General features: G+C 51.9%; 411 protein-coding genes, 7 tRNA genes, 1 other RNA gene, 5 pseudogenes and 1 riboswitch (1 of these 425 running past the window's edge). Of the genes and pseudogenes, 201 read left to right on the top strand and 223 right to left on the bottom strand.

Annotated features, from left to right (window positions below):
- The 4 genes in view from DS739_RS02715 to DS739_RS02700 are tightly spaced (at most 40 nt apart) and all read right to left on the bottom strand, a layout consistent with a single transcriptional unit that may run on beyond the window.
- Nucleotides 1-1,014, bottom strand: the 5' portion of a protein-coding gene (locus tag DS739_RS02715) for a major capsid family protein (RefSeq protein WP_035354206.1). It extends 24 nt beyond the left edge of the window; only the first 1,014 of its 1,038 coding nucleotides appear in the window; its start codon is at nucleotides 1,012-1,014; its stop codon lies beyond the left edge, outside the window.
- On the bottom strand, nucleotides 1,014-1,514 hold the full coding sequence (locus DS739_RS02710) for a hypothetical protein (protein WP_006117072.1): 501 nt from the start codon (nucleotides 1,512-1,514) through the stop codon (nucleotides 1,014-1,016). Before DS739_RS02710 ends, DS739_RS02715 begins: the two co-directional genes overlap by 1 nt.
- A 40-nt stretch (nucleotides 1,515-1,554) precedes the next feature.
- Nucleotides 1,555-2,517, bottom strand: a complete 963-nt coding sequence (locus DS739_RS02705; protein ID WP_006117071.1) for a DUF2213 domain-containing protein — start codon at nucleotides 2,515-2,517, stop codon at nucleotides 1,555-1,557.
- Nucleotides 2,518-3,894 (bottom strand): DUF1073 domain-containing protein, encoded by a 1,377-nt coding sequence (locus tag DS739_RS02700; protein ID WP_035354325.1) that lies wholly within the window; start codon nucleotides 3,892-3,894, stop codon nucleotides 2,518-2,520.
- 146 nt (nucleotides 3,895-4,040) lie between these two features.
- On the opposite strand from DS739_RS02700, the gene DS739_RS02695 reads away from it, so the two are divergent.
- Nucleotides 4,041-5,192, top strand: a complete 1,152-nt coding sequence (locus DS739_RS02695) for a rhodanese-related sulfurtransferase (RefSeq protein WP_170315328.1) — start codon at nucleotides 4,041-4,043, stop codon at nucleotides 5,190-5,192.
- On the opposite strand, the gene terL is transcribed toward DS739_RS02695, so the two are convergent.
- Genes terL through DS739_RS02680 form a run of 3 tightly spaced genes read right to left on the bottom strand, consistent with a single transcriptional unit; the run spans nucleotide 5,189 to nucleotide 7,359 of the window.
- A complete protein-coding gene (gene terL / locus DS739_RS02690) occupies nucleotides 5,189-6,643 on the bottom strand; it encodes a phage terminase large subunit (protein ID WP_006117068.1) in 1,455 nt (484 codons plus the stop codon). The genes DS739_RS02695 and terL overlap by 4 nt on opposite strands.
- Nucleotides 6,624-6,830 (bottom strand): hypothetical protein, encoded by a 207-nt coding sequence (locus DS739_RS02685; RefSeq protein WP_035354212.1) that lies wholly within the window; start codon nucleotides 6,828-6,830, stop codon nucleotides 6,624-6,626. The genes terL and DS739_RS02685 overlap by 20 nt, the downstream gene beginning before the upstream one ends.
- Nucleotides 6,817-7,359: a hypothetical protein gene (locus tag DS739_RS02680; RefSeq protein WP_006117067.1), complete on the bottom strand. Its 543-nt coding sequence runs from the start codon at nucleotides 7,357-7,359 to the stop codon at nucleotides 6,817-6,819. Before DS739_RS02680 ends, DS739_RS02685 begins: the two co-directional genes overlap by 14 nt.
- 162 nt (nucleotides 7,360-7,521) lie before the next feature.
- On the opposite strand from DS739_RS02680, the gene DS739_RS02675 reads away from it, so the two are divergent.
- A complete protein-coding gene (locus DS739_RS02675) occupies nucleotides 7,522-8,169 on the top strand; it encodes a hypothetical protein (protein ID WP_006117066.1) in 648 nt (215 codons plus the stop codon).
- On the opposite strand, the gene DS739_RS02670 is transcribed toward DS739_RS02675, so the two are convergent.
- Nucleotides 8,166-10,361, bottom strand: a complete 2,196-nt coding sequence (locus DS739_RS02670; protein ID WP_006117065.1) for an acyltransferase family protein — start codon at nucleotides 10,359-10,361, stop codon at nucleotides 8,166-8,168. The genes DS739_RS02675 and DS739_RS02670 overlap by 4 nt on opposite strands.
- Nucleotides 10,362-10,461: 100 nt before the next feature.
- On the opposite strand from DS739_RS02670, the gene DS739_RS14105 reads away from it, so the two are divergent.
- From DS739_RS14105 to DS739_RS02660, 3 genes are all read left to right on the top strand, one after another.
- Nucleotides 10,462-10,770 (top strand): hypothetical protein, encoded by a 309-nt coding sequence (locus DS739_RS14105; protein ID WP_139018873.1) that lies wholly within the window; start codon nucleotides 10,462-10,464, stop codon nucleotides 10,768-10,770.
- A gap of 22 nt (nucleotides 10,771-10,792) precedes the next feature.
- Complete coding sequence (locus DS739_RS02665) at nucleotides 10,793-12,136, top strand: B12-binding domain-containing radical SAM protein (RefSeq protein WP_035354331.1); 1,344 nt, start codon at nucleotides 10,793-10,795, stop codon at nucleotides 12,134-12,136.
- A 613-nt stretch (nucleotides 12,137-12,749) separates the two neighbouring features.
- The gene (locus DS739_RS02660; RefSeq protein ID WP_231621276.1) at nucleotides 12,750-13,850 is read left to right on the top strand and encodes a Hint domain-containing protein; all 1,101 of its coding nucleotides are present in this window, start codon (nucleotides 12,750-12,752) and stop codon (nucleotides 13,848-13,850) included.
- A gap of 79 nt (nucleotides 13,851-13,929) precedes the next feature.
- Here DS739_RS02660 and DS739_RS02655 read toward each other — a convergent pair whose 3' ends face one another.
- Nucleotides 13,930-14,484, bottom strand: a complete 555-nt coding sequence (locus DS739_RS02655; RefSeq protein WP_006117062.1) for a recombinase family protein — start codon at nucleotides 14,482-14,484, stop codon at nucleotides 13,930-13,932.
- A 313-nt stretch (nucleotides 14,485-14,797) separates the two neighbouring features.
- On the opposite strand from DS739_RS02655, the gene DS739_RS02650 reads away from it, so the two are divergent.
- Nucleotides 14,798-16,561, top strand: coding sequence for a Hint domain-containing protein (locus tag DS739_RS02650; RefSeq protein WP_006117061.1), 1,764 nt, complete (start codon nucleotides 14,798-14,800; stop codon nucleotides 16,559-16,561).
- A gap of 87 nt (nucleotides 16,562-16,648) precedes the next feature.
- Here DS739_RS02650 and DS739_RS02645 read toward each other — a convergent pair whose 3' ends face one another.
- The 4 genes from DS739_RS02645 to DS739_RS02630 are packed head-to-tail and all read right to left on the bottom strand — an operon-like array spanning nucleotide 16,649 to nucleotide 19,413.
- Entirely contained in the window at nucleotides 16,649-17,188 is a 540-nt protein-coding gene (locus DS739_RS02645) for a hypothetical protein (protein WP_006117060.1), read from the bottom strand.
- Between the two features lie 42 nt (nucleotides 17,189-17,230).
- The gene (locus DS739_RS02640; RefSeq protein ID WP_006117059.1) at nucleotides 17,231-17,905 is read right to left on the bottom strand and encodes a hypothetical protein; all 675 of its coding nucleotides are present in this window, start codon (nucleotides 17,903-17,905) and stop codon (nucleotides 17,231-17,233) included.
- Nucleotides 17,906-17,908: 3 nt separating this feature from the next.
- On the bottom strand, nucleotides 17,909-18,745 hold the full coding sequence (locus tag DS739_RS02635; protein WP_035354218.1) for a winged helix-turn-helix domain-containing protein: 837 nt from the start codon (nucleotides 18,743-18,745) through the stop codon (nucleotides 17,909-17,911).
- On the bottom strand, nucleotides 18,745-19,413 hold the full coding sequence (locus tag DS739_RS02630; protein ID WP_006117057.1) for a hypothetical protein: 669 nt from the start codon (nucleotides 19,411-19,413) through the stop codon (nucleotides 18,745-18,747). The genes DS739_RS02635 and DS739_RS02630 overlap by 1 nt, the downstream gene beginning before the upstream one ends.
- Nucleotides 19,414-19,570: 157 nt before the next feature.
- On the opposite strand from DS739_RS02630, the gene DS739_RS02625 reads away from it, so the two are divergent.
- The 3 genes from DS739_RS02625 (at nucleotide 19,571) to DS739_RS02620 (ending at nucleotide 22,581) form a co-directional block, all read left to right on the top strand.
- Nucleotides 19,571-20,368, top strand: coding sequence for a LexA family transcriptional regulator (locus tag DS739_RS02625; RefSeq protein WP_006117056.1), 798 nt, complete (start codon nucleotides 19,571-19,573; stop codon nucleotides 20,366-20,368).
- Between the two features lie 217 nt (nucleotides 20,369-20,585).
- Nucleotides 20,586-21,014 carry a hypothetical protein gene (locus DS739_RS14390; protein ID WP_006117055.1) on the top strand — a complete coding sequence of 143 codons (429 nt, stop codon included), beginning with the start codon at nucleotides 20,586-20,588 and terminating at the stop codon, nucleotides 21,012-21,014.
- A 22-nt stretch (nucleotides 21,015-21,036) separates the two neighbouring features.
- Nucleotides 21,037-22,581, top strand: a complete 1,545-nt coding sequence (locus DS739_RS02620) for a Hint domain-containing protein (protein ID WP_006117054.1) — start codon at nucleotides 21,037-21,039, stop codon at nucleotides 22,579-22,581.
- Nucleotides 22,582-22,621: 40 nt separating this feature from the next.
- Here the strand turns inward: DS739_RS02620 and DS739_RS02615 are convergent, their stop codons facing one another.
- Together DS739_RS02615 and DS739_RS02610 are read right to left on the bottom strand one after the other, a co-directional pair.
- Nucleotides 22,622-22,840, bottom strand: coding sequence for a hypothetical protein (locus DS739_RS02615; RefSeq protein WP_006117053.1), 219 nt, complete (start codon nucleotides 22,838-22,840; stop codon nucleotides 22,622-22,624).
- Between the two features lie 120 nt (nucleotides 22,841-22,960).
- Entirely contained in the window at nucleotides 22,961-23,617 is a 657-nt protein-coding gene (locus DS739_RS02610) for a LysE family translocator (protein ID WP_035351101.1), read from the bottom strand.
- Nucleotides 23,618-23,836: 219 nt separating this feature from the next.
- Here DS739_RS02610 and DS739_RS02605 point away from each other — a divergent pair, with 219 nt between their 5' ends.
- The 5 genes from DS739_RS02605 to DS739_RS02585 all read left to right on the top strand — a co-directional run bounded on the left by DS739_RS02605 (nucleotide 23,837) and on the right by DS739_RS02585 (nucleotide 28,155).
- On the top strand, nucleotides 23,837-25,288 hold the full coding sequence (locus DS739_RS02605) for a Hint domain-containing protein (RefSeq protein WP_035351098.1): 1,452 nt from the start codon (nucleotides 23,837-23,839) through the stop codon (nucleotides 25,286-25,288).
- Nucleotides 25,289-25,461: 173 nt separating this feature from the next.
- Nucleotides 25,462-25,818 (top strand): hypothetical protein, encoded by a 357-nt coding sequence (locus DS739_RS02600; protein WP_231621168.1) that lies wholly within the window; start codon nucleotides 25,462-25,464, stop codon nucleotides 25,816-25,818.
- Between the two features lie 143 nt (nucleotides 25,819-25,961).
- A complete protein-coding gene (locus tag DS739_RS02595; RefSeq protein ID WP_035351095.1) occupies nucleotides 25,962-26,279 on the top strand; it encodes a hypothetical protein in 318 nt (105 codons plus the stop codon).
- Between the two features lie 90 nt (nucleotides 26,280-26,369).
- Nucleotides 26,370-27,620, top strand: coding sequence for an FAD-dependent oxidoreductase (locus DS739_RS02590; RefSeq protein WP_006117047.1), 1,251 nt, complete (start codon nucleotides 26,370-26,372; stop codon nucleotides 27,618-27,620).
- A gap of 4 nt (nucleotides 27,621-27,624) precedes the next feature.
- Complete coding sequence (locus DS739_RS02585) at nucleotides 27,625-28,155, top strand: c-type cytochrome (protein WP_035351092.1); 531 nt, start codon at nucleotides 27,625-27,627, stop codon at nucleotides 28,153-28,155.
- Between the two features lie 85 nt (nucleotides 28,156-28,240).
- Here the strand turns inward: DS739_RS02585 and DS739_RS02580 are convergent, their stop codons facing one another.
- The 4 genes from DS739_RS02580 to DS739_RS02560 form a co-directional block, all read right to left on the bottom strand.
- Nucleotides 28,241-30,457 carry a TonB-dependent siderophore receptor gene (locus tag DS739_RS02580; RefSeq protein ID WP_035351090.1) on the bottom strand — a complete coding sequence of 739 codons (2,217 nt, stop codon included), beginning with the start codon at nucleotides 30,455-30,457 and terminating at the stop codon, nucleotides 28,241-28,243.
- Nucleotides 30,458-30,880: 423 nt separating this feature from the next.
- Nucleotides 30,881-31,570, bottom strand: a complete 690-nt coding sequence (locus DS739_RS02575) for an invasion associated locus B family protein (protein ID WP_035351088.1) — start codon at nucleotides 31,568-31,570, stop codon at nucleotides 30,881-30,883.
- A gap of 41 nt (nucleotides 31,571-31,611) precedes the next feature.
- Nucleotides 31,612-31,989 carry a hypothetical protein gene (locus DS739_RS02570; RefSeq protein WP_006117042.1) on the bottom strand — a complete coding sequence of 126 codons (378 nt, stop codon included), beginning with the start codon at nucleotides 31,987-31,989 and terminating at the stop codon, nucleotides 31,612-31,614.
- 395 nt (nucleotides 31,990-32,384) lie between these two features.
- The gene (locus tag DS739_RS02560; RefSeq protein WP_231621167.1) at nucleotides 32,385-33,395 is read right to left on the bottom strand and encodes a Hint domain-containing protein; all 1,011 of its coding nucleotides are present in this window, start codon (nucleotides 33,393-33,395) and stop codon (nucleotides 32,385-32,387) included.
- A 609-nt stretch (nucleotides 33,396-34,004) separates the two neighbouring features.
- Here DS739_RS02560 and DS739_RS02555 point away from each other — a divergent pair.
- Nucleotides 34,005-34,829, top strand: coding sequence for an META domain-containing protein (locus tag DS739_RS02555; RefSeq protein ID WP_035351084.1), 825 nt, complete (start codon nucleotides 34,005-34,007; stop codon nucleotides 34,827-34,829).
- A 228-nt stretch (nucleotides 34,830-35,057) separates the two neighbouring features.
- Nucleotides 35,058-35,558 (top strand): CHRD domain-containing protein, encoded by a 501-nt coding sequence (locus tag DS739_RS02550; RefSeq protein ID WP_035351123.1) that lies wholly within the window; start codon nucleotides 35,058-35,060, stop codon nucleotides 35,556-35,558.
- 119 nt (nucleotides 35,559-35,677) lie between these two features.
- Here the strand turns inward: DS739_RS02550 and DS739_RS02545 are convergent, their stop codons facing one another.
- Together DS739_RS02545 and DS739_RS02540 are read right to left on the bottom strand one after the other, a co-directional pair.
- The gene (locus tag DS739_RS02545; protein ID WP_035351082.1) at nucleotides 35,678-36,109 is read right to left on the bottom strand and encodes a hypothetical protein; all 432 of its coding nucleotides are present in this window, start codon (nucleotides 36,107-36,109) and stop codon (nucleotides 35,678-35,680) included.
- A 262-nt stretch (nucleotides 36,110-36,371) separates the two neighbouring features.
- Nucleotides 36,372-37,325, bottom strand: coding sequence for a hypothetical protein (locus DS739_RS02540; RefSeq protein ID WP_035351079.1), 954 nt, complete (start codon nucleotides 37,323-37,325; stop codon nucleotides 36,372-36,374).
- Nucleotides 37,326-37,567: 242 nt separating this feature from the next.
- Between DS739_RS02540 and DS739_RS02535 the strand changes: the two genes are divergently transcribed.
- Nucleotides 37,568-38,254: a YoaK family protein gene (locus tag DS739_RS02535; protein WP_170315327.1), complete on the top strand. Its 687-nt coding sequence runs from the start codon at nucleotides 37,568-37,570 to the stop codon at nucleotides 38,252-38,254.
- A gap of 29 nt (nucleotides 38,255-38,283) precedes the next feature.
- Nucleotides 38,284-39,087, top strand: coding sequence for a hypothetical protein (locus tag DS739_RS02530; protein ID WP_006117035.1), 804 nt, complete (start codon nucleotides 38,284-38,286; stop codon nucleotides 39,085-39,087).
- Between the two features lie 65 nt (nucleotides 39,088-39,152).
- Here the strand turns inward: DS739_RS02530 and DS739_RS02525 are convergent, their stop codons facing one another.
- The gene (locus DS739_RS02525; RefSeq protein ID WP_006117034.1) at nucleotides 39,153-39,341 is read right to left on the bottom strand and encodes a hypothetical protein; all 189 of its coding nucleotides are present in this window, start codon (nucleotides 39,339-39,341) and stop codon (nucleotides 39,153-39,155) included.
- 263 nt (nucleotides 39,342-39,604) lie between these two features.
- On the opposite strand from DS739_RS02525, the gene DS739_RS02520 reads away from it, so the two are divergent.
- Nucleotides 39,605-39,784 (top strand): hypothetical protein, encoded by a 180-nt coding sequence (locus DS739_RS02520; protein ID WP_003626196.1) that lies wholly within the window; start codon nucleotides 39,605-39,607, stop codon nucleotides 39,782-39,784.
- 112 nt (nucleotides 39,785-39,896) lie between these two features.
- Here DS739_RS02520 and DS739_RS02515 read toward each other — a convergent pair whose 3' ends face one another.
- Nucleotides 39,897-40,295, bottom strand: coding sequence for a hypothetical protein (locus DS739_RS02515; protein WP_006117032.1), 399 nt, complete (start codon nucleotides 40,293-40,295; stop codon nucleotides 39,897-39,899).
- 53 nt (nucleotides 40,296-40,348) lie between these two features.
- Nucleotides 40,349-40,759, bottom strand: a complete 411-nt coding sequence (locus DS739_RS02510; RefSeq protein ID WP_006117031.1) for a YggT family protein — start codon at nucleotides 40,757-40,759, stop codon at nucleotides 40,349-40,351.
- 20 nt (nucleotides 40,760-40,779) lie between these two features.
- On the opposite strand from DS739_RS02510, the gene DS739_RS02505 reads away from it, so the two are divergent.
- Nucleotides 40,780-40,855, top strand: a tRNA-Ala gene (locus DS739_RS02505).
- A 159-nt stretch (nucleotides 40,856-41,014) separates the two neighbouring features.
- Here DS739_RS02505 and DS739_RS02500 read toward each other — a convergent pair.
- Nucleotides 41,015-41,650 (bottom strand): recombinase family protein, encoded by a 636-nt coding sequence (locus DS739_RS02500; protein WP_006117030.1) that lies wholly within the window; start codon nucleotides 41,648-41,650, stop codon nucleotides 41,015-41,017.
- Between the two features lie 181 nt (nucleotides 41,651-41,831).
- Here DS739_RS02500 and DS739_RS02495 point away from each other — a divergent pair, with 181 nt between their 5' ends.
- Nucleotides 41,832-43,832, top strand: coding sequence for a Hint domain-containing protein (locus tag DS739_RS02495; RefSeq protein ID WP_100070293.1), 2,001 nt, complete (start codon nucleotides 41,832-41,834; stop codon nucleotides 43,830-43,832).
- Nucleotides 43,833-43,931: 99 nt separating this feature from the next.
- Here DS739_RS02495 and DS739_RS02490 read toward each other — a convergent pair whose 3' ends face one another.
- Nucleotides 43,932-44,174 (bottom strand): hypothetical protein, encoded by a 243-nt coding sequence (locus DS739_RS02490; protein ID WP_035351113.1) that lies wholly within the window; start codon nucleotides 44,172-44,174, stop codon nucleotides 43,932-43,934.
- A 201-nt stretch (nucleotides 44,175-44,375) separates the two neighbouring features.
- On the opposite strand from DS739_RS02490, the gene DS739_RS02485 reads away from it, so the two are divergent.
- Complete coding sequence (locus tag DS739_RS02485) at nucleotides 44,376-45,632, top strand: MFS transporter (protein ID WP_231621166.1); 1,257 nt, start codon at nucleotides 44,376-44,378, stop codon at nucleotides 45,630-45,632.
- Between the two features lie 81 nt (nucleotides 45,633-45,713).
- On the opposite strand, the gene DS739_RS02480 is transcribed toward DS739_RS02485, so the two are convergent.
- Complete coding sequence (locus DS739_RS02480; protein WP_006117026.1) at nucleotides 45,714-47,393, bottom strand: Hint domain-containing protein; 1,680 nt, start codon at nucleotides 47,391-47,393, stop codon at nucleotides 45,714-45,716.
- 323 nt (nucleotides 47,394-47,716) lie between these two features.
- Here DS739_RS02480 and DS739_RS02475 point away from each other — a divergent pair, with 323 nt between their 5' ends.
- Nucleotides 47,717-47,944, top strand: a complete 228-nt coding sequence (locus DS739_RS02475; RefSeq protein WP_006117025.1) for a hypothetical protein — start codon at nucleotides 47,717-47,719, stop codon at nucleotides 47,942-47,944.
- 14 nt (nucleotides 47,945-47,958) lie between these two features.
- Here the strand turns inward: DS739_RS02475 and DS739_RS02470 are convergent, their stop codons facing one another.
- A complete protein-coding gene (locus DS739_RS02470; protein WP_035351069.1) occupies nucleotides 47,959-49,056 on the bottom strand; it encodes a class I SAM-dependent methyltransferase in 1,098 nt (365 codons plus the stop codon).
- A 107-nt stretch (nucleotides 49,057-49,163) separates the two neighbouring features.
- On the opposite strand from DS739_RS02470, the gene DS739_RS02465 reads away from it, so the two are divergent.
- The 4 genes from DS739_RS02465 (at nucleotide 49,164) to DS739_RS02450 (ending at nucleotide 54,306) form a co-directional block, all read left to right on the top strand.
- Nucleotides 49,164-50,240 carry a DUF563 domain-containing protein gene (locus DS739_RS02465; protein ID WP_035351068.1) on the top strand — a complete coding sequence of 359 codons (1,077 nt, stop codon included), beginning with the start codon at nucleotides 49,164-49,166 and terminating at the stop codon, nucleotides 50,238-50,240.
- Nucleotides 50,241-50,346: 106 nt separating this feature from the next.
- Nucleotides 50,347-50,808 carry a (2Fe-2S)-binding protein gene (locus DS739_RS02460; RefSeq protein WP_006117022.1) on the top strand — a complete coding sequence of 154 codons (462 nt, stop codon included), beginning with the start codon at nucleotides 50,347-50,349 and terminating at the stop codon, nucleotides 50,806-50,808.
- Nucleotides 50,805-52,997, top strand: a complete 2,193-nt coding sequence (locus DS739_RS02455; protein ID WP_006117020.1) for a molybdopterin cofactor-binding domain-containing protein — start codon at nucleotides 50,805-50,807, stop codon at nucleotides 52,995-52,997. Before DS739_RS02460 ends, DS739_RS02455 begins: the two co-directional genes overlap by 4 nt.
- Nucleotides 52,998-53,001: 4 nt before the next feature.
- Nucleotides 53,002-54,306, top strand: a complete 1,305-nt coding sequence (locus DS739_RS02450; RefSeq protein WP_035351065.1) for a cytochrome c — start codon at nucleotides 53,002-53,004, stop codon at nucleotides 54,304-54,306.
- A gap of 108 nt (nucleotides 54,307-54,414) precedes the next feature.
- On the opposite strand, the gene aldA is transcribed toward DS739_RS02450, so the two are convergent.
- The 12 genes from aldA to DS739_RS02390 form a co-directional block, all read right to left on the bottom strand.
- Nucleotides 54,415-55,863, bottom strand: coding sequence for an aldehyde dehydrogenase (gene aldA, locus DS739_RS02445; RefSeq protein ID WP_035351062.1), 1,449 nt, complete (start codon nucleotides 55,861-55,863; stop codon nucleotides 54,415-54,417).
- Between the two features lie 105 nt (nucleotides 55,864-55,968).
- The gene (locus tag DS739_RS02440; RefSeq protein WP_006117017.1) at nucleotides 55,969-56,835 is read right to left on the bottom strand and encodes a LysR family transcriptional regulator; all 867 of its coding nucleotides are present in this window, start codon (nucleotides 56,833-56,835) and stop codon (nucleotides 55,969-55,971) included.
- Nucleotides 56,836-56,841: 6 nt separating this feature from the next.
- Nucleotides 56,842-57,738, bottom strand: coding sequence for an aldo/keto reductase (locus tag DS739_RS02435; protein WP_050793159.1), 897 nt, complete (start codon nucleotides 57,736-57,738; stop codon nucleotides 56,842-56,844).
- Between the two features lie 84 nt (nucleotides 57,739-57,822).
- On the bottom strand, nucleotides 57,823-58,554 hold the full coding sequence (locus DS739_RS02430; RefSeq protein WP_006117015.1) for a hypothetical protein: 732 nt from the start codon (nucleotides 58,552-58,554) through the stop codon (nucleotides 57,823-57,825).
- A gap of 128 nt (nucleotides 58,555-58,682) precedes the next feature.
- Entirely contained in the window at nucleotides 58,683-59,273 is a 591-nt protein-coding gene (locus tag DS739_RS02425; protein ID WP_006117013.1) for a hypothetical protein, read from the bottom strand.
- Nucleotides 59,274-59,321: 48 nt separating this feature from the next.
- On the bottom strand, nucleotides 59,322-60,701 hold the full coding sequence (locus tag DS739_RS02420; protein WP_170315326.1) for an outer membrane beta-barrel protein: 1,380 nt from the start codon (nucleotides 60,699-60,701) through the stop codon (nucleotides 59,322-59,324).
- 108 nt (nucleotides 60,702-60,809) lie between these two features.
- Nucleotides 60,810-61,319, bottom strand: a complete 510-nt coding sequence (locus tag DS739_RS02415; RefSeq protein WP_006117009.1) for a hypothetical protein — start codon at nucleotides 61,317-61,319, stop codon at nucleotides 60,810-60,812.
- A 2-nt stretch (nucleotides 61,320-61,321) separates the two neighbouring features.
- Nucleotides 61,322-61,909, bottom strand: coding sequence for a methylamine dehydrogenase (amicyanin) small subunit (gene mauA, locus DS739_RS02410; RefSeq protein WP_006117008.1), 588 nt, complete (start codon nucleotides 61,907-61,909; stop codon nucleotides 61,322-61,324).
- Nucleotides 61,896-62,498, bottom strand: coding sequence for a redoxin family protein (locus DS739_RS02405; RefSeq protein WP_170315334.1), 603 nt, complete (start codon nucleotides 62,496-62,498; stop codon nucleotides 61,896-61,898). Before DS739_RS02405 ends, mauA begins: the two co-directional genes overlap by 14 nt.
- A complete protein-coding gene (locus DS739_RS02400) occupies nucleotides 62,498-63,040 on the bottom strand; it encodes a MauE/DoxX family redox-associated membrane protein (protein WP_006117006.1) in 543 nt (180 codons plus the stop codon). The genes DS739_RS02405 and DS739_RS02400 overlap by 1 nt, the downstream gene beginning before the upstream one ends.
- Nucleotides 63,037-64,242 (bottom strand): amine dehydrogenase large subunit, encoded by a 1,206-nt coding sequence (locus DS739_RS02395; RefSeq protein WP_006117005.1) that lies wholly within the window; start codon nucleotides 64,240-64,242, stop codon nucleotides 63,037-63,039. The genes DS739_RS02400 and DS739_RS02395 overlap by 4 nt, the downstream gene beginning before the upstream one ends.
- A gap of 152 nt (nucleotides 64,243-64,394) precedes the next feature.
- The gene (locus tag DS739_RS02390) at nucleotides 64,395-65,306 is read right to left on the bottom strand and encodes a LysR family transcriptional regulator (protein ID WP_006117004.1); all 912 of its coding nucleotides are present in this window, start codon (nucleotides 65,304-65,306) and stop codon (nucleotides 64,395-64,397) included.
- 62 nt (nucleotides 65,307-65,368) lie between these two features.
- On the opposite strand from DS739_RS02390, the gene DS739_RS02385 reads away from it, so the two are divergent.
- Nucleotides 65,369-65,905, top strand: coding sequence for a PACE efflux transporter (locus DS739_RS02385; RefSeq protein WP_035351053.1), 537 nt, complete (start codon nucleotides 65,369-65,371; stop codon nucleotides 65,903-65,905).
- 71 nt (nucleotides 65,906-65,976) lie between these two features.
- Here the strand turns inward: DS739_RS02385 and DS739_RS02380 are convergent, their stop codons facing one another.
- From DS739_RS02380 to DS739_RS02370, 3 genes are all read right to left on the bottom strand, one after another.
- Nucleotides 65,977-66,951, bottom strand: a complete 975-nt coding sequence (locus DS739_RS02380; RefSeq protein ID WP_006117002.1) for a glycosyltransferase family 2 protein — start codon at nucleotides 66,949-66,951, stop codon at nucleotides 65,977-65,979.
- A gap of 107 nt (nucleotides 66,952-67,058) precedes the next feature.
- Nucleotides 67,059-69,707 carry a hypothetical protein gene (locus DS739_RS02375; protein ID WP_006117001.1) on the bottom strand — a complete coding sequence of 883 codons (2,649 nt, stop codon included), beginning with the start codon at nucleotides 69,705-69,707 and terminating at the stop codon, nucleotides 67,059-67,061.
- 77 nt (nucleotides 69,708-69,784) lie between these two features.
- Nucleotides 69,785-71,125 (bottom strand): DUF2142 domain-containing protein, encoded by a 1,341-nt coding sequence (locus DS739_RS02370; RefSeq protein ID WP_139018872.1) that lies wholly within the window; start codon nucleotides 71,123-71,125, stop codon nucleotides 69,785-69,787.
- Nucleotides 71,126-71,515: 390 nt separating this feature from the next.
- On the opposite strand from DS739_RS02370, the gene DS739_RS02365 reads away from it, so the two are divergent.
- From DS739_RS02365 to DS739_RS02340, 6 genes and pseudogenes are all read left to right on the top strand, one after another.
- Nucleotides 71,516-71,749, top strand: a complete 234-nt coding sequence (locus DS739_RS02365; RefSeq protein WP_035351111.1) for a bacterioferritin-associated ferredoxin — start codon at nucleotides 71,516-71,518, stop codon at nucleotides 71,747-71,749.
- Between the two features lie 63 nt (nucleotides 71,750-71,812).
- Nucleotides 71,813-72,784 (top strand): NAD(P)H-dependent glycerol-3-phosphate dehydrogenase, encoded by a 972-nt coding sequence (locus tag DS739_RS02360; RefSeq protein ID WP_035351049.1) that lies wholly within the window; start codon nucleotides 71,813-71,815, stop codon nucleotides 72,782-72,784.
- Nucleotides 72,785-72,941: 157 nt separating this feature from the next.
- The gene (locus DS739_RS02355) at nucleotides 72,942-73,475 is read left to right on the top strand and encodes a Dps family protein (RefSeq protein ID WP_019089540.1); all 534 of its coding nucleotides are present in this window, start codon (nucleotides 72,942-72,944) and stop codon (nucleotides 73,473-73,475) included.
- Between the two features lie 397 nt (nucleotides 73,476-73,872).
- Complete coding sequence (locus DS739_RS02350) at nucleotides 73,873-74,310, top strand: hypothetical protein (protein ID WP_006116996.1); 438 nt, start codon at nucleotides 73,873-73,875, stop codon at nucleotides 74,308-74,310.
- 21 nt (nucleotides 74,311-74,331) lie between these two features.
- A pseudogene (locus DS739_RS02345) lies at nucleotides 74,332-75,129 on the top strand (IS5 family transposase).
- Nucleotides 75,130-75,333: 204 nt separating this feature from the next.
- Nucleotides 75,334-76,623: a Hint domain-containing protein gene (locus DS739_RS02340; RefSeq protein ID WP_006116995.1), complete on the top strand. Its 1,290-nt coding sequence runs from the start codon at nucleotides 75,334-75,336 to the stop codon at nucleotides 76,621-76,623.
- Between the two features lie 184 nt (nucleotides 76,624-76,807).
- On the opposite strand, the gene DS739_RS02335 is transcribed toward DS739_RS02340, so the two are convergent.
- The 4 genes from DS739_RS02335 to msrB all read right to left on the bottom strand — a co-directional run bounded on the left by DS739_RS02335 (nucleotide 76,808) and on the right by msrB (nucleotide 80,882).
- Nucleotides 76,808-78,424 (bottom strand): bifunctional aspartate transaminase/aspartate 4-decarboxylase, encoded by a 1,617-nt coding sequence (locus tag DS739_RS02335; RefSeq protein WP_035351046.1) that lies wholly within the window; start codon nucleotides 78,422-78,424, stop codon nucleotides 76,808-76,810.
- A gap of 115 nt (nucleotides 78,425-78,539) precedes the next feature.
- Complete coding sequence (locus tag DS739_RS02330; protein WP_170315333.1) at nucleotides 78,540-79,748, bottom strand: AI-2E family transporter; 1,209 nt, start codon at nucleotides 79,746-79,748, stop codon at nucleotides 78,540-78,542.
- 196 nt (nucleotides 79,749-79,944) lie between these two features.
- The gene (locus DS739_RS02325; RefSeq protein ID WP_006116992.1) at nucleotides 79,945-80,382 is read right to left on the bottom strand and encodes a DUF4112 domain-containing protein; all 438 of its coding nucleotides are present in this window, start codon (nucleotides 80,380-80,382) and stop codon (nucleotides 79,945-79,947) included.
- A 32-nt stretch (nucleotides 80,383-80,414) separates the two neighbouring features.
- Nucleotides 80,415-80,882 (bottom strand): peptide-methionine (R)-S-oxide reductase MsrB, encoded by a 468-nt coding sequence (gene msrB / locus DS739_RS02320; protein ID WP_006116991.1) that lies wholly within the window; start codon nucleotides 80,880-80,882, stop codon nucleotides 80,415-80,417.
- 167 nt (nucleotides 80,883-81,049) lie between these two features.
- Here msrB and DS739_RS02315 point away from each other — a divergent pair, with 167 nt between their 5' ends.
- Nucleotides 81,050-82,471, top strand: a complete 1,422-nt coding sequence (locus tag DS739_RS02315; protein WP_035351106.1) for a deoxyribodipyrimidine photo-lyase — start codon at nucleotides 81,050-81,052, stop codon at nucleotides 82,469-82,471.
- Between the two features lie 70 nt (nucleotides 82,472-82,541).
- On the opposite strand, the gene DS739_RS02310 is transcribed toward DS739_RS02315, so the two are convergent.
- The gene (locus tag DS739_RS02310; protein WP_006116989.1) at nucleotides 82,542-84,236 is read right to left on the bottom strand and encodes a Hint domain-containing protein; all 1,695 of its coding nucleotides are present in this window, start codon (nucleotides 84,234-84,236) and stop codon (nucleotides 82,542-82,544) included.
- Between the two features lie 209 nt (nucleotides 84,237-84,445).
- Between DS739_RS02310 and DS739_RS02305 the strand changes: the two genes are divergently transcribed.
- The 5 genes from DS739_RS02305 to DS739_RS02285 all read left to right on the top strand — a co-directional run bounded on the left by DS739_RS02305 (nucleotide 84,446) and on the right by DS739_RS02285 (nucleotide 91,461).
- Entirely contained in the window at nucleotides 84,446-85,531 is a 1,086-nt protein-coding gene (locus DS739_RS02305; RefSeq protein WP_006116988.1) for a helix-turn-helix transcriptional regulator, read from the top strand.
- Nucleotides 85,532-85,807: 276 nt separating this feature from the next.
- The gene (locus DS739_RS02300) at nucleotides 85,808-87,274 is read left to right on the top strand and encodes a sodium:solute symporter (RefSeq protein ID WP_006116987.1); all 1,467 of its coding nucleotides are present in this window, start codon (nucleotides 85,808-85,810) and stop codon (nucleotides 87,272-87,274) included.
- 22 nt (nucleotides 87,275-87,296) lie between these two features.
- Entirely contained in the window at nucleotides 87,297-88,229 is a 933-nt protein-coding gene (locus DS739_RS02295; protein WP_006116986.1) for an N-acetylmuramic acid 6-phosphate etherase, read from the top strand.
- On the top strand, nucleotides 88,229-89,215 hold the full coding sequence (locus tag DS739_RS02290) for an N-acetylglucosamine kinase (protein WP_035351040.1): 987 nt from the start codon (nucleotides 88,229-88,231) through the stop codon (nucleotides 89,213-89,215). Before DS739_RS02295 ends, DS739_RS02290 begins: the two co-directional genes overlap by 1 nt.
- Complete coding sequence (locus DS739_RS02285) at nucleotides 89,212-91,461, top strand: beta-N-acetylhexosaminidase (protein ID WP_035351037.1); 2,250 nt, start codon at nucleotides 89,212-89,214, stop codon at nucleotides 91,459-91,461. Before DS739_RS02290 ends, DS739_RS02285 begins: the two co-directional genes overlap by 4 nt.
- A gap of 77 nt (nucleotides 91,462-91,538) precedes the next feature.
- Here DS739_RS02285 and DS739_RS02280 read toward each other — a convergent pair whose 3' ends face one another.
- The 6 genes from DS739_RS02280 to DS739_RS02255 all read right to left on the bottom strand — a co-directional run bounded on the left by DS739_RS02280 (nucleotide 91,539) and on the right by DS739_RS02255 (nucleotide 99,514).
- The gene (locus DS739_RS02280) at nucleotides 91,539-92,300 is read right to left on the bottom strand and encodes an ABC transporter ATP-binding protein (RefSeq protein ID WP_006116983.1); all 762 of its coding nucleotides are present in this window, start codon (nucleotides 92,298-92,300) and stop codon (nucleotides 91,539-91,541) included.
- A complete protein-coding gene (locus DS739_RS02275) occupies nucleotides 92,294-93,307 on the bottom strand; it encodes an iron ABC transporter permease (protein WP_006116982.1) in 1,014 nt (337 codons plus the stop codon). The genes DS739_RS02280 and DS739_RS02275 overlap by 7 nt, the downstream gene beginning before the upstream one ends.
- Nucleotides 93,304-94,215 carry an ABC transporter substrate-binding protein gene (locus tag DS739_RS02270; RefSeq protein WP_006116981.1) on the bottom strand — a complete coding sequence of 304 codons (912 nt, stop codon included), beginning with the start codon at nucleotides 94,213-94,215 and terminating at the stop codon, nucleotides 93,304-93,306. Before DS739_RS02270 ends, DS739_RS02275 begins: the two co-directional genes overlap by 4 nt.
- The gene (locus DS739_RS02265) at nucleotides 94,215-96,389 is read right to left on the bottom strand and encodes a TonB-dependent siderophore receptor (protein ID WP_035351034.1); all 2,175 of its coding nucleotides are present in this window, start codon (nucleotides 96,387-96,389) and stop codon (nucleotides 94,215-94,217) included. The genes DS739_RS02270 and DS739_RS02265 overlap by 1 nt, the downstream gene beginning before the upstream one ends.
- A gap of 135 nt (nucleotides 96,390-96,524) precedes the next feature.
- A riboswitch (cobalamin riboswitch) is annotated at nucleotides 96,525-96,760 on the bottom strand.
- A 52-nt stretch (nucleotides 96,761-96,812) separates the two neighbouring features.
- Nucleotides 96,813-98,525 (bottom strand): Na+/H+ antiporter, encoded by a 1,713-nt coding sequence (locus DS739_RS02260; protein ID WP_006116978.1) that lies wholly within the window; start codon nucleotides 98,523-98,525, stop codon nucleotides 96,813-96,815.
- Nucleotides 98,526-98,590: 65 nt separating this feature from the next.
- A complete protein-coding gene (locus DS739_RS02255) occupies nucleotides 98,591-99,514 on the bottom strand; it encodes a LysR family transcriptional regulator (RefSeq protein WP_035351028.1) in 924 nt (307 codons plus the stop codon).
- A gap of 158 nt (nucleotides 99,515-99,672) precedes the next feature.
- Here DS739_RS02255 and DS739_RS02250 point away from each other — a divergent pair, with 158 nt between their 5' ends.
- The 3 genes from DS739_RS02250 to DS739_RS02240 all read left to right on the top strand — a co-directional run bounded on the left by DS739_RS02250 (nucleotide 99,673) and on the right by DS739_RS02240 (nucleotide 103,552).
- Nucleotides 99,673-100,446, top strand: a complete 774-nt coding sequence (locus DS739_RS02250; protein WP_006116976.1) for an SDR family oxidoreductase — start codon at nucleotides 99,673-99,675, stop codon at nucleotides 100,444-100,446.
- A 217-nt stretch (nucleotides 100,447-100,663) separates the two neighbouring features.
- Nucleotides 100,664-102,910: a TonB-dependent receptor gene (locus DS739_RS02245; protein ID WP_035351025.1), complete on the top strand. Its 2,247-nt coding sequence runs from the start codon at nucleotides 100,664-100,666 to the stop codon at nucleotides 102,908-102,910.
- A 129-nt stretch (nucleotides 102,911-103,039) separates the two neighbouring features.
- A complete protein-coding gene (locus DS739_RS02240; RefSeq protein ID WP_035351023.1) occupies nucleotides 103,040-103,552 on the top strand; it encodes a hypothetical protein in 513 nt (170 codons plus the stop codon).
- Between the two features lie 103 nt (nucleotides 103,553-103,655).
- Here DS739_RS02240 and DS739_RS02235 read toward each other — a convergent pair whose 3' ends face one another.
- Nucleotides 103,656-104,192 (bottom strand): DUF1269 domain-containing protein, encoded by a 537-nt coding sequence (locus DS739_RS02235; protein WP_006116972.1) that lies wholly within the window; start codon nucleotides 104,190-104,192, stop codon nucleotides 103,656-103,658.
- A gap of 380 nt (nucleotides 104,193-104,572) precedes the next feature.
- On the opposite strand from DS739_RS02235, the gene DS739_RS02230 reads away from it, so the two are divergent.
- From DS739_RS02230 to DS739_RS02220, 3 genes are all read left to right on the top strand, one after another.
- Nucleotides 104,573-105,040 (top strand): hypothetical protein, encoded by a 468-nt coding sequence (locus DS739_RS02230; RefSeq protein ID WP_006116971.1) that lies wholly within the window; start codon nucleotides 104,573-104,575, stop codon nucleotides 105,038-105,040.
- Between the two features lie 195 nt (nucleotides 105,041-105,235).
- Nucleotides 105,236-105,655 carry a hypothetical protein gene (locus DS739_RS02225; protein ID WP_006116970.1) on the top strand — a complete coding sequence of 140 codons (420 nt, stop codon included), beginning with the start codon at nucleotides 105,236-105,238 and terminating at the stop codon, nucleotides 105,653-105,655.
- A 142-nt stretch (nucleotides 105,656-105,797) separates the two neighbouring features.
- Nucleotides 105,798-107,237: a hypothetical protein gene (locus tag DS739_RS02220; RefSeq protein ID WP_006116969.1), complete on the top strand. Its 1,440-nt coding sequence runs from the start codon at nucleotides 105,798-105,800 to the stop codon at nucleotides 107,235-107,237.
- A 3-nt stretch (nucleotides 107,238-107,240) separates the two neighbouring features.
- On the opposite strand, the pseudogene DS739_RS02215 reads toward DS739_RS02220, so the two are convergent.
- Both DS739_RS02215 and DS739_RS02210 read right to left on the bottom strand, forming a co-directional pair.
- Nucleotides 107,241-107,842, bottom strand: a pseudogene (locus DS739_RS02215) (histidine phosphatase family protein).
- Between the two features lie 11 nt (nucleotides 107,843-107,853).
- The gene (locus DS739_RS02210) at nucleotides 107,854-108,786 is read right to left on the bottom strand and encodes a ribose-phosphate pyrophosphokinase (protein ID WP_035362377.1); all 933 of its coding nucleotides are present in this window, start codon (nucleotides 108,784-108,786) and stop codon (nucleotides 107,854-107,856) included.
- Between the two features lie 122 nt (nucleotides 108,787-108,908).
- Here DS739_RS02210 and DS739_RS02205 point away from each other — a divergent pair, with 122 nt between their 5' ends.
- From DS739_RS02205 to DS739_RS02180, 6 genes are all read left to right on the top strand, one after another.
- Nucleotides 108,909-109,940 (top strand): ABC transporter permease, encoded by a 1,032-nt coding sequence (locus tag DS739_RS02205; protein WP_039891910.1) that lies wholly within the window; start codon nucleotides 108,909-108,911, stop codon nucleotides 109,938-109,940.
- 5 nt (nucleotides 109,941-109,945) lie between these two features.
- Complete coding sequence (locus tag DS739_RS02200; protein ID WP_039891909.1) at nucleotides 109,946-110,752, top strand: ABC transporter ATP-binding protein; 807 nt, start codon at nucleotides 109,946-109,948, stop codon at nucleotides 110,750-110,752.
- 146 nt (nucleotides 110,753-110,898) lie between these two features.
- On the top strand, nucleotides 110,899-112,395 hold the full coding sequence (locus tag DS739_RS02195) for an MATE family efflux transporter (RefSeq protein ID WP_039891908.1): 1,497 nt from the start codon (nucleotides 110,899-110,901) through the stop codon (nucleotides 112,393-112,395).
- On the top strand, nucleotides 112,388-112,597 hold the full coding sequence (locus DS739_RS02190; RefSeq protein ID WP_003625103.1) for a hypothetical protein: 210 nt from the start codon (nucleotides 112,388-112,390) through the stop codon (nucleotides 112,595-112,597). The genes DS739_RS02195 and DS739_RS02190 overlap by 8 nt, the downstream gene beginning before the upstream one ends.
- A gap of 13 nt (nucleotides 112,598-112,610) precedes the next feature.
- Nucleotides 112,611-113,189, top strand: coding sequence for a YqaA family protein (locus DS739_RS02185; protein ID WP_006116961.1), 579 nt, complete (start codon nucleotides 112,611-112,613; stop codon nucleotides 113,187-113,189).
- A 134-nt stretch (nucleotides 113,190-113,323) separates the two neighbouring features.
- On the top strand, nucleotides 113,324-114,331 hold the full coding sequence (locus DS739_RS02180) for an SDR family oxidoreductase (RefSeq protein WP_006116960.1): 1,008 nt from the start codon (nucleotides 113,324-113,326) through the stop codon (nucleotides 114,329-114,331).
- A gap of 89 nt (nucleotides 114,332-114,420) precedes the next feature.
- On the opposite strand, the gene DS739_RS02175 is transcribed toward DS739_RS02180, so the two are convergent.
- The 3 genes from DS739_RS02175 to DS739_RS02165 form a co-directional block, all read right to left on the bottom strand.
- Entirely contained in the window at nucleotides 114,421-114,816 is a 396-nt protein-coding gene (locus DS739_RS02175) for a hypothetical protein (protein ID WP_006116959.1), read from the bottom strand.
- A gap of 90 nt (nucleotides 114,817-114,906) precedes the next feature.
- The gene (locus tag DS739_RS02170) at nucleotides 114,907-115,812 is read right to left on the bottom strand and encodes a 4-(cytidine 5'-diphospho)-2-C-methyl-D-erythritol kinase (protein ID WP_006116958.1); all 906 of its coding nucleotides are present in this window, start codon (nucleotides 115,810-115,812) and stop codon (nucleotides 114,907-114,909) included.
- Nucleotides 115,809-117,671 (bottom strand): tetratricopeptide repeat protein, encoded by a 1,863-nt coding sequence (locus tag DS739_RS02165; RefSeq protein ID WP_039891904.1) that lies wholly within the window; start codon nucleotides 117,669-117,671, stop codon nucleotides 115,809-115,811. The genes DS739_RS02170 and DS739_RS02165 overlap by 4 nt, the downstream gene beginning before the upstream one ends.
- A gap of 156 nt (nucleotides 117,672-117,827) precedes the next feature.
- On the opposite strand from DS739_RS02165, the gene DS739_RS02160 reads away from it, so the two are divergent.
- Nucleotides 117,828-118,682 carry a uracil-DNA glycosylase family protein gene (locus DS739_RS02160; protein WP_006116956.1) on the top strand — a complete coding sequence of 285 codons (855 nt, stop codon included), beginning with the start codon at nucleotides 117,828-117,830 and terminating at the stop codon, nucleotides 118,680-118,682.
- Nucleotides 118,683-118,906: 224 nt separating this feature from the next.
- Nucleotides 118,907-120,868 carry a lytic transglycosylase domain-containing protein gene (locus tag DS739_RS02155; RefSeq protein WP_006116955.1) on the top strand — a complete coding sequence of 654 codons (1,962 nt, stop codon included), beginning with the start codon at nucleotides 118,907-118,909 and terminating at the stop codon, nucleotides 120,866-120,868.
- Between the two features lie 144 nt (nucleotides 120,869-121,012).
- Here the strand turns inward: DS739_RS02155 and DS739_RS02150 are convergent, their stop codons facing one another.
- A complete protein-coding gene (locus DS739_RS02150; RefSeq protein WP_006116954.1) occupies nucleotides 121,013-122,395 on the bottom strand; it encodes a hemolysin family protein in 1,383 nt (460 codons plus the stop codon).
- A 159-nt stretch (nucleotides 122,396-122,554) separates the two neighbouring features.
- Nucleotides 122,555-123,766: an adenosyl-hopene transferase HpnH gene (hpnH, locus tag DS739_RS02145; RefSeq protein WP_006116953.1), complete on the bottom strand. Its 1,212-nt coding sequence runs from the start codon at nucleotides 123,764-123,766 to the stop codon at nucleotides 122,555-122,557.
- A 423-nt stretch (nucleotides 123,767-124,189) separates the two neighbouring features.
- On the opposite strand from hpnH, the gene dxs reads away from it, so the two are divergent.
- From dxs to murA, 9 genes are all read left to right on the top strand, one after another.
- On the top strand, nucleotides 124,190-126,217 hold the full coding sequence (dxs, locus tag DS739_RS02130; protein WP_096884269.1) for a 1-deoxy-D-xylulose-5-phosphate synthase: 2,028 nt from the start codon (nucleotides 124,190-124,192) through the stop codon (nucleotides 126,215-126,217).
- A 3-nt stretch (nucleotides 126,218-126,220) separates the two neighbouring features.
- On the top strand, nucleotides 126,221-126,874 hold the full coding sequence (locus tag DS739_RS02125) for an ABC transporter substrate-binding protein (RefSeq protein WP_006116949.1): 654 nt from the start codon (nucleotides 126,221-126,223) through the stop codon (nucleotides 126,872-126,874).
- Nucleotides 126,875-126,954: 80 nt separating this feature from the next.
- Nucleotides 126,955-128,124, top strand: a complete 1,170-nt coding sequence (hpnI, locus tag DS739_RS02120) for a bacteriohopanetetrol glucosamine biosynthesis glycosyltransferase HpnI (protein WP_006116948.1) — start codon at nucleotides 126,955-126,957, stop codon at nucleotides 128,122-128,124.
- Nucleotides 128,125-128,257: 133 nt separating this feature from the next.
- Entirely contained in the window at nucleotides 128,258-129,688 is a 1,431-nt protein-coding gene (gene hpnJ / locus DS739_RS02115; RefSeq protein WP_006116947.1) for a hopanoid biosynthesis associated radical SAM protein HpnJ, read from the top strand.
- A 99-nt stretch (nucleotides 129,689-129,787) separates the two neighbouring features.
- On the top strand, nucleotides 129,788-130,675 hold the full coding sequence (gene hpnK, locus DS739_RS02110; RefSeq protein WP_035352559.1) for a hopanoid biosynthesis-associated protein HpnK: 888 nt from the start codon (nucleotides 129,788-129,790) through the stop codon (nucleotides 130,673-130,675).
- 288 nt (nucleotides 130,676-130,963) lie between these two features.
- A complete protein-coding gene (locus DS739_RS02105; RefSeq protein WP_006116945.1) occupies nucleotides 130,964-132,769 on the top strand; it encodes a carbohydrate porin in 1,806 nt (601 codons plus the stop codon).
- A 106-nt stretch (nucleotides 132,770-132,875) separates the two neighbouring features.
- Nucleotides 132,876-133,106 carry a hypothetical protein gene (locus DS739_RS02100; RefSeq protein WP_006116944.1) on the top strand — a complete coding sequence of 77 codons (231 nt, stop codon included), beginning with the start codon at nucleotides 132,876-132,878 and terminating at the stop codon, nucleotides 133,104-133,106.
- The gene (gene dcd, locus DS739_RS02095) at nucleotides 133,097-133,651 is read left to right on the top strand and encodes a dCTP deaminase (RefSeq protein WP_012812446.1); all 555 of its coding nucleotides are present in this window, start codon (nucleotides 133,097-133,099) and stop codon (nucleotides 133,649-133,651) included. The genes DS739_RS02100 and dcd overlap by 10 nt, the downstream gene beginning before the upstream one ends.
- Before the next feature lie 8 nt (nucleotides 133,652-133,659).
- A complete protein-coding gene (gene murA, locus DS739_RS02090; RefSeq protein ID WP_006116941.1) occupies nucleotides 133,660-134,922 on the top strand; it encodes a UDP-N-acetylglucosamine 1-carboxyvinyltransferase in 1,263 nt (420 codons plus the stop codon).
- Between the two features lie 66 nt (nucleotides 134,923-134,988).
- Here murA and DS739_RS02085 read toward each other — a convergent pair.
- The 7 genes and pseudogenes from DS739_RS02085 to budA form a co-directional block, all read right to left on the bottom strand.
- Nucleotides 134,989-135,992 (bottom strand): annotated as a pseudogene (locus DS739_RS02085) (multidrug resistance efflux transporter family protein).
- Nucleotides 135,993-136,183: 191 nt separating this feature from the next.
- Complete coding sequence (locus DS739_RS02080; RefSeq protein WP_035352556.1) at nucleotides 136,184-136,774, bottom strand: LUD domain-containing protein; 591 nt, start codon at nucleotides 136,772-136,774, stop codon at nucleotides 136,184-136,186.
- Nucleotides 136,771-138,174: a lactate utilization protein B gene (locus DS739_RS02075; RefSeq protein ID WP_006116939.1), complete on the bottom strand. Its 1,404-nt coding sequence runs from the start codon at nucleotides 138,172-138,174 to the stop codon at nucleotides 136,771-136,773. Before DS739_RS02075 ends, DS739_RS02080 begins: the two co-directional genes overlap by 4 nt.
- The gene (locus tag DS739_RS02070; protein ID WP_035352553.1) at nucleotides 138,171-138,914 is read right to left on the bottom strand and encodes a (Fe-S)-binding protein; all 744 of its coding nucleotides are present in this window, start codon (nucleotides 138,912-138,914) and stop codon (nucleotides 138,171-138,173) included. Before DS739_RS02070 ends, DS739_RS02075 begins: the two co-directional genes overlap by 4 nt.
- A gap of 31 nt (nucleotides 138,915-138,945) precedes the next feature.
- The gene (locus DS739_RS02065; RefSeq protein ID WP_006116937.1) at nucleotides 138,946-140,640 is read right to left on the bottom strand and encodes a thiamine pyrophosphate-dependent enzyme; all 1,695 of its coding nucleotides are present in this window, start codon (nucleotides 140,638-140,640) and stop codon (nucleotides 138,946-138,948) included.
- Between the two features lie 330 nt (nucleotides 140,641-140,970).
- Nucleotides 140,971-142,659, bottom strand: coding sequence for an acetolactate synthase AlsS (gene alsS / locus DS739_RS02055; protein WP_035352550.1), 1,689 nt, complete (start codon nucleotides 142,657-142,659; stop codon nucleotides 140,971-140,973).
- Nucleotides 142,660-142,740: 81 nt separating this feature from the next.
- Nucleotides 142,741-143,523, bottom strand: coding sequence for an acetolactate decarboxylase (gene budA, locus DS739_RS02050; protein WP_114012457.1), 783 nt, complete (start codon nucleotides 143,521-143,523; stop codon nucleotides 142,741-142,743).
- 119 nt (nucleotides 143,524-143,642) lie between these two features.
- On the opposite strand from budA, the gene DS739_RS02045 reads away from it, so the two are divergent.
- Complete coding sequence (locus DS739_RS02045) at nucleotides 143,643-144,584, top strand: LysR family transcriptional regulator (RefSeq protein ID WP_035352579.1); 942 nt, start codon at nucleotides 143,643-143,645, stop codon at nucleotides 144,582-144,584.
- A 5-nt stretch (nucleotides 144,585-144,589) separates the two neighbouring features.
- Here DS739_RS02045 and DS739_RS02040 read toward each other — a convergent pair whose 3' ends face one another.
- From DS739_RS02040 to DS739_RS02005, 8 genes are all read right to left on the bottom strand, one after another.
- On the bottom strand, nucleotides 144,590-145,468 hold the full coding sequence (locus DS739_RS02040; protein WP_006116933.1) for a sulfurtransferase: 879 nt from the start codon (nucleotides 145,466-145,468) through the stop codon (nucleotides 144,590-144,592).
- Between the two features lie 111 nt (nucleotides 145,469-145,579).
- Entirely contained in the window at nucleotides 145,580-146,035 is a 456-nt protein-coding gene (locus DS739_RS02035) for a 23S rRNA (pseudouridine(1915)-N(3))-methyltransferase RlmH (RefSeq protein ID WP_035352546.1), read from the bottom strand.
- A 55-nt stretch (nucleotides 146,036-146,090) separates the two neighbouring features.
- On the bottom strand, nucleotides 146,091-146,633 hold the full coding sequence (rsfS, locus tag DS739_RS02030) for a ribosome silencing factor (RefSeq protein WP_369870677.1): 543 nt from the start codon (nucleotides 146,631-146,633) through the stop codon (nucleotides 146,091-146,093).
- A gap of 17 nt (nucleotides 146,634-146,650) precedes the next feature.
- Nucleotides 146,651-147,364: a nicotinate-nucleotide adenylyltransferase gene (locus tag DS739_RS02025; protein ID WP_006116930.1), complete on the bottom strand. Its 714-nt coding sequence runs from the start codon at nucleotides 147,362-147,364 to the stop codon at nucleotides 146,651-146,653.
- Nucleotides 147,365-147,375: 11 nt separating this feature from the next.
- Nucleotides 147,376-148,701 carry a glutamate-5-semialdehyde dehydrogenase gene (locus DS739_RS02020; RefSeq protein WP_006116929.1) on the bottom strand — a complete coding sequence of 442 codons (1,326 nt, stop codon included), beginning with the start codon at nucleotides 148,699-148,701 and terminating at the stop codon, nucleotides 147,376-147,378.
- Between the two features lie 88 nt (nucleotides 148,702-148,789).
- On the bottom strand, nucleotides 148,790-149,884 hold the full coding sequence (gene ychF, locus DS739_RS02015) for a redox-regulated ATPase YchF (protein WP_006116928.1): 1,095 nt from the start codon (nucleotides 149,882-149,884) through the stop codon (nucleotides 148,790-148,792).
- Nucleotides 149,884-150,465 carry an aminoacyl-tRNA hydrolase gene (pth, locus tag DS739_RS02010; RefSeq protein WP_035352541.1) on the bottom strand — a complete coding sequence of 194 codons (582 nt, stop codon included), beginning with the start codon at nucleotides 150,463-150,465 and terminating at the stop codon, nucleotides 149,884-149,886. The genes ychF and pth overlap by 1 nt, the downstream gene beginning before the upstream one ends.
- A 97-nt stretch (nucleotides 150,466-150,562) precedes the next feature.
- Entirely contained in the window at nucleotides 150,563-151,177 is a 615-nt protein-coding gene (locus DS739_RS02005; RefSeq protein ID WP_006116925.1) for a 50S ribosomal protein L25/general stress protein Ctc, read from the bottom strand.
- 159 nt (nucleotides 151,178-151,336) lie between these two features.
- On the opposite strand from DS739_RS02005, the gene DS739_RS02000 reads away from it, so the two are divergent.
- The 3 genes from DS739_RS02000 to DS739_RS01990 all read left to right on the top strand — a co-directional run bounded on the left by DS739_RS02000 (nucleotide 151,337) and on the right by DS739_RS01990 (nucleotide 155,423).
- Nucleotides 151,337-152,404 carry a low specificity L-threonine aldolase gene (locus tag DS739_RS02000; RefSeq protein ID WP_035352538.1) on the top strand — a complete coding sequence of 356 codons (1,068 nt, stop codon included), beginning with the start codon at nucleotides 151,337-151,339 and terminating at the stop codon, nucleotides 152,402-152,404.
- Between the two features lie 121 nt (nucleotides 152,405-152,525).
- Complete coding sequence (aspS, locus tag DS739_RS01995) at nucleotides 152,526-154,313, top strand: aspartate--tRNA ligase (RefSeq protein WP_006116923.1); 1,788 nt, start codon at nucleotides 152,526-152,528, stop codon at nucleotides 154,311-154,313.
- 18 nt (nucleotides 154,314-154,331) lie between these two features.
- Nucleotides 154,332-155,423: a cell envelope integrity EipB family protein gene (locus DS739_RS01990; protein WP_006116922.1), complete on the top strand. Its 1,092-nt coding sequence runs from the start codon at nucleotides 154,332-154,334 to the stop codon at nucleotides 155,421-155,423.
- A gap of 63 nt (nucleotides 155,424-155,486) precedes the next feature.
- Here DS739_RS01990 and DS739_RS01985 read toward each other — a convergent pair whose 3' ends face one another.
- The 9 genes from DS739_RS01985 to DS739_RS01945 form a co-directional block, all read right to left on the bottom strand.
- Nucleotides 155,487-156,035, bottom strand: coding sequence for a hypothetical protein (locus DS739_RS01985; RefSeq protein ID WP_035352535.1), 549 nt, complete (start codon nucleotides 156,033-156,035; stop codon nucleotides 155,487-155,489).
- Nucleotides 156,032-157,324, bottom strand: coding sequence for an aminopeptidase (locus DS739_RS01980; protein ID WP_035352532.1), 1,293 nt, complete (start codon nucleotides 157,322-157,324; stop codon nucleotides 156,032-156,034). Before DS739_RS01980 ends, DS739_RS01985 begins: the two co-directional genes overlap by 4 nt.
- 149 nt (nucleotides 157,325-157,473) lie before the next feature.
- Entirely contained in the window at nucleotides 157,474-158,028 is a 555-nt protein-coding gene (locus tag DS739_RS01975) for a DUF1643 domain-containing protein (RefSeq protein ID WP_035352573.1), read from the bottom strand.
- Nucleotides 158,029-158,125: 97 nt separating this feature from the next.
- Nucleotides 158,126-159,244, bottom strand: a complete 1,119-nt coding sequence (locus DS739_RS01970; RefSeq protein ID WP_039891934.1) for a hypothetical protein — start codon at nucleotides 159,242-159,244, stop codon at nucleotides 158,126-158,128.
- Nucleotides 159,245-159,315: 71 nt separating this feature from the next.
- Nucleotides 159,316-160,578: an MFS transporter gene (locus DS739_RS01965; protein ID WP_006116917.1), complete on the bottom strand. Its 1,263-nt coding sequence runs from the start codon at nucleotides 160,576-160,578 to the stop codon at nucleotides 159,316-159,318.
- Between the two features lie 225 nt (nucleotides 160,579-160,803).
- The gene (acs, locus tag DS739_RS01960; protein WP_035352529.1) at nucleotides 160,804-162,792 is read right to left on the bottom strand and encodes an acetate--CoA ligase; all 1,989 of its coding nucleotides are present in this window, start codon (nucleotides 162,790-162,792) and stop codon (nucleotides 160,804-160,806) included.
- Between the two features lie 55 nt (nucleotides 162,793-162,847).
- Nucleotides 162,848-163,780 (bottom strand): methylisocitrate lyase, encoded by a 933-nt coding sequence (gene prpB / locus DS739_RS01955; RefSeq protein WP_006116915.1) that lies wholly within the window; start codon nucleotides 163,778-163,780, stop codon nucleotides 162,848-162,850.
- On the bottom strand, nucleotides 163,777-164,943 hold the full coding sequence (prpC, locus tag DS739_RS01950) for a 2-methylcitrate synthase (RefSeq protein WP_006116914.1): 1,167 nt from the start codon (nucleotides 164,941-164,943) through the stop codon (nucleotides 163,777-163,779). Before prpC ends, prpB begins: the two co-directional genes overlap by 4 nt.
- Nucleotides 164,944-164,975: 32 nt before the next feature.
- Nucleotides 164,976-166,535: an MmgE/PrpD family protein gene (locus DS739_RS01945; protein WP_006116913.1), complete on the bottom strand. Its 1,560-nt coding sequence runs from the start codon at nucleotides 166,533-166,535 to the stop codon at nucleotides 164,976-164,978.
- 131 nt (nucleotides 166,536-166,666) lie between these two features.
- Between DS739_RS01945 and DS739_RS01940 the strand changes: the two genes are divergently transcribed.
- The gene (locus DS739_RS01940; RefSeq protein ID WP_035352523.1) at nucleotides 166,667-168,082 is read left to right on the top strand and encodes a short-chain fatty acyl-CoA regulator family protein; all 1,416 of its coding nucleotides are present in this window, start codon (nucleotides 166,667-166,669) and stop codon (nucleotides 168,080-168,082) included.
- Nucleotides 168,083-168,370: 288 nt separating this feature from the next.
- Here the strand turns inward: DS739_RS01940 and DS739_RS01935 are convergent, their stop codons facing one another.
- Nucleotides 168,371-169,051 carry a YfdX family protein gene (locus DS739_RS01935; protein WP_006116911.1) on the bottom strand — a complete coding sequence of 227 codons (681 nt, stop codon included), beginning with the start codon at nucleotides 169,049-169,051 and terminating at the stop codon, nucleotides 168,371-168,373.
- Nucleotides 169,052-169,199: 148 nt separating this feature from the next.
- Between DS739_RS01935 and DS739_RS01930 the strand changes: the two genes are divergently transcribed.
- Nucleotides 169,200-169,547: a DUF3147 family protein gene (locus tag DS739_RS01930; RefSeq protein WP_006116910.1), complete on the top strand. Its 348-nt coding sequence runs from the start codon at nucleotides 169,200-169,202 to the stop codon at nucleotides 169,545-169,547.
- 115 nt (nucleotides 169,548-169,662) lie between these two features.
- On the opposite strand, the gene DS739_RS01925 is transcribed toward DS739_RS01930, so the two are convergent.
- Nucleotides 169,663-170,448: a DNA/RNA non-specific endonuclease gene (locus tag DS739_RS01925; RefSeq protein ID WP_006116909.1), complete on the bottom strand. Its 786-nt coding sequence runs from the start codon at nucleotides 170,446-170,448 to the stop codon at nucleotides 169,663-169,665.
- 144 nt (nucleotides 170,449-170,592) lie between these two features.
- Between DS739_RS01925 and DS739_RS01920 the strand changes: the two genes are divergently transcribed.
- Together DS739_RS01920 and DS739_RS01915 are read left to right on the top strand one after the other, a co-directional pair.
- The gene (locus DS739_RS01920; protein WP_006116908.1) at nucleotides 170,593-170,985 is read left to right on the top strand and encodes a hypothetical protein; all 393 of its coding nucleotides are present in this window, start codon (nucleotides 170,593-170,595) and stop codon (nucleotides 170,983-170,985) included.
- Nucleotides 170,986-171,276: 291 nt separating this feature from the next.
- Entirely contained in the window at nucleotides 171,277-172,377 is a 1,101-nt protein-coding gene (locus DS739_RS01915; protein ID WP_039891896.1) for an acyltransferase, read from the top strand.
- A 63-nt stretch (nucleotides 172,378-172,440) separates the two neighbouring features.
- On the opposite strand, the gene DS739_RS01910 is transcribed toward DS739_RS01915, so the two are convergent.
- On the bottom strand, nucleotides 172,441-172,653 hold the full coding sequence (locus DS739_RS01910) for a hypothetical protein (protein WP_006116906.1): 213 nt from the start codon (nucleotides 172,651-172,653) through the stop codon (nucleotides 172,441-172,443).
- Between the two features lie 395 nt (nucleotides 172,654-173,048).
- On the opposite strand from DS739_RS01910, the gene DS739_RS01905 reads away from it, so the two are divergent.
- Nucleotides 173,049-173,813 (top strand): DUF1796 family putative cysteine peptidase, encoded by a 765-nt coding sequence (locus DS739_RS01905; RefSeq protein ID WP_006116905.1) that lies wholly within the window; start codon nucleotides 173,049-173,051, stop codon nucleotides 173,811-173,813.
- Nucleotides 173,814-173,867: 54 nt separating this feature from the next.
- Here DS739_RS01905 and DS739_RS01900 read toward each other — a convergent pair whose 3' ends face one another.
- The 9 genes from DS739_RS01900 to DS739_RS01860 all read right to left on the bottom strand — a co-directional run bounded on the left by DS739_RS01900 (nucleotide 173,868) and on the right by DS739_RS01860 (nucleotide 179,577).
- Entirely contained in the window at nucleotides 173,868-174,068 is a 201-nt protein-coding gene (locus DS739_RS01900) for a hypothetical protein (RefSeq protein WP_035350917.1), read from the bottom strand.
- Nucleotide 174,069: 1 nt separating this feature from the next.
- Nucleotides 174,070-174,450, bottom strand: coding sequence for a hypothetical protein (locus DS739_RS01895; protein WP_006116903.1), 381 nt, complete (start codon nucleotides 174,448-174,450; stop codon nucleotides 174,070-174,072).
- Nucleotides 174,447-174,815 (bottom strand): hypothetical protein, encoded by a 369-nt coding sequence (locus tag DS739_RS01890; protein ID WP_006116902.1) that lies wholly within the window; start codon nucleotides 174,813-174,815, stop codon nucleotides 174,447-174,449. The genes DS739_RS01895 and DS739_RS01890 overlap by 4 nt, the downstream gene beginning before the upstream one ends.
- A gap of 156 nt (nucleotides 174,816-174,971) precedes the next feature.
- Entirely contained in the window at nucleotides 174,972-175,403 is a 432-nt protein-coding gene (locus DS739_RS01885; protein ID WP_006116901.1) for a cell wall hydrolase, read from the bottom strand.
- Complete coding sequence (locus DS739_RS01880; RefSeq protein ID WP_006116900.1) at nucleotides 175,400-175,903, bottom strand: hypothetical protein; 504 nt, start codon at nucleotides 175,901-175,903, stop codon at nucleotides 175,400-175,402. The genes DS739_RS01885 and DS739_RS01880 overlap by 4 nt, the downstream gene beginning before the upstream one ends.
- A gap of 49 nt (nucleotides 175,904-175,952) precedes the next feature.
- Nucleotides 175,953-177,350, bottom strand: a complete 1,398-nt coding sequence (locus tag DS739_RS01875; protein WP_006116899.1) for a CotH kinase family protein — start codon at nucleotides 177,348-177,350, stop codon at nucleotides 175,953-175,955.
- Nucleotides 177,350-177,757, bottom strand: coding sequence for a hypothetical protein (locus tag DS739_RS01870; protein WP_006116898.1), 408 nt, complete (start codon nucleotides 177,755-177,757; stop codon nucleotides 177,350-177,352). Before DS739_RS01870 ends, DS739_RS01875 begins: the two co-directional genes overlap by 1 nt.
- Nucleotides 177,757-178,845, bottom strand: coding sequence for a tail fiber domain-containing protein (locus DS739_RS01865; RefSeq protein ID WP_006116897.1), 1,089 nt, complete (start codon nucleotides 178,843-178,845; stop codon nucleotides 177,757-177,759). The genes DS739_RS01870 and DS739_RS01865 overlap by 1 nt, the downstream gene beginning before the upstream one ends.
- 6 nt (nucleotides 178,846-178,851) lie before the next feature.
- A complete protein-coding gene (locus DS739_RS01860) occupies nucleotides 178,852-179,577 on the bottom strand; it encodes a hypothetical protein (RefSeq protein WP_006116896.1) in 726 nt (241 codons plus the stop codon).
- A gap of 543 nt (nucleotides 179,578-180,120) precedes the next feature.
- Here DS739_RS01860 and DS739_RS01855 point away from each other — a divergent pair.
- Nucleotides 180,121-181,287 (top strand): MFS transporter, encoded by a 1,167-nt coding sequence (locus DS739_RS01855; protein ID WP_050793158.1) that lies wholly within the window; start codon nucleotides 180,121-180,123, stop codon nucleotides 181,285-181,287.
- 324 nt (nucleotides 181,288-181,611) lie between these two features.
- Here the strand turns inward: DS739_RS01855 and DS739_RS01850 are convergent, their stop codons facing one another.
- Genes DS739_RS01850 through DS739_RS01840 form a run of 3 tightly spaced genes read right to left on the bottom strand, consistent with a single transcriptional unit; the run spans nucleotide 181,612 to nucleotide 188,251 of the window.
- The gene (locus DS739_RS01850) at nucleotides 181,612-182,772 is read right to left on the bottom strand and encodes an autotransporter strand-loop-strand O-heptosyltransferase (RefSeq protein WP_006116894.1); all 1,161 of its coding nucleotides are present in this window, start codon (nucleotides 182,770-182,772) and stop codon (nucleotides 181,612-181,614) included.
- The gene (locus DS739_RS01845) at nucleotides 182,772-184,562 is read right to left on the bottom strand and encodes an AMP-binding protein (RefSeq protein WP_006116893.1); all 1,791 of its coding nucleotides are present in this window, start codon (nucleotides 184,560-184,562) and stop codon (nucleotides 182,772-182,774) included. Before DS739_RS01845 ends, DS739_RS01850 begins: the two co-directional genes overlap by 1 nt.
- A gap of 2 nt (nucleotides 184,563-184,564) precedes the next feature.
- A complete protein-coding gene (locus DS739_RS01840; protein WP_162784331.1) occupies nucleotides 184,565-188,251 on the bottom strand; it encodes an SDR family NAD(P)-dependent oxidoreductase in 3,687 nt (1,228 codons plus the stop codon).
- A 299-nt stretch (nucleotides 188,252-188,550) separates the two neighbouring features.
- Between DS739_RS01840 and DS739_RS01835 the strand changes: the two genes are divergently transcribed.
- A protein-coding gene (locus DS739_RS01835; RefSeq protein ID WP_197051022.1) for an IS5 family transposase occupies nucleotides 188,551-189,347 on the top strand; the annotation gives its coding sequence in 2 pieces (ribosomal slippage) (nucleotides 188,551-188,890 and nucleotides 188,890-189,347; 798 coding nt in all).
- On the opposite strand, the gene DS739_RS01830 is transcribed toward DS739_RS01835, so the two are convergent.
- The 3 genes from DS739_RS01830 to DS739_RS01820 all read right to left on the bottom strand — a co-directional run bounded on the left by DS739_RS01830 (nucleotide 189,337) and on the right by DS739_RS01820 (nucleotide 196,079).
- On the bottom strand, nucleotides 189,337-191,709 hold the full coding sequence (locus DS739_RS01830; RefSeq protein ID WP_006116891.1) for a type I polyketide synthase: 2,373 nt from the start codon (nucleotides 191,707-191,709) through the stop codon (nucleotides 189,337-189,339). The genes DS739_RS01835 and DS739_RS01830 overlap by 11 nt on opposite strands.
- A gap of 36 nt (nucleotides 191,710-191,745) precedes the next feature.
- Nucleotides 191,746-193,212: a class I adenylate-forming enzyme family protein gene (locus DS739_RS01825; protein WP_006116890.1), complete on the bottom strand. Its 1,467-nt coding sequence runs from the start codon at nucleotides 193,210-193,212 to the stop codon at nucleotides 191,746-191,748.
- A gap of 86 nt (nucleotides 193,213-193,298) precedes the next feature.
- Nucleotides 193,299-196,079, bottom strand: a complete 2,781-nt coding sequence (locus DS739_RS01820) for a Hint domain-containing protein (protein ID WP_006116889.1) — start codon at nucleotides 196,077-196,079, stop codon at nucleotides 193,299-193,301.
- A gap of 742 nt (nucleotides 196,080-196,821) precedes the next feature.
- On the opposite strand from DS739_RS01820, the gene DS739_RS01810 reads away from it, so the two are divergent.
- From DS739_RS01810 to DS739_RS01780, 7 genes are all read left to right on the top strand, one after another.
- Complete coding sequence (locus DS739_RS01810; protein WP_006116888.1) at nucleotides 196,822-198,561, top strand: Hint domain-containing protein; 1,740 nt, start codon at nucleotides 196,822-196,824, stop codon at nucleotides 198,559-198,561.
- Nucleotides 198,562-199,277: 716 nt separating this feature from the next.
- Nucleotides 199,278-199,505 (top strand): AbrB/MazE/SpoVT family DNA-binding domain-containing protein, encoded by a 228-nt coding sequence (locus tag DS739_RS01805; protein ID WP_006116887.1) that lies wholly within the window; start codon nucleotides 199,278-199,280, stop codon nucleotides 199,503-199,505.
- Nucleotides 199,505-199,903: a type II toxin-antitoxin system death-on-curing family toxin gene (locus DS739_RS01800; RefSeq protein ID WP_035351273.1), complete on the top strand. Its 399-nt coding sequence runs from the start codon at nucleotides 199,505-199,507 to the stop codon at nucleotides 199,901-199,903. The genes DS739_RS01805 and DS739_RS01800 overlap by 1 nt, the downstream gene beginning before the upstream one ends.
- 70 nt (nucleotides 199,904-199,973) lie before the next feature.
- On the top strand, nucleotides 199,974-201,785 hold the full coding sequence (locus tag DS739_RS01795) for a class I SAM-dependent DNA methyltransferase (RefSeq protein WP_035351275.1): 1,812 nt from the start codon (nucleotides 199,974-199,976) through the stop codon (nucleotides 201,783-201,785).
- Complete coding sequence (locus DS739_RS01790) at nucleotides 201,782-203,086, top strand: restriction endonuclease subunit S (protein WP_006116884.1); 1,305 nt, start codon at nucleotides 201,782-201,784, stop codon at nucleotides 203,084-203,086. Before DS739_RS01795 ends, DS739_RS01790 begins: the two co-directional genes overlap by 4 nt.
- Nucleotides 203,083-204,030 (top strand): GIY-YIG nuclease family protein, encoded by a 948-nt coding sequence (locus DS739_RS01785; protein WP_035351277.1) that lies wholly within the window; start codon nucleotides 203,083-203,085, stop codon nucleotides 204,028-204,030. The genes DS739_RS01790 and DS739_RS01785 overlap by 4 nt, the downstream gene beginning before the upstream one ends.
- Nucleotides 204,027-207,098, top strand: coding sequence for a type I restriction endonuclease subunit R (locus DS739_RS01780; RefSeq protein WP_006116883.1), 3,072 nt, complete (start codon nucleotides 204,027-204,029; stop codon nucleotides 207,096-207,098). Before DS739_RS01785 ends, DS739_RS01780 begins: the two co-directional genes overlap by 4 nt.
- A 217-nt stretch (nucleotides 207,099-207,315) precedes the next feature.
- Here DS739_RS01780 and DS739_RS01775 read toward each other — a convergent pair.
- Nucleotides 207,316-207,390 (bottom strand) — tRNA-Val (locus DS739_RS01775).
- A 68-nt stretch (nucleotides 207,391-207,458) separates the two neighbouring features.
- Between DS739_RS01775 and DS739_RS01770 the strand changes: the two genes are divergently transcribed.
- From DS739_RS01770 to DS739_RS01760, 3 genes are all read left to right on the top strand, one after another.
- A complete protein-coding gene (locus tag DS739_RS01770; protein ID WP_006116882.1) occupies nucleotides 207,459-208,385 on the top strand; it encodes an N-formylglutamate amidohydrolase in 927 nt (308 codons plus the stop codon).
- Nucleotides 208,386-208,490: 105 nt separating this feature from the next.
- Complete coding sequence (gene htpG / locus DS739_RS01765; RefSeq protein ID WP_006116881.1) at nucleotides 208,491-210,368, top strand: molecular chaperone HtpG; 1,878 nt, start codon at nucleotides 208,491-208,493, stop codon at nucleotides 210,366-210,368.
- Between the two features lie 258 nt (nucleotides 210,369-210,626).
- Nucleotides 210,627-211,154, top strand: a complete 528-nt coding sequence (locus DS739_RS01760; protein WP_006116880.1) for a DUF2501 domain-containing protein — start codon at nucleotides 210,627-210,629, stop codon at nucleotides 211,152-211,154.
- A 74-nt stretch (nucleotides 211,155-211,228) separates the two neighbouring features.
- Here the strand turns inward: DS739_RS01760 and mazG are convergent, their stop codons facing one another.
- Nucleotides 211,229-212,143, bottom strand: coding sequence for a nucleoside triphosphate pyrophosphohydrolase (gene mazG / locus DS739_RS01755; RefSeq protein WP_050793161.1), 915 nt, complete (start codon nucleotides 212,141-212,143; stop codon nucleotides 211,229-211,231).
- A 143-nt stretch (nucleotides 212,144-212,286) separates the two neighbouring features.
- On the opposite strand from mazG, the gene argC reads away from it, so the two are divergent.
- On the top strand, nucleotides 212,287-213,207 hold the full coding sequence (gene argC, locus DS739_RS01750; RefSeq protein WP_006116878.1) for an N-acetyl-gamma-glutamyl-phosphate reductase: 921 nt from the start codon (nucleotides 212,287-212,289) through the stop codon (nucleotides 213,205-213,207).
- Between the two features lie 36 nt (nucleotides 213,208-213,243).
- Nucleotides 213,244-213,975: an SDR family NAD(P)-dependent oxidoreductase gene (locus tag DS739_RS01745; RefSeq protein WP_006116877.1), complete on the top strand. Its 732-nt coding sequence runs from the start codon at nucleotides 213,244-213,246 to the stop codon at nucleotides 213,973-213,975.
- 105 nt (nucleotides 213,976-214,080) lie between these two features.
- On the opposite strand, the gene DS739_RS01740 is transcribed toward DS739_RS01745, so the two are convergent.
- Nucleotides 214,081-215,475, bottom strand: coding sequence for a Hint domain-containing protein (locus DS739_RS01740; RefSeq protein ID WP_006116876.1), 1,395 nt, complete (start codon nucleotides 215,473-215,475; stop codon nucleotides 214,081-214,083).
- Between the two features lie 282 nt (nucleotides 215,476-215,757).
- Here DS739_RS01740 and DS739_RS01735 point away from each other — a divergent pair, with 282 nt between their 5' ends.
- From DS739_RS01735 to DS739_RS01725, 3 genes are all read left to right on the top strand, one after another.
- The gene (locus tag DS739_RS01735; RefSeq protein ID WP_006116875.1) at nucleotides 215,758-216,018 is read left to right on the top strand and encodes a hypothetical protein; all 261 of its coding nucleotides are present in this window, start codon (nucleotides 215,758-215,760) and stop codon (nucleotides 216,016-216,018) included.
- A gap of 93 nt (nucleotides 216,019-216,111) precedes the next feature.
- Entirely contained in the window at nucleotides 216,112-217,416 is a 1,305-nt protein-coding gene (locus DS739_RS01730) for an HlyD family secretion protein (RefSeq protein ID WP_006116874.1), read from the top strand.
- Nucleotides 217,416-219,572, top strand: coding sequence for a peptidase domain-containing ABC transporter (locus DS739_RS01725; protein WP_006116873.1), 2,157 nt, complete (start codon nucleotides 217,416-217,418; stop codon nucleotides 219,570-219,572). Before DS739_RS01730 ends, DS739_RS01725 begins: the two co-directional genes overlap by 1 nt.
- Before the next feature lie 9 nt (nucleotides 219,573-219,581).
- Here the strand turns inward: DS739_RS01725 and DS739_RS01720 are convergent, their stop codons facing one another.
- The gene (locus DS739_RS01720; protein WP_035351280.1) at nucleotides 219,582-220,562 is read right to left on the bottom strand and encodes an MDR family oxidoreductase; all 981 of its coding nucleotides are present in this window, start codon (nucleotides 220,560-220,562) and stop codon (nucleotides 219,582-219,584) included.
- Between the two features lie 225 nt (nucleotides 220,563-220,787).
- Here DS739_RS01720 and DS739_RS01715 point away from each other — a divergent pair, with 225 nt between their 5' ends.
- Both DS739_RS01715 and DS739_RS01710 read left to right on the top strand, forming a co-directional pair.
- Nucleotides 220,788-222,110 carry a hemolysin family protein gene (locus tag DS739_RS01715; RefSeq protein WP_006116871.1) on the top strand — a complete coding sequence of 441 codons (1,323 nt, stop codon included), beginning with the start codon at nucleotides 220,788-220,790 and terminating at the stop codon, nucleotides 222,108-222,110.
- Entirely contained in the window at nucleotides 222,107-223,402 is a 1,296-nt protein-coding gene (locus DS739_RS01710; RefSeq protein WP_006116870.1) for a histidine-type phosphatase, read from the top strand. Before DS739_RS01715 ends, DS739_RS01710 begins: the two co-directional genes overlap by 4 nt.
- A gap of 48 nt (nucleotides 223,403-223,450) precedes the next feature.
- Here DS739_RS01710 and DS739_RS14610 read toward each other — a convergent pair.
- A pseudogene (locus DS739_RS14610) lies at nucleotides 223,451-224,316 on the bottom strand (glycosyl transferase).
- Nucleotides 224,317-224,535: 219 nt separating this feature from the next.
- Here DS739_RS14610 and DS739_RS01700 point away from each other — a divergent pair.
- The gene (locus DS739_RS01700) at nucleotides 224,536-224,979 is read left to right on the top strand and encodes a glycine zipper family protein (RefSeq protein WP_006116868.1); all 444 of its coding nucleotides are present in this window, start codon (nucleotides 224,536-224,538) and stop codon (nucleotides 224,977-224,979) included.
- A gap of 104 nt (nucleotides 224,980-225,083) precedes the next feature.
- On the opposite strand, the gene DS739_RS01695 is transcribed toward DS739_RS01700, so the two are convergent.
- The 10 genes from DS739_RS01695 to trpB all read right to left on the bottom strand — a co-directional run bounded on the left by DS739_RS01695 (nucleotide 225,084) and on the right by trpB (nucleotide 237,756).
- Nucleotides 225,084-226,751 (bottom strand): OprO/OprP family phosphate-selective porin, encoded by a 1,668-nt coding sequence (locus DS739_RS01695; RefSeq protein WP_006116867.1) that lies wholly within the window; start codon nucleotides 226,749-226,751, stop codon nucleotides 225,084-225,086.
- A gap of 152 nt (nucleotides 226,752-226,903) precedes the next feature.
- A complete protein-coding gene (gene pstS / locus DS739_RS01690; RefSeq protein WP_006116866.1) occupies nucleotides 226,904-227,938 on the bottom strand; it encodes a phosphate ABC transporter substrate-binding protein PstS in 1,035 nt (344 codons plus the stop codon).
- Between the two features lie 73 nt (nucleotides 227,939-228,011).
- Entirely contained in the window at nucleotides 228,012-229,319 is a 1,308-nt protein-coding gene (locus tag DS739_RS01685) for a cell wall metabolism sensor histidine kinase WalK (RefSeq protein WP_006116865.1), read from the bottom strand.
- Nucleotides 229,320-229,337: 18 nt separating this feature from the next.
- Nucleotides 229,338-230,027: a phosphate regulon transcriptional regulator PhoB gene (gene phoB, locus DS739_RS01680; protein WP_006116864.1), complete on the bottom strand. Its 690-nt coding sequence runs from the start codon at nucleotides 230,025-230,027 to the stop codon at nucleotides 229,338-229,340.
- Between the two features lie 223 nt (nucleotides 230,028-230,250).
- Nucleotides 230,251-231,540, bottom strand: a complete 1,290-nt coding sequence (locus tag DS739_RS01675; protein WP_006116863.1) for an adenylosuccinate synthase — start codon at nucleotides 231,538-231,540, stop codon at nucleotides 230,251-230,253.
- 67 nt (nucleotides 231,541-231,607) lie between these two features.
- Nucleotides 231,608-232,792 carry an ATP phosphoribosyltransferase regulatory subunit gene (locus DS739_RS01670; protein ID WP_006116862.1) on the bottom strand — a complete coding sequence of 395 codons (1,185 nt, stop codon included), beginning with the start codon at nucleotides 232,790-232,792 and terminating at the stop codon, nucleotides 231,608-231,610.
- A gap of 52 nt (nucleotides 232,793-232,844) precedes the next feature.
- Nucleotides 232,845-234,323, bottom strand: a complete 1,479-nt coding sequence (locus DS739_RS01665) for an ATP-binding protein (protein ID WP_035351286.1) — start codon at nucleotides 234,321-234,323, stop codon at nucleotides 232,845-232,847.
- On the bottom strand, nucleotides 234,320-235,573 hold the full coding sequence (locus DS739_RS01660; RefSeq protein ID WP_035351293.1) for a TIGR03862 family flavoprotein: 1,254 nt from the start codon (nucleotides 235,571-235,573) through the stop codon (nucleotides 234,320-234,322). The genes DS739_RS01665 and DS739_RS01660 overlap by 4 nt, the downstream gene beginning before the upstream one ends.
- 33 nt (nucleotides 235,574-235,606) lie before the next feature.
- Nucleotides 235,607-236,440 (bottom strand): tryptophan synthase subunit alpha, encoded by an 834-nt coding sequence (gene trpA / locus DS739_RS01655; RefSeq protein ID WP_006116860.1) that lies wholly within the window; start codon nucleotides 236,438-236,440, stop codon nucleotides 235,607-235,609.
- Nucleotides 236,437-237,756: a tryptophan synthase subunit beta gene (trpB, locus tag DS739_RS01650; protein ID WP_006116859.1), complete on the bottom strand. Its 1,320-nt coding sequence runs from the start codon at nucleotides 237,754-237,756 to the stop codon at nucleotides 236,437-236,439. Before trpB ends, trpA begins: the two co-directional genes overlap by 4 nt.
- A 188-nt stretch (nucleotides 237,757-237,944) precedes the next feature.
- Between trpB and DS739_RS01645 the strand changes: the two genes are divergently transcribed.
- The 3 genes from DS739_RS01645 (at nucleotide 237,945) to rho (ending at nucleotide 241,204) form a co-directional block, all read left to right on the top strand.
- Nucleotides 237,945-239,135, top strand: a complete 1,191-nt coding sequence (locus DS739_RS01645) for a magnesium transporter CorA family protein (RefSeq protein ID WP_170315325.1) — start codon at nucleotides 237,945-237,947, stop codon at nucleotides 239,133-239,135.
- A gap of 1 nt (nucleotide 239,136) precedes the next feature.
- Complete coding sequence (locus DS739_RS01640) at nucleotides 239,137-239,670, top strand: hypothetical protein (protein WP_035351199.1); 534 nt, start codon at nucleotides 239,137-239,139, stop codon at nucleotides 239,668-239,670.
- A gap of 235 nt (nucleotides 239,671-239,905) precedes the next feature.
- A complete protein-coding gene (gene rho / locus DS739_RS01635; protein ID WP_035351198.1) occupies nucleotides 239,906-241,204 on the top strand; it encodes a transcription termination factor Rho in 1,299 nt (432 codons plus the stop codon).
- Nucleotides 241,205-241,268: 64 nt separating this feature from the next.
- Here rho and DS739_RS01630 read toward each other — a convergent pair whose 3' ends face one another.
- Nucleotides 241,269-241,562, bottom strand: coding sequence for a sulfurtransferase TusA family protein (locus tag DS739_RS01630; RefSeq protein ID WP_003623789.1), 294 nt, complete (start codon nucleotides 241,560-241,562; stop codon nucleotides 241,269-241,271).
- A gap of 159 nt (nucleotides 241,563-241,721) precedes the next feature.
- On the opposite strand from DS739_RS01630, the gene DS739_RS01625 reads away from it, so the two are divergent.
- The 4 genes from DS739_RS01625 to DS739_RS01610 all read left to right on the top strand — a co-directional run bounded on the left by DS739_RS01625 (nucleotide 241,722) and on the right by DS739_RS01610 (nucleotide 245,425).
- Nucleotides 241,722-242,210 carry a Fur family transcriptional regulator gene (locus DS739_RS01625; protein ID WP_006116856.1) on the top strand — a complete coding sequence of 163 codons (489 nt, stop codon included), beginning with the start codon at nucleotides 241,722-241,724 and terminating at the stop codon, nucleotides 242,208-242,210.
- Nucleotides 242,207-243,055 (top strand): GNAT family N-acetyltransferase, encoded by an 849-nt coding sequence (locus tag DS739_RS01620; RefSeq protein ID WP_035351195.1) that lies wholly within the window; start codon nucleotides 242,207-242,209, stop codon nucleotides 243,053-243,055. Before DS739_RS01625 ends, DS739_RS01620 begins: the two co-directional genes overlap by 4 nt.
- A 64-nt stretch (nucleotides 243,056-243,119) precedes the next feature.
- Nucleotides 243,120-244,766 (top strand): apolipoprotein N-acyltransferase, encoded by a 1,647-nt coding sequence (lnt, locus tag DS739_RS01615; RefSeq protein ID WP_006116855.1) that lies wholly within the window; start codon nucleotides 243,120-243,122, stop codon nucleotides 244,764-244,766.
- Nucleotides 244,767-244,930: 164 nt separating this feature from the next.
- Nucleotides 244,931-245,425: a helix-turn-helix domain-containing protein gene (locus DS739_RS01610; RefSeq protein WP_006116854.1), complete on the top strand. Its 495-nt coding sequence runs from the start codon at nucleotides 244,931-244,933 to the stop codon at nucleotides 245,423-245,425.
- Nucleotides 245,426-245,464: 39 nt separating this feature from the next.
- Here DS739_RS01610 and DS739_RS01605 read toward each other — a convergent pair whose 3' ends face one another.
- Nucleotides 245,465-246,274, bottom strand: a complete 810-nt coding sequence (locus tag DS739_RS01605) for a DUF2076 domain-containing protein (RefSeq protein ID WP_006116853.1) — start codon at nucleotides 246,272-246,274, stop codon at nucleotides 245,465-245,467.
- 251 nt (nucleotides 246,275-246,525) lie between these two features.
- Here DS739_RS01605 and DS739_RS01600 point away from each other — a divergent pair, with 251 nt between their 5' ends.
- From DS739_RS01600 to DS739_RS01590, 3 genes are all read left to right on the top strand, one after another.
- Entirely contained in the window at nucleotides 246,526-247,410 is an 885-nt protein-coding gene (locus DS739_RS01600; RefSeq protein ID WP_035351216.1) for a glycine--tRNA ligase subunit alpha, read from the top strand.
- 4 nt (nucleotides 247,411-247,414) lie between these two features.
- Nucleotides 247,415-249,475 carry a glycine--tRNA ligase subunit beta gene (gene glyS, locus DS739_RS01595; RefSeq protein WP_035351193.1) on the top strand — a complete coding sequence of 687 codons (2,061 nt, stop codon included), beginning with the start codon at nucleotides 247,415-247,417 and terminating at the stop codon, nucleotides 249,473-249,475.
- Nucleotides 249,476-249,721: 246 nt separating this feature from the next.
- Nucleotides 249,722-250,687 carry a DMT family transporter gene (locus tag DS739_RS01590; protein WP_006116850.1) on the top strand — a complete coding sequence of 322 codons (966 nt, stop codon included), beginning with the start codon at nucleotides 249,722-249,724 and terminating at the stop codon, nucleotides 250,685-250,687.
- A gap of 2 nt (nucleotides 250,688-250,689) precedes the next feature.
- On the opposite strand, the gene DS739_RS01585 is transcribed toward DS739_RS01590, so the two are convergent.
- The 9 genes from DS739_RS01585 to DS739_RS01540 all read right to left on the bottom strand — a co-directional run bounded on the left by DS739_RS01585 (nucleotide 250,690) and on the right by DS739_RS01540 (nucleotide 260,473).
- Complete coding sequence (locus tag DS739_RS01585) at nucleotides 250,690-250,860, bottom strand: DUF1328 domain-containing protein (RefSeq protein WP_003623804.1); 171 nt, start codon at nucleotides 250,858-250,860, stop codon at nucleotides 250,690-250,692.
- Nucleotides 250,861-250,992: 132 nt separating this feature from the next.
- Nucleotides 250,993-251,751 carry an OB-fold nucleic acid binding domain-containing protein gene (locus DS739_RS01580; protein ID WP_035351190.1) on the bottom strand — a complete coding sequence of 253 codons (759 nt, stop codon included), beginning with the start codon at nucleotides 251,749-251,751 and terminating at the stop codon, nucleotides 250,993-250,995.
- A gap of 121 nt (nucleotides 251,752-251,872) precedes the next feature.
- Nucleotides 251,873-253,450: a bifunctional phosphoribosylaminoimidazolecarboxamide formyltransferase/IMP cyclohydrolase gene (gene purH, locus DS739_RS01575; protein ID WP_035351214.1), complete on the bottom strand. Its 1,578-nt coding sequence runs from the start codon at nucleotides 253,448-253,450 to the stop codon at nucleotides 251,873-251,875.
- Between the two features lie 97 nt (nucleotides 253,451-253,547).
- Nucleotides 253,548-254,285 (bottom strand): tRNA (guanosine(46)-N(7))-methyltransferase TrmB, encoded by a 738-nt coding sequence (locus tag DS739_RS01570; RefSeq protein ID WP_006116847.1) that lies wholly within the window; start codon nucleotides 254,283-254,285, stop codon nucleotides 253,548-253,550.
- A gap of 18 nt (nucleotides 254,286-254,303) precedes the next feature.
- Nucleotides 254,304-255,491 carry a methionine adenosyltransferase gene (metK, locus tag DS739_RS01565; RefSeq protein WP_035351186.1) on the bottom strand — a complete coding sequence of 396 codons (1,188 nt, stop codon included), beginning with the start codon at nucleotides 255,489-255,491 and terminating at the stop codon, nucleotides 254,304-254,306.
- Between the two features lie 189 nt (nucleotides 255,492-255,680).
- On the bottom strand, nucleotides 255,681-256,460 hold the full coding sequence (gene dapB, locus DS739_RS01555) for a 4-hydroxy-tetrahydrodipicolinate reductase (protein WP_006116845.1): 780 nt from the start codon (nucleotides 256,458-256,460) through the stop codon (nucleotides 255,681-255,683).
- Nucleotides 256,461-256,466: 6 nt separating this feature from the next.
- Nucleotides 256,467-257,609, bottom strand: coding sequence for a molecular chaperone DnaJ (gene dnaJ / locus DS739_RS01550; protein WP_006116844.1), 1,143 nt, complete (start codon nucleotides 257,607-257,609; stop codon nucleotides 256,467-256,469).
- 155 nt (nucleotides 257,610-257,764) lie between these two features.
- Nucleotides 257,765-259,669 (bottom strand): molecular chaperone DnaK, encoded by a 1,905-nt coding sequence (dnaK, locus tag DS739_RS01545; protein ID WP_006116843.1) that lies wholly within the window; start codon nucleotides 259,667-259,669, stop codon nucleotides 257,765-257,767.
- A 207-nt stretch (nucleotides 259,670-259,876) separates the two neighbouring features.
- Nucleotides 259,877-260,473 carry a nucleotide exchange factor GrpE gene (locus DS739_RS01540; protein ID WP_035351211.1) on the bottom strand — a complete coding sequence of 199 codons (597 nt, stop codon included), beginning with the start codon at nucleotides 260,471-260,473 and terminating at the stop codon, nucleotides 259,877-259,879.
- A gap of 193 nt (nucleotides 260,474-260,666) precedes the next feature.
- On the opposite strand from DS739_RS01540, the gene DS739_RS01535 reads away from it, so the two are divergent.
- On the top strand, nucleotides 260,667-261,380 hold the full coding sequence (locus tag DS739_RS01535) for a response regulator transcription factor (RefSeq protein WP_003623821.1): 714 nt from the start codon (nucleotides 260,667-260,669) through the stop codon (nucleotides 261,378-261,380).
- Nucleotides 261,381-261,389: 9 nt separating this feature from the next.
- A complete protein-coding gene (locus tag DS739_RS01530) occupies nucleotides 261,390-263,192 on the top strand; it encodes an ATP-binding protein (RefSeq protein ID WP_006116840.1) in 1,803 nt (600 codons plus the stop codon).
- 20 nt (nucleotides 263,193-263,212) lie between these two features.
- On the opposite strand, the gene DS739_RS01525 is transcribed toward DS739_RS01530, so the two are convergent.
- Complete coding sequence (locus DS739_RS01525) at nucleotides 263,213-263,611, bottom strand: RidA family protein (RefSeq protein ID WP_006116839.1); 399 nt, start codon at nucleotides 263,609-263,611, stop codon at nucleotides 263,213-263,215.
- A gap of 264 nt (nucleotides 263,612-263,875) precedes the next feature.
- On the opposite strand from DS739_RS01525, the gene rapZ reads away from it, so the two are divergent.
- The gene (gene rapZ / locus DS739_RS01520; RefSeq protein ID WP_006116838.1) at nucleotides 263,876-264,856 is read left to right on the top strand and encodes an RNase adapter RapZ; all 981 of its coding nucleotides are present in this window, start codon (nucleotides 263,876-263,878) and stop codon (nucleotides 264,854-264,856) included.
- Nucleotides 264,857-264,882: 26 nt separating this feature from the next.
- On the opposite strand, the gene DS739_RS01515 is transcribed toward rapZ, so the two are convergent.
- Nucleotides 264,883-265,491 (bottom strand): YqgE/AlgH family protein, encoded by a 609-nt coding sequence (locus DS739_RS01515; RefSeq protein WP_035351181.1) that lies wholly within the window; start codon nucleotides 265,489-265,491, stop codon nucleotides 264,883-264,885.
- Between the two features lie 113 nt (nucleotides 265,492-265,604).
- On the opposite strand from DS739_RS01515, the gene DS739_RS01510 reads away from it, so the two are divergent.
- A complete protein-coding gene (locus tag DS739_RS01510; protein ID WP_006116836.1) occupies nucleotides 265,605-266,522 on the top strand; it encodes a polyphosphate kinase 2 family protein in 918 nt (305 codons plus the stop codon).
- A 6-nt stretch (nucleotides 266,523-266,528) separates the two neighbouring features.
- Nucleotides 266,529-267,032, top strand: a complete 504-nt coding sequence (locus DS739_RS01505) for a DUF3465 domain-containing protein (protein ID WP_006116835.1) — start codon at nucleotides 266,529-266,531, stop codon at nucleotides 267,030-267,032.
- A 92-nt stretch (nucleotides 267,033-267,124) separates the two neighbouring features.
- On the opposite strand, the gene clpA is transcribed toward DS739_RS01505, so the two are convergent.
- Both clpA and clpS read right to left on the bottom strand, forming a co-directional pair.
- The gene (gene clpA, locus DS739_RS01500; protein WP_006116834.1) at nucleotides 267,125-269,470 is read right to left on the bottom strand and encodes an ATP-dependent Clp protease ATP-binding subunit ClpA; all 2,346 of its coding nucleotides are present in this window, start codon (nucleotides 269,468-269,470) and stop codon (nucleotides 267,125-267,127) included.
- Between the two features lie 166 nt (nucleotides 269,471-269,636).
- Nucleotides 269,637-270,014, bottom strand: coding sequence for an ATP-dependent Clp protease adapter ClpS (gene clpS / locus DS739_RS01495; RefSeq protein WP_081461458.1), 378 nt, complete (start codon nucleotides 270,012-270,014; stop codon nucleotides 269,637-269,639).
- 314 nt (nucleotides 270,015-270,328) lie between these two features.
- On the opposite strand from clpS, the gene DS739_RS01490 reads away from it, so the two are divergent.
- From DS739_RS01490 to ggt, 3 genes are all read left to right on the top strand, one after another.
- On the top strand, nucleotides 270,329-271,477 hold the full coding sequence (locus DS739_RS01490) for a D-alanyl-D-alanine carboxypeptidase family protein (protein ID WP_006116832.1): 1,149 nt from the start codon (nucleotides 270,329-270,331) through the stop codon (nucleotides 271,475-271,477).
- Between the two features lie 126 nt (nucleotides 271,478-271,603).
- Nucleotides 271,604-272,404, top strand: coding sequence for a type I methionyl aminopeptidase (gene map, locus DS739_RS01485; protein ID WP_006116831.1), 801 nt, complete (start codon nucleotides 271,604-271,606; stop codon nucleotides 272,402-272,404).
- A gap of 6 nt (nucleotides 272,405-272,410) precedes the next feature.
- The gene (gene ggt, locus DS739_RS01480) at nucleotides 272,411-274,231 is read left to right on the top strand and encodes a gamma-glutamyltransferase (RefSeq protein WP_006116830.1); all 1,821 of its coding nucleotides are present in this window, start codon (nucleotides 272,411-272,413) and stop codon (nucleotides 274,229-274,231) included.
- A gap of 2 nt (nucleotides 274,232-274,233) precedes the next feature.
- On the opposite strand, the gene DS739_RS01475 is transcribed toward ggt, so the two are convergent.
- Nucleotides 274,234-275,283 (bottom strand): lysine-2,3-aminomutase-like protein, encoded by a 1,050-nt coding sequence (locus DS739_RS01475; RefSeq protein WP_006116829.1) that lies wholly within the window; start codon nucleotides 275,281-275,283, stop codon nucleotides 274,234-274,236.
- Nucleotides 275,284-275,303: 20 nt separating this feature from the next.
- Between DS739_RS01475 and epmA the strand changes: the two genes are divergently transcribed.
- The 3 genes from epmA to DS739_RS01460 all read left to right on the top strand — a co-directional run bounded on the left by epmA (nucleotide 275,304) and on the right by DS739_RS01460 (nucleotide 277,897).
- Nucleotides 275,304-276,329 carry an EF-P lysine aminoacylase EpmA gene (gene epmA, locus DS739_RS01470; protein ID WP_006116828.1) on the top strand — a complete coding sequence of 342 codons (1,026 nt, stop codon included), beginning with the start codon at nucleotides 275,304-275,306 and terminating at the stop codon, nucleotides 276,327-276,329.
- Nucleotides 276,330-276,420: 91 nt separating this feature from the next.
- A complete protein-coding gene (locus tag DS739_RS01465; RefSeq protein ID WP_006116827.1) occupies nucleotides 276,421-276,831 on the top strand; it encodes a hypothetical protein in 411 nt (136 codons plus the stop codon).
- Nucleotides 276,832-276,883: 52 nt separating this feature from the next.
- Nucleotides 276,884-277,897, top strand: a complete 1,014-nt coding sequence (locus tag DS739_RS01460; protein ID WP_006116826.1) for a fasciclin domain-containing protein — start codon at nucleotides 276,884-276,886, stop codon at nucleotides 277,895-277,897.
- Nucleotides 277,898-278,000: 103 nt separating this feature from the next.
- Here the strand turns inward: DS739_RS01460 and DS739_RS01455 are convergent, their stop codons facing one another.
- The 4 genes from DS739_RS01455 to DS739_RS01440 form a co-directional block, all read right to left on the bottom strand.
- On the bottom strand, nucleotides 278,001-278,426 hold the full coding sequence (locus tag DS739_RS01455; RefSeq protein ID WP_170315332.1) for a DUF2501 domain-containing protein: 426 nt from the start codon (nucleotides 278,424-278,426) through the stop codon (nucleotides 278,001-278,003).
- 161 nt (nucleotides 278,427-278,587) lie between these two features.
- Nucleotides 278,588-279,160 carry a thiamine phosphate synthase gene (locus tag DS739_RS01450; protein WP_006116824.1) on the bottom strand — a complete coding sequence of 191 codons (573 nt, stop codon included), beginning with the start codon at nucleotides 279,158-279,160 and terminating at the stop codon, nucleotides 278,588-278,590.
- Between the two features lie 44 nt (nucleotides 279,161-279,204).
- Nucleotides 279,205-280,119, bottom strand: a complete 915-nt coding sequence (locus tag DS739_RS01445) for a class I fructose-bisphosphate aldolase (protein ID WP_035352834.1) — start codon at nucleotides 280,117-280,119, stop codon at nucleotides 279,205-279,207.
- Nucleotides 280,116-280,646, bottom strand: a complete 531-nt coding sequence (locus tag DS739_RS01440; RefSeq protein WP_035352832.1) for a hypothetical protein — start codon at nucleotides 280,644-280,646, stop codon at nucleotides 280,116-280,118. Before DS739_RS01440 ends, DS739_RS01445 begins: the two co-directional genes overlap by 4 nt.
- A gap of 55 nt (nucleotides 280,647-280,701) precedes the next feature.
- Here DS739_RS01440 and DS739_RS01435 point away from each other — a divergent pair, with 55 nt between their 5' ends.
- The 5 genes and pseudogenes from DS739_RS01435 (at nucleotide 280,702) to DS739_RS01415 (ending at nucleotide 282,928) form a co-directional block, all read left to right on the top strand.
- Nucleotides 280,702-281,004 carry a hypothetical protein gene (locus tag DS739_RS01435; RefSeq protein ID WP_035352829.1) on the top strand — a complete coding sequence of 101 codons (303 nt, stop codon included), beginning with the start codon at nucleotides 280,702-280,704 and terminating at the stop codon, nucleotides 281,002-281,004.
- Nucleotides 281,005-281,010: 6 nt separating this feature from the next.
- Nucleotides 281,011-281,343 (top strand): annotated as a pseudogene (locus DS739_RS01430) (cell division protein ZapA); the annotation flags it as partial.
- 15 nt (nucleotides 281,344-281,358) lie between these two features.
- Nucleotides 281,359-281,514, top strand: a non-coding RNA gene (gene ssrS / locus DS739_RS01425) — 6S RNA.
- On the top strand, nucleotides 281,501-282,088 hold the full coding sequence (locus DS739_RS01420; RefSeq protein WP_035352826.1) for a 5-formyltetrahydrofolate cyclo-ligase: 588 nt from the start codon (nucleotides 281,501-281,503) through the stop codon (nucleotides 282,086-282,088). The genes ssrS and DS739_RS01420 overlap by 14 nt, the downstream gene beginning before the upstream one ends.
- 24 nt (nucleotides 282,089-282,112) lie before the next feature.
- Nucleotides 282,113-282,928: a TIGR00282 family metallophosphoesterase gene (locus tag DS739_RS01415; protein ID WP_006116819.1), complete on the top strand. Its 816-nt coding sequence runs from the start codon at nucleotides 282,113-282,115 to the stop codon at nucleotides 282,926-282,928.
- A gap of 27 nt (nucleotides 282,929-282,955) precedes the next feature.
- Here the strand turns inward: DS739_RS01415 and DS739_RS01410 are convergent, their stop codons facing one another.
- Genes DS739_RS01410 through DS739_RS01400 form a run of 3 tightly spaced genes read right to left on the bottom strand, consistent with a single transcriptional unit; the run spans nucleotide 282,956 to nucleotide 285,320 of the window.
- A complete protein-coding gene (locus DS739_RS01410; RefSeq protein ID WP_006116818.1) occupies nucleotides 282,956-283,378 on the bottom strand; it encodes an NUDIX domain-containing protein in 423 nt (140 codons plus the stop codon).
- Complete coding sequence (locus DS739_RS01405; RefSeq protein ID WP_006116817.1) at nucleotides 283,372-284,250, bottom strand: TIGR01459 family HAD-type hydrolase; 879 nt, start codon at nucleotides 284,248-284,250, stop codon at nucleotides 283,372-283,374. The genes DS739_RS01410 and DS739_RS01405 overlap by 7 nt, the downstream gene beginning before the upstream one ends.
- Nucleotides 284,247-285,320: a quinone-dependent dihydroorotate dehydrogenase gene (locus DS739_RS01400; RefSeq protein ID WP_006116816.1), complete on the bottom strand. Its 1,074-nt coding sequence runs from the start codon at nucleotides 285,318-285,320 to the stop codon at nucleotides 284,247-284,249. The genes DS739_RS01405 and DS739_RS01400 overlap by 4 nt, the downstream gene beginning before the upstream one ends.
- Nucleotides 285,321-285,497: 177 nt before the next feature.
- Between DS739_RS01400 and DS739_RS01395 the strand changes: the two genes are divergently transcribed.
- From DS739_RS01395 to DS739_RS01380, 4 genes are all read left to right on the top strand, one after another.
- On the top strand, nucleotides 285,498-286,115 hold the full coding sequence (locus DS739_RS01395) for a hypothetical protein (RefSeq protein ID WP_006116815.1): 618 nt from the start codon (nucleotides 285,498-285,500) through the stop codon (nucleotides 286,113-286,115).
- A gap of 200 nt (nucleotides 286,116-286,315) precedes the next feature.
- Nucleotides 286,316-287,395 carry a DNA polymerase IV gene (gene dinB / locus DS739_RS01390; protein WP_035352820.1) on the top strand — a complete coding sequence of 360 codons (1,080 nt, stop codon included), beginning with the start codon at nucleotides 286,316-286,318 and terminating at the stop codon, nucleotides 287,393-287,395.
- A 259-nt stretch (nucleotides 287,396-287,654) separates the two neighbouring features.
- On the top strand, nucleotides 287,655-289,148 hold the full coding sequence (locus DS739_RS01385; RefSeq protein ID WP_006116813.1) for an amino acid permease: 1,494 nt from the start codon (nucleotides 287,655-287,657) through the stop codon (nucleotides 289,146-289,148).
- On the top strand, nucleotides 289,145-290,215 hold the full coding sequence (locus DS739_RS01380; protein ID WP_035352818.1) for a hypothetical protein: 1,071 nt from the start codon (nucleotides 289,145-289,147) through the stop codon (nucleotides 290,213-290,215). The genes DS739_RS01385 and DS739_RS01380 overlap by 4 nt, the downstream gene beginning before the upstream one ends.
- A 76-nt stretch (nucleotides 290,216-290,291) precedes the next feature.
- On the opposite strand, the gene DS739_RS01375 is transcribed toward DS739_RS01380, so the two are convergent.
- Together DS739_RS01375 and DS739_RS01370 are read right to left on the bottom strand one after the other, a co-directional pair.
- The gene (locus DS739_RS01375) at nucleotides 290,292-291,062 is read right to left on the bottom strand and encodes a glycosyltransferase family A protein (protein WP_035352815.1); all 771 of its coding nucleotides are present in this window, start codon (nucleotides 291,060-291,062) and stop codon (nucleotides 290,292-290,294) included.
- Nucleotides 291,059-292,609, bottom strand: a complete 1,551-nt coding sequence (locus tag DS739_RS01370) for a hypothetical protein (RefSeq protein WP_035352854.1) — start codon at nucleotides 292,607-292,609, stop codon at nucleotides 291,059-291,061. The genes DS739_RS01375 and DS739_RS01370 overlap by 4 nt, the downstream gene beginning before the upstream one ends.
- A 328-nt stretch (nucleotides 292,610-292,937) precedes the next feature.
- On the opposite strand from DS739_RS01370, the gene DS739_RS01365 reads away from it, so the two are divergent.
- On the top strand, nucleotides 292,938-294,788 hold the full coding sequence (locus DS739_RS01365) for an HAD family hydrolase (RefSeq protein WP_035352811.1): 1,851 nt from the start codon (nucleotides 292,938-292,940) through the stop codon (nucleotides 294,786-294,788).
- 82 nt (nucleotides 294,789-294,870) lie between these two features.
- On the opposite strand, the gene DS739_RS01360 is transcribed toward DS739_RS01365, so the two are convergent.
- The 6 genes from DS739_RS01360 to DS739_RS01335 form a co-directional block, all read right to left on the bottom strand.
- Nucleotides 294,871-295,350 carry a hypothetical protein gene (locus DS739_RS01360; RefSeq protein WP_035352808.1) on the bottom strand — a complete coding sequence of 160 codons (480 nt, stop codon included), beginning with the start codon at nucleotides 295,348-295,350 and terminating at the stop codon, nucleotides 294,871-294,873.
- Nucleotides 295,351-295,580: 230 nt separating this feature from the next.
- Complete coding sequence (locus DS739_RS01355; protein WP_035352805.1) at nucleotides 295,581-298,325, bottom strand: pitrilysin family protein; 2,745 nt, start codon at nucleotides 298,323-298,325, stop codon at nucleotides 295,581-295,583.
- 42 nt (nucleotides 298,326-298,367) lie between these two features.
- Nucleotides 298,368-299,033 carry a 2OG-Fe(II) oxygenase gene (locus DS739_RS01350; RefSeq protein WP_035352803.1) on the bottom strand — a complete coding sequence of 222 codons (666 nt, stop codon included), beginning with the start codon at nucleotides 299,031-299,033 and terminating at the stop codon, nucleotides 298,368-298,370.
- 86 nt (nucleotides 299,034-299,119) lie between these two features.
- The gene (gene uvrB, locus DS739_RS01345; protein WP_006116807.1) at nucleotides 299,120-301,369 is read right to left on the bottom strand and encodes an excinuclease ABC subunit UvrB; all 2,250 of its coding nucleotides are present in this window, start codon (nucleotides 301,367-301,369) and stop codon (nucleotides 299,120-299,122) included.
- A gap of 68 nt (nucleotides 301,370-301,437) precedes the next feature.
- A complete protein-coding gene (locus DS739_RS01340) occupies nucleotides 301,438-301,890 on the bottom strand; it encodes a hypothetical protein (RefSeq protein ID WP_006116806.1) in 453 nt (150 codons plus the stop codon).
- A 105-nt stretch (nucleotides 301,891-301,995) separates the two neighbouring features.
- Nucleotides 301,996-302,979 (bottom strand): aldo/keto reductase, encoded by a 984-nt coding sequence (locus DS739_RS01335; RefSeq protein ID WP_006116805.1) that lies wholly within the window; start codon nucleotides 302,977-302,979, stop codon nucleotides 301,996-301,998.
- 134 nt (nucleotides 302,980-303,113) lie between these two features.
- Here DS739_RS01335 and DS739_RS01330 point away from each other — a divergent pair, with 134 nt between their 5' ends.
- Complete coding sequence (locus DS739_RS01330; RefSeq protein ID WP_006116804.1) at nucleotides 303,114-303,611, top strand: NUDIX hydrolase; 498 nt, start codon at nucleotides 303,114-303,116, stop codon at nucleotides 303,609-303,611.
- Between the two features lie 15 nt (nucleotides 303,612-303,626).
- On the opposite strand, the gene DS739_RS01325 is transcribed toward DS739_RS01330, so the two are convergent.
- From DS739_RS01325 to DS739_RS01290, 8 genes are all read right to left on the bottom strand, one after another.
- A complete protein-coding gene (locus DS739_RS01325) occupies nucleotides 303,627-306,584 on the bottom strand; it encodes a glycosyltransferase (RefSeq protein ID WP_006116803.1) in 2,958 nt (985 codons plus the stop codon).
- Nucleotides 306,585-306,690: 106 nt separating this feature from the next.
- On the bottom strand, nucleotides 306,691-307,134 hold the full coding sequence (locus DS739_RS01320) for a disulfide bond formation protein B (RefSeq protein ID WP_240190198.1): 444 nt from the start codon (nucleotides 307,132-307,134) through the stop codon (nucleotides 306,691-306,693).
- 67 nt (nucleotides 307,135-307,201) lie between these two features.
- The gene (locus DS739_RS01315; protein WP_006116801.1) at nucleotides 307,202-308,548 is read right to left on the bottom strand and encodes a trehalose-6-phosphate synthase; all 1,347 of its coding nucleotides are present in this window, start codon (nucleotides 308,546-308,548) and stop codon (nucleotides 307,202-307,204) included.
- Nucleotides 308,549-308,551: 3 nt separating this feature from the next.
- Nucleotides 308,552-309,295 carry a trehalose-phosphatase gene (gene otsB, locus DS739_RS01310; RefSeq protein WP_006116800.1) on the bottom strand — a complete coding sequence of 248 codons (744 nt, stop codon included), beginning with the start codon at nucleotides 309,293-309,295 and terminating at the stop codon, nucleotides 308,552-308,554.
- 174 nt (nucleotides 309,296-309,469) lie between these two features.
- On the bottom strand, nucleotides 309,470-310,057 hold the full coding sequence (locus DS739_RS01305; protein ID WP_006116799.1) for a DUF2155 domain-containing protein: 588 nt from the start codon (nucleotides 310,055-310,057) through the stop codon (nucleotides 309,470-309,472).
- On the bottom strand, nucleotides 310,054-310,275 hold the full coding sequence (locus DS739_RS01300; protein WP_035352796.1) for a hypothetical protein: 222 nt from the start codon (nucleotides 310,273-310,275) through the stop codon (nucleotides 310,054-310,056). Before DS739_RS01300 ends, DS739_RS01305 begins: the two co-directional genes overlap by 4 nt.
- Nucleotides 310,276-310,325: 50 nt before the next feature.
- A complete protein-coding gene (gene mlaD / locus DS739_RS01295) occupies nucleotides 310,326-310,871 on the bottom strand; it encodes an outer membrane lipid asymmetry maintenance protein MlaD (protein WP_006116797.1) in 546 nt (181 codons plus the stop codon).
- 48 nt (nucleotides 310,872-310,919) lie between these two features.
- Complete coding sequence (locus DS739_RS01290) at nucleotides 310,920-311,288, bottom strand: NADH:ubiquinone oxidoreductase subunit NDUFA12 (RefSeq protein ID WP_035352793.1); 369 nt, start codon at nucleotides 311,286-311,288, stop codon at nucleotides 310,920-310,922.
- Nucleotides 311,289-311,497: 209 nt separating this feature from the next.
- On the opposite strand from DS739_RS01290, the gene DS739_RS01285 reads away from it, so the two are divergent.
- From DS739_RS01285 to DS739_RS01260, 6 genes are all read left to right on the top strand, one after another.
- Nucleotides 311,498-313,054 carry a hypothetical protein gene (locus DS739_RS01285; RefSeq protein ID WP_006116795.1) on the top strand — a complete coding sequence of 519 codons (1,557 nt, stop codon included), beginning with the start codon at nucleotides 311,498-311,500 and terminating at the stop codon, nucleotides 313,052-313,054.
- Nucleotides 313,055-313,130: 76 nt separating this feature from the next.
- Nucleotides 313,131-313,595, top strand: coding sequence for a RidA family protein (locus DS739_RS01280; protein ID WP_003624824.1), 465 nt, complete (start codon nucleotides 313,131-313,133; stop codon nucleotides 313,593-313,595).
- 21 nt (nucleotides 313,596-313,616) lie between these two features.
- The gene (locus DS739_RS01275) at nucleotides 313,617-314,765 is read left to right on the top strand and encodes a GNAT family N-acetyltransferase (RefSeq protein ID WP_006116794.1); all 1,149 of its coding nucleotides are present in this window, start codon (nucleotides 313,617-313,619) and stop codon (nucleotides 314,763-314,765) included.
- A 118-nt stretch (nucleotides 314,766-314,883) separates the two neighbouring features.
- Nucleotides 314,884-315,798, top strand: coding sequence for a bifunctional methylenetetrahydrofolate dehydrogenase/methenyltetrahydrofolate cyclohydrolase (locus tag DS739_RS01270; protein WP_006116793.1), 915 nt, complete (start codon nucleotides 314,884-314,886; stop codon nucleotides 315,796-315,798).
- Complete coding sequence (locus DS739_RS01265; RefSeq protein WP_006116792.1) at nucleotides 315,795-316,544, top strand: methylenetetrahydrofolate reductase; 750 nt, start codon at nucleotides 315,795-315,797, stop codon at nucleotides 316,542-316,544. Before DS739_RS01270 ends, DS739_RS01265 begins: the two co-directional genes overlap by 4 nt.
- Before the next feature lie 59 nt (nucleotides 316,545-316,603).
- A complete protein-coding gene (locus DS739_RS01260) occupies nucleotides 316,604-318,706 on the top strand; it encodes a hypothetical protein (protein WP_006116791.1) in 2,103 nt (700 codons plus the stop codon).
- A gap of 64 nt (nucleotides 318,707-318,770) precedes the next feature.
- Here DS739_RS01260 and DS739_RS01255 read toward each other — a convergent pair whose 3' ends face one another.
- The gene (locus tag DS739_RS01255) at nucleotides 318,771-319,271 is read right to left on the bottom strand and encodes a kinase inhibitor (RefSeq protein ID WP_006116790.1); all 501 of its coding nucleotides are present in this window, start codon (nucleotides 319,269-319,271) and stop codon (nucleotides 318,771-318,773) included.
- A 19-nt stretch (nucleotides 319,272-319,290) separates the two neighbouring features.
- The gene (locus DS739_RS01250) at nucleotides 319,291-319,503 is read right to left on the bottom strand and encodes a hypothetical protein (protein ID WP_006116789.1); all 213 of its coding nucleotides are present in this window, start codon (nucleotides 319,501-319,503) and stop codon (nucleotides 319,291-319,293) included.
- Between the two features lie 169 nt (nucleotides 319,504-319,672).
- On the opposite strand from DS739_RS01250, the gene queA reads away from it, so the two are divergent.
- From queA to DS739_RS01215, 7 genes are all read left to right on the top strand, one after another.
- On the top strand, nucleotides 319,673-320,749 hold the full coding sequence (gene queA / locus DS739_RS01245) for a tRNA preQ1(34) S-adenosylmethionine ribosyltransferase-isomerase QueA (protein WP_006116788.1): 1,077 nt from the start codon (nucleotides 319,673-319,675) through the stop codon (nucleotides 320,747-320,749).
- A gap of 1 nt (nucleotide 320,750) precedes the next feature.
- Nucleotides 320,751-321,911 carry a tRNA guanosine(34) transglycosylase Tgt gene (gene tgt / locus DS739_RS01240; protein ID WP_035352785.1) on the top strand — a complete coding sequence of 387 codons (1,161 nt, stop codon included), beginning with the start codon at nucleotides 320,751-320,753 and terminating at the stop codon, nucleotides 321,909-321,911.
- 12 nt (nucleotides 321,912-321,923) lie between these two features.
- Nucleotides 321,924-323,024 (top strand): tRNA epoxyqueuosine(34) reductase QueG, encoded by a 1,101-nt coding sequence (gene queG / locus DS739_RS01235; RefSeq protein ID WP_006116786.1) that lies wholly within the window; start codon nucleotides 321,924-321,926, stop codon nucleotides 323,022-323,024.
- The gene (locus DS739_RS01230) at nucleotides 323,021-323,266 is read left to right on the top strand and encodes a ribbon-helix-helix domain-containing protein (protein WP_035352782.1); all 246 of its coding nucleotides are present in this window, start codon (nucleotides 323,021-323,023) and stop codon (nucleotides 323,264-323,266) included. The genes queG and DS739_RS01230 overlap by 4 nt, the downstream gene beginning before the upstream one ends.
- A gap of 79 nt (nucleotides 323,267-323,345) precedes the next feature.
- Nucleotides 323,346-324,173, top strand: a complete 828-nt coding sequence (locus DS739_RS01225) for a TerB family tellurite resistance protein (protein ID WP_035352779.1) — start codon at nucleotides 323,346-323,348, stop codon at nucleotides 324,171-324,173.
- Nucleotides 324,174-324,417: 244 nt separating this feature from the next.
- Nucleotides 324,418-325,266, top strand: a complete 849-nt coding sequence (locus DS739_RS01220; protein ID WP_026019323.1) for a VacJ family lipoprotein — start codon at nucleotides 324,418-324,420, stop codon at nucleotides 325,264-325,266.
- Nucleotides 325,267-325,293: 27 nt separating this feature from the next.
- A complete protein-coding gene (locus DS739_RS01215; RefSeq protein WP_006116783.1) occupies nucleotides 325,294-325,917 on the top strand; it encodes a phospholipid-binding protein MlaC in 624 nt (207 codons plus the stop codon).
- Between the two features lie 57 nt (nucleotides 325,918-325,974).
- On the opposite strand, the gene DS739_RS01210 is transcribed toward DS739_RS01215, so the two are convergent.
- The 3 genes from DS739_RS01210 to DS739_RS01200 all read right to left on the bottom strand — a co-directional run bounded on the left by DS739_RS01210 (nucleotide 325,975) and on the right by DS739_RS01200 (nucleotide 328,434).
- On the bottom strand, nucleotides 325,975-326,478 hold the full coding sequence (locus DS739_RS01210; RefSeq protein ID WP_006116782.1) for a GNAT family N-acetyltransferase: 504 nt from the start codon (nucleotides 326,476-326,478) through the stop codon (nucleotides 325,975-325,977).
- A 123-nt stretch (nucleotides 326,479-326,601) separates the two neighbouring features.
- On the bottom strand, nucleotides 326,602-328,281 hold the full coding sequence (gene ettA / locus DS739_RS01205) for an energy-dependent translational throttle protein EttA (protein ID WP_006116781.1): 1,680 nt from the start codon (nucleotides 328,279-328,281) through the stop codon (nucleotides 326,602-326,604).
- Between the two features lie 79 nt (nucleotides 328,282-328,360).
- A tRNA-Ile gene (locus tag DS739_RS01200) sits at nucleotides 328,361-328,434 on the bottom strand.
- Nucleotides 328,435-328,590: 156 nt separating this feature from the next.
- On the opposite strand from DS739_RS01200, the gene ppa reads away from it, so the two are divergent.
- The 4 genes from ppa (at nucleotide 328,591) to DS739_RS01180 (ending at nucleotide 331,015) form a co-directional block, all read left to right on the top strand.
- The gene (gene ppa, locus DS739_RS01195; RefSeq protein ID WP_006116780.1) at nucleotides 328,591-329,118 is read left to right on the top strand and encodes an inorganic diphosphatase; all 528 of its coding nucleotides are present in this window, start codon (nucleotides 328,591-328,593) and stop codon (nucleotides 329,116-329,118) included.
- Nucleotides 329,119-329,279: 161 nt separating this feature from the next.
- Entirely contained in the window at nucleotides 329,280-330,098 is an 819-nt protein-coding gene (locus DS739_RS01190; protein ID WP_035352775.1) for a class III extradiol ring-cleavage dioxygenase, read from the top strand.
- An 82-nt stretch (nucleotides 330,099-330,180) separates the two neighbouring features.
- Nucleotides 330,181-330,789: a YceI family protein gene (locus DS739_RS01185; protein ID WP_006116778.1), complete on the top strand. Its 609-nt coding sequence runs from the start codon at nucleotides 330,181-330,183 to the stop codon at nucleotides 330,787-330,789.
- 149 nt (nucleotides 330,790-330,938) lie between these two features.
- Nucleotides 330,939-331,015, top strand: a tRNA-Asp gene (locus tag DS739_RS01180).
- A gap of 97 nt (nucleotides 331,016-331,112) precedes the next feature.
- Here the strand turns inward: DS739_RS01180 and DS739_RS01175 are convergent.
- On the bottom strand, nucleotides 331,113-331,640 hold the full coding sequence (locus DS739_RS01175) for a carboxymuconolactone decarboxylase family protein (RefSeq protein WP_035352772.1): 528 nt from the start codon (nucleotides 331,638-331,640) through the stop codon (nucleotides 331,113-331,115).
- Nucleotides 331,641-331,843: 203 nt separating this feature from the next.
- Complete coding sequence (locus DS739_RS01170) at nucleotides 331,844-332,386, bottom strand: peroxiredoxin (protein WP_035352769.1); 543 nt, start codon at nucleotides 332,384-332,386, stop codon at nucleotides 331,844-331,846.
- 180 nt (nucleotides 332,387-332,566) lie between these two features.
- On the opposite strand from DS739_RS01170, the gene DS739_RS01165 reads away from it, so the two are divergent.
- From DS739_RS01165 to DS739_RS01155, 3 genes are all read left to right on the top strand, one after another.
- Nucleotides 332,567-333,529, top strand: a complete 963-nt coding sequence (locus DS739_RS01165) for a hydrogen peroxide-inducible genes activator (RefSeq protein WP_035352767.1) — start codon at nucleotides 332,567-332,569, stop codon at nucleotides 333,527-333,529.
- Nucleotides 333,530-333,637: 108 nt separating this feature from the next.
- Nucleotides 333,638-333,763 (top strand): type B 50S ribosomal protein L36, encoded by a 126-nt coding sequence (gene ykgO / locus DS739_RS01160; protein WP_003625637.1) that lies wholly within the window; start codon nucleotides 333,638-333,640, stop codon nucleotides 333,761-333,763.
- A 4-nt stretch (nucleotides 333,764-333,767) separates the two neighbouring features.
- Nucleotides 333,768-334,448 (top strand): hypothetical protein, encoded by a 681-nt coding sequence (locus DS739_RS01155; RefSeq protein WP_006116774.1) that lies wholly within the window; start codon nucleotides 333,768-333,770, stop codon nucleotides 334,446-334,448.
- A gap of 23 nt (nucleotides 334,449-334,471) precedes the next feature.
- On the opposite strand, the gene DS739_RS01150 is transcribed toward DS739_RS01155, so the two are convergent.
- Nucleotides 334,472-335,353 carry a prephenate/arogenate dehydrogenase family protein gene (locus DS739_RS01150; protein ID WP_170315323.1) on the bottom strand — a complete coding sequence of 294 codons (882 nt, stop codon included), beginning with the start codon at nucleotides 335,351-335,353 and terminating at the stop codon, nucleotides 334,472-334,474.
- 7 nt (nucleotides 335,354-335,360) lie between these two features.
- Nucleotides 335,361-336,452: a lysylphosphatidylglycerol synthase domain-containing protein gene (locus DS739_RS01145; protein ID WP_050793154.1), complete on the bottom strand. Its 1,092-nt coding sequence runs from the start codon at nucleotides 336,450-336,452 to the stop codon at nucleotides 335,361-335,363.
- Nucleotides 336,453-336,645: 193 nt separating this feature from the next.
- Between DS739_RS01145 and hpnA the strand changes: the two genes are divergently transcribed.
- From hpnA to DS739_RS01110, 7 genes are all read left to right on the top strand, one after another.
- On the top strand, nucleotides 336,646-337,641 hold the full coding sequence (gene hpnA, locus DS739_RS01140) for a hopanoid-associated sugar epimerase (RefSeq protein WP_039891868.1): 996 nt from the start codon (nucleotides 336,646-336,648) through the stop codon (nucleotides 337,639-337,641).
- 10 nt (nucleotides 337,642-337,651) lie between these two features.
- Complete coding sequence (locus tag DS739_RS01135; RefSeq protein ID WP_006116771.1) at nucleotides 337,652-338,848, top strand: glycosyltransferase; 1,197 nt, start codon at nucleotides 337,652-337,654, stop codon at nucleotides 338,846-338,848.
- A gap of 112 nt (nucleotides 338,849-338,960) precedes the next feature.
- Nucleotides 338,961-339,821, top strand: coding sequence for a squalene synthase HpnC (gene hpnC / locus DS739_RS01130; RefSeq protein WP_006116770.1), 861 nt, complete (start codon nucleotides 338,961-338,963; stop codon nucleotides 339,819-339,821).
- 98 nt (nucleotides 339,822-339,919) lie between these two features.
- Nucleotides 339,920-340,798: a presqualene diphosphate synthase HpnD gene (gene hpnD / locus DS739_RS01125; RefSeq protein WP_035352759.1), complete on the top strand. Its 879-nt coding sequence runs from the start codon at nucleotides 339,920-339,922 to the stop codon at nucleotides 340,796-340,798.
- A 21-nt stretch (nucleotides 340,799-340,819) separates the two neighbouring features.
- Nucleotides 340,820-342,118 (top strand): hydroxysqualene dehydroxylase HpnE, encoded by a 1,299-nt coding sequence (gene hpnE / locus DS739_RS01120; RefSeq protein WP_035352757.1) that lies wholly within the window; start codon nucleotides 340,820-340,822, stop codon nucleotides 342,116-342,118.
- A 65-nt stretch (nucleotides 342,119-342,183) separates the two neighbouring features.
- Entirely contained in the window at nucleotides 342,184-344,154 is a 1,971-nt protein-coding gene (shc, locus tag DS739_RS01115; protein WP_006116767.1) for a squalene--hopene cyclase, read from the top strand.
- Between the two features lie 4 nt (nucleotides 344,155-344,158).
- Nucleotides 344,159-344,869: a hypothetical protein gene (locus DS739_RS01110; RefSeq protein WP_035352754.1), complete on the top strand. Its 711-nt coding sequence runs from the start codon at nucleotides 344,159-344,161 to the stop codon at nucleotides 344,867-344,869.
- A gap of 6 nt (nucleotides 344,870-344,875) precedes the next feature.
- On the opposite strand, the gene DS739_RS01105 is transcribed toward DS739_RS01110, so the two are convergent.
- The 7 genes from DS739_RS01105 to DS739_RS01075 form a co-directional block, all read right to left on the bottom strand.
- Nucleotides 344,876-345,199, bottom strand: a complete 324-nt coding sequence (locus DS739_RS01105; protein ID WP_231621227.1) for a hypothetical protein — start codon at nucleotides 345,197-345,199, stop codon at nucleotides 344,876-344,878.
- Nucleotides 345,177-346,703: an efflux transporter outer membrane subunit gene (locus tag DS739_RS01100; RefSeq protein ID WP_006116766.1), complete on the bottom strand. Its 1,527-nt coding sequence runs from the start codon at nucleotides 346,701-346,703 to the stop codon at nucleotides 345,177-345,179. Before DS739_RS01100 ends, DS739_RS01105 begins: the two co-directional genes overlap by 23 nt.
- Nucleotides 346,704-346,712: 9 nt before the next feature.
- A complete protein-coding gene (locus DS739_RS01095) occupies nucleotides 346,713-347,624 on the bottom strand; it encodes an HlyD family secretion protein (protein WP_003625609.1) in 912 nt (303 codons plus the stop codon).
- Nucleotides 347,625-347,650: 26 nt separating this feature from the next.
- Nucleotides 347,651-347,845 carry a DUF1656 domain-containing protein gene (locus DS739_RS01090; RefSeq protein WP_035352748.1) on the bottom strand — a complete coding sequence of 65 codons (195 nt, stop codon included), beginning with the start codon at nucleotides 347,843-347,845 and terminating at the stop codon, nucleotides 347,651-347,653.
- 22 nt (nucleotides 347,846-347,867) lie between these two features.
- Nucleotides 347,868-348,362 (bottom strand): MarR family winged helix-turn-helix transcriptional regulator, encoded by a 495-nt coding sequence (locus DS739_RS01085; RefSeq protein WP_006116765.1) that lies wholly within the window; start codon nucleotides 348,360-348,362, stop codon nucleotides 347,868-347,870.
- Between the two features lie 133 nt (nucleotides 348,363-348,495).
- Complete coding sequence (locus DS739_RS01080) at nucleotides 348,496-348,921, bottom strand: phage holin family protein (RefSeq protein WP_006116764.1); 426 nt, start codon at nucleotides 348,919-348,921, stop codon at nucleotides 348,496-348,498.
- A gap of 39 nt (nucleotides 348,922-348,960) precedes the next feature.
- Nucleotides 348,961-349,263 (bottom strand): hypothetical protein, encoded by a 303-nt coding sequence (locus DS739_RS01075; RefSeq protein WP_003625602.1) that lies wholly within the window; start codon nucleotides 349,261-349,263, stop codon nucleotides 348,961-348,963.
- 73 nt (nucleotides 349,264-349,336) lie between these two features.
- Between DS739_RS01075 and DS739_RS01070 the strand changes: the two genes are divergently transcribed.
- From DS739_RS01070 to DS739_RS01040, 8 genes are all read left to right on the top strand, one after another.
- Nucleotides 349,337-350,452, top strand: coding sequence for an ATP-binding cassette domain-containing protein (locus tag DS739_RS01070; RefSeq protein ID WP_006116763.1), 1,116 nt, complete (start codon nucleotides 349,337-349,339; stop codon nucleotides 350,450-350,452).
- Nucleotides 350,453-350,487: 35 nt separating this feature from the next.
- A complete protein-coding gene (locus DS739_RS01065; protein WP_035352745.1) occupies nucleotides 350,488-351,600 on the top strand; it encodes an extracellular solute-binding protein in 1,113 nt (370 codons plus the stop codon).
- Nucleotides 351,582-352,019: a hypothetical protein gene (locus tag DS739_RS01060; RefSeq protein WP_006116762.1), complete on the top strand. Its 438-nt coding sequence runs from the start codon at nucleotides 351,582-351,584 to the stop codon at nucleotides 352,017-352,019. Before DS739_RS01065 ends, DS739_RS01060 begins: the two co-directional genes overlap by 19 nt.
- A complete protein-coding gene (locus DS739_RS01055) occupies nucleotides 352,016-352,471 on the top strand; it encodes a YcgN family cysteine cluster protein (protein ID WP_006116761.1) in 456 nt (151 codons plus the stop codon). The genes DS739_RS01060 and DS739_RS01055 overlap by 4 nt, the downstream gene beginning before the upstream one ends.
- A gap of 66 nt (nucleotides 352,472-352,537) precedes the next feature.
- Nucleotides 352,538-353,215: a M48 family metallopeptidase gene (locus DS739_RS01050; RefSeq protein ID WP_035352842.1), complete on the top strand. Its 678-nt coding sequence runs from the start codon at nucleotides 352,538-352,540 to the stop codon at nucleotides 353,213-353,215.
- Nucleotides 353,216-353,287: 72 nt separating this feature from the next.
- Nucleotides 353,288-353,374 (top strand) — tRNA-Leu (locus DS739_RS01045).
- 114 nt (nucleotides 353,375-353,488) lie between these two features.
- Nucleotides 353,489-353,635 (top strand): DUF6538 domain-containing protein, encoded by a 147-nt coding sequence (locus DS739_RS14605; RefSeq protein WP_369870380.1) that lies wholly within the window; start codon nucleotides 353,489-353,491, stop codon nucleotides 353,633-353,635.
- Between the two features lie 36 nt (nucleotides 353,636-353,671).
- Nucleotides 353,672-355,210 carry a tyrosine-type recombinase/integrase gene (locus DS739_RS01040; RefSeq protein ID WP_006116759.1) on the top strand — a complete coding sequence of 513 codons (1,539 nt, stop codon included), beginning with the start codon at nucleotides 353,672-353,674 and terminating at the stop codon, nucleotides 355,208-355,210.
- Between the two features lie 385 nt (nucleotides 355,211-355,595).
- Here DS739_RS01040 and DS739_RS01035 read toward each other — a convergent pair whose 3' ends face one another.
- From DS739_RS01035 to DS739_RS01010, 6 genes are all read right to left on the bottom strand, one after another.
- Nucleotides 355,596-356,570 carry a hypothetical protein gene (locus DS739_RS01035; protein ID WP_006116758.1) on the bottom strand — a complete coding sequence of 325 codons (975 nt, stop codon included), beginning with the start codon at nucleotides 356,568-356,570 and terminating at the stop codon, nucleotides 355,596-355,598.
- Nucleotides 356,506-357,342: a hypothetical protein gene (locus DS739_RS01030; protein WP_035352739.1), complete on the bottom strand. Its 837-nt coding sequence runs from the start codon at nucleotides 357,340-357,342 to the stop codon at nucleotides 356,506-356,508. Before DS739_RS01030 ends, DS739_RS01035 begins: the two co-directional genes overlap by 65 nt.
- A 300-nt stretch (nucleotides 357,343-357,642) precedes the next feature.
- Nucleotides 357,643-359,241: a hypothetical protein gene (locus DS739_RS01025; protein WP_139018871.1), complete on the bottom strand. Its 1,599-nt coding sequence runs from the start codon at nucleotides 359,239-359,241 to the stop codon at nucleotides 357,643-357,645.
- A gap of 89 nt (nucleotides 359,242-359,330) precedes the next feature.
- Nucleotides 359,331-359,660: a plasmid mobilization relaxosome protein MobC gene (gene mobC, locus DS739_RS01020; RefSeq protein ID WP_232517485.1), complete on the bottom strand. Its 330-nt coding sequence runs from the start codon at nucleotides 359,658-359,660 to the stop codon at nucleotides 359,331-359,333.
- A 347-nt stretch (nucleotides 359,661-360,007) separates the two neighbouring features.
- Complete coding sequence (locus tag DS739_RS01015) at nucleotides 360,008-360,856, bottom strand: hypothetical protein (protein ID WP_050793153.1); 849 nt, start codon at nucleotides 360,854-360,856, stop codon at nucleotides 360,008-360,010.
- Nucleotides 360,853-361,566, bottom strand: coding sequence for a hypothetical protein (locus DS739_RS01010; RefSeq protein ID WP_035352736.1), 714 nt, complete (start codon nucleotides 361,564-361,566; stop codon nucleotides 360,853-360,855). Before DS739_RS01010 ends, DS739_RS01015 begins: the two co-directional genes overlap by 4 nt.
- A 196-nt stretch (nucleotides 361,567-361,762) precedes the next feature.
- On the opposite strand from DS739_RS01010, the gene DS739_RS01005 reads away from it, so the two are divergent.
- The 3 genes from DS739_RS01005 to DS739_RS00995 all read left to right on the top strand — a co-directional run bounded on the left by DS739_RS01005 (nucleotide 361,763) and on the right by DS739_RS00995 (nucleotide 364,118).
- The gene (locus DS739_RS01005) at nucleotides 361,763-362,338 is read left to right on the top strand and encodes a recombinase family protein (RefSeq protein ID WP_006116755.1); all 576 of its coding nucleotides are present in this window, start codon (nucleotides 361,763-361,765) and stop codon (nucleotides 362,336-362,338) included.
- Nucleotides 362,339-362,545: 207 nt separating this feature from the next.
- Nucleotides 362,546-363,373 (top strand): hypothetical protein, encoded by an 828-nt coding sequence (locus DS739_RS01000; RefSeq protein ID WP_139018870.1) that lies wholly within the window; start codon nucleotides 362,546-362,548, stop codon nucleotides 363,371-363,373.
- A gap of 160 nt (nucleotides 363,374-363,533) precedes the next feature.
- The gene (locus DS739_RS00995; protein WP_006116754.1) at nucleotides 363,534-364,118 is read left to right on the top strand and encodes a recombinase family protein; all 585 of its coding nucleotides are present in this window, start codon (nucleotides 363,534-363,536) and stop codon (nucleotides 364,116-364,118) included.
- A gap of 92 nt (nucleotides 364,119-364,210) precedes the next feature.
- Here the strand turns inward: DS739_RS00995 and DS739_RS00990 are convergent, their stop codons facing one another.
- Both DS739_RS00990 and DS739_RS00985 read right to left on the bottom strand, forming a co-directional pair.
- Nucleotides 364,211-366,241 (bottom strand): hypothetical protein, encoded by a 2,031-nt coding sequence (locus tag DS739_RS00990; protein ID WP_139018869.1) that lies wholly within the window; start codon nucleotides 366,239-366,241, stop codon nucleotides 364,211-364,213.
- 170 nt (nucleotides 366,242-366,411) lie between these two features.
- Entirely contained in the window at nucleotides 366,412-367,266 is an 855-nt protein-coding gene (locus DS739_RS00985; RefSeq protein ID WP_035352727.1) for a hypothetical protein, read from the bottom strand.
- A 642-nt stretch (nucleotides 367,267-367,908) separates the two neighbouring features.
- Here DS739_RS00985 and DS739_RS00980 point away from each other — a divergent pair.
- Complete coding sequence (locus tag DS739_RS00980) at nucleotides 367,909-369,282, top strand: DUF6538 domain-containing protein (protein WP_035351263.1); 1,374 nt, start codon at nucleotides 367,909-367,911, stop codon at nucleotides 369,280-369,282.
- 110 nt (nucleotides 369,283-369,392) lie between these two features.
- Here the strand turns inward: DS739_RS00980 and DS739_RS14375 are convergent, their stop codons facing one another.
- From DS739_RS14375 to DS739_RS14255, 3 genes are all read right to left on the bottom strand, one after another.
- Nucleotides 369,393-369,869: a GIY-YIG nuclease family protein gene (locus DS739_RS14375; protein ID WP_006116750.1), complete on the bottom strand. Its 477-nt coding sequence runs from the start codon at nucleotides 369,867-369,869 to the stop codon at nucleotides 369,393-369,395.
- A 150-nt stretch (nucleotides 369,870-370,019) separates the two neighbouring features.
- Complete coding sequence (locus DS739_RS00970) at nucleotides 370,020-371,108, bottom strand: MrcB family domain-containing protein (RefSeq protein ID WP_006116749.1); 1,089 nt, start codon at nucleotides 371,106-371,108, stop codon at nucleotides 370,020-370,022.
- A gap of 447 nt (nucleotides 371,109-371,555) precedes the next feature.
- Nucleotides 371,556-372,152: a hypothetical protein gene (locus DS739_RS14255; protein WP_006116748.1), complete on the bottom strand. Its 597-nt coding sequence runs from the start codon at nucleotides 372,150-372,152 to the stop codon at nucleotides 371,556-371,558.
- Between the two features lie 257 nt (nucleotides 372,153-372,409).
- On the opposite strand from DS739_RS14255, the gene DS739_RS00960 reads away from it, so the two are divergent.
- Nucleotides 372,410-373,852: a site-specific integrase gene (locus tag DS739_RS00960; RefSeq protein WP_006116747.1), complete on the top strand. Its 1,443-nt coding sequence runs from the start codon at nucleotides 372,410-372,412 to the stop codon at nucleotides 373,850-373,852.
- Nucleotides 373,853-374,068: 216 nt separating this feature from the next.
- On the opposite strand, the gene DS739_RS00955 is transcribed toward DS739_RS00960, so the two are convergent.
- Entirely contained in the window at nucleotides 374,069-375,541 is a 1,473-nt protein-coding gene (locus tag DS739_RS00955) for an AIPR family protein (RefSeq protein ID WP_100070289.1), read from the bottom strand.
- A 1,035-nt stretch (nucleotides 375,542-376,576) separates the two neighbouring features.
- Here DS739_RS00955 and DS739_RS00945 point away from each other — a divergent pair.
- Nucleotides 376,577-377,545: an IS5/IS1182 family transposase gene (locus DS739_RS00945; protein WP_006116745.1), complete on the top strand. Its 969-nt coding sequence runs from the start codon at nucleotides 376,577-376,579 to the stop codon at nucleotides 377,543-377,545.
- Nucleotides 377,546-377,878: 333 nt separating this feature from the next.
- Here the strand turns inward: DS739_RS00945 and DS739_RS14250 are convergent, their stop codons facing one another.
- Nucleotides 377,879-378,145: a hypothetical protein gene (locus tag DS739_RS14250; protein ID WP_039891860.1), complete on the bottom strand. Its 267-nt coding sequence runs from the start codon at nucleotides 378,143-378,145 to the stop codon at nucleotides 377,879-377,881.
- Nucleotides 378,146-378,227: 82 nt separating this feature from the next.
- Nucleotides 378,228-379,319 carry an IS5 family transposase gene (locus DS739_RS00935; protein WP_035352416.1) on the bottom strand — a complete coding sequence of 364 codons (1,092 nt, stop codon included), beginning with the start codon at nucleotides 379,317-379,319 and terminating at the stop codon, nucleotides 378,228-378,230.
- Nucleotides 379,320-380,445: 1,126 nt separating this feature from the next.
- Between DS739_RS00935 and DS739_RS00930 the strand changes: the two genes are divergently transcribed.
- Nucleotides 380,446-380,856, top strand: a complete 411-nt coding sequence (locus DS739_RS00930; RefSeq protein WP_081461457.1) for a DUF1493 family protein — start codon at nucleotides 380,446-380,448, stop codon at nucleotides 380,854-380,856.
- Between the two features lie 544 nt (nucleotides 380,857-381,400).
- Here the strand turns inward: DS739_RS00930 and DS739_RS00925 are convergent.
- A complete protein-coding gene (locus DS739_RS00925; protein WP_035352469.1) occupies nucleotides 381,401-381,949 on the bottom strand; it encodes a recombinase family protein in 549 nt (182 codons plus the stop codon).
- A gap of 418 nt (nucleotides 381,950-382,367) precedes the next feature.
- On the opposite strand from DS739_RS00925, the gene DS739_RS00920 reads away from it, so the two are divergent.
- Both DS739_RS00920 and DS739_RS14100 read left to right on the top strand, forming a co-directional pair.
- Nucleotides 382,368-382,637, top strand: coding sequence for a hypothetical protein (locus DS739_RS00920; protein WP_035352472.1), 270 nt, complete (start codon nucleotides 382,368-382,370; stop codon nucleotides 382,635-382,637).
- Between the two features lie 199 nt (nucleotides 382,638-382,836).
- On the top strand, nucleotides 382,837-383,154 hold the full coding sequence (locus DS739_RS14100) for a hypothetical protein (RefSeq protein ID WP_006116742.1): 318 nt from the start codon (nucleotides 382,837-382,839) through the stop codon (nucleotides 383,152-383,154).
- Between the two features lie 28 nt (nucleotides 383,155-383,182).
- Here the strand turns inward: DS739_RS14100 and DS739_RS14600 are convergent, their stop codons facing one another.
- Nucleotides 383,183-383,368, bottom strand: coding sequence for a hypothetical protein (locus DS739_RS14600; protein WP_369870372.1), 186 nt, complete (start codon nucleotides 383,366-383,368; stop codon nucleotides 383,183-383,185).
- Between the two features lie 1,105 nt (nucleotides 383,369-384,473).
- Here DS739_RS14600 and DS739_RS00895 point away from each other — a divergent pair.
- Complete coding sequence (locus DS739_RS00895) at nucleotides 384,474-384,878, top strand: hypothetical protein (protein ID WP_231621217.1); 405 nt, start codon at nucleotides 384,474-384,476, stop codon at nucleotides 384,876-384,878.
- Between the two features lie 75 nt (nucleotides 384,879-384,953).
- Here the strand turns inward: DS739_RS00895 and DS739_RS00890 are convergent, their stop codons facing one another.
- Entirely contained in the window at nucleotides 384,954-385,448 is a 495-nt protein-coding gene (locus DS739_RS00890; protein ID WP_035352479.1) for a hypothetical protein, read from the bottom strand.
- Between the two features lie 413 nt (nucleotides 385,449-385,861).
- On the opposite strand from DS739_RS00890, the gene DS739_RS00885 reads away from it, so the two are divergent.
- Nucleotides 385,862-386,407, top strand: a complete 546-nt coding sequence (locus tag DS739_RS00885; RefSeq protein WP_035352481.1) for a DUF4142 domain-containing protein — start codon at nucleotides 385,862-385,864, stop codon at nucleotides 386,405-386,407.
- Between the two features lie 320 nt (nucleotides 386,408-386,727).
- Here DS739_RS00885 and urtE read toward each other — a convergent pair whose 3' ends face one another.
- The 5 genes from urtE to urtA form a co-directional block, all read right to left on the bottom strand.
- Nucleotides 386,728-387,393, bottom strand: a complete 666-nt coding sequence (gene urtE, locus DS739_RS00880) for an urea ABC transporter ATP-binding subunit UrtE (protein WP_231621220.1) — start codon at nucleotides 387,391-387,393, stop codon at nucleotides 386,728-386,730.
- A 61-nt stretch (nucleotides 387,394-387,454) separates the two neighbouring features.
- Nucleotides 387,455-388,207: an urea ABC transporter ATP-binding protein UrtD gene (gene urtD, locus DS739_RS00875; protein ID WP_035352501.1), complete on the bottom strand. Its 753-nt coding sequence runs from the start codon at nucleotides 388,205-388,207 to the stop codon at nucleotides 387,455-387,457.
- A gap of 13 nt (nucleotides 388,208-388,220) precedes the next feature.
- Entirely contained in the window at nucleotides 388,221-389,336 is a 1,116-nt protein-coding gene (gene urtC / locus DS739_RS00870; protein WP_006116736.1) for an urea ABC transporter permease subunit UrtC, read from the bottom strand.
- Between the two features lie 11 nt (nucleotides 389,337-389,347).
- Nucleotides 389,348-390,274: an urea ABC transporter permease subunit UrtB gene (gene urtB / locus DS739_RS00865; protein WP_035352482.1), complete on the bottom strand. Its 927-nt coding sequence runs from the start codon at nucleotides 390,272-390,274 to the stop codon at nucleotides 389,348-389,350.
- Nucleotides 390,275-390,337: 63 nt separating this feature from the next.
- Nucleotides 390,338-391,552 (bottom strand): urea ABC transporter substrate-binding protein, encoded by a 1,215-nt coding sequence (urtA, locus tag DS739_RS00860; protein ID WP_089179863.1) that lies wholly within the window; start codon nucleotides 391,550-391,552, stop codon nucleotides 390,338-390,340.
- A gap of 260 nt (nucleotides 391,553-391,812) precedes the next feature.
- Here urtA and DS739_RS00855 point away from each other — a divergent pair, with 260 nt between their 5' ends.
- A complete protein-coding gene (locus DS739_RS00855) occupies nucleotides 391,813-394,641 on the top strand; it encodes an ATP-binding protein (RefSeq protein WP_039891859.1) in 2,829 nt (942 codons plus the stop codon).
- Here the strand turns inward: DS739_RS00855 and DS739_RS00850 are convergent.
- A protein-coding gene (locus DS739_RS00850; protein ID WP_197051022.1) for an IS5 family transposase occupies nucleotides 394,631-395,427 on the bottom strand; the annotation gives its coding sequence in 2 pieces (ribosomal slippage) (nucleotides 394,631-395,088 and nucleotides 395,088-395,427; 798 coding nt in all). The genes DS739_RS00855 and DS739_RS00850 overlap by 11 nt on opposite strands.
- A 95-nt stretch (nucleotides 395,428-395,522) precedes the next feature.
- On the opposite strand from DS739_RS00850, the gene DS739_RS00845 reads away from it, so the two are divergent.
- Both DS739_RS00845 and DS739_RS00840 read left to right on the top strand, forming a co-directional pair.
- The gene (locus tag DS739_RS00845) at nucleotides 395,523-395,996 is read left to right on the top strand and encodes a response regulator (protein ID WP_081461455.1); all 474 of its coding nucleotides are present in this window, start codon (nucleotides 395,523-395,525) and stop codon (nucleotides 395,994-395,996) included.
- The gene (locus DS739_RS00840; RefSeq protein WP_006116731.1) at nucleotides 395,993-396,892 is read left to right on the top strand and encodes a DNA-binding response regulator; all 900 of its coding nucleotides are present in this window, start codon (nucleotides 395,993-395,995) and stop codon (nucleotides 396,890-396,892) included. Before DS739_RS00845 ends, DS739_RS00840 begins: the two co-directional genes overlap by 4 nt.
- 48 nt (nucleotides 396,893-396,940) lie before the next feature.
- Here DS739_RS00840 and DS739_RS00835 read toward each other — a convergent pair whose 3' ends face one another.
- Complete coding sequence (locus DS739_RS00835) at nucleotides 396,941-397,948, bottom strand: formamidase (protein ID WP_006116730.1); 1,008 nt, start codon at nucleotides 397,946-397,948, stop codon at nucleotides 396,941-396,943.
- A gap of 388 nt (nucleotides 397,949-398,336) precedes the next feature.
- Here DS739_RS00835 and DS739_RS00825 point away from each other — a divergent pair, with 388 nt between their 5' ends.
- From DS739_RS00825 to DS739_RS00795, 8 genes are all read left to right on the top strand, one after another.
- Nucleotides 398,337-399,539 (top strand): hypothetical protein, encoded by a 1,203-nt coding sequence (locus DS739_RS00825; RefSeq protein ID WP_006116729.1) that lies wholly within the window; start codon nucleotides 398,337-398,339, stop codon nucleotides 399,537-399,539.
- Between the two features lie 67 nt (nucleotides 399,540-399,606).
- On the top strand, nucleotides 399,607-400,050 hold the full coding sequence (locus DS739_RS00820; protein WP_035352509.1) for a hypothetical protein: 444 nt from the start codon (nucleotides 399,607-399,609) through the stop codon (nucleotides 400,048-400,050).
- Between the two features lie 506 nt (nucleotides 400,051-400,556).
- Nucleotides 400,557-401,828: an autotransporter strand-loop-strand O-heptosyltransferase gene (locus DS739_RS00815; RefSeq protein ID WP_006116727.1), complete on the top strand. Its 1,272-nt coding sequence runs from the start codon at nucleotides 400,557-400,559 to the stop codon at nucleotides 401,826-401,828.
- Nucleotides 401,829-402,230: 402 nt separating this feature from the next.
- Nucleotides 402,231-402,557, top strand: a complete 327-nt coding sequence (locus DS739_RS14370; RefSeq protein ID WP_006116726.1) for a hypothetical protein — start codon at nucleotides 402,231-402,233, stop codon at nucleotides 402,555-402,557.
- A gap of 299 nt (nucleotides 402,558-402,856) precedes the next feature.
- Nucleotides 402,857-403,033: a hypothetical protein gene (locus DS739_RS14365; RefSeq protein WP_006116725.1), complete on the top strand. Its 177-nt coding sequence runs from the start codon at nucleotides 402,857-402,859 to the stop codon at nucleotides 403,031-403,033.
- Nucleotides 403,034-403,565: 532 nt separating this feature from the next.
- Nucleotides 403,566-405,920 carry a TonB-dependent siderophore receptor gene (locus DS739_RS00805; RefSeq protein WP_035353938.1) on the top strand — a complete coding sequence of 785 codons (2,355 nt, stop codon included), beginning with the start codon at nucleotides 403,566-403,568 and terminating at the stop codon, nucleotides 405,918-405,920.
- A 43-nt stretch (nucleotides 405,921-405,963) separates the two neighbouring features.
- Nucleotides 405,964-407,487 (top strand): hypothetical protein, encoded by a 1,524-nt coding sequence (locus tag DS739_RS00800; RefSeq protein ID WP_035353941.1) that lies wholly within the window; start codon nucleotides 405,964-405,966, stop codon nucleotides 407,485-407,487.
- A gap of 295 nt (nucleotides 407,488-407,782) precedes the next feature.
- Nucleotides 407,783-407,989, top strand: coding sequence for a cold-shock protein (locus DS739_RS00795; RefSeq protein ID WP_003623691.1), 207 nt, complete (start codon nucleotides 407,783-407,785; stop codon nucleotides 407,987-407,989).
- Nucleotides 407,990-408,068: 79 nt separating this feature from the next.
- Here the strand turns inward: DS739_RS00795 and DS739_RS00790 are convergent, their stop codons facing one another.
- The 6 genes from DS739_RS00790 to DS739_RS00765 form a co-directional block, all read right to left on the bottom strand.
- Nucleotides 408,069-409,553 carry an efflux transporter outer membrane subunit gene (locus DS739_RS00790; protein WP_006116723.1) on the bottom strand — a complete coding sequence of 495 codons (1,485 nt, stop codon included), beginning with the start codon at nucleotides 409,551-409,553 and terminating at the stop codon, nucleotides 408,069-408,071.
- A gap of 4 nt (nucleotides 409,554-409,557) precedes the next feature.
- Nucleotides 409,558-412,713 carry an efflux RND transporter permease subunit gene (locus DS739_RS00785; protein WP_006116722.1) on the bottom strand — a complete coding sequence of 1,052 codons (3,156 nt, stop codon included), beginning with the start codon at nucleotides 412,711-412,713 and terminating at the stop codon, nucleotides 409,558-409,560.
- A gap of 5 nt (nucleotides 412,714-412,718) precedes the next feature.
- Entirely contained in the window at nucleotides 412,719-413,909 is a 1,191-nt protein-coding gene (locus DS739_RS00780; protein ID WP_006116721.1) for an efflux RND transporter periplasmic adaptor subunit, read from the bottom strand.
- 500 nt (nucleotides 413,910-414,409) lie between these two features.
- On the bottom strand, nucleotides 414,410-415,762 hold the full coding sequence (gene eat / locus DS739_RS00775; protein WP_006116720.1) for an ethanolamine permease: 1,353 nt from the start codon (nucleotides 415,760-415,762) through the stop codon (nucleotides 414,410-414,412).
- A 32-nt stretch (nucleotides 415,763-415,794) separates the two neighbouring features.
- Nucleotides 415,795-416,580 (bottom strand): ethanolamine ammonia-lyase subunit EutC, encoded by a 786-nt coding sequence (gene eutC, locus DS739_RS00770; RefSeq protein WP_006116719.1) that lies wholly within the window; start codon nucleotides 416,578-416,580, stop codon nucleotides 415,795-415,797.
- Nucleotides 416,577-417,965, bottom strand: a complete 1,389-nt coding sequence (locus DS739_RS00765) for an ethanolamine ammonia-lyase subunit EutB (protein ID WP_006116718.1) — start codon at nucleotides 417,963-417,965, stop codon at nucleotides 416,577-416,579. Before DS739_RS00765 ends, eutC begins: the two co-directional genes overlap by 4 nt.
- 92 nt (nucleotides 417,966-418,057) lie before the next feature.
- On the opposite strand from DS739_RS00765, the gene DS739_RS00760 reads away from it, so the two are divergent.
- A complete protein-coding gene (locus tag DS739_RS00760; protein ID WP_170315321.1) occupies nucleotides 418,058-419,203 on the top strand; it encodes an AraC family transcriptional regulator in 1,146 nt (381 codons plus the stop codon).
- Between the two features lie 29 nt (nucleotides 419,204-419,232).
- On the opposite strand, the gene DS739_RS00755 is transcribed toward DS739_RS00760, so the two are convergent.
- The 3 genes from DS739_RS00755 to DS739_RS00745 form a co-directional block, all read right to left on the bottom strand.
- Nucleotides 419,233-420,267 carry a sulfate ABC transporter substrate-binding protein gene (locus DS739_RS00755; RefSeq protein ID WP_006116716.1) on the bottom strand — a complete coding sequence of 345 codons (1,035 nt, stop codon included), beginning with the start codon at nucleotides 420,265-420,267 and terminating at the stop codon, nucleotides 419,233-419,235.
- Between the two features lie 26 nt (nucleotides 420,268-420,293).
- On the bottom strand, nucleotides 420,294-421,961 hold the full coding sequence (locus DS739_RS00750) for an OprO/OprP family phosphate-selective porin (RefSeq protein ID WP_035353879.1): 1,668 nt from the start codon (nucleotides 421,959-421,961) through the stop codon (nucleotides 420,294-420,296).
- Between the two features lie 217 nt (nucleotides 421,962-422,178).
- The gene (locus DS739_RS00745; RefSeq protein WP_006116714.1) at nucleotides 422,179-422,388 is read right to left on the bottom strand and encodes a hypothetical protein; all 210 of its coding nucleotides are present in this window, start codon (nucleotides 422,386-422,388) and stop codon (nucleotides 422,179-422,181) included.
- Nucleotides 422,389-422,938: 550 nt separating this feature from the next.
- Between DS739_RS00745 and cysT the strand changes: the two genes are divergently transcribed.
- The 5 genes from cysT to DS739_RS00720 all read left to right on the top strand — a co-directional run bounded on the left by cysT (nucleotide 422,939) and on the right by DS739_RS00720 (nucleotide 428,032).
- Entirely contained in the window at nucleotides 422,939-423,778 is an 840-nt protein-coding gene (gene cysT, locus DS739_RS00740; protein WP_035353883.1) for a sulfate ABC transporter permease subunit CysT, read from the top strand.
- Nucleotides 423,775-424,593: a sulfate ABC transporter permease subunit CysW gene (cysW, locus tag DS739_RS00735; protein ID WP_035353886.1), complete on the top strand. Its 819-nt coding sequence runs from the start codon at nucleotides 423,775-423,777 to the stop codon at nucleotides 424,591-424,593. The genes cysT and cysW overlap by 4 nt, the downstream gene beginning before the upstream one ends.
- On the top strand, nucleotides 424,590-425,627 hold the full coding sequence (locus tag DS739_RS00730; protein ID WP_006116711.1) for a sulfate/molybdate ABC transporter ATP-binding protein: 1,038 nt from the start codon (nucleotides 424,590-424,592) through the stop codon (nucleotides 425,625-425,627). Before cysW ends, DS739_RS00730 begins: the two co-directional genes overlap by 4 nt.
- A gap of 170 nt (nucleotides 425,628-425,797) precedes the next feature.
- Nucleotides 425,798-427,279 (top strand): amino acid permease, encoded by a 1,482-nt coding sequence (locus DS739_RS00725; protein ID WP_006116710.1) that lies wholly within the window; start codon nucleotides 425,798-425,800, stop codon nucleotides 427,277-427,279.
- Nucleotides 427,280-427,426: 147 nt separating this feature from the next.
- Nucleotides 427,427-428,032, top strand: a complete 606-nt coding sequence (locus DS739_RS00720; protein ID WP_006116709.1) for a GcrA family cell cycle regulator — start codon at nucleotides 427,427-427,429, stop codon at nucleotides 428,030-428,032.
- Nucleotides 428,033-428,117: 85 nt separating this feature from the next.
- On the opposite strand, the gene DS739_RS00715 is transcribed toward DS739_RS00720, so the two are convergent.
- Entirely contained in the window at nucleotides 428,118-428,861 is a 744-nt protein-coding gene (locus DS739_RS00715; protein ID WP_006116708.1) for a polymer-forming cytoskeletal protein, read from the bottom strand.
- Between the two features lie 157 nt (nucleotides 428,862-429,018).
- Between DS739_RS00715 and DS739_RS00710 the strand changes: the two genes are divergently transcribed.
- Nucleotides 429,019-430,017 carry an adenosine kinase gene (locus tag DS739_RS00710; RefSeq protein WP_006116707.1) on the top strand — a complete coding sequence of 333 codons (999 nt, stop codon included), beginning with the start codon at nucleotides 429,019-429,021 and terminating at the stop codon, nucleotides 430,015-430,017.
- 31 nt (nucleotides 430,018-430,048) lie between these two features.
- Here DS739_RS00710 and rnd read toward each other — a convergent pair whose 3' ends face one another.
- Entirely contained in the window at nucleotides 430,049-431,257 is a 1,209-nt protein-coding gene (rnd, locus tag DS739_RS00705) for a ribonuclease D (protein WP_035353888.1), read from the bottom strand.
- A gap of 119 nt (nucleotides 431,258-431,376) precedes the next feature.
- Here rnd and queF point away from each other — a divergent pair, with 119 nt between their 5' ends.
- Nucleotides 431,377-431,847: a preQ(1) synthase gene (gene queF, locus DS739_RS00700; RefSeq protein ID WP_035353890.1), complete on the top strand. Its 471-nt coding sequence runs from the start codon at nucleotides 431,377-431,379 to the stop codon at nucleotides 431,845-431,847.
- Nucleotides 431,848-431,905: 58 nt separating this feature from the next.
- Here the strand turns inward: queF and atpC are convergent, their stop codons facing one another.
- The 6 genes from atpC to DS739_RS00665 all read right to left on the bottom strand — a co-directional run bounded on the left by atpC (nucleotide 431,906) and on the right by DS739_RS00665 (nucleotide 437,275).
- Nucleotides 431,906-432,316 carry an ATP synthase F1 subunit epsilon gene (atpC, locus tag DS739_RS00695; protein ID WP_006116704.1) on the bottom strand — a complete coding sequence of 137 codons (411 nt, stop codon included), beginning with the start codon at nucleotides 432,314-432,316 and terminating at the stop codon, nucleotides 431,906-431,908.
- A 27-nt stretch (nucleotides 432,317-432,343) separates the two neighbouring features.
- Entirely contained in the window at nucleotides 432,344-433,816 is a 1,473-nt protein-coding gene (gene atpD / locus DS739_RS00690; protein WP_006116703.1) for a F0F1 ATP synthase subunit beta, read from the bottom strand.
- Nucleotides 433,817-433,847: 31 nt separating this feature from the next.
- Nucleotides 433,848-434,738: a F0F1 ATP synthase subunit gamma gene (locus DS739_RS00685; RefSeq protein WP_006116702.1), complete on the bottom strand. Its 891-nt coding sequence runs from the start codon at nucleotides 434,736-434,738 to the stop codon at nucleotides 433,848-433,850.
- Between the two features lie 17 nt (nucleotides 434,739-434,755).
- Nucleotides 434,756-436,291, bottom strand: coding sequence for a F0F1 ATP synthase subunit alpha (atpA, locus tag DS739_RS00680; protein WP_035353893.1), 1,536 nt, complete (start codon nucleotides 436,289-436,291; stop codon nucleotides 434,756-434,758).
- The gene (atpH, locus tag DS739_RS00675; RefSeq protein ID WP_006116700.1) at nucleotides 436,291-436,914 is read right to left on the bottom strand and encodes an ATP synthase F1 subunit delta; all 624 of its coding nucleotides are present in this window, start codon (nucleotides 436,912-436,914) and stop codon (nucleotides 436,291-436,293) included. The genes atpA and atpH overlap by 1 nt, the downstream gene beginning before the upstream one ends.
- A 287-nt stretch (nucleotides 436,915-437,201) precedes the next feature.
- Nucleotides 437,202-437,275, bottom strand: a tRNA-Gly gene (locus tag DS739_RS00665).
- Nucleotides 437,276-437,499: 224 nt separating this feature from the next.
- On the opposite strand from DS739_RS00665, the gene DS739_RS00660 reads away from it, so the two are divergent.
- The 4 genes from DS739_RS00660 (at nucleotide 437,500) to DS739_RS00645 (ending at nucleotide 440,233) form a co-directional block, all read left to right on the top strand.
- A tRNA-Trp gene (locus DS739_RS00660) sits at nucleotides 437,500-437,576 on the top strand.
- A 144-nt stretch (nucleotides 437,577-437,720) separates the two neighbouring features.
- Entirely contained in the window at nucleotides 437,721-437,915 is a 195-nt protein-coding gene (secE, locus tag DS739_RS00655) for a preprotein translocase subunit SecE (protein ID WP_003629800.1), read from the top strand.
- Between the two features lie 4 nt (nucleotides 437,916-437,919).
- Complete coding sequence (nusG, locus tag DS739_RS00650) at nucleotides 437,920-438,450, top strand: transcription termination/antitermination protein NusG (RefSeq protein WP_003629802.1); 531 nt, start codon at nucleotides 437,920-437,922, stop codon at nucleotides 438,448-438,450.
- Nucleotides 438,451-438,598: 148 nt separating this feature from the next.
- Nucleotides 438,599-440,233: an NAD-dependent malic enzyme gene (locus DS739_RS00645; RefSeq protein WP_006116697.1), complete on the top strand. Its 1,635-nt coding sequence runs from the start codon at nucleotides 438,599-438,601 to the stop codon at nucleotides 440,231-440,233.
- Nucleotides 440,234-440,289: 56 nt separating this feature from the next.
- Here DS739_RS00645 and DS739_RS00640 read toward each other — a convergent pair whose 3' ends face one another.
- Nucleotides 440,290-442,245, bottom strand: coding sequence for a S9 family peptidase (locus DS739_RS00640; RefSeq protein ID WP_035353898.1), 1,956 nt, complete (start codon nucleotides 442,243-442,245; stop codon nucleotides 440,290-440,292).
- Nucleotides 442,246-442,426: 181 nt separating this feature from the next.
- On the opposite strand from DS739_RS00640, the gene DS739_RS00635 reads away from it, so the two are divergent.
- Together DS739_RS00635 and DS739_RS00630 are read left to right on the top strand one after the other, a co-directional pair.
- On the top strand, nucleotides 442,427-443,089 hold the full coding sequence (locus DS739_RS00635) for a DedA family protein (RefSeq protein ID WP_006116695.1): 663 nt from the start codon (nucleotides 442,427-442,429) through the stop codon (nucleotides 443,087-443,089).
- Nucleotides 443,086-444,036: an SDR family oxidoreductase gene (locus tag DS739_RS00630; RefSeq protein ID WP_006116694.1), complete on the top strand. Its 951-nt coding sequence runs from the start codon at nucleotides 443,086-443,088 to the stop codon at nucleotides 444,034-444,036. Before DS739_RS00635 ends, DS739_RS00630 begins: the two co-directional genes overlap by 4 nt.
- A 53-nt stretch (nucleotides 444,037-444,089) precedes the next feature.
- Here DS739_RS00630 and DS739_RS00625 read toward each other — a convergent pair whose 3' ends face one another.
- Nucleotides 444,090-446,438 carry a helicase-related protein gene (locus DS739_RS00625; protein WP_006116693.1) on the bottom strand — a complete coding sequence of 783 codons (2,349 nt, stop codon included), beginning with the start codon at nucleotides 446,436-446,438 and terminating at the stop codon, nucleotides 444,090-444,092.
- A gap of 318 nt (nucleotides 446,439-446,756) precedes the next feature.
- Here DS739_RS00625 and DS739_RS00615 point away from each other — a divergent pair, with 318 nt between their 5' ends.
- From DS739_RS00615 to DS739_RS00605, 3 genes are read left to right on the top strand one after another with little or no spacing between them, the layout of a single operon-like run.
- Nucleotides 446,757-447,653, top strand: coding sequence for a ferredoxin--NADP reductase (locus tag DS739_RS00615; protein ID WP_006116692.1), 897 nt, complete (start codon nucleotides 446,757-446,759; stop codon nucleotides 447,651-447,653).
- A 60-nt stretch (nucleotides 447,654-447,713) separates the two neighbouring features.
- Entirely contained in the window at nucleotides 447,714-449,111 is a 1,398-nt protein-coding gene (gene gorA / locus DS739_RS00610; RefSeq protein ID WP_006116691.1) for a glutathione-disulfide reductase, read from the top strand.
- Nucleotides 449,112-449,117: 6 nt separating this feature from the next.
- Nucleotides 449,118-450,482: a dihydroorotase gene (locus tag DS739_RS00605; protein WP_006116690.1), complete on the top strand. Its 1,365-nt coding sequence runs from the start codon at nucleotides 449,118-449,120 to the stop codon at nucleotides 450,480-450,482.
- 95 nt (nucleotides 450,483-450,577) lie between these two features.
- Here DS739_RS00605 and DS739_RS00600 read toward each other — a convergent pair whose 3' ends face one another.
- Genes DS739_RS00600 through DS739_RS00590 form a run of 3 tightly spaced genes read right to left on the bottom strand, consistent with a single transcriptional unit; the run spans nucleotide 450,578 to nucleotide 454,222 of the window.
- Nucleotides 450,578-451,042 (bottom strand): hypothetical protein, encoded by a 465-nt coding sequence (locus DS739_RS00600; RefSeq protein WP_003629813.1) that lies wholly within the window; start codon nucleotides 451,040-451,042, stop codon nucleotides 450,578-450,580.
- 16 nt (nucleotides 451,043-451,058) lie between these two features.
- Nucleotides 451,059-452,195 carry a DegT/DnrJ/EryC1/StrS aminotransferase family protein gene (locus DS739_RS00595; protein WP_006116689.1) on the bottom strand — a complete coding sequence of 379 codons (1,137 nt, stop codon included), beginning with the start codon at nucleotides 452,193-452,195 and terminating at the stop codon, nucleotides 451,059-451,061.
- Complete coding sequence (locus DS739_RS00590) at nucleotides 452,192-454,222, bottom strand: nucleoside-diphosphate sugar epimerase/dehydratase (RefSeq protein WP_035353902.1); 2,031 nt, start codon at nucleotides 454,220-454,222, stop codon at nucleotides 452,192-452,194. Before DS739_RS00590 ends, DS739_RS00595 begins: the two co-directional genes overlap by 4 nt.
- Here DS739_RS00590 and DS739_RS00585 point away from each other — a divergent pair.
- Nucleotides 454,216-455,313, top strand: a complete 1,098-nt coding sequence (locus tag DS739_RS00585) for a UDP-phosphate alpha-N-acetylglucosaminephosphotransferase (RefSeq protein ID WP_050793148.1) — start codon at nucleotides 454,216-454,218, stop codon at nucleotides 455,311-455,313. The genes DS739_RS00590 and DS739_RS00585 overlap by 7 nt on opposite strands.
- Nucleotides 455,314-455,323: 10 nt before the next feature.
- Here the strand turns inward: DS739_RS00585 and DS739_RS00580 are convergent, their stop codons facing one another.
- The 3 genes from DS739_RS00580 to DS739_RS00570 all read right to left on the bottom strand — a co-directional run bounded on the left by DS739_RS00580 (nucleotide 455,324) and on the right by DS739_RS00570 (nucleotide 458,072).
- Nucleotides 455,324-455,770: a hypothetical protein gene (locus tag DS739_RS00580; RefSeq protein WP_006116686.1), complete on the bottom strand. Its 447-nt coding sequence runs from the start codon at nucleotides 455,768-455,770 to the stop codon at nucleotides 455,324-455,326.
- A gap of 142 nt (nucleotides 455,771-455,912) precedes the next feature.
- Nucleotides 455,913-456,329, bottom strand: coding sequence for a MarR family transcriptional regulator (locus DS739_RS00575; RefSeq protein WP_035353907.1), 417 nt, complete (start codon nucleotides 456,327-456,329; stop codon nucleotides 455,913-455,915).
- 156 nt (nucleotides 456,330-456,485) lie between these two features.
- Entirely contained in the window at nucleotides 456,486-458,072 is a 1,587-nt protein-coding gene (locus DS739_RS00570) for a M17 family metallopeptidase (protein WP_035353952.1), read from the bottom strand.
- Here DS739_RS00570 and DS739_RS00565 point away from each other — a divergent pair.
- A complete protein-coding gene (locus DS739_RS00565; protein WP_006116683.1) occupies nucleotides 458,034-460,622 on the top strand; it encodes a helicase-related protein in 2,589 nt (862 codons plus the stop codon). The two genes, DS739_RS00570 and DS739_RS00565, sit on opposite strands and share 39 nt — an antisense overlap.
- A gap of 171 nt (nucleotides 460,623-460,793) precedes the next feature.
- Entirely contained in the window at nucleotides 460,794-461,126 is a 333-nt protein-coding gene (gene fdxA, locus DS739_RS00560) for a ferredoxin FdxA (RefSeq protein ID WP_035353955.1), read from the top strand.
- Nucleotides 461,127-461,373: the final 247 nt, after the last annotated feature.

The raw sequence follows: 461,373 nt of genomic DNA, 5'->3' as shown, positions 1-461,373 counted from the left end.
GCCTGCGGGCATGTAAATAATGGCCCCCCATGTGCCTTGAGAAAGCTTCTGCTTCCATGCCGATGCTTCTGTAACCACGGCATGGGCACGCAGTTTTTCTGTAAATGCGGCTTCTGCGGTTTTCTGCACATCCACGTGGTCGGCCATAATTTGCATGGTCTGCACGCCGTTGGCGGCGGCATCTCCGTATTCTACGGCCTGCACAAAGCGCAAATTGGGGTAGGTTTCACGCAGCATGGTTAAGGCGGAAAGGCCAAAACTGTTGCGGCGCGTTAGCAAACCCATGCGGGTTGGGGCAAGGCCCAGCACCATGGGTGTATCCGTATCCACCAGCCCGGCGGTTTGTTTGCGCAACTGGTTGATAAGGGCAATAACGTCATCCTGCCGTTCTTCCGGGGTGGCGTTGTCCCACGCGGTGCCACCTGCGGTTTTGGTGGTGGGGGTAATGGCGGCAGGCAGGCGTGGGTCATTAAGATACCCATAAAGTTTTAGACCACTGATACCAAAAAAGTATGTCTGGTTCTGAAACTTGTTCAGCTTAAGTGCTGCGGCCTCTCGCAGGCTGGCGGCCCATTGCAGGCGGGCCTGCCCGGCCAGCGCCAGTTCCTGCTCACCCCACGCCACAAACACCTGATAATGGTAGGACTGGCGCTCAGGAAAGCTGGGGTTAAGGCTAACCGTGCCATTCTGGTTCCAATCCCCGTAGGAGGAAACCTGCCCTGCCGTTTCCAGCATGGGAAATACAGCCGTTTTAGAAACCCAATCCCCTTTACGCACTTCGCCCAGCAGTTCGGCGGCGCGCATGGGGGCAAAGGCCACCTTGATCAGCCCCGTATCCACCCAGGCAGACATAAAAGCCGGAATACCCGCATTGGCGGTGGTGGAAAGCGCGGGCTGAGCATCCAACGCCATGCTATCTGATACCAAATGCTCTGCGCCAATCAGGCCGCGCGCATCGGGCACCACAAAGCCAAGGCGGTTAAGTTCTGCCAGTTCTGTGTAAGACGTAACCATTATGCGTGCACCCATGTAGAAATCCGAACCAGCTCACCCACGGCACCGGCAGAGGCTACAAAAAACCCTGTTGTCACCGCGCCATTTACGGTACTGCCCGCTGCGGCGGTTTTAATGGTGCCATCTGTCAGGCTGGCAAAAACGGCCTGCCCCGGCGTGGCCTGTGTGGTGGGCTGCACCCAGAAATCTCCTGCCGTAAACAGCGTTACGGGAAAGCCCTGCGGAATAACCATGCTTTCCGATGCCGTAAAATCCGAGATCTGGGCTGTAAGATCACGATGCACAAAGCCATCTGGCGCGGCGGTGCTGCCACTTGGCGGCATGTTGGCCACGCTTACGCCATCGGCCTGCACCCAGCCAAAAGCGGCCACCGTGCACCCACCAGCGGCCGCCACCAATGCGCCCTCACCCGCCGGAAAAGTGGCTGTGGGGTTGAGAGATGCAAAATCACCCGGCACAGCAGGCGCTGGCTGGATATTGACCTGATTTTGAAAAGACATTTACCTGCCTTGTATCATGCGTAAATAAAAAAAGGGGAGTTCAGCCGCGCACGCCAATGCGTTCCAGCCCAAAGCGCTGCCGAAAGCCCTGCGTTGCGGCGGCATCCTGCCCCATGATGGCGGATGCCCCACCAGCACGCGGCTGCATGCGGGCATAGCTTTCAAACAGCGGTTTCAGCCCCTGTTCGGGCAAGCTGGTTACATCAATACCCGCTTCCTTTAAGGCAAAACCGTAAATGGCGGGGGCGCTGTCCATTGCAACATCGCCCACAAAGGGGCGCACGGCGCGTTCTTCCGCCTGCTGCACGGCCTGGGCAATGGCGGCATCCATAGTTGCAACGGTAATGGGGGTTTGATCAGGCATGGCCTGAAAGCTCCTGTTATTTAAAGGCATGTTTTGGTTGGGTGCGGCATCGCCAATAATGGCGGAAGGCACGCGCGGCTGGGCCACAAGGGCCAGATGGTTAAAGGCAATATCCGCCATAACCAGCGTATAAGGCGTGCCCATATAAGTGCCCGCCTGCTTAAGAGCCGTGTACCGATACCCCGCAGAAACCGCCCGCTGTGTGCCGTTTTCTATGGCCTTAATGGCCGTGGCATCCCATATTGTTAAGCTGCCTGTCAGGTTGGGTGGGGTAAAGCGCACATCGCTGCCCACCGCGCCCACGGTTATGCTGGCGGGATGATCCTGCGCGCTTACGGGGGTATGCTGCATGAGCACCGGCTTGCCGCGCAGGCTGGGGGCGGCACGCATAAGCGCATCGGGCGGGCGAAAAACGCTGTAAACCTCGTTATCTTTCAGGCCCAGCGCCGCAGCGCCCGGTATTTCCCGCCCGTAATAGGGGCTAACGGTTGCGGCGGATAAAATGCAGTGCGCAATGTGCAAATGCCCATCTGCATCCACCCGGCGCACGCTGGCCCTGTCCAACGCCAAAAGCTGCGTATCTGGCGCAGCCACAGCGTGTGGGCTGGCACGGGCCTGCCCGGTATTGGGTGTGTTCATTTAAGGCGTGTCCTGTTTTTTGGCGTCAATTTCCGCCTGTTCGGCCTCATCCATCTGCCACAGCGGGCGAAAGGTGAAATCTATGTCCGTATCCACCGCGCCCCACACATTCAGCATCACCATGTGCAAAATGCGCGTTAGGTTCGGGCGCAAGAAGGATTCCTGATAAGCGCTGATCCGATCATAAAAAACCCGGATCTCTCCATCTGCCGAGGCGTTCAGCCCGGAAGGAGAAATACCGGCAAACTTTACCAGCGGCTGTTGCGCCACGGTGCAGATTTGCTCCAGCGCCTGCGCCTGCAACTTGTCCAACCCGGCCAGCGGAGCCGCCAGAAGCTCCAGCTTTTCGCGCTCCTTATCCAGCACAAACGTGCCCCTGTTGGAACGAAAGCGGTTAAACGCCTCCACCCTTGCCAAAAGCCCTTCGGGGTCCTGCGCATAAGCCGCCATATCGGTAGACAGGGCGACAATGGAAAACGCATTCAGCAAATCCGAAACACTCTGGCGCGTGCGCAACCAGTTTTCCACATAGGGCCGCGCCATTTGCGTAAGGGAAACACCGCCGAAGTTATAGGCAGGTTTGAGAATATCCGGCACCTCCCGCGCGCAAAACCGCAACAGGCGCGAGGCATGCAAAAGCGTGCCCTGCACCCACCAGCTTTGTGGCCTGTAAAACGCGGGGTGCAGCGGGTTTGTGGTTTCATACGCGGCGGGGGTTGTCCAAACCGGCTCTACCGGCACCAAGGCCCGCAAACTGCCTTTACGAAAAGTTTCAGGCCGCAACAGCAAAGGTGATGCCAAACCACCCGCCACGGGGGAAAGCCCGGTATCTACATACAGCAGGCCCATGCCGTAATGGCCATCCATTTCCGCCATGCGGCGCAGCACATCACGCACATTCAGGCGGGTAAATTCGGCCTCCAACTGGCTGATGCGCGCGGCTTTGCTCTGCTCCTGCCCTGTGCGGGAGGTAAACACCAGCCACTGGCGCGTGGCCTCCGTGGCAATGGTGTCCACCATGTGCCGATATTCCGCCCGCTGGGCCATTTCCGCCAGCCGCGCATAACCGGGAAACACCACCCCATCCGCCACGGCATTGCGCAGCCAGTCCAGCAAACCGGGGTTACCCTGTGCGGCGGCACTATCCATAGCCAGCGGGGCGGTGCTGCCATTGGCCCGCACCCCACGCGGGGGCCGATACGGCGCAAACACATCTGCCCGCGCTGGAGCTGCCGGGGCCACCTTGGCAACATCTGCCGCAAAAGCCCCTTGGGGCAGCAGCGGCTCCTTCCGTGGCGGGGCTACGGGGGCACAACGCCCGCGCATACGCTGCCACCACCCCGGCATAGCGCGGGAAGAAAAAGACAAACCAGGCATACCCTGCCCCTTGTTAAAAATTAAAAAACGTGGCCACCACACAGCCACAACCCCATATGCACCCATACGGCGCACCCACCCCTCCGCCGCTCAAAACCCATAGTCGGCGCGGAAAAAACTTGTCTGCCCCCGCTGCGGGCGGGTAAATGGGCGGCATTGAAATGCAACCTGATTGCGGTGCTGTAAGCCGTGGCGCGGAACGGATGATCTGCAATCACCCAACAAGCCCAAGGAACCCGCCGAGCATGACTGCCCAGCCCTCTGCCCCAACGCCCGATACGGATAATGCCGCCCTGCCCATTTGCGTGGCAGCGCTTTACCGGTTTACCCCATTTGCAAACCCGGCTGATCTGCGCGGGCCGTTGCAGGATGTGTGCACCGCCAACGGGGTAAAAGGCATTCTGCTTTTGGCGTCCGAGGGCATTAACGGCACCATTGCAGGCCCAGATCATGGCATTCAGGCCGTGCTGGCGCATATTCGCACCCTGCCCGGCTGCGCGGATATTGAGGTCAAGTTCTCCCGCGCGCCAGAAATGCCCTTCCTGCGCATGAAGGTGCGGCTGAAAAAGGAAATTGTCACAATGGGTGTAGAGGGCACAGACCCCAACCACATTGTTGGCACCTACGTTGCGCCCGCAGAATGGAACACCCTGTTAAAAGACCCCGACACCATTCTGATAGACACGCGCAATGATTACGAGGTGGCCGTAGGCACGTTTGAAGGCGCGATAGACCCGCAGATTAAAACCTTTCGGGAATTTCCCGCATGGTTCCGCCAGCACCGGAAAGAGCTTTTGGCAAAAGGCCGCAAGCCGCGTGTGGCCATGTTCTGCACGGGTGGCATTCGGTGCGAAAAATCCACCGCCTTTGCCAAAGCCGAAGGGCTGGACGAGGTGTATCATCTGCAAGGGGGTATCCTAAAGTATCTGGAAACCGTGCCAGAGGCAGAAAGCCTGTGGCGTGGGGAATGTTTTGTGTTCGACCAGCGCGTAACCGTAGGCCACGGCCTTAAACCCGGAGAGCTGGAACTGTGCCACGCCTGCCGCACCCCCATTACCGCGGAAGACAAAGCCAGCCCCAAGTTTGAAACCGGCGTATCCTGCCCGCACTGCTACGGCCAGTGGGATGAGGCCCGCCGCGCCCGCCATGCAGAGCGTGAACGCCAGGCCCGTTTGGCCGAACAGCGTGGCGAGGCCCATTTGGGGGCCAACATGGCCGCAGAACGCGCCCGCAAACGCCAACAGCGAGAAGAAGAAAAACGCCGCCAGCAGGCCCTTCGCCAGCAGCACACCCCTTAAATCCGGGCCAAAAAATCCGGCCCAAAGCGTGGCAGGGGGTGCGCCTCTGCCAACGCGGCAAAGGCACCGGCTGCGGCATCTACTTGGTCATCATGCATGGCGGCGGGAAAAGCGGCCAGTTCCTCTATAAACGCATGCACCCACGGGGCGCGCAGCAGCAGCACGTTGCCTGCATTCACCTGCGCGGCAAACGGCGCGGCGCGGGTGGCTTTATCTCCTGTTTCGCGCACGCAGCGCACTTTGTAACCGGCCAACCGGCGGGTAAGGTAGCGCGCCTGCGCCACACCGGCTTGTCCGGGGTCTTGCGGCAATACAATTTCCACACCCACACCATCACGCGCGGCGGTGGCCAACAGGGTGGCTTCCACTTGGGCGGGGTCTCCGCGCAGGCGGGTTATGTCCGCTACGGCAAAGCGCCCATCTGGCAGGTGGTGCATTTTTACGCCCACCGTCCAATCCGGGTTTTTGCTACCGGTCTGGCGGGTGGCGGCTAAATCCCACCTGCGCACTGTCGCGCCAGATGCTGCGGGCAAGGCATCCTGCACGCTAAGCATATGCGTATGGAACAAATTGCCACAAAGCGGCACCGGGTTTTGCTGATACAGCGCCGCCCATTCCCGCTCCCCCACGGCTTGGCGAATCCGCGCAAGTTCTGCCGTATCAAACGCCTGCGGCCATAATGCCTGCCCCGGCGCGCGGCCCAACGCATCTGGCGCCGTGGCCAAAGCGGGCAAATCCAGCACGTGCCATGCCTCTCCGGTTTTGTTTTGCATATCGTCCAGCAGGCGGCCTGCCAGATCATCCATGCTCCAGCGTGTCATCACCAGCACAATGGCGCCGCCGGGCATCAGGCGGGTGCGTAATACGGCGCGGTACCAATCCAGCACGGCGGCACGGCGGGCGGGGCTTTCGGCTTCCTGCCTGTCCTTTACGGGGTCATCTATAATAGCCAGATGTGCGCCGCGCCCTGTTAAGCCGCCCCCCACACCCATGCCAGTGTAACCGCCACCCTGTGCGGTATGCCATACATCGCGCGCGCTGCTATCCGCCGCCAACCGCGTGCCGGGAAACAACACCCCATAGCGGGAGGAAGCCACAATATTGCGCACATCGCGCCCAAAATCCTGCGCCAGCGTGGCCCCGTAGGAAGCCCCGATAATCTGCCGCTTGGGGTGCCGCCCCAGATACCACGCGGGAAAGCGGCGTGATGTCAGCTCCGATTTACCGTGCCGGGGCGGCATAAACACCATAAGCCGTGCAATATGCCCGGCCTCTACCTGCTCCAACGTGCGGGCCAGCAAGGCATGATGTGCGCCTGCTTTGTAATCTGGCAACGTATAACGGGCAAAATCCAAAACATGCGTGCGTGCGGCATGCCTGCGCGCCAGCTCCGCCCGCGCCACCCGGCCCGCCTGTACGGTACGTGCCGTTTTAGGGTGCGCGTGGTGCATCCTTGCGCCCCTCCGCCATTCCGCCGTTTTCTTGCGCCAGAGCGGCCAGTTCCTCATCTGTAAAGGCATCTGCGCTCCGCCGGGGCAGAGCATCTGTGGCAAGGCCCGAAAGTTTGGGGTGCATGTAGGGGGCGGCCACTTTGGCGGCATCAAACTGGCGGTCTGTTATGCTTTCATCCCCCTGCATGATGCGGGTGAAGATATCCAGCGGCGTTACGGGTTTTGTGCTGCGCCTTTTGCGGCGCGCCATTGGGGCCAAAGCTGATGGCCCTAATGCGCCCGGCGCGGGTGCTGTTGTCTTGCGGGGCATGGGGGCTTATCCAACCGTGCTGAACAAAAGAAGATCCAGAACGCCCAGCCCTGCCACGGGCTATAAACGGACGGCCTGTTTCGTGCTGGTGGTGGTGCAGTTCCCGCACAAGGGTGGCCACCATGCGCTGGCATGCAGGGGGCTTTAACCTGCCCACACAAAAAAGCCCCGCCACGTGCCCGCGCCATACCGGGCGGCAGCGCAGCACGGCCTGCGCGGGGCAGCCCAATAGCAGAGCTTGCGCCCACCCTATGCACATATCTGCCCGATGCCGGTGGCGTGGCGTGCATACCAGCGGGCACATCAGCACCCCTGTTGGCGCAACCTGCGCCACAACCCACCAGCGGCCACCACCACGCAAAACCGCACCACAGGCCAGCTCTGCCTTACGCAATGCTGTTGGCATGGGAATGTCCTTGGTTTTTACAATTTTTGGGATGATGATTGGGAATTAGGAATGACCACGCGCCATGTCAAAGCAAAGCAAACCGGTATGTGAACATACAGTTAAGAACAGTTCACAATCAGGACTGGCAAATATATCGAACACTGATATAGTGCGCCGCGCGTGACAGAAATACTTGACAGATTGGGTGATGGGGAGGTCATGGACAGAGCTTGTGCATGGTGTGACCGAATTTATCACACCACCACCCACGCGCCGTATTGCAGCGCCCGATGCCAGAAAAAAGCAGAAAAAGCGCTGCGTGCTGTCTCGGTTGAGCCTATTTCCCACACATCGGATGCAACCCGCGCCATACGTTTTGGGCTGGTAAGCCTGGTGGGCATTGCTGCGGCGGGTTTTGCCATGCTGCTGCTGGCTGGCCCCGTGCCGCCAGAACCCCCGCCCGGTAGGCGCATGCCGCCGGGGGTGGCCTATGCGCTTAACACCGCCCCACCTGCGCCGGGCGCACAGCCTTACCACGTTCTGCCACCCGCCATGGCCATGCCCAACAGCCCCGCGCAGGATATGATTTCGTATCATGAAGGGCAGACCGCCCGCCATGTATGGAACCGCTGGATTGCCGGTTTAAGTGGCGAGCGCAAACGCGGCGCATTGTTCTGGATGCAGGGCGCGCTGCACCATCGGAGCGATTCGTGCGATGGCACGGCGGGCTTTGCCATGGGCTGTTTTCAGGCCCGCAGGCACCTTTCCCCCATCTTGGCCAAATGGAACGATGCCCCAGATTTCTGGCTGGGCTGGAACGCGCCTTAACGGGCCAACACATCATCTAAAAACGCAGCGTGCTGTTGCACAAATCCGGGCCTTAAATGCTTGTCATCGGCATATTTGGGGGTGGCTGGCGGGGTAACAACCGCACAGGCCGGGCCGGTGCCGCAAATATCGGGCCACGCATCCAGCACCTTTGCCCCGGCTTGCGTGGCAACGCCCTGCACAAAAGCCGTATCGGCCGCTGTATCATTGCGGAGCTGCCGGATGGGAATACCCTGCTCCAGCAAAGGGGTGTTCACACCAATATGCGCAAGGCTTCGCGCTACCAGTTTATCGGGGCTGAAGCGTGCATCTGCCGGGGTAGGCAGCACCAGCCATACAGGCCGCGCCCCGTTGCCCGAAAGGCTGCGGATATCCTGCACAAACGCCGCCTGTTTTTGGGCCTGCGCGCCCGGCGTATGCAGCAGCACGCGTGGCCAGAACGCCCCCACAACCACGGCCTGCACATTCTGTTGTTGAATGATACGTTGCTGCACGTTTTGCATATTCTGGCAATATGCAAAGGATTTTTCGTAAACCTCGCCCGCAAAGGGGCTACAGCTTGGGCCTGCCAAAAAAATAACCGTGTGTTTAAGCCGCCCCTGCTGCAACAGCGCCTCTACCCGCGGCCCCCACTGAAACAGCAAACTATCCCCCGTAAACAGCACGGGGCGGCCCGCATGGCCTAGGGTGGCCACTGTCAGCCCGTTTACGTGCGTGATGCGCATATGTGGCGTGGGAGCAAAAATGCCATCTCGCACCGCCAGATTGATTGCAGACAGATCCGTGCCCGCAGGGGTGTGCGCAAACCGCCCCGGCCAACCTGCCATGTGCCACGTTACCAGCCCCGCCGCGCATATGGTCGCCAAGCCGCCCACAAGGGCCACCGTTTTGCCCCGCCGAAAATGCCCGCCGCGCAACGGGTTTTCTACGGCTTTGGTGGTAAGCCACGCCAGCACCAGCGCCGCGCCTATAAGCGCAAACCCCGCGCTGTTATGGATAACCCCAGCCCCTCGCACAATATGAAACCAAGATACCAGCGGCCAGTGCCACAGATATAGCGGGTAACTGATAAGCCCCACCGCCCGCATAGGCCGCGCGGCCAGCACATGCCGGTTCACCCACGCGCCAGCACCTGCCCAAATCAGCAATGCCGTGCCCCCGGCGGGCAACACAGCAAACGGAGCCGGAAAACCCACCCCCGGCCGCAGCGCCACAAACCCGGCCAGCACACAGGCCAAACCCAGCACCGCCGCACCATGCCGCACACCGCTTGCCTGCATAAACGCAACACGCCGCGCCCACATGCCCCCCACGCCAGCCCTTGCGCCACGCGCCCATGCCGCCCCCGTGGCATCGCCCGGCTTATGCGCCACACCGCGCAAGGCAAGGGTTGCGCCGAGCATGAACTCCCAACCTCGGCTGAAAGGGGCATAAAACCCGGCCCCCGGCCACCACACGCTGCACGCCAGACTATATAAAAAGCAGGCCGCACCCGTGGCCCCCACCAGCACACCTGCACGCACCCGCGCGGCAAAGCCCACCGCCAGCACCAGCGGCCAGAACAAATAGAACTGCTCCTCCACCCCCAAAGACCATAAATGCAGCAGCGGCTTCAGCACGGCGGCGCGGTCAAAATAGCCTTGGGCGTGCCACATCAGCAGATTGGCTACAGATGCCGCACCCGCTGCGGCATCCAGCCCCACGGCGGCAAATTCGGTTGGCAATAGGGTAAACCACCCGGCCAGCAACGTGGCGGCCAACACCACCAGCAAGGCCGGGGCCAGCCTGCGCACGCGCCGCGCAAAAAATGACGCCACAGAAAACCGCCCTGCCCCAAAATGCGCCACCAGATGCCCGCTAATTAAAAAGCCGGAGATCACCAAAAACGCATCCACCCCGCCAAAGCCACCGGGCAACACGGCGGGAAAAACGTGGTACACCACCACCCCCACCACAGCCAGCGCGCGCAGGCCATCTATATCTGCACGCCATCCGGCATGGGGGCGGGCTGCAAGCTGGGCAGAACTGCCGGGCCACACCCATGCCGCCGCACGGGCAAACCGCTGGCCCATACCTATGCGCCGCACAAGATAGCCCGCTGCACCGCGCACCGTGCCGCAAGGCGCCACGCACCGCGCCCTACCCCGCGCTGCCGCCTGCATAACAGGCCGAAAAAAGCCAAACCCAATCATCCTGCCCCTTTACGCCGCCAGCCCATGCCACCCATTGCCCCTTATATAAACTGCAACACCCCCTACACGCAGGTTTTACAGCACCCTTGGCTTTGCCCCTATGGCCACCATACCCCGGCACGGCCTTGGCGCGCCGAGCCCCCAACATGCAGGCATAGGAGCCATGCCAAAAGCCCGCCCGCGCCGCATTGCAGCAAACGCATGGATATGCCAAATCCATGCCCTGCGTGCATTCCTGTTATTACAGCGCACGCTGCGCCATACCGCCACCCCGCAGGCCAGCTTGGGGGCTGCGTTTGGTTACGGTGCGCACACATCCGCCATGCTTGAGCGGAGGTGGACAGCCCCCCACCCCTGCTTATGTATATTCCGTAACAAAGGGGCGCTATCTGCCCATTTTTTCTTTTAATACAGCAGATCCTGATACCCACATGCCAGCAAATGACCTACGCCTTCTGATCATTCAGCCCACGCATTATAAAGCCCCTACAGACCGAACGCTGTTCAAAACCAAGCGCAGGCAGATGGTGCCGCTTGCCCTGCCGTATCTGGCCGCCCTAACCCCGCCAGAATGGAAGGTAACGCTGCTGGATGAACAGCTTGAAGATATAGATTTTGATGCGCCGGTGGATGTTGTGGCCCTTACGGCCTGGACGCTCCATTCCTACCGCGCTTACGATATTGCCAAGGAATTTCGTAAACGCGGCGTAAAGGTTATTATGGGCGGCCCCCATGTGTATTTTAACGCCGAAGAAGCCGCAGAGCACGTAGATGCCGTGGGCGTGGGTGAGGCCGAACCCATCTGGAAAGAAATGCTGGATGATGCCGCCGCCAACCGGCTGAAAAGCATTTACCGCGCCACCCCCCTTAAGGAACTGAACGGCCTGCCCGCCCCAAGGTATGACCTGCTGGACCTGCAAAAGTTTGGCCCCTTCCGCACCTTTGCCGTGCAATCCTCCCGCGGGTGCCCGTTTGTGTGCGATTTCTGCTCCGAACGGTTCTACCTTGGTGGCCGCTACCGCTGGCGCCCGGTGGACGAAATGGTGAACGAGCTGAAGCTGATCAAGAACCGTGGCAGCCACTTCTTTTTTGGTGAAAGCAACTTTGGCGGCAAAAAAAGCCGCGCCATGGAACTGATGGAAGGGCTGGTGCCGCTGGGTATCCGCTGGTCTACCCTGTGGTCTTCCAATTTGTGCCTGGATAAAGAGTTTCTGGATCTGGCGCGCAAATCCGGCGTGATGCACGTAAATATCGGTATTGAAAGTATTGATAAGGATATTCTGGACGGCATGCGCAAAGGCTGGAACAAAGCCAGCCGCTACCATGAAATGTTCGAAAACCTGCGCCAGCGCGATATCAGCTACTCGCTCAACTTCATCTTTGGTTTTGATGATGAAGACCACGATATCTACCGCGCCACCATCTCCTTTCTAGAAGAACACAAGGTGCCTGCGGCGTATTTTAACATCCTTACGCCCACCAAGGGCACGGCGCTGTTTAACCGTATGGAAAAGGCGGGCCGTATTATCAACGCGCCAGAAATTGACCGCTGGCCCGGCCAAATCTGCCAGATCTGGCCCAAAAATTGCTCCCCCAGAGAAATGGAAGCCCGCATTCAATGGATGTATAAAAAGTTTTACTCCATGCGCTCCATCTTCAAGCGGCTGCCCTTTCCGCCGCGCTCCCGCTCGGACATGTCATCGTGGATTTTGGATCTTACAGAACGCCGCATGGCTTTTTCCTCCACCGGCAATAACGATTTCGATATCTACTAACATTTTGCACGCCCGGCCTTTCCCCTGCCACAGCGCGGGGGAAAGGTTCTGGCAGACCATACCCATATTGCATTTCAGATATACTTAATTTGCATATAATGTGCGTAACGCATACAACAGATTGATAATCACGTTAGATAAACATTTACACCTTCCCCTGTGTTGGAAAAAAATTCTTATATTGCTGTTATAATTTCTAGTTTTCCAATTTTTAGCTTCTGCGTATCTTGCGCGTAAGGGCATTTTTCATGAGCAAACCAAAAAAAATCCGTATAAATTTCAATAAATAAAAATATTACCTTTTAATTTTATTTCAATTATTTGTATTTTTATTTACGTTAAATTTACATATACACAACATAGTAAAATGATAAACTAAGCCTCCGCCCGGTTTATTTGCTTTTATATCTTGGCAAATTTTTTATAGCTGGTTACAGTATGGCGTAAACAAGGCCTGATGGACGCAGTTGCTACACACATTAGGCAGTCGTGCCTTATTCCTCAGGCTTTGAAAAAATTCTGGATGCTTCTTGTTCTGCAAGGATCAAGGAACATTTTATGTAGAAGCACAGATACGGAAGCCCTTTTCCGTGGTGTAAGTCAGAAGGAAGAAATGACAGCGCTTCCCCGCCATGCGGTTGTGCATGACATTCACGACAAATCTGGTCAGGCCCTTCCCGATGGCGCTTTCGCACGCCATCCAGATATCTCTGTGCCGGGCGTTCTTCATAATACCAACATTCATACGCAAACCGGGCCGCTGCCTGTTCAAAGCCTAACCCCCGGCCATATGCTGGTAACGTATGATCCGGAAATGGCAGAAACCCCAGCCCCGGTTACCAAGGTTATGCCGCAATATATTTGCGTGCTGCCCGGCCTGCCAGAAGATGAGGCCGGATACCCCATACGCGTGCTGCAAGATGCCATTGCAGATGGCCTGCCCATGCAGGATGTGCTGCTTACGCCAGACCAATGCCTGTTTTTTGAAAACAAGTTTGTGCCCGCAGCACTGTTGGTAAACCGGCTTTCTATTTTTTACGATCACACCTTTGAGCGCTACACAGCCTATCCGCTAGAAACAGATGGCCCCGCCATTATTGTGGCAGAAGGCCTGCTGGTAGCCAGCGCCCTGCCGCCCTGCCCCAACAACACACACTGGCACACCCGCACAGATGCCCCCGTGGTAACAGAGCGCAATGTTGTGGGCGCACTTTACCACCGCCTGTTGGCGCGGGCGCAAAGCCGCGGCCTAAAGCACGATCTGTTTGCCCCGCCCGAAATAACGCATGAGCATGACCTCAGCCTGATTACGGATACCGGCAAGCTTATCCGCAAAATGCGTGAACAAAACAATCTGGCCATGTTCATGCTGCCGCCCAACGTGCATGAAGTGCATCTTTCCACCCGTGCCAGCAGGCCGGTAGATGTTATTGCACCTTACGTGCAGGACAAACGGCGGCTTGGCATACGTGTGGGGGAAATTACCCTTCAGGAAAACAGAAAGCCCCGCAAGATTTCTTCACATATAGAAAAAGACCTTTCTGGCTGGCACGAACATGATGGCGAGCCCGGCCGCTGGACAGATGGCCACGCCCACCTGCCCATGACAGCAGAGCGCAGCCGCAACAAAATGGGGCTTTTGTCTATCCAGATTCTGGATAGCATCCCGTATATGAAGCACGATTTTCATGGGCCTCGCAAAACCCACAAGTAATACAAGGGGTTTTGCAAACCATGTGTTCAGGATAATAGCCCTGTAAAACGGGCAGGGGTTATCATCCTGAACACATTATTTATGATTTACGAGGCAACTTTTTTAATAACCTCGAAATCATGCTGATACTCACATCATATTCCTGGGCAATCTCACGCAGGGTATGGCCTTTAGCGCGTGCCTGCGCCACGGCCTCTAGCTGCTGTTGTGTTAATTTACTGAGGCGGCCCATGCGGCACCCGGCAGATATAGCCTTATGCCGACCAGAAGACATGCGTTGGTGTATAAAGCGTTTTTCAAGTTCTTCCAGCCCGCACAGCATTTCCAGCATAAGCGCACCACGCCCGGCAGATGTATTAATCCACGGTTCTTTTACAGAAACCAGCGTGCAGTGCTTGTGCTGAACTTGCATGATAATATCACGCAAATGCCGCCAGCCACTTACAATGCAATCCATCTGCACCACGGCAATACGCATGCCTGCCTTTTGCCGCGCCACAAACTGCAAAAAACATGATCCGGTTTTTGAAAAAGAGCCCGTGAATATAACACGGCATCCCGCGTCTTCCAGAACCTTTTTTTGCTCATCCCGGCTTACAAAAGGGCAATCTGCACTTACATACCCTATCATCATAACCTTGCTCCGCGTGCAGATAAGTTTTTGGGATAAAATTTTATAAAATCTCCCATTTTTTCAAAAAACTTCCAAACTTCTCGCGGCGGCTTATATCACCGCTTCCGCCATATAGAAACAATCCGTACCAAAAACAGTTCATTTTGGATTATGTATTAATTTTAATTTTATGAATGTTGTTAGTATTTAAACACTTTTTCTAAAAGTTTCTTATTTATGAAAATAAATATCCGTAACGCCTCATCTGCGTTTGCCTATATTATACATGCAAGAATCAGAAATATTCTTTATTTCCAGTACATCATTTAGGAACATGCCGATGTCCAGTCTTTATGGTTATGGCAACACTGTCACCAAAAGCGGCAGTTACACACTCTTTCCTGCGCTGTGGATTTTGGGTGTTGCATCTCTCGGCGGAGCGGACGCTACATTTGAAGGTAGCAATGTTACAGCTACGCTTAGCTTTGCGCCTACAATTATTGGCGCCATTAACCCCTACAGCGTTACGGCAGAAGATGGCGCAAACGTTACCATTAATGTTGGCTCTACCGTGCTGGGCCTGCTTACGGGTTCCACCTTTACAGCAGATGGCGGCACCATTTCCCTTACCGGCGCCAATGTTATTACCGCCCTAACCGGCACAACATACAATATCAAAAACGGCGGCACCCTTAATCTGGGCGTTGTGCAGCAATCCGAAATTTCCGCACTCAGCGGTGCAGGTATTACATTTGGCAGTGGTGGCGGCACGCTGGTGGTTACACCCGCTAGTGGCGTAGAAATTCTAACATTCACCAACATTGATGGTTTCAGCAACGCAGGGGCCACTATCGAAGTTCCCGGCGCTGGTTACGTTACAAACGCCACATATAATGGCACCAACACAACCATCACCACCAACACCGGCATTACCGTTGTTGTGAATGGAGATTACACCCCCGCCACCAAAACGCTTTATCAGGCCACCAGCGGGGGCAACCTTTACCTTAGCGCCACGGCACAAAACAGCACCGATACAACGGGCGTTCTGGTTTGCTTTTTGCCCGGCAGCATGATCCGCACCCCCAAAGGTGATGTTGCGGTAGAAAACCTTGTTGTGGGGCAGGAAGTTCTTGCATTTACAGCAGATGGCCAGCCCATTGCGCGCCGCATTACATGGGCAGGCAAGGCGCAGGCCCGCACCAACCCCGCTGCGGCGGATGATCTGGCAGGCTACCCCGTGCGCGTGCGCGCCAACGCCATTGCCGCTGGTGTGCCCGAAGCAGATCTGCTGATTACGCCAGAACATTGCCTGTATCTGCAAGGCCAGTTTGTGCCTGCGCGCATGCTGGTAAACGGCACATCCATTGCGTATGACACAAGCTTTGCCAGTTACGATTACTACCATATTGAAACCGAAGGCCACGCCATTATCATGGCCAACGGTATGCTTACAGAAAGCTATCTGGATACAGGCAACCGCAGCAGCTTTACGCAGGCAGGCCCCGTGGCGCGCATTGGCGGAGCAGTAAAAAGCTGGACGCAGGATGCCGCCGCAAAGCTGGAAACCAGCCGCACATTTGTAGAACCACTGTTTCGCACTCTGGCAGAACGTGGCAGCACGCTTTATGCAAACACCGCGGCACAAAGCACAGAAAAATCTGCACAGCCCAACCTGCATCTGGTCACCGCACAAGGCCATACGGTGCACCCGCTGCGGCATGAAAACGGCATGTACACCTTTATGCTTTCCGCACAGGGGGCACAAAGCGTCTCTCTGGTATCACGCACATTCCGCCCGTGCGATGCAGAAGGCCCGTTTGTAGATGATCGGCGCATGCTGGGTGTGGCTGTTGGGCATATCAGCATCACATCTGCTGGCACGCGCCAGCCTGTAACGGCGCATCTTACAACCGATACGCTGGAAGGCTGGCACGCGGTAGAAGTATCCGGGCAGGCACGTTGGACAAACGGCCACGCCAAGCTGCCTCTGCCTGCCAGCTTGCAGGGGCTTTACCAGTTGCATGTGCAGGTTTTGGCAACAGGCGCTTACACTGTGGCCGCGCATAACGCACAGGCCAAAACCGCGCTGGCGTAAAAAACCGCACAGCACTGCATACGCTTTGCAAAAAAGGGGCCGGTGCGTGGGCATCGGCTCCTTTTTGCGTGGGTGCATTTCTGCACGTTACGGCTGCACAACTTTCTTTTCTACATCAGCCTTTTTGCGTCTGCTGGCCTTTTTGGCCTGCTCTGCACGGCGCAGCGTTACCTCCAGCGCGGCAAGCTGCTCCAGCACCAAAGCACATTGCGCCGCTATCTTGCGCTGCGCAGAACTGCTGGAAATTGCGGGAAACAACGCCTCCCCCATAGCGCGGAAGGAAAGATCATCCACCAACATCATGCGTAAACGCTGGTGCGCACACAGGCCCAGCGCATCGCGCACCGCCGTAATGCGCCCCATAGCCTGTGCGCGCACCATCTGCCAGGATACGGCATCATGCCGCACGGTTTGCCCTTGTGGGGCGGGGCCTGTGTGTTCCAGATAATCAAAATAGCCAAACACATAGTTGCGGCACCACCGCTCTGCGGCATCGGCGGCTTCTTGCGTAATATCCCCGGCCTGCAACAGCCCCTGCACCGTGCGGCGCGGCCTGTTAAGGGCAGCCTGCGCCACAAGGCCAGCGGGGGCAGATGTGTTGGGTAAGGCTGTGGCCTGATTTTTCATGTGTGTTCCGTATTTTTGCGGTATTTACAAAGCATTATTGGGTTATGGCGTGCGTGTGGGCCGCCCCAGCAGGGCCTTGCAGCCGTGGGCATCGCGCCAGATGGTGTTTGCAAAAGGCAGCAGCACAGCGCGCAATTCTGCCGGAGCAGGCCAACGCGCCCCCACCGGGTAACCATTGCGGGCCGGTTGCCGCGCCCATGCCAAACGCGCCTGCGGGCACCACGCCCCGGCGGGAATATCTGCGCACACTTCATAAATGGCGCGGCACTGTGCCGCCGCATCCGCCGCCCCCGGTGGGTTGGAAACAAGCTGCCCCAGCTTTTTCAGCCACGCCGCCACAACAGGTTGGCTTACGGGCTGCATGGCCACCTGCACACGCTGCCAGCACGCCTGCACATGCGCCACAACATCCGACGGCATATCTTGCGCAGTTAACGCCACACCCTCTCGCCTTGCGGCAAACAGCGCCTGCACATCGGGCGGCGCGGGGGTGTAACCACCAGCAAGGGGAATGGGCGTTATTGCACCTGCGCCCTTTGGCTGTGGCACGCCCTTGGCATTTTCTGCACGCAAGATCGGGCCGCAAGATGCGTTGCCCTGTAGGGGGCGTGTTGCCGTATTACGCGGGGCTTGCGCCTGTTGCGTTGCAGGGTTTTGTGTGGGCGCGCCCCGTGCAAATGCCGCGCCCGCTGCCTGCGCCTTGTAAAGCTGCGGCATGTTTTACACGCCCTCCATATCCGGCACGCCATCCCATGCGGCCATGCGGCGCGCGTGCGGGCTTGTGGGTTCTGGGGCGGGGCGCATCTGCAACTGGGTGCGCAGGGTGGCATCTATCCACGCCACGGGTTCGGCGGGGTTGAACGTGGCGCATTCGGCCAGCACGTTCAGCACCACGGCGGCATCATCCCCCGCAAGTTTGAGCCAGCGGCCCAGAATGGCACGGGCGGATCGATCCGGCCTGCCGGTGGCTTTTTTCAAAAAATCCAGACCAGATTTGAACAGATGCGTGCGCGCATCCGTGTCCGGCCCGAACTTTGTGAGGGGATGTTCTGCTTCTGCCTCTGTTTCTGCCTCTGCTTCTTGGAGCATAACCGCAGCACGGGGCGCAGGCGTTATCCCCTGCTCTGCCCCCGATAATGAAGGCTCGGCCTTAAGCTGCGGGTTACCACCAGTGCGGCCCCATGCGGCCCCGGCATCGGATGCGGCGCGGTCTCTCACCAAACGGCGAGAATACGGCACGCCCTCCGCCGTGGTGGCATACACGCCCGCATCTTGCAGCTCTGCCATATAGCGCCGCACCTGCTGGGGGCTTACGCCCACCATCTGGGCAATCTGGCGCGGGTGCAGGGGTTTGCCGTTAACGCATAAATGCCCGTAGGGCTCGGCCTCGTGCATCAGGCACAACAGGCGCATCCACAGCCCTTGCGCCGCCAAGGAGCACAAACGCAAAGCCGGATCTCGCTCATGATCCTGCCACCAAAACTTGGACCATCTGCGCCGCGTGCTGGCAGGTGTGGCAGCAGGTGTGGCGGGGGATGAAGCAGCGGAACGTGGCATTAGGCGGCGCCTCCGTTCCACAACAGGGCTTGGGCCAATGCGGCCTCATCCTGCTGCCATGTGGTGGGGGTGGCATGCGCCTGCGTGGGCTGCCAGCGTTCCAGCCCTTTCCATAACCCGCGCATGGCAATGGGGTGGCCTGCGGGCAGGGGCTCGGGGTCTCGCACCAGTTCGGCATAGCCTTTGGGTTGGGGCGCATGGGCGGGGGCTTGGGCTGTTAGGGCATCTTCATACCGCATCAGCACTTGCCGCACGCCCTCCATGCAGCGGCCGACCTCCCGCCCGATCCGCCGGAAGGAATAGCCCTTGCGCCGTAGCCCCACCATGTTGGCCACCACCTGCGCAGATGTGCCGGGCCGCTGCGCCTGCTGGCAGGCCTGTGCGTTTACCCCGCCTTGTGCGGGCAGCACCAGCGCCGGGGTGGATTCGGCACGGTGTTGTGATGTGTCACACCATCTTAACGCCTTGGAAACGTTTTTCCCGTGGTCTTTTTTTCCCTTAAGGGCCGGGGTGCCCCCCTTTTGTGCAGCCGGGTGCAGCACGGGCGCATTGGGGGGCATAACCCCACCCTTTTTGGGTGCGCACAGTAAGTTAGGAAACTGCAAAACATTATGATTTGAAATACTATTTGGTAAAATCCCAAACACATTGGAACCGGAAGCAGGCATAATGGGGTATCCGTGGTTGCGGGGTGGCTGGCCATTTACACCACCAAAACATGGCCTGCCCCGGACGCTATGGTGACCACTCCCGCAGCGTCAACCCAAAAATTGTGATATATCCCCTTTTGCGCCCGCGCCCCCGGCATGGAATAGTGCGTAGGCAATGACAAGATCACCTGTGGCAGATGAACTGGAACGCCGGATGGCCCTGCTTGGGCTTTCCCAAAAGGCACTGGCCCGCAAGGCGGGGGTGGGCGATACCTATGTGCGCGATATTCTTAAGGGGAAATCTCGTAATCCGGGTGGGGAAAAGCTGGAATGCATTGCCGCAGTGTTGGGCTGCACCGCGCGGGATCTGCTTTTTCCGGGGGTGGATCACACCCAGCCGGGGCTGATGCTGCGTGAACGCCGCACCCCGTATTTGCCCCCACCGTTTACACCTGCCACAGCCCCCACGCGCGGGCGGTTGCACCATTCTTGTGCATCTGCAACGCGTATGGCGCCCCCCCCCCTTTCTGCCCCGCCGCCAGCCCCCGCGCCGCCGGGCTATGTTGTGGTGCCGTTTTTGGCGCAGCGCGGCACAGCCTCTGGCCGGTATGATGAAGCGCAGATGCTGGGCAGCCCCAAATATTTTGAAGAAAGCCTGATAACCCAACGCCTGAACGCCCGCGCAGAAAACTTGCGCGCCTTAAGCGTAGAGGGCCAAGCCATGGAACCCCTGCTGCGCGATGGTGATACGGTGCTGATGGATACACGGCGCACCACCATGGCCGAACCGGGGCTTTTTGTGCTGTTTGATGGGGAAAACGTGGTGTGCCGCTGGGCAGAACGCACGTTTGACCCCCAAGGCCGCCCCTTGGTGCAGATAAGCTGCGAGAACAAGCGGTTTTCTGCCTGCACACTGCCCGCCAGCCGGGTGCAGATATTGGGCCGCGTTGTATGGTATGCGCACTGCGTATAAGCGGTGTGACTTTTTTACAACAAAATCCTTAAAATCCCGTTAAAAGTTCACTTTTTCTTTAACAAGACCCTTGCGGTCCTGTTTGCGGCTGGGTAAATACACCTTATCAAGAGCGTTAAAAGCGCGCTAACAATGCCTTAAAGAAAACAAAAACACCAAGTACTAAAGTGTACTAAGTGGGTTTCTTTACTGTATTCATGCAGGACTATACAGATCTATGACAACACCCGATTGGACTTCTGGTTCAAAATACACGTGGGCTGGCCCTGCTTCTGGTGGGGTGTGGACCGATGCCAGCAACTGGCAATACGACGGCGAACCCGCCACGCATGCGCCAAATAACCAAACCAGCGGCACCTTTACCATTCCGGCTGGCGTTACGGTTACCATTCCATCTACTGTAAGTTCTCTGGGGTATCTTACGCTGGACGTGCAAGGCACGCTGGTTATGCCAAGCAGTGATTCCCAACTGACATTCAGCAAGCTGGTCGTAGAAAATGGCGGCCAGGCCACCATTTCCCGCACGTTGAATATCAATGGTGGCTTGCAAATAGATAACGGCGGCACAGCCACGTTTGAAGGCGTAACACAGAACTGGACCAACCCAGCCCTTAACCTTTCCCTGCAACAGGGGGGGCACGCTTAATATTGATAAATCCAATATTGTATTGGGGAATGTCAATCAGAGCAGCGGTAAAGGCACACTCAATATTACGGGTGGTTCTGTTGTCAGCACAGCCAGCAATTCCACCGATTTATCTGGCCCCATTAATGTTACCGGCTCCAGCTTTACGGATTCCAGCTCTCTTGCCAGCACAACCGTACTCACGCTGAATGATGGCGCCACCTCCACGCTAAGCACTTCTGCCTATCCGGCAGATGGCTCCACCGTTGTATTTGGCACTGGCAACAACACGCTTGTTCTGCCCAACCTGCAATACGGCGCCAACAAGGTGAACATAGAAAACCTGAAAAACGGTGACAGGCTTGGCGTGGATGGCACAAAGGTAACCACCGCCACACTTTCCGCCAATAATGTTGCACTCGCCACCGCAAGCGGCACGCCCATTCAGGTTAAAAGTGTTACGTATGACAGTTCCTACACGGATGCGCCCACGGGGGATAAAACCCAGACTGTCACCATTGATAGCGGGCAAGGCGTGATCTGCTTTTTGGCAGGCAGCATGATTGCCACGCCCAACGGTGTGGTGGCGGTGGAAAACATCCGCCGGGGTGATGAGGTTCTTACTTTTGTAAACGGCGTAACCCATGTGCGCCCGGTGGTATGGGCTGGCATGGCGCAGGCCACCATAAACCCCGCCCTGCCCGATGATATGGCAGGCTACCCTGTGCGTATTCTGGCCGATGCCATTGCGCCGGGGGTGCCGTATCAGGATCTGCTGGTTACGGCGGAACACGGCATTTTTGCCAATGGCATGCTGGTGCCCGCGCGTATGCTGGTAAATGGCAGCAGCATCTTTTTTGATCGCTCCATAACCGATTACACCTATTACCATGTAGAAACAGCCGAACACAGCATTATCATGGCCAACGGAATGCTGACAGAAAGCTATCTGGATACCGGCAACCGCCGCAATTTTGTATCCGATGGCAATGTTGTCACCATTGGGGCCAAGGCCAAAAGCTGGGCAGAACACGCGGCGGTACCGCTGGGCACGGCGCGCCATGTGGTGGAACCCATATGGCGTGTGCTGGCCGCGCGTGCGCCAGATGTTGCGGGCCATATGGCTGTTTGCGCCAAGCCAGAAATAACCCACAGCCACGGGCTGCACCTTGTTACGGCAGCGGGCACGGTTATTCGGCCTTTGCGGGCAACGGGGCGCAATATCTCCTTTATGCTGCCTGCGGGGGTGGAGGAAGTGCGCCTTGTTTCACGCGCATCTCGCCCGTGTGATGTAGAAGGCCCGTTTGTAGATAAGCGCCGTATGCTGGGCGTGCTGCTGGGCCGCGTAACGGTGCTTTCTGCTGGCACGGCCACAGAAATAACCGCCCATCTGGCCTACGCAGATGGCGCCTATGGCTGGCAGGATATGCCCCAGCCCACCACGCGGTGGACAGATGGCAACGCCCTTCTGCCATTAAGCGCCACCACGGCACGCGGCCCCGCGCTGCTTACGGTGGAAGTGCTACAAGCTGGCCCTTATCTGGCCACGCCCGCAGCATTTACGCTGCCAGTGGCCGCCAACGGCTAACACCACTTTGCCCCCGCATGTTGCCTAACGTGCGGGGGTTTTAGTTTCCGCCGCCGGGCCTGTTCTTCCATTCTATGGATTGATCGGCAATGTAGTAGGTAATGGCGGAAATAAACAACCACAGCGGCCCCGCCACGCTGTTTTCCAGCACCAAAGCCACGCCCATGCTAAAGGCAGCAATGGAAAGCGTAAGAATAACGCAACAGCACAGCACGCCCAGAGGCCAGTTTCTGGGCCATCCTTTTTTGGGCTGAGACATCTGGTGCGTATCCTATCTGGGCCGCGCAAAAGGCCGGGGCTTATGGTGTGTTATTGCGTATCGTAATCAACTGGGCAGTTAAGCACAATATACACAGCGAATGGCTGCCCTTTTGCCGCCTTATGCGCGCCCACGCAAAAGCACGGCCCCAAAACCCATAAACACGCAGCCTGTTATACGGTTAAACACCCGGCGGATGGCGGGGCGCTGCAACTGTTGGGCCAGTGTGTAACCGCCCACGGCATACACGCCGTACCACAGCATTTCCAGCAGCGCAAAGGTGGTTATCAGCACCACAAATTGCGGAAGCTGCGGGGCATGGGGGGCAATAAACTGCGGAAAAAACGCCGCCGCAAACAGCAACAGCTTGGGGTTGCTAAGCCCCACCCAAAACCCCTTGCGCCAGCGCCCCCATGCGCTGCCATGTTGCGGGCTTTCTGCCTGCGCGGCGGGCGTGTTGGGCGCAGCAGCGGGCGCAGAAGGTGGCACGCGCCCGCCCTCTTGCCATGCCTGTATGCCCAGCCAAAACAGATACACCGCCCCGCACACACGCAGCACGCCAAACAGATGAGGAGAGGCCGCAAGCGCTGCCCCCAACCCGGCGGCAGAAGCCACAAGCACCAGCACAACCGCGCTTAAACACCCCAGCATGGTGGCCAGCCCACGCGCCATGCCCACCCGCGCCACGCTGGCCAACACATGCAGCATGTTGGGGCCGGGAATTGCGCACAAAAAGAACACTATGCCGCAAAACACACCCCAATTATGCCAGCTCATGCTACAGTCCTTAATAATAAGAAAGATTAAGCCACTGTTACACACTTTCTGCCATAGGGCCAGAAACGGCACAGCACAGCCGCGTTAGAGAATACGCTTAAAAGTTCCACCACTTTAACGTGGTTTAAACATTTTTAACCTTGTGCATTTGCGGTTCATAATCTAACTTTTGTATATTAAGTAATTCCAAACTTGATCATTTTTAAGAAAGTCCTCGTTATGGCAACGTCCACAATCACCGTTGGCAGTAACCAGACCGTTACATTTGATGCCACATCCAACGCACTCAACAGCACCGTTGATTTTACCGGCACAAGCGGCAATCTGGATTTGCAGAACCTTTCTGCCTCCAACCCGCTGGCTCTTACAATTACCGGAAATTTTGGGGGCGGTATTAGCAACGTTCTTACGTTTGGCACCGCAGATAATGTTTCTATCAGCAAGAGTAGTGTCAGCTATAATACAGATAACAAAAAAACAACCATTATTACTCTTGTAAACAAGAGCGGCCAGCAACTGGGCACCGTTACAATAGCGGGTGACGTTTTTGAACTTACCGGCGGTTTCCCCAACAATACTGTGCCAAGTGATAGCCTAGATGTGATTGCCACCTCCTATAACAACGGCGCCATTACCGTTTGCTTTCTGGCAGACAGCCTGATTGCCACCCCCAATGGCGCGGTGGCTGTGCAGGATCTGCTTGTTGGGGATGAAGTGCAGACATATGCAGATGGCGTGGCCTCTGCTGGCACGCTTAGCTGGGCGGGTATGGCGCATTGCACGGTTAACCCCACCTTGCCGGATGATCTGGCAGGCTACCCCGTGCGCATTGTTAAAAATGCCATTGCCGATGGCGTGCCCTTTAAGGATATGCTGATAACGGCTGAACACTGCCTGTTCTTTAACGGCGCGTTTATTCCCGCACGTATGCTGGTAAACGGTGTTTCCATCTTTTACGATAAATCCATCATCTCTTATAATTACTACCACATTGAAACCCCAAACCACGCGGTTATTATGGCCGATGGTATGCTGACAGAAAGCTATCTGGATACAGGCAACCGCCGCAGCTTTACCGCAAAAGGCAATGTTATCCAGATTGGTGGGGCCGCCAAAAGCTGGCAGGCAGATGCCGCCGCCCCGCTTTGCGTGGAAAGAGAGCAGGTGGAAACCGTGTTCCGCCAGATTACCGCACGTTACCCGCAGGGGGCCACCGCAGCCGCGCCAGCAACCGTGCATAACCCGGATTTGCACCTTATCACCAACACAGGCGCCACCATCTGGCCTGCAAACTGCAAGAACAACACTTACAACTTTATCCTGCCCGCCAACACGCAGGGCGTGCGCGTGGTTTCCCGCGCTAGCCGCCCGGCAGATGTAATTGGGCCTTTTGTAGATGATAGGCGCAACCTTGGCGTGGCTGTGGCGGAAATTACCCTTTTATCCGCCACCAAACAGCAGGCTGTAACGGCCCATTTGCAGCCCGAAAAGCCCAAAGGCTGGTACGCTACAGATTGGACAGATTGCGCATGGACAAACGGCAATGCCGAACTGCCCCTGACCACGCAGCAAACACAAGGGGCCATTTGCATGCTTTCCCTTAAAGTGCGGGCCGCCGGGCCTTACCTGCTGGCAGATGCTGTGCAGCACAGTGCTGCCAAAACTGCCTGATCTACCAAAAACTGCTTACATATTTTGGTGTTTTTAAAGCACCATTTGGGCCAGTGCAAAAATGCATTGGCCCTTTTGCAGCAACATGGCCATGCTATTGCCTTAATTGGCATATGATATGCAAAAATGAGTGCAACACGCTCTAGCAAAAGGCATCGGCTATGTTTCAGCGCATGACGTCTCTTTTAAAACTTCAGAACACTCCATCGGAAGAATGGCAAAAAATGCCCGTGCATTTGCGCCGCTTTCTATACGCCACTTTTGTGGTGGAAGGCGTGTTGTGCCTTTATCTGCTCAAAAGCATGGCCTCCCCCCTTTTCCATTTAACCATGTTGCTGCCAGCGGCATTTTTGCAGCATCAGGTTTCTGTTGCCCAATTCTCGCTTATTGTTTCCATGTATCTTACTGTGGCCGCTATTGGCAGCATTGCGGCTGGCGCTTTTCTTTTGCGCAAAAATTATGAAAAAAGCATGATGCGGTATGCCGTTATACAGGAATTAAAGCAAAACACCGCCCCCAAAAAGAACTGATCTGCCAGACCTGTTGCGCCCATGCGGCAGCCTTTGGGGGGCTACGCAGCACAATGGGTACAGCCGGGTGCGGCGCGCTTTCCTGCTCTCATAGTCCTGCCTAACCCTGCAAGAAACCCACCTTGCAGGAAAGCCTCGCCACCATGCCAACATCACCAACACATGCAGCCCCCCGCAAGCGGCCTTTGCCCAACACGCAGGAATGGCCGCCCCTACCCGGCACCAGCGCCTATATGGCCCGCCAGCTTGCGCAGGATACCGCCATCGTGCGCCAGATTGTGACAGTTTTACAAAACTGCGCCCAGCAGATTACCCCGCTTGTGGCCCAGCTTTACTTTACCCAAGGCCCGCTAACAGTGCTGGACTGCGCCCCCACCCTGCGCGCGCTGGCCGATGACATTGCGCATGATGACCCCCAAACCCTGACCGAGCTGGCGGCCGAGCGTACCCGCGCTGGCTGATATGTGGGTTTTGGAAACACCCCCGCCCTGCTATGTTGCCCCCTCGCCATGCTGCGCGACAAAACAGAAACCGTATAAAGGACGCCCCTTTTGAAACGCAGAAACCTTTTTGCCGCTTCTCTGGCTGCCGGTGCATTAGCCGCCGGGCGCAAAAGCTGGGCCAGCGTGCCAGAGGCCGCACAGGCTATGGGCCGCACCGCGCCGCCCGGCACCGTACCCGCCCTAACGCCCGCCCGCGTGCATGCAGACCAGATAATGGACATTAAGGTGTGCCTGCGCCCCTTCCGCCCCGCTGGCCCACGGCTGGAAATAGAGCCGGTGGCAGATAAAATTGTGGTGCACAATTACGGGCATGGCGGCAGCGGGTGGTCTCTTTCATGGGGGTCTGCCGCTATGGCGGTGGAACGCGCCGCCCCCCTTATGGAAAAACGCGTGGCCGTAATTGGCTGCGGCATTATTGGCCTTACCACCGCCATAACCGCCCAGCGCGCGGGCATGGATGTTACCATTTATGCGCGGGATATGCTGCCCCATACGCGCTCTGTGCGGGCCAATGGCAGTTGGACGCCGGATTCACGCATTGCGCTGATAACCGCCGCCACGCCAGATTTTGCCGCCACGTGGGAGCGCATGGCGCGGTATTCTTGGCAAACGTATCGGGAATATCTGGGCCTGCCCGGCAACCCGGTGGATTTTAGAGACAATTACATCCTATCCGACACCCCACCGGATGAGGCCGACCATACCGAGCCCACGCCCGATATCAGCAAAGGCTCCTATGCCTCTACCGGCGTGCCGCAGAGCGAGGCCGAATTTGCCAAATATGCTGAGAGAATAAAGGATATCATTCCCGCAGCAGAGCTTCTGGCCGGGGCGGACAACCCCTTCCCCGTTGCGTATGCGCGGCGCAAGCCCATTATGATTTACAATTTTGGTGCGTTTGGCCACGCTTTGTTGTCTGATTTTTATCAGGCAGGCGGGCGTATTGAGATACGCGAGTTCCACAGCCCATCCGAGGTGGCAGATCTGCCAGAACGTGTGGTGTTTAACTGCACCGGCTATGCAGCGCGAGATTTGTGGGGCGATAAATCTCTTATTCCCGTACGCGGGCAAACGGCGTGGCTGCCGCCACAACCCGCCGCCAATTATGGCGTGCGCTACAAGGGCGCGGCCATGCTTTCCAAATCCGATGGGCTGATGGTGCAGGGTGTCAACCTTTCCGGGTTGGGAGAGCTGGAAGGCGTGGGCAACAGTATGGAACAGCCCAACCGCGCAGAGGCCGAACAGGCCGTGGCTGTGTTTGAAGATCTGTTCTCCCGCTTTCGGCCCCGCAGAGGATAACGGCATGGCACAGCACCGCATTTTTGCAAAACAGGGCCAAACGGCTAAAGGATTTTGCGCCGCCCTGTTGGCCGCAACCGGGCTTGTGGCCACAGCCCATGTTGCACAGGCCGCCCCACGCCATGCACCGGCAGCACCCCCTGCCCTTGCCGCGCCAAGTTTTACGGCAGAACAGGCAGACCACGGGGCGCAGATTTACGCAGGCACCTGCGCCATGTGCCACGGTGCAGCGCTGGAGGGCGCGCATGATATGCCGCCTTTGCGCGGGCTGTTTGTGGCGCGCTGGGCCAATACATCGCTCAACAAGCTGTACGCCTACATCACCCACGCCATGCCGCTTATGGCGCCCGGCACCCTGCCCCCGCAGGACAACATAGATGTTCTGGCGTTTCTACTGCGCGAAAACGGTGTGGAACCGGGGCACACACCCCTACCGACGGATGAAAACCGCTTGGCGCAAATGGTGTTTCCCGCTGCCTCGGCGCTGCCTCCGGTAAAAGCAGCGCAACCGGGCAAGGCCCCGCGCGCACGGTAAAAAAAATACCCCGCCCACTGTTTTATGGTGGGCGGGGTTTTTTAAATATTGCTGGCCGTTTAGCCTGTTTTACAAAACAGATGGCTTACCACTTAAAGCCAATGCTGCCTTGGGCGTTCCGGCGCTCTCCATAATAGCACCATTCCTGCCCGTAAGAGGCATAGGCCATGCAGTTGCCGAGATACTTTTTATCAAACAGGTTGCGCACACTGGCCGCCACACTCCACCCACGCAGAGAGGGAGAAAGGTTAGACAGATCATACCCAATGGAGCCATCAAACACTGTATATTGCGGCACATGCACGCTGCCGTAAGAGGCTTCGCCCCCATAACGTGGGGCGGAATAACGCAGGCCGCCGCCAAAGCCAAAACCCTTCATCACACCTTTGGGCATGGTGTAATAGGCAAACAAAGAGGCATTGCCTTTGCCAGACTGCATAAGCGGCTTGCCGGTGGAATCATCCTTAATTTTCTGCACGCTCACTGCGGCAGTAATCATCAGGTTTTTGTAGGGTTCGGCGTGGGCTTCAAATTCAAAACCATCTGAATGCACCTTGCCACTTTGCGTATTGTAGCCCAGATTCCCCACAGATACCAGCACGTTGGTTTGCTCGATATGGAAGCCAGCGGCTGTTAGCAGCACGGATGTACCGGGGAACTGATACTTCACCCCACCTTCAAGCTGCTTGCCCAAGGAAGGATCTGCCTGCCGGAAGCTCTGCCCCCCATTGTTAGACACAATGCCAGATTGTGGCTGAAAGGATGTGGAATAGCTGATATATGGCGCAAGCCCGAAATCAAAGTGATACAGGCCAGAAGCACGCCACGTAATCTGGCGCGGGCTTTCACTGGTGCCGGTATGGCTGATATAGTTCATCTGGTGGGAACGGTACCAGTCATTCCGCAAACTTCCTGTTACAATCAGGTTTTTCCAGCGCAGTTCATCCTGCGCATACATGCCAATCTGATGTGAATCCGTGCGGTAGTTCATATACGGGCTGCCCATGTCTGGCATGGTCATATGGTAATTGGGGTGCAGCACATCCAAAGAGGGCGCAGCGGCATAATAGCCTACCTCTGTGGCGCTTTGCTGCATGTAATCAAACCCGAACATCATATCATGCGTCACTGGCCCGGTGCGCACGTGGCCCTTAAACTGGCTATCAAACGCCAGATTATGCGTGTGCTCGTTGGTGCCAAAGGCAGAACGGGCAAGCATTGTGGGGTCTGTATCGTAATAGCCGCTATCATACACGCTGCGGTAGATGGTTTTAATATCATCATACCGGCCGCGGGTGCTAAAGCTCCAATCATCATTAAACTTGTGGTTTAGAATATAGGTAATGCCGCCCTGCCTGCGGTTGAATTTTTCAAAAGGCACGTCACCATCATAAAAGTTGCGCGGCAGGTAACCGTATGATGCACGTTTGAGAGAGCCCACAAGCGGCACGCCGCCATAAGTGCCGTTTTCGGGATCATACTGATAATTGCCCAGCAGGGTAAGCGTGGTGGGGCCGTGTGCGCCAAAGGTAAAGGCCGGGCTTATGGAAAAACGGCGGCTGCCCGTGCGTGCAAGCTGGCTGTGCTGGCCATTAACCGTGCCATACAGCCGATACTGCACGGAACCATCCTTGGTGGCGTAACCGCCAACATCTGCATCCACCCGGTACAGATCAAAACTGCCGCCGGTGGTGGTGATATCTCCGTAAAACTGTTTGTCTATCGGCAGTTTGCTGGAAAGCGCTACAAGCCCACCGGGGCTGGATTGCCCATACAGGGCAGAGGCTGGGCCTTTTAGCACTTCCACCCTATCAAGGCGGGATGTATCTGTTTGCGGCGTGGCGTACCCGGTGGGGCTAGCCTGCACCTTCAGCCCATCTAAAAAGGTGGGCACGGTAAAGCCGCGCAGCATGAACTGATCATACCGCGTGCCTACGCCACCGCCACGCAAATCAGACGTAATGCCCGCCGCATAACGGATGGCCTGATTAAGGCTGAGCACGCCGCGCACATCCATTTCATCCCGCGTAATGACTGTAACAGACTGTGCTGTTTCAATAAGCGGTGTGTTGGATTTGGTGGCGGAAGACGCAATGGTGGACGCCCTGCGCGCGCGCACTTCCACCCCTTCAACATGCACGGCGGATGCAGGCCCCTTGTTGGCGGCCTTGCCGTGTTTTGCTGCCGTTGCCCCAACCCGCTGAGACTGCCCGGATGTGGGTGTCTGGGTTGCTGCAAGAACCTTACCGCTTATGAAAAATGTAAGGGGAAGCGCACAAAAAATAATCCTGTTGTGGTGCATACCCGTTTTACCCCGTGGTTCTTGCTGGTGTATTGGCTGGGCAGTTAACAACATTGCGAATCATTTGCAATAATTAAATGAGGCTCAGATTTTTGTGGTTTTCTGCCGTTATATAGCGTTTTGCGGGATGTTTTTGGTGCAGGACATGCACAGGCCATGCCCCATAAAACAGGCGCAGGCCGGGCTGTATCAGACCGGAAAATACGGCCCGATGTTTTATAAACTATCTTTTAATAATCAAGCCGTTTGGCAACACGTGCCACCCGTAGCACAGCGCTGAACAGGAACTAAAAATTGGCCTTGGCATGGCCGCCGCACGGCTTGCAAAGGGCCTGTTCTGGCCCCTTGCCGCGCAGAGAGAATAGGAAGTGGCCGCTCTCTAAAATTTGCACATGAGAACGTATTGCAGTTGCAACTGTGGCGTTAAGGAGACACCCCACCATCCTTACCGGCCCAGCCATCTGCTGTATCCAACGCCGGAGCCAACCCCTCTAGCGGGAAGTTTATGGTCAGCACACCTGCATCACGCTTAGACAACATCAGATGGCCCACTTTGCCACGGCGCAAGGCGTCCATCAGTTCCAGCGTAAAGGTGGCCAGCGCCAGGCAGCCCTTAGTATCGCAATATTGCCATTCCAGCGGCACGGGCGGCGCGTTATCCACCGCCAAAAAGGAATGTTTGCTCAGCGAAAGGCCAAGCGGCACCCGCACAATAATTTTGTATGGCGCATCAGACAGCCGCGCAGTGCTGTTGGGTGGCACGGCACGCGCAATTTGCATGCTGCCAATAATGCTGGTGACGTGGTGCTGGGTATCGTTTATCTGAAAATTCTGCTGCACGCCGCATAAAAACGGCTTGCTGGTGGCGCTGTTAAAATTGCACTGCCAGCCCCAATGTTGGATAACCCCGCTTTTACGGTCTATTTGGCTTATACCCGCCTGGGTTGGGCCAACGGGGCCTTTATCATGCAGCGTATCCAGTAATGTTGTATCTTCTGAAGGAGATTTGCTGGCCGCCTGTGCTGGGCTACATAGCAGCGCCGCCATAACGCCGCACGTGGCAAAAAGCCCCGCCCGCGCAAAATACACTTTAAAAAAACGCTGCTGGGACATGCTAAAACTCCTGTTGTTTCATTTAAGCTGCCCCTCTGCCGTTATGGCACAGGCAAGGCAGCATTGCACCGCACGTAGGATTCCTTATCCCTAAAGATAAACAGCACGTAGTAATCCAACGCGCGGCCACGCCTGCGGGTGGTGTGGGTGTAAAACGGAAACACATCCTGCGGGGGGCCGTATTCTGGGGGCAGAGGGTCACTCTCCAGCAGGGTTTCCACTCTAAACAATGGCACATAAATATGCACCGGGCCGGGGTTGCGCCGCACATGCCACAAATTACGCCGAAACTTGCGCAACCGATCTGGCAAAATGAAGATCATGTTTTCTTCAATAAACCGCTCATCCGGCTGGGCGCGGCGCAGGTAGCGCGTATCTTCCGGCATATCGCAAAAAAAGTTGTAACCCTGTATTTTCATGCTTCTCTATGCACTTTCTTCGGGGTCATATCCGCTGGGCTGGGGCATGGGGTATCCTTTTGGTAACGCCTTAATTCTCTCCTCCCATACTGCGCGCAGGCATGCAACCAGAGCGCATGCACGGCAGACCTTAGGCGTTACACGGCCCCGCGGTTGTTTGAGGTGTATAGTTTTTGCTGTTTTAAACGCGCAAATTACGCAAGCAGGGCAACTACTGGATGGCCCACAGCTTTAAGCTATCGCCCATCATGCCCATACAGTGTGCAGGATAACTTGGCCGCAACAACACGGCTTTTACAAAATGCGTGCGCGCGGTGCAAACACACCACATATTGGCGCAGAGTTATCATCTATAAAAAAAACCCTGCCCCAAAATATGGAGCAGGGTGAGGTTATCAGGCCCGCAGAGCGGTTTCTTCTGGCATTTCAGCCCTGACAACATAAGGGCCAGCTTCTAGAATCTGGAGGGCAAGAAGTGCGCCTGTTCCCGGCTCTCTCTGGCCGAGGGGAAGGCAGGCATTTCCATCCGTCCAGCGCATGGGGTAAAATTCTACGTTATTCCATCCGTCCAGATTTTCATCATGCAGATAAGATGTGATCGTGCGCGAAGTCGCCCCTTCGAAAATCCTGACATCCCCAACCAGAACCCCAAGGTGGCGGCGATCATCTACAAATGGCCCTATTGCCTCATTCCGGCGGCTGGCGTTGGAGCGGATGTAAACCGTTTCAATACCTGCGGGAACCATAAAGAGGGCGTAATTTTTTTCTGTGCGCAGGGGATGGATAACACGACCATTGCCCAATGACAGAGAGAGACCGCTTTCCGCTGTTAGAACTGGTGTTTGTGTGTGCAGCGGCAAGCCCATTTCTGCCGCACGTGCGCTGAGCTTTTGAAATATTGGCTCAACAAAAGCGCGGGAGACATCAAGCGGTGCTGCGGCATCATCCCACGTAAGCTGACGGCTGCGGGTTATGGAAAGCACATCGCCATCCTGCCGGAAACTCTGCCGGTTTCCGGTATCCAGATAGCTTTCCGTCAAAACACCATCTGCGATGATAACAGCATGATCTTCGGTTTCAACGTGGTAATAATCGTAAGATGTGAAAGATTGATCGTAAAAGATGGACTGACCGTTTACGAGCATGCGAGCAGGCACAAAGCGGCCGTTAAAAAACAGGCAATGTTCAGGGGTGATCAGCATATCCTTAAAAGGCACGCCGTCTGCTATGGCGTCCTTAACAATGCGCACCGGGTATCCTGCCATATCTACAGAAAGAAAAGGCTTTACAACGCAGGTTGATTTGCCAACCCATGAAACCGTTTTCTGCTCTGTTTTACCGTTTACAAGCACATCGATCCGGTCACCAATAACCAGATTTTCAACCTTACACGTTGCTCCATTCACTGAAATTTCTGTGCCCGCAAGGAAACATGGATCAAAACCGCGGTTTTGAAATGCCAGCGATGTCCTTGTGCCATCGGTTCCTTTTACTTGCCAATGATTGTTACTTTGGCCGTATGAATCATTCACATAGGTATAATTGGAGATATTTACATCTGCGTCTGTTAATAGAAAATATCCGCCCGCCGTATCACCTAATATGATTTGCGATGAACCAGCCTTACCCCAAGTAAAATTATATGAATATTTTACACCATTGATAGTGAAACCTGTTGAACTATTAAAATTTACTGTAACACTATTTTGGATATTAGAGACAGTTGATTTTGAATTTACTGTTTTTATAGTTGCAAAGTTAAGTATATAACTTCCTGAAGATGGAATGTTGGTTGTGGTCGCCATGGGGTACTCTTAAATGATTGTTAAGGAAAAGTTAGAGTTAGTTATATATTATCGCACCTCAGAGTCAAATGATTCTGCGCCTCTGGCCCCGCTGGCATAGGTGCCCCTTAACAGTTCTGGCATAATGCGGCACAGATACACGCACGCGTTTTCCATCGCCCGGCGTGCCTGTGCTGCCAAGGGGCAACAGAAGTAGAAGGACACTTGGCCATGCGCTTTTCCGCCCCTTTTTTCCGCTCCGGCCTTTTTGCGCTGTGCGCTGCGGGCGCGGTGCTGGCTGGCTGTGCAGAACCCCGCACCACCATCACGCCAGAAGGCAAGGAAGCCCCGGTAGCCGCCACCGGCCCCAAAGATGTGTATGAAGCCCGCGGGAACGCACCCTTCTGGAACATGACACTGGCTGATGGCGCGCTTTCTGTTGAAACACCGGATGGCCCGCGCATGGCCCGCGTGATCCGCCACGCTTATTCTGAAGGTGGCACACGGTATTACGAGGCATCGGATATAAAAGCCGCCCTTACCGCATCTGCCTGCACAGATAACATGACCGGCCAAGTGTTTACAGATACCGTAACCCTTACAACCGCCACCAAAACCTTGCGGGGCTGCGGTGGCGCCCTTGTGCCCCCCACCAGTTTAAACAATACGCGCTGGGTGGTTACGGCTATGGATGGCCGCAAGCTGCGTAGCGGCAATTTTGTGCCCGACACAGATGATAGCGCCACGGATGAAAACCCCAACCCAGCCGCAGATATGTTTGCCCCCACGCTAGATATTAACGATACGGGCAAGATTTCCGGTTCCGATGGTTGCAACCGCTATGTGGGCGGGTTGGTGTTTGGGCCAAAGGGCAGCGTAAAAGCCACGCCTGTGGGCAGCATGAGCACGCGCATGGCCTGCCTTGGCAAACAGAATGACATTGCAAACACCTTTAGCCCATTGCTGAACAGCGTAACCGGCTGGACAACAGATGGCACACACCTTGTGCTGCAAACCTCCGGCGGCAAAACCATCCGTTTGCGGCAGGTGTTCTAACCCTTGCGCCTTGTGCCGCGCCTTTTTGGGGCGGCGGACTGGCCCCTTTATGTATCACGCGAGCGTGAGAGATTGCGGGCCTACAACACAAGGCTGGCCAACCCCATATTGGCAGCAAGTAATGCAAATACGTGCCTTTGCCCGCCCTTTAGCGCAGGAACCCTTGCCAGAGCGGGCCGTTATAGGCCTATCGCACAGATGTTTTTATGTTTGAAAGGGCGCTTTCGTATGATTTCAGCCAGCAAAAAAGTGTTTCGCAAGGTGGCTTTGGGTGTCACGCTTGCGGTTACAGTGGTTCCGGCGGCTGTAAGTGCGCTGGTTTCCACCGCGCATGCTGAACGCAGCGAACGGTTTGGTGGCGATTTTACAGCCGAACACAACGCAACATCCCACCCAACTGGCAAGGTGGATGCGGTGTTTTTCCCTTCCACGCATGAGCTGCGCTACACCATTACGTGGGATGGGCTAAGCGGGCAGGTTACGGTGGCGCATTTTCATGGGCCAGCAGATCCGGGGCAGGAAGCAGGCCATATGATCACCCTGAAAGGCCCGTTTAAAAGCCCGTTTTCTGGCACCGCCATTTTAACGGCAGATCAGGAAAAAGCCCTGCATGATGGCAAGATGTACCTCAACCTGCACACCGCCGCCTACCCCAAGGGGGAAGCCCGCGCACAGCTAACATCTCCTTATAATGGAGACACAGCACACACAGACCCCAACCGCACCTAATAAACTTTGCCCCCGCGCATAAAAAACGGCCCCACTGCCTACACCCCGCATATGGGGCAAGGCAGCGGGGCCGCTTTGCGTTTTAAGCCCAGATACTGGTGGGCATAAGCCGCAACATATTACAGGTGCTGTGCGCCTTCTGGCTGGGCTTCACCCCCCTGCGGGGCACCGTTAGGCTGCTGGGTGGGCTGCATGGTGCCGGGGGTGGTGGAATGTTCTACATCATACGCCGTGGCTTTTTGCTGATACGTACCCTTTGAGCCGGGGTGTTCCTTATCATACAGCGCGGCCTTGGCGCGGGCTTCCTTACGGTATTCGTGCCGACGATACATGCCCGCGGCACACCCCGCAGCCGCACCCAGCACACCATGATGGTTGGCCATATGGCCACCCACGGCACCAGCGGCACCATACTTCAGGCAGCCGCCCGGTTCGCTGGCGTTTGCGGCGGTGCCAATGGTGGCAGCCATAAGGGTTGCAAGGCCAAGGGTTACAATCTTACGCATTCTTTTATCCGTCTTTTCTATGGCCTGCCGGTGTGGGGCAGGCATCTGCCAAACTTATATAGCAAATAGATATGGCAGCAGCTTTGTTCAACACCGCCACACTAACCAGCAAACAGTGGCGGAATATGGGCCAAGGCAGAATACCGGGGCGTTTGCTATGCGGTGGCCTGTGTACTTAAAACTTTGTTTAAGCTGTTCTATTAAAACAGGCACGCATCCCCTTTTTAGCATGGCTTGCAACGCAAAAGCCCGCCAGCGCGGCTGCCAGCGGGCCTGATGTGTGTGTTGGTGCTGTGGTGGGCGCGTATTACCGCATAGCTCCGGCCTGAGATGCCGCCTGACGGGCAAATTCGGCCTGTGCTGCGGCTTCTCGCGCTTCGGCCTTTTGCGCCACGTCATCCTGAATAGCCTGCTGCGAGGGCAGCGGCGTATAGGGCACTGGCTTGGGTGCTGGCGCGGGTGTGGGGGCCATAACAGCCGGTGGCGGAGCAGAAATAACCTTCGGCGCAGGGGCAGATACCGCAGGGGCCGCCACATGCGGCGTGGCAGCCACGGCACGCGGGGCCACATAAGCCGGGGCAGATACAGCCGGGCGCGGTGGTGCCACACGCGCAACAGGGGCCGAAACCGCACGCGCTGGCGCTGTTATCTTGGGTGTGGCGGCCACACCTGCGGGAACAGCCGCCGCAGCGGCAACGGGGGCTGTGGCACGGATAGGCGGCGGGGGAGCGGACGGCCATCTTGGTTTTTCATCCGATGCCCGCTGGTTATCTATGCTTGGCGCGGCATCACCATTGCGGGCGGCCTTAAGCAGATCCGGCCCCATAAGGGCGGTGCGGGAGCATACGGCCTCACGCTGGTCTCGGTTTAGGGTGCGGGTATCAAACATCTGGTCTGGGCCAAGGCGCAGCATGCCAATGCCACCCCATGCGTAATCGGACGAATTGCGGACATCCGGCAGTTTTGCCAGTTCCCGCCCCAGCATGTTTACCGTGGTGTCTGTTATCAGCTTGTTGTGGTAGCAAAAATACATCAGCCCGCCCACATTGGCCGCATTTGTGCCCAATACGGTGGGTATGCCATCGTAATCCAAAATGCCGGGGGCGGCTGTGGCCACTGTCATGGGGGGTGGGCCGGGGCGCATCTTCATAATCTGTAGCCCGTAATGAGGGTTTTTCTCCGCCGCATAAGCCGCCGGGGGCGCGGCCAACAGGGCAGTGCAGGCCCCCAACGCCAGAAAAACAGGACGGAATCCCAACATCTACTTTGTTCCTTGCTTTGGTCTGGCCGCAGAATACGGAAAAACCCCACCTGCCAGCAAGGCCCGCCGCGCGTGCCATGCCGCATAAACTTGCGCATAGATGCCTGATATCCACACCTACGGCCACCCCATTGGCACGCAAATACAGCCTTACGGCCCTGTGAATGGCCTATATGCCACGCAGCGGGCACAAAGGCTGCGGGTGGATTTTGTGTAATGTTCTTGTATGCTGATGGATGAATATGGCCGAGCTTTCTTCTTCCTCCTCCGTGCGGGTTTCTGCGCGGCGCATTTTGGTGCTGGATCTTTTAGCCGGGTATGTGGATGCGCTGGGCTTTGTGTATCTGGGCGGGCTGTTTGCCTCCGCCATGACAGGCAACACAACCCATCTGGCCGCCGCCCTTGTTGGGGGCATCTGGCCGCATGCGCTGCTGTTGCTGGAAATTTTAGGCACGTTTTTTGTAGCGGCCATGCTGGCTACTCTGGCACGGTTGCGCTGGCAGGCCGCCATTGGCATAGCCTGTGTGGGCGTGCTGCTGGGGGCCACGCAAATTGCCATGCTTACACCGTGGCACCGCCCACTGGCCCTTGTGCTGCTGCCCGCCCTTATGGCCGTGCAGGGTGAAACAATTGCCCGGTTTTCTGGCACCGCTATCCAAACCATTGTGATCACCAGCAACCTGCTGAAATGTGCCTCTGCGCTGGCGACATCACTGGCTGCGCGCTGGCCGGGCAGCACGGTTAAACCACCCGCACCCGGGGCGGCCCTGCTGCCGGGGCTTTCCTGGCTGGGGTTTGCTGCGGGGGCTCTGTGTGGCACCCTAGCCATGGCGTGGCATGTGCCGCTCCCCTTTATCTGGCCCCTGCCCCTGCTGATTTTGCTGTATCTGGACATTGCCCGCGCCGAAGCCCACAACACACCGCCCTGAACACCCCCACCCTTTTACGAACAAGAGTAATGACCGGTCTGCCCTTTCCTTCCCTGCCTATTTCTGCCTCTGCTGCTTCTCTGTTTTATCGTGCACGCGGGCTTGCCGCGCTGGTGCTGCTGCCCGCGCTGGCAGGCTGCGGATATATAGATAGCCGCACCGCCCATAAGGGCCAGTTAGCCGTGATTGGCATGACAAATGAGGATTTACAGGCCTGCGCGGGTATTCCCGACAAAACGCAGAAGATAGATGAGCACACCACGGTTTATCAGTATGTGCGCTCGGTCAACATGCCTTCCACCAACGATTCCTCGCTGTTTCCGCTCCAGACATTTGTGAACATGACGCAAACCACCTTTGGCGGCGCGGGCAAAACCTGCGTGGCCAGCCTGCGGATGGTGGATGGCCGTGTGTATGACCTACACTACAGCGGCGATAATGACCGCATGATTGGCACGGATGGCGCATGCTCTACGGTTGTAAAAGGCTGCATTCGCTCCCCCGTGGCCTCCACCAACCGGTTCCATGACAGGTTGATTGGGTTTGGCCCGGTTTCGGCTTTTCATGAACCCAGCATAGAAGCCCAAAGGCGTGCGCTGCATTCGGTTTATGAACAGCCAGAACCGCAACGTATCCTCAACCCACGGCCAGATTCTGCTGGCGCGTCCTCCTCCGCCGCCACGCCCGCAGCGCAGGCAGGCGCGGCAACACAGGCGGTTCCGGTTTCTCAAACGCTCACGGGCCCGCAGGCTGTGGCCGCCGCTTGGGCTGCCAAAGCGCAGGCTGCAACACCCGCTACGGGGGCGGCCCAAAACAGCAACGCCCAGCACTAAGGCCGGGCGCTTTATATATTATGTGGGCTGGGGGTATGTGCCCCGGCCCGGCATGTTAAGGGCGTTCAGGCCTTGCCGCGTGCGCCTTCCTGCAACTGGGCTTCCAGCTTACGCAGGCGTTCACCCAGAGCTTTTGCGTGTTCTGGCCGATCCTTCAGCGCAATATCGTATTCCCGCTTTACCTGTTCCATTTCACGGCTAATATCTGTGGCGAATGGCAGGTGGTGGGTATGGTTTTCTGTTTTTTCAGACATAAAAATCTTATCCTTGGTTACATAAGCCTACCTTAAACATTGGAGCCGCCCCCGCAGCCTGCAACCCGCACAAAAGCAGACCAGCATTACCCGCCACAACGCCATGCCCAGATAGCGGTTGACCACGCGGGGCAAAAGAGTAAGTGTGACGCTGTTTTGATTTGGCATGATTCCGGCGGAATCTGCGGGGCTTGAGATGCATGGATATGGCACCGGCCCGGCAACCCTTTTACCGCCGGAACACTATATAAGGGGTTTTTGGGATGGGCATGTTTCTGTGCATTGCGCTGCTGGGCCTGGATCTGATGTTGTACTTCCTGGGCATGAACGTTGCAGCTATGAGCTCTGCTGTTATCGCCTTTATTGTTCCGGTTATTGTGATGTGCAGCTACAGCCTGACCCACATTGAAAAAGACCCGAACGCGTCTTCTTCTCACCACTAATGTGGGCTGGCGGGTTTTTACCTGCCATGCTGTAAAAAAGCCGCCGCAGCCTTATTGGCCCGGCGGTTTTTTTGTGCCCACATGTGTGCGGTATGCGGTATAAAGCGCGGCCTTACTGCGCCGTGCGGGCCAGTTGCGCATGGGTAAAGGCGCAGGCCCCGTTATGATAGGGCGTGCAATTTTGCTCCTCGCTCCCTATCACACCATGCGCCCCCATGCGGAAGGTGATGCGGCATGATTGGCCGTTATATTCCGGATCTGTTGTAACCACCCATGTTGTGCCGTGGCGGGCGGCTGCGCCCTCGGCTGATCCGGCGCAGGCATCCCCCACAACCGAAACTTCAGCAAAGGTTTCATCCCCCGTTTGCACCAGTTTAAGGGTGCCTTGGCCGCCTGCCATGCTACCGGAGTACATTTGGGCGGATGTAGCGGGCGGTGTATCCTGCGCCAGCGCGGGTGTGGCGGTTATGGTGGCGCAAAACAGGCCCAATGTGCGAAAAAGATGCGGCATGGCGGTTGCTCCGTTTTTAACAAACCGGGCTAACGCCAGCCACCGTGCGCGTTTTAATGAGACATCAGCGCACGAAACAGGCTGACAAGCCCCGGCTGTAGCACATACTGGATAATCAGCAGCACCACCATTGGGCTAAAGTCCATGCCGCCCGGCATTGGCAGCATACGCCGCACGGGAGCCAGCACGGGTTCTGTTATCCGTTCCAGAAACACGCCTATTTTCCAGACAATCTGGTTGCGGCTATCCAGAATGCCAAAGGCATACAGGTTTACAAAAATACAGGCTGCCAGAAGCACCCAGCTATACAGTTCCAAAAGCCGCATCAACAGCATGAAAACGAAAAACACGAACGCCAAATCCTGCCTTGCTAAAAAACCGAACACACCCTTATGGCATGCCCGCATGTCTGCCATCAGACACCTACAATACAGCTTGACAGCGAATTGGTAAGCCCTATACACCCAAAAATCACGGAACAGGCGGGGCTGTAGCTCAGATGGGAGAGCGCCTCGTTCGCAATGAGGAGGTCAGGGGTTCGATTCCCCTCAGCTCCACCACCCTCCTGTTCAAGCCCTCAACAGGCTGCTGCTTCTGCCATGTGCCATGTAGCAGCTTTGCACAAATTATGCTTGGGCATTTTTGGACGAGAAAAGTGCGCAAGAGCCTCCATAGAGAGCAGGCTGTTTCTGAGTTACAACGCATATAATAAAAATAGACTATTGAACCATAAGCTTTTTTGTTTTTCGGCTTCTATGGCTATCTGCTCCTGTAATAATTCTGGAGACAGTTGTTGAGCTAATTCCAAAAACATCTGCAATTTTCTTTAATGTTTGACCGTTCTTTCGATATTGAATGATTTCCTTTCGCTGTGCAGGAGTAATTTTGGCAGGCCGCCCCATTTTTTTGCCCTGCGCAATGGCTCTTGCGCGCCCTTCGGATGTACGATTGCGAATAAGATCGCGCTCCACGTCTGCCAAACCACCTAAAACCGCAAGCATCAGACGGCCTGTGCTCGTATTTGTATCCGTCCATGGCTCTGCCAAAGAGTAAAACTGAGAATTTTTTTCAGTTATTACTTTTACAATAGAAAAAAGGTCAAATGTGCTACGTGCCAGCCTATCCAAACGCGTTACCACAACTATTTGGCCCTCCTTCAGATTATTGAGTAATTTGTGTAATTCTTTTCGTGCAGCATCTGCGCCGCTAGCTTTTTCACGATAGATACGGTGACATCCGTATTCTTTTAAAGTTTTTATCTGAATATCTAAAGTTTGGCCCACTGTACTTACACGAGCGTAACCAATTTTATCACACGATTTTGATGAACTCATAACATCATAAACGACAGACATTTTTCAAAAGTTTCTTGCTAAAATCTTGATTTGCGCAAAGAGCGAATTTGCTCCGTACCTCATTCAGGATTCTTACAAGTATTTATGACAACCAGAACTGTTTATGCAACAAAAACTTATTTTGTTAGTAAAAATAAATCATGAAAAAGTGCGCAAATCAAGATTTTCGGAGATTTATATTATGAGCAGTGCAAGTACTTATTACACTTATGAGCTGGACGATCAGGGCAATCCGGTGCTTGATGCCAACGGTAACAAGATTATCGAAACAACATGGACAGTCTCGCAGCCATATGGGTCTTTATTCTCAGACTGGGATGTGAAAATTACAGATTCCAGCGGGCACGTTATATTAGACCAGCAGGACATTAACCCGGGTCTTGATATCCTTGGTATAGCGCAGCTTCTTGGCAGTGGTTACGTTCTTACGCCAGGATCTGGTGATTTTGCTGTTCTCATTAGCGCATTGAGCGCCCAAACTTTTGTAAGTACTCCGGGTGCAACAGGAAACTTCATTATTGGTGCGGGTGCAGCAGAAATTTCCACATATTATATTGGTGGAACCACCTCCATTTCTGGTTTAGCTAATCTTGTCACAGGTTCAACAATCAACATTATTGGGGGCAATGCTACATTAACCGGAACAAGTGGGGGCGCCCTTGCCGGTGTTTTAAATGGTTCAACAATTAATGTTGAATATGGCGGAACACTTAATACCGGTTCTGCATTAGCTAGCGTTTTAGAAGGCTCAACTGTTAATTTTGGAACAGGTGGCGGCACTGTTATTATCAACGGTGGCGGAACGCTTATCAGTCTTCTTTCGTCTGGTTCAGTAAACGCAACAACTTTCCAAAATTACGATCCTTCCAAGGATACGATCGAACTCCAGAACACAACAAGCACGATTGCATCTTACACCATCGAAAATGGTGGTTTATTTGGAACGAGTAGTTCAGAAAAAATTGTTACACTTAAAGATGCAAATAGCAATGTAATTGGGCAGTTTGCTGTTTCTCCTGCATCAGGTGTTACACTTAACAACGGTGCTTACATTGTTAATGCCTCAACCAATGATACAAACCCCCTGAAAATCACTGTATCTGATGGCAACACCTACATTGGTGCCTGCTTTCTTGCTGGCAGCATGATCAGCACGCCAAAAGGTGATGTAGCTGTAGAAGACATTCAGATTGGTGATGAAGTTGTAACCTTTGATTGGCGCAACAACAAGCATGTCACGCGTTCGGTTGTGTGGGTCGGCAAAGCACACGTTAATGTTCGCTCCGGCCTTCCTGATGATGAGGCTGGCTGGCCTGTGCGTATTCTAAAAGATGCCGTTGCAGATGGTGTGCCCTACAAGGATATGCTGATTACATCTGAACATTGCTTATTCTTTAAAGGCCACTTTGTGCCTGCGCGTATGCTGGTAAATGGTGTGTCTATTTTCTATGACAAATCCATTAGCTCCTATAATTACTACCATGTAGAAACGGAACAGCATTCCGTTATCACCGCAGACGGTATGCTGACAGAAAGCTATCTGGATACCGGAAACCGCTCCACCTTCCGGCAGGAAGGTAAAGTTGTCACACTGCATGGCATTGCCAAAAGTTGGGAAGACGATGCAGGCGCACCACTATGTGTGGATCGCGCTTTTGTTGAACCTCTGTTTCGCGCACTTGAATGGCGTGAAAATCATGTTGTTGGCTGCCCGCCGTCTGTAGAAAAAATTGCAACAACCCATGATCCAGATCTGCACCTGATGACGCAAACAGGTGCTACCATTCGCCCAATGCGGCATAACGGTCAGCAATACAGCTTTATGCTGCCACCTGATACAAAATCCGTGCGCATTATCTCCCGCGCCAGCCGCCCAGCAGATGCCATCGGCCCGTTTGTGGATGATCGCCGTTATATGGGTGTAGCTGTTGCTGATATACGTTTGCTTTGCGCCCAAAAAACATACGACATTACAGCCCACCTTCAGAATAAAAAACCAGAAGGCTGGCACGCTACAGAGTGGACAGATTGCGCCTGGACAACGGGAAATGCGGAATTGCCACTTGGAGACCATCTCACACACGGGAAAATGGGCATCCTTTCCCTGAGCATTCGTGCTGCCGGGCCTTATCTTGCCCAAACACAGCACACAGCACAGTTGAAAAAAGCACACTCCGCTTAACGGTTTTAAACAGGCTCTATCTTTGCGGGTAGAGCCTGTTTGTACAATTAAAGCCCATCCGTTGCTTTTAAAAACGGCTGCACCAATATCTCTATGCTCTTACTGTAGGTGAGAAGCCGCGGGGGAGTGCTCTTTTACAATCTGGAGCGCTTCTGCCATTCCCGGAATTTCCACGCTGCCTGCACAAACTTTTTCCAGAGCTTCGCGCAGGTTTTGTAAACTTTGCGGGGGCAACCCGCTTACGGCAAGTTTCAAAACATCTTTCAGCCCTTCAACCTGCATATAAAGCTTTTGCGGGTCTAATTCGGTGCCTGTTAGCATACGGGCTTCATCATCAGTCATCTCAACCATCCTATTGTGTCTTTTTTCCTGCCGCATCATGAACGCAGATAGCTGCGGTATCAATGCAAGGGCTTACATCAATTTCCGCACAGGCGTGTGTATGTTAAGCGTTAAGTGTTTCTGAAAATTGTGTTGCCTCTTGCCAGCAGATAATGCCAGACCAGATAAGCGTTGCCACTGTATAAAATGAAAAATGTATATATGAATTTTACGCCCCCAACACATAAGCCCACAACTTCAATCCAGACACCCTATATTATTGCTTGGTTTTTGTGTTTGGTGTTTTACCTGCTGCAATACTCCACGCGCTCTGCCCCCAGCGTTATGGTGAGCGAGCTTGTCTCCTCCTTTGGGCTTACAACGGTTGGGTTGGGGTCTTTGCTTGGGCTGTATTATTACACCTATTCCTTCTGCTCCATTATTTCAGGCGCTGCGGTGGATCGGTGGGGGGCCAAATATACCATTTCGTTTGGTGCGCTGGTGCTGGCAATTGGCACCTGCCTGTTTGGTTGGGGGGATGAGTGGATGGCAAGCCTTGGCCGCCTTATGCAGGGTGCGGGCTCGGCTTTTGCATTTGTGGGCGCGGTTTATCTGGCTGCACGGGGGTTTCCCAAAAAGTATCTGGCCACGGCTGTAGGGGCAACGCAATGCGCAGGCATGCTGGGCGGCGCCATGGGGCAATCAACCGTGGCATGGTTGATTCATGGCGTTATCAACTGGCATTTTTACTGGATTGATACCGGGCTGCTAATTGCCCTGATAGCCGTTTTTCTGTTTGTAATGACCCCGCAGGAAAAAAAGGCAAACACCGCGCACGTGGGCAAAGCATCTGCTTCCATGTTTGCACCGTATAAAAGCGTGCTCAGCAACCCACAATCTTATCTGTGCGGGCTGTGTGCGGGGCTGCTGTTTTTACCCACCACCGTAGGCAGCATGACATGGGGCATTACGTTTTTAACCCAAAGCTGGCACGTTGGTTACCACGAGGCCGTTATGCGGGCCGCCATGGTGCCTGTGGGCTGGATGTTTGGCTGCCCTGCCCTTGGGTATTTAACAGATAAGATCGGGCGCAGAAAACCCGTATTGCTGGGCGGCATTATTGTTATGGCGCTTACGGTTGCAGCCATTATTTACCTGCCGGGCAATACGTTTCCGCCTTATGTGCTGGCTTTACTGCTGGGCTTTTCTTCCGGCGCGGCCATGATCCCCTATACCATCATCAAGGAAGCCAATGCTGATGATGTAAAAGGCAGCGCCACAGGGGCTATTAACTTTTTGGTATTTGTTATGAGCGCCATTGTCTCTCCGCTGTTTGCAATGTTTCTGCAACATCTGGGGCATGGGCGACCACTCAGCGGGGCGGATTTTACAAAAGGCTTTAGCTTTGGCCTAGCCGGTATTGTGCTGGCAGGCGCACTTACTTTTCTCCTGCGTGAAACCGGGCAGAAAAAGCAGTAAACTGCGGGCTTTCCTTACCATATGCAAAAGGCCCTACCCTTTTCAGGTAGAGCCTTTTGCACACATTCAGAACTGATAAAATCAGGCAGAACGCAGGTTTAATTCAGCAACTGCCTGATCTTCAACAAGATATGGCCCAGCCGCCCGAATGGTCATGGTAAGAATGCCCATTTTGCCGTTGGTCAGATAGTTCCCCAAGGGCAGCACGGCATCACCATTGGTCCATGTGCAATCTGTCCAATCTGTAGCGTGCCAGCCAGCGGGTTTTTCGGCCTGAAGATGTGCCGTGATGTTATGTGCCTTTGTGGCGCAGAAAAGGCGCACATCTGCCACGGCCACACCCATATAGCGCCGATCATCCACAAACGGGCCAATCACATCTGCTGGGCGGCTTGCGCGGGAAACCACGCGCACAAACTGCGTGCCAGAAGGCAGCATAAAGCTGTACTGCTGGGTTTCCTTGCGCAGGGGCCGCACAATAGCGCCGGTGTTTGTAACCAGATACAGGTCTGGATCTACCGTTGTTTCTGCTTTTTTAGCCTGCACAATATGGCCCGCAATATCATGCGCACGTGTATTTAGAACATGGAACAGGGGTTCAACAAAGGCACGTTCTACCGCCAAAGGGGCGCCTGCATCATGCGCCCAGCTTTTGGCCTTGCCACGCAGCGCAGCAACCTTGCCAAGCTGGCGGAAGGTGGCACGGTTGCCGGTATCCAGATAGCTTTCTGTCTGCACGCCATCGGCAGTAATAACGGCGTGCTGCGCTGTTTCGATATGATAGTAATCGTAAGAGGTAATGGATTTATCGTAAAAAATGGATACGCCATTCACCAGCATACGGGCCGGTACAAACTTGCCATCAAAAAACAGGCAATGTTCGGCCGTAATCAGCATATCCTTGTAAGGCACGCCGGGGGCAATGGCGTTTTCAAGAACACGCACGGGCCAGCCTGCTTCATCATCCGCAAGATCAGCCTGCACATGTGCATGGGCTTTACCGGCCCACACAACCGGGCATGCCACATCTTTGTTCTGCTGCCAGTCAAAAGTTACAACGTCATCACCAAGCTGGATGTCTTCCACCGCCTTTTCACCTTCGGGCGTGCGGATCATGCTGCCAGCCAAAAAGCAGGTAACGGTTACGCTGTCTCCGTTAAAGGAGTAATCGTCCTTGCTATACCCATCAGCAAAGGTCACGTTCGCCAGAACTGTTCCGTCCTGATCCACAATTTCGTTGCCATTGCCGCTCCAGCTTAGACTTGTGGTTTCACCATTGGAAAACACAATCTGATCGCGCGGAGACAGGTTGTTAATTGTGAGCGTTCCGCTGGACGCATAATTGCTAACAATTAACGTATTATACCCGCTGGAATCTGAGGAAGATGCCCCGAAAGTAACAGGCGCCTTCAACGTGCCAACAGACAGGGTGCCACCGTTTGCAATGGTAACGGTGTTTCCTGTCAGGGTGCCATTTACTGCAAAGTTGGTCGATTCAACAGTGAAGGATGAGGCGTCATTCGTAACCGTATTGTTGATAGAAAGGTAACCATCACCGGTGAACGTAACATTCCCTTTAATGGTCATGGTGGGGGAATGGAAGTTGGAATTTGCCGTATCACCTTCAGTCCAGCCACCGTAATTATGCGCTACAACGTTAACTGTAATTGGAGATGATGTTCCATCTAAAATAACATCGTCACCATCATAAGTAGTGGGAACGCCCCAATCCCCACTTGTATTTACAGTTAGTGTTGTCATGCTCTTAATCCCTCACGTTATTCTGATTTTTTATATGCAGTCTGGGAATCCGTTTAATATTTTTCTAACGTAAGCTCAATCAAAACGTTAATCCATTTAGAACAAATTAACTATGTTGAAACATATCTTTCCTTTTTGAGAGAGAATGATTATCATCTAGGGTTAAATTTTGCGCTGTATATCGGCTATTCGCACCAGCCATCGCTTAAAAATGCTATTTGCCCGATTCTGCCTCTCATACTTGGTATGGTGGGGCATAAAATGGGCTGTGCGCTATACATTGGTGCAAGCGCTTTTGCCCAGCACCAGCATAAGGATCACACATGATAAATGCGCCCGCCCCCACGCCAGAAGAAGACTGGACAGAGGAAAACCCAATAGACGCAGATATTGATGCACGCGTTGCGCAGGTTAATCAGGCAGCCGGGTTGCCGCCAGAACGCCCCTCACGCTTTGGGGCGTTTGTAACAATCGGGCTGCCGGTGCTGATAACTGGCGCCTTGATGTTTATCATCTGCTGGCTGTATTTTTTCCCGCTTTTTTTCCGTTAATCGGGCTGCGGCCTTTATTTGCGCCGCAGGCCAACCACCTTACGCAGCGGGGCTGTAAGCTTCCATGATGAGGAAGCCCGCATGATCTCAACATCCCGCCGGGCCTGCTGCACTTCCTGCGCCAGATGTTCTTCGCGCAGGCTGCCATAAAACTGCGGGCCCTGCTTTTTAACCCCTTCCAGCGTAGAACCCGCGCAAATCACCTTTTTGGTTTCGGGGCTTAATTCCGTGCAAAAAGGTTGCTGCATCATGTCTGGAATGGGGGCAGACAAAAAGTCATCCACCCGCATGTTGCCAAACTGGGCCTTGGCATGTTCTGGCAGGCCGTTCTTCCAATCCTCCATCATCCAGCGCAGGGCATGCACAGGGTGGAAGTGATCTTCTACAACGCAATACTGGATATCACACCATTTTTCAAAAAGGCTGATATTTCCTTCAGGCGTGGCGTTAAAGTAATGCGATGGATAGCCATGCACAGGCTGCAAGAACGGATAATCTATGCGCACAATGCCGCCGGGTTTAAGCACGCGGCAGATTTCCGCTGCTACTTCCCACGGGCGTTTGGTGTGTTCCAGCGTGGCGGCACAGAGCACAAAATCAAACTGAGCATCGGCAAAAGGCAGGTTTTCCCCCACACACACCACATCCGTGCTCAGGGCGGGAAACACATCCACATTCACCATCTGCTCGGTTACGGTATCACGCAGCCCGGCCCCTACATCCAAAAACATCCAATCCGGATGCTGCTTTTGCAGGCCCGCAATATAGCCGCCGTAATTATGGGCGGAAATAGGCGGAAAAGGCGGAATATGAAATTCCTGCTTTATAGCGTCTGTCATATAATTGGCAGGCTGGCCGTAAGTGCGCGGTGTTACGGGGTTCTGGCGGAAGGCAATGCGCTCCAGCTTGCGTTCGCGCATGGCGGCCACCAAATCCTGATTGGCAGCCTGCATACGCCCTTCGTGCTGGCCATTCTGGGCATAATGCTGGGGGGCAGAAAGCCCGCACGTGGCCACATCGGGGTTGGCTTGCCAGTAAGCCAGATCATCCGCCGGGGTTTTAAAAACTGGTGTTCTGATAACCGGCACTTCGTTATAGGAACCGTCTTGCATCCGCTCTACCTTGCATACTGTGCGCGCCAAAGTTCCGCCCTATTGCCTGAACCCAAGCCCCACCCTTATACTTGGCACACCCTTGCAAAACGCTAAAGCCCCCTGCCATGTCTGTGCTTCTTTCTACTTTTCCGTGTGTGTTTCAGGCCTCTGGAGGCCGGGGGTTAATTGAAACCTCATCTCGCATGGGCGGAAACTTTGCCTTTGGCGGCACGCTGCCCGATGGCACCCACAGCCTGCTAACAGACTGGCACACAGATACCCCCCCCATATACCGCTACAGTTTTGGCCCCGCAGTGTTTGACCCCGCTTTGGCCCTGTTTGCATGGGAAGGCCGCCCCTTGCATGATACAGTTTATACCCAAGGCCCGGACGCGCTCAGGCGCTGGCATGCGGCCCCGGCCAACACACCTGTAGAACAGCACAATTGCACCGCATGGGCAGGGTTTGACCACTGGAACACCAATTACTACCACTGGGTAGCGCATACGGTTCCGGCTCTTTACTATTTTCTTAAACACGCTGGGCAGAACGATGTGTTTTTGCTGCCCCCCCTTACCCCGTGGCAGGAGCAATTTGTAACATTGGCTGGGCTGGCGCCCGAACGGCGGCTGATAACCCGGCATGGCACACGCTATGCCTTTGCGCGCGTGGTTTATACAGATTTTGTGCGCGGCAAAACCGATTTTACAGCATCCCAAACAGCACTTGCCGCCTATGCGGCGTTACGCCGGGCCGCCAGCACCACACCCAAACGCGGGCGCTATCTGTTTTTGGAACGCGGCGAAGCCACAAACCGCCGCATGCCTAACGAGGCCGCGTTGGCCGAAGCTTTATCCACGCTCGGCTTTGCCCGTGTACGCCCCGAACGCCTGCCCGTAACCCAGCAAATAGACCTGTTTGCACAAGCCGATATGGTGGTGGGCTTTTTAGGCGCGGGCCTTGCCAATGTGGCATGGTGCCAGCCCGGCACGCTGGTGTACGAACTGGTGCCCAGCCACCACCTTAACCCGTGTTTTCTGGCCATGTGTATTCAGGGTGGTTTGCAGTATTGGGCAGACAAGGTGGAAACCGGCGTTGCGCATGAAGACCACTACACACCCGCAAACCTGCCTCTGCCTGTAGGCAAGATTGTCAGCCACGCACAAACGCTGCTGCACTTCCGGCAAAAACAGACTGGGTAAATATCCATGTCTGTATTCTTGCATATATAATAAAGAGGATTCCGTTTCGTTCCCGCTCCGAAAGTGTTAGGCTGGTCTTTCCCCCGCCAACTACAGGAGCCCCCCTATGCCAACCCTTGTGATAAACGGCCAGCCGCACAGCGTGGATGTTGATGCCGATACGCCGTTGCTCTGGGTTTTGCGCGATATTCTGGGCTTAAATGCCGCCAAGTTTGGCTGCGGCATTGCCCAGTGTGGGGCCTGCACCGTGTATGTAGATGGCAAGGCCGTACGCGCATGCAACCTACCCGTTGGGCTGGTGGGAGAGCGCGCCATTACCACCCCGGAAGGTCTGGACATGGCAGACCCGATTGTGCGGGCCATCAAATCTGCGTGGATAGCGTTGGATGTGGTGCAGTGCGGATACTGCCAGCCGGGGCAGGTTATGGCCGCCGTAGCCCTGCTACGCACCACCCCCAACCCCACGGATGAACAGATAGACAGCGCCATGTCTGGCAATATGTGCCGCTGTGGCACGTATATGCGTATTCGCGCAGCCATTCACCACGCAGCGGGAGAACTGGCATGAGCACACATTCCCCCTCATCCACCTCGCGGCTCCAAACAGGCCGCAGGCGCGTGCTGCAAGCGGGCGGCGCATTGTTGCTGGCCACACTGTGGCCCATGCCTCGTGGGCGGGCAGCTCAGGCCACGCAGGCAGGCACCGGCATGCTGGTAGAAGATGTTGCCACCCCTTTTGCTCCCAACGCGTTTATCCGTATTGCCGCAGATAATACCATTACCCTTATTTTACCAAATATCGAGATGGGGCAAGGTATTTACACATCCTCCGTTATGCTGATGGCGGAAGAACTGGGGATAGATCCGTTTGCCGTGCAAATAGAGGCCGCGCCCCCCGGTGGCGGGGCGGAAATTACCGGCGGTTCTACCTCTACCATGACAGAATGGTTGCCGTTGCGCCAAGCCGGTGCGGCAGCACGCGCTATGCTGGTGCAGGCCGCAGCCACACGCTGGGGCGTTGCGCCAGAAAGCTGCACAACCGCCAATGGGGCCGTTATGCACCCGCCTTCTGGCCGCACCGTGCCGTTTGGCGATGTGGCCGAAAATGCCGCCAAATTGCCTGTGCCCAAAGAACCAAAACTCAAAGATGCAGGTAATTACACACTTATTGGCCGCAAACATCATCGGTTGGATAGCCAGATCAAGGTAGATGGCACCGCCCGCTTTGGCATGGATGTGCAGGTGCCGGGCATGAAAATTGGCACCGTGGCCGCCTGCCCCGTGCAAGGCGGCACCGTGCGCAGCATGAACCGCAATGCCGCTTTGGCCGTAAACGGCGTGCAAGCCGTGCTGGTAACGGATAATAAAGATACCGTATGCGTGGTCGCCAACCATTACTGGGCGGCCCGTAAAGGGTTAAAGGCCCTGAACCTGAAATGGGATTTTGGAAAAAACGCAGCCATTACCACCCAAACCATTTATGATGATCTGCACGCAGGGCTAAACGGCCCGGCCATTGTGGCCAACGCCAAGGCAGATGCGCCGGGTATTATTGGCCAATCCGGCACCACCTATACGGCCACTTATCAGCAGCCTCTATTGGCGCATTCCCCTATGGAACCCATAAACTGCACCGCCCATGTGCGGCCAGATGGGTGCGATGTATGGGCAGGCACACAGATAGCCGAACGTGCGCGAGATACGGCAGCCGAAATAACCGGCCTGCCCGCCAGCAAAATTACAGTGCACAGCCAGTATATTGGTGGCGGCTTTGGCCGCAGGCTGGAGCACGAATACGTAACCCAGTGCGTGCAGTTTGCAAAACAGGTGCCCTACCCGCTGAAAATTATCTGGAGCAGGGAAGAAGATATTACCAAAGATAGGTATCGCCCAGCTTATGTAGATAAACTCACCGCCGCGCTGGATGAAAAAGGGCATATCACCGCACTGCAACATCGCATTGTTGGCCCGGCAGTTGTGGCGCGGTGGGACCCGCCAGAACTCACAAAGGATGGGTATGATGATGACCTCTCCCTTGCCACGGTGGTTACGCCCTACACCTACCCTGCGTATCGGCTGGAATTTGCCCGGCGCGAGGCCCCCGGCATTACCACCGCATGGTGGCGCGGTGTAGGTGGCACACGCGGCCTGTTTGTGGTGGAAGGATTTATAGATGAGCTGGCCGCCCGCGCGGGGGCAGATCCGGTAGCTTATCGGCGCGCCATGGTGCAAAACAACCCACGTGCGCTGGCTGTGCTGGAACGCGCCGCCGCAGATGCAGGCTGGAGCACGCCTGTGCCCAAAGGCCGGGCACGCGGTGTGGCCTTGCAGTTTGCTTTTGGGTCTTACATGGCCAGCATTGCAGAAATTGAAATGCCCAGCCCGGATGAAGTGATTATCCACCGCGTAACTGCTGCAGTAGATTGCGGGCAGGTTATCAACCCAGACCAAGTGATTGCACAAATAGAGGGTGGCCTGATTTTTGGCTTTTCCGCCGCCCTGTATAATGAGATCACGCTAGAAAACGGGCGTGTGCAGCAGCAAAACTTCAACACATGGCGCGTAATGCGCATGAACGAAGCCCCGCGCCGCATTGATGTGGTGGTGATGCCCAGCAAGGAAGACCCCGGCGGTATTGGTGAGGTTGGCACAGCCGCAGCCGCCCCGCTTCTGGCTAACGCCATGGCCGCCGCACGGGGGCACCGTTACCGCACCCTGCCCCTGCTTTCTGCCCGCAACACGGAAGGGAAAGAGTAAGACCATGAAACATGATTTTTCTTTTCCATCCGTTAAGCGTGTTTCCTTTTCTGCCAAAGGTGCTGCGGCAACTGTGCTGCTGGCAATCTTATGCCTGCCCACACATGCTGCCCATGCCAGTGCTGCCGAGGAAGGCACACCCGGCAGCACGCCCGTAGAACGCGGGCAGTACCTTACCCGCGCATCGGATTGCGAGGTCTGCCACACGGCCCCCGGCGGTATGCCGTATGCTGGCGGACGGGCGTTCAAGTTACCGGGCATGGGAGTGGTATATTCCACCAACATTACAGCAGATAAGCAGCACGGCGTGGGCGCGTGGAGCGATGCGGAATTTGTTGCTGCCGTAAAGCAGGGTGTTTCCCCCGGCGGCAAGCACCTTTACCCCGCCATGCCCTACCCCGCCTATGCGCGCCTGAGTGATCAGGATGTGCGGGATATTCGGGCTTATATGGCCACATTGCCCACATCTGCCAGCATCCCGCCAGAAAACAAGCTGCGTTTTCCTTTTTCCATACGCAGTTTGATGATTTTCTGGAACATCGTGAACGGCCCGGCCTCTGCCTACCCAGATGACACCACAAAATCCGCCCAGTGGAACCGTGGCCGCTGGCTGGTGGAAGGCGCAGGCCATTGCGCAGATTGCCACAGCCCACGCACGCTCACCTTTGGGCTTTCCACCAGCAAGGCACTTGGCGGTAATATGCTAAATGGCTGGCGCATCTATAACATCTCGTCCGATACCAAAACCGGTATTGGCGGCTGGACAGATGCCGAACTGGCGCAATACCTTTCCACCGGCCATGCAGATGGCCACGGCACGGCATCTGGCGATATGGCAGATGTTATTGGCCACAGCCTGCGTTACCTTACCCCTGCGGATATTCAGGCTATGGTAACGTATCTGCGCAGCACAAAACCTGTTAGCACACCGCAGGATTCTGTAACCTTCCGCAAAACAGCCAGTGGTGATGCCAGCCTGCCGCAAAACAGCCGTGGCGCACGGCTTTATGCCGCGGCCTGTGCGGGCTGCCATCTGCCAGATGGCACAGGGCGGCAAAGCAGCTTTGCCAGCATTGCGGGCGGCAGATCACTGGGGGCAGATAATGGCCGTAACCTGATACAGGTTTTGGTAAATGGCACCGGCCTGCAAACGGCAACGGGCGTGCAGATTATGCCGCACTTTACGGGAGGCGGTTTAAGCAACCGTGATCTTGCAGATATGACCGCGTTTGTAATGACACACTTTACCACAGCCCAACCGCATGATCTGGAAAAACAGATTGAACAGACCATAAAAGATCGGGACTAAATCTTTCCTGAAAACAAAAAAAACCGTGCCGGGTGCGCTCTGCCCTGGCACGGTTTTTTATATCCGCCACGCCACACATAAAGCCTATGGCATGGCGCGTATTGGATATTACGCGTTGAGATAAATGGTTTTGGTGCGCACATAGGCTTCCAGCCCGTGCTGACCGTCCTCACCCCCCAATCCGCTTTCACGATAGCCGTGGTGGAAGCCCTGCGGTTCTTCACCCGATCCACGGTTGACGTAAATTTCCCCAAAGTCCAGTTCCCGGCCCATACGCAGGATACGGGAAAGATCATTGGTGAACAGGTAGGCAGAAAGCCCATAGCGGCTATCATTAGCGCGGGTTAGGGCCTCATCAAAATCCTTCACCTTGATAAGGGAAAACACGGGGCCAAATACCTCGTCCTGCACAATGTCCATATCCGGGGTAATGTCTGTGAGCAATGTGGGGGCGTAAAAAGTGCCTTTATCAAACAGGCCACCAGTAAGACGCTTGCCGCCCAGTGCCAATTTTGCCCCCTGTGATATGGCTTTTTGCACAATGCCATCCACTTTTTCCAGCTCGGTTTCATTCACCTTGGGGCCCATATCTGTGGCATCATCCATCGGGTCCCCCACTTTCAAACTGGCGATACGATCCTTTAGCGCTATGGTAAAGCGATCATAGACATCTTCCTGCACGTAAGTACGTTCGTTGGCTGTACACACCTGCCCACCGTTAAAGAAACGTGCCGTAACGGCAGCTTCCACTGCTGCGGGAATATCTGCATCTTCCATAACAATAAAAGGCGCTTTGCCGCCTAGCTCTAGCCGCACTTCCTTAAGATGCTCGGCTGCGGCTGCCATGATCTTCTTACCTGCGGGGGTAGAGCCTGTCATGGTAATCAGCGGTGTATCCTTATGTGCCACCAGTGGCACGCCCACACCTTGGCCGCTACCTGTAACCACATTAACCACACCTGCGGGAATACCGGCTTCCTGCACCAGTTCAGCCAGCGCCAAGCCAGAAAACGGTGTGCCATCAGCGGGTTTAAGAACAATGGTGTTACCTGCCGCCAGAGCCGGTGCAATTTTACGCGCACACAAAGCCAGCGGGAAGTTCCATGCTGCTATAGCCCCCACCACACCATGCGGCACGCGGTCGATCAGGATTTTTTCACCTTCACGTTCACCGGGTATAATTTCCCCCTGAAGCCTGCGGGCATTTTCCGCCGCAAAACGCAGCAGCCCTGCGGCAAAATCTACCTCGGCGCGGGCTTCCTTAATGGGTTTACCCATTTCTGAGGTAATAATGGTGGCCAGGCGTTCCTTATCGCGCTCTACAAGATTTTTAAGGGCGTAAAGATAATCGGCACGCTGGCTGGCAGGTTTACTGCTCCAACCTTTAAACGCAGCTTTTGCAGCAGCCACAGCTTTTTCAACATCCTGTGGGTTGCCTTCTGCGGCCTGCCCAACTTCCTCCCCCGTAGCGGGGCTTTTAATGGGCGTATATTTGCCAGATGTGGGTTTTACCCATTCATTATTGATGAACAGATCCTGCTGTTTGACATCAGCCATGAGGTGTTCTCCTTTTTTATGAAATGCTGTTTGCAGTATGACGCACACATGTATTCATTAAAAGTAATGATATATCAGTAAACCATTTACGAAAAATGAATGGCTTTAATCTCTTTCTGCCGGGCAAATGGTATTTATAAACCTGCGTAGCAAAGGTTTTGCACCATTACGCCGCCATACACAGTAAACAGGGGCTGGGCGTAACCCTTGCACGGCTAACACACGCACATCATCCGGTGCTTTATGTTGAAAAATGCTTTTAGGAAAACAGGAAATACCAATACCATCGTGCACACAGGCCCGAATGACATCGTAAGATTCCACTGTTTGAATGACACGGGGGACAAAGCCCTGCTCTGCCATCCAGCGTTCAAACGCGCTACGGTAAAAGCAATCTGTGTGGAACAAAAGCACTGTCGTGCTGGGCCAGTGAATATCCTGTAAACTACGGATATTTTGTGGGGCCACCAGCACCAGTTCTTCTGTAAAAACAAAGCGGCTTTCAAGAAGCGGATGCACAATGGGGCCATCCGTTATAGCCAGATCCAGTTCCTGATCATCCAGCATATGTTCCAACGTATAGCTGGCGCGGCGTAACAGGCGTATTTCCACATCCGGGTGGGCGGCCATAAAGGCTGGCATATATTGGGGCAAAAAATGCGCCAAAGCCACATCCAGCGCCCCTATACGCAAAATACCGCGCGGCACATCGGGCTGAAAAAAGCTTGCAAGTCTATGGGCTTTTTCTACAACCTCCCGCGCTTCATGGTAAAACAGGCGGCCTTCTGGCGTGGGAATAAGCCGCCCTTTTTCCCGCGCAAACAGATCCTGCCCCAAAAGCTGTTCTAGCTCCTTGAGCCGCGCCGTAATGTTGGAGGCCACACAGTGCATACGGCGCGAGGCCGCAACCACCGAGCCTTCCTCCATCACGGCGCAGAAAATCTGCAACTGCGCCAGACGGAGAGCCTCCATAGTTAATTAAAACTCTTCGTACGTTGCGGGGTCCTGCCCGTGGCTGCGGCCATCAGGACGGGCAAGGGTTGCCATGTCCTTCATATCCTGCTCTGTCAGTGAAAAATCAAAAATATCCATATTGGAAATCTGATGTTCTTTGCTAGAAGCTTTTGGAATAGGCACGCAACCCAACTGGTGGTGCCAGCGCAAGATAACCTGCACGGTAGATTTGTTGAGCCGCTGGGCAATTTTTGTAATCAGCGGATCTTGCAGCAGCTTGTTGGCCCGGCCAAGGGGGCTCCATGACTGGGTAAGAATATTCAGCTTTTTGTGCAGCGCCCGCATATCATCCTGCGGGAAGTAGGGAGAAAGCTCAATCTGGTTGATAGATGGTAGAACCCCTGTTTCTTTCTGCAATTTTTCTAGATGTTCGGGCAGGAAGTTACACACGGCAATAGAGCGCACATAGCCACGTTTTTTGGCTTCAATAAGCGCCTGCCATGCCTCTACATACTTGCCAACCTTGGGGTTGGGCCAGTGAATATAATACAGATCGTAATAATCCAACTGGGCACGGTAGAGGGATTCTTCAATTGTTGTCAGTGCCTCGTTATAATCATGGTGGCGGCCTGGCAGTTTGGAGGCAATGCGCAGGTTCTCCCGCTTTTTACCACTTTTGCGCACGGCATGGCCTACGGCGCCTTCGTTTTCATAATTAAAGGCGCTATCCAGCGCATGGTACCCTACATCCAATGCGCTGACCATTGCTTCCATGCCAGCTATACCGTTCAGTTTGTATGTACCAAAGGTAATAACGGGAAAAGTAAGACCATCGTGCAGTGTGATATCGGGAATACCCAAAACGTGTTCTCCTAAATCCGGCGGTAAAAGGCAACATGTTGGTTTTGCGTGTAAAACCATGCCACATGCTATCCCCAACGCCTAGCTGTAGGAGAGGTTGCACATATCCATACTCATGCCTGCCTTGCAGGTAGCGAACACTCTTTAGGGCAAGGGGGGCAACCCCAAAAGGTTTTCCCTAAGAGCACGAAATATTTTTTCATAAACCGCTAGATCTTCGGTTTCCGGCAATGTCAGATTAAGCATGATGTAGGGCATATCTGGGCGCGTGGTATTCTGCCCCGCAAGCGGTAGCCCCATAAGTGCGGCTGGTGGCGCGCTGCCCTTGGTATCCGGCGCGGAATCTTCTGCCTGTAGGCCAAACAGTTGCGCCTTATCTTTAGCTGGCTGTGCTGGTGCGGCAACAAGCATGTCTTGATCTTGCTCAAGCAATCCGCTTTCTAACAAAATATCTATCAAACACCGTGCACCTGTTTGCGTATGCGCATGCTTTTTATGCACCGAAACATCTAGAATATGTGCCGATAAATCCTTTTCGCTCATCCCACGCTTGATATCTTCTGTGGTGATAAGCTCCATCATGGCAGAATTGCTAGAGATAGCCTCGCGCCAGTATGCTTGTGCATCGGCCCCTAAAGCATATTCCAGAGCATGCCCCAGCTTTTGGCCTAAAGGGGTAACTGTTTTTTCTGCGGCACCAGCAATAACGCCGATATCCATTAGAAATTTATTGTTTCTGCTGATAGCAGCAGACCCCATTTTGGTAAGCCGCGCAAGAATATCTAGCGTAGGATTATCGGGCACATGACTGTACGCGATAATAATTTTCTCCAACCCTTCAAGAGAGATTTTGGGGAGATGAAAGGAGTCGGTCATGGTGGCACTCCTGCTCTTTTCCAGTACTTAATTTAAATCTGGCAAGTTATGAGCAGCAGAGTCAATAAAAACTATTTGCGATTATTTATAACATCATTACCAAATATTTTATAATTACACGTCCAGCATCACACGCGGTTACGGCGCGTGTGCTGCATATAGGTTTGCACCGTGCTAAACCCGCTTTCCCACGCGTTTAGCAGGCTTTCCAGATGCTCGCGGTTGTTCACCAACCCACAGGCAATAAGCGTGCCCTGCTGATCGAACAAAAACGCGGCAGGCAATTTATCTACCTGCAAGGCACGGCCCAGCGCCGGATCATTTATAAACGCAGCAGCCGGTGTGTTGGTTTGCTGGGCAAAGTGCTGCTGAATGATTGGGGCATCATCCCCCGCCAGCACCAGTTCCAGATTTTCACGCCCGCAAAAGTTGCGTGCAATAGGGATAACCTTGCGAGAAATCGGGCATGTTGCAGAAACAAACAGCACCAGCCGCGGCTTGGCGCCACCAGCCAGCCCCAGAACACCCCCCGCCAATGTGTGGAAAGGTTGCGGTGGGCAGGCATCTCCCGGTTGTGGCCCGCGTGAGCTGGTAAGTGCGCCCACAGGTGCAATTTCCTGAAACAAGCGGCGTATACGGCGCAGCATTAAGCCCATAACAATGCAGGCCGCAAGCAGCACAACAGTAAGGGCAGCATTGGCGTATATCAGGTTCTGCACGGGCTGATCCTCTGTGTTGTGCCGGTGGTGGGGTGGCGGAGCGGGTTTTTAGAATGCCCAGATAGCATCACAACTGAACCAGAACATGTTGTTCATGCCATTATTGGCATAGTTCACGTTTGGATCATCCGTGGGGGAAACGCGGTTAAAGGGCCGCGTGCCGTTAAGGGATTTATCAAGCCGCACTTCCGGGCGGATGGAAAAAGACCCTTTGGGCAGCTTAAGAAAACCGGGACGGTACGTAACACCCACCGTCAGTTCCCCATAGGTGGTGCCGGGTGCGTAATCATACGGATAGTTCTGGCCACGCAATTCGTTCACGTAAGACATGGGGGATGTGTTGTTACCCACCACGCCGCCATTATTATCACGGAAAATTTCACCACGGGCGTTAAACGTCAGTTCATCGCTGAAATCATGCGCGAAATAGGCCGTTACACCATAAACGTCATCCCGCAGGTAATCATCATGGAAGTAGGTGGCGTTCAGGGTGACGGTGGTTTTATCGTTAATTTTGTAGGAGGCCAGAAGGTCTCCGATATATTCCATATCGTGGTTGGCTTCACGCCCAATGGCGTACACGCTTTGCTGCGGGCCAAAATAGCCAATGGCGGCAACATCCAGCTTGCCATCTGCAAGTTCTGTAAACTGGAAGCCAAAATACCCTTTGGGGCGGCTATTGTTTTTGGCATGGCCAAAGGTGGTGGAGTTACCGGCGTTTACACCCAGCACAAGGGCTGCGTGGTCTGTCATGTGCCATGTAGCCAGAACACCCACGGTTTCAAACGGCACAATGTAATCGGATGAATAGTTGTAGGAATAAAAAGGCCGTTCCAGCGCATCTGTGCCTTCAAAACCCTGAATACCGTATTGCTGGCCGATTTGCAGGTCTATCCCGCCTTTGGTCAGCCACGGCAGGTGGGCATCAATATGCGCCTGCGTGGGCGTCCACTGGTATATGCCTGTCAGGTTGCCATCCCCCATGCCAATGGTGGGGTTAAACCGGGCATCGGAGCCATACAGAACCTCAAACACAAAACCCAGCCCATAGCCATCGCCCAGTTCTGTTACCGGGTGGGAGAGTGTGCCTGTAATCTGGTTAAGTGTGGCAGTATTGGCCCTATCTACGTAAGACTGCGCCCAGTTGCGGCCTGTTTTGGTCCATGGGTTACCGTTTACACCGGCTTCCACCACAATATGGCCTTCAACATCATCAAACCATGAGTGGCTGGAAGGGCTTTTTAAATTCACCTCATCCTTCTGGGCCTGCTTTTTTTCTGCTGCTGTTTCTTCCACCGCCAAAGGGCGCTCGGCATCATCGGGGGTGGTTTTTTCCTGCGCAAATGCAGGCAGTGCTGCCAGTTGCAGGGCAAAACACATACCGGCGGACAAACGGTGGCGCAAACGCATGCTCCCTGATACTCCCATTATCCACAAACAACCGCGGCAGGGGGCGGGTTTGCTTCTGTTTTACAGTGTTGTGGCCCAAAGCTGTGATCTAGCCGAGAGCAGCCCTGTAGAACAGGGCTTACCGTGTTACTTTACTGTTGCAGCCGCGCCATTGTTGCCACGATGACACGCAGCCAAAGAGCGCTCCAGCACATGCGCGCGGTTAGCCATGAAGTCTGGCATAGAAAGCGGGTGTTGCCGCCATTCATGCACTTCTGCGGCTGTATAGGGCTTAAAGCCCGGCGGCGTGCTTTTGCCGCCCAGATCAATCAGCACAAAGTTCATGACATCTGCCAACTGCTGATCATCCCGAATGAGGGACATGGAAACACCGGGCACCTGCACCAGATATTTCCGCCCTTCATCCGTGCAGGCAAAGCTGCCCACGCTATCACGCAGCAGAGGCACAAAGGTTGGGCCAGATACGCCCGCAATACCGTGGCACCCCCCGCAGTGCGAAAGATAGGCAACCTGCGTGGGGTTTAAACTTGTGGCCCCCGGCACGGCATCTGCCGCGCGTGCCACCCCGCCTGCCAAAACCAGTGTTGCACACGCTGCAACAGCAGGCACGGCAAGGCGGAAAACAGCACGCAACATAATCAGGAAGCTTTCCCGATCACCGCAGCCGTGGAGCAGTTGTACATTTCAGACGTGCCCGTGCCAAAGCACCAGATAATGTCATTATTAGCCATGGGGCGGTAGGAAGGCTGATCTCCATCCGTGTTCAGGCAGGTCACCTCGTTACAGGAATCCTGGCCACAGCAATCACGATACGCAATCATGTAGGAATTGCCATCCTGCGGGTTGTAGCAGCTACCAATCCATGATGTGGGAGAAGGCGCTGTGCCCGGCGGGCAGCTATGAACGCCACCCCCACAGGTGGAGCACAAATTGCCATCAATAGCGCAATAACGCCAGTAATCGCACGCATTGGCATCTTTAGCCTGCGCTTTGGCGCCAAATGGCGTTGTAGCCTTGGCCACGGCCTTGGCGGCAGAGGAAGAAGCCGCATTGGCGCGGCTTACCGGCAACAGCGGAAACAGCGGCACGGCAGCGGCCACGCCGCCCAGCTTTGCCACCACGCCACGGCGGGATGTTTTGCCCGCAAAACGGCGGAGCAGAGATTCGGTCAACCGGTCAAACAGGGTGCCCTGTTCTGCGGAGTTTTTGTTTTCAGACGGCAGCATGAGACATTGCTCCTGTATCGGTCAGACCCTGCGGGGGTGTGGCGGTAACGTTGCCAAGCAACCCTTCGATCTGACGCCGGGTATTCACGAGGTCTTTGGCCAGAATGATGCCGCGTTCATCAAGCAGCACCATGGCTGGCATACGGTTAATTTGCAGCACAAGGGCCAGCTCCACGCCGGTTATCAGGGGAACACCCTGCATTTCCGGGCGGGCAGCCACCATGCTTTTCAGTTCAGGTTCGGGGCCATCGCCCACAAAAATAAGGTCTAACCCACGTTCGGCAGCCACCTGCCGTGCAATGGGGATAACGCGCTTACACACCGGGCATTCCGCCGCCACAAACAGCAAAAGCTGCTTGGCGCCTGCAGGCAGGGTATCGCCCACCACAAAAGGCTGGCCCTGTAGCGTATGCAAAACCAGACGCGGCACAATCTGCCCCACATCCAGCCCCGGCTTGGCTTCCTGATTCCCCAATGGTGCAAGGCGTTCGTGCAGCACGCCAATCTGGCGGGCCAAGGCCACCAACATAACGGCAAGCCCAAGGGCCAGAACCGTAAGCAGCCCCTGCCAGATGTACAAAAACAGCATCATGCTTCCTGCCCTCCGCCAGATCCGGGTACGCGTTCTGGCGGCAAGGCCACCAGTGCCAACCACACCAGATACAGCGCCACACCCGCCATAACGCCCTGCCCCCATACAAAGGCAGAAACGCCAGAGGCAAAGCACGGGGCCAGCGCCAGCGGCACGCACAACACGGTGCGGGCTACCAGCTTCCATGACAAAGTTTCGGACACCAAACCGGGCGTGCACCCGCAAGACAGGCTGGTGCGCCCACGGGCAACGTTTATGCCCATAGCCAGTGCAAACACCACCAGCATGGCCGCAGCAGCCAAACCGCCAAGTCCGGCGGCAAAGCCGGAAAACAGCGCCAGACCAGCCAGAACCTCTGCCCCAGCCAAGCCCCACGCCACACCTTCGTATGACCAAGAGGGCAAAAGCCGGTAAGAGGCCAGCGTGCCTAAAAACGCATCATGCCCACGCAGTTTGGAAACACCAGCCACCAAAAACATGGTGCCAATGCCCCCTGCGCACAGGGCCGCAAGCGGGGCTGTTTCAGCCAGCAGGCTCATCCTTCACCCGGCGCAACCGTAAAGATAAGGGATGTGCCAAGGGCCTTTATGGTGCGCAGGGGCTTGCCTGTAAGCGCATCAGAAACAAAGAAATCACCATTATCTTCATTGGCAGTGAACATCAGCGGGTGTGCGTCCTGCGTAACACCTACAAGGTTGCTGGCCACTTTAAGCGGATAGCGGCGGATGCGCTTGTGGGTTTGCGTATCAAACACCCACACTTCCGTGCCGTTATCCTTATGTGTCCAGAACGTGCCTTTGTGCATCAGCACATACATCTGGTGAGATGCCTTGTGCAGTGCGGCAATCTGCCAGCCACCGGGCCGCCATGTTACTTCAAACGGCTTGGAGGAATCGGGGGCGGCTTTCATTCCCGCGCCTTCCTGCAAGGACCACGGTTTTTCTACCGTGCTGTTTCCCCCCATTTTAGTGGGGTACACCATGCCGCTGTAGCTGATGAAGTAAGCCGTGCCATCTGCCGCAACAGTGGGGCTTTGTTCAAAAATACCGTCCTTATCGGGTTCAAAGAACGGTGCGGTGTGCGTCATGCCCACCTTGCCATCTGCCCCAAGGCTGACATTGGCCAGCGTGCCATCTGCACATAGAGAGGAAAAGCCAGCGTTGCCCCACGGATACACCAGCGCACAACCGGGAATTTCTACCGTTTGCGTCACCTTATGGGCGGTGTTGTCCACCACTTCCACGGCGTTGCTGGGGCTCATCTGATACACGTAGGAACGAGAGCCATCGGCATTCAGCGCGAAGTCGTTCTTTTTAGGCGTAACCAGTGCGCGGGCGGGCAGTTTTTCATCAGATGTGATCTTAAGCGTGTTGGCATCATATTCAGCCAGCAGATCGTTCCGTGCGCCACGGTTGCCGCGTTCCCATGTGGTTTCTGCCACATAAATGCGTTTGGCATCGGGCGTAAGCGCCATGTTGGCGTTATAGGCGGCCTGCACCATGCCCAGCAGTTTGCCGGAATCGGCATCCACTACATAAACGCGGCCATCCTTGTTGTGGGTGTAAACCGCATCTTCCACCAAAATGGTGTGGGGGGAGTAAGCTGGCAGGGTAATAACGTCACTCTGCTCGGTCTGTAATACGGGTTCCGCTGCCTTGGCGGCGGTTCCTCCCATGGTCAGAATGGCTGCACTGCCCAAAAGAGCGCGCAGCAGAGAGGGACGGACTTTTTGAAGAGACATGCGAACTGTTTCTCTCGATACCGGAATGTTTCGGTATCATAGCGTTTCTCATTTCGCCTGCAAGACAAAACATGTGCTTTAAGGTGGCATTGTTGTTTTGTTACAACGGCTGTATTTTATTAAATATCAATCCATTACAATTGATCATGCTTTTATGAACTGGCCTTTGGCCCTTTATACAAAACAGACTCCGAGGCACAGAGGCGTTGCCGTAACCAGCGCGCAGCCGCGCCTTGCGGCCGTTTGTGATGCCACACCACAGCCAACGGCACGGGCCTATCTCCGGCATCAAACGCCAAGGGGGGCGTAACAATATCTGGTGCTGCGGGAGAGGCCGCTAAAATATGATCTGAAATAAATGACCAACCGATATTGTGCTTCACCAGCTCCAGAATGACCCAGTGGCTTTCTACCCACCACACCTCGCCCGCTACGCGCAGGTGTTGGCGTTCGCGCTCCTGCCCACGGGCGGCCACCATGATCTGCCGATACCGTTTAAGATCTTCCCACGCTATGGGGCCGCATGATGCCAATGGGTGGTTGCGCCCACATACCAATTTAAGCGGCACCCGCCCGATGGTGCGAAACGCCAGATCTGGCGGCATACGTGTTTGCTGCCACATAACCCCCAGATGCGCGGCCCCTTCCTGCACAAGCTGGCCAACATCCTCCATGAGCGGGAAAAGGATTTCCATTTCCACATAGGGGAAGTGTTCGGCAAATTCGGCAAAAACCGGGCCCAGAGCGTATTCGGGGTACAATTCATCTATTGCCACAACCAGCCGGTTTTCAACCTGATTTTCTAAAGATCGGGCCACGCCTATCAGGTGCTCGCGCCGGTCTAACACCACGCGGGCCTCACGCAGCAGGCGTTCACCTTCTGGTGTCAATACAGGTGTGCGCCCGGTGCGTAGGAATAATTCCAGCCCCAGATCCACCTCCAGATTGGCCACATGCGTACTAATAGCAGATTGCGCACGCCCCAAACGACGGGCTGCTGCGGAAAACGAGCCCGCATCCGCTGTGGCAACAAAGGCTTCAAGCTGTTCGAGCGAGACATTCATCCATCTGTTTTCCTGATGGTTCTTATCTTTCCTTTAGCCGTGATGACGATAGATTGCGCCGCATGTCAACGCAAACATTCAGTTCCCTTCAGGCCGCTCCGGCCTCCTCTGCCATGGCAGATCATCATGCTGCACAAAATGCCCCTGCTGTGGGCACGCGCGGCACGGCAGACCGTGTGCGCCACGTATTGCTGTTTGAGCTTATTGCACTGGCCATTGTTATCCCCACCGGCAGCACGCTGTTTGGGCTACACGAATCCTCTATGGGGATGATCGGCATAGGCAGCGCCATAACCGCTACAATATGGAACTATCTTTACAACGTGGTTTTTGACCGGGTGATGGCGCGGCTTTATGCCACCACCCACAAAACCGTGGGCGTGCGTGTTGTGCATACGCTGCTGTTTGAAGCCGGGTTGCAGGTTGTGCTGCTGCCCGCCATTGCCTGGTACCTACATGAAAGTGTGCTCACGGCGTTTTCGCTCAGCATGTCTATTGCCGTGTTTTATCTGGTTTACGCTTTTGTGTTTAACATGGTGTATGATCGGATATTCCCTGTTCCGGCAGATCACCCCGCAACCGGCAAGGCCAACGGGTAAAAAATCCCTTTACAGAGCTGAAGATACCCTACCCTCCCCATTGCAAAACGCCATAATTACGTAAGAAAAACCTACTGGCTTTGCATTGGGAGAGAGTAGGAAAGATAACTCAACCGGCGTTTTTCCAAACGATCCAACGCGATACTATCCAGAATAAGCCCACAAACGAGGGAAAGAGCCGACAGAAGCTCGAACCCTGTTGCCAAAAGCGCTGTTGGCAAGCGTGGCACATAACCGGTTTTAATAAATTCCAGCACGACCGGGATACCCAGCGTCATGCCCAACATAAAAAAGAGAAGAGAAAAAACACCAAAAAACAGCAAAGGCCGTTCGCACCGCACAAGGCTGATTATTGTAAATAATATACGCACACCATCGCGATATGTATTGAGTTTGGAAGTGGAGCCTTCCGGGCGCTCAATATAAGCTGTTTCCACTTCCCCTACAGGCATACACAATTTAAGAGCGTGTACCGTAAACTCGGTTTCGGTTTCAAACCCGCTTGAAAGGGCGGGAAAGGATTTTACAAACCGATTGGAAAAAACACGGTACCCGGACAGCATATCCTTAACGCCCTGCCCGAACATAATCCGCACCAGATTTGTAAGCACCCTATTACCCAGAATGTGCCCGAAGCGATAAGCCGCCTGTCTGTCTGAAACACGTAACCCCGTTACCATATCCAGAGATTGATCATAGGCAAGTTGCACCATCTGGGATGCAGCCGCAGCTTCATACGTGGCGTCACCATCTACCAGCACATAAAAATCGGCATTGATATCAGCAAACATTCTGCGGATAACATTGCCTTTGCCCTGCCGCCGTTCCTGACGGACAACAGCACCGTGCTGCCGCGCTATGGCGACAGTGTTATCCTTTGAATTGTTATCGTAAACGTAAATCCGGGCATCTGGGAGAGCAGCCTGAAATTCGCTGATAACCTGCCCGATCGTGACTTCCTCATTATAACAGGGGATAAGCACAGCAACGCGCAGTTTTTGACCCTGAGCTTCTGATTGGAAAAAAAAATCTGACTGCACAGACATTTATATCAAAACCCTCAAGACCAATCATACACATGCAGTGCTATATAGCATGTAAAGAGTATGCAAAGGCGTCATGTTTTTGCATAATTTCATAACCAAGACAAATATCAGGCTTCTGCTGCCGTTTTACGCGGTTTGCAGGCCATCATACCCACCACTGCGCTGCCCACCAGACCTACTGTAAAAAGTATAAAAATAAGCCGTACATGCTGCGGAGCATAGTCATACGCAATATCAAAATGCCCGGTGCCCAAACGGATGCTTTGCTGTACCTGATCTGCCGCCGGAACCAACTGCACTGGTCTGCCATTTACAACCGCAGTCCAGCCTTCGTCATAAAATTCGTTACGGAAAAGATTTCCCGGTTTGTCACACTCCGCATGGACGTGCGTGTAGTCTTTAAAAGTAACAACACAATTATCTGCATGATAATAAGGCGTTGTGCCCGAAAGATCCTCAATAACAACATGGCCGTTATTAAGGAGTTGCCGGGTATTGGAGCTTCTGGGCAGATCAATATCCAATGTCAGTAACGGCATCGGCTTACCGCCCTCTCCCGGCCACAGGGCTATCGCTGCTGGTTGGGCTGGTGCATCGCTCCAAATGGAATATGTCAGTTGGGTTTGGTTTGCTTCAATCGTAAGTGGGGTAGACAAGTTCAACCATGTAACAAGGTTATCGGCAGCATATTCAAGCTTTCCATCAGCTATAGTGCAGTTTTCTTTGCTGCATAATTTGATATGCCACACACCTTTTGCAGCCCCATTGTATGTTCCCAAACCTGTACCAACACGCCGTAACGTTGCGCCCGCAAGTTCAGGATGAGAAAAAACACCCGAAACCGGAGTGCCACCAAGGTTTTGATAACTGTTGGCCTGTGCAGGAATGCGCGTGCCGATCCGATCATGCCAGAATTGCAGATTTGCCGGATACATGATGACCCCGGTATTATGTTGCTGCAACCAGGCAAGCCCATCCTGAAAAGACACAGAAGGCGCCTGCCACCCTGCATAAGTCAGACCTTCGGTATCTCCGCTACAAAACTTTCCCAACCCAATGGAAAAGAACGCTGTATGATCATAATGAGGGCATACGTGCTGATCCATCTGCGCGGCAAAACGCTCTGGCAAAGGCAGAAAATTGTAGTTTATGGTGGGAATACCAAAAAACGCACCATAATTGGGCGGAAACACGCCAAAACTTACAAGACGTTTTTGCGTGGTGAGCTGTTTGAGCAAGGATAGAGCATCTGTATCCACCGGTGCCGGACGCACGCCTGTTAAGGTGGGTATAAAAAACAACACTGCTGCATTTACGACAAGTGCTGCAACCACAGTATGTTTACGCTTACCAAGTAATGAAACACTTAATACCGTAAGCACAAGGGTTGCCCATAGCAGAGATAAACCCAGATACCATTTGTACCCAGGGTGATTATAAAAATCCATAATATGTGGGCGCGCTTTAAAAAGGCATATAACGCTGCCCACAAGGGTGCCAGCCAAAGCAAACTTTATGGATTTACGGCCCGAATGTTGGTTTGATGTATTCAAATCATCAAGCAGCATGCAAGACAGTAACGTAAGAGCAAACCACCATCCCGGTGCAATATAGACGTAAAACATTGTCTGCTTGATACCGGGAATAACGTCTATAAGACGGCTGACAGGTATAAACCCTACAGCTTTTAACCCCGAAAGAAGCAAATAGCCCCCCAGCACAAAGCGTAACCCACGGAAAGAAGTCCCGCGTGAAAAAGCCATGAACAATCCTGCACAGCCCGCAAAAATCAGCGCAATGTCACAATATCCTCCGGTGTGCCACCAAACATCAACGGCTACGGAACCTCCTCCGGCAGAAAGTGCATATAATGGTGGGCCAAAAAGATACGGAAACAGGGTTTGCGCAGGGTTTGCCGCCAACATATGCGCATCATGATAATTGGTGTTCTGGCCCAGAAAACCAATGCGCAACAGGCTAAGAAAAGGCACAACCGCAGGAGCACTTAAAAACAGCCCCAGTATGCCGCCAACCCCAATAGGCAACGCACCTTGCAACCATTTGCCACGCAAAGTGCATACCCGCCATATTGCAATGCATAGTACTAGCAGGCCGCTCATAAACGCTGTTTCGGGAAAACCGGCGTAAAGAGAACCCGTAATGGCCAGTGCTGTTATAAAACAGCCGCCAAGCCGGGTTTTAAGGTCTGGCTGACAACTTCGCCACACACCCCATGCCAGCAGCGGCAGAAAGGGGAGCGGCATAATGGGCCCATGCGCAAACCAAGCAAGTGTTCCGCTCAGTTCAATCAATATGGCACCCGTAAGAGCCGTAAGCCGGGAAAGGCGCATTTCATACAAAAAACCCAGCATGAACAGGCCGGACATAATCTGCATTGCAATTTTTAAATAAAGAACACCGTTTGCAAAGATCAGCAGGAGAACAAACGGGAAAAACAATGCAGAATTTTGCATTTCTGCCGCAAGAGGCAACCCCATGCCAGAAAAACGCTCCCACCATGGGATATGGCCAGACAACCATTGCCGCGCGGCTTCATGCCCAAGCGCTTGCGTTGTTGCGCCTGCATTTGGATCAACCCAGCCAGGGCTTCCATCCAGAATTGCGGAATGCTCTCCTCCGAAATTCAGGTAAATCTGTAACGGATCTGAAGATAAGATGTTCAACAGACCCAGAAAATGAATAAAGATCGGAATTGCGATAATGATTGCAATGGAATAGCTGGCACGAATATTCATGAATATACCTGGTTTTTATAAATTATAGAAAATTACAAATCATGCGTTTTCATGCAAATGGTGCATCTGCATGATATTCACCAATACCTGTAGGAAAGAGCCTGACACACAGCCGCATAACAGCAGACCATAAACGCCACAACAAAACAGTTTGCAAAAATATTTGCTATGACATCATGTTTTTTTGAATGCTGAATATCTTCAGACATTTCATACTGCTTCCACAAAAAGGGATAAAGTGTACCCAGCATAACAATGGGCAAAAAATATCTTCCCTGCACGCCATCAACAATATTTTTTCCTACAGGTGTCCATGTCACATACAATGCCATAAAGATACCTGCGACCGCAGCCAACATGATCAGCACCAAACCGCACACTCGCACGGCTGCTTTCTCTCGGGTTTTCAGAGACCTCATGCACAAAAAAGGGAGAGCAAAAGTGCAGCCCAGCAAAATAGTGGCAAATCTGTACATTCCAGAAGAAAGCGGCAAATCCAGCCAGCCAAGCACGCCAATAGCCTGATTAACCAGATAGTTCCCGTATGTTTCCAAACTGTTAAAAATACTTTCTACCAGCAGAATGGGGTGCTCGCGTATGAAAGAAAGCTGCCCAGCCGCAGAAGCGCCTTGCGGTGCAAGTTCTGTCAGAACCGGGCGGATTCCACATTCAACCCAGATAGAAAAAACACCCACACTCATGGCACATGATGTGATAACATATTTAACATTGTCCCTGTTCATAAAGAGGACAGGCACACATGCCATAACAAGATAAGGTGCTTTGGCGGCGGCCACGCATCCAAAAGCCATCCCCCCCAAACAGGCCAGAATGTATTTTTGCCAAACAGCGCTTTGCCGTAATCCATTCAACGTGCATGCAATACCCAGCGCCGCAAGTGCCAGCACCATGCCATCCTGCGAACAGGAACTCATAAGGCTTATGCTCATGGGCAGCGCCAAAATAACCAGCAGAAAAATGCCTGTCTGTGGCATCAAATAAAGTGCCAGCACACTTACTGCCATATCTGCAAGCAGATTACCTACACGGGCAAGGTAAAACGTACCCAGCAAACTTGAATGTAAAAAGCGTGCCCACCACACCCCTCCTACGGCCCCTATATAGGAGGTAGGCGGATAAATAACGGTGTTGGACAACCCAACAGAAACCTTGTTGCCAGACCAAGGCACGGCCATGGCCTGAGCTAGCATTTCCGGTGTGACCTTGCTTTGATGTGAAAGAGCCAGCTTATCAAAAATACCCTCAAGCACGGGCACGGACTGCGAAAGCATGGTGCCGCTTGCTAGACGAGAATATTTGACGCCAACCAGCTCATTATCCGCAATTTCCAAAACCCGCATAAAATGGGCGGGCTCATCCGCCACCTGAAAAGGCGGCGTTAAAATAACGCAAAACATTCCAGTAATCAGTGCAAAAAAAACATAAAAACAGCGCAGCACTTTACGACTTGTAAATATTTCAACGAGATAGGTGCCATTTGCCTCCAAAAAATTTTTAATCACAAATAAACATCCCCAATGAAAACTTCAAAAATATAGTCTGCCCACCCTATATCATTTTGTAGATTCTATTTCGATCATGTTCTCTTACATACTGTTGGGCGCACCATCTGGCCGCCTCCTGCATTAAAACAAGGCAAACAACAGAGCTGAGCTTCCTAAATTTTAGCCTATGGACGCATTTTCCTCTCGAAGAGTTGCAACTCTTTTGCAAAAAAGAATTGCGATTCATTCTTACTTGTGATGAAGTCTCTCCAGAATCGATCAACCACCACAAAGGTGCTGCGTATGGTTGTCTGCTCTTGCAATCGTCTCACTCACAAAGACGTTGAAGCCGCTGTGGCAGACGGGGCAACCCGCCCGCGTGACATTTATGCCGCGCGCAACTGCAAGGCTCAGTGCGGGAACTGCGTAAAAGGCGTTGTCTGCCTGCTGCGTGAGGCCCGGCTAAAACACATGAAAAAAGCCGAAGTTCCAGCCCACATGGTGCCTGCTGCTGCTGGCGTGGCGCTATCTGCCTAAGCGCGGGGCTGCTGCTTTATGTTGTGCTTGCGCCCCGGTTTGGGTTCTGGCACCGCTTAAAGAATGAAACACCGTATTCTGGTTATGGGTGCTGGCGCATGGGGTACTGCGCTGGCCCTACATATGGCCCGCACTGGGGCACAGGTTTATTTATGGGCGCGTAACCCCGCCCGCTTGCCCTCTGGCGCTATGCCGCGTTTGCCAGATTTTCCGTTACCAGATTCCATCACCGTTTCCTCTGCGCCGCCCCCGGCAGATGTGGCGTGTGCGCTTATGGTTATTCCCACCCAGCATATGGCCTCTGTTCTGCCATTGGTGCCTGTAGGCGTGCCTGCTGTGCTATGCTGCAAAGGCATAGAACGCAGCACACTGGCTTTTCCGCTGGATGTGCTGCATCGGTTGCGGCCAGATGTGCCGGGGGCTGTGCTTTCTGGCCCCAATTTTGCGCGTGAGGTTGCAGCCAATTTACCTGCGGCATCTGTTGTGGCCTCGGCCAATATGGAGCTGGCGCGTAAATTGGTGGATCTGCTCTCTACCCCGCGCCTGCGCCTGTATGCCAGCGCAGATATTACCGGCGTGCAGCTTGGCGGCGCGGCTAAAAACGTTATTGCCGTGGCCGCAGGCATTACCATTGGCGCTGGGTTGGGAGAAAACGCCCGCGCGGCCCTGATAACCCGTGGATTGGCAGAAATAACCCGCCTTGGCGTAGCCTTGGGGGCACAACCCGCCACACTGGCTGGCCTTGCCGGGTTGGGAGACCTATTGCTGACCTGCACGGGCGAGGCATCGCGCAATTATCAGATGGGCTTGGCTTTGGGCCGAGGGAATGCGGCCCAAAGCGCGTTGGCCACCCTGCCCGGCGTGGCGGAGGGGGTAACCACAGCAGATGCCCTGCTGGCATTGGCCCACCACCACAAGGTAGATGTGCCCATTACCGCCTGCATTGCCGCTTTTCTGGAAGGCAAGATCACGCTGCCACAAGCGCAGGAACAGCTTTTAACCCGACCCCTGCGCACGGAACTTGATACCCCTTAAACGCGTTGCTTCCTGACATTCACATGAATGTGAGAATTGTGATCTTTCCATGTCAGGCCTTGCATCATGCCTATATGGCACCACGTGTAAAAGCAGCACTTGGCAGGCACCACTGGTGGTGTTGCCAAAAAGTGAAAACAGGAGGTTCGTTCAAACCATGAGCACAGCCACAGCAAAAGAAGCCCATATCAAGGAATATCTTGGCACGCCAACAGACCTGAAGGCCGATAAGGTAAAGGCCGTAGCAGGTGGTTTGTCCGAAGTTCTGGCCGATGTGTTTGCCCTGTATATTAAAACCAAGAACTTTCATTGGCATATGAGCGGCCGCCACTTTCGGGATTACCACCTGCTTTTGGATGAACAAAGCCAGCAGATTTTTGCCATGACAGACCCCATGGCCGAACGCGCCCGCAAGATTGGCGGCACCACGCTGCATTCTGTGGGAGAAATTGCCCGCAAAACCAAGATTTCTGATAACGATGCCCTCTACGTAACACCCGAAGACATGCTCTCAGAACTGCGGGAAGATAACCTTACACTCACCAAACGCCTGCGCGCTGTGCATGCTATTGCATCCGATGCCGGGGATGTGGCCACAACCAGCCTGATTGAAAACTGGATTGATGAAACCGAACGCCGCACGTGGTTCCTGTTTGAAAGCACGCGCCCGGTTTTTGGGCATAACGAATAAATATGAACGCAAGCATCTAAAAGTTTTCAAAAAGATCTTTCTGAAAAGCGGCCCATATTTGGGCCGCTTTTTATACTGTACAATATTAGAAACAAATAAATGGCATAACATTTATTAATTTTGTAAATTAATATCATATAATTCATTGTTATATCTGTGCTTTTTATAAAAGCATTCCTGCATCACAGAATTTGCATATCGAATATTCAGATGAATATGAAATATAAATTATTAAAAATCATGCTTATTCGAAGTAAATATTTTTCTATTTCCTGTTTTGATAATATTTTCATAACTTTGTTGTTTAGAGAATATTAATGTATTTTTGAAAGAATATTAAATATTTCTTATCCAAATTGTGGATTTGAAGCCAACTGCATATTCAAGGCTCAAGAACATGGCAGATGATGTAACAACCGTTTCCACCAATACAAGTTGGACAAACTACAACGGCGGCGGCACGCAATCCACTGATACCCCACCAGATAACGCGACAGCCGGTTTGGGCACAGGCCCAACGCTGAACGTAACCAATGGTGCGTTGCTTAAAATTGCGGGCTACCTCAACCTCAATGCGGCAACCATTAATATTACAGATGGCGCCACTGTTTCTGTTGTGCCTGGTTTCCTCGGGGCAGGTGGAGATATCACCAACGCGGCTGGGGGCACCATTAATATTGATGGCGGCACACTTACCGTAAGCAATCAATTCAACGGTAATCAGGCCGTTTACAATATTACCAACGGCACATTATCCGTTGGTAATGATTTTAACGGCAACCAGGCTGTTTACAATATTTACAAAGGTGGCGTGCTAGGGCCTGTTAGATCTTGAATTTCTTCCCATATTGTAGGGATGGAAGAAGGAGACAGAACAGGCACCTTTACGGACGAGACATGGGCGATCTGGGAACCTCTGATTGAGGAGGTTCGCCCGAGGGGCAAGACGCCGCCACATGATCTGCGGCGGACGATAGCAGCGATTTTCTGGCGTCATGAGAATGGCGCGAAATGGCGGAGTATCCCCGCTGAACTGGGTCCGTGGTGGCGGGCTGCGCAGCTTTTCATCCGCTGGGCGAAGCTCGGCGTATGGGAGCGGCTGCTCGCACTGGTTCAGGAACAACAGGGAGTGGCATTCGGAATGACTTTTCTGGATGGCACAAACATCAGGGCTCACCACAAAGCGGCGGGAGCCCAAAAAAAGGGGCCTCTTTCGAAGAGCGAGACCATCGTGAAGCACTTGGCCGCTCTCGCGGTGGCTATGGCACAAAAGTCTGCGTGATCGCTGATGGACATGGAAAAGCCTTCGGTTTTGCGCTGGCCCCTGGACAGGCTCATGAACTGCCTCTGGCACCAGCCATGCTCGACAGCCTTCCCGCCACTCCCCTGTGGGTAGTAGCGGACAAGGGCTACGCGTCGAACGCCATGCGTGAACGGATATGGGACATGGGAGCACGGCCAGCCATTCCTGCGAAACGACGCGATGGCCCGGTCGCCTGCCCCAAATGGGCCTATCGGTGTCGGCATCTCGTTGAGAACCTCTGGGCTCGCCTCAAGGAGTGGCGCGCTGTCGCAACCAGATATGAAAAAACAGCAACGTCGTTCCTCGCGGTCATCCACATCGCCTGCCGCAGCAGACTGGATCAAGCCCTAACAGGCCCTAGATGCAGGCACCAATTATTCCAACATCAATGCTGGACGCTTTAATATTGAAGGCGGCACGGTTATATTCTCTGGCATTGCCAATATTGATGGCGGCAACAAGATTGATTTCCACAATATCCCCGGTGGGCAACTTGTTATTGGCAGCACATCTTTAAGCGATCTTTCAGGAGATTCCCTGAATGTCGAAAACTTTGTGTATGGAGACCAGATCAAGATTGCCTCCAGCACATCTTATAGTAATGATGTGCTGTCCACTGCCGTAAGTGGGGATGATCTGCTTATCCAGTCCACCGTTGATGGTAAAACCACCACGGTTGTAACCATTAAAGGGTATGCAACATCTTCCGCCGCCAATGTAGAACCCGCCCCCACCGTAACCTACAGCGATGGCTACATTCTGTTTGGTGAACAGAGTGATACAGGCGCATGTTTTCTGGCAGGCAGCATGGTGCGCACCCCGCAGGGTGATGTGGCAGTGGAAGACATTCAGGCAGGTACAGATATTTTTGTATATGACTGGAAAAACAACACAGAAACCACACAGCAGGTTATCTGGGCTGGGCAGGCCTTTACTGTTGTAACCCCCAGCCTGCCGGATGATGAAGCCGGATACCCCGTACGCATTCTAAAAAATGCTTTGGCAGATGGCTTACCTAACAAGGATATGCTGGTAACGGCAGAACATTGCCTGTTCTTTAACGGGCAGTTTGTGCCTGCGCGTATGCTGGTAAATGGCGCTTCCATTTTTTACGATAAATCCATCACGTCTTATCCATATTACCATATAGAAACAGCAGACCATGCCGTAATCTCGGTAGATGGTGTGCTCACAGAAAGCTATCTGGATACAGGCAATCGCCGTAGCTTCCGCCAAAATGGCACGGTTGTGCAGTTACACAGCAAAACGCGCACATGGGCAGAAGATGCCGCCGCCCCATTATGTGTGAATGTTGATTTTGTAAAACCGCTTTTTGATAAATTCAAAAATCGCGCAAGCCATGTAGCAGGCAGCCAGACACCAACCTCACCCGCCACCTTAACAGCAGACCCCAACCTGCACCTTGTTACGCAAACAGGGGCTGTTATCCGGCCAGTACGCTGTGCCAACCAGCATTACAGCTTTATACTGCCGCCGGGCACGCAGTCTGTTCAGATTGTTTCCCGCGCAAGCCGCCCGGCTGATGTGGTCGGGCCTTTTGTGGATGATCGGCGCCTGTTGGGTGTTGCTGTGGCTGATATTCAACTTGTAACAGCCCGTAAGCGTGCAACCCCCATTACAGCGCACCTTCAGCCTCACAAACCGGCTGGCTGGCATAATATGGGGTGGACCGAATGTGCATGGACAAACGGCAACGCCACCCTGCCGCTAGATACACAAACAGACCGTAACGAAATTGCCATGCTGTCCATTACCCTACAGGCAACGGGTGTTTACCCGCTTGTAGAAGACGTGCAGCCAAACGCACGGATACGTTCTGCCTGATAGGTTCTCAAACCTTTCAGCTATCATAAAAGAGGCCCTGCTTTTACAAACAGGGCCTCTTTTTATTTTGTAATCTTTCTAGAACTGCACAGTTGGAAGAGGTGTTTTCTGTGCCACCCACATATCAGGCGGGATTTAAAAAATGCTCTGCCTGCATGATATAATAGGGTTTTGGCTAAACACGTTATTCCCCTTTACTGTTCAGCCCTTTTTCCTGCCGGTAGCGGTCATAATACTCACCAGCCATGCGGCGCAGGGCGGCCCCAATGGCAGCGTATTGATACTCGTTCAGGTTGGCCAGCGAGGCACGGGCCGAAGGGCGTTTTACAGCAAAACCATCACCCGGCAGCAGCACAACGCCTGTTTCCTCTGCAATACGGAACAGGATTGTCTGATAATCCATACGTGTCATCAACCAACGGGCAAAGCGGGTGCCGTAAAGCTGTGTCACCACATTTACCAAATCTATCAGCGTGTAATAATGCGTGCTGCCAGCATCATCCGGGGCTTTTACGCCCAGATCTCGATACAAGGCCAGTTCGCGCCGGTGCAGCAAACGCTTAAGGGCGTTTTTATACGCATCCCGCCCATCTATTAACGCAAACAGGGCAAACAGCACCATTTGCACCTGCTGCGGGGTAGAAAGCCCTGCTGTATGGTTAAGGGCCACGGTGCGGCTATCTGCCACCAGCCTATCCAAAAACTTCAGGCCGCGCACATCTGGCGTAAGAGAGGCATAGCGTTTATCCAGCTCAACCTTTTCGGCTTCTGGCAGCGCCGCCAGTGCCTCATCCAGCACGTTTTGTTCGTGCATGGCAATCACACCCAGACGCCAACCCGTAGAACCGAAATATTTGGAGAAGGAATACACCAAAATAGTATTATGCGGGCAGATGGCATAAATAGAGCGAAAATCATCTGCAAACGTGCCGTACACATCATCTGTTACGATAATGAGGTCTGGCCGTTTTTTAACAATCTCGGCAATGCGGGCCAGCCCTTCATCACTTATCCGCACAGATGGGGGATTGCTGGGGTTAACCACCAGAAAGATCTTAACGGATGGATCAAGCAGCTTATCCAGCTCTTCATCCGGGTATTGCCAGCCTTGTTCCGGGCAGGCGTTAATGGCCACTTCCTGCAACTGGTAATCACGCAGTTCGGGAATTTCTACATACGGAGTAAACACCGGCATGCCGATAGCCGCTTTATCACCCGGATTGATCAGCCCGTTTTCACGTAGCGATGCAAAAATATAGCTAATGGCCGCCGTGCCACCTTCCAGCGCAAACAGGTTTGTTGTGCTTTCTGGCATGGTGCCGCCTGCCATTTCGTGCAGCAGGTAATGGCGTACCACTTTTTCCGTATAACGCAGCATGCGCGGCGGTGTGGGGTAATCACAGCCTAAAATACCGGATGTAATTTCCAGCAAAAATTCATCTGCGGGCAGGCCAAGCTGGTCGCGCACATAAGATACGGCACGGCGCAAAAAGGAAATACCCGGCACGTTCTGGTTATCTGCCAAAAATGCCTCAAACCGTGCCTCTATGCCCTCACGCCGGGGCACACCGCCTACGCCTTCTGCCATGTAGGAAAAGGTTAAAGCAGAATCTGCCGCGGCAAACATGCCAAGCTGGAAAAACCCTTGCCGGGGCAATGTTGCCAGAAAATTGGGGTTGCCACGCCCGGCATCCAACATGGCGCGCTGGGCACGACCAGAGGCCAGCTTTATAAGCTCATCTTTCAGTTCAAATGGGCTGAGATGACGAAATTTTTGATACGCATCTGGCGTGGTAGACATGCGGGGTTTCCTTCCTGCGGAACTTCTTGCCATCATCAGCTTGCATGTCCTGTTCTATTATGACCAGTGGGAAAGTGTAAAAAAACAGCGGTTTGGCCCCTTGCGTAAGGTGCAATTACACTTCCTCGTTCGGGGGGAGAGGTGCGGAAAGACGGCTGGCTACAGCCAGAAGCACCGCCGTAATGGGGGAGGCAAAAATAAAACCCCACATACCCAAAAACGCACCAAAAATTGTTTGCGAAAGAATGGTGAGCGCAGGCGGCATCCGCACCGCACGTTTTTGAATGAAGGGAGACATCACATACCCTTCAAACGTCTGGATAGCAGCATACAGGCCCGCCACCATCATGGCCTCACGCGGGCCAACGGAAAGCGCAATCAGCAACGCAGGCACGGCCCCAATAAACGTGCCCAGATACGGCACAAAATTGGCCAGCCCCGCCACCAACCCCAAAGGCAGCGCCAGCGGCATGCCCAGTAGGGAAAGGCCGCTCCATGTCAGCATGCCTACAACCGTCATATCCAGCATCTGGCCCGCCACCCAAGCGGTTAGGGCGTGGCCGGTTGTAAGCAACACAGTGCGCATGGTGCTGCGGTAGGCTACAGGCGTTATGCGCAAAATGCCGTTGGCATACAGGTGGGGTGAAAGCGCAAAATACACCCCGGCAATAATAATCACCACCATGGTGCCAACCGAACCAAAGGTGGATGTCAGCACGTTAGTCATGGAGCCAGCAAAATCCATGCCACCTTCTGAGCCTGCACGCCCATCTGGCACCATGTTGCCACCCAAAAAGCGCGGGAAGTGGTCCAGCACCGCATGGCCCAGCGGGTTGCTGTCCAGCATGTTGTGCAGGGCATCACGCTCGCTGGTAAGGGCTTCATGCAGGTGCGAAAGCTGCACTGTCAGTTCCGGGCCGGACACATGCACCACAAGGGAAAGCGCGCCCACAAGCACCAGCACAAACAGCATAACAGAAAGCCACTGCGGAATATGCAACAGGCGGGAGATAATGCGGGCCGCAGCATGCAGCACCACCGCCACAAGAGCAGAGGCAAACACCACCATCACCACCGCGCCGCCAGAGCTTACAAACAGCCCGGCCGCCGTAACCGTTACCACCATAACGGCCAGCCGGTAAAAGCGGCGCACCGTGTTTTCCAGCTTGTGAACAGATGCTTCCAGCCCCGCAAGCTGCGGTGCCTCAGGCGCATGGGCCATAGAAGCGGCTGGCGTTGGAGCGTGAGGGGGTGGGGCGCTGCTATCTGGCGGTTGCACGGCGTGTTTTCTCCTGCCTGCGGGGCGGAAGAACACAGGGCGCACTGCACCCTCTGCCAACCACCGGCATTTGTGCCGTTGTGCTGCAAAATGGCACCGTCCACACCCTTTTTTCTTGCAACGCAGGCTAAACGTGGCGGGCCACCCTGCCTGTTTTGCCTGTTAACGTGCCAGACATGCAAAAGGGCCACCCCACCGGGCAGCCCTTATGACAATGAGGCATATTTTTAAAAACGATGCCTTATTTTTTGCGCGTGGCAGCAGAGGGCGGTACACCCAGCCAGCTTTCCATAACGGCCACGTTGCGCATGTTGGCCTTAAAGGCAATGTCCAGCAGATCACCCGCCACAGGCACCACATCCACGGCGGCTTCTATGGCAATATTGCTTATCATACGCAGCAGCAGTTTGGGGGGCAGGCCCATGCGCCATGCCTCCCACACCACATAAAAGGAAAGCAGGCCCATAACCGTGCTGCCACCGCCGGGCACCAGCCCCACAATGGCATCTGCTCCTACCCTTACGCGGGTGCCGGGCAGCCTAATGGCGGCATCCAGCAACCACGCAAAACGGCGCGCCCGTTTAAGGCGGCGCAATGCATCCGCAGAGGGCTGCCCGTGTGCAGACTGCCCACTTTGGAAAGAGGAAAACCCGGTATGAGCCAGAGCATGTGTTGTCATGCTCCCTTACGTAAGCAGCAGGCATGCTGCTTTCAAGAGGCCCAGCCGCTTGTATGATCCATAGCGGTGGCGCCTCCAGCAGAAGTTGCCCGTTGCGGATCTGGCCTAAAATCCAGCGCCAGACCATTCATGCAATAACGTTGGCCGGTGGGGGGTGGGCCATCAGGAAAAACATGGCCCAAATGCCCTTCGCACTGTGCGCAATGGGCCTCTGTGCGCACCATGCCGTGGCTGGTATCTTTGTGCGTGGCAACGGCGTGGGGTTCTGCCGCCCAAAAGGAAGGCCAGCCACTACCACTTTCATACTTGGTGTGAGAGCGGAACAGCAGCGCCCCACAGGCCGCGCAATGATACGCCCCCTCGCGCTTTTCATGATTCAGTGGGCTGGAACCGGGATACTCCGTTCCGTGGCCAAACAGAATCTGCTCCTGCTCTGGGGTAAGCGGGCCACGCGGGCCGCACCCACCGGCACCGCAGCTGCCTGACAAAGAATCTGACATGGCTAATCGCCTTTCCTGCCGTGTTTACAGTTGCATGTTACGGCACCAACAACGTGCATGGCTATAGTTTGGCACCTTCACACTCTAGCGACTGCCAAAGACAACGCCGCCACAAAATACAGCCTACCCCATTGCATGTACACATCTATACCGGCACCACATGGCGTATGGTTAATGCACCCTCCCCCGCCCCTGTTCTGGTTTTGCTACGAGATGATTACCGCGTGGCTGATAACCCAGCCCTGCACGCGGCCTGCGCAACGGGGCAGCCCGTGCTGTGCGCCTATGTGCAGGATGCCGCCTTGCAGGATGCCCCCACCACCCGCATTGCAGGTTGGGCGCAAGCCGCGTGTGCGCAACTGGCCACCAGTTTGCATAAACAGGGGCAGACTTTGTTAATGTTATCCGGCCCAACGCGGCTTTCTGTTCCCGCATTGGCGCAGGCCATAAATGCTACAGATGTGTTCTGGAACCGTCGGTATGATGCGCCGGGCATTGCGGCGGATACGGATGTGCATGCAAGCCTGAAAAAACAGGGGGTGACAGTACACTCATGCACCGGCCGTTTGTTGTTTGAACCCTGGGCCATACGCACGCAGGCGGGCCAGCCATACCGTGTGTTTACCGCATGGTGGCGCGCCGCGCGGGATTTGCCAGAACCGCCGCCTCCACTGCCAGCACCAGATATGCACGGTAAAAGTTATGTGCCTGCTCGCGCCCTCAATTTGCCAGAAGGCGTGCGCCTTGCCCGCGTTGGCACGCAAATGCCCCCCGCCCTGCCCGGCTGGACAAGCGGAGAACAATGCGCCCACACCAACCTGCACCGGTTTATAGAAAACGCGCTAGAAGATTATGAAACACAGCGAGACAGAACCGATGCCACACATGGAACATCTCTGCTTTCACCTTATATTCGGGTGGGGCAGATTTCTGTGCGCCAGATCTGGCATGCCATCCGCCATGCTGCACACCTGCACCCACAACTGGCCACAGATGCCGAAAAGTTTTTGGCAGAACTAGGCTGGCGTGATTTTGCGTGGATGCAGATGTTCACCACACCAGACCTTGCCACCCGCAACCTGCGCGCTGAATTTAACCACATGCCGTGGCGCACGGATGCCACAGATCTGGCAGCATGGCAGCAGGGGCAAACGGGGTTTCCGCTGGTAGATGCCGGTATGCGCCAACTGGCCCGCACGGGCTGGATGCACAACCGCGTGCGCATGGTTGTGGCCTCCTTTTTAACCAAACATCTGCTGACAGACTGGCAAAAAGGAGAACGCTGGTTTTATGCACACCTGTTGGATGCAGATGCCGCCGTAAACGCCATGAACTGGCAATGGGGCGCTGGCACAGGCATTGATGCGGCACCGTGGTTCCGTATTTTTAACCCGGTGGGGCAATCTGAAAAATATGATCCATTAGGCCAATATATTCGTACATGGGTGCCAGAACTGGCGGCGCTGGATAACAAAACCATCCACACCCCTTGGAAAAGCGCGCAACGTTTAAATTACCCGCCCCCGATTGTAGACCTTAAGCTGGGCCGCCTACGTGCATTGGAGTGTTGGAAAAACCTGCCCAAATAGCACGCGATCATTATAAAACAGGCCCCACCCCGGTAGAGGTAGAGCCTGTTATTGCCCTTAACTTTTGAAATCAGGCAGAAAAAACCTGTGCTTTTTGGTCTGCCTCATGCAGCAGGTAAGGCCCGGCGGCACGAATGGTCATGGACAGAAGGCCCATTTTACCTTTGGTAAAATCACCCATAGGCAGCACGGCGTTGCCGTTTGTCCATGCGCAATCTGTCCAATCGGTATCATGCCAGCCTTCGGGCTTTTCCGCCTGAAGATGCGCTGTAATGGTATGCAAGTTTTTGGCTGTGATAAAATGCACATCCGCCACAGCTACGCCCATCTGGCGCCTATCATCCACAAACGGCCCGATAACATCAGCCGGGCGGCTGGCGCGGGAGACAATGCGCACAGACTGCGTATGAGCTGGCAGCATAAAGCTGTAACGCTGGCCATCCTGACGCACTGGCCGAATAATTGCCCCTGCCTGCGTAACCAGATGCAGGTTGGAATCTGTGACCATGACAGCCTGTTCTACTGGCACATGGCACCCAGTTACACTGTTTTCACGCGCTTCTAGCTTGTGGAACAGGGGTTCAACAAAAGCGCGATCCACACAAAGTGGAGCGCCGGCATCTTTTGTCCAGTTCCGCACAGCGCCGCGCAGGGTTGCCACCTTGCCTTCCTGACGGAAAGACGCACGGTTGCCCGTATCCAGATAGCTTTCTGTGAGCATACCATCGGCAGTGATAACCGAATGCTGTGCTGTTTCTACATGATAGTAATCATAGGAGAGAATAGACTTATCGTAAAAAATGGATACACCATTTACCAACATCCGCACTGGCACAAACTTGCCATCAAAGAACAAGCAATGTTCTGCGGTAATCAGCATATCCTTGTAGGGCACGCCATCTGCAATGGCATCTTTAAGAATACGCACCGGGTAGCCTGCCTCATCATCCGGCAGACCTGCGCGCACCACGGCATGCGCCTTGCCAACCCATACAACCGGACGCGTGATGTCTTTGTTGTTTTTCCAATCGAACGTAACAACCTGATCACCAATCTGGATATCTTCCACCGCAACATCCCCTTCGGAAGTGCGGATCATGCTGCCAGCAAGAAAGCAAACAATTTTATCAGCGGTAAGGTAGGTTTTGCCGTTAACTGTTTTAACAGTGAATGTAGAACCTTCATCTGCTTCAGGTAGCTGAAAAGATGACGTACCTGAAATAGGCTGCCCATTATCCGTAAGTGTATAAACACCATTCACATACGTATAGTTATCGGCTGTCATACCATCCAGAATAATGGTATCACCAGAAGAAATATTTGTAATGTATTCAATAATACTTGGCGTTGTTCCGGCGGCAACTTCAATTGTGCCTCCGTCCCCACCAAACTGAATCAAGCCGGAAGTTGTTGTGGCATAGCCCCCCAGAATAAGCGTGCCACCATTGCCAACCACAACGGTGGAACCTGTTGCAATTTTATCTGAGTTATCAAGCGTTAATGATGCACCATCTGAAACGGTAACTGTTGCAGTGCTACCGGACGCTTCCCCAACATTCCAGCTAGTTGCTGTAACAACAGCATTATTAGTTATAGAAATAGTGCCTGTAGTTGATGCATTCGCATCAGAAACCAGAATGCCCGGCGCAACATACTGCGTTCCAGTAATATTTCCAGATTCATTAATGCTGATAACGCCGTTGCTATCTGGCCCGATAACCGACTGACTTCCGTTAGTCGGCTTAAAAATAATCGACTCAGCCATTTGTTGTACCCTTTTATGTGGTTTTGCCTGCGCCGATTACGCTTTGTTTGGAAAATATCATCCACTACCATATGGGGCGTGTTTGAAAAAAAATAATTATACCAAATGGTATATTGCGTTTGTATCGCATTAACTTATTGTGCGCGTGCCGTTGAGGGCAACCGTGTACTCTTCGAGTAAGTATTACTCAAAAATGGATATTCACAGACATGCTTTCAGAAATAATAAAAAATATATACGCAACTATTGACAATAGAAGTCTATGGAAAAAATCACTCGCCACTATTGCAGAATACTGTAACGGCAGCAATGAAGGTGGGGCAGCACTGGTTCCTTTAGACCCGGATTGTGTTCAATGGCGTTATGGAAGCAGCAAAAACGAAGAATCTGACTTACTTTATTACTCTCAATGGAGCGGAAAATCTCCGCTAAGATCATACAAACCCCAAAGTATGCCCGGAGATTTTTGTTATATAGACGATAGTTTTCTAACAGATAAGGAGCTTGATCACTCTCCATTTTATCAGGAATATCTCAAAGATTTTGGCGTCCGCAGGCTACAGAATTGCCTTTTTGAAAATTTTCGCGGTAAAAAATTTCTTTTATCCATACAAAACCCAATCGACGCCCCAGCCGATACCCTTTCAACATCCAAAAAAAAGCTGATTACGCTTATTCCCCATATTATACAGGCTATAAATATAGGGGATAACTTCTATTATAACAAAAACACAAAAGATTGCTTTCAATGCCTTATCGACAATATGCCGTATGCTATTGCCATTTTTGATAAACAAAACAATATTTTATTTGCAAACCATAAGATGATAGATATGGAACAATATGGTATTTTTATTATAAACAATAGAATCAAAAACAAATATGAAGATTCTAAAATAAAAATAGAAAAATTGTTAAACTCTACTGAAAAAGATACATATGTTACGTTCTCAACAAAATCACAGAAAAAATTTATTGCGAAAATCGGCTTTTTCAACAACATTAAAAAAAACAATCAGGATATTTCTCTTCTTTTCCCAAAATTCCTTATTATTCATGATTGCCATATCAATAAGAATACAGAAAAAATACTTAAAAACTTCTTTCTTTCTCCTGCACAATCCAAAATTTCTTGCATGATTGCCAATGGGCTTCCTGTAAAGGAGATAGCTAAAACGCTTAATATTACCGAAGGCACAGCCAGACAAACTATTAAGGAGGCTTTTACTCGTCTGGATATTAACAGTCAGGTCAAGCTTGCTTCCTTCATAAAGGACATAGATTGTTTGCCATAATTATAGCCGCATAACATCAAACCCCTACCCGTTAAAAGCAGCGTGATTCTGTTCTGGAACAGCGCCACAAACCCATACATAGCCAAACCGGACAGGCAGATATGGTGCCTGATAATTTCATCTCACGCCAAGGCGGCCCTTTTCTCCAGTTCCCACGCAAGAAATCATGCGCCTAAGCTGTTGATCTTTCATGGTAGCAAAACTACGCTGGCACTGTTTCTTCTTCCAAAATAGTTTTTAGCGTCGCCCTATCATGCCAAAACCCTTACGCCAGATATGACATTTGCTGATCTGCTGGTCATGCTGGCGTACCTTACAGCCCTGCCCCTTCTGGCGCTGGGGCTTGCTGGCCGCCAAACCTCCGCCACAGCATACCTTGAAGGGCATGGTGATCTGCCGTGGTGGGCACTCTGCCTTTCCCTTGTAGCAACAGAAACCTCTACCCTTACGCTTATCAGCGTGCCCGGCATTGCCTATGGCAGCGGCATGGTTTTTGTGGGGTTGGCCCTTGGGTATCTGATAGGCCGCGCCATTGTGGCCTGGAAGTTTCTGCCCCTTTATCAATCAGGCAAAATGCTCAGCGCGTATGATTGGCTGGGCCAGCGCTTTGGGGCTTCCATGCAGCGTATGGCGTCCTCTACATTTTTAATCACACGCTTGCTGGCGGAAGCTGTGCGTCTGTTTGCAGGCATGTTGCCTCTGGCGGCTATGTTGGATGCCGCACATATGGGCCTGCCCCATGCTGCATTGCTGGGCGGTATTATGCTGGTTACGCTGTTTTATACGCTGTGCGGTGGCCTGCGCGCTGTTGTATGGTCAGACAGTATTCAGTTCGGGCTGTATCTGTTTGGCTCTGCCGCCTGCCTTGCCCTGCTGTGGCAGGTAACCCCTCCGGGTGTGCTGCATACACTATATGCTGCGGGTCGGTTTGATTTGTTTGTGAACCATACGCCACCTTTCACCAGTTCCTTTACGCCACTGGCGGCTCTTTTGGGCGGCACGGTGCTTTCTGTAGCCTCGCACGGAACAGATCAGCTTATGGTACAGCGCGTATTGGCGGCCCGCTGCCTGCGTGATGCACGGCTGGCCCTTATGGGCAGCGCTGTGGGAGTGGGCCTTTTGTTTGCGCTGCTTTCTGGCGTGGGCGTGCTGCTATGGGTGCATCATGGTGGGGCCACCTTGCATCAGGCTGGATTTGCCACGCCAGATGCCATTTTTCCCGCCTATATCGCGCAGGAACTGCCCTCCGGCTTACGGGGGCTGATGCTGGCTGGTGTGCTGGCAGCCACTATGGGGTCTCTCTCCGCCACGCTTTCCGCCATGACAGCCGCCACAATGGGAGATTTTGCAGCCCCCTGCGCATGGGCGGCCCGCAAACTTGGCCTTTCCGGCCTTGGGTTTGCACGGGTTGTTACCTTGTTCTGGGCTGTGGCATTGGTGGTGTGCGCGGGCATGTTTGCACAGGGCAGCCAATCTGCCGTGCTGGTTGGGCTTTCCATTGCCGCATGTGGGTATGGCCCCATGCTGGCCAGCTTTATAGCGGGCATGGCATGGCCGGGCCTAAAGGCGCGCATATTGGCCCCCGCCTTTGGCCTGAGCATACCGCTTATGGTGCTGGCCATGATGTATCTGCACCCCCACGGCAAACCGCTGGCTTTTGTCTGGCTGATTGTGCTGGGCATGATCACACTGTTTGGGCTGGTCGGCCTGCGCTATGTGATACAAAAGAAAATACGCCATTAGTTTTATACAAAGGGTTCCAGTTATGCTCCAGCCTGCCTCTGTTCCGCTTGCCCATACAGAAACGCTGGATGCCCGCTACACAGATCTGGACATATGGCCTACAGGCACGGTGCTGGAAGCCTTGCTGGAAAGCCAGCTTGGGGCCGTTGCCGCTGTAAAATCCGCCCTGCCGCAACTGGAAGCCGCCATTACAGCCGCCGTACCGCGGTTAGAGGCCGGAGGTCGCCTGTTTTACGTGGGCGCAGGCACATCGGGCCGTATTGGGTTGCAAGATGGGGTAGAGCTTATTCCCACCTATGGTTGGCCTGCTGAGCGGCTGGTGCTCATGCTGGCAGGCGGTGATGCCGCGCTATTTAACCCCGTTGAAGGGGCAGAAGATGATGAAGCCGAAGCCCGCCGCGCCATAAATGCCCATGCCCCCACCGCGCAGGATGTTGTTATTGGCGTGGCGGCCAGCGGTGGCACGCCTTATACCTGCGCTGCGCTGGAAACTGCCAAGGGTGCAGGCAGCCTGTGCATTGGTATGTCATGCAGCCCAAACACACGCCTTTTGAATACTGAATACCCGGTGCTGATCCAAACCGGGCCAGAAGTGGTGGCAGGCTCCACCCGTATGAAGGCCGGTACGGCGCAAAAAGTAACCCTTAATCTGCTGTCCACCACGTTAATGATCCGCTTGGGCCATACATGGCGCGGGCAGATGGTAGATATGCGCATTGTTAACGCCAAGCTGGTGCGGCGCGCACACCGCATGTTGCGCCATCTTACGGGCTGCACACAAGCGCAGGCAGAAGATGCCCTGCAACACGCCAACGGCAGTATCAAGCTGGCTGTGCTACTGCGCCACGGGTTGGATGTTCCGCAGGCCCGGCAGCTTTTAACGTTGTGTGGCGGGCATTTGCGCAAGGCTCTGGCGCGTATTGCGGCAAAAACCCCCGCAGAGGCCTCTGCCTAATGGCCGCCCACCCCACCATTCTGGCGCTGGATGGCGGCGGCACCCATACGCGTGCGGTGGTAATAGCACCAGATGCCACCGTAATGGCGCAGGCTACTGGCCCCGGTTGCAACCCGTTTGATAGGCCAGAATGGGCCGAAAACCTGCGCCACCTTCTGGCACAAATGCCACGCACCACTTTGCAATCTGCCGTGCTGGGCATGGCAGGGTATGATGCCGCACGCCCTTCCTCCGCCCAGCAGGAACAGGTGGCCCGCGCAGCCCTTGGCCCCAATGTGCGGCTGTGGTTAGAAAATGATGTGGAAACCGCACACCGCGCCGCCTTTGCGGGCCAAGCGGGGGTGTTTGTGTTGGCGGGTACCGGGTCTGTCGCCATGGCGGTGGGGGCAAACGGGCAAACAGCACGCGCTGGTGGCTGGGGCTGGCTTTTGGGGGATGAAGGCGGCGGTTACTGGATAGGCCGCAAAGCGCTAGGCTATGCCACGCGGTATCTAGATGATCCTTCCGTGCCTTTTGCCGCTTTTGCGCAAGCGTTGCTCCTTAGCCTGAACCTGCCCACCACAGGCCCCACCGCACCAGACGCCCTGCGAGAATGGCTGCGCACCCGCACGCACCCGCGTTCCGCCGTGGGCGATGTAGCCGCAACCGTACACACATTAGCTCAGAACAAAGAAACATACGCCATAGCCCTACTGCGTGCCGCTGGCGGACATCTGGCAGAACTGGCCCACGCAACGGCCAAACAGGTAAGCAACCTGCCGCCTTCTCCTCTGCCTTTGGCGTGGAGCTACGGCGGCAGCGTGATGCACAACCCCGTTGTGCTGCAAACCGTCACATCCCTGTTGGGCACAAAACCGCACCCCGCTACACTGCCCCCTATTGGTGGTGCGGTATTAAAAGCAGCAGAACTGGCCGGATGGCATAGTGATGCCACATGGATCTGCCAACTTGCCCGCAATCTCACACACGGAAAGGCGATTGCATGATAAAGGGGTTTTCCATCCGCACTGGCTTACGTGTTCTGGCCGCCGGGTGCGCCGTAGGTGTGCTGGCAGGTTTTGGCGCAAACCTTGCCCCTGCCAGAGCAGATACTGCGCAGCCCGCGGTGTTTAACGCACCGCAACCACCGGTTATCATGCCCGCACCCAGTACGCTGCAAACGGATGGATCTGCTTTTGCCTTGCCTGCCCAATGGCAGGTTATCTGGCAAAGCCCCCCTACCCCGCTTTTAACCCGCGCCATGCAACGTTTTGCAAACCGCATGAGCGTAGTGGCCGGGCAAGAGGTTTATGTAGAAAATGCAAAAAAGGGAAAAGACCAAAACACTTTTCCCATCCACATTCAGTATGCGCGTGAGGCCAGTTTTCCCGCCCCCACCATGCGGGAGGATTATACGCTGGATGTGGGGCCAGATAGCATAACCCTAACGGCGCAAGGCCCTGCTGGTGTGCTGCATGGTTTGGCCAGCATTGTGCAGCTTGTACGGCGTGAGGCCACAGGCCCGGTTATGGCGCAGGCGCATATTCAGGATAGCCCACGCTTTGCATGGCGCGGGCTGATGCTGGATGTAAGCCGCCACTTTATGTCCATCCCCACCGTTGAGCGGCAGCTTGATGCCATGGAAATGGTAAAATTGAATGTACTGCACCTGCATCTTTCAGATGGCGCGGCATTTCGGGTAGAAAGCAGGCATTACCCGCGCCTGCAAAAAATCAGCAGCCACGGGCAATATTACACGCAGGCCGAAATCCGTAATCTGGTGCAATATGCAGCAGAAAGAGGCATTCGCATTGTGCCGGAATTTGATACGCCGGGCCACAGCTTTGCCATGCTGCTGGCCTACCCACAATACGCCTCTGTCCTACCCATGAACACAACAGACCGTGCCGAGATCAACCGCGCGGCGCTAGACCCCACAAACCCCGCCACCTACAGTTTTGTGCGTGGGCTGTATGCTGAAATGTCCGCCCTGTTTCCAGATCCCGTATTCCATATTGGTGGGGATGAGGTGGTGGCCAAACAATGGACACTGACACCCCGCATTGCGCGCTACATGCAGGCGCATCATTTTGCCACACCGGCTGATTTGCAAGCCAGTTTTACAAACCGCGTGGCGCAAATGCTCAAAGCCGATGGCAAAATCGTTATGGGGTGGGATGAGGTTCTGGCGGCCAATGTGCCGCCCCACACCATTATAGAAAGCTGGCGCGGCCCAGCCAACACAGTAAAAGCCGCAGAGGCAGGCCTGCCCGTGGTGGTGTCTGGCCCATATTATCTGGATAGGCTGCTGCCTGCCTCCGCCTATTATGAGACAGACCCGCTAGACACCCGCAAGGATGCCGCAGAGGCACAGGCCGCAGCCCAAACAACTGGCCCCGGCGGCACCATTGCCACCCCCACAGACACCAAACCCGATGCCCCCGTACCCCCATTAACAAAGCAGCAAAAAACCCTGATACTGGGGGCCGAAGGCGCATTGTGGACAGAAGTGGTGGATGAAGACATGCTGGATGCCCGCCTATGGCCCCGCATGGCCGCCGTGGCGGAGCGGTTTTGGTCTACTCCACAAAACTGCGTGCCTCAAACCCTGTATGGCAGGCTGGCGATGACTCAGGATAAACTGGATCTTATGGGCCTGAAAAGCCGCGAAGATGCCGATGCCCTGCTAGACCGCCTTGCCGCGGGTGAAACACAAGCCCCGCGTGTGCTGCTAAGTGCTGTTTCCCCCGTACGCAATTACGCCCATAACCACAAATTTTTACAAATCCGCCATAAGCAAACGGCCACGGAACAGGATTTAAATACCCCATCAGACATTGCCAGCCCAGATAGCTTTGAGGCTGAAAGGTTTAATGCCGAGGCTGCTGCCTTTGTAAACGGCAAGGTGGAACTCAAGCCAGAGCTGGAACGGCAACTCACCATCTGGGCGGATAATGATGCCGCGTTTCATCAGGTTGCAGCCCGCCATGCTGCGCTTACACCCGCACTAGCGGCATCTACCCGGTTGGCCGCCCTTGCCCGTGCCGGGCTGGCGGCACTGGGTACAGAGCGCACACCCGGATGGCGTGAACAGGCGCGGGAAACATTGGATGCAGCGCGCAAGGACATTGCAGCTTCATCCTCCATCCATGTTGTCACCAATACACCCCAACCTGCGGGAGATTTAATCCAGCGTATTGTACCGGGTGTGGAAGCCTTGGTAACGCGCGAAGGTGGATTAACCCTGCCCTAAGAACGCATTTTTACAAACGCGCTACCGCAGCATATGTCTGTATGGCTGCACGGACACGTGTAAAAACGCTACTCTGCTTACTCTGGCTGTGCCGTGCATAAATCCCACGGTACAACGGCGTTTTCTACCCGCCGCGTGGTAACACCGTAAGTTTGGCGCACCATCTCATCTGTCAGGCTGGTAGGGGGAATGGTATGCCGAATACGGCCCTGCTGCATGAGCACCAAGGTTTTGCAAAAACGTGTGGCCAGCAACAAATCATGCAACACCACCACAACGCACGTGCCCCGTGCCGCCAGTTTGCAAAACACCTGCATAACCGCCAAGGCATGGGCAGGGTCTAGCGCGGCTACGGGTTCATCCGCCAGCAAAATGGGGGCCTGCACCGCTAAAGCACGCGCCAGCATAAGCCGTGCACGCTCTCCACCAGAAAGTTGGTTGGCTGGGCGATCCGCCAACCCCAGCAACCCCACTTCCGCCAAAGCCTGCGCCACTGCCGGATGATGCAAGGCCTGTGTGGGAGATTCCCCATAAGGCAAGCGCCCCAGCGATGCCACCTCCCGCACTGGCATGGGCGGAAATGGCGGCACATCCTGCGGCATATACGCCATAAGCCGCGCACGCTGGGCCAATGTAAGCTGTTGCAAAGGCGCGCCATCACACACCACATGCCCCTGCGTGGCGGGTAACAAGCCCGCCATAATACGCAACAGCGTACTTTTGCCAGCACCATTTGGGCCTATTAATGCTGTTACGCTTCCCGCCTCAAATTGCACAGTGGCAGCTTGGAGAAGCTGCGCGCCCTCTATGCTGAACCCAACATTCTGCACATTTAACATGACAGCATGTTCCGTTTTCTAAACAAGATAACACGGTGGAAAAACACAGGCGCCCCCACCAAGGCCGTTACCACACCCAACTGCAATTCTGTGCGCCCGGCTATAAGCCGCACTGCCAGATCTGCCGCCAGCAAAAGCGCAGCCCCGCCCAAAAATGCTGGCACCATAAGCCGAGATGGCCGATGCCCCGCCAAAGGCCGCAACAAATGCGGCACCACCAGCCCCACAAACCCGATAGCGCCAGAAACCGCAACGCAAGAGCCCACAGCCAATGCAGTGCCCACAACCACGCGCATTTGCACGCCCCCAACACCACCAAGCCGAAAACCAAGGCTTTGGGCCACGTCCTCCCCCATTGTTAGGGCATCCAAGGCGCGGCCACAGCCCATAAGCAGGGCACACCCCACCACCACGCCGGGCAAGGCCAGCAGCACATCATTAAGGGTGCGATCTGTTAAAGACCCCATAAGCCAGTGCATGATTTCAAACGTAGCATAGGGGCTGGGCACCAGGTTCAGCACCAGTGCGGTAAGGGCTGCGGTAAAACTGCTCACTGCCGCACCAGCCAACAACAGCACCAATGCGCCACCACGCCCCACCAGCGCCACAAGCAACGTGGCCGTCACCAATGCACCGGCCAAACCACCCAAAGGCAGCAAAGCCGAGGCTATTTGAAAAAGCCCTGTATAGAACACACAAACAGCCCCAAGGGCTGCCCCACCAGAAACACCTAAAAGCCCCGGATCAGCCAGCGGGTTGCGCAAATAGCCTTGCAGCACCGCACCACTTAGCCCCAACGTGCCGCCAACCATAAGGGCCAGCAACATACGCGGCAGGCGCAACTGCCCCATAATAACCGCACCTATGGAATGCGCACCGGCCCACCAATCTGCCAAGGCTGCTGGCACGTTAATGCTGCTTTCCCCCCACCACAAAGAGGCCACAGCCATAACAGCCACCAGCACCACCAACAGCGTGTTCAGCACAACGGGGCGCAAGGGCTTCATGGTTGGGTTTCCTTTACCGTAGGCTGCGTAATGGGTGGGTTTTGAAAATTCTTTGCGCCATCAGTCACAATGCTATCCCGCGCGTGACGTAATGAGGCAACGGCATCCAGCGTTTGTGGCAACCCACACAGCCAAAGGCGCGCTGGCACATCCACAACATGTGGCGGCGCAAACATGGCCAGCATAACCGGGTTGGCCAGCATGGCCTGTGCAAGAGAATGGCCGGGGCCGGAGGGATCGCGCACCAGTAAATCTGGGTGATAAGCCAACAGCACTTCCAGCGGTACGCGCCCGCCCAAAGGTGGCGTGCCTGCCGTGGTGGCAAAGTTACGCAAACCGGCATGAGCCAGCACATCATCGGGCAAACTATGGGCGTGCACCACAAAGCCATTGGCCTCATACACCACGGCTATGGGGTCTGATAGTTGGCGGGTGGTAGCAAGTTCCGCCAACCGGGCTTGAAATGCCGCTACAAGCTGCCGTCCGCGTTCGGGGTGCCCCACCGCATTGGCAACTTGCATGATCTGGTCTGGAATATCCGCCAAGGAGGATGCGGGGGAAAGCGTAAGCACTTTGGCCCCTACCTCCTTTGCAGCCCGCACAGCCAAGCGGGCTGTAAAGCGGCCTGCCAGCACCACATCTGGTTTGGCGGCCAACACTGTTTCCGCCGTGGATTGCAACACCGGCACGTCCTGCGCCTGCTGGCACAACACAGATTCCGTGCAATCCCGCGCCAAAGTGGAAAGACCTATAATATCCTTGTGGTCTGCCAACATAAGGGCAAGCTGATCTGTGCACAGGTTAAGCGATGCCACACGCTCTGCCCGTGCTGCCCCCGGCGCAGGCACCGCAAGGGCTGCACCCAGTACACACATACCCACCCGGCGGAGGATTACGGAAAGCTGCATCAGTAATTCAGCGTAAAGCCGCCATAGCCTGCGCGGCCGGGCTGAAGGTAGCCTATGGGGCTTTCATACTGGCGGTTCAGCAGGTTATCTGCCCGCGCAAACACTGTTACATAGCGGTTGATTTTATAACTGGCCGCCAGATCTATGGTGAAATATCCGTGATCTTTACCGCATGTGCTGCAATACTGGTACGTATCGGAAATAACAGGCACATCACGCGCGCCGCTGACATACAGAATATTGCCCGAAAGCGAGAGCCCATCCACCGGCTGCCATGTGGTGTTGAAATTGAACTTGTGCTGCGGGCGGCGTTGGAGTTCTTGCCCGGTAGAGGCATCTCGCGCGTGGGTCCATGTATAGTTCAGGTTGAAATCCAGCGTATCCAGCGCTTTCCAATCCAGATACGCTTCCACGCCATACATGCGGGCACGGGCGACGTTATTGTAGGAATAGGTGGAGTAATAATTTTCGTAAGAACTTACGGACTGGATAAGGTTGCGCACGTGGTTTTCATACCATGTGGCCCCAAAATGCAATTTGTCATGCGCCAAGGTTTGTTCTACGCCCACATCATACCCTATCAGGCGCTCGGCCCGCAGGTTGGGGTTCCCCTTTTCTGCATAGCTGGTGGAAATCTGGTTGGCAAAAAGCTGATACAATGAAGGGCCATGAAAGCCACTGCCTGCACTGGCCTTGATAACCGTGCCGCTGTGCGGAATATGAATGGCCGGAGCCACGCGCCACGTCACATAATTGCCGTAGCGGGAATTGGCGTCATACCGGATATTGGCCGCACCATATAAAATCTTGTTCCAGTTACCCTGATACTGCCCATACCCTGCCGTGGTATCCATGCCCGCACTGGTGCTGAACGGCGTGGAAGATGGCGCGCTATTTCCTTGGTTGGAATTAAACGTGTCATGAAAATGCTCTGCCCCCACAAGCAGAGATCCGTATTTATCCAGATTGACGGTGCCGTGCCAGTCTATCTTGATACGGCTGGTGCGGTAATATGTGGGATCATACTGCAAGGCATCGCCTTCCAGCGTGGTGCCGGTTTCTGTCCAGCTTCTGCGGCCTGTCATATACCCCAGACCAATGACCTGATCGAACCTGCCACCAAATGAGGACAAATGCGCCGTGCCCCGCACAATGGCCTGATTTTGCGTGGTATGTTCACGCTCGCTGCTGACATCACCGTAATATCCCAAGCGGCTGTAATATTCATCTTCCATATTATAGCTGCTGTAGGTGTGCAGATTGCTCTGGATCAGCCGGGCCGTTAGCCCCAGATCAAAATTATGCGTCACATCATAGCCAAGGCGAATATTGGCGGAGCGGTTATCGTTTCTATCCCCCCGGTGGCGCTGCTCCTTATCTGCGCCAAAATAGCGCCCGATATAACGCGGGATTTCATGAAAGCCATCCTGCCGGTAATGAGAAAGCTCTACATTGTAATGGAACTTTCCCTTACTGCCGCGCGCGCCCATAACCTGATTAAACGTGCCGTAAGATCCACCTTCTACCCGCACAAAAGGGGTGAACCTGCCCTGCCCTTGCGCGGTGGTTATATCAATCACCCCGGCCATGGCATCCGCCCCGTACAGGCCACTTTGCGGCCCGCGCAAAATTTCTATGCGGCCCATGCCATCGGTTACAAACTGCGCGGCATCAAACGCACCAGAAGTGGAGCTGCCATCGTTAATATCCATGCCATCCAGCCGCACTTTTACCTCGTTGGCATTGTTGCCACGCATAAAAATAGAGGTGGTGCCCCCAAAACCGCCCGAACGCACCACATTCAGCCCCGGTTGGCGGGCCAGAATATCTGTTAACGTGCGGCGCTGCTGGGTGAGTATCTGCTTTTCTGTCACGATCGTCATGGCCGTGCCAATTTCATCTGCCCGCATGGGCCGCCGTGCGGCACTAACCGTAATGTAATCCGGGTACGCCTGTGCGCTGCGCGCTTGCACAGCTTGCGTGCCCTCCACCCCGGCCAAAACAGGCGCATTTTGTGGCGCCGGAACGGTGGTAGCTGGTGTTGCTGCCGCCTTGGTGGCAACAGTATTTTTGCCCGTTGATGTGGCGGGGGTTGGGGCATCTGCCGCCCAAACGGCGGTGGTTTCTACCAGCAGCAAAGATGAGCCGGTAAGCAAAAGGGTTTTAAGGCGCATGGCTTTAGGCAATCTCGCGGTTTAACAGCGTTGCCACGAGACCTGGCCCGGCTTTTTCCACCACAGGGGCACAAACCACCCCATAGGCTGACCGCTAGCCCAACCTGCCAGCACACCCCGGCTGACATGCCCCGTCTGCAACTGTGTGCTGATGGCAGGTCTCCTGGCTTGCGGTTTTTTCGGTTGTGGCACCCCTTCCCGGAAAGGTTTGTTCCAGTGGGCCAGCGCGTAAGGCGCTGTGCGTGCACATCCATGCCGCTTACAGTTGCGGGGACAGCCCGGGAATATCGCAAAACCATTGCAGGCAACGGCGCGGGCACCCGGTTCCCTTTTCATTCCCCTAAGGGGAAACCATCATGCGGTGTGGTTTACAGGCTGGAGGTGGCTTGTCAACAAAAGCACGCCACGTTTGGCAGGCGGGCTTTAGGCCTCCCGCGGGAGGCGCTGAGACTGCGAGCGGATCACCTGCTCCTCATAATCCAGTTCCTGCTGGAGCTTCCATTCTGTTTGGTCATTGATCTCTCTGCGCGATGTCATATCTCGCATGGCCTGCCGTTCTGCCCGCAGCAATTGCAGGCGCAGGGCCAGATCCATACGCGCATGGCGCAATGCCCGGTTACGATCCAGCGGCGTAATGCGCGGCGTTTCATCCTCCTCTTCCAACCGGCTGTGATACAGTTGGTAGAGGCGGTCTATCACCTCCTGACGCAGGGCTTCATCTGCGGCACCTTGCCCCTCCGGCTTAGCCAGTGCTGTGCCCTTTGGGTTGGGCGCAGGCGGCTGCGTGCGCGCTTTTGTAAGCACTGCAAGGGCTGCGCGTATCAGTTTTTGGCGGGCCATGTTTTCTTCCTGCGCATTCTTATCCACCGTTTCGTGCGGTAAAAAACGCAGGCACAGAGGAATGAACACACTGGCCGCCAGCAGGGAAAGCACAATTACACCTGTAGCCGCCACCACCACGGCATCGCGCATGGGAAAGGCATCTGTGCCATCCGCTCCTTCTGGCAGAGAGAGCACAGCCGCCAGCGTAACGGCCCCGCGCACCCCGGCAAATGTCAGCAACAAGCTGCCTGCAAAGCCCGTGGGTTCAAACGGCAGGCTGCCAATACGCGCCACCACCCAACGGCCAAAAACGGATGTCCATACGCCTGCAAACCGCATGGCCAGCATAATGGCGTATATTTGCACCACAAACAGGCTAACCTGCCACAAAGCCACATCGTATTTATGGCCCAACGCCACGCCATGTTGCAGCAATTCTGGCAACTGCAAGCCCAGAAACAAAAAGATAAGCGCGTTAAAAACGTAGCTGACAATGTTCCATACGGTTGTGGCCTGTAGGCGGGTAAAGGTGGCGGTATCCTCTATCATACCGGAAAGTTTAAGCACCATGCAGCCTGCCACGGCGGCCAGAATGCCCGAACATTCCACCGCTTCCGCCGCTGCGTACATTAAAAATGGCAAGAGCAGCACAAAGATGATTTGGGATTGCGAATCATCATACCCACGACGCACCAGCACGCGGTTAAGCTTAACAGTCAGCCATGCCACCGCAGCGCCCACCAGCAAGCCGCCCAGCGCCACCATTAAAAACGTGCCAAAAGCCTGCCTGTAAGAGAACTCCCCCGTAAGGGCATCGGCCATGGCAAAGCGAAAGCACACAAGGCCGGAGGCATCGTTAAACAGGGCCTCACCAGATAAAATCTGCAACAACCGATTGGGAACTTTGCGCCCTTCAATAAGGCTGGAAACAGCTACCGTATCTGTGGGGGAAAGCGCTGCCGCCAGCGTAAAACAGATGGGCAAGCCCAGTTCTGGCACAATCCAATGAATAGCATAGCCACATACCAGCGTGCTGATAACCACAAGCCCAAAGGCCAAAAAGAGAATGGGGCCGCGCAGTTCTGAAAACTCACGCAATGGCATGCGGAATGAATCTGCAAACAGCAAAGGCGGCAGAAATACAAACATGAACATATCTGGCTGCAAGCTGACATGCATGCCCGCCAACGCCGCAAACACACCCAGAATGATAAGAACAACCGGCTGCGGAACCTTCTGTTTAAACAGGGCAACAAGCAGGCTGCTAACTGCCGCCAGCAAAAGCAGCAACAGAATGTTTTCTATGGTTAACATGGCTTGCGCTCTTTGGGCGTGTTTAGGCGTTTATGCAACGGGCATTCTGCACATACACGCCACCTTTACGGAGCGGCGGAAACAGGGCGTAAAACCTGCTGGCGCACCAGTTCCTCCAGCCATGCGGCAAACACCTGCACCCGCATGGAAAGATGCCGCCGGTGTGGATAAAGCAACGCCATAGGCAAAGGGGCCGCGCACCATTTGGGCAGCACTTTTACCAACTGGCCGGTATGCAGGTAAGAGCGCACATCGTACGCGGGTATTTGAATCATCCCCAACCCAGCCAGCGCACAGGCTATAAGGGCTTCTGCACTGTTTACTGTTACACGGCCCGGTATATCCAGCGTGTGGGTTAGGCCGTTTTCTTCCCACTCCCATTGTTCCACGCGGCCATTCTGGGGGGAGGCATAATTTACGGCCTCGTGCCCATGCAGCAGGTCTGCCGGGCATTGGGGTACGCCATGCTGATGCAGATATGCCGGGCTGGCCACGTTTATCAGCTTTAACTCCCCCATACGGCGGGCAATCAGGCCGGAATCCTGCAAAGGGCCCACGCGCAGCACACAATCCAACCCTTCTTCCACCAGATTAACGGCCTTGTCCGTTACCCCCAGTTCCACCGAAAGGCCGGGATATGTTGCCAGAAAATCGGGCAATGCCGGAGCCACTATCAGCCGCCCAATGCGGCCGGGCATGTTAACGCGCAATACGCCTTGCACGGCACTTTCGCTCTGGCGGAACAGATTTTCTGCTTCCTCCACATCCGCCACAAGGCGCAGGCAGTGTTCGTAAAACGCGGCGCCATCTGGCGTGGGGGCAACGGAGCGGGTTGTGCGCGTTAACAGACGTGCACCCACACGGCTTTCAAGCTGTTGCACTGCGGCAGACACACTAGAGCGCGGCATGCCCAAGGTTTCTGCCGCATGGGTAAAACTGGCGGCCTCCACCACACGGGCAAAAATCCGAAAAAGATCTATTCTATCCATACACGTTAGCCTTGTGGTGGCTGCCTTATTGTTCGGTAAATCTGGCAAGTGTTGTCAGAACATACTGCTTTATCCGGCTATTGTAGCTGATACGATGACAATAGAAAAACGGGGGCCACCATCCATCGCCCCCTCGATCATGCAAGGGAGCAGCCAACATGGTAGATCACAGCATTAAAGGCAAAACTGTTCTAATAGCCGGTGGGGCCAAAAATCTGGGCGGGCTGATTGCGCGGGATCTGGCGGAACATGGCGCAAAAGCCATTGCCATCCATTACCACAGTGCAGCCAGCAAGGCAGAAGCAGATGCCACGGTGGCTGCGGTAAAAGCCGCAGGCGCACAGGCCGCAGCTTTTCAGGCAGACCTTACGCAGCCAGATGCTGTTGCCAAACTGTTTGCAGATACCAAAGCCGCTTTTGGCGCGCCAGATATTGCCATTAACACCGTGGGCAAGGTGCTAAAAAAGCCGATTGCAGATACCACGGATGAAGAATTTGATTCCATGTTCGCCATCAACACCAAGGTGGCGTATCAGTTTATCCGTGAAGCTGGGAACCATCTGGCAGATAACGGTAAGCTGCTCACACTCGTCACATCTCTGCTGGGGGCTTACACGCCGTTTTATTCCACCTATGCGGGTTCCAAGGCTGCGGTAGAACACTTTACCCGTGCGGCCTCCAAGGAATATGGCGCGCGTGGCATTTCTGTTAACGCCATTGGCCCCGGCCCCATGGATACACCGTTCTTTTACGGGCAGGAAAGTGCAGATGCCGTGGCTTACCACAAAACGGCAGCAGCGCTTTCTCCCTTCAGCAAAACGGGCCTGACAGATATTGAAGATATTGCCCCGTATGTGCGCTTTATTGTTTCTGAAGGCTGGTGGATGACGGGCCAGACCATTCTGGTAAACGGCGGTTACACCACAAAATAACATCTGCCTTGTGCCCGTAGGCACAACGGTATGCGCAAGGAGGCCACGTGTTGCATGTGGCCTCTTTTTTTATGCCTTACTCTGTGCGCAAAGCTGTTGCGCGTGTGCAACAGCCCACAGAAAGCTGCACGCACACGGCTCATTCCTATTGTAATGTTATACTATTACATAATACATGCTGCGCCCTCCGCCACACTCAACCAAGGCAGCACACAGCATGATGGTTCGATCAGCCGCTCTTCTTCTCTGCTCCACTGTTTTAACTGCTCTGGGCAGCAGCATGGCCCTGGCTGAAACCACAACGTCTACAACAGAAACAAAGCAGCAGAAGCCCTCTGAAACAAAACCGCAAAGCGTAAAAGTAATTGCGCATGACAAGAACGATGCCGAACAGGTAATTGTTACCGCGCATCTGGACCGCATGCGTTCAGAGCTTTCGCCCTCCACCGGGGCCACTGTGCACAAGTTCAGCCGGCAGGCGCTGGAAACCATTCCGGGGGCCGATAACGCACCACTTAACCAAGTGCTTTTGCAAGCCCCCGGCGTAGCGCAGGACAGTTATGGCCAGATCCATGTGCGTGGAGACCATAACGAGGTGCAATTCCGTTTGGATGGCGTGCAATTACCGGAGGGGCTGAGTGTGTTCGGGCAGGCGTTGATGACGCGCTTTGCCGATAACATGTCCCTCACCACCGGTGCGCTGCCCAGCCAGTTTGGGTTTTTGCAGGCGGCTGTGGTGGATATCAACACCAAGAACGGCACCACCAATTCTGGCGGCAATCTCTCACTTTACGGCGGGGCGCGAGATTATTTTTTCCCTTCCCTGCAATATGGTTTTCATAAAGGGAAGTGGGATTTCTTTGCCACGGCAGATTATGTGCATGACCGCACGGGCATTGAAAACACAACGTCATCCTTCAACGCCATTCATGATTTAAGCGAGCAATATCACTTTTTGGGCCACCTGCGTTACACGGCGGATGAAAACACGCGTATCAGCTTTATTGCCGGTGTTTCCAACGCAGAATACCAACTGCCCAACAACCCCGGCCAGCAAACCCAGTTTGCCATGCCTGCCTACTCTGGCAGCAATCTGGCGCAGCAGTTGAACGGCAGCGTGGACAGTGCGCATTTGGATGAGCACCAAAAACAGATTACAGATTTTGCCATTCTGGCATTGCAGAAAGAGATGGGAGACTTCAGCCTGCAAAGCTCCGTGTTCTCCCGCTATAGCAGCCTACGCTATTCTCCCGACTGGCTGGGGGATCTGGTGTATAACGGCATTGCCCAGCAAGCCGCGCGCTCTGTTTTTTCCATGGGCACACAGCATGATGTGACATGGCGTGCTGCCAAAGATCACACCGTGCGCTTTGGTTTTCAACTTTTTGTAGAACGCAATACCTCTAAATCCCTCTCCCGCGTGTTTGCGCAGGATGGTGAGGATGCAGATGGCAACGCCACCTTTGGCACAACCCCGCTCAGCATTTACGATGGCAGCGGTAAAACTGGTACGGTTTACGGCCTATATGCGCAGGATGAGTGGCGCCCACTCAGCAACCTGACCATCAATTACGGCCTGCGCTTTGATGGTGTGAGCGAATACACGGCAGAAAAACAGCTTAGCCCACGTATCAACATTGTGTGGAAGCCATGGAAAGGCGGGGTGATCCATGCCGGATATTCACGCTACTTCACGCCTCCGCCGTTTGAAGTTGTAAGTTCTTCCTCGCTTTACAAATTTGCGGGCACCAGTGCCGCGCCCTCGGTTTACCAGAACAACAAAGTGCGGGCCGAGCGCGACCATTACTTTGATGCCGGTATTGAGCAAACCATTCTGCCGGGCTGGCGTGTCTCGTTCGATGCCTATTACAAGCTGGCTCATAACCTGATTGATGAAGGCCAGTTTGGCGCCCCGATTATCCTAAGTGGCTTTAACTATCGCCGTGGGCAGGTGAATGGGTATGAGGTCAGCACCTCTTACGATCATGGCCCGCTTTCACTCTATGGCAACTTTGCGTGGTCTCGCGCCATTGGTAAGGATATCACCAGCGCACAGTTTAATATGGAACCGGATGATCTGGCCTACATTCAGCACCGCTGGGTCCATCTGGACCACGATCAGCGTTGGACGGCCTCTGCCGGGGCGGCCTATTCCTTCTTCCATAAAACGCGCTTTCCGCTGCGGCTATCTGCCACCATGGTATATGGCAGCGGGCTGCGGGCCGATGGCCTTGTGCCCAACGGGGTGGCCCTTACACCCTACGCCACCGTTAACTTCTCTGCCGTGGAAACCATACACCATACATTCGGCAGCGCATGGCCGGGGGATACGCAGTTCCGCATAGATGTGATCAATCTGGGGGATCACACCTACAAGCTGCGCGATGGCTCCGGCATTGGCGTGGGGGCCCCGCAATATGGGCTGCGCCGCACCATTCTGGGCGGGATTTCCCAAGGTTTTTAACCGTGTTACCGGCTGTGGCGCTGCCCACGCGCCACAGCCCCCACACTGGCGTGGATTGATTTTACCAGCATTTTGCCCCAGAAAACGGCTCCAATACGAGGATATCCAGCCCGTGGAGGAGCCAGACCAATGGATATGACATGGGGCAACTTTCAGGCCATTGTTCAGCTTTCCGCCGGGTTGAATGTTGCCATTTTAAGTTTTGTGGATATCAGCCTGCCCGCCATTCAGGAACGGCGGAAGGTTTTTGCCAAGGCCCGGCAGGAGCTGGAGATCCACCGCAAAAACCCCCACAAGCGCACAGAAGCCGAAAAGGCAGACCACGCCGAAAACGTGGGAGACATTGACCGCCGCCTGTTTGACCTATGGCGTGAGACCGCCGCCTTTGAACTGGTGGAAGATTCCCTTATGCGGCTTACGGGTGCTTCTGGCTTTATTGGTGCTGTGCTGAGCCTGATTTTGCTGTGGTATTCCGCCCTGCATTATGATGAGAAAATCTATCTGACAGGCCAGTTGCTCACTGCGGCCTCGTTCCTCTCATTGGCAGCGGCATTTATTATCAACTGGATTACCGCCACACGGGCCGCAAAATATACCCAGCGCTGCAACACCCTGCGGCAAGAAATGGGCAAACGGCTGTGAACTTTTTTCGTTCTGTGCGTTAAAATACTAAAAAACCCCCGGTGCGCTTCTGCCACCGGGGGTTTTTTATGCACACAGTGCAGGCTGATACCTAAAAGATGGCTCAGGCCTTGGCTTGCGCCGCAGCAACCTGACCCAAGACAGCCTTGAGTTTTTCTTCTGCTTCTGGGGAAAGAGAGGTTTGCAGGATACGGGCATGGCCCTTGAACTGGCTGAGATCGGCCAGAACCTTTTCCGGCTGAGACTTACGCACCAGAATAAACAGAGCAGAGGTGTTGGGCGGGATGGTATCGCTTAACTGTTTGATGAAGCCATCATCAATCCCGTAATCAGAAAACTTGCCAGACAGCGCGCCAGCACCGGCCCCTACGGCACTCCCGATCAGGAAGCCAGCCAGCGGGTTCAGGCACAAAAGGCCCACCAGCGCACCCCAGAAACCACCAGAAAGCAGGCCCCAGGAAGCCCCAGCTTTTTCAAGGTTTACGCTCTGGTGCAGGTGTACCTTACCCTGTGCATCCCGCGTAACAACTACGGCATCTTCCAGATCCAGCAGGTATTCCTTCTGCAAGGCGCGGCATTCTGTCAGCACCTTGGTGGCATCATCAACGTGGTCAAAACCCAGAACAATCAGATCAGACATTCAAATCGGCTCCCTGCTTTACATCTTTACGCCATCTGCCCCGCACAGCGGCAAACAGCATGTACGTTCAGTATGTATTCGATCTTGGATATAGGAAGCCCAGCACACACATGCCAGTAGGCAAGATTGCGCAGGTGTAAGAAAAATACAGAAAGAGCATTATAGAGTATTCGTATAAGAAGCCTGAATAACCGTGCGCATCCCTGCCAATACAGGCATAGCATCCATACACTCACATCCATGTGATAATGTGGACTATTATTGTCCGATTAGATCACGAAACTTCACAAATCATGCAGAATTTTTGATAACAAACCAATATTTTCTGCATAACAGACCGGCAACCAAGGCTCTTGCCGCATATCCGGGCCGGTTCGATAGTGAGCCCCATCAAACTTGTTCACAAAGGAGGTTCACCCATGAACACACTGCGCAAAGCGGCCCTTGCTGCCGTATGTGGCCTGGCTTTGGCTGCCGGGGTTGCACCTGCCCATGCTGCCAATGTTGGCGTGGCTTCTGTGCCAGAAGCACCAGTTGGCCCCGGCCCCACGGTAGATAACGCATCTGTCGGCAATATTGCCGGGCTGATGTACTACTGTTACGCCCACAACATTGATGATGATACAACGGTGCGCTCTCTTGGCCGCTCCCTTGCAAAACGCAGCGATGTGAAAAACGATGCCGCATACCCCGCTGGTGGTGCAGGGCAGCTGATGGTTGGCCCCGGCCAGATGATTGACCTGAACACGGTGGATGACAAAGACATCCGCACCGCAACCTGCGCCCACGCCGCCCAGCGTGGTATCCAGCTGGATGATGGCACCTTTATGCTGCCATTGCAGGACTAATACAGAAAAAGGCGGTTACTCCCGTCCGGCATTGCCGCACCACATGGCTTAAGGCCGCTGGCTGTGGCAGATGCTCTGTTTGTAAAAAACCGCCCTTGGTTCAGGGGCGGTTTTTATTTTTTCAGCACATGGAAACTCTCTCAACCTGCGCGCCGTTGGCAGTATGCACCCCTTTTGTAAATACGGGAGGTTTTCATGACATTCCTGAACTCCGTTTCCAACGCCATTTCGAGCGTGGGAGATTTTGTAACAGCCGCGTGGTTTAACAAATCCGGCCTGTTAAGCGCTTTAAACGAAGTTCTTGGCCCTGTTCCCACGCCGGATCAGCCCAGCAAGCTGGAACAGCGGGCAGAAGCCATGGGCATGCTTTCCACCATCCGCCGTTGGCAGACCGCCCCCCACAGCCCACCAGCATCTGAGGCAGAAGTGCGCGGCTTTTTCCTACAGGAAGAACTGGACTGGTTTTCTGAACAGACAGGGCTTTCCGATACCGCAACCATGCACATTATCCGCAGGCTTCTGCCCCGTTGCGTGCGCCTGCGTGCCCTGCATGATCCGGCCCTGTTCCCGCAAAGAAGCCGCATTTCCCCGCAGGAACACACGTCTGCCGTATGATGTATTCAACACCGATAAAATAAGCATGGCGGAAACGCCAACTGGCTGTTCTGCCATGCTTTTTAGAAAATTATTTAACTTATTTACCCTTTACTTCCTTTTCCCTGCATGAATATCCAGACCTTCAAGCAGGAGAAGGATAATGTCTGAGCTACAAAAGATTTTAAGAAATAAGATATTCGTTTTTATTATTTCTTTATGCAGTATTTTTTATATTTTTTCTTATCTGATCCTGCCTTTTTCCACGGCTGATACAACATTTTACGCACTTATTGGCCGCGGCATGCTGCAAGAGCATATGCTACCGTACCAATATGTGTTCGATCACAAACCTGTAGGCGTTTATGTGCTTTACGGCGTGTGGGATGCACTTACTGCCCCGTTGCCTGTTGGCAAATTTACGGTTCTGGCTCTCCTTTCCCTTGCCGCATTTGCGGCTATGGCACGCAGTATCTGGCACACACGCTGGTTATGGGTTTTTGCTGCGCTGGTGTTGCTGGGTGCGCCGTTTGAACTACTGGCCGGAAATACAGAAACACTTCTGATAACAACAGAACTGGCTGTTATCTGGCTGACCCGCAAAGGCACATTTGCAACCACACAGCAGACAAACCGCGCCCTGCTGCTTATGGCTGCCGGGGCTACGTTTGGCCTTACGGTTAACATCAACTATCTGGAAGGCATTTGCCTGTTTTTGCCTGTGTGCTTCCTGTTGCTGACAAACACACGCCCTCTTTTCAACGTGGTTTTGTTTGCCCTTGGCACATGCGGTGGATTGGTGGTTTTATTCTCACCTTATCTGGTGCAGGGGCACCATGCGCTGGCAGATTACTTTACCCTGCAACATACTTTTTTACATTCTTACAGCGCCAAGCTTTCAAAACGCATTAAGGCTGTTCTGCTGCTTGCAGCTTATCTGGCGGTTTTTTCGCCCATTCTCATCAAATGGTTCGGGCAGAAATCCATCCTTAAAACAGCCCCTACACCAGATACCACGCTGCTTACGCTGTGGTTTGTATCTTCTGTGCCTGCGGTTCTTCTTTCCGGGCACCCGTTCAGCCATTATTCCGGGCTGTGGTTTGCGCCTGTTAGCATCATGCTGGTGCTCTTGGCACAACAGAAAATACATTTTTCAGGCTGGGCATTCGCCCCACTGGCTACGGTTGTGGTGCTTAGAGGTGTGGATGAAACGCATAAAAATCTAAAAGATTATATCAACTTCAAACAGATTGATTACACGCGGGTATCTGATCTGGTTCAACAGCAAAAAGTTCTCAACATCCGTACACCGCACACCCATTTTTACATGGCCCATCTGCACAGTTTTGATCGCTACCTTTTCCGCGATCATATCGATATTATTTATGGCAAGAACGCAGCCCAGCATTACTTGCAGGATCTATCTCAGCGTCCGGCCTTTGTTATGCTGCCGTATCAAGCATGCACATCAGGCACAATAGAACAGCCTGTATGTGCCTATATTCAACAGCATTACCAACAGGTATATAGCGTACGCATAGGCAAGCCCGGCAGAAAAAAGCCCAACCGTTTCTCGTTCGAACTCTACAAAATCTGGAACTAACGCTTACGCGTCTGCCAGCTCCTGCAACTTCCAACGGTTCTCTGCTTCTGGCTCCAAGCTAAGCGGAATAGCGTTGGGCAGGCGTACATTGGCGGGCAGAAACATGGCCGCACGCAAAGCACGAAACAGCGCCCCATGTGCCACAATCAGGGGCCGACCGGGGGCCTGTGTGGCACGGTTTACGGCGTCTGCGGCACGTTGTTTTAGGGCAGCAAATGTTTCTGCCCCGATGGCGTGTATTCACCGGCAATCCAGCTATCATACCAATCCCCAATCGGCTGGCCTTCCTGCTCACCAAAGCAGACTTCCTCCAGCCCCGCATCCACATCCAGCGGCAAAGCAGGCAGGCCGTGGGTAATAAGGGCATCTCGCACAATCGTAGCTGTACGCAAAGCACGCTCCAGCGGAGAGCACACAATGCGCGTAACCCCATTTTGCCCTGCTGCACGCAAGGCAACCTCAAGCAGCTTTCCCGCCGCCACAGCTTGGTCAATGCCGGTTTCATTCAAGGGCACATCCGTGCGCCCCTGAGAAAGGCCAGCCCGGTTCCAGTCTGTCTGGCCGTGGCGCAAATACCAGTATGGGCGGGGGAGAAGCGTGCTCATGGGGCCTCGGATCAATCGAACAGGGAGGAAACGGAGCTTTCATCCGCCACAGCATGAATGGCGCGTGCCAACAGACCAGAAATGGTAATCTGGCGGATATTGCGCGCAGCCATAACCTGCTCCGTAGCGCGAATGCTGTCTGTTAGCGTCAGCATTTCGATAGGCGAATCGGCAACGCGTTCCACGGCCTGCCCTGTCAGCACACCGTGGGTGACGTATGCGCCCACAGATGCGGCGCCTTGGTTGGCAATGGCACGGGCTGCGTTGCACAATGAGCCACCGCTATCCACAATATCGTCCACCAGCAGGCAATGGCGGCCACGCACGTCCCCAATTACGTTCATCACTTCGGAAACGCCTGCGCGTTCACGCCGCTTGTCAATAATGGCCAGATCCGTGTTCAGGCGCTGGGCCAACTGGCGGGCACGCACCACGCCCCCCACATCGGGGGAGACAATCATCAGATCGCGGTCCCCATAGTGGGAGCGGATATCGCGCACAAACAGCGGTGCGGCGTACAAGTTGTCCACCGGAATATCAAAGAAACCCTGAATTTGCATGGCGTGCAGATCCAGTGTCAGCACACGGCTGGCACCGGCTTCCACCAGCAGATTCGCCACCAGCTTGGCGCTGATAGGCGTGCGCGGGCCGGATTTACGATCCTGCCGGGCATAACCAAAATAGGGCATGACAGCGGTAATACGCTTGGCCGAACCACGGCGCAGCGCATCCAGCATAATCAGCAGTTCCATCAGGTTATCATTTGTGGGGGTGCAGGTGCTCTGGATAACGAACACGTCCTCACCACGTACATTTTCGTGGATTTCTACAAACACCTCCATGTCCGCAAAGCGGCGCACGGTGGCGTTGCAGAGAGGGAGGTTCAGCTCCGCGGCAACGGCTTCGGCAAGTGGGAGGTTGCTGTTACAGGCGACGATTTTCATGACAAGGACGGTTCCCGGCCTTAGGTGTGGAACGAAAAAAGGGCTCTCCGGCGGGCCGGGTGTAGCAACCACGGGGCCTGTTGTCATCTCTGCGGAGTGTTTTCCTGCCAATCGTTGCGCAAATGGCGCGCTCCCCTAGGGCTGCACGGGCTTATATGGCAGGCCATAATGGCAGCATAAAAAGCAAGCCAACCTTGCACAAACAGGCTGGGTTCTCTATCGCGTTAAACACCATGAACAGCACGCCCACCTTGCCGGATACGCAGGAAGAACGCGCCGCAAAAAAACAGCCCCCTCTTTCGGCTGCGCCGCAGCACGCCCCCCAGCCAGAGGGCCAACCCGTGCTGCATTTGGTGCCAGAACGGGGTTTTTCCTACTTTGTGCATGCCGCCCAAGATTTTGCGCGCGGCTTCCGCCATGCCCGGCTGGGGCTTACACTGGCTTGGCTGGATATTCGGCTGCGGTATCGTGGCTCCATTCTGGGGCCGTTCTGGCTTACGGCCACCACGGCCATTATGGTAGCGGCCATGGGCGTGCTGTATGCGTATCTGCTCAACACAGATGTGCACACCTACCTGCCCTTCCTTACCCTTTCCTTGGTGTTATGGGGCTTTGTAGGCGGCACCATGCAGGAAGGGTGTGGCACTTTTACAGGGGCCGCGCGGCTTATCCATGCTGCCCGCATGCCGTATTCCCTGCATGTGCTGCGCGTGGCGGTGCGCAACATTCTGGTATTTGCGCATAACGTACCCGTAGTGGCCGGGGTGTTCTTGTGGTTTCACGTCGCACCTAAATGGACATGGACTCTGCTGCCCGCCACAGGCCTGTGGTTGGTGGACTGCTTTTTTGCCGTGCTGCTGCTGGGTATTCTGGGCGCGCGGTTTAGGGATGTGCCCCCCATTATCGCCAGTCTGACACAGGTGATGTTCTTTGTAACACCCATTTTGTGGTCTCCGCAGTTGATGACAACCGGGCAGGCCTGGCTGCTGCTAGACCCCTTCTTTCCGTTAATTGAAATTTTGCGCGCGCCCTTTACCGGGGATGTCATGCAAACCGCCGTATGGCCTGCGGCCCTTGGGTGGTCTGCCGTGCTGATTGTTGCAACCTTCTGCCTGTTCGCCCGCATGCGCACACGGCTGGCATACTGGGTGTAAGGCGCATGACGGATATTGCGGTTGAAAACCTGCAAATCACCTTTCCGCTGTATCATGGCAATGCCCGCAGCTTGCGCAAATCGCTCAGCAAAACACTGGGCCGTACGCTCAACACCCGCTTCATGCACGATAACCGAGACCGCGTGGTGGTGCAGGCGCTTAAAGGTGTAAGCTTTACCCTGCAACCGGGGGACAGGCTGGGCCTTGTAGGTGGCAACGGGGCGGGCAAAACCACGCTGTTGCGCGCGCTGGCCGGTATTTATGAACCCGTAGGCGGCAGTGTTACGGTGCGCGGCAGCATTGGCACACTGCTAGACCCCGAACTGGGCATGAACATGGACCTAACCGGGCGGGAGAACATTCGCCTGCGCGGCATGTTCTCTGGCCTCAGCAAGGAGCAGACCGCGCAGGTTGAGGTCGATGTAGAAAACTTTGCCAGCCTTGGCGCTTTTATGGACCTGCCCGTAAACACCTACAGTTCGGGCATGATGGTGCGCCTTTCCTTTGGCTTGGCCACGGCTATCATGCCCGATGTGTTGCTGATGGATGAATGGTTTATGGCGGGGGATGCCTCCTTCCGTAACCGTGCCCGTGCCCGGCTTGAAAACCTTGTCTCCCGCGCCGATATTCTGGTGCTCTCCAGCCATATGGCGGATGTAATGGCCGATTGGTGCAACCGCCTGATCTGGCTGGATCAGGGGCAGGTACGTATGGATGGCCCCACAGAGCAGGTGCTGGAAGCGTATTTAGGCCGCCCGCTGGAACGCAAGGCAGACGCAGAAAAGCCCGAAGAAACGCCGCCTACCCTCTAAACGCGGTTCTTGCAGCCCGTTATTCGGGCTTGCACGCCTTTCAGGGCAGATGTTCCGTGTTCTCCCTGTTCGCAGGGGGCGCAAGTCATGACATACTCAACACCCACCTCGGCCCGCGCACACAGCACAGCCCACACGGAGCATGAATGAACCGGCCCTCCCCGCCTGGCGGACGCCACAAGGCCTGCTTTACCACCGGCAGCATCATGCGCCACGTGCTGGTTATGGCTGGCACCGGGGCCATTGGCCTTATGGCGGTGTTTGCGGTGGATATGCTCAATATGGTGTATATCAGCCACTTGGGTAACACCGCCCTTACGGCTGCCATTGGCTTTGCCGGGGCCGTTATTGGCTTGCAGATTGCCGTTTCCATCGGGCTAACCATCGGCATAAGTGCCGCCACCGCGCGTGAGATTGGCGCAGGCCGTGCGGATGAGGCACGCGGCATTGCCTCCTCCGCCCTTACTGTCATGATCGGGCTGGCAATGGTGCTGGGTATCGGCACCATGATTTTTGCCCACCCCATTCTGGTGCTGTTTGGCGCGCAGGGTGAGGCCTTGGCCAACGCCACCACATTCCTGCGCACCGTTAGCCCCGCTTTGCCCCTTATTTGTGCGGGTATGGGGGCTTCCTCCCTTATGCGCGTGGTGGGGGATGCCAAGGGCTCCATGCACATTACGTTGCTGGGGGCCGTAGTTGCCGCGGTGCTGGACCCTCTGTTTATTTTTGGGCTGCATGAAGGGCTTATGGGGGCGGCTATCAGCACAGTGCTTTCACGCGCGGTGGTGGCAACAGTGGGCCTGCGCGGCGCATTGCGGCACGATATGCTGGCCATGCCACAAGCCCACCGAATTGTGCCCGATACCAAACGCGTGGCCACGGTGGCTTTCCCGGCCATTCTTACCAATCTGGCCACGCCTGTTGGGGGTGTGTACGTTACGCAGGCCATGGCGCACTTTGGGTTGGCCGCTGTTGCAGGGCAGGCCTCTATCGAGCGTACGGTGCCTGTGCTGTTTGCGCTGGTTTTTGCACTTACCGGATCTGTTGGCCCTATTATGGGCCAGAACCTTGGCGCCGGGCAGTGCGACCGTGTGCGAGAAACCCTGCGTGCAGCCCTCAAGCTGGTGATTTTGAGCGTTGGGGCCACATGGTTGCTCCTGTTTTGTGCGCAGAACGGCGTTGTGGCCATGTATGATGCGCAAGGCGATGCCGCGGCCCTTATCCATATGTTCTGCACATGGACAATCGGCAGTTATCTGTTTGTGGGCATGCTGTTTGTAGCGAATGCCGCCTTTAACAACCTTGGTTTTCCGCTGTATTCCACCGCTTTTAACTGGGGGCGGGCCACGCTGGGCACCATTCCGTTTGTAATGATGGGCGCACGCTTTGGCCCGCTTGGCGTGCAGGCCGGGCAAGCGCTGGGGGCGATAGTGTTTGGCTCTTTTGCAGTCTTGACGGCGTTCCGTGTGACACAAACATTAGAAGTCTCTCCCGCACAGCATCCTCTGGCAGCGGGAGTGCGGAGCAGCACACCGGTTTCCGATGTTCCCACCACCAGCGCAGAAGCTGCCATGGCGGAACTGGACGAACTGGAAAGTGCCTCTGAACTGTGTGAGGAAGACAGGAAGACCAACCATGTCTAAGCTGACAACTGAAGAACGCAACGCCCTGCCCGATGATGCCTTTGCTCTGCCCGGCCGCCGCTACCCCATTCCCGATGCCACCCATGCGCGTGATGCGCTGGCACGGGCCAGCGAAATGCTGCACCGGGGGAACCTGACGCAGGAAGAATATGATACCATCCACGCCAAGGCGGAGGATGTTCTGCGCCGCGAACGAATGTAGTATTTAAACCCATATGCTAAACCGCCTGTATGCCCGCGTTTTGCGGCACGCCGCCAGCCCCTACGCGCCTTTATGGCTGGCGGCGCTGGCTTTTGCAGAAGCCAGCTTTTTCCCCCTTCCGCCAGAAACGCTACTGGTGCCCATGGTGTTGGCACATAGGCAAAAGGCATGGGTTTATGCCGCCATCTGCACGGTAGCCAGTGTGGCCGGTGGCCTGCTGGGCTGGCTGATTGGGGCGGCATTGCTGGATACGATAGCCCGCCCGATTGTGCATTTTTACCATGCCGAGGCCACGCTTCTGACCTTGCAGGAAAAATTCCGCCAATGGGGTGTGTGGATTATTCTGCTTAAAGGGCTAACGCCTATCCCCTACAAGTTTGTAACCATTGCCAGCGGCATGGCGCATTTTGCCATTTTGCCTTTTATGCTGGCCAGCCTTGTAACGCGCGGTGTGCGGTTTATGCTGGTGGCGGGCCTTTTGTGGCGCTTTGGGGCCCCTATTCAGGATTTTCTGGAAAAACGCCTGCCGCTGGTGGCCGGGGCATTTGCCATCGTGTTTTTAGGCGGCATTATTGCGCTGAAATATCTGTAAGTCTGGCCCTTGCATAAAAGCCCACGCGGGGCAAAACCCCTGCCCTGTGGCTTGTGCCCTGCCCGATTGCAGCGCAAAATGGTAGCCAGATTTTAAACATCTTGCTTGAGTGATAACCGGGAGAAAAAACGCGGATGCCAACCCAGATAGCTGTGATTACAGGCGCAGGCGCCGGTATTGGCCGCGCGGCGGCACGTGCGCTGGGCCGCGCCGGGTTTGATATTGCCCTGCTGGGCCGCAATGAAGACCGGCTGAAAGAAACAGCAGAAAATCTGGCCAAACATTCTGTGCGGTCATTGGTTATTCCGCTGGATGTTTCAGACGCCAAAGCCGTGCAGGATGCGGCAGAGCGTATTGAAACAGAACTTGGCCCCATTTCGGTTTGGGCCAACTGCGCCGGGGCCACGGTTGTTGGGCAGGTTTCCACTCTTTCTGCCGATGATATCCGCCGGGCCACAGAGGTAACCTATCTGGGCAGCGTACACGGCACATTGGCCGCACTTGGCGTTATGCGTCGGCGCGGGCAAGGGGCTATTATCAATCTGGATCTGGCCCCCAATTTACGCGGCATGCCGCTTCAGGCAGCAGAAAACGGGGCACGTTCTGCCCTGCGCGGTTTTTGTGAAAGCCTGCGCCCAGAACTGCGGCACGATGCCGATAATATTCGCGTGGTGATGGTGGATTTACCCGCCATCAACACCCCCCATTATGGCTGGACACGCAACCTTACGGGCAAGCGCTTAAAACCCGTTGGCCCGGTGTATGAACCCGAAGTAGCGGCAGAAGCCATTTGCCGTGCCGCCTTTAGCACCAGCCGCTCTATCTCCATTGGCGCCACCAACAGCTTTGCCGCCCTGTGGCACATGATTGCCCCCGGCTGCCGTGAAGCCCGCTTGGCCGAGAAAGGCTATAAGGCCCAGATGGAGCATGATTGGGCAGAAGGCCCGCAGCCGGATGATTTATACAAATCCGTGCCCGGTTCCTTTGGGGCGCAAGGCCCGTTTAATGAGCACTCCCGCAGGGTGGACAGCCCGCTAACCTTTTTTGTTTCCAGCAGCTTGCGGGCAAGCATTTTTGGTGCGCTTACGGCCATGAGCCTTACCGCCCTGATGGCGCATATTCGTAACTGCCGGAAATCCTGAACGCCTGCTTTCTGCCCCGTGTGGTTTTTCTGCTGCACGGGGCAAATTTTTGCGGCCTTAATGATGCCATCTGAATAAACAGCCAGAAATCAGTTCAAACGCCCGCGTGGTTTAATAGGCTGCTGGCGCATTTGCTGGTGCATGTGCAAACCATGCATCAGACGGTCTGCATCTGCTGGTGGCAGCACAAGCCCTACCGGGCCAAAGGCCGGGTGCTGAAAAGCCAGAACAGAGCCATCCGTGCTGGCTTCGGGTTGAAGCGCCCATTTGGTGCGCGTAACAGGTGTAAAAGTGGCGCCTTCTATGGGCGGCAGCTCCTTACCTTCCAGCATTGTTTCCCGGCACTGGCCCAAAACCTGAATCAGCCGGGTGATGTCTTCTACCGAAAGCGCAATATCTACCGCAGGCTGATCTTCCTGCTCTAGCACCTTAAGATGTACTTCTGTGTGGTCTGCTGAAAGAGACAGATCAAGCTTGGAAGACATATAACCTCCTACCCTCGGTTACCCCAAAACAGGCTTGCGCCCTTTCGGCTCACCAAAAAACTTTACGCTGATATGGTGTGGCAAAGCCCCTTAAACCAGAGCACCACCCCACACCCACCATGCGGCGTGTGCATCTGCCAACCTGTCTGCCGCTTCTCGCGCGGCTTCTACGGTAGGGAACACGCCAAAACACGTGGCGCCAGAACCGCTCATGCGGGCCAACTGGCATTCTGGTTGCATGGCAATATCGGCCAACACCCGCTTAACGGGCGGGCATACATTGCATGCCGGAGCTTCCAGACTGTTTTCCTGCGCCTTTAAGGTTTCCACCATAGCAGCACTATTGGGCCAGCTTTGCGGCAAAGCAGCCCTAGGCACAAAATCGCCGGTTCTTTTGCGGAACACATCCGGGGTGGAAACAGCCTGCCCGCAATTTACCAACACAAGGCCACACTCTGGCAAACGCGGCGCGGGGGTAAGGGTTTCCCCAATACCTTCCATCCGCACGGTCTGGCTTAGCAGGCATACGGGCACATCCGCCCCCAATGTTTCCGCTACACGGAACAGGGTTGGTTCACCCACCTGCGCGTTCCATGCCCGATTCAGCAAACGCAAGGCCGCAGCAGCATCTGCCGAACCCCCACCAATGCCAGAGGCCACGGGCAGGTTTTTTTCCAGCACAAGGCAGCCGCCCTGCACATTGGCATCCGGCCCGGCCAGATCACGCAGCACTGCGGCGGCTTTCATAACCAGATTATCAGCCCCGGCGGCATCTGCCCCAAGGGCGCGGCCAAAGCGGCCTTCCAGCTTGAGATGCAGAGGTTCAGAACCCGGCTCATAACGCAGCACATCCCCAGCGCCAGCAAACACCACAAGGCTATCCAGCAAGTGGTATCCATCTGGCCTGCGGCCAGTAACGTGCAAATACAGATTGATTTTTGCTGGAGCAATTTCTGTCAGGGTTGTGGTTGCAACATCCAGAACATCAACTGTCATGGCGTGTGTGTTCCTTTATCCTGCGGCGCGACTTTAGCGGGCGCGGCCTGATCTGCTTTTTTTACATCCGGCTCTACACCTGCGCGCTTGAGCGCAGCACGTATCAATACTTCATCCGACGGAATAGGGTGCAGCCCCAAAGCCACGTTCCACTGATCTATGGCTTCGGTCTTGCGGCCCTGCCGCCAGTAAACCTCGCCCAGATGATAATTCACTTCCGGGTCTTCTGGTGTTTTTTCTGCGGCTTTTTCTAAAAGATCCAGCGCCTCGTTCAGGTCTCCACGCTCTGCGCGCACCCAGCCGAGGCTGTCTGTAATAGCGGCATCATCGGGGGAAAGCTGGTGCGCCTTGCGCAAAAGTTTTTCGGCTTCGGGCAGGTTTTCATGCCGCTCCACCATAGAATACCCCAGAAAATTCAGCAGCATGGATTCGTCTGGCGCGTAAGCCAGTGCGGCGCGGGCATCATCCCGCGCGTGGGGCCAATCCCCCATTTCGTGGTACACCATGGCGCGCAGGAAAAGCAGCGTCCAATCCACATCTTTTTGGGCTGTGGCAAGGTCTATGGCTTTGGTATAGGCGGCAATTGCGCCTTTCCAGTCCTTCTGCTGCACCAGCGCATTGCCCAAGGCACGCTGAAGCAGAATCTGATCTGGCAACTGGGCCACAAGCGGGCGCAACAGGTTTACCGCCTCGGTGGCCTGATCGGGCGTGGAATCCAGCACCGCCAGCCGCAGCCGCGCCACGGGGGACATGGGGTCAGACTGCGGCACGCGCAGCAATGTTTCACGCGCAGCAGCCCCGTGGTCTTCATCAATCTGGATTTCGGCCAGCATCAGACGGGCTTCAGCCAATGTGGGGTCCATCGCCAAGGCAAAGCCCAGCATCAGGCGTGCGGCCTCGTTAAACTGGTAGAGGTTGGCATCATTCCCCACCATGCCGCCTGTGGCTGCGGCCTGTTGGGCTTGCTCCCGCCCCTGTTGGCGCAGCAAAAACGCCGTAAGAATGTAAGCCCGTGCAATACCTCCGCGCGCCGATGTGACCGGGAAGTGCGAAATGGTAGCCTGAAGCTGCGGGCCAGCCAGCAACAGAACTGGATCATCCCCTTCCAGCTTGCGCAGCTCGGCGCGGGCTTTTTCTTTCTGCCCGCGCTCCCACAACCATGCGGCGTAGGAACGGGTAAGCAGCAGATCACCCCCCGGCATGATCTTGCGCGTTGCATCAAAAAGCTGGCCTGCGCGGTCTGTCTGGCCTGCTACCTGCGCAATCAGGGCGGCGTGCAGCGTGTAAAACGGCACCAGAACAGATTTTTGAATATGGGTCAGGCTTTCCACCGCCGCATCCGCATGGCCTTGGGCCTGTTCACACCATGCCAGCAATAGCGGCATAATAAGATGTGTCAGCGGGTCTGTGCGTGCTTGGTGGTAATAGGTCAGCGCCTCGCCCCACTCACCACGCGCAGCGGCATCGTTCCCCAACACCAGAGCGGAGATGACGCTTTGCGCGCCGGGCAGCTTATCCAACTTGTGGGCCAGCGGCACCGCATCGGCATCCCCCGCCATAACACTGCGCACAAAAGCCTGCTTCAACAGGTCCATATTCTGTGGGTCTGCGGCTGCGGCCTGGCGGAAAGAGCGTGCGGCCTGAAGGTCATCCCCCCTGCGAACGGCAATGACGGCGCTTAGAAACGCCCCCGAATCGACATGCCCGACAGGCGCATGCATAACCGCAGTATCTGCTTTGGGTTCGGCCCCTTTAAGGGCTGCGCCAGATGTATCGGGCTGGGCCGCATACAGCGGAGAAGCCAGCACAGTGGCGGAAAGCAGCATGAAAACCGTAGGCAGAAGGCGACAAAACAGCATAAGAACCCTATCTACAGGATACGGTGGCAACCGGGCAGGCCGCCCACGGATGCCCCACCCCTTCTGGCAGAGCGGAAAGGAACGACATGAACGACTGGTTTTGTCTAACGCGCCCGCGCCAAACCACCAAACCGTCCGCTTTATGATACGGTTTATATGATGGAAGCTGCTCTGTCTCTCCTGCGCCTTTATACGGAATGGGGCGTGGATGTTGCTGTAACCGATGCTGCGGTCGATCATCGGCACGCCGGGGCCGGGCTTGTGTTGCCTCCGCTACGGGGCAAAACGCCCCAGCAGGCGCCACCGTACACACCGCCGCAGCTCGGAACGGGCAGAACACCGGCACCTGCCACCACTGCGCAACGCCCCCCACAGCAACAGCCTGGCCCCACCAGCTTTGCAGATACCGTGGAACAGGCGCAGCGCCTTGCCGCCGCCGCCACTACGCCAGAAGAGCTGTTTCAGGCGATGGATTCCTTCATGGCATGCCCTTTGCGCGGCGCTGCCATGCACACCCTTATGCCCGCCGGGCCACACCACGCCCCGTTGATGCTGATTGGGGAAGCCCCGGATGAGGATGAAGATAGAAGCGGGCAGGTTTTTGCGGGCCTATGTGGCACCCTGCTGGATACCATGCTGGCCCCGCTGCCTTTGGAACGCAGCCAACTGGCCCTTGCTACGGCCCTGCCGTGGCGGCCAGCCGGGGGCACCGCGCCAACAGAGATGGATCAGCGCATCTGCCGCCCCTTTCTGGAGCGCGCCATAACGTTATTTGCCCCCCAGCGCCTGTTGCTATGCGGGCGGCTGCCTGCCCGGATGCTGCTCGGCAAAACAACGGATCTGCCCCGCCGCAACTGGCAGGAGATTACCTTGCCGGGGTTGCCTGCGTTGCCGGTTATGGTCATGCGCCATCCACTTCAACTTCGGGCCAGCCCCGCTGCACGGCGTGAAATATGGGCAACACTGATGACGGTGATGGATACCCTGCGCCAAGACAGCCAAAGCATGTAATCAGCACACGCATGTAAGCGTAAGCGCTGCGCCAGATGTTACAGAATATGTCAGCAAGAAATACGTTGCATAAACCATGGGAATACCTGCGCAAATCATAGAAATTCTTCCAGCTTGACCAGCGATTCACCACAGGGAATGCAACAATTTTTGAAGAACCTTTCCCTTTTCTTACAGACAGGAAACTTGCCTTTTAGGCTGGAAGGGCCTAGACCCCGCCAGCCATGCGAGCGATAGGTCAAATTCCTCATCAGATCGCGGCAAAAGCCATTCTGGCTGGTGCCGCCCTTTTGGCCAGCGCTTCCGTCGTTGTGACGAGAGCCCATGCCAAGCCCCCGGAAGCCGGGCCAGAACCGTACAGCGAAGAGCTGGCTATGGTTCTGCCACGCCAGGCTTTCCCCGAAGGTGATGATGTTACACTCCCCAAACCTCTTCCCCCGGAAGTTGCCACTCAGGTGCGCGCTATTTTGCGCCTGCAACAGCAGGGGGCGTTCACGGAAGCCATTAGCAGCACCACGCATCTCACAGATTCCACCCTGTTGGGTGAGCTACAGGCAGACCGTTACCTAAACCCGAATTACCACCCCAACGCGACCGAGCTGCGGAACTGGCTGAAACAATACACCAGCTATGCCGATGCTCCGGCCATATGGGCGCGCCTTGCTGCGCTGCCTGAACGGGGCGGCCCATTACCCCCTGCCCCACCGGCAGACCACTTAGCCCCGGCCCACGCTGCCCTTGCGGCTGGCCCACTGGCGCAGGAATTCACCCGTAACCCCCTGCTAGACCGCACCTTGCGCGAACGCACCACATGGGGGCTAAAGGGCGTGCACAGTGCATTGCACCTTATCAGCATTACACCGGGCATGACGCCCGCTTACGCGGCCCAGCTTCAAGCGGAAACCGCACAGGCCATGCTGGTTTCGGGTGAAACGGATATGGCGCTGGATATTGGCCGCACGGCTGTACATCTTTCCCGCGAGCGCAATCCACTGGCCAGCTACATTACAGGGCTGGCCCTGTGGCAGAAGCAAGCCTACGCAGAAGCCATTCCGTTTTTTGAAAAAGCCTCCCACGCCCCGCGCGCCATGCCGGAAATGCGGGCCGCCTGCGCCTTTTGGGCCGCACGTGGGCACGGAAAAACCGGCAATGCCCATGCTCAGCATGTGTGGCTCCAACACGCGGCAGCTTTCCCGCGTAGTTTCTATGGGCTTCTGGCCTATCGGATGTTGCAGCCAGCCCCGGCAGACCATGCGGCCTCTAACGCCCATACACACCCTATTGGCTTTAAACCGCTGGAAAACAGCCCCGTTCCGGATAACGGTGCGTCCTCCGCTCCGGTGCTAACGGAAATTGATATCGAAGCCGTTGGCAGTTCCGAAGTAGGCCGCCGCGTGTTTGCCCTGCTGCAAGTTGGTGAGCCGGAAATGGCAGAAAACGCCATCCGCCGCGCATGGCCAGACCTGCGAGACGTGACACTGGCGCGGGCCTTCCAGCTTGTGGCGCAAACAGCCGGGCTGCATGATCTGGCTACAGAAATGGCCGATGCCCTGAACACCCATGCCGCCACGGCGCAGAATGCAGAGGATACACCCTTGCCCCTGCTGCGCCCCCGGCACGGCTTTACCATGGACCCTGCCCTTGTTTACGCACTGGCCCGTGTGGAATCGAACTTCGACCCACGTGCTGTTTCCGGCGCAGGGGCACATGGCCTGATGCAAATCCGCCCCCTTACGGCTGATTTTGTCACCAGCGAGTCCCCCACCAATCTGAACCACCATTTTGTGCATTCCGCCGAAGCCCTGCATGACCCCAGCATCAATCTGGAAATCGGGCAGCGCTATGTGCAGTATCTGGCGGGGCTAACGCGCCAGAGCAACCACACAGAGGCACGTGGTGGAGATATTATCCGCCTGCTTGCCAGCTATAACGCAGGGCCTTCCGCCCTTGCGCATTGGGAAAGTTCCACCGGCCCAACAGCTAATGATCCGCTGCTGTTTATGGAGCTGCTACCCAACACAGAAACGCGGGATTACGTGCACCACACCCTTGCTTACCTGTGGATGTATGCCGCCAAGATGAAGCTGCCGACACCTTCCCTTACAGCCTTGGCCCAAAGCACATGGCCAGACTTTGAGGATGAAAAGGCACTGGCGCATACGCTCAACACCCGCACCCTTCATTAAGGCTCTGCGGCGCAGGTTTAGCGGGCTTATCGCATACAAAAAGGGGCGCAGCTTTAACCGGCTGCGCCCCTTTTTTATAACCTATGGCAAGGCTGCATGAGAGCCCCTTGGGGCAGGCCAAATACCTGCCCGCGTGGTTGGCCCTCAGTTTTCCGCCAGAGGCTGCCTGCTGGCCCGCACGCGGGAAACACGACGGCCCTCCATTTCCAGCACCTCAAACAGCCATCCCTCGTAAGCCACCTTATCCCCCACTGCTGGCACACGGCGCAGAAGGGCCAGAATAAGGCCGCCCAGCGTGTGGTAGCTGCCTTCTTCCGGCAGGGTTTTGATGGCCAGTTGGTCTTTCACTTCATCGGCGGATTCCGTGCCATCCAGCATCAGCACCGCATCTGGGGCCGGTTCTGTGTTCAGGCGCGTGAGTTTTTGAGGCTCGTGCGAAGTTTCCCCCACAATGGCATCAAACAAATCAGACGCCGTAACAATGCCTTCAAACGCCCCGTATTCATCAAACACAAAGGCCATGCCCAGTGGAATACTGCGCATGCGCTCCAGCATATCCAGCGCGGAAATACTATCTGGCACCACCACCATTGGGCGCAAACCTGCCTCTATAGAGGCAGGCATGCCGTCTAAAACGCGGTCCAGCATATCCTTGGCCAGAACCACACCCACGGGGTTATCCACCCCACCCTCGCACACCACAAGGCGGGCATAGGTGGTTTGCTTGAGTGCCTGCACCAGTGCCTCGCGCCCGGCATGGCGATCTATCCATACCAGCTCATTTCTGGGAGTCATGATGGCACGCACGGGCCTGTCTGCAAGGCGCAGCAGACGTTCGATCATGGTGCGTTCTTCATGCTCCAGCACGCCCAAGCGCGCGCCTTCTGCAATGTAGGCTTTCAGTTCTTCTTCCGTCAGCGTCTGGTTTACGGCATCTGCCGCACCCATCAGGCGCAGAACCACGTTGGAAGACTGGCGCAGCAGCCACACCACCGGGCGGGTGGCATTGGCCAGAACCTCCAGCGGTGCAGCCAGACGGGCGGCCACTTTTTCTGGTTCGCGCAGGGCCAGTTGCTTGGGCACAAGCTCACCCAGCACCAGCATAATCGCCGTAATCAGCACCACCACCACAATCATGGAAAGCTGCGGGGCAATAGGTTTAATGGCCGGAATACGCTCCAGCATGGGGGTAAGGTGCGCTTCTATCTGCACCCCACCAAATGTGCCTTCCAGAATGGAAACAAGTGTCATGCCCACTTGCACTGTGGGCAAGAAGATTTGCGGATCTTCCGCCAGCCGCATGGCCCGCTCGGCCCCGCGTACGCCTTGTTCCTGCAACATGACCAGCCGGGGGATACGCACGGAAATAAGTGCAAGTTCCCCCATGGCAAACACGGCGTTCAGCAACACCAGAAAGAAAATGACAAGAATGGAAAGTGCCATGAAAAACGATATGCCCTCTGTGTAGGGTACCCGCGTGGCGGGTTTCTGGCGGGCAGAATAGGGGATGATTTCTCCCAAAGCCACAGCTAGGCCATACAGGAAAGCGTATTGCCTTATGCGGCGGCAGTATGTCTGCCTTCCGGATAAAGCGGACCAATTCGGTATGTTTTAGGCGTTCAGCGCAAAAAAAAGCGGCCCCTTGCGGGAACCGCTCCTTTTTAAAACCCGATTCGGAAGGCCCGATCAGTCTGCCGCAGTGGCTTCTACTGCTGGCTTTGCTGCCGGAGCATCGTTTGCGCCTTCGGCTGTGCGAATCACCTTCACACGTGGGGCCTTGGCAGGCTTGCGTGCGGCAATGGCGTCCATCTGTTCTTCCACCTGTTTGGAGAAGACGTACTGGGCCGGGCGCTGGTTTGCCAGCGAGATTTCCGGAGCCATTGGTTTTTCTGTTTCGGGGCCAAACAGCGCCACTTTGGCAATGTGCCAAGGGCGGCGCACGGCATCCATCACAGCGGTGGATTCGTAACCGGAATGCACCATGCAATCAGCGCATTTTTCGTAGTTACCGGTGCCGTAATCATCCCACTTCGTGTCATCCATCAGCTCACGGAAGGACTTGGCATAGCCTTCACCCAGCAGATAGCAGGGGCGCTGCCAGCCAAACACGTTACGCAGCGGCTTGCCCCACGGCGTGCAGTGGTACTGCTCGTTCCCCGCCAGGAAGTTCAGGAACAGTGGAGACTGCGTAAACCGCCATTTGTGGCCTTTGCCCAAACGGAAGATATCGCGGAAAAGCTGCTTGGTTTTCTGGCGGTTCAGGAAGTGTTCCTGATCTGGTGCGCGTTCGTAGGCATAACCCGGTGCGGTCATGATTCCGTCCACACCCATTGCCATCACTTCATCAAAGAAACTGGCAACACGCTGCGGATCTGCGCCATCAAACAGGGTGCAGTTGATGGAAACGCGGAAGCCGCGCTCCTTGGCTTTTTTAATGGCTGCCACGGCACGTTCATACACCCCATCTTGGCAGACGGAGGAATCGTGCATGGTTTTGTCACCATCCAGATGCACATCCCAAGAGAAGAAGGGGGATGGTTCATATTCATCCATCTTCTTTTCAAGCAGCAGGGCATTTGTGCACAGGTAAACGTATTTCTTACGCGCAATCAGACCGCGAATAATCTGCGGCATTTCCTTGTGCAGCAGCGGTTCACCACCGGCCACAGCCACAACTGGTGCGCCTGCCTCGGCATCTGCATCCATGCATTCCTGCACGGTCATGCGCTGGTTGAGAATGGCAGCCGGGTAGTCGATCTTCCCGCAACCTGCGCATGCCAGATTGCAACGGAAAAGCGGCTCAAGCATCAGCACAAGCGGATAGCGCTTCCGCTTCTTGAGATGCTGTGTGACGACATATTTGCCGACCCTGACGGCCTGCATTATCGGTACGGCCATAAACCCCCGCTCCGGCGCATCACTTACGCCCGTATCGTGACTGGAAAGAACTTGTTCAGTTCAGTGTGTAACAAGAAACGCGGCCGTGCTACCCGCGGCAAGTATTTCCGCCCTGAGCCATCAGGTGGTCAGACAGCATACTGAATACACGCGTTACGCGGCCACGCATGAAAGAAGATATTGGCCTGCATATATGTTGTGTGGTTTGTCAAGCTCAAGTGTTTTCACACTCCTGTTGCAAAAAGGCCACAATCACCAGCTTGTTTTGTTTCAATACTTGCGTTCTTGCGTGAAACATTAAACCACATGCCATCGGATCGCGATGTCTGTCGGCATGCAAACGCGGCGTAAGACACACTTCGGGTTGCGTCATCCGCCCAGGTACCAGACAGCAGCCCGCAACAAAAAGATGGAAACGATCGCATGGACAGTTCTCAGGACAAGAGCGCGCCTTCACCGATTCCGACGTTAGGGCGTTTTCCTGCGCTGGATCGGGTTGAGTATCCGGCGGACCTGCGCAATCTCTCGGTTGAGCAGCTTAAGCAGGTTGCGGATGAACTGCGGGCCGAAACGGTGGACGCGGTTTCCACCACAGGGGGGCACCTTGGGGCATCCCTAGGTGTTGTGGAGCTGACGGTTGCCTTGCATGCGGTGTTTGACACCCCTGATGACAAGGTAATCTGGGATGTGGGCCATCAGGCCTACCCTCACAAGATTCTAACAGGGCGGCGGGACCGTATCCGCACCCTGCGCCAGCCGGGCGGCCTTTCTGGCTTTACCCGCCGCGCAGAAAGCCAGTACGATCCGTTTGGCGCAGCACATTCCTCCACCTCCATTTCCGCAGGACTCGGCATGGCCGTGGCCCACCACCTGCGGGCGGAGGAAGACCCCAGCTACCGCGAACGCAACGTGATTGCCGTGATTGGCGATGGCTCCATTTCCGCCGGCATGGCGTATGAGGCCATGAACAACGCCGCCGTGGCTGGCCCCGGCGCAGAACGGCTGATTGTCATCCTCAACGACAACGAGATGTCCATTGCCCCACCCGTGGGCGCAATGTCGAACTACCTGTCGCGCCTGATGTCCTCTCGCAAGTTCATGGGCTTGCGTGAACTGGCTGGCAAGTTCGTGAAAAAGCTGCCTGCCCCTGTGGAGCGCACGGCCCGCAAGGCGGATGAATATGCCCGCGGCATGATCACCGGCGGCACGCTGTTTGAAGAACTGGGTTTTTACTACGTTGGCCCTGTAGATGGGCATGATCTGCCGCAGTTGGTTTCTATCCTGCGCAACCTGCGCGATACGGATAACGGCCCCATCATGCTGCATGTCATTACGGAAAAAGGCCACGGCTATCAGCCAGCCGAAAAAGCCGGAGACAAGTATCACGCCGTTGCCAAGTTCAACGTTGTTACAGGTGAGCAGAAAAAAGGCCCCGCAGGCCCACCAAGCTACACCTCTGTGTTCTCGCGCGAACTCACACGCCGCGCCGCAACCGATAACAAGATTGCCGCCATTACCGCCGCCATGCCCTCTGGCACGGGGCTGGATGCCTTTGCCAAGGCTTACCCGGATCGGTTTTTTGATGTGGGTATTGCCGAGCAGCACGCCGTTACCTTTGCCGCAGGCATGGCAACGGAAGGATTGCGCCCGTTCTGCGCCATTTATTCCACCTTCCTCCAGCGCGCCTATGACCAGGTGATGCACGATGTGGTGCTGCAAAAGCTGCCCGTGCGCTTTGCCATTGACCGCGCCGGTCTGGTAGGGGCCGATGGCGCCACCCATGCCGGATCCTTCGACATTGCCTATCTGGGCTGCCTGCCGGGCATGACCATTATGGCGCCATCAGACGAGCTGGAATTGCTGCACATGACAGCAACCGCCACCCTGTTTGATGAAGGCCCGATTGCCCTGCGCTACCCACGTGGCAGTGGCCTTGGGCTGGACCTGCCTGCCGAGGGCACACCGCTGGAAATTGGCAAGGGCCGCATTATCCGTGAAATGGGTGGGCAGTCTGGCCCTGAAAAAGGCGGCGTGGCCATTCTCTCGCTTGGCCCACGTCTGGCGGAGTGTCTGAAAGCCGCAGACATGCTGGCCGCCCGTGGCCTACCGCCCACCGTGGCGGATGCCCGCTTTGCCAAGCCGTTTGATACGGAACTGGTGGAAAACCTGGCCCGCAACCATGCGGTGCTGATCACGATTGAGGAAGGTTCGGAAGGTGGCTTTGGCTCCCTTGTTGGCCACCATCTGGCCCGCACAGGCCTTTTGGACAACGTCCGCTTCCGCCCCCTCACCCTGCCAGACCGCTTTATTGACCATAACACTCAGGCCGCCCAATATGCCGAAGCAGGGCTCTCCGCTCCGCACATCGTCGGAACAGCTCTAAGCGCATTGGGCATCGGTGACATGCTTGAAGCGATCTTGCCAAACCGCGCAACCGGGACAAAATCTTAAGCCATGAAACGCTTTTCCATTCGTGCAGGCCTTGTGTTTGGTATGACCATGGCCCTCCTTCCGGTTGCTGGCGCTGGCATTTCCGCTCCGGCAGCTTTTGCCCAGTCTGCTCCGGCAAGTGCCGTAAGCGTGCCCATCCAGTCGCTGTACAAAGCGCTGGATCAGGTTCAGAACGCGCACAGCAGCTTTGCTGACCGCAGCCAGATAGTTGCTGGCGCTGTGGATCAGGCTTACGATCTTGAAGCCGTGCTCAAGGCCTCTGTTGGCCTGCGCTATGAGAGCCTGAGCCCGAGCGACAAGCAGAACCTGCTGGCAGCGTTCCGCAACTTTACCATTGCGCGCTATGTCTCCAGCTTTAAGCCCGGTTCTGGTGCCCGCTTCACCGTTTCTCCGTCTGTTACGGATGCCCCTGCTGGCGGCGGCAAAATTGTGGAAACCCATATCGGGTCTGATGACAGCATGCCCGGTACGGCTGTGAGCTACATCATGCACAACGAAGGTGGTGCATGGAAAATTACCGATGTGCTGCTCAGCGATTCCCGCATCAGCCAGGCGGCTGCCCAGCGGTCTGACTTCAGCTCCACGCTGAACTCTGGCGGTGTGCAGGGTCTGATTAATGTGCTGAACCGCAAGGTTCAGAACTACTCCAAAGATTAAGCAGAAGCGAGAAGCAACATCGTGCGCCGCAGCAGAAAGAAAACAGCGCCCCGACGGGGCCATAAAACGGTTGAGGTGTAATGTCCGCCTTTCCGTTTCTAGCTGCGGCCAGCGCGGTGCTGGCTGTTACCGGCTGCGTGCAATCTTCTTTGGGGGCGGGCCTTCTGGCCCGTTTCCGCCGCAAGGAGCACAAGCCGGTTGTTCTTAAAAACAGCCCGCCGGTTACAGTTTTAAAGCCTCTTTATGGCTCTGAACCCCTGCTGGAAGAAGCGTTAGAAAGCTTTTGTACGCAGGATTACCCGCAAGTTCAGATTCTGTTTGGTGTGCGGGATGCAGATGATCCGGCCATAGCCATTGTGCGCCGCCTGCAAGAACGCCACCCGGAACTGGATATGGATCTGGTGGTTAACCCCGTGCTGCACGGACTTAACCGCAAGATCAGCAACCTGATGAATATCCTGCCACAGGCCAAGCACGATATTCTGGTTATTTCCGATTCTGATATTCATGTCAGCCCGGATTATCTTCAACATATTGTGGCCGGGCTGAGCAAACCCAACACAGGGTTGGTCACAACCCTATACGCGGGGCTACCAGCACGGCGTACCGTGGTGCAGATGCTGGCCGCTTGCCAGATCAACCACAACTTTCTACCCGGCGTGATTCTTTCCCGCTATTTGGGGCGGCAGGATTGTCTGGGCGCCACCATGGCCCTGCGGCGTGAAACGCTGGAACAGGTGGGTGGGTTGGAAGCCCTGTTGCCGCATGTGGCGGATGATGCCCTGCTGGGCCGCCTTGTACGCCAGTTAGGCATGGATATTACCATTGCCGACTGCCTAACATGGACCACCATTGCCGAATCCAATTTTACAGAATTGTTAAAGCACGAGTTAAGATGGGGCCGCACAGTCTGCACGCTTGCACCGGCGGGCTATGCGGCTTCTTCAATCCAGCTTCCACTGTTCTGGGCTACGTTGGTGGTTCTGTTCCAGCCCCACGCAGCGTGGACACTCCCTTTTTTCTGGGGTGTATGGGGCTTTCGCTGCCTTACCGCGTTAGTAATAGACCGCACTGTAGGGTCTCGCCCGCTTTGGCCACTTCTGCTTTTGCCTGTGCGGGACTGGCTTTCCGCCGCCATTATGGTGGGCAGCGCCAGCGGCACAGAAGTGCATTGGCGGGGGCAGACCATGCATGTGGCCCCTCACCCGGTTGGGCCTCCTTCCTCTGGTGGTCTTTCCGCCAGACAGTAAACCCCGGTGCACGCAACACTTGCCTTCTGCTAACAGCCCAGAGTAAATCCCTCAGCTAAATGACCATGGAAGCCTTGCAGACCGCTTTTTTGCCGGCTCCAACCGCTTCACGCCCTTGTCAGGATAAAAACCGATGACGATGAGAACACTTTTCCTGCAGCCCCCGACTTTTGACGGTTTTGATGGTGGCGCAGGCTCGCGCTATCAGGCGCGGCGCGAAATCAAGTCCTTCTGGTATCCGACATGGCTGGCCCAGCCCGCAGCAATGGTTGAAGGCAGCCGCCTGATTGATGCCCCGCCAGCAGGTATCGGCATGGAACCGATTCTGGAAGATGTAAAAAACCGCGATCTGGTTATTCTGCACACCTCCACCCCATCCTTCGCAAAGGATGTGGAAGTGGCGCAGATGCTTAAAGACGTAAACCCCAACCTGAAAATCGGGATGGTGGGTGCAAAGGTTGCTGTTCAGCCAGAAGAAAGCCTGCTGAAAGGCGCGCCAATTGATTTTGTGGCCCGCAATGAATTTGATTACACAATCAAGGAAATTGCCGAAGGCCGTGACTTCAAGGATGTAGATGGCATTACATGGCGCAACAAGGATGGCGAAATTATTGCCAACCGTGACCGCGCCATGATTGAAGACATGGACAGCCTGCCCTTCGTTACCGAAGTGTACAAACGGGATCTGCGTATTGAGGACTACTTTATTGGGTACCTCATGCACCCCTACATTTCCATCTACACGGGCCGTGGCTGTAAATCCCGTTGCACGTTCTGCCTGTGGCCGCAAACAGTGGGGGGCCACCGCTACCGCACACGCAGCCCGCAGCACGTTGCGGCTGAAATTCGTCTGGCCAAGCAGTACTTCCCGCAGGTGAAAGAGTTCTTCTTTGATGATGACACCTTCACCGATGACCTGCCACGTGCAGAAGCCATTGCGCGTGAGCTGGGCAAGCTGGGTGTTACATGGTCTTGTAACGCAAAAGCCAATGTGCCGCGCGAAACACTGAAAGTGCTGCGTGATAACGGCCTACGCCTGCTTCTGGTTGGGTATGAAAGCGGCAACCAGCAGATCCTTCATAACATCAAGAAGGGTATGCGCGTTGAAGTGGCGCGTGAGTTCACCAAAAACTGCCACGAACTTGGTATTAAAATCCACGGCACCTTCATTCTGGGCCTGCCGGGTGAAACCAAGGAAACCATTCAGGAAACCATCCGCTTCGCGCAGGAAATCAACCCGCACACGTTGCAGGTTTCCCTTGCTGCGCCATATCCGGGCACGGCCCTGCACAAGCAGGCCACGGAAAACGGCTGGCTGGATGAAAACAACGCAGAACTGCTGGATGATAAGGGCGTGCAGATTGCACCGCTGCATTACCCGCACCTGTCCCACACAGAAATCTTCAGCAGCGTGGAAGACTTCTACAAGAAGTTCTATTTCCGTGCGCCCAAGATTGCCTCCATTCTGGGTGAAATGGTGCGGTCTCCGCAGATGATGAAGCGCCGCCTGCGTGAAGGTGTGGAATTCTTCCAGTTCCTTAAGAACCGTAAGGACGCTGCGTAACCCACGCATGCCACATGGGCGGGGGCAAAATGTCTCCGCCCATGACATGTGCCCCCTGCCGGTGCTAGATACAGCCGGAGCAAGATCAGGGGTTCTGTTATGAAACGCGCCATTATCTCTGCCGATGATTTCGGCATGTCGGTTGAAGTGAATGAGGCAATTGAAATTGCCCATCGCAATGGCCTGCTTTCAACAGCCAGCCTCATGGTTGCGGGTGAGGCTGTGGATGATGCCATAGAACGGGCCAAACGCCTGCCTACCCTAAATGTTGGCCTGCACCTTGTGGTGATAGAAGGCCCGGCTGTGCTGCCCCATACCAGCCTGCCGCTGATTACTCAGCCAGATGGATGGTTTTCATCCTCTCAATTTGGCTTGGGGGTGGATTACTTTTTCCGCCCGGAAGGACGCCGAGAACTGGAAGCCGAAATTACCGCCCAGTTTGAAGCCTTCCGCCGCACCGGCCTGCGGCTAGACCATGCCAACGCCCACAAACACATGCACCTGCACCCCACGGTTGGGCACCTGCTTATAACCATTGGCAAACGCTATGGGCTAAATGCCGTGCGCGTGCCGCTAGAACCGCCCGAACCCCTTTACGCCGCTGGCACCTATACAGATACGCTGGGTGATGCTGCCCTCCGCCGGTGGACAAGCCTTTTGCGCCATCAAGCCCATGCCGCTGGCATGAAAACAAATGACTGGTGCTTTGGGCTGGCATGGAGCGGCCACATGACAACAGACCGCGTGGCCGCACTGGCTGCACATCTGCCCGAAGGTGTTTCTGAAATTTACTTCCACCCCGCCACACATAAAAACGCTTTGCTGCAAAGGCTGATGCCAACTTATGAGCAGGAAGCCGAATTCAAAGCTTTGTGTTCTCCGGGCTTTCGGGCCGGGCTGGAACATGCCCATGCGCAGCTATGTGGCTGGCAGGATTTAAAGATGCCGCAGGACAATGTGCCACCTGTTGCAAAATTACCGTTATAACAAAAAATACATTCCGATATTGGCTTTTATTTCATTATTATCGTATTTTAGGAAATATTATTACAAATCCTAGCTTGACCACACAGATTGCTTCTGTTTGTGATGAGGGGCCAACAACCAAAAACAACAATAATGGTTTGTCCCATGTCTTGCATCTTAAGCCCTCGCGCTTTGCGTTCATCCGCTGCCTTTGCGCTAAAAGGTGAATTGTCCGGCTATCTGCGCTGGCTCACCATGCTGCCTTAAACAGACAGGCTGGCTCTACGGAGCTTTTTCCTTACCAGCATTGTGGTCAACATTTCCGACACTCATGATTTTGCGGGAAGCGGAATGACTTTTTTAAAAACATGCCGCTATAAAGCGGAGCATGATATGCCCGGGCGTGCATCTCCTACCGCCCTTTCTGTGCTGCTTGCAGGCTGCGCGGCTGTTGTATTGCCTGTTGGCGCACACAATGCGGCACAGGCGCAAAGCACCGCCACATCTCCGCTTACGGCCCAAACAGCCGTAGCACCTGTATCCGATGCCATTATTACGCCGGGAAACAACAAGGTGCACGCCGCCCCGGCAAAGGCAGCACGCCCGCTGGATGCAGAATCCCTCGGCCCGGATCTCAACGCCATTCGTCGGCCGCCCAACACGCCTATTCCGCCCAGCGGTGTGCCTGTTCTGCCGTTTCCCGGTATGGCCACCATGAGCGTGCAGCCTGTAGGGCCATCGGGGGATGCCTCGGCTTTTCATAAGGTGGAACTGGATTCCATCCTGCCCACAGAAGGCCCATCCCGCATGTTGCCCCCCAATCTGGATGCACTGCGGGATACGGATCTGAACGATCCGTACTACGTGCCCACGGCGGGATCTGGCGCGCTTATTCCGCAGCTTTCCCCTTTCCGGAACCGGCTGCGTGAAAAAGGCTTTACCTTTTCCTTTACTTATAAAGGGGAAGCCAATGGCCTGTTTGCCGGGGGCCGCCCGGGTCAAAAAGGCACAAGCTATGTGCATGAGCTTACCCTTCAGACCATTTTCGATCTGGGTAAAATGAACCCCAGTCTGGGCGGGTGGTCTGTACATGCACTGGTGATGGAACGCGCCGGTAAGGCTATTCAGAGCACGCGCGTGGGCGAATCCTACGTTGGTTTGCAGGAAGTGTATTCTCTTTCCGGCAACGTGGTGGCCCACTTGGTGGATTTGTACGCTGAAAAGAAATTCCGCAACAACACGCTGGATGTCATTTTCGGGCGTATGTCACTTACCCATGTGTTTGCCACATCACCTCTGCTCTGCTCGTTCATGGTTACCTGTTCTGCGCCTGTGGCCATCAAACAAAATCCGGGCATGAGCGTGTATCCAAAAGCCACATGGGGGGCGCGTATCCGCTTCCGCCCCACATGGGATACGGCTATCCAGATTGGCGCATATTCTGTTGGCGCTCTCAACGAAAACCCCTCTGGCTGGGCATGGGGGGCAGAACACGCCACCGGTATTTCCTTGCCCATCGAATTTACGTGGCAGCCCTTTTTAACGCGTAACCGTCTGCCGGGGCATTATGTGCTGGGCTACGCGCATGACACCACGCGTTATGCCGATAAAATTGGTTCGGCCCTGCCAAGCGCTGTTGCCGCACAGGTGCCCGGCGCACGCTCCGCCCCGTCTGACATGTTCTGGCTGGAAGCAGACCAGATGGTGTATCGCCTTGGTGGGCGTAATATGATGGCCGGTGGCTACCTGATGGGCGGCTACATCCACGTAACCCCGCGCGCCGTAAATGTGTCCGACCAGCTTTATGGCGGTATTTCCCTTGTAGGGGTTATTCCCTCCCGCATGACAGACCGTCTGGGCATGATGTTTTCATGGTACAAGGTCAGCAACCGGCGGCGGCAGAGTGAACAACTGGCGCTGGATGGCGGATACGGCCTGCCAAGCGGTGTGTACGGCGTGCAGCATTCGTCTGATGTGATTGAGGCTTATTACGGTATTGATGCCCTGCCCGGCCTGCTGGTGCAGCCAGAGTTCCAGTATATGATTCACCCCGGCGAAACACATAAAATCCGCAATGCGGGCATGATGGGCCTTAAGGTTATTGCCAACCTCTAGCAGGTTTTGTCCATCCATATGCAGTCTGCCCTAGTCAGGGCGGGCTGCCTCTGCTAGTCAGCCTGTCGAACGTTCAACCTACGCGACTGGCCTGCTGCATACCGGCATGACTGATACGCCCGAAAAAACATCTTCCGGCCCCCGCCTTTCCTCTAAAGCGGAAGCTGCCCGCGCCGAGCGCATGGCCCGGCAGGCTGCGGCGCTGCGTGCAAACTTGCGCCGCCGCAAGGAACAGGCGCGCACCCGGCAGGACACAACAGATTCTGCCACCCCCACCAGTTCTGAACCCGGCGCACAAAACCGCCACCCTACCGGAGAAGATAAGACATGCCCGTGATGCCAGACACATGGATCCGCCAGATGGCACAGGACCACGGCATGATTGAACCGTTTGTGGAAAACCAGAAGCGCGAAGGCGTTATTTCCTACGGTCTTTCCTCCTACGGGTATGATGCCCGCGTGGCTGATGATTTCCGTATTTTTACGGATGTAAACAACGCCATTGTAGACCCCAAAAACTTCAGCCCGGATGGCTTTGTTTCCCGCCGGGCCGATGTGTGCATTATTCCGCCCAACAGCTTTGTGCTGGCCCATACGATTGAATACTTCCGTATCCCGCGTGATGTACTGGTAGTATGCTTGGGTAAATCCACCTATGCGCGCTGCGGCATTATCGTCAACGTCACCCCTTTAGAACCAGAATGGGAAGGACAGGTAACGATCGAGATCAGCAACACCACGCCGTTGCCTGCACGCATTTATGCCAATGAAGGCATTTGCCAGTTTCTGTTCTTTAAGGGTGAAAGCCCGTGCGAAGTAAGCTACGCAGATCGGGCCGGTAAGTATATGGGCCAGCGTGGCGTTGCCACCCCGCGGATGTAAGAGAGACCATGGATCGTTTCATCATCCGGGGCGGACGCCCCCTGCACGGCGAAATTACCATTGGCGGTGCCAAAAACGCAGGCCTGAAGCTGCTGGTAGCTGGGCTGCTTACATCTGAACGGCTGGTGCTTTCCAACGTGCCGCGCATTGCCGATATTGGCACCATGCGCGCCCTGTTGCGCCAGCATGGGTTGGAAGTAGAAGACGTAAATGGAGATGGCTCCACCATTTCCGTTGGTGGTGACATTACCAATACCGAAGCGCCGTACGATATTGTTTCCAAAATGCGTGCATCCATTCTGGTACTTGGCCCACTGCTGGCCCGCTGCCATGAAGCCCGTGTTTCACTCCCCGGTGGGTGCGCCATTGGCACACGGCCTGTAGATATGCACCTAAAGGGGCTGGAAACTCTGGGTGCAGAAATCACGCTGGAAAACGGCTATATTCATGCCCGCGCCCCCAAGGGGTTGAAAGGTGAGCGCGTTATTCTGCCGTTTGCCTCTGTTGGGGCTACGGAAAATATCATGATGGCCGCCACCCTTGCCAAAGGGCGCACGGAAATTGTGAATGCCGCGCGTGAGCCGGAAATGGTGGATCTGGCCAACTGCCTGAACGCCATGGGTGCACGTATTTCTGGCGCAGGCACCGGCACCATTACCATTGATGGCGTAGAAGCCCTGCACGGTGCAAATCACCGTATTATGCCAGACCGTATTGAATGCGGCACCTATGCCTGCGCCGCCGCTATTACCGGGGGTGACCTACGCCTGATTGATGGGCATGTGGATCATCTGGGCGCCGTGGTACGTGCGCTGGAAGAAACCGGCGTGGAAGTCACGCAGGAAGGCAATGTTATGCGCGTGCGCCGCACTGGCGCGCTACGTGGCATTGATATTATGACAGAGCCCTACCCCGGTTTCCCTACAGATATGCAGGCCCAGTTCATGGCGCTGCTTTCTGTGGCCGAAGGGGCCTCCATGATTACGGAAACCATTTTCGAAAACCGTTTCATGCATGTGCCAGAGCTAAACCGCATGGGCGCACGCATTAACGTGCATGGGTCTTCCGCCATTATCCGCGGTGTGCACAGCCTTTCTGGCGCACCTGTTATGGCAACAGATTTGCGGGCTTCTTTCTCTCTCATTCTGGCAGGGCTTGCCGCGCATGGGGAAACCATCCTCAGCCGCGTGTATCACCTAGACCGAGGGTATGAGGCTGTGGAACGCAAACTGGCAGCCTGTGGCGCACAGATTGAGCGCGTGCGGGACTAAGCCAAAACCCAACGGGCCAAGTTTGAAAAACGGGTGGTGGCCGCAATGCCCCACCCGTTTTTCTATTCAGCCTTCGGGCGCTGTTTCCTCACTTACGGCAAAGCCTATCAGGCCGCCTATAACAGCAATAAGACCCGCATAATCTGCTATTCCAAGTGAAATGCTGCCCAACAGCAGGGCCTCCCCCACCAAGGTAAAACCCACTTCTCCCGCCTGTGTGGCATCTACGGCAGCAATCAAATACGGATCTGAAGATAGATTGCGCGCATAGATGAACAAGGGCGTGGCCAAACAGCCTGCAAACAATGCAATAAGGCCCGTGGATGTTATCTGCCCCATATCTGGCAATGGAGGGCGCACCAGCAGCAACAGGGCCGCAAAAAACGGTAGAGCGCCGAGTGTCATTAACAAAACAGCAGCCAGGGGGTCTTGCAACAATGCAGCATGTGGGCCAGCCTGATGGCGGAACCGATTAAGCAACTGGTTGCCAATGGGGTAACAGAACGCCGCCACCAGCAACGGCACCACGCCAGAGACAATTTGCGCCAACGGCACGCCAGCTTCCAACCGCCCTGCATTGAGAATAACGATACCCGCAAAAATAAGCACCAAAAACGCCACACCGCGTAAAGGCACCTTGCCGCCAAAGGCCCATAACACGATAGGCGTAGCCAAAATGGTGCTTTGCCACGTGGCGGCAACTATCCAGCCGGGGGCATGATTAGCCGCAAAGCAACAGCAGGCGTAAAAGACACCATACCCAATACCGCCCGCCACCAGCCAGAAGCGCAGCTTTTGCCAGAACAGGCGCCAGATTGCCGCCCCCAGCGCGGGCCTTTGGCCACAAAGCCCCATGCCAACAGCAGAAAAGCGGTTTCAATATAACGGAGTGCGGCACTCCACACCCAATGCCCACCATGCAGGCTGATAGACCGATTAAGCACAAAGGTGACAGAAAACAGGGCCGAGGCAATTAACCCCAACCCAATAAGCCGGGGAGCCCCCGCACCACCATGCCGCATATCTGCACCATCCAAAATAGGCGCTACCGCTGTGTTGTTATCCGCCATATCTGCGCCACCTGTTTTATAACCACAGCCTTTTTCAACCATAGGCAGGCCAGAACCTGCCCTTACATTCTGTGCGATGTGTTAACGAATAATACAAGAGCACAATGCTTGGGCTGCACATACAAAAAAGCCGGAGCAGGCTGATACCCGCTCCGGCTTTTCTAAAAACGCTGTTTTTCAGGTAGGCGGGATTAGTCTTCCCACCACACGGAAAGCGTACGCACGCCCTGCGCACCACGCACCAGAACACCCTGAATATCAGCCGTGGCGGAAGGCCCGCTCATCAGCACGCCGTAATTGGCGGTGTGGAATTCTGGGCGATCTATATAAGCGGTGTGCATGTTTGCGGTTAGATTTTTGGGGGAAAGAATAACCACAATATGCTGTGTCAGATGCGCGGCGGAGTTTAGGCTATTCAACTGCGCTTCGCTCAAATAGATGGAGCCCATTTCGGCAATACCGAAAGGTGAGCGCACAACCAGCACATCCACCGAGGCCGCCTGCTGTGGGGAATCCAGATCTTCAATCCGGATTGTGCCTTCAAAATCCGGCACAGCAGAGCAGATAACCTTGGAATCCGGAAAGGTGCGGGCAATAGCTGTTGCCAGCGTATCGTTTTCCTGCCGTTCCAGAACCTGGCCGCCAATAATTTGCAGGCTGTTTTCAAAACGCGCCTTGCCTGCATCCATATCACCCAGCTTGGCAACGGGGGGGAGGGGATGGGCGGTGGGGTCTGGGCGGTTATCCCGCAAACGGGCTAGAATAGCATCACGCGAACTCATGCTTTTTCCCTTTCCTTCTGTATGTTCAGGCGGTTTTTCTTGTACCAACTGTTGAAGGTGGTTTTTACGGGGTGCGGCAGTTCACGGTGCTTGCCCCACGGGTTCAGCCAGTTATACAGCACAAAGCGCGGCATGGTGTTAAGGGCCACCTCCGTACCGTTAATGGCGGCACGGTATAGCTTGGGCTGGCCCATAAGCTTGCCCGCCATGTGCATGATCTCACGTTTTACAAACGGCAGTTCATGATGTTCGGCCAGCACGCGCCGCCATTTATAAAGCTGCTCGTGAATATTGATCTTAACCGGGCAAACATTGGTGCAGCTTCCGTTCATGGTGGAAGCAAACGGCAGCGTGCTGTATTTACGCTCGTTAAAGGTCGGATCAATAATTGCGCCAATCGGGCCAGAATACACGGCGCCGTAAGACAGCCCACCGGAGCGACGATACACCGGGCAGGTATTCATACACGCACCGCAGCGAATACACTTAAGCGATGTCCAGAAATCCTGCATGCCAAGGCGGTGTGAACGTCCATTATCCACCAACACCACATGCATTTCGCTCCCCTTTTGCGGGCCACGGAAATGCGTGGTGTACTGCGTGATAGGAGAGCCCAACGCACTGCGGGAAAGCAGGCGGATAAACACCCCCATATCCGCCATACGCGGCACAAGGCGTTCGATCCCGATAGTGGCAATATGCAGCCCCGGCACGGTAGCGCTTAGATCTGCATTGCCTTCATTGGTGCAAACAACAAAGGAGCCCGTTTCCGCCACAACAAAGTTGCCGCCTGTCATCCCCGCATCAGCAGACAGAATAACCGGACGCGCGGCCAAACGCTGCTGCCATGCCAAAGACTGCGCGCTATTGTCGTTCGGATCTGTGTGATAGTGCTCGGCAAAAATCTTGGCCACGTCTGGTATCAGCTTATGCACGGCTGGCACCACAATGTGGCTGGGCATCTGGTTATCCAACTGCTGGATACGTTCACCAAGGTCTGTCTCGGTAACTGTAACGCCGCGTGGTTCCAGATATTCGCGCATCTGGCATTCTTCGGTCACCATCGACTTACTTTTGATAAGTGATTTGGCGCCGTGTTTTTCCAGAATTTCGCCAACAATGCGGTTGTGTTCCGCGCCATCGGCTGCCCAATGAACGTGAATACCGTTCTTTTTGGCGTTGGCTTCAAACTGCTCCAGATATTCGGGCAGATTGGCCAGCGTGTGTTCTTTTATCTGGGAGGCACGGGTGCGCAGTTCCTGCCATTCTGGCAGAATGTGCATCTGCTCATCACGCTTCTGGCGCAGGTCCCACAAGCGTTCATCATGAAAACTTTCATGCGCAACGTCTTCAATGAACTTTTCAGCCGCTAGAGCGTGATTGACTGGTTTAACCTTCATTCCCGTGCTCCATTCAGAATTTCAGCAATATGAATGAAGCGGATGGGAACCCCAGCCCGTTCCGCACACCCTTGCTGGTGCATCATGCAGGACGTATCGGCAGAAACAATGTATTCCGCCCCGGCTTTGTGATGATCTGTTACCTTATCCACCCCCATTTTGGCGGAAACGGCTTCTTCCGTAACCGAGAAGGTGCCACCAAAACCGCAGCATTCATCTGGCCGTTTGGGATGCGCAAAGGAAATGCCTTTCACTTTGGAAAGCAGATCCATCGGTTTGGAAAAGAACGGCTCACCCAGTTCAGACATGCTGGCCGTGCGCAGGGCGCGCAGGGTGCCGCAGCTATTATGCAGGCCCACCTTATGCGGGAATTCCGCCCACGGGAAATTGTCTACCTTCAGCACATCGTGCAGAAATTCCACCAGTTCAAAGGTGTTTTCACGCACATGCCGCACTTCATCCGTTTGCGGAATGGCATCAAAGTTGTCCCGCACATGGTGGGTACAACTGCCAGACGGCATAACAATGGCATCGTATTTGGCAAAGAGTTTGACAAACAGTGCCTCAGCAGAGGCAGCATCCCGGTTACAGCCTGAATTGGCCATTGGCTGGCCACAGCAGGTTTGTTCCATGGGGTATTCTACATCCTGGTCCAGCTTTTCCAGCAGTTGCAGCGTGGCAATCCCTGCGTTTGGATAAAACGCATCTATGTAACAAGGAATAAACAACCCGATTTTCATACGCACCCCCGGTTTTTGCAGCCTGACACTCTCAGCCCGCTGCAATCATAATTTCAACAAGCGCGGGACCATCGGTCGCTAATGCTGCTTCCAGCGTGGGCGCAATATCCGCCGCCCGTGTTACTCTGCTGGAAGGCACCCCCATGGACCGGGCCAGAGCCTGATAGTCTATTTTTGGATCAACAATATCCATGGCGGGATATGTACCCTCCTGCGCAGAGATATAGTTGTTTTGCTGCCGCATGAAGTTCTTGAGCACATTGTACTCGCAATTGTTCATCACAACAAAAGTAACGGGCAGCTTTTCGTGTGCGGCTGTCCACAAGGCCTGTGGGGAATACAGGGCTGCCCCATCCCCCACCAATGAAACAACCCTGTCCCGCCCAAGGCCAAGTGAGGCCCCAACAGCCGCAGGCATGCCCCAACCCAGTGCTCCACCACGCAGGAAGGAATACTGGGCAGACCATGCACTTTCTAAAAACAACCGCACATCGGATGAGGTGGCAATGGCCTCATCCACAATGGCAATATCCGGGCCAATGGCGCGCACCGTCTCCCACGCGGCAACGCGAGGGGAAATAACGGCATCTACCGGATGGGCCAGCACCTCTGCCACGGCCTGCGCACGCTGCGCGCGGCGGGCTTCTGCCACCTTCTGGCCCGATGCCGCATAGGCAGCACGCTGCGGGGCTGCCGCCTGCTGCAACATAGGCAACAACGCCTGCAAGGATGCGCGAATATCCCCCACCACGGAAAGCGGTGTCCAAAACGTGCGTCCCAGATCTCGCACATCGGAAGACATCTGATACACCGCACAGGATGGCGGCAGGGCCGGGCCTTCTGTGTACAGAATGGTGATAAGGGATTTGCCACCCAATGCGAAAATGGCATCGTATCCGCTTAGCTTTTCTGCAATGCCCGTGGCTTGTGTGGGCAGATTACCGCACCACAACGGATGCGCCGTGGCAAACGGAATGCGTGATGGCCATGAAGAACCATAAACCGGCGCACCCAAACACTCTGCCACAGCGGCCACTTCTGCTGCGGCATCCGAGGCATAGACCTCATCCCCCGCAATAATGGCCACCTTGCCGGGACGCAGGGATGTAAGGGCACGCGCCAGTTCTGGCAGCCCCCCCGCTACGGCCTGACGGTTGATATTGGAAGGTTCACCAATATCAACACTGCTCATTTCTTCCATCACATCCATGGGGAGTGACAAAAAAACCGGCCCTGTAGGGGCTGCTGTGGAATCATGAAAAGCACGGCGCAGTAAAACAGGAAGTTGATCTGCATGGGCCACTTCCTGCGCCCATTTTACGGCGGGGCGGGCAATCTGCACCAGATCACCAAATAAAAGTGGATCAGAAATAGTGTGGCGGGAATCCTGCTGCCCAGCAGTAACCACTAATGGGGTTTGAGAAACACTGGCATTAAGCAGATTGCCCATGCCATGGCCCAACCCGCCTGCTGTGTGCAGATTTAAAAAAGCCGGTTTACGGGCAGCCTGCGCGTACCCATCGGCCATAGCCACCACGCTGGCTTCCTGAAGGCCCAGAACGTAATGCACGTTGGGCACTTCTAACAGAGCATCTATAAGCGGCAGTTCCGTGGTGCCGGGGTTGCCGAATATGTATTCAACCCCTTCACTTCGCAGCACTTCCAGCAAAACCGCTGCACCACGCCGGGTTTTGCCGCCTGCCATTTCTACAGATGTTACTGCCATTACCCCTGCCCCCTATTCTGCCGTTTTGGCAACTGTGCCACAGCCTGCGCATTGGCACACGCGCCATTGCCCAACTGTATATACACTTTGCACGGCTGAAAGGATTTGTTCATACCCCTACTCTGAATAGACTGGCAGAAATATGCAGGGGAATTCACAATCAGGCAGACTGTTAACATCTGCATTGCTGGCCCGGATTTCTGTCATGCTGCGCTGCCCTTTCTGGCAGCCTGAACTGCTACGCCGCTTGTTATAACAAAATATGGCATTTTGCAAAACAGGCGGCGCGCACATCAGCAGAAAAATCTGGCCTGCGTTTTTTGCGCAGCTTTACGCTGCGGCACTCGTTTCACCCAACTGAGCCAATGGCTGCATGAGCAAATGGTTGTGAGAATAATCTACCGGCACAGCAATAACCACCGGGCCTTCTACATCCATAGCCGTGCGCAGGGCCTGACGCACTTCGTCTTCCGTGGTGGCGTTAATGCCCGTTGCGCCACAGGATTCTGCATATTTTGCAAAATCAATGGGGCCAAAGTTCACGCCGGAACCACGGCCATATTTCTTCTGTTCCTGCATTTCCACCATGTTATAGGCTTCATCAATCCAAACCATGTGGATCAGGTTGCACTTCAGGCGCACAGCCGTTTCCAGTTCCATGCTGGACATCATGAAGCCACCATCACCAGAAATGGACAGCACTTTCTGCGCCGGGTTCAGCAGGCTTGCGGCAATACCCCACGGCAGGCCCACACCCATTGTTTGCTGACCATTACTAATAAGCACCTGGCGCGCCCGGAAGGACAGCAGATAACGTGCCAGCCAGATATGGAAGGTGCCCATATCCAGGCACAGTGTCATATCCGGGGTTACAAACTGTTCCAGCTCACGCACGATCTGGAGCGGGTGCACGGCATTGTTGCTGGTGCTGCGGGCTTCCAGCAGCGCGGTGGTACGGGCTTTTTTGTAGCCTTCCAGAACAGTTTCCAGTTCTGGCGCACGGGTTAGCTTGCCTGCATCTTTTGCCAGCACTGTAAGTGTTGGCGCAATTTCACCAATCAGCTCAATAGCTGGAACGTAGGCGTTATCCAGTTCCGCGGGAACGATATCTACGTTAATGATCTTGCGGTCATCATTCACGTTCCACAGCCACGGATCGTATTCTACCGGGTTGTAGCCAATAGCCACAACCACATCGGCTTCGTGCAGAAGCTGGTCACCATGCTGGTTACGGAACAAGCCAACGCGGCCACCAAAACGATCCACCAGATCTTCAGAAACCGCACCCGCAGCCTGATAGGTGCCCACAACCGGCACGCCTGTTGCTTTTACAAAAGCGCGCACGCCATCTGCCACATCTGGGCGGCTGGCCAGCATGCCCAACAGAACCACAGGACGCTTGGCGTTTTTCAGCATGGTTGCGGCTTCTGCAATCACATCAGCCGGGGCACCGCCAACGCGCGGCAGCGGACGGCCAGCCAGAACCGGCGCCTGTGCAGGCATGGACAGCACATCCATAGGCGTGCTGACAAAAGCTGCACCGGGGCGGCCACCTTCTGCAAAGCGGAAAGCATTGGCCATCACTTCAGAAATCGCAACCGGGGTTGTCAGCTCTACACTGTATTTGGTGATAGGCTTAAACAGGTTGACCGTATCCATGGTCTGGTGCGTCAGCTTCAGACGGTCGGCCAGTTTTACGGCGCCACCAATAGCCAGCACCGGGTCGCCTTCTGAATTGGCGGTGGCAAGGCCGGTTACAAAGTTGGAAGCACCGGGGCCGGATGTGGCAATGCACACGCCTGCCTTACCTGTCAGACGGCCAAGGCCACCTGCAATAAAAGCTGCGTTTTGTTCATGCCGCGTGACAACGGTGGTGATAGAGGAATCCACCAGCGCATCAAACAGACGGTCCACCTTAGCACCCGGAATACCGAACACGTGCTTAACGCCGTGGGCTTCCAGATTTTTGACAATAAGCTCCGCACCGCACTGAGCGGCGTTGTCTGCCGGATTGGTCATTTGAGTTCTGTCCTGCAAAAACTGGGCTGTCAGAAAGCTGTTTTTCAGCAGCCCCGTTAAAAATATTCAGCGAATGGAGGCTCAGCCGCCTTCAGCAATACGGATCGCTTCGCTCAGGCTTTCGGGGTTCAGATCCGCCTTGGCAAACTGTTCCGTACGGGGCAACTGAATTTCCAGATCGGAAATGGAGGCCACTTCAAGCTGACCGCGCACAAGGCGATATTCTGTAACGTGCCCGCCACGTTTTCTATCTTCAGAAAGGAAGTGCAGGTGGTAGCCCGCAACATTCACGCCCTGCATGTAAACCGGGGTACGGAAGCCAATCATGGTGCCCATAACGTTTTCCATGGTGCAGGTGGGCTGCTTTTTCACCACTTCCAACATATGCGGATACGGCTTGCACTGGCAGAACACCGTGCGGGTATCAACGCGCTGGAATTCACCCGTAAAGCGAATAGCGCCAAACAGGTTGGGGTTACCCAGCAGGCTATCCACCAGCTCTTCAAACGTTTCCTTGGTTTTGGGGGAATCGATGGTAACTTTTTTTTCCGGTTCAAAATAAGTTACGCATGCAAAAGGCGTTTTAAGAGAACCGGGCACTTCTGCGGCCAAACCTTCTGCACGAAACTGGCGCACAACGCCGTCCGTCACAATCATTTCGCCATCTAGTGCGTTAAAGGTGCCAAGGCCGAAGTTACCGTGCTGGAGCAGTTCATCCAGCGTGGTTTCACCATCATACACCGCATCCAGCAGGGCTGCCATGGTAGAGGTCTGGTACAAACGGTTTGTAACAGGCTTTTTCAGCACGCCGTTACCAAGGGCAGAAGAGCGGACATCCATGTCCATCACCGACTGTTTTTTCATGCTGCATACTCCCACAAACGCATGGTGGTTTAAGTTCGTTTCGCACGCACGTTATAACAGTGGCAGCCAGTCTTCCAATATATATTGAACACGTTATCCATATGTATTACATATACCATATGGATATCAGGCACCTGCGCTACTTCGTAACCGTTGCTGAGCATGGCAGCATTACCCGTGCCGCAGAGGCACTGGGTATTGAGCAACCCCCACTTAGCCAGCAAATCCGCCAGCTTGAGCGCAATTTGGGCGTAACGCTGTTTGAGCGGCAGACTCGTGGCATGAAGCTGACAGAAATTGGCGAAGTGCTTTTGCCCCGTGCCCGCACAATTTTGGATTTGCAGGCACAATTTCTTTCCACGGCAGAAGGTTTGGCGCGGGGGGAAAGAGGGCATATTCGCGTTGGGCTGGCGGGGGCTGTGCCACTGTTGCCGGTTATTCCGCTCACCATCCGCCGGTTTCGGGAAATGGCGCCCGATGTCACCCTCTCTTTGGAAGAAAGCAACACCCCTGCCCTTTGCGCAGCATTGCACGAACCCAGCGTGGATATTGCCATTATCCGCCCGCCGTTTACCGACCCCTCACGCCTTTCGGTTTTTCATCTGCTGGATGAACCTACGGTTATTGCCCTGCCCCGCGGGCACAGGCTGGCAAAGGAGCCGGTGATCAGTTTGGATATGGTGGCGGATGATCCGCTAATTATCTTCCCGCGTGAGTTGGGGCCGGGCTTTCATGATGCTATTTTGTCGGCTTATCAGCTTGCTGGCGTTACCCCTACAATGGGGCAGCAGGCCCCACAAATTGCAGGCACCGTGCCTTTGGTGGCAGCGGGGCTTGGGGTTTCTGTTGTGCCGCGCTCGCTCAGCCAGATTCATGCAGGCGGGGTAACGTTTCATGCCATTAGCGAACCAGCCCCCCGCGCCACGCTTGCGGTTGCCATACGCACCGGGCAGAACATGCCGCTGGTTACGCGGTTTGTAACGGTGTTGCGCACGGCCTGCCGCAAGTGGGAGCAACGCCAGCATGACACCGCCCCCTTTGCAGATTCGGAAAACCTCTAACCGCCTTAGCCCTGCTGCGGGCGATACGGCACAGATGCCCGTGGCAGACCATCTTCTATGGGCATATCCGCATGGCGAGACCACTCGTTCCATGATCCCATATAAATGCGCAGCTTGGTAAATCCGGCAGAAGCCAGCGCCACATAGGTATTGGCTGCGCGTGCGCCCTTAAAACAGTAGATGATAATATCATCATCCGGGTACAAGTTACGTGTTGCCGCCAAGGCCCGAATATCTTCCGGCGTTTTAAAACGTGCTTCCTGATCCTGCGTGTGCATGAAGCTATACCACTCTATCCACACAGCACCGGGAATGCGCCCTTTGCGCGGCGCAAAGTCCACCCCGTAAGGAGATGAACTTTCACCCAGCCATTCCACCTTATCGCGGTTATCCAGCAGTTTGATGGATGGGTTGGTAAGGGCTGCAAACACATCTTGCCGCGTGGCCATAAGTGCATGGTGAATAGCCAGCGGAAACTGCGTGGGGGCTGGATGCGTGATATCCTGCGTAAGTGCGCCGCCAGAGGCCAACCATGCCCGCAGCCCACCATCCAGAATACCTACCTTGGGGTAACCCAGATACTGCAAAATCCAGTATCCACGGCAGGAGGCACCATAACGTGTATGCAGGGCATCTTCATACACAACGGCTGTTTTGCTGCCATCCAGACCATATTGCGCAAACAGCGATGAAAACTTTTGTTGCAGGCTGGCCAACCCGCTTTCTGATGTTTCTGCCAGATAGGTAAAAATATCCGGCATATTGACGGCACCGGGAATATGCCCTTTGGCAAAATCTTCTTCCGAACGCACATCTATCAGAACGGCGTTGCCATTGTGCTGCAATTGCCGCAGGGCATCCGGAGTGTAGAGAACGTCTGTCATGTATCTTCAGTCCGGTCTGTTCACGAAAGGCCGGACGCTATCAGGTCTGCGCCCATGCGGGCAGGGCCTGCGTATCACTGCCGCCATACCATAAAAGCAGCCAACACCCCCTTATGGCCGCCCGGAACGATGATACGGATGCCCCGCCGCAATGGCCTGCGCACGGTAGATTTGCTCCACCAACATAATGCGCACCAGCATATGCGGCCATGTGAGTGTGCCAAAGGACATAGAAGCATCGGCCCGCTGGATAACCGAGGCATCCAGCCCCTCCGCCCCGCCAATAACAAAACAGGGCGTGCGGCCCGCCGCCAACCAGCCTTGCACGGCGTTAGAAAAATCCGGGCTGCTGAAATTGCGCCCGGCTTCATCCAGCACCACAACATGGCTTTGCGCGGGGCAGGCTGCCAGAATGGCTTGGGCCTCGCGCCGCTTGATCTCATCCGGGCTGCCGCGCCCATCTGGCAGTTCTATAATATCCAGCTTGGGGCGCAGGCGCTTGAGGTAGCGTTCCACCAGCGCCCGCTCGGATTTATCCTTCATCCGCCCGATAGCCACCAGCCTCATGCCAGCGCACTCATGCATACTGAAAAATCAGAGAATAACATTATAAACTGGGCGATTACAGGCGGGTAACGTTGCCTTCCGCGCCTTCATCCAGTTCCTTGCCCCACATTTTTTCCAGCCCATACAGCGTACGTGCTTCCGGCTTGAACAGGTGCACCACAATATCACCCGTATCCAGCAGCACCCAGTCTGAGCCGTTTGCGCCTTCCACCATCACGCGTTTGATGCCTATATCACGCAGCTTGCGTTCAATATGCTGCGCCATGGCGGAAATCTGACGGTCTGCCAAACCTGTGGCAATGACCATCCGATCTGCAAAAGAGGCACGGCCTGCCAGATCGATCACCACAATATCTTCGGCCTTGTCATCTTCAAGGCTGGCAGTGATGAGGGCCAGAGATTGCTCCAGCATATCCGGGGCCACGGCTTCGCGCTTGGTGGTGGCCTTGGGGCCAGCAGCCGCGGCTTTTTTACGTACAGAACCGGGCGCAGCAGCCCCGGCAGTGGTTGCAGCACGCGCCGGAGCGGCCCGCCCCTTGGTGGACGTGGCAGCCGTGCGGGAACGTGCTGATGTTTCGGCGGGGGGCTTGGTAGGAATGACCGTTCTCCTGATCTTTAAAGCGTATTGGGGGTATGGGGTTGGCCTGCAGCGGCATTGAATCCGCCCTGCTGACGAATAGCTGTTGCAGATATACTGTTTTGTGCCCCCGGAAGAAAAGCCCACACCGGGGGAGAAAGTTCCGCAAGGGCATGCGCACGCCATGCAGGCACCCGCCAGCGGGCCAGATACCGCCCCGCAAGCCCATGCAAGGCCCGCACATTTTGCCCCGGACGGGGAAAAACCGCCACTGGCACGCTATGCACAAGCTGCCGCCAGTTTTTCCAGCGTGGTAAGGTGGCCAGACCATCTGCGCCCATTAGCCACACAAACCGCGCACGCGGAAAACGCATTTGCAACACCCGCACCGTATCCACCGTATAACGTGTGCCGATTCGGTTTTCTATATCCGTGGCAATAATGCGCCGCCCATCCGCCAGTTGGCGGGCCGTGGCCAAGCGTACGGGCAAAGCGGCCATATCCGACCGTCCATCTTTAAGCGGGTTACCGGGTGAAACCATAAGCCACACCTGATCCAACCCCAGCACCGCCAGCGCACGCTGCGCAATGGCTTGGTGTCCTTTATGACCGGGGTTGAAAGACCCCCCCAAAAGCCCAATACGCAGGCATCTGTTATCCCCCCAAGTGGGAATAACAGTGCCATGCAAGCAAGGCTCTGTAAGCGGAGCTGCCTGTTGCTGCACCTGCACGCCCTGTGCGGTTGGCTGCATGGCCGAAAAAATCAGGGACGTACCTGCCCGGTGCCAATCACTTCGTAACGGAAGGTTGTTAACTGCTCTACGCCCACCGGGCCGCGAGCATGGAAGCGACCTGTGGCAATGCCAATTTCCGCACCAAAGCCAAACTCTCCGCCATCACAGAACTGGGTCGAGGCATTCCACATCACCACTGCGCTGGAAACACCGTTCATAAACCGTATGGCCATGTTTTCATCCGCCGTTACAATAGCTTCTGTGTGGGATGAACCATATTGTGCAATGTGGTCCAGCGCTTCATCCACACCATCCACCACGGCAATGTTCAACACCGCATCCAGCCATTCTGTGGCGAAGTCTTTTGCCGTTGCTGCGGGGAGATCGGGCACAATGGCGCGTGCTGCGGCATCCGCCTTAAAGGTGCAGCCTTTTTCTGCCAGATCCGCCACAATTTGCGGCAGCAGCGCAGCGGCAATGGCGGCATCCATCAGCAGCGTTTCGGTAGAGCCACAAATGCCGGGGCGGCGCATTTTGGCGTTCAGCACAATGCGGCGCGCCATAGCAAAATCTGCGGCAGAATGGATGTAAGTGTGGCACAGCCCTTCAGCATGGGCCAGCACAGGCACGCGGGCCTCGCGCTGGACACGCTCTACCAATGAGCGCCCACCACGCGGGATAATCAGATCAATCTGGCCAGAGGCCGTGAGCATTTCCGCCACATGGGCGCGATCTGCATCTGGGGCAATCAGTACGGCATCTTCTGGCAAGCCAGCAGAACGCAGCCCGGCCTGCATAGCAGCATGAATAGCACGCGCACTGTTCAGACTTTCTGAGCCACCACGCAACAACACGGCATTGCCAGATTTCATGCACAGCCCGGCGGCATCTGCTCCCACATTGGGCCGGCTTTCATAAATCATGCCAATAACGCCCACAGGGGTTGCAACGCGGCGAATGCGCAAGCCGTTGGGGCGTGTCCACTCTTCCAGCACACGGCCTACGGGGTCTGGAAGATCTGCAATTTCTTCCAAACCACGCGCCATGGCTTCCACCCGTTCGGGTGTAAGGGTCAGCCGATCACGGAACGCATCATTGGCGGTGGAGGCAGCAAGATCCTGCGCATTGGCTTCCAAAATAGCAGGAGTAGCCTCACGCAAAGCCGCAGCGGCAGCCCATAGGGCTTTATCCCGCGTGGCGGAAGAACTTTGCGCCAGTGTGCGGGCCGCCAGCCGCGCACGATGGGCTAAAACGGCCATTGACCCCTGCCCCTGTGCCTGCGCTGGAACATCCTGCACGGGTTTAGCCGAAGCCGTTGTAACCCCTTGCAGCTTACTCTCACCCTCCGCGTTCATAACGGCGTTCCTATCTCCATCTTTTCTATCTGGCCTGCCGGTGCGGGCAGGCCATCAAGCTCTTATTTATGTGGTTGTGCGCTGGATGTTAGACGTTAAAGCGGAACAGCAGCACATCACCATCTTTTACTACGTAATCACGCCCTTCAATGCGCAGGCGTCCGGCTTCCTTGGCGCCAGCTTCCCCACCATACTGAACGTAATCATCATACGCGACAGTTTCACATGCAATGAAGCCGCGTTCAAAATCATTGTGAATAACGGCGGCGGCCTGCGGGGCCTTGGTGCCTGCGGTAATTGTCCAAGCACGAGCTTCCTTGGGGCCTACGGTAAAGTAGGTGCACAAACCCAAAAGCTTGTAACCAGCGGCAATAACCCTATCCAGCCCGCTATCATTCAGGCCCAGACCTTCCAGAAACTCGCGCCGTTCTTCATTTTCAAGCTGGCTGACTTCGGCTTCAATCGCGGCAGATACAATAACGGCAGCGGCACCTTCCGCCGCAGCCTTGGCCTGCACCTGCGCAGAGAATGCGTTGCCTGTTGCGGCCGAGTCTTCATCCACATTGCACACATACAGCACCGGTTTGGTGGTGAGCAGTTGCAGGCGGCGCACGGCTTCTTCTTCCCCCGCCGGAATGGCGGTGCGGGCCGGGCGGCCTTCTCGCAGCGCTTCCATCAGCGGTTCCATAACGGCAAGCTGGGCTGTGGCTTCGGCATCCCGGTTGCGGGCGCGCTTTTCCAGATTGGGCAGACGTTTTTCCAGCGAATCCAGATCCGCCAGCATCAGCTCCGTTTCAATAATGTCGGCATCACGCACAGGATCCACGCCACCTTCAACGTGGGTGATGTCATCATCCTCAAAACAGCGCAGCACATGAATAATAGCGTCCACCTCACGGATGTTGGCCAAAAACTGGTTGCCCAGCCCTTCACCCTTGGAGGCACCGCGCACAAGGCCCGCAATATCTACAAATTCAAGGCTGGTGGGCACTTCACGCTGTGATTTGCCAATTTCCACCAACTTGTCCAGCCGGGGGTCTGGCACAGCCACGCGGCCTGTATTGGGCTCAATCGTGCAGAACGGATAATTGGCCGCCTGCGCCGTGGCCGTGGCCGTAAGCGCGTTGAACAGCGTAGATTTACCCACATTGGGCAGCCCGACAATACCGCAGTTAAAACCCATCAGCCCTTGCTCCCTTCCGGCAGTGCAACCTTTGTCATGAACTGGTCTGCCCGCCCATCTGCCAACAGGGGGGCGGCATCGGCCATGCGATCAAGCAGCCGTTCCAACCATTCCTGCCGGTCTGTTTCCGTAAAATTGCCTAGCACCCAGCCATGCACCCGCTCTTTTACGCCGGGGTGGCCAATGCCTATGCGTACACGCCAATATTCCGGCGTGCCCAACATTTTATCTGTAGAGCGCAAACCATTGTGCCCCGCAGCCCCTCCCCCACGCTTTATGCGCAGACGGCCCGGCGCCAGATCCAGCTCATCATGAAAAACGGTAATATTTTCGGGTGCGATTTTGTAAAAAGCGGCGGCTTCCTGCACACTTTCACCCGATTTGTTCATGTAGGTCATGGGCAGTAGCAGCAGAACTTTCTGCCTGCCTATGCGGCCTTCCGCAACTTCGCCCTTAAAGCGGTTGCGCCACGGCGTAAACCCGTACTTACGGGCTATGGCTTCTACTGCCATAAAGCCAACATTGTGCCGGTGCCGACGCATGGAGGATTCGGGATTGCCCAACCCGACCCAGAGCAGCATTGCTGATTCCACCTAACGTTATGAACAGCACAGGGGGCACGCGCATCTGCACGCACCCCCCATGCCTAATAAACAACCCGAATAAACCGGCTTCCGATCAGGAAGCAGCTTCTTCCGTAGCTGCTGCTTCACCTTCCGTGGTGTCCACGCTTGGTGCAGCAATAGAAGCCACAACAAAGTTTTCTTCGTGGGTCAGCGGGGTTACGCCTGCGGTGCCCTGCACATCTTCCCAACGCACGTTGTCTGCAATGTCCAGCTTGGACAGATCAACGGTGAAGAATTCCGGAATGTTGTCTGCTGGCACGTCCACTTCAATGGTGTGGCGTACAACGTTCAGCACGCCGCCACGCTTGATACCGGGGCATGTTTCTTCATTTTCGAAGTGAACAGACACTTCAACATGCACGCGGGAGCCAGCGGCCAGACGCAGGAAGTCAACGTGAACAGGGCTGTCCTTCACGGGGTGCAGCTGCACATCACGCACCAGAGCGCGTTCTGCCTTGCCATCAACCTTGATTTCATACACGCGAGAGCGCCAGCCAGAGGCCTGAATGCCCTTAATGATAATGCGCGGGTCAATAGCAATAAGGGTGGGTTCCTGCTTGCCGCCGTAGATAACGCCGGGCACAAGCCCTGCACGCCTCGTTGCCCGCGCTGCCCCCTTACCAGCCTTCGCGCGCGCCGAAGCTTCGATAGATGTAATCTTGGACACGTTGACTTCTCCATAAAAAACTTAATCACGCAGGCCTCCAGGGGTGCCCACGCAGTGGCAGCGCCTTACAGCAAAAGCTGTGCATGAGCAAGGTATAGCTTGTGCTATAGGGCAGGCTTTGGCACCTGTTGCCCACAGCCCTTGCCGGAGAAGCCGCTTATGCCCCTGCCGCAAACCACCACGCCGCCACAACAGTTTGGCAGTGATAATTATGCCGGCCTGTGCCCGCAGGCGCTGGAAGCCATAAGCCGCGCGGCCAAGGGATCCACCCCCGCATATGGGGATGACGCATGGACACGCCTTGCCGCCAAAGCTGTGGCGGATGTGTTGGAAGCGCCTGAAGCCGCAGTGTTTTTTGTGCTCACTGGCACCGCAGCCAATGCGCTGGCGCTGGCAACGCTGTGCCCACCTTATTGCAGCATTATTGCCTCGGAAGTTGCACATGCTGAAACCTCCGAGCGCGGCGCCCCAGAGTTTTTTACCGGCGGCGCCAAGCTGATAACGCCCCCTACCCCAGACGGTAAGCTAACCCCAGAGGCCATAAAACTGGCTGCCCGCCGCGCCAGCAGCCCGCAGGCTTCCACCCCCGCAGTGGTAACCATTACGCAACCCACAGAAAACGGGCTTGTGTATTCGGTGGATGAGATTCGGGCCATTGCCAATGCCTGCCACGATCATGGGTTGCGGCTACATATGGATGGCGCACGTTTTGCCAACGCCATTGCCACACTGGGCTGCACACCCGCCGCCATGACATGGCAATCCGGTGTGGATGCCCTAAGTTTTGGAGGCACCAAAAACGGCATGGCCATGGGGGAAGCCGTGGTGTTTTTTAAACGCAGCATGGCGCAGGGCTTTGCCGAACGCGCCAGACAAAGCGGGCAAACGGCCTCTAAAATGCGCTTTCTGTCCGCACCGTGGCTGGCCATGATCCATAGTGGCGCATGGCTGGACAACGCGCGCCACGCCAATGCCAGCGCACGCCAATTTGCACAGGCGGTAGAAGATATGCCCTCTGTTAAACAAGCATGGCCCGTGCAATCCAACGCCGTGTTTTTGCTCATGCCCGAACCTGTCATGAACGAATTGCGGGCCAGAGGCTGGCGGTTTTACACATTTTTTGGGGGTATCTGCCGCTTTATGTTTGCGTGGGATGCGCGGCCAGAAGCCATTGCCGCATTAGCCGCAGATTTACGTAGCTGCGTGCGCGGGCAAGGCACCTTATAAGACGCAAGATTACAGTGTGGCCTTGACATAAGCGCTGCTCCCCTGCTTCCTCCGGGCACAACGGAATCATTGCCAAAAACCGCCCCTGCTGCAACGCCGGGCCAGATTTCAGGACAAGACCATGCATCCTTACCGTTCCCACAGCTGTTCGGCCCTTCGCGCCAGCGATGCCGGCACCACCGCGCGCCTGTCCGGCTGGGTGCATAGCAAGCGGGACCACGGCGGGCTGCTGTTTATTGACCTGCGCGATGAAACAGGCCTGACACAGATTGTGATACCCGCCGGTTCCCCCGTTATGGAAACCGCCGAACACCTGCGCGTAGAAAGCGTGATAACCGTAACCGGTGATGTGGTGCTGCGTGATGAAACCACCCGCAACCCGGACTTGGCCACCGGTGATATTGAAGTGCGCGCGCGTGAGCTGATTGTTCAGTCCTCCGCCGCTGTGCTGCCACTTCAGGTTGCCGGGCAGGAACATTATTCTGACGAGCTGCGCCTACGTTACCGCTATATTGATCTGCGGCGCGAACAAGTGCACGCCAACATCCGCCTGCGCTCCGCCATTATTGCCAGTATGCGCCGCCGCATGACGGATCTGGGCTTTACCGAGTTCCAGACCCCGATCCTAACAGCATCCTCCCCCGAAGGTGCGCGTGACTTTCTGGTGCCTTCCCGCACCCATGCGGGCAAGTTTTACGCTTTGCCGCAGGCCCCACAGCAGTTCAAGCAGCTTGCCATGGTGGCGGGGTTTGACCGCTACTTCCAGATTGCTCCGTGCTTCCGTGATGAAGCCTCCCGCGCGGATCGTTCCCCCGGTGAGTTCTACCAGCTCGACTTTGAAATGGCCTTTGCCACGCAGGACGAAATTTTTGCCGTTCTGGAAGAAGTGATGTCTGGCCTGTTTACGGAATTTGGCAAGGGCCGCGCTGTTAGCACCGCACCGTTTGAGCGTATCCCCTATGCCCGCGCCATGAAGGTATATGGCTCCGATAAGCCAGACCTGCGCAACCCGCTGCTGATTACCGATGTAACAGAAGATTTTGCCGGTTCCGGCTTTGGCCTGTTTGCCCGCATTGCCGCCGATGGTGGGGAAGTGCGCGCTATTCCGGCCCCCGGCGCTGGTGGCCGCCCCCGCTCCTTCTATGACAAGCTAAACGCTTGGGCGCGTGAAAACGGTGCTGGTGGCTTAGGTTACATCACCTTTGCAGAAGAAGGCGGCCAAGGCCCGATTGCCAAAAACCTTGAAGCCGACCGTGTGGAAACCATTCGCACCAAACTGGGGCTGAAGCCCGGTGATGCCGTGTTCTTTGCTGCTGGCAAAGGGCATGATGTGGCCAAGTTCTCTGGTCTTGTGCGCACCCGCATTGCTGAAGAACTGGATCTGATTGAAAAGGATGCCTTCCGTTTCTGCTGGATCACGGACTTTCCGATGTATGAGCTGAATGAAGAAACAGGGCTGATTGACTTCTCACACAACCCGTTCTCCATGCCGCAGGGTGGTCTGGAAGCGCTAAACACCAAGAACCCGCTGGATATTCTCGCTTACCAGTATGACATTGTGTGTAACGGCATTGAACTTTCCTCCGGTGCTATCCGCAACCATCTGCCGGATGTGATGATCCGCGCCTTTGAAATTGCCGGTTACCCAGAAAGCGAAGTGGAAGCCCGCTTTGGCGGTATGCTCAACGCCTTCCGCTACGGTGCGCCGCCGCATGGTGGTTCCGCCCCCGGTGTGGATCGTATTGTGATGCTGCTGGCAGATGAGCCGAACATTCGTGAAGTTATTCTGTTCCCGCTGAACCAGCAGGGTGAAGACCTGATGATGGGTGCCCCGGCCCCTGTTCCGCCGGAACGCCTGAAGGAACTCTCCCTAGCGCTGAACCTGAAGCCCGCTGTCAAGAAAGACTGATCTGGCCTTCACATCTGCATGCAAAAGGGCCACACCACGGCCCTTTTAACATCCGGGTGGTTGCAAGACCGCGCCGGATGTTTTTTTGTACCGGGTATGAGACGTTTACGCCGCCTGCCTTCTTACACGCCCCCTGCCCGCAGTTTTTTCTTGAGGCAAGGATACGCTTGCAGTGCAGTAAGCAGAGCCATTGCATTTGTGCTGGTTGGTGGCGTGGTGGCCTTGCCCCCACAAATGGCACATGCCCAAACAGCCGGAGCGGTGGTGCCTTCTGGCACGGTTACGCAAAGCACAACCTCAGCCGATACGCACGCCAGTATTACGCCCAACACTGCGCCATCTTTTTCCGATACAGATACTCGCCAGATTGCCTCGCAACGCGCGGTGTATGATCTTACGCTCACAGAAGCCTCTGGCGGCAAAACGCTTTCTGCCACGGGCACCATGCTTTACAGCGTGCGGCATGGATGCAGCGGATGGTCCACCCAACAGCGATTGGATATTCAAAGTGTAACACGCCAGAACGGCGTGGAGCATATGGTGTCTGACTATTCTACCTTTGAAAGTGCCGATGGGCACAGCCTGATCTTTCGCACCATGGAAACATCTAACGGCAAGCTGCTCCAAAACATCCGGGGGGAAGCAACGCTGCATGCGGATGGTTCTGGCACAGCACATTATGAAAAACCTTTAGCCAAAACGCTTACACTTCCGGCTGGCACGTTGTTTCCCATCCAGCATACAGTTTCCATTTTAGATGCAGCCCGAAGCGGAAAAACCGAGATTTCGGCACCTATTTTTGATGGCACATCACCAGATGGCGCAGCCGATACGTACATCACCCTTTTGGGCTGGGGCAATACAACGCCCACAACGGATTTTGCCGCCCTGAACGCCTTGCAATCTGGCCGCGTGCATGTGGCCTTTTTTGCACGCACGCCCCCCAATATGATGCCAGAATATGAAATTGGCATGCGTTATTTTGCCAATGGTGTTTCCGATAATCTGACGCTGGATTTTGGAGATTTCCGCATGAAGGGCACATTACATGCGCTTGATCTGCCCAAGCCCGAAACATGCCATACCAAACCGCACCAGAAGAAAAATTAAAACGTCACAAACAAAAAATGGCAGGAAAAACCTGCCATTTTTTGTACACCAATATGTATGAGATTAGTGCGAAAGCGCACCACCAGACTGATGAGCCGAACGCAGAACTGTTACCAAATTCTGCAAATCCTGCGGGTTGGATTTAAGAATAGCAACATTGGCAGGTTCGGGCTGTGGCATTTTGGTATTGCTGGGGTTGGCAGGCACGTTCATCAAGCTGCCCGTTAGGCCCACACAGGTCAGGCTCATCACAAAATCATGCGCTGAAAAACCATTCTTTTGCAAAATTGGCTCCAAACCCGGCACCTGCTGCACAAGCGCGATCTGCTGATCCAAAGACATGCCAAAACGTGAGGGGGGCTGAATACCTGCTGCCTGAATTTCCTTTAACGCTGTGGTTAAACGCGGCAACACGTTTGGAGCCAGATGGTAATGCAGCGCGGTATCCATATCATGCTGCAAGGTGGCTACCTGCTCTGGTGTTAAATTGGGCGCACCATTGCCGCCGGTGGAAACAGTTTGCGCCTGTGCCGCCGTGCCAACCACAAGCGCCGCAGCCCCCATGGCACCCAACAGAGCAGAGCGGAAGGAAAGTTTTAGAGTATTTCTCATGCTTCTATCACCCATTCACCTTTGCGCATCAATGCCACGCGTTCGCCTTTGGCATCCATGCCGTCCACATCAATTTCACCAGAACCAATCATCCAGTCTATATGGATCATGCTGCTATTGGCCCCGCGTGCAGCCAATGCGGCCTCATCCAACCCAGCCGTATCGCGCATACATTTGGTGTAAGATTGCCCCAATGCGATATGGCTGGCGGCGTTTTCATCAAACAATGTGTTCTGGAACAAAATACCACTGCGCGAAATAGGGGAAGAATTGGGCACAAGCGCCACTTCCCCCAAACGGCGCGCGCCTTCATCCGTATCCAGCACACGGGCCAGCACATCTTCACCCTTGCTGGCGTGCATTTCCACAATGCGTCCGGCTTCAAACCTTACGCGAATATCCTCAATCAACGTGCCTTGGTGTGAAAGCGGCTTGGTGGCCGCCACCGTGCCATCCACCTTAAGGCGGTGTGGTGTGGTAAACACTTCCTCGGTTGGAATATTGGGGTTGCACACAATGCCGTTTCCGGCTTTTTCCGCACCGGCTGCCCATTCGTGCCCATCTGCCAGCCCCACCATCAGGTCTGTGCCGGGGCCTTTAAAATGCAGCGCACTGTATCGGGCATTATTTAAAAACGTGGCGCGGCGGTGCAAAACGGCATTGTGGGCCTCCCAATCCGCCACCGGGTTTTCACCCGTAATGCGCGAAACAGAAAAAATAGCCTGCCACAGTTTTTCTACTGCCTGATCAACCGGCAGATCCGGAAATACCTGTGCCGCCCATGCCGGAGAAGCCGCCGCGACAATGCACCAGTTCACATCAAAATTGGTAATAATTTCCATAGCAGGCCGGTTCACGCGGGAATTGGCCCTACTGGCGCGGGAAATACGCTCTGGGTTCTGCCCTGCCAGCAATGCGGGGTTAGAACCCGTAATGGCCATACGCGCAGCGCCATTACGGAAGGCTTCTGTCATTCCGCCAGCAAGCCAGCCTGCTGCGGTATCAAACGTATCTTCCGCCGCGTATTTATAACGGGCCAGCGTGGTTTCCTCATCCGAATAAAAGGTGCTGACGAGCGAGGCCCCAGCCTTGTACGCGTGCTCCGTAATCCGGCGCACCAGCGGCACGGCATGAAGGGGGGCGGTAATAATAACCTGCTGGCCGTGGGCCACGTTCAAGCCCGTGCGCGCTGCCACTTCACCCAGCTTATCCAGCATGGTGGCAAATTCGGCAGATGCCAGATAACCACCTGCGGCACCCTGCGTGTTCTGTAAGGCCATAATATCCATATTTCCCTTAACTTTGCTGCACCACACGCCTGATTTTATAATATGGCAGGCATTGGGTGCAGAACTCAAACACCTCTATGTGTATCGGATACCGAACGAGGCCGGGCGTCAATACACATGGGCAGAAAGCTGCTTTCCGTTTCCTGTACTTAGCTTTTCGGCAAGGGCTCCGGCAACAGGCTGGCGGGCAGGTACAGCGGGTGGCATGGTCGGCCTGTTTTGCTCAGCCGCAGCGCATCCACCGTAATGCCGTGTTTTTGGAGCATATGCACCACCTCCGGCCCACGGGCCAGCAGAGCCTTGTGGTGTGGTGTGCCATAAGCCGCAATCACTTTATTGGCTTCCTGCGCCATTTCCAGCAAGGCCTTATCATTTTCTGGCCCAACCGGATCTGGCGTTTCCAGCAGCCGAAGCTGATCTGTGCACCGATACGCAAAAGTATTACCCACCAAAATACCGCCATACCCCCATGCACGGGCATAGCGCTGGCATTTGGCGACAGTACGGTCATCTCCATATTCTGTGGCAACAGATGGGTTCATCATCAGCCACATAACCAACGGGCGTGTTGGGTTCCACACCCGTTTCAGGCGGTAACGGTAGCATTTATCTGGCCCGCCATAGGTAGCGGTGCTGACAACATCTTCTGAAAGTTTCAGAGGGCGGGCGGTGCCGACATTATGCCCTTCAAACAGATCTTCCATTACACTCCCGCTGGCAGAACATAGCTTAATAAACTCAAGTTTTAGGCCGTGTTCCGTTCTGGCACAAATCTGGCTGCCAGCGGGCAGTGTGATATAGCTAGTGTGCAGCGCGCCACGCCTTGGTGGTGGCAGCAATAACCTGCTGCTGGTTCTGCTTTAATTTTTCCACATCATAGCCAAGGGCAGCACTTTGCTGGGGTGTGATGTACCCCCACAGCACCAAAGATTGCGCCAGACTTTGCGGAAACGGTACGGTTTTTACAAACTGCTTGGGGCAGGATGCACCATCCTTGTTTTGAGGCCATGCGGCTTTATCCAGTGCGCACCATGTTTCTGCAAAATCAGAGTGCGTATCATAGCGCGCCATCATGTAACGCCAGCCTGCGTTCAGCTCCCCTATATTCGCGCTGGTGGCCACATAGGCGGCCAGATAGCCGTTTACTTCTGTAACACCCGTTTTGCGCCATTGTGCGGAATCCTGCGCAAGCTGGTTACGCAAATAGGCCGCAAAACGGGGCTGCGCCGTAACATTCTGCAACTGGCCATCCTGATACTGATACAACACCACCGGCATGGCCGAACCTGCGTGAGAGGCAAAGGCGTAATCAAACCGTTCATCCGTATAAACAAGCTGGCGAGTGCCATCTCGCGCCACGTCCTGCACGATAGGCTCCCCACCGCCATTTTGGGCAGGCAGCGCCAGCACGCGCCATTGGCCTTGCGGGGCGGCCTCTACAATAGCGGCCGCCTGGCAACAATGCGCCCCACCTGTGTACCCCGAAACCACAACCTGCGGTAGGGCATTCTTTGGCGCATTTGGCACAAGTTGATACAGAGAAAGGTTTAAATCCATCAGCCCACCACTATCCTCCGCCATCAGGCTGCCAAGGGTCTGGATGAATGCGGGATAATCCGGGGCGTTCACCTCCAAGGTGGCTACACGGCAGGTTTGCCCTGCTGTTGGGTTTTCATCCTTACCTAAAAGCAAACTGTTGGCCGGGCATGGCTGCTTGTCCGCCACTTTTACCGCAGCTTTTAGGCTTAGGGCAGATAAGGCCACCGGGCGGGCTTTTGCGTGCAGATCATCCCCTTGCACCTGCCCTCTTGCAAGCGGCGGTACCGTGCGCGGTTGCACATTGCGCGTGATAATCCGCTGTTCTGCCGGTGTTGCTGCATAGGCCTGCGCATATGGCACCCCTGCACCAGCCAGCACCATACATGCGCCCAGATATCTTATAAAAGCCAAACCGTTTTTTCCTTCCCACGTGTTGCCACTTAACCCGCTGTTTAGATCCGTTGTGGATACAGCCGAGCATTAAGGAGTGTAAGCACCAGCACAACCACGGCGCCACCCCCAACGGCCAACATCAGTGCCGGAGCCAGCCCCATACCTAACTGGGTAGCAAACCATGTTTGCAACAAAGCATTACTGGCAGCAATAAGGTTCCCGCACTGGTAAGCAAGGCCAGGAAACGTGGCCCGCACGGATGGAGGCGAAAGCTCGCTTAAATAGGCAGGCACCACGCCCCACGCGCCCTGAATACAGAACTGGATGCACACAGCCCCTAACCCCAGCCAGAACAGGGAGTGAGGGAGTGTCCATAACGGTAGCAAAGGCAGCGTTAAGGCCGCAGCAAGAACAATGGCATATTGCCGCCCGATTTTTTGCGACAAAAACCCAAAAAACAACCCGCCCGCAATAGCTGCCAGATTATACAGCACAACCACTGTTGTAATGGACGTAGGCGGCACATGCCGTTCCAACGCCAGAAACACTTTGGGGTAGAGATCCTGAGAACCGTGGCTCATGAAGTTGAAAGCGGCCATCAGCACCACGGCAAAAACACATAATGCCGCATTGCCTTTTATAATGGCCAACAAACCAAGATGCGCTTCTGCATTTTTGTGCTGTGTATCGGCTTTCTGCCGGGCCAGCCAATCCGGGCTTTCTGGCACACGCAGCCAGATATACAGGGCAGAAAAAATAGCCCCACTGCCCAGCACAAACAAACCGCGCCAGCCTAAAACCGGCAATAGCAGAAACACCAAAGATGCCAGCAAATACCCCGCAGGATACCCCGCCTGCAAAATGCCCGAAGCCGTACCACGCCAGCTTTTGGGCACGCTTTCCATAATCAGGGATGTACCCACCCCCCATTCGCCCCCAAGTGCAATGCCAAACAGGGTGCGAAGCGCCAAAAATATAACAAGGGTTGGCGCAAAGGCTGAAGCCAATTCTATAAGGGAATAAATAATAATTGTTAAAACAAGCACCGGCTTACGGCCATATTTATCTGCCGCGCGCCCACATAGAAAGGCACCCAATGGCCGCGTCATTAACGTAAGTGTGGGGGCAAGCAACACACTTTGCAGGGACACGTTAAAACTGCGCGCCACATCATCAAGCGTGAACAACACAATAAAAAAATCACACGCATCTAGCATCCACGCCAGAAAAGATGCCAACACAACGTGGCGGGCTGTTGCTTTATCTACCGGCTGATCAGGCAAAGCAGACGGCGTTACAGACGAAAAAGAAGGCTCGGTCATTCACAGCTCCGGTTCTACAGCCTGTTTTTACCGTGATGGTGCCACGCATGCTTATCCAGCAGCCAGTGAATCTCAGATCACGACCCCGCCAGCGCGCCCATTTTTGCGTGATAAACCCACATGAACCCGTTTGTTAGAAACAAAACATACAACAGGGCCGAGGGGTTCCCTCGGCCCTGAAGCATCTTGCCGCGCGAAGCAAACTTGTAAGATCTCGCTTTAAGGTTAGGCTCTGGCCTGCGTGCGAGATGTAGAATCCTCATCAAAGGCCATGTGGCTCCATACTCTGTCACTCAGCATACGCACGATGGAAGGATCATTCAGAGATGAAAGGTCTCCCAGATTTTCTACTTCTCCACTGGCAATTTTACGCAGCAGGCGGCGCACAATCTTGCCAGAACGCGTGCGTGGCAGATCCGGCACCAGATAGACGGCTTCTGGCGTGGCATAACGCCCCAGCATACCGGAGATAAGGCGGCTTATACCCTTTTCTGTGAGCTGCGTGGCCACGTTCTGGCGTTGAATAACAAATACTGCCAGCGCCTGCCCCTTTACCGGGTGCGGGATGCCCACTGCAGCAGATTCCACAATACGATGATCTGCTGCCAGCGCATCTTCCACCTCTGCCGTGCCCAAACGGTGCCCTGCAATATTGATAACATCGTCCATGCGCCCCGTAATCCAGTAATACCCATCGGCATCTCGCCGTGCGCCATCACCCGTGAAATAATGCCCTGGCACCATACTAAAATATGTCTGGCAGAAGCGCGCATGATCCTTCCAAATTGTGCGCGCCTGCCCCGGCCATGAACGCGCAATGCACAAGCTGCCTTCCGCAGGCCCCTGCACCGGCCTGCCCTGCGTATCGGCTATCACCATTTCCAACCCCGGCAACGGCGTGCTGGCAGAACCGGGTTTAAGCGGCTGCACACCGGGCAATGGCCCCAGCACAATGCCAGCGGTTTCTGTCTGCCACCATGTATCCACCACGGGGCAACGCTTTTTGCCGACAACATCATGATACCACAGCCACGCATCGGGGCTTATGGGTTCCCCCGCAACACCTAACAGACGCAGGGAATCCAACTTACGGACGTTCACAACATCATCACCATCGGCCATCATGGCACGTACGGCTGTGGGGGCCGTAAACAGCATGGTAACCTTGTGCTCATCCACCAAATCCAGCCACCTGCCCGGTGCGGGGTGTGAGGGCAGGCTATCGGAAATCATGGTGGTGCCACCATTGGCCAGCGGGCCATACACAACGGATGTATGCCCGGTTATCCATGCCACATCTGCCGTGCACCACAGAACATCACCGGGTTGATGATGGTACACCATGCCCATGGTGTAAGCAGCCCACACCATATAACCACCAGTAGCATGCACAACGGCTTTGGGTTTGCCTGTGCTACCTGATGTATAAAGCATAAACAGCGGTGCTTCTGCCCGCATCACAACGGGCACAAAATCTGCTTCAAACGAATCTACAAAATCATGAAAATCGTAATCTCTCCCCGGCAGCATCGGAACAGGCGCATCTGATGTGCGCACAACTAGAACAGCACGTACGCCACTCTCTGCACCCGCCTTACAAAGGGCCTCATCCATAATGGCCTTAAAGGGTACAATCTTGTTGCCACGCATGCTTTCGCTGGCAGTAATCACCGCAACTGCGCCGCTATCTATAATACGTTCTGCAATACCTTCTGCCGAAAAACCACCAAACAGCACCACATGCACCGCGCCAATACGCGCACAGGCCAACATGGCCACCACGGCTTCTGAAATCATGGGCAGGCAAATGGCAACGCGGTGCCCTTCTTCCACCCCCAAATGCACCAGCGCGTTGGACAGGCGGCAAACCCGTTCATGCAGCATGGCATATGTAATTTTTTCTGCCTCGGCCCGGCCTTCACGGTGGCTGATAAGGGCAACCTGATCGGCCTTGTCTGTCAGATGCTTATCAATACAGCACACAGATGCATTGATAAGGCCATCTTCAAACCAACTTATGGACACATTATCCGTAAAGCTACCCGTAAAACCATGCTTGGGTTTGCGGTGCCAGTGCACACGCTTTGCCTGCTGCAGCCAGAAACCATCCGGGTCTCGGCGTGCATAGCACTGCATGGCGGCCAGTTCCGCAGGTGGCATCAGGGCCGGGTAATCTGCATACTGCGTGTGTGGGATAGTGATGTTTTCCGACATTGTTCTGTCCCCCTTACTTTTTTGTTTTTTGTTGTTTGGGATAGAAAGAGAATGTTCAGGCGGCGTTGCGATCGGCCTGACCGATGTGCGGCAGAACCGTGGCCACAATGCCTGCGTCCAATGATTCATAATCGTAATACCGGATTGTTTTGTACAGTTCCTCTCGCGTTTGCATGCGCGGTAGCATGTCCTGCGTACCGCCTGTGCGCACAATGGTTTTGTACAAATCCTCCTGCGCCTTGTTAGCCGCCCGCAGGGAACTGACAGGCCAGATGACCATACGGTATCCCATATCTTCAAACTGAGATGCCGTGAAGTAAGGGGAGCGGCCAAACTCTGTCATGTTAGCAAGCAGGGGCACATCTGGCATACGGCGCACAAACTCCCTGAACATATCTTCAGAAATCAATGCTTCAGGAAAAATGGCATCAGCCCCGGCCTCGTAATACAAGCGGGCACGGGCCACGGCACCATCCAGCCCTTCTGAGCTGGCGGCATCTGTGCGCGCAATAATCAGCATATCGCGCCGGGCCTTGGCTGCGGCTGCCACCTTTTGCGCCATCTCCTGCGGAGAGGCGAGCTTTTTATTGTTCAGATGCCCGCATTTTTTGGGCAGTATCTGGTCTTCAATATGCACGGCAGCAGCGCCGGAATCTTCAAAAGCCCGTACCATATGCATGACATTCAGTACTTCACCGTATCCGGTATCTCCATCCACCAAAAGCGGCAGGCCGGAAGACCGCGCAATCTGGCGGATGAAGAAACACGCATCCTCAATGGTGATAATACCCATATCTGGCAGCCCCATGCTGGCAGACATAGCCGCACCTGAAAGATAAAGAGCCTGAAATCCATTATCCTTAGCCTGCAAAGCCGCCTGCCCATTATGTGCCCCGGGAATTTGCAGAATACCTTGTTTGTTCAGCAGAGCGCGAAAGCGCTGCCCGGCTGGTGTTTGTGGCAGATCCTTGCCAACCAGATATGTCATGCTGCATGCTCCAGACCATCGCGTTCACGCAGGGGCACAAAAGGCCGATTATCCGGCCCCACATAATTGGCAGACGGGCGAATGATTTTACCATCCTGCCGCTGTTCCATAATGTGGGCGCACCACCCTGTTACGCGGGCAATTACAAAAATAGGTGTAAACATGGCCGTAGGAATACCCATGGCGTTGTAAGAAACCGCGCTAAACCAATCCAGATTAGGGAACATTTTTTTCTGCTCATCCATAATCCGCTCAATACGCTCGGCTACATGATACAGGCGCATGTTGCCATTACGGCGCGAAAGGTTGCGAGCTGTTTCCTTAATAATTTCGTTACGCGGATCAGCTATCGTATAAACAGGATGCCCAAAACCGATGATAACTTCACGGTTTTCCAAACGCCGCAGAATATCTTCTTCAGCCTCATCCGCAGTGCGATAGCGCTGCTGAATATCCAACGCCACTTCATTGGCGCCACCATGTTTGGGGCCACGCAGCGCCCCTATGGCTGCCGTAACGGCGGAATATATATCCGAACCAGTACCCGCCACCACTCTGGCAGTAAATGTGGAGGCATTAAATTCGTGCTCGGCATACAAAATAAGGGATGTGTGCATAGCCTGCACCCAATCCTCCGATGGCGCTTTACCATGCAGGAGGTGCAAAAAGTGTCCGCCTACACTTTCATCATCCGTATTGGTCTCTATCCGCCGTCCGTGGTTTGAGAAATGATACCAATACAGCAGCATAGACCCTAACGAGGCCACAAGCCTGTCTGCAATATCTCGTGCGCCTGCGGTGGGGCAATCGCTCCGTTCTGGCAGTGCACAACCCAGAACGGAAACTGCCGTGCGCATAACATCCATAGGGTGCGTGGCGGCTGGCAAACGCTCCAAAGCGGCACGCACAATGGCAGGAATATCCCGCATACTGGCCAGATGCCGCCTATAGGCTTCCAGTTCTGCGCTATTGGGCAGATATCCGTGGATAAGCAGATGCGCGACCTCCTCAAACGTGCTGGCGCGCGCAAGGTCTTTGATATCGTACCCACGATAATGCAGATCATTCCCGCTCTGCCCCACAGTGCTGAGCGCCGTATTGCCCGCAACCGTGCCTGACAGCGCAACAGATTTTTTTGGTTTTCTGTGCAGATGCGTTGTCATTGTTCTATTCCTTCCTGTGCGTTATCGCCTGTTTAGGAAGCCAGAGCCGTGGTGGTGGCCGCAACCGCAGCAGGTTTGGCCTGCCCGAAATTAAAAATGCCTTCCGCTGTGTTCTGGCGGATATCACGCTCTGGAATGGCAATTTCCAGCATATGCAGTTCCCCTGCTTTCAGGTTTGGCAGGTTCTGCACAACTTCTAAAAACCTGTCTGCTTCCTTATGGGGAACAATGCCGTCTGAAAGAGTCTGAAACTTACCAATGTAATCAGTCCGCTGCCAAGGTGTTGCCCCTAACGTATGGGCGTTGGCAACAGCCAGCTCATCCGCAATAACCGAACCATCTTTCATGCGGATAACAATGCGGCCACCAAACGCTTTTTTATCCGGATCTGTTTCGTGATACCGTTGTGTCCACTCTGGTTTTTCTATTGTATGGATCTTGCGCCAGAGCCGCACAGTATCTGGCCTGCGTGCCCGTTCCGGGGCATAGGAATGCACATGGTGCCAACTGCCATCCTGCAAGGCCACGGCGACAATATACATAATGGAATGATCCAGCGTTTCCCGCGAGGCTTGTGGATCAAACTTTTGCGGATCGTTCGAACCCGTGCCGATCACATAATGCGTGTGATGGCTGGTTTCTATCAGCACATCTTCCACGTCATCCCAATTTTTGATTTTCTGGCCCATACGAAAGGCAAGATCAATAAGCGCCTGACTTTGATATTCTGCCGAATGTTCCTTGGTAAAGGAAGACAGAATGGCACGTTTTGGCTCACCCATTTCTGGCAATGGCACGCGATAATGCGCATTTTTACCATCCAGCATCCAAGCAATAACACCATCTTCCCCTTCATAAATCGGGGTTGGAGATGTTTCGCCCATCATCGCACGGTCAACGGCCTCTACCGCCATCTTGCTGGCATGCGCAGGCGCGTAGGCTTTCCATGATGAAATTTCACCCTTGCGGCTCTGGCGCGTGGCTGTGGTTACATGCAAAGCCTGCCCAATGGCCTGATAGATAACCGCTGGCGGCAAACGCATAAGCGTGCCAATACCTGCGGCTACAGATGGGCCAAGATGCGCCACATGATCTATCTTGTGTTTGTGCAAACAAATGGCACGCGCAAGATCTATCTGAATTTCATACCCTGTGGCAGCACCACGAATTAAATCCGCACCACTTCGGCGGCACTGTTGGGCAACTGCCAAAATGCCCGGAATATTATCACCCGGATGAGAATATTCTGCTGCTAAAAATGTATCGTGAAAATCCAGCTCACGCACGGCTGTGCCGTTGGCCCATGCGGCCCATTCTGCATGCACACGCACATTTGGCCCCATACCAAACACTGTAGCCCCGCCTTCGCGCCGGTGGGCCAGAGCCTCTGCCCGTGCGCTCATTACGGAATGACGGTTCACAGATGCCATAGCCACAGATGCGTTATCTATCAGCCGGTTGATGATCATATCCGTAACGGCGGCCTCCACCGGCACCGGATCTGCCGCTACCTGCGCAATTTTCCACGCAAGCTGTTCGGGCCGTGGCAGACGGTCGCTTTCTGGATGAACGCGCACATCATGGTACTGCATTGTTTTTACCTCATGATCGGAATTTGATCGTGAAGCGAGTGTTGCAGAGTGTTGTTTTGAACGGCAGAGAGATAAGAGTAAAAAGAGGCGAAGGGAATGTTCCCGTTTGCGAAGTTTGCGAAGTTCGTACCATGCCACAAACCAGAACCAAGCTTTTTGCTGGCCCGCGCTTGCGGCAGTTGCGCCAACGCGAAACCCTAACCCAAGCCAACCTGGCGGAAATACTTGACATATCACCAAGCTATCTGAACCAGTTGGAGCGCAACCATCGGCCCCTTCCACACCACCTGCTGCAAAAACTATGTGAGCGTTTTGGTCTGAGTCCGGCATGGTTTAGCAACACCAAAGAAGCCCATACCGTGCAGGCCATGCGCGAAACCATGGCTGACCCCGTGTTTAAAAACGCATCTTTGCCTTTGGCCAAAATGGCGGATGCCGTGCTTACCAATCCGGATTTATGCGCCGCGTTTCTAACCCTCTACCGCGCTTATAAATTTGAACAGGAGCGTGAAGACAACGCTCTTTTACCAACCCCAAATTTGGAACCCTATGAAACGGTAGGGGATTGGGTGCAGCAACACCGCAACTATTTTCATGAACTTGATTGTGCAGCCGAAAAATTTTACGAAAGTCTTGATCTCAAAAATGGCTTGTCCGAAGCCTTAAAAACCTACCTTCTTGATCATCATGGTTTGCATACGCAACAAGACCCGGCGCTGGAGGAAGGCGGCTTGGTGTGGCGGATAGATCGGCACCGTCGCACTATTCTTCTGCCCCCAGATCAACCACCTGAAAGCACGCTGTTCTATCTGGCGCAAATTATTGGCCAACGCGACCAAACCCGCCTGATAAGTAGTATTTTACGCCGTGAAGGCCCAAAGGAGAAAAATGCGCTAGAGTTGGGGCGTGTTTACCTGGGCAACTACTTTGCCGGGGCATTGCTGTTGCCCTATAAGCGCTTTTTGCATGCGGCACAGACCATGCGTTACGATATTGAACGCTTGCGCCGCCATTTTGGTACCAGTTTTGAGCAGATAAGCCACAGGTTAAGCACGTTACAGCGCCCCGGCATGGAGGGCATTCCCTTTTATTTTCTCAAATTAGATATTGCAGGAAATATTCTTAAAAGTTTTTCTGCCAACCGCTTTTCTCAGGCCCGTTTTGGTGGCCCCTGCCCGTTATGGAACATCTTTCGGGCTTTTGCCACGCCCGGGCAGGTGCAAGTGCAGCTTTCTCAAACCACGGATGATTCCATTTACCTCAATGTTGCCCGCACTGTAGGGCATGAGGGGGTTACCTATACAGACCGCCCACGCCAGATTGCCATTGTATTGGGCTGTACCATCAATGATGCCGCAAAAACGGTTTATGCAGATGGTTTAAACCTGAATGACCACAGATTGGTTGTGCCCATTGGCCCCGGCTGCCGCGCATGTATACGGGATAATTGCAGCCACAGATCTTTGCCTGTTTCGGGCCGTATGTTGGATACAGGAAGCGATGCCAGAGGCGTTGTACCCTATCGGGCACTACCTGAAAAACCCTGATATCTTGCAAGAAAGAAGATAGTCTGGTGGGGCAAGGGGAACTTAAAAAACCTATCTGGAATGACCGGGGATGCAAAAACATTCCAGATAGGAACCGGGGATTGAACGGGATAAATCAAGACGAACCAAGAGTTGTCGCGGTAATGCCCCTTGCCCCACCAGCAGAAACGCCTTCATCACCGCGACAAGATTGATAATAAGAACTATTCTCAATAAATGCAACAGAAAAAAGCAGGGATGGAGAACTTTTTTGCTCTCCATCCCTGCCGTATAACGCAGCGTATTGTTTTAGTTGGATTTTTTAGCCGGTGTGGAGGGCGCAACTTTTTCCACCACATCGTCCGAAACAAACACAACGCCATCCAGAAGCTGGTTAAGTGCTTCTACAGCCTGCTGCGGCTGGCGGCCTTCTGTAAACACTTTTGCACGGTACAGGGCACCTTCGCTCTGTTCCAGCGGGGCAAGGGCCAGAATGAAATCTGCATCTTCACCCACAACCTGTAGGCTCTGCTGTGCCTGCTGGGTCTGCCCGGCTTGGAACTGCTTGTTGGCGTTTGCCAATGCAGCCTGTTTTTCTGGAGCTAGTGTTTCGCTTACAATAAATTCACCACCAACAGGCACCCATGTTGTGGGGTTGGCAACTGGCGTATGGGTTGCAGAAACCGGATGCTGCGGCGCTGGCTGAAGCTGGCTTTCTGCCGCAAAGAACTTCTTGTTATCTGCACTGGCAGCCTTAAAGCGCTTTTGTGCATCATAGAGCGGGGGAATAGCTGCATCGGTTTTGCCCTGAGCCAGCAGATCCCGCGCCTGAAACACGTCCATCATGGCTTTCTGGCCATCAACAGAGAGACGGTGCATGGCATGGCCAGCCTTGAACTTTTCCCACGTGGTGTGCACAGTACCTGCCTGAGCCACAGAAAAACTGGTGAGCAATACAGCGGAGGCTGCAAAAAGAGCTTTTAAACGCATAAAAACTAATCCAAACTGATTTAATTATTCAAAGATAACGAATGATATCCTGAAATTTAATTTAATGCGCCACGTGGGGTGATACAATTCATCTATATTAAAAAATATATTATAGTCAGGCGTTTTTTATTTATTGTCTGATACCTGAATGTTTTTTCTTCTCAAAACCCTGCTTTCAGCTTTGATTATTGCTCTGGTTTCCACTTTGGCACGCCGTTACCCTGGTTTTGGTGCGTTGGTTGCCGCCCTGCCCCTTGTTTCCGTATTTGGGATGATCTGGCTTTGGCTGGAAACGCATGATCCCGCACGGATGGAAGCCCATGTGAGCGCTACATTCTGGTATGTGCTACCCTCCTTGCCCATGTTTTTGTTCATGCCGTGGCTTATGCGGTATGGCGTGCATTTCTGGCCCGCACTGGCCAGCGGCTGTGGCTTAACCATTGTTTTGTATCTGCTGATGATCTGGGCCGGACCTTGGCTTGGCATTAGCCAATAAAACCCCTTGCCAAGAGATTCGCCCACAGATTCTGCGGATGCTCCGGTGGGTAAGCCTGTGGATAACGTGTACAACCTACGTGAAAATCGTGGCCTGTACTCTCACCTTCCCACGCTTACCGCCGTATTTTACGTGGTGACGGCAAGCGCCAAAAATTCTGCTTGATACGATCTGCCACACCCGGAAACGGATCCACCCCTGTATTGCGGATAAGGGTTGCCACTGTTACCTGATCGCAGTGTGGAGAACGTTGCACGTTTTTGCAGACATATACGCCCGCAGCGTGACGTTGCGCAGAATACACAGCTTTCCATGTAGAAGACGGCACAAACACATGGTCTGGCCCAATGGTGGGAATAGGATGGCCATGAAAGGCAGGGCCGGTGACCACATATAAATCACCTTCCTGCACAGCCAATTCCCGCACTGTGTATTCAATACGCGCCCAAATGCCCTGATTGAGCGTAATGGATTGCGGTACCACGTTGGAATACGCAAAAGTTTCAAATTGTGCAGCGGGAGTTGGCTGGTCTGCACTGGGGGCCATGTGGCCTCTGCTGTAGCCAGATTTTTTGTAATCATGGTCTCGACTACCATTTGGCCAGCGAGAATCTTCATAAAAAGTGCCAGCACGCATCAGGCGTTCTGCAAGACGCACATTATCTGCCTGCAAATGCTCTGCGGCCCACAAAGGTGTGTGCGTAAGAGATGAAACCAAAACAGCATAACCCATGTTACAAAACAGCTCTGTCTGCTTCCACATGAAAGGCCGCGTGAGTGTGGGCAATCTGTTTTCTGGCCCAAACGCCTGACATGCTGCATTTTCCTGCGCCCAAGCGGCAGAAACCGGCAAAGACGCTATAACCATGCCTAAGCATATTTTAGCAACACGCAAGCTCATTGAACGGATACCAGCGTGAAACCCTGTTTTAAATACACAATGCTGCCTTTGTTAAATGCTATAAACTACGAAATGCCTTTATAAAAAAGATAACGCCCAAAGAAAGGCACATAAAACAAAATCAGCCACAGTTATGGAGCAGAAATGGAGCAGCCACCATCTTCCAACACCGATACGCCAGAAACCCTGCGCGAACACCGCACACAAATGATAACAGCAAAGCTGCCCGCCAAAATGCGCCGCGCCATACAGTGGTTACGCAAACCCCAGCAAAAATGGGTGCGCTTGCCTTCTGGGCTGTTGTTAATTTTGGGTGGATTGCTTTCCTTTTTACCTGTGTTGGGTGTGTGGATGCTGCCTTTGGGCATCTTGCTTCTGGCAGAAGATATTCCGCTCTTTCGGAGCCTAAGCGGTAAGATGTTGGGCTGGATTGCCCGGCGCAAGCCCTCGTGGTTGGGGATTGCTGAAAACGAAACGGAAGAAGAAGCCTTCCTGCGCGTTAAAACCTTTCTGAAGCAGGATTTATACCACCCCTGAATTTTTTATCCGCAGGTATCTTGACTGCCAAGCTTAGTGGCCTTGTCCACAGATTCTGCGGATGCTCCGGTGGGTAAGCCTGTGGATAACGGGCACAACCCATGTGAGTCATGCTGATGATTTCCCCATGCTCCATACCAGCCTATACATCCGGTTGAAGGATTTTTTCGTAGTTTCACTTACCATTTTGCATCATGCATAGCTGTGCTTTGCATGCTATGCAGCGAGGAATCTGGTCAACTGCTCCCCTGCCCGATATGAACTTTGGAAATATCAAAAAAGCAGGGTCAGATGGCAGGTAAATATAACAAAAACATAGAAATACAACTCATGCGCATTATCTCTATTGCCTTGGTTGTTATGGCGCATCAGGCATCACTCCGTACCAATATCCACCCTCATTTTGGAGAAAGTTTGGGAGCAGTTTTGCGTCCTTGGTTGGGGGTAGATATTTTCTTTGTTATATCCGGTTATTTCATGGGTTACATGGTTTTGGGCAAATCCAAACCCAATATGGAACTGGCAGAGAAAGTTTCCTTCTCTCTTGATTTCTTCAGGAAAAGATTTCTCAGACTTTTTCCGGCTGCGTTTTTCTGGATAACCGTTACACTTACTGCGGGCCTTATTTCATCCGATCGCGGGTTGTGGGGCGATCAAACCAGCCTGTTTTATAAATGGCTGACTTCTATTTTTTATATCAGAAACTTTGAAAATGCTGTCTCTCCCAGTCCATTAGGCTGGTATTGGTCTTTATCGCTTGAAAATCAATTTTATATTGTTCTGCCGCTTCTGTTCTTCACCATAGGCAAAAAGTTTTTTATCTTCTGTATTTATGCTTTAGCTATGGTGCTGCTTTTCTGGCTGCCGGGTGGTGTTGATTGGGGATGGTACCGTCCCACAGGGTTTATATGGGGGCTTATTGCTTATCATCTTGTAAACACGCAGGGCATAGGCGATATTATCCGGGCAAAAGCACCACAAATTCCTGCAACGCTTTCTTTCTTCTTGCTGATTTTTGGCCTTGTGGCATCTACAGCCATACCTGCTGCATTTCAGAACCAAATGATGCCTTTTTCTATCAGCATTGTTTCTATTCTGGCCTGTGTGTGCGTGGTGTATGCCGCCTTAAAATGCGGCACCCTAACAGTACCAAAGCCACTGGTGTTTCTAAGTTACTGGGGTGGAGAAATCACTTACTCCTTTTATCTGTGCCACATTGTTGTCTGGGATATTATGCAAGATATTCGCCAGTCTTACGGTTTAAGAATATCATCTGAACTGTTTGCCGTTTCAGGCATCTGTATGGCCATTCTTTTTGCAACGCTTTCTTATTTCTTTATTGAATTACCATTTTATAGAAAGAAATCTGATTTGGAGCCAAGTTTGAAGTAACCACAAAAAAAACCGCCGAAAGGCGGTTTTTTCTTACCTAATTCGTAAAATGCATCTGCTGTTTTAAACAGCTTCCGACATCTCATACGGAATATTGGCTTTTGTCAGCTCTGCCAAGAAGTCTCTCTCCACTACGGCATCCTTATAGTTCTCATCCTCTACACATTCCCGCCAGGAAAGTTCTGATGCAGAAGGCTTACTTGCTTTCCACGTCTGATGCAGGGCAGATGCTTTGGAAACAAACTCTTTTAGAACAGAAATGGTGACAGTGCTCATAGGGCGAACTTTCTCTTTAACATTGGTAATTGCCTATATGTGGCCTTAGCAGATGCGCGCTTCAAGGTATCAATTCACACTTTCCACAAGGTTGTACACAGGCAAAAAACCTACACAACCCGCATGAAAAGAAACATGTCATGTGCCTTATGAGGCAAGTTCATCATGCATCATGAATATTTTTTATGACATATAGAATATCGTATCTGTAATGATACATTTTAAAAATACAAAATACCGCGCTTAAAGTAAAGACAGTACCTCTATCGGGATAAGCATAATGCTGCCCGCGTAACCCGATAAGAACAATGTTGAAGGAAATGCCAAAATATTCCAATGTAAGGATATAATTAGATCCATATTATCGTCGGCCATATCCAACCCCAAGAGCGCGCATGAACAGTCTGAAAAAAGTTAAAAGATCTGTAAAAGAACTGCTCTCTTTGCTCAGATATTACCACCAGTTCAAAAAGATCGCGCAGAATATTCAGGGGCTTGAAGTGGTTTCTGTTGGAGATCATTGCCTGACAGCTTCAGTTCTCAAAAACCTTGGACTTAAAAAGCACTCCTACCCATTTGATTGGATATTTAGTGATATCCGCATGGTAAACCATTGTATTCAGGACGGGTTTTCAACTTTTCTGGATAGATCAGAGCACATAAAAATTGCTGACAGTGAAAAACTCTCACCCGATGCAAATTTTTGTGATCACAGATATTATAAAGAACACTTTGGTATTCTTTTTGCATTTAATCACTATGATATATCTGTTAATAACGTTTATAAATATTATCAACGCTGCGTTGACAGATTTGTAAATCTACTACGCTCAGATAGGAAAGTTATATTTATCTGTATTTCTCAAAGAATTTGTGAAAATGATTTTCATGAGCTTTCAAAAACTCTATCACTTTATAAAAATAAATATCTCCTTGCCTTGAATTTTATCCAACGTGAGGATCATCTTTACACATGTAACATCACCTCCAAAACAGAAAATGCGCTTTTATATTCCATTTCTCGCAAAGAAAGTATTGATGGCACTGATTTTCAAACAGCACAGGATCTCATAAGCTTTATAACAGTTTTTTCCTCATTCATTTCCACCAAAAATCAGACCGCACCACCAGCAACCGCCAGCCCACAGCCAACGCGATAGTAGCGAGGAAAACTCCCCCGCCACCAACAATCATCCCGCATTCAAAATCTGGCGTCATGCGGACTGGATAGCCGCATTATCCGCCTTGCACTTGGCAAAAATGGCTTCAATATCTGCTACAGTTGGGCCAGTCTTGCTCTTGGACTGCTCAATGGCCTCTTTCACCGTCTCGTAAACTTCTGGCCCGTATTTTTCGGCCAGACCAGCTACGGTACCAACTACACCAAGGATGGCGCTGATTTCTGTTGCATTCATGTCATTTGCTCCCGTTAATAGCTGCGCAGGCATCCGGCGTGGTGCCGGTTTTCAGGCCTGCCCAGCAGGTTTCGAAAGATGCGAAGTCTGCTTGCAATGCGCTCACGGCAGTCTGCGTAATGCTGTTGCCGCTTTCGATAGAGGTTTCCAGAGACTGGATTTCATTAAACACGGTCTGACTGGCCGCCTTGGCAATAGTCTTTTGCGTGTCGGTTAATGCCACACCGGGAACCTTGCCTGCCATCACATCCGGCATAGGGTTGGCCAACACATGATAAGCGCTGTCCACATCATAAACAGCCTGACGCAATTTGCCCTGCGAAGTATCGGCGCAGGCAGCTAGAAGAGGCAAAAGCCCCAAAGCGAGAAATACTTTTTTCATTTCGTATCGTCTTTCGGAATGGTCACAACAGAACCCGGCCCAGCCTTGGGCGGTTCAGATTTGGAAGAAACTGCTCCGCGCAAAATAATCGCAGCATTGGCAGCCTGCTTCCAGTTGAGGGCAAGGAAGTTGATGATCCGGTACATAAGCCACAGCTTGCCGGACTGATTAGCTGGCAGCGGGATCTGCGTTGCTGCCGCCCCTGCTGCCGCAAACACAACACAGGCATAAAGCACCCATGTTGCTTCGGGCTGCGGGAGTGCCGCCACCATAGCGGGCAAGGACAGGCCAGCCGTAATGGCCTTGGCCGTTTGCGCGACAACAGTAGAGCGTTTTGGCGCTACGGGAGCAGGTGCATCAGTCATGCGACACCCCTCCCCGCAAGCTGACTGGCAGTGTGTTCACTTCCACAACCTCAATTACGAGGTTCCCGTTTGGGCTGTGCTGCATCCTTGAACCCCACCGCACGTCTAGTTCATCTACGACAGCGCGTGCGATTTCTCTTATTTCTTCTTTTGTCATCAGCCTTCCCCAAAAGGCCCCACGCGGTAAAACGCATGATGACCAATCGTGCAGCAGTAAAATTGCGAAGAAGCCCAAGCAGGGCGTGGGGAGCGCGTGTCATAGTAATGATCCGCCCCTTTCGTCATGTCAGTAAGGTGGCCGCCCACAAGCGCCTGCGCTAAAGCAATGGCCTCACGAAACTGCGCGTCCATGTCAGTAATGGTCAGAAGTTTGGGCAAGTTCACATCAGCCGTATTCCAGCACGAAAACTGCCACGGATGCAGGAACACACTACACAAATCATGCCCCCACCATGCCGGGCGGCTGGCGCGGTTGCGGCCAACGCACAGCACTGCGGCCATGCCGTTATTGCCTTCTCCCCGCGCCTCTCCCCACGCTGTGCGCGCACCAACCTGCACAGGGTCAGACATCCATGATGCGGGTATCATGCTACCTCCATTTCACGCGGGGGCAGAATGAACTGCGTTTCCTGCGGCTGCGGTGTGGGCTGCGGGTATGGATGTTTCCGATGCAAAAACCCGACCTTCCCAAACAGGTAATCGTCCCATGTTTGGCTAGAGAGAATTGTACCGCCAACTGCCGCACCAAGCGTGCAGAAAATCCCTACAATCACAGACAACTTTCGCAATCGTCGCAGATTGCTTTCCGCCAGTCTGTTCCGCTCTTCCTGCGCACCCGTATGGGCCGCCAGTTGGCGGGTAAGGTCAGAAAGCTGGATACCAATCCGATCCATTCCGGCGTTTGTAGCTTGCTGGCGGGCGTTGCCTTCTGCCCGTACAGCCGCAATATCTCGGCTGATGCTATCCAGCTTGCCATCTGTCACGTCCTGCCGCCTTTCTACAGCGGCAAGGCGTTCTTCGTGATCATCCAGACGTGCGTGCACACCATCAGCCACGCAGGGGCTGCCCGCGCTCTGTTCATCTATCATTCTTTTATCCGAAAAAGGTGGGCCACCCGCTTAAAGATGGCCCATGCAGTTAGGCTCCGCTATAACCCCACTGCGCATCAATCCAGGCAATGCGGCGGTTAGCCCAATCTAGAATGAAGGTATAATAATTGCGGCCCGGAGCACCATAATCGACGACATCAGAACCATTAGGAGGCCAGATAGCCAAATCCTGTTCCATCATGGCTGGATCAATAAAGTCAGCCTGCTGTTTGACTAGCTTGGCAATACTTTCATAGCTTATAGTTCCCGCATTACGCAGCTCTGCCCACCGTGCTCGTAATTCAGGAAGAAAGTAAGTATAAAACATCTGGAAAAAGTTTGTTCCAGCCCAATAAGACTGCGTATTCTGATTCATAATGAACCCGCAATTTTCGGGAGCAGATGTTTCAACTGTTGTATCAAACATGATCCCCCATGTTTCATCCATGTCATAAGCACATTGATGCCAGATCATGCCGTCCCATGTGGTCATGTTGAAGTTATTTTGTCTGCTATCTTCACCTCCTGCCACTTCACAAAACAGAATATAATCCAACCAAGATTGCAGATTGATATAGTAAGGATATGTAGCACGCATATCTACATTTCCGGCCCGCACATCCATACACCACTGTATGAAACGTGTTCCTGCTGCCTGAACATCCGGTGCCGCTTTAGAAATATCCATCTGATCAGTATATTTTTTAATTTTTGGAGATGCGACAACCCAATCCGTACCCGTAAAGGCATGATCCCAGATAAACCCCGCATGTTGCGGCTGTATCTGGATATGATTACGGTTATCTTCATCTAACAGAAAATCTGGAATATCAGCCGATGTGCGCCAGACAAACAGCCCAAAAAATGTGCCATCCTGCTGCCATACCTCAACAGGAAAACCATCTGTCGAAAACAAGGCAGATGCGTTCATGCTCAAATCGTTAGATTGCAGGCTATCCCATACATGCTTTGGAGCAATAAGGTTGTCAGGAAATGGGGCTGTTCTGCGTATATTACGCCATAGTGCTGCACTGATAGTATCACGAACTAACGTTCTATCAACAGCATAACCTTTAAGAGTCCATTTATTTGTAGGCAACCAATCACCGATTTTTATCAATAATTTGTTGCCTGTTATTGGGTTCGTAAACTTGAACTTATAACCCTTTTTATTATCGGTCGCGCTGGATTGTCCCTGAATAGACATTTCCGCGTTGGCTGAAAAAAGAGGAATACCCCCTTCATAAACACTTACTGCAACATCAACAGGGGTTCTGGCATCACTATTGTCTATAGGAAATGCTCCCTCTACCACAACACGCCAAGGTGCATTCGGTTTGTTAAGAACAAGAGTATCAATATCCTGAACAGCATCGGCGGCAGCGGGATTACCGAGCATGGCAACCCCACCGTTATTACTAAACCCAGTTGAATATGTTTCACTCATTAGATGGATTTCCCGTAAATCGTATTGCCGCCATCCAGCGTCCAAAGGCGAAAGAAAGTGACCGCGCCAGAACGTGTATCAATGAAGGGAGGATTACGCTGCCATACGATATTGGCGGGAAGTGTAACCATATTATTCCCCATAGCTGACTGCTGCACCATAACGAGCATCTCTTGAAATAACCCAGATACACCGCCGATAATGGAAATTTCTGTATCCTGAACAGGCAAAACCCGATGCGCAATTCTACCACGCTCCGAAAATGACAGAGCAAGGGACGTATCAGGATTTACATGTACGACAACAGGAGGGCCACTGCTTACGGCATCCACAATCTGGCCGCCAGAGAGGGTGTTGCCACCCGCTCCGATTGCCACACCCGCCGTAAAATCAAGCAGGGTTGGCATTAGGCACCTGCCTTGGCTTCAAGAGCCGCAATACGCGCTTCAAGTGTAATCTGTTTCTGCTTACGTGCTTCTAGCAGCAAGCACTGCAATTCATCATAGCGCAGCATGTATCCTGTTTTTTGGGTTTTACCATCTGCTTCATAAACCGGGACAGTCTCGTAATATGTTACAGTCTTACCATCCGCGTCTGTTGCAGTTTTTTCCTGCTGTTCTGTCAGCGGATAGGAAATCAGCAGACCCATTTTACCGGCATCAAGACCTGCGTTTGTCAGTGCTGCATCCCATTCCTGCGCAATATAACCAATATGCAGACGGGCATTGGCCGCACCTTTTTCAGTAATAGAGGCGTTAAGCTGGTAAACCTTGGCATCTACAGCATCGGCTGCGGCGAGTAGTTTCTGACCATCTGTATAGGACGTATCTGCCAGTGAGCCGATGATAGTTTTTTCGTTCGCATCGGAAGTAACTGTTGGCGCTGTTTTCAAGTAGCAGTTATTATAAGCATTGCCTGATGCGCCTAGGTCCATGCTACCATCTACATCTGGGCCGATGTGCCCCCATGTATTACTAAACGCAAAATTAATTTTACCATTACTGTCCGCCATACAATTAATAAGGCCCTGAACAGCGGATGTGCCACTACTGGCATTGATATTGAACTGACTATAAGATGATGCCGTTGATACCGCTGCGGGATTCATGTTTAAGCAGGCGGAAATAGGAACCCACGGTGTAGCTGGGGTAATTGCTTCAATACGTGCATTACCGGAAGATGCATCATAGGCTACGTAACCGCCCACTTCACCCGCGGCAGAAGTCTGAACAGGCGTACCAATGGCAGCTTGAGCAGCTTGGGCAACCGTAAGGGCATTAGAAGCATCAGATTGTGCTGTAGCCGCATTACTATTAGCTGTTGTTGCTAATGCCTGTGCAGAAGATGCCGAACTTTGTGCAGTTGCTACAGCGGTAGCATTATCCGAAACAGCCTTGCCGAGTGCAGCAAGTGTCTGACTTGCTGTGCTTCCTGTTGCCGTAACAGAACAAGCAGAAAGATCCAAACCCGTAGGTGCACCATAAGTTGTAGCCATGCTAAATTACTCCGAAATGGCGCACAGAACGCCAATATTATTGATTGTGTTGGGGAAGAAAACACTGCCGTCTGTCAGGATAATTCCAGTATCCGCATCAACAGACAGACCAGCAGGAAGAACACTCGCGCCGTTGGTATAAGGTGCTGGCGCGATATAGATATTTCCATTCATCGTGAAATCCGATGGAATGGTACCAGTAACGGTAGGACGCGATACAACAGAACCACCTAGAACGGTCAGGTAATCCGTATCCTGCATTGCATCAGCAACACTTGAAATAGAAATATCACCTGATGCAGTCCGCACCTTTGCGCTTTTATCTAGCGTAAGCAAAGGGGTAAGCGTTGCTGTCTGAGTTTGTGTGGCAGGGGAAACAGACAGAACAGACTGCAAAACCGTACCGTCTGTCAGTGCCAGATTGCCGCTTGCATCCAGTGCAGCCACACCACTTGCTTTACCGCGCGCAGCATTTACCCCATTGGTTGCGTTCTCGGCTGCCTGTTCTGCCTGCGCTACGGCTGTTGCGGCGGCGGCCTGTGCTGCTGTTACCGCATCTGATAAACCGATAGTTTCTGAAATACCCTGTGCTAAAACAGAAACCGGCACCTGTTCAGCCTGCGTTGTGCCAGATGATGTGACGACACCCACAAGTGTATCCGTTCCAGATACAGCACTCGCCAACGGTAAAGACGAGACAGGGGTGCCAGAGGACGTTGTCGTCCCCGACATTATTTGCGTTCGTCCATAAGGACGCCTCCATTTTTTGAAATAGGATTCCGAGCGACACTCTGTGCCGTTATTCGGAAATCTCCTGATTTTTACATCTCAGATAATATTTTTCATTCCTGAGATGATGGAACAGAGATACCAGTGACCACGCAGGAACGTCAAGAACAAAATAAGAACAAATATTCACGCCATGAGAAGGATAGTCATCCGACTCTGAAAAACCTGATTCAGAAAAAACGCTCTAAATGGTGTTGTGAGATGCCCATACTCTGTTGATCTATTATATTGGACTTGTAACGGTTTTGTGCCGGTATGTGATGTCTTTTACGCGGCTTTGTGCCAACGCGTCATGACCTGCAGAACCCGACACAGATCAGTAATAGACCAGCGATTACAAGGTGTGCTGATCATCAGAGATAAACAAGACGTCGACATCATAAAATCAGGACCTTCCCAAAGACGTTTGTCAGGAATAGAGCATCACTTTATTGGATTGATTAATGAAGTTTGTCTCCCCAGAAGCAGGACTTTGATTTGCTATTGATGGACAATTCCCGCCCAACCTCGGCTCTGGCACAGCGCTCAACTCGGCTAGCATTTCTCATTGCCGGGTTTTCGGGCGCGGCATGGGCACCGCTTATTCCCTATGTCAAACTGCGATGCGGGCTCACGGATGCCCATCTCGGCCTGCTGCTTTTGTGCTTAGGGATGGGATCAATCATCGCCATGCCTGTCGCGGGAAGTCTGGCCGGACGCTTTGGTTGTCGTTGGATCATTGCGATTGCCACTCTGAGCGTATGTTGCACTCTGCCGGTTCTGGCGTCTTCAGACTTTATGCCTTTTCTTGTCGCTGCCCTGGCCATCTTCGGAGCAGGTGTCGGATCGATTGACTGCGTCATCAATGTCCAGGCTGTTATTGTCGAGCGGGCTTGCCAGAAAACCATGATGTCTGGCTTCCATGGATTATTCAGTGTGGGAGGCCTGCTGGGAGCCATAAGCGTCAGTGGCTTGCTCGGTTTTGGTTTCTCGCCAATGCAGGCCTCTCTCTTTGTTATTGCTCTGCTGTTTTTGAGTGGTGGGTTGGCGCTGCCAGGACTGCTGACTGGGCGAACCAGTTCAGGCGACGAGCTGGCTTTTGCTATGCCTCACGGAATCGTTCTGGCTATTGGGATCATGTGTTGCATCGTCTTTCTGGCAGAAGGAGCCGCCATAGACTGGAGTGCGGTACTCCTGACCACGGCACGCCATGTCAATATGCGTTATACCGGTCTGGGATACGTGGCGTTTGCCTCCACAATGACGATCGGCAGACTGTTGGGAGATTGGCTGGTACGCCATATTCCCGGTCGTGTGCTGGTCACAGGCGGAAGTCTATTAGCTGCTTTGGGAATGCTTCTGGTGGCAGGAGTGCCGGTGTGGCAAATCACATTGTTGGGCTATGCCCTGGTAGGTGCAGGATGTGCCAATGTGGTGCCAGTGCTGTACTCCGCCATCGGGCGTCAGGCCTTCATGCCTGAACATCTCGCTGTATCGGCCATAACAACGCTCGGCTATTCAGGCATTCTAGTTGGGCCTGCTGCGCTCGGGTTCGTGGCCCAGATCATCAGTCTGCCTTTTGCTCTAGGAGTTATCAGTATCCTCCTCGCAGTTGTGGCTATAATGGGGATAGTCTTGCCGCGCGCTCTTATCAGTGCTGATCGTACAAAGTAACCTTCTCTCATTTCAGACTAATGGTTATTCTAAGAAACTCTTTTTTCTAACATTTAATTCAAACCACATTTTCCTAACTGCTGATATTTCATAATGGACATAGAGGCAGCACAAGCAAGCCTGACGTTTTGATCTAGGATTATTGCGTTATGTTGTCTGAGAGTGGATGTCGCCACAAGAACTTCGATTAACGGCTCTTGGATCCCTCCATCTGCTCCTCCGTAAAACGACTAAGTTTCATTCGTCCGTATCCTTCTCCATCGGACTCTATCGACTTTAAAATAATTACATTTTCGGGGAGCATGTCAGAAGCACATCCCAAAATTAGGTTAAAAGTGTTTTACTGATAATGGAATTAATGTGCATAAGAACATGGTTTACAGAAATATTCTTAGAACATTCAAACTCTCTTTCTGTATTTTTATGTCTTGGACACCAAAAATAATCAGTTGGATCTAGCTGGCAACGTATATCATTGGCGCAACTATTACATACATTTCTATTCAAAACACGCCATGGCGTAGAAAATTCATTCTTTTCTGCTGTAAACCCACTGATCATTATAATTGGACAGCCTACAGCCCATGCCAGCCAAGATAACCCACTGGAAAGACCAATGAAAAAATCTGCATGCTGTAGCCACTGTATTCTTTCCTGAAAAGGTCGATCACCGGTCTCATCTTCGGCTCCATAAGGAATATAGTGCCAAGATCGTCCATGTCCTGAAAAGAGTTGTTTATCTAAGCATATGACACGGTATCCCTTCTTTTTTAGAAATTCAACAACCTGAAGCCAACCATTAGGATTATTCCAAAATTTACAATGACTTGATGCTTGGGTCGCAATACACACATATCGCTCTGCAATCGGACGATTATATGTAATACAAGAAAAATCTGGTCTACGTTCTGTAAGGGGAAGCCCTAAAATAGACGCCGCGTATACCACAAGACCAACTTCGCGATAATCAATCGGCGAATATTCTAAATCGTAATCATTATAAAATATAAGAACCTTATACGTAGCATAAAAATCCTTTCTTTCAGGAAGAGAGGAACAAAAATCAATATCTGGAAAATATTCCTTAAAAACTTTTTCCAAGTCATTTCGAACAAGACAAGTAATATTGCAGCCATGTTGTTTTCTAAAATGTTCAACATGAGCAACCCAAGCTAAATGATCACCTATTCCACCCTTATCCATATTAATAAGAACAAATTTTTCTCTTAAATTCAATTTATGGCTAAATACTTTTTCCTCTTTTTTCCATATTTCAAAGAAAAAATTCATATAATACTTTTTACGAGTTTGTATAACTCCACCATCTAATTTTTGAGAAAAAATCAAACATTGAGTATCAATATCCCAAATATTAACCGTCCATTCCCCAGAATATGGCAAGGACAAACGACAACCCTCATTAAAATCAAAACGTATCCCCAATGGGCCTTCTTGAGAAAATAATTGATCTTCAGGTGAATTCATTATTTGGAACTTCTTTCATACGTCTTCATTTTCCTGACATGAAAACTCGAATTATCGTGAGAGGAAAATTCTTTACGAAATACCATATCTATCCTCCCATCTTCTAAATGTTGTTGTGTTTTTTTCATACTTACTTTTCCACTAGGCGTTCTTACAATACCAGATTTAGAAACAGCAATTATTTCTCCATTAGAAACCTTAAATTTCCTGCACAGGATATTTTTTATATTTCGAAATATACTTGTGAAGACACTTTCCTCTAAATTGGCAGCGCCAAAAACAAACACAATGCTCTCATGCCGTCCTGTTTTTTGAAACACAGCACAATTACGCTGTGATAACTTGTCTTCCACTTCGTTTACAGAAAAAACAATGTCTTCTGGATCCAAAAGAACCCCATTAACATTTATTTCATTATCTTTTCTTCCAATAATGTAAATATTTTGGTTAATGAAAAACCCCTTATCTCCGGTTGAAATATATAATTTACCCTCATAATTAAAACTTTCTATATTTTTAGAAAATCTTCCACAGTACCCAGAAGAAATACTCGGCCCATTTAGATAAATAGTTCCACATTCTCTATCAGAGCAAATATTCATATTTGAATCAACTATAACAGCTTGTGTTTCATCTATTAAATTTCCACTTGAAACTATGCCTCTTTGATCCTCCAGATTTTCTGTTTCAACAATATAGCCTTCACTCAATTTTTCTCTTGAAACTGTAATAAATAAAGGAAGTAAATTGCGTTCTTTAGCTGATACCAAAAGAGTGGCCTCAGCCAATCCATAGCAGGGACAAAATGCTAAATTTTTAAATCTATACTTTGAAAATTTTACCTCAAACTGTTCTAAAACTTTTCGGTTAATAGATTCCGATCCTACAAAAGCTTGATCCCAAGTAGATAAATCCAAACTATCTATAGTATCTTCGTTAATATTCAAACACATTTGATATGCAAAAGCAGGCCCACCTGATAAAGTTGCACCATACTTACTAATTGCTCTCAACCAGTTTGATGGATCTTTTAGGAATGTTTCTGGAGGCAATAAAACACATTTCCCCCCGGCTCCAATCGCCATTAAAGCAGCTCCCATCAGCCCCATATCATGGGAAAGAGGCAACCAACTCACACCCACATCCCCTTTCTGATATCCAAACTTTTGTCCCTGCTGCAATAAGTTAAAAAGAATATTTCTATTTGTCAGTATAACACCCTTAGGGTTTTGAGTGGAACCAGATGTATACTGAATAAGTGCTAAATCTTCATTCAAAGATGGATTATATACTTTTTTATAATACGTCTCAGATATTTCCACCGGGATCCAGAAAACTTCTTGAGAAACCTCTAAACATTCAGATTGGAAAGCTTCCAATACCTTTTTTTTCCCCAAGATAGCTGAACATTCACTATCCTTGACGATATAATTCAGACGATCTCGGCTACCAAAATCAGATGGATAAACACCTGATACAGCGACCATACCTGCATATGCACATCCGAAAAGACCAATCAGATAATCGGGCCCATTTTCAAACAAAAGCATTACTTTAGAAGATGGCGGCAAAACTTTAGATAACCACGCCGCCATATGAGAGGCCTGTCTATCTAGTCTTTCTATAGTGAGCGTTTCTGTTTCATGAATCCCATCTCCTAGAAAACTCATAATTTCCAAATCTGGTTGCACCATGGTACGAAAACGACAAAGTTCCGCCAAAGAAATCTGTCTCCAATCAGGAATTTGTTCCTGATTGGGTCCTAGCACTAGAGAAGGAAACTTTTCCATTTTTATGCGTTTTCTTCAGTCTTCTTTGCCGACATTTTGACAAGTAACTGATCATAGAACTTTTTCACGAGACTTCTAATAGTATCATCCTGCCCCAGTAACATCATAGAAACTTCAAGACCAAACTCCATTTTAATAGCAGTCTGTAACTCAACAGCGGCTAGAGAATCTAACCCCAAAGAGGCTAGCTTAGCATCAACGTCAATTTCATCTGCGTTCTGATGTAAAATGTTCCCTATCATAATCTGCATGCGATGAACCATAAATGGTAATTTTTCAACATCTGGAAGATTCCAGAAAGCCAAAAGCGTTTCGCTAGAAAAATCACTATTCTTAGAAAGATGATGCATTGCAGAAAAACGAGAGAGCTGTGCTGCCAAAGGAACAACTCTTAACCACTGCTCCCAATCTATATCTGTAACAAACATATCATGAACACCACTAACAGTAAGAGTTGGCAAAAATTGTAAAACATTTTGGATATTTAGAAGTTTCATTCCAGCCGCCATCAAAGTATCAGCAGCCTTTTGGTTTCTAGATAAAATTCCAACGTCACCGATAGGTCCTAGCTGGAGAGCCATTGCTGGCAATCCAGCTTTCCTTCTCTCCATCGCAATCTGATTCAGAATCGTATTGGCAGCAATGTATGCACTTTGTCCAATATTGCCGAGAGTTGTTGTAACTGATGAGAATAAAACAAAAAAATCCAAGTTAAGATGGCGTGTCACAGAATCTAGAATACGCCCCCCTAATGCCTTTGCTTTTAAAACGCTATCCAGGCTTTCAAGGGTGATATTTTCGATTAAAGAATCATGAAAAACACATGCACAATGAAAAATCCCTTTTATTTCAGGTACATTTTTTTCAAAATAAGAGAGATTTTTAGTAACCTTATCTTCGCTCGCTATATCAAAATATGCTTCATAAATATTCACGCCAAGCGCTTCCCATGATTGAAGCCTATATTGCACCACTTCGTTATCGGAAGGAGTTCTTCCATTTAAAATAAGATGACGTGCGCCAGAATCTATCAACCACTGAGCGGTCTCTAAGCCTAAACCACCAAAAGCCCCTGTAATTAAATAAGATGCATCAGGCAGTATTTGCGGAATCTTACCAAGAGCAGCATATCCTTCTAGATCTCTCAAATTTTGGTAATCAATTACTACTTTACCTATATGCTTGGTACTAGCAAGAAAACGAAATGCATCAATAGTTTGATGAGCTGGATAAACAGAAAGAGGTAATGGTTGAATTATTCCTTCCCCCATAAGTTTTTGCATTTCCTGCATCATATTCTTAATGAGTTGCGGACGTTCCAATAACATCCGATCCAAATCTACAGAGAAAAATGATAAGTTATTGTTAAATGGAACCATAGGAAGAGCATTACGCTCAATAATATCTCTTTTTCCTATTTCTACAAATCTGCCAAAACTTGCTAAACAACGCAATGTTGCAACAAGAAACTCTCCAGACAGAGAATTCAGAACTACATCAACACCTTTTCCTTTGGTGATATGTAAAATTTCTTCCGAAAACTCTAAAGTCCTTGATGACCAAACATATTCACAACCAATACTTCGTAAATATTCTCTTTTTTCTTCACTCCCTGCGGTGGCAAAAATTCGAGATCCTCTCAATTTTGCAATTTGAATAGCTGCTAAGCCTACTCCACCACTAGCGGAATGAATAAGAACAGTTTCTCCGGCCTGTATATGAGCAAGCTCATGTAAAGCATACCATGCAGTTAAAAATGCAACAGGCAAACTAGCAGCTTGTAGCGGATCAAAATTATCTGGCAATTCGACAATAAAAGGAACGTCTTCTTCCCGAAGGTAGCAGTGTGTTGCAAAGGTTTGCGGAAAAGCAGCAATGTATTTTTTCCCAACCTGTAGATTGTTACATCTCCCCCCCAAAGCAACCACTTCTATTACGGCTTCCATACCCAATGAATCACCATAAAATGTTCCATCAACAACAATTTCAGGAAGCAAATTCATGGCTTTAAGTACATCTTTGAAATTTATTCCAGATGCAAGAATTTTACACATTACCTCCCCTTGCTCTGGCAAACGTTTTGGATACACCTCATAAAACATTCTATCTAAAGCCCCGTTAGCAGAGACTTTTAATATTCCCATATTATCTTTTGTAATTAATATCTTTCCTTGCTTTTTATTATTCAATTTAAATGGAACAATCCGGGGAAGATAACGTTTATTATTTCGAATAAGGACTTCGTCTTCTAAATCATCAGAAAGAATTTCTGCACATAGGTCTTGCCAAGACTGACTAGTATATTCTTTCTTCTGTCTGATAATTTTCAATTTAAGGTCAGGACGTTCAAGTTCAATTCCACGAAACAGACCTTTATAGCCTGCACTCATTAAAGTATCTTGTTCTTCTGGAATAACAGCACATAGGCGCATTTGATCCTGAGAAGCTGGAAATAGCTTTAAATTTCGAATGATCTGCACAATATGTAAGAGAGAATGACTAATACAATTTTCGTCCCCTTGTGGACAAAAAACAACAACTCTTTTACAATTGTTATAATCAATATTATTTATTTCTTGTATTTTCTCATCACTTATACAAATATTATCGATGAATTTTTTTTCTAAAATCGTAGAGAATGGTAATGTATTTTGTTCCTGTCCAATTAATACAATTTTCTCAGTTTCCATCACCATAGGCGGCAAACTAACTTCTTGCCACTCAGTTTTATAGAGAAGTTTTTCAAATTTGCTTTCAATGCTCACTTTAGGGAGGGCTTTACATACAAGCCCTTGTATAGACATTACACAGAAGCCATTTTCGTCGTATAATTGTATATTTGATACAATGCGTCTTGAGGAAATTTCCTCAATAGTAAGACAACAAATAAGCTGTGTTACTTTTTTTCCATAATAAAAAATACGATCTGCTACAGTAGGGATATAAGAATTTTCAGAAAATTCTGGATATTCATTTACTGCTACAGCAAGTAACTGGAATGCTCCATCTAAAAGAGCAGGATGTATATGGTAATCATTTACCTCTTGGAGGCTACAAGGAGAAAGCTCTATTTTTCCTACTATTTTTTTGTTTAATTGCCCTACAGATTTTACGGTCTGAAACTGAACTCCATACAGTAAACTAAGGTTTTCTAGTTTAGAATAAAAATTCTCGGGTGAAAATTCTTTCCATTCCACTTGAGAAAAATCAATTTTTAAATTGTCTGCCCAAATAGGAGATGCCACTATCTCAACATTCATATGTTGTGACCAGTGATCAGCAGAATCGTCATCTATATTCGAAACTTTACTAGATACCGTTAATAAATTACTAGATCTATTATAAATCCATTCAATTTCAAATTCTTTGCCTTTTTCAATAATTAACGGAGAAGAAATATTAAAATTCTGTAGCAATATCCCTTCTCTTTCTTTCAAAACAAAACCTAACGCCAAAGCTCCTTCAATATATGCTGCGCCGGGAAAAACAACATGACCTTCGATTACATGATCATCTAACCATGTCATGTAATTAACATTTACCATAGCCTGCCATGCTGGGTAAGGTGCTCTCAAAGCTGCGCCTAGGATTGGGTGTATATTTGCCCCTAAGCGATCTTCACGCCCTTCCAGACATTCTGACCAGAAGAACTCTCTATTCCAACGGTAAGTCGGAAGATCAACAAGCACTCCTCCAGTCAGTAATTTCCAATTCAGACAACACCCAGCCACAGCTAAACGTGCAAGACACATTTCCAACCAGTTGGAAGGTGTACTATTTCTTCTCCCTGAGTAGACAGTTTTTATTTCTTTGTCTGATTCAGAGGATATGTCTTTTAATGATGGAGAAAGAACAGAATGTGGACCAACTTCTAGAAAAATCTGACTTATATTATTATTAAGAATAGCTTGTATTGCATTTTTGAATTCAACAGGCTGCCTCGCATTTAGGGCCTGTTAGATCTTGAATTTCTTCCCATATTGTAGGGATGGAAGAAGGAGACAGAACAGGCACCTTTACGGACGAGACATGGGCGATCTGGGAACCTCTGATTGAGGAGGTTCGCCCGAGGGGCAAGACGCCGCCACATGATCTGCGGCGGACGATAGCAGCGATTTTCTGGCGTCATGAGAATGGCGCGAAATGGCGGAGTATCCCCGCTGAACTGGGTCCGTGGTGGCGGGCTGCGCAGCTTTTCATCCGCTGGGCGAAGCTCGGCGTATGGGAGCGGCTGCTCGCACTGGTTCAGGAACAACAGGGAGTGGCATTCGGAATGACTTTTCTGGATGGCACAAACATCAGGGCTCACCACAAAGCGGCGGGAGCCCAAAAAAAGGGGCCTCTTTCGAAGAGCGAGACCATCGTGAAGCACTTGGCCGCTCTCGCGGTGGCTATGGCACAAAAGTCTGCGTGATCGCTGATGGACATGGAAAAGCCTTCGGTTTTGCGCTGGCCCCTGGACAGGCTCATGAACTGCCTCTGGCACCAGCCATGCTCGACAGCCTTCCCGCCACTCCCCTGTGGGTAGTAGCGGACAAGGGCTACGCGTCGAACGCCATGCGTGAACGGATATGGGACATGGGAGCACGGCCAGCCATTCCTGCGAAACGACGCGATGGCCCGGTCGCCTGCCCCAAATGGGCCTATCGGTGTCGGCATCTCGTTGAGAACCTCTGGGCTCGCCTCAAGGAGTGGCGCGCTGTCGCAACCAGATATGAAAAAACAGCAACGTCGTTCCTCGCGGTCATCCACATCGCTGCCGCAGCAGACTGGATCAAGCTCTAACAGGCCCTAGGTACCAATAAGATGCGTCGTGACTCATCTCATTCTCCCAAGCGTCACCTGTCACTGTTGAATATATTGGCAATATAGGTGAACAAGGCTTAATATCAGAAAGGTCTGAGAGCATATCTTCTCGTATTTGTTCCATCGCGTAACTATGATATGGAACATCAACTTTCAAAAATCTTACAAAAACGCCTTTATTTTTATAAAATACTTCTATTTTCTCAATGTCATTCTTGTTACCAGATACTGTGCATGATGATGAACTATTAATTGCAGCTAAAGAAACATGTAGTTTTTCTTGCTTTATAAACTTTTCAACATCATTACGATTACATCCAACAGCAAGCATCATACCCTGCCCGGATAAACGCCCTTGTAATTGACTGCGGATATAAATAATTTCAGCTGTATCCTGTAAGCTTAGCGCACCGGCACAATAAGCGGCTGCGACTTCTCCTACACTATGCCCAACAACAGCTGAGGGCTGAACACCGCAGAGTTTTAGACTTTCCCATATTGCAATTTGTACTAAGCATATTGCAGGTTGTGCAATTTCAGTCTTATGGATATTAATATTTTCATCAGTTAATTTAGCAAGCAAAGACCATCCTGATTTTTGCTTAAAAAAATCATCGAACTGATTAATTATTTTTTTCACACTTGGCCGCAGTTCTGAACAAATACTGCTGACCATTCCATCCCACTGAGAACCCATTCCAGAAAAAACTAAAACAGGCCCATTTTTTTGTAAAATTGATGATTTTTCTAATTTTATATTCTCTTTATTTTTAACAAATTTACAAATATTTTCTAATAATTCCTGATGCGTCTCGCCCATAAAAATATGTCTGTATTGAAAAACTGTTCTTGTCTGAGCAACAGAGTAACAAATGTCGGAAAGTTCGACAGAGTCATTTTCAGATAAATATTTTGCATAAACTTCTGCCGATAAATGCAATCCTCCGTCACTTGGAGAGGATAAAAACAATAAATGTTTTTTAAGAATAGGTAGTTCACATTTTTCTACATCACATACAGCATTCCGCTCTTCATCAGATAAACTTCTAATAATGGCTATAGAATTTGTGCCACCATATCCAAAAGAATTGACACCTGCATATAAAACTTCTTTATTGGAGAGAGAAATTTCTTTCTCCATAGGTATTTTTAAATTCCACTCTTTTTCTTTTATATTTGGATTTATATTTTTTAGGTTAGCTTGAGATGGTACACGCCTATTTTGCAAACAGGTAATAACCTTCATTATACCAGCCACACCAGCTGATGCTTCTAAATGGCCTATATTCGCCTTAACAGCTCCTATAACAAGAGGCTGGTCTGCGCTCCTTTTAGAGGCGATAGCCTGAGAGATTGCAAACGTTTCTATGGGGTCTCCAACAGGTGTTCCTGTTCCATGAGCCTCCACGTAATCAATTTGATCTGGAGCAATTTTTGCCTTTGCAATTACGCTTTCAATCAGTTCTTTCTGCGCTTTACCATTGGGAAGTGTTAAGGATGTTTCTCCTCCATCATGATTAACACCGCTTGCAGAAATTACAGCTAATATTGGATCTTTCGCTTCAAGAGCATCCTCTAGCCGCTTAATAAGAAGGATACCGGCTCCTTCCCCTCGGCCATAACCATCTGCTTTTTCATCAAAACTTTTTGAACGCCCATCCTTAGCCAAGAAATGTCCTTTTGACATGGGCATAGCGGCTTGTGGATTCACCATATAATTAACACCGCCAGCCACAGCCATATCACAGTCATGTGCTGCTAGAGATAAACAGGCATTATGAATGGCGACCATAGAAGATGAACAAGCTGTATCTAGTGTCAGGCAAGGACCACGCAATCCGAAAACATGCGCCAAGCGCGCGGATAACATTGTGGCTGAAGCCGCTGTTGTCGAAAAATGATCTTTGATCGCACTTCTGTTAAAAGGGCTGCCACAACTTACCAGCCAGTCCAGAGAAAAAGACCCTATAAAAACGCCTACATTTTTGCCGCGCAGATTAGACGGAACAATACGGGCACGTTCAAAGGCTTCCCAACAAACCTCAAGCAGCAGACGTTGCTGAGGATCCATTAAGGCTGCTTCACGCGGGGAAATACTAAAAACGCGTGGTTCAAAATACCCTAGTGCCTGCTCAAGAAAGGCTCCTCGACGCATATATGATTTTCCGGGCGTATCATAATCAGCATCAAAAAATCTTTTAATATCCCAGCGGTCAGCAGGAACTTCCTGCGTTGCATCTCCTTGCTCGCATAGAAATTTCCAGAACTCCTGCAAAGAGCAGATATTTTTTGGGAAACGGAGTCCCGTAGAAATAATTGCGAATTCCTGCTGCGCTTTCATTTTTCAATACCCTAAAAGTAATATTTCTATACAGAATTACTTTTTTAATGTCTCTGATATACTGTCTGTCATTAGTTTCCTATTAGGGCGCCCATCCGACAAACGAGGAATTTCATTAACCCATATTAACGTAATACTCGGAAGATTCTCATATTTTTCATGCATTTTTCGTGAAAGCTCATCTCCATCGAAGTTATCTTCACAAACAACAGCGACATAGGGCTTCAGAATACCATTCTGATCTGGAACAGGAAAAACACTACCATCAATTATAGGAGAGAAAGATTTTACAATATCGTCCAAAAGACGCAGATCAAATTTGTCTCCACCAAAAGAAACAAGATCATCATAACGTCCTGTTATAAACAACTCTCTATTGGAAGATTTCAAATACCCTCTATCTCCAGGATAAAACCAACCATTCTGAAACTTTTCTCCCGCTTTAGGTCCTAAAAAAAACTGGGGCGGCAAAACAGAACTACTTTTTATCCGAACACTTCCTTCTTGTCCCTCAGCCAAAATATGTCCATTTTCATCAACAACTTCCACCTCCACCCATGGCAAGACAGAACCAACACTATTCATGCTCCAATCTAATTTATCGTTTTGAACAGCGACTAAGCCAGTTTCCTCTGTTCCATAAACAACATGAATTTTTTTTGTTAATTTTTGTGTTGTTATCTTCCGCAATTGCTTGGGTAAGCTACCACCAACGATAATAATATTCAGATTATCGCGTGCGGTAGAAAGTGGAGATAAAATTCCAATAACATACTCGAGATGCAAAGGAGATAAGATCAATACTAACGGCGTGTTTCTAGCCAAAACAGTTGCTATATGTGTGCGATCTGTTATTTCAACCGTTACACCAGCAACCATCGCTGCCATGATAATTTGAAAACCGGTTAAAATATCAAACCCAATACAAGAAATAAGTTGTGGCTTTTTCTCTCCTTTTTTGTAGGAAAATGATAATAAATTTGAGTGTAGAATATTGTTTATATTTTGGATTATATATTCTGCAGTAGCACCGATTTTTTCAGCGGTAACACCTGTTCCTGAAGCAACAGATACACGTGCAAAAGATGTATTTTTATATCTATCTAAAAAAACTCCTCCCTTGGAAAGAATATCAGAAAACCACCTCTCATTAATGAGAATATTTTTCACCCGATACGCTGACAATACTTCATCACACAGCATCAAATCAGGCTGAATAATATTAAAATTTTCATGAAAAGTAACCCCTGTATCATTAGGGAGCGACGCTGATGCTATTCCTAATTGATCAAGGGCGAATATAACCAACCAATGGTGATAAAAATTACGGCATTTAATGCCAACAATACTAGGTGCCTGTTCTCTTATCCCAGCAAGAGCATGTGCTACTTTTTTAACATCTACCAGAAACTCTCTCATACGCCAAGAGCGAGAAAACCCTTCGAACAAAACATGCTTGTCGTCAAAGGATTTGTGAGATTGTAGCAAAAACTCTTCAAACATCAGGCTCTTCGATCCTTAAACAAGAAAGTCTCCCGTTATACATTTTTGTACAACGAGAGACTTTCAAACTACCCAGAAGCTAAGCTTCAGGCGAGCTTTTTAAATGCTTGATCAACAGCATTTTCCATATCATCAGCAAGAAGATACGGACCTGCGGACAGCACTTCAATGCTCAGTATTCTAAAGCCACCTTTACCTTCTTCTGGGAGAACAAGCTCTGCACACCCATCTGTCCAGCGACTATCGGTATGTTCATAATCATTCCAACCGATCAGCGGAGTATCTTGTAGATGCACATTTAGGTTGCGTGTCTGCTTCACACTACCCAAATGCATATTCCCAATCAACACACCCAGATGGCGACGGTCATCCACAAAAGGACCGATAGTGTCAGATGGCCGCTGCGTTCTGGAAACAATATTCACCCGGGTAATTCTGGATGACAACATGAAGGTATATACATTGTCTTTGGCAGAAATTGGCCAAATATGTGCACCAGTTTCCGTTTCTAAATGAAGGCGCGGATCATTCGTAAACGTCCGCTGCTTTGAAGGAAGGCTGTCACATCGTGAAACAACTTTATTATAGAGAGGTTCCACAACGTCCCGCGCCACGACAAGCGGTGCAGCTGCATCATTTTCCCAACTACGCTGCGTGTTTCGAATGACAGCAAGATTACCATCCTGACGGAACGTACGGCGATTTCCGGTATCCAGATAACTTTCTGTATAGATACCATCTACAGTAAGAACAGAATGTTCTTCTGTTTCCACATGATAGTAATCATACGAAGAAATGTTTATGTCATAAATGATGCTTTGCCCATTTACCAACATACGTGCTGGAATGAACTTTCCATCAAAGAACAAGCAATGTTCTGGCGTGACCAACAGATCTTTATAAGGAACGCCATCTGCAATCGCATTTGCACAGACACGTACTGGATAACCAGCCAAGTCAACAGGCACACCCTGTTTTATCTGCTTGTGCTTTCTTCCAACCCAAACAACAGGACGATTAACGTAAGTGTTATTCTGCCAATCGTATGCGGTTACCAGATCGCCAACCTGCATTGTTTCAACAGCTCGTTCCCCATCAGGCGTGGCAACCATTGATCCGGCAAGGAAGCACACTTCATAAATAAGATCACCATTGCCGTCTGTTTCCAGACTGTAACCAAAATTTCCAACACCAATAATGTTCAACGTAACTTCTGACTTATCAGCCAGTGTGAAAGTTACATGATTAGCATCTGGGTAATCTACATGAACAATATCGGCTGCCTTCACACCAGCCAATGTAATCCCATCCGAATTACCTGCAGCCGTTCCAGAGAACCCACTGATAACGGTAGTTGGATTGCCTGTTCCCGAAATTACCAAACCGACATTGGTATTGCCCTGCAAGTCAACTGCGCCACCTGTGGCGGTGGTAATAGTTGCAAAACCACCATTGGCTAGCAACATAGTTCCAGAAAGAATGGAACCATCTAGCAGATTTGCAGAACCACCGGCAGAAACAGTTATGCCACTCAGCACAGCTCCGTTGCTGACATTGATGACGCCATACGAATTAACAACAGCATCTTCAATGAGCGCACCAGCATTGGCCTGCAATTCTGAGTGATTACCGCTTACAACAGCACCAGATACCAGGCTGCTGCTCACATCCATGATAGAGCCAGCATTAATATTGGCACCCAGCACTGTACCACCGCTGCTTACATGCCCAATACCACCAGAAATCAGATTTATAGCTGAAGCGTATCCGCTATTTTCAATATTTACGACAGCACCATTTTCTACCCAAGCGCTTATAAGATTACCATTATTATCTGTAATTGTACCACCTGATAGCGCACTCGTATAAACTGCCGACCCACCACTTTCCACAAGCATTTGGGAATTGCTTCCCGTCAGAATGGAAGAAGTTGCCGTGCCGCCATCAATATCCAGCAAACCACCATCTGCGATAGTAGTATTAACAGCACTACCGCCAACATTCACAAGTTCGGTGCCACCAGATTCAATAGTTGTTTGTGATGTTAAACCACCACTATCAACAATTTCTGTGCCGCCACTTACAAGCACACCAATAGTTGTGCCACCAGATTCAACATGCTCAACACCAGCAACAGTACCGCCAGAAGCAACACCGCCGTGAAGGATATAAGCATTTGCTCCAGCATTAATGGTTGCGCCATTTGCTATTGCGCCACTTTGAGCCACCCAATTGGCATTAGATTGGACATTTCCTACCGCAATAGTTGTACCGCCACTGCTATCTGCGGCAGAATAAAGATATCCACCTACAATCTGAGTAGACCCAGCATCAAACAACCCATTTGTTGCTGTACCACCAGACAAAACAAGCTGGGTGCCATCAAATTTACCTCCAACAGCACTCCCGTTTCTGATCATTTCCGTCGAATCAAATGCGAAGGTTCCGCCAGAAATTGTGCCGCCTGCAGGAAATGTTTGCCCTTTAGCCGTAAAATCACCCGCAGCAACCACGCCACCAGCAAGAACTGTCGGATCTATGACCGTCCCGTTCTGCGTGACTTCAATACCGCCACCAGATGACACAACAGCACCGCTTAAAGTCCCATTTCCTGCAGCAACGGCAGCACCTCCAGAAAGAAGATTGGCATTATTAATAACGCCACCATTAGAGGCTAACAAAACCCCCATATAATCTGCTGTTGCGGAAGTAATAGTATTCTGTGTTCCAAGAACTTGCAGATAAGCTGTACCGCCACTTACAGTACCTGATGCTGTTGCTCCGTTGGAAAGCGTACCCTTATTCTGGGTATATGCCTTAAACCCTGAATTATAACTGCTATATAAAAGGCCATCTTGATCAGACATTTTACTCTTACCCTTCTCTTAAAATTAATAAGAATCTCAATTTTTACTCTACATATTATGTTTGACGTTGATCAACTATTATTATTTGGTAAATACAAACTTTATAATTTTGTTTGATATTTTATGGTGAAATATTTTGGTATCTCAAGAACATATCGTCAGTTAGCTCGATGACAGCGGAGACGAGTTGCAATGCCTCTGATGTGCTTCAGTCCGGCGAAGAGTCGTTCGATGATGTTTCATTTTTTATAAATTAAACAACGAATTGTTCATGAATAGATACGGTTTTCTGTGGAGGAATACCCCATGTGATCCGCCGGCTTTCAAATTTTTCATAGGTAAATCTGCGTCATAAACCTAATCAACGATGAAGACCTCGGGACAGCATAACTTCGATAAACAGATGGTTATCCATAGCTGTTCCACCGACATGACCTTCGCGATTAGAGAGAATCTTTTTTACTCACCCCACTCCAGAAACAGGAAGAAAACATCACAGATCAAACAGTCGATTAAAGATGATCAAACGCACCATATTCAGCAGAGCATAGATCCTACTAAAGACACCACGCGCTTCGCGGAAAAACACACCTCTTCATGAATTTCCAAAAGGATTCTTATTGCGCGCTTACCCCTGACATATTTAATTTTGAATTGTTTTGTTTGAGATAACATTTTTTTGTTGTTAATTCTTTGAGTACATGTTTAATCCTAGAACAGGTATTTTGAGAAAGGATATATTATGGCTAACACAACAGATACGTGGACTGGCGCCGCAGGAAACAGCAATTGGAATGATGCTAATAATTGGGATAATGGTGTTCCTACAGCATCATCAGATGTTGTCATTAATTCAGGCGCAATAGGCGATTCTCTCTCCATTACTCTGCCTAGTGGAGGGTCATCTACCATTGCGAGTTTAACGATTAATGGGGATGGGGATGTATCGCTAAATGGATCACGAAATGCCCAATATCGGAGAACAAATTTAATCGTAAATGGTGATGTTACAGTTCCTCCAGATGCTGTAACGACTGTTAATGGGACATATTTGATTTCTTCTGGAAATATTTCTGGTGGAACAATTTTGATTGCCCAAGGCTCTACTCTTCAAGGCAATGTATCTACACCCATCTCATTTTCACCAACAAACGATGGTGTATATGCAAACGCACTGTATCTAACAGGACTGGATGCACCTTCAAGTGTTGTCAATTTTTCTGATAATGATATGATAACATTTGGGTCTCTTATAAGTGATGAGGGCAACGCGCATAGCGTTTACATAAGAGATAATCCTGCCAGCACAGGCTCTCTATTCCAAGTATATGATGAAACGGCAGATAAAGTTCTTATTCCTACACTTGGAATGGCACCAGGTGCGGATGTAACAAAAATCACTTGGGAAAGTAATACTGGCACATTAAACTGCTTCCTTCCCGGAAGCATGATCCACACATGTGATGGTGATGTGGCCGTTGAAAATATCCAGATTGGTGATGAAGTTATTACCTTTGACTGGAAAAATAACAAAAATATTGTACGTAAAGTTGTCTGGGTAGGCAAAGCCCGTGCTGTTGTACGGCCAGAACTTCATGATGATGAAGCGGGTTGGCCTGTTCGTATTCTAAAGGGAGCCATTGCCGACGGCGTGCCTTACAAGGATATGCTTATCACTCCGGAACATTGCCTGTTTTTGAAAGATAGATTTGTGCCAGCTCGTATGCTGGTAAACGGTGTATCGATTTTTTATGATAAATCCATCACCTCTTACGATTACTATCACGTGGAAACAGAACAGCATTCCGTAATCACCGCTGATGGGGCGCTCACAGAAAGCTATCTAGATACAGGAAATCGTTCTTCTTTTCGTCAGGAAGGTAAGGTCATTACCTTGTTTGGTTCGGTTAAAAACTGGGAAGATGATGCCTGTGCGCCTCTGGGTGTTGAGCGATCCTTTGTGGAGCCTCTCTATCATGCCATTGAACGCCGTGAAAATAGTATCATCGGTGCTCATACCTCAACAGAAGGTATGGAACTCACCCATGATCCAGACTTACGCTTAGTAACAAACACAGGCACTATTGTATGGCCAATGCGCAAAACAGCGCATCAGTATAGCTTTATGCTGCCATCTGATACACAATCAGTACGTATTGTTTCTCGCGCCAGCCGTCCATCTGATGTGATTGGCCCATTTGTAGATGATCGCCGTTATATGGGTGTTGCTGTTACAGATGTGCGTTTGCAGTGCGCCAACCAGCATTTCGATATCACGTCTCATCTTCAAGCCCAAAAGCCCGAAGGTTGGCATGATACCGATTGGACAGATTGTGCCTGGACGAATGGCAATGCCGAACTTCCTCTTGGTAATCATCTAGCCCGTGGTGAAATGGGTATTCTCTCCATAACACTGCGTGCGGCAGGCCCTTATCTGCTTCCATCAGAAACAGGTTCTGAGATGCAGAAACGTTCCGCTTAACGCCTTATGTGAAATAAAATATGAGAGGACTTTGTCTTTATTGAAAAAGTCCTCTTCTTTTTCCATTATAGGTTGTTTCGAAAAAATCTAAATTACCTAAAAATATAATTTATACTAAAAAGTTTTTGTAGGATTTTCTTACGTTAAAGGCACTATTTTTCAAACACCCAAAAGGACGGTAGGCCACCCCCAGAAGTTTAAGCGGGACAATGATTAGCGAAAACATAACGCAGCCAATCACGTAGAAAAACCACGCAAGACCATTTAACATTCTCTTGCTGCTCAGGCATCAGGCATGTCGTCAGTTTATTGAAGCCGTGCTGTATCATTATCGTGCAGGCATTCCCTAGGCTCCCCAATGATGTTGCTCTGTTGATCGTCCATGATTTGGATGCTGCGGCTGGACGACCGCTACGGCAGTTCAGGCCGCTGCCGCCGTATCCATTTCCGGCAGAGGTATCTCAGCCTGTCACTGATTGTTAGAGGCCTATTAAGACCTCTTTAAGAGGCATTAATAAGCGCGCACGTCGAGACTAAGGCGGTATTTTTTGGGTTCCAAATTATGCGGCCCGCTACAGCCACGCGTAGATGACTGGCGTGTTCTGAGCAGGATCGTTTATGTAATCCGTACAGGCTGGCTGTAAGGGGATATTTGGGCTTGCCACCCCGGATACGCCCCTGTTACGTATTACGACACGTAATACGGAGCTAAGCCCATGGAAACCGTCGTCGTTCGCAAACAGGGTAATTCTGTCGGTGTTACCCTTCCAGCAGAAACACGTATCCGTCTTGGCCTGGAAATCGGGCAGGAACTCACGCTGGTAGAAATGGCCGACGGAATCAAGCTCGTGAAGCGCAATCTCAAGCTTGAACGCCAGATGCAGATGGCGCGCGAGACGCTACGTGAGCAGGCTGACGTTCTTCAGGAACTGGCCAAGCGTTGATGCCGGATCTGCCTGAGTTTCTGGAACCTGATGCGGTGCTGTTCATGCACGATCAGGCTCTGAAGGAATATGGTGGGACACATGGTCTCAAAAACGAGAACCTGCTGCACAGCGCGTTAGCTCGCGCCGAAAACCGATGGCACTATGCTGAGGCGCCTCGACCGGACACCGCAACTCTGGCGGCCGCCTATGCTTATGACATTGCGCGTAATCATCCCTTCAATGACGCCAACAAGCGGACAGCCTGGAGCTGCTGCATTCTTTTCCTTCGGCTGAATGGAACCCGTGTGCAGGTCAGCGCCCCGGATGCCGTCGAGGCCGTGGTGGCTCTTGCGGCTGGCGCAATACAGGAAGACGCGTTCGCGGCGTGGCTTCGGCAGCATTTTCAAAATCAGTGATTCATATATCTTCGACATCGGACTAGATTTCTTCATGAGCACGACACCCCGCACTGCTTCCCTCTCCTCCATGATTTGGCAGGTCGCCGATCTCCTGCGAGGCGATTTCAAACCAGCCGAATACGGTCGGGTCATCCTGCCCTTTACCGTTCTGCGCCGCCTTGATGCCGTTCTGGCTCCAACCCGTGACAAGGTGCTGAAGGAAAAGGAGAAGTGGGAGAGCAAAGGGATCGACCCAATGTCTTTCATGGAGAAAGCCGCAGGTCTGCGGTTCGTAAATACGTCTGACTTCACGCTGAAAAGCGTGCTGGGCGATCCGGATAACCTGACCCAGAACCTTTCGGCTTATATCAACGCTTTCTCTCCCGCCGCCCGTGACATCTTCGACCACTTCCGCTTTACCGAACAGACAGATCGGCTGGCCAAAGCCAATCTCCTCTATCTGGTACTCGAAAAATTCATCAGCTTCGACCTCAGCGACAAGGCCGTTGATAACCACCAGATGGGGCAGGTGTTCGAGGAACTGATCCGTAAATTTTCGGAAGCCTCCAACGAGACCGCTGGTGAGCACTTCACCCCGCGCGAAGTCATCAAACTCATGGTGAACCTCATCTTTGCCGAGGATGATGGCCTGCTGACCCCCGGCAACGCGGCCGTCCGCACCATCTATGACCCCACTGCTGGCACCGGCGGCATGCTCTCTGTCGCGGAAGAGTTCCTGCTCGACCACAATCCGGACGCCCGCCTGACCATGTTCGGGCAGGAGCTGAACCCCGAATCTTATGCCATCTGTAAGGCTGACATGCTGATCCGTAATCAGGATGTCAGCAATATCCGTCTGGGTAACACACTGTCCGATGATGAGCTGGCGGACTACAAATTCGATTACATGCTCTCCAACCCGCCCTTCGGTGTAGAGTGGAAGAAGGTTGAGAAAACCGTTCGGGCCGAGCATGAAAAGCTGGGTTATAACGGGCGCTTCGGCCCCGGCCTGCCACGTATCTCGGATGGCTCCATGCTGTTCCTGCTCCACCTTGTCCACAAGATGCGCCCGACAAAGGACGGTGGTTCACGCTTCGGCATTGTGCTGAACGGCTCCCCCCTGTTCACGGGCGCAGCTGGTTCCGGTGAGTCCGAAATCCGGCGCTTCGTTCTGGAAGATGATCTGGTCGAAGCCATTATCGCACTGCCGACCGATATGTTCTTCAACACTGGCATCGCCACCTATGTCTGGGTGCTAACCAACCGCAAGCCCAAGAACCGTAAGGGCAAGGTGCAACTGATCGATGCCTCCTCCTTCTGGCAGAAAATGCGCAAAAGCCTCGGCTCTAAACGCAAGGAAATGGGAGAGGACGACATCACCCTTGTCACTCGCCTGTTCCGCGATGCGCAGGAGGCACAGCTTGCCACCATCACCGGTGCGAACGGCACGCAGACATGCGCAGTCGTAACGCAGGGCGAGACGCCACCGGAAGCGCCCGAAGGCGGCAAGGTCCGGCTCGCGCCGTTGAGCCGCATCTTCAATAACAAGGATTTCGGTTATCAGACCATCACCGTGGAGCGCCCGCAACGCGATGAAGATGGCAACATCGTCCTCGGCCAGCGTGGTAAGATGAAGGGCAAGAAAATGCCCGATACCAGCTTGCGCGATACGGAAAACGTGCCGCTGAATGAGGACATTCACGCCTATTTCAAACGCGAAGTGCTGCCCCATGCCCCAGATGCGTGGATTGATGAGGACAAGACAAAGATCGGCTACGAAATTCCGTTCAACCGATATTTCTATGTGTTCGAGCCACCGCGCCCGCTTGAGGAGATTGATGCGGATTTGAAAGAGGTAACCGCAAAAATCATGGCGATGCTTGAGGAGCTTTCGGTATGAGTTTCCCGAAGTATCCGGCTTATAAGAACAGTGGGGTTGAGTGGATTGGGGAGATTCCGGTTGGGTGGATAATATCTCCTCTTCGCTACTTGGCTCACTGTCTCGATGGGAAACGTATTCCTCTTAATAAAGAGGAACGGAGCTATAAAAAAGGAGATATTCCTTATTGGGGGGCTAACTGTATTGTTGATTTTGTTGACGAATTTTTATTTAATCAAGAATTAATTTTGCTTGGAGAGGATGGTGCTCCTTTTTTTGATAAGACAAAGGAAGTATCTTTTTATATAAATGAACCTATATGGCCCAATAATCATGTACATGTATTGAAGGTTTTTGAAAATTTTTCTCCAAAGTTTCTAGTGTATTCTCTTAATTGCGTTGAATATTCTTCGTACATTGAGGGCTCAACTCGAGATAAACTTACACAAAATAACATGAATAGAATTGTTGTGCCAATTCCACCACTTCCCGAACAGCAGGCAATAGCCAGCTTTCTGGACCGCGAGTGCGGGAAGATTGACGCCCTGATTGCCGAACAGGAACGGCTGATTGCCCTCCTTGCGGAAAAGCGGCAGGCCGTCATCTCCCACGCCGTCACAAAAGGCCTGAACCCCAACGCTCCTATGAAGGAATCAGGCATCCCGTGGATCGGGATGGTGCCGGAAGGGTGGGATTGCTCTCGCCTTCGTTTCGTAGCTCAGTTTAATCCCTCAAAAACAGAAATTTCCTATATCCCATTAAACGAAGAAGTTTCTTTTCTTCCCATGGAAGCTATCAGAGACGATGGAACGATCAACCTCGAGCAAAAACGAAAAATTTCCGACGTCCAGAATGGCTATACGTATTTCAGAGATATGGACATTGTTTTTGCAAAGATAACGCCATGCTTTGAAAACGGGAAAGGTGCTGTGGTTAAAAAATTGCTTCGAGGAATTGGCTTTGGAACAACCGAGCTTATAGTTGCCAGATCTGTACCGTCGCGCGTTATTCCCGAATATCTTTTTCGTTTTTTTCAGTCAGATATTTTTAGAAAACCTGCTGAAGCGTCTATGTATGGAGCCGGTGGCCAAAAACGTGTTTCAGAACGGTTCGTTCGGGATTTCTCTGTTTATCTCCCGCCACTCCCCGATCAGCAGGCAATCGCCAGCTTTCTGGACCTTACGTGCAGTAAGATTGATACTTTGATTGCTGAACAGAAAACGATGCTGACTCTTTGTAAAGAACGCCGCGCCGCCCTCATCTCTGCTGCCGTAACCGGCAAGATTGACGTTCGCGCCCAGAACAAGGCCCTCGCAGCATGATCGACACCAAAGGCCGTTCTCTGGAGCTTTTTTATATCGACGGTCATCCGGACGGGATGATCACCGCTGAACTCTTCAACTGGACGGGGCATGTGTTCGTCACGCCTCGTACGCGCCTGACGGAGGCGCTCAAACGGGAGGAAGCTGGTTACGCCGGGGTTTACCTGCTGCTGGGTGAGAAAGAAGGAGAAGACTTCGCCTATATTGGGGAGGCCGAGGATCTTGGTGTCAGACTCAAGCAACACGCGGCAGCGAGTGATAAGGACTGGTGGGAAACAGCCGTTCTGGTATCGGCCAGCGCTAACCGGCTAAACAAGGCGCATGTAAAGTATCTGGAAGCGCGGCTTATCGCTATGGCGCGGGAGATCGGACATACACCGCTACACAACGGCAACTCCCCAAAGCTGCCGGGGCTGACGGAAGCGGATATCGCCAAAATGGAAGCGTTTCTTGCCAGTCTGATGGTGGTTTTGCCTGCTATCCGGGTGGATATGTTCATTCAGCGTAGCCGTCCGGCGGGCTCAACGACTTCTGCTGTCACCAGACAAGCAATCGCGGTAAATGAACAAAGCTCAGATTTAGAGCCAGAGTTCATTCTCAAATATCCGAAATATGAAATCGAGGCGCATGCTGTCTTACAGGATGGCGAATTTATCGTTCTCACCGGTTCTCGCCTCTACCCGTGTTGGCAAGGGAAGGAAGGAACGAGCTATCACCCACTACGTGATGAACTGGAGAGAGGCGGTGTTATAAGATCTGAGGGTCAGTCCGCTGTATTTGTGAAAGATTATGCTTTTTCCAGCCCAAGTGCGGCTGCCGCAATCATCTATGGACGTCCCGCGAATGGCCCGGACAAGTGGCATCAGGTCCACTCTGGGATCACTTATAAAGAATGGGAAAATCGTCAGCTTGATGCTCTTCCCACAGAGGATGCAGCTGAATGACCGATCTTCACAAGGAACACCATCTAGAATCCGAAATCTGCGATTACCTTGGGCGCTCTGGCTGGCTTTACGAGGAAGGCTCGGCGGCCCGATATGACGTAGGGCTGGCGTTGTTCCCTGAAGACCTGCTGGCATGGGTGCGCGAATGCGAGCCCGAGGCGTGGGAGACGCTGGAGAAAACGCATGGCAGCTCGGCGGACGCCGTGTTGTGCCAGCGGGTGCGGGATGCGCTGAACACACGGGGCGCGCTGGTTGTTCTGCGGGACGGGCTGGACATTATCGGACTGACAAAAACACTGAAAATCTGTCAGTTCCGTCCGGCTCTAACAATGAACCCGCATTTGCAGCATCGTTATGACGCCAATCGCCTGCGCGTTGTACGACAGGTGCGTTACTCGTCCAGTAACGGCAATGAGCTGGATCTGGTGCTGTTTCTGAATGGCGTTCCGGTTGCGACCGCCGAACTGAAATCAAACTACACGCAGTCAATTCAGGATGCGGTGGAACAGTACTGCTCAGACCGCCTACCAAAACCGCCGGGAAAGCCTGCGGAGCCTCTGCTTTCGGTACCTGGTGGCGCGGTCGTGCATTTTGCTGTCAGCAACAGCGATGTGATGATGTGCACGCATCTGGATGGCGCGCACAGCCGCTTCCTGCCGTTCAACCAAGGGAACGCTGGCGGTGCGGGCAATCCCGGCACTACGGCGTATCTGTGGCAGGAGATCTGGCAGCCTGACTCATGGCTGGATATTCTAGGCCGCTACGTCATTCCGGTGAAGAAAAAGGGGAAGATCGCGGGCTGGATCTTTCCGCGCTATCATCAGCTTGCCGCCACACGGCTGCTGGTTTCCACTATTCTGGAGGAAGGGCCGGGGCAGCGTTACCTAATCCAGCACTCTGCCGGTTCAGGCAAGACAAACTCCATCGCATGGACGGCACATTTTCTGTCCGACCTGCATGACGCTCATAATCACAAGCTGTTCGATACGGTCATCGTGGTGTCAGACCGTACCGTGCTGGATCGGCAGCTTTCGGAAACCATTGAGAGCTTCGAGCGCACGCGTGGGGTGGTGGCGTCGATCTCTGGCAACGGGGGCAGCAAGAGCCAAGAACTTGCGGCGGCCTTGCATACCGGCAAGAAAATCATCATCTGCACGATTCAGACCTTTCCATTCGCTCTGGAAGAAATCCGTAAGCTTGCGGCAGCCGAGGGCAAGCATTTCGTCGTGATTGCTGATGAAGCTCATTCCTCCCAGACCGGCACTTCGGCCAGTAAACTCAAGGCTGCTCTTTCCGCCGGTGAACTGGCGGAGCTTGCGGACGGTGGGGAGATCAGCACGGAAGACCTGCTGGCGGCGGAAATGGCGCAGAGGACGGCAGCAGACGCTGGCATTTCCTTCATTGCGTTCACGGCTACGCCAAAGGCCAAAACGCTGGAACTGTTCGGGCGCTTGTCGCATCCGGATCAGCCCAAGAGCAAAAACAATAAGCCTGAGGCGTTCCATGTCTATTCCATGCGGCAGGCTATCGAAGAAGGCTTTATCCTCGATGTGTTGCAGAATTACGTGTCCTGGAAACAGGCATTTCGCCTGAGCCAGAACGGGCAGATTCTGGATGACACAGAAGTCGAGGCTTCGGAGGCAAAGAAAGCGCTGATGAAGTGGGTACGCCTGCATCCCACCAACATCGCCGCGCGCGTGCAGATTGTGGTGGAGCACTTCCGCCAAAATGTGCAGCCTCTCCTTGGCGGCAAGGCACGCGCTATGGTCGTAACGGCCAGCCGCAAGGAGGCCGTGCGCTGGAAACTGGCTATGGATCGTTATGTGAAGGAAAAGCATTATCCCTTCGGGCTTCTCGCAGCATTCTCGGGCGAAGTGGATGACCCGGAAAGTGGCCCGGAGCCCTTTACGGAAAGCAATATCAACCCGGCACTCAAAGGGCGCGACCTGAGGGAAGTTTTTGCCGAAGATCCATGGCGGATTCTGATCGTGGCGAACAAGTTCCAGACGGGTTTCGATCAGCCATTGCTATGCGGCATGTATGTGGATCGTAAGCTCGGCGGGATTCAGGCCGTGCAGACGCTTTCGCGCTTGAACCGCTGCTATCCGGGCAAGGACATGACCTTCGTTGTCGACTTCGAGAACGATCCCGAAGACATCCTCAAGGCGTTCCAGCAATATTACACGAAGGCCGAACTGGCGGACCTCAGTGACCCGAACTGCGTGGTGAACCTGCGCCACAAGCTAGATGATGCCGGGTTGTATGATCAGCCTGAAGTGGATCGGGTGGCTCATATCCTCGCAAACCCCAAAGCGTCACAGCAGCAGCTTGACGCGGCCATTGTGCCTGTCAGTTCCCGTGTACTGGGCCGCTATCGCGAGGCACGGAAAATCATTCAGGACGAACCGGAAGGCTCACAGGAATGGAAGGAAGCGAAGGAGCGGATTGACGGACTGGCCCAGTTCCGGAGTGATCTGGCATCTTACGTGCGGATGTACGAGTTTTTCAGTCAGATGCTGAACTATGGCAATCCGGATTATGAAAAGCTTTACCTGTTCGCAAAAATGCTGTGGCCTCTGCTGAAGTTCGACCGTGAGCGTGAAACCATTGATACGACGACTTTGCGTTTGACGCATCACCGTATGAAAGACCTTGGCAAGCAGAAGCTTGGACTGAAGAACGAAACCGGTGATGGGCTGGAACCGATAAAGGAAGCCGGTTCGGGACAACCGCAGGACAAAGTGAAGGTGCAGCTTTCCCGCATCATTGACGCGATCAATGATCTGTTCCAGGGCGATCTGACAGATGGTGACAAGGTGGCGTTTGTCACTGGGCTGGAAACCAAGTTGGCAGAATCAGAAAAATTGCGGGAGCAGGCAACGGCGAACACAAAAGATCAGTTCGCCAACTCACCTGATCTTCAGGAAGAAGGGCTGAACGCGACCATTGAGCTGATGGAAGCTCATGAAAAAATGGGCAAACAGTTGCTGAACGATAACTCGCTGTTGCGTGCTGTTATTGCCGCCATCGTAAAGCAGGGCGGACTATGGGAGGGATTTCAAGGGTAAAGCTGGTCGGAAAATTTGAGGTGGCTCATCTTGAATCTGGGTGAATGGCTCTGGGTCTTGCTGTCTCCACAAAACCCGGAGCAATTCACTTTACTTCTGAGTGGTACGGATCTGGCACGAGTATAGGCACCGAATAATGGTAATTAATGCCACTCATAGAATATGATTTTTTAGGGAGAATTATGCTCAAAATCCGCAGAAACTGCCGGGTAACAGATGGTGGGCGCAACAGGGATTGAACCTGTGACCCCTACCATGTCAAGATAGTGCTCTACCGCTGAGCTATGCGCCCATCTGTAACCGTGGGCCGCCTTTTATCCTTCTTGCGTGGCAAACGCAACCCCTTAGAATAGCGGCAACATGAAAAATCTTGCCCACTCCCTGCTGCCTCGCCATTTGGCACGTTTGCTGGAAAACGCACCACAGACAGATTTGCCAGATCAGGCAGGCCGGGCTATCTCCCCTGCTCCGTTTGAGGTGCAAGGTACCGTGGGCGCGCCTATTGTGCTGGCTTCTCCGCATTCCGGGCAGTTTTATCCAGAAACCTTTGTGCAAAACGCCCGTCAGCCGCTTTCTGTCTTACGTAGTGGAGAGGATAGCCATATTCACCTTTTGGCAGAACAGGCACACGCGCTAGGGCCTGCTTTGCTGCATGCTACCTTCCCTCGTGTGTTTTGCGATGTAAATCGTGGCGCGTGGGATCTGGATACCCGCATGTTTCACGGCCCCATTCCCGCTTTTGTGCGTCCTACAGAGCGTGGTCTTGCTGGCCTTGGCTCCATTCCGCGCATCGTAGGTAACAGAAAACCCATTTACTGGCACCGTCTGCCCTTTATGGAAGCCGCCTTGCGCATCCGCCATTACTGGATGCCTTACCACGCAGCATTGGCCGATATGCTGGAAAAAACACGCGCAAAACACGGCATCTGCCTGCTGCTAGACTTACATTCCATGCCCGATATGCCAGAAACTGCCTGCCCAGACTTTGTATTGGGCGATGCCCACGGTACCACATGCCACCCAGATATTATCAGCGCAGCCGAACAAACCTTGCAGAATTTAGGCTTTCGTACCACGCGCAACCAGCCTTATGCGGGCGGATATATCACTCGCCATTACGGCAGACCGCAGCAAAACCTGCATGCCCTGCAAATTGAAATGCGTAGAAACCTGTACATGGATGAAGAAACCCACATCTGCCACGCAGGCTTTGCTCCGCTCTCCAACGCATTGGCGCGTGTTACAGAAAAACTGTTGAAGCTCTTTCCCGCATCTCACGGTTTATAGAAAAGAAGCATGCGTATTATCTCACGGGGTGGATATTGAAAATGCGGCTTAACCACCACATCTGATAATCACATAAAAGCAAACAATGCATTACAGGACGTAAACATGACAGAAACAACCCAGAACACCACACCCAATGCCGAAACGCGGGAGTTTAGTGCAGAAGTTGGGCGGATGCTGGATCTGGTTGTCCACTCTCTCTATTCTGAAAGAGAAATTTTCCTGCGCGAACTGGTGGCCAACGCGGCAGACGCCACAGACCGCAGACGCTTTGAAGCCCTGACAGATAGTGCCCGCGCCCTGCCAGAAGATGCCAAAATTCACATTAACCCTGACAAAGATGCGCGCCTGTTAACCATTACCGATGATGGTTCGGGCATGACCAAGGAAGAATTGATTAACAACCTTGGCACCATTGCCCGCTCTGGCACCCGTGCTTTTGGCCAGCAGCTTGAAAACGCAAAACCCGAAGATCGCCCCAGCCTGATTGGTCAGTTTGGCGTAGGCTTTTATGCGGCCTTTATGGTGGCGGATAAAGTGGATGTGGTTTCTCGCCGTGCCGGATCTGATGAAGCATGGCGCTGGACTTCTGATGGGCGTGGATCTTACACACTGGAACCCGCCACGCGGGACAAGCCGGGCACAGATATTACCCTGCACATCAAGTCTGACGCTGAAGAGTTTCTGGATCCTACCCGTCTGCAAACTGTTATCCGCAAATGGTCGGACAATATTGCATGGCCTGTTACCATTCTGCATGATGGCAAAGAAGAAACAGCCAACGAAGGCAAGGCCCTTTGGCTAAAACCAAAAAGTGAAATTACAGAAGAACAGCTAGAAGAATTCTACCGCCATCTCACCCATAATTTTGATAAACCGTGGGATACGTTGCATTGGCGCGCAGAAGGCACCATTGAATTTGCAGCCCTGCTGTTTATCCCTTCCATGCGGCCTTTTGAATTTGCGGAACAAACGCGTGAAAGCAAGCTGCGCCTGCATGTGCGCCGCATGTTTATTACCGATGAAGCCGAAATTCTGCCGCCATGGCTGCGCTTTGTGCAGGGTGTTGTAGATACGGAAGATCTGCCACTTAACGTCTCGCGCGAAATGTTGCAGGCCACACCTGTTCTGGCCCGTATCCGCAAGGCTGTTACAAGCAAGGTGATGGGTGAGCTCAAAACCCGCGCCAAAGATGCCGAAAACTATGCAGCATTTTGGGAAAACTTTGGCCCAGTTCTGAAAGAAGGCATGTGGGATGACCCCGCACACCGTACAGAAGTTGCCGCACTCAGCCGCTTCCGTTCCAGCGCCGTGGATGGTCTGACATCTCTGGATGAGTATGTCAGCCGCATGAAGCCAGAACAGGATGCCATCTACTACGTAACGGGTGACAGCGCAGAAGTGCTGGCAGCATCTCCGCAGATTGAAGGCTTCAAGGCGCGCGGTGTGGAAGTGCTGCTGTTGTCTGACCCAGTGGATTCCTTCTGGCCGGATCGTCTGGGCACGTATGAGGGCAAAACCCTGCGCAACGTGGCACAGGGTATGACTGATCTGGAAAAATTTGGCGCGCCAGAAGAAACATCAGCCGAAAAAGCAGATATGGAAACTCTGATTCCAGCTCTGAAGGACGCACTAGGGCAAGATGTTTCAGACGTATGCGCCACAGACCGTCTGGTTTCCAGCGCAATGGTGTTGAGTGCGCCAGAAGGTGGGCCTGATCTGCAATTGCGCAAGCTCATGCAACGCAGTGGGCAGAGCATGCCAGAAGCTGCACCCATTCTGGAACTCAACCCGGCTCATCCTATCGTGCACACGCTGGCGCAAAAGGTAAAAGCGGGGGAAAAGGTAGATACTCTGGCCCATATCCTGCTGGATGTTGCCAGTATCCAGAATGGTGAGACACCCAAGGATGTAAATGCCTTTTCTCGCCGTCTGATGGAATATCTGGCACAGGATGCAAAGCCTGAGGCCCCAAAAGCCTGAGGCCCGGCTTCACAAAATATTTATATGTTTCAGAAAGGCCCGGTTCTGCCGGGCCTTTCCTTTTTATAGCACAAACTTTTCAAAAACATCATGACAGCAACGCCACAGAAATATCTGGCGGATGACACTCAAAAAGAACTTTTCCCGCTCTGGTGCATTCTAGTAGGCAGAACCCGCTATTGAGCTTTTATTACAAAAAGGTAGCGGCACTTTTTGAATAAGACCTGTTGTATGGAAAATTTTGAAAGGGCTATCTAAATGTTCTCCACTAAAAAAACAATAATGGCTGCAAGCTGTATTCTGGGGCTAAGCGCCGCAAGCATGGCACAAGCACAGGACATGCCTTCTCATCTTCCAGCAGGCACCACATTCCCAGCCACTCCTGCCGGTTCCCTTCCGGTAACAGATCCTGCTCATCCGGCTTCTGCCCCTACTAATGGTGCGCAGGTTGTGGGCAATGTCTCGGGCACCTCTACCACCTCCACTCCCGGCGTTTTGGGAGAAGGCGGCCTGCCATCAATAGAAAACGCAAGCACCGGAAATGTGGCGGGACTGCTTTCCTATTGCGTGCATAAAAATTATGCCTCTGGCACCACACCACGCAGCGTTGCACGCAATCTTTCCAAACGGCCTGATGTACGAAACGATCAAGGTTACTCTTTGGGCGGGCAAGGGCTACTGCAAAACAGCACATCCAAACCCTTTGATATTGCCACGCTTGACCTTTCCAAGCGCGTAAAGCTGTGCAGTGACCTCACAAAAAAAGGCCAAAGCCTGACAGACTAATACTCTATTGCACGGGGCATGCCGTAACAGGCTGCCCCACATGAGGGATATGCCAAGCCCACCCGCGGCAAGCATTATTTTTTGTTTTCTGCTTCTAGTTTTTTGACACTTTTCCAAATATCATCAAGCACTTCTACACTTTGGTCAGACATAGAAAGCCCCTGCTCTGCCAGAACAGCCTCTACCCCTTCAAACCTACGGGTGAATTTGTCACACGCTTGACGCAAGCAGGCTTCCGGATCCAGCTTTAGCCGCCGTGCCAAACTGGCAATAGAAAACAAAATATCGCCAAGCTCATCCTGCATGCGTTCACGGTTGCCAGCTCCCAGTTCAACAGAAAACTCTTCAATTTCCTCATGAACCTTGGCCACTACGCCAGAAATATCTGGCCAATCAAACCCCACACGGGCAGCCCGTGCAGCCAATTTGGAAGCGCGCAATAACGCAGGCAATGCTGGCGGCACACCAGCCAAGGCTCCTGGCACTGCTGCCCCTCTGCCATTCTTCTGCCCGGCATTGCGGCGGCGTTCCTGCTCTTTTAGCATTTCCCACTGGCCGGGAATGTCCTGTTTTGGCTTAGGAGAATCAGTTACGGTTTGATCTTCCAGCACATCGGCACCAAACACCACATGCGGGTGGCGGCGGATCATCTTTTCCGTAATCATGCGTGCTACGGTTGCAAAATCAAACTGCCCTTCTTCCTGTGCAAGCTGGGCCTGATACACCACCTGTAACAGCAGATCTCCCAGTTCATCGGGAAACGCATTCCAATCCTGTTTTTGTATGGCATCCAGCACTTCATACGCCTCTTCAATGGCATAGGGAGCTATGGTTTCATGCGTTTGCTCTCTATCCCACGGGCAACCTTCCTTGGGGTCTCGCAAGCGGGCCATAAGGGCGAGCAGACGTTGCAGTTCGTATGCGGCCTGTTGGCTGCTGCCCTGTTTTGCGGTTTCTGCCGGTTGCCTTGGCGTAGGTGAAATGACCATGCTTGTTTCTGCCTTTGGTTTGCATACATACACCGCAGCCCGGTGCAAAAGATATGATGGCATTTTGCCATAAACAGCCGCGCCGTCTATGCGGCAGCAGCCAGAAAGCCTAATCTGCCGCCAGAACCAGAATGAGGTAAGGCATGACACAGAAACCCGTAATCTTTATTGATGGTGAAGCCGGCACAACAGGGCTTGAAATTCGCGAACGCCTTGCCCCTTTGCCTGTCACACTCCATTCCATAGATCACGCACAGCGGAAAGACCCGGCCGCCCGTAAGGAAGCCATGCAGGCCGCAGATCTGGTTGTGCTGTGCCTGCCCGATGATGCATCGCGCGAGGCAGTTGAAATGGCTGCCGAGTTAGGCGATGCGGCGCCGCGCATTCTGGATGCCAGCACAGCTTTCCGCACAGCACCCGGCTGGGTTTATGGTTTTCCCGAACTAGAAGCCGGACAGGCGGAAGCCATTGCCATTGCCCCCCGCGTTGCCAACCCCGGTTGTTACCCCACAGGGGCCATTGCCCTGCTGCGCCCATTGCTTGATGCTGGCATTATGGACGCACGTTACCCCGTGTGCATTAACGCCATTAGCGGATATTCTGGCGGGGGCCGCAGCATGATTGAAGCACATGAGCGCGATGGCGGCCCAGCATTTGAACTGTATGGCCTAAAGCTTGAGCATAAGCATGTACCCGAAATTCACCAGCACGCGGGACTTAAGCGCAGGCCGGTTTTTGTGCCATCTGTTGGGCACTTTGCACGCGGCATGATTGTTTCCATTCCGCTGCATCTGGATGATCTGAACGGAAACGTGAGCGGGGAAGACCTGCACAACATTCTGGAAAAACATTACACAGGGCAAGACCATGTGCGTGTGCTGGCCGCAGAGCCAAAACTTTCTGCCGAAGCCCTTGCTGGAAGCGACAGAATGGAACTGCGCGTGCATGCCAATACCCAAAACCGGCAGGCGTTGCTTACGGCCCGTTTGGATAATCTGGGCAAAGGGGCATCTGGTGCTGCGTTACAGAACATCCGGCTGATGCTGGGCCTGAATGCACCCTGATCCTGCCCACACAAAACAAAAGAAAGGTTAAAAACTATGAGCAACCGTGTTGCGCTTGTAACCGGCGGAAGCCGAGGCATTGGTGCCGCTATTGTTGAGGCTCTGGCAAAAGATGGCTACGATATTGCCCTCTCTTACGCCAACAGTGCAGATGCTGCTGAAAAAATTGCCCAAAAGGTGCGTGCACTGGGCCGCAAGGCAATCACCATTAAAGCCAACGGAGCCACAGTAGAAGGCAACAAGGCTGTTATTGCCAAAACCATTGCAGATTTTGGCCGTATTGATGCGCTTGTGTGCAATGCGGGCATGTTCCCTTACGGCCCAATTCATGAAACCAGCGTTGAAGATATTGAAAAAGTTCTCAACCTGAATGTGCGTGCTGTTATGATTGAAACAGCAGAAGCCGCAAAGCACATGCAAAAAGGTGGCCGCCTTATTTTTATAGGTTCTGCTTTTGGTGCACGCGCGCCCTTCCCCGGTATTTCTCTTTACGCCACAACAAAAGCTGCGCTACGCGGTTTTGCCAAGGGTGTTGCGCGTGATCTTGGGCCAAAAGGCATTACAGCCAACGTGGTAGAACCCGGCCCAATTGATACGGACATGAACCCGGCTGAAGGCGAAGTTGCAAAACTGATCAGCAGCTTTGTGGCGACCGGTGCTTATGGCACGGTGGCGGATATTGCCTCTACAGTTGCCTTTCTTGCCAGCCCACAGGCTGAATACATTACAGGCGCGGCCATTCCGGTAGATGGTGGATTAGAAGCTTAAAGCCTTCCACTTTTTCTAACGAAGTTTTATTTAGAGCCCCAGCATCCATTTTTAGGATGCTGGGGCTTTATTTGTTAAGCCGGGCAAAAAACCTTGCCGCAGAAATTATGCTGACAGCGCTACATCTTCCTGCTGATCGACACACACAACATACGGGCCGGATGCTCGAATTTCTAAACTGAGAATACCCATTTTTTTTGTAGCAATGTTAAGAAGTGGCAAAAGAGCATTGCCATCTGTCCATGCGCAATCTTGCCACCCCATATCATGCCACCCTTCTGGCTTAGAGGCCGCCAGATGCTCCGTAACCTGCTGTGATGCCCGGATAGAACCAAAATGGATTTTGCCAACAGCAACACCCATTTGGCGGCGGTCATCTACAAACGGGCCGATAGAATCACAAGGGCGGCTGGAGCGAGAAACCACACGCACACTTTCCACCCCTGCTGGGAGCATGAAGCTGTAAGTGTTCTCGGATTTTTTGAAGGGGTAAATAGTCGCCCCAGCATTTGTAATGAGCTTAATATCTGGATCTTCAATAAGAATTTTTGGTTCTGCGCGATTTTCAATTCCCAGATTTTTTGCTCTTTCTTCAATTTTTTGAAAAATTGGTTCAACAAACTCACGCTGAACACCCAATGGCGCAGCGGCATCTTGCTGCCAGTTTTTCTGCTTGCCACCAATTCTGATAACTTTGCCAGCCGACTGGAAGTTACGACGATTTCCTGTATCCAGATAGCTTTCAGTCAGCATACCATCTGCCATGATAACGGAATGTTTGTCCGTTTCAATATGGTAGTAATTATAAGATGTCACGCTTGTATCATAATAAATGGATCGACCATTTACCAACATACGGGCAGGAACAAACTTTCCTTCCACAAACAGACAATGTTCAGATGTTATCAACATATCTTTAAAAGGTACGTTTTCTGAAATAGAATTTTTTAAAACACGTACAGGATATCCGGCCTGATCTTCTGGCAAATTGCCATTAACAACAACACGTGCTGTTCCGGCCCATACAACTTCTTTTTGTTCTTCTTTATCATCCATAAAAACAGAAATCATTCTACCGGGGACAATATCCTGCACCGGCACATATCCATTTTCTATTTTTATGAATGAATCTTTCAAAAAGCATGCAAATGTATCGCTATACGTTCCATCTGTTGTAATATTTGTAACTTGATACGCCCCAGATAAGCTATGCGTAATGTTTAACGGATTACTAACTGTAGCTGTATCTGGTATCACAACGTAAAGGTTCTGGTTTGTATAACCACTACCTGCGTTAAGATCCGTGCTGATAATTGTTTCTTTATTTGTTGGATCATACGTTGCGTATAAATCAGATGTGGTAATCGAAAGGCCTAATGTAAAATGATAATCAGATGGATTGCTAATTTTATAATAATTAGAACCCGTCATTGCAGATGCACCAGAAAGAGAGACATCCTGATTTGGTAAGGTAATTTCTATAGTATTTGAATCTGACATCTGAGAATCACCATATAAATTTCATGAAAACACAACAAAATGTAAGGGTTTTTTATCTGCGCTCATGAATGCAAAAATCACATACCTGATTTGATTATTTATTTTTGATAAGTATTAGTGAACAAAATAAATACGCATTGTGTAATATATAATTTTTTATTTGTCTAATTTCTTAAGTGTTCTTCTGTTATTTACTTTACTATACTATTGTCAGAAAATATATTTTGCCAGAATATAGGTTTGCCGCAATGGCACAACTTTCTTGGTCTAAGGTGAAAACCTATGAAAACTCTGAACGATTCCGAAATCGCTATGGTTGCTGGCGGTACGCTGGGCGATGCTCTGGGTACCACACTGACAGACACACTGGCTGGTCTGGATGTTGGCCTGGCCACCATTCTTGGCGGCGTGAACAGCACGGTTAATGCTCTGGTTCCTGCTGCAACAAGCGGCGTGACCACGATTGCTGATGGCCTGCTGACGGGTCTGGACGCCACAACCAATGGCGTGACCTCCCTGCTGGGTGACATTCTGAAAGTTTAATTTCAGGAATTTCCAGGCGGTTTTCAAAAAGCCGCCTGGTTATTTTACAAAAACACTAAGTGGTAAAACTTTGCACTCTTCAAAAAAGCCTGCATGAGTTCGAACCTTTTTAGGCGCGAGGTTCTAGACGCGCGGCGCCAATCATGGCTTGGGCAGGTTCAGGCCTCTCAACCGCTTTCCATCCGAATTGCGGCGTGGTTTACGCTCGCCCTTGTGGTGCTGGCCATTCTCTACACCATTTGGGGTGTTTATACCCGGCGTGTGCATGCCACAGGATTGATGGTTCCTCCTTCAGGCCTCATTACCGTTAACGCCAATACAACTGGCACCATAGCCCGGCAAAACGCTATAGAAGGCCGCCACGTTAAAAAAGGTGATGTGCTGTTCACGATAGATCTGGAAGCCACATCCGCATCAGGCCCTACGCAGGAGCATATTCTTTCTCAACTGCGCCACCAGCGTGACCTGTTGCAGCAGCAAAAGGACATTCGTGCCAAGGATGCTCCCGTAGAAAAACAATCTATGGTAACCCAAATCCGTTATCTTAACCAGCAACACCAACATATCGGGCACCAGCTTGATAATGATGCCCATGTGCTGCCCGTGGTGGAAGCTGCCGTCCGCCGTATGCAAACGGCACAATCCGCGCATTTGGTAACAGAAACACAATTCCAGAGCCAACTTTATACCTATGCCCAACTGCTCAGCAGTCACGCACAGTTTTTGCAAAGTTATACAGATACAGAAGGAAAGATTGCAGACCTTACCACAAAGCTGATCCGCTATGATGGCCAACTGGCGCATGATCTGAACGACCTGGATAAACAAATTGCCCAGATTGACCAACAGATTGCCGAAAGCGAAGGCCACCAGAGCAGTATTATATTGGCCCCGGATGATGGCACCCTTACTGCTGTCCGCGTTAATCCCGGCCAACAGGTTTCCTCCGGCACCCCCCTGCTCACCCTATTGCCCACAGGCCATGCTTTAGAAGCTGAACTGTATGTTAGCTCTGCTTCTATAGGGTTTTTGCATGAGGGCGAACCTGTTTTGCTGCGCTATGCGGCCTTTCCCTATCAGCGCTTTGGCCTGTACCGCGGCCATGTCAGTGAGATCACGCGCGCACCCGTAACGGCAACAGATGGCACAGGCCAGAAAGCTGCTCCTTCAGACAAAGACAAAACACAATCGCAAAATCCGGGGCAGGATATCTATCGCATTCGTGTGCGCCCAGATCAGCAATTTGTAGAAGCCTATGGCCAACACAAACCCCTTGAAGCGGGCATGGAAGTGGAAGCCGATATCGCCATTGATACCCGCAGCCTCTACCAGTGGATTTTCGATCCCGTTATCAGCATGCGTGATGATTTTTACGCCGTGAGCGGAGGATTGAGGTAATGGGCATCACCCTCAAATCCCTTGAATTCGGATGGCGTTCGCGCACTCCTGTCATCTTGCAGGTAGAAGCCGCGGAATGTGGGCTGGCCTGCCTGGCCATGATTATGGGCCATTATGGCAACCAGATTGATCTGGCCACGCTGCGCAGGCGTTATTCCATATCTGTTAAAGGTGTTACGCTGCGCGATCTTATCGCTACGGCCGATACGGTGGGCCTATCTACCCGCGCCGTGCGGCTGGAACTGGAAGATCTGCCCAACCTGCGCATGCCCTGCATTTTGCACTGGAGCATGAACCACTTTGTGGTGCTTACACAGGTTAAGGGCAACAAAGTTATCATTCATGACCCAGCAGTGGGCCGCCGCACGCTCAGCATGGGCGAAGTCTCACGCGAGTTTACAGGCATTGCCCTAGAAGCCACCCCTAATGACAGCTTCCGCCGCGAGGATGACCGTGAAACTCTACGCCTGCGCGATCTGTTCCGCCATGTCGCAGGGCTGCGCCCGGCGCTGATGGTGCTGGGGGCGCTTTCCCTTGGGCTGGAAGTTATTGCGTTAGTCATGCCCATGGTTTCGCAGGTAGTGATTGATGAAGTGGTGGTAACGGCTGATCACGAACTGCTTATCACCATTGCTTGTGGCATGGCCCTGCTTCTGCTCTTGCAGATGCTTATTGGCTGCGTACGACAATGGGCCGTGCTGCTCCTGAGCACACGAGTTGGCTTGCAATGGAATACCAGCCTGTTCGACCACCTCTCCCGCTTGCCGCTGGATTACTTCTCCAAACGCCATGTGGGCGATGTGCTCTCGCGCTTTAACGCATTGGGCACCATCCAGAAAACCATTACCACCGATATGGTGCAAACAGTCATGGATGGGCTGATGGCGGTGGGAATGGCCATCATGCTGTTTATTTATGGTGGCTGGCTGGGCATGGTGGCTATGGTGGCCACAGGGCTGGATGTGCTCTTGCGCCTGATCACCTACCGCATCTACCGCGAGGCATCTGAAGAACAGATTGTTATTGATGCCCGCCAGCAAAGCCATTTTATAGAAACCCTACGCGGCATGGCCAGCGTGAAGCTTTTGGGCCTGCGTGAGCGCCGCCGCACCACATGGCTAAACCTTTTAGTGGACAGCATTAACATCCGCCTGCGCCTGCAACGGTATGATCTGATTTATGGCCGCATGGGCGATCTGATTTTTGGCGCCGACCGTCTGATTATGATGGTGCTGGGTGCAGGCGCAGTAATGAGCGGCCACATGACAGTTGGTATGCTGGTAGCGTTTCTCTCCTACAAAGATCAATTCGCCACACGCATTGGCAACCTGATCAGCAGCGGCTTCCAGATACGCATGCTCAATGTGCAAACAGACCGCTTGTCTGACATTGTGATGACAGACCCGGAAGCCACAAGTACCACGGCGGCCATTCCTCCGCCCCGTCTGGATGAACAACCAGCCGGTGGCACGCTCAGTTGCTCCGGCCTATCTGCCCGCTACGGCACGCAGGACCCGTGGATCTTCCGCAACATCTCGCTAGAAGTGCCAGCCGGCGGCAGTGTGGCCATAGTGGGCCCTTCAGGCTGTGGCAAAACTACCTTTCTCAAAGCTCTGATGGGGCTGATGGAAACGCAGGAAGGCAGCATCCGGCTGGATGGCGCGGATCTGGAAAGCCTGACGCTTGAAGGCTATCGCAACCGCATTGCTGGAGTATTGCAGGATGATGGCCTGTTCTCTGGCTCCATTGCCGACAATATCAGCGGATTCTCCGAACAGGTGGATGAAGCATGGCTGGTGGAATGTGCCACCCGCGCAGCCATTATTGATGATATCAAGCGCATGCCCATGGGGTTTGAAACCCTGGTAGGTGATATGGGCAGCGGGCTTTCTGGAGGACAGAAGCAGCGTGTCATTCTGGCGCGTGCGCTCTATCGTAAACCTGAAATCCTGTTTCTGGATGAAGCCACCAGCCATCTGGATGAACTTACCGAGCGCAGGGTGGCCGAAGCCCTGCGCGACATGAATGTAACCCGCATTATGGTTGCACATCGCCCGGCAACCATCGCACATGCGGATACCATCTATATCTTCCAGCCCGGTGGCGTGCTGACGCAATACCAGCCACCCAATACACAGAACAGGGCGGCATCTTAACTTTTTGGCTTAGGGAATGCGTACAACCAGCCGCCCCCGCACATGGCCAGCCAGAAGCATATCTGCGGCCTGCGGCGCTTCCGCCAGATCAATCTCACGCACCATGTCATCAAGCTGCCGGGGGGGTATCAGTTCAGCCAGACGCGCCCATGCATCCTGGCGCTCCCGCCGGGGGCATTGCACACTATCAATGCCCACCAAGGTAACGCCTCGCAAAATAAATGGGGCCACTGTTGCGGGAAAATCCATCCCTCCGGCCAACCCGCAGGCCGTTACCACCCCTTGTGGGCGCATGCTTGCACAAACAGAGGCCAAAACCTGCCCCCCCACAACATCAACCGCACCTGCCCAGCGGGCTTTTTCCAACGGGCGGGATGGCGTAGTAAAATGCGCGCGTGGCAATACTTCCGCAGCTCCCAAACTGTGCAGATAAGGTTGTTCCTCCAACCGCCCGGTTACCGCCACAACCTGATACCCCAACCGGGAGAGCAGCATGATAGCCACGCTACCAACCCCGCCACTCGCACCTGTTACCAGCACCGGCCCACTTGCGGGTTCCACCCCTTCTCTCTGAAGGGCCTGCACACATAACATGGCTGTAAAGCCAGCCGTGCCAAGCGCCATAACCTGCCGCCCGTTCAACCCCAATGGTTGCGGCACAGCCCATAAGCCCGGCACACGGGCCAATTGGGCAAAACCTCCCCAGCGGCTTTCCCCCAAGCCATGGCCGGTTACAATAACATCCTGCCCGACAGGAACCGCAGGGTGGGCAGAAGCCTCTACCCGACCGGCCAGATCAATACCCGGCACCATAGGCCAGTTGCGTATGATCGGGCCCTTGCCTGTAAGTGCTAACGCATCCTTATAATTAAGGGATGACCACTGCACCCGAATTGTTACATCCCCTTCCGGCAGATCTGCTTCTGCCAGTTCGCGCAGCGTAACCTGCTGGCCAGATTCTGTTTTTTCTACATACAGGGCTTTAAACATGTTTTTTTCACCGCTGGTTAAGCTTTTGCCACCCATCAACTGGCCAAAATTTGGGGCACGGTACACATTACACCAACGCCTGCAAAGCCCATCTGTGCCTGCATGACAGTATTTTGAAGTTTCTTCTCATTCCGGTTGGGATCAAAAATTAAACTAGGTATCTGTTCGGCCTGCGGGTATAGATGAAACCACCATTACAGGTTTCACTTTATTTCGGACGTTCTCTTGTTCCTGTTTATTATGGGTCTGCTGACCCTTGTCCTGCTGATTGCTGTCAGCATCCTCATTTCACTTTCCGAGATATCCTTCGCAGCTGCGCGGGAGGTCAGGCTTCGCAGTCGTGCAGAAGCAGGAGATAAACGTGCACAGGCCTTTCTGGCCCTGCGCCGTAACAGCGGGCAGGTTATGACTGCCATCCAGATCTGCCTGAACGGTGTGGGGATTCTGGGCGGTATTGCCAGCTCCGAAATGTTCACCCCGCCTGTAACCGAATTTTTAAGCCGCTGGGGTATGTCAGACTGGTGGGCACAAAATCTGGCCTCCACCTTCAGCTTTATTTTTGTAACCGGCGCCTTTGTTCTGTTTGCAGATCTGCTGCCCAAGCGCGTTGCCATGAACAACCCGGACAAAGTAGCCATGGCGGTTGGGTGGTTCCCCCGCGTGGCGCTACGGGTGCTGTATCCGTTTGTGTGGATTTTCTCCAAAATTTCTGATGCCATTTTGCATGCATTGAAAATCCCAGCTGCTTCTGCGGTGGAACCCATAACACCGGAAGACCTGCACGCCATTCTGGCCGCTGGCACGGCATCCGGCGTGCTGCTGCAACAGGAACACCAGATGATTGAGAACGTGCTGGCCCTACAGGCGCGTTCCGTTACCTCCGCCATGACACCGCGTGATGAAATTATCTTTCTGGATATTCAGGACACGCCCGAACATAACCACGAAAAGGTACGCACCAATCCTTATTCCCGCTATCCACTGTGCAACGGCGGATTGGACAAGGTTATTGGCTCCATCCGTGCAGAAGACGTTCTGGCATCTGTGGTGGACCCTTCCATTGCGCCTTCTGGCCGCCCCCACAGCAACCCCATTGCCCGGATGCGGCGTGAAGTTCTCTCTGTTCCCGAAACACTCAACCTTTGGGATACGCTGGCCCAGTTTGATACCCACGGCACCGGCTTTGCCCTGATAGTTAATGAATATGGGCTGGTTGTGGGGCTGATTACCTTTAAAGACATTATGGGCGTGCTGATGGATGGGTTGGCCAGCCCGTTTGAAGAACAGGCCATTGTAAAGCGTGATGAAAACTCGTGGCTGGTAGATGGCGCAGCCCCGATTGGGGATGTTATCCGAGAACTGCATGTGTTGGATTTGCCCGATAGCGAGCAGTTTGACACAATCGGCGGCTTTATTATGCACCGTCTGCGCCGTATGGCCCGCAAGGCAGACCGGGTAGATGCTGCTGGTTTCCGCTTTGAAGTGGTGGATGTGGAAGGGTTCCGTATCAACCAGTTGCTTGTGACACGTATGACCGAGACCTCATGAATTTTTCCTATTTCCGTTCCTCCGCTTTGCTTCTTGCCTGCCTTCTGGGTACTTCACTTTCAGCCTTTTCACCCACAATCGCTATTTCAGAAGCATCCGCTGCACAGGCGAATACCTCTGAGGCGACATTAGAACGGGTTGTGCTGGTTTCCCGCCACGGAATCCGCAGCCCAACAAAACCTTTAGACAAGCTAGAAAAAAAGACCCGCCACACATGGACACCATGGCCTGTGCCCCCTGGTGAGATGACAGCACATGGCCAGTTTGATCTTGGCCTTATGGGGCAATTTTTAAAAAGCTATTACCACATTGCCAGCAGAGATGCTGCGGCCCGTTGCCTGCCAGAACAGCCAGCTTTTATATGGGCAGATTCCGCCAGCAGCCGCACGCAGCACAGTGGCGATATTCTGGCTGCTGCATTAAGCGATGGATGCCAGACACAGGCCCGCTCCATGCCTGCCAAAACGCATGATCTGCTGTTTAACGCTTTAGCCGCTAAAAAAACGACACTGGACACAGATGACGTTGAAAAAGCCCTAGATCCAGAACGCATGCCGGATACGCAACTGCCGCCACCTGTGCAATCCGGCGTCCAAACCTTGCAGACTCTGTTCGCCCCTAGCGCATGCACCACGGGCGCAACCCCTTGTTTTTTCAAGCATGCGCCCCTCTCATGGAAAAAAGGTGCGCCGCATGCAGAAAACGGATTGGCATTAGGTTCTACTGTTTCAGAAGCCCTGTTGCTGGAATATGCGCAGGGGCTCCCTTCTTCCATAACCGCAGCAAATACAGATGCCGTGCATACGCTCAACAGTGTTCTGCCTGTGCATAATTATCAAAGTGCGCGTATGCGCCGCGCCCCTGCCATTGCCATCCCACGTGGCGGCAAACTGGCCCAAGCTATTCTAACACTATTGAATGAACAGCCCCTGACCTTGCCAGATGGCAATGTGCTGCCTACGCAAGCCCGTGTGGTTATGTTTGCCGGGCACGATACCACGTTGGACATGCTGACAACGCTATTTGGGCTGGATTGGACCTTTACAGACCAACCAGACCCCACAGCCCCAGATACAACACTGGCTTTTGAAACATGGAAGCACCCTGATGGACGCAAAGAAATCCGCTTTGCTGTTTTCCATCAATCTCTCGCCCAACTGCGAGATGGCCTGAAGCTAGACAACGTTCCGGGGCAAGGTGCGCCCCTGCCCTTAACCAGCACACTTTGTAACCAACCCAAAAACGAAACCTGCTGGCTGGAAAACTTAAGCCAACACGTGCCACAACATTAACGCAGGATAGCCTATGCATCGGAACACCAGTGCATAGGCCAAAGCGTTTTACTTGATCGGTTTAAGAAACCGAAATAACGAGCGCGTAATTTTGTTACCCTTGTAACGCACCTGCGTTTTTTTGGGTAAAACGCCAAAATGTTCTTTTACCCGATAGGTATCTAGGCTGAACCCGGCTTCCAGTGCTTCCTTATAAAGCTCATCAAACTTCTGTTGCAGATCCGGGCGCGGATGATTGTAAATTGTGCCATCAAACCAGTGTTTGCGGTCTTCACCATTTAAGCGCTGCAAAGAATATTTATGGGAAAACTGCGTGCCCATATCTGAATAATGCAGGAATTTTAGCGCTTCCAACGGCATGCCATCGCCATCCAGATTGCTAAAGGCGGGATCTAGCGGCTGAATATATTCGGGATGCTTTTCAAAAAACGTTTTCAGCTTTTTATGAGCCGATGCGTCTTTTTTAATTTCCGCTAACGGGGCAGAAGCTTCATGGCGGCTTCGCAATCCCACATCAGGGTGCCCAGCCGCAAATCTCGCCCTTGGCCAGATGCCAGCATCACCTTGCCTTCTGGAATAGGCAGGTTCCATAGCTTTGCAATATCTGAAAGGGCAAAAATATCAGCATCCATATACAGCGCACGCCCCTTGCCACCACAATAGGCAGGAATACCCCAACGGAAGCCAGAAAACGGCGTTGGCCATTCCGTCGTGTTCCAGCCTTCTTCCGGCTTAAAGCCAGAATACCAGAAACTCGAAGGATCACGCGTAAGCTGCATGAAAGTAATATCAACCGGCAGACTACTATATTTTGTAATACTATAGTGTAACACCATTAACTGTTCTAGGTCGCAATCGTTTGGATCACAGCCAATAAACAGTTTAACTACGGCATTCATTCGTAAGTCTTTCATATTGATTTTTTGTTATTAGAATAAACGTTTGCATAACAGAAAGAGCCAACGTTTCAAACGGAAGTAAGGCTAGTTTATTTTTTAATGACTGTTGAGCTGTTTATCTTGTAAGAAAACTCTGCCTGATCATATTTTCATTCTTTCTTTTCCTTAAAAATGGCATGATTATCTACCATATATACGCATGTATCATGGCTTATATACAAAGGACAAATATACATGAAGCTTCATAAAGCGGCGTTTGCCTTCCTGCCGGCTCTTTTGCTTGCAGCTTGCGCTGAAACACCTATGGGCCCTACCGCACAGGTATTGCCCGGCCCCGGCAAAGATTACGGCACCTTTTTACAGGAACAAAATTTCTGCCGCTCTCAGGCTGCTGCTGCTGTGCATGGTCAGGCAGGTAGCCAGAATCGGAAGGCCCTCTATGGTGGGCTGGCAACCACTGCGCTGGGCGCAGGCTTGGGTGCTGCTGTTGGTGGTGGCACAGGCGCTGGTATTGGTGCAGCCGCAGGTGCTTTGGGGGGTGGCCTTGGTGGCAGTGCTTATTCCAACAGCCAGCAAGGTGGCATTCAGACCCAGTACAACAATGCGTATGTAGCCTGCATGGTTGCCTACAAAAACGTGCTGCCTGCCCCCAATGCTGGTTATATGCCGCAGCAGTAAAAACTACGCTTTATCTTAGCTCACACGCGTTTTGTGGGCTGATAACAGCAAAAAGGGATCGTTCCTTTCGGAACGATCCCTTTTTTAATGGCAGAATATCGGGTTTAGAATGCAGCCTGCACACGGGCAGCCACAGAATTCCCATCACGGCCAAGAATGTTATAGGCTTGGCTATTACGCGTTACGATAAAGTGGTTGAAGTCCAGCATCACGCGGAAGTGGCGGTTGGGATACCAGTTTACCCCACCAGACCATACCGTTTGGCGGCCACCGCGCACACTGTTTGCCGTATCATCAAAATCAGCCACACTGTAACGGCCAGAAAGTTCCAGCGCGCCCCAGTAACCGTGTGCGGGATCAAATTCGTGTTCCACACCCGGAGCAGAAAACGCACCTTCTTTTTCATTATACATACGGGGCTTGCCAAACAGCGTATAGTTAGCTGCGCCATAGTAACCTTCAAACGACAGAGATGGCAGAGACTGCCCACCCTGCTGTTGATTGCGCGTCACGCCGATGTGGTAATATTCCCCCTTCAGCACCAGCTTTTTCCAGCGGAAACCCAGTTCCGGCCCAGCAGACCATACGGAGCCGATGTTGCGCAGCGCGCCTGTGTTCAGCAGTGCCGTTGTTGTTAGGTTAACTTCCGGGGCTTCTTTAAAGGTATATGTGCGGCCATTGGTGCCATCATTCACCTTGAATGCGCTAATGGCGGAAAGGCCCAAATGCACATCTATGTCTTTAGAAACATAGGGGCGCCCGGCAACACGGAAAGTGCCACCGGTCTGGCTATCACCAATATTGGTATCCTTGGCACGGTTACCAAATGTCTGACCAGTGAAATACCCTGCAATCCACCAGCGTTTTTCATAATGCAAGCCACCAACACTAAAGCGGGCATCGCCTGCGGCAATGTTACGCACGATATCCGTGATGGCAGGACGTTCCATCATTTCGAAATCGTTGGAGCTTTCGGAATCTTCTTCCGTCACACGTGGCTGAAAATAACCTACTGTTAGAATAGTGTTGTGCAGGCCGGTGTAGTTCAGGTTGGCTTCATACAGACCATCCGATCCGTCCGCACTGCCAGACCCGAAATCAGGCGTAATATTTGCCACCCAATCTTTATACCGGAAGGTGAATGGAATACGCAGGCGGCGTGCATTTTCTGTGAAACTTGAGAAATCACCTTTGGTTTCGCCCCGGCGCGGAGACATGCCCATAAAGCCACCAAAGTCTTCATGAAATGCCAAACCAATAGACAGGCCATAAGCTCCGTCCTCTGATGCAACCGTAAAACGCCCTTTGGGAAAGCCGATGATCATGCCCCCAACGTGCACGTTTTCATCCTTTTGCGTTGCGGCCTTGAAGTCCTTCCAAGATGTCGTCATTCCACGATCAGAAGGGGGTGTGCCCACACCGTTGTTCAGCAGAATATTTTTGCGTGGCGTTTGTTCACCAAACTTTACGTTAGGATCTACATCGTTATCAGCATATTTTTCCGGGAACTTATACCCATTTTGTGCCGTTGTACGTGTAGCACGACGTGAAGCAGAGCCTCTTTGCCGTGTTTCATTTTGGGCGATCTGAGATTTAAGATGTGTAATCTGCCCCATCATTTCACGCCGCATTTCAGCCATTTCGGCTTTCAATGCACGGATCTGGGCATCATCTGAACTGGAAGCCTCGGCCACTGGGGCAATTCCAGACATCAAAATTGAAGCAAACGCAAAAGATGGAAGAAGCGGTGAACAACGACGCATCATGGCCATTCCAAAACAGAAGAGGAGCGATGCGTGGTGAATAACTTTATTCCAACTTTTTGTGCGTGACGCTTAGATGATGGTTTCATGACAGTTTCATGAAAAAGCGGCCCGCAAAGAGGCCGCTTTCCATAATAAAATATCTTATTGAAATAAAAAGCTTATTTACCAGCCTGCCACGCAGATTGGATGCTATCTTTAACAGTCTTGGGCAACGGCACATAATCAAGCTTTGCTGCAATGGAATCACCCTTTGCAAAATCCCAGATAAAGAAGCGCTTTACAGCTTCATCACGCGCGGGATTACGTGCAGGCAGCGGCACCAGAACATACGTGGCAGAAACAATTGGCCATGCCTGCGCGCCAGAAGTGTTCAGCAAATTAACAGAGAAATGAGAAGCATTTTTCCAATCTGCGGCTTCCGCTGCCTGAGAGAAGCTGGCCTGAGAGGCTGCTACAGCCTGACCAGAACTGTTCTTGAGGCGGATGGTGGTAAGGTGGTTACGGCTGGCATAGGCATATTCCACATACCCTACGCCACCTTCCGTATTCTGTACGGTAGCGGCTACGCCATCATTCCCGCGTGCGCCCAAGCCACCCGGCCAACTGATAGATGTGCCTGCACCGTATTGATCATGCCAATTTTTGGAAGACTGATCGAGGTAGGATGTGAACACAAATGTTGTGCCAGACCCATCTGCACGATGGATAGGCGCTACTGCCGTATCTGGCAGAGAAACACCGGGGTTAAGTGCTGCAATTTTTGGATCATTCCAAGTGGTGATATCACCAGAGTAGATGGCGGCCAGCACATCACCACTCAGCACCAACACATCTGCCTTAATGCCCGGAATGTTCACAACCGGCACAATCCCGCCCATAACAGTGGGGAACTGAAAAAGATGGGCGCTTTCCAGCTTTTTGGCATCCATAGGCGCATCAGATGCCCCAAAATCTACCGTGCCTGCCAAAATCTGGTTCTGCCCAGCGCTGGAACCTACAGTCTGATAATTTACATTAACACCTGTATCTGCTTTGGCGGCAGAGGCCCAAGCCTCATAAATCGGGGCAGCAAAACTGGACCCCGCACCAGTTACACTTTGTGCGTGAGAAAAAGAGGGTACAGCTGCCAGCAAGCAGGCAACCGCAGCAGCACAGGTTTCAGACCGAAAAGAAAAACGCATTTTGGGGAGCATCCCTAAGCATCAACACATAACGGCACCAGTACATGCCGCTTTTGCTTCGTAAGGGAGTGAATGCAAAAATGGGTTACGGCTGCAAGACAGTTTGGTGACAGTTTAATGAAGGATCAGCCACCAATGGCAAAAGCGGTAGCCAGATATGGCAGGATGTGCCCTGGCCCACTGCGCTTTCCACCACAAATCGCCCCCCATGCCGGGTGACAATATGCTGCACAATAGCAAGCCCCAACCCACTGCCCTGCACAGCGGCCGCAGTTTTAGCCACGCGGTAAAACCGTTCTGTTAAGCGTGCCAGATGTCGGGCCGGAATACCGGGGCCGTTATCCGTTACACTCAGCACAATACCCGCAGCGCTCGGCCAACGTTGATCTTCCTCTGCCTGATGGCAGGCTATGGTAATAGATACAAGTTTACCGGACTTTGTTTTTTCTGAAACAAGGCTATATTTTATAGCATTTTCAACAAGATTAACCACAACCTGTAAAAGCTGCGTTTCATCCCCTGCAACCTGCCAGCTCTTGTTTTCTGGCGGCTGTACATCAACCTTAACCGGCAAACCGGCAGACAGAAGATCTCCTTCTGCCTGGCATTGCTCAAACAGATCAGCCAGACACACTGCTTCACGCGGTTTTTGGTGTTCCTGCATTTGCACGCGGGAAAGATAAAGCAAGCTGTTCAGCAGGTTTTGCATCCGCTTGGCCTGCTGAGACATAATTTCCAAAAACTCTTTTTGCGCTAATGGATCATCTGCAGCTGGCCCCTGCAAAGTTTCTATAAACCCCAGCAAAGCTGCCAAAGGTGTGCGTAGCTCGTGGCTGGCAAATGCCACAAAATCCGTATGCTGACGTTCCGCAACAACAGCATCTGTTTCATCATGCAGATCAACAAACACCAATGTTGTTTGTGCATTGGGTGCTGTGTTTTCCCTACGCATACTTATTGGCAACAACTCTGCTGGCAGGCTTTGTTTTTGCAAAACAGCCTGAACCACTCGCAACCGTGGAATATCCAGAATAACACGCACACGGCCCGATGGTGTGTTTCCTACCTTTTGCGCAAGCACCACATCCAGCTTGGCCTGAAACGCCGGATGGCGGACTATACTGCCAAGGTCTCCATCAAACTGCTGTTCAGCCATTTTGGAAACCACACACAACCCGCGTGTTTCATTTATTACCAACATGGCAGCAGGCAGGCAGGCCATAACCTGTTCTAGACAGGGTTGAGAAACTTCCTTACTAGGGCTACGCCGTGCAAGAACAGGCACATGGCTTGCAGAAGCACGCATACGCCCAAGCACCATGCCACCCAAAGTTGCCATGGCTGCACCAGCTATGGCCCCCTCCCCCATTATCAGCCATGCCTGTGCAACCATGCCGAAAATTTACCCTGCTTAGCCTTGTGGCAGATCCAACGCATACCCTCTGGCCCGCACTGTACGGATAATATCTTGCTCATCTCCTTCATTCAGGGTTTGCCGCAAGCGACGAATATGCACATCTACCGTACGCAATTCTACAAAAGAGCTGCGTTCCCAAGCATGTTTCAAAAGTTCCTCGCGCGAGAAAACTTTACCTGGGTTGAGCATAAAAAATTCCAGCAACCGATATTCCGTTGGCCCTAACGCCAGCAAGCGCCCGCCACGTTCCACCTTGTGGCTCACCCGATCCATCACCAGTGTATCAAACCGTAATGTTTTATCTGCTGGTGGCAGGCGGCGCAGCATGGCTTTTACACGCGCAAACAATGCCTCCATGCTAAAAGGCTTTACAAGATAATCATCCGCCCCAGTATCTAAGCCGCGGATCGTATCTGTTTCTTCTCCACGTGCGCTGAGCATCACAATCGGAAGCGTCGCTGTTTTGGGCTGCCCCCGTAGCTGGCGGCACACTTCTAAACCGGAAATACCCGGCAGCATCCAGTCCAGCAACAACAGATCAGGGCGTTTTTGGCGCACTTCTTCAAGCGCTGACTCACCATCCCCTACAACACGGACTGCGTATCCCTGTTTTTCAAGATTGTAGCCGATAAGCCGGGAGAGTGCCGGATCATCCTCAACCACCAGAAGATCTGCCTTATTCATGCTTTCCCTGCTTTTTGTAACATGATTGAAAGATAGGGGGTTCTCACAGCAAAAAACAACGTCCCACCACCTCGCAAGAAAGGGATTATGTGTGAAAACCGCTTATATATCGGGCAAAAAGTACCCGTATGAAAGTTTTGTGAAACCCTCATAAAGTTGCAACAAAAAAAAGGCCTTCCCTTATGGAGAAGGCCCTTTTGTTACAAATATTCTGGCAACCAGATCAATCTTCAAACGGATCACGCATCAGAATAGTATCATCCCGATCTGGGCTCGTGGAAAGCAGGGTAACAGGCGCACCCACCAACTCTTCAATCCGGCGCACGTATTTAATGGCCTGCGCTGGCAAGTCTGCCCAGCGGCGTGCACCGTGGGTGGTTTCCTTCCAACCTTCCAGAGTTTCATACACCGGCCGCACACGCTGCTGCGCTGCTGGTGCAGACGGGAAGCGTTCGACCTTCTGCCCGTCCAGCTCATACCCAACGCAAACCCGGATTTCATCCAGACCGTCCAGCACGTCCAGCTTGGTAAGTGCCAAACCATTTATACCGCCAACGCGCACAGCATGACGCACCAGCACGGAATCAAACCAGCCACAACGGCGTGCACGGCCCGTGTTGGTGCCAAATTCATGCCCGCGCTCACCAAGGCGACGGCCTGTTTCATCATGCAGTTCTGTGGGGAACGGGCCTTCACCCACACGGGTGCAGTAAGCCTTGGCAATACCCAACACAAAACCCGCAGCCGTTGGGCCCATGCCAGAACCCGTACCTGCATTGGCAGCCACAGTGTTGGAGCTGGTAACAAACGGATAGGTGCCGTGGTCTACATCCAGCATCACGGCCTGCGCACCTTCAAACAGAATACGGCGGCCCGCACGGCGGGCATCATCCAGAATATCCCAAGTGGGGGCCATATAGGGCAGCACTTTAGGGGCAATATCTGTCAGGAACGTAAGAAGTTCTTCCTTGGTGAATACAGGTGCACCCAGCCCTGCCAGCAGGGTGTTATGGTGCAACAGCAGTTCATCCAGCTTCCAATCCAGCGTTTCCGGCTCGGCCAGATCACATAGACGAATAGCACGGCGGGCCACTTTATCTTCATACGCGGGGCCGATGCCACGGCCTGTGGTGCCAATTTTACGATCCCCCCGCGCAGCCTCACGCGCACGATCCAGCGCACCATGCACAGGCAGAATCAGCGGTGCATTTTCTGCAATCTTGAGTGTATCGGGCGTAACTTCCAGCCCCTGTTCCTGAATACGGCCAATTTCCGCCAGCAGCGCCTGCGGGTCCACCACCACGCCGTTGCCGATAATGCCCAGCTTGTTGTTCACCACGCCAGAAGGCAGCAGAGAAAGCTTGTAAACCTGATTGCCCACAACCAGCGTATGTCCGGCATTGTGCCCACCCTGAAAGCGCACAACAATATCGGCCCGGCTAGCAAGCCAATCTACAATTTTGCCTTTGCCTTCATCACCCCACTGGGCGCCAATCACGGTTACGTTGGACATGGATGGTGTGCTCCTGAAAGAATCTTGCCGCTAACTGAAAGAGAAAAAGCCCCTTCCGGGGGAAAAATCATGACAAGGCCGTGCAAACGGTGCCACGCAACACATGGGTGCAACCCAAACGGCGTGCTTCAATCTCTGGCTCTACGGTAAGAGAAGATGCCGCCAGCGTGGCGTAACCCTGCGTGCGCAGGCGTGCGGCCTCCCGCTTATCTGCCCCCGGCGCCACATAAACACGTGGGCGGGCAGGTGTAGGCGGAATCATGCGGAACAGCACATCTGGCCGCAATGTCAGCCCACAGGCGGGTTCATTATCATTACACAGGTAACGGCCACCACGCCCCAGCTCTTCCGAGCGGCCAACGGCAAACAGTGTGACACACACACCTGTGTGGTATTTCCAGCCCCGAAACTCTACCGGATCTACCGTCATGCGCAGATTGGGGCACTGCTCACGCAGGGCGGCCACGGTATCTACCAAACGGTCCAGAACAGCACGGGCCTTGGGCGGCAAGGTAATTTCAATCAGCCGGGCCACCGCATGTTCTGCCAGCCCGGTTGCTTCCAGCAATGCAATAAGCGTGCTTGCCAGTGGGCCACCCTGTTCGGCCACGGCAGCGGAATCCTTACGATCCAGCGCACGCATAAGGGCGGCGCGCTGCGCTTCGGGCACATTACCTTCTTCCAGCAATGCTGGAATAAATGGCGGCATGGTGAGATCGAAGGAAACATCCTTCACACCCAGACGCTCAAGCGCTTCCGCCCCAACAGACATGACCTCCGCATCCGCTTCTGGCGAATCGGGGCCTATCAGTTCGATACCCGTCTGCATAATCTGGCGGCTGCTTTCTTCCGCAGCCACGGGGGACACCACAACACACACACCGGCGTAAGAAACACGCAGCGGACGTGGCGTGCTGGCCACACGGGTTGCCGCCATACGGGCCACCTGCGGCGTAATATCGGGGCGCAGCACCATCATGCGGCGAGTATCCGGGTCCATCACCCGGAAACTCTGTTCCGCAAGGGCCGCACCGGCACCCGCCAGATACGTGTCCTCAAACTCTATAAGAGGGGGCCGCACGCGGTCGTATCCGTGGGATGCAAACACGTCCATAAGCGTGGCAACGCCTTCTGCCTCGGTTCGGGCATCGGGCGTTAAAAAATCTACAAAGCCTGCGGGCAGCAGCGCCGGGCTAAAAGGCGGGTCTTCCGTCATGCTTCGGGCTATAGCACTGCATGGCGTGCCCGTCATGCCCGCAAAGGGGCACTTTTTACGCTATATGCGTCTAACAGGTGTGGTTTTTTCAGCCATCTGCGTTGCCGGGCAGCGTTTCCCACCCTGTGCCGATAAAAGTAAGCACGCGGCGGCCCATACCATCTGCACGCAATACAATCAGATTCTGGTCTTCCAACCACCCTAGCAGACGGCGCGCACGCCCCTTTGAAACCGTGCCGTACACTCGCGCAATAGCGGCATCAGATGGACATGGCTGCCGATCCAAGGCGGCGCGTGCCAGAAAAAGCCCCACGGCCTGAAGGTCTTCCGGCAAAGTGGAGGCCAGAGCTTCGGCTTCCTGCCATTCGGGCTGCGTGGATGTTTCTTCATCCACACCGCTGCGAGCTGTGGCCAAAGCCCGGTTAAAGCGCCGCATATCCAGCGCATTCCGCCCCAATCCGGCAATCCGGCACCGTACCAGAAAATCCTGATACAAAACGGGTGCTGGTCGAAAAGCAGCTTCTTCATCTTCCATCATGTCACGCAGAATGGCGCGCATGCGGGCTTCACGCTCGGTTTGGGTTTCAGATGTTTCTTCGGGGGCTTCCTGTTCAGCTTGAGCGGCCTGTGCCTCACCATGTGCCGCAAGTTGAGTTAGCAAATCAGGCGGTGGCGGTGCAGGCGCTTTGCGTGGGCGAACAGGCATATCCTGCACAGGCACGGGGGCTAGGATAAGATCATGCACAGGCGCTGGTGGCGGCTCAAATGGCGTAAGCACCGGCCCGGCAGAGCGGCTTTCTGTTTCTACTGTGCCAATACGCACCGGCACTGGCCTGCGGCACAAGGCTGGGCCAAGTGCTACAAAAGTGCCGCGTGCTAAATCTCGGAACGATTCGGCCTGCCTGCGCTCCATCCCCAGCAAATCTGCCGCGCGGGACATATCAATATCCAGAAATGTGCGGCCCATCAGAAAGTTGGAGGCTTCTGCAGCCACATTTTTGGCCAGCTTGGCCAAACGCTGCGTGGCAATAACCCCGGCCAAACCACGTTTACGACCACGGCACATCAGGTTTGTCATGGCGCCAAGGGATGCACGCCGGGCTTCGTCCGAAACTTCACCTGCGGCGGCTGGGGCAAAAAGCTGCGCTTCATCCACCACCACCAGCACCGGATACCAGTATTGGCGCGGCACCTCGAACATGCCGCCCAAAAATGCAGCAGCCCAACGCATTTGCTGGTCTGCATCCAGACCTTCCAGATTCAGCACAACCGAGGCACGGTGCATACGCATGCGTTCACCCGCTGCATGTAGCGCCATTTCGGAATGGTCTGCGCCATCAATCACCAGATGACCGAATTTTTCCGCAAGGCTGACAAAATCCCCCTCCGGGTCAATAATCGCCTGCTGCACCATGCGGGCGGATTGCTCCAGCAACCGCCGCAGCAGGTGTGATTTACCAGACCCAGAATTACCCTGTACCAGTAGGCGCGTGGCCAGAAGTTCGGCCAAATCCAATTGTGCCGGGCCACCCCCCGGCACTTCACCCATTATGATCATGCTGCTCATGGCTGGAGGGGATACCGCTTAGCCCCTGTATCCTGCAACCATGCCTGTAGGCCCTTTGCTGCCGCGAGCCCCGTGGCAAGGCAGGCATGCAGCAGATAGCCGCCTGTTGGGGCCTCCCAATCCAGCATTTCCCCCGCCACAAACACACCGGGCACTGCACGCAGCATAAAGCCATCTGTGCAGGAATCGAACGTAATCCCACCAGCAGTGGAAATGGCACGGGCAAGCGGTTGTGGAGCGCTCAACACTACGGGCACAGCTTTTAACCGCGCAGCCAAAGCTTGAGGTGAAGAAGGAATATCCTGCCCACCTTCACGCAGCAATGCAACAGCAACAGGCGGTAAGCGCAATGCCTTGCGTAATTTATTAGAGAGGCTCTCTCGCGGGCGGGTAGCGGCCAAACGGCGGGCTACTTCCTGCTCTGGCATATCCGGGCGCAAATCTACCATCACGGTCACCACACCCTCTTCGGCAATGGCAGCCCGAATAGGAGCAGACAGTGCGTAAATCGCGCCGCCTTCCAGCCCATTAGCAGTTACCATCACTTCACCCTGCACGCGGTGCCCTGCAAAGCTGAGTGCCACAGGTTTAAGCGGCACGCCTGCAAAACGCTCCCGGAACAGATCAGACCATGCTGTCTCAAACCCACAATTTGCGGGCTGTAAGGGCGCTATATTCACACCCTGCTGCGACAGAACTGGCACCCAGCCTCCTGCACTGCCCAAACGCGGCCAGCTTGCCCCACCTAGCGCCAGTAATGTGGCATCTGCCTGCATGGGGTGCGGTACATCCTGCCCTGCACGCTGCACAAGCAGGTGGCCGTGCTCATCCCATCCTTTCCATGCGGTGCGAGTGTGAAAAACAACGCCAAGCGCCTGCAACCGCGCCAACCATGCACGCAGCAACGGGGATGCCTTCATGGCCGAAGGAAACACACGGCCAGAAGACCCCGTAAAGTGGGCTTGCCCAAGCCCTTCCATCCAGTGCTGGATGTCCTGCGTGGTCCATGCATCCAATGCCGGGCGCAACCATGATTGCGCCACACCATAACGCCGCATCAAGGCCTCATGCGGTTCGGAATGCGTGATGTTTAACCCACCCCGCCCTGCCATAAGAAACTTGCGGCCAACACTGGGCATGCGCTCCAGCACCTGCACACTGTAACCGGCCTGTGCCAGATACTCCGCAGCAGCCAACCCCGCAGGGCCAGCCCCAACAATAACAATATGAGCGGCTGAAGCGTATGTCATGGGCAAGATATTACTGGAATCGGAAAAACGGAATCATACTGCCTTTCCACCAGCATTGCGCACGGCTTTTGCCAGATCTTCAATCTGCGCCAACACGCGTGGCAAAGTTTCCGCCGTAGCACGCCCTTTGTCATCCAACGTATCTGCCAAGGTGGATAGCAAGGCCGAGGCCACAACAGCACCATCTGCAATGCTGGAAGCGTTGGCAGCCTGCTGCGGCGTACGCACACCAAACCCAATGGCGATGGGCAGCTTTGTTACCTTACGCAGGCGCGGAATGGCTTCTTCCAGATCATGCGTGGTAGCGGAACGTGTGCCCGTAATGCCCGTAATGCTCACGTAATACACAAACCCAGAAGCATGAGAGAGCACATAAGGCAGGCGCTTATCCGATGTGGTGGGTGCCACAAGCCGGATGATATCCAACCCGTTTGCCTTGGCAAATGGTGCCAGCACATCAGCTTCCTCTGGCGGCAGATCCACCAGAATCAGGCCGTCCACGCCGGCACTCGCAGCATCACGGCAAAAGCGTTCATATCCGTAGGATTCTACCGGGTTCAAATACCCCATAAGGATAATGGGGGTTTTGTTATCCTGCTGACGAAAATCCGTTACCATATCCAGCACGCCTGCCAGCGTGGCCCCGGCCTTAAGGCCACGACGAGCAGCAGCCTGAATAACGGGGCCATCGGCGGAAGGATCTGAAAAAGGCATGCCAATTTCAATCAGGTCTGCGCCAGCAGCGGGCATTTTCCGCAGCAGTTCGAGCGATGTATCCCAATCCGGATCATACGCTTCCAGATACGGGATAAGCGCACCGCGGCCTTCCGCGGCAAGTGCTTTAAAACGGGCTGCTATACGGCTCACAGCTTGACCCCCAGATGTTCGGCAACAGTGAAAATATCTTTATCACCCCGCCCAGAAAGGTTGACCACCAGCAGGGTATCCTTGGAAAGGGTGGGCGCAATTTTGGCGGCATAAGCCACGGCATGGGCAGATTCTAGCGCGGGAATAATGCCTTCCATACGTGTGCAAAACTGGAAGGCATCCAGGGCCTCATTATCCGTAATGCCTACATATTCTGCGCGACCAATATCATGCAGCCATGAATGTTCCGGCCCCACACCGGGGTAATCAAGCCCAGCACTGATGGAATGCGCTTCCTCAATCTGGCCATCTGCGTTCTGAAGCAGGTATGTGCGGTTGCCATGCAGCACACCGGGGCGTCCGCGCTCAATAGAAGCAGCGGTTTTGCCGCTATCCAGACCGTGGCCTGCGGCTTCCACACCGATCAGACGAACCGATTTATCATCTAGAAACGGGTAGAAAATGCCCATAGCGTTGGAGCCGCCGCCAATAGCGGCCACCACAACATCTGGCAGACGGCCTTCAGCGGCCTTCATCTGAGCTTTGGTTTCCGTGCCGATTACGCTCTGGAAATCACGCACCATAGCTGGGTATGGGTGTGGGCCTGCCACCGTGCCAATAAGCATGTAGGTATCAGCAATGTTGGCCACCCAATCCCGCATGGCCTCATTCATGGCGTCTTTCAGTGTGCCTGCGCCAGAGGTAACGGGCACGACCTCCGCACCTAGCAAACGCATCCGGAACACGTTGGGCTTTTGCCGCTCTACATCGGTAGCACCCATGTAGATCACGCATTTCAGGCCGAACAGGGCGCATACGGTTGCCGTGGCCACACCATGCTGGCCCGCCCCGGTTTCCGCCACAATACGGGTGCGGCCCATACGCCGGGCCAGCAGAATCTGCCCCATAACGTTATTGAGCTTGTGGGAACCCGTATGGTTGAGTTCTTCACGCTTAAGAAAAATTTTAGCGCCACCCAGTTCTTCTGTCATGCGCTGGGCAAACCAGAGCGGGCTGGGGCGGCCGACATAATCTTTCAGATAATAATCCAGCTCCTTCCGGAAAGCCGGATCAGCCTTGGCAGCTTTATAGGCTTCATCCAGTTCCAGAATGAGAGGCATAAGGGTTTCCGCCACAAAGCGCCCCCCATGACGCCCACCAAAATGCCCCCGCTCATCCGGCTGGTGCCGGAGGGAATTGCTCTGCACCGCTGCCGTGCCGTGTTCCTTCGGATCTGCCATTTCTGGTCTGCCGCTCCCATACCGCGTGAAAAACCGCGCCTGCCAGACATGCAAAAGTCTGGCATCGCCTGTCATAACGAAGCCGCAGGCTTACCAGATACCGCAAGGCGTTGCACAGCCCTGCAACCACGTAACCTTGCCAGAAACATGTAGAAGGCCGCATAATTTGTAACAGTTGAATATTTGCAGCCCATATCGCCACCTGACATTCTGTGTTCAGAAAACAGTGGCCCTGCCTGCCTTCGGTAGCGCGCGCACACAAAATGGAGAATCGCATGTTCCTGGCCCACCGGCCTGGTATGCCCGCACGGGCTATTGAGACCGCAGCCGACGCCGCCGATGCCGTATGGCTGGATCTTCTGGACCCCACCCCGCAGGAACAGGCTCTGGCAACCCAATTATGTGGCCAGCCCATTCCCACACTGGATGATCTGAACGAAATTGAAAGTTCATCCCGTATTAGCGTACGCGATGGAGCGGCTTTTCTTTCCTCGCCTTTATTGCAGAAAACCGGCCCGGAATTTCAGACAACACCTGTCGGCTTTATTCTGACGCAAAACCGGCTGTTCACCATCCGCTTTCAGTCCTACCAGTCTTTTGAAACCGTGGCGTTGCTTGTGGCGGATCATGCGCAGGTTATGCCTGCCCCCCATGCCATTCCCACCCCAGAAACACCGCTCCCCACACCCGCATCCACCACAGCTCCCTCTGCCCCACTCCACACCCAGCATGATACCATGCTGCATGCGGGGGAAATTCTGGTGGCGCTGATTGAAACCATTGTAGACCGGCTGGCCGATATTCTGGAAAGCGTGGGAGACCTGCTGGATACTCTTTCGCACGATATTTTCCGCACCCGTCCATCCGGCCAAGCCATGCGCAACATTGCCTCATGGCAGCGTGACTTACTCCAGCGCGTGGGCAGTTCGGGCAATCTGTGTTCACGTATGCGCGATACGCTTTTGGGCATGGAGCGCATTGCCCTGTTTTTGAGCGAAAGCCGCAAAACAGCCAGCGCCATCCCCACCCCCGGATACATGCTAAGCACGCGCCACATCACCACGGATTCCGTACCGCAAGAAGGGGAAAGCAATACTGCCGCAGCCTATGCGCTTTCCAGCCCGCTGCGGATGCGCATTACCACAGTAAGCCGAGACCTTTCCTCGCTAGATGCCTATGTTTCCCAGGCGCAGGACAAGGTGGAATTTCTGCTGGATGCCACGTTGGGCTTTATTAACATTGAACAGAACGGGGTCATGAAGGTGCTGACAGTTGTCAGCTTTATTGGGGTAGCCCCTACTTTGATTGCTGGCATCTATGGTATGAACTTCAAGAACATGCCTGAACTGAACTGGTCTTTCGGTTACTGGTATTCACTCGGGCTTATGGCCTCCACCATTGTATTGCCCCTGCTGTGGTTCTGGAAAAAAGGCTGGCTGGGAGGGATCAAGTAAAATGCATCAGCTCTGGAAAACGGCTTTTTTCTGCGCCTCTCTTATCGGTAGCATGGCTACGGCACAGGCTGCATCTTCCACACCCACACAGGCCCCGCCACCTAATGGGTATCAGGCGTTTTTTGACCATCTGAGCACCGAACCCTTACGCTATGCCGCCGTATCTTCACGCAATGGCAAACGGTTGCTTGTTGGGCTTCATCCTTCCACGGCAGGCCATGTAGCGGGGGAGCTGATGCTGCTGGATGGCACCATGCGCCCGCTGTTAAGTGCGGATGTGGAAGGCACAGCGCCTGATCTGCAAAGCGGGCAAACCGGCATGTGCCAACTTACCACCACCCTAAAGGAAGACAGCCTGCACCTGAATGGCCCGTGCTCACAGAATCAGATTTCCGGTGGGCTTACACGCACCATGCACCCTTCCCAGCTATGGTCTCAGGTCAACAGTTTTATTTCCCCCGATATGTCGGTTTCCGCTGTGTGGCTGACCCGTGCCGGGTGGAATGCAGCCATTACCCCTGCGCCAACGCCATGAAGCCCACACCACAAGGTTATTGACGATACATCTGGCCGCCGTTATTATGCGGCCCCAATAGTACTGGCTGACTTCACCTGCCCAGTGCATCCTCCCTTTAGTCTGGATTATTCTGCCCCGGCATCACCTTCCAGCAAGGTGCCTATTTGCCGCAGCCGCGCGCTTCCGGCAGCCGATGGCATGAGAAATCCTGACATATTCCTTATGAACTTTTGCCAGTCAGGGCATTTCCTAGATGCATCTTGCGGAACTCAAGGCCAAATCCCCAGCGGATCTTCTGGCCTGCGCTGAAGACCTGAATATTGAAAACGCGTCATCCCTGCGCAAGCAGGACATGATGTTTGCCATCCTGAAGGCGCTGGCCGATAACGACCAAGCGATCTACGGCGAAGGCACGCTTGAAATCATGCACGACGGGTTTGGTTACCTGCGTTCCCCCGAATCAAACTACCTTCCCGGCCCGGATGATATTTATATCTCCCCCACACAGGTGCGCCGCTTTGCCCTGCGCACAGGTGATACGGTAGAGGGCCAGATTCGCGCCCCGCGTGATGGTGAACGCTACTTCTCCATGCTCAAGATCAACACGATCAACTTTGAGCCACCGGATGCTGTGCGCCACCGAATCAACTTTGATAACCTGACCCCACTTTACCCTGAGCGTCGCCTTCAGATGGAAGTGGAAAGCCAGGCAACAGCCCCGGAACCCAAATCCGAAAAAGGCAAAAAAAGCGCGCAAAAAGACTTTACCCCGCGCGTTATTGATCTTGTTTCCCCCATTGGTATGGGCCAGCGCGCCCTTATTGTGGCCCCACCTCGCTCGGGCAAAACGGTTATGCTGCAAAGCATTGCCTCTTCCATCAGTGCCAACCATCCGGAAGTTTTCCTGATCGTTCTGCTGATTGATGAACGCCCAGAAGAAGTTACGGACATGGCGCGCTCTGTGCGCGGTGAAGTGATTGCCTCCACCTTTGATGAGCCCGCACACCGCCACGTGCAGGTAACGGAAATGGTGCTGGAAAAAGCCAAACGCCTTGTTGAACACAAGCGCGATGTGGTGATCCTGCTGGATTCCATTACCCGTCTGGCACGCGCCTACAACACCGTTGTGCCCTCATCCGGCAAGGTGCTGACCGGGGGTGTGGATGCCAACGCCCTACAACGGCCTAAGCGCTTTTTTGGTGCCGCCCGTAATATTGAAGAAGGTGGTTCCCTTACCATTATCGCCACGGCGCTGATTGATACCGGCAGCCGCATGGACGAAGTGATCTTTGAAGAATTCAAAGGCACGGGCAACTCGGAACTGGTGCTGGATCGTAAGCTGGCAGACAAGCGTACCTTCCCGGCAATCGACATCACCAAAAGCGGCACCCGTAAGGAAGAACTGCTGGTGGATCGGGCTACACTGTCCAAAATGTGGGTTCTGCGCCGCATTCTGGCCCCTATGGGCACGATGGACGCCATGGACTTCCTGCTGGACAAGCTGAAATACAGCAAAACCAACAATGACTTCTTTGAAGCCATGAACAACTGACCGGGCAGGCTTTTTTCTCGCCTTTCTTTCCGTCAGTTCATTTCTACAGAGCGCCTGCTTCGGATTACGAAGCAGGCGTTTCCTGTTTTTTGCGCAACGTGAGCACCACACTGCCATCGGGCTGCGGCACATCGGACAAAATGGTATGCCCAAGCGCCCGAGCAGACCGGCTGATGTTCTTTAGCGGCTCTTCCCCCTTCAGGCGCACAGCCAACAAACCACCCGGTGGCAGGCCATCCAGCGCCAGACGCGTGCGCACAAATGTCATGGGGCATTTTTCCGTTGTAATATCCAAAACGGCAATGCGTGGCTCTTCCTGCACGTTAAAATCAGGCACGTATGCAGCAGAACGGGTCATTCAGAAACTCCATAAAAGGGCGAAAAACGTAAGCTCATCTGCAAAAGATAGGGGCCTGCATCGCATAAAAAAACTGCCAGCGAGTGTAAAATTGGACAAACCCTATCACTTTCGGCTACCTGAAACCTGAAACACAAATTGTAACTCAAAGCAGGATTTGTGATCTTGAAGGCACAGTCGGCAGAATCGCGGATCGAGCAGCTGTGTGTTGAACACGGCCTGAAAATGACCGGACAGCGGCGCGTGATTGCGCGTGTTCTGTCTGAAGCAGACGACCACCCTGATGTGGAAGAGCTGTACCGCCGTGCCTTGACACTGGATTCCCGCATTTCAGTGGCCACGGTGTATCGCACCGTAAGGCTTCTGGAAGAAAAAGGTATTCTGGAACGCCGAGACTTCGGCGGTGGGCGCGCACGGTATGAAGCAACGGAAAATGGGCGGCACCATTATCATCTGATAGACGTGGATAATGGGAAAGTTATAGAGTTTGAAGATCCCGAACATGAAGCTTTGATGAAAAAAGTGGCTGATCGGTTGGGCTTTGAATTTGTTTCCATGCGGCTTGAGCTATTCGGCCGCAAAAAATCCGCTGCAAAGCCGGGCACCAAAACATCCTCTCGTGCCCGCCAGAAAGGAAATGCTGCATGAGTGCAACGCGCAATAACGGAGGGGGACTTTCTGCGCTGGATCTGGAACGCAAAGGCTTTCCCGAGCTGCGTGGTGGCACCCTAAGCGTACGCATTGCAGAAACAGAGGCCGAGCTGGAAGCAGCCCAAGCCCTGCGCTATCGCGTTTTTTATGAAGAAATGGGGGCCCGCCCAGAAGGCGAAACCCTACGCCTTAAACGCGATATTGATGAATTTGATAATGTGGCAGACCATCTGTTGGTGATTGACCACTCCATTGCCTCGGACGCACGAGGCGTGGTGGGCACATACCGGCTGGTGCAAAGTGACGCTGCAAAAAAAATCGGGCGTTTTTATTCCTCCAGCGAATATGACATTACGCCCTTAAAAGAATTCCCCGGAAAATTGCTGGAAGTGGGCCGATCCTGCGTAGATAAAAACTACCGTGGCCGCACAGCCATGCAACTGCTGTGGCGGGGCATTGCCTCCTACATTTTCCTGCATCAGATTGATCTGCTGTTTGGTTGCGCCAGCTTGCCGGGCACGGACCCGGACAAAATGGCCAATGAGCTTACCTACCTGTACCACAACCATCTGGCCCCTCCGGCCCTGCGTGTGCGGGCTTTGCCAGACCGGAAGGTAGAAATGCTGCGCACAGACCCGCACAGCCTCAACCTGCGCCGGTGCCTGGCTGGCCTACCGCCACTTATTAAAGGCTATCTGCGGCTAGGTGGTTATGTGGGGGATGGCGCGGTGGTGGACCCGCAGTTCAACACTACGGATGTGGCCATTCTGGTCAAAAGTGAGCTACTGGCAGATAAATATTACAGGCACTACGAGCGCCGCCTGCGCGATGCTCTGGACTGATAACGGACAGCTTTTTCAACGTCCGTTTTCTTTTTCTGTCAGTCAGTAAACTAAGGTTTGCGCCGTGGTAAAACTGCCCGCGTTTTTTCAAACGGCGCATAACCGCCTGCGCCGATGCTGGCGGGACAATTGGCGTTTCATAGGGTTTATGCTGGGGGTTGGCGCTCTTTCTGCGCTGGCTCTGCCCCCTTTGCACTTCCTACCCATATTGTTGCTTACTTTTGGCATACTCGGCCGGATACTTAACACCACAACAAGTTGGAAACACGCCGCATGGGCTGGCTGCCTGTTTGGTTTTGGCTTTTACACAGCCGGACTTTACTGGCTGGTCAATGCTGTGCTGATTCGTGCTGATGAGTTCTGGTGGTTTGTGCCTTTCCCTTCCATGGGGTGTGCCCTTATTCTTGCGCCGATGGTGGGGGCACCGGCCGCACTCAGCATGTTGGTGCCCGCAGGATTGCGCCGTCTGGCATTTTTTGCCGGAGCATGGACGATTTTTGATATGGGCCGCACATTTTTATTCAGCGGTTTTACGTGGAATGCACTGGGCAGTTGCCTTGCCATACCCGGCCCTGTTGGGGACATACTCATCCAACCTGCTGCATGGGTGGGAGAAGATGGGCTAACTTTGGCGCTTGTATTGGCAAGCCTGCTATGTGGCAGCGCCTTATTGGATAACCTGCATCTGCGCATTCCGTTTACGCCACAATCGGCAGCCCCTTATTGCATACCTATAGTTCGGCGTAGAATTTATATGGGCTGTATAGCTGCCTCTGTGCTGTGGCTTGGTGTGGGCGCCGCGCGCTTTTACAGCATTTATCCTCAGGGCGAATCCGGGCCAATAGCTGTTATGGTTCAGGGCAATGTGCCCGAAACTGAAAAAGTAGGCCGGTTGCGCCCCAGAGATATCTTTTTGCGCTACCTACGCCTAACAGCCCAAGGCGTGCAGCAAGCTCGGCAGTTACAAATTCAGCAGGCAGCCTCTGGCACACCTTATCGCCCTATTGTGTTTTTGTGGCCGGAAACCTCTTTCCCCGGCTACGATCTGTTGCAGGATACGCCCAAGGCCCGAGAAGTTATTATGGATTGGGCTCTTGGGGCCGATGCAGGAATTATTGGTGCACTCCGGCAGGATGATAACGGGCATTACCGTAATTCCGTTTTGGCTTTGGCTCCTGATGGGGCCGTAAGCGCCGTGTATGATAAAGCACGCCTTGTACCTTTTGGAGAATATCAACCCTCCTTCATCCCTTTACAGATTGTACCGCAGGGCGGATTGGCTGCTGGCCCTGGCCCACAAACATGGCATTTGGCCAACATTCCACCCGTTGGCCCGTTAATCTGTTACGAAGTGATTTTTTCGGGCGATGTGACCAACCCCCATGATCGCCCCCGCTGGTTAGCCAATGTTACGAATGATGGATGGTTCGGCAACAGTGCAGGCCCACGCCAGCATTTGGAATCCGTGCGCTTACGCGCTGTAGAAGAAGGGCTGCCAATCGTAAGAGCTGCCAATACAGGTATTTCTGCGGCTTTTGATGGCAGAGGCCATCTTCTTGCCAAATTGGGATGGGATAAAACAGGTGTACTTGTTTCTGCTGTGCCTGCGGCCCTTCCTCGCACGTTTTTCGGGCATTACGGACAAGCTGTTCCTTTACTATTCTGTGCATTGCTGATTCTGGGCGCATCTATCCGGCGCAGCAAAGCCTGATTTTTCTTAGTTTCCTGTTCACCGTTTTTTTCAGTTTTATGGCGCAGTTCGCTTTTAAATAGGTGTCTGCGCTGTTTTTCTTTTGGAGGAGACGGCAAACATCTTTATAAAATGTTAACCTTCTTGAGCATATTCCCTCGTGAAAGCAGGAAAAGTTTCGAGGCGTGAAACATACGGAGCAGGAACCGATCGACACCACCATGATCCAGCCTCATGCTGCTGCCAGTGCCATTGATGCCCATGTTGGCAAACGCATAAGACTACGCCGCACATTGTTGGGACTCTCTCAGGAAAAACTGGGAGAAGCTTTGGGAATTACCTTCCAGCAGATTCAGAAATATGAACGTGGAGCAAACCGAGTAGGCGCTTCGCGATTGTATCATATTGCCTGTGCGTTGGATGTGCCGATCAGCTTCTTTTTTGATGATATGCATTCTGCGGAAGTTGTTTCCAATAAGCAGGCGCATTTTTCGGAAACACGCAAAAGCTTTGGTGCGCCATCGGACAAGAATGTTAGCGTAGCACCTACATCGGATACAAAAAATATATTCAAAAAGCAGGAAACACTGGAGCTGGTACGCGTGTATTATAGCATTCCAGACGCGCAAATGCGCCGAAAAATTCTTGAGCTTATGCAAACAATGAGCGTATCCAGATAAAAAAGGGCGGCCTTGAAGCCGCCCTTTTTAGTAAGTGGATCAGAAGCTCTGATCGTCTCCACCACCCCAATCTCCGCCTGCATCTCCGGCGTCTCCGCCCCAGTCAGAATTGTTTGCGTCAAAATTCGGATCTGCGCTGGTACCTGCCCCACCAAAAGGATCTGCGCCCGCTGCTCCTGCATCACCATAATAATTGTTAATGGTTTCCGTAGGGGCCGCGCCGCCACCCCATCCAGCATCACCGCCCGCAGCGCCAGCATCATGATGCCCACTGAAAAGGCTGGTGAGCGCATTGGCTGCCATCATACCGCCAGCAACACCTGTTGCTGTGGAAAGTGCACTGCCCAAAAAGCCCGAACCACCCTGAAACATAGAGGGACGCATACCATAAGGCATGGGCTGCGGCTGATATTGCGGCGGCATGGGTGCTGCTGCAGGGCGCCCACCCCAACCCGGAGGCGCTGCGGTTGGCTGCGGTTGGGGCTGAGCCTGCGGATTCTGCCCACCACCAAACAAACCACTAAAAAACCCACCCGATTTCTGTTGCCCAGAACCCTGCTGCTGCTGGGCCTGCTGCAAAGCTTGTTGGGCTTGCTGTAACTGGAACTGAAGCTGTTGAATGCGGTTTTGCGCTTCTACCAGCGCGGCTTCCTGCACAACTGCCATCTGGGTGATACGATAGCGGGCTTCCGGGTATTTCTGGAATTCCTGCGCAATAAACTGGTCTGCTTCCGGGTCTATTGGGGGCAGGTTGGGCCGCGTAGAAGGCACGCTGGCAAAACCACCCTGCGGCGCGCCGCTTACACGCGCAAAGAATTTTTCGATCAGATCGCGTTCGTCGTTATTCATCCCATACCTTCCCTGCCCTTTTGGGCCTAACGCTGGCGGCTACAGCCTTTGTTTTTACGCCAACACTCTGTCCAAGATGTGGCGCGGATACAAGCGCGATGCAAGAAGCCCTGCGCAGGAAGAATTGCACCATGGCCTACCTTCTCTTCCGGTTCGGCGCATGGGGCTGTATGGTGTGCCCGCACGCAGCATATATATCAGCATATATATTGCTGCATTATAACGTAACCTACCGGAGTAGCACCCTGATCATGGACCCGGCGTCTGCCCGCCCCACTGAGCGGCCTCTTTCCTTTCAGGATCTTATCCTGACCCTTCACCAGTTCTGGTCCAAACAGGGATGCGCCATTCTTCAGCCCTATGATCAGGAAATTGGTGCAGGCACCCTTTCCCCCCATACCACCTTACGCGCGCTTGGCAGCAAGCCGTGGAAAGCCGCCTATGTGCAGCCCTGCCGCCGCCCCTCTGATGGCCGCTATGGGGAAAACCCAAACCGCTTGCAGCACTATTACCAGTATCAGGTTCTGCTCAAGCCCACGCCGGAAGAAAGCCAGAAACTGCTGCTAGACAGCTACCGCGCAATTGGGATTGACCCCGAACTGCACGATATCCGCTTTGTGGAAGATGACTGGGAAAACCCCACCATCGGCGCATGGGGCCTTGGTTGGGAAGTATGGTGCGATGGCATGGAAGTAACGCAGTTTACGTATTTCCAGCAGGTTGGCGGTATTCCCGTAACCCTGCCTTCCACCGAACTAACATACGGGCTGGAACGTCTGGCCATGTATGTGCAGGGCGTGGAAAACGTGTACGATCTGGATTACAACGGCGCGGGCCTGACCTATGGCGATGTGTTCCTGCGCGCCGAGAAAGATTACTCCCGCCATAATTTTGAACTGGCGAACACAGACCTGCTGTTCCAGCATTTTACAGATGCGGAAAAAGAAAGCGTGGCGCTGGCCGAAGCCGGAGTGGCCCAGCCTGCGTATGATCAATGCCTGAAGGCCAGCCATCTGTTCAATCTGCTAGATGCGCGCGGCGTTATCAGCGTGAGCGAACGCGCTGCCTATATTGCCCGAGTGCGTAATCTGGCCAAGCTATGCTGTGAAACCTGGCTGGCTGGCGAGGACAAGTAAGATAATGCCCGAACTGCTGATAGAACTGTTCTCTGAAGAAATTCCAGCCCGGATGCAAAGTCAGGCAGGGGAAAACCTTCTGCGCCTGCTAACCGAGGCTCTGGCCCCCCTGCACCCACAGAATGCCGTGGCCGCCACCGGCCCGCGCCGCATTGCCGCCAGCCTGAACATTGATGCCACAGTGCCCGGCCGTACGGTTTCTGAACGCGGCCCGCGTGAAGGCGCACCAGATAAAGCGCTTGATGGCTTTACCCGTAAACATGGTGTTACGCGTGATGCCCTAACACTACAAAACGGCTTTTGGGTGCTAGAGCGCGAAGAACCTGCCGTAAGCGCGCAGACCCATATTGCGGCTGTGCTGCCTGATCTGCTGCGGCGCTTCCCTTGGCCCAAATCCATGCGTTGGGGTGCTGGCAGCAGCTTTACATGGGTGCGCCCACTACGTCGTATTCTGTGCATTCTGGATGGTGAAGCCATACCTTTCTCCCTCGCTCAGGGTGAAGATAACGGGCACAATCTGGTGGCTGCCAACCTTACGGAAGGCCATCGCTTCCTCAACCCCGGTGCCGTGGCTGTGTCCAGCGCTACGGAATGGCGGAAAACCTTGCATGACCGCCACGTGATGGTGGATGCGGCAGAACGCCGTAAAACCATTGCAGAAGGCCTGAACACACTGGCTGCCTCCGAAGGGTTGCAGATTGTGCCAGATTCTGGATTGGTGGACGAAGTAGCTGGGCTGGTGGAATGGCCTGTGCCGTTCCTTGGCCAGATTGATGCGCAGTTTATGGAACTTCCTGCCGAAGTGATGCAGGTTTCCATGCGCGTGAACCAACGGTATTTTGCCCTGCGCAACAGCGATGGTTCGGCTGCACCGCGTTTTGCTTTTGTGGCCAACATTATCCCCGCAGATGATGGCACGCTGATTGTTACCGGCAATGAACGCGTGCTGCGTGCGCGCTTTGCAGATGCCCGCCATTTCTGGGATCTGGATCGCAAGCAAACGCTGGCTTCCCGCCTGAAGGCGTTGGATTCCATTACTTTCCATGCCAGCTTGGGATCACAGGGTGATCGCACGCGCCGTATGGTGCGTTTGGCCGGTATTCTGGCCGATATGGTAGGCGCACCCAAAGCTGATTGCGAGCGTGCGGCAGAGCTGAGCAAAACCGACCTGACAACCGGTATGGTTGGAGAATTCCCCGAACTTCAAGGGGTAATGGGCGGCTACTACGCTAAACATGATGGCGAAAGTGCTGCCGTGGCTCAGGCCATTAGTGAGCAATATACCCCACGCGGCCCCGGTGATTCCGTGCCAACTGCGCCGGTTTCTGTTGTGCTGGGGCTGGCCGACCGGATAGATATGCTGGTGGCTTTCTTTGCCGCTGGTGAAAAACCTTCCGGTTCGGGAGACCCGTTCGGTCTGCGCCGTGCCGCATTGGGCGTGATCCGCCTGATCCGTGAAAACAATCTGCGGCTTGATCTGGTGCGCCTGTTTGTTCTGGCTGCCGAAGCCCTGCCTGCTGATTTGCAGGATGCGCCTGATCTGGACCTGCTGCCACAGTTTATTGCGGAACGTCTGCGCGTGCAGGTACGCTCCGAAGGTGCACGGCATGACTGTCTGGCCGCAATTTCCGTCGATAATTCCGATACGGATATCGTGCGCCTGCTAGCCCGTGCCCACGCCTTGCAGGATATGCTGGAAACGGAAGACGGCAAGAACCTGCTGGCCGCCACGCGCCGTGCGGCCAATATTCTGCGGATTGAAGACAAAAAAGACGGCCCACACGAAGATAGCCCAGACCCCGCCCTGTTCACACAGGATGAGGAGCGCGCCCTGTTTGACGCGCTGGAACGTGTGGAACCCGCCGTGGAAAAGGACTTTGCTGCCGAACGCTTTACCGATGCTATGCGTGAAGCTGCCAGCCTGCGTGAACCGCTGGATAAGTTTTTTGAAGTGGTTACGGTAAACGCCCCAGAACCAGAACTGCGGCTTAACCGCCTGAAACTGCTTTCCCGCGTTGTGCGTATGATGCGGCTGATTGCAGATTTCAGCCAGATTGAAGGTTAATTATCTGCATCGCTTGAGTTTGGCTTGCTGCATCTCAAAAGCAGCAAGCCAGCCAAAGCCAAGTATTGCTTTGGCACGCCCCATGCAGGCTAAACTTCTACACAACGAGTTGTACACAGGCGTGTAACTGATACCCGTAAAAAGCATAGCTTTTGCTACAACACTCTTTTAGACAGGCACAAACCTTTCTCCGGCAAAATTAAAGTCGGAACTGGCTTTTCCCGGTTTTTTGCATGGTAGAATAGAATGACGTCTTCCCGCTCTCTCACCCTTGGTGTGCTTAATGGTATGGGAAGCGGTGCGTTGTGGGGCACTGTATTTATTGTCCCCCTACTGCTGCATGATTTTACATCTTTGCAAATAACAGCCGGACGCTACATTGTTTACGGCCTCATTTCCCTGATTTTACTACTCCCACGTTGGAATATTCTTAAAAATATTCTGGGAAAAGCCGAATGGAATGCGCTCATCCGCTTATCTATTCTGGGCAATATTCTGTATTACATTCTACTTTCTACGGCTATTACAACCGTAGGTGGCCCCGTAACCACACTTATTATTGGGTTTTTACCCATTGCTGTATTGGTGATGGGCATACGTGCTGGCAGTAACATCCGTATCAAACAGATTGCCATCCCCATGAGCTTAAGCGTTATTGGCATTCTGCTTATTGTTTCGCGCAGCTTTACATCTCATGCTGCAAGCACCCCCGTACACCCGGTTGCTTTTTCTTCGCAAATTATCGGGTTATTTTGTGCTGTGGGGGCTTTGATATCCTGGACGTTATATGCCGTTGAAAACACACGCTGGCTGTTAAAAACCTCTACGGTAAGCGATCATGACTGGTCTTTGCTAACAGGTGTTGTTACCGGCGCATTGGCTCTTGTACTGGTTATTCCTGCTTTTGTTTTTCATGCCGCCCCCCATGCTTGGTTAGATTGGGCACGTTTTTGGGGTGTATGCAGCGCAACGGCTCTTTTGGCTTCTGTGGTGGCCAACGGATTGTGGAACCGCGCTTCCCGCCTGTTACCGCTTACACTTTCCGGACAAATGATTATTTTTGAAACGCTGTTTGCTCTACTTTACAGCTTTGTATGGGCGCATCGCTGGCCAAGCCTTGTAGAATTTTGCGCCATTATCTGCCTGATAACAGGTGTGTTGTGGTGTACGGCAGCACACCGCACACCACATGACACATCTGAAAAAGCCTGAAATCAGGTTCGGGGTGTGCGGCCAAAAAAGAGGCTGATCACCAGCAGCACCACAAACACAAACAGCAAAATTTTTGCTATTTCTGTAAAATTACCTGCTGCGCCAGAAAACCCGAATATGGATGCCAGAAGGGCAAAAATTAGAAAAATCAGAACCCAGCGTAAAATAGCCATCTACTCTCTCCCTTCGGCCATACGTCAACACGCATGACTGTTACTGGCCTGTAGTAGAAAGACTAACGCACAAAACCGGCAACAGTTTGCTGTTACCGCTTTGGGCTTACACTGGGCACCTAAAAGACGGTTTTAGTGTTCTTCTGCACCGGGAATAATATCATAAGCCGGGCTGCCGGGTGGTGGCCCGGGTGGCGGGGCATCCCCCACAGCAATACCCACCATTTTTTCGGCTGATGCGCCAATTTCTCGCGCATCAATGGCTGTGCCCAGTTCACCACTGCTACCTGTGCCAACAGCATAGAGCATTTGCCCCGGAGCAAGCAGATTGGCAACACGCGTAGCTTCACGCGGGGTAATGCAGACAACAGAGTGATCTTTCAGAATCACACCTGAAAGCTCTCCATTGGCATTGTAAAGTTGCTGCCAGATTTCGCCGTGCAGCACCAAATCTGGGCCAGCAATCATTTCTGTAGAATGCACGGGCATAGCAATAAAGTTATCCTGCATGCCACGGCCACGCGGGCTGGTAATTCCAAACGCCCGGATAATAGGCAGCGTGCGCCCTTTTAACCCACGGATGGAAATAACATCCCCCGGTTTAACCAGCCCAGCCAATGCATGCGTTTGTTCGGGAGAGACAAAAACCTGCGTGCCATCTTCAAGCACCAGCCCAAAGACCCCACCATGCGGAGATGGCAGAAATTGCGCCACCTTACCGCTAAAGGAAGGCAAGCCAGAAAGATCGTACACACCATCTGCCTGCTTTTCTGTATGCGTCTGCCTAGCAGAAAAGGACTCTGCCTTAGAGGCAGGCGTTTTATGTGCCGGCGCAGCTACAGCCACGGAAGACACGAATAATGCAGCAGACAAAGAAAGCAGATAGCGCATAGCCCAACCGATTATGAAACGCCGCCCCCGCCCATATGTGCACGGGGGACAGCATTGCGTGAGATTCGTGGCCCTATTCTCTGCCACGAACTGTTATTCCCACAAGAGCGGGAAAAGCGTGTCAGTGGCGGAAATGGCGCATACCAGTAAACACCATAGCAATACCGGCGGCATCTGCTGCGGCAATCACCTCATTATCACGGATAGAACCACCAGGCTGAATAACCGCTGTGGCCCCGGCCGCAACAATGGTTTCCAGACCATCTGCAAACGGGAAGAACGCATCAGACGCGGCCACAGAACCCTGTGTCAGCGGCTTGTCCAGCCCAGCGGCTTTTGCGGCCTCACCACTTTTAGAAGCGGCAATGCGGGCAGAATCCACACGGCTCATCTGGCCTGCGCCAATGCCCACCGTGGCACCACCCTTGGCATACACAATAGCGTTAGACTTAACGTGCTTAGCCACACGGAATGCAAAAATCAGATCCTGCATTTCCTGTTCCGTGGGGGCGCGTTTTGTCACCACCTTCAGGCCTTCTCGGCTGATCTGGCCGTTATCACGCGTTTGGGCCAGAAAACCCCCTGCTACGGAACGCACGACAATACCTTCTGCCGCCGGGTTAGGCAGGCCACCAGTCAGCAGCAAACGCAGGTTCTTTTTGCGGGAGAGAAGCGCCTTGGCATCTTCTTCCGCATCCGGAGCAACAATCACTTCCGTAAAGATGGTGGAAATCTTTTCCGCCGTGGCTGCATCCAGCGAGCGGTTAAGGGCCACAATGCCCCCAAAGGCAGAAACCGGATCACACCGCAGGGCCTGATCCCACGCGGCCGTTAGGGAAGGTGCAACAGCCACGCCGCAAGGGTTGGCGTGCTTTACAATTACAACAGCCGGGCTATCAAATTCGGCAACAGCCTCAAACGCAGCATCGGTATCATTAATGTTGTTGTAGGAGAGAGACTTGCCCTGCACCTGCTGCGCCGTTGCTACACCGGGGCGCACTGTGCCATCACGATAGAAAGCGGCTTTCTGGTGCGGGTTTTCACCATAGCGCAGGATTTCTGCGCGCTGGCCAGCCATAATAAAGCGTTCGGGGAAAGGCTGCTGCGCCTGCTTGGCAAACCATGCGGCAATGGCGGCATCATACGCAGCGGTGCGCGCATAAGCAGCGCCAGCATAGGCACGGCGGGTTTCTAGCGTGGTACCACCATCGCCCAGCGCATCAATCAACCCTTCATACTGGGCTGGGTCTGTCAGCACCACCACGTGGGCATGGTTTTTGGCTGCAGCACGAATAAGTGCCGGGCCGCCGATATCAATGTTTTCAATGCACGTATCGGCATCTGCGCCAGAAGCCACGGTTTTTTCAAACGGATACAAATTCACGGCCACCAGATCAATCGGGCCAATGCCGTGTTCTTCCATCTGGGCCACATGGGCAGGCAGATCGCGCCGGCCCAGAATGCCGCCATGAATTTTGGGTACCAGTGTTTTTACCCGGCCATCCAGAATTTCGGGAAAGCCTGTGTAATCCGAAACTTCCGTAACAGGGATGCCCGCATCGCGCAGCGCCTTGGCAGACCCCCCGGTAGAAAGAATTTCTGCCCCCTGCGCTGCAAGAGCACGGGCAAGATCAAGCAGACCCGTTTTATCGGAAACAGAAATAAGGGCACGACGGATAGGCAGCGTCGTCTGGCTCATGGCGGACCTTTCGCATGGCAAAAACGTAATGCGGGCTGATGAACCCACATGCCACATGCAAGCCATCAACCGAGGGTGAAAAACGACAAAACCCGCCTTAGCGGCGGGTAAATGTCCAGTACATAGGCTGTCGGCCAGCGGCAATGGCCTTGGCCTCGTACCGGGTGGGAAACCAACCTTCTGGCCGGGTTAAAACGGGTGCGGGCGCTTCAAAGTAATTTTGAGCAGCCATAACTTCCTGCACCCATGCCTGATAGGTAGGATCATCACTGGCAACGCGCCATACTGCTCCGGGCTTAAGCACACGGGCAGCCAGCGCTACATTTTGCGGATGCACAAAGCGCCGCTTGGCATGGCGTGCCTTGGGCCACGGATCCGGAAACATCAGGAACAACCTGTCCAGACACGCATCGGGCAACACATTCAGCACTTGCCGGGCATCATCATCCCACAACCGCAGCATATCTGGTACGGGTGCAGTTGCTTCCTCCCCTACCGGCACAAGGCGGCTTAACAGGGAGCACAAACCATTATGGAAAACTTCGGAGGCAATATACCCCACTTCGGGGTGTGCATTGGTTTGGGCAAGCACGTGCTCACCACCACCAAAGCCAACCTCAAACCAGATCTGCTCCGGCTGATGGCCGAAAACAGAAGCCGGATCTGCCGCGCGCTCTAGCGGAAAACGCATACGCGGCAGGGTTTCATCCAGCAGCCGTTCCTGACGGGGGCGCAACGGATGCCCACGCTGGCGGCCATACAGCCGCTCTGGCGGGGGTTTAACATCTGTTACCACAGGCTGACCATTTTCAGCCGAACCTTTAGCCTCCGCCATGAACAGAACGCCCTAAACTTAGCGGTTTAGCGCGCTACGCAGGGCATCAACCAGATCGGTCTGTTCCCACGTAAAGGTGTCCAGCTTGGCATCCGGCTGGCGGCCAAAGTGGCCATAAGCAGATGTAACAGCATAAATCGGACGGTTCAGGCGCAGGTGCTTACGGATACCGCGCGGGGTAAGATCCATAACTTCACGCAGCACTGCACCCAGACGGTTTTCATCCACATCCTTGCCGGTTTCATCCAGATCCACATAGACGGACAGTGGATGAGACACGCCAATAGCGTAGGAAAGCTGAATGGTGCAACGATCTGCCAAGCCAGCGGCCACAACGTTTTTGGCCAGATAACGGCAGGCATACGCTGCCGAACGGTCAACCTTCGTGGGGTCCTTACCGGAGAATGCGCCACCACCATGCGGGGCTGCACCACCATAGGTGTCCACAATAATCTTACGGCCTGTTAGCCCGCAGTCACCATCCGGGCCGCCAATAACGAACACACCCGTGGGGTTGACGTAAAATTCTTTTTCCGGCGGCACCCAACCTTCGGGCAGCACATTCTTAACCACCTGGCCCAGACGGCCACGCAGTTCTTCCTGATTGATGCCTTCATCATGCTGGGTGGAGATGACGACAGAAGTCGCACCAACCGGGCGGCCATTTACGTAGCGCAGGGTTACCTGGCTTTTGGCATCCGGCTGTAGGCCAGCTACAATCGGGTCACCCGCACGGCGCAGATCACGCATTTCATGCAGAATGCGGTGCGCGTAGTAGATTGGGGCTGGCATAAGGGTATCGGTTTCGTTCGAGGCATACCCGAACATGATCCCCTGATCGCCTGCACCTTCATCTTTCTCACCTGCGCTATCAACGCCTACCGCAATATCGGCAGACTGAGCATGCAGGTAATTCGCAGCTTCCGCATGACGCCAGGAGAAACCTTCCTGATCGTAACCGATATCTTTGACAGCTTCACGCGCCAGTTCAATCAGCTTGTCCGATGTTACGGAAGATGGGCCACGCACTTCACCCGCAAGAATGATGCGATTGGTGGTTACCAGCGTTTCACAGGCAACGCGGGCTTCCGGATCTGCCGCAAGATAAGCGTCCAGAACGGTATCGCTGATCCGGTCAGCAACTTTATCGGGATGGCCTTCGGAAACAGACTCCGAAGTAAACAGAAAATCGCCGTCTTTACGCATGATGGTGCCGTTTGCCCCACGCACTGTGAAAAAGGAAACAGATGCCCGCCCTAAAAAAAGGGGGACGAGGTCGTATGAAGGGATAGAAAGCAGCGGTCAAGAGTATTGGCCAAACAGGCCAGCCAGAAACGCCGTTTTCAGCCTTGCGCCCAACGCGGGGCGGACACTGCCCGCCCCTTTAGGCTGGCATTAGAGCGGAGGCAGCCCCAGCACATCTTCCATGCTGTAAAGGCCGGGTTTGTGCCCTTTTACCCACTTGGCGGCACGCACGGCACCCGTGGCAAAAATGCGCCGGTCAAAGGCGCGATGCCCCAAAACGATCTGTTCATCTGCGGATGTGAACAATACTTCATGTTCGCCCACAATTTGCCCGCCACGCAGGGCCGCAAAGCCAATGGCTCCTTCCTTGCGGGGGCCGGTATGGCCATCACGCCCACTTTCGCGCACATCCGCCAGATTAACACCGCGGCCCTGCGCTACGGCCTCACCAATAGCCAAGGCTGTGCCAGAGGGGGCATCCACCTTTTGCCGATGATGCATTTCCACAATTTCAGCATCGTAGGAGTCTGCTGGCAGGGCACGTGCCATCATCTGCGCCAAACGCTGCACTAATGTAACACCGGGAGAATAATTGGCGGCATGCACCACAGCAATTTTTTCCGCAGCTTTGTTCACGGCGGTCTGTTGCTCTGCTGAAAGGCCAGTTGTGCCCAACACCCATGCCGTGCCTGCTGCGGCCAGCGCCTGCGCGTTAGGGATAACCGTATCCGCATGGGTGAAATCAATCACCACATCGCTGTTGGCTGCAAGCTCCGCCATATCCTTAAACAGCGCCACGCCTTGCGGCAAACCGCTTGCTGCTTCCGGCTTGCGTGTTGTGCCACCAGAAAGGGTTGCCCCTGCGGCCTGCACTTCTTCTACCAAAAGACGGCCCACGCGCCCCGTTATGCCTGCAATACCGATACGCATGAGCGCTTATTCCTTCCCTTCAAAAAAGTCCCGCACGCGGCGGAAGAAGCCCGTATGTTCTGGGCTTTGCTTCACATCCTCACCGGCTTCTTTTTCAAATTCTTCCAACAGTTCACGCTGGCGCTTGCTGAGGTTCTGCGGTGTTTCCACCGTTACCTGAATGTACATATCGCCACGGGCTGTGGAACGCAGAACAGAGAACCCTTTGCCCCGCAGGCGGAAATGCGCGCCAGTTTGCGTGCCAGCCGGAACTTTTACCTTGGTACGAGAACCATCAATAACGGGCACTTCAATTTCTGTGCCCAAAGCAGCCTGCGCCATGCGCAACGGCACGCGGCAATAGATATTGGCGCCATCGCGCTGGAAGATACTGTGTTCGTCTATGGAAATATGGATATAGAGATCACCCGGCGGCACACCATTGCCCCCAGCTTCCCCTTCGCCAGAAAGGCGAATGCGGGTGCCATCTTCCACACCGGCAGGAATCTGCACTTCAACCGTGCGTTCTTTTTCTATGGTGCCTTCACCGTGGCAAACCTTACAGGGGTTTTTCACCACTTTGCCTGCGCCATGACAGGTTGGGCATGGGCGTTCCACAACAAAAAAGCCCTGCTGCGCCCGCACCTTGCCTGCACCGTGGCAGCTTGGGCAAACTTCAACGCCCGATGCACCATCGTTAGAGCCCGTGCCATGGCAGGATTCGCACGCCACGCGGGTAATCACCCGCACATCTTTCTTTACGCCAGCAAAAGCTTCTTCCAGCGTGATTTCAACATGGGTCTGGATATCGTTGCCGGTGCGGGCACGGCCACCACGGCGGCCGCCCATCACGTCACCAAACATCTGTTCGAAAATATCGCCCAGACCACCGGCACCAAAACCACCGCTAAAGTCAAACCCGCCGGGGCCAGGGCCACCGCCTTCAAACGCGGCATGGCCGTACTGGTCATACGCAGCGCGTTTTTGTTCGTCCTTCAGAATATCGTAAGCTTGGTTGATTTCTTTGAACTTGGCTTCTGCCGCATCATCCCCCGGGTTCCGATCGGGATGATACTTCATGGCCAGCTTGCGATAGGATTTCTTGAGTTCATCAGCCGTGGCGGTTCGGGAAACTTCAAGAATTGCGTAGTAATCGAGCTGAGTGGCCATGGAAGTCCTCTTATCGGGGGCTGCCTCTAAAGCATGAGCACAGCATTGGTCCGAAACAACAAAAAGCGCCCGCCTTACAATGAAGCGCGGACGCCAGAAATAAAGTAAAGGGTGACTATGTTTGTCACATAGTCACCCTTGTGCATAGCGTCCGATCAGGACTTCTTGCTGTCGTTCACGTCTTCAAAGTCAGCGTCAACGATCTCTTTTTCGTCCGGCTTTGCAGCTTCTGCTTCCGGAGCTGCTTCACCAGCCTGACCAGCCTTATAAGCGGCTTCACCCACTTTCATGGCTGCCTGTGTCAGGCGTTCGGTTGCGCTTTTCAGAGCTTCTGCATCTGTGCCTTCCATAGCGGCCTTAACGGCAGCAATGGCGCTTTCTGCTTCGCTCTTTTCAGCAGCCGGAACCTTGTCACCAGCTTCGGTCAGAGACTTTTCAGTCTGATGCACCAGAGCTTCGGCATTGTTACGCAGTTCTACCTGCTCACGCTTGGCTTTATCGGCTTCAGCATTCGCTTCAGCGTCTTTCACCATCTTGTCGATATCGGTATCGGACAGACCACCAGAAGCCTGGATTTTGATCTGCTGTTCCTTACCGGTTGCCTTGTCCTTAGCAGACACAGACACAATGCCGTTGGCATCGATATCGAAGGTCACTTCAATCTGCGGCACGCCACGCGGTGCTGCGGGAATACCCGTAAGATCGAAGTTCCCCAGCAGCTTGTTGTCGGCTGCCATTTCGCGTTCGCCCTGATAGACCTTAATGGTCACGGCGTTCTGGTTATCTTCCGCCGTGGAGAACACCTGGCTCTTCTTGGTCGGGATGGTTGTGTTGCGGTCGATCAGACGGGTGAACACACCACCCAGCGTTTCAATACCCAGAGAAAGCGGGGTTACGTCCAGCAGAAGAACGTCTTTAACATCACCCTTCAGAACGGCACCCTGAATAGCAGCACCAATGGCCACAACTTCATCGGGGTTCACGTTACGGGCAGGGTCCTTACCAAAGAAGCCTTTAACCGTTTCGATAACCTTAGGCATACGGGTCATACCACCAACCAGAATGACTTCGTCAATCTGAGAAGCAGACAGGCCAGCATCCTTCAGCGCTGCCTTACAGGGTTCCAGCGTACGCTGCACCAGATCGTCCACAAGGCTTTCCAGCTTGGCGCGGGTCAGCTTCAGAACAAGGTGTTTCGGGCCAGATGCATCAGCCGTGATGAACGGCAGGTTGATTTCTGTTTCCTTGGAGGAAGACAGCTCGATCTTGGCTTTTTCTGCTGCTTCTTTCAGACGCTGCAGAGCCAGCTTGTCAGACCGCAGATCAATACCCTGTTCGCGTTTGAACTCGTCTGCCAGATAGCCGATGATGCGGTTATCAAAGTCTTCACCACCTAGGAACGTATCACCGTTGGTGGACTTCACTTCGATCACGCCATCAGAAATTTCCAGAACGGAAACGTCAAACGTGCCACCACCAAGGTCATACACAGCCACGGTGCCACCGCTTTTCTTTTCCAGCCCGTAAGCCAGAGCAGCCGCTGTGGGTTCGTTGATGATACGCAGCACTTCAAGGCCAGCAATCTTACCTGCATCCTTGGTGGCCTGACGCTGGGCATCGTTAAAGTAAGCCGGAACCGTGATAACAGCCTGAGAAACTTTTTCACCCAGATAGGATTCAGCCGTTTCCTTCATCTTGCCCAGAACGAAGGCGGAAATCTGTGAGGGGGCATATTTTTTGCCGCGCGCCTCAACCCATGCATCGCCATTATCGCCCTGAACGATGGCGTAGGGCACCATTTCCTTGTCTTTCTGGACTGTCGGATCATCAAAACGACGCCCGATCAGACGCTTCACAGCGTAGAAAGTGTTAGACGGGTTGGTAACTGCCTGACGTTTTGCAGCCTGCCCCACCAGCATTTCACCACCTTCGGTAAAAGCCACCATAGACGGGGTGGTACGGGCGCCTTCGCTGTTTTCGATAACCTTTGTTTCGTTACCTTCACGCACTGCAACGCAGGAGTTGGTCGTACCAAGGTCGATACCAATAACTTTACTCATTATATATTCCCTTTCAGCGACCCCATCTGGCCCGAAGCACCAGAAAAGGCCCTTGCTTTCATTTACCCGCCTGCTCTCCCTTAATTAAGGTATGGAAGCAGGCCTGAATGATAAACCTGATGTATGGTGGCGTTTTCTCTTTTTCAAGAAGGGAAAACACCTTGGCGGGCAGGATTTTTTACCTGCCGCCATGCCGTAACCTCCGGATCAGGAAGCTTTGGCAACCACCACCATAGCTGGCTTAAGCAAACGCCCGTGCAGCGTCCATGTTGGCGTCCAAGCCTGCATGACCGTGCCGGGTTCGTGCTCAGCACTCGGCTGTTCTGCCATCGCCTGATGCAGGTTGGCATCAAACGGCTTACCCGCCGGATCATCACACTTGATGCCGTGGCGCTCCAGAATAGAAATGAAGGAGCGTTCTGTGCTTTCAATGCCTTCACGCATTTTGGTCAGCACAGAATCTTCGCCTTCCTGCGCAGGCGGCAGGCTGGCCAGCGCACGACGCAGGTTTTCTGCGGCTTCCACAACGTCACGCGCAAATTTTTGCACGGCGTACTGGCGGGCATCATCCAGATCACGCTTGGCACGGGCGCGCAGGTTCTGGTTTTCAGCCTCTGAACGCAGCCACTTTTCCTTAAATTCGGCAACGCTTTGCTCAAGTTCGTGAATACGCGCTTCCGGGCCTTCTGCCTGACCGTTCTGCGCAGCTTCAGCAGCAGCTTCGTGTTCCGGAGCCGTCTGCTCGGCCGGGGCCGGCTGTGCTGCCGGCGTTTCGACCTGTGTGGGATCTGTATCGTGGGTCATGCCTTTTGAAGTAAGCAACACAAACGCTGCCGACAAGACCCGCCACCCCTGCCATGCGCATGATTTTATGCCCTAACAACACAATGCTGAAAAAAGCTGGCCGATTCTGGACAGGGGCCCTTGGCAGGATAGGATGGCAGGGCCTAGTCTATAGGGCTTGCTCGCATGGCAGCAGGGAAGGACAACGCAGACAATGACAGAGCGCACCAAGCAGACAATTGCGCTGGTGGATGATGACCGCAATATCCTGACATCGGTGCAGATGACACTGGAGGCAGAAGGCTTCAATGTTCGCACATATACAGATGGCGAATCGGCGCTGCAGGGTTTAACGGCCTACCCGGTTGATCTGGCTGTGCTGGATATCAAAATGCCCCGCATGGATGGCATGGAACTTCTGCAACGCTTGCGCACCCGCTCCAACCTGCCTGTCATTTTCCTGTCCTCTAAAAACGAGGAAGTTGACCAGCTTATGGGCCTGCGCCTTGGGGCGGATGATTACATCACCAAGCCGTTCTCCCAACGTTTGCTGCTAGAGCGCATTCGCGCTCTGTTGCGCCGGAATGAAGTGAGCCGTGCAGAAGCCAATGGTGAGCCAACAGGTGGCGCGCTGGTGCGTGGCAACCTCTCCTTGGATGAACTGCGCCACAAATGCACATGGAAAGGGGAAGATGTTCCCCTAACCGTAACGGAATTTCTGCTGGTAAAAACACTGGCCCAACGGCCGGGGCTGGTAAAATCCCGCGATCAGCTAATTGATGCCGCATATGGTGACACCGTGTATGTGGATGACCGCACCATAGACAGCCATATCAAGCGTGTGCGTAAAAAATTCCGCCAGGTGGATGACGAGTTCAACCAGATCGAAACTCTGTACGGTATCGGTTACCGATATCGGGAAGACTGATCACGGTTCATGACCAGCCAGCCCGCCCCTTCTTTTTTCAAGGCGCTGGCAGGCCGCATTGGTGGCCTGCATTATCTGTCCATGCCGGGTAACAAACCCCGCAAAGGCAGCATAGAAGCCACAGCGGCTTATCAGGCCTCCCGCACACGGCTGGTTTCTCCGCTGATGCGGCGGGTCTTGCTGGTTAACATTCTGCCTATTGCCCTGTTGGGCGTTACCATTCTGTTTCTTAACCAGTTTCGGAACGGCCTTCTGGCAACAGAAGTAACGGCCCTGCGTGAACAGGCCCGAATTTATGCGGGTGCACTAGGGCAAAGTGCCGTACGCACCACGCACCCCCACGCGGCCAACCCGCAGGACCGTGGCTATGTGCTGGAAGAATCTCTGGCCCGCCCGCTGCTGCTGCGGCTTACAGAACCAAGCCCCAACGCCCATGCCCGCCTGTTTGGCCCGGATGGCCGCCTTGTGGCTGACAATCTGGCAGACTGGCCCGAAACGGCAGAACCCGCCCCAGCCACACCGCGCAATGAGCAGCATGTCAAAACCATTCCTTTTCCTCCGGCCACGCAGCCCGGCATTTATGAACGGTTCCTCACGTGGTTATGGGGAAACCATAATTCGGGCATTGTCACGCTGAATACGGATGAGGAAGATATTCCCGCCCGGCCCTCTGGCACGACCATCGGAACAAAAGGCGCTCCGCCTCCTCCTCCATTGGAAGCACCGCCTTATATCCGGCGCACCGCACGCGGGCGCCTGATTATTACGGTGGCTGAGCCCGTCATGCACGATGGCAGCACCATTGGCATTATTCAGCTTACCCGCGTGGCCTCACAAGTTGATCGTTCCCTGTTTGCCATTCGGTCTTCCATTCTATCCGTTTTTCTCATGGCGCTTGTGCTGACGGTACTGCTCTCGTGGTACCTCTCTCTCACCATTGCGCGACCATTGTTGCGGCTGGCCGCATCAGCACAAGTTATGCGTGATGCAACAGGCCGCACTGGCACCGTGCCCGCACGACTGCTGGCCCGGCGTGATGAAATTGGCGATGTGGCACGTGCCCTGCAAGCCAGTGCGCAAGCGTTGTGGAAGCGGATGGACGCCATTGAGCGCTTTGCCGCCGATGTTAGCCACGAGATCAAAAATCCGCTGTCCTCCATCCGCTCGGCTATTGAAACACTACTGCGTATTGAAGACCTGAACCAGCAACGCCGCCTACTCACCATTATCAATGATGATGTGCGCAGGCTGGATCGGCTGATTACCGATATTTCAGACGCCAGCCGTCTGGATGCAGAAATGTCTCGCGCAAAGGCTGAACCTGTTGCCATTGCGCCGCTGCTTTCTGTTCTGGCGGAAATTCAGCAGGCCACCCGGCAGGAGGGACAACCCATTGTGCACACCAATGTACAAGGTGATAGCCCAGAAAGCCCCTTGGAAGTTCTGGCTGTGGAAGACCGGCTTGTGCAGGTTTTGCGCAACCTGATCGGCAATGCCATTTCCTTTTCTCCGCCCAATGGCCACATTACCCTTTCGGCTCTGCCAACGGGCAAGATGGTCACCATTTCTGTGGCGGATGAAGGCCCGGGTATTCCGCAAGCCAAACTGGATTCGATTTTTGACCGCTTTTATTCCGAGCGCCCAAAGAATGAAAATTTTGGCCAACACTCAGGTCTGGGGCTTTCTATCAGTCGGCAGATTATAGAAGCCCTGCATGGCACGATTTCTGTTGATAATCTGCACAACCAGAGTGGGCAGGTTATTGGGGCCTGTTTTACCATTCAGCTTCCACGGGTTATTGTAACCCGTTAGCTTGGCAAAACTGGGTGCATTCAGAAGGCGTAATCTTCTTCCTGCACCTCTGCCACTTCTTCCTGCACAACCAGTTCAAAAATAATTTTGGGTTGGGAAGATGGTGCATCCTTCAGCCACATCAGTGTCATGATGGGGGAAATGGAAGGAAAAAACTGCCTAAAAACAGGGAAACAGGAAGGAAAGTTTTCAGCATCAGCAACTGTGCAGAGAATATGGGTGACATCATGCAAGGCATGCCCCTGCTTGGCCAGAAGCTCTACCCCCTGCTCCAGCGCCGCACGGCACTGCTCTGCCATATCCAGCCCCTTGATATGCGGAGCCGTTATGCCTGAAAGAACAAATCCACCCGTTATATGTTTAAGATGTGGTATATGCTGTTTCACCAAAGCCCTATCTGCCTGTTGTTTTTGCGTCATGATAATGTCAGGACGTAGGGCAAGAAGGAGCGAACCGCAATTTTCTCTTTCGTAACAAACGCCTTGTTTTACGTCACAAAACGCAACGATGTGTTACGAAGTGATGCCTGCCTTGAGGATAATGCCTTCTCACAACGGGCCAAACTGCAGTAAAGTGGCGCAGCAAAGCGCTTAACAGGGTTACTGGCTGATTCCGGGTTCTGGCATTTTTGTGCATTATCAACCAGCACCTGCCAGCCTCAAGATGGAGAGGAAAAGCCGTTCATGGTTACGGCAGATGATACGCCTGCACCACGCCGCATTCTGCTGGTGTCCGGCCTATCTGGGGCGGGCAAATCCTCCATCCTGCGGATTCTGGAAGATCTGGAACACGAAGTTATCGACAATCCACCACTTGGAATGTTGGATGATATTGTAGCCCGTGCAGAACGCCCCGTTGCCATTGGGGTAGATTCTCGCACCCGTGGGTTTGATGCTTCCACCGTGTTGGAAGCCATGGCCCGCCTGCGCATGAACCCGCACCTGCGTGTTGAACTGATTTATGCCACAGCAGATGAAAGCGTGCTGTTACGCCGCTATACGGCAACACGCCGCCGCCATCCGCTGGCACCGCACGGCAGCATTAAAGAAGGCATTGAAGAAGAAATAGCCCTAACCGCTCCCCTACGGGCTGCGGCTGATCTGGTGATTGATACAACAGATATGCCCCCGCCAGAGCTGCGCCAGTTTGTAGAAAGCCGCTTCAGCCCTTGGACTGGTGGCGCACAGGAAGGCCTTACCGTAGCTTTAATGTCCTTCGCTTATCCTGCAGGCCTGCCGCGGGAAGCCGATATTGTGTTTGATGCCCGTTTTTTACGTAACCCGCATTATGTGCCCGAACTGGCCCCCAAAACCGGGCTGGATGCTGATGTAGCGGAATATGTGGCAGAAGACCGCGATTACCTGACATTCCTGAACCAAATTCACGCCATGCTGCAACTGGTGTTGCCGCGCTTTGTGCAGGAAGGCAAGAAATACGCCACCATTGCTATTGGATGTTCGGGTGGGCGGCATCGCTCCGTAACCCTTGTGGAAGCCTTGGCCAAAAGACTTTCCGCCCCGGATGGAATGGGCAGCTATGAAGGTGCGGGTAAATGGCCCATTATGGTCATGCACCGTGAACTGGCCCGGCAAGGTATTACATCTTGGCGCTGGGCCAGAAAACCTGTGGAACCTGCCTTGTCTGACCAATCACGATCTCTTTGATCTTAAAGCAGCAGTCGCGCCTGCCATCAGGCATGCCCCACCTGCCCGCTCAAGCGCAATGGATCGATATTGATAGAAGCCAAGGCACGCCGCCACTTGGCTGCATGGTCACTTCCAAATACAATATCCCGCGTGGCGGGTGCCACCAGCCACGCATCTTGCTGAAGAATTTCCTCTTCAAGCTGCCCGGCTGTCCAACTGGCATGGCCCATAGCCAACAGGGCTTCTTGCGGGCCTTTGCCTGCGGCAATTTCCTTCAGAACGTCTACGCTGCCTGTCAGGGCAATATTTGGGCTGACACTCAGGCTATTCTCCCCTTCCCATTCAGCGGAATGCAACACAAGGCCACGTCCGGCATCTACCGGCCCCCCTGCGCACAAACCAATTCGCCTAACCGGAGGCATGGGCTGGATATCAAGCTGGGTGAGTAGCTCATCAAAGCTGGCCACTGCCAAACGTTTGTTCACCACAAGCCCCATGGTACCGGTATCTGGCGCATGTGCGCATACATAAATCACACTCTGAGCAAAAGGTGTTTGCGCCAACATGGGGGAAGCAACCAGCAACATACCTGCAAGAGATTGCGCCTCTTCTGGCTCGGATTGCACAGGAATAGAAGAATTTACGGATTTCATAGTAAGAATATGAGAAGCGCCTCTTTTTTTGACAAGATTGAACCTGCCTTTATGACTGACATATGCCCCACCGCAATTCGTGAAGGGCAAATATTTTGTAAGGCAATTATAGCATGAATACCCTTTCGCGCTTTCTGGATGCGCTAGACAGCTATCATGTTACGGACGGCAGCAAGTTCAAGCTGAGCGCGCACAATCCGAACGATGATGGCAATCTGGGCCTGACAAAAGCAGATGGAAAACTTCTGCTACGCAAAGTCAAAAGTCTTTTGCAAATATTGCAGGAACTTCTTTACGCCAACCAGACCCATTCCTTGCTGATTATTTTGCAAGGCATGGATGCCGCGGGCAAAGATGGTACTATCAAACATGTGATGTCTGGCGTGAACCCTCAGGGGGTTTCCGTAACATCCTTCAAACAACCCGGCCCTACTGAGCTTCAGCACGGTTTTTTATGGCGTATCCATGCTGCGGCACCGCAGGCAGGGCGGATTGTTATTTTCAACCGCAGCCAGTACGAAGATGTGCTGGTAACCCGCGTGCACCCGGAATTGCTCCAGAATGCCCATCTCACTGGAGATGTAAATACCCCCGAGTTCTGGCAGGGCCGCTTTAGCGATATCCGCCATCTGGAACATTATCTGAGCCGACAGGGCACTGTGGTTCTTAAGTTTTTCCTGAACATCTCACCCGAAGAGCAGCGTAAACGCCTGCTGGCCCGGCTGGATATTCCGGAAAAGCGCTGGAAATTCTCCCCTTCCGATTTAAGGGAGCGCGAGTTTTGGAAAGAATATGCCACAGCTTATCAGGATGCTATTGCTGAAACAGCACGCCCTTATGCACCGTGGATTATCGTGCCTTCCAACCACAAATGGTATGCGCGCCTTGTAGTTATTGGCACCATTATTCGCGCCCTTAGAAATCTGCATCAGGTTACACCCAAACCCGTGCCAGAGGTTGAGCACTTTTTGGATGATTACCGCGCCCATCTTCTGGCTGAAAAAGGCCAGATCCCCACACCACAGAACTGAATTTTCATGACATCTTCACGTTTTCCCGCTCTTATGCTGGCAGGCCTTACGGGTTTGGCAGCCTCTTTCCTTTCCTCTCCTGCGCAAGCGCGATGGGGATGGAAGCAGGAAGCTCCTGCTGCATCCTCTATGCCCGCAACCTGCAACAATCAGGATTTTCTGAGCAAACAGCAGGACTATGAAAACGGTGGCGCCAAAGGGGATACGCCCGTCCATATCTGCGGCACCGTACGCGCTGTAAGCCCCAAGGCGCGCCACACCCGCAGTGGGTGGCATGGATATTTTTACGTAACAGTCGCGCCCAACATTTCTATCCGGATTGTAACCAATCTGGATGAAATGCACACGCCATCATGGCCGTGGGTCAATAAGGGAGACCAAGTGGAAGTAGTAGGCCGTTACTATTACGATTCCTACCGTAAACAGGGCATTGACTGGACACACCGTGGCACTGGTAAATCTTGGCCAATTCCGGGTTCCGTTACAGTTAACGGTACAAAATACGACTGATCTTTTTTCAAACTCTCACAGTATATACAAACAGGGCCGCCAGATATTTTCTGGCGGCCCTGTTGTTATTTACGCACGTGGCTTAAGTTCAATTAGCCCGTTGCTTCTTCCTCATGTTCGCTGCCGTGGGTATCTTCCCCATTGCTGGAAGAGCCACCGCTGCTTTCAACAATATCAAACGCCAACTCACCGTTCTTCAGGCCAATTTTTACAGCTCCACCCTTTGCCAACTTGCCGAACAACAGTTCTTCGGCCAGCGGCTTCTTGATGGATTCCTGAATAACGCGCCCCAAAGGCCGTGCGCCATACAACCTGTCATACCCGCGCTCTGCCAGCCATTCCTTGGCAGCGGAAGACAATTCGATGGTTACGTTGCGGTCTGCCAACTGTGCTTCCAACTGAAGCACAAATTTTTCAACCACCTGCCCCACAATTTCAGGCGAAAGGTGTGCAAACGGAATAATAGCATCCAAGCGGTTGCGGAATTCTGGTGTGAACAGGCGTTTAATGGCCTCTTCATCCTCACCTTCACGCACCTGGCGGCCAAAGCCCACGGCCTCCTTGCTCATATCCGATGCACCAGCATTGGTGGTCATAATCAGGATGACGTTGCGGAAATCCACCGTCTTGCCGTTATGATCCGTCAGCTTTCCGTTATCCATAACCTGCAACAATACGTTGTACAGATCGGGATGTGCTTTTTCGATTTCATCCAAAAGCAGCACTGCATGTGGATGCTGATCAATAGCATCCGTCAGCAAACCGCCCTGATCGAAACCAACATACCCCGGAGGCGCACCCAGCAGACGAGAGATAGAATGCCGCTCCATGTATTCGGACATATCGAAGCGAACCAGCTCAATCCCCAGCGCCGTTGCCAACTGGCGGGCCACTTCTGTTTTACCAACCCCAGTGGGGCCAGAGAACAGGTAGTTACCAATTGGCTTTTCTGCATCACGCAGGCCAGCACGTGCCAGCTTGATGGCGGCAGACAGGGCATCAATAGCCTGATCCTGCCCAAACACCATTCCTTTCAGATCGCGTTCCAAAGAGCGCAGCACTTCCTTGTCATCCGCAGAAATGCTTTTGGGCGGAATGCGGGCAATACGTGCGATAATATCTTCCACATCCTTCAGGTTCACCGTCTTGCGGCGGCGGCCTTCAGGCTGGAGCATGCGCGAAGCGCCTACCTCATCAATCACGTCAATCGCCTTATCCGGCAACTTGCGATCATGAATGTACTTGGCAGACAGTTCCACTGCCGCGCGAATGGCTTCTTCCGTGTAACGCACTTTATGGTGTTTTTCGTAGCTGCCTTTCAGGCCGCGCAGAATCTTCACCGCATCATCAATGGTGGGTTCAGGCACATCAATCTTCTGGAAGCGCCGCACAAGTGCACGGTCTTTTTCGAAGTGCTGCCGGAATTCCTTGTAAGTTGTAGAACCGATGCAACGCAGCGTGCCCGCTGCCAACGCTGGTTTCAGCAGGTTTGATGCATCCATCGCGCCGCCTGATGTGGCACCCGCACCAATAACGGTGTGGATTTCATCAATAAACAAGATGGCGTGCGGGTCCTGATCCAGCTCTGTCACCACAGCTTTCAGGCGTTCTTCAAAATCACCACGGTAACGTGTGCCTGCCAGCAATGCGCCCATATCCAACGAATAGATGGTGGATTTCAGCAGCACTTCCGGCACGTTACCTTCCACAATGCGGCGGGCAAGCCCTTCCGCAATGGCAGTTTTACCCACACCCGGGTCCCCCACATAAAGCGGGTTGTTCTTGGTGCGGCGGCACAAAATCTGGATGGTGCGCTCAATTTCCGTATCGCGCCCGATAAGCGGGTCTACCTTACCGGCAATCGCCTTATCGTTCAGATTGACGCAATAAGTAGAAAGCGCATCCTGATTGCCTTTCTGACTTTTGCTTTCAGCCCGTTCGGGTTCTTCACCCTTTTCTGCATTGGATTCCGTACCCGCTACCGGGCGGCGCGTAGACCGATCCGGCGCTTTGGCAATACCGTGAGACAGAAAGTTAACGGCATCCAGCCGTGTCATATCCTGCAATTGCAGGAAATACACCGCATGGCTTTCCCGTTCTGCAAACAGGGCCACAAGCACGTTTGCACCTGTTACCTCATCCCGCCCAGTAGATTGCACATGAATAGCAGCCCGCTGAATAACGCGCTGGAACGCGGCGGTGGGTTTTGGTTCTGTTGGCCGATCAGATGCCAGCCCAGCCAAATCCTTATCCAGAAAACCTGTCAGATCCGTGCGCAGGCGATCCAGATCCACCCCGCACGCCCGGAACACCGTAACGGCGTCCGCATCATCAACCAGGGCAAGAAGCAGATGCTCAAGCGTGGCGTATTCATGATGCCGTTCACCGGCCAGAATGAGCGCCCGATGTAGAGTCTGTTCGAGATTGCGTGACAACATGACGAGACGCTCCTTTCCCCAGACATTGCAGGCACGGCAGCAACGCTACCCACCATACCCGCAGCCCTTGTTATCATATTTGGCTGCTTCTTCAGGAAATGCGAGTCTTATTCCGCGCAAAAAACGCGTACCATGCCGTTTTTTAGCAATAACGTTGCAGAAGTGATCAGTCTTTTTCGATCGTGCACTGTAGTGGGTGCTGGTTTTGCCGCGCCAGATCCATAACTTGCGCCACCTTGGTTTCTGCTACTTCATAAGTGAACACACCACACACACCAACGCCACGCCGATGCACGTTCAGCATGATGTCTGTGGCCTCTTCCCGATTCTTCTGAAAAAAACGTTCGAGCACGTACACCACAAATTCCATTGGGGTGTAATCATCATTCAGCATCAGCACTTTGTACATGGCAGGCTTGCGGGTTTTGGGCTTAGCCCGCACCACCACGCCAATATCGGCACCATCATCCGAAGAATCCGTGCTTCCGCCACGGCGCAAAGGCCCATTACCCGTATGCAAAACAGGATCGCGATGCAGAACCATTATGGGCAAACTCCGGCAGCAGGTCAGACAAAATCATGGGGCTGTATCTTCCACCATATTGGTTACGGCAACCCCATATGGAAGAGGGCATACCACGCCATACCTTTATAACGTGGCTCTGCCCTGTGTACTGCCATATTTGTGCCACATAGGCAGAACACACGAAAATATACACACTACCACGCCGCTAAAACTGAAACCCTGATTCGGATTTTTCCAGATTTATGCAGACGTGGGCTTGCGATCTTAAGCGGCAGACGGAATAGTAACCCTGCAGGAAGCAGGTGGGGGTGGCAGTGGCAAACAGGACAGTCATGCGGTACGTAACAACGGCAGAAAACAATAAGCTGCCCAAGCTGAAACGTAAAAAAACATCCTCTTTACGTAAATGGGTTGGCCTGCTGGCAGGGTTGGCCGTTGGCACCACAGCCACTTACGGTAAAGCACATGCACAGTATGCGGGGCAGTTAAGCTCTATTGTGGTAGATGCCCGCACTGGCGCTGTTCTTTCGCAAGATGATCCGGATCTCCGCCGCTATCCAGCCAGCCTGACAAAGCTGATGACCCTGTACATGACATTCAACGCCCTGCGCGCTGGTGCCATTTCACTGGATCAAGCTGTACCCGTTTCCATCCATGCTTCTACTATGGAACCTTCCAAACTCGGATTGGTTCCCGGTTCCCATCTGACTGTTGAGCAGGCGATTCTGGCCCTTGTTACCAAATCTGCCAACGATGCTGCCTGCGCATTGGGCGAGCTGATTGGTGGCGGTAGCGAACCTCAGTTTGCCGCTATGATGACACAGCAGGCCCATTACTTGGGCATGAGCAACACCACCTTCCGCAATGCCTCTGGCCTACCTGATCCAGACCAGATGACAACAGCGCGTGATTTATCCACCTTGGGCCGCCGCCTGATTGCTGATTTTCCGGAATATTATCACTATTTTTCAACGCCGTATTTCAGCTTTCACCGCCGGATCATTCCCAACCACAACCCTATGCTGAAAGTGTATGCAGGGGCGGATGGCATGAAAACCGGCTACACGCAGGAAGCCGGACGCAACCTAGTGACCTCCGCCATACGCGACAATGTGCGGCTTGTAGGCGTGGTGATGGGGGCTTCCAGCAATACCCAACGCTCATTAGTTATGGCTAATCAGCTAGACCGTGGGTTTGATGCAGAAGGTGTGGCCCCTGTTGCACGGCCTCTTATGCTAGCTCGCGCTCAGGTTGGCACACGCACAGCCCGCAACCATCATGCCCTTATCATGGCAGCATCTGCCCACCGCCGGGTGGTGGAAGTGGCCTCAGCCCCTGCAACACGCCGTGGCCGACACGTGCTGGCCATGCCGGTTTCTGGGGGCCACCATGTGCGGCTGATTGGCGCCAAGGTGCGGCCTGCAACGGCTACATCTTCCAAAAGTGCCGCCAAACACCGCACAGCGCATAACCACACCTAAGTTTTTTTCTGCCGATTCTTTCTGCTTAGGCAATCCGCAGCAGCATAAGCGGGTTGCCTTTGCTGCTTGCTGGCTCCATCTTGCGGCTGACTCGTTTAACGCCTGCAAAATTTAGGGAGCGCGATTATGGCCGGCAGAGGCGGAATTATTCTGCATACTGAAGAAGATTTTAAAATGTTGCGTGCTGCCGGCCGTCTGGCAGCTTCTACGCTGGATATGATTACCCCTTACGTCAAACCCGGCGTTACCACTGGGGAACTTGATCGTATTATTCATGAATACACGCTGGCGCATGATGCCGTACCCGGCACGCTGAATTATCGTGGTTACCCCAAGGCCTGCTGCATTTCCGTCAACCATGTTGTGTGCCACGGCATTCCCGGTGATCGTGTTCTGCAGGAAGGGGATATCGTTAACATTGATGTCACCCCAAAACTGAACGGCTGGTTTGGCGATAGCAGCCGCATGTACACGGTGGGCAAGGTTGCTATCAAAGCTGCTAAGCTGATTACCGCAACCTATGAAAGCATGATGCGCGGGATTGAAGCCGTACGCCCCGGCGCCACGCTGGGTGATATTGGCTACGCCATCCAGAGCTATGCAGAAAAACACCGCTATTCCATTGTGGAAGACTTCTGTGGCCACGGCATTGGCCAGACCTTTCATACTGAGCCCAACATCCTGCATTATGGCCGCCCCGGCGAGGGCATGAAGCTGAAGGCAGGCATGGTGTTTACCATTGAACCCATGCTGAATATTGGCAAAGCAGATGTGAAAATTCTGGAAGATGGATGGACAGCCGTTACGCGCGACCGCTCCCTTTCTGCCCAGTTTGAACATATGCTGGCCGTAACCGAAAAAGGGTATGAAATCTTCACCCTTTCTCCTGCCGGTTATACCTGCCCGCCCTACCCCGTAAAAGGATAAGCCCCTATGCCTGCTCCCATACAACGTTCTTCCCTTCCGTCCCGTTTGGTGGCGATGGCAGTGCTTTGTATGGGAGTGGGGGCGACTACCATACAGCCACTATGGGCTGCTGCACCCGTAGCATCTGCACCAGACCCGCTGGCATTCAGCACAACGCAGCCTGACCAGTTGCCACCTTTAGCCCCTACACGTGGGGCGCATGGCATGGCCGTTTCTGCCCAACGGCTTGCATCCGAAGCAGGCGCGCGCATTCTGGCCCAAGGTGGCAACGCCGCAGATGCCGCCGTAGCTATGGGGTATGCACTGGCAGTTGTTTACCCTGCCGCGGGCAATTTAGGGGGCGGTGGCTTTATGCTGCTGCGTGCACCGGGCAAACAGCAAAGCGTTTTTCTGGATTTTCGGGAAAAAGCCCCTGCCGCCGCCACCCCCACTATGTTTTTAGATGAGCATGGCAATGTGCTGCCCGATCAATCCGTAATAGGATGGAAAGCAGTTGCCATTCCCGGCACCGTTGCGGGGCTGGAGGAAGTGCATAAACGCTGGGGCAAATTGCCACGTCAGGCCGTGCTGGCCCCGGCTATTCGGCTTGCGCGTGAAGGGTTTGTGCTGGAAGCCGGAGACGTAGCGCTTCTGAACACCTCTACTGAGGCATTTCGTAAAGACCCCTACGCACGGGCCATTTTTCTGCGCCCAGATGGCTCTCCCCTACAGGTGGGAGACAAGCTGGTGCAAAAAGACCTCGCCCACTCGCTTGAGCAGATTGCCCGCCACGGTGCAGATGCTTTTTACAAAGGCCCCATTGCCCACGCCATTGTAAAGGCTTCTCGCAAAAACGGTGGCATCCTCACCCTTGCGGATTTTGCACATTATGCACCGCGCGAACTCCCTCCGCTAACGTGTCATTATCGTGGGTTGGAGGTAGAAACCGCACCACCCCCAAGCGCGGGTGGCGTTGCGTTGTGTGAAATGCTGAACATTCTGGGTGGCTACAACATGCAAACCCTTGGTTTGCATACCGCTCCCGCTTTACAGCGCGAGATTGAAGCCATGCGCCACGCTTATTCTGACAGGCGTGACTTGGGTGACCCAGCTTTTGTGCCCAACCCCAGCCAACATTTGCTAGACCCAGCCTACGCAGCCGAAATACGGACACATATCCCCACAGACCACGCAGTGCCTTCTACATCCTTGAAAGCCGGGGATGCCTCTGCCGAAAAACCCGAAACCACTCAGTTTTCTGTCATGGACAAAAATGGTTTTGCCATTTCCACCACGTACACACTGAACGGGTGGTTTGGGGCCAAAGTGATTGGTGGCAACACTGGCATCTTTATGAATGATGAGATGGATGATTTTTCCATCAAACCCGGCGCGCCCAATATGTTTGGTATTCCCGGCAGCACAGCCAATGCCATTGCTCCGGGCAAAACGCCTCTTTCTTCCATGACACCCACCATCCTCTCCCGCAATGGCAAACCCATTATGGTGATAGGCAGCCCCGGTGGCTCTCGCATTCCTACCATTGTGCTGTCTGTTATTCTGGGCGTTGTGGATTATGGCTTAGATATCCAGCAGGCCATTGATCTGCCGCGCCTGCACGAGCAGTGGATGCCCGATGCGGTGGAAATAGAATCCGGCGCAGTCTCCTCGGCTGTAGAACGCACGCTGGAGCATGAGGGCTATCATTTTGCCCCGCATGCACCATGGGGCATACCGGAGGGTATTCTGGCCGGTAGCCCGCGCTTAACAGACCAAACCACAGGAGCACCGCCCTATTTTGGCGGGTATGACAGACGCCACCCCGGCGGTGCAGCTATAGGCGAGTAAGCCTATAGCCTGTCCAGCTTGTGGGTTTCCCCCTTAGGGTCTTTTACCTGCTGCGGGCCTTGCACGTATTCAGGCCCCAAGGGCACCTTGCCGTACCCTCCGGGAATATCCAGCACATAAAGCGGCCATGCCAAACCGGTGACACGTCCGCGCAATCCTGCAAGCAGGCGCTGCCCTTCCTCTACCGGCACATGAAAATGTGCCGTGCCGGGGGCTGGGTCTAGCTGATGCAGATAATACGGGCGCATACGCGTTTCCACCATGGCACGGAACAGGTCTTCCAACGCCTGTTCGCTATCATTCACACCACGCAGCAAAACAGACTGCCCCAATAGCGGAATACCCCTGCGCACAATGCGCTTAAGGCATGCTCGTGCAGGTTCCGACATCTCGCGCGCATGGTTGATGTGCACGGCCATCCACATAGCTTTGTTTGTTTCCAGCGCATCCAGCAGGGCGTCTGTTACCCGCTCTGGATCCGCTACGGGCACGCGGCTATGCACACGAATGGTCGTGACATGCGGCATGCGTGAAAGCTCTGCTACAATATGACCAAGCCGACGCGGAGAGAGCATAAGCGGATCTCCGCCCGTTAGAATCACTTCGCGAATCTGCTTATGTGTACGCAGCCATTCCAGTGCTTGTTCCAACGCGGCATCATCCAACACACCGCCATCTGGCCCCACATGCTCACGCCTAAAACAGAATCGGCAATAAAGCGGGCAAATCAACAAGGGCTTCAGCAACGCCCGATCTGCGTAACGATGCACAATGCCGGGAACGGGTGAAAGTGCATTATCACCAATAGGGTCGGAACGCTCCTCTGGTGCAATCTCCAATTCCTGCGCAGAAGGCACAACCTGTACGCCTATTGGATCATCCGGCGAGGTGATTAAATCCAGAAAAGCTGGCGGAATGGCCGTAGCATAATGTTGGGCAACATCGTCCAGCATCTCATGCTGTTGAGGAGGCACCAAACCGGCTGCTATCAGATCATCCGGGGTGCGCAGTGTTTTGCGCCGTGAAAAAGAGGGCTTGACCGGGAAAGACATGTCACGCCTCTACTCCCCTCATGTCAGACTCTGCAACTGTTCAGCCCAATCCGGGTCTAAAAGACCCCGATCATATTCTTGACCGGCTTCCTTTTCTGCTGCGCCGCAATCTGGTTTGGCGCGGGACGCGTGCCTTTCTGGAATCTCGCGGCTGCGTGGAAGTGGAAACACCTTACGCCGTGCCCACACCAGGGGAAGAGGTGCACCTGCAACCTTTCCATACCGTGCGGGAAACCCCTGATGGCATGCAACAAAACCTGTTCCTGCACACCAGCCCGGAATTTGCCATGAAGCGTATTGTGGCGGCCACTGGGCTACCTGTTTTTCAGTTTGCGCGTGTCTGGCGGAATGGAGAAGGCAGTTACCTCCATGCCCCCGAATTTACCATGCTGGAATGGTACCAACCCAACATGACACTGGAAGGGCTGATGGATGAAACCGAAGCCCTTTTGCAAGCGGTGTTACCGCCGATTCTCCAGCATTCAGACCATAGCCTGAGCATATCTGGGCCGTTTGAGCGGCTTACAATGCAAGAAGCTTTCCATCGCCATGCGGGTGTAGATCTGCTGCCCACAGAAGGAAATGCACAGGCCTTGGCAAAAGCAGCAAGCTGCACATTGCGTGAGGGGGAAACGTGGGAAGACCTCTTTTTCCGCCTGTTGATGGAGCGGATAGAACCGGCCATTGGCCGTACACGCCCCACTTTTCTAACCCATTGGCCTGCCAGCCAAGCCGCATTGGCGCGCAAAAGCCCACAAGACCCGCGCGTTGCCCTACGGTTTGAACTTTATGCCGCAGGCATGGAGTTAGCGAACGCTTTTGAAGAACTAACAGACACCACAGAACAACGTGCCCGCTTTAAGGCCGACCGCCAGCAGCGCCAAACTCTGTACCCCAACCGTCCAGAATGGCCCGTGGATGAAAAACTGCTAAGCGCCCTGCCCCATATGCCTGCCTGCTCTGGCATTGCACTGGGGTTTGATAGGTTGGTTATGCTGGCTTGCGGCACAACACGTATACAGAACGTCTTGTGGATAAACGGTTAGTCTGCAACATTTGGCGCAACCATAATATGTTGTTCAACATTTATCCGTATGATGCCCGGTTACAACACTACCGGCGGGAGCCAGAGCTGCCATGATGCATAAAAGATTTATCCTGCTGCTGGGCGCTCTGGCTCTAACGGGTTGCCAAGTACCTAGCAAAAAGGAACGGCGCCAGCTTGATTCCATGATCGGCAAGCAAACAACTGATGTGGTGCGCACATTTGGCGTGCCCACGCGGCAGTTTGTTTCCGGTAACCACACCTTTTTAGCTTATATCAACCAGCAAACCGATTACACCATGCCCATGAGCGGTTGGGGATGGGATGGCGGCTGGGGTGGCTGGGGCGGATACGGCCCCGGCTGGGGTATGGGCGGTTGGGATGGTGGCTGGGGCGGTATGGGGGGTGGCATGGGCACAGCCTATACCTATACCTGCCAGACTACGTTTGAACTGGTAAACGGTATTGTAACAGCCTGGACAATGCGAGGAGACGGGTGCTGAGTATGCCCGGTGCAGTCTTCTACTTCATGAAGCCAGTCTTTCTTTTAGCGGCATGATCTTTTGGGAGACATCCATGCACCTTAAGCGTGTTCTGTACAGAACAGCCTTTAACCCACGTACGCTTGCACCCGCGGCCATAGGCATTGCCGCCTTGGCGCTTGGCGGCTGCACACAAAGCCGCGCACGGCAGGATACGTATAAAGTTGCCAATTCAACCTGTTCGTACATGATGCCAACAGTTTCGGGCACACGCACTTACGCACCTGCAAAACCAAGCCAGACCCGAGAGGTAGAACCAAAAAGCGCTCCAGATAGCCGGGTTGCCTACCCCAACCCGGAAACACCAGCTTTTTGTGACCGCCCGCTGTCGGATACACTCCCGAGTTCTCTGGAAATGGCAGATTACACCCATCTGCTCAATACAACTGGCCTGTTAACCACCTTACAACGGAGTGGGCCATTTACAGTTTTTGGCATTCCGAATTCAGCACTAGAAACCTATAACGCCCAAACAGGCAACAAACTGACAAACCCGGATAATACGGCTGTTATCAAGGAAATGCTGTCTTACACCATTGTTAAAGGGCGTTGGCCTCTGGCCAAAATCAAGCATGCTGCTCTGGCTTCTCCCACCCAGTCTGTCGGGCTTCCTACCCTGAATGGCCAGTTGCTTTCCGCGTGGGTGGATAATCAGTCTGGCCAAGTTGTTATTGGTAATGGGCAGGGCATGACGTCTCACCTATGGGTTACGGGTATTCCGCAGTCCAACGGTGTGCTGTATTTTATGCAAGATCTGATTCTTCCACCTGTGCCGCAGCAGAGCGCCAGCGCTACCACGCCTGTTTCTGCGGCCTCTGTAACCCCTGTCAGCCGCCCACTGCCCACAGCACAGGCACAGGCACAGGCACAGGCACAGGCACAGGCACAGGCACAGGCACAGGCACAGGCACAGGCACAGGCACAGGCACAGGCCAGCACGATTGCAGCCCGCACGCAACCGGCCACAGCCTCCTACACATCCCGCAAGGAAAACCTTACAACACCACCTGTTTTACAACTGCCCTAAAAACAGTTTGGGAACATGCAAAAAGCCCCTGCCAGTTTTGCACTGACAGGGGCTTTTTTAATGGGTAAAGCAGGCGAAAAAGCCTGCTCATACCGCAGCAAAATCAGAGGGCAGACTGCGCCTTATCCAGCACCATGCTGCACAGCTTGGTTTTCAGCTCACCCTTCAGGTTGGCCAAAGAGAACATCTGGTTATTGCCGGTTTGCAGCAGTCCCCGCTGGCCAGCTTCATACGCGCTGGAAGATGTTACGCCCGGCTTCTGTGTCAGGCTACCCAGAACGGACTGCGCCGTGGAAGAACCCTGTTGAAGCACATTGTTCTGCACACAATACCCAAGAATACCGGCCAGATTGCCTGTGCTGGCAGAAGAAAGGCTTGGCAGCATGCTGGATGCCATACTTGCGCCTTGGCTTTCCACGCCGCTTTCAGCGCCAGACAGGGCACTTTTACCAATAGAGCCCAGTCCACCACCAAAACCCTGTGCATGCACAGCCGGAGCAGCAACAACACCAGCAGCCATAGCCAGCATCAGGAATGTTTTTTTATTCAGCATGGAAAATATCCAGTTCTCGATAATCATGCCGCGTCCTTCATCCGCAGATCAGCATGATCTGTTCGATCAGAAAGCGCGTTCTGATACTTAGCATTGCCCTCAAACATGGCAAAAACCCGTATCAAACCCGACAAAAATCAGCCTTGCCACGTGTCCGGCTGCTGCCACCACTGTTCGGAGGGCATAACAAAATCCGCTCCGCTGGCGCTCAACACTGCCAGATCAGCCGGTGTTTGTGCCTGCGCCACCACAGGCAGTTCCATCATTAAAGACCACCAGCGTGTAAGTGCTGAAACAGTTTCAAGCGAAGCGCCATCTTCTGCGCCAAAGCAGATATAATCTGCGCCATCTTCACCAGCGCACATGGCGGCATCTCGGCTTTCTCCAACAGCAACACCAAGCTGGAGATCCGGCCCGATAATGCGCCGCACATCCTTTACAGAAGCCGCCGTATAAGAAGGAGAAAGGTGCACGCCATCGCACCCGGTTTCCTGCGCAAGGGTCGGGGCATTTTCCAGCATCAGGGCAATATCACGCGCCTGAATGACCGGCTTAAGAAGTAATACAGCCTGCCGGGCTGCCGCCACAGGCATATCCACCAGCCGCAGCAACAAGGCTGCGGGCTGGTGGGTAGCTAAACCTGCTTCAAGAACAGGTAAAAAAGCCTGTGCATCAGACACAGCAGGCGTGACAAGATAAAGATCAGACATAGTGTTCCTTATCTCATGCCCGCTGCGCAGATACTATGGCTGTTTCAGCCTTTGAAAATGGTGGTGATTTTGTCCAGCAGAGCCAGAGCTTCCGCCTTCGGACGCTGGAACACGTTACGACCGATAATGGAACCGAAGCCACCACCATCCTGAATACCCTGAATGGTCTGCAACAGTTCATCCGTGCTGGTATGCGCACCACCAGAGAAGATTACGATACGGCGGCCCGCAAAGCAGGACTGCACCACATGCTGCACGCGGGCAGCCAGGGTGGCAACGTCAATCTTGTTCTGCTCATACACTGGTTTGTTGGCATCCAGTGCAACAACTTCAGTCGGCGGCTTTACCTTGATAATGTGCGCACCCGTCAGCGCAGCCATATGTGCGGCGTAGGCGCAAACATCCACTGCGGTTTCAGCTTTTTTGTCCAGCACGGGGCCACGTGGGTAGCTCCATACAATAACGGCCAAGCCAGCAGCCTTAGCTTCTGCTGCCAGTTCGCGCAGTTCTTCCATCTGCTCGAAGCAGTATTCGGAGCCCGGATAGATGGTGAAACCAATAGCAGAGCAACCCAGACGCAGGGCATCAGACACGGTGCCCGTTACAGCCTGATCTTTTTCCGTTGCAAGGCTGTTGGAGCTGTTGCACTTCAGAATCAGCGGAATTTCACCAGCATATGTTGCGGCGCCACATTCCAGCATGCCCAGCGGCGCTGCATAGCCGCTTAGGCCTGCTTCAATCGCCAGTTCAAAGTGATAATGCGGATCATACGCTGCCGGGTTAGCTGCAAAAGAACGGGCCGGGCCATGCTCAAACCCCTGATCAACCGGCAAAATCACCAGCTTGCCTGTGCCACCCAGCTTACCTGCGTTGAGCAGCCGCGCCAGATTCATCTTGGTGCCGGGATTATCGCTCTCGTACTGGTCGAGAATAGCCTTAACCTTGGGGGTAAGTGTCATGGGTAACAATCCTTTTTTTGCCTTGTGTCCGGCAGTTTATTTTCCGGATCTGAGGATTGGCAATAACCGTCGGTGAAATACCCGACAAGAGAAGACGTGTGACATAATGATGGTATAAGGTGAAATGATGGCGGGCGGGCGCTCAATAGCATGCCAAATTCCTGCGTATAAACTGCTTTTATCGCATTAAACTGGGCAGCAGATGCTTGCAACACAGCATGTTTTTGGCCCATGCGCACAGCACCCAACGCATAAGCTGCGCTGCCACCGCAATCCAGCGCATGCCAAAATGCAAGGCCTGTCGAATCCTCCAGCGCTGCAATAAGTGCCAACCACCACCCTGCCCCCATAAACCCAGCCGCACCTGGGGCAGAAAGAAAACCAAAACGTGCGCTTGCGCCCTCTATCATGCCCTCTACCGCACGCGCAGCACGATAGGCAGCCATGCCAGATTCGTATCCATCAATCGTAAATAACTTGTCTGGCGGCATTTTTGGTAAGAAAAATGAAGCGTTTTTGGTTAGCATGCTTGACGCCATCGCGTTTGCGGGTGATTCCTGAGCACAGTTGACAAAAACAAGAATGCAGGATCAAGCCGTGGAGCCGTCTTTGCCCCAGACTGACGAACACGCTGGTAAACAGCACCCGGCCACACAGCCACCGGCTGGGCAAGACCCCATAGCCCGGCTGGATCGTGCCTTGCAACGCATTTCCTTTGCTGTTGAAAAAGGGCTGCAACAGCAAACCCGCACGGGCACAGAAAAACAGGAACTGGTGGCCAATGTAGATGCCCTTCTCTCCCGCGTGCGAGATGCGCTGGAACGGGCAGAAAAGCCATCTTCCCTTACCTTTTACCACCCGGCAGAACACGAACAGGGAAACTGATACAGCATGGCACTTGTTTCGGTTCGGATTAACGGCCACAGCTATACGGTAGGGTGCGATAACGGGCAGGAACGCCACGTTCAGGCCATGGCCCAGCAGGTAGAACGCCGCGTGCAGCGCGTGCGTGACATGGGCTTTAGCGGAGATGCCCGGGTACTGGTTCTGGCCGCCCTTTTAATGGCGGATGAAATACAGGATCTTTCTGGCAGCCGCGTGCCAGATGCCACCATACAGGCTGCAAAAGATGCCGAACGCCTGCGGGCGGAGCAGGCCCTTACAGCCGGTCGCTTAGCAGATTTGGCCGAACGTGCGGAATCTCTTGCAGCAGAGCTTGAGCACGCCTACATAGATGAGGCGGGGCTGCCCAACGCGTGAGGCAAGTCATCCCCTGGGCCGATAAGCACTTCCTAGGGAGCTGGCTCTGTTGTGGCCCTGGTCACATTACCCGGCGCCCACCTGCACTCGCAGGTCCTGGAGGTTGAAAGACCCACGGTTCATGGTGGCTCCGCACATTTCCCCCCCACAAGGTGATCCGCCTGCTGTGGCCGCGCGCAAAAAAGAACTGCGCCAACACTGCATGGCCACGCTAAAAACGCGTGATGAAGCGCTGGATAGCGGTATCCTTACCCACCTGCATACACTTCTGCGCCCCCTGTTGCCCGCTGTTGTTGCTGGCGTGTGGCCCCTACCGCATGAAGTAAATCTATGCCCGCTGTGCCACATATTGGTGGATACAGGCGCAACCATTGTGCTGCCTGAAACACCACCACGCGGGCAGCCCCTTATTTTTCGGCGCTGGACGCCACATGCCCCCATGATGCAAGGCCGTTTTGGCACTGAGTTTCCTGATGGCCCGGTTCTGCAACCCACCATTATATTGGTGCCCTTGCTAGGGTTTGACCGCACAGGCAACCGGCTAGGATATGGTGGCGGATATTATGATCGCACTTTGGCCGCCCTGCCCGATGCACGCAGCATTGGGTATGCGCCATCTTGCCAAGAATTAGACAGCCTTCCTGCTGGACCGTATGACAGGCCGCTTTCCTGTATTGTGACTGAAAAGGAGATTCTCCATTTTGACTAACAACAAACACAGGAAACCTCTGGCGTGAGACTCCTTTTTCTGGGTGATATTGTTGGCCGCACTGGCCGCGAAGCCGTTTTAAGCCGCCTGCCTGCCTTGCGTGAAAAATTGGCGCTGGATCTGGTTGTGGTCAATGCCGAAAACGCCAGCCACGGCTTTGGCCTTTCCCCCGCCATTGCCACATCCTTGCTGCAAGGCGGCGTAGATGTGCTTACCCTTGGCAACCATGCGTGGGATCGGCGTGATCTGATCGGGCATATTACCTCCGAACCTCGCATTGTGCGCCCGCTCAACTATCCCCCCGGTACACCCGGCCAAGGCAGTGTGGTAGTAGAACTGGCAGATGGCCGCAAAGCTCTTGTGGTCAACGTGATGGGCCGCCTGTTCATGGACCCGCTGGATGATCCCTTCCGGTGCATGAATGAACTGCTCAACAAGCATCGCCTTGGCGCCACCATACAAGCGGCCATTGTGGATGTGCATGCAGAAGCCACGAGCGAAAAATGGGCAATGGGTCATATGCTGGATGGCCGTGTATCTTTGGTTGTGGGTACGCACACACATACCCCCACAGCAGACCATAGGATTCTGGCCGCTGGCACGGCGTTTCAGACAGATGCTGGGATGTGCGGAGATTACGACAGCGTTATTGGCATGACCAAGGAACCCGCGGTTACCCGTTTTGTACGCAAAATGCCGGGTGAACGCCTACAACCTGCAGAAGGCGAAGCCACAATATGCGGAATTATGGTGGAAACAGAAGATGCCACGGGCCTTGCCCGCCGTGTGGCTCCCCTCCGCCAAGGTGGCTTGCTGGCCCAGACACTGCCTGATTTCTAAATCAGGCTACGTGTTTCCAGCACGGCTTTACGCGTCCTGATGCTTCAAGACGGCCACTGCTTGCTGCGTTGCAATCGTAAGGGGCTGCGGCAACGCATCCAGAGCAAACCATTCTAGCCCATTATGTTTATGTGGCTCGCAGATATGGGGCTGCCCCGTGTACTGCTGCACCCTGTAAACGGGGGCAACCCAGTGCGTGCCTGCTGCTGGGTCAATTTGATCCACCACGCAAAGCAACGCACCTAACTGCACGTTTAAGCCGGTTTCTTCCAGCACTTCGCGGATAACGGCAGCCGGTACGGTTTCAAACGGATCTACCTTGCCGCCCGGCAACCCCCAGCAACCTGCTTCTGGCTGCTTGAGGCGACGCAGCAGCAAAATATGGCCTGCATTATTTACAATAGCAGCGCCACACCCTACTGCGGGTGAGGTTGGTGGCGCACTCACCACACCAATCTTTTAATAGCCGCAACCGGGGCCAAACCTACGGCCTTGGCTTCTTCTTTTGCCAACTGGATGTCATCCCCGATCATTTCCTGATGGATGCCCCCCAAAATCCACAGCCCGGCAACGCCCACAGCAGAAGCACCACGCATATCGGTAGCCAGTGCATCACCAATGGCCAGAATACGCGGGCGTGGCACATTCAGCATCTCAAAAACAGGCTCATACACACGGGGGTATGGTTTACCTATCCAGCTGACCTTGCCACCTTGTTCCGCGTAAAATGCTGCCAGAGCCCCAGCACAAATCTGCCGCTTGCCACCTTTTACCACCACCATATCCGGGTTGGCGCACACCATTGGCAGGCCACGTTCCAGACAAGCACGCAGTTCTGGTAGATATGGATCCAGTGATCCCACGCCGCGCTCGGCATCTGGCCCGGTGTTCATAATAAAATCGGCATCCGCAGGCTGTGCTACGCGTTGCACGTCCAGCCCGTTGTACAGACCAAGATCATGTGTGCCGCCAATATGCAGCACTTTTTGCCCCAAATTGGCAAACCACGGGTCTGTCCGGGCTTTTAACAAACGGCGCGTTTCTTCACCACTTGTCATCACCCCGTCATGCAGTTCATGCGAAATACCAAAGGCTTCAAGCTGCGCACATACGACATCTGCCGGACGCGGCGCATTGGAAAGCATGACAATTTTTTTGCCTGATGCACGCAGGGCCTGCAAACACTCTACGGCACCGGGATATGGTTGCACACCATCATGCACTGTGCCCCATAGATCTATAATGTAGCCATCGTACTGGTCTGCCAGCGCGGCAAGGCCTGTAATCTGCTGCATATCTTCTACAGTTTGCTGCGCTATCATAAATCTTTGCCCCGAATATCATCCAACGTTTCAATGCCCTGCGCACGCATGATGTGCTGCATCTCACGCTTCAGCCGCTCTACTAGTGCGGGGCCTTCATAAGCAAACGCTGTGTAAACCTGCACCAGATCAGCCCCAAGGCGGATTCGGGTAAGAATGTCTTCTCCGCTTTCAATACCGCCACAAGCTATCAGTGCCAGACGGCCTGCCGCAGCCTGCGCAACCAGACGCAGCATTTCCGTAGCGCGCGGTTTAAGCGGACGGCCAGAAAGCCCCCCAGCTTCTGTGCGATACGAACTTTGCAGAGAATCGGGGCGCGCCAGTGTGGTGTTGGTGACAATCAGCCCCTGCGCACCACCGGCTACGGCGGCTTCTACAATGGGGCCAATGGCATCATCTTCCAGATCTGGCGCCAGCTTAATCAACAGCGGTGGCCGTTCTGCATGACGGGCCGAAATGGCATCCAGAATCCCACGCAGGCGGGCAGCATCCTGCAAGCCACGCAGGCCCGGCGTATTAGGAGAAGAGACATTTAGCACAATGTAATTAACGTAGGGCTTAACGCGCGCCACCAGTTCTGGGTAATCGCGCTCCGGGTCGGCACCGGTTTTGTTAATACCGATATTGGCGCCTACAGGCACCCCGGCCCCACCGCCACGGCCAGATGGCAACGGGCGGGACAGACGCGCCAGACGCACGGCAAACTTATCAATACCCTGATTATTAAAGCCCATACGGTTAATAACCGCCCGATCTTCCGTAAGGCGGAAAAGCCGAGGCTTGGGGTTACCCGCCTGCGGGCGTGGCGTAACAGTTCCGGCTTCTACAAACCCGAATCCCAACTGTGCCAGAGGGCGCAGAACACGGGCGTTCTTATCAAACCCGGCAGCAATGCCAATGGGGTTGGAAAACCGCATACCCAGCACACGTGTAGCTAGGGCAGGATCATCCTTGGGCCGCTTTATGGGCACGGATACACCCAGTGTTAGGGCATCCAAGGCCAGTTCATGGGCCTGTTCCGGATCTAACCGGCGCAGGAATGGAAGAGAGAGTGAGGCAAGCACAGACATGCCTTGTGTACTGCCTCATGCCCAGCCTCAAGAAAAGCAGAAAAAACAGAGCCACCACAGAAGCGTGAGAAAAGTTGATGCATTTTTATCTTGATAATGAGAATTATTCTCATCTAAAGAGAGTTATCGCACACATGCCACACAAAGGATGAAGGCATCTGCCTTTAGGAATGCGCCATGACACGTTCACCTGTTTACCTGACGGATCTTGCCTGCAGCGAACGGCTGACACTTTGGACCATTCGCCGCCTTGCAGGAATACAAACAAACCCGCACACGCCCACAGCCGGGCCATCGGGCGGCCTGTTTCTGCCCTGCTTTAGACGGGAATTTTTGGCTGTTGCGCAAACCTTTCATGATGCCCTGACAGATATGGCCGCACTGGAAATGCCTGCACTGGATATTCGGGTAGGCTGCGCTCTTTCTGTTACCAGCACAGAGTATCGCCTTTTGTTGGCAACAGAAGCCGCACAGAATGAACGCAATGCAGATATGGAAGACCTGCTTAAACCGCTTGTGCCATTTGCTGGCCTGCGTACACGCCTTGCTTCTGCCATTACAACGCTAGGAGCCTGTCTTGCTGGGGCAGGATACTGGCTCTCTCATAGTTCCAGCCGTGTTGTCCCTACCAAGGCATCGGAACGTCCATCTGCTTATGGGGCCTACCCAGCCACAGCGGCACTTTCCCTTGCACGCTGGCATGATCTGGATATGCAGCCCAAGCAAATTGTGGCGCATTGGCAGGATCGTGCCACCTCAAAATACCAGTATTCACAAGGGTTTCCGGTATCTTAAACAACATCATAATTTTCTACGGGGAGGCGTGGCTCCAATATCAGGAAGCGCTTTCCCCTTTCATTTTAAAATTGAGACCTTCTGCTTTGGTTAAAAAGATCCTGATTTTCTGGTTTGCAAACCCGACACGCAGAATTTTAAGCTAGATTTGTTTTCTTTTTGTTCCCTTTTGCGCTGCCTTCTGCTACCATACACGGGTGATGACAGCAGTTGTACGCCGCATTATCCATATTGATATGGATGCTTTTTATGCATCTGTTGAGCAACGAGACAATCCAGCGCTTAAAGGCCAACCTGTAGCGGTAGGCCGATGCCAGGAACGCGGTGTGGTTGCCGCCGCCAGTTATGAAGCCCGAAAATTTGGCGTGCGTTCGGCCATGCCTTCGGTGCAGGCACAGCGCAAATGCCCGCACCTGATTTTTGTGCCGCCACGTTTTGATGTTTATCGTGCAGTTTCTGCCCAAATTCACGCCATTTTTGCGCGTTACACGCCCCTTATTCAGCCTCTTTCGTTAGATGAAGCCTATTTGGATGTAACAAATCCGCTGCTTCTCCGCCCCTCTGCCACAGCAATTGCAGAAGAAATACGCGCGGCCATTTTGCATGAAACAGGGCTTACGGCCTCGGCAGGTGTGTCTTACAATAAGTTTCTGGCCAAGCTGGCCTCAGATTACCGCAAACCCAATGGTCAATTTGTTATTCCGCCCAACCGTGGGGAAGCATTTGTAGCCAATCTGCCCGTAAACGCTTTTCATGGCGTGGGGCCAGCTACGGCCCAGCGAATGCATACACTCGGCATTCATACAGGTGCAGATTTACGTCGTTTTTCATTAGATATTTTACGCCAGCATTTTGGTAAGGCGGCTGCTTTTTATTATGGCATCGCCCGTGGCAAAGATGATCGGCCAGTAGAACCAAACAGGCCGCGCAAATCACTCGGCAAGGAAATAACGTTCGCGCAGGATTTGCGCACCTCAGCCGAATTACACGCGGCTCTGCATGAACTAGCCGCAAAAGTGTGGGCGGGCTGCCAAAAACGTAACCTGACAGGCCGTACGATCACCCTGAAACTGCGCTATACAGACTTCAACCAATGCACGCGCAGCCTCTCTTTGGCCGATCCGGTGCAAGACCAAGAAATTCTAGCCGAGATGGCGTGCCGGTTACTTGCGCCATTGCTGCCTGTACGTGCCCCAGTAAGACTTTTAGGTATTACACTTTCCACTCTTTTAAGCCCGCAAGATCAAGGAGCCACAACGCAACTTTCTTTACTTTCATAGATAATAAATAAATAACATTTTTATCCCAAACAACAGCACTTATGCTTATATTATTTCAATATCAAAACAAAATATTTGCGTTTCTTCTTTCCTGATATTCATATAAATTCTGTATATTCCTTATACGTTTCAGCTTCATTCTTATACACTATTCATATTTAATTGCGATTATTTAACGGTTCCATCTTTACAACCTGCAAAATCCAATGCACCCGATACCAATCGGTTTTGACATAATTTTGTAATCAAGGTTAACGAGATGACGGCTTCCCCCACCTCAGACGGGCATACACCTGCCAATGCAGGCGCACGCACTGAAGATGGATACCACCGTGGTTTGGGTAAGCGTCAGATCCAAATGATCTCTCTGGGTGGGGCTATTGGCACAGGGCTGTTTTTGGGGGCTGGATCTCGCCTTCAAGCCGTTGGCCCATCTCTTGCCTTGGTTTATCTGGTGTGTGGTGTTTTTGCTTTTCTGATGCTGCGTGCATTAGGTGAGCTTGTGATGTACCGCCCCACCAGTGGCAGCTTTGTTTCCTACACACAGGAGTTTTTAGGCCCCAAAGCTTCTTATATTGCAGGCACCATGGCCTTTTTTAACTGGGCTGTAACAGGCATTGTGGATATTACAGCCGTGGCGCTTTACATGCGTTTTTGGCCTGTTTTTTCCAGTGTACCACAATGGCTTTTTGCCCTGCTGGCCCTTGTGCTGATAACCGGCATGAACCTAACCGGCGTAAAATGGTTTGGTGAGCTGGAATTCTGGCTTTCCTTGGTTAAAGTGATGGCCTTAGGCGGATTCCTGGTCATCGCGCTGGTTATTCTGGCCTTGCGCTACCCCGTAGATGGGCACGCAACCGGGCTGCATCTGATTACCGAAAACGGTGGCTTGTTCCCGCACGGCTTTTTACCTGCACTGGTATTGGTACAAGGTGTTGTATTTGCCTATGCCAGTATTGAGCTGATTGGCACGGCTGCGGGGGAATGCGAGGATGTTAAATCCGTTTTACCGCAGGCCATTAACAACGTTATCTGGCGTATTGCCATTTTTTACGTGGGCACCATTACGCTGCTTGTGCTGCTGCTGCCGTGGAACACGTATCAGGCAGGAGTTAGCCCTTTTGTCACCTTCCTTTCCAAGTTGGGCGTACCGGGCATAGACAGTGTGATGAACGTTGTGGTGCTGACCGCAGCGCTCTCCAGCTTGAACTCTGGCCTCTATTCTACCGGGCGCGTGCTACGTGCACTGGCGCTAGATGGCGCAGCCCCGCGTTATTTGGCCCGCATGAACAAACAGGCTGTACCTTCTGCAGCCATTCTTTCTACTGTGGCCATTTATCTTGTGGGCGTGGTGCTGAATTACTTCATCCCCAGCCAGATTTTTGAAATCATGCTCAGTCTGGCCTCTCTGGGTATTCTCAGCACGTGGTGTTTTATCGTGTTGTGCCAGATTCAACTGCGCAAAAAAATTCGCCGTGGAGAAATTGCCCCTACCTCTTTTCCGATGCCGGGCGCGCCATTTACCTCGTGGCTGGCTCTCGCCTTCTTTATTGGCATCGTTGGGCTGATGGCGTTTGATTACCCAACCGGAACGGCAACAATATGCGCCATTCCCCTGCTGGCTTTGGCACTGGCATGGGGCTGGCGTCGCATTCGCTCCGTTCCGCAACATAACGCCGTGCCACAAACCGTTCCTTCCGTTGTGTTGACGGAAGATTTTTTGGTTCCCCATGAAGGGTCAGACAGATCATGATTCAGGCAGCCAGTGTATTTTCCTCCCTCCAGGTACGAGCAGGCGTTAAGTGTTGCCCTGTTGTTTGTCGCTCTTTGGTAGGCACATTGCTGCTTTCTGTCGGCCTTTCCGCAGCACATGCTGCAGATACAGGCAATAGTGCGGCGGCGGGGTCTCAAGCTCCGGGGGAGGCGCGCCCGCAATGGTATACAGGATCTCTCGTTTCGCCTTCTGGCGCGCTTTCCAAGGCAGGTGTGTTCGCGTGGGAACCTTACGTCAGCTATAATCTGCCTGTGGGATATCTGGATGCAAACGGCAACAGCCATCCACTACATCCACGCCAGCAATCTGTTTCCAATTTTACGCTCTACAAATACTCCATTACGGATTCCATCAGTATTCAGGTTACTCCCACGATCAGTTATTTGTGGAAGAAGAAAGCTGGTACAAGTAGCGGGCTCAAATTCGGAGATCTGCCAGTGGATTTAATGTGGCGTTATCTGGATGCAGACCCTGCACGCTATATTCCGGCTCTGAGTGTATTTGCTGGGGTTGGTTTTCCCACAGGTAATTATCAGAGGCTGGGCCGAGCAGAAGATGGTGTTGGATCGGGCGTTTATACATTCCGCTTAGCCTTTACGGAACAATCCACTTACACACTGCCGGGCCAGCATGAACTGCGCCTGCGTATGTGGGGCACCTTCCGCCGTGCGCTTACAACCGCGCATCTGCATAACGTCAGCAGTTACGGCACAGAGGTTGGCTTCCGCGGCACAGCGCAACCCGGCATGTACGGAGAAAGCGGGTTTTCTCTGGAATTTGGCATAAACCAGAAATGGGTTTTGGCCATGGATCTGGCGCGAGACTGGGCAGATGGGTCTCACATTAAAGGCCGCACCCCAACAAGCGGCAAAATAGAACGGATAGACCGCATTAACAGTTCTTCAGGAGACTGGCTGATAGCCCCTGCTGTTGAATACAACTGGTCCCCTCGTTTTGGGGTTATTGCGGGGGTTTCAACCTATTTTGCAGGCCACAATACCGGGTTTTCGGTTTCACCACAGGTGGCATTTAATAGTGTGTTTTAACCGTTGCGCATTGAAAATAAAAAAGAGCGGAATTTCTTCCGCTCTTTTTTTATACCACCGCATTTGGAAAATCTGATTATTCCACCAGCTCTGGATGACGGAACTCCATCACCAATTCCAGATCATAATGTGCAGCCAATGCTTCTGTGGCTGTGCGCGAAGAATTATGCACACGATAACGACACAGAATTTCTGGCAGGTATCCGGGTTCTAGCCCTGCATCAATAAATTTCAGCCAGAAATCATAGTCTTCCCAGCCTTCTTCAATATGAGAGAAGCCGCCAACCTTTTCCCATGCGCTTTTACGAATAAGCGCCATCACATCCACATAGTTATTCTTGCGCATGCGTGCGGCATCCCAGATATCGGCATGGCCAATACCTTTGCGGTCTCCAAACTCTTCAATCTGGGTATAAACTGCCGGGAATTTGCCCTGCAAAAGCGCCGTGTAGATTTTTTCCAGCGCCGTTGGGTAAATGGTATTATCAGCATCGATAATAAACACATACTCAGACTGCGCATATTCAAACGCCATATTGCGCGAAAATGATGGCCCCTGATTACGCGGGTTAGTCAAACACTGCAGGCTATAAAAACGCTGCTTGTTTTCCTCCATCCATTCCGCGATCACATCAACGGAATCATCCCGCTGGGAGCAGTCATCAACAACCACAATTTCCAGATCAGCATGCGTTTGATCTGCAATGCTATCCAGACATTCTTCAATAACAGAAGCATAATTGAAGTTGGTAACGCAGACCGTAATCAGGTTTTTAGGCTTCCGGGATTTTTTCTTATAGGAAAAAACAACTTCCGGGCTGGGGTCCCATGGCTTGATAACGCTCATTTCACAGTGCTCCACACAGCAGAAATATAGTTTTTGAGATCGATATTCTTGGAGTTGAATATTTTCTCATCTTGCAGAAGATCAAAAATATTCTGCTGAATTCTGGCAGCTTCTTTTTGCCCATCTTCAGTCTGGGTTAACCATTCTACCAGATTGGGCATATGCCGCGGCGTTTCAGCCAAGAAATGCTCACCTTCCTTATACAGCGGATGAGGGAAGCATTCTTCTGTTACAACAATGGTGCCGGAAGCCATGCCTTGTTTGACAATCCGGTGCCATTCAAAAAAACAGTTATCATCACGATGAATATTCAGCGCCACCTTGGAATTTTCTGCAACATAGCGCGGGAGGCGTGAAAGGATATCGTAAACCCCGGAGGACGGAATAGGCCCTTCTGCCTTACGATAATAAAAGAAGCACTGATAGTTGGAGAAGAAGGCCGCTGACCGCGAAAAGAATTTTTCGCGCTTGCGGGAGGCGTTCCCAAAAAAGCTGACATCAATAGCGCGTTCGGCAATTGGCCGGAATGGGGTAGACCCTGTTTTAGCCCCTTCTGGCAAAATACGCACCAACGGATGCTTTTTGTCTGCATCAGTAAGCTTGCAAGCTTCTATTTTTACCGGCGGATCAAAGTGGAATACTGGCAGCCCAACATCGGAAAAGGATTTAAGATTCTGATAACACAGATCCATCACCCCGGCTGACATGAGAATGTACAGAATCCCACGCGTGAACCAGAGTGTCTGGGGTTGTTCTGTATTAAACATGATGGATTTTCTAATAATCTCATCACGTTTCCAGATTTCGTTTCCATCCAAGAAGAAGAATTCGTGCGGAGCACAGAAAATGCAAAGTTCAGGCGTGTCTTCTTCTGGTGTTTTTTCAGTAAGTACCTTGGCGTTCAGGCCAGCATTACACAGATATTCACTGAGGCACTCTGCCAATTCCTGAATAAAGGAATTGCCTTCGGAATGGTAGAATACCCCAATCGTTTTAGGGAAATTCTTGCCGTAAACCTTATCAGTGATTTTATAATTAACGTCGTGCTTACACTCATTGCCCAAAAAGCGAACAATGGAGCGTTTGGAAAAAATTTCTCGCCCTTCACCAATACCGTAAAGTAATGCGTGGCGTGCTGTTGGCATACTTGCGGATGAAACATCGCTGTTCATACGCACGTAATCATCTTCGTTAAAAAACGGGTATTTCTTTAATCTATTTAGAGCATTCGTAATGGAAACATACGAATATTCCTGCAAAAGACCTTTTTCAAAGAAAAACAGATGGTCATTATTTCTAATATAATGCGCGAATGGGTTTTCATTTTTCCCAATAACGTTTTTATAAAGATTATAATATATTTCTGTATTGAAATTATCATTAGGATTACGGTTTTCATGTACACCGTAAAGAACATAATGTATAATTGGATCAAGACCAGATTTTTTTACATCAGGATTTTCTTCAAGATAAAATTCACTATCGAATTTTCCCGAATCAATTATTGATTTTATATCTTTTTTATTCCAGGCGGTCAAACTTACCATTGCATTTTCCGTTTGAATGCTATCACTATTTACAGGTACTTATACCAAATATAAATTTTTATGCTGAAAAACACAACAGTTAACTATTCCTCTACATAAATTTATCATACTTATCTACGCTTTTCGTAATCTCCCCCTTCGATTAATTGCTTGAAAATACTTTCTTTCAACTCGTCGGAAGATTATAATAACGTTAATCATGTAATATGAATTGAATTTTTATAATCTCTCAATGAGGCTCCATTCTCTTACCCATCTCTCTTGTTAAACAAATCATCCCTCCACTGCCAACCCAAACAAAATAAGAGCTATATTGGCGGAGTTCTTTATGCCTACAACAACAAAAAATAATTCTCCTCTTGCATCTCCGGATTTTCTATTCCCTACAGATCTCCAAAAAACAGAGCGCAAAATTAATCGCGTTCTTCTTGTTGGCTCCTGCCTAACTTCCTTATATCTAGAAGCCTTTAAGGGATATTATCCAGGTATAAATTTTGATTACATTCCTTACAATTTTGTAAGCATTTTACCAAAATCTCCGCCCGCACCAGCAGATCAGTATGATCTACAATACGTGCAAATCCCACTACGCACTGTTTTAAGTGACCGTGTGGTAGAAGGCTTTCAACTGAATGATCCGGCTTTTGCAGAAAGTATCCTGCACGATGCATTCAACACGCTGGATGTCATGCTGGATGCCGCACTGCTTTACAACCGCGAACATGGATTACTGACATTTGTCTCTAATTTCATAGTTCCGCAAATGAGCACAGCTTCCAGCATACTCTCACAAGGTACAGAAACAGATCTCACCTACATGGTAAGACGCCTGAACATGTATCTGGCCCAGAAAATTTCCAGTTATAAAAATGCTTATGTGCTGGATGTTGATTCTGTTGTGTCCTCTTTAGGCAAACGTTATGTGCTGGATGATATTATTTACTTCCATACCCATGGTGGCCTGTCTTTTCAGGATTGGGATGATTTCGGTGCGATTGAGCGCAATGAGCCCATTCCTGCACTGGAAACCATTTATCCCATTCATCGGGAAGAATTTGTTAAAACCATCTTTCGCCAGATTGTTGCAGCCTACCGCACTGTGCATCAGGTAGATCAAGTCAAGGCCGTTATTTTTGACCTGGACAATACCCTGTGGCGCGGCCAGATAGCAGAACATTATCGGCCAGAAGTGCAACCTTGGCCACGCACAGATGGCTGGCCTGTGGGTTTGTGGGAAGCTGTTCATACCTTACGCGCACGTGGCATTCTGGTGGCTATCTGCTCCAAGAATGATGAAGCCTATGTGCGCGAACGATGGGATGACATTATCAACCCGCAGTTTATCAAACTGGAAGATTTTGCCTCTGTCAAAATCAACTGGGTTCCCAAACCAGAAAACATTGCCGCTATCTGTCAGGAGTTCAATATCAAGCCTAAAAGCGTTGTGTTTGTAGATGATAATCCTGTAGAACGCGCTTCTGTTAACACGGCTTTTCCTGAAATTCGCACAATTGGCGGCAACCCGTATCTCACACGCCGCATCCTTTTATGGGCACCCGAAACACAGGTTGCTCGTCTCACGCAGGAATCCGCCAAGCGAGAAACCATGATCCGAGGACAGATTGCCCGTGAGGAAACACGCGCCAGCTTGAACCGTGAAGAATTTCTGGCATCCTTGGAATGTACGGTTTCCCTCACCTACATCACAGATGCAGAGCAACCGGAACTGGCCCGCGCGCTAGAGCTTACAAACAAGACCAATCAGTTCAACACTTCTGGCACACGCTGGACATTTCAGGAACTCTCTCGCTTTCTAAGTGAAGGCGGAGAGATAATTGTTGCAACTGTTCAGGACAAATTCACCAATTACGGATTGGTAAGTGTGCTTTACCTGCGCAATAATGAAATTGTGCAGTTTGTTATGAGCTGCCGTGTTTTAGGCATGGAAGTTGAAACAAGCATTGTTGCTGATGTTGTCAGCCATGTTCGGGAAAAACATGGAAATGTCCGTATAACAGCTTCTATCCATAACCTTCCGGATAATACGCCATGCCGTAATATTTATAAAGATTGTGGTTTCCGGGAAGATTGGGTTTCAGAAAACATTCACTATTACATTCTGGATGAAACGAAAGACGTAGAGTTCCCATCTCACATAGAAGTTGTAGAAGAAGTCTGACGCTTTTATTAAAACAGCATAAATAAAAAAGGGGCGTATGGTTTTAACACCCATACGCCCCTTTTTAAACTTTAAGAGCCTCCTAGCGCAAAGGCCGCCCTTCCTGAAAACCATAACAAATATAATGGATGAAAGGCCCCGGCCCAAACCCTGCAACATCAGGATTTACACGTAGATAGGAAAGGCTATCAAACAGCGCGTTAGGGTTTCTACCTTCCTTAGCACCATAATCCAGAAAATGTTCAAGCGGATCTACGCCCGCCTCACGAATATCTGGGTAAGCATTAAGGTACCACTGACTATCAAAGAAGATAGCCGCCCGACGTTCTTTTTCAGCTTCTTGTTCCACAATACCCGCCTGAGACTGAAGTGCCAATGCAATTTGTTCTGCCGCTGGAGCCGGTGTTGGCTCTGCTACAGGAGCTATTTCAACTTGTTCTGTAACCTGTGGCTCCGCTACTGGTTCATGTGTCTCTAACACTGCGGGAGCCGCAACCTTTTTACGTGCCACTTTTACACGAGAAGAACGAACCTTACCAACAGGCTTTTTTTCACCAGACACCGCAATACCCCCTCGTGATCTTTTGCATATCAAGAACTTCAGCACGTAAATGATTTTCTGACAGACCTAATACAAGCATAACTATTTTTCTGTCCAGAAAATACTGACACCAAATTCCCTCGTAATATTGTTAACTTCTAGACACGAGAAAAACAAACACGATTTACAATGTATCCGTAAAATGCACAGAAAGAACCTTTCTTAAAACATTTACGAATACATGTAATCCATTACCAAGTAGGCGTAGGCCCCTTTACAATAACCGCAAGGTCATCTGGCCTGATCCACTTACGGAATGCGGCCTGTACTTCTGCACCCGTTGCCTTGTAATAAACTTTTGCGCCCCGATCCGTATTATCAAGCGGCAAACCCAGATCTTCCAAATAAAGATACTGCGCAGCAATTCGGGCCAAACTCGCTCTGGCAAGCGGCAAGCTCCGCAGAAGTGAAGCCTTGGCCAAAGAAAGCTCTTCTGCTGTAGGTGGTGCAGACTGCATGGCTTTCAGGTCTTTCATGACAACATTCCGCGCTTTACCAACCTTATCCGGGTCTGCACCATAATTAACAGTATAGGCCCCGCGCGTACGTCCCCAATCAAAGGAACTGCTTACAGAATAAACATAACCTGTTTTCACCCGCATATCTCTATACAGACGCGAGGAGAACAGACCGCCCCCCAGCACTTCATTGCCCAACTGCAGCAGGAAATGATCAGGATTTTGTGCCGTTAGCCCCAGTGTTTCCGCCAACACAACATCATTCTGCACGCTGCTCTTATCAGGCACCGTTGCGCGTGATGTTTTGCTAAGTGGCACGGTAGGCAAATTCACATCAGGTGCCGGGCCTTCGGCTTTCCAACCACCAAAAGCTTTTTCTAATACCGCCTGTGCTTTTTCGGGCGTGATATCACCTGTTACAACAATAGTTGTCAGATCCGGGCGCCACGCATTTTGGTAATAATGCAGCACATCATCACGGGTTATGCTCATAATAGATTCAGGCGTAGCATCACGCTGTGTCGGGTCTGTTTCCGGCAGAATGGCAGCCTTGATAGCTTTATCAAACAAATGCCCGGGAGATACCAGTTCCCCAGCCTGAGCTTGTGCCAACTGCGTGCGCACAACCGTAAAATCTTTTTCAGGGAATGCTGGATGCAGTTCATTTTCAGCAAGCAGATCCACGCCCTTTTCAAAATCAGGCGTAAGAACTTGTAAGGAGAAATTGCCCCCGGCATCTTCCCATGCTGGCACATCATCAAGCGCTTTCTGGAAAGCCAGACGATCATGCTGCGTTGTGCCGTAGGAGAACAGAGCTTCCGTTAAACTATGCACGCCCTCCTTGCCTTTGGGTTCCTGCAATTCGGGCGTCTGGCGGATTTGACCAGAAAGCTGAATGGTGTGGCTGACATGAGAAGGCCAGACAATCAGCTTGATACCGTTAGATAATGTGCTAACCGCAGGGAGTGGTGTCGGTTTAGGTTCTTCCAGTTGGGCCAGAGCTTTTTCGGCCCATTGCGGCAATTTTACTGGCTTATCCGGGGTGCTTGCAAAAGATTCCGCCCCTCCAAACCCTTTACCAGAAACTGCCTTGCCTGATGCTTCCGGGGTAAGAATGGCAGACACAGCATGTGCTGGATCAAGCAGCTTTGCAGCCAGATCATTTACCGCCTTTGGCGTAACAGCCTGATAAGCAGCCACCAGATCACCCGGGCTATCTAGGTTCTGAAATGCCAATGCGTTAGACCAGATAGATGCCAGACCACTTACAGAATTGGCAGAAAACTGAAGCTGGGCAATTTCTTTCTGCTTTGCGGCTTCAACCAATTCTGCTGGCACGCCTTCCTTACGGATTTTTTCCAACACAGCTTTCATAGCGTTCATGGGGCCAGAAGCATCTGTGCCTTTAGGAAAAGCCGCAAGCGCCAAACCAAAACCAGCTTCTTTTTTAGGAGCATATTCAAACCCTGCGTACAACGCCTTGCCCTGCGGTACCAGATCATACAGGGCACCACGCTGGCTGGAGAGCACATCTGAGAGAATATCAGCCGTTGCAAAATCTGCTGAAGAACTGCCCGCCATGGGGAATGCAAGCGTGGCAAACCCAACAGGATAATCTGTAGAAAGCGTGAGTGTTTTAGCAGGCGGCGCTGCCGGAGCTATCTTGTGGCGCTGCGGCAGATCCTTGCGCGGAATATCAGCAAACGTATCCTGTACCAGCTGCAAGGTAGAAACAGGGTTAATATCCCCCACAATCACCAGTACGGCATTATTGGGGCCATACCATTTTTGGTAAAAATCTTTCAGATCCGCCGCCGTGGTTTTATCAAAGGATGGCCGCGTGCCCAGTGCATCGTGTTCGTAAGGCGTGCCTGCAAACAAAATACCCTGCAACTGTTCCAGATACCGATAGGCGGGGCTTGAAAGATCACGCGCAACTTCCTGCTCAATCGCGCCACGTTCTTTTTCCCAATCCGCTTCAGACAGGGTTAAGCCATTCATGCGCAGGGCTTCAATTTTAAGCAGAACAGGTAAATCCTGTGCCTGTGCTGTATAGAAATACTGCGTGACATCTTCTGTTGTATCTGCGTTGTAACTGCCGCCCAAACGCGTGCCTATAGCTGCAAGCTGGTCTTTATCCAGCCCTTTGCTGCCACGGAACATCATATGTTCCAACGCATGCGCCGTACCCGGAAACCCATCTGGCACTTCTGCCGAGCCAACAAGATAATTAATTTCTGTGGTCACAACCGGGGCCAGCCGGTTAGGCACAATAACAACCTTAAGGCCATTAGGAAGCGTTGCACGCACAACCTGTGCACTGCTCAGGCTAGGAGGCACAAGAGCGGACGGCATACCCGGTGCGGCATCCTGAGCATGAGCCGATGTGGAAGAAAGAGCAGTTCCCCCTAACAGGGCCAGCGTTATAGCCAGCAGTGAAAAATGTGTGCGGGCAGCAGACGGCTTGCGAAAAATCATTCAGGCTTCCTGTTCATGCAGAAACAGATCAAAAAAGAAAAGTTACTGCCCCAACTGAGGCAAAGGCAACTTTTTAACCAATGCAGAAAGTTTATGCCGCCGCAGTTCAGACCGGGCGCGTGCATCTTCTGTCATGTAATTTAATTGGATAGTATAGCGCTGCCCCACAAACTGCTTATGCCCATGCCATGTTGTTGGGCCGTTGGGGAAAATCAGCAAAGTGCCATCTACGGGCGGTACTTCCTTGGCGTAATCCTCTATATCATGCGGGCCACGCAAAAGGCGCAAACAGCCTTCCTGCCGTTCCCATGCCTCCCCCACCCCTGATGGATTAAGATACAGCAAAATGGTTACACGCTTGGCCAATGAATCCGTATGGATACGGCCATCTTTTTCTCGCGTGCGCCCACGAATGGTCAGCATGGAAGGTGCATGATCGAGATTGAGGTGAAATTTTTCCGCCACAATTGCCTTTAACCGTGGGCCTTCCAGTTCTTCCACCAAATGCTCCATAAGGGGAGAAAGCTGCAAGGAATCTGGCGGAAAAGACCCCCCAGACACAATATGCGGCCGATGCGCAAACAAACGCCCCAGATCTTCTGAACGGATAAAATGCGGCACCACCACATGCGGGAAAGGATCAGGTGCAACAGAAGCCTGTTCCAGTGCTGTATAATCCGGCTGGATAAAAGTATCTGACGTTGTCATGCCGTAATGTCCGCACAAATAAGGGTTTGCTATGCGGACGGTAGAAGGGTTAAGCGGCAGAAACAAGGCCTGCCGCAATATGGGTGTTATTTCCGCTTTTTCCGCCTGGCTGCCGGATCATATCCACCCCCGCCCGGCCCTAGTGGCCGTGGCACCTTATCTTTTTTAGGTTTGCGGCCACTTGTCTGAGCTTTTCCTGCTGTTGAGGCCGCTACCGGAGGCGGTTCCAGTCCAAGCTGCAAGGCTTCCAACCGCTGAATTTCATCTCGTAACCGTGCCGCAGTTTCAAACTCCAGCTCTGCCGCGGCAGAACGCATACGCTTTTCCAACCCGGCAATAGCGGCCCCTAGATCCTGCCCCACAAACTCTGCCACGCCCGTATCTTCATCCGGCGCAATGGTAACGTAATCCTGTTCGAACACAGAAGACACAATATCACTAATATGCTTGCGCACACTTTGTGGCGTAATGCCGTGCTCTGTATTCCACGCCATCTGTTTTTCGCGCCTGCGGGCTGTTTCCTCTACTGCGTATGTCAGAGAATCCGTCATTTTATCTGCATACAGCAGAACCCGGCCCTCTACATTTCGGGCCGCACGGCCAATAGTCTGGATAAGAGATGTGCGGGAACGCAAGAACCCTTCCTTATCTGCATCCAGAATAGCTACAAGCGCACACTCTGGAATATCCAAACCTTCTCGCAGCAAGTTAATGCCGATGAGAACATCAAATGCTCCCATGCGCAGGTCTCGGATAATTTCTATCCGTTCCAGTGTATCTACATCGGAATGCAGATACCTTACCCGAATACCAGCTTCATTCATGTAATCGGTTAAGTCTTCCGCCATGCGTTTAGTAAGTGTTGTCACCAACACACGGCCACCTTTGGCAATGGTGGTACGACATTCTGCCAACAGATCATCCACCTGATGTTCTACAGGCCGAATAATTGTAATGGGGTCCACCAACCCGGTGGGGCGAATAACCTGTTCAGCAAACACGCCACCTGTGCGTTCCATTTCCCATGGGCCGGGTGTGGCACTTACAAAAAGGCTTTGTGGGCGAAACTTGTCCCACTCCGCAAAATTCAAAGGCCGGTTATCCAGGCAGGAAGGAAGCCGGAAACCAAACTCTGCCAGCACGGATTTGCGCGCATGGTCTCCGCGTTCCATGCCGCCAATCTGCGGCACTGTTACGTGGCTTTCATCTACAATCAGCAGCGCATCTTCAGGCAGATATTCAAACAGGGTTGGTGGTGGATCACCCGGTTTGCGACCAGAAAGATAGCGGGAGTAGTTTTCGATCCCCTTACACACCCCTGTTGTTTCCAGCATTTCCAGATCAAAAGTGGTGCGTTGGTCCAGCCGTTCTGCTTCCAGCAACTTACCGGCCTTTGTAAACACATCAAGCTGTTCGCGCAGTTCCTGCTTGATGCCCTTAATGGCCTGATTCAACGTCGGACGTGGTGTAACGTAGTGACTATTTGCGTAAATTGTAATTTCCTGCAGATCAGCCGTTTTTTCACCCGTTAGCGGGTCAAATTCTATTAACCCGTCAACTTCATCGCCAAACAGAGAAACACGCCAGGCCCTGTCTTCATTCTGCACGGGAAAAATGTCTATTGTTTCACCACGCACCCGGAATGTACCGCGTGCAAATGCGGCATCGTTCCGACGGTACTGTAATTCAACAAGGCTTTTTATAAGCTTATCCCGGTCTATCTCTCCGCCCAGCTCCAGCTTCACCACCATGCGGGAATAGGTTTCCACAGACCCAATACCGTAAATGCAGGAAACAGAAGCCACGATAATTACATCGTTCCGCTCCAGCAGCGCCTGCGTAGCCGCATGGCGCATACGGTCAATCTGTTCGTTTATCTGGCTGTCTTTTTCAATATACGTATCAGAACGCGGCACATAGGCTTCTGGCTGATAGTAATCATAATAACTTACAAAATATTCCACAGCATTATTAGGGAAAAACTGCTTCATTTCTCCATAAAGCTGCGCAGCTAATGTCTTGTTGGGCGCAAGAATAAGTGTGGGTTTTTGCGTGGCCTCAATAATCTTGGCCATGGAAAAGGTTTTACCCGAACCCGTAACCCCTAACAGAACCTGATCGCGCTCTCCAGCTTCTACCCCGGCCACAAGTTCACGAATAGCCTGCGGCTGATCCCCTGCCGGTTCGTATTCTGACACCACTTCCATACGCTTGAGGCGTGGACGAGGAGCCTGTTTTTCCGGCTCGAACAGAACGGGGGGAAGACTGGCCGCACGCTCGCTTAATGAAGGGCGCTTTTTGCCACGTGCCGCAGAGGAGGAGGTTTTGGAAGCCATTGCTCAAACATGGGCTGCCGCAACCCCTTGCGCAAGATATGAAACACACAGGCCGTTACAAAACGGCCCTAACGCACCACATGAAACAGAATGCGGGAAAGCGGAGTATGAGAAAGCACAATCACCACCAGCCCCAGCCCGATGCCAACACGCCCGCCGATATAGGTACACGCCTGAGAAAGCTCATCCCGGCTGGCCATATCCATAAACGGATCAAGCCCTTTATAATCAGCCAGTGCACGCATGCTCCGATAGCGAGAAAGTGCATCTGCCCCTAACCCGGCACGGCTAAACTGCTGGGCGCTGTAGTTATCCAGATCTTCCTTACGAAACTGAATGGCCCCTGCGCGCTGAGAAACAGATTTGGGCCCACCCCCGAGCATTTCCAAAAATCTGAGCCTTCGGGCAGGAATACCCAAATATTCCGCAGCCTCTGCCCGCCCCAATACCTGCTGAAGCGGAAACATACAGACTGTCGCCTGCTCAGGCTCGGCCTGATAAGGAGGGTGCGGCTCTTTCATAACTTAACAGAGTGCGAAAAAAGCCACATCTGAGTCAATGCGTATGGGCCACCGCCAGCCTTGCGGGTAGAACAGGGCTGGATAAGCCAGCCCTGTTCCGCCAGATTAAGCCCGCAAAGGCGGAGCCATAAACTCCGGGCCTACCGGGTCTTTAATATCCTTGGCAAGAATTGCATCAATAGCCTGCATGTCTTCTGCATCCAGCTTCCAGCCAAAAGCATCATCCACACCTGCAATCTGCTCTGGCTTACGTGCACCCCACAGCGCAATAGTTGGGCCGCGATCCAACACCCAGCGAATAGCCAGTGCCAGCATGCTTTTGCCATGCTTATTGGCAATGGCTTTAAGGTCTTCCACCGCCTGCAAATACTGGCCAAAACGCGGCTGCTGGAACTTGGGATCTGTTTTACGCAGATCATCCCCTTCAAACTTCCGGTCTGCCGTCATGCGGCCCGAAAGCAAACCACGGCACAGAGGGCCATAAGCCAGCACCACCAGATTGTTTTTTTCTGCATATGGCAGCACATCACGCTCTATTTCGCGCTCAAACAGGTTGTATGGCGGCTGCACAGCAGAAACAGGTGCAAACTTCCGGAATTCATCCATCTGCGCGGGTGAGAAATTGCTCAGCCCCAAGGCTTTAACCTTGCCACTTTTCACCAGATTTTCCAGAGCACGGGCTGTTTCTTCAAACGGAGTGCATGTATCTGGCCAATGAACCTGATACAGATCAATATAATCTGTGCGCAGGCGGCTTAAAGATTTTTCAACTTCCTCTTCAATCCGTGCAGACCGACTATCCCGGAAAACCTTTCCATCATGCCAGTTCAGCCCCACCTTGGTAGCCAGAATAACACGGCCACGCCGACCTTCCAAAGCCTTGCCAATAATTTCTTCAGAATGCCCAAATCCATAGACTGGTGCTGTATCAATCATATTGATACCAAGCTCCAAAGCTTCATCTATCGTCTTGCTGGCGTTTGCATCATCTGCGCCACCCCACATGGAACCACCAATGGCCCACGTGCCAAGCGCAATGCGGGAGGCTGGTTTGGCTATACCCGGAATGGCAATTGTATCTGCCGACATAAGATGTGCTCCTTGATAGCTAATTTATATTTTCCATGCACAACATTCCGCACGGTTATGGCTGTATTTAACACGCATTTTCTGCATTTGGGCAAAGAGAAAAAATAGCCCAACCCCTTTTACGCAGATAAGGGTTGACCAGCATTCATGACCTTCTACACTTCCCGATCATGAAAACATCATGCCATTCCTGCCTTCCGCGTTCCGGTGTTCTTGCTATTGTGCGAAGGCAGAATAATTTTCTGCTTGTCCGCCGCGCTAAAGCACCAGATGCCGGATTATGGGGTTTTCCCGGCGGGCGGATTGAACCGGGAGAAACTATTTTTTATGCCGCAGAACGCGAGCTTTTGGAAGAAACATCCTTACCAGCAAAAGCAACTTCTGTAATAGATGCATTTGATAGCTTGCATTATGATGCTCATGGAAAGCTAGAGTTCCACTACATCATTCTTGCCGTAAGGTGTGAGGAACAAGAACACACCCATAACCCCGTACAAGCTGGTGATGATGCCTTGGAAGCCCGTTGGTTTTCCTATCAGGAAATCAGCACACTAGGGGTACGAGCCAGCGCACGGCTGCACAGTCTGGCACGTCAGATTTTGAAAATGGAAGATCCCACTTACCTCACCTGACGTGCTAGGATTATTTTAGGAAATTTCTAAAATATCCTTTATCTTTTTTATATAATTCTCTTGTGTGTTTTCTGTAGAAATCCGTTTGAGTTCATGCGCATGCACGTTGTCCCACAACTGCTTGTCTTCATACAGCCGGACAATAGCATCCGCAAAACCCTGCGCGTCCGATACACTGGCGCACAGCATATCTTCACCAGGCACCCATCCAACCTGTTCACACAAAATATCCGTTGCAACAACAGGAATACCATGTGCTGCGGCTTCATGCAGTTTGTAGGGAATACCCGCCGCATACCGGGTTGGCGCCACAAATACCCGGTGGCTATTATAAACAGGTGTTACATCCTCTACCCGCCCCGTTACCACAATACGCGGGTTGTTTATAAGTGATGTAAGATCAACACGCGGGTTTACATAGCCACAGACTGTAAATTTAACGTCTTCTGGCAAACGGCCATCCAGTAATGGCAACACTTCTTTGCTAAACCACGCCAAGGAATCTACATTTGGTGAATCCTGATCATGCATGGCCCCCAGAAAAAGAATATTCCGGCGATCTTCCCATCCGGGAGACCACGTTAAAGCGTTTTGCAAATGACCTAGAACATGAACATTAGAAAAACCGTGAGCATTAAGTATTTTGGAATCCTTACTGTTCACTGCAATAATTTTTTCAGACATGAACAAATGCCTGAATTCATGCTTCAAAAGCTCATCCACTGTTTTTTCTGGTGTTTGCCCGCGCAATTCCATTTTACGATATTCACGCGGCGCGGATACAGCCTCGGTATCCGTAATCACCATTGCACCCGTTAGGGCATCAGCACAATCCATAAGCACAGGGGCCAGACGATCTGCATTATGCGTGCGTGCAATCCAGATGGCATCATAATACCCAGCGCGGGATTTAATAAAATCTTCTAGTTCTGGTAATTCTCGATCCCAAATCACCTCTGCCCGATCCGGAAAAGCCATGCAGATATCTTCCTGAGATTCTGTTGGTCTAAATACCGGGTACACCGTTACTTGGCATCCAGCAGCAATCATGCTGCGTACAATATCGTTTGAACGCGTAAAGCCTGATCCCAAAAACCGATAGGGCAACCTGTCTTCAATAAATAAAACGCGCTTCTGACCCTGCTTGCTGAAACGTGCTGTTGTCAGCATTCTGGGGTTGTTCAGGCTTTTCTGGCGCAAATATGCCGTATGCTTACGGCGGAACACATCCTGATTACGCGCTATCATGGATGCGCCACTCATGAAACTGGATGTGCCATACTCGTAATGTATTACAACCACCGAGGGATCATACACCACATCAAACCCAGCTTCATGAATACGCAAGCACAGATCTGTTTCTTCAAAATACGCAGGGGCATAATCTATATCAAAGCCCCCCAACTGGCGCAGCAGGGGCGTGCGTATCATCAAGAATGCACCGGCGCAATAATCTACAGATCTTACAAAATTAGCTTCTGGAACATCGGGGCGCTGATCACGCAGATAGCCGCACACCGATCCATCGCGCCAGACAATACTACCTGCTTCCTGCAACAAGCCATTGGTGCGTACAAGTTTGCCACCAACCGCCCCTATTTTTATTTCATGCCGTAACCGAGCCAAGGCATTGCCAATGGCTTCTGGCATCAGCTCTGTATCGTTGTTCAGATAAAGTGTGAATGGGCCATGCACTTTTTCCAATGCCGCATTACAGCCCAGCAAAAAGCCAACATTACCGGGAAACCGCACAACATCCAGACCGCGCACATAACGTTCAATATGGCGCACACCATCTGTAGAGCCGGAATCCACTACAATAACCTGCATTTGACCATTATAATTAGCACGTAGCGAGGCCAACGCGCTCATGGTCATGGCGAACAGATTATGTGCTACAATAATAATGCTTAAATCTGGTGCATCGTATGTAAAATCCAGAGTCTGATTCAAAAGAACAGGCAACCGAATGCGGCACATTTCATGATAGAGCTTTTTGGAAAGGGCCTCACTTTCCTTCAGCTCTTCCATATCATCTTCTAGCCTGCCGCCGTGGGCGATATAATGTGCGAACGCATCTGGAAAATCACCACGCGTAACTTCCTTTTGCACAACGGCATTACGGTAGTAGGATTCAAGGTCAATATTGGCGCTTGGTTTGCGGAGTTCATGCACACCATAGCGCAGAAAATGTTCATAAAAATTACGGAAGTTTCCGCTTTCAACCGCACCGCTTACATCATGATTCACGCTGCCATAAAACTCTTCAGAGAAATAGGCATTCGGGTTGTAATCTGTTGGGGTGGAATTAGACAGATAATGATGCAAGGCAGAGAGCCAGCGCCCTGAAGCCAGTTCCTTCCCGACATGCGGATAGGTTTCCAGATACCATTCAGGATCAAAATACCAAGACAGACGCTGACCATACCCCTGCTCAGGCCTCAGGTTACGCACACATTGTGCAAATGCACCCAAACCTTCAATACGTGCATGGCCACTTTTAAGATATGCTGTTGCGTTAAAAAACCATGATCCCGTTAAAAACTGTTCGTCACCCACATTCAGGTAATGATCATAGAGATTCCGAAACCCTGCTTCTTCCAACGTTGCAGGCTGAAGAGTTGGGTGCTGCTTGAAATAAAATTCACGATCAAAAAGCCAATGAGGATTGTGGGAAGAAAATCCTGTTTGGCAATAATGATCAAACCCGGATCTCCATTCACCTTTCCCCACAGCTTCAGCAACCGCAGGATAACGCCGCAGATACCAATCCTCATCAAAATACGGGTTGGGTGAATGACGTAATGCTGGCCCTTTTTCCCTATAAAATTCCTCTAATACTTCTGCACCTTCAAGGTCTAGAAATTTCAGAACATCTCCATATTTTGCTGCGTACCATGTTGCGTCGAATACGCTCCAATCGATTGTTTTAATATTGCCACTTAAAGACATAGAGATATCCTGACATTGCATTCAGGCACACAGTATAAGATTTATACGCGGTGCTTCAACCGCTACAATACGGCAACGAAGTTATCACGCCTTCAACAATAAAAACCTAACACTTAAAATATAATATTTAATGGAAAATACGGCGCGTCACACGTTCCAGCTTTTTACGCCAAACCACAAACACCCATAACACAATAGCTGCGTACAGGCCGCCCATTGCCGCCATGGAAACAGGAACACCCGGCACCAGATACGTGGCTGCATCACAGGGTTTGGAAGGCAGCAGTGGCATAGAAGCCAGCCGCTCCGCCATAGTGCGCCCATATATATGAGGCGCGTGGCACGCAGGCAGCGGGCTTGGCCACCATTGCCACTCCACCCCTACATGGCAAATAGAAAGGCCGATATCCGCCACCATAAAAGGCACCGTCAACCACAAAAGGTGTCGTGCTACCTTATCGGGCAACACAGCGGCCACAATGGCTGTGCCTAATAGCAAACGCCATGGCCAGCGTTCCCACAGGCACAGTTCGCACGGCATAATTTGCAAAACATGTTGGGTGTACCACACCACCCCAACGCCAATAACGCCGCACCTGCCAAAAATAGCGCCAGCGGCCGAGATGCGTGGCTCCCCCTCATTCAGACCGCACCTCTGCCAAAGCCGTAATAAAGGAACGCGCCCAACTGCCAGCCGTAACGCGCCAGACATCTGGCTTCAGCCGCTTCCACCGCAGTTGTCTTTCAGAAAGAGACATGCTGAGTGATTTATGCAAGGCATCTGCCACTTCATCTGCATCATGCGGGTTTACCAAAAGCGCATCTTCCATTTCTGGCGCAGCACCAGCAAAACGGGAGAGAATAAGCACGCCGGGATCTTTCGCATCCTGAGCTGCCACATATTCCTTGGCAACCAGATTCATACCATCCCGCAGAGGTGTTACCAACGCTGCGTGAGAAAGGCGGAAAAATGGGGCCAGCAGTTCACGCGGGACAGGGTGCGTAAGGTAACGGATAGGAACCCAGTCAAAATCTCCATACGTGCCGTTAATATGGCCAACCACACCATCCAGCTCTTCGCGCAGCACCTTGTATTCTGGCACACTACCGCGAGAAACCGGGGTGATCTGAAGATAAATAACCTTACCGCGGTATTCCGGATATTTGCGCAAGAACACTTCATACGCCCGAAAACGCTCCGGTAGCCCCTTGGAATAATCCATACGGTCCACACCGATAATCAGCGGCAAGCCCCGCAGGCTTTTTTCAAGCTTCTGCACTTCCGGGTTATCTAAACCGGAGGAAGCCTGCTGCTGAAAGCTTTCTGGATCTATTCCAATCGGAAACACACGGGCCTGCGCTGGCACCCCAACAACAGAAAAACCTTCATTAACATTGCGCGCGTCATCTTCCGTCTGCACACCCATCACATCATAGGCGCGCAAAGATCGCATCAGCTTTTCAGCACCAGGCAAGGCCCGCATGAGGCTCCATGGTGGAAATGGAATGTGCAGGAAAAACCCGATACGGCACTTTATCCCCTGTTCCCGCAGCGCAAGCCCAAGTGGGAACAGATGGTAATCATGCACCCATATCAAATCATCAGATTTTAAGAGGGGGGCAAGCTTCTGCGCGAACATGGTATTCACGGCATGATATGTGTGCCGATCCTGCCGACTATAACTCATCAGCCCTGCGCGGTAATGGCAAAGCGGCCACAGGATTCCGTTGGAATACCCTTCGTAAAACCCATTATATTCTGATTTGGTCAGATCTACAGTAGCGTAAGTCACGTTATCTACCGTGTCTATGCTTACGCGCCGATCCTCCCCTTCATCATCTGAAATTTGTTGCCCAGACCATCCAAACCACAGGCACTCCTGCCCTTGTACAGCATCACGCAGAGCAACAGCCAAGCCACCAGCAGGTTGGGCTCGCTCACGCACAGCCGGAACGCGATTGGAAACAATAACAAGACGCCCCATCCCTTACCGGCTCCCGCCTGTAAGAGAGGTCAGCCAAGCCCGAAAAATAGAAGGGGTTGGAAAATCAGATGGAATACGCAACCCAACGCCCCCCATTCTGCGTACAGCAGCTATAGCATCTTCATCCGTTACATCATCCCCTACAAACACAGGCTTTTTGCCCGTAAAGGGAGGACTTTCCATTAACAGAGAGACAGCATAGCCTTTATCAATTCCGGCGGGGCGAATTTCCCATGCCATTTTTGCCGGCAAAAGCAAGAATGTGCCCTTAGAGTGCTTAACCCATTCACTAGCTGCCTGGCGCAACGTTTCTGCTGCTTCCGGTGCGGCACGGTAATGCAGAACAAAGCCGCCTTCTTTGTGCTCTAACCGCGTGCCGGGCAATGTTGCCAGCAAATCCCGCGCTTGAGCCAGCCATTCAGGCGGCAGGGTAGGCAATGCTGCACGTTCAATCGGGCCACCGGGCCGATGCCGAATAGCTACCCCGTGTTCACCTGCAACAGCAAAAGGCACATCACCCAGAAAATGATCTATCTGATCAATGGGGCGGCCAGAAACAACGGCCAAGGCATCTCCGCATGCTTCACGCAGGCGGCGCAGGCTATCAAGAAGCCCATTTGGCACCACAACAGATTCTGGCGTGGGAGCAATATCCACCAGAGTACCATCAAAATCGAGCAGAAAGGCAGTTTCGTTTAACGGGGGTAGATGAAAACGGAAATCCTGCGCACCGAGAGAACCTAGCACGTTTGCACCTCAATCCTTGTTGTGATGTCCAGCTATAATAACAAGAGTGCCAGGCACTTGCAGCTAGACCATTGTTTTGACACGTTGCCGAACACCCCCTGCTTCGACAACCACCGATCTTACAGACCTGCCGCGCGGAACCGGCACAAAAACGAAACGGTTCCTTACCTAACGTTAGTAAACGCCGCCGGTTTCTTGCTTGTCTGGTATGGCATCGGGAATATCCGGGCTGCCCGCATGGCCGGAAGATGCCCCATCCCCCGCAGGCGCTGGCACCGTATCCGAGCCAGATGCAGGGGGCGCAACGGGGGCTACAGGTTTGGGCAGTGGGGGCAACATAGGCTCTGTATCCGCGCCCTCGCACCGCACCATCCGCACATCGTAAACCGGACTTTCAAACACACCTAATGCAGGCTCTGCTGCCAGCATCCAGCCCTGAAAGGCGGCTCCGTTAGGGTGTTTATCCTGCACGGCCAGCCACGCTGCGGCATCGGGCGAAAGCGTTGGAGGGCGCTGCAAACAGCGTGAAGGTGTAATGTCCAGACTTTTATAATGTGCTGTTGTGCCTACCGGAACCGAAATTACCTCTACATGGGCATCCAACCTGTCCAGAACACGCACAACAGCCGTATTTTTACCTTGCCATGTATCTGGCGCATAAACTGCCGGAGGCGCTAAAGCAGAGCCCGCAGCCTGCGCCAAAACAGGCGCCCCAGCCAAAATAGCCCCACAAGCCACGGCTTTATATGTTGCGCGCTTCATGCAGCTTGCCCTCCGTTTTTAGGGGAGGCAAGGCTCTCAACCATATCCTTCAAACGCGCCCGCATAAATTGTTCACTCACCCCCATCAGCATGGCATCCTCAAACGCATCGCGCATAATATCCTGCACTTCCTGCCAGTTTTCTTCCAAAACACGCAGCTTTTCATGGCAGGTTATGGGGTTTCCATCATCCTGCGGCCAGAAGCGTGGCTTTTCCATGCTGTTGTTTCCCGGCTTCACTCTAAAATTAACGGATTTTTATGTCTGTTTCAGGGCAGATCATTCCCACCCGCGCCACCACCATTAGTAGGTGCTGCTTTGTTGGCACGTGTGAGCGTATCCGTAACCGAGAAAATAAACTTGCTGAGCAACTGCTCCAGACTGATGGAGCCCTGTGTCTGCCCAACTGTTTCACCGGGTTTAAGGGTTTTGTCATCCCCGCCGGGGGAGAGGGCAATATACTTGCCGCCCAGCAGGCTATCACTGGTAATAATAGCCGCTGTATCATCTGAAAGGTGAATATCAGGCCGCACAGTAAATGTGACATGCGCCTTGAAGCTGTGCGGATCTACTGTTTCACTTACCACTTGCCCAACGGTTACACCTGCCAACCGCACATCAGAGCCAATATCCAGCCCATCTATGTGCGTGAAATCGGCATTAAGCTGGTAGCCGGTTGTATCTGTCTTGCGGCCCTCGCCCACCACGGCGGCCACCAGCATACCGCCGATAGCCACCAGCACAACTGTGCCTGTAAGCAGTTCTGTCAGACTACGCCGAGATTTTTCTGCCATTGCTGAAGCCATAAGCCGCATCGCACTCCCTGTATTGCCTGTTCGGTTTAGCAGGAAATGCGCAGCAGATCACGCATCAGGTGTCCATGCCTCGTAATCTCCTGTCGCAGGTGGGTGCTGGCCGGTGGAATACAAGCTGCCCGCAGGCCTGTAAGCTTGCGCCGTGCCTGTCATATTCGGCTGATACGGAAGCTGCCAGGGCTTACGCTCTTCCACCGGAATAGGAGCGTCCAGCGTATGGTGCAGCCACCCCCACCACTCTGGCGGCACGGCCGAGGCATCCTCCCCTTTCAGGTAGATCACCCAGCGTTCGGGCCGTTCCACCCCGCCACCCTGACGGGCCGGGCCTGTTGATTCGTAATAACTGCGGCCATCGGCATCCTTGCCAACCAGCCGCCCCTTCCGGCGCGTATGCAGCCATGTTCCAAAGTTTGCCATGCTATGGATGATAGGACTCCACACTCCAGCCAGTCCATGAAATATGCACGTGCTTCCGATCAACTGCGCTCGAGCAGCCGGTATTTGGACAGGAAACGCAACTTCACAAAAAGTTATCCCCCATATCCTCATTATGCAGAGTGTTAACCGCCTTTTGGCAGCACGATTCCGGGTTCCGACGCGATGGGCTGAAACGATAAACTGCCCACATGAACGCAACAGCCAGACGCCACTGGAATGGCGTGCTGATGAGCACGCTAGAGGCCGCAGCAGATCCGGACGCTCCCCTTCGCTCCGTTACGCTGCCCGCAGAATGGGATACAGATGCCGCAACGGCATTGGCCCAGCTTGTACCAGGAGATGAAGCGCTGGATCTGCCCAGTCTTGCCTCCCGCTGGATTGATGCGCTGGCACCAGATGATGCCACGGCCCGATCTTTGGTATGGATGCTGCTTACACGGCAGGCCGCGCCAACAGAAGCCGTATGGCATTGCCGTTTTGACCGCCCGCCCGGCTTTATTGTTAATCTGGCAGCTTTTGTTTCCCCCGGTGAAGGATTTGCTGCGCGCACATTTGTTGCGGCCCTGCGGCTGATCTGCTCCGTATTGCGCCATGCCGCCAGCACACTGGCAAACCAGCGCAATGGTGAACTGCCGCTGCCAGATTTATTTGCACCGGAACAAGCAGAAGCAACCCCCACCACGCCAACAGATACACTGGCCCCCACCCCGCTAGCCGGTGATATTTTGCTGACCAATCTGGATGCCTGCCTTGCAGGCGTTGGACTGGATTATGATAGTGAAGATGGCCGCGCCGCTGCATGCGCCATAGCTGCATTGGCCACCTTAACTGCCCATGCAGGCCGAGGGCCGGAATCCCTCCCACTGCCGCCAGTGCGCACTGTTCTGCCCGGATTGGGAGAAACCCTGCGCGCGGTTTGGAACGAAGCGGCCGTAGAAACAGAAACACCTTTGGCCCCGATTGAAACCGGCTTTTCTTCCTCCAACCCGATAGACGGGCTTTTGGGCGTAGAAGCTTGTGGGCTAGCGCCAGCTTTTTCCATGCTGCGGCCAGATGGCAAACTTTCCAGAAGCGCTTTACTGCGGTTGGAAGCGCGGGATTTTACGGTTGAAACAGCTTTGGCTGCCGCGCTGGCAGGTGAAACTGTTCTCCCCCAACCCGGCCCCAATGCACATCTGGCCATGTATCGGGCTCTCACTGGGTTTGTGGACCGTATGCCCGCACGGCCAGAAGTGCAAAACCAGCCTACCCGCAACAAGCTGGAGCGCGGGGTGCGCCGCACGCTGCCCCCACGGCACGGTGGCTTTACACAAAAAACCACTATTGGCGGCCATCGGCTGTTCCTACGTACTGGGGAATATGAAGATGGCACACTAGGTGAGCTGGCCCTTACCCCCACGCGGGAAAGCGGCATGGTGCGCGGGCTGATGGAAAGCTTGGGCGAAGCCGTGAGCATTGGCCTTCAATACGGTGCCCCGCTGGAAGCCTTTGTGGAAAACTTTGCCTATACCTGTTTTGGCCCGGCTGGCACCGTAGAGGGAGACCCCGTTGCCTCCTACGCCACATCTATGCTGGACTACGCCTTCCGGGCTTTGTCAGACACATATTTAGGTGTTCGGCTGCCAGATGGCCCGCATCAGGATGCACAATCTGACCCAGACCCCCTTCTGCCGCTAGATCTGCCAGAAGCAGATGATACGCCGCCTACTGGGCGCAAACGCCGTAATCTGCGGCTTGTCTGCTAAAGACATACGGTTCATTCTGCGGGGCAAGAGGCCATTTTCTGCTTCTTACCCAGCTTTTTAACACAAGGAATACAGCGTGATGAGCACTCCTGAATCCCGTCTGGCTGAACTTGGTATCGAACTTCCCACCCCTGCCGCACCTGTTGCCAACTATGTGGCCTGCGTACAAACAGGTTCTCTGCTGGTAGTTTCCGGCCAGCTCCCTCTTAAAGATGGCAAGCTGTTTGCTACCGGCAAGCTGGGTGATGCCGTTTCTGTTGAAACAGCGGTTGAAGCCGCGCGTTACAGCATGATCAATGTAATTGCACAGGTGCGTGCCGCAGTGGGTGACCTTTCCCGCGTGAAGCGCGTAGTACGGCTGGGTGGCTTTATTGCCTGCACACCAGAATTCACCTCGCACGCGGCCGCCATGAATGGCGCATCTGACTTGGCCGTTGCCGTATTTGGTGATGCCGGACGCCATGCACGCTCCACCGTTGGCGTGCCTTCTCTGCCGCTGGATGCGCCGGTTGAAGTAGAAGGGCTGTTCGAAATCGGCTAAATTTGCAGGAAAGACACAGACATGCCTGACTGGTCCGTATCTCTGCACAACAGTATCCATGCCATTCCAGAAATGGAGTGGAATGCCTGTGCAGGGGTGGACAACCCATTTGTCAGCCATGCCTTTCTTTCTGCATTGGAAGACAGCGGTTCTGTACGCCGTGAAACAGGCTGGCTGCCACAGCATGTCAGCCTGCATGCGCCAGATGGACAACTGGCCGCCACATGCCCTGCCTATATCAAGGGCCATTCATGGGGCGAGTATGTGTTCGACCAAGGTTGGGCACGCGCCTTTGAAGCCGCTGGGGGGCGCTATTACCCCAAAATGCAAATTGCCGTGCCCTTTACCCCAGCACCCGGCCCACGCCTTTTAACGCGGCCAGATGCACCGGCAGAAACCAAAGCAGTTATGGCAGATGCTTTGCGCCAGATCTGCCACGATACCGGCCTTTCCTCTGCCCATGTTACATTCTGCACCAAGCAGGAAAGCGATAATCTGGCTGAACGCGGATGGCTGCCCCGATTAGGTTTGCAGTATCACTGGCATAATAAAAACTACACCAGCTTTGATGATTTTCTGGAAACACTTTCATCTCGCAAACGCAAAGCTATCCGGCGGGAGCGGCGTGATGCCAATGCCGCTGGCCTAAGCTTTCATACCCTGCGCGGATCAGACATTACGCCTGAAGATTGGCAAGCTTTTTACACATTTTACCAGAATACAATTGATAAGAAGTGGGGCAACGCCTACCTGACGCCCGATTTTTTTCCGCTACTTTCTGAACGCTTACAAGACCGTGTTGTGCTGATGATAGCACGGCACGAGGGTACACCAGTTGCCGCAGCCCTAAACCTTTTGGGGGGCGATACATTGTATGGCCGCAACTGGGGGTGCATTGGCAACTGGCCGTTTTTACATTTTGAGCTGTGCTATTATCGCGCCATAGATTTTGCCATTTCCCACGGCCTCAAGCGAGTAGAGGCTGGGGCGCAGGGTGAACATAAAATCCAGCGTGGCTATCTGCCTGCCCTCACACATTCTGTCCATTGGCTGGAAAATCCCTCACTCCGCAACGGTGTTGGGGCTTTCCTTCAGGCAGAACGCCCGGCCATATTGGCGGAAGCCGAAGCCCTTAACGCACTTTCTCCCTATCGGCAGGGTGAAACATGACCTGAAATTTCGTGTACATACCGGACATTTACACCTGAAAACGTTGTCGTTTGGCGTTTTTTTGCGTATGCCCCGGCTTGAAACTCCACACGCTTCTGCATGACCAACTGGCAGCTCCATGACCAACGCATCTTCATCCTCCCTTCCCTCCGATCATCAGGCTTCCCTGATTGATGGCAAAGGCTTTGCCGCCAAAATGCGCCAGAATATCCGAGAGGATGTTCTGGCGTTTCACGAGAAACATGGCGTAACACCCGGTCTGGCGGTGATTCTTGTCGGGAATGATCCTGCCAGCGAAGTGTATGTACGCAACAAAGCTGTGCAAACCCACCATGCTGGCATGCGCTCCTTTATGCACATGCTGCCCGAAAATACATCGGAAGCTGAACTTCTGGCGCTGATAGACCGCCTGAACAAAGACCCCGAAATTCACGGCATTCTGGTGCAGCTTCCCCTGCCAAACGGGCTGGATGGACGCCGCGTCACCAATGCTATTCTGCCTGAAAAGGATGTGGATGGGTTGGGGGAAATCAACGCTGGCCGTCTGGCGGTGGGCCTGCCCTCCCTTATTCCCTGTACACCACTGGGCTGCCTGTTCCTTCTGCGTGATCAGCTCGGGGATATGAAAGGCCAGCACGCCGTAGTTATCGGGGCTTCCAATTTGGTTGGCAAACCCATGGCCCTGTTGCTACTGGCAGAAGGTTGCACGGTTTCTATTGCACATATCCACACGCGCGATACGGCGGCACTGGCGCGGGAAGCCGATATTCTGGTGGTAGCCACTGGCTGCCGTGAACTGGTGCGTGGGGATTGGATTAAACCCGGCGCTACCGTGATTGATGTTGGTATCACCCGTATCAAAACCGATGATGGCAAAACCCGCCTTGTAGGCGATGTAGCGTTTGATGAAGCTGTTAAAGTGGCTGGCCGCATTACCCCGGTGCCGGGTGGCGTTGGCCCCATGACAATTGCCTGCTTGCTGAAAAACACGCTCACCGCAGCCAAATTGCAGCTTGAGGGGAGTGCAGAATGAGCCTTTCTCGCCTTTCGGTTGAGCTAATTCCGCGTTCTGCTGAGGCTCTGGCGGCAGATGTAGCCACAGTTAAAACCACTTTTCCCGCAGCAGATACGCTAAATATTCCTGACCTAATGCGCTTTCCCCTTCGCAGTTGGGATGCCGCAGCACTTGTGCGCCCACAGTTTGGAAACGTTATTCCGCATATCCGGGCCATAGATATTGCGCCGGATGCGCCTCTGCCCGGAGCAGATCAATCAGGGTTGGAAGAAATTCTGATTGTGCATGGTGACCCACCGGCAGATCTCAGCCACCGTACATACCCCAACAGCACGGAAAGCATTATCCGCCGCTACCGGCGTGAAGCTCCGCACCTCAAAGTCTATGCAGCGTTTGACCCATACCGCCGCGCCCCATGGAAAGAGCTGGAAGATGTGGCCCGTAAAAAAGAAGCCGGAGCTATTGGCTTTTTCACGCAGCCCGTATTTGACCTGAAGCTGTTTGATCTGTGCCGGGAATGGATGCAGGGCGAATGCGTATTTTGGGGCCTTTCCCCCGTTATTGGCCCCAAATCACGCTCTTACTGGGAAACAACAAATCACATTGTTTTCCCGCGTGATTTTTCCCCCACGCTGGAAGCCAACATCCTGTTTGCACAAACGGTACTTAAAGAACTAGCGCAGGAAAAAGGCAAAGCCTACCTTATGCCCGTACGCATCAAGCTAGAACAGTATCTTCCTGCCCTGCTTGATGCCGTGGCATAAAAGCCGTGCAATTTTCCTGTATTATTCCCACTTACCCGATCGTTTTATAGGATCAGCCCATGCCGTTCTATCTTCTCTCCTGGCATGGCGTACTGGTGGGGTATACGGGCTTGCGGCTGCATCCTGTTTCCTTTGCACAATCCTTTATGCGTGGCACAACTCCAGCCACGTTAGATGAGCAATCTGCGGCGTTAAATCCTGGTGGAACGTTTACCAAAGCAGAAGCTATAGAAAATTTTGCAGGCCGCCCGCTTATGTCTATCCGGGCAGGCAAGGGCTATCTTTCTAGCCGAGACCAGAATGTGTTCGATGTTGTGCCGCTTTGCGCTACATGGGAGCACTTTCTGCTTTTGCCGCCAGAGCTGCTTTCCGTCCTGCGCGATCTTACGGAACAGGAATGGTATAATGGTACACGCTTTGTTGGGCGCGCCACCTGTGCAGAGCATCATTTGCAACTGGATGGGCGCAAATGGCCTGCAGAGCAACTTCAGGCCGAACGCACAAAAGACACCATAACACTCTGGAGCGATACCACCCCAGAGAAGGTAACATTTACTATCTGCCCCTCCCACGCTCTATCTGGGTTAATGGAAGATGCCCTGCATCTTTTACAAACAAACACTCTACGCCCCACCACAACACCGTGGGCCACATTGGATGATCTGCGCGAACAGATTTTACGCTTAAGCGTTACTCCGCGTGATACGGCCACATGCGTACAATTGGCGCGTTTGTGCGCTCTTTTTGGACAATGGGAACTGGCAGACGGGTTTTTAACCATTGCGCGCCAGCATGATGCACGCCCCGAACTGCAATGGATGGCCGCCATTCTGGCCTTACGCACCAAAAACTACGATACCGCCGCCACGTTAATGGAGCAGTCTCTTGCCACGCGTTATCCTGATCGCGACATAGGCACGCTACTCGCCCCATTAGTGACACGGCAACAGGCCGGAGAATGTGCTCTTTTGCTGGTGCCTAGTGCTTTAAGCAATATGGGGCTACCGGCTTTTGAAACACCATTTGAGGCGCTTTTGGTGCCTATGCGCCTTTCATCCAACAATGGCCCGGACATCCGGCGCATCTATAGCGCCCTGTTTGAACAAGCGTTCCAGAAACTGGATACAGAAAGCCGTTTGCGCCTTTTAACGGCGGAAGCCCGGTTAAATGGTCTGAGTTGGTGGGAAGAACTGGGCATGGGCCATACAAGCTGGTTGGCTGGCCTACAGGCAGAAGCAGATACGCATTACGCCATTGCCCGCAAACTGGCCTTGCAGGATAACATGGCCCCGGCTCTGTATGATCAAGGGGTGTTTTCATGGTTAAGCACGCAGGAATGCGGGCGCTTGGCCAGCCGCGCTATACCGGATGTAACGGGTGTAGCAAACTGGCAATGGCACTTTAGTATACCAGAAGAACGGCCTTCTACCTGCTTAGCCTTTGCCTGTACAGCGCAACATTTTGATCTGGTTCCGGGGCTTGTGCTTTCCCTTATCCATGCCTGCCGAGAAGACCGTTCCGCGGGCCAAATCCAGATCTGCCTTGGTGTTGCAAACCCAACTGTGGATCAGCTTACCTTTCTCTCCACTCTTTCAGAATGGTTGGAAAAACATTCCACAACATTGCGACTCAGCTTTGGGCATGGTGAAACAAAATCAGATGCCGATATGCTGGAACCCGCATTACGGTATCTGATCCTACCTGATATTGCCGCCCAGTTTAGGGTACCCGTTTTGATAGGAGATTGCGCAGGCTATTTTCCTGCCAATTTTGTCAGCCTGCTGCGAGATATGAAAGCCCATGCAACATATGGCTTTGATCTGACCCAGTTTGATGACAACGGCCACCAACAATATGGCGCACCGTGGAGCATGAATACGGCTTTGGCCTATTTTGGCGAAGCCGAACTTGTGCCCGCTATTGCCGCCTTTATGAGCGATTACTTGAATACAGTATGCTCACCAAGCAACCCGTATCATACAGACATGGATCGCTGCGTACTAGCTCAGACATTTCGCCGCTTTGTGGCTTCTCGCTGGGCGCAACTTTCCATCCGGTTCTTAAATGATGGGCCACCCCTTCTGGTTATGCCGCAGCATGAACACACAGGGCTTGTAACGCCGGATGATGTTTTAAACGATCTTAAAGCCTATGCGCGCTAGGCAATTCCAGCCATTACCATGCTCTTTCCCTGAACCTTTTATAAAAGGTTCAGGGAAGAAACGCTTAATCGCGGGAACCACTACTACCATATAAAGCCGTCAGGCTGGCAGAAGCCAACTTGTGGTGGTTCACCATAAAACCAACCAATGCCGGGCTGGAATCTGCCTGCACATCCAGCGTAGGAACGTCCAGCGCATAAACTGTAAAAACATAACGGTGCACGCGCCCTGGTGGCGGAGCAGCGCCACCATAACCGGGCACGCCAAAATCTGTACGCACCTGTAAAGCGCCTTTGGGCAGCTTATCTCCGGCAGAACCTGCGCCTGTTGGCAGTTCTGTAATAGTGGCGGGAATATTCACCACCACCCAGTGCCACCAGCCCGAACCGGTTGGGGCATCTGGGTCATACACCGTTACCACAAAGCTTTTGGTGCCTGCTGGGGCATTTTTCCATTCCAGCGCGGGGGAAAGATTCTGCCCGTGCTGCCCCATACCGTTATAAACCTGCGCCTGTGGCAGCGTATCACCATTTACAAAGGCAGGGCTTGTAAGAACAAATGCCATAAAAGCAGCTCCCGTGCTGTTACCAGTTACGGCTGATTAACCAGAATTCTTCGGATGTCAGCGTAACGCCTGCCTTGGATTCTGCTGCTGCTTTGGCCAGAGCTTCAATCCGTTCAATCATAATAACCTTACGCTGGTGCGCTTCTGTGGCTTCATCACTGGTTTTCAACACACCCAAAGAAACTTCAGCGGCCTTGGCAACACGTGCGGCATCCAAAAGAGCGTAAGACATAAATTGTCATCCTTTAAATATCTGTTCACCGGAATACCCTCCGGCATGACTGAAAAAGGAATCTGGCCCCTAAGCTTCCTCTCTTCAACCCCCACAGGCTGCATGCCACCTGCAGAACTGCACCTTTGCCTCTGGTCTTGGCCCAGCCTATTGCGTAAACGGTGCCATCATGAGCAGTGACCGCACCGAAGATTTTGATTTTCACCTTCCAGAAAGCCTGATCGCGCAGGAACCCGCCCGCCCGCGAGAAGCCGCGCGCCTTCTGGATGCCACACAGCCTGGCATATTTGCTGACCGGCATATCCGTGATCTGCCCTCGCTTTTGAAGCGGGGAGATTTGCTGGTTGCAAACAATACGGCCGTTATTCGTGCCCAGTTGCATGGCCTGCGCGGAGAAGCCAAAATTGGTATTACGCTGGATCAGATTCAGCCAGATGGCAGTTGGCATGTGTTGGTGCGCAATGCCCGCAGACTCAAGGTTGGTGACATTATTGCATTCCCCGGTGTGCAGGACATAGCACGCGTGTTGGCGTTAGAGCCCGGCGGGGGGGCAGTGCTCCGCTTTAGTGCGGAAGGGGATGCTTTTGATGTATTCCTGCAAAAAGCCGGTGCATTGGCACTCCCCCCCTATATTCATCGCCCCGAAGGGCCAACTGCGCAGGACACCAGCGATTACGCCACCATTTTTGAGCGTAACAAAGGTGCTGTGGCTGCTCCCACCGCTGGGCTGCATTTTACGCCAGCCCTGTTGAAAGCTGTAGATGCCACAGGTGCTCAGCGCTGTACGCTCACCTTGCATGTAGGAGCTGGCACCTTTTTGCCAGTGCGGGAAGCCGAGATTTCTGAGCACAAAATGCATTCAGAACGCGGGATCATCACCCCGGAAACAGCAGAACGTATTAACACCACCCGTAAGGCTGGCGGGCGTATTATTGCCATTGGCACCACCAGCCTGCGCCTGCTGGAAACCGCAACCGATGAAAACGGCATTGTGCATCCGTTTGATGGTACAACCTCCATTTTCATTCGGCCCGGCTATCAATTCCGCGCAGTGGATATGCTGCTCACCAACTTCCACCTGCCACGCTCTACGCTGTTCATGTTGGTTTCCGCCTTTGCGGGCGTCGAACGCGCGCGGCAGATTTATGCCCATGCTGTTGCCAGCGGCTACCGCTTTTATTCCTACGGCGATGCCTGCCTGCTGCGCTGCGCCCATTCCATCCACGCCCCCACCTCGGAACAGTAAAATGACCCGCTTTAACTGGACGTGTGAAAGCACAGATGGCGCTGCCCGCGCTGGTATGCTGCACACAGCCTACGGCCCTGTAGCCACCCCTACCTTCATGCCGGTTGGCACAGTTGGCACGGTAAAGGCCATGACTATGGATGCCGTGCGCTCTACAGGTGCAGGCATTGTTCTGGGCAACACCTATCACCTCATGTTGCGGCCAGGGGCAGAACGCATACGCGCTTTGGGTGGGCTCCATAAATTCATGGATTGGTCCGGCCCGATTCTAACAGATTCCGGGGGATTTCAGGTGATGTCCTTGGGTGCGCTGCGGCGGCTGGATCAGGATGGCGTCACCTTCCGCTCTCACATTGATGGTTCTGAACATCGGCTCACGCCGGAAAGTTCAACAGACATCCAGCACGCACTGGATGCCACCATCACCATGTGTTTTGATGAATGCCCCGCCCTGCCCGCACCGCCAGAAGCCATTGCAGCTTCCATGCGGCTTTCCATGCGCTGGGCTGCACGCTCCCGCCAAGCCTATGTACAGCGTGAAGGGTATGGTCAGTTCGGTATTGTACAAGGTGGTACAGAAGTGGATCTGCGGGCGGAAAGCGTAAAAGCGCTCACCGATATTGGGTTCGAAGGCTACGCCATTGGTGGCCTAGCGGTAGGCGAAGGGCAAGAACTCATGTTCGCCACGCTGGACACCACAACCCCCATCATGCCGCAGGACAAACCACGTTACCTTATGGGCGTAGGAACCCCCGATGATCTGCTTGGCAGCGTGCAACGTGGCGTGGATATGTTTGACTGCGTGATGCCCACCCGCGCAGGCCGCACTGCCCGCGCCTATACCGAGCGCGGCACGCTAAACCTGCGTAATGCCCGCCATGCCACAGATGCACGCCCTATTTCTCCACACTGTGACTGTCTGGCATGTTCACGCCATAGCCGCGCTTATCTGCACCATTTGTTCCGCGCCAATGAAATACTCGGCCCCATGCTGCTAACATGGCATAATATTGCCTATTATCAGCGCCTGATGCGCCAGATTCGGCAGGCTATTGTTGAAAAACGGCTGGATGCACTGGCCACCGCTTTACGTGCAGAATGGGCAGCAGAGGATTGGACTGAAGATGAAATGCCGCAACCCGCTATTCCACCTGTTCCCTGAATAAGTCTTTCTATGATCGCCCCTTCCGCGCCTGCGCTACAACCTGTTGCACCAGCAGCAAGACTGGCGGAAAAAATACGCATAAAGGCGCTGGAACTTGGGTTTGATGCCATAGGCTTCTGTCCCGCCCATCTGGGGCCAGAAGTGCGCGCACGGCTGAAAGATTTTTTAGCCGAAGGGTATCATGGTGAAATGGGTTGGTTGGCAGACCGCACGGAACAGCGCAGCCAACCCACAGCCTTATGGCCAGAAGCCCGCAGCGTTATTGCGTTAGGCCTGAACTACACACCGGCAGAGAATCCGCTAAGCACACTCCACAATCGCACATGCGGAAATATTTCCGTGTATGCGCGCCACCGTGATTATCACGATGTTGTTAAGGGTATGCTAAAGCATCTGGCCCAGTTTATCGTGCGCGAAGCCCGCATGGTGCTGGATACAGCCCCAGATGTGAAAGTGTTTGTTGATACAGCCCCTGTGGCGGAAAAACCTCTGGCCACACAGGCCGGGCTAGGCTGGCAAGGCAAGCACACCAATCTGGTGTCTCGCCAGCACGGAAGCTGGCTCTTTCTGGGCGAAATCTACACAACGCTGGAACTTCCAGCCTCTGCCCATTCTGGGGGCAGTTGTGGAAGCTGCACCCGTTGCCTGAACGCATGCCCTACGCAGGCTTTTCCGGCCCCTTATCAAATGGATGCACGCAAGTGCATTTCCTACCTGACCATTGAACATGCAGGGCCTATTCCACTGCCACTCCGCAAAGCCATTGGCACACATATTTATGGTTGCGATGATTGCTTGGCCGTATGCCCGTGGAACCGCTTTGCCCAGACATCTCGCCACATAAAGCTGCAACCAAGGCCAGATTTGATAGCGCCAGAACTGGCCACACTCAGCCAACTGGATGATACGGCTTTCCGTGCCATGTTTTCTGGCTCTCCTATCAAACGTATCGGACGCAACCGGTTCATCCGCAACGTGCTGATAGCCATTGGCAATTCTGGCCATCCGGATTTGCTGCCTTATGCACAAGCATTGCGGCAAGACCCAGACGCCGTTGTGGCGGAAGCAGCAGATTGGGCCATACAGCGCCTGACGGGAGATGCTGCTTGAGCCGCCATTTACGCAAACGCAGCCTGATTCTGGCAGGCCATGATACCAGCGTGGCGTTAGAACCCACCTTTTGGGATGTGCTGGAAGATATAGCCAACCAACAGGCACAAACACTGCCGCAGATAGTTACCAAAGTGGATGCCGCACGCTCACCCGAGCAATCACTAGCCTCTGCCTTACGGGTTTATGCACTGGAATGGCTGAAACAGCAGCTTACCACTCATGCGATTCCCTCTGCCTGAAAGCAACGCAGAACTGCTGTGTCCGCTTAAAGCATCAGGGATGTTTGGGCAGGCTGCCAGAACGTGATAAACTGTTGCTATGGCGATCTGGGGTAAAATTTTTGGTGGCGTAGCCGGTTTTGCCGTAGGCGGGCCGGTTGGCGCAGCGGTTGGCACAGCACTCGGCCACGCAGCAGATACAGGTGCGATTCTCCAGCCTCCCACAGGTGGCTGGAGCGATAAATGGGCTGCGCGCGCAAGGCCAGACCCTAACGGGGCTGCTACCTTTGTGGCTGCCAAACTGGCTGCGGCCCTTGGCAAGAAGGAACAGCTTTACGGGCTTTCCTGCGTTATCCTTAGCGCCAAACTGGCTAAGTGTGATGCGCCCGTTAACCGGCGAGAAATCAACGCCTTTAAATCTCGTTTTCGCGTGCCAGATGAAAACATGCGTGAAGTTGGACGCCTGTTTGATATGGCACGCCAACGTACGGATGATTACGAAGCCTTCGCGCGTGAACTGGGGCAAGTTTACGCAACAGACAAACGCCCGTTGGAAGACCTGATGGGAATTCTGTTTACCATTGCGCGCGCCGATCTGGCAGCGGATGACCCCTTGGCTCCTGAAGAAGAGCGTTTTCTCAAACGGGTACATGCCCTGTTTGGTTTAAGCCGTGGCGCGTGGGAACGTGCAGCCCACGGGCGTTCCACCCCAGCCATGGCCGAAGATGATGCCTATACTGTTATGGGTGCCTCGCCAGATCTTTCAAATGAAGAACTGCGTGCCTTGCGGAAGAAACTGGTGCGGCAGTACCACCCGGATATTCTGTTGGCCCGCAAAGCAAGCGCCGTTGAAATTGAAGCCGCATCCGTCAAAATTTCACGCATTAACGCTGCGTGGGATATCATCAAGCGGGATCGTGGCCTCTGATTTCAGGATTCTCTTTTCTTTTTGAAGCAAGATAGGAAGTGCGACTTTCTGGCAACAGATTGCACAAAAATCTCTCACTCTCCTGTCAAAGATCGCACACACGGGTCTATTTTACGCCCCTGTTTGTTATGCAAGTAAGCCCTGCCATTGCGCCGCTGGTTTCTCGTGGTAGAGAAAGCGACAGCAATTGGCCTGCATTCAGCATGGGCCAGACGGTCGTCACAGAGCAAAGGTAAAGGTGGCAATGATTTCAGGACGGAACGGCTCAAGGCTCCGCCCTCGCGCGCAGGCAAAAAAAAGTCAGACGCGGGAAGGTTCCTCGGCACAGCGCCGTTTTCGTTTGGGCACATTCTGCCTGGCCGCCACTTTGCTGGGTACGGCAGGATGCAGTGCTATTAAGGCACCCGTACCCAAAGACCCGGATGCTCTGGCTGAATACAAGGCGGCGAACGACCCCTACGAACCGTTGAACCGCAAGATGTTCAACTTAACCATGAAGTTCGATAAATGGGGCCTGCGCCCCATGGCCAAAGCTTACGTGTGGGCCGTGCCACGCCCGGTACGTAATTCATTGGGCAACCTTGTCAGAACCATGAACGAACCCTCCGTTTTCTTTAACGATGTGGGGGCAGGCAAGCCACGCCGCGCAGGTGATATGTTTGTGCGCTGGTGCGTGAACATGACAGTGGGCTTGGGCGGTTTGATTGACGTAGCCAAAATGGCCGGATTCCCGCACCATGATAACGATGCTGGCATGACACTGGCCAACTGGGGCATTCCTGCGGGGCCATATCTGTTCCTGCCAATGGGGCCATCTTCTATCCGTGATGGTATTGGCTACGCCATTGACCAAGGCCTTTCCCCATGGGACTATGTGCCACGCGGGTACGGGTTGGTTAGCTTTAACTGGGCTTATAACCTGTTTGGGGTTGTGCATGCCCGTTCTGAGCATTTGGATGAACTAGACGCGTTGGAGCGTGACGCGCTGGATCCTTATGCTACGATTCGTAGCGCCTATCAGCAGCAGCGTCGGGCGCAGGCTGAAGCCATCAAGAATGATAACCGCGCGACCGTGCCAGACTGGTACCATTAAGAAAAACAGCCAAAAGGGTACACAGACATGAAATTTCTTTCAAGCCGCCGTGTTATTCTGGGTGCCTTTGCCCTGCTTTGCGCTGGTGGCCTTTTTTCCGCTCCTGCTCGTGCTGCGGAAAACGCAAAACAATTTATTCAGGTATTTGGCAACCAGCTTGTCGCTATCGTCAACAGCCCTATTCCGCTGAGCGAAAAGAAAGAGAAAGTTCTGCCGCTGGTGCAGAAAAACGTCGATATTGATGGAATCGGCCGCTACTGCCTGGGCCGTTACTGGAAAACAGCCTCACCAGACCAGCAACAGCGTTATCTGGGCCTGTTCCATCAGGTTCTGGTGAACGCCATTACGGACAAGCTGGGTGAATACCGTGGCGTAAACTTTACGCTGGGGAATGTAACCAGCTCTGGCCCAGATGAATACGCCGTGGACAGCACGCTGATGCGCCCACAACAGCCTGCGGCCGCCATGCAGTGGATTGTTAGCGAAGCCTCTGGCAGCCCCAAAGTGGTGGACGTAATTGGTGAAGGTGCAAGCCTACGCCTAACGCAGCGGAATGACTATTCCTCCTACATCGCACGTAATGGCGGTAACGTAGGGGCCCTTCTGGATGCATTGCAGCGCCAGTTAAGCCACCACACAGCGGCCAACTAACGCACAAATAGAGTTTTTGGTTTGTAAAAAAAGGCGTTCCCTCTGGGAGCGCCTTTTTTATGGCTTGGGCCAAACACTTTCATAAACCAGCATTGTTTGGCCATCTCTTTGAAACGTTTCTTCCACCCGCATACCAATACCACCCAAAATGGTGCGGGACGCCACGTTGCTTTCTGCTGCAACGGCTATCACTTTATTAATTCCGGCATCATGCGCAAAGTTAAGCGCAGCACTTGCGGCTTCTCGCGCAATACCTCGACCGCTGGCCCACGGAAAAAGCGCAAAGCGTAAGGCAAAGCCACGCCCATCGGGCCGATCATGAATACCGGTCATGCCGACAAAGCGGCCTTGTTCATGAATGGTAAAAATACCTACCCGATGGCAGGCCCAGAAAGCGATATCATCCGCCATTTCCAGTTCCGCCTGCTGGCGGCTACGCACGCCACCCAACATGCGGCCAAAGGCACCGCCATCTGCTTTTAGGCGCACCATATCTTCCATATCCCGCCATGTTACGGGCTTAAGCAGCAGGCGCGGAGTTCTAACAGAACGCGAATCCACAATTCACGCCTTGCAGCAAAGGAAAGGCAAAAGCCCTTCCTCTAATTCCGCATGCTGCTGGTAATACATGGTGCCTTCATCAAGATAGGAGCCCAATAAATTAAGGGCTCCTATTACCCCTACTTAGCGGGCCAGAGGTTTGTACTGGATACGGCCAGGTTCTGTCGCATCTGGCCCCAGACGGCGGCGTTTGTCTTCTTCATATGCCTGGAAGTTCCCTTCAAACCATTCCACGTGGGAATCGCCCTCAAAGGCCAGAATATGCGTTGCCAGACGGTCCAGGAACCAGCGATCATGCGAGATCACCACTGCGCAACCGGGGAATTCTGCCAGCGCATCTTCCAGCGCACGCAGGGTATCCACGTCCAAATCGTTGGTAGGTTCATCCAACAGGATCACATTGCTTTCCTGCCGTAGCATCTTGGCCAGATGCACGCGGTTGCGTTCACCACCAGAAAGCACGCCAACCTTTTTCTGCTGATCAGAACCTTTAAAGTTAAAGGCTCCAACATAAGCGCGTGAAGGCACAGCCCGCTTGCCCAGATAGATAACATCCGTGCCGCCGGAAATTTCTTCCCAGACGGTTTTATCTGCATCAAGATCATCACGAGACTGATCTACGTAACCAAGCTTTACGGTTTCACCAATTTTCAGCGCCCCCGCATCCGGCTTTTCCTGCCCGATAATCATTTTGAACAGGGTAGATTTACCAGCACCGTTCGGCCCAATAACACCCACAATACCACCCGGCGGCAGCTTAAAGTTAAGGTTATCAATCAGCAGGCGTTCACCAAAGCCTTTGGTGAGGTTTTCGGCCTCAATAACAGTGCCACCAAGGCGTGGGCCTGGTGGAATAACAATGTCCGCAACGCCGCTAACTTTTTCAGCACTGGCCGCCAACATTTCCTCATATTTGGTAATACGGGCCTTGCTTTTGGTCTGGCGTGCTTTGGGGCTAGCGTTAATCCATTCCTGTTCCGCAGCCAATGCACGCTGGCGGGAACTTTCTTCCTTTTCTTCCTGTGCCAGACGCTTGCGCTTCTGCTCCAGCCAAGAGGAATAGTTGCCTTCGAACGGAATACCGCGGCCACGCTCGATTTCCAGAATCCAGTTGGTCACGTTGTCCAGAAAGTAACGGTCATGGGTAATAACCATAACGGTGCCATCGTAATCCTTCAGCGTGCGCTCAAGCCATGCAACACTTTCGGCATCCAGATGGTTGGTTGGTTCGTCCAACAGCAGCAGGTCGGGCTTTTCCAGCAGCAGGCGGCACAGCGCCACGCGGCGGCGCTCACCACCTGAAAGCTTATCTACCGGGCTATCTGCGGGTGGGCAGCGCAGGGCATCCAGCGCAATATCTAGCTTGCGGTCCAGCTCCCAACCATCACCGGCATCAATCTTTTCCTGCAATTCGGCCTGTTCAGCCAGCAGGGCATTCATTTCCTCATCTTCCATGGGTTCGGCAAAGCGGGCGGAAATCTCGTTAAACCGATCTACGGCCTTTTTAAGATCGCCAAAGCCCAGAGCCACGTTTTCGCCCACGGTCAGCTTAGGGTCTAGCTGCGGTTCCTGCTCCAGATAGCCAACACGCACCCCTTCTGCGGCCCATGCCTCACCACCGAATTCCTTATCGATGCCGGCCATGATTTTCAGCAGTGTGGACTTACCTGCACCGTTCACACCCAAGATACCAATTTTGGCACCCGGCATGAAGGATAGCGTGATGCCTTTAAACACTTCACGCCCGCCGGGATAGGACTTTGTCAGATCCTTCATGACATAAACGTATTGATAGGATGCCATGATAATGAACTCCCGTAATGCGGATGGGTAAGATTAAAGGGCGGGTGCGACCACATCGGCGCAGCAAGCTGTTATCGCCTGCGCCCGGCAGGACTTGAACCCGCAACCAAGCCGTTATGAGCGGCCCGCTCTAACCAATTGAGCTACGGGCGCGCAGGCGGGTTCCTGATTACGCAACCTGAGCGATTTGGCAAGAGTTTCTGTGCTGAAAACTGCCAGTTGGCATGAAAAACGCATTACTCTTGGCAAGCGGGCATCTGCCAGATAGGGTTTGCCGCCTTTAATTTTTCAGCTCTGGAGCAGTCTTCAATGGACGTTTCAAAACTTTCCCCCGGCAAAGATGTGCCGTTTGATATTAACGTCGTGATCGAAATTCCGCAGGGTTCTTCTGTCAAATACGAAATCGACAAGGAAAGCGGCGCCCTTGTGGTGGACCGTTTCCTGTTCACGCCCATGGCTTACCCTACGGCTTACGGCTTTATCCCCAACACGCTGGCCGCTGATGGCGACCCAACGGACGCTCTGGTGCTGACGCCGCACAATGTTGTGCCCGGTTGTGTGATTCGCGCCCGCCCAATTGGCGTTCTGAAGATGGAAGACGAATCCGGTCAGGACGAAAAAATCATCTGCGTGCCGCACGACAAAGTGCACCCACAGTTTACCAAGGTGCAGAGCGTGGACGATCTGCCGGAAATTACCGTGCAGGCCATTGAGCATTTTTTCACCCGCTACAAAGACCTTGAAAAAGGCAAATGGGTGAAAGTGACCGGTTGGGGCACAAAGGAAGAAGCAGGCGAGTTCATTGTGAAAGCTCTGGAAGCTGCAAAAGGCAAATAAACCGCCTTTGCACTCTGCTTGACAAAAAGCTGCGGCGGCTTCTGCCCCGCAGCTTTTTTTCTTGCCTCATACCCTATGCAAAAACAGTTTTCCTAGAATAACAGCTTATCAAGCGCCCCCTTCGCCTCCAATATGAAGCACGGATATTGGAGAAAAATAGCATGCCCATTACGGGGTCTTCCCTTCCTTCGCGCCAACCCGTTCTCTTTCTTCCTCATGGTGGTGGCCCATGCTTTTTTATGGATTGGCCCAATACGTGGGACAAAATGGCGGCGTATCTCCGCAGCACGCAAAGCACCCTCCCCCGTAAACCCGATGCCATTGTGGTGGTTTCTGGCCATTGGGAAGAAGACATTCCCACCATTACGGCCGCGCCCAATCCATCCCTGATTTATGATTACTTTGGCTTTCCGCCGCATACCTATCAGCTACAATACCCAGCGCCCGGCAGCCCTGAACTGGCCCAAAGTGTTTGCAACCTTTTGCACGCAGCCGGCATGCCATGCGCCACAGATGACAAACGCGGGTTTGACCACGGTGTCTTTATTCCCTTCATGCTGGCGTTTGAAAAAGCTGATATCCCGATTGTGGAACTCTCCCTGCTAAAAAGCATGGACCCTGCCGCCCACATTGCTCTAGGGGCCGCGCTGGAGCCTTTACGTGCCCAGAATGTGCTGATTATTGGCACAGGTATGAGCTATCATAACCTGCGCCACTTCATGAACGGTTCCTCAGCCACCAATCAGGCAGCACAAGAATTTGATACATGGCTGGAAAAAGCAGTTACAGCCCCGCCAGTTAAGCGCGATACCCAGCTTGTGCACTGGGCCGCTGCCCCCGGCGCACGTATTTGCCACCCGCGGGAGGAACATTTGCTGCCACTTATGGTGGCAGCAGGCGCTGCCGGGCAGGATGAAGGGATTCGCACTTATAGCGATACCGTTTTGGGTAAAGCGCTATCTGGTTTCCGCTTCGGTTAAAGGCCGTAAAAACTTACCGGCAACTTTCTGTTTGCTCAGGAGCTATCCCTCTCAAAGCCCTCGTTTTTAAAGGAACAAGCTTATGAGCACTTTTTTCTCGCGCCCTGTCCTTATGATTGCGGGATTAACTTTTGTTCTCTCCACAGCTCAAGCTGCTCCAGCCTTTTCCGCTGTTGAACAAGGAAACTACGCTGTAGATCCCAGCCATACGCAGGTGGTGTTTTCTGTACTCCATCTGGGCTTTACCAATTATTCCGGCTTTTTCTCAAACGCATCGGGCACGCTTGCGCTTGATCCCGCTCAACCGGAAGCATCGCGACTCAGTGTCTCTATTCCCACTGACAGCGTCCTAACCCCCAGCACCAAGCTGACTAACGAGCTCAAAACCTCTGAATGGCTTGATGTGACCCACTACCCCAAGGCTGAATTTGTTTCCTCCAAAATCACACCAACCGGAACAGACACGGCTGATATTGAAGGGCAATTTACGCTACATGGCATTACACAGCCACTTACCCTGCACGCACGTTTTATAGGCGCAGGGCAGAACCCCATGAACAAAACCTATACTGTGGGCTTTCAGGCTACGGGAGAACTGAAGCGCAGCGCCTATGGCATAAAAACCTATGAGCCCTTGGTGGCGGACAAGGTGTTGCTTTCTATTGCCGGAGCATTTGAAAAGGCCAAATAAGCCATTCCTTTCAAAAGAAATTGCCACTTTTTTGCGCGTAGCACGAGAAATTCTTCCTGAAATGAATTTTTTTATGAAAACCCTGTTGCCAAACGCGAAAACATCGCTATAAAGCGCGACATACCAACGCACGAAAGCGCGTTGAAACTGCGGGTGTAGCTCAGTTGGTTAGAGCGCCGGCCTGTCACGCCGGAGGTCGCGGGTTCGAGCCCCGTCACTCGCGCCACTTTATTTCCTTAAAAACTTATTTCTTTTTGGAATACAAAGTGGTGCGGCCCGCTTTTGTCCGGCTGCCAGGCAGCCGGAAGCAAGGCTTTTCAGCTTCAATCACCTAAAGCACTGGAACCTTGTAGGGTAACTGCAACGGCATGCACAGTTGCGGCAATACGTGCTGCTGTTTGCACGGCAGATGCCCCTAATGCCTCGCGCACGATTTTTTCATGGCTGGTCACACACAGATCACATCCATTGATTACGGAAACAGCCAGACACCACAGCTCAAAATCAGCTTTTTCTACGCCCGGCTTGGCAATCACGCTCATGCGCAACTGCGCAGGCATCTGGGAATATTCACCACCTGCCATATGCACAAAGCGGTAGTAAATGTTGTTCATGGCCATAATAGCATTAGCAGATTTGGCTGCCGTAAGAGCTTCTGGTGAAAGTGTTGAAGCAAACTGCGCCACAATAGCTGATGTAACTTCATCATTCCGCGCGGCGAGTGCAGACGCCACAAATGTGCCAGCCAACTGCTGCGGTGTGAGTGTCACATCATTAACCAAAGAGCTGAGATTCAGCCGCAGATCCTTGGCATAATCGGGAATACGATCCTTGATTGCATCAATGGACATAGCATTTTCCAATATTCAGGTTGTTCGGAAAAATCAGACGCATAGCGCCCGCGCGGTTTTTGCCGCGTAAACTGCCCCACTATTTGGCGCAGTTGGTAACCACATCAAGGCTACCGCCTCCCCCTTTATGGAAGAAGGCAACGGGTGGCATATGCCACCCGCACCGCCTCATCCGCCCCGCAGGCCGGATGAAATTTTCAGGCTCAGACTTTAATAAAGTCGTCACCCTTCTTCCAGTTACATGGGCACAGTTCGTCGCTCTGCAGGCCATCCAGAATACGCAGGACTTCCTGTGGGTTACGACCAACGGACAGATCGTTGACGGATACGTGGCGAATCACGCCATGCGGGTCCACAACAAAAGTGGCGCGCAGGGCAACACCGGCTTCTTTAGCCAGAACGCCTGTGCCTTCTGTCAGCTCGCGCTTGATGTCAGCCAGCATCGGGATCGGCAGATCCTTCAGGTCATCATGATGCAGGCGCCAGTTAAGGTGCACGAACTGGCTATCGATGGACACACCGTACACAACGGCATCGCGATCAGCGAAGTCTTTAGCCAGCTTACCGAAAGCCACGATTTCTGTCGGGCAGACGAACGTGAAGTCCATCGGCCAGAAGAATACGATCTTCCACTTACCGGCATCGCTCTTGTCAGAAATCTGAACGAATTCGCCCTTCAGGCCTTCCGGGCCACCAGGAACGGCGGTCAGATCAAAACTTGGAAATTTATCGCCAACTGTCAGCATAATCTTGCTCCTTATAGCTTGGCACACACCATGCAGCACCAACGTGCCACCGGCTGTGTTGTCCTGTATGGCGCGGCTTTTTCATTTAAGCCAATGAATATTTTATATCAAAATCATTGAACTATTCGATGAAATGCCGAAGATTTGCCCCTTAGATACATTGCATCAGGAAATCATACCGTGCTGCCGCTGCCTTCTGCCCAGCAATTACGCTATCTGATCACCCTTTCAGAACTGCGCCATTTTGGGCGGGCTGCCGCTGCCTGTGCAGTCACACAATCCACCCTTTCTGCCGGTATTATGGCGCTGGAACGCCAGCTTGATGCCCCTTTGCTAGACCGCACCGTGGGCAAAAAAGTGGTGTTCACCCCTTTGGGGCACGAAATTGCACTCAAGGCCCGGCAAGCACTGGCGGCACTGGAAGCCGTGCCGCAATTGGCTGCCGCTGCCCGCACACCGCTAACTGGGCCGCTACGAGTCGGCATTATTCCCACCATTGGGCCATTTCTGATTCCACAATTGGTGCTTAACTTGCGCGAGCACTTTCCGCGCCTTCTGTTGTCCATTACGGAAGACACGACCGAACATCTGCTGGAAAAACTCTCCCTCGGCCAGTTAGATACACTGGTGGTGGCCATGCCCTGCCTGTGCGATGGCACAGAAACACACCCATTATGGCAAGACCCCTTCCGGATGATTATGCCACCAGACCACCCATTTTCTGCCCTACCTGCCGTACCAGCCTCTCAATTATCCGAACACAACATGATCATGATGGAGGATGGGCACTGCCTGCGCGATCAAACTCTGGCCATTTGCCGCCAAAGCCCAAGCCGGAGCGGATCTGAAGGAGAAAGCGACTCCACCTTTACCGCCATGTCTCTCCACTCCATGGCAGAAATGGTGGAACTGGGGTTGGGCATTGCCATTATGCCCGAACTGGCCATTCATGCAGGCATTCTGCGAGGCCATAATCTTATAGCACGCCCTCTTACCAGCGATCTGGCGCGGCGTACCATTGGGCTGGCGTGGCGGCCAAGATCTCCCCGCGCAGCAGATTTTCAAACACTTGCCACAACTTTTGCGGCACTGGCCCCACCTGCAACACCCTCGCGCAAAGCAGAAAATCCACCTGAATTATGAGAAAATGCGCCCAGAAATGCGAGAAATATTGACTCTCACGCACGCACCCGGTATGTGCCGAGCCAACTTATTTTGTACGTCCATCAGCATCGGCGGAGAAAACGGGCCATGAAAATCAGAAACAGCCTGAAGTCGGCCAAAGTGCGCGATAAAGACTGCCGTGTAGTGCGTCGTCGCGGCCGGGTTTATGTTATCAACAAGAAGAACCCTCGCATGAAAGCTCGTCAGGGCTAATCTCATGCATCATCCGGCCCTTTTTGGCTGGTTGAACACGCATGTCATGCGTAAAACCCGTTCTTCCGCTTGCCGGAGGAGCGGGTTTTTGTTTGCCGGCATCTGCGCAATATATATGGGCCTCCCGGCTACAGGATGGACGCAAACCACCACACCACCAGCCTCCCCACCAGCACATGCCGCATCACAGCATTCCAGCAGCATTGCAGAACAAATAAAGCAGCTTTCCACGGCATTAGCTCACGCTAAAACACCAGAGGAAGCGCACACCCTGCAAGAACAACTGGAGGCCCTCCGTTCGGCCAAGCTTTCCCCCACCACACAACTTTTGGTCCGTCGGGCAGAAAAAGATCTGACAACCGATAAACCAGATGATGCGGTGGAAGACATAGGCGATGCACTGGCCCTACAGCCCGACCAAGCCATTCTGTGGCGCACACGCGCTCAAATGCGCCTTGTGGCGGGAGATCTTAAAGGAGCCATCGCTGATATAGGTGAAGCCTTGCAGCGCGATCCGCTAGATGCGGAAAGCTGGAGCCTTCTGACCAGTGTTGAAGAACACCGTAATGATGGCACAGCCGCACTGAAAGCCTGGCAGAAAGTGCTAGAACTCAGCCCCATGACAGACCGCAACCACAAACGGCTGGATGCGCTACACATCAAGGCCTACGGGCAGCCGACCTGATTTTAAGCACGCAGGTCAGACCTTTAGGCCTGTTTGTTCTCGATCAGGCTTTTGCGAATTTTGCGGCCCCGTTCAATCCGATCCACAATGTAATCGGAATCTTCCCATCGGATAGCGCGCGCCATAGCCTGCGCATCTTCCATAAACCGACCCAGCATTTCCAGCAGAGCTTCACGGTTGGAAAGAAAAATATCCCGCCACATAATGGGGTCTGAAGCTGCAATACGTGTAAAATCCCGGAAGCCGGATGCAGCAAAATCTAACACCTCAGACCGGGTTTCACTCGCCAGATCATCTGCCGTGCCGCAAATGGTAAAGGCCAGCAAATGCGGCAAATGGCTAACAATGGCGCAAACACGATCATGATGCGCGGGTGTCATTTCCCGCAAGCGGGCACCGCAGCGTTCCCACAAGGTGCGCATTTTTTCCAACGCCTCTGCCGTAGTGCAGTCTAATGGCGTTATCAGGCACCAGCGATTCTCAAATAAATCTGCCAGCCCGGCATCTGGGCCAGAAAACTCTGTGCCTGCCATAGGATGCGTGGGCACATATGGCACATCTGCCCGTAGTGAAGGCCTGATAGCCTCAATCACAGACACCTTGGTAGAGCCCACATCTGTCAATATTGCGCCGGGCTTCATGGCCGGAACAACCTGTGCAGCTACTGCGCCCATAGCGCCTACTGGCACACACAGCATCACGCAATCAGCCTGCGCGGCTGCGGCTGCGGCATCTGTTGTCACCTCATCCGCAATACCTAGCTCTGCCACACGGGCACACACATCCGGGCTCTGATCCACTGCTATAAGTTTGCGAACCAGATTTCCCTCCGCCTGTGCACGCCGCAACACGGAAGATCCGATAAGCCCTGGCCCAATAACAGCCAGCGTATCAAAAACAGGCACAGTATCCTCAGCCAAGGTGAGTATCCTTCACCACTGAAGAAGCGGGAGGATACGCTGCCTTGTCCTCATCAGTTTTATTATTGTTCCGTAAACCGTGCATTTCCATGAACTGCCATGCCAACAGAACAGGAATGCCGATGATGATCTCACGCCCACGCCGCAGCAGAGAAAGCCCAAGTGAGACAGAAGGATCGATACCAAAAGCATGGCCCAGCGCCATATAGGCGCCTTCCTGCACACCCAAGCTACCGGGCACCAGAAACCCTAAAGACATAATGGCGCAGGTTACGCCTTCCACAGCAACGGCATTGGGGAAGGAAAGATGCGCACCCAGAAAACGCGCCGTTAGCCAAAGCATAGCTGCGCTGCCCAGCCACCCTACAAAATGGTACAGCGCAGAGCGGCAGATATGCCACGGGCGGCTCCATGCCGCTTCCATCTGCTCTTGCAGATCATCAGCGCCTTGAGTCAGGTTTTCGTGCCATTGGGAGGCAAGGCTGCGGGTAAATGTTCCACCAAATTTGCGGAACAGATTACCACCATGCCGCTGGGTCCAGATAAACCCGGCTGTGCCTGCAATCAGGAACACCGCACCGCACACTACGGGCACAACAAACGGGCTGGAACGCTGATGCGCCACCAAAAAAGCAACGGCCAGCAGCACAAACGCCACCTGCCCCATCACTTCCGTGGTGATATCTACCAGATTGGCGCAAGCTGCCTCTGGCAACGCCACTTCCCGCTTATCGCCTTTATAAAAGCCATGCGATGAGCATGTGGCCCGAATCCCGATAACAATGCCACCGAGCTGGGAAAAAGGCAGGCATGTTGCTGCGGCATCGCGCACCATGCGGGCGGATAGCAGCCTAAAATAGCCCAGTTCGGGAAAAGCGGCATGCCAAGCCAGCCCCAGAACGCCATCTACCAGCAACTGGCAGCATACCATTACAAGAAAGCCGCCCAGACCTATACGCATAACGGCATGCAAAACGGAATCGAAACCGCTCCATGCCATTGCTGCCGTAACGGCCACAAGCCCGAGAAAAGTAAGAAAAACCGTAAGCTTCTTCAAGGCCCCAGCTCTGTTTGTCCAGCACACCCAAGGCCCTTTGCCATGTGGTAAAAAGCAAGCGGCGCATCAGTGTGTGTGTGTGATTGGTTCGTCCCCTTACACCACCACGGGGTCTGGCGCCACCTCGGACAGCAGGATAAAGAAACAGACCTGCCGTTCGGGATTAACGTCCTTACCACTTTTATTTACGTATCGTACCTCTGGGGGAGCGTATATTCTCATGACTGCCCATACCCTCGTAACCGGCGCAACAGGCTTTGTTGGTTCCGCCGTAGCCCGCACTTTGCTGGAACGGGGGCATTCCCTGCGGCTAATGGTGCGCGAAGGCAGCGATAGACGCAATATTGCGGATATTCCTGCCGATTTGGTGGACGGTGATCTTTCTCGCCCAGAAACCTTTGCGCGTGCGGTAGAAGGGTGCCGCTACGTATTCCACGTTGCTGCCGATTACCGGCTATGGGTGCCAGACCCTGCCCCTATGATGACAGCAAACGTAGAGGGCACCCGCCAGCTTATGCTGGCCGCAAAAGCGGCTGGTGTTGAAAAAATTGTGTATTGTTCCTCTGTTGCGGCATTGGGCCTGATTGGTGATGGTTCCATTGCCGATGAAAACACCCCCGTACAGGAACATGCCGTTATTGGCATTTACAAGCGCTCTAAATACCGGGCCGAGCAGGAAGTGCTGCAATTAGTGCGTGATCAGGGGCTACCGGCGGTTATCGTAAACCCTTCCACACCCGTTGGCCCGCGAGACATCAAACCCACCCCCACCGGGCAGATGATTCTGGATTGCGCCGCAGGCCGCATGCCCGCCTATGTCGATACAGGCGTGAATATTGTACATGTAGATGACGTGACTGAAGGCCATGCGCTAGCGCTGGAACGTGGCACCGTTGGCGAAAAATATATTCTGGGCGGCGAAAACTACCTGCTGGGCGATCTGTTCGCTATGGTTTCAGAAATTGCCCACGTGCCGCCGCCAAAAATCAGGCTGCCGCAGGAAGTCATCTGGCCTGTGGCAATTGTGTCCGAATGGCTTTCCCGCTCCTTTGGCATCAACCCACGTGTAACGCGTGAGATGTTGGCCATGTCCCGCAAAAAAATGTTCTTCTCATCCGATAAAGCCAAGCGTGAACTAGGGTATAACCCGCGTCCGGCACGCAAGGCGGTGGAAGATGCCATTACCTGGTTCCGCAATAATGGCATGCTGAAATAGGAGAGCAGCAGTGATACTGGCTCTGGCTATCTTATGCGCCATTATCTGGATTGGGCTGATATTTTTTCATGGAAAGTTCTGGCAGGCTGGCCCCATTCTGCAACCCGCAGACGCAGGCCGGACGCGCATGGATATTGCGCCGGATGTTACGGTGGTTGTGCCTGCCCGGGATGAAGCTGAATCCATTCAGCCAGCCCTCTCTTCTTTGCTGGCGCAGGATTATATGGGCCGCCTTTCCGTTATTTTGGTAAATGATCGCAGTACGGATAGCACAGGGGATCTCGCACGGGCTTTGCCCGACCCTCTCAACCGCCTGACCGTTGTAGATGGGGCAGAGCCTTCTGCTGGCTGGAGCGGTAAATTATGGGCCGTTGCCCAAGGGGTGGCAGAGGCGGAGCGCCAATGTGCAGATGGCAGCGGTTACATACTGTTTACAGATGCAGATATTCTGCATGCTCCGGCACATGTTTCTACCTTGGTGGCCAAGGCACAAACAGACCGTTTGCACATGGTTTCCGAAATGGTGGAACTTCAGTGCGAAAGCCTTGCTGAGCGCGCTTTGGTGCCAGCTTTTGTATTCTTTTTTGCCCTGCTTTATCCGTTCGCCAAGGTAAATAACCCCAAAGATAAAACGGCCGGAGCCGCAGGGGGCACCATTTTACTGCGCCGCGATATGCTCCGCCAGATTGGCGGCATTGAAGCCCTGCGTGGCGCCCTGATAGATGATTGCACACTGGCAAGCTGCGTCAAACAAGCTGGCGGCCACTTGTATCTAGGCCATTCCTGCTTGGCCAAATCTGTTCGTCCCTATCCAACGGCTGGCGATATCTGGCGTATGATTGCGCGCACGGCTTACGTGCAGTTACGCTTTTCACCCGCGCTATTGGTGTTAACCGTATTAGCCATGATTTTGGTGTGGCTTGCCCCTGCTGCACTTGCTTTTCTGGCACGTGGGCCTGCACAATGGGTTGGAGCAGCCACGTTTGCCATTTCTCTCTGCTCCTTTATACCTACACTGCGGCGCTTTCGCCTTTCGCCTTTATGGGCATTGGCGTTGCCGTTTATTGCGCTGTTTTATACAGCCGCCACTATCGGGTCCGCCCTTAACCACCACCGGGGTAAAGGTGTGGTCTGGAAAGACCGCGCCTATACCGAAGCCATACCCAATGATGGGCGCACGCTAGAACAAAAAAGCCGGCGCGCCTGAAATATATCTGAAGCCTCCCTCTGGGCAGGGCCGCAGTTAAGGGATAGGCATTCCCGGCAGCCTCATGTAAATCACGAGGCTGCCCTTATCGCGCAATCATATTGAGCCAGGCATGACCAACACAACCAGCGTATGGGGAACAGCAGACGTTTCATCCGGCAAGGGAGCTTCGGATGAAAACTTTCCCGTCGGTTCCCTGCTAATCAGCAAAAAGCTGCGCCCGCACGTGCATGCCTACTACGATTACGCGCGTGTTATTGATGACATTGCAGATAGTGAAACCCTTGCCCCCGATGACAAGATTACACGCCTGAATGCAATGGAAGAGGTTTTGCTCGGCAAGCGGGACCCGATCAACCGGCCCGATGCCCAAAGTGCAGCAACGTTGCGCCGGTCTCTTCTGCAAACGCATGTTCCGTTTGAAACAGCAACGGATCTGCTGATTGCCTTCCGCAACGATTCGCGCGGGCATGTCTATCAGACATGGGATGATCTGCTGCAATACTGCCGGTATTCCGCCAACCCTGTGGGCCGTTATCTGATTGGCCTGCACGAAGAATCTTCCGCCGCCTTTGCGCCCTCCGATGCACTGTGCACATCACTACAGATTCTAAACCACCTTCAGGATTGCTCTGGTGATCTCAAGCGCCTGAAGCGCTGCTACATCCCCGCAGATATGATGCAACGTTGCGGCACATCGCAGCAGGATCTGCTGGCTGGTAGCACCTCTCCTGCTCTGCGGCGTGTTTTCAACACCATGCTGGACGGGGTAGATGCCCTCAACCAGCAGGCTTCCGCCTTAGCTGCCCATATCCGTGACCGCCGATTCCGTATGGAATGTGCTGCTATTGTAGAACTGGCACACTGCCTTACCCGCCGCCTGCGGCGTGAAGACCCACTGGCAGGGCGTGTGGCCTTGCGTCGGGCAGACGGCATGCATGCAGCCATTGCGGCCCTGCGGGCATGGGCATGACCTTTCCGAATGGCAGAACTTCTGTAAAAAGAGCCTGACCAAATAACTTTGACAATCGAACAACAAGTGAGAAGCGCGTGACAACCCCAGACATCCAGATGCATGACGAGCCGACCCCCCTTGGGTGTGATCCTGCTGATCTTGCCTGGGTGGAAAGTACGGTCAAACAGGCGGGAACCTCCTTTGCCGCTGGCATGCGTATCCTGCCCCCCATGCGCCGCTACGGCATGTATGCCATTTACGCTTTCTGCCGTGTGGTGGACGATATTGCCGATGGCCTGGCCCCGTTGGCAGAACGCACACAGGCATTGGAGGAATGGCACAAAAAGATTGCCCACCTGTATCAGGACAGGCTTGAAACCCCGCACGAACCGCTGGAACGCGTTCTGCTAGCCGCCATTCCGTTCTTTGCGCTGCAACAGGCAGATTTTGATGCCATCATTGATGGCATGCTGATGGATACCGCCACCCCGATTGTAGCGCCGGATGAAAAAACGCTGGATCTTTACTGTGATCGCGTAGCCGCAGCCGTTGGCCGTTTGTCTGTGCGTATCTTTGGTGAGTGCTCTGATGAAGGCAATAAGGTTGCCTATCATCTGGGCCGCGCCCTGCAGTTAACCAACATCCTGCGTGATCTGCCCGAAGATGCCGCACGTGGCCGCCTGTATCTGCCATCCGATCTGCTAGATCGGTTTAACGTGCCGCATGATCCGGTAAAGGCACTTACCGCCCCCGGCTTGCAGGAAGTTACCAAAATTATAGCTGCTCGTGCGCAGGATCACTTCACAACGGCATTTGCCACCATGAAGCTTTGCCGCCCCCGCACCATGCTGCCAGCCCGCATTATGGGTGCCAGCTATGAAACGGTGCTGAAAAACCTGCGCAAACGTGGATGGGGGCCTGATGTACTGCGCCAGCGGCCTGAAAGCTCCACCGTAGGCAAGGTTTACGCGCTCGCCTGCTCTTATCTTCCCTGATCGCACGATAAGGAAACGGTGATGACAGGCACTTTGCATATTATTGGCGCGGGCATGGCCGGTTTGGCCGCTGCGGTAGAAGCGGCGGGCTCTGGCCCACGCATTATCGTACACGAAGCAGGCCGCGCCTGTGGCGGGCGGGCGCGCTCTTATATGGATCGTCAGCTTGGTTGCCGCATTGATAACGGTAACCATCTGCTGCTTTCTGCCAACAAAACTGTTTTCCGTTATCTGGGGCTTACCGGCGCGCTGGACACCTTAACCGGCCCCCACGCGCCACTTTTCCCCTTTGTAGATCTGGCCGAAGATACGCGCTGGACATTAAACCTTTCCCGCGGGCGTATGCCGTGGTGGGTATTTCAGCCACATCGGCGTGTGCCGGATATGCGCCTGCCTGATTTGCGCAGCCTGTACCGCTTGATGAACGCAGGTGAAAACGAAACAGTTGCAGATTGCCTATTGCCCGGTGCCTTCGCCCGGCGGCTTTTAGAGCCGTTTGCTATTTCCGCCCTTAATACGCTTACCGATACCGGAAGCGCCGCATTGCTGGGTGCTGTTATTCGCGAATCTCTTTCCTTGGGGGGGACGGCCTGTATGCCGTGGTTTGCCAAGGTTGGCCTTTCCGAAACCTTGGTGGATCCGGCCCTAAAGCATTTGCAGGACATGAATGTAGAAGTGCGCACCCAAAGCCGTATTACCGGTGTGGAAGAAGCGCGCGGCCGCATTACAACCCTGCATACGCCCGAAGAAGACATTACCTTGGGGCCTGATGATTCCATCATCATGGCTGTACCTGCTCCTGTGGCGCAGAGTCTCTTAGCCAACAAGATTGCTGGCATAACCGCTCCAACAGAATTTGAAAGCATTCTAAACCTGCATTTCAAGCTGGATGAACGCCCCATTCCACAAGGCTCTTTTGCGCAATGTGGGTTTATGGGCGTTATTGGCGGCGTAACGGAATGGGTTTTCCTGCGCGAAAACATTCTGTCTGTTACCGTAAGCGCCGCCAACCGCTATGCAGACCAGAATCAGGATGATCTGGCCCGCACCATCTGGCAGGAAGTCTGCCAGGCTTGTGATGCCGTGCTGGAGCAACCTCTTCCGGCCACACCGGCGGCCCAACGTGTTGTGTGGGAAAAACGCGCAACCTTTGCAGCCACACCTGAACAAAACCGCCTACGCTGTGGCCCTGCTACACCTTTGGTAAATCTGGTTCTGGCCGGAGACTGGACAAACACCGGCTTGCCCGCAACCCTTGAAGGGGCCATGCGGTCTGGCGTGCAAGCTGTTCATACTTTGGGCCTCAAGCACCCTCGGTAATATCCCCTTAAAACGCACTGCGCTCTAAACAGCTTTACGCTTGCAAGCAGAAAGGATTTTCTGACATGGCCGCCGATGGGAGTGCTCTTTCCGAATCACGCCTTTCTTCAGATGTTCTGGATCGTGCGGTTCTGAGTGCGCATACCGCTCTCAGTCAGGCCCAGCAAAATGATGGGCATTGGGTTTATGAACTGGAAGCCGATGCCACCATTCCTGCCGAATATATCCTGCTCGAACACTTCATGGACAGAATTGACGATGCGCTGGAGCAGAAAATTGCCATCTACCTGCGCCGTATCCAAAGTGAAGAGCACGGGGGCTGGCCCCTTTACCACAATGGCAAGTTTGACCTTTCCGCTACTGTAAAAGCTTACTTTGCGCTCAAAGCCGTGGGGGATGATATAAATGCCCCCCATATGCAGCGTGCACGAGAAGCCATTCTGGATCATGGTGGGGCGGAACGCTCAAACGTGTTTACACGCTCCCAGCTTGCTTTGTTTGGTGAAGTGCCGTGGCGTGCAACTCCGATTATGCCCGTAGAGTTGATGCTGCTGCCTGCCAAGGCATTCTTTTCCGTGTGGAACATGTCTTACTGGTCCCGCACAGTTATTGCGCCGCTTCTGGTGCTGGCAGCCCTCCGCCCTGTGGCTGCAAATCCGCGCCAGATCCATGTGCGTGAGTTGTTTGTTACTCCGCCAGAAAAAGTGCAGGACTGGATTCGAGGCCCTTATCGCTCGGCATGGGGGTATGTTTTTAAAGGGCTGGATAGCGTTTTGCGGCCCATCGTACCGTTTATTCCCGAAAAAACGCACAAAAAAGCCATTCAAGCCGCTCTTGATTTTATCGAACCTCGCTTAAATGGCAAAGATGGGTTGGGGGCTATTTACCCTGCCATGGCCAACGTGGTGATGATGTATCGGGCCATGGGCGTGCCGGATAAAGACCCGCGTGCAAAAACGGCATGGGAAGCCGTGCAGGCCCTTATCGTTGAAAAAGACGATGAAGCCTACTGTCAGCCCTGCGTTTCCCCTATTTGGGACACCGGGCTTTCTGGCCATGCCATGATTGAGGCAGCCTCTGGCCCCAATGGAATTGCGCCAGAAAAAACGCTTGGCGAGTTGAAAAAAACCTCTGCATGGCTCCGCAGTAAGCAGATCCTGAATGTAAAGGGAGATTGGGCCGTTCGTAACCCCGATCTGGCCCCCGGTGGCTGGGCTTTCCAATACGGGAACGACTATTACCCCGATGTGGATGATACAGCCGTAGTGGGTATGCTGTTGCACCGTGAGGGCGACCCGGCAAATGCTGAAGCCATTGCGCGTACGCGTGCATGGATTGTGGGCATGCAAAGCACAGATGGTGGCTGGGGTGCTTTTGATATCGACAACAACAAGAATGTTCTCAACCACATTCCTTTTGCCGATCATGGTGCATTGCTCGATCCACCCACAGCAGATGTCACCGCACGCTGTATTTCCTTTCTGGCCCAATTGAAAAACCCAGAAGATGAGCCCGTTATCAAGCGTGGACTGGAATATCTGCGCAAGGAGCAGGAAAAAGACGGTTCCTGGTTTGGGCGGTGGGGCACAAACTACATTTACGGCACATGGTCTGCGCTGTGCGCCTTAAATGCTGCTGGCATTTCCCACGATGACCCAGCCGTGGTGAAAGCTGTGGAATGGCTCCGCTCTGTCCAGCGAACAGATGGCGGCTGGGGCGAGGGTTGCGAATCTTATGAAGGCGGCCCACACGGCACGTATGGTGAAAGCCTGCCATCACAAACAGCATGGGCTGTTCTGGGCCTGATGGCCGCAGGCCGGCGGGATGATCCAGCTGTAACGCGCGGCATTGCATGGCTGGCCGACCAGCAGGATGCTAATGGGGAATGGCATGAAGACCCCTATAATGCTGTTGGCTTCCCCAAGGTATTTTACCTGCGTTACCACGGCTACAAGCAGTTCTTCCCGCTTATGGCATTAGCCCGCTATCGCAACCTTGAAAGCAGCAATACCCGCCGCGTTTCCTTTGGGTTCTAAATCAATGACATCAGCCTCTGCCCAGCCTTCGCCATCTCGCCCCGGCATTCTGGTGGGGTTAAAAGCGGAAGCACGCCTTATCCGCTCTATTTTCCCGCATGCTGCCATTGCCGCTAGTGGCGCGACACATACCGGAGCAAAGCGCGAAGCTGCCAGATTGGTTGCCAGCGGGGCTGATTGTCTGCTCTCCTTTGGCTTGGCTGCTGGGCTGAACCCGGCATTATCTGCTGGCAGCATTGTTATTCCAGAAAAGGTTTCCTGCTGGGACACAAACGCCGTATGCGATGCCACTTTACGCCATATTTTAGGTGGAGATCAGACGGGTGTGCAGGGCGGAACGCTGCTGCATAGTGATACCGTGGTAATGGATGCAGCCCATAAGGCGCAGCTTTTTGCACAGTCTCATTGCCCCGCATTAGATATGGAAAGCGGTTTTCTTGCAAAAGCAGCAGAAGAAGCCGGGCTGCCTTTTGCTGTACTACGGGTTGTCTGCGATCCGGCAGACCGTTCCCTGCCCCCCATTGCAGGCTCTGTTCTTTCCCCTGAAGGGGGCCTGCAAATCGGTAAGTTAATGTGTGATATCGTGCGCCACCCAACGCAAATTGGTGGGCTTATTCACCTTGGGCAAGATGCAGCTTTGGCACGTAAAGCCATGATCTCGTTTCTAACGACACAGGCGCAAACCCCTGCCTTTAAACGACTTGCAGGCAACTAATTCTGCCTAGCGCCCATCCATATTGGATACGATTCCATCTGCATCCTCATCATCTGAGGATGCTTCAAATTCTTCCCATACATTGCCTACAGGACGGTTGAGAAGCACAAAGCTACCTCCAACCATCGCTGCACCTATAACAGGAAACAACCACCGGAAAACCAGCATACCCCAGCTATCTTGCGGATGGCTGTACGCCACAGCCCACCACCCCGTAAAACACATCAGCGTAAAGCCACCGGTCATCAATAGGGCAACCAGCAGAATACGCTTGACGTAAGGCGATGCTAACCCGCCCTGCTGCGGCTTATTGTTTGAAGGCGCGGGCAAGGAAGTTCTGCGTTTCAAGAGAAACGGGCAAAGTGGTGTTGGTAAGAGCAACACCTTTCCACCCGGCACCCAGAGCCGTGTATAGATTTACCGCATCACGCAGACGCTCCAACTTAGCAAGAGCCTCCATGTTCTGGGCATTCAAGGTGGTGCGTTCGGTTGTCAGCACTTCCAGAAACCCTACCAAACCAGCACCGTAGAGTTTACGCGCACGCTCACTGGCAGTTGCGCTATCTTCTGCGGCTTTATGCAGCTGTTCGGCATATTCAATATCATCATGCCATGCCGCCATGGCATCTTCCACTTCCTTGAAGCCCTGCAAAACAGTCTGACGATACGTGAGACGCGCAGCTTCTGCCGCAGCCTGTGCTGCACGAACTTCTGCCGTCATCTTGCCGCCGTGCATCAATGGCATGCTGGCCATCAGCAGGAACTGCCAGCTCATGGCATTTGCCTGAAACGCCTGATACATGGCCGATGCATTCGGGTTGAATGTAAGCGGCACCACAAAGTGTGGATACAGATTGGCAACAGCCACACCAATCTGAGCCGTGGCTACAGCATATTGCCGCTCTGCCATACGGATATCCGGGCGGTTGGCAATAACGATAGACGGCAGTGTAGCAGGAAATTCCGGAACAATTGGCAGAGGCCGCGGAATCTTCAATTCCTCTTCCAGTTCACCCGGCATTTTACCCAGCAGCACGGCAATGGCGTGTGTTACCTGCGAAACACGTGTTTTTAGCGGTTCACGCGCAGCAATCTGCGCATCCATTTCGGCCTGTGCCTGTGCAATCTGCAAGGTGTTACCCACACCTTCCAGATACAGCTTGTTGGTCAGGTCCAGCGCATCCTTAGCAACGCGAATGTTATCCGTGGCGATCTTGATCTGAAGCTGCGTAACGCGCAGCAACATATAGTCGGACGCAAGCTCGGATAGCAGACCCATCAGCAACGCGCGGCGGCCTTCAATATTGGCTTCCACCTGATGTTCATGCGCTTCCACATCTCGGCGGATACGCCCGAACATATCCAGCTCCCACGATGCCATCACACCATATGTCAACATAGAAGCTTCTGGCTGGTTAGCCGGATTACCCGGGCGAATTGGCCAGTTATCGATGTTGATGGAATAGCGCACATCACCACCGCCCATATTGGCATCCATTTGTGGATACCACTGTGCGGCAGACCGATCACGAATGGCCCGTTCGGCCAGAATACGCTGTCCGGCAATCTGCAGATCGTAGTTGCCCTTAATGGCATCATCCACCAAGCGTGTGAGAATGGGATCTTTGAACAAAGACCACCACTCTGTCATTTCCTTGTTGGTGCGTTCGATCTCTTCAGGCGTAGCCGGATGCTCTTCCTCCGTCTCCTTGAACGCTGCCGGAACCTTCATGCGGTCTGGCTGATAATTTGGCCCTACGGTACAGGCTGACAACAACATGGATGTTGCCAGAAACAGCCCAAGGCGACGACGACCCTTCATGTTCTGTCTCATGTCCTGCGCTTACAGATGATCTTGCAGCCAGGTCGTCAACTTTCCGCGGCGGCCTCTGGGTTCAGGGCCTACGCTCACAGTTGCCGTCATACCTGCTGCCAGCGTGACACTATCGGGCACGTGGTCAATGTGAATACGAACAGGAATACGCTGTGCCAGACGCACCCAGGTAAAGATTGGGTTCACATCCTGCAGCCCCAGCTTATCTGGTGTACCGTTGGTATCGTTAATACCGCGCGCAATGCTGACAACATGGCCTGTAAGGATAGGCTTATAGCCCATCAGCTTAACGCGGGCTTCATCACCCACGTGTACGCCCCACATCTTTGTTTCTTCGAAATACCCGTAAACCCAGTAGGAGTCGGAATCGATAACGGCCATACGTGCCTGCCCGGCAGAGGCGTAATCGCCCACCCGCAGGTTCAGGTTGGTGATGTAACCATTTACCGGAGAATACAGAACCGAACGCTGCAAGTTCAGTTTGGCCACATCCAAAGCGGCACGCGCTGCATCCACAGATGCAATCTGTGTGGCCACATTGGAGTTAAAGACTTCCTGTTCTTCGGCCGACACAATGCCACCCAAGCCCATACGACGGCGGGCATCATTGCGTTTCAGCTTCAAATCTTCCAATGCGCCATCAAGCCGGGCCTGTGCCTCACGAATAGCAAGGCGGAAACGCACCGGATCAAGCACAAACAGTGGGTCACCCTTATGCACAAACTGGTTATCCACGATGGGAATCTGCACCACTGTGCCAGAAACTTCGGGGGCCACGTCCACAACGTAAACACGCACACGGCCATCGCGGGTCCAGGGTGCAATCATATACACGTTCCACAGGGTAATCCCCAGAACGATGGCCAGTGAGACGACCGCAAGGGTCAGAACAACTCGTATCAGGGTGCGCAGAAGGGGCATTGCGGAGACTCAAAAGCCTTTTCGGGTCAGACGTAGAGGATCAGCAGGCAAAGAATACTGACGTATAACGATACTTCGAACAACGCGATATGCCAGAACCAGCCCAGAAGGCCGCTCCACCACAACACGAAGCGAACACACATTGTAATCGGCAGCGCCGCTAGGGCGTACACGACAATAGGTGCAATAAAAACACCAAATATATTGAATTCAGCTAGCATGGCACTGTTCTGGAAACTGGCATTACCGCATGCCTCTTTTATCACCACCAATGGTATCCCGGTGGTTTTGGGCGGCTTGCTCAACCCGGTCAAGAACGCCGCAGCATTCTTCCAGCTCCGTGGTGGAAACATCTTCCGTTAGGCGGGCTGTCACTTCATCCGCCACACGGCTGACAAGAGCAGCAACACTGCGCCCTTCTTCCGTAATACTTACCAGTTTGGAGCGGCGATCTTCTTCATCCGTTTCACGCACCACGTAGCCACGCTTTTCCAGCACATCCAAAAGCCGCACCAGTGAAGGGGCTTCCAAGGAGAGGGAGCGGGCCAGATCTGTCTGGCGCATGGGTGTTTTGGAGAAGTTGAGATAATAAATGGGCCGCCATGTGGCGTCTGTCAGGCCGAAGGCCCGCAGATCGGCATCAATCTCCCGCCGCCACACAGCAGCAAGACGCGCCAGCCGATATCCAAAGAAACGGCGGGGCTCATTGGCCATAACGGGATGATGATTCGGTTCCATTCCCTACCCACACTAGTGAGCGTGCAAACAATTTGCACACTCACGAAAGACAGCGCCATCATTTACAGAAAAAATCCTGCGCGCCAATGCAAATTTGGAATGGAACCTATGGTTTCGTCCAGAGTGGACGATTTCAGTCCTTTTTCCGCCGCACAACGTCCCACACTTTGCGAGATCCACCACGGCCCATGGCTGTTGCAACGGTTGCCGTTACGGCTGCCATGGTCATGGAGTCGCGCATCATGGTGATATTGCGGTCACGGGCAATGCGGGCTTCCACTTCCTGCACTGTCAGGTAAGAACGACGGCCAAACAGCACACAAACCAGAGCCACAAACACATCCAGCCCGAATACTGTAAACGCCGCACCTACCGGGCCAAAATGCCCGACAAAAACCAGAAGCACCCAAAGGAGCCCATGCCCTGTAATCAGGGCAAATAGTCCAAATACTGCCGCCATTGCCAACAATACGGCTTGCTTGCCGTATCGTATGGCCATCTGTTGCATCAGGTTAGACTGAGCATTCAGGGCGGATTTACCAAGATCAAAGATACGCATGGGCTCCGAGGCTACCTTTGTTCAGATGACGCACAAGCGTCAGCGTGACAGACGCCCAAGGATAAAGCCCACCACGCCGGAAATGGCAATGGACAACCATGAAGACTGACCACGATTACGCTTAGCAAGATCGCTTTGTGCATGATCGGCCAGTTCGCGCGCATTGGCAACCGCCTGCTCCTTCAGCGTGCCGGCTTTATCCCCTGCACGGCCCAGCGCTGGCACCAGATGCTGGGTCACAAGGCGTTCAAGATGCGCTTTTACGGCTTCCAATTCGTCCCGCGCCGTGTCGGCTGCGGCTTCACCTGCTGCTTTTACTTCTTTGATTTTATCTGAAGACATGAAAGAAACCTCCGTTTACCTGCCTGAAATATAGTGCACTTTACTTCTAACCCACGGAAAGGGACATAGTTGCATGCATACCACGCATGGCTCATCCACAGCACTGGCGGTTCACAATCTAGCGTTCTTTCACAACGCAGAACCCCTCACGCTTTTTCTACCGGCGGGAAGTTGCACAGCCATACTGGGAATCGGGCAAGACAATGCGGATCTAACCTGTTTGGCAGAAACATTGGCTGGCAGACGCCCCTTTACGGTTGGGCAGATAGAAATTAACGGCACACCATATAACTTAAACACATCTGGCCATAAAAAACTGGCAACAATAGGCCCGCACGCGCCCTTGTTTCCGCACATTTCCGTTCTGGACAATATTCTCCTGCCCCTGCGCGCCAGTGGCACGTTTCATAAATCTGAAATCGCACATCGCGGGGCTGAAATACTGGCCCTGACTGGCTTGGAAGCCCTGCGTGCCCAACCGGCCCGCATACTCAATGCAGAACAGATATTTCGGACGCAGCTAGCGCGCGCCCTGATCATGCAGCCCGATGTTGTGGTTCTGAATCAGTCTTTCGAAAACATGGACCACCCCACCATCCGGCGTGCAATCACATTTTTGGATCGGTTACGCCATGCCATAGGACTGAGCATTCTGCTGCTTTCACGCCAGAAGCAGGACTGTATGATAGCGGCAGATCAGATTGGCGTTATGCAAAATGGCACCCTGTTACAGATAGGAGATGTGGCCACCCTACTAAACCGCCCTGCTTGCCTAAGCGTGGCAGCACAGTTTGGGGATGCCAATGTTATCAGCGGCAAGGTATTACTTATAGAGGATGACATTGCCGAATTGCGCCTGCCATCGGGCGAGACAGTGGAAGCTGTGGCCGATTACAATCTAGAAGAAAATGATCTGGCCAGCATTTGCATTCTGCCTGACCGCCTTTCCGTTCTGTTTCCTCGCTCCGGTGGCATGGAGATAGAAGATAAAACAGATATTGCCTGCACTCTTGTTTCCGCCCATCACATTGGCCACGCCATTGCCATGCGGTTTCGCACCTTGGATGGCACGGAAATTATAGCTCACCGCCCCCTGGTCCATTTGCCGCGTGAACTCCGCCCCGGCAACAAGGCCATATTGGCTTGGCAACCACAGAACGCTATCGCCTTTCCGATGGATGCAAAATAAGGCTAAACTCATCTGCCTTCATTTGGCGGCACTATATGCGCGAGGTCACCCTGTTTTCTTTTTCTTTCCTGCACGGTCGCTCCAGCGGGACACCGTCACCCCACCCTCAGAAACAAGCGCCTTCTGCCGGGATCATTTCCCGACGGAAAGCCCTGCTGGCTGGGTTGGGCGGCGGCGTAATCTCTCTTGCCCCTCAAATGGTTCAGGCGCGTCCTGCGCATAAACACACAATTGCGCATGCAGACGCCGCCTTACGGGTTCTGACATTCTCGGGCAGGATTTGTGACATACAGAAAAAAATCCTTTTTGCCGGATACACACGTCAGACACATCACCGCATCATCACCTCTGGATGGGACGGATCTCTAACCGCTCTCCAGCAACAGGAAAAAAACAGCCCCAAACATTGGGCTGCGGTCATGATGGAAAATAGCAGTCTGGCGATAGGAGGCAGCGCAGGCCTGCTTGCCCCTTTGCCTGAAGATGCAGCACAACCCAATTATTCCACCAGCATTGATTACGCTATTGCGTGGGATAGCTCACGTTTTGACACCCCCCCCAACTGGGCGGACTTTTGGGACGTTGCCCGCCATCCGGGACGGCGCAGCCTACGGCGTGACCCACGCACCACGCTAGAAATTGCCCTACTGGCTGATGGCGTACCATCCGAAATGGTTTACCGCACACTCAACACTCAAGATGGGTTAATACGGGCCTTCCGGAAACTGGATCAGCTACGGCCTTATATTGTCTGGTGGTCCACCCCGGAAGAAGCCGGGCAGATTTTAAAAAGCGGTGGCGCCCTTATGGGACTTGCGCCTACCGGGGAAATGCTGAACACAGCCGATGGAGATACCAAGCGTTTTGGCATCTGTTGGCAACAACGCTTACAGGTGCGTTACGGCTGGGGAGTGCCACATAGTTCTGCCACCACTGCTACCGCGCTCAGTTTTGTATCATGGCTTGATCAGGCACAGCAGCAGCAAGCATTTTCTAACGCATGGCCATCTCTACCATCCATGAGAGATATGGCCGTGGATACCACCTTACGCCACTTGGCTGCGCCCCTTGTTGTTGATGATATCTTCTGGATAAATCATTTAAACATCATTGCAGAACACTTTGAACAATGGGCGCTCCGCAAGTGATTCCTTCTCTGATGCAAATCCCATTGCCTTATTCTTTTTTATGGGGATTTGTCTGCATAAGTATAACAAGCATATTTCTTGTGTTTGTTCTGCTCATGCTGGCATTTGCCATACATGCTGGGCGCATTTTTTATATTTCATTCTTTATGTTGTTTATTCCAGCATCGGTTCTTAGTATTTTTTTGCCTGTTGTCATCAACACACCTTATACTCCTTTTTTACAGGGTGCCTTAAGCTTACCTTTGCTTGCACTATGGCCGCTTGCCAAACTTGAAACCCTACCAGAAGCATGGGGACCTACAGCACGTGAACTGGGGGCAAACCAAAGCGCATGCCTACAGCTCATCATCTGGCCTCTTCTTAAGAAACCTTTAATCGTAAGTTTCTTCCTCTCCCTCTTTTTTGGCATTGCACAATGACGGCACCTTTTTGGGAAACAACCCCACTTACAGAAATGACCACAGAGCAATGGGAAAGCCTATGTGATGGATGCGGACGCTGCTGCTTGCACAAACTGCGTGATGATGACACGGAAGAACTGCATTACACATCTGTTGCGTGCCGTCTTTTGGATGTTAAAACATGCCAATGCACAGATTACGCGCAACGCCATCGCAAAGTGCAAGACTGCATTACTCTAACACCAGAGATGATTCCCGAACTTGATTGGTTACCGCCTGATTGTGCATATCGCCGTCTTTCGGAAGGGCGTGGCCTACCACAGTGGCACCCATTGCTAACGCATACTGCCCAATCTGTTATCACCGCGGGTGAATCTGCTGCAGGACGCTGTATAAGTGAAAGACGCGCAGGGGCACTGGAAGATTACATTGTTCGTTGGCCCGGCCTTCCTACTGAGGAATCTCTCTAAAAAACCTTTACCCGGAAAGATGTTTTCTTGAATTGCAAAGAACATTCATCTTGGCCAGAGCATGTTATGCTGCAAGGATATGGTTCTGCAAAAATAATTTGGCGCGTTTCAACAAAAGCCAAACGCTGTATCTTACGAATTTCTGCAAAAGAACAGGCTATTCTTGTTACTTTGCCTAAAGGGTTCCCTTACACACAGGCCTTGGATTTTGTACATAAACAAGCGCAATGGATTACAATACGCCTTGAAAAATTAGTGCAAACACCACATTTTGCTATTGGTTCCCATATTCCTATTCAAGATAAATACTATACAATTTGCCATGCTCCTCATCGCAAAGGTGGTGCGTGGCTAGAAAATGATTGCCTTTTTGTAAGCGGAGATCCGTCTTTTCTTGCGCGACGCGTGGAAGACTTTCTTAAGCAACATGCAACCAAAATTCTTACTCAAGAAATGCACTGCGTGGCCCAAGCTGTTGGATTACGTCCTACACGGTTAGATATTCGTGACACATCAAGCCGTTGGGGAAGTTGTTCATCTTCTGGACGTATAATGTTGTCATGGCGTTTAATAATGGCACCATTTTTTGTACGCCATTATTTGATTGCCCATGAATTAAGCCATCTGCAACATATGAACCATAGTGCCCAGTTCTGGAAAATGGTTGACACATTCACCCCTCACAGACAGCAAGCCGAAAATTGGCTACAACACTTTGGACCAATTTTACACGCTGCTCGATAAAACATACTGTTGCAGTTCTCTCCGACCATGCTAAAACGCTTTCAATCATCAGAGATGCATCATTGCATCTGCGCGAACTTGGCGGAATGGTAGACGCAGGAGACTTAAAATCTCCAGCCTGTAAAAGGCGTGCGGGTTCGAGTCCCGCAGTTCGCACCACCATAACTCATTGTTTTTGTTCATTATTCTGGATTTCCAGAAACACAGACCCCGCAAACTCTTACACAAGGTCTTACACAGACTTTGGCGGGGGACGATGAACAAGGCAGAAACATGCTCCAGTCCAGGGCAACAGGTTTCTATTTCAGAACGCGGGTTCCATCACGATTCCGTGATGCTCTTAAAAAGAATGAAATCTGCTTTTCGCTGTTCACCAGATCAAGGAAAATCGCACTGATCCGTGCTGGAACAGCATACTAACGAACACAGGCACTTTTTGCAAAGATCGAACACGCGATGGCTCATGAACCGTGGATTATATCGGATGAGGAAAAGCAGGATTATGCTGACCTTCTCAGACGCTCCATCCTTCCCCCGGAAACCAGCGGAGCTCAGGAAACAAGAGACAGCCTGACAGAATGCGTACGGTCATATCTTGACAATGATAATGCCAGGAATTTCCTTGAGGCCATAATCCGGTCATATCAGCTCGAAATTGAGTCGCTGATCACCCAATACAAGACCATTAACGCTGAACATCTCCTGTCCCATGTCAGAGAGACAGACCGCATGACAGCGCTCACCGGATATCTCAAGAATACAGCCGAACCCGCAATGGAAAAGCTGATCCGTTCAGGTGAAATCCTTGCGTCCAGAGTCCAAGGCCATCAGGAAACCATCAAGGTCTTTGAAAATCAGTCTGCACTGTTACGGGAAACATTGGCTCCTGTCTTCCAACAACTGGAAGTGAAACCCTCTCCCCTGTTCTCGGAAGCAGTCTCTACCTTCATGACGTCACCAGAGATTAAAAACAAGCCAAACAGCGAACTGGCTATGATGACTAACGTCTATCGCAGATGGATTGAAATCAATGGCGATGAACCTATCCGCACTTATTCCAGTAAGCACGCCGATAAATATATCGAAATGATGACCCAGATTCCCGCTACCTATGGAAAGGGTAAAACCAAGGAACTTACGGTTGATGAACTTATTAAATATGCAAAGCGGAACCGCATAAAAGCCCTTCTCAAAACCAAAACCATCAAAAACCATTTCTCCAAGATGTCGATCCTATGGACCTTTCATGAAAAAAAGGAACTGGTGAACCGAGGCTCCAATGTCTTCAAAGACTGGTCTTTTGGCCGAAAACTGAAGGGCGATGGCTATAAAGCATGGCCTGAGGACGACCTGCGGAAACTCATCGACACCCCATGGCCTCCCGGCCAGATTTCCCAAAGAACATTTGGTATGATTGTCGGCATTGGGTCGTATACAGGGATGAGGCTGGAAGAAATATGTCGGTTGCGGAAGCTGGATGTCATCAACATCAAAGGCGTCTGGTGTTTCAATATCTGTGAGCATCTGCCACGACGCAACAGACCAGCGGAGGCGTGGAACCCCAAGACTGAGGCCGGTGAAAGGGTTGTTCCTATCCACCACAAACTGATTGAAGCTGGGATTCTGGAATGGGCCAAGAGTGCCAATTATTACCTCTTTAACGAACTGACATTCAGCGGAAGGGATAAAAAACGAAGCGTGGGCTTTGGAGGAAAATTCTCAACCTTCAAGAACCGGCTTGGTATCAAGTCCTCTACTATTGTTTTTCACAGCTTTCGTCATAATGTCTCCACCAAACTCAGAAATATGCCCGGAGGCGACACCAGCATCAGAGAACTCTGGATTGATGATTTTCTCGGCCATGAATACGGACATCACTCAGAAGGCGTAAAGCGATATCTGGATGGTATCGATCTTGAAAATATCGTTCAGGTGGCTGAGTCCATGCAGTATCCGGATTTCTGGGATATCAGGACACTTATGGGAGAGGCTTAAAATTCATTTCTATAGGGTTTTAAGTGCCATCTCACCCACAACAATCATAATGCCAATAATCCACAGGATTTGAGCTGTAAGATGACGATAAGATTCAGGGACAAACTTTTTTATTTTTTATAATTTTTTCTCATGTGAGTTGCCGGCATCTTATCCATGGGAGAAGCAGGAAGGGGCATCCTGGACCTACCCCCACCCTTTCTCTTCTCCCTTAATTTCTGAATTCTGAAGATCAATAAATTGAAAACATGATAACAAATCCTTGGTCTATGAAAATTTATACTCCTACACCCCAACCTACGAACCTATATATTGTTTGCGATAGACTTACGACACATCAAAACAAAATAAGAACCTATAGAAAATTATGGTGAAAAAATTTTAGTCACTCAACATTTGTCAGAAGGTTTGATTCAGAGCTTTTAACGTCACTATCAACAGAAGCTCTCTGGGATTTCTTTTGTCGTCTTTCCCATGTCCTCCGACATATTCCAAGTTTTTCCCATGGTTTGGTTGTTGAGAGTGCCTCCCCTTCATAGTGTTCTCTTCTGACAGACCCTGCATTCCTGCGCTTTTTGGCTTGATAAACCTTGTCCGTCTGTTTCCGCCTTTCTTTCTTGATACTCCTGGAAACCAGACAATCCAGATGCTTCATTTCATCTTCCGTGATCGCAAGTTTTTCAATGATCCGGTCAATGGTATAGGCATACCGCCATGAACAGAAACCCGGTTTTACATCAGACACATCACACGCAGTCATCAGTTTATTCAGGCTCGTGATATTATCGCTTTCAAAATGCTGAGCCAGATAATCAGAGGGAATAATATCTTCCATCTGGGCTTTCACATAGGGCAACAACTCATTAGGATTATTCTGGAAATGTGCTGACGCCATGGAAACAGCGATATGACAGAACATATCCCTGTAGCCTTCCATGACAATTCCACCCCATCTCAGCTTTGCCAGTTCCTTCAGATCACCAATGATACGCCTTGATTGCTTATAGGGTGAGTTTTTAGAGGCTTTGGCAGGAAACTGGACGATATTCCCATGATCAGGGCTCTCAGCCTTCAGAGATGCCTTCTGGCTCCATTTCAGGGCATTGTCCCTGTAGGTCTTCTCTCCCTGCTTTCTTGCCTTCGCACGAATAGCGTCAATCTCTTTTGCCTGCTGATATCGTTGTTTTCCTGCATAGGGTGCAATACCCAGAACACGCTGTTTGAAGTCGTCCGAGCTATAACGATTATCTTCGTTAAACCACACTGACCGGCATGAATGTCCCAAAGGAGAATATTTATAATTGATTGATCCTGGAATCCTCAAAACAGTCTGAGCAGAGCACGGTGTGATATCTGCCATCAGATAATCCAGCCTGTTTCGGGTTCCTATGGATATCCTCAATGACATCAATATAAGAACGCGATGGATTTTTCTGCCCAACTTTCCTGCGTCGTCTTCGGATAAACACAGTATCTGTGAATTGCCATAACAGGTAGGCTCCACCACCAGACAACACAACTTCAGTGGGTTCTGGTATTTCGTTATTCACGCAATGAGAAATAAGCCATTCAGCTTTGCCTGAATCATCCAGAGATTGCCATTCCTGAAAGAGTTCAGGACGATAGTGATCATTATCAACCCACCTGTCAAAAATACCTTTTGCCCTGTCTCCCCTGATAAGCTTCCGTTTTTCACCAAGCCTATTGATATCCAGATCAAGCCATGCATGAGATATGGCTGAAATATCCTCTTTTCTCTGGGTCTTTCTGATCTTCGGAAAGAATGCCTGAGAACGATACAGAGCCTCGAATTTATTGCTCAATATCAAGCCCCTGATTCCCTGCATTCCTTCTTCTGTCGCAGGAAAATATCTTCTGAAAATTCTGTTACCTGGCTTTTGTTCCTGAGTGGCCGGATCATAATATTTTGGACGCCAGAAATCTTTCCAGAATCCTAAAATGCTTACATAGCATTCAGAACCATCCCGATTTGTCGGGAATCTTGAAACATCCCAGAATGTCGAAATGTCAGGGGGCAGAAAGCTTTCAGATGAAAACTTTTCTTCATTCAGGCATTCCCTTACGTCAGGAATATCATTTTCTTTAATAACTTTTTTACATATCTGTTCCATCTTCTGTTTCCCAAAAATTGGGACCACAGGAAGTCTTCATTTGAAAACCATAAGAAGGAAAAGAGAGAAATTCTATTTTTATTGTTGACGTTGTGCTATAATTACTCTATCTACAATCCAACCTAACAAAATCTCTTGCGGGGGCGTTCTCTTCCTCCTCCCTGCAATCCCGCCCTTTAGAGACGCCAATCTCTCAAGGGCTTTTTTATATCTACCATGATTATATATTAAAATCAACAATAAATGAAAAAATCTATGTATATATAGGGATAATATCATTTTTCACGTTTTTCTTTTTCTCTATTGAAATGGCTTTATCCCTACTCTGTTCATTGCTGTCATGGTTGCCTCAATATCTTTTGTTTTCCTCATCTGTTGGAATGCGTAAACAGGATTCTTTAGAGCATTTCGCAGAAGTTCTACATCTCCTGTTTTCTGAATGTAGCCATATAGCTCATCAAAATCTTTTTTTGCCTTCAGGTAGCTTTTAACAGAGTTATCAGTCTGCCATTCCCGAAGCTTTCTTTCACGACCAGCTACGTAGAAATCCGCCATCCAATTCATACAATATAAAAAATCACTCTCATTATTCAGAATATCCAACGCCTTAAAATCATCTCTCTCATATCTCAGCTTCTTTAAGGCATTGTTGAATTCCTGGAGCGCCTTACGTGTGGATGAGCCATTAAACCATTTCTGCCGTTCCACATGATATCTGGTTCTTAATGGCTTCAGGATACTCTCATGCTTTTCCCTTACCTTCACACGATTTCTACTGGCAGGATCGGAAAATGGCTCTTTGGGAACATGTTTCCATTTCTTATCAAAGTCAGACATCATCTGTAACAGATCATCTGCAAATTTTTGCTGGTTCGCTAGTGTCTCTTTTTCGACAGATGCTTTCCTGTTGGCTTCTTCATTCTGGAAAGCAATGGAAGCCTTCTGTTCACGCGACATACTATCAGTCATCGCAAAATGATCTGCTTTGATGTCAGAAACTCCATTTCCTGACGGTATACCTTTGGTCGTAAGTTGGGGCACAGACGACAGTAAAGTGCGCTCCGGTATAACCTGAGGCATAGGAGAGAGAATCTTCTCACCTGTCATCTCTGAAGCATTTACTGGGCTCTCACCTTCAGACAGTGCAAAGGTCGTATCCTTTCCCTGTTGTAAGGCTTCAAACAGGTTGGCAAACTCCCCCTTCTTCATTTCAAACAGACGATTGGCAGAACCAAGAAACTTATTATTTTCGTTATTCACGATAATGTATGTATTGGCTTTTTCTCCTTTCTGGATACTCACGCCCAAAGCACTTAACCCCTCAACCATTTCTGAAAATGATTCTGAGGTTATACGTAGGTCTCTGATCGACTGTCTCAGCTTTCCGAGGTTAACCCCCTGACGCAAGGCTGATTGATGCTGGATGGCTGTAAAAGCAGATTGAACTGGTTCAGACAGGTCTGGTGTATGAACCTCTATATAATCCGCAATATCAGCCTTACCTTCATCCCGGAGCTGGCGGATGACAGCAACCTGATGGCGTCCCTTTACAATGTCATGACCAAACAGAACCTCACACGTCCGGGAAATCTTCTCCTGTCTGACTCTCATGTAACTGCTGTCCAGGCATTTGCCAGCACTATTCCGCCATGATGCATAGAGATGATAGTGCTCATCCGCATCAGGTTCACCCGCCTTGGCCTTCCTATGTCTGACTATTGTGCAGGTATCCGGATCAAAGCCAAATTCCATAGCCAACATACTGACACTTTGTAACATCTGCTCATGCGTAATGTTTCGCTTGGGATTGATCTTGAAATGGCACACCGCATATTTGTCGTGGTTATCTCTGGCTTCATCAAAAGTCTGCATAACATCAAACTCTGATCCCTGAATCACGTCTATGGACTCATTTCCAGAGCCCCGAAAAACATGATCACAGGTCTCCCCACACCCACGAGAGGCAATAAGAGGCTCTGAGCTGATAATCATCTTCGAATATCCATGATAATACGCTTTATGGTCTTGATGATGTCACGACATTCAGAAACCGCTCGTGATGCGTCCTCATGTCCACCAGCATTCAGATGATGGGCTATCTGGTTCAGGTTATTCCCACATCGTGCGACCTGATTGGTGGCTTCATTCAACTCTGCCAGAAGATATTTCTTTTCGTCATTCACAAAATATCTGGAAGACATCAAAGACCGGAAATAACTGGCGAGATTGTGAAACCCGGCTTCACGTCCGGTTTGCTTCCATGCCTCCAGTTCTTCACGGTTTGCACGAATGGAGAGACGGGTTTCCATTCGTCTCATATTTGGCCTTCCTGCTTTGCCTTTATTTATTTCGTTATTTTCCATTATATAAAATTCCTGCACTCAAATGGGGTCAACGGGGTGAAACCCCTTGCCAGTCTGGGCAGAGTGAACCGTGAAACGGGTCAACGTAGTCCATGCCTGGCAATACTATTATAATACATATTTTATATTATAACGAATTTCAGGAATTATTATTATTCAATGTTGAAACAGACCGAGTTTATATCGGTATGAATTTAATATATTATTATCGAGTTTTTCTTATTTTCTGCCATCTCATTTCCAGAGATATCAGAAAAGGCACTGTTATAGCGCCTCCCCATGATGAAGCATAAAAAGTGTTTTTATAATGTTGCTTTCACTGTGTTTGTGGAAAGCTTGTCATCAACAAAGGCATTCATTTGCTTAATTACCTCATCATTCAAGCGGTTCTCTGCCCCTGTATCTTCGAGAAAAATCTCCATATATGAAACATTCTCCGGATTTCCTGAAACGCTTCTGATGTTAACAAATATATATGCTTGTGCAGTCGGTGCGTAATCCGGGTTTTTCCGTGTTGGCACCAGAAGAGAACCTTCAGGTCTTTCACTTATGCTCCCATCTTCCAATGAGTAAATGATGTCCTGAGTATCATTTTTCATGAGATGGATATTATATTTTTCAGCCAAGTCCGCTTTGAGGCCAGTAAAACTTGGTGACGCATCAGCAGGGTAAGAAACTGTCCTCTCTATCTTCGTTATGACATTCCCTGAAACGGGCGGAGAAAATGTTACACGCAAACCATCTCCCTTTATCAAACATCCTAACTGCATCGGGAAGAATTGCGTCTTAACCTGCACTCCCTTATGTACCACTGTCAAAAAAGTATTGCTCTGATGGGGTTCGCCCTCACAATGAGCCGTCATGATTTTTCTTGCGTCTTCTAATGACATCCCTAGCGTCAAGCCAAGAATAGATGCTTGTCCAACACTGTTAGATGGAGCTTTATACTCAATAACCTGCTTCAGATGCAGACCGCCATTATCTTCTGGAGCTTTGGCCGGTTCCGTCGATAAGCCAAGAATTTTATTACAAGCCGGAATTATCATGCCCTGATTACGTGCCATCATGCATTGTACCATCGTCTGAGCAGATGCGGTCACAGGCTGAGCAAGAGTCAGGGCTGTAAAAATGAAAAATGTCTTTTTCATCATGATTCCAGAGATTTAACGAATTGAGGATTGTTGTTAATGGCCTGATTGATACAAACCATCGCAGTATTATAATTTTGCCAAATCAGCTTGGTTCGCTTTCGATAACCAACGAATATCAATATCGGAATCGCCATAAATATATCGATATTTAGAAATGGACGGATATCTGATTGAGTGAACGTCGGGTGAGTGGCGCGATAGTCTCTATCTGAATGGTAAACACCTCCAAGATTGTTATTTCGAGGAGGAAGATTACTGTAGGCCAGAGTCAGAATTATAAGAGGAACAAAGATATAACCAAGATATTTTAGCGTTAGCTCTTTAGTTCCTTTGTAAGCAATCGAATTTGGCAGACACCTGAGGAGATTCCACCCTTGATTGGTCGTGAAATTCCTGACGACTAAATTATAACCGTTATTATTACCTTTAACGCTTCCCCAGACCACTAATACTGTTTGACCATTACCAATATCACCGTTTACTTCAACTTTCTCCTGTCGGCCACCGGGAGAAACTATCCAGAAATCTTGATGTTCCTGAGTTGTGCTGAATATCTGAGGAGCGCTTGTCCTGTACACACCATACCCAAGGTCGGTAATCGTACCCTGTCCAGTCGACTGAACTGTAGTCGATGTCCATTTCCGAACGTCTTTTACAGTTCCCTTGATTCCGTTCAGCCAGAATGTCTGGCCCATGACCTCAATATCCATAAGAAGCTACCAAACCGGCGGAAACTGGCGGGATTTCATCGTCATTGTCATGTCTCCATCTTATGAACACCCCCGGAAAACCCGGAAAAATCCACCGGATGTTATCCCTTAAACACCTGTTTTTGTTACACTTCTCCCTAAGCATCCAAACACGAGAACGGATACCAAGATCATGTATCAATAAAGGAGAGGAACAATGACACGATATGGATATGCCAGAGTAAGCACGACAAAGCAGAGCACCGACAGCCAGACCAGCGATCTTCAGAAGGAAGGGATACCATCCGACCGCGTCATTACGGAGACGCTTTCAGGCGCAACATCATGGAAGCAGAGACCAGAACTCAGCCGTTTGGTTCATCGACTGAAGGCAGGTGACACGCTGACGGTTGCGAAACTCGACAGGCTTGGCCGTAATGCCGTGGATGTTCTTTCTTTAATAGACATCCTGAAAAAACGGCAGATTGCTGTGCGTATCCTTAACCTTGGGATTGATACCTCAGGCGCAGGTGGTCGCTTGTTCCTTCTGCTTCTCGCTGGTTTCGCGGAGTTTGAACGCAACATTATTCGTGAGCGGATCATGGCTGGCCTGGATGTCGCCAGAGCCAAGGGAAAACGCCCCGGAAGACGTTCCACTCTATCGCCTGAAAAGACGGCTCAGGCACGCGCTATGAAGCAAAGAGGACTTTCCTCCCGCGAAGTCAGTGAACTGCTTCAGGTATCACGTATGACGGCATGGAGAGCCATGAACAGCCTGAAAGCCGTCCCATAACCTCTGTATCAGCTATGCATTATTAAACGCATGAGATGCAAATAATGCATATTCCAAAAACAGGTGATTTTGGGACAAAATTTTAACCAGAACGGTGGAGACGCCTCTCCACTCCTGGAAAACTGTCAGGACCAGTGAAAAACGTGCCTATCACCGACGGGGTTTTTCTTTTAATTATGTGAATCACAATAATTTATGACATAACACATGACTGAAACGAAAATTCCGGCTCCCAGAAAACGGGGCAGGCCAGCAAAAACAGGTAAGCCCATGTCAGCCTTGGAACGGCAAAAGCGTCGTCAGGCTCTGACCGGTGGAATCACAGACGCCGTAATTGAGGTCATGGCTCGTCCTATTCATAAGGGGTGGTCTGCTACTGCGGGATTTCTGGACAATGCATTCGTACGTCGGTCAGACACCTCTTTCCAGTTTACCACACAGGATATCCTCTCCTTTATCCCAATCGAATTACACGATGAGTTCTGGTCCCGCGTCCAGCTTTCCATTGCCAGAAAGAGTTTTCAACATGATCTGAGGGAGAGCATAAAAAATCAGGACGTCCGGAGAACCATGCATGCAACCATAAGATTCAAGGACGTATTCATATGGGAACTGGTCTACGGAACAATGGTCCATCAGAACGAATATGACAGGCCAATTCAGAAGGCTCTCGATATATTACCGTTTGTCGTCACTGGCATAAAGCCGGAGGACGAGCAGAAATATATTAATATCTATGTGGCATACAGAAGTGTGTATGACGCTGAATGGAATACACATTGCAGGCGATTCTCAGAACAACAAAAGAAACAAGAAGAATATTCACCTGCTATGAAGGCCCATACCACCCGGATGGCGAATATCCGGAAGGAAGTCGTCTCCTACGAAACCCAAACCCGTCCCAGACGGGAAAAATATGATCAGCGACTTGATCGTGATCTTTTCAAAGAAGAATGCGTCGCTATTGCCTACTCTTTGTCTGACGAAGAGCTGAAAGCCCGGCACAAGGAGATTCAAGCAATAAAAGTGAAATGATTTTTATTATGTGAATCACGAAAATTATTTTCTGTGCTTTTTTTAGGTAGTCCCTAAAGGGACATAGCCCCTTACCCCGGTATTATCTCCCTTTTGGGTCTATAATGGAATTAGGGAGTGGTTAGTCACGCCATCCCTATAACCCATAAGGAACGAAAGGATGAAATACGGATACGCAAGAGTAAGCACATCAGACCAAGACCTGACCATACAGGAAACAGCACTCCAAAAAGCAGGATGTGACATTATCCGGGGTGAAAAGGTCTCTGGAACTAGTCGGGAAGGAAGGCAAGAACTCGATACCTTGCTTCAATTTTTAAGAGCCGGTGATTCGTTGGTGGTCACTCGTATCGACAGGTTAGCGAGATCAATCAGTGATTTGCAGGATATTGTCAGATACTTGGAAGATAAAAAGGTATCTATGATTTGCACTCAGCAACCCATCGATACATCCAACGCTGTAGGGAAAATGTTCCTGAATCTGCTTGGTGTCTTTGCTCAATTTGAGACTGAACTGAGAAAGGAACGCCAGCTTGAAGGGATCGCCAAAGCCAAGGCGGAAGGTGTCTATAAAGGCCGTAAGCAATCTTATAATCATGAAAATGTCAGACAGCTCAAAGCTGAAGGGTTGGGGGTGGCTAAAATTATGAGGCAAACAGGAATATCAAAAACACATATATATATCGAATTTTGGTATCTTAATAATTCTTTTTTCAGACAAGATGTTTGTTGTCGTCCTATCTGAGATTAGAAACTCTTATTAGGCATTCGTCATCTTAATTATGAAAGGAGAGTTTTTAGAACTCTCCTTTGTATTAATGTTTGATAATCTAGAAATTAAGCATCCACAGGACCTTGAATTGCTTCCTTTAAAGTTTTTTCTTCGTACTGGAGGCCGGTACGCTTAATAACTTGCTTCACAGCATTAGCAAAAAATCGTGAATTATCAGTTTGATAATGTTGCCAATATAAACGGTCCAATAGAAAACGACTTATAGCAACCCTCAACAAAGATGCTCCATTATAATTTTGGAAAACTGATTTAATATACTGAAATCCTTGATCTGGTGATGCTTCTAATAACCAAATAGATTGTAAAATTTTCGCATTTATATCTGTCGCCTTATAGTGAGAAATAATGGGGCTCAAAACAGGCACTCCCGCGATTCCACACAAATTAGATAAAACACGATTAATAGGCTCCATTAAAACATTGCTTTGAAAAAAAGCCAAAAATGTTGCAAGATCTTTTCTTATCTTCTCGATTGATGATTCATCAGCATTAATACTTTTTACAAATGCACTAATATTAGTATCTGATAAAAGACTATTTTTTATATCTTTGAAATCAATACGCATTCTATTATACATCCAAATATCCATAAAAATACTACATGTATCAATAGAAGTTTTCAGAAGATCTTCTTTTATATGCTTATTAATAGATTCAGATCCCGATCCTAATAAAGTCAAACATAAAATTGATGCACGAGACAATCCATCAAGAATAAAAAACTCAACTTGTATTTCATCTTCGAGTTCTGAATCTTTCGACGAATTTCTTTGAGATAAACTACCTATAACTTTACTTTGAGTGTCAAGAATACGTTGCTTTTCGTCTCTTATATTTTTACTATTATCGGCATTTTCAAGTTTATCAGCCATTTCACTTATGCGTTTTATAATATCCACAAAACCAATATCTACCACAGAAGAGTCAATAACTTTTTTATTTTTTATAAAAATAGATTCTTTTCCATATTTTTCTTGACCTGCATTTACAAAAAAATCTGAATATCTTGAAATCGAGTCAACAACATCTTTCCCAGGACCCATTTCACAATACAAATCAAATGAATAAACATCAAAATCCCTTCTTTCAGGATTAAAGTATTTAACCGCAATGTCTGGATAGTCTCTTAATACTTTTGCTATTAAATAACTTTCTAAATAAGGATATGCAAAAGAAACTTTTCCATGACAATTATACAAAAGCCCAGATTTAAAAAATGGGCTCAAAAACTCAGATTGATCAATCTTAAAACCATACTCATGTATAAACTCTAACGCTAAAGCAGATAGGTCGGTATCTTCTATAAAAGATTCTTCTAATTTTATCTTATGAAGACATATTTTCTTTAAAAATCGTTCTCGTGTGCTTCTACTTAAACTAGTTGAAGCTGGATCATAAGCAACAATTAAACTTAGCAATCCATGCACAGCCAACTGTATTAACTCTGCCCTTTTATTAGCATCGATCAGTGCCAATAATGTGTCCTGTCCTATAAGGGTGAAATACGATGGATCAACTTCAATACGAAATTTTCTAAATGTATTATCTAACCGCAATGCAACCGCTTCTGCTTCAAATGGTTGCATATCGAAATTTTTTTCTAAAAAAATTGCTGTCTCAGAAAACGATATAGGGCATATAGTGTATTCTATTAAGGAATTTTCCTGAATGAAATTACTAATTGTTGCAATTCTGTCTTCAGTTTTCGATACGATAATTATGTAGCCATCTAATGATTTAATTTGTTGTGATAAAAAATCCATCCTAGTTTTTGATGAAAAAACTGGTTCTTCTATAATATATATTTTCTCATATAAATCGCTATTTACTTTTTCATCCATAGCGAAATTCGGTGACAATCTATTTAAGCTTTTTTGAGGAGGAACAATATCTTTCCCTTCAATAACTATAGGCAAAACTTGCTTATCATTAATTTGAGTTCTTATTAAGAAATACGACAAATACCAACCTAAATTATTTCCAGAAAATGTACGTGGAATTCGAACAAATATCTTTTTGTTTTCTTTTACCGCATCAAACATATTTTGCGGAACAATAAATGCATGATTCTCCACTGAGGAACCCGGCAAAGCTCTTTGTACACGTGGAAGAGGTATATAAAATGTATCTCCTTTACTACGAAAAGAAGTACATATTTCACATAACTGTCCTCGAATCGTATTTTCTAATTTAGGTAGAATATCTTCATATAATTCAAAATTAGACGAAAATAACTCATCTGCCTCTAAAGTTTTTTTTTGAGAAAATCGATGAACTTATCATTCGCAAGCTGACATCTCAGTAAATCTATCGCATTTTTCATAGCAAGTTTACGATAATTTCCAGAATTATTAGTTTCCAAACTATTTTTATGTTCATCAGCCATATCGCTAATTCCTCGTAGAGCGACGACTGGCACATGAAACTTATCGCACCAAGAAAAAACTCCTCCCGATTCAGTTTCTAAAGCAATGCATTTTCGATTAATATTTTTTAGTGTTTCATTAAATTTTTTGCTGGCAGAAACTGGACCGCATACAACTGGCCCCAAAACCAGATTATATTCTGCATCAGCATCTGGAGTAATATCTAATGACAGCGCATTTCCTTTAGCAGTTTCTTGCCATTGAAAATACTTTTCTTTTAGCTTTGGATGAATTTTCAAAAAAGTAAAGGACGAAAGATACTCAGCGTTTACAGCATAAAAATCTGGAGCAAATCGAACATTTGACTCACCTTGACCGTTAGGACCATCAACAAATTTATTATTGTGAAGAACATCTATAATTTCGTTAGAAACACAGACATCTCCCAATTTCACATCGTTAGACAATCCTCCTGCAATCCCTATTACTACAACAGCTTGAGGCTTTAACGATTTGATTGTTTCTTCCGCCGAAAATCCTGCACTTTTTGCTCCCATCTTGTTTGATAAGACGGAGAATAATCTAACTTGAGCTTCGCCTGTCTCATGCTCAAAACGCAATTGAGTATCCGTTGATAAATCTTTTTTATCTGGGAATTCCTCCAAAAAAGCGGAATACTCTTCGTCTAATGCGATAATCGCCAAAACTCTCGGCTTTGAATCTTCATCCGTCATTTTAATCACCTTATTCCCAGAAGATATTAGCGATAATGTAGCAAGGCGCCGTAACAAGACAACATTTTAATTTGTTTTATCATCATCAAATTATATCGCTTTAAATCTCTGCCTTCCATTGAAAGTCTAGAATAACTGGATATGATATCCTGCCGTATTTTTATTAACATAGATTCATTTTAGACATCCGAAAGCCAAAAGAATTAGATGGTTGAGATTATGAGATACACAAAAATATCAAAACTCATACCTACCAAATTCCAAACTGTCGTAATTTCCCCACTCATGTTGAAGCGAATGCACCTACAAATAAGCTCATCCTCCAGAAGCTTCTAATGACGTTTTACAAAATAAAAAACAACATTTTCTCAGGTCATCCATGCTCACGAGATTAGGTTTCCTGTCACGGCACCTACTCTATTAAAAGCCTTGACCGATCTCACACAAAGTCTTACACAAACTCTTACGTAAGCATTCAGAATATTGTTTAAAAACAATATGTTATAGGTCATGCAAGTTACTTCAGTGGGTTCGAGTCCCGCAGTTCGCACCACAGACACCTGAAATAGCACGATTTTTCGGCTGAATGAGGGGCAAAGGCTGTCTTTGCTCCATCGTCCTTCCCCACTGAGGGAAGATTTTATGCTCCGTGTCCGAGGCACCACTTACCACTTTCGCCGTATAGTTCCCCCTGCCCTGCGAGCAGCCTTAAACCGGCGGGAAATCTGGGTTTCTTTAAAAACTGGCTATCAGAATGAAGCCCGCAAACGGGCATCCCTCCTTCACGCCAGAACCACAGAATTATTCATGCAAGCCCACTCTGTGCTGGTTGAACCGGACGCTTTAAGCAGGCTTGAAGGACTGCGGGTTGCACTGCGGGATTTGCAGAGCGTGAACCTACCTTCATCTGCTCAGGAAACGGGGTCCTTGCCAGTTACAGCATTGCTGCCAAACCCCCGAACAGTGAAGAAACCAGCCAAAACACCCAAAGCCCAACCCTTAATGCTTTCCAGTGCCCTGAAACGCTTTGTGCTGGATAATCCCCATGCCAGTGCTGACACCAAGAAAGCGACCCAGCGAGCCGTAGACCTCTTTCTGCAAGCGTTTGGAGATGCGCCCGTGTCTATCATCGGCGGCGAAAAGGCCGGGGGGTTCCGTGACCTGCTGTTTTCTCTTCCAGCATCACTGGGCAAACGCAAGAGCAGCCTTACCCTTGAAGAAGAAGCACAGAAGGCCAGAGAAGAAGGTCTGCCAACTTTGAGTGGCAAGAGCGTGAAAAACCATATGATGCGCCTCTCTGCCCTGTGGAATCAGCTACAGCAACGGGAGTTTGTCACACGCAATCCCTGGACAGGCTGGAATTTCGAAAACGGACAGAAGACCGTCAGAAGAAGCTGGACGACCAAGGAACTGGCTTTGCTGGCCTCTGCGTCATGGCATAGCACGTCAGCGCCAGAACAGACATTCAGGCTGGTCACACTGATTGCAGCTTATAGCGGAATGCGATTGGGCGAAATCTGCACTCTGAGAAAAGAAGACCTACAGAGCGTTGACGGTATCCCCTGCTTTCTTATCCGAGCCCATAGCGAAACCGGCTGGGCACCCAAGACGGAAGCAGGCACTCGTACGGTGCCAGTCCATTCAAAGCTAATTGAAGCTGGCATTCTGACTCTTAAGGATACTACAGACGGTCCATACCTCGTCCCCGGCTTGGAGACTTCAAAACAGGGTGTCAGGGGCGCAGCATTAGGGCGGGCTTTTTCATTGCTCAAGACCCGCATTGGGCTACCCGCTGAAATCACATTTCACTCGTTCCGGCATACTGTATCCACGCAACTCAGAAACGCCGACGCCAATATCCGGGAGGTATGGATTGATCGCCTGTTAGGTCATGAAGCCAGCCATAAAAGCCAAGGGACGACTACCTATCTGACCGGCATTTCAACTGCCAATCTGAAACAAACCATAGAGGCAATACGCTATCCCCTAACAGCCTTTGCAAACATGACGATTTAAAAGGGAGCCAGCAGTGTCAAATGGCTACCCATTCGACATCTGGCAAGGGGGAATGCTTCCCCCGTTGACCCCCTAAAGCGCAGAAAAATAAGGTTTCATTTAATGACCGCTTACGCCTTCATCTGAGACGACAGCTCACCAAACTCATCCCCTCTCCGGCTTCCGCGACGATTCCACTTCGGCTTAATGGCCCGGATCAGCCCTTCTTCTAAACCGGCCACGGGATCAACTGGCAATACGCCATTCAGCATGAAGCCCTTTTCCGGTATAATCACATAAACATCGACACCCAGGCCCCTAGAAAGAGTTCTCAGAACTTCTTCTCGGATACGACTGGCTGTTCTCAGGTTTTTTGAATTTTCATAATGTCGAATTCGCCTGTGCAGACCACACCGCGCCGAACCGACATAAAGAACTTCCTGTCCAACAGCATACGCGTAAACCCCCGGCTTATTTGGAACAGGATTAATTCCTTGAAATACCATTAACCCACCCTCATTGGGCAGCCACACCCCGATATGCACGAAGCCGCCAGAGAGAAGCTGATCGACACACCCTGATAAGCAAGGCGACAAAGCCTGATTCATCCAACAACCTAAGCATTAATTGACCGATATAAAAAATAGAAAAGACGAACAGTTTTCTCCCTCATCTTGGACTTCGCAGACGAAATTCTCGCTTTTAGAAAGCTGACGTGACCATGGAGCTCGTAAATACTGATCTCCACATCCCAGAGCCTATGATAACCTCCGAATTACTCGGTAAGCCATCGGAGACATATCCCATGTGTCAATATCCCAGTTCATAATCGGCTCCAGGACTCCTCCTGTAGCAGACGGAGATGGGCCTTCTCTGTGCAGTTTAATTCCAGACACCAGCATCAAGGCTGTTTGGCCCTTGTTTTCTTTGTGTAGCCTGACTTCACCATGTGTCATAGCGATTGTATCAGCGGCGTCACTGGTAGTCCCTTTTACCTCAACGAAAATAATACCATCTTCATTTTTGGCCTCAAAATCATACGGTCTGGAAGCCGCCGTGTTTTTTACTACGTAGCCCCGAGCAGTAAGCCATTGTTCTGTTAAATCCATAGCCTGAATTTCTACAGCCCGGCGCTCCGCACCCGTCAGGCCGAACCCCTGGCTCTTCCTGAACATAGCAGCTGGCCTTGCCGCATCCACGATCTCGATCTCGACTTGATCTGCCGGGGACAACTCACGTCCTTGCCGCTGCGCTTCGTAAACGCAACGTAGCATTTTTGCTGCTTGGATGAGACAGCTTTCCACTAAATCATTGGTTATGTCGGAATACGATATCTTCTTTACGAGGGCACAGGCGCGCTCAAAAGATTTCGGCAGACGCGCTTTTGCCCCAAAGTCATTGCTATCGATGAAGGGCTCTGTTGATCCAAGCGCTTCCAAAACTACATGTCGCATCCAAAGACATCTTCTATCAATATCCTCATACGGAAGAACTATATTGCTGCCGTTTTTGAACTTTGAGGAACTACATCCTACTGCGATATTAACGCCCGAGCCATCAGTTGAGAAATGCAATACCACATAAAAACCAGTAGTCGCAGATGGAGACATTGATTTTGAACAAAATCTTACCCATGGCAACTCAGTTTTCAGACCAATTCCGTCTGATCCATCGACGGTGAAGTCATTCCCATAACTACCTAAAGCCGAAGCAAGTCGATCTTCCCGCGCGTGTAGATTCTGCACCAACGTGGATCGGATGAGTCTGCCCCGCTCCTGCATCTTTGGTGTGTTTGACGAAGAATAGAAAGGCTGAAGTTCACAAATACGCTTTAAAGTGTTTTCCATGATGCTGTCTGATCCGATCGGTTCGATTGGTTTGCACGGCTGGCTACCGTTTTCTATAATTCCACAATTTACCGTTAAAAAAGACTATTCCATTTCCAATAGATAGAGCAATTTTGATATATTTCATTCACCTCGAACCAAAGCTAACTGTCGCCGGAATTTAGCATCTGGAGTATTCCTTTTCCAAAAATTTATGAACCTTGCCACTACCTGTAAATTATCAGCTTCATAGTGACCGTTGCTATCTATTCTGTCTAAAGAAGGCATCAACTGTGGGTCAGGTCCTTTTGGTTGCAATTCAAGACCCGTTATAGCGCACCTGTAATGGCTTTCTTCTAAGAGTTTCTTCAAATATTTAATAAGATTCTCTTTATAAAATCTCAAATCTTTGTTTTTTATAGTGCGCTCAACTAATTGCCCATTAGAATTTTTTGTTGTTTACTCTGCTTAGTCTACCATAGACCAAATAGCTATGTCCCAAGCATTTTTATAATGACCACTTTCATAGCGCTCTGCTTTTTCTGCCCACCACAATGCATCTAAAGTCCATGTATCAATGCTATATTGTTTGGCTAGACCCAATAAAACTTCATTAATGACCTCATATTTTTGTCCTGTACTGGCACCTCGTTCAAAGCTAGGCCACAGCCCTTTCTCTTTCATTTCACACTCACTTGTACTATTCCACACCCCATAATAGGCAGGATAAGCAACGAGTAAAATGGCTGTAAGGGTCGCATGCCCCACCCCTTGCAAGTCCTGTAAGCACTTATCTAACCTACGAGATAATAACTGGCTTTCATCTACTAAAATAGATAATGCATGACGAAGATTATCCATATCTTCTGCCACCTTACGACCAAGGCGCTCAAGACCACTCCAATGATAATTATTCTGGATACTCAAAAAATTTAAGTAATCTTCTTTTTTTATCTCTGATGGCTGACGAAAAATGGGACCAAAATGGTTTAAAACGCCATCTCTCTTTTCAATAATGTGGCGAACGCTCGGAACACAAATAGCTTTTTCAAGATTAAAAACCATTATCTTTTTTCCTTAAAATCAAAAGATATATACACGAACGACTTATATGGATTTTTTTTCTACTCGACCATATCCCCTTGACTGCCCCACGGGTTTGCCCGCAGAGTGAACCCGCAGTCACCATGTGAAGGATAATTTCGTCTGAAATTATCGTTCTGTTTCAATAGGTTGTCTGATTGGTAGCAACTAACGGGAGCGGGTTCGAGTCCCTCAGACTTTTGCGCTACAACCTTGAAAAGACGTCATAAAACCGGATTGTGATGGGTGAACGGGACTTTCCCGGTTGTCTTCCCAGTCTGGGAACTCACATGCTGCGTCTTATCGGCTCTCATTACCACTTCCGCCGTGCCGTTCCGGTCGTCCTGCAAGCCTGTCTTGGCAAAACAGAAATCTCCCTTTCTCTGCAAACCGAAAATAAGTTTCTAGCCCGACAGAGGGCTGCTGCCCTTTATGCCCGCACAGGCGAAGTTTTCCATAAAGCGCGAACCATGCAGGGCCGGTTCTCAGACAAAGAACTGACATCCCTCCTCATCTTCCAAAGCCCGGTGACACTGGAAGCTGAGAAGAATGCTCAGGAAGAGGAGGCAACCTCTGCCCCCAAACGGAAGACCATAAAACCGAGGGAGAAACTGACCCGTAAGGTCGTCAGGAAGCCTCGTAGTACCAAGAAGAAACCGTCCGTTCTTATGCTGTCGGACGCTTTGGAGCAGTTTGTCTTGAGCAACCCTAACGCCAGTACCGACACCAAAGAAGCAACTCAAAGAACGGTTGCCCTCTATATCAGGGCTTTTGGGAATATGCCTGTCAGTGACATTGGCGGCAGCCAAGCTGGAGCCTTTCGTGACCTGCTTCTGGCGCTGCCCGCAACACTGGGCAAAGGCAAAAGCAATCTGACGCTGCAACAGGAGGCACAGAGGGCCAAGTCTGATGATCTCCCTACCCTGAGCAATAAAAGCGTCAAGAACCACATGCTCCGCTTGTCTGCCTTGTGGAACCAGCTTGTGCAAAGGGAATTGGTGGCAAAGAACCCTTGGTCTGGCTGGCATTTTGAAAATGCCCCCAAGACCGTGCGACGAAGCTGGACACCACAGGAACTGGCTCTTCTGGCCTCTGCTTCGTGGCACAGTTCCTTAGTGTCTGAACCGACTTTCCGGCTAGTCACTCTTATCGCTGCCTATACCGGCATGAGGCTGGGTGAAATTTGCACCTTGCGGAAGGAAGACCTGCAAACCATCGAGAATGTTCCCTGCTTTCTGGTTAGGCCCCATGCAGAAGACGGCTGGTCACCAAAGACGGAGGCTGGCACCCGCGTCATTCCTCTGCACTCCAAACTCATTGAGGCTGGCATAATGGCCCTCAAGGACAATGCGGAAGGTCATTACCTCATACCCGGCCTTGATGGGTCTAAACAGAAAGACCGAGGGGCCACTCTGAGTCGAGTCTTTTCGCAACTCAAAACGCGCCTTGGCTTACCAGCTGAAATTACGTTTCATTCGTTCCGGCATACCGTTTCCACACAACTGAGAAATGCCACAACTGACATTCGGGAAATCTGGATAGACAAGCTTCTGGGTCACGAGGCTACCCACAGAAGTCAGGGCACCACGACCTATCTCACCGCCATCACAACCGCCAATCTGCAACAAACCGTAGAGGCGATAAGCTACCCGAAAACAGCCTTCAAAAAGGAGACGTTTTAAATGGGAGCCAGCAGTGCTCAATGGCTACCCATTGAGCATCTAGCAAGGGGGAGAGACCTCCCCCGTTGACCCCCTACAGCGTAAAAAACAAGATTTGATCTAATGATTGTTTACACCTCAAAGCTGAGATCGAAGCGGTAATGGTGGTTGCTCGAAAGCCGACGTTCGTTCAACGGTGGTGTGAGCCTAGCTGTCAGCTAGGGATCAAGGAACCAATCAACGGTTCTTTGATTCCCCCAGACCGGGCGCTTTTAAAACCTGATGCTTGAGCAGCGCTTTCTCGAACTCTCCAACAGCAAATTCATGGCTGGATTGGTTCTTGGCTAATTTTTGAGGATCGAACCGTGCCATATCGAGCACAAGACGATAAGCCCCAGCAATGTCATTCAGGTATTTTTTCAAGAAGGCCTTCGGTTCCGTCGCCCACACCACACGCCCATCTTGGATCTCCATTAGGCCTTTCAAGCCGTATACCAATGGCATAATCAATCCTTCAGGATAACGATAAGTGATGGGCCGGTTGCGATATGGAGTAGTCGGTTGTGTGGCTATATACGCAGTCTTATCTTTGGCTGCCGCACGTTTGACTGGATCATATGTCTTAACAATTGTATGGGAACCAAAGCGATAGCCGTTCGAATTATAAGCAGAAGGAAACTCTTCATATATTTGATCGAAAAGATCGGGAAGATCTGCCAAAATATCAAAACAACTTTTCACGGTATCATTATGCAGATCATGTGTCGGCCCTTCTCCTACAATAGGAGCGGACACTTTTGGATCAAGCATGAGTTTATCAAACTGCTTCGAACACTCCCCCTTGTTGCGATAGATGTTTTGGGGAGTAACGCTGATATCTAGCGGCAGTAATCCCGCTTCGTTGGCTTTATTTAGCGGTATCCACGAAAGAGCGAGAAGATCGCGGATCTTAATTGGACGGGCCTCGCTACTTTCCCACTCGTTGCTCTTCCACTCGACGCGAGCTGCAATCTTAGGATCAAGGCGATCCTTGATTTCAGTATAGAAACCCAATTTATTCGATTTGGTTTCTTGAGTTAGCTGAGCATTATTATTACGAGCAGCACAGATATCCAGTACTGACAATTCAAATTTCTGAACAGTATTTACATCTTCAGGATCGGAAGGCACAATAAGTTCTACTGGTACCAAAAAGTCAAAATTTTCTCTCTCTTTCTCAAGCTCTTTGCGATATTCAACCCATAGTTCCTTCATATCTTCCCAAAGTACAATACTAGCGATCTCTTTTTCTTCAGCAACGGCGGCAAGCATATACATGCCGATGGCTAGCATATTGTGACCACCATCCAAGATCCCTTCAGAAGCGGGATCTTCAAAAGCCAACTCAAATCTATTACGTTGCAAAGCTTCATAGCTAGACGTGCCAATTAGAATTCCTTTGGATTTAAAAGGAAAAAGCTCAGGCGTTGTTTCTAACGATTCTAGAATGGCATTGGTCACGCTTCCCACCTTGGCTGCCCGTGGGTTCGCTTCAAGAGTGACGTGATCAAATAAACTGTAAAGGTCGCGACCTCTGACAAAACCGGTATACCGCTTGATACCAGCAATCGAATTTTCACTTGAAACAGAACTCAGCCGCTCTTCGTCTCGTGAGTTCGGTTGCTCTGCAACTAGAGCAAAACGAAGAATTAATTTTGTGATGTCAGTCATTTCCAGTCCTTCAAATAGAAGAGACTGGCCTCGGACCATCGGGGGCACAAAAATGCACCATAAAATCAGCAAATCTGACTTATTTTGCCACTTTTCAGTAGCACGACCTCCGAAACCGTCTCAGGTTTCTTTTCAGCCTCTATCCAGAGGCAAGACCTCACTTACACAGGTAGGCAGCACCGTCAAGCACTAAGCTTTCGTGTTGGCTTGTGTCCTTATACTCATTTCGGACCAACTATGTTCGGTTTCCATTCAGGATTGTTTAGTCAGTAATCAAATTTCGTCCTGTAGATTTCGCATGTTGAGAGCGGCGGTGGAAAAGTCGACCATTTATTTCTTTTCTGCAATGATCTCAGACAGGACAGGGGATCTACACCGTGGAATTATATCTCAGGATTCGCCTGGCTGTTTCCGAAGGGATGACGCAGCGTGAGGCAGCAAAGCATCCGAATGTCCGGTTTCAACGATCACCCTACATAAAGCCGCTAGCCCACCCCCCCCCACTTCTGACATCAAGAGGGGGTTCACGGGGAGAGCAATGCTCTCCCCGTGACCAGTTTGCAAACCATCGCGACGCAACGTGTCCGCTGGTTTGCACGGCTGGCTATCCTCTTTTTTTACTATCCTCTTTTTTAAATGAGCCAGCTTCACGCCAGACATGGTCCCTTCTCTCTTTTGGCTTGACGCACCCAGAGTGTTTAACCAAAATCGAAGGCAGAAAATTCAACCATAAGACCGCGTATCATTATCCGCTGTTTTTTCAAGGTGTTGTGCGACTGACCCTGCGGGTCAGTGAGGGTTCGAGTCCCGCAGTTCGCACCAACATAACTCATTGTTTTTGTTCGTTATTCTGGATTTCCAAAAACACAGACCCCGCAAACTCTTACACAAGGTCTTACACAGGCTTTGGCGAGGGACGATGAACAAGGCAGAAACATGCTCCAATGCCGGGCAACAGGTGGAGGGTTCGAAAAACCCTCTGGTTATGAGGAGCTGTCTGTGATTCCATGTCTTGTGTGTTGATTGGAAGGATAGATGATAAAGCAGCCGGGATTTTTTGATGTTGAAGAGCGGCTTGCTCGGCTGAGCGGGCTTGGTGATCAACTCGAAGCCTTTTCCCGGACTGTGGATTTTGAGGTATTCTGCCCGGAGCTGGACAAGGCACTGGCCTATTCAGACGGGAGCAAAGGTGGGCGCCCGCCGTTTGATCCAGTGTTGATGTTCAAGATCATGGTGATCCAGACCCTGAACAATCTGTCCGATGAACGGACAGAATACCTGATTAACGACCGCCTCTCCTTCAATCGCTTTGATGCAACCCTGCGTAACGCTGGTTATCTACCGATGTCAGGCCATATCTTGGATGCCACGCTGGTAGCGGCTCCGAAGCAGCGCAATACCAATGCGGAGAAGGTGGATCTGCGTGAAGGACGGATCCCCCATGACTGGCAGGACAAGCCGTCAAAGCTGTCCCACAAGGACAGGCATGCGCGCTGGCCCCTGAAGTTCACGAAAGCGAAGCGACAGGAGGACGGGACCATGCCGGCAACAGATCTGGCCATCCCGTTCTTCGGCTATAAATCGCACATCTCCATCGACCGGAAATTTCGGCTGATCCGCAAATGGAAGACGACGGATGCGGCCGCCAGTGATGGCGCACGATTGAGAGAGGGTCTGCTTGATAAAAGCAATACAGTCTCAACGGTCTGGGCAGACACAGCCTACCGCTCAAAAGCCAATGAGGACTTCATGGGAAAGGAGGGCTTTGTCTCGAAGGAAAAGCCGCATCTCAAGCCTATGCCACGCCATATCCAGAGATCCAACGCAGGAAAGTCCGTTATCCGGTCGCATGTCGAGCATGTCTTTGCCGACCAGAAATCACAGACGGGACTGTTCGTCCGAACCGTAGGTATAACGCGGGCCACCATGAGGATCGGGCTGGCCAACATCATCTATAATATGCGTCGCTTTCTCCTTCTGCAGCGGATTAACGCCGCCGCGTAGCAACCCAGAGCACCAAACCCTCGCTCTGCTCAGATCGCAGAGCGAAAATCAGGATAAGGCACCAGAAATCAACATGTCAAAAACCTGAAATCAGGCACAAAAGCAGCCAGTCAAAGGTTTTTAGAACACTCCATCTTTCGAACATAATCTTGATACTACGCGCAGATCTTGATATGAAAGAAAAACAATGGGTTTTTTGTGGGCCACACACAAAGTGGCACAAAACTCATTGGCAGATTTTTTTAATGGATCTGTTTTGTTTATCTGCCAGCACAAAAAATCTGACACTCCTCTTTGTAAATATTTTCAAAGGGGTCATTCAGCTTTGGTGGATCATTCCATTTTTCTTAATTTTTGAACCACTATGCCTTCATGGCGTAAGGAGGGAGTTGTCATATCTTTATCCAGACCCGTTAGAATTGCGGCCTCTGTTGGCAAGGGCGCTATAATATTTTTACCTTTAAGAAGCTGTTTTAAAACAAGTTCTTGGTAAGAAATGATAAAAGTTTTTGGGTGTTGCCTTTTTTCAAAAAGGTGACGGTCTTTGAAGCTGGAGACCTCTAAAAACTCCCTATTTATGAGCCTGAGTATGTAAAACATGCGCTGGCTGGTTACGACACTGATGAGCTTTATCGGGAGTGTGTCGTGTTGAGGACTGACAACGCTGGTCGTCTGGGCTGGATCAGACGATAGATCCGTATTTTTTATGAAGCCAGAATGCACGGTTCATGTTGTAGACAAGATTGGCCATGCCGATTTTCACTGTTGCCCGGGCCAGACCGATCGTGCGTATGATGAGCGCCATCGGTCCCTTCTCGTAAGCAAAGACGTGCTCGACACGGGAGCGGACCTTTGATTTGCGCCCGTTGGCACGGGCGATATGTCGAGGCAGGGCTTTGCCGGCTTTTCGTTTACGATGGATCTGCGAGCGCAGACCTTTTTCTTCCAGATGGGCTTCATTGGCCTGTGACCGATAGGCGGTATCGGCCCAGACATCGCTGGCTGTATTGTTCGGATCAAGGAGTGCTGGAAGCTGCGCCCCATCATGTCGGGACGCATCGGTTGCTTTCCATTTGCGGATTAACCCATAGCGCCGATCAATGCCCACATGGTTCTTGTAGCCGAACGCGGGCACAGCAAAATCAACCCGTTTTGCCCCGTCTTCTGCCGGTTTTGCTTTAGAGTATTTGATCGTCCAGCGTGCATCCCGATCTTTCTGCGCAAGTTTTATTGGCTTGTCCTTCCAGTCCTGAGGGATCTCGCCGGCCTTCAGAATGGCCTTTTCAGCATCCGTGTTGCGCTGTCTGGGAGCCGCAACGACCGTGGCATCAATGATCTGCCCACTCATGGCCAGAAATCCGGCCTCACGTAACGTTGTCTCATACAGGGAAAACAGGGCTTCAATAGCAGGCGCGCCGTCAAGAACGGCGTGTGTCAGAGCCTCGCGGAAGGTCCAGATCGTGTTCGCATCGGGCACGGGATCCGCAAGGGAAAGACCCAGAAAACGCATGAAGGACAGCCGGTCCCGGATCAGAAATTCCGTGCGTTCGTCAGAAAGGGAATGGCTTGCCTGCAGGACCAGGACCTTGAACATGAAAACCGGATCATAGGCAGGACGTCCTCCCTTGCTGCCATCCGCACGCGGGATCGCCTGAACCAACAAGGGGCGGAACCGTTCGAAATCGACAACATGGCTGAGCTTCTCCAGTGCATCTCCCTTGGCCGAAAGCGCCTTCAGGCGGTCGTCAATATCGAAAAATCCCGGCTGTTTCATCGCCAAACCCCATCAGATGACAGAATTAAAGAGAATCATATCTGTCCTCTCAAACCAAGGGGTTTTTGGAGGTCTCCAGCTTTTCGGAAAAAGCTTCACCAAAGACTTTTATTAATTTTCAGAGCCTTATGTAGGCCGGCTTTTGAAACACCCTCCAAGCAACGGCCAAGCATTCTCTTGATCCTATTGTGATCACAGTCTCGACGAGAATTGCAAGGGATGTGCTGAGTGCAGTTCGAACTTACGGAATGACAGGCAGTATCCCGTGGAAAAGCAGGTTTTCACGGATGCCGTTGCTATCATACCCCTGTCGACCAGAAAACCGCGTGGCGTTGCGACCAGCACCATTAAGGCATCCCAGACATCTGGCTCAGTTCACAGGCGGAACCGAACATAGACCGCGTGCCATTTCCCATGGCGTTATGCATGCAATGTTATGGGCAACACCGTCACCATACCGTTAAGAAACCAACGGATCTCTGGCGGAACAAGTCCAGCAGCCACGCATCTACCGTTTTCCGCAAAAACCGACTTCGAAACACAGGAAAAACAAACTGATAAAAATTTTTGTCAACAGAACACAATCACGCGGGATCAATGATTCTTTAGCAACAAACATTAATTCATCACAAAATTACCATCAAGGATAAAAAATAATGGGAAATCTCTATACATATGGGATACATAAAAAACCTTATACCAGCAGAGCTATTTGTTTATATCGCAATCGATGAAATAGGAAAAGGACTTGGAATTCATGATGTCGACGCAATAACTGCTATCTTTCTCGGTCAAAACAACATAACAGTTCGAAGTAAATTTAACAAAACTACAAAAGGAACTTCCATTGCATCTATTATGGCACGAAGCGCTTTGCCTTATAGCATAAAATATAGAATTCTTCCCGCATTTACTGGTGTTCGATTTATAAACTGGAAGTACATACTTACAAAAAAAAATTGGCGTTTCTGTTGGGCGATCTGTATCTTATGTAGGTGCTGCTATCATTTTTTACGACGTATCAAAAATTTTTTATAATACTATTCACCAGTATAACCGCCTAGTTAAACTTGAAGACAGGATTTTTTAGATGCATATTCTCTCAGAAAAATTCAAGAATTTCTTAATGTCCGAAGAAAAAATTTCTGAAAATGAAATTCAACTGTCAACAAGAATTGTAGAAGATCTTGGTCTGGATGGAATTGATGCTCATTACTTCATAGAGGCCTATGCAGAAACGTTCTCAATCGAGGTTGGGGATTTTGATTTTCATCGATATTTTAATGATGAAACACAAGTTTTATTAATTATCCCCGCTATCCTCTTTGTTTTTTTCCGATTTCTGATCTGGAAACTTTTGCTGGGCAAACCAGTCCGCAAACTGACAACAGTGCCCGTCACATTGGCCATGCTCCAACAAGCAATAGACGATGGTGTCTGGAATTGCGCACGCATTGAATCGCTCGCTGGCACACAGGTCTATCCACCCCCTTCAAAAAAACCAGGATGGCTTTCGTGCATTCGTAACAGGACATGAGCAGACATACTTTAGAAGTATCGCATTCAATCTGACATGCGAATAAAGTAAACTCCACGAATTTATTGGTCCCGTGGGCTTTTCTGAACGTTGTATGGTTGCAAGCCAACACTATCAATGACACTTGTGACTGGTGGATCACAAGGCACTTTGGCTTCATCGCAGAATCGGGTTCTATTGACAAAAGATCGTGTCAGTTTTTTCTTACGTTTCAAACCCGGTCTTTGCAGAAATCGGTGGATGCGTGGCTGCTGAGCCTGTCCCACCAGAGATCCGTTTGTTGCTCAACGGTATGGTGGCGGTGCTGCTCATGACGTGACATGCATAAATACTATGGAGATAATGAAGTAGTTTGATATGACGCAGAACAAACCTCTGACAGACGTCTTGAAGGCATGAGCCGACATTAAACGATCACATCCCAATGCAACCAACATACTCTCAACAACGTTTAGTGTCCGAAAAACGGTCGTTTCTGGAAACTTGTCAAGCCACATCGACCTGACTACGTCGCTACTGTCCCGAAAGCCTGTTTTTTGGCACGCTATACCCCGCACTGGACCGTGCTTCGACTGACCCGAAAAATTTTTGCAATTTCTGCCCGTGACCTCCCGGCTTCCTTCAACTCACAGACATGCTTTTTTTGACGGGACGTCAGGATAGGGCATCTCCCCAGTCGCTTTCCGGCCTGAGGCGCGGCTTCCAAGCCAGCTCGCGTCCGCTCCCGGATAATCTCCCGCTCAAACTGGGCAAAGCCTGCAAAGATGGTCAAAAAGAGCTGACCATCGGGCGTGCCCGTCTCAATCCCAATATTCAGTATTCGCACACGAACACCGTTCTCCGTAAGGCTCCTGACCAGCCCCATGACATCGACGGTATCACGTCCAAGCCGATCCAGACGTGCCACCACCATACTATCCCCCTGCCCCAGCCGGTTCAGTAGACCAGAAAGTCCAGGACGTTCCACCGCAGTAATCCGACCTGAAACAGTATCGGTGATGATCTCCTCAAATCCCTCCCGCCTCAACTCAAGAAGCTGAGGATCATGGCTCTGTTCACCCGTTGAAATACGAGCATAACCATAACGCGCCATCGTTTGTGTCTCCTTATGTAAACAGGACACGTTTTTGAGACGCCACTTTACTCTGTTCGTGCTTTGAAAGCCTTTTGTCCCAAAAACGACGGATTTTGACCACGATATCACGTAACTTCTTGGTTCAGAAAAATGCTCGAAAGTTCTCCTTCTCGTCTCTTACACATGGCTCTTCTGGCTTTACCTCTTATGCTCTCCGCCTGTTCCGGTGGAACGCCCAATCAAGGCGAAATGGCTCAACTCGAAGCCGATCTACTCAGCCAGCCCAGTGGCTTCAACATGTTATTTGGCGGCAATCGTCGACAGGCCAGAGTAGATGTCGAAGCCATTAAAATTGTTAAGCAAAGCTGTGAAGCTCTAAAAAACTTCGATTCAGCTTTCGATTGCACCGTCAGCTTCACTCTTAATGATGAGCCTCATGAAAATAGCCAACGACAAAATTGCTTTTTACAAGGCCAATGTGGATGGCACTCACAAGCAATGGCTGTTCAATATTTTTCCGGATGGAGGCATATTTTCTGCTCATGCCATGGAAAACAAAAAACGTAAAAAAGAACAGGCCAAGGCTCAGGAGCAGAAAACACAGCAGACTGGTGCTCAGAAGCCGGAACGCAGGACTTTGACGCTCCCCAAGGCTTCACATAAGAAAGTCCCTGTTGTTGTGGAAATCACAAAAAAGAAACGCTAATTTCTTTACCCTTCACCATTAAAACAGAAAAAATTCATAAGGAGTTTTTCATTTATTTTATAAGGAGAATTTTATCATGTAATTTCGATTATTAGAAAATAAAGCCAGACCCAAATGGGAAATCACTCGTTGGACATACAGCCCTGAAAAGAAACGAGCCATCAAGGAAACCCTTGGCACTTTTCCCTGCTACTATTCCATGGTTTCCCGTGACATTCTGGATAAATGCACCACGCAGGAAAAAATCGAGGTTCTGGAATGCTGGCGTGACACCAGTGAAGCCGTAAACAGAGAACGTGTCAGAAGTCAGGTCATAAAGCTTCCTGTTATCTTCAGAAACCTTGAAACCCTGTTGGGCGTTATCCAGGATAGTCCTGAAGACCTCGCAGAACTCAAAAACCATGCCTATGCTTTGAAAGCATGTTGTCAGCAAAGTTGTTCGCAGAAAGTCACGACAACAGAAAAATCAGAAAACTGCGACATTCCTAGAAGAGAAACTCACATCTTAATTACATAAAAAATAATCTATACTATCAATAAATCACTCAGTTATCCTTACAATCAGGCAGGTCAGTACACAGAGATGGGTCTACCTGGTAAATCTTCCAAACACTACTTTCACGGTGTAGCCTGACGCACACTGCAAGCGGTTCACCGGCCTCTTTTGGAAAATTCATGAGAAGTCGAATAACTGAATTATTTCTATCTGCCTTTATTTCTGTGACGGACATAAAAGAGGCCCATCGTGCATCGAAATCCTGAGTATGGGTGAAATAATTCCTATCTCCAGTCAAATTACTGTAAGTTCCAGAATTTCCTGTACTGGTGTTGTACTCTGGGCATATGCCCAGAGTGGGAAAAAGGTAAAAATACAGAGGGTTAATATTTTATATCCGTTACGGATGCCGGTAAATTTTATATATTGGTTTCTCATTGCGATATACTGGCCCAGGATATAAGGTTTTCTGTTTGAAACCTGATATCTTTACACTCCCGCACAAATGCGAATTGTTCTTAAATTCCTCCTATCTGCTCCAAAGCAAACTTTCAAGTAACCTTCTGTCTTCCGGCATGAAAGCCCAAGGATGAAGCAATCGTCATGTCACGGGAGCAACAGACAAACCTTAAGGACAGCACAAGATGATAGCTCAAAAATTAGGTTTATGATAAAAATCTTAAATATGGATCATGCTATCCTCCCATGTTTAAGGTTTTCGCCGTGAACCGTCAGGATTTAATGGGAGACATCAGAGAGTGTCTGACCCGCCTGCCTCCCCCTTACGAGAGCCATTATGGCATCGTCCCACCACCTCCACCTGAAAGTGGGGTGTATCTAGACGACATCACAGCCTCGCACCCTCAGGCAATAGCCGCTCTGGGAGAAATTGCAGAATGGGCACAGACATCAACCGATCCCTATCTCATCAGCAGAACTCTCCGCAGCAGAGAGGCTGTCAGTAGTTTCGCGATGGAAGGTATCCTCGCGTATTAGGAGCAGATGTGGGACAAGCAGAGACCATTCTTCGTTTGATACGCCAGAGTAATACGGTTTACGTGCAGGTATCACTCCTCATTACTGCACCAATCAGACGCAAAAGTTCGGAACGTCTTCCGGCAGAAGAGGAAGATCAGCCAAGGGTGTCTTCTTTCCTCAAGATTACTACCTCAAAACTACGACGTGCGCACCGTTTCGTGCAGCAAGACCAAAGATGAGAAGATTAATTTTCAAGCCGAACAAATATTTGACAAGTTATTTCTCTAGATTTTCATGTTACATTCTATGTGGTTTAAAAATTGTCTACACACACTATTGTCTACAAAATCTTTATCTGGAACATGAAAATTTTCACAAACATAACACCGAAGTATTTCCTTGTCGTTGCTTTTATCTGTATGTTCTTATCAGGATGTGCAGATGACCACGGTAAAGGAGCAATGCATACTTCTGTTTCAAGGTGTTTTTCAAAATATCCACTTGCAAAAGGCACAGCCTACAAACGCTTTAGCTGCATCTATCAGGCACATTCTCAATACGGGCCTGTCGCTATGGGGGAGCATTATAACCTTCTTTTGCAGGTAGACTTGGCATCCTTGAGTGTAGGGCAAGAAATTGATGAGGGCATTTTGACCGTAAAGGAAGGCGAAACAGCTCTCCACTGGGTAACCGCCAAAGCTTATTATCAAGCCTCCCAAAATATATTATCTATAAATCCATCAAATATTATAATACTACGGAAATAACAAAATAAAGAGGAAGCATTTCTAAAAATATGCTTCCTCTAAAAATACAACAGAAATACTTTTTAAACCTGCGCCTTATTGTGTCCTAGGAACAATAATTGGATCTGATGAATTTTTATTAGAATTCAAGACAACACCACCAGATTGCGTAGAGTACGTTGCTGTTGTGGATTGCTGGGGCGTACGCGGCGGATGGAAAGCTGAAACCGGGCCCCAAATGCCGCCAGCAGATTTTTGCATTGTGCCTTCAGGCTGGCGGGCGCAGCCACGTGTAATAATGGAACAGATACCATCTGTTCCAACCATTTCGTCATTATTGCCTGTATAATGCACATCCGAGACACGGTCATGATCCAGACGGATCACCGCAGAACAACTCGTTCCACCCCCGCCACCAAGCTGTGCAATTGTTGTTGCAATATCACCTATCGGAATAAGGGTGGAACCACCATAGCTCGGCTGTGGCTGCATTCCTGTATAAACAAAAATCTGAGTTGTATCATTAATCTGTTTAGTTGCTGTTGGCAGACCCGCACAGGCTTGCAGATCATAGGAGGTCATCCCAATCATTGTGATTTGTGCTTTATGCGCAGCCCGTGAATCAAAATACCCGCACCCACTCAGACTCACAGAGAGTGAGGCAACCGCGAACAAACCCGCAATACGACACTTCATTTCTTTGATTATCCTCACACTTTACCTAAACACTTCCACAGAGAAGCGTAGCCATTTTAATTTACTGTGCTCTCCTCCACACAATGCACGATGTTAAATAAAGTGTGAACATTTCTTTTTGATAAATTAAATCACAAATATTATCAATATATATTTCTTATTGTCACTTTATTTTATAATACTAGTTAGAAAATACTATCTTGCTTCCTTGATCTCTTCCTATCATCATAGACTTTCCCAAGCAGTGTATGACAATTTAAAAACGTCATACAAAACGGCCAGTGCGGCCAAAGGAGAATTTTCTGATCATGCTGGCCCTGTCTCGTTGTAAAGCGCTTACCTATTCGCCACTTCTTATTGGCCTTTTTGCGCTGAGCGCCTGTATCAGCCCCGGTCAGCCACCTGCACCTCCTTTGCCTGCCTTGGCACAAGCTGCACCATTTACGTCTGCTGACGCAAATTTTGTCCAACAACTGAATGAAATGGATCTCACCCATATTGCGTTAGCAAACCTTGCCAAAACCCATTCGGCTCGCAACGATATCGCTCTTCTCAGCCCGACTATCGTAAAAGATCTAACAGAAAACCATAACACACTCACCAAATTAGCAACAACTCATACTTTAACGCTGCCCGCAAAACCCTCTGCTCAAAACCAAAAAATTATTGATCGGTTGCAACATTTATATGGCTCAGCGTTTGACCGAAGCTACTCCCGTTATTTCATGAGCAGCACAGCCAAAATGAAATTAGTTCTTACGACAGAAATTACTACATCCAAAAATACAGATCTGATCAAAATCGCTACCGATATCATGACCAAGATCAAAACTTATCAGTCGCAAATCAAATAAAAATTTTACTCTATATAATTACGAAAATATATTTATATAGAATATATATTTTTTAATCGCCCTTCACAGAAGGTACCGTCAAAATGGAACCTTCTGGGAAAGCGATTTATTCGTGCCCCAGCCATTACACCAACCCCACATATCTAGACGTCTATCCAATATATACTTACAACCCTATTGTTTCAGACGTCCAACATTATGATAAATTATCTTTGGTTGATTACTTTTCTATCATGCATACTCAACACGACCTAATTTCATAAAATTCTTAGACAAAATTTCTGATTTTATTTTTATTTCAAAAATATTTTTAAAATAATTTAAACAGATAGAAAACGTGTAAGTTTCTCAACATCAACATCTTCTTTTGTTGTCTGATACACAATATTGCCCCCTTCAATCACCAGAATACGGTCTGCAATATCCAAAGCAAAACTGAGCACCTGTTCAGACACCATAATACTTAAACCACTATTATCACGGATTTGTTTCAACGTCTGCGCCATCTCAAGTATAATAGATGGTTGTATGCCTTCTGTAGGTTCGTCCAACAAAAGAACTTTAGGACGTGTTGCCAAAGCACGTGCTATTGCAAGCTGCTGTTGCTGTCCGCCAGATAAATTACCTCCTCTTCGTGATCCCATTTCTTGCAAAACCGGAAAAATTTTATAGAGATCTTCTGGAACATACTTTTCATTCCTCACAAATAAACCAGTCTCAATATTTTCGGTTACTGTCATGGCAGGGAATATCATACGCCCTTGAGGAACATAGGCCAGACCAGATTCAACACGCTTATAAGCTGGCAACTTTGTAATATCTTTACCATCAAGCCCGATACTTCCTGAACGAAGAGGTAAATTGCCAATAAGCGATTTCATGAGTGTCGTCTTCCCCATACCATTACGCCCCATGAGAACGACAATTTCACCATGTCCAACTTGTAAATCAACGCCGTGCAGAACTTCACTAGCCCCATAAGCCACATGTAAGTTTCGAACATCCAACAGCGATTTATCCAACGTCGCAACATTCGTAATTTTATTGTTATATTGAGTGTCCAAGATACACCTCCACAACTTTTGGGTCGTTTTTCACATGTTCCATTGAACCATCTGAAATAATACGCCCCTGATGAAGAACAGTAACCCGGTGGGCAATTTTTTCTACAAACCCCATATCATGCTCAATTACAAGAACTGAACGTGACTGTATAATACGCTGAAGTAGCTCTGCTGTACGTACGCGTTCATTAACTGTCATACCTGCGACAGGTTCATCCAGCATCAAAAGTGCAGGGTCCTGGATAAGCAACATTCCTATTTCCAGCCACTGTTTCTGGCCATGGCTAAGATCAGCAGCTTTACGATCAAGATGGTTATAAAGAAAAATCATTTCCGAAATTTCTTTGATACGATTTATAATTTCCTTATCTTTCCTAAAAAAAAGTGCCTCAAAAACACTTCTTCTGGATGGGTAAGATATTTCCAAGTTTTCAAAAACCGTTAGATCTTCATAGACAGATGGCGTCTGAAACTTACGCCCTACCCCGGCCCGAACAATATCATACTCCTTAAGCCGAGTGAGCTCCCTCCCTTCGAACTGAATAGAGCCTGATGTGGCTTTTGTACGCCCACAAATGAGGTCTAGAACCGTTGTTTTACCCGCACCATTAGGCCCAATTATTACCCGAATTTCCCCTTTTGCAAGCTGAAACGATAAGTTATCAACCGCTTTAAACCCATCGAAAGATACACTAAGGTTTTTAACAGAAAGCAATGTTTCATTTTGCATTTTCATCTTGCTTTCTTCCTTATGCTGCTTCATCTACGGCATGTGAGGTCTGCCTGCGGTTTCCGCCAAGAATACGAAGGACATATGGGTCAATATAATTCTCATAAAGACTGGCAAGGCCTCCAGGTAGAAAAACAACAATTCCAATAAACAAGCCGCCCATAGCAAATGTCCAAAGCTCCGGAAGCGATTCCGAAAAGCTTGTGCGGGCCCAGTTTACCAAAAGTGTGCCATACACAGCCCCAACCAATGAATTACGTCCACCTACCGCACAGTAAATGACCATTTCAATAGACGGTACAATCCCAACAAATGTGGGAGACATAAAGCCCACTTCTAATGTAAAGAGAGCACCACCAACACCAGCCATAGCTGCCGCCAAAGCAAAAATGAATATTTTAAAATTTGCAACATTATAACCAGAAAATCTTACTCTATCTTCCTGATCCCGCATCGCACGCAAAATACGGCCGAGCTTGCTTTGCCGCACAAAACGCACCAAAAGCAAACAAGCCAAAAGTAAAAAAACACCTGCGTAGTAAAGAACAAGTTTTGCATGATCAGTCCGAATATCCCAACCATCAAGCGTACGAAGGTCTGTGATACCGTTGACTCCACCGGTATATCCCTGCTGACCGATGATAAGAATGGTCAAAACAGATGCTATGGCTTGTGTAATAATTGCAAAATATGTTCCTCCAACACGGCGTTTAAACATCGCTGCACCAATCACCATCGCAAGAAGCACTGGCACGGCTATAATTGCCACGAGTGAAAAAGAAAGGCTATGAAACGGCTTCCAGAACCAAGGTAAGGCCGTAATCTGGTTCCAATCCATAAAATCGGGGATACCTGGAGTAGACTGGCTTTTCGTAGCCTCCAAAGTGGACGCCTGGAGCTTTAGAAACATGGCCATGCAATATCCACCAAGCCCAAAAAATATTCCCTGACCAAGACTAAGAATTCCTGAATCTCCCCAGCATGCAACCAGCCCAATGGTTACAAAAGCATACGTAAGATATTTGCCGACAAGATTAAGACGAAACGCATCCAATCCCAAAGGCAATACAATCAGGAGAATGGCAGACAGAATTGAAAGGAATAAGATATCCTTGCGACTTTGAAGCGAAAACATATTCCCTTCTCCTAACGACGGACTTTAAGGGCGAACAGACCCTGTGGACGCAGCATGAGAATACCTATGACAGTAAGCAGAACAAGCACTTGCGCCATGGAGCCATTAAGGAAAAACTCAAGGATAGAACGTGCTTGAGAAATACTGAATGAAGACGCAATTGTCCCCCCCAGACTTTCAGTACCTCCAAATGCAACAACCAAAAATGTATCCACAATATATTGCTGGCCTGCCGTAGGGCTTGTGGACCCAATCATGGTAAAAGCCGAACCCGCAACACCGGCAACTCCACAACCTAAACCGAAAGTAAAACGATCAACCCGTTCGGTATTAATGCCGACATTACCAGCCATTGTCCGATTTTGCATGACTGCACGTACCTGCTTACCCCAGCCTGATTTATAAAGCAGAGCATAGATTGCACCGGTAATTAGAAATGTAATCGCAATGACAATCATACCATTGATAGGAATCTGAATAGTATCACTGAGATTCCATGACCCCATCATCCAGTCAGGAAGCGTTACCCCTACTTCACGGGCACCAAATGTTGACCGAAAGACTTGCTGCAAAATCAAACTAACGCCCCATGTAGCAAGAAGTGTATCCAGCGGTCTTTTATAAAGAAAACGTATTAATAACCATTCCAGAAACATCCCAGATATACCAGCAACAATAAATGCAAGAACCACGGCAACAAAAAAATATAGCCCAAACAGTGCTGGCGCCCATTGCGCAAAAACATAGGAACAGACGTAAGTTGTGTAAGCCCCGAGGATCATGAACTCCCCATGAGCCATATTGATCACACCCATCTGACCAAAAACGATGGCCAGACCCAATGCCATCAGGAGAAAAACTGAAAACAAGATGAGCCCAGCAAAGCTTTGCATAACAAAAATGGATGCCAGGTCATTGAATGAATATCCCGAAAGCATAACCAAGTATCTCCTGATGAGGGGAGAAAGAAAAACCAAATGAACGCTCAGTGCCCACGCAGTTTATTGATATCCAACGGGGAACGGGTTCGGCTCCATGAGTTCTGGTGTTTCATAAATTACATCGAACTGACCATCTGTGCGGGCACGCCCAACCAGTGTTTTACTCCACAGATGATGATTTTTATGAATCCGCACATAACCTTCTGGAGCATTCTTGAATTCAATACCCGGAGATGCGTCAATCACCTTACTGATATCGAAAGTTCCGGCCTTTTCTACTGTAAGTTTCCATAGCCATGGCCCCAGATAAGCTGCTTGTGTAACATCCCCAATGACACTTTTTTCGCCCCACATTTTTTTGAAAGCCGCAACAAATTTTTTGTTGTCAGGAGTATCAATGCTCTGGAAGTACTTCATGCATGCGTAAGCGCCTGCTATATTTTCACCTCCAATGCCAAGTATTTCATCTTCTGTAACGGAAATGGTCATCAGGTTGTGTTTGGATAGATCCAGACCTGCGGCCTTAAGTTGCTTGTAAAAGGCCACATTTGAACCACCAACAATGATCGCATAGATCACATCTGGCTTCATGAGCTTAATTTTATTGATGACGGAGTTGAATTGAGAGTCCCCCAGCGGGAAGTATTCTTCACCCACCACACGGGATCCCTTAAGGTGATTCTCAATATGCTTGCGCGCTATTTTATTCGCTGTTCGGGGCCAAATATAATCAGACCCGAGGAGATAATATGTTTTCGCGTTCTTCTCCTTACTGATCCAGTCAAGGCCCGCAAGAATCTGCTGTGTAGCCTCCTGTCCGGTATAGATCACGTTACGTGACTGCTCGAGTCCTTCATAAAATGTCGGGTAATAAAGCAGCCCATTGTACTGTTCGAATACAGGTAACACAGCTTTGCGTGATGCAGATGTCCAGCACCCAAAGACAGATGCGCATTTGTCATTTTCAAGAAGTTTACGCGCTTTTTCGGCAAACGTTGGCCAGTCACTGGCGCCATCTTCCTGAATGAAGTTGATTTTTCGGCCGAGAACGCCGCCACTTTCATTAATCTGCGCAATGGCCAACTTCTCTGCTTCAACAGACCCGATCTCGCTCAGCGCCATGGTGCCTGTGATAGAATGTAGAATTCCAACTGTGACAGTATCATCGGTAACGGCTAGCCCCGTCGTATTCACTGCGGCAGTCGATGGAACATCTGCATATGCAAGACGAGATAGAAGAGGAGTGAGTGAAAGAGCTGAAAGACCAGCAAGCATCTGACGACGGCTGGCTTGTTGCTTCAAAAGATCAATTTTCTTGTCAGGCATAAGACCTACCACCTTGGCTGCGAGTGTCGATACACTCCGTGACAACAACCTGACTGTCGGAAAGTAGGCACGCGTTCGCCATACGTCGATTAACGTACAACAATGGGTCTAAAAGACTCTTTTCATTTCGGAATCGTTATTTACTATACATTCGACAGATTTTTGGTCCACACTCTAGCAGAAGCTCTCATAGTATCGTGGGGAGACGCATGTTCCCACATCAGCGAATCATCAGATCACGCCGCACCTACAACCGCTGGGTCGCGGATGAAACAATGGAAGATTATGCCTTGCGCTTCACGCCCGAAGCAGCACGGCGATGGTCTCCTTTAAGTGTCGCGAATACAGCCTTTGGGGGTGTTTCTTTTCTTGCCCTCGAAATGATTGGAGGTATCGTCTTTTTAAAATATGGCTTTCCAAACGCCTGCCTAGCACTGCTGTTGGGTATTGCGCTGATTTTCCTATTAAGCCTCCCTATCAGCTACTATTCCTCACGCTATGGCATAGATCTTGATCTACTTACACGTGGTGCTGGCTTCGGTTACATTGGTTCAACTCTTACCTCTCTTATCTATGCGTCATTCACTTTTATATTTTTTGCCATAGAAGGCGCGATACTCTCCGACATACTCAAAATGTGCCTCAATATCCCCCTTTGGCTAGGTTACATATTTTCAGCACTCGTTATCATTCCGATAGTTGCCAAAGGTTTTACTCTTATAAGCCGCTTTCAGAGATGGACTGTTGTACCATGGCTTACTCTTCAGCTACTCCCTCTCTTGGTTATTGCCTGGAAGCAACCTGTACCTATAACAAATTGGATACATTACGCAGGCACGCGTGAACTTCCTGTTTTGGAATTAGCCGGAATTGGAGGGGCTCTGTCGATCATATTTTCTGTGATTACCCAAATCGGTGAACAAGTAGATTTTCTTCGCTTTCTTCCCGTGCCTAAACAGACGTACCAGAAATGGACATGGTGGGGCGTACTCCTTACATGCGGTGCGGGCTGGATATTCCCCGGTGGGTTGAAAATCCTTGCAGGTATGTTTCTAGCGTGGATTGCTATTATCCATGGCGTGCTCCCAGTAGAAGCACAACAACCTACAACCATGTATCTCCTTGCCTTTCAGCAGGTAACATCGGTTCATGGCCTTGCGCTCGTACTGACCATTCTGTTCATTGTGCTGTCACAGCTAAAAATTAATATTACAAATGCTTACGCAGGATCTATTGCATGGTCCAATTTCTTTTCCCGCATGACTCATAGCCACCCCGGGCGCATTGTGTGGGTGGTATTCAATGTCGGGCTGGGCCTACTTTTGATGGAAATGGATGTATATAGCACCATTGTGCATATGCTGTTCCTCCATTCAACAATTGCAGCCTCGTGGATAGGTGCACTTACATCAGACCTCATCATCAATAAACCACTTGGTTTTAGCCCAGCAGGAATCGAATTTCGCCGCGCCTATCTTTACGACATCAACCCTGTAGGTATGGGAAGCATGACAGGCGGCCTTGTTATAGCCGCAGCAAGTTACACGGGGCTATTTGGTGACACATTATCAGCTTTTTCCCCATTTATCGGGTTAACAACCTCCTTTTGTCTGGCGCCTTTTATCGGATGGTTGACCGAAGGACGTTATTATCTGGCACGCCCTCCCCTCTCTCTTCAAGGCGACAAAGTTCATTGTGTGTGCGTGATTTGCAAAAACTCTTTTGAACAGGAAGATATAGCCTTCTGTCCTGTCTATACGGGGTTTATCTGCTCGTTGTGTTGCACGTTGGACTCCCGTTGTCGCGATGCATGCAAAGCAGAAACAGCACATCTTTCAGGGCAAATAAAAAAAGTAACCTACAGTATATTCCCTAAATTTATTGCTAACCAAGTATCTGGTATTTTAGGTCGTTATTTTATTATTTTTTCGATACTTATTTTTTGCACAGGTATTATTTTATACAGCATTTATATAAACATTTTAAAAATTCCACACATTGTACCCAACCAGCTTTACATTATTTTCTGGAAAACATTCTTTTTGCTCAGTGCACCTTTAACCGTCATTGCATGGTTTCTGGTACTCAGCCAACGCAGTTATCGTGCCGCAGAAGATGAAAATAGATTTCAAACACGTCTTCTTATGAGAGAAATACATGCGCACAAACGCACGGATCAGGAATTAAAAAAAGCTAAAGAACGTGCTGAATCAGCTAATCTTTCAAAAAGTCGATTTATGGTAGGTGTTAGTCACGAAATCCGTACACCTCTCAACTCCATCATGGGTTATGCTTACCTTCTAGAAAATAAAATGCTCACGCCTGAAAAACAAAATGAAGGATTAAAAGTTATACAACGAAGCACAGAACATTTAAGTGGTCTGATTGAAGGTTTATTTGATATTTCAAAAATAGAAGCGGGTCGTATGGAGATTCTGCGCGAAAAAATTAATTTTCGAGAATTTCTAAAACATCTTACTGAAATGCTTCGTTTTCAGGTCAATCAAAAAAAACTGCTATTTATTGAGCATATTCCAGATGATCTGCCTGAATACGTTATGACAGATCAAAGAAGACTCCGACAAATTTTAATTAATCTTCTTTCCAATGCTATCAAATTTACACCAAGTGGATCTGTGTCATTTTCCGTCAGATGGAACATGGAAATTGCAATTTTTGAGATACAAGATACAGGGATAGGAATACCCGCAACTGACATAGAACGTATTCACGAACCCTTCCAGCGCAGTTCTCACCCTGCTTCACAAAGCATTCAGGGAACCGGGCTTGGTTTAACTATAACTCGCCTTCTTGTACAGATTTTAGGAGGTGAACTCACAATCAAAAGCCAGGTTGGACTGGGCACAACTTGCCGCGTGCGGCTAATGCTCGCACAAACAGAATCAAAGGAAAGCCCGGCGCCTGCATATAATGTTCAAATACATGAAGGTAGTAAGCGCCCATCTGTTTTTGTTGTTGATGATGATAGTATTCATCGCGGAATGATAAATGATGTTCTAGGGCCTGTTAGAGCTTGATCCAGTCTGCTGCGGCAGCGATGTGGATGACCGCGAGGAACGACGTTGCTGTTTTTTCATATCTGGTTGCGACAGCGCGCCACTCCTTGAGGCGAGCCCAGAGGTTCTCAACGAGATGCCGACACCGATAGGCCCATTTGGGGCAGGCGACCGGGCCATCGCGTCGTTTCGCAGGAATGGCTGGCCGTGCTCCCATGTCCCATATCCGTTCACGCATGGCGTTCGACGCGTAGCCCTTGTCCGCTACTACCCACAGGGGAGTGGCGGGAAGGCTGTCGAGCATGGCTGGTGCCAGAGGCAGTTCATGAGCCTGTCCAGGGGCCAGCGCAAAACCGAAGGCTTTTCCATGTCCATCAGCGATCACGCAGACTTTTGTGCCATAGCCACCGCGAGAGCGGCCAAGTGCTTCACGATGGTCTCGCTCTTCGAAAGAGGCCCCTTTTTTTGGGCTCCCGCCGCTTTGTGGTGAGCCCTGATGTTTGTGCCATCCAGAAAAGTCATTCCGAATGCCACTCCCTGTTGTTCCTGAACCAGTGCGAGCAGCCGCTCCCATACGCCGAGCTTCGCCCAGCGGATGAAAAGCTGCGCAGCCCGCCACCACGGACCCAGTTCAGCGGGGATACTCCGCCATTTCGCGCCATTCTCATGACGCCAGAAAATCGCTGCTATCGTCCGCCGCAGATCATGTGGCGGCGTCTTGCCCCTCGGGCGAACCTCCTCAATCAGAGGTTCCCAGATCGCCCATGTCTCGTCCGTAAAGGTGCCTGTTCTGTCTCCTTCTTCCATCCCTACAATATGGGAAGAAATTCAAGATCTAACAGGCCCTAGAGCCTTTTGGGTTTTTAGTTTACTCTGCAGCAAGTGCGCAAGAATGCCTTGATATTGCAAAACATGTTCGGATCGATATTTTCCTTATTGATATCAACATGCCCGAAATGAATGGATGGGAATTAGCACGTCATTTACGGAACAGTATAAACCATGATTCTACTATCTTTGTTATTTCTGCTGATGAACAAACGCGCTTAGGTAACAACCGAGAAGGACTTTGCAATAGCATTCTTTCCAAACCTGTTTCAATTCCAGATCTGCTTCTTCTTATAAACCAAGCACTCAGTGCTATAAAACCGTCTCCAAAGCCAACAAAACCCTCGGCTACATCTCTTCATAGATTACCAGATAACCATCTTGCAGAATTACGTCGCTTATCTCGAATTGGACATGTTGCCGGAATCATACGTCTTCTTGATAAAATAGATGATTCCGTTGATGCTCAGCTTATTCGCGATATGGCTTACCGATCGCAAATGCAAAAATTGCAAAAATTTCTAGAAGATTATAAGGAAATATCATGAACGGCATTGTTCTTGTTGTAGATGACAGCCCAGAAAATCTTTCTCTTATAATGAATATATTGGAAAATTCTGGCTTCACTACTCTTGTTTCGCAATCTGCCAAGAATGCCCTTTCCATACTTTTAGATGTAGATGTTGATCTAGTGCTTTTGGATGCTCTTATGCCAGAAACAAATGGTTTTGAAATGTGCACACAAATGAAACAGATGCCAGCGCTATGTGATATTCCTGTCATATTCATGACTGGTCTTTCTGAGCAAAAACATATTGTACAGGCTTTTGATGTTGGCAGCGTTGATTATATCATCAAACCTATACAACCGCCTGAACTTCTAGCTCGTGTTCAAACTCACCTTAAAAACGCTCGCACCACAAGATCTATCTACCGAGCAATTGATTTTTCCGGGCGCCATTTTCTAGCTGTAAACAAACAAGGGAAAATCTTATGGTTTACGCCACAAGTTCCCCTGATTCTGGACGATACCCTCATCGCAGAGAGCTCATATCTTCCTGAAGATATCTTACACTGGTATCAGCATTGCCAAATAGAACCCACCATAGCAGAAGTATGCTATAAACATCCAAATAAAAGTAAGAATATAAATGTAAATCTTATTTTTATGGGACAACCAGAACCGGAAGAATTTCTTATACGTCTAACTGTTTCTAAAGAAGGGAATGAGATTGCTTCATTACAAAAACGCCTTAATCTAACAGCGCGAGAAGCAGAAGTTCTATTCTGGATTTCAAAAGGCAAAACCAATCGGGATATTGCAGAAATACTTTCTATCAGCCACAGAACAGTTAATAAACATCTTGAACAAGCTTACGTAAAAATAGGGGTTGAAAACCGTGCATCTGCAACCGCACGTGTTCTTCAAGCCCTTCTGGTGTAGATAAAAAACAACCACCTGCCTTATTTAACAGGTGGTTATTATCAAAAACTATTTTGGCATTGGACCAAGTTTTACGCCATCAGGATAGTATTTCCACCCATCTCGAATACGAACCTTATTATCCCATGGAAGCTTATATTCTCCTGCAGCAAGATCTCTTACCCATGTGAGGTAATTTTCTTTCTCTCCTCCAGGTTTTCCAACATAAGCACGACATCCAAGATTAAATATATTGTTTTCTAGTGCCCAGTTTTCACGTGCTTTATCTACCAAACGAGGGAACAATTCCGCCGTGACAATTTCCCATGGGTTGCGATGCCCTTGTTGGATCACATTGCCATCATAATTACAGATTGTGCCTTCACCAAAATAATAAAATACGTTGTCATACCCAGCCAAATTGACAGACATGGTGTACATAAGATTCTGCCAGGCATTTGTTTTATTAGTCCAAACCCACTGATCATTGACCTGTGTCGAATATCCAGAAATACGGATATAAACATTAGCTCCTTTATAAGCAGCTTCACGCGCTAGTTCTGGAAACATACCATCGTGACAGATGCATACAGCCAACCGCGATCCTTTAGGGCCTTCACACACAGGCATTCCCAAATTACCTGGAGACCAAGGCTCAATCGGTACCCATGGTTGTAGCTTACGATAATGTAAGGCAATTTCACCCTCAGCATTAATAATAATGGCTGTATTATAAGGAGGTAATGAAGGATTCTCGTTTTTCTCCATCAGAGAAAATACACCCCATACAGCGTTCCTACGGCATGCCTCTTTAAAACGAGTAATTTCTTCACTTTCGAGGGTCAGCAACATCTCATCATAAGTCCAGATTGCCGTATTGAGACCCTGCGTTGAATACTCAGGAAAAACTATAAGGTCGAGATCCGGATACCCTGCCTTGGTTGAATCAACCGCACGACAGATCTGGTCAACCTGTGTCTGAATATCTTCAGGACCTTTAATGACCGGGACCGGATATTGAATCAATGCAACAAGAAGGGCTTCTTCCCACGCACTCACACTGCCGGTGCTTCCCATGAATCTCTCCCATACTTTGTGTCGAAAACCTATTTAGGTTCGGTGGTATGTGGTTTGGAGGCATATATTCCTCAAACCCGCTTCATGATCGTCCGATATAATATGGCTTTTGGCCCATACGTTGTTTGACGTACAGAAAATGAAAATTTTATATTTAAAAACAAAACATACAAAATTTTTGCAAAATAAATTTAACAAAAATATTGATTGTATTTTGTTTTATAAGGAATTTTTAAATTTTATTATTTTACTGTCCGTTTTCCAGAAAATTTTCAAAACTGATTTACCTCATTGGAATAAGTCATTTCACGCATGCAAAAATTTAGGTTCGTTATCGTAATGTTATAAATGTAACCCAACAGTGAACCTCGGATAAAGGAGGGAACGCATGATTACGGTCAGTTCAAGGTTTTCGAAAAATTGGACGATACATCTTTCTCGCTCTAGTCGCATCCTTTCTACCTGCTTCATTTTGGGAGCCATAACCTCACAATATGCACATGCTGCAGTCACGGTAAATTTTGGCAAGGATCAGTTTTTTACGCTTGGAGTTGGCGTCAAAGCGCAGTACCTATCAAAAGATCCGAATGCAACACCAAGCAATTCAAGTGCCGCCAGCGCAAGCAACTTACGTATTTATATGGGAGCACAGTTCCATAAATATGTTAAAACAACCGTCAATCTTGAACGATTGCGTGACGGAAACTGGAACGTTCTTGATGGTATTTTGCAGATTGAACCCTGGAAAGCATTCAATGTTTGGGGCGGTCGTATGCTCACCCCAAGTGATCGCTCCAACCTTGATGGACCATACTTCCTTAGTACATATGCCTTCCCCATTGTTGCTCAATACCCTGGAGCCTGGTCTGGCCGTGATGATGGGCTGGCCGTTTGGGGCAGACTTCTAAAAAATCATTTTCGCTATGTGGCCGGTGTCTATCGCGGTCATAACTGGCAGCGCGATGCCTCCAACTATGGTGAGCATCCTTTGTTTGCCAGTCGCTTAGAATACAACTTCCTTGATCCCGAACCATCACCCGCCTACTACACAGCCAGTACTTATTATGGAAAAGCTGACATCCTTGCTATTGGCCTAGCAGGCCAGTACGAAACGGATGGTGTAGGTACAGCACAACAAAAAGGCGATTATAAAGCCTGGAATATTGATGGCCTATTTGAAAAACGAATTGGCCCCGATGCACGCTATGGTGTTTATACTTTAGAAGGTGCCTACTATCAGTATTATACGGATGGCGTAAAAGATATTGCCGCAGGTTATCACCAACGTTCTGCAGATTATGGGAATGTTGGAGGTATCAACAATGGTACGGCTTTTCTGGCCAGCACCGCTTACCTTATTCCTTACACACTAGGCTGGGGCCGGTTACAGCCTTTGGTACGATACCAGCAATTTCGCTATAAAAAAGATATGTACGGCCCTGGCCATCCTAAAACCACCCAATTTGATACTGGCGCAAACTATGTTCTGGATGGCCATAACCTTCGTTTTACCTTTGACTATGTCAGGTACAAACCCATGGGCACGCACGCGTCCAATGCTTTCTTACTGGGAATGCAATTTCAGTACTAATCACTGCGCCTAATAAAGGTAAATTATATCATGGATGGTTCAAAATGAACTTCTGGGAGATAGGAAAATGCTAAACCTAAAGCAACGAGTAGTAAGCGCTGCTGCTGCTCTAACTATCAGTATCATTGGGAATACTGCATGGGCCGTAGAGCCTGCGTTGGAAAGTCTAGATTGTCGGCACCTCTTTGTAGAAGATGTGAAACTTTCAGACAAAGTTGATGCGCTACAGCACAAGGAAGAAACCGATATAGAAAACGGAAATGCAGAAGAAGACAAAGGATTTTTTGTAAAACTTGATCCAATACCAGGTATAGGTGTTATGAAAGGTATGACCTTAACCCCAGCAGGTAAGCCTCTTCGAGAAGATTCTACCGAAATGGGACTAAACACTTTACAAACACGCCTGGCATCCGTACGCAGTATAGAACAGCGTAAGATGTGTCCTGAAATAGGAATCTCCCCTCAAAAGCGTACAACTATCCTTGATGATCAAGTACGTAGCGTCCAGTAAATTCAAAATTAAATGTAATATTTTCAAATACTTATATATAATAAAATATATTTTTCTATATGCATTAATACACGTTGAAAAAATTGCACGCGCCATCTTTCTGGCGCGTGCTTTCTGAGTCAGCATGCAACCTTAATACCAAAAGCATATTCGCAAAGCTGAAAAACTAGCAACATGTTGCAACACGATATGATCACTGAGTTTATACATTCTTGTCTGGCATCCACTCGCAACAAGTTTTATCATTCCCTATCAAAGAATGAGTCCTGAGCTTAAAAATACATGGGAGTTCTTTGTTTAACCCCTATCAATTGCGCAAAATTTTTATGAATATTTATGTTTCGATTGCGCTAACATAAATAAATGTTATAAGTTTGTCCCGTAATTAGTTAACAACTCAATAGGCAGGGTTTTATCCTCGCGCAATTCGATGGTTTAGAAAATGAAAACACATGTGCATTTCCAAGACAAAAATAGTCAAACATTCTTTATTGGTGGTATAAAACATGACTGATCAGACAACGGCAACCAGCACTCAAGCTAATCAGTCCAAGACAATACAAGGGGCCCCATATCCCACAGCTGCCGCGCTTCCCACACAGCAAGCGCCAAAGAATATTCGGTTTGATTTTAACGAGGGGTGCCGCGTTCACCTCCCTTTGTTGGGAGAAACGGAAGGGACTTGGCGTATTGAACTCGCAGATCTGGATACCGGAAATATTTTGTTTGCACAGACGGGCTTGAGCCAAGCGCTCGTTCGTTCATCCAAGCGCTGGTACGTGCGGTTTGGCATCACTGTCTGGCAGGATGTTACAGCAGAAGACGGAAAAGTTACCAGCACGCAGGTTTTTTCCCACGCTTACGATTCAAAAAATAAGCAGGTTCTTATCATATTCCCTGTCGGAACATTGGGAGATACGTTGGCATGGGTACCCTATGCCGCACGTTTTGCGGAAACGCGGCAAGCGCAGGTAACATGCGCCATGTCCGAACTCCTGATTCCATTATTTCAAAATGCCTACCCACACATCAATTTTGTTACGCATGATGATGTACGAACAAAAAAACTTACAGAGCAGGCTTACGCAACTTATTATCTAGGCCTCTTTTTTGATGATGCCACTTGTGATTGGCAACCTTCCGACTTCCGTTTGGTGGGACTACATAAAACGGCAGCCTATATTCTTGGGGTTAGTCCCAAAGAAGAACCTGCAAAAATCAGCTTTCCAGATGAAGGACGCCCTATTGAGGAACCTTATGTCTGTATTGCCGCTCAAGCATCATCTCAATGCAAATACTGGAACAATCCGACGGGATGGGATGAAGTTATTAAATGGCTGAAAGCCCAAGGATATCGGGTGATCTGTATTGATCAGAAAACCGTACATGGTACTGGTATTGTCTGGAACCATATTCCATATGAAGCAGAAGACCAAACCGGTAGTCGCCCTCTCACAGAACGTGCGCGCTGGCTGAAACATGCAGAGTTTTTTATCGGGCTTGGCTCTGGCTTATCTTGGCTGGCATGGTCTACCGGAACCCCTGTGGTCATGATTGCTGGCTTTAGCCACCCGACAACCGAATTTGAAACGCCTTTCCGTATCATCAACTGGCACACCTGTAATTCTTGCTGGAATGACCCGAAAGAGCGTTTTGATCACCATGATTTTTTATGGTGCCCACGGCATGCCAACACGCCGCGCCAGTTTGAATGCACGCGCCTTATTACGGCGAAACAAGTTATTGAAACAATAAAACCCATTGTTCATAAAAAATAACGATCATTTCATATACTTCTCAAAGTACTACCATTGGTGGTGACAGCAGCAACACTGAGCAGAACGGCAGCACTGCCAGCGGTGTTACTGCTGAGGCCGAGGGATATAACATGTTTATAGTAATGGGGCCGCCATTAGCGCACTCATATCTGGCGGCACGCTTGAAACTGTTGGATCAACCTCGTTTACATCAGCAACAACAGGTGAGAATATTCTCGCCTCCTCTGGCGGCACAAGTATATCAGCAACTTTAAAAGAACCTTATGTTACCATGAATCTTTCTGGGTCTGCTTCGGATACAACTCTTTCTGCCGGTGCTGTTGATGTCCATACAGACGGTGAACTGACTGATACAACAACCTAGAGCGGTCTCATTACCTGTCTGGCGGCAATGTCACGGCTGTGAATGCAACACATGGCAGTGGTGGGATTATTGTTGATGATAGCGGCAACTTAACCTCCGCAACGCTAGCAAGTGGTGGATATATTCATATTTCTGCTGGTGGTTATGTTGCTGCCGATACTAAAATTATAAGCGGTTATGCGATAGTTTACGATGATGGAAAAGTTTTTAGTAGTTCCATACAAAGTGACATCATAACTGTTTCTGGCGGCAGCATTTCTGGCCTTCACCTCAACACAAGCGGGTTTATTAATCTCTATGATGGAGTTCTGCCACAGATATTACTAGCACCGGAAACAACCTTACAAACGGGAATAGTGGTGTAAACGTTTCAGGCGGTACACTTCAGAATATTACATTTAATAACAGAGGTTATGACTTTGCTTCCAATACATCTCTGGCAAACACAACAACCAATACCATTGTAAGCAGCACCACTGCCTTTGAAGCTGTTTCTGCAGGAAGAAGCTCTATTAGTGCCACTATAAGTGATGGTAGTCATGAATATGCCAATGCGGGCGCTACAATCACTAACCCAACCGCTAAAAACGGTAGGGCAATCACCATTCAAAACGATGCATCATTAAGCATTGGAAGTGACAGCCAGTTAAGCAGCACCGTAACTTTGTTAACTGGTAGCAAAGCATCCATCTATTCCGATGCTGGCAGCACCATTATTATGGATGGTCATACAAATACGGGTTTGGTCATTTCTGGTTTTAACGGCGCACCTGCTGGCAATTCAGATGGGATTGTGCTGGACGGTATAAAAGATGGAGATGTTTTGAACCGTTGTAAATAACCGTCGTTTAATGGGTATTGCTGTGGGAAACGTACATTTCCTTTCTACCAAACATCAGCATAAAATCACGTCTCACCTTCAGGCCCAAAAACCAGAAGGCTGGCACGATACAAATTGGACTGATTGCGCATGGATCAATGGTAACGCTGCACTGACTCTGGCAAGGTAACTTATCCCACTGCACTATTGGCATTCTGTCCATAAATATTCGCGCAGCAGAACCTTTTTAGTTAATCATCAGAATAAAGCAGATACCAAACGTTCTGCCTAATATGTCAATACAATACTTATTTTAAGCAGGCTCTACCTTTTGTAGGTAGAGCCTTTGTTTCTAGCGTTACTCAAGCGCTCGCTGCGCATCTTATCGCTCTGCAGTCCATTCAGCATAACTGTATTATTTTAGCATCACTCTCCATCCATATTCATTCATATACAGATTTATGTACCAATATATATAGACAAGCTGACATCCGGCCCGGCAAAAGAAACTCACCCCTTGTTTTTTACTTTAAACCCGGACCTGCCAGAATCTATGCACGATCGTTTTCATACTTTTTGCGCCGCTGGAACGTTTAGCGCCCTTTTGTTGACAACCTCGGCACTGGCTGCAACGCCTGATCCTACAAAGCCGCATGCAAGCAGCAAACAAGCTGCTATAAAAACAGCAGCACCAAAAAAACAAGCCACCGCCGCCCCTATTGCAGGGATACTGGATGGCTCCAATGGTGAGACTGTGAATGTTCATGGCCATCATGCCGCAGATGGCACTGCCGCCAAATATATGAACAAGATTGTTTATCTTGGCCCATTAGGTAACCGAGATACTTTGGATACGCCCTATTCTGTCATGGGTGTTCCGCACGATGTTGTGGTGAACCAACAGATCCGCAACCTCAATGACATGGCGCAATATCTCCCTTCCGTGCAGTTGGAAGTTCGGGGTGATCCCAACACATCTCGCCCACAATCTCGTGGGTTTGAGGCCGATGTCATCTCCAACTCTCGTCTTGATGGGCTAAACGTTGTTGCCACCACACCTTATGCGGCAGAATGGGTAGACAACCTGCAAGTTCTGAACGGCTTGGCAGGCGCAATGTATGGGCCAGAAAACCCAGCCGGTGTTTTTGAATATACCCTCAAACGCCCAACAGATCGGCGTACAGAACGCCTTTCTGTTGGTGTAGATTCCATCGGCACACCAACAGTTAATGGTGACATTTCTGGTCGTTTGGGGCGGAATGGCTGGTTTGGTTACCGCCTGAACATGCTGCATGCCAACGGCACCGCTTATACGCAAGGCAGCATGGTTCGCCGCGAAATGGTCAGCGGTGATTTTGATATCCACCTTGATGACAAGACGGTTATCGAAATTGATGCCAGCCACTACACTTTTGACCAGCGCGGTACTGCTCCCGGTTTTGGTATTCTAGCAACCGGAGTGGGCAGAGATAAACTGCCCGAAGCACCGGATCTGAGCAAACGTCTGGCTCCTGAATGGAGCGGCTACAATATGGAAACCAATACGTTTCTTGCCAAAATCAAGCACCAGATCAACAAAGATTGGAGCTTCACACTGGGTGGTTTGTATCAGGATGCCGCCAGACAATCCTTTGGTGTGGCTGATACATTGTGTGATGGCAGCAAAACCTGCGGTGGCCTAACTGGTAGCAATGGCTGGTTCAGTTCCAAAGCAACTGCCACAACCACGGCGAATGATTTCCGTGTTGGCAGTAACATGGCCTATTTTAACGGCCGTGTTCACACCGGGCCCTTGCAGCATGATCTGGTGATTGGCACCAACGGTTACATGATGGGGAATTATAACCCCACAGGTGCAGTTACAAGCGCACAGAACTTAGGGGTATATAATCTCTCCGGCCCCTCCCCTTCCAGCGGCACACAGCCTTATTATCATGGGCGTTATAAATCCAGCAGTGTCACTAGCCAGTCTTTTATTGTGGGTGACACCATGCGCATCAACAAACATTGGTCTGTTATGGGCACACTTGCCTGGAGCTGGATCAATCAGGAAAGTGCGCTTAACTCCAAAAGCCCTCTCAGAAAAACTTTTGATACATCAGCAGCTTTTAGCCCCACAGCCAGCGTGATGTACAAACCAACAGATAACCAGACCATCTATTTTACTTATGGTCGTTCTGTTGAAGCAGGGCCTGTTACCCCTAATAGTGCAAGCTACACCAACACAAACATGGCGCTGCCCATTGCCCATTCTGAAGAATATGAAGTGGGCTACAAACTGCGTTACAAAACAATGCAGTTTAACGTTGCCGGTTTCCGTATGACATCACCATACGCAATGTATGTGGCCGCAAAAAACCCGGATGCAGGTTGCGCAGCCATGACAAATTGCCAGACCTATCAATACGGCGGCACACAGCGCAACTATGGTATAGAAGCCCAGATTTCTGGCGAAGTGCTGCCTAACCTTTCTGTACTTGCTGGCATGACCTGGCTGGATGCAGAACTAGTGCACGCAGCATCTTCCTCACTTAATAATAAGGAAATTGTTGGCGCAGCACCTTTGCAGGCTAACATGTTGCTGGATTATCGCTTGCCGGCTTCCATGGGGTCATTTGCCTCTGGTTGGGCCTTCAATGCCAATGTGCATTACATGGGCAATCGCGCAGCTAACGTTACCAACACACTCCATACCGGGTCCTACACCACGTTGGATCTGGGTACGCGCTATGCATTTCATGTGGCACAATTTCCATGGGTTGTACGTTTTGGGGTGAGTAACGCTACTAATGAACGCTACTGGGCCTCGGTTTATACCGGCGCACCAAGTGGCACATCTGGCGCAGCATCCAGCTTGTATGCTGGCCTGCCACGTGTTTATCACTTCACTTTCTCTGCGGAGTTCTGATACTCTTTTCCGTACAATCAAACGCACGGAAAATAGAACCAACATGCGTGTTACCAAAAGACTGATAGTTCCGCTGGTTCTATTTTCCGTATGTATCAGTTTTTTCATATTCAGAAATATAGAAGGCTTTGGCGGCCTGCCTTTCAGCGATGAATCTGGGCACTTTCTGGGTGTTCTCGCCATGCAACATGGTGACCGGCTTTATCGAGACTATATTGATGCGCATGGACCTCTGGTTTTCATGCTCTCATGGATACTGGGGCCTGTTGCTGGTGTTTCGCACCTTTGGGTTTTCCGGCTTGTTTCTACACTAATGGCCAGCCTTGCCGGGCTGGCCATTTTTTGTACGCCTCTTTTTACTTTTAATTGGCAGCGTTATCTGGCAACCGCCATGTGGGTGGGAGGAATTGCGTCTGTCTGGACCGTGCAAGGCCTGCATCTGGATAGTTATTGGCCCATTGGCGGTGCATTAACTGTTATCAGCATGGCTACTTTTGTGGTGCCACTTTGCCTGAATAAACCTGTATCTGAGCCTCAGGCTTTTTGCGGAGGCTTTGCCACGGCACTTTTACCCTTCGCAGCCTATGCGTTTGGCCCACTCGCTGTTTTATTTTACGCCACCCCGTGCCTGATCTGGGCATTTAATCGCTCAGCTTACAAAGAAACTCTAAAATGGGTCACTCTGGGGTGCCTTTGTGCCTGTTTGGTCATGACATTATGGCTCGCCGTCTATGGCGATATAGGTGGCATGATTGCTTTTCATATTATCGCCAATCAGAGATGGTATGCACATTACATTCCCTTTGGCATGGATGCCTTTCTACACGGCATGGCACTTTCCTTTGCGCCTGACCGCATTATAGAAACACTGGCTGTCATCACCATCGGTTTTGGTAGTTTTCTTCTTGTTTGGAAAAGCACCTATAAGGTTTGTGCCCTTCTGGCTATTTGTGGTCTGATGACGCTTCAGATCCGGGGAATGGATGGTTTTCAAAACGGGGCTTTTCTTATGGCTGCGTTTGGTTTGGCAAGCTTAATGGCCACAGCCTGTTTAAAAAACTGTCCTAATATTTTATCGTTCTTAGCATTCGGTAGCATTGGCGGAATATTCTTCTCCTCCCAACACGCCCTTTCCTCTCCTTGGGGGCAAACATTGGCACAAAGGCGTGCCACTGAGTGGCATCTGACACAAGATGACTCTGTTGATTTTGCCAAAACCATTCGTGCTTATACACGTCCCGATGAACGAATTTTAGCTGTCCCTTATAATCCTGATGCGTATCTTCTGGCCCACAGGTTACCCATAAAGAAATATCATGCGTATCTCCCGTGGGAAGCCGATTACGCCGCCCACCCGTGGCACGGGTATGATCGTGATTTATGTACTGATTTACCTAAAGATAAGCCTCCAGCCATTTATTTTGATAGCTGGGTTATCTGGGGCGTGCATGACCCCAAAAAGTTCATGCCCTGCGTGGTTGATATTCTGCACACAGACTATACACAAGTGCCTGCGGGATCTTCCGTTTATATCAGGAATGACCGCCTACCCCATCTACCATCCTGAAACAATAAATAATCATCACCTTAATTTTTATGCAGCGGCTTTGTTTAACTTTATAAATTTAAAAATAAAAATACTGAAAAGTGTTATTCTACAGTGTGTTGGCATGGAAATAATGATTTAATTTTTGATGCTCATCAGTTTATCCTTGCATTCCTTTTGGTTTACGCACATTGATAGCGCAAGCGGATGCTTTTATCTGAGTCATCGGCGCATGTTGCGTCAGTTTTTCTCCTTAAAAGTTATGATTTCGTGTGTATTTTGTACACGACCGCTGTTGTGAAAAAGGAGCCTTGTTATGGCAACAGGCACCGTAAAATGGTTTAACCCTACAAAGGGTTTTGGTTTCATTCAGCCGGACAATGGGGGACAGGACGCGTTCGTTCATATCTCTGAGCTTGAGCGCGCCGGTATGCATACCCTTACCGAAGGCCAGCAGGTCTCTTACGAGCTCGAAGCCGGCCGTAACGGCAAGACATCTGCAGTAAGCATTAAAGCAATCTAATTGCTTTAAGCTGCATTTGATGCTGTAAAAAGCCGCCCTTTGGGGCGGCTTTTTATTTGCTATTTTTGCAAATATCCAATTACCCTTTTTCTTTCCAGCCACCACCAAGTGAACGATAAAGCGTGACCAGATTCTGATATCTGGATACATCTACCGAAATTTGATTTTGCTGTGCTTGCAAATAGGCCCTCTGCGATTCCAGCGTTGTTAAGTAGGAATCGATCCCTGCTTCATAACGCATCTTTGCAAGACGATACGCATCCCCAGAAGCATTTACCAAAGCATCTACTTCCTTCTGCTCATCCAGATACGCCTTTCTTCCAGCCAGCGCATCAGCAACTTCTCGGAATGCTGTCTGCACTGTTTTTTCGTAGGCTGTAATTTTGCTATCCCGGCGCGCTTTAGAGGCTTTCAGGTTCCCTGAATTCTGCCCCCACGTCCACAAAGGAATTTGAATGTTTGGGTTCACCCCCCAAGTGGTTGCCGCAGATGTAAACAGTTTATGAAACTGCAAGCTGGAAATACCATCACTGGCCGTAAGTGTAATACGCGGGAAAAACGCGGCACGCGCTGCACCAATATCTGCCTGCGCAGACAACAGATCATGTTCAGCCTGCACAATATCAGGTCGGCGGTTCAGCAAATCTGATGGTAAACCAGCAGGCACATCCGCCAGAACAGTTTGCTGCCCCAAATTGGAAGGCGGCGGCAAATCAGCAGGAATGGGCGCCCCTATCAGCAAGCTGATAAGGTTTTCATCCTGCTCCACCTTTCTTTGAGAATCAGCCAACAGGCCAGCACTTTGTGCAACCTGCGTTTCTGCCTGCCTGACAGTCAGCAGATCAGCTTCCCCGTGGTTATATTTATCGTGGATAAGCTGCAATGTGCCTTGCTGGCTTCCCAACGTATTTTGCGCAAGTATAACATCCTGCTTATCACCCAACCACGCAATATATGCGTTGGCAACCTGCGCAATAATGCTGATGGTCACCCCCCTAAAGTTTTCCTGCTGGGCCAGTGTTTCTTCTGCTGCTTCTCGGCTAAGGGAACGGATGCGGCCAAAAATATCAATTTCGTAAGCCGAAAACCCAATACCACCCTGATAAAAACGGAACGGATTACGCGCCATACCCGTACCTGTTTGGGCTGAATCCAAACCAGGCGCAAAGCTCAAACCCGCGGCATCAGATGGAGCCTGATACATTGGCCCACCAGTTGCCCCAATGCTGGGAAACAAGCCTGCATGCTGGATATCATAACGCCCCTGCGCTTCTACAATGCTGGCCGCCGCCTGCCGGATATCTCTGTTTTCACGCAGGGCAATGGTAATCAACTGCTGCAAACGCGGGTCTATAAAGAAGTCTCGCCAGCCAATATCAGATGCGGCCTTTTGCAGCATGGTATTATCTGTGTGCTGATAATCTGCCCATGTTTGTGCAAGCGGCGGTTGTGGCCGCTTGTATTTGGGTATCATGGTGCAGCCACCCAAAAGCCCGGCAGCCACTGCAAGACATGCAACTTGACGATACAGGCGCGACTGACGGGATGCGGAAAAATGCGTCATAATTTTACTCGTGTCCGTCAGAATTCATAATCTGGGCATGCGGATCTGTGCGTTCGTTGATGCGCTTCACCTTGAAAAGCCGAAGAACAACCACAAAGAACACAGGCACAAAATAAACAGCCAGCAACGTTGCCGAAGCCATACCACCCACTACAGCCGTGCCAATAGCAACACGCGCGGCAGACCCTGCCCCTGATGCAATAGCCAGTGGAAATACCCCCACCACAAAGGCAATGGATGTCATCAAAATGGGGCGCAGGCGTTCCCGCGCAGCCGTTAGAACAGCCTCTTCCAAGGTTTTGCCTTGCTCAAAGCCCATTTTGGCAAATTCAACAATCAGAATGGCGTTCTTAACTGCCAGCCCAACTGTTGTAAGCAGCCCCACCTGGAAATAGACGTCGTTCGCTAAGCCGCGCATTAATGTTGCAATAATTGCGCCAACAACCCCCAGCGGAATAACCAGCAGAACCGCCAGCGGAATGGCCCAACTTTCGTATAATGCTGCCAGACACAGTAGAATAACAATCATGGCCAGAGCATAAAGTGGCCCTGTAGAAGACCCAGACGCATTCTGCTCAAAAGAGAGACCCGTCCATTCATACCCGATGCCTGCGGGCAGTTTTTTCAGGATATTGGTAATTGTCGCCAGCGCCTGGCCAGAGCTATAACCCGCAGCCGGTTGGCCCAGAATTTCAAAAGCGTTGAAGCTATTATAGTTTTCAACCTTCTGCGGACCAGAAATCCAGTGGGCGCTTACAAAAGCATTCAGCGGCACCAACGTGTTCGTGAAGTTTCGGATATACCATTTGTCCAGATCCTGCGGCTGCATACGGGAACTGGCAACACCTTGGATATATACCTGCTTTACACGGTCATTGCGCGTAAACTGGTTGACGTAAATAGAGCCCAGTGCCCCTTCAATAGTGGTATTGATATCATCAATAGTCACACCAAGAGCGTTTGCTTTTTCCCGGTCAATATCCAGATGGTACTGGCCAGCATCTTCCATACCATTCGGGCGCACAGCCAACAGGCTGGGGTCCTGGGCAGCCAGGCCCAGCACCATGTTACGGGCTTCCAGCAATTTTTGGTGGCCTAGATGCGCACGGTCTTCCAACTCAAGGTCAAACCCTGTTGCGTTCCCCAATTCCAGAACCGCTGGCGGGTTAAAGGCCAGAATCTGTGCTTTAGGGCTGCCCCAAAAGTGCATCATAATCCGCATGGCAATTGCAGCAGAAGACTGGGATGCTTTCGGGCGGACAGACCAATCCTTCAAACGGATAAAGAACGCGCCAGAGTTCTGGCCCTGCCCGGCAAAGTTAAACCCGTTTACAGAATAAACGGATTCAACAGAATCTGCTTCCGTCTTAAGAATATAGTCTGCAACAGCATGATTGATCTCGGCTGTTTTTTCCATGGGGGCATTGGGCGGCATGGTGATCTGCCCAAAAATGAGCCCCTGATCTTCATCCGGCAAAAAGCCACCGGGAACCCGGAGAAACAGAACAACCACAGCCGCTGTAATAAGAACAAAAGCCCCCATTGTGAGCATAAAATGCCGCAGAAGGTAGTTTACACCCCCAAGATAACCATTGGTCAGCCTTGTAAAATGGCGATTAAACCACCCAGCCAGACCTTTAGTTTTTTCATGCTGACCGGGTTTGAGCATAGTGGCGCACAGGGCTGGCGTAAGCACCATCGCCACCAGCACAGAAAGCCACATGGCCGCAACAATGGTGATAGAAAACTGCCGATAAATAACCCCGACAGAACCAGAAAATGCAGCCATAGGCAGGAAAACAGCCGACAGAACCAGCACAATACCTACAAGCGCGCCAGAGATTTCATCCATGGAAACACGGGCAGCCTCACGCGGGGAAAGCTGCTTTTCCGTCATCACACGTTCAACGTTTTCCACCACCACAATGGCATCATCCACCAGCAGGCCAACAGCCAGCACCATGGCCAGCATGGTAAGTGTGTTGATGGAATAGCCCAAAAGATTCAGCAGCCCGAACGTACCCAGCAGCACAACAGGCACCGCAATGGTGGGAATAAGCGTGGCGCGGAAGTTCTGCAAAAACACCAGCATAACCAAAAAGACAAGGCCAATGGCTTCCAGCAGCGTTTCAACCACCTCCCCAATAGAAAGGGTAATAAACGGCTCGGTATCCAGCGGGTAAACGGTTTTCAAACCCGGCGGGAAAAACTGTTCCAGCTCATGCAACTGGGCACGCACTGCGGCTTCTGTTGCAATCTGGTTTGCACCCGGTGCCAGCTTAAGCGCCATGCCAGAAGCAGGCATGTTATTATAATAGGAGTTGGTGTTGTAGGTCTGCGGCCCAAGTTCAACCTTGGCAATATCCCGGATACGCACCTGAGAACCATCGGGCTGCACTTTCAGCAGAATTCTTTCAAACTCTTCTGGAGATGTCAGACGCTGCGGACCAATAATAGTGGCATCCAGCCGAATACCTTTGGTTGCAGGCAAACCACCAAGCTCACCCGATGAAAGCTGGATATTTTGGTTCTGAATGGCGGTTTCAACATCTCTTACGGTCAGGCCATAGTTGAACAGCTTGGCCGGATCCATCCAGATACGCATGGAGTATTCAGACCCAAACAGCGTATGATCACCCACACCGGAAACACGGCTGAGCGGGTCGGAAATATTAGACGCCACATAATCTGCAATATCGCCACCATTCATGCTGCCATCGGTGGAAATAAAGGCCACCACAAGCATGAAGTTCTTAACCGCCTTGGTAATGCTCAAACCCTGAGCAGTCACTTCTGTTGGCAATTTTGGCTGGGCAAGCTGGAGCTTGTTCTGAACCTGCACCTGAGCAATGTCTGGATCTGTCCCCTGCGCAAAGGTCAGATCAATTTCCATCTGGCCCGATGCGTAAGACTGCGCAGAAATATATTCCAGATGATCCAGCCCGAACATCTGCTGCAAGATCGGGCGCACAACAGTATCGTTCACCGTATCGGCCGAAGCACCCGGATACGTTACACTGATGGCAATTTGCGGCGGCGCAATGCTGGGGTACTGGGAAATAGGCAGCCGAAAAATAGACAGCCCCCCAACCAGCATAATAATAAGACTGATCACCCACGCAAAAATTGGCCGATCAATAAAGAAGCGTGAAAGGCTCATGCTGGTTACTGGCTCTTTTGAGAGTTCTGATCTACGGGGCTGGTGGCTTTGGCTGCGGGCTGAGATGCCTCTTCGTGCGGATCAACCTTGGCTCCGGGCGTTACTTTCTGCAGCCCTTCCACAACAATACGTTCGCCTTCCTTTAGCCCGGATGTCACAATCCAATTGGTGCCAACGGTTTGCCCCGTGGTGATCTGGCGTAAATCGACCGTGTTATCGGGTTTCACCACCCACACCTGCGGGTCCCCATGTGTATTACGGGTTACGGCATCTTGCGGCACAACAAGCGCTCCGGGGTCCACACCCTCATCCAACTGGGCGTGTACGTACATACCGGGGAGCAACAGCTTATCTGGGTTGGGCATAATAGCGCGTACGATAACAGTGGCCGTAGCCGTATCCACGTTTACTTCAGAAAGCGCCATCTGGCCTGTGTGTTCATATACAGAGCCATCTTCTAGCGTAACCTGTACCGGAACCTTACCATCTTCCTGCCGTTGAATACGCCCTTCCGCCAGTTCACGCTTAAGGCGCAACAGCGTGATGGCAGGCAGGTTAACGTCAACATATATGGGGTCCAGCCGCGTGATAATGGCCGTATTATCTGTCTGGTTTGCGGTAACCAACGCACCAACGGTTATCAGCGTACGGCTGATCCGGCCAGAAATAGGCGCATACATTTTTGTATAGCCCAGATTTACCTGTGCGCTTTCTACCTGCCCCTGCGCGTTTAGGATACGCCCTTGGGCTTCCTTTTCCGCTGCCAGGGCATCATCATAGTCCTGCTGGCTAATAGCATGAGACTGCACAAGCCCACGGTAGCGGTTCAGTTTGGCGCGCGCTGTAACCTCGGCAGCCTGAGCTTCTGCCAACTGCCCACGAGCTGTGTCATACACCGCTTTATAACGTGAAGGATCAATCTGGTACAGTTGTTGGCCTGCAACAACATCCGCACCTTCGCGGAACAACCGTTTTTCAATAACACCTGTAACCTGCGGGCGAACCTGTGCAATTTCAAAAGCATCCGTACGACCGGGAAGAGAGGTATGCACCGCAACAGACTGCTTTTTCATAACCTGAATCTGCACACTTTGCGGCGGCATTTCAGGGGCAGATGCCTTTTGATCGCATCCTGACAGCCCTATAAGCACACCCACAACAGCAGCATGGGTTAGACTACTGACTTCCCGCTTCATCAGGGAATCCTTTTAAGAAATTTTGAAATAATCGTTGCTCCAACATCTGCAGATACTGTTTTAAAATAACATCTTACTCACCCTGTACCTGCAAAAAACCACATATTTTACCTGAACAATGCAAGCCATTCAGAATGCAATTCAAAACCGCATAAACAAGATCATTTTAGTCCTGTTTCTTGCACAAATTTGCGGCTTGTCAAACACTATATTCATATCTGGCTTGCCTGAAACGCAACAATCCTACCGAGCTCTAGGAACTTCCGGCATAGCAGTCTGTATCTTGTCGTGTCATGATCACTTCTACGTGATTATATGCCTTTGCATGACACCACATGCAAGGCTTGAGATGCATTATACATTCTCAATTTACGCAAGGATAAAGTGATTAAAAATAAAATGTGTTATAACGCCTGAGTATACTCAAACGTTATAACACAATAGTAAAAGGCTAATAAAATCTAATCCAGCAATGCTTTATTATATAATCTCTAGTATCATTAAATATCTGGTTGTGATTTGCGCGAAAACGCCATGAAAAGACATGTAATAACCGCGATAAACCCAACATATATGAAAAATATTGTAAGATTATAATAAATAACCGCCATAAGCGAAATAATGGCACCAAGCAACGCAATAGCTGGCAAAACCGGATACAACGGCGCCCGATAGGGGCGAGACAAAGCAGGTTCTTTCAGGCGCAAACGAAACAAGCTGATCATACTCAGCAGATACATAGTCAAAGCGCCAAACACAGACATTGTAACCAATGTGGCCGTTAAAGACTGCCCATTGATAGAGATAATGTCATCCGAAAAGATAGCTGCAATCCCGATACTGCCACCAGCCAGCGTGGCCGTATAAGGCGTTTTGAAACGTGGATGCAACTTGCCCAACACAGCAGGCAAGAACCCTGCACGCGCCAATGCAAATATCTGCCGGCCATACCCCATGATAATACCATGCAAGGAGGCAACCAAACCAAACAGCCCCAGCCACACCAACATGTGCAACCATCCGCTGTTGCTGCCCACAACGGCCTTCATGGCTTGTGGCAAAGGATCATTCAAATTGGCAAGCGTATGCCAATCCCCCACACCACCAGCAAAAAGCATGACACCAAATGCCAATGAAACAAGCGTAAGCACACCTGCAATATAAGCGATGGGAATGGAACGGCGCGGATCTTTTGCTTCTTCTGCTGCCATAGCCACGCCTTCAATGGCCAGAAAAAACCAGATAGCAAATGGAATGGCTGCAAAAATACCGCCCATAGCTGTCCAGCCAAAATGCGGTGCAACGCCCCAGCCATTCTGCAGAAAGTTATGCCATGAAAAAGCTGGTGCCACGACCCCCATAAACACAAGAAGCTCTATAATGGCAGCTATTGTTACAAACAGTTCAAATGTAGCAGCAATATGCACCCCCACAATATTTAGTGTCATAAACACCAAATACGCCCCCAACGCCGCAACTTTAGGGGAGAGGTTTGGAAACTGCACATTCAGGTACGCGCCAATAGCCAACGCAATGGCTGGGGGTGCAAAAATAAATTCAACCAGCGTGGCAAGCCCTGCTAACAAACCACCCCAACGCCCCAATGCACGAAAACTATAAGCAAATGGGCCACCAGCATGCGGGATGGCACAGGTAAGTTCTGTAAAACTGAAGATAAAAGCCGTGTACATAATCGCCACAAAAACTGTGGCCACCAAAAACCCTAAAGTTCCAGCGGTACCCCAGCCATAGCTCCAGCCAAAATACTCCCCGGAAATAACCAGACCAACAGCAATACCCCATAGATGGAATGTGCTTAGAGATTTGTTGAGATGCGTTGAACCCTCACCCATGCTTCAGTACATCCTTTTGTGTCAGAGAATTATCAAGAAATCTTCGGTGTATTTTCGATTATTCCATTCTCTGGGGAAGAATCTTTCAAACCAATTCCTGTTTCTTTCAAACGCATGGCTTCCTGCATCAACCAGGTGAGTTTGTCAGCCGCAGCAGACGTAGAAAGGCCATATGTATGAATATTTGAGAGACAGTTTCTGGAAGAATCTGGGCAGCCTACATAAGGCGCATATGTCAGATACACCCCCATACTGTCGGCAACACTTAAGCCGGGGCGCTCCCCAATCATCATGACAACAATTTTTGCGCCCATTGTCTGGGCAATTTCATCACCCAAAGCTACTCTGCTTTGCGTTGCCACAACCAAAGGTGCAATACGCCACCCCAGCAACCGTTTGCACATTGCCCGATACAGCGGCAGGGCTTCTTTCTGTATTGCAATAGAAGACAGTCCATCCGCTGCAACAAAGACAACATCCCAGTCTGCATGAGGCAAAACCTCAAGTGATGCGCCGTTCAGCTTGCGCCCCAGATCTGGACGACGCAAATAAGTTTGCCGATCTGGCGCTTGGCTGGAAACGCAGATAATTGGCGCATCTCCCATTTCTACCTGTAAATAGGCAATATCCAAAGGAATATGCACAGCATCCCGAGCCTTGGAATGCGATTCCTGAAACGCCAAAACATCTTTTGTGCATTGTGCATTTCCTGAACGGCTCAAGCCAATTCTAGCCCGCGTAAACTGACGTAAATCTTGCCAGTCATCACGTTTTTCTGGAATGAATGGTTCCGTAGAAAGCAGTTTTTTATCCATCATACTGCACCAACCAACTGCCCAAGGCGGGTTTGCCCCGGCGCTAGTTCCCGCATGCGGTTGTGCTTGCCGTCATACAGTTCCATTTGCTCTAACCATGTCGCAAATTCTGGAGCGGGCTTTAGCCCTAGCAAGTTGCGTAATGTCAGAATGTCATGAAACGAAAGACTCTGATAATTCAGCATCACATCATCAGCGCCTGGCACACCTATCAGAAAGGTAATACCCGCTGCGCCAAGCAGTACCATCAGGTTATCCATATCATCCTGATCCGCCTCAGCATGGTTAGTGTAACAGGCATCACACCCCATTGGCACACCTAACAGCTTGGCACAGAAATGGTCTTCCAAACCGGCACGGATAATCTGCTTACCATCATACAGATATTCAGGACCAATAAATCCAACAACTGTGTTTACCAGTAAGGGATTATACGTACGCGCAACAGCATAAGCCCGCGCCTCTGCTGTTTGCTGATCCATACCATGATGCGCATTGGCTGAAAGAGCCGCCCCCTGGCCCGTCTCAAAATACATGACATTCTGGCCAACCGTGCCACGTTTAAGCCCTATCGCAGCATCTTGCGCTTCTGCCAGAATAGAAAGGTTAATTCCAAATCCTTCATTGGCCTTTTGTGTACCTGCAATAGATTGAAAAACCAGATCTACTGCTCCGCCCTTATTCATGATTTCCAATGTATTGGTTACATGCGTGAGCACACAGGTCTGTGTCGGAATATCATAGCGCTGGCGCGCATGATCCAACATATCCAGTAAAGCCATGCCATTTGCTACACTATCTGTAGCTGGGTTAATGCCAATAACAGCATCACCCATACCGTACAACAAACCATCCAGTGTTGACGCAGCAATTCCCTTAAGATCATCCGTAGGGTGATTAGGTTGCAAGCGAGAAGACAAACATCCTTCTAAACCAATGGTATTTCTAAAACCTGTGATCACACGAATTTTGCGCGCTACGCTCATTAAATCCTGATTACGCATCAACTTGCTAACTGCCGCAGCCATTTCTGGCGTGATACCCGGTGCAACAGCAGCAAGTGTTGCGGTATCAGCTTCGTGCGAGAGCAGCCAATCCCGAAACTGACCGACTGTCATATGTGCAAGCGGTGCAAAGGCGGCCTTATCATGCGTATCCATAATAAGGCGCGTCACCTCATCTTCCTCATACGGAACGAGCGCAACGTCCAAAAATGTCTGCAATGGTAGATCCGCCAAGGCATAACGTGCAGCTATGCGCTGTACATCCGACTGCGCCGCAACACCGGCCAACTGGTCTCCCGAGCGTTCGGATGATGCAACTGCCAGCAACGTTTTCAGATCATCGAAGCTGTATGTCTCACCTCCCAGAATGCAACGATACACCATTGAAGGAACTCCTTAGCTACACGCGAAAGAGATAGGACTCGCTTTCTGCATGCATTAAAATCATATCTACTTCGGAATGATATCATATGGAAATGATTTGCGACTTGACTGCTCGCTACATATTTTTAACATTTCATAACAAAGCAGGCTGCAGATCACACTCTCGCTTTAAACAAAGGATAGCAATGTCTCCCCTGCCCGCCTTTTCTGCCTCTGGTGTTATGGCCGCCGCTGCTTCTGGCGCAGAAGGCTTTATTACAAGCCATGGAGGGGATATTGACCGCATTGCTGGCCGCGCTGGGTTGGCTCCGGGCAAATTAGCCTTGCCCACGGATATGCTAAACCTGAACGCGTATTGCCGCCTGTTTACTGAAGCCGCGAAGGAAACCCAGAACGGTAATCTGGGGCTATGGTTTGGGCAGCAGTTTCAACCGCAAACATTGGGTTTAATCGGGTTTGTGGCGCTTCTTTCACCCACGGCAAAAGACGCCATTCATAACCTTGCAACGCATTTCATTTACCATCAAAGCTGCACGCACACACGCCTTGTGCGCCAAGGCAACCTATTGCGACTTGAATACGCTATTACAGACCCAACCATTACAGAACGACGGCAAGATGCAGAACTTACACTAGGCATGTTTTGCAATGTGCTACGCTATGCTTTAGGGCCTACGTGGCAACCAGAAGAAGTGCATTTTGCACATGCGCAACCTGAGCAGGCGCACGAGCACCAAGATGCCTTTCAAGCTGCTATCCACTTTGACCGCCCGACCAATGCTCTTATTTTCCGTGATGTTGGTTTGGAATGCGCGATGCCAGACGCACAACCGCATACGCTGGAAATTGTAAAAGCGTCTCTTATCTCACTCTCTCGCAACGGATACAGCACACCTCATCCGCACATATCTTTTAAAGAGCATGTTTTGTTAGCACTTGAAGAAATTTTACCAGAAGGCGGCCATCTAACCCAATTATCTGCGCGCATGAACATGCCGGTTTGGACTTTGCAGAGAAGACTTGCATATCTTGGAATATCTTATTCTGATCTGGTAGAAACCACGCGCTATAAACAGGCATGTGTGTTTCTACAACAACCAGAAAATGATATCAGCCAAATTGCCAGACTACTGGGATATTCAGAAACGAGTGCGTTCAGCAGAGCATTCCGCAAATGGAGCGGTGTTTCCCCACGAACATGGCGCCAGCAATACATGCCAGCGCCATCTTTCATCTAATATCAAAAAAATACTTTATAGATAGATATCTATCTATAAAGACTGTCAAAAATACCGCCGTTTGAGAAATGGTCTTTTTGTAGCTTTGTCCATCCCCCCAGACTGGCGACATCAAATGTTTCGACCTTTGGAAATACCTGCCCATAGTCCGCCAACACTGCCGGATCTACCGGACGAAAATAATGTTTGGCACCAATTTTTTGTCCTTCCGGACTAAACAAAAACTCCAAATATGCTTTGGCAACAGCTTCTGTACCATGTGCCTTCACATTTTTATCCACCAAAGAAACAGGAGGTTCTGCAAGAATAGTTTGTGAGGGTACGACAATATCAAACTGATCTGGCCCGATATCACGTGCTGCCATCAATGCTTCATCTTCCCACGCAAGCAAAACATCACCTAAATGGCGTTGTACGAAACTGTTTGTTGCGCCACGTGCTCCAGTATCCAAAACGGGAACATGCTTGAATAAGCTTTTGAGATAAGTTTTTGCTGCATCTTCTGAACCATTATTCTGATGCAACGCCCATCCCCACGCAGCCAGATAATTCCAACGTGCTCCCCCAGAAGTTTTAGGGTTGGGGGTAATAACCTGCACACCATCACGCACAAGATCTGGCCAATCCTTAATGTTTTTCGGATTTCCCTTGCGCACAAGAAAAACAATTGTGCTGGTATAAGGGGTAGAATTATGCGGCAAACGTGTTTGCCAATCTGTAGCAATCAGGCCTTTTTGTGCAAGCAAATCAATATCATAGGCTAAACCTAATGTGACCACATCTGCTGGCACACCTTCCAGAACAGAACGCGCCTGCGCGCCAGATCCCCCATGTGCTGTTTTTACAGTTACATTATCTTCTGGATGTGTCTGATGCCATGTATTTGCAAAAGCCTTGTCCACTTCAGCATATAATTCACGCGTTGGATCGTAGGATACATTCAGAAGGTTAAAAGAAGCAGCCTGCGCCTGTTTTACATGTACACCCAAGAAGGCACCACCCCCTAAAGCTGCAGCCCCAACAAGCAAGTGACGACGAGAAAAAGAAAAGGTTGTATTTTTCATGATTATGAGACCTTCAAACCAGTTTTTCAGAATGCCGCCTGCACGCGGCCAACAACTGCATTTCCATCGCGCCCAAACAGATTAACGCCACCAGATACGCCCTTGGAGCGTGATACAATAAAGTGTGCGTAATCCAACATCACCTTGATATGCCTATTAGGGTACCAGTTAAATCCACCCTGCCAGACTGTTTGCTGGTTTCCGTTAATACCTGCTCCACCTTGATTTTCCGTACCGTACAAGTCTGTTACACTCCAACGCCCGCTAACTTCCAGCGCGCCCCAGTGCCCGGTTGCCGGATCAAAGTCATACGTTACACCGGGTGTAGTAAATGCTGCCGTTTTCTCACTATAAGATCTTGGTGTTCCCAAAATTGTATAATTTGCCGCCACATACCAACCATCAAAACCCAAAGACGGTAAATGAACAGTTTGCGCCTGATGGTCACGCTGTACGCCAATATGATAATATTCACCTTTCAGCAAAAAGCGCTTCCAACGCAAAGCCAACTGTGGCCCAGCGGCCCAGATTTGCGCAACATCTGTAAGGGCTCCTGATGTTAGCAAACTGGTTTCCCCCAAAGGCACTTCCATGTTGTCTGACAATTTCAACTGGCGTCCACTGCTGTTTTCATTAACCTTGAATACAGAAGTTGCTCCAGCTCCCACATGCACATCTATATCCTTTGAGACATAAGGACGACCCGCTGCACGGATAACTGCGCCTGTCTGACTATCAACAATTGTGGTATCCTTGGAGCGATCCCCAAACTTCTGCCCCGTGAAATAGCCCGAAACAAGCCAGCGTTTTTCGTAATGCTCACCACCAACACTAAAGCGTGCCACACCACCAGCAAGGTTACGCACCAGATCCACAATAGTTGGGCGTTCCAAAAATTCGAAAGCGCCTGAACGCTCCGCACTTTCTTCTTCCATACGCGGCTGAAAATACCCAACTGTAAGCGTTGTGTTCCGCAATCCTGTGTAGTTTAGGTTTGCTTCAAACAAGCCCACTGTTCCATCAACACTGCTGGACCCAAAATCTGGCGTTACGTTCACAACCCAGTCTTTATACCGCCATGAAAGATAGAGCCGCAGACGACGCGCATTTTGTGTTAATGAATTGAAATTCCCTTTGGTTTCTCCATTTCGTGGAGACATTCCAAAAAACCCACCCACATCTTCCTGAGCTAACAAGCCAATGGAAAATGCGTAGGCTTTATCATCCGAAGCAATAGTTGGGCGTCCTTTTGGAAAACCAACTTGAATGCCACCAATATGAACCGTTTCTTCCTTTGCAGAAGCCGCCTTAAACTCTGCCCAAGAAGCAACTGGGCCTTCCGGCAAAGCAGGATGCGCTTCCGAACCTGTGCGGGGGCCATGATGCACAGGATGAGAAGGTTCTTCTGCAAATACTGGCTGGGGCTCTTCTGGCCCAGCCGCCACAAGATGTGGATGCGAAGCACCAGATGCCACCTTGGCGGCATTTCCCTTACCCTGCGCAACATGCTCATAGCGCGCAACACGCATTTGCAAGCGATGAATTTCACCCTGCATATCACGGCGCATCATGGCCATTTCACGCCGCAAGGCTGCAACTTCAGACTCCGATGTTTCTGCATGCAATACGCATGGAAAAAACAGACCAGATATGGCTGTTGTCAGCAAAAAACCAGAACGAACGGAACCAGTCATTAAGCGCCCCCAACAACCTTTTGGTTGTTTTTATCTCACACGGGAAATACTTGTTGCTTTACTTGAATAAAATTTTACGTATATTATTTCGAACCAAGAACTATTTAGCTTGCAGTATCCCTTCCTGTCAAAACATAAAACACTGTTTGGAAAGGTTTTTATTTCTGCATACACACAATAGATAGGCTTGGCTGTTGCAATACACGAAAACCTGTTTTTAGGCGCGCATTCCACCCCGCCCTTGGCCTACACGGCGAAACACACATGTAACAGACAATATTGGATTATCTGCCTGCGTAAATCTGCTGTTATGTAAAGATTTTACGCTTTCATGCGCCGCATAAAAACGACGCGTAGAACGGTCTGCTTCTAAAATAACAGTACCCAAAAAAGTACCGTTTACTTCGACAATCTGAGATTCCAGCATTTTAATGCCTCTGGATAAAGAAACACCCAGCCGGCAAACTGATTATCCGGCCAGATCAGAAAAAGAAAACAGGTGTATCTTCAGACACCTTGGCGGCACGACATCGAACCGCACAGCACATTCGTAAACAAACCGGATACATGCATATCACCCTTTGTGATTCTGCCGCGTTGTAGCTTGAAAAGACATTATGAGCAAATACACAACTACGCAATAATAAACCATGAAAAATGGTTATTTTTTTTAACAACAAAATTTTTTGCATGTTAATTTTTTCTTTTTAATCAATGCATTAATAAAATTTCTCCGCTTAGAAAAATTTTTAGCTCACTGAGCATTCCCCTAAAGAATCGCGGAAAACCCTTAGCACGTATATTTTTCGTATTTTGTTATTTCCTGCGATGGGATAGGTTTTAATAACATTCAGCGTAAGGAAAGGCTCTGAAGACCCAGCATGGTTTGACCCCTAGAGTATGCTGCATGGCATATTCCATTTTCAAAACAAATCATATGTATAACGCGCCTCCACGATGGATTTATCTGCTTGCCCATGTTTTTTCTGCGCCGCCATACTCTACCCGGCTTTCCGCTTACCTTTGGCATCACGCTTTTATGGGTAGGATTGCTTGTTATTCTGCCTTTGTTGGCCCTTATAGTACGCCCTTGGCAGGATGGTACAACGGCTATCTTGCAAACCCTGCATGATACCCGGGTATTTGCCGCCTTTCGTGTTAGCTTTGGTTGTGCGCTTTTTGCAGCTTTGCTTGATTTACCGTTAGGCATTCTGTTGGCGTGGACATTGGTGCGGCTTCGTCCGCCGGGTTATAAAATTATCAACGCCTGCATTGATCTGCCTTTTGCTATCCCCACAGCTGTAACTGGCATTACTCTTGCAACTTTGTACGGGCCTAATGGCTGGATGGGAAAGCTGCTAGCACATGCTGGTTTACAAGTGGCTTTTACACCAACTGGTATTGTTATTGCCCTGATGTTTGTGGGCCTACCATTTTTGGTACGCACCATTGAACCCGTATTACAAAATTTTCCATCAGAGATAGAAGAAGCAGCCTTCTTGCTTGGAGCAACGCCTTTTCAGAAATTTTATCGTGTTATTCTACCCGCCATTCTTCCGGCAACATTAAGCGGTTTTGGGTTGGCCTTTGCGCGCTGTATTGGTGAATATGGCTCCGTTATCTTTATTGCAGGCAATCAACCTTTCCGCAGTGAAATCGCCCCCCTGCTCATTGTAATGCGTCTACAGGAATTCGATTATTCTGGCGCAACAACTATTGCTGTTCTGCTTCTACTCACCGCTTTGGTTTGCTTGGGAGGTGTGAGTTTCTTACGCCTACGTGTTTCACGCGGACTTGTTATGGAAGAGGTAAAATGACAACCGCACGCTTTTCCATAAACCGCTTTATTCTTTGCGGGTGCAGTTACGCTGTTGTGCTGCTGATGCTTCTGCTGCCACTTGTGCTCATTTTTACAGAAGCACTCAGGCAAGGGGTTCATGCCGCCCTGTCTGCCTTGCTGGAACCGGATGCCCTCTCTGCTATTCGGTTAACCGCGTTTGTTACCGTAATTGTGACCGTAACAAACACACTTGGCGGCATTGCGGCAGCTTGGTGCCTGACAAAATATTCTTTTGTAGGCAAACGCTTTCTCATCATGTTGATAGAACTTCCGATCAGTGTATCCCCCGTCATTGCCGGTCTCATATGGCTATTGTTGTTTGGGCAGGAAGGTTGGTGGGGTAATTGGTTAGCTGCCCATAATATGCAAATTGCCTTTGCCGTGCCCGGCATCGTGCTGGCCACCCTGTTTGTAACGTTTCCTTACGTCACGCGTACTCTTATGCCCTATATGGAACAGCAAGGCCGCGATGCAGAAGAAGCCGCATTTTTGCTGGGTGCAAATTTCTGGCAAACCTTGTGGCAAGTCACCCTGCCAGATGCACGCTGGGCCCTGCTTTCTGGCATCCTGCTTACTACCGCCCGCGCCATTGGTGAATTTGGTGCTGTTTCCGTTGTTTCAGGCCATATCCCAGGTGTTACAGAAACCATGCCCTTACATATCGAAACACTTTACAATGGATATCAAACCGTAGCCGCCTTCAGCATGGCGGCACTTCTGGCCTTGTGTGCCATGAGCACAGTTTTGCTTCGCACAATATTTGAGCATTCTTTTAGGAAACAACCTTCATGAGCGTTAACCTGCACTCTTTTACTCAATATGCTCCTGGTTCCACCCGTAAGATTTTGGATAATATCAATCTGACAGTGGAAGACGGTGCCTTTATTGCATTGGTTGGCCCTTCTGGCGCAGGCAAAACATCTTTACTACGCGCTATTGGTGGCCTGTCTCCGGTATATGAAGGGCAGTTGCTGATTGATAACCTCCCCATTGGTCATTCTGATCTTCCAAAACGCAAAACTGGCTTTGTTTTCCAGAACTATGCGTTGTTCAGACATATGAGCGTGGCGCGCAATATTTCTTTTGGGCTTGATGTTCTGCCACGTAAGCAGCGCCCAGATCGCACAGCTATTGCGGCCCGCGTGCAAGACTTGCTTGAACTTATACAGCTTCCGCATTTGGCGGATGCCCGCCCAGATCAACTTTCTGGTGGACAACGGCAACGTGTTGCTCTGGCGCGCGCCCTTGCAACAGAACCCAAGCTGCTTTTGTTAGATGAACCCTTTGGAGCGTTAGACCCGATTGTACGCCGTACCATCCGCCGATGGTTACGAGAACTCCATGATAAGCTGGGGCTTACAACTATTCTGGTTACGCATGATCATGAAGAGGCCTTGGATATCGCTGATAGGCTTGTGGTTATGCAGGATGGTCGTATTGTGCAAGATGCTGACGCTGACACCCTGAATACCTCTCCGCAAACACCGTTTGTCATGCAGTTTCTGGGGGAAACACTCGAATTTGCAGGAGAAATACGAAAGGGAGAGTTTATCCCTGAAGATACGGATACTCTGCCATTTCCGGTAACTGCAAAAAACGGAAAAACAACCGCATTTATCCGCCCCTGCGATGTGCAGTTTATAAGCGGCCAAGGTGCTGCTCGCATCCTTTCTCGTAGCCGCAACCCCAATGGGCTGTATCATTATACCGTGCAGACCACCGAAAGAACACTTGATATTACAACACCAATGCCAACAGAAATTTCTGAAGGTGAACAGTTCGGGTTGGGCATTTCACACGGCAAAATCTTCTCAAACCTTCTGTAAGATCAAGCTCTACCCACAAGCTGGATTGACAGCACTTATTTTATATGTTGCGTTAAAATAACGGTTGATATGCAAGAACTTAGATAACCTTTTGCATTTCTGTATAAATTGATTCTGTATTTTCAATTTATTGTGAAAATACAGAATTTCTATCTGCATGGAATGTTTGTATGCCAGACAAAACATCTACTCCGCACGCAACACCATCACATACATCAGAAGGTTATCACCGCGCCCTTAACAAACGGCAAATCCAGATGATCTCCATTGGTGGCGCTATTGGTACTGGCCTGTTTTTAGGCGCGGGTGGGCGCTTGCAGGCTGTGGGGCCTTCACTAGCTCTTATTTATCTGGTGTGCGGGATTTTTTGTTTTCTGATGCTGCGCGCTTTGGGTGAGTTAGTTATGTATCGCCCCACCAGCGGCAGCTTTGTTTCCTATACTTTAGAATTCCTGGGCCCCAAGGCGTCTTACATTGCTGGCGCCATGTCTTTTTTCAACTGGGCCATGACAGGCATTGTCGATATCACCGCCGTAGCACTTTACATGCATTTCTGGGGAACTTTTGCGCACATGCCCCAATGGGTATTTGCCATGCTGGCGCTCTTGCTCATAACCGGCATGAACCTGATTGGCGTGAAATGGTTTGGGGAAATGGAGTTCTGGTTTTCCCTTATCAAAATTGTCGCTCTGGTTCTCTTTCTTGTGATCGGAAGTGCCATTTTGGGCCTACGTGTGCCAGTAGATCACCACACAACAGGCTTGAACCTGATTACACAGCATGGCGGCTGGTTTCCCCATGGTATTCTGCCTGCGTTAGCACTCACGCAAGGGGTGATTTTTGCCTATTCAGGCATAGAAATGATCGGCACTGCCGCTGGTGAATGCCAAGATGTACGCACCGTTCTACCCACCGCCATCAATAACGTAATGTGGCGCATTGCCATTTTTTATGTTGGCACTGTTACTCTGCTGGTTCTTCTGCTGCCTTGGTCTGCCTATCAGGCTGGCACCAGCCCATTTGTAACATTTTTCTCACATCTGGGTATATCGGGCGTGGATACCATTATGAATATTGTGGTGCTTACGGCAGCACTTTCCAGCTTGAACTCTGGCTTGTATTCCACGGGCCGCGTTTTACGCGCTCTGGCACTTAATGGCTCCGCCCCGCGTTATCTGACGCATATGAGCAAGCAATCCGTTCCTTCGGCCGCCATTTTGACAACCGTGGGCATTTACCTTGTTGGCGTTTTTCTGAACTATCTGCTGCCTTCGCAAATCTTTGAAATTGTTCTTAATCTGGCCTCTCTGGGTATTATCAGCACCTGGTGCTTTATCCTGCTTAGCCAGATCAAGCTGCGGCAAGCCATTAATGCTGGCCGTATTGCCCCCACCGGATTTGCCATGCCAGGCGCACCCTTTACATCTTGGGCAACTATTTTGTTTTTTTGCAGCATCATTGTGCTTATGGCGTTTGATTACCCAACAGGATCATTCTCTGTAGCCTGTATTCCTATCTTGGCCATCATCCTGTTTGTGGGCTGGAAAACTTTTAGCCATAAACCCATTTATCCTGTTCCACCCACACAATCTTCCATCACACTGACAGATGATTTACTGGGAACATCAGATACCCCAAGCAAGCCGGATTAACCCCCATACCCAACTTATTCTTGTGGTGTATCCTGTCTTGCAGGCTTTCTTCTTGAGATGAAACGGGCATCACCGTAATATATCCGCGACTGAAAGCGTGGTATTTTACCCGCGAACGATGCAATATTTATAGTAAGGTGGCCGTAAATGGAGTGGACCGAAGAAATTATCGCCCAGCTCAAGGCATTATGGGCGGAAGGTCTTTCAACGGCAGAAATTGGTAGGCGTCTTTCCATCACCAAAAATGCGGTTGTCGGAAAGGCGCATCGTTTGGGATTGCCACCACGGCCATCCCCCATTCGGCGCAATGCCAAACCCAAAACAGCAGAGAAAGCTGAAACCCCGGCAGCAGCCACTCCTGCTACGGCACAAACGGCAACGCCTGCCCAGCCTGTAAAACAGGCCGAAGCAGCCCCGGTAGGTGAAACAGAAAAACAGACAGCCACACCGCCTACGCCTGCCCGTTCAACTCCACCTGCTGCAACTGCCGCCCCTGTGGCAGAAGAAAAACCTGCAAAAAAGGAAAAGTCTGCGGCTTCCAGCAAAAGCAAGCCCAAGGCCCCTTTGCGCAGCATTTCTGATCCAGAACCCCAAAAGCGCCGCGGCCCATCTTGCTGCTGGCCGATCGGAGACCCCGGCACGCCGGGCTTCCATTTTTGTGGCGCCACCCCAATACCGGGCAAACCGTATTGTGAGGAACATGCGCAAATTGCCTATGTAAGGCTGCGTGACAGGCGCGATAACGTCGCCTAAACCTTGTTTTTCTAAAATAATAAACCCTATCCCCTGAAGGCCTTATACAACCGGCCTTCAGGGGCAAGTCAGGGGCGTTGTAATATCAGCCTTCGGCTGCTGCTGCGGGCTTTTCTGGAGCCGGCGTTGCAGAAGCTGGCTTGGAAGCGGAATCACCGCTCAGCATTTCCAGCTGACCAGTAATCTGGCCGCCATCTTCAACCTTCAGACGATGGCAGGCAGCCTTACCCAACAAACGGCCACTACCCTGCAATGTCAGGCTACCACGCGCCGTCAGCGTGCCATCAACGGTGCCTGCAATTTCTGCATTTTCCACTTCCACACCACCGCGGAACAGGCCACCGGGCTTAACCACCAGTTCCTTGGCTGTAATCATGCTGGATTCAACAGTGCCTTCAACCACAAGGCGTTCTGCATCCTGCACGGTTCCCTGCACGCTAATGCCACGCCCAACCACCAAGGTGCGCTGTTCCGGCTCATCCTTTTTAGGCTGCTGAGGTTGCTGCGGCATACCACGCGCTGCGGCCGCACCAGGAAATGGCGGCAAGCCCGCACCGGAAGGAAGAGGGGAACCGGAAGGAAGAGGCGCACGACCCATGGATGAGGTCTCCTTTACTGTATCAGGGCGGGGCGCAGGTTTTGCTGGCGTTCCCGCTGGATTAGAAGAAAAAATGGAACCAAACCCGCCAGCGGAACGCTGCGCGCCCGCCTGACTGGCGGAACCGGACTGCTCAGATGGCCGATTATCTTCGGGCTTACGTCTTTTAAACAAGAAAATCCCCCGCCTTGCTGGCTGTTCACTATTGGACGGGCCCCACTGCTCAGGCACCCGCCCGCATCAAACCGTCTCGCCATGTGCTCATTTTCTTATACAGCCAGGCGGTTCTGCGGCAAGCATTCCATACGCCCTAGTGTTGCCCTTTTTATGGCAGCACTGTAGCGAAACAGTTGGTATGTGAAATTTTTCAGGAAAATCTTCCGCTATCATGACTGTTTCAGATGTAAAATATGACATCCTCGGCATTGGTAATGCCATTACGGATATTCTTGCCCGCGTAGAACCCACTTTTCTACAAAAACAAGGCCTAACCCCTGGCAGCATGACGCTGATTGATGCAGACCGGGCCAATACATTGCAGGCTCTCCTTACTCCAGAGCAAATTATGGGTGGCGGTTCTGTGGCAAATAGCTGCGTTGTGGCAGCCCAATTTGGCGCGCGCGTTGCTTATCTGGGTAAAGTTGCGCGGGATGATGCCGGTAAGCAGTTTACCGAAGATATGCGTGGCAATGGCATTACCTTTCCATCTGCGCCGTTGAACACCCAGGTTTTTGATAACCTGCCAACAGCACGTTGCATTGTTATGGTTACGCCAGATGGGCAGCGCACAATGGCAACCTATCTGGGTGCATGCACCTGCTTTACGCCAGAAGATGTGCTGCCAGACATGATTGCAGATTCCAGCATTGTGTATCTGGAAGGGTATCTGTTTGACCCACCGCATGCGCAGGAAGCATTCCGCCGCGCCGCAGCTCTGGCGCACGCAGCCGGGCGCAAAGTGGCTCTTTCTCTTTCAGACCCGTTCTGCGTTGGCCGTCACCGTCAGGCTTTTCTGGATCTTGTGAAGGGCCATGTAGACATTCTTTTTGCAAATGAGGATGAAATCTGCGCTCTGTACGAAACAGAAAACTTTGACGTTGCCGCACGCCATACCGCGCAAGACACAACCTTTGCAGCACTCACACGTTCCGGCTTAGGAAGTGTTGTGCTGCACGATGGACAGATGACCAAAGTTGCCCCCGTGCCAACCCAGGTTGTGGATACAACAGGTGCTGGAGATGCCTACGCCGCTGGCTTTATGGCGGGTCTGACATCTGGCCGCACATTGCCTGAATGTGGCCGTCTGGCTTCCGTTGCTGCTTCTGAAATTATCTCACACTACGGCGCGCGCCCACTTTCTAACCTGTGGGAAGAAATGGGCTTCTAAGCCTAACAGCTTTGTGCCTTCTGCTTTTATTTTAAGCGGAAGGCACATCCATATTCTGCGGAATAGCCACAACGCGGCCAGACTTTACGCATAAGGCTATTTTCCCTTCGCACAAAGCCTGCGCTGTTTCACCAAACACCTTGCGCCGCCACCCGGCCAACACGGCATGAGGCTGAGAAGGATCTAACGCCAAGGCGTCCAGATCATCAGCAGAGGCCACCAAACGCGGGGCGACATCGTGCTTTTCACAGCAAGATGTTAAAAGCACCTTCAACAATGCCACCAACGATGCAGAAGGCCGTGGCGTATCTTTGCTTTTGCCACGCGGAGAACGCGGCAGCTCCGAGTCTGGCAAAGCCTGTGCCTGCTTGATAGCTTGCAACAAGGCGTGCCCTGTACGCCCTTCTGCCAACCCGCGAGAAACACCTCGAACACGGGTTAAAGCTTCGGGAGTTGAAGGAGTCGTTGCAGCAATTTCCAGCAGACTCTCATCTTTCACAAGCCGTTGGCGCGGAACATTTACCCGTTGCGCTTCCCGCTCACGCAAAGCTGCAATGGCACGCAAAACAGCAAGCATACGCCGGTTATTGGTGCGGGCGCGTAAACGCTCCCACTGTTTTTCAGGATCGGGACGAAATGTGGCTGGATCTTCCAGCTCGGCCATTTCTGCCGCAACCCAATCCAAACGCTGTTCCTGCTCCAGTTTTTTAACAAGCCGTTCATAAACCAAGCGCAGCCACGTTACATCGCCTGCAGCATATGTAAGCTGAGCAGGAGACAGGGGGCGTACAGACCAATCTGTAAAACGGTGGCTTTTATCAATCATATGCCCAGTAAGAGAGCCAACCAGACTGTCATACCCAACCTGATCTCCAAACCCGGCCACCATTGCCGCCACTTGCGTATCAAAAAGCGGAGTCGGTAAGGCATCAAACAGATGCAGAAAAATTTCCAGATCCTGCCGGGCAGCATGAAACACCTTGAGCACCGCTGTATCTGCAAAAAGATTTTTCAGCGGGGTAAGGTCAATACCTTCAGCCAGCGCATCTATCAACACGATATCATGAGTTGCGCCAATCTGAACCAGGCAGAGTTCCGGCCAGTATGTCTGCTCCCGCATAAACTCCGTATCAACCGTTACGAAGCTTTCATTATGGAAAGGTGCAAGAGCCGCCTCTAACTCCTGAGTAGAGGAAATAAGACGCGCGGGAGGAAATGCAGGTGTTGCTGATCTGGCCATGTTTTTCTTCATACATCCAGACCGTTAGAAAAAGAAGTGACCAAACGTTACACGTGAAACTTGACGAAAGAGCCGACTCACGGAACATCTGCAAAAAACCACATGTGCAGGAGCACAAAATGAACCCACCAGACGATGGCCGCAACCAGCTAACCCAACTTGGCAAACAAGTTGCTGCCCCACAAAGTCCAGAAGAAGCCATTCTGGAACGTGTGCCAGCTCCTTATCCAGACAAACACTATCTGGTGCGATTCACTGCACCAGAATTCACTTCGCTTTGCCCCATTACCGGCCAGCCTGATTTTGCACACATTGTGATTGATTATGTGCCGGATCAATGGATTGTAGAAAGCAAATCACTCAAACTGTACCTGACCAGCTTTCGTAACCATGGTGCTTTCCATGAAGCCTGCTCAATCCAGATTGCGAATACCCTTGTTGAAAGGTTAGCACCACGCTGGCTGAGAATAGGTGCCTACTGGTACCCTCGCGGCGGTATTCCCATTGATGTATTCTGGCAAACGGGTGAACCACCCGCTGGTGTATGGGTACCTGCACAAGATGTACCTACTTATCGAGGCCGCGGCTAAAAGGCATAAAAAAAAGCCACCATATAGGTGGCTTTTTTTTATGATACTTGCACCAACCTCAGTTAGCTGGAGAGCCGGCTTCGATTTCAGCACGTACAGCCTGAATCTGATCCTGCAGAACGCTAAGGCGGGTTGTATCCGTCTTATCTGCCTGATCCCAAGCTTCAGACAATGCTTCTAGCTGAGCTGTTGCATTATCGATAGAAATTTCGCTTACCGGCACAGCCTTATCAGCCAGTACGGTACAACGTGTTGGGGTAATGTCTGCAAAGCCACCGCCAACAAAGTAGCGATCCTTCACTGTATCCCCGTCATACAGGGCAACAATACCACCACGCAGAAGAAGCATCATGGGTGCCCGTTCTGGCATGGCGGCAATATCACCTTCCATGCCAGGCAGGACAGCCATATCTACTTCACGCGACACCAGAACCTTTTCAGGACTGATTATCTCAATCTGGATCGGCATGAATGCGCTCCTTCCCGAAGCCGGCTGTTAGGCCGACTCCCTCAGTTTTTCGGCCTTGGCAATAACATCTTCAATAGAACCCACCATGTAGAAAGCGGCTTCTGGCAGATCGTCATATTCGCCAGCACAGATGGCTTTAAAGGAACGTACGGTATCAGCCACGGAAACCAGCTTACCCGGCGCACCCGTAAACACTTCTGCCACATGGAACGGCTGAGACAGGAAGCGCTGAATACGACGGGCACGTGCCACAATCAGTTTATCGTCTTCAGACAGTTCATCCATACCCAGAATGGCGATGATGTCCTGCAGAGATTTGTAGGTCTGCAGAATACGCTGCACTTCACAGGCCACATCATAATGTTCCTGACCAACAATCTGCGGATCCAGAGCACGTGATGTAGAATCCAGCGGGTCCACTGCTGGGTAAATACCCATTTCTGCAATTGAACGGTTAAGAACCGTGGTTGCGTCCAAGTGGGCAAAGGTCGCGGCCGGAGCAGGGTCAGTCAAGTCATCCGCTGGCACGTACACGGCCTGCACAGATGTAATAGAGCCCTTTTTAGTGGACGTAATACGTTCCTGCAGGGCGCCCATTTCTGTAGCCAGCGTAGGCTGATAACCCACAGCAGAAGGAATACGGCCCAGCAGAGCGGACACTTCCGAACCAGCCTGTGTGAAGCGGAAGATGTTATCAACGAAGAACAGAACGTCCTGATTTTCTTCGTCACGGAAGTATTCAGCCAGTGTCAGACCGGTAAGAGCAACACGGGCACGGGCACCCGGCGGTTCGTTCATCTGCCCGAATACAAGCGCCACTTTGGAGCCTTCGGTAGAACCGTTTTCACCCAGCTTGATAACGCCAGCATCCTGCATTTCGTAATACAGGTCGTTCCCTTCACGGGTACGTTCACCAACACCAGCAAATACGGACACACCACCGTGCGCCTTTGCAATGTTATTGATCAGTTCCTGAATAATCACGGTTTTGCCCACACCGGCACCACCGAACAGGCCAATCTTACCACCTTTAAGGTAAGGGCAGAGCAGATCAACAACCTTAATACCGGTCATCAGAATTTCTGATGCGGCAGCCTGATCTTCGAAAGAAGGTGCCTGACGGTGAATAGGCGCACGACGAGAGGTCGGGATAGGACCTTTTTCGTCAATCGGCTCACCAATAACGTTTAGGATACGGCCGAGTGTTTCTGGGCCAACTGGCACAGTAATCTGTGCGCCTGTATCAGCCACTTCTGCACCACGGACCAAACCGTCTGTGCTGTCCATGGCAATGCAGCGCACTTCGTGCTCACCAATTTCCTGAGCAACTTCCAGCACCAGTGTCTGATCACCCAGCTTGACGTGCAAGGCATTCAGAATTTTAGGCAGTTCACCTTCGAACTGTACGTCAACAACCGGGCCCTTAATCTCGGTAATGCGGCCAACTGCATTGGTCTTCGTGGCCGCAGGGGCCTGGGTCTGGGTTGTGGTATCCGACATGGGTCAGCTCCTGCGGGGCAAACGAGCGGGCTCAGACAGCCTGTGCGCCCGAAATGATTTCGATCAATTCGTTAGTAATATTTGTCTGGCGGGTTCTGTTATAAACCTTGCTCAGACTATCAATGGAACGGCCAGCATTACGCGTAGCGTTATCCATTGCCGTCATACGGGCACCGTTCTCGCCCGCTGCGGTTTCAAGCAGCGAAGCATAAATTTGAACCTGCAGATTACGCGGCAGCAGCATTTCCAGCAGCGTTGCTTCATCTGGTTCAAATTCATACAGAGCCACATCATTAGATGCCGCAGCAGGTTTTTCTTCTGCCTCATCCATAACCATGGGCACCAGCTGCTGACATGTCGGCACCTGTGTCATCGCGTTTTTAAACTTGTTGAACACTAGGGTACAAACATCAATTTCTCCTGCTTCCAGCAGGGTGTTGATTTTTTCACCCAGATTGCTAGCAGCAGAAAAAGGTACTTCCTTACCGCTGACACCGATAACCTTATCAATGATAAGATCAGCATAATCACGCGAGAAGAAGTTAAATGCACGACGGCCAACAGGAAGCAGTTTAACCGTTTTACCTTCAGACTGAAGGCGACGGATTGTCTGTACTGTTAAGCGATGTACATTGGAATTAAAACCGCCACAAAGCCCACGATCACTGGTCAGAGGCACTAACAAATGCACCTTATCCTGACCTGTGCCTGCCAAAAGACGTGGACCACCGTCCTCACCTTTTGTAGCGGCAGCAAGCTCACCTAGCATACGGCGCATGGCCGCTGCGTAGGGAGCTGCGGCTTCCGCACTGGCCTGAGCCCGCCGCAGCTTAGCAGCCGCCACCATTTTCATGGCGCTCGTGATCTTCCGTGTCGATTTGATACTTCCGATACGCGCGCGGAGTTCCTTCAGGGAAGCCATTGGACGATTCTACCCTCTTAGCCGGCAAAGTTGCGGTTGAAGGTTGTCAGGTATTCTGTCAGGCGCGCTTCCAAATCTTTGGAAATGGCCTTTTCCTTTTTAATGGTATCCAGAATATCTTTACCTGCGCTACGCACATCGTTCAGCAGCGCACGCTCCCAACCCACAACCTTATCGACAGCAATACCATCAACAAAACCACGGGTGCCGGCAAAGAGCACAACAACCTGTTCTTCAACGGTAAGCGGAGAAGACTGACTCTGCTTCAGCAACTCAACCAGACGAGCACCACGTGCCAGCATCTTCTGAGTTGCCGGATCAAGATCAGATGCAAACTGAGAGAACGCAGCCATTTCACGATACTGCGCTAGTTCTAGCTTAATCTTACCCGCAACCTGCTTCATGGCCTTGATCTGTGCAGCAGAACCCACACGAGACACTGAGCCACCCACGTTTACCGCAGGACGAATGCCGCGATAGAACAGGTCGGTTTCAAGGAAGATCTGACCATCTGTAATGGAAATAACGTTTGTCGGAATATAGGCAGAAACGTCACCAGCCTGTGTTTCAATAACAGGCAGAGCCGTAAGAGAACCAGCGCCATATTCGTCAGACATCTTCGCAGCGCGTTCCAGCAAACGGGAATGCAGGAAGAACACGTCACCCGGATAAGCTTCACGGCCTGGCGGACGACGCAGCAGCAGGGACATCTGACGATAAGCCACAGCCTGCTTAGAAAGATCATCGTAGCAGATCAGGGCATGCATACCGTTGTCACGGAAGTATTCACCCATTGCGCAAGCAGCATAAGGCGCCAGATACTGCAACGGAGCCGGGTCAGATGCCGTGGCCGCAACGACGATGGAATATTTCATCGCGCCTTTTTCTTCCAACAGACGCACAAGCTGCGCAACTGTGGAACGCTTCTGACCGACGGCAACGTAAATGCAGTACAGTGACTTTTTATCGTCACCTTCATCATTCACTGTTTTCTGGGCAAGAATAGTGTCTGTCAGAATGGTGGTTTTACCAGTCTGACGGTCACCAATCACCAGTTCACGCTGACCGCGACCAACTGGCACGAGGGCATCAATAGCCTTAATACCGGTCTGCATAGGTTCATGCACGGACTGACGCGGCATAATACCCGGCGCTTTTACTTCAGCGCGGCGCAACTCAACGTCCGTCAGTGGGCCTTTGCCGTCGATCGGGTTACCCAGACCATCAACAACACGACCAAGAAGCCCCTTACCGACAGGGACGCTCACCACCATGCCGGAACGTGTGACCGTGTCACCTTCACGGATGTTGGTGTCGTCACCAAAAATAACGATACCGACGTTATCGCTTTCCAGGTTCAGGGCCATGCCCTTCTGACCGGCGGTCGGAAAGTCCACCAGTTCGCCTGACATTACATTCTGCAGGCCGAACACACGGGCAATACCGTCTCCAACAGACAGAATCGTGCCGGTTTCGACAACATCAGATTCCTTGTCGAACGAGGCAATCTGCTGCTTGAGGATATCCGAAATCTCTGCGGGACGGATTTCCATCACGCGGCTCCCTTCATGGCGTAATGCAAACGAAACAGGCGAGTCTTAAGGCTGGCGTCATAAAGCTTTGCCCCCACCCGCACGACCAAACCGCCGAGGAGGGAGGAATCGACACGCTCGCGAATATTAATACGGGAGTATCCGGCTTCTGCCAGCCGTGCCTGCACTTGGGCACGCTGCTCAGGCGTAAGCGGATAAGCGCTGGCAACTTCTGCCACCACTTCACCCCGGCGGGAAACAGCCAACGCATCAAGCGCAGCCAGAATCCGGCGCAAAACAGGCAGGCGGCGGTTATCAGCCACAACGCCTACAAAATTACGAAGAGTCTGCCCGAACCCCTGCGCCTCAAGCACAGCCAAAACGGCTTTGCGAGATACAAGGACATCAAGACGCCTGTCTTCCAGGACTGTGCGCAAAGGCGCACTTTCATCAATCAGGCGCGCAAGTGCGGCACCTTCATCAAGCACTGCATCCAACTGGCGCTGTTCGGCTGCAAGATCATAAAGCGCCGTTGCATAACGGCCTTCAAGACCATTGGAAGCAAAAGCAACCGGTTGTGCTGTCGTTACGCCCGAGGCCACCACTCTTTTGGTTCTTTCCTTCTGTGCGCGCCGGCATTCCACACTAACAAACTCTGACGGTGCCGCAGCTTATCCGTTAAAGGCCTTACAGCACGCAACCATCGGCGCGGCCTCTAGCATGCTCATCAGCCCCACGCAACATCCCTGACGCGCCATTTTTATTTCCGCACCTGTTTACACCACCAAAAGCGTGCAAAAACAGGCTATAAACCACCACAAACCACGAAACACAAAAAGACGCCAGACACGTAATAAAAAACTCACCCTCAACATCTACGAGATGCCACGGCGAGAATTTTTGAACTGCCAAATTTTTGGGAAATGTAAGATGGAGCGGACAGAGGGAATCGAACCCTCCTCAGTAGCTTGGAAGGCTACTGCATTACCACTATGCTATGCCCGCATATTTCTTGTGTTTTTGCCACTAACCCCAAAGACAACATTTTGCAAGTTTGAAGAGAAAATTTTTGATCACACGCTAAAAAAGAGCGGGCACTTGTTGTTTCCCTCTTGACTTTAAGCCCACAACATATTTTCTTCCGCCACCTGCAAAGGCTGCTGTTAAGTGGCTGGTCAGGCTGGCGGTTATCCGTTATAGCTTTGATCCAGCTACGGCAGACAGGCTGTAGGGGTGTAGCTCAATTGGCTAGAGCGCCGGTCTCCAAAACCGGAGGTTGTGGGTTCGAGACCCTCCACCCCTGCCAGGTTTAAGATTGCAGGTTCTGCGCCGTAGTTTCCGCCTCGTTTTTCTAAGTTTCAACGCGGAAATCCTGTGTGGAATGTGTGGTGTATTCAGGACTGCCACCGGAAAAATATCCGGTTTCCGTGCAGTGTAGAAAGGGTGGTTCGTGTCGTTCAGTCCCGGTAAGTTCCTGCATGATGTGCGTGCCGAGGCGGAACGGGTCACATGGCCCACCCGCCGTGCTACCTTGGTTACCACGGGCGCCGTTCTGGCCATGGCAGGCATGGCATCCATTTTCTTCTTTTTTGTTGACCAGCTGATCGGTCTCGGTGTGCGTCAACTTTTCGGGCTGGGAGGCTAACGACATGGCCAAGCGCTGGTATGTGGTTCACGTCTATTCGGGCTTCGAAAAGAAAATTGCCCAGCACATTCGCGAAGAAGCGGAACAGAAGGGCCTGAGCGACCATATTGATGAAATTCTGGTGCCTTCCGAGGAAGTCATTGAAGTGCGTCGTGGCCAGAAGGTGAATACGGAACGCAAGTTCTTCCCCGGCTATGTGCTCGTCAAAATGGAAATGACTGACGAAACGTGGCACCTGGTAAAAGACACGCCAAAGGTTACGGGCTTTCTAGGAACCAGAAATCGCCCTACCCCTATTTCTGCGGCCGAAGCTGAACGCATTATCAAGCAGACAGAAGAAGGTGTGCAGCATCCTCGTTCTGCCGTATCGTTTGAAGTGGGTGAGCAGATTCGTGTGGCAGATGGTCCGTTCACATCCTTCAATGGTGTAATTGAGGAAGTAGACGAAGAAAAAGGCCGCTTGAAAGTAAGTGTCTCCATTTTCGGGCGCTCCACACCAGTGGATCTGGAATACAATCAGGTGGAAAAGCTGTAAAATCAGCTTTCCCATTTGCAAGAACTCAAGGCGGCCTTGGTGCCGCCTTTTTTATTGTCTTAACCCAGACCTGCTGTTTTGCACCCTTCCCCTCTGCATAAAAAACCGCTGTAATCTTGCCCTTGGCCTCACAATTCATGGAGTTATCATGCCATCTGCTTCCACGCCCCAACTGCGAGGAATGGCCCTTCTTAATAATGCGCACCTGAACAAGGGCACGGCGTTTACCGAGGAAGAGCGCCGCCTTTATGGGCTGGAAGGACTGTTACCCACACAAGTTGAAAACCTAGACAGGCAGGTAGAGCGTATCCACCGCCATCTTGAGGCCAAACCCAGCAATCTGGAACGCTACATCTATCTGAGTGGCCTGCGCGACCAGAACGAAACCCTGTTTTACAAGGTTTTAATGTCTAACCCGGCCCGATTCGTACCAATTGTGTACGCACCCACGCTGGCCGCCGTATGCCAACAGTTCAGCCATATCTATCGCCGTCCGCGCGGCATGTATATCAGCTTGGATATGCGTGGCCGCATTAAAGACGTGCTGCGCAACTGGCCTATGGAAAATGTTCGCTTTATGTGCGTGACCACAGGCGGCCGTATTCTGGGGCTTGGAGATATTGGCGTAAACGGCATGGGTATCCCCATTGGTAAGCTGGATCTGTATACGGCTTGCGGTGCAGTACCTCCCGATTCGCTTTTGCCTGTGCAGCTTGATATTGGTACCACAAACAGCGCCCTAAGAGCCGATCCTCTGTATCTGGGCCTACGGCGTGAACCACCCCCGATAGAAGAGCTAGATTCTTTTGTGGAAGAATTCATTCAGGCCGTGCAGGAAGTTTTCCCGCAAAGCTGTATCCATTTTGAGGATTGGAAGGGCACAGATGCCCTACGCTACCTCAAGAAATATCATGATCGTGTGCTGTGCTATAATGATGATATTCAGGGCACAGCTGCCGTTACGCTGGCTGGCCTGATTACAGCCTTGAAAATCAAGAACGAATCGCTGGCCCAACAACGCTTCTTGTTCTTGGGAGCGGGTTCCTCCGGCATCGGCACTGCCGATATGCTGGTTTCCGCCTTGAAACAGGAAGGGCTATCTGAACAGGAAGCCATTGACCGCATTACATTGATGGATGTGAACGGTCTTTTAGAAACATCCCGCTCTGATCTGCTGCCTGAGCAGGAACGTTTTGCCAAAAATCTTCCGCCATCACGTGATCTGCTGGGCACGATCAAAACTGTTAAACCCACAGTGCTGATTGGTGTTTCCACTGCTGGCGGTTCTTTCACCCAAGAGGTGGTGGAAGAAATGAGCAAACTGAATGAACGCCCCATTATTTTCCCGCTTTCTCTGCCACAGAAAAATGGGGAATGCACGGCTGAGCAAGCTTATGAATGGTCTAAAGGCCGCACACTTTTTGCAGCAGGCCTACAGTATCCGGAAGTGACGTATAATGATCGTACGTTCTATCCGGGCCAGGCTAATAATTTCTACATCTTTCCGGCTTTAGGGCTGGCCGTATATGCTACGCGCCCCAAGCTGATTACAGATGAAATGGTGATTGAAGCCGCACAGGCTCTGGCAGATCAGGTAGATCCGGCAGCGCGTGAACGGGGCCGTTTGTTCCCGCCACAAAGCGATATTCTGGAAGTGTCCATCACCTCCGCCACACGTATTGCGGAGTTTATTTTTGATAAAGATGCCGCAACCGTTGAACGCCCCACAGACATTCGGGCGTGGATTGAAAACCTGACTTACAAACCACGCTATACAGACTGACCACGGACAGTGGCTGAAGGAACAACCGTCCTTCAGCCATTTTCCATTTCTACAGGTTAGTTTTGCGTAGCAAATCCAAACACACGGGCATAAAAAGCCAACTCTTCCGCAAAAGCGGCACGAATAGTCGCCTCCTTACGGAAGCCATGCCCTTCTCCTTCAAACTCTCGTAAAGTTACCGGAGTGCCTGCTGCTTTTAAGGCATCCGCCATAGAATAGGCCTGTTCTGGCGGCACAACTTTATCGTCCATGCCCTGCAACAACAGCACCGGTGCGCGAATCTGATCGGCAACGAAGATTGGAGAGCGCTGTAGATAAAGTGCCTCAGCTTCTGGCCACGGGCCAATCAGACCATCTAGGTAGCGTGCTTCAAATTTATGTGTTTCCTGCGCCAAGGCTCGCAGATCGGTTACGCCATACAGGCTCACACCTGCTGCAAATATATCTGAAACAGCCAACGCTACCAGTACGGTCATGCCCCCTGCACTGGAACCACGAATAGCTATGCGATTCGGATCTACTCGCCCCGATTCCACAACGGCACGGCAAGCAGACAGACAATCTGCCACATCCACCACACCCCACTGGCCTTTCAGACGATTCCGCCATGCGCGCCCGAATCCGGTAGAGCCACCATAATTCACATCCAACACAGCAAAGCCGCGAGACGTCCACCACTGGATTTTAAAAGATAGTCCTTCCTGCGCCCGAGCTGTGGGGCCTCCGTGCACCTGCACAACCATGGGGGGTAACTCACCCTTTGGCACAGATGCATGCTGGTTGGTAGGAGGGTAAAAGAAGGCATGGCCACATAGGCCATTTTCTCCGTCCACCGAAAAACGAATCGATTCGGGAATGGAAATATCTGCCGCATCCAGCCGTTCTTTTGATGAACGCTGCAAAATAATCTCTGCCCCATTCTCTGGCATACCCACCACAACAGAAGGCAGCGCATCTGGCGGCGCTTGCAACCAGGCAAAACGACCATCTGCCAAGGGAACGGGGCATTGATCGGGTTTGGCATGGAAGATGCGGTAATCAGAGGCTCGATCCGGTTTTATCCAGCATGTTGCCTGCCCCTGCGTAACTGCCAAAATCAGACAGCCCTCATTTTTAAGCAGTTGATAACTACTCTGCCCAAATACCCATGCAGGCTGCCCTATCTCTCCTTCTGGGGCAGGATAGCGGGATAAAGTTGGGTTGTTTTCCTGCCAATGGACGTTCCATATAGTCCAGCTTCCTGAACGATCAGACAGAACCAGTAATCGCCCATCAGATGCCCATCGCGGCTCTATAAGCGATTCGCTTGTTTGTTCACCTGCCAACACACGGGCATCTGCAATGCCGCAGATTTCGCCTGAAGCATTTCGCTGAACACGGGCAAGACACAGGCGCGTAGCATCCCACGGCATGTTGGGGTGATCCCACTCAACCCACGTCACCCATTTCCCATCTGGTGAAAAAGCCGGGGCCGCATAAAAATCTGCTCCAGCTTTAAGCACGACACCGGCTTTGTTGCCCTGCACGTGTAACGCCACCAGTGCCGTTTTGGCTTCTCCCGCTTTTTGGTGATCTTCCCGCACGGCCAGCACTGCTTCAGAATTCACATCAAACCGCAGATCTGCAAACCGAAGCCCTGCCTCTCCGGCCATAAAAACCGCTTCTGTTTCTGATTCCCTACGCAGCCACACATTTCCTGTGCGTTTATCAGAATAGGCAATGCTCCCGCTTTTAACCGCATAAGCTCCGCCACCATACTCGTGCACGCGGGTTGCTACATCTGTATCTGGCGTCAGTGCTTCAGAGGCCCCTTCTGCCTGAGTCCACCGCATCAGCACAGAGCGACCTGCCTCTGCAGGGCGCCGTTCCAGCCAGAAAACTGTATTTTCTACGGCCCGAACCTCGGAAAAGGTCAGTGTCTTTCCTGCCACCAGATCCGGCGTAACAGGAGAAGGCCATGTGCCACACGGCATTGGCTGTACAGAAGAAGAAAAAGGAGGTGTGTTATTCATGCAGATATTTTTACCATTCCGACTGTTGCATCCAGAAAAACATGCGCCCAGACACTGCACGTGTTAAGCATTCCGACATACACTCTTACGCAGAATGCTTGACATAACAGAACCTGAACGGTTTCTGCCGTGAGCAGTCTCGTGCTCTGTCTAAATTGGATGTTCCGTTCTGTTACACTCTTTGCACAATTTCTTTTCGGTAGATTACCTAAGCAGCCTTTTCGCCCATTACGGTTATGGGGTGGTAGGGGTTGTGGTAATGCTAGAAAGCATGGGCTTTCCGCTGCCAGCAGAAAGCCTGCTTATTACCGGAGCGCTGTTTTGTGCCACAACGCACAAACTGCATATTGAGGGCGTAGCACTGGCCGGAGTGCTGGGCGCCATTATGGGCGACAATTTTGGCTATCTGATTGGCCATCTTGTTGGGCTAAGAGTGTTACAAAAATACGGGCCTAAAATTGGCCTCACATCTCAGCGCCTTTTGCTAGGGCGCTACGTTTTTCTTAAACATGGCGGCCCGGTTGTATTTTTTGGGCGGTTTATTGCCGTGCTACGTATGTTTGTGGCCCTGTTGGCTGGGGCGAACCATATGCCGTGGCATACGTTTCTGCTCCATAACGCACTTGGTGGCATATTCTGGGCGGGAGGCTACACGCTTGTTGCCTATCTGCTGGGCAATGAGATCCTCCGGCTTTCCGGCCCTCTGGCTATCGCCTTTGGAGCGGTGGCCTGTATTGTGATTGGGTCTTTGTTCATATTCATCAAGCGCAATGAAAAACGTCTGACGGAGGAAGCCATGAAAGCAGCCGAGCAGGATGAACGCCTGAAAGTTCTTCCCTCATGACAGGGCGCAGAGCATGGCGCGTTAACCACAGCCAGCCTGACCTAAAAGGGCAGGTTGCTCTTGTAACCGGTGGCAATAGTGGGCTGGGGTTTCAGGTTGCTTTGGGGCTCGCGCATAGGGGCGCACGTTTATTGTTGCCTGTAAGGCATGCAGAGCGTGGGCGTGAGGCCGTATCCCGCATCAAAGCGGAATGTCCAAATGCACAGATTATCCCATTGTCTCTGGATCTTTCTTCGCTCCAGTCTGTCGCAGAATGTGCAGCCGCTGTTACAAAATATACGGATAGGCTGAACCTGCTGGTCAACAATGCGGGCGTTATGGCCCCAACACGCCGTAGGGAAACCAAAAACGGGTTTGAGCTTCAGTTTGGGGTGAATCATTTAGGACATTTTGCCCTGACAGCCCATTTGCGACATTTGTTGGAAAGTGCTCCGGGCGGAGGTGTTGTTGTAAGTGTTGCCAGTTTGGCAGCCTGCAAAGGCCACATTCGCTTTGATGATCTGCAATCCCGTTATCGCTACAGTCCTTTTGGGGCATACCAGCAAAGTAAGCTGGCCAACCTACTTTTTGCCATGGAATTGGCACGCCGGGCGGGTGAGCAAGGGTGGAATGTGCATGCGCGCGCAGCACATCCTGGCTGGGCCAGCACATCCATTATTGCTAATGGGCAAGCCGCTAGTATGCCCGCCCCTCTCGGTCGTATTGAACAATTTCTGGGCAGCATCGTTCTGCGCGTTATGGGGCAATCCGCTGCGCATGGGGCTGAGCCTATTTTGTACGCAGCACTGTCCCCCACCGCGCGAGATGGGGATTATTACGGCCCACAAGGATATCAGGAAAGACGCGGCCCACCCGGCCCGGCCCATATTCCTCCCACTGCGCGCAAAGGCAGCACAGCCGCACGCCTATGGGATGTTTCTGAAAGGCTGACCGGCACAAGCTGGTAATATCTTACAAAAAGGGTGGTGTCTCATGAAACCAGACACCACCCTTTTTGTATTCAAAATCGGGTCGAACGGCGTGTGCGGCTCTGCTGCCGTAATACGCTTTCAATCCAATCATTCAGCCTGCGCGTGGTATCCTCCGCTTCTTCCCGATCTGGGTAGATTTCGGGGAAGCGTAGCGCCAACCAACGCCATGCCACCAAACGCTTGTGCCGTTTTTCGGCCCGTTCCAGCTCTTCACGCCCTGCCCGCTCACTTGGGGGTAAACGGCCTGTGCCCGGTGGCAATACGCGCCGCCCTGCCGCATGATCTGCCGCCCAACCCACCAAACGGCGAATACCATTATCTCGGTCATCCACCGGGCACATGGCGTAAGACCAGCGCGTTGTCAGATCCAAGCCTTCTACCCCTTCCAGAGCAGATGCAATGGCAAAAGCCTGTTCCATATCTGACAAGCGATAATTCGGATCATCTTTACGCAACACGGCACGGTGAATCCGTGAGAGAACACCATACAAGCTTTGAGAGCCAATTTCCGTTGCCACAGCTTTCACAATATCAGCATCGGGCTGTACATATGGTCTCAAATCATCGGGCTGTTCTGGGTCTGCTTCCAACTGTCGCCGAATAAAGGTTGGGCTGCCCGCACCAGCAAGAACTGCAACAACACCGGTTTCATGCTTGCCAAAACGGCCCGCACGCCCGCCAATCTGCTTTACTTCCTGCACGGTTAAATCTCGCGTCTGGCGGCCATCGTATTTTTTCAGGGCCGCAAATACCACACGCTTGATAGAAAGATTAAGCCCCATGCCAATGGCATCTGTGGCCACCAGAATATCGGCCTCTCCATCATTAAAACGCTGTGCTTCGGCACGCCGCACCTCTGGGCTTAACGCTCCATACACCACGGCCACACGTTTGCCGTGCTGAAGCAGGGCTGCGCGTAAATCCAGAACTTCACGGCGGGAAAATGCAATCAGCGCATCCCCTGCCCCCAGATCCGCCAATCGCACAGGGTGCGATGCCGCACGCAGCGGGCTTTTGCGCTCCAGAGAAATTTCATCCAGCGGATCACCGCACAGTTCGGCAATACGCCGCACCATGGGAATACAATCTGGTGCCCCCAATACATAGAGATGGCGCGCGGGTGCCCCCATAATAGCGGCTGTCCATGCTGCACCGCGGTCTGTATCAAACAGCATCTGGGCTTCATCAATAACAGCTACATCTACGGGGCTGTAAAACGGGCACATTTCTACGGTTGCAGCCAGATGCTTGCTGCCCGGCACCACAATCCGTTCTTCACCCGTGGAAAGAGACGCCTCAACACCTCTAGAAGCCAGCGCTTCACGAAATTCATGAGCCAATAATCGCAACGGGGCTAAGGCCAGACCACTTTCGGCTTGTGCCAATGCGTTCAAAGCCGTGTAGGATTTACCGCTATTGGTTGGCCCTGTAACAAGCGTAATCTGCCGGTTGAGCGCACGTGCTGTACGAAAATGCGCAGCATAGCGGTCTAACGCCGCCACGCGGGCAATAACGGAATTGGCCACCTTGCGGCCCATATCCGGTGCCGTTTTGGAACCACCAATTTCTGCCCCACGGCCATTATCTTTCCGCCACTCTCCCACCTTACCACGCAAGGCCACCAAAGCAGCCGGATCAAACTCCCACCGTTCACGCCCGCCGGATTCGCGCACCTTTCTGGCAACCGGCAAACGGTTTTCTGCAATCCAGCGCAAAGCCTCACGCTGGGAGCAGCGCAGCAGGCGTGGCACTTCAGCAAACGGAACAAGACTTTCTTCCCACTCCCGCAACCGCGCTTCTTCCTTGTTGCGCTTTTGGCGGGCTGTCTGTTCTATTTTACTGGCGGCCTGCTGCCTGCGGGCTTCATCCCGCCGGGCCGTTTCAAGAAACGGGTCTCCCTCTGGCAGGCCAAATGCCACGGCAATAGCCATAAGCAGCAAATCTGTCTGATCTGGAGAGAGCACGCGCCCTGTATCCACCAGATCAGCCTGCACCGTTTCAAACACTGCTCTGGGTGTTGGTGCATACCCACGTAGGCGAGACTCGGCCACGGGCGCAAGCGCACGCTCTAGTGCCTTATCATCGGCCTGCGGGTCTGTAATACCAGAAACCGCTTCTTCTATTTCTTCCCGACTAATCCATATTCGCCCACTGCGGCGTGTTTTATCCAGCAAGCGGGAAATCCAGCGCTTGCGCCGCACCTGGCACAAAACCTGCAGGTAGGTTTCATTCGGCACCTCATGAGCACCCGGCTCAAGATTGCGGGCAAGGCGACGAAGAACTTCGTGTTCTTCCTTGGCCTCTGGGGCAATGGTGGTGTGGGCTACAGCGTAGGCAAGAGCCTGACGGGCTGGAGAAGCAGAGCTGTCTGACGTCATGCCTTCTCTCTTGCGTCATCCTGCGGGCCGGAACAATGCCTTGGCGGCATACTTCATACAAAATAAATCAAAAATCTGCCTTGCCCCCATGGCCTGATTTGGCCATTGTGGCACCCCCACCCCACCCAGCAGACAGAAGCGGCAGGCGGTTTTCAGCCAGTTACGTGTTGCGCGAACACGTTGTGTGATGAATTTACACTGGCATTAGACGCCTCACCCTTCTAAAAACGCCGCCAGCAAGAAATTCACGGTGCTTTTGTATCTACTACGCAAAGGCACATTGTTCTGATCTGCTACAAGCGGAGTACATAGCGGTCCATGTCTGAAACCATGCTTGAAAACGATATCCTGCCACGGATGTCCGCCTCTGAAGTGCCCAGCGGCCTGCTGCCTGTTGATGGACAGGAAGGCGTGTGGCATCTCGCCCCGCCAACCAAAGAATACGGGCACCTTTACCCTGCCAAGGTTCTGACCGTTCATCACTGGACGGACCGCCTGTTCAGCTTCACCACCACCCGTGACCCCGGCCTGCGCTTTGAAAACGGCCAGTTTGCCATGATCGGGATTGAAGTAGACGGCAAGCCCCTGCTGCGTGCCTATTCCATTGCATCCCCCAATTATGCGGATGAAATGGAATTTCTTTCCATTGCTGTGCCCAACGGCCCGCTGACATCCCGCCTGCGCCACGTAAAGGTGGGTGATACGGTGCTGATCGGCCGCAAACCAACCGGCACATTGCTGCTAGATAACCTGCGCCCCGGCCGTAACCTGTATTTCCTTTCTACAGGCACAGGGCTGGCCCCGTTCATGAGCCTGATCAAGGATCCGGAATGCTACGAACGGTATGACCACGTTATTCTGACACACACCGTACGTCTGTCTGGTGAGCTGGCATATTCCAACCATATCCGCCACGAACTGCCACAGCACGAGTTCCTTGGAGAAGATATCAAGGAAAAGCTGCTATATTACCCAGCCGTTACGCGTGAAGACTTTGCCGTAACAGAACGCATCACCAAGCTGATTGAATCGGGCAAGATCTTCACGGATCTGAACATTCCTGAGCTTGACCCGGAACATGACCGCGTCATGATCTGCGGTTCTCCAGAAATGCTGGCTGATACAGAAGCCCTGCTGCGTGCGCGTGGGTTTGATGAAGGCAACATGTCCACCCCAGGTGCATACGTGGTGGAAAAAGCGTTTGCTGAAAGATAAGGCACACGTTTTTATGCCCAATACCGCCGCTTAAAACACATTATTAAAGGAGCGCTCCCCATGAGCTATGATTTTGATCTTCTGGTTATTGGGGCGGGCTCCGGCGGCGTACGGTGCGCGCGCATTGCAGCCAGCCACGGTGCGCGCGTTGCCATTGCAGAAAGCCGACATTGGGGCGGCACCTGTGTAAATTTGGGCTGCGTGCCCAAAAAGCTGATGGTGCAGGCCAGTGAATACGGCGATATGGTAGAGGACAGCCACGGTTTTGGCTGGACATCCACCCGCGGCACGCATGACTGGGGCAAGCTCATGGCCGCCAAGGATCGGGAAATTACCCGCCTGAACGGCATTTACGTCTCCATGCTGGAAAAAGCCGGTATTACACTCTTAACCGGCCATGCCCGGTTTGTAGATGGACATACCATCTGCATTGAACCTTCTTCCCTTGCGCCGGACGAAGCCCCCCGCACTGTTACGGCAGAACGCATTGTTATTGCCACTGGTTCCACCCCCGTAAAACCTGATATCCCCGGCAAGGAACTGGCAATTACCTCTGATGAGGCTTTCCACCTGCCACAGCGGCCAGAACGAGTGGTTATTATTGGCAGTGGATATATCGGGATTGAATTTGCCGGTATCTTTGCAGGCTTGGGTTCTCAGGTAGATCTGGTGTACCGGCGTGATTTGCCGTTGCGCTGTTTTGATGAAGAAATGCGCAGCGCCATGGCAGAAGCCATTGATGCACGCGGCATTACCCAGCACCGCCACACCTGCCCCACCGCCATTACCAAAGATGGCACAGACCTTGTGGTTACGCTGGATAATGGCCAGCACCTGCGCGCAGATTGCGTTTTTATGGCAACAGGCCGTCGGCCCAAAATTGATGCGCTGGGACTGGAAAATACAGCCATCACCACAGCAGATAATGGGCGCATCAAAGTTGATACCAATAGTGAAACAGCCCAGCCGGATGTTTACGCCATTGGCGATGTAACAGACCGCATCAACCTGACCCCCGTTGCCATTGCAGAAGGCCATCATCTGGCTGACCACCTGTTTGGCAAAGGCCCTGCCCGCCAATGGTGCTACGCCACAACCCCCAAAGCTGTTTTCTTTTCTCCCCCATTGGCAACCGTTGGGCTGACAGAGCAGGAAGCCGCCCGTAATGGCACGGTGGACATTTATTTCACTCGCTTTACCCCCATGCGGCACACCCTGACCGGCCGCACACGTAAAACAGTGATGAAACTGGTTGTGGACCAAAAAAGCCAAAAGGTTGTGGGGGTGCATATTCTAGGGGATGACGCACCAGAAATGCTGCAAGGTGTAGCCATTGCTGTAACGGCCGAACTGACAAAAGCAGATTTTGACCGCACAATTGGTATTCACCCCACATCGGCTGAAGAGCTGGTGACCATGCGTACCCGCACGCGGGAAACCCCGAAAGCTGAAGGATAATTCCCTATGGCACCTTCTGCCCCTTTTATTGGCGACCAGCGCGGCCCTTTTGATCTGGCACTGAAGGGTGGCTCCGTTGTACTACCTGATGGCACAGTGGAAACCACAGTTTACGTTAAAGGTGGCACCATTGCCGCCATTGGCGGACAAGCTGATGCCGCCCGCACCATAGACTGCACGGGCCTAACCATTCTGCCCGGCGTAATAGATACGCAGGTTCATTTCCGTGAACCCGGCGCCGAGGAAAATGAAAACCTCGAATCCGGCAGCCGTGCAGCCGTGCTGGGTGGGGTAACGGGCGTGTTTGAAATGCCCAACACAAAACCCACCACCTCTACGCCAGAAGCTGTGGCAGACAAGCTGGCCCGCGCAAAAGGCCGCATGTGGTGCGAACATGCCTTTTACGTAGGAGCCACGGTTGATAATGCCGACCAATGTGGTGAGCTTGAAAAATTGCCGGGCACGGCTGGCATTAAGGTGTTTATGGGCTCTTCCACCGGCAGCCTGCTGGTTTCAGAAGACAGCATGTTGGAACGTGTGCTGAAATCTGGACGCCGCCGCGTTGCAATTCATGCCGAAGATGAAACCCGCCTAAAAGAACGTATGGGAGAACGGGTTGAAGGCGACCCATCATCCCACCCTGTTTGGCGGGATGATGAAACAGCCCTACGGGCCACCACCCGTGTGCTGCATCTAGCGCGCAAAACCGGGCGGCGTGTGCATGTGCTGCATATTACCACCCCGGCAGAACTGGCCCTGATTGCCCAGCACCGCGATGTAGCAAGCTGTGAACTCACCCCTCAGCATCTCACACTTGCGGGGGAAGACGCTTACGCCCGCCTTGGCACATTCGCGCAGATGAACCCACCTATCCGCTCCGGCGCACACCGTGACGGCCTGTGGTATTGGGTTTCTCAGGGCTTGCCTGATGTCATTGGGTCTGACCACGCTCCCCACAGCAAGGAAGCAAAGGCCCGTACCTATCCTGCTTCTCCCTCCGGCATGCCGGGCGTGCAAACACTTCTGCCTTTAATGCTCAACCACGTTGCGCACCACCGGCTGACACTGCGCCGCTTGGTAGATCTTACATCCGCAGGGCCACAGCGTTTGTTCGGTTTGGTGCGTAAAGGGCGCATTGCCGTTGGATATGATGCAGACTTTACAATTGTAGATCTGAAAGCCCAGTGGACGATCAAGGAAGAATGGCTGGCTTCACGCTGCGGGTGGTCTCCTTTTACCGGCAATACCATTACAGGCCGCCCTGTTGGCACCATTATCCGTGGTCATCAGGTTATGTGGGAAGGCACTCTGGCAGACAAAGCCATTGGCGAGCCTTTCCGTTTTGATGCAACAGACAGACCTGCTGGCTAGCCCTCCGGCATAGCTATTCAGTTCACAGCAAAAAACCCCTTCCACCGCATAAGTGGAAGGGGTTTTGTTTTTGTGGCACTCTACACTTTTAAAAATCAGGGGAAGCTGGATCGTTTATAGGGGTAACGGTCAACCATCATCCGCAGAGGTGCAAATTCCTTGTTGGAAAACGATCTGTAATGCACCTGTGAGCCATCCGGGTTTTCAACAAACACGGTGGAGTTCCAATCTGCCGCACTAATACCTGTCCAGAGCGTAAGCACCAAGGCTTCTTTACCCTGAGCATCGTTCAGCACCATGCGGGCATCGCCTGATGATGGCGGCGTACGCGTTAACGGCCCCCAGCCACCTTTGTTATCCTTAAACCAGTCATTCACCGCCTTTACTTCATCCGGGCTTAAAGCGCGTGTGCGGTGCATGGGGCCAACATCCAAAGTACCACTTGCCACTTGCGGAAAGGAAACCGGCTTGAGGTTAGGCAGAGCCACTTTCCAGATCAGGGCTGCCGTACTGAGCGTAAAAATAAAAAAGCCAATAATAAAAGCCGTCTCTTTCCGCATTATCTGTATCTTTCTCTTACCCGCGCACCGCAGCAATAACGCGGGCTACTTCTTCATCTGTCAGTTCCGGATGGATTGGCAACGCCAGAATGCGTTGCGCCAAATCTTCTGAAACAGGCAACGCCGTACCATCATGATGATCCCGGTAGGCTGGTTGTTTATGCAGCGGCAGCGGGTAGTAAATGGCTGATGGCACACCCTGTTCTTTCAGGCGGGCCTGCATCTGCTCACGCTCGGCGCTGTTTTTCAGCAACACGGAATAAATGGCCCATGCGCTCTGGCTATCTGGCACGCGCGCAGGCACCTGCACCACATCTTTTAGGCCTGCATCATACTGGCAGGCAATTTCCTCACGCCGCGTCAGTTCTCGCGTAAAGTCATCCAACTTGGCGAGCAGGACAGCAGCTTGCAGAGTATCCAGCCGTCCGTTCATACCGGTGCGCAACACCTCATACCGGGTTGTGCCTTCGCCATGTGTACGCAAGGAACGATAAAGGGCTGCGCGCTCCGGGTCATCCGTCAGAATAGCACCGCCATCCCCATAACCACCCAAAGGCTTGGATGGAAAAAAGGATAGCGTTGTTGCTGTGGCTTCCCGCCCCAAAGGCGTACCATTCAGCTTTGCTCCAAAGGATTGTGCACAATCAGCCAGCAGGAAAAGGTCTTCTTCCTGCGCAATGGCCCGTAACTCTGCCCACGGCGCAGGCTGGCCAAACAGATCCACCCCAACAATGGCGCGTGGTTTCAGTTTGCCAACTTCCCTCACGGCACGAATGCGCTTGCGCAGGTGCTCTGGGTCAATCTGGAAGGTCTGTGGGTCAACATCCACAAAAACAGGCGTGGCACCCAACACCAATGGCACTTCTGCCGTGGCGGTATAGGTAAACGCGGGCAGGAACACAGCGTCATCCCGGCCAATCTGTTCCCCCATCATCACAATCTGCAAAGCATCTGTGCCAGAGGAAACACCCACGCACTCTTGCGCGCCACACCACTGGGCCAAGCGCTGCTCCAGCTCCAGAACCTCTGGCCCCATTACAAAGCGACAATGCGCCAGAACGGCTTCCAACCGTTGCCGCAATGCGGGTTCCAGCCGTTTTTGCTGGGCTGCGAGATCAAGAAAAGCGATAGGCCTGTTTTGTGAACTGTTCATAATGCCACCTGCTCATTGCCATCGGCCTGCGCCTGTCCGCTGTGTACAACACCCGCCGCCATAGCACCAGACGCCGCAGATTCTGGCGCCAGGGCACGCACCTCTCCTGCTGGGTTATGATCGAATTCCGGCACCAGCAATGCCAGAATACGCAAAGCAGCCTGCACATCACCTTCTCGCGCATAGGCCGTAATCTGATCCACCTCTTGGCGTATCTGCTCCAGATCAACCAGCCGGGGCGTTGCCATTAGCAGGCCGGGTTCATCGGTTGGCACTGGGGCTTCCCGGCCATGAAACAGTTCCTCATACAGTTTTTCACCGGGCCTTAAGCCCGTAAAACGGATAGTTACATCTTCATCAGGGCGCAAACCGGCCATACGGATCATCTGCCGGGCCAGATCTACAATGCGGACAGGTTCTCCCATATCCAGCACAAAAATACCGCCATGCCTCAGTAAGTCATCGGTGCCAGAGCCATCTGTATGACGCATGCCGCGCACACTGGCTTGCAGCACAAGCCCCACCGCTTCTGGCACTGTCATGAAATATCGGCGCATTTCAGGGTGCGTGACGGTAAGTGGGCCACCACGTTCCAACTGACGGCGGAACAATGGCACAACAGAGCCAGTAGACCCTAAAACATTCCCAAAGCGCACGGTAACACACCGCATGGCATTTGCCTTGCCCGATGCACGGGCACGCACGTCCAGCGCCTGACAGTACATTTCTGCCGCTCGCTTGGATGCGCCCATCAGGCTGGAGGGATTCACCGCCTTGTCTGTTGAAATCACCACCATGGCCTGCGCCCCATGGCGAGATGCCGTATCGGCTACAACACGCGTACCATGCACATTGGTTAACAATCCTTCAGCCGGGTTTGCCTCTACAATAGGCACATGCTTCAGCGCTGCGGCATGAAACACCAATTCCGGACGGAAACGCGCCATCACATCATCAAGCCGCGCTTCATCCCGCACATCGGCCACCACCACTTCTCGCGGCACATGAGGGGCACAATCTGCAAGTTCCACATCTATCTGCCACAGCTCGAACTCGCCATGGTCAAGCAGAATCAGGCGTTTAGGGCCAAGGAGAGCAATCTGCCGCACCAGTTCAGAACCAATAGTGCCCCCTGCCCCCGTAACCAGAACGGTGCGGTTGCCCACCAGCCGTTCCATACCTTCCCGATCCAGTGGCACTTGTGGGCGGTTGAGCAAGTCTTCCAATGGTACAGGCCGTAGTTGCACACGCTCTGCGGGGGTAAGATCTGTTAAAGCGGGCGTGCGCAATACTGAGATACCATGCACCGCTGCCGCATCCAGCACATTGGTAAGAGCACGACCTCGGAAGGAAGGATCTGTCACCACCAAGGATTCGGGCAGCATATTGTTTTTGGCCAACCGATCTAAAACGGCACCAATATCTTCCACATGCCCCAGAATGGGAACGTTGTGGATGCGTCGGCCTGCTTGATGCGTGCCCAAGGCCACAAGCCCTACAACACGAATCCCTGCCTCTGGGTTACGCTCCAGCGCACGCAGATACAGATCTGCAACCGTATCTGCCCCTATCAACACTACTCGCCGTAGGTTGGCCCGACGAAGGGCTATTCTGTGCGCCAGACGATACCCCACACGCAACCCGCCCAGCATAACCAGCAGAACCAACGCATAAATAATGGGAAAGGTCAGGCTAGGTAACGGAAAGCCCACTGCCACAAGCCCGCATGAAAACAGCACGGAACTGGCAATGGAGGCTCCAGCAATACCTAGAAGGTCTGAAACACCGGAAAACCGCCAATATTGCTGTGGCATACGGAATGGCAACCCGCTGACAAGCAGCGTGATAGCCCCCCCAGCCAGAAACCAGAGTGGATGCAGCAATCCATCTTGCGGGGCCGCCAGCCACCGCGCCAGAGGTGCAGCAAGTGCCGCCAATACGCCATCCAGCACGATATTTACGGCTATCCTGTTTACAGGGCGCAGACGCGGATTACGGTGTAGGGGCTGAGAGTGTTGTGATGCCATTATCTTGCACCTATAGCGTAGCACCTGCCATCCTAGAAGCGGCTCAACCGGACGACTGTCTTTTCATGTCTTTTTCTTTTTCCTGTGTGGCAATTTTCTGCCTTTTAGGTGCCTGCATTCTTTCCGCCTGCATTGTGCGGGGCATGATCGGGCTTGCCGTTATGGATACGCCGGGGCATCGCAGTGCCCACGATACCCCCACCCCCAAAGGAGGCGGCATAGGTGTAATGCTTGCTTTTGCGGCTGTTTTACCGGTGCTTATGTATGTTACCGGCCAGCGGTTTCTTTCCCTCCCCGCCTGCGCGCTGGCTACGGCTACCCTTTTGCTATGTGCCGTTTCATGGCTTGATGACATTTATCAGTGGCCCCCCACCATTAAATTTGCAGCGCAATGCGCCGCTGCCTGCATCATGGTGGTCGGAGGCATTACTCTGCCTTGGCCCACACCGCTTTTTGGGGCCATTCTTTCCGTATTATGGCTGATATTTATAACGAACGCCGTTAATTTCATGGATGGATTAAACGGGCTGATTTCTGGCTGTTTATGTCTTGCAGCACTATGTATAGCCGGCGCAGCTACTTATCTGGGCGTACCAACTTTACGTTGGCCAGCATTGCTTATGGCTTTTTGTTTGGCAGGTTTTCTGCCTTTTAATTTCCCCAATGCCCGCATTTTTCTGGGAGACGTAGGAAGCCAAGGATGTGGACTACTGGCTGGTGCTGCCGCCCTGTATGTCGCAGCACATTCTGCGCTTCCCTCTGGGTGGGTTGTGGGGCCTGCACTGCTGTTTCCGTTGATTTATGATGTTATTTTCACGCTGATTCGCCGCAAACTGGCCGGACATTCCTTGGTACAGGCGCATCGTGGGCATTTGTATCAGGTGCTCCACCGAAGCGGCATATATGCTCCCGCCATTTCTTGCATGGAATGGACCTTCACACTTTGGGGGATAATGATAGCCTGTTTTGTGGCCCCTATGCCTGTAACCGCAGGAAGCATAACGGCTTTTATACTTGTATGCGTGCCGCAACTTATATGGACAGGCTTTGCAATTTTACGCACGCGCCAACACCCTGTTGGCGCGTGGTAACTGCAATCTTTTATTTTTCCAGCGTCAGGGTCAGCCCCTGTGCAGAACCTGCAAGCCGTGCGCCCTGAGAAATGGTTTCAATCTTGATACGCACGCCATTCTTGTTTTCCAGAACAGCGCCACCCAAGCCTTGCCCCAGCGTTGCTTCACCATGAGCAGCGCCATAAGTACCATTAAAATCTGACAAACGATGCAGATTATAAACGGTGCCTTTTCCTTCAATTTTAGAATAACCAACAGCCGCAATTGTGCCGCCGGTAATAGAAAATTTGTACGTTTTACCGCCGTAACGCAGCCTGCCGCCACCCCATGTATAGCCTACTCCCAGATCGGCTGACCGCGCTGTAATAGTAACCGTAGCAGTGGGTGACCCCATGGCATCTTCAGCATGGGCGACAGGAATAAAACTGGCTGATGCCGCAAGCGCAGCTGCGGTAAAAAATGAAGAAAACCGCATGAAACGTTCCTTTCTTCTTGTTGGTCTGGCCGAAAAATCAGCCTGCTGCTTTAGAATACAAAACAGCAGGCTTTTCAGAAAACCGTGAAGAAAAAACGCTTACTTCCTACAAAAGTTTCAAACTGGTTGAACCAGCAAAAACTCAGGCAGCCATCACACGGCGCACACGCCGAGCTGCTGGCTCACGCTCTGCGGAACGTTGAGCCTTGCGTGCTGCATTTTCTACAGTTTCGCCCATAATGGTGCGAATTTCCTTTAGGTAAGCAGCCCCTTTAGGCGTACGCTGCACCAGTACGGAACGACGATCCAACGGATCTACCTTACGGCGGGCCAGATCCAGTTCACTCAACCGATCCAAAGCACGGGTAATAGCCGGTTTGGAAACGTTCAGGCTGGCAGCTAGACCACGTACGGTATGGCCGGTTTCATCCAGATAACATGTCAAAAACACTGCCAGTTGGCGAGCGGACAAATCTGGAGCATCTCCACGCACCAAGGATACAATCGTATCCCGCAGGGTTTTGGCCAGATCCTCTGTTTTTTCTGCTGCCTGAGGCATAAGCTTCACTTTCCTTTTGCTGCACGCTTTATCTTGGTCTCTCAAGATAAAGCGACATATTCCCGCTTCCTGTTACGGAACGAATCCCCTTGAGATTTCATATAGGAGGCGAAACGACTCTTTTAAAGTATTAATAAGAACACATTCTCCCTTCTTTTATGACACCTTTATGGCAGCGGTATCCTGCTCTTCACAAAAAAGCTGCGTAATAGCTTTAAAAACGGCCCGAACCCCAGGAGAATCGCCACCTTTTGGCCGTCCAGGGCGGGAACTGTCATTCCATGCATAACTGTCGATATGCACCCAACGCTGATCTGGATTTACAAATCGTTCAAGAAATAATCCGGCAGTAATCGCACCCGCCGTAGGTCTTGATGAAATATTACTGATATCTGCAACAGAACTTCCCAACCATTCCCGATACCCTTGCCACAAAGGCAAGCGCCACATGGGGTCTGCTTCCTGCTGCCCTGCTTCCAGAAATACCTTGGAAATGGCCTCATCATTACAGAACAAGGCGGGCAGGTCTGGCCCCAGAGCCACACGGGCAGCCCCTGTTAAGGTTGCAACATCCAACAGCAGATCGGGGTTCTGCTCTCCTGCTTCATGCAACAAATCACACAAAACCAGACGGCCTTCTGCATCTGTATTGCCAATCTCTACCGTAAGGCCAGAACGGCTACGCACCACATCCAACGGGCGCATGGCATGCCCGGAAACGCTGTTTTCCACACAGCCAAGCCGCAGTTCCAGCCTTACAGGCAAATCCTGCGTCATAATCAGGCGGGCAAGGGCCAGAACTGTTGCGGCCCCACCCATATCCTTTTTCATGCGCAGCATACCGCTGGAGGGTTTAAGATCGTACCCGCCGCTATCAAAACACACACCTTTACCGACCAAAGAAATCAGCGGTGCTTTTTTATCTGCCGTGCTGCCATGCCATTGCGCTACCACCACACGTGGGCCGCGGTCTGACCCATTGCCCACATGCGCCAGCAAAGGGTATGCTTTATCCAGCGCAGCTCCTTTTATAACATCCACATCAGCACCAAATTCCTTAAGCACTGTTTTGGCTGCTCGTGCCAGATCAGACGGGCCCAACAGATTGGCTGGTGTATTAATCAGATCACGCGCAAGCCAGATGGAACGTGCTATTTCTGATGCCACGCTTGCACGTTCCTGCGCCGTGACCACCAATCGTGTTGTTGGTTTTTTGGCGGATGCAGATTTCAAACCATACTGATATGCTCCAAGGCAGAAGCCTAAAATCACATCATGCCGCGCAATGTCATCCGGTGTTTCCACCCGCCAGTCTCCGTCCGGCAATTCTTGCGCCAAAGCTCCAAAAATAAATGGGTCAACCACACCCTTTTCTGGCACGCCAAATAGCGCTGTTGGCACCCCGTTTGTATCCGGCACCATAACCAGTTGGCCGGGAAGAGCTTTAAAGCCACAACTTTCTGCAAAAGCCGCTGCCTGTTCCCCTACCCATGCCTCTAAAACTGCCTGCTCCGATGGGCGAACAGCATGAACAGTGCGCACCTTACTTCCTCGGCGGGACACAACCAGACAATCGGCTTCACGAACAGGCATGACATTTCTCCCTTCGCTTTCAGGCGAATTACCCGTCAGCATATTTCCTTCTGCAAGGATAATGGCATCTGATGGCTTGCTTTTCCACACGCGGCGGCAGACGATGTTTGTATGATGGTTTCTTCCCGCCGTATGGCTGCTGCCGCTCATCACGCATCTACGCCGGACGATGCGCCCGTGCGGGCCATTTTGGGCCCCACCAACACCGGAAAAACACATCTAGCGCTAGAACGCATGCTAGCCCATTCCTCTGGCATGATCGGCTTTCCGCTCCGTTTGCTGGCGCGTGAAAATTACGAACGCATGGTTAAACTTAAAGGCGTGCGCTCCGTTGGGCTGATTACCGGTGAAGAAAAAATTATCCCACCTCAGGCACGCTGGTTTTCCTGCACGGTAGAGGCCATGCCATCTGACCGTAAGGTAGAGTTTGTAGCCGTAGATGAAATTCAGCTATGTGCTGACCCCGAACGCGGCCATGTGTTTACAGATCGACTTTTAAATGCGCGCGGGCGATCTGAGACCCTTTTTTTGGGTGCAGAAACCATCGCACCTCTGCTCAAAACCTTGATTCGTGGCATAGAAATAGACACACGCCCCCGCCTTTCCAACCTGACATATACGGGGCACATGCGCCTGTCCCGCCTGCCAGCGCGCACGGCCATTGTGGCTTTTTCCATAGCTGAAGTTTACGCCATTGCAGAACTTATCCGCCGTAAACGCGGGGGATGTGCTGTGGTAATGGGCCAGCTTTCACCCCGCACCCGCAATGCGCAGGTTGCCCTCTACCAGAACCGGGAAGTGGATTATCTGGTTGCAACCGATGCTATCGGCATGGGGCTGAACATGGATATCCGGCACATTGCCTTTGCCAATATCTGCAAGTTTGATGGATACAGAAACCGACTGCTAACCCCAGCAGAAGCGGCACAAATTGCGGGCCGCGCAGGCCGAGGCACACAGGATGGCACTTTTGGCACAACCGGAGAATGTCCACCTTTTCCGGAAGGAATGGTAGAGGCCATTGAAACCCACCATTTCGAGCCGCTGCCGTTTTTGTGGTGGCGTAACAGCAAGCTCAATTTTACCTCTCCCAGCACGCTTTACGCCAGCTTATGCCAAAAGCCTCCTGACCGATGCCTGAAATCTGCCGCCCCGGCATCCGACTTACTGGCGCTGTCTGCACTGATGCAGAATGCTACAGTGCAAAAATTAGCCCATACGCCTGCCCGCACCCAGTTGTTGTGGGAGGTGTGCCAGATTCCGGATTTTCGCAAACTGGGGGAAGACAGCCATATCCGGCTGTGTGAGCAGATTTTCATCCTGCTTGCCCAAAAAGGACACCTGCCTTCCGCATGGATGAAATCTCGCCTTGCCAATCTGGAACAGCTGGAGGGGGATATTGATGTCCTGATGCAGCGCCTTATGGGTATTCGCACGTGGTCCTACGTTTCGGCCAGACCAGATTGGGTCGAAAACGCTGCGCACTGGCGGAACCATACCCTAAGGCTGGAAGATGCTCTCTCCGACGTATTACATGAACGCCTGACCACACGCTTTGTAGATAAACGTGCCGCTAGTTTGGCACGGCGCTTGGAAGAAGCAGACACCACCCCTTTGCTTTCTGCCATTACCCGCACGGGTGAAGTAAGTGTAGAAGGGCATGCAGTAGGCCATATGCGGGGCTTTAGCTTTACCCCAGACCCTGAAGCAGCACAGTCTGACCAGAAACTTATTCTCAAAGCGGCACGTCGGGCGGCACGTAACCAGATACCCTATCGTGTTTCCCAGTTTTTGCAGGCACCAGACACGGAAATAACGCTGAACCTGCAAAATGGCGTACTCAGCTGGCAGAAAGATGCCATTGCGCGCTTGCAAGCCGGAGCAGATGTGCTGCACCCAGTTATTGAAGTGCGTGAGGCAGAATTTCTAGAACCTGGACAGAAAGAAAAAATCCGGCAACGACTGGCTGCCTTTGTTGATGCACATATCCGCAAAGAGTTGGCACCCTTATTTCATGCAGAAAAAGCAGTGGCTGATCAGCCATTGCTCCGCGGTATGGTGCATATGCTGGTCGAAAACGGAGGTGTGGCCGAGGTGTCGCACCTTTCCGCCTTGCCAGTACGTGCCAGACACATGCTAAAGCGCCTTCATATTGCCCAACAAAAAAACACTGTTTTTTGTAGTAAAATAATGCGCCCTAGCTCCATGGCTTTGCGGGCTCTTTTGCTAAGCTTACATTCTGGCATTGTTTTACCAGAACTACCCCGCACAGGTGCTGTTTCGGCCCCTTTACCCGCTTTGCTCACACCGCCGCAGAAATCTCTCCTGATGCAGCTTGGATGGATTATTTCTGGGGGCACCTTGATCCGACTCGATATTGCTGCTGCACTATATGCTGAATCTATAGCTCTGATTTCACACGGATCACGGCAGATTCCGAATTTCTTTGCCTCTCGGCTAGGTGTAAAAAAGGCTATTCTTCCGTGCATTTTGCGTAGCCTTGGGCTGCATGTACAAAAACCCCAGATTTTACCGGATACACATGCTGGCCCACCTGCTCCTTTTCTGATTATCCCCCAGAAAACTGTAAAAAATCGGAAACACTCAAAAAAGCGTACAGGTAGAGTTCAGCCAGAAAAATATAATCACAACAGCCCCTTTGCTGTGCTGGCAACGCTTCGGCAACACTATCAACCTTAGCCTTGTTGTAAAAAGAAAGCTGCCCTCCTTACACAGGCGGGTTGCCATTAGGGCAAAAGCACCTCATATCTGCGCCATCCTTGGTGGCAGGCTTTTATATAAAAGGTACTGCCATCTGACCCCACGCGGTGAGAGCCCCTCCTCCACCGCCAGATATTTTCGGAGATGGCAATGACCTACGTGGTCACTGAAAACTGCATCCGCTGCAAATTCATGGACTGTGTGGAAGTCTGCCCCGTTGACTGCTTCTACGCTGGTGAAAACTTTCTGGTCATCAACCCAGATGAATGCATTGACTGCGGCGTGTGTGAGCCTGAATGCCCCGCCGAAGCCATTTTCCCTGATAGCGACGACCGTGCAGCAGCGTGGGCAGAAATCAACGCAAAATATGCTACCCAGTGGCCAAACATTACGCGCAAAGGCACGCCCCCGGCTGATGCGGAAGAATGGAAAGACAAGCCTAACAAAACAGAGCTGCTTTCTCCCGATCCACAGAAAGACTGAGAACCTTTATTTACTAAGGTTTGGAGAAATGGTGTTAGCCTGAGGCTGGCACCATTTTTTTGTACCCAGCCCCTAACACCTCACCTTGGGTTGCCTCTGCTTTCCCCAGAGACTGCATAATGTGCTGGCGCGAGATGCTCCGCATGCCCTGCCAAAAAATACCCAATAAAAAAGCCCCTGTAGCCATAATAGCTACAGGGGCTTTTTTCACCTTGCTCTCTACCGCCACTTAACGCGGCGGTAGAAA

The organism is Acetobacter sp. JWB (assembly GCF_003323795.1).
Classification (GTDB): Bacteria; Pseudomonadota; Alphaproteobacteria; order Acetobacterales; family Acetobacteraceae; genus Acetobacter; species Acetobacter oryzifermentans.
The sequence above is the reverse complement of the archived record's forward strand: the minus strand, read 5'-3'. Positions and strand labels throughout refer to the sequence as shown.

Coding starts and splice junctions, on each gene's coding strand:
- DS739_RS02710 (WP_006117072.1), bottom strand. CDS start 1,514: ATGTCTTTTCAAAATCAGGTCAATATCCAGCCAGCGCCTGCTGTGCCG.
- DS739_RS02705 (WP_006117071.1), bottom strand. CDS start 2,517: ATGAACACACCCAATACCGGGCAGGCCCGTGCCAGCCCACACGCTGTG.
- DS739_RS02700 (WP_035354325.1), bottom strand. CDS start 3,894: ATGCCTGGTTTGTCTTTTTCTTCCCGCGCTATGCCGGGGTGGTGGCAG.
- DS739_RS02695 (WP_170315328.1), top strand. CDS start 4,041: ATGGGCGGCATTGAAATGCAACCTGATTGCGGTGCTGTAAGCCGTGGC.
- terL (WP_006117068.1), bottom strand. CDS start 6,643: ATGCACCACGCGCACCCTAAAACGGCACGTACCGTACAGGCGGGCCGG.
- DS739_RS02685 (WP_035354212.1), bottom strand. CDS start 6,830: ATGCAGGGGGATGAAAGCATAACAGACCGCCAGTTTGATGCCGCCAAA.
- DS739_RS02680 (WP_006117067.1), bottom strand. CDS start 7,359: ATGCCAACAGCATTGCGTAAGGCAGAGCTGGCCTGTGGTGCGGTTTTG.
- DS739_RS02670 (WP_006117065.1), bottom strand. CDS start 10,361: ATGATTGGGTTTGGCTTTTTTCGGCCTGTTATGCAGGCGGCAGCGCGG.
- DS739_RS14105 (WP_139018873.1), top strand. CDS start 10,462: ATGGCCACCATACCCCGGCACGGCCTTGGCGCGCCGAGCCCCCAACAT.
- DS739_RS02665 (WP_035354331.1), top strand. CDS start 10,793: ATGCCAGCAAATGACCTACGCCTTCTGATCATTCAGCCCACGCATTAT.
- DS739_RS02660 (WP_231621276.1), top strand. CDS start 12,750: ATGACAGCGCTTCCCCGCCATGCGGTTGTGCATGACATTCACGACAAA.
- DS739_RS02655 (WP_006117062.1), bottom strand. CDS start 14,484: ATGATGATAGGGTATGTAAGTGCAGATTGCCCTTTTGTAAGCCGGGAT.
- DS739_RS02650 (WP_006117061.1), top strand. CDS start 14,798: ATGCCGATGTCCAGTCTTTATGGTTATGGCAACACTGTCACCAAAAGC.
- DS739_RS02645 (WP_006117060.1), bottom strand. CDS start 17,188: ATGAAAAATCAGGCCACAGCCTTACCCAACACATCTGCCCCCGCTGGC.
- DS739_RS02640 (WP_006117059.1), bottom strand. CDS start 17,905: ATGCCGCAGCTTTACAAGGCGCAGGCAGCGGGCGCGGCATTTGCACGG.
- DS739_RS02635 (WP_035354218.1), bottom strand. CDS start 18,745: ATGCCACGTTCCGCTGCTTCATCCCCCGCCACACCTGCTGCCACACCT.
- DS739_RS02630 (WP_006117057.1), bottom strand. CDS start 19,413: ATGCCTGCTTCCGGTTCCAATGTGTTTGGGATTTTACCAAATAGTATT.
- DS739_RS02625 (WP_006117056.1), top strand. CDS start 19,571: ATGACAAGATCACCTGTGGCAGATGAACTGGAACGCCGGATGGCCCTG.
- DS739_RS14390 (WP_006117055.1), top strand. CDS start 20,586: ATGACAACACCCGATTGGACTTCTGGTTCAAAATACACGTGGGCTGGC.
- DS739_RS02615 (WP_006117053.1), bottom strand. CDS start 22,840: ATGTCTCAGCCCAAAAAAGGATGGCCCAGAAACTGGCCTCTGGGCGTG.
- DS739_RS02610 (WP_035351101.1), bottom strand. CDS start 23,617: ATGAGCTGGCATAATTGGGGTGTGTTTTGCGGCATAGTGTTCTTTTTG.
- DS739_RS02605 (WP_035351098.1), top strand. CDS start 23,837: ATGGCAACGTCCACAATCACCGTTGGCAGTAACCAGACCGTTACATTT.
- DS739_RS02600 (WP_231621168.1), top strand. CDS start 25,462: ATGACGTCTCTTTTAAAACTTCAGAACACTCCATCGGAAGAATGGCAA.
- DS739_RS02595 (WP_035351095.1), top strand. CDS start 25,962: ATGCCAACATCACCAACACATGCAGCCCCCCGCAAGCGGCCTTTGCCC.
- DS739_RS02585 (WP_035351092.1), top strand. CDS start 27,625: ATGGCACAGCACCGCATTTTTGCAAAACAGGGCCAAACGGCTAAAGGA.
- DS739_RS02580 (WP_035351090.1), bottom strand. CDS start 30,457: ATGCACCACAACAGGATTATTTTTTGTGCGCTTCCCCTTACATTTTTC.
- DS739_RS02575 (WP_035351088.1), bottom strand. CDS start 31,570: ATGTCCCAGCAGCGTTTTTTTAAAGTGTATTTTGCGCGGGCGGGGCTT.
- DS739_RS02570 (WP_006117042.1), bottom strand. CDS start 31,989: ATGAAAATACAGGGTTACAACTTTTTTTGCGATATGCCGGAAGATACG.
- DS739_RS02555 (WP_035351084.1), top strand. CDS start 34,005: ATGCGCTTTTCCGCCCCTTTTTTCCGCTCCGGCCTTTTTGCGCTGTGC.
- DS739_RS02550 (WP_035351123.1), top strand. CDS start 35,058: ATGATTTCAGCCAGCAAAAAAGTGTTTCGCAAGGTGGCTTTGGGTGTC.
- DS739_RS02545 (WP_035351082.1), bottom strand. CDS start 36,109: ATGCCTGCCCCACACCGGCAGGCCATAGAAAAGACGGATAAAAGAATG.
- DS739_RS02540 (WP_035351079.1), bottom strand. CDS start 37,325: ATGTTGGGATTCCGTCCTGTTTTTCTGGCGTTGGGGGCCTGCACTGCC.
- DS739_RS02535 (WP_170315327.1), top strand. CDS start 37,568: ATGGCCGAGCTTTCTTCTTCCTCCTCCGTGCGGGTTTCTGCGCGGCGC.
- DS739_RS02530 (WP_006117035.1), top strand. CDS start 38,284: ATGACCGGTCTGCCCTTTCCTTCCCTGCCTATTTCTGCCTCTGCTGCT.
- DS739_RS02525 (WP_006117034.1), bottom strand. CDS start 39,341: ATGTCTGAAAAAACAGAAAACCATACCCACCACCTGCCATTCGCCACA.
- DS739_RS02520 (WP_003626196.1), top strand. CDS start 39,605: ATGGGCATGTTTCTGTGCATTGCGCTGCTGGGCCTGGATCTGATGTTG.
- DS739_RS02515 (WP_006117032.1), bottom strand. CDS start 40,295: ATGCCGCATCTTTTTCGCACATTGGGCCTGTTTTGCGCCACCATAACC.
- DS739_RS02500 (WP_006117030.1), bottom strand. CDS start 41,650: ATGTCTGTCGTTTATGATGTTATGAGTTCATCAAAATCGTGTGATAAA.
- DS739_RS02495 (WP_100070293.1), top strand. CDS start 41,832: ATGAGCAGTGCAAGTACTTATTACACTTATGAGCTGGACGATCAGGGC.
- DS739_RS02490 (WP_035351113.1), bottom strand. CDS start 44,174: ATGACTGATGATGAAGCCCGTATGCTAACAGGCACCGAATTAGACCCG.
- DS739_RS02485 (WP_231621166.1), top strand. CDS start 44,376: ATGAATTTTACGCCCCCAACACATAAGCCCACAACTTCAATCCAGACA.
- DS739_RS02480 (WP_006117026.1), bottom strand. CDS start 47,393: ATGACAACACTAACTGTAAATACAAGTGGGGATTGGGGCGTTCCCACT.
- DS739_RS02475 (WP_006117025.1), top strand. CDS start 47,717: ATGATAAATGCGCCCGCCCCCACGCCAGAAGAAGACTGGACAGAGGAA.
- DS739_RS02470 (WP_035351069.1), bottom strand. CDS start 49,056: ATGCAAGACGGTTCCTATAACGAAGTGCCGGTTATCAGAACACCAGTT.
- DS739_RS02465 (WP_035351068.1), top strand. CDS start 49,164: ATGTCTGTGCTTCTTTCTACTTTTCCGTGTGTGTTTCAGGCCTCTGGA.
- DS739_RS02460 (WP_006117022.1), top strand. CDS start 50,347: ATGCCAACCCTTGTGATAAACGGCCAGCCGCACAGCGTGGATGTTGAT.
- DS739_RS02455 (WP_006117020.1), top strand. CDS start 50,805: ATGAGCACACATTCCCCCTCATCCACCTCGCGGCTCCAAACAGGCCGC.
- DS739_RS02450 (WP_035351065.1), top strand. CDS start 53,002: ATGAAACATGATTTTTCTTTTCCATCCGTTAAGCGTGTTTCCTTTTCT.
- aldA (WP_035351062.1), bottom strand. CDS start 55,863: ATGGCTGATGTCAAACAGCAGGATCTGTTCATCAATAATGAATGGGTA.
- DS739_RS02440 (WP_006117017.1), bottom strand. CDS start 56,835: ATGGAGGCTCTCCGTCTGGCGCAGTTGCAGATTTTCTGCGCCGTGATG.
- DS739_RS02435 (WP_050793159.1), bottom strand. CDS start 57,738: ATGGTTTTACACGCAAAACCAACATGTTGCCTTTTACCGCCGGATTTA.
- DS739_RS02430 (WP_006117015.1), bottom strand. CDS start 58,554: ATGACCGACTCCTTTCATCTCCCCAAAATCTCTCTTGAAGGGTTGGAG.
- DS739_RS02420 (WP_170315326.1), bottom strand. CDS start 60,701: ATGGGAGTATCAGGGAGCATGCGTTTGCGCCACCGTTTGTCCGCCGGT.
- DS739_RS02415 (WP_006117009.1), bottom strand. CDS start 61,319: ATGTTGCGTGCTGTTTTCCGCCTTGCCGTGCCTGCTGTTGCAGCGTGT.
- mauA (WP_006117008.1), bottom strand. CDS start 61,909: ATGCTGCCGTCTGAAAACAAAAACTCCGCAGAACAGGGCACCCTGTTT.
- DS739_RS02405 (WP_170315334.1), bottom strand. CDS start 62,498: ATGCTGTTTTTGTACATCTGGCAGGGGCTGCTTACGGTTCTGGCCCTT.
- DS739_RS02400 (WP_006117006.1), bottom strand. CDS start 63,040: ATGAGCCTGCTGGCTGAAACAGCCCCGCTTGCGGCCCTGTGCGCAGGG.
- DS739_RS02395 (WP_006117005.1), bottom strand. CDS start 64,242: ATGTCTCTTCAAAAAGTCCGTCCCTCTCTGCTGCGCGCTCTTTTGGGC.
- DS739_RS02390 (WP_006117004.1), bottom strand. CDS start 65,306: ATGAATGTCTCGCTCGAACAGCTTGAAGCCTTTGTTGCCACAGCGGAT.
- DS739_RS02385 (WP_035351053.1), top strand. CDS start 65,369: ATGTCAACGCAAACATTCAGTTCCCTTCAGGCCGCTCCGGCCTCCTCT.
- DS739_RS02380 (WP_006117002.1), bottom strand. CDS start 66,951: ATGTCTGTGCAGTCAGATTTTTTTTTCCAATCAGAAGCTCAGGGTCAA.
- DS739_RS02375 (WP_006117001.1), bottom strand. CDS start 69,707: ATGAATATTCGTGCCAGCTATTCCATTGCAATCATTATCGCAATTCCG.
- DS739_RS02370 (WP_139018872.1), bottom strand. CDS start 71,125: ATGTTTTGCGTTATTTTAACGCCGCCTTTTCAGGTGGCGGATGAGCCC.
- DS739_RS02365 (WP_035351111.1), top strand. CDS start 71,516: ATGGTTGTCTGCTCTTGCAATCGTCTCACTCACAAAGACGTTGAAGCC.
- DS739_RS02360 (WP_035351049.1), top strand. CDS start 71,813: ATGAAACACCGTATTCTGGTTATGGGTGCTGGCGCATGGGGTACTGCG.
- DS739_RS02355 (WP_019089540.1), top strand. CDS start 72,942: ATGAGCACAGCCACAGCAAAAGAAGCCCATATCAAGGAATATCTTGGC.
- DS739_RS02350 (WP_006116996.1), top strand. CDS start 73,873: ATGGCAGATGATGTAACAACCGTTTCCACCAATACAAGTTGGACAAAC.
- DS739_RS02335 (WP_035351046.1), bottom strand. CDS start 78,424: ATGTCTACCACGCCAGATGCGTATCAAAAATTTCGTCATCTCAGCCCA.
- DS739_RS02325 (WP_006116992.1), bottom strand. CDS start 80,382: ATGACAACACATGCTCTGGCTCATACCGGGTTTTCCTCTTTCCAAAGT.
- msrB (WP_006116991.1), bottom strand. CDS start 80,882: ATGTCAGATTCTTTGTCAGGCAGCTGCGGTGCCGGTGGGTGCGGCCCG.
- DS739_RS02315 (WP_035351106.1), top strand. CDS start 81,050: ATGGTTAATGCACCCTCCCCCGCCCCTGTTCTGGTTTTGCTACGAGAT.
- DS739_RS02310 (WP_006116989.1), bottom strand. CDS start 84,236: ATGGCTGAGTCGATTATTTTTAAGCCGACTAACGGAAGTCAGTCGGTT.
- DS739_RS02305 (WP_006116988.1), top strand. CDS start 84,446: ATGCTTTCAGAAATAATAAAAAATATATACGCAACTATTGACAATAGA.
- DS739_RS02300 (WP_006116987.1), top strand. CDS start 85,808: ATGACATTTGCTGATCTGCTGGTCATGCTGGCGTACCTTACAGCCCTG.
- DS739_RS02295 (WP_006116986.1), top strand. CDS start 87,297: ATGCTCCAGCCTGCCTCTGTTCCGCTTGCCCATACAGAAACGCTGGAT.
- DS739_RS02290 (WP_035351040.1), top strand. CDS start 88,229: ATGGCCGCCCACCCCACCATTCTGGCGCTGGATGGCGGCGGCACCCAT.
- DS739_RS02285 (WP_035351037.1), top strand. CDS start 89,212: ATGATAAAGGGGTTTTCCATCCGCACTGGCTTACGTGTTCTGGCCGCC.
- DS739_RS02280 (WP_006116983.1), bottom strand. CDS start 92,300: ATGTTAAATGTGCAGAATGTTGGGTTCAGCATAGAGGGCGCGCAGCTT.
- DS739_RS02275 (WP_006116982.1), bottom strand. CDS start 93,307: ATGAAGCCCTTGCGCCCCGTTGTGCTGAACACGCTGTTGGTGGTGCTG.
- DS739_RS02270 (WP_006116981.1), bottom strand. CDS start 94,215: ATGCAGCTTTCCGTAATCCTCCGCCGGGTGGGTATGTGTGTACTGGGT.
- DS739_RS02265 (WP_035351034.1), bottom strand. CDS start 96,389: ATGCGCCTTAAAACCCTTTTGCTTACCGGCTCATCTTTGCTGCTGGTA.
- DS739_RS02260 (WP_006116978.1), bottom strand. CDS start 98,525: ATGTTAACCATAGAAAACATTCTGTTGCTGCTTTTGCTGGCGGCAGTT.
- DS739_RS02255 (WP_035351028.1), bottom strand. CDS start 99,514: ATGGATAGAATAGATCTTTTTCGGATTTTTGCCCGTGTGGTGGAGGCC.
- DS739_RS02250 (WP_006116976.1), top strand. CDS start 99,673: ATGGTAGATCACAGCATTAAAGGCAAAACTGTTCTAATAGCCGGTGGG.
- DS739_RS02245 (WP_035351025.1), top strand. CDS start 100,664: ATGATGGTTCGATCAGCCGCTCTTCTTCTCTGCTCCACTGTTTTAACT.
- DS739_RS02240 (WP_035351023.1), top strand. CDS start 103,040: ATGGATATGACATGGGGCAACTTTCAGGCCATTGTTCAGCTTTCCGCC.
- DS739_RS02235 (WP_006116972.1), bottom strand. CDS start 104,192: ATGTCTGATCTGATTGTTCTGGGTTTTGACCACGTTGATGATGCCACC.
- DS739_RS02225 (WP_006116970.1), top strand. CDS start 105,236: ATGACATTCCTGAACTCCGTTTCCAACGCCATTTCGAGCGTGGGAGAT.
- DS739_RS02220 (WP_006116969.1), top strand. CDS start 105,798: ATGTCTGAGCTACAAAAGATTTTAAGAAATAAGATATTCGTTTTTATT.
- DS739_RS02210 (WP_035362377.1), bottom strand. CDS start 108,786: ATGAAAATCGTCGCCTGTAACAGCAACCTCCCACTTGCCGAAGCCGTT.
- DS739_RS02205 (WP_039891910.1), top strand. CDS start 108,909: ATGGCGCGCTCCCCTAGGGCTGCACGGGCTTATATGGCAGGCCATAAT.
- DS739_RS02200 (WP_039891909.1), top strand. CDS start 109,946: ATGACGGATATTGCGGTTGAAAACCTGCAAATCACCTTTCCGCTGTAT.
- DS739_RS02195 (WP_039891908.1), top strand. CDS start 110,899: ATGAACCGGCCCTCCCCGCCTGGCGGACGCCACAAGGCCTGCTTTACC.
- DS739_RS02190 (WP_003625103.1), top strand. CDS start 112,388: ATGTCTAAGCTGACAACTGAAGAACGCAACGCCCTGCCCGATGATGCC.
- DS739_RS02185 (WP_006116961.1), top strand. CDS start 112,611: ATGCTAAACCGCCTGTATGCCCGCGTTTTGCGGCACGCCGCCAGCCCC.
- DS739_RS02180 (WP_006116960.1), top strand. CDS start 113,324: ATGCCAACCCAGATAGCTGTGATTACAGGCGCAGGCGCCGGTATTGGC.
- DS739_RS02175 (WP_006116959.1), bottom strand. CDS start 114,816: ATGTCTTCCAAGCTTGATCTGTCTCTTTCAGCAGACCACACAGAAGTA.
- DS739_RS02170 (WP_006116958.1), bottom strand. CDS start 115,812: ATGACAGTTGATGTTCTGGATGTTGCAACCACAACCCTGACAGAAATT.
- DS739_RS02165 (WP_039891904.1), bottom strand. CDS start 117,671: ATGCTGTTTTGTCGCCTTCTGCCTACGGTTTTCATGCTGCTTTCCGCC.
- DS739_RS02160 (WP_006116956.1), top strand. CDS start 117,828: ATGATGGAAGCTGCTCTGTCTCTCCTGCGCCTTTATACGGAATGGGGC.
- DS739_RS02155 (WP_006116955.1), top strand. CDS start 118,907: ATGCGAGCGATAGGTCAAATTCCTCATCAGATCGCGGCAAAAGCCATT.
- hpnH (WP_006116953.1), bottom strand. CDS start 123,766: ATGGCCGTACCGATAATGCAGGCCGTCAGGGTCGGCAAATATGTCGTC.
- dxs (WP_096884269.1), top strand. CDS start 124,190: ATGGACAGTTCTCAGGACAAGAGCGCGCCTTCACCGATTCCGACGTTA.
- DS739_RS02125 (WP_006116949.1), top strand. CDS start 126,221: ATGAAACGCTTTTCCATTCGTGCAGGCCTTGTGTTTGGTATGACCATG.
- hpnI (WP_006116948.1), top strand. CDS start 126,955: ATGTCCGCCTTTCCGTTTCTAGCTGCGGCCAGCGCGGTGCTGGCTGTT.
- hpnJ (WP_006116947.1), top strand. CDS start 128,258: ATGACGATGAGAACACTTTTCCTGCAGCCCCCGACTTTTGACGGTTTT.
- hpnK (WP_035352559.1), top strand. CDS start 129,788: ATGAAACGCGCCATTATCTCTGCCGATGATTTCGGCATGTCGGTTGAA.
- DS739_RS02100 (WP_006116944.1), top strand. CDS start 132,876: ATGACTGATACGCCCGAAAAAACATCTTCCGGCCCCCGCCTTTCCTCT.
- dcd (WP_012812446.1), top strand. CDS start 133,097: ATGCCCGTGATGCCAGACACATGGATCCGCCAGATGGCACAGGACCAC.
- murA (WP_006116941.1), top strand. CDS start 133,660: ATGGATCGTTTCATCATCCGGGGCGGACGCCCCCTGCACGGCGAAATT.
- DS739_RS02080 (WP_035352556.1), bottom strand. CDS start 136,774: ATGAGTTCGCGTGATGCTATTCTAGCCCGTTTGCGGGATAACCGCCCA.
- DS739_RS02075 (WP_006116939.1), bottom strand. CDS start 138,174: ATGAAGGTTAAACCAGTCAATCACGCTCTAGCGGCTGAAAAGTTCATT.
- DS739_RS02070 (WP_035352553.1), bottom strand. CDS start 138,914: ATGAAAATCGGGTTGTTTATTCCTTGTTACATAGATGCGTTTTATCCA.
- DS739_RS02065 (WP_006116937.1), bottom strand. CDS start 140,640: ATGGCAGTAACATCTGTAGAAATGGCAGGCGGCAAAACCCGGCGTGGT.
- alsS (WP_035352550.1), bottom strand. CDS start 142,659: ATGACCAATCCGGCAGACAACGCCGCTCAGTGCGGTGCGGAGCTTATT.
- budA (WP_114012457.1), bottom strand. CDS start 143,523: ATGAAAAAACAGTCGGTGATGGACATGGATGTCCGCTCTTCTGCCCTT.
- DS739_RS02045 (WP_035352579.1), top strand. CDS start 143,643: ATGGATATCAGGCACCTGCGCTACTTCGTAACCGTTGCTGAGCATGGC.
- DS739_RS02040 (WP_006116933.1), bottom strand. CDS start 145,468: ATGACAGACGTTCTCTACACTCCGGATGCCCTGCGGCAATTGCAGCAC.
- DS739_RS02035 (WP_035352546.1), bottom strand. CDS start 146,035: ATGAGGCTGGTGGCTATCGGGCGGATGAAGGATAAATCCGAGCGGGCG.
- DS739_RS02025 (WP_006116930.1), bottom strand. CDS start 147,364: ATGCAGCCAACCGCACAGGGCGTGCAGGTGCAGCAACAGGCAGCTCCG.
- DS739_RS02020 (WP_006116929.1), bottom strand. CDS start 148,701: ATGAACGCGGAGGGTGAGAGTAAGCTGCAAGGGGTTACAACGGCTTCG.
- ychF (WP_006116928.1), bottom strand. CDS start 149,884: ATGGGTTTTAACTGCGGTATTGTCGGGCTGCCCAATGTGGGTAAATCT.
- pth (WP_035352541.1), bottom strand. CDS start 150,465: ATGCTGCTCTGGGTCGGGTTGGGCAATCCCGAATCCTCCATGCGTCGG.
- DS739_RS02000 (WP_035352538.1), top strand. CDS start 151,337: ATGCCCCTGCCGCAAACCACCACGCCGCCACAACAGTTTGGCAGTGAT.
- aspS (WP_006116923.1), top strand. CDS start 152,526: ATGCATCCTTACCGTTCCCACAGCTGTTCGGCCCTTCGCGCCAGCGAT.
- DS739_RS01990 (WP_006116922.1), top strand. CDS start 154,332: ATGCAAAAGGGCCACACCACGGCCCTTTTAACATCCGGGTGGTTGCAA.
- DS739_RS01985 (WP_035352535.1), bottom strand. CDS start 156,035: ATGAGAAATACTCTAAAACTTTCCTTCCGCTCTGCTCTGTTGGGTGCC.
- DS739_RS01980 (WP_035352532.1), bottom strand. CDS start 157,324: ATGGATATTATGGCCTTACAGAACACGCAGGGTGCCGCAGGTGGTTAT.
- DS739_RS01975 (WP_035352573.1), bottom strand. CDS start 158,028: ATGGAAGATCTGTTTGAAGGGCATAATGTCGGCACCGCCCGCCCTCTG.
- DS739_RS01970 (WP_039891934.1), bottom strand. CDS start 159,244: ATGGTGCTGGCTGGTGCAGGGGTGCCATATGCGCAGGCCTATGCAGCA.
- DS739_RS01965 (WP_006116917.1), bottom strand. CDS start 160,578: ATGACCGAGCCTTCTTTTTCGTCTGTAACGCCGTCTGCTTTGCCTGAT.
- acs (WP_035352529.1), bottom strand. CDS start 162,792: ATGTCGGAAAACATCACTATCCCACACACGCAGTATGCAGATTACCCG.
- prpB (WP_006116915.1), bottom strand. CDS start 163,780: ATGACATATCTGGTTGGCAAGGATCTGCCACAAACACCAGCCGGGCAG.
- prpC (WP_006116914.1), bottom strand. CDS start 164,943: ATGACAACGCATCTGCACAGAAAACCAAAAAAATCTGTTGCGCTGTCA.
- DS739_RS01945 (WP_006116913.1), bottom strand. CDS start 166,535: ATGCAGTACCATGATGTGCGCGTTCATCCAGAAAGCGACCGTCTGCCA.
- DS739_RS01940 (WP_035352523.1), top strand. CDS start 166,667: ATGCCACAAACCAGAACCAAGCTTTTTGCTGGCCCGCGCTTGCGGCAG.
- DS739_RS01935 (WP_006116911.1), bottom strand. CDS start 169,051: ATGCGTTTAAAAGCTCTTTTTGCAGCCTCCGCTGTATTGCTCACCAGT.
- DS739_RS01930 (WP_006116910.1), top strand. CDS start 169,200: ATGTTTTTTCTTCTCAAAACCCTGCTTTCAGCTTTGATTATTGCTCTG.
- DS739_RS01925 (WP_006116909.1), bottom strand. CDS start 170,448: ATGAGCTTGCGTGTTGCTAAAATATGCTTAGGCATGGTTATAGCGTCT.
- DS739_RS01920 (WP_006116908.1), top strand. CDS start 170,593: ATGGAGCAGCCACCATCTTCCAACACCGATACGCCAGAAACCCTGCGC.
- DS739_RS01915 (WP_039891896.1), top strand. CDS start 171,277: ATGGCAGGTAAATATAACAAAAACATAGAAATACAACTCATGCGCATT.
- DS739_RS01910 (WP_006116906.1), bottom strand. CDS start 172,653: ATGAGCACTGTCACCATTTCTGTTCTAAAAGAGTTTGTTTCCAAAGCA.
- DS739_RS01905 (WP_006116905.1), top strand. CDS start 173,049: ATGAACAGTCTGAAAAAAGTTAAAAGATCTGTAAAAGAACTGCTCTCT.
- DS739_RS01900 (WP_035350917.1), bottom strand. CDS start 174,068: ATGAATGCAACAGAAATCAGCGCCATCCTTGGTGTAGTTGGTACCGTA.
- DS739_RS01895 (WP_006116903.1), bottom strand. CDS start 174,450: ATGAAAAAAGTATTTCTCGCTTTGGGGCTTTTGCCTCTTCTAGCTGCC.
- DS739_RS01890 (WP_006116902.1), bottom strand. CDS start 174,815: ATGACTGATGCACCTGCTCCCGTAGCGCCAAAACGCTCTACTGTTGTC.
- DS739_RS01885 (WP_006116901.1), bottom strand. CDS start 175,403: ATGATACCCGCATCATGGATGTCTGACCCTGTGCAGGTTGGTGCGCGC.
- DS739_RS01880 (WP_006116900.1), bottom strand. CDS start 175,903: ATGATAGATGAACAGAGCGCGGGCAGCCCCTGCGTGGCTGATGGTGTG.
- DS739_RS01875 (WP_006116899.1), bottom strand. CDS start 177,350: ATGAGTGAAACATATTCAACTGGGTTTAGTAATAACGGTGGGGTTGCC.
- DS739_RS01870 (WP_006116898.1), bottom strand. CDS start 177,757: ATGCCAACCCTGCTTGATTTTACGGCGGGTGTGGCAATCGGAGCGGGT.
- DS739_RS01865 (WP_006116897.1), bottom strand. CDS start 178,845: ATGGCTACAACTTATGGTGCACCTACGGGTTTGGATCTTTCTGCTTGT.
- DS739_RS01860 (WP_006116896.1), bottom strand. CDS start 179,577: ATGTCGGGGACGACAACGTCCTCTGGCACCCCTGTCTCGTCTTTACCG.
- DS739_RS01855 (WP_050793158.1), top strand. CDS start 180,121: ATGGACAATTCCCGCCCAACCTCGGCTCTGGCACAGCGCTCAACTCGG.
- DS739_RS01850 (WP_006116894.1), bottom strand. CDS start 182,772: ATGAATTCACCTGAAGATCAATTATTTTCTCAAGAAGGCCCATTGGGG.
- DS739_RS01845 (WP_006116893.1), bottom strand. CDS start 184,562: ATGGAAAAGTTTCCTTCTCTAGTGCTAGGACCCAATCAGGAACAAATT.
- DS739_RS01830 (WP_006116891.1), bottom strand. CDS start 191,709: ATGAAAGCGCAGCAGGAATTCGCAATTATTTCTACGGGACTCCGTTTC.
- DS739_RS01825 (WP_006116890.1), bottom strand. CDS start 193,212: ATGTTTGAAGAGTTTTTGCTACAATCTCACAAATCCTTTGACGACAAG.
- DS739_RS01820 (WP_006116889.1), bottom strand. CDS start 196,079: ATGTCTGATCAAGATGGCCTTTTATATAGCAGTTATAATTCAGGGTTT.
- DS739_RS01810 (WP_006116888.1), top strand. CDS start 196,822: ATGGCTAACACAACAGATACGTGGACTGGCGCCGCAGGAAACAGCAAT.
- DS739_RS01805 (WP_006116887.1), top strand. CDS start 199,278: ATGGAAACCGTCGTCGTTCGCAAACAGGGTAATTCTGTCGGTGTTACC.
- DS739_RS01800 (WP_035351273.1), top strand. CDS start 199,505: ATGCCGGATCTGCCTGAGTTTCTGGAACCTGATGCGGTGCTGTTCATG.
- DS739_RS01795 (WP_035351275.1), top strand. CDS start 199,974: ATGATTTGGCAGGTCGCCGATCTCCTGCGAGGCGATTTCAAACCAGCC.
- DS739_RS01790 (WP_006116884.1), top strand. CDS start 201,782: ATGAGTTTCCCGAAGTATCCGGCTTATAAGAACAGTGGGGTTGAGTGG.
- DS739_RS01785 (WP_035351277.1), top strand. CDS start 203,083: ATGATCGACACCAAAGGCCGTTCTCTGGAGCTTTTTTATATCGACGGT.
- DS739_RS01780 (WP_006116883.1), top strand. CDS start 204,027: ATGACCGATCTTCACAAGGAACACCATCTAGAATCCGAAATCTGCGAT.
- DS739_RS01770 (WP_006116882.1), top strand. CDS start 207,459: ATGAAAAATCTTGCCCACTCCCTGCTGCCTCGCCATTTGGCACGTTTG.
- htpG (WP_006116881.1), top strand. CDS start 208,491: ATGACAGAAACAACCCAGAACACCACACCCAATGCCGAAACGCGGGAG.
- DS739_RS01760 (WP_006116880.1), top strand. CDS start 210,627: ATGTTCTCCACTAAAAAAACAATAATGGCTGCAAGCTGTATTCTGGGG.
- mazG (WP_050793161.1), bottom strand. CDS start 212,143: ATGGTCATTTCACCTACGCCAAGGCAACCGGCAGAAACCGCAAAACAG.
- argC (WP_006116878.1), top strand. CDS start 212,287: ATGACACAGAAACCCGTAATCTTTATTGATGGTGAAGCCGGCACAACA.
- DS739_RS01745 (WP_006116877.1), top strand. CDS start 213,244: ATGAGCAACCGTGTTGCGCTTGTAACCGGCGGAAGCCGAGGCATTGGT.
- DS739_RS01740 (WP_006116876.1), bottom strand. CDS start 215,475: ATGTCAGATTCAAATACTATAGAAATTACCTTACCAAATCAGGATGTC.
- DS739_RS01735 (WP_006116875.1), top strand. CDS start 215,758: ATGAAAACTCTGAACGATTCCGAAATCGCTATGGTTGCTGGCGGTACG.
- DS739_RS01730 (WP_006116874.1), top strand. CDS start 216,112: ATGAGTTCGAACCTTTTTAGGCGCGAGGTTCTAGACGCGCGGCGCCAA.
- DS739_RS01725 (WP_006116873.1), top strand. CDS start 217,416: ATGGGCATCACCCTCAAATCCCTTGAATTCGGATGGCGTTCGCGCACT.
- DS739_RS01720 (WP_035351280.1), bottom strand. CDS start 220,562: ATGTTTAAAGCCCTGTATGTAGAAAAAACAGAATCTGGCCAGCAGGTT.
- DS739_RS01710 (WP_006116870.1), top strand. CDS start 222,107: ATGAATTTTTCCTATTTCCGTTCCTCCGCTTTGCTTCTTGCCTGCCTT.
- DS739_RS01700 (WP_006116868.1), top strand. CDS start 224,536: ATGAAGCTTCATAAAGCGGCGTTTGCCTTCCTGCCGGCTCTTTTGCTT.
- DS739_RS01695 (WP_006116867.1), bottom strand. CDS start 226,751: ATGGCCATGATGCGTCGTTGTTCACCGCTTCTTCCATCTTTTGCGTTT.
- pstS (WP_006116866.1), bottom strand. CDS start 227,938: ATGCTCCCCAAAATGCGTTTTTCTTTTCGGTCTGAAACCTGTGCTGCT.
- DS739_RS01685 (WP_006116865.1), bottom strand. CDS start 229,319: ATGGTTGCACAGGCATGGCTGATAATGGGGGAGGGGGCCATAGCTGGT.
- phoB (WP_006116864.1), bottom strand. CDS start 230,027: ATGAATAAGGCAGATCTTCTGGTGGTTGAGGATGATCCGGCACTCTCC.
- DS739_RS01675 (WP_006116863.1), bottom strand. CDS start 231,540: ATGTCCAACGTAACCGTGATTGGCGCCCAGTGGGGTGATGAAGGCAAA.
- DS739_RS01670 (WP_006116862.1), bottom strand. CDS start 232,792: ATGACGGGCACGCCATGCAGTGCTATAGCCCGAAGCATGACGGAAGAC.
- DS739_RS01665 (WP_035351286.1), bottom strand. CDS start 234,323: ATGAGCAGCATGATCATAATGGGTGAAGTGCCGGGGGGTGGCCCGGCA.
- DS739_RS01660 (WP_035351293.1), bottom strand. CDS start 235,573: ATGACATACGCTTCAGCCGCTCATATTGTTATTGTTGGGGCTGGCCCT.
- trpB (WP_006116859.1), bottom strand. CDS start 237,756: ATGACAGGCGATGCCAGACTTTTGCATGTCTGGCAGGCGCGGTTTTTC.
- DS739_RS01645 (WP_170315325.1), top strand. CDS start 237,945: ATGGAGAATCGCATGTTCCTGGCCCACCGGCCTGGTATGCCCGCACGG.
- DS739_RS01640 (WP_035351199.1), top strand. CDS start 239,137: ATGCATCAGCTCTGGAAAACGGCTTTTTTCTGCGCCTCTCTTATCGGT.
- rho (WP_035351198.1), top strand. CDS start 239,906: ATGCATCTTGCGGAACTCAAGGCCAAATCCCCAGCGGATCTTCTGGCC.
- DS739_RS01630 (WP_003623789.1), bottom strand. CDS start 241,562: ATGACCCGTTCTGCTGCATACGTGCCTGATTTTAACGTGCAGGAAGAG.
- DS739_RS01620 (WP_035351195.1), top strand. CDS start 242,207: ATGAGTGCAACGCGCAATAACGGAGGGGGACTTTCTGCGCTGGATCTG.
- DS739_RS01605 (WP_006116853.1), bottom strand. CDS start 246,274: ATGAATAACGACGAACGCGATCTGATCGAAAAATTCTTTGCGCGTGTA.
- DS739_RS01600 (WP_035351216.1), top strand. CDS start 246,526: ATGGACCCGGCGTCTGCCCGCCCCACTGAGCGGCCTCTTTCCTTTCAG.
- glyS (WP_035351193.1), top strand. CDS start 247,415: ATGCCCGAACTGCTGATAGAACTGTTCTCTGAAGAAATTCCAGCCCGG.
- DS739_RS01590 (WP_006116850.1), top strand. CDS start 249,722: ATGACGTCTTCCCGCTCTCTCACCCTTGGTGTGCTTAATGGTATGGGA.
- DS739_RS01585 (WP_003623804.1), bottom strand. CDS start 250,860: ATGGCTATTTTACGCTGGGTTCTGATTTTTCTAATTTTTGCCCTTCTG.
- DS739_RS01580 (WP_035351190.1), bottom strand. CDS start 251,751: ATGCGCTATCTGCTTTCTTTGTCTGCTGCATTATTCGTGTCTTCCGTG.
- purH (WP_035351214.1), bottom strand. CDS start 253,450: ATGAGCCAGACGACGCTGCCTATCCGTCGTGCCCTTATTTCTGTTTCC.
- DS739_RS01570 (WP_006116847.1), bottom strand. CDS start 254,285: ATGGCGGAGGCTAAAGGTTCGGCTGAAAATGGTCAGCCTGTGGTAACA.
- metK (WP_035351186.1), bottom strand. CDS start 255,491: ATGCGTAAAGACGGCGATTTTCTGTTTACTTCGGAGTCTGTTTCCGAA.
- dapB (WP_006116845.1), bottom strand. CDS start 256,460: ATGCGTATCGGTATTGCAGGCATAACGGGGCGCGTGGGCCGTCTTTTG.
- dnaJ (WP_006116844.1), bottom strand. CDS start 257,609: ATGGCCACTCAGCTCGATTACTACGCAATTCTTGAAGTTTCCCGAACC.
- dnaK (WP_006116843.1), bottom strand. CDS start 259,669: ATGAGTAAAGTTATTGGTATCGACCTTGGTACGACCAACTCCTGCGTT.
- DS739_RS01540 (WP_035351211.1), bottom strand. CDS start 260,473: ATGACCCACGATACAGATCCCACACAGGTCGAAACGCCGGCAGCACAG.
- DS739_RS01535 (WP_003623821.1), top strand. CDS start 260,667: ATGACAGAGCGCACCAAGCAGACAATTGCGCTGGTGGATGATGACCGC.
- DS739_RS01530 (WP_006116840.1), top strand. CDS start 261,390: ATGACCAGCCAGCCCGCCCCTTCTTTTTTCAAGGCGCTGGCAGGCCGC.
- DS739_RS01525 (WP_006116839.1), bottom strand. CDS start 263,611: ATGACGCAAAAACAACAGGCAGATAGGGCTTTGGTGAAACAGCATATA.
- rapZ (WP_006116838.1), top strand. CDS start 263,876: ATGGTTACGGCAGATGATACGCCTGCACCACGCCGCATTCTGCTGGTG.
- DS739_RS01515 (WP_035351181.1), bottom strand. CDS start 265,491: ATGAAATCCGTAAATTCTTCTATTCCTGTGCAATCCGAGCCAGAAGAG.
- DS739_RS01510 (WP_006116836.1), top strand. CDS start 265,605: ATGAATACCCTTTCGCGCTTTCTGGATGCGCTAGACAGCTATCATGTT.
- DS739_RS01505 (WP_006116835.1), top strand. CDS start 266,529: ATGACATCTTCACGTTTTCCCGCTCTTATGCTGGCAGGCCTTACGGGT.
- clpA (WP_006116834.1), bottom strand. CDS start 269,470: ATGTTGTCACGCAATCTCGAACAGACTCTACATCGGGCGCTCATTCTG.
- clpS (WP_081461458.1), bottom strand. CDS start 270,014: ATGGTTCTGCATCGCGATCCTGTTTTGCATACGGGTAATGGGCCTTTG.
- DS739_RS01490 (WP_006116832.1), top strand. CDS start 270,329: ATGCGGTACGTAACAACGGCAGAAAACAATAAGCTGCCCAAGCTGAAA.
- map (WP_006116831.1), top strand. CDS start 271,604: ATGGCCGGCAGAGGCGGAATTATTCTGCATACTGAAGAAGATTTTAAA.
- ggt (WP_006116830.1), top strand. CDS start 272,411: ATGCCTGCTCCCATACAACGTTCTTCCCTTCCGTCCCGTTTGGTGGCG.
- DS739_RS01475 (WP_006116829.1), bottom strand. CDS start 275,283: ATGTCTTTCCCGGTCAAGCCCTCTTTTTCACGGCGCAAAACACTGCGC.
- epmA (WP_006116828.1), top strand. CDS start 275,304: ATGTCAGACTCTGCAACTGTTCAGCCCAATCCGGGTCTAAAAGACCCC.
- DS739_RS01465 (WP_006116827.1), top strand. CDS start 276,421: ATGATGCATAAAAGATTTATCCTGCTGCTGGGCGCTCTGGCTCTAACG.
- DS739_RS01460 (WP_006116826.1), top strand. CDS start 276,884: ATGATCTTTTGGGAGACATCCATGCACCTTAAGCGTGTTCTGTACAGA.
- DS739_RS01455 (WP_170315332.1), bottom strand. CDS start 278,426: ATGCTGGCTATGGCTGCTGGTGTTGTTGCTGCTCCGGCTGTGCATGCA.
- DS739_RS01450 (WP_006116824.1), bottom strand. CDS start 279,160: ATGTCTGATCTTTATCTTGTCACGCCTGCTGTGTCTGATGCACAGGCT.
- DS739_RS01445 (WP_035352834.1), bottom strand. CDS start 280,119: ATGACACTTACCCCCAAGGTTAAGGCTATTCTCGACCAGTACGAGAGC.
- DS739_RS01440 (WP_035352832.1), bottom strand. CDS start 280,646: ATGCTAACCAAAAACGCTTCATTTTTCTTACCAAAAATGCCGCCAGAC.
- DS739_RS01435 (WP_035352829.1), top strand. CDS start 280,702: ATGCAGGATCAAGCCGTGGAGCCGTCTTTGCCCCAGACTGACGAACAC.
- DS739_RS01420 (WP_035352826.1), top strand. CDS start 281,501: ATGGTGGCTCCGCACATTTCCCCCCCACAAGGTGATCCGCCTGCTGTG.
- DS739_RS01405 (WP_006116817.1), bottom strand. CDS start 284,250: ATGATAGCGCAGCAAACTGTAGAAGATATGCAGCAGATTACAGGCCTT.
- DS739_RS01400 (WP_006116816.1), bottom strand. CDS start 285,320: ATGTCTGTGCTTGCCTCACTCTCTCTTCCATTCCTGCGCCGGTTAGAT.
- DS739_RS01395 (WP_006116815.1), top strand. CDS start 285,498: ATGACACGTTCACCTGTTTACCTGACGGATCTTGCCTGCAGCGAACGG.
- dinB (WP_035352820.1), top strand. CDS start 286,316: ATGACAGCAGTTGTACGCCGCATTATCCATATTGATATGGATGCTTTT.
- DS739_RS01385 (WP_006116813.1), top strand. CDS start 287,655: ATGACGGCTTCCCCCACCTCAGACGGGCATACACCTGCCAATGCAGGC.
- DS739_RS01380 (WP_035352818.1), top strand. CDS start 289,145: ATGATTCAGGCAGCCAGTGTATTTTCCTCCCTCCAGGTACGAGCAGGC.
- DS739_RS01375 (WP_035352815.1), bottom strand. CDS start 291,062: ATGAGCGTTATCAAGCCATGGGACCCCAGCCCGGAAGTTGTTTTTTCC.
- DS739_RS01370 (WP_035352854.1), bottom strand. CDS start 292,609: ATGGTAAGTTTGACCGCCTGGAATAAAAAAGATATAAAATCAATAATT.
- DS739_RS01365 (WP_035352811.1), top strand. CDS start 292,938: ATGCCTACAACAACAAAAAATAATTCTCCTCTTGCATCTCCGGATTTT.
- DS739_RS01355 (WP_035352805.1), bottom strand. CDS start 298,325: ATGATTTTTCGCAAGCCGTCTGCTGCCCGCACACATTTTTCACTGCTG.
- DS739_RS01350 (WP_035352803.1), bottom strand. CDS start 299,033: ATGACAACGTCAGATACTTTTATCCAGCCGGATTATACAGCACTGGAA.
- uvrB (WP_006116807.1), bottom strand. CDS start 301,369: ATGGCTTCCAAAACCTCCTCCTCTGCGGCACGTGGCAAAAAGCGCCCT.
- DS739_RS01340 (WP_006116806.1), bottom strand. CDS start 301,890: ATGAAAGAGCCGCACCCTCCTTATCAGGCCGAGCCTGAGCAGGCGACA.
- DS739_RS01335 (WP_006116805.1), bottom strand. CDS start 302,979: ATGTCGGCAGATACAATTGCCATTCCGGGTATAGCCAAACCAGCCTCC.
- DS739_RS01325 (WP_006116803.1), bottom strand. CDS start 306,584: ATGCAATGTCAGGATATCTCTATGTCTTTAAGTGGCAATATTAAAACA.
- DS739_RS01315 (WP_006116801.1), bottom strand. CDS start 308,548: ATGGGGCGTCTTGTTATTGTTTCCAATCGCGTTCCGGCTGTGCGTGAG.
- DS739_RS01305 (WP_006116799.1), bottom strand. CDS start 310,057: ATGAAGCGCGCAACATATAAAGCCGTGGCTTGTGGGGCTATTTTGGCT.
- DS739_RS01300 (WP_035352796.1), bottom strand. CDS start 310,275: ATGGAAAAGCCACGCTTCTGGCCGCAGGATGATGGAAACCCCATAACC.
- mlaD (WP_006116797.1), bottom strand. CDS start 310,871: ATGCGGCTTATGGCTTCAGCAATGGCAGAAAAATCTCGGCGTAGTCTG.
- DS739_RS01290 (WP_035352793.1), bottom strand. CDS start 311,288: ATGGCAAACTTTGGAACATGGCTGCATACGCGCCGGAAGGGGCGGCTG.
- DS739_RS01285 (WP_006116795.1), top strand. CDS start 311,498: ATGAACGCAACAGCCAGACGCCACTGGAATGGCGTGCTGATGAGCACG.
- DS739_RS01275 (WP_006116794.1), top strand. CDS start 313,617: ATGCCTGACTGGTCCGTATCTCTGCACAACAGTATCCATGCCATTCCA.
- DS739_RS01270 (WP_006116793.1), top strand. CDS start 314,884: ATGACCAACGCATCTTCATCCTCCCTTCCCTCCGATCATCAGGCTTCC.
- DS739_RS01265 (WP_006116792.1), top strand. CDS start 315,795: ATGAGCCTTTCTCGCCTTTCGGTTGAGCTAATTCCGCGTTCTGCTGAG.
- DS739_RS01260 (WP_006116791.1), top strand. CDS start 316,604: ATGCCGTTCTATCTTCTCTCCTGGCATGGCGTACTGGTGGGGTATACG.
- DS739_RS01255 (WP_006116790.1), bottom strand. CDS start 319,271: ATGGCATTTGTTCTTACAAGCCCTGCCTTTGTAAATGGTGATACGCTG.
- DS739_RS01250 (WP_006116789.1), bottom strand. CDS start 319,503: ATGTCTTACGCTCTTTTGGATGCCGCACGTGTTGCCAAGGCCGCTGAA.
- queA (WP_006116788.1), top strand. CDS start 319,673: ATGAGCAGTGACCGCACCGAAGATTTTGATTTTCACCTTCCAGAAAGC.
- tgt (WP_035352785.1), top strand. CDS start 320,751: ATGACCCGCTTTAACTGGACGTGTGAAAGCACAGATGGCGCTGCCCGC.
- queG (WP_006116786.1), top strand. CDS start 321,924: ATGATCGCCCCTTCCGCGCCTGCGCTACAACCTGTTGCACCAGCAGCA.
- DS739_RS01225 (WP_035352779.1), top strand. CDS start 323,346: ATGGCGATCTGGGGTAAAATTTTTGGTGGCGTAGCCGGTTTTGCCGTA.
- DS739_RS01220 (WP_026019323.1), top strand. CDS start 324,418: ATGATTTCAGGACGGAACGGCTCAAGGCTCCGCCCTCGCGCGCAGGCA.
- DS739_RS01215 (WP_006116783.1), top strand. CDS start 325,294: ATGAAATTTCTTTCAAGCCGCCGTGTTATTCTGGGTGCCTTTGCCCTG.
- ettA (WP_006116781.1), bottom strand. CDS start 328,281: ATGGCATCCTATCAATACGTTTATGTCATGAAGGATCTGACAAAGTCC.
- ppa (WP_006116780.1), top strand. CDS start 328,591: ATGGACGTTTCAAAACTTTCCCCCGGCAAAGATGTGCCGTTTGATATT.
- DS739_RS01190 (WP_035352775.1), top strand. CDS start 329,280: ATGCCCATTACGGGGTCTTCCCTTCCTTCGCGCCAACCCGTTCTCTTT.
- DS739_RS01185 (WP_006116778.1), top strand. CDS start 330,181: ATGAGCACTTTTTTCTCGCGCCCTGTCCTTATGATTGCGGGATTAACT.
- DS739_RS01175 (WP_035352772.1), bottom strand. CDS start 331,640: ATGTCCATTGATGCAATCAAGGATCGTATTCCCGATTATGCCAAGGAT.
- DS739_RS01170 (WP_035352769.1), bottom strand. CDS start 332,386: ATGCTGACAGTTGGCGATAAATTTCCAAGTTTTGATCTGACCGCCGTT.
- ykgO (WP_003625637.1), top strand. CDS start 333,638: ATGAAAATCAGAAACAGCCTGAAGTCGGCCAAAGTGCGCGATAAAGAC.
- DS739_RS01155 (WP_006116774.1), top strand. CDS start 333,768: ATGCATCATCCGGCCCTTTTTGGCTGGTTGAACACGCATGTCATGCGT.
- hpnA (WP_039891868.1), top strand. CDS start 336,646: ATGACTGCCCATACCCTCGTAACCGGCGCAACAGGCTTTGTTGGTTCC.
- hpnC (WP_006116770.1), top strand. CDS start 338,961: ATGACCAACACAACCAGCGTATGGGGAACAGCAGACGTTTCATCCGGC.
- hpnD (WP_035352759.1), top strand. CDS start 339,920: ATGCATGACGAGCCGACCCCCCTTGGGTGTGATCCTGCTGATCTTGCC.
- hpnE (WP_035352757.1), top strand. CDS start 340,820: ATGACAGGCACTTTGCATATTATTGGCGCGGGCATGGCCGGTTTGGCC.
- shc (WP_006116767.1), top strand. CDS start 342,184: ATGGCCGCCGATGGGAGTGCTCTTTCCGAATCACGCCTTTCTTCAGAT.
- DS739_RS01110 (WP_035352754.1), top strand. CDS start 344,159: ATGACATCAGCCTCTGCCCAGCCTTCGCCATCTCGCCCCGGCATTCTG.
- DS739_RS01100 (WP_006116766.1), bottom strand. CDS start 346,703: ATGAGACAGAACATGAAGGGTCGTCGTCGCCTTGGGCTGTTTCTGGCA.
- DS739_RS01095 (WP_003625609.1), bottom strand. CDS start 347,624: ATGCCCCTTCTGCGCACCCTGATACGAGTTGTTCTGACCCTTGCGGTC.
- DS739_RS01090 (WP_035352748.1), bottom strand. CDS start 347,845: ATGCTAGCTGAATTCAATATATTTGGTGTTTTTATTGCACCTATTGTC.
- DS739_RS01085 (WP_006116765.1), bottom strand. CDS start 348,362: ATGGAACCGAATCATCATCCCGTTATGGCCAATGAGCCCCGCCGTTTC.
- DS739_RS01080 (WP_006116764.1), bottom strand. CDS start 348,921: ATGCGTATCTTTGATCTTGGTAAATCCGCCCTGAATGCTCAGTCTAAC.
- DS739_RS01075 (WP_003625602.1), bottom strand. CDS start 349,263: ATGTCTTCAGATAAAATCAAAGAAGTAAAAGCAGCAGGTGAAGCCGCA.
- DS739_RS01070 (WP_006116763.1), top strand. CDS start 349,337: ATGCATACCACGCATGGCTCATCCACAGCACTGGCGGTTCACAATCTA.
- DS739_RS01065 (WP_035352745.1), top strand. CDS start 350,488: ATGCGCGAGGTCACCCTGTTTTCTTTTTCTTTCCTGCACGGTCGCTCC.
- DS739_RS01060 (WP_006116762.1), top strand. CDS start 351,582: ATGGGCGCTCCGCAAGTGATTCCTTCTCTGATGCAAATCCCATTGCCT.
- DS739_RS01055 (WP_006116761.1), top strand. CDS start 352,016: ATGACGGCACCTTTTTGGGAAACAACCCCACTTACAGAAATGACCACA.
- DS739_RS01050 (WP_035352842.1), top strand. CDS start 352,538: ATGCTGCAAGGATATGGTTCTGCAAAAATAATTTGGCGCGTTTCAACA.
- DS739_RS14605 (WP_369870380.1), top strand. CDS start 353,489: ATGCTCCAGTCCAGGGCAACAGGTTTCTATTTCAGAACGCGGGTTCCA.
- DS739_RS01040 (WP_006116759.1), top strand. CDS start 353,672: ATGGCTCATGAACCGTGGATTATATCGGATGAGGAAAAGCAGGATTAT.
- DS739_RS01035 (WP_006116758.1), bottom strand. CDS start 356,570: ATGGCAGATATCACACCGTGCTCTGCTCAGACTGTTTTGAGGATTCCA.
- DS739_RS01030 (WP_035352739.1), bottom strand. CDS start 357,342: ATGGAACAGATATGTAAAAAAGTTATTAAAGAAAATGATATTCCTGAC.
- mobC (WP_232517485.1), bottom strand. CDS start 359,660: ATGAGACGAATGGAAACCCGTCTCTCCATTCGTGCAAACCGTGAAGAA.
- DS739_RS01015 (WP_050793153.1), bottom strand. CDS start 360,856: ATGATGAAAAAGACATTTTTCATTTTTACAGCCCTGACTCTTGCTCAG.
- DS739_RS01010 (WP_035352736.1), bottom strand. CDS start 361,566: ATGGATATTGAGGTCATGGGCCAGACATTCTGGCTGAACGGAATCAAG.
- DS739_RS01005 (WP_006116755.1), top strand. CDS start 361,763: ATGACACGATATGGATATGCCAGAGTAAGCACGACAAAGCAGAGCACC.
- DS739_RS01000 (WP_139018870.1), top strand. CDS start 362,546: ATGACTGAAACGAAAATTCCGGCTCCCAGAAAACGGGGCAGGCCAGCA.
- DS739_RS00995 (WP_006116754.1), top strand. CDS start 363,534: ATGAAATACGGATACGCAAGAGTAAGCACATCAGACCAAGACCTGACC.
- DS739_RS00985 (WP_035352727.1), bottom strand. CDS start 367,266: ATGACGGATGAAGATTCAAAGCCGAGAGTTTTGGCGATTATCGCATTA.
- DS739_RS00980 (WP_035351263.1), top strand. CDS start 367,909: ATGCTCCGTGTCCGAGGCACCACTTACCACTTTCGCCGTATAGTTCCC.
- DS739_RS14375 (WP_006116750.1), bottom strand. CDS start 369,869: ATGAATCAGGCTTTGTCGCCTTGCTTATCAGGGTGTGTCGATCAGCTT.
- DS739_RS00970 (WP_006116749.1), bottom strand. CDS start 371,108: ATGGAAAACACTTTAAAGCGTATTTGTGAACTTCAGCCTTTCTATTCT.
- DS739_RS14255 (WP_006116748.1), bottom strand. CDS start 372,152: ATGGTTTTTAATCTTGAAAAAGCTATTTGTGTTCCGAGCGTTCGCCAC.
- DS739_RS00955 (WP_100070289.1), bottom strand. CDS start 375,541: ATGACTGACATCACAAAATTAATTCTTCGTTTTGCTCTAGTTGCAGAG.
- DS739_RS00945 (WP_006116745.1), top strand. CDS start 376,577: ATGATAAAGCAGCCGGGATTTTTTGATGTTGAAGAGCGGCTTGCTCGG.
- DS739_RS14250 (WP_039891860.1), bottom strand. CDS start 378,145: ATGTTTTACATACTCAGGCTCATAAATAGGGAGTTTTTAGAGGTCTCC.
- DS739_RS00935 (WP_035352416.1), bottom strand. CDS start 379,319: ATGAAACAGCCGGGATTTTTCGATATTGACGACCGCCTGAAGGCGCTT.
- DS739_RS00930 (WP_081461457.1), top strand. CDS start 380,446: ATGTCCGAAGAAAAAATTTCTGAAAATGAAATTCAACTGTCAACAAGA.
- DS739_RS00925 (WP_035352469.1), bottom strand. CDS start 381,949: ATGGCGCGTTATGGTTATGCTCGTATTTCAACGGGTGAACAGAGCCAT.
- DS739_RS00920 (WP_035352472.1), top strand. CDS start 382,368: ATGAAAATAGCCAACGACAAAATTGCTTTTTACAAGGCCAATGTGGAT.
- DS739_RS14100 (WP_006116742.1), top strand. CDS start 382,837: ATGGTTTCCCGTGACATTCTGGATAAATGCACCACGCAGGAAAAAATC.
- DS739_RS14600 (WP_369870372.1), bottom strand. CDS start 383,368: ATGTCCGTCACAGAAATAAAGGCAGATAGAAATAATTCAGTTATTCGA.
- DS739_RS00895 (WP_231621217.1), top strand. CDS start 384,474: ATGAAAATTTTCACAAACATAACACCGAAGTATTTCCTTGTCGTTGCT.
- DS739_RS00890 (WP_035352479.1), bottom strand. CDS start 385,448: ATGATTGGGATGACCTCCTATGATCTGCAAGCCTGTGCGGGTCTGCCA.
- DS739_RS00885 (WP_035352481.1), top strand. CDS start 385,862: ATGCTGGCCCTGTCTCGTTGTAAAGCGCTTACCTATTCGCCACTTCTT.
- urtD (WP_035352501.1), bottom strand. CDS start 388,207: ATGAAAATGCAAAATGAAACATTGCTTTCTGTTAAAAACCTTAGTGTA.
- urtC (WP_006116736.1), bottom strand. CDS start 389,336: ATGTTTTCGCTTCAAAGTCGCAAGGATATCTTATTCCTTTCAATTCTG.
- urtB (WP_035352482.1), bottom strand. CDS start 390,274: ATGCTTTCGGGATATTCATTCAATGACCTGGCATCCATTTTTGTTATG.
- urtA (WP_089179863.1), bottom strand. CDS start 391,552: ATGCTTGCTGGTCTTTCAGCTCTTTCACTCACTCCTCTTCTATCTCGT.
- DS739_RS00855 (WP_039891859.1), top strand. CDS start 391,813: ATGTTCCCACATCAGCGAATCATCAGATCACGCCGCACCTACAACCGC.
- DS739_RS00840 (WP_006116731.1), top strand. CDS start 395,993: ATGAACGGCATTGTTCTTGTTGTAGATGACAGCCCAGAAAATCTTTCT.
- DS739_RS00835 (WP_006116730.1), bottom strand. CDS start 397,948: ATGGGAAGCACCGGCAGTGTGAGTGCGTGGGAAGAAGCCCTTCTTGTT.
- DS739_RS00825 (WP_006116729.1), top strand. CDS start 398,337: ATGATTACGGTCAGTTCAAGGTTTTCGAAAAATTGGACGATACATCTT.
- DS739_RS00820 (WP_035352509.1), top strand. CDS start 399,607: ATGCTAAACCTAAAGCAACGAGTAGTAAGCGCTGCTGCTGCTCTAACT.
- DS739_RS00815 (WP_006116727.1), top strand. CDS start 400,557: ATGACTGATCAGACAACGGCAACCAGCACTCAAGCTAATCAGTCCAAG.
- DS739_RS00805 (WP_035353938.1), top strand. CDS start 403,566: ATGCACGATCGTTTTCATACTTTTTGCGCCGCTGGAACGTTTAGCGCC.
- DS739_RS00800 (WP_035353941.1), top strand. CDS start 405,964: ATGCGTGTTACCAAAAGACTGATAGTTCCGCTGGTTCTATTTTCCGTA.
- DS739_RS00795 (WP_003623691.1), top strand. CDS start 407,783: ATGGCAACAGGCACCGTAAAATGGTTTAACCCTACAAAGGGTTTTGGT.
- DS739_RS00790 (WP_006116723.1), bottom strand. CDS start 409,553: ATGACGCATTTTTCCGCATCCCGTCAGTCGCGCCTGTATCGTCAAGTT.
- DS739_RS00785 (WP_006116722.1), bottom strand. CDS start 412,713: ATGAGCCTTTCACGCTTCTTTATTGATCGGCCAATTTTTGCGTGGGTG.
- DS739_RS00780 (WP_006116721.1), bottom strand. CDS start 413,909: ATGAAGCGGGAAGTCAGTAGTCTAACCCATGCTGCTGTTGTGGGTGTG.
- eat (WP_006116720.1), bottom strand. CDS start 415,762: ATGGGTGAGGGTTCAACGCATCTCAACAAATCTCTAAGCACATTCCAT.
- eutC (WP_006116719.1), bottom strand. CDS start 416,580: ATGATGGATAAAAAACTGCTTTCTACGGAACCATTCATTCCAGAAAAA.
- DS739_RS00765 (WP_006116718.1), bottom strand. CDS start 417,965: ATGGTGTATCGTTGCATTCTGGGAGGTGAGACATACAGCTTCGATGAT.
- DS739_RS00760 (WP_170315321.1), top strand. CDS start 418,058: ATGATTTGCGACTTGACTGCTCGCTACATATTTTTAACATTTCATAAC.
- DS739_RS00755 (WP_006116716.1), bottom strand. CDS start 420,267: ATGAAAAATACAACCTTTTCTTTTTCTCGTCGTCACTTGCTTGTTGGG.
- DS739_RS00750 (WP_035353879.1), bottom strand. CDS start 421,961: ATGACTGGTTCCGTTCGTTCTGGTTTTTTGCTGACAACAGCCATATCT.
- DS739_RS00745 (WP_006116714.1), bottom strand. CDS start 422,388: ATGCTGGAATCTCAGATTGTCGAAGTAAACGGTACTTTTTTGGGTACT.
- cysT (WP_035353883.1), top strand. CDS start 422,939: ATGTTTTTTCTGCGCCGCCATACTCTACCCGGCTTTCCGCTTACCTTT.
- cysW (WP_035353886.1), top strand. CDS start 423,775: ATGACAACCGCACGCTTTTCCATAAACCGCTTTATTCTTTGCGGGTGC.
- DS739_RS00730 (WP_006116711.1), top strand. CDS start 424,590: ATGAGCGTTAACCTGCACTCTTTTACTCAATATGCTCCTGGTTCCACC.
- DS739_RS00725 (WP_006116710.1), top strand. CDS start 425,798: ATGCCAGACAAAACATCTACTCCGCACGCAACACCATCACATACATCA.
- DS739_RS00720 (WP_006116709.1), top strand. CDS start 427,427: ATGGAGTGGACCGAAGAAATTATCGCCCAGCTCAAGGCATTATGGGCG.
- DS739_RS00710 (WP_006116707.1), top strand. CDS start 429,019: ATGACTGTTTCAGATGTAAAATATGACATCCTCGGCATTGGTAATGCC.
- rnd (WP_035353888.1), bottom strand. CDS start 431,257: ATGGCCAGATCAGCAACACCTGCATTTCCTCCCGCGCGTCTTATTTCC.
- queF (WP_035353890.1), top strand. CDS start 431,377: ATGAACCCACCAGACGATGGCCGCAACCAGCTAACCCAACTTGGCAAA.
- atpC (WP_006116704.1), bottom strand. CDS start 432,316: ATGCCGATCCAGATTGAGATAATCAGTCCTGAAAAGGTTCTGGTGTCG.
- atpD (WP_006116703.1), bottom strand. CDS start 433,816: ATGTCGGATACCACAACCCAGACCCAGGCCCCTGCGGCCACGAAGACC.
- DS739_RS00685 (WP_006116702.1), bottom strand. CDS start 434,738: ATGGCTTCCCTGAAGGAACTCCGCGCGCGTATCGGAAGTATCAAATCG.
- atpA (WP_035353893.1), bottom strand. CDS start 436,291: ATGGAAATCCGTCCCGCAGAGATTTCGGATATCCTCAAGCAGCAGATT.
- nusG (WP_003629802.1), top strand. CDS start 437,920: ATGGCCAAGCGCTGGTATGTGGTTCACGTCTATTCGGGCTTCGAAAAG.
- DS739_RS00645 (WP_006116697.1), top strand. CDS start 438,599: ATGCCATCTGCTTCCACGCCCCAACTGCGAGGAATGGCCCTTCTTAAT.
- DS739_RS00640 (WP_035353898.1), bottom strand. CDS start 442,245: ATGAATAACACACCTCCTTTTTCTTCTTCTGTACAGCCAATGCCGTGT.
- DS739_RS00630 (WP_006116694.1), top strand. CDS start 443,086: ATGACAGGGCGCAGAGCATGGCGCGTTAACCACAGCCAGCCTGACCTA.
- DS739_RS00625 (WP_006116693.1), bottom strand. CDS start 446,438: ATGACGTCAGACAGCTCTGCTTCTCCAGCCCGTCAGGCTCTTGCCTAC.
- DS739_RS00615 (WP_006116692.1), top strand. CDS start 446,757: ATGTCTGAAACCATGCTTGAAAACGATATCCTGCCACGGATGTCCGCC.
- gorA (WP_006116691.1), top strand. CDS start 447,714: ATGAGCTATGATTTTGATCTTCTGGTTATTGGGGCGGGCTCCGGCGGC.
- DS739_RS00605 (WP_006116690.1), top strand. CDS start 449,118: ATGGCACCTTCTGCCCCTTTTATTGGCGACCAGCGCGGCCCTTTTGAT.
- DS739_RS00600 (WP_003629813.1), bottom strand. CDS start 451,042: ATGCGGAAAGAGACGGCTTTTATTATTGGCTTTTTTATTTTTACGCTC.
- DS739_RS00595 (WP_006116689.1), bottom strand. CDS start 452,195: ATGAACAGTTCACAAAACAGGCCTATCGCTTTTCTTGATCTCGCAGCC.
- DS739_RS00585 (WP_050793148.1), top strand. CDS start 454,216: ATGCCATTATCTTGCACCTATAGCGTAGCACCTGCCATCCTAGAAGCG.
- DS739_RS00590 (WP_035353902.1), bottom strand. CDS start 454,222: ATGGCATCACAACACTCTCAGCCCCTACACCGTAATCCGCGTCTGCGC.
- DS739_RS00580 (WP_006116686.1), bottom strand. CDS start 455,770: ATGCGGTTTTCTTCATTTTTTACCGCAGCTGCGCTTGCGGCATCAGCC.
- DS739_RS00575 (WP_035353907.1), bottom strand. CDS start 456,329: ATGCCTCAGGCAGCAGAAAAAACAGAGGATCTGGCCAAAACCCTGCGG.
- DS739_RS00565 (WP_006116683.1), top strand. CDS start 458,034: ATGATGGTTTCTTCCCGCCGTATGGCTGCTGCCGCTCATCACGCATCT.
- DS739_RS00570 (WP_035353952.1), bottom strand. CDS start 458,072: ATGAGCGGCAGCAGCCATACGGCGGGAAGAAACCATCATACAAACATC.
- fdxA (WP_035353955.1), top strand. CDS start 460,794: ATGACCTACGTGGTCACTGAAAACTGCATCCGCTGCAAATTCATGGAC.